Below are 461373 nucleotides of genomic sequence, written 5' to 3'. Positions count from 1 at the left end.
CGGACGCACGATGGTCGCCACCACCTTGCTCTTGGCCGCCCAGATGCCGAGCGGAATGCCCAGCACGAGGCTGATGATGGTCGACGACAGCGTCAGGCCGAGCGTGATCACCGTCTGATCCCAGAAGCCGGTCGCGAAGATCAGCAGCATCGCCGCGGTAGTGAAGATCGCGAAGCGCCAGCCCACCCGCCACAGCCCGACGCCGATGAAGATCGCCATCATCAGCCACATCGGGATCGCCTGCAGGCCGTGTTCGACGGCAGCGGCCAGGCTTTCGATCACGCGTCCGATCGCATCGAACGTCTTCGCATCATGGTCGAGCAGGTAACGGACGCCCTGGTCGACCCAAGTGCCGAGCGGAATCATTTCAGACATGGGAGCCTCGCGAGCGGGTAATGGCTTTCAGGAGCACGGCCCGATCCACGGAACCGCAGTAACAGCCGTCGGCATCGACGACGGGAAGGGCATTCGGGCTGGCCACCACGCGTTCGACCACGTGATCGAGCGTGGCGTCGTGCCGGATGCATTCGATCTGGCGCAGGTTCGGCGCGCTGGTGCCGATCGCCTCGCGCGTGACGAAGCCGCGGATCTTGCGTGCCTCGTCCAGCACGAACGCGTAATCGGCGCTGCCGTTCAGCGTGGCGGCCACGTTGGCCGCGTCGAACTTCGAAACCACCGGCACCGCGCCGGTCTGCATCAGGTCGCCGGCCGTCAGGTAGCGGCTGGTGTCGATGCCGTCGAAGAACGCGCGCACGTATTCGTCCGCCGGGTTCGCGATGATGTCCTGCGGCGTGCCCACCTGCACGAGCCGGCCGCCTTCCATGATCGCGATCCGCGTGCCGATCCGCAGCGCTTCCTCCAGATCGTGGGACACGAACATGATCGTGCGGCGCTGCTCCTTCTGCAGTTGCAGCAGCACGTTCTGCATTTCCTTGCGCTTGAGCGGATCGAGCGCCGAGAACGCCTCGTCCATGATCATCAGCGACGGGTTCACGGCCAGCGCACGGGCCAGGCCGACGCGCTGCTGCATCCCGCCCGACAGCTCGGACGGCAGCTTCTTCGAGAATGCCGCCAGGCCGACCTGCTCCAGCACGTCCATCGCGCGGCGTTCGCGATCCTTGCGGCTCACGCCGGCCACTTCCAGGCCGAACGCGGCGTTCGACAGCACGGTGCGTTGCGGCATCAGCGCGAACGACTGGAACACCATGCTCATGTCGGTCCGGCGCAGCGCGGTGAGCTCCGAGCGGCGCACGGCCGCGACATCGCGGCCATCGATCAGCACCTTGCCGGCCGTCGGCTCGACAAGGCGGTTGACGAGGCGGATCAGCGTGGACTTGCCCGAACCGGACAAGCCCATCAGCACGAAAATCTCGCCTTCCTGAACGTCGAACGACACGTCGTGCACACCGACCACCTGGCCGGTCTGCTTGAAGATATCGTCCTTCGTCGACCCGGCTGCGAGCATGTCGAGCGCCTGCTTAGGGTTATTACCAAAAACCTTGCACAGACCTTCGACCACGACCTTGGGGGCATCCATTGAAACCTTCTCCTCGTGTAGCGGGGGCTCGCACCAACAGAGCGTGCCTCAATGGTTGCTAGAAAAAAGTACAGGCAGCCGACGAATTCCGACAGTCGCTTGCGCAAATACGACACCTGCATTTGTCATGCGACGCCAAGCCTGGCGCGGCGCGGCGGCCCAAGGCCCTCCGCTTGCGGCGTTGCATCACGTGAAAAGCCACGCCGGGCGTGCAATGTGAGACAGCATCGTGCAACGCGTCAACCCCGTTCGACGCCGCCCGCGCGGCGGAAAAACACAAGCCGGAAAGTCGTAAATCGACAAGATCGTGTCCGATCGCCGACAGGCCCGCAAGGGGCCTCGGCGCGCGGGCGTTCGATGCGCCGGACGCGCCAAAGGTGCAACCCGGTCGCACCTCGTTCGCCGCGCCGAAAGGCCTTGCTTTCCGGTTCCTTTCACGCTGTCAGGATAGTTGCGCACGCATCCGATTCGGCACCGTGACGCCACCTCGTTGATCAGGAATCCGGACGATACACAACGTCGCGCACCCGCTACTGCACCGCGCCCTCGCCCATGCGTACGTCGTGCTCCACGGCGAGCGCGGTGGCCGCCATCACGCGAATAGCCTGCGCCTGCAGGTCCACCGACAGGCTCGGCATGCCCGGATGCCGAGCCGCCAGCGCCGGGTCGCACGGCAGATGCACGAAGCCGCCGCGCGTGGCCGTGCGCCGCGTGGCGAGGTGATGCAGCAGCGTGTAGAACACGGCGTTGCAGGCATAGGTGCCGGCCGTCTGCGAGACCGAGGCCGGAATGCCGGCCGCACGCAGGTCGCGCACCAGCGCCTTGATCGGCAGCGTCGAGAAATAGCCGACCGGGCCGTCCGCCACCACCGGCACGTCGATCGGCTGCCGGCCGGCGGTATCGGGAATGCGCGCGTCGATCACGTTGATCGCCACCCGCTCGACCGATACGTCGGCGCGCCCGGCGGCCAGCCCGAGGCACAGCACGAGCGCGGGCGCAGTGTGCTCGATCGCCGCCAGCAGCGCCGGCCCGGCCTCGTCGAACATGCAGGGCAGGCAGCGCGCCACCACGCGCGCACCGTCGAGCGTTTCGCCATCGACACGGCGGGCCGCGTCCCACGACGGGTTGTGGGCGTCGCCGCCGAACGGCGCGAACCCGGTGACAAGAATCGTGCTCGTGCTCATGCAAACGGCCCCGAAGGATGGCGCAAGCGCCCATCTTAGGCCCGGAACCGCGCGCACCAGAAAAAATGCCCCGGCGGCGTTTCCGCCGGCGGGGCCAACCCATGTCAGAGACAACGCCTGAATTCAACGCGTCCCGATCGATCTTAGTGACGCCTCCGGCCGCGTCCAACCAGGCAATCGTGCTATCCAATCGACCGGCCCACCGGGCCGCTTGCCATGCTCCAGCGCATATCGATAGAACGAAAAGTCGTTTCGCGCGGCGCGCACGGCTCGCTACCATGGCGGTTCAGGCCTGCCCGATCAGGCACCGCATTCCGGGAGCGCATTTTGACTGCATTCGACCAACACCGCCGACCCTTCATCGTCGGCATCGGCGGCACCACCCGCGCCGCCTCGTCCACCGAGCGCGCACTGGGCTTCGCCCTGCGCGGCGCGCAAGCGGCCGGCGCACGCACGCGGCTGTTCGACGGCCCGTTCCTGCATTCGCTGCCGCACTACGCCCCGGAGCAGAAAAGCCTCAGCGCCGCCCAGATCGAGCTGATCGAAGCCGTACGCGACGCCGACGCCGTGATCATCGCGACGCCCGGCTACCACGGCGGCGTGTCCGGCCTCGTCAAGAACGCGCTCGACACCCTGGAAGAGCTGCGCGCCGACGAGCGCCCCTACCTCGACGGCCGCGCCGTGGGCTGTATCGTCACAGCCTACGGCTGGCAAGCCGCCGGCACCGTGCTGAGTTCGCTGCGCTCGATCGTCCATGCGCTGCGCGGCTGGCCGACGCCGTTCGGCGCCGCCGTCAACACTCTCGAAACGCGCTTCGAATCCGCCGACACCTGCACCGACGCCAAGGTGGCCGGCCAGCTCGAAACGGTCGGCGCGCAAGCCGCCGAGTTCGCGCTCGCCTTCGCCTCGCACCGGGCCGCGACGCGCGTGGCCACCGACGGCGGTTTCGCGCCGGTGCTGAAGCTCGCTTCGAAGTAACGCGGCACCCCACGCATTGCCCGCCGCCGCGCCCCGCGCGGCTGGCAAGCACCCCGACAGCCGGTCGCCGACCGGCTTTTTTGCGTGCGTGCCCGGCATGCCGCGCGCCGGGCCGCCCGGCCCGATGGCGCCGTTCACCGCGGCCGCGATGCTAAGGATTCGCCCATTCGCGGGCATATGCTTCGCCGGAAAGATTGGTTCCGACGCGGCACCGGGGCGCTTACGCTGGAACCTCCTGCACTTCACGCTCTCCCCTGCAATGAATCGTCCGATCCGCTACAAAGGCTACGAAATGGCGCCCGCCGCCGCGCAGCAGCCCAATGGGCTGTTCGCCGCGAACCTCACGATCGAGCGGACCACGGCCGGGCCCCCGCGCGCCTATTCGTTCGACGCCATCGACTTCTTCTTCGACGAGGCGCTCGCCCTCGCCTACGCGTCCCGCTGGGGACGCATCTGGATCGACGCCCACAGTTGACGCAACGCAAGCCGGACACGGCGTACGACCTGGCACGAAAAAACAGAAAACGGTGGCCTATGGAAAAATAATCCACCTCGTTTTCTTGCCAACGTCCTACCCACGCTTATGTCCGACACGCTACAACAGGAGCAAGCGGCCGACCACGCCATGCGCAACTGGGCGCACGACGATACCGGCCCCGTGCGCATCGGCTCCGACGCGCACCGCCAGATGTTCTGCCGCATGCTGCTCGATACCCATAACCCCTACAAACCGGCCATCATCGACTGGCCGCCGCTTGCCCCCGACGAACTGAAACGGCTCACGGCGCTGCCGATCTGGGACATCGCCGTGCAGACCGAAGGCCGTGCCTCGATCCGCGTGGCCACCTTCGCCGCCACCGTGACAGACCCGCTGCTGCGCTCGGCGCTGCAGATGGACGGCGAGGAGGAAGCGCGCCACAAGGTCGTGCTGTCCAGGCTCGTCGAAGCCTACGGCATCCACCTCGCGCCCGAGCCGCCCTACCCGGCACCCACCGACCCGGAATGGGCCTGGGTGCTGACCGGCTTCAGCGAGTGCATCGACAGCTTCTTCGCGTTCGGGCTGTTCCGTTCCGCGCAGCAATCGGGCTTCTTCCCCGAGGCGCTCGTGGAAACCTTCGAACCGGTGATCCAGGAGGAAGGCCGCCATATCCTGTTCTTCGCGAACTGGTACGCGTGGTACTGGCGCAACCTGCCGTGGTGGAAGCGGCCGTGGTTCTTCCTGCGCGTGGCCGCGATCTGGGCGACGCTGATCCGCGATCGTATCGGCATTGCGCGCGGCATCGACGCCGACGGCGTGGCCCACGACGCCAACTTCCCCGCCAACGCCGCCGCCACCGTGGGCACCGACGCGCTGAAGCCGCGCGCCCTGATCGAGCTGTGCCTGGCCGAGAACGATCGGCGCATGGCCGGCTACGACCCGCGCCTGCTGCGCCCGAAGTTCGTACCGCGCCTGGCGCGCCTCGCACTGAAATTCATCCGGACGTAATTCAAACCACCGGGTGGCCGCACGGCCGCCCGCTCCCTGCCCTCCGTCGTCCCGTCTCCCCGCCTCGCCACTCGTTGCGCCGTCACGTCCGGCCATCCCCCGACCATTCGGATCGAAGAAAACCGAAACCGGCCGGAAAGGCTGCCGCAGCCGAAAATCCCTCGTTTTGAAAGCGCTCGCCGCATCGACAGGACGCGCGCAACTGGTGCAATTTGCTCCACTTTGCCTGGTGCCAATGCACCAGATCATTTACGGATCGCACCCAGGTTATATCATTTTCACCACACTTCTCTCGTTATGAAACAGTTTAGTTAATCGTTTTTACAAACCTACATAAATGTTGAATTGATAAATTTTCCGTTTTCATTTTTACAAATTCGGAGCGATCTACCCCTACGAAATTTTTACGCATTGCAGCATTTTTTAATACAGAGTTACCTTTGAATACACCGAAAAATTTCCATAGTCCCTTATTCATCATGGATTTCCCGCAGATGACCAGGGACTTTTGACCGATACAATGCACTTACACCATTCGACTTACTGATTCTTCATAAAACTTAACAAGCCTATAAAACAGAATCGTCGAACACTGTTTTACAGTTGATACCTGCGAGTTTGCAGTTGTTTTCATTTGAAATTAGCGAGCTCTCATAGAATCCGCGCAATTGATCGCTTTTCCGTGCATGCCGGCCATCACACTTGATTTTGCCTGGTGCAACGCACGGCTCCGTGGAGAAAGGCAGTATGAATCGCAATTACCGTTCTATCTGGAACGAATCTCTCGGGGCTTGGGTGGCTGCATCGGAAAACGATTCGGCTCGGGGTAAACCCAATAAATCGGCAGTTGCAAAAGCGGTCACCACCGCCGTGCTGGTTGCCGGCGCGACCAATCAGGTCGCGCACGCGCAGTACGCGACCGGCGGCGGCGTCACCACCAGCACGTCGGCCATCGCGATCGGCGGCAATGCGGCGGTGCTGGGCGTCTACACGCCCAGCAACACCACCGCCACCGGCACCGGTGCGATCGCGATCGGGTCGAACTCCACGTCGTCCGGCATCGCCTCGATGGCGCTCGGCTACGGCTCCACGGCCACCGGCACCACCTCGATAGCGGTTGGCAATGGCGCGACCGCCACCGGCATCTACACCACCGCCTTCGGTCACAACGCATTCGCCACCGGCTCCAGCGCGATCGCCGTGGGTTCCGGCTCCGGCGCGACCGGGCTGGGCTCGACGGCGGTCGGCAACGACACGCGCGCGACCGCGAGCAGCTCGGTGGCGATCGGCGGCGGCGACAGCTCCGGTACCGGCGGCGCCACCGCCTCCGGCGCCTCGGCGGTTGCCGTCGGGCGTTTTTCGGTGGCCAGCTCCACCAGCGCGCTGGCCGTTGGCGCCGGCGCGTCCGCGTCCGACCAGTACGCCGTGGCGCTCGGCCCGAATTCGACCGCGTCGTACGCGGGCAGCGTCGCGATCGGCAACGGCAGCGCAACCGCCGCCGCTGCTCCCACTACCACCGGCTACCTGACGGGCCAGGCCGCACCGACCGCCGAAGTGTCGGTGGGCAACGCCACCACGCTGCGCCGCATCACCAACCTGGCCGACGGCTCGGCCGCGACCGACGCCGTCACTGTCTCGCAGCTCAGTACGGGGCTCAGCACGACCACCAGCACGACCACCAGCTCGATCGCGAGCCTGTCGACGTCGACGTCGAGCGGGTTGTCGACGGCGAACAGCCGTGTGACGTCGCTGTCGAGCGGGCTTTCCACGACGAACAGCAATGTCACTTCGTTGTCGAGCGGGTTGAGTGCGACCAATAGCAATGTGTCGTCGTTGTCGACGGGCGTGGGGTCGCTGTCCACCGGGCTTTCCACCACGAACAGCAACGTCACTTCGTTGTCGAGTGGGTTGAGCGCGACCAATAGCAATGTGTCGTCGTTGTCGACGGGGGTGGGGTCGCTGTCCACCGGGCTTTCCACCACGAACAGCAATGTCACTTCGTTGTCGACGGGTGTGACTTCGATTTCCAGCGGGCTTTCGACAACGAACAGTAACGTTGCCTCGCTGTCGACGGGTGTCGGCTCGTTGTCCACGGGACTTTCCACGACCAACAGCCGCGTCACGTCGTTGTCGACGGCGTCGTCCACGGCGGAAAGCTCGCTGTCTACCGGGCTCTCCTCGACGAACAGCAATGTCACTTCGTTGTCGAGCGGACTAAGCACGACCAACAGCAATGTCTCGTCCTTGTCGACCGGCGTCACGTCGATTTCATCGGGACTGTCGACCACCAACAGCAATGTCGCTTCGTTGTCCTCGTCGACTTCGACAAGCGTGGGATCGTTGTCTACCGGCTTGTCGTCGACGAATAGCAATGTGACGTCGCTGTCGAGTGGACTGAGCACGACCAATAGCACCGTCTCGTCGTTGTCGACGGGCGTCACGTCGATTTCCTCGGGACTGTCGACCACCAACAGCAATGTCGCTTCGTTGTCCTCGTCGACTTCGACCAGCGTCGGTTCGCTGTCTACCGGTTTATCGTCGACGAATAGCAATGTGACGTCGCTGTCGAGCGGACTGAGCACGACCAATAGCACCGTCTCGTCCTTGTCGACGGGCGTCACGTCGATTTCCTCGGGACTGTCGACCACCAACAGCAATGTCGCTTCGCTGTCTTCGTCGACTTCGACCAGCGTTGGATCGCTGTCTACCGGCTTGTCGTCGACGAATAGCAATGTGACGTCGCTGTCGAGCGGACTGAGCACGACCAATAGCAACGTCTCGTCCTTGTCGACCGGTATCACGTCGATTTCATCGGGACTGTCGACCACCAACAGCAATGTCGCTTCGCTGTCTTCGTCGACTTCGACCAGCGTCGGTTCGCTGTCTACCGGCTTGTCGTCGACGAATAGCAATGTGACGTCGCTGTCGAGCGGACTGAGCACGACCAACAGCACCGTCTCGTCGTTGTCGACGGGCGTCACGTCGATTTCCTCGGGACTGTCGACCACCAACAGCAATGTCGCTTCGCTGTCTTCGTCGACTTCGACCAGCGTTGGATCACTGTCTACCGGCTTGTCGTCGACGAATAGCAATGTGACGTCGCTGTCGAGTGGACTGAGCACGACCAATAGCACCGTCTCGTCGTTGTCGACGGGCGTCACGTCGATTTCCTCGGGACTGTCGACCACCAACAGCAATGTCGCTTCGTTGTCCTCGTCGACTTCGACCAGCGTGGGTTCGCTGTCCACCGGATTGTCGACCACGACGAGCAATGTCACATCGCTCTCGTCGGGACTGAGTTCCACGAACAGCAACGTGACATCGCTGTCCAGCGGACTCAGCACGACAAACAGCAACGTCTCGTCGTTGTCGACCGGCGTGACGTCGATTTCCAGCGGCTTGTCGACCACCAACAGCAATGTCGCGTCGTTGTCGTCTTCGACTTCGACCAGCGTGGGTTCGCTGTCCACCGGATTGTCGACCACGACAAGCAACGTCACATCGCTTTCGTCGGGGTTGAGTTCGACGAACAGCAACGTCACCTCGCTGTCCAGCGGGTTGTCGAATACAAACAGCAATGTCGCTTCGCTGTCCTCGTCGACATCGACCAGCGTCGGTTCACTGTCCACCGGACTCTCGACCACGACGAGCAATGTCACGTCGCTTTCGTCGGGGTTGAGTTCGACGAATAGCAACGTGACGTCGCTGTCCAGCGGACTCAGCACGACAAACAGCAACGTCTCGTCACTTTCGACTGGCGTGACGTCGATTTCCAGCGGGTTGTCGACCACCAACAGCAATGTCGCGTCGTTGTCGTCTTCGACTTCGACCAGCGTGGGTTCGCTGTCCACCGGATTGTCGACCACGACGAGCAATGTCACTTCGCTTTCGTCAGGGTTGAGTTCGACGAATAGCAACGTGACGTCGCTGTCCAGCGGACTCAGCACGACCAATAGCAACGTCTCGTCCTTGTCGACTGGCGTGACGTCGATTTCCAGCGGGTTGTCGACCACCAACAGCAATGTCGCTTCGTTGTCGTCTTCGACTTCGACCAGCGTGGGTTCGCTGTCCACCGGATTGTCGACCACGACGAGCAACGTCACATCGCTCTCGTCGGGACTGAGTTCCACGAACAGCAACGTGACATCGCTGTCCAGCGGACTCAGCACGACCAACAGCAACGTCTCGTCGTTGTCGACCGGCGTGACGTCGATCTCCAGCGGGTTGTCGACCACCAACAGCAATGTCGCGTCGTTGTCGTCTTCGACTTCGACCAGCGTGGGTTCGCTGTCCACCGGATTGTCGACCACGACGAGCAATGTCACGTCGCTCTCGTCGGGATTGAGTTCGACAAATAGCAACGTGACATCGCTGTCCAGCGGACTCAGCACGACAAACAGCAACGTCTCGTCACTTTCGACTGGCGTGACGTCGATTTCCAGCGGGTTGTCGACCACCAACAGCAATGTCGCCTCGTTGTCGTCTTCGACTTCGACCAGCGTGGGTTCGCTGTCCACCGGATTGTCGACCACGACGAGCAATGTCACTTCGCTTTCGTCGGGGTTGAGTTCGACGAATAGCAACGTGACGTCGCTGTCCAGCGGACTCAGCACGACCAATAGCAACGTCTCGTCCTTGTCGACTGGCGTGACGTCGATTTCCAGCGGCTTGTCGACCACCAACAGCAATGTCGCGTCGTTGTCGTCTTCGACTTCGACCAGCGTGGGTTCGCTGTCCACCGGATTGTCGACCACGACGAGCAATGTCACTTCGCTCTCGTCGGGCTTGAGTTCGACAAATAGCAACGTGACATCGCTGTCCAGCGGACTCAGCACGACAAACAGCAACGTCTCGTCACTTTCGACTGGCGTGACGTCGATTTCCAGCGGGTTGTCGACCACCAACAGCAATGTCGCCTCGCTGTCGTCTTCGACTTCGACCAGCGTGGGTTCGCTGTCCACCGGATTGTCGACCACGACGAGCAATGTCACTTCGCTTTCGTCGGGGTTGAGTTCGACGAATAGCAACGTGACGTCGCTGTCCAGCGGACTCAGCACGACAAACAGCAACGTCTCGTCACTTTCGACTGGCGTGACGTCGATTTCCAGCGGGTTGTCGACCACCAACAGCAATGTCGCATCGCTGTCGTCTTCGACTTCGACCAGCGTGGGTTCGCTGTCCACCGGATTGTCGACCACGACGAGCAATGTCACTTCGCTTTCGTCGGGGTTGAGTTCGACGAATAGCAACGTGACATCGCTGTCCAGCGGACTCAGCACGACAAACAGCAACGTCTCGTCGTTGTCGACCGGCGTGACGTCGATTTCCAGCGGCTTGTCGACCACCAACAGCAATGTCGCCTCGTTGTCGTCTTCGACTTCGACCAGCGTGGGTTCGCTGTCCACCGGATTGTCGACCACGACGAGCAACGTCACATCGCTCTCGTCGGGACTGAGTTCGACGAACAGCAACGTGACATCGCTGTCCAGCGGACTCAGCACGACAAACAGCAACGTCTCGTCGTTGTCGACCGGCGTGACGTCGATTTCCAGCGGCTTGTCGACCACCAACAGCAATGTCGCCTCGTTGTCGTCTTCGACTTCGACCAGCGTGGGTTCGCTGTCCACCGGATTGTCGACCACGACGAGCAACGTCACTTCGCTTTCGTCGGGGTTGAGTTCGACGAATAGCAACGTGACGTCGCTGTCCAGCGGACTCAGCACGACCAATAGCAACGTCTCGTCCTTGTCGACTGGCGTGACGTCGATCTCCAGCGGGTTGTCGACCACCAACAGTAACGTCGCTTCGTTGTCCTCGTCGACCTCTACCAGCGTTGGTTCGCTGTCCACCGGACTGTCCACGACGACGAGCAATGTCACATCGCTCTCGTCGGGACTGAGTTCCACGAACAGCAACGTCCTGTCGCTCTCGACCTCGACCTCCACCGGCATCACGTCGCTCTCGACTGCGGTCAGCTCGCTTTCGACGTCGACCTCGACCGGCATCGGCTCGCTGTCCACCGGGCTGAGCACGACCAACAGCAACGTCACGTCCTTGTCGAGCGGACTGAGCACCACAACAAGCAACGTCACTTCGCTTTCGTCCGGCCTCAGCGCAACGAACAGCAACGTTTCGTCGTTGTCCTCGTCGACTTCGACCAGCGTCGGCTCGCTGTCTACTGGCCTTTCGACCACGACGAGCAATGTCACCTCGCTCTCGTCGGGCCTCAGCACAACCAACAGCAACGTTACTTCGCTTTCGTCCGGCCTTAGCGCCACCAACAGCAATGTCTCGTCGTTGTCCTCGTCGACTTCGACTAGCGTCGGTTCGCTGTCCACTGGCCTTTCGACAACGACGAGCAATGTCACTTCGCTCTCGTCCGGCCTCAGCACAACCAATAGCAACGTCACGTCTCTGTCGAGCGGACTGAGCACCACAACAAGCAACGTCACTTCGCTTTCGTCCGGCCTCAGCACCACGAACAGTAATGTCTCGTCGCTGTCCTCATCGACTTCGACCAGCGTCGGATCGCTGTCCACCGGCCTTTCGACCACGACGAGCAATGTCACTTCGCTCTCGTCCGGCCTCAGCACCACCAACAGCAACGTTACTTCGCTTTCGTCCGGCCTTAGCGCCACCAACAGCAATGTCTCGTCGTTGTCCTCGTCGACTTCGACTAGCGTCGGCTCGCTGTCCACCGGCCTTTCGACCACGACGAGCAATGTCACCTCGCTCTCGTCCGGCCTCAGCACCACCAACAGCAACGTCACATCCCTGTCGAGCGGACTGAGCACCACAACCAGCAGCGTCACTTCGCTTTCGTCCGGCCTTAGCGCAACGAACAGCAACGTTTCGTCGTTGTCCTCGTCGACTTCGACCAGCGTCACCTCGCTCTCGTCCGGCCTCAGCACCACCAATAGCAACGTCACGTCTCTGTCGAGCGGACTGAGCACCACAACCAGCAACGTCACTTCGCTTTCGTCCGGCCTCAGCGCCACGAACAGCAACGTCTCGTCGCTGTCCTCATCGACTTCGACCAGCGTCGGTTCGCTGTCCACCGGGCTCTCGACCACGACGAGCAATGTCACTTCGCTCTCGTCTGGTCTCAGCACAACCAACAGCAACGTCGCCTCGCTGTCGACCGGCGTAACGTCGATTTCCAGCGGCCTGTCCACGACGAACAGCAACCTCACGACGCTCTCGACTTCGACCTCGACCGGCATCACCTCGCTCTCGACGGCGGTGAGTTCGCTGTCGACGTCGACGTCGACCGGCATCGGCTCGCTGTCCACGGGCATCGGCTCGCTCTCGACTGGTGTCGGCTCCCTCTCCACCGGCATCGGCTCGCTGTCAACCGGCCTGAGCACCACCAATAGCAACGTATCGTCGCTGTCGACCTCGACATCCACCGCCGCCAACTCGTTGTCGACCGGGCTGAGCACGACCAACAGCAATGTCACCTCGTTGTCGTCTTCGACCTCGACCAGCGTCGGATCGCTGTCTACCGGCTTGTCCACGACCAACAGCAACGTGACGTCGCTGTCCAGCGGGTTGTCGTCGACCAATAGCAACGTGTCCTCGTTGTCCACGTCAGTCTCCAGCGGATTGTCGACGACGAACAGCAACGTCGCTTCGCTGTCGTCCTCGACTTCGACCAGCGTCGGCTCGCTGTCTACCGGGTTGTCCACGACCAACAGTAATGTCACGTCGCTCTCCAGTGGACTGAGCAGCACCAACAGCAATGTTTCCTCGTTGTCGAGCGGTCTCAGCACGACGAACAGCAACGTCACTTCGCTGTCGTCCTCGACTTCGACCAGCGTCGGATCGCTGTCCACCGGGTTGTCCACGACAAACAGTAATGTCACGTCGCTGTCCAGTGGACTGAGTAGCACCAACAGCAATGTTTCCTCGTTGTCGTCGTCGACTTCGACAAGCGTCGGATCGCTGTCAACCGGGTTGTCCACGACCAATAGCAACGTGACGTCGCTGTCCAGCGGGTTGTCGTCGACAAACAGCAATGTGTCGTCGTTGTCGTCCTCGGTCTCCAGCGGGCTGTCGACCACGAACAGCAACGTGTCTTCGCTGTCGACTTCGACTTCGACCAGCGTCGGCTCGCTGTCAACCGGACTGTCCACGACAAACAGTAACGTCACGTCGCTGTCCAGTGGACTGAGCAGCACCAACAGCAATGTTTCCTCGTTGTCGTCGTCGACTTCGACAAGCGTCGGATCGCTGTCTACCGGACTGTCCACGACCAATAGCAACGTGACGTCGTTGTCGAGTGGCCTGTCGTCGACCAATAGCAACGTGTCCTCGTTGTCCACGTCAGTCTCCAGCGGATTGTCGACGACGAACAGCAACGTCGCTTCGCTGTCGTCCTCGACTTCGACCAGCGTCGGCTCGCTGTCTACCGGGCTGTCCACGACCAATAGCAACGTGACGTCGCTCTCCAGTGGACTGAGCAGCACCAACAGCAATGTTTCCTCGTTGTCGTCGTCGACTTCGACAAGCGTCGGATCGCTGTCAACCGGGTTGTCCACGACCAATAGCAACGTGACGTCGTTGTCGAGTGGCCTGTCGTCGACCAATAGCAACGTGTCCTCGTTGTCCACGTCAGTCTCCAGCGGATTTTCGACGACGAACAGCAACGTCGCTTCGCTGTCGTCCTCGACTTCGACCAGCGTCGGCTCGCTGTCTACCGGGTTGTCCACGACCAACAGTAATGTCACGTCGCTCTCCAGTGGACTGAGCAGCACCAACAGCAATGTTTCCTCGTTGTCGAGCGGTCTCAGCACGACGAACAGCAACGTCACTTCGCTGTCGTCGTCGACTTCGACCAGCGTTGGCTCGCTGTCTACCGGGTTGTCCACGACCAACAGCAGCGTTTCCTCGCTGTCCACTGGCCTGAGCACTACCGATAGCAACGTGTCTTCGCTGTCGACTTCGACTTCGACCAGCGTCGGATCGCTGTCCACCGGGTTGTCCACGACAAACAGTAATGTCACGTCGCTGTCCAGCGGACTGAGCAGCACCAACAGCAACGTGTCCTCGCTGTCCAGCGGTCTCAGCACGACGAACAGCAACGTCACTTCGCTGTCGTCGTCGACTTCGACCAGCGTTGGCTCGCTGTCTACCGGGTTGTCCACGACCAACAGCAGCGTTTCCTCGCTGTCCACTGGCCTGAGCACTACCGATAGCAACGTGTCCTCGCTGTCGACTTCGACTTCGACCAGCGTCGGATCGCTGTCCACCGGGTTGTCCACGACAAACAGTAATGTCACGTCGCTGTCCAGCGGACTGAGCAGCACCAACAGCAACGTGTCCTCGCTGTCCAGCGGTCTCAGCACGACGAATAGCAATGTTTCCTCACTGTCGTCGTCGACTTCGACCAGCGTTGGCTCGCTGTCCACTGGGCTGTCCACGACCAACAGCAACGTCACATCGCTGTCGAGCGGACTGAGCAGCACCAACAGCAACCTGTCTTCGCTGTCGACTTCGACTTCGACCAGCGTCGGATCGCTGTCCACCGGGTTGTCCACAACAAACAGTAATGTCACGTCGCTGTCCAGCGGACTGAGCAGCACCGATAGCAACGTGTCCTCGCTGTCGACTTCGACTTCGACCAGCGTCGGATCGCTGTCCACTGGGCTGTCCACGACCAACAGCAATGTCACATCGCTGTCGAGCGGATTGAGCAGCACCAACAGCAACGTGTCCTCGCTGTCGTCCGGCCTCAGCTCGACGAACAGCAATGTCTCTTCACTGTCGTCCTCGACCTCGACCAGCGTCGGCTCTCTGTCCACTGGTCTCTCGACCACGACGAGCAATGTCACGTCGCTCTCGTCGGGCCTCAGCACGACGAACAGCAACGTCTCCTCGTTGTCCAGTGGACTCAGCAGCACAACCAGCAACGTCTCGTCGCTCTCGTCCGGCTTGAGCAGCACGAACAGCAACGTCGCGTCGCTGTCGTCCTCGACGTCGACGAGCGTTGGATCGCTGTCTACCGGCCTCTCGACCACGACGAGTAGCGTCACTTCGCTGTCGTCCGGATTGAGCACGACCAACAGCAACGTTTCCTCGCTGTCCAGTGGACTCAGCAGTACAACCAGCAACGTCTCGTCGCTCTCGTCCGGCTTGAGCAGCACGAACAGCAACGTCGCATCGCTGTCGTCCTCGACGTCGACCAGCGTTGGATCGTTGTCTACCGGGTTGAGCACCACCAACAGCACGGTGTCGTCGCTGTCCACCGGTGTCGACTCGATTTCGACTGGCTTGTCGACCACCAACAGCAATGTCGCGTCGTTGTCGTCTTCGACCTCGACCAGCGTTGGATCGCTGTCCACGGGTCTCTCGACTACAACGAGCAACATCACATCGCTGTCGTCTGGCCTCAGCAGCACCAACAGCAATGTCTCCTCACTGTCGAGTGGCTTGAGCACGACCAACAGCAGCGTCGGCTCGTTGTCCACTGGCCTCTCGACGACAACGAGCAATGTCACGTCACTGTCGTCCGGCCTCAGCAGCACCAACAGCAATGTCTCCTCACTGTCGAGTGGCTTGAGCACGACCAACAGCAGCGTCGGCTCGTTGTCCACTGGCCTCTCGACGACAACGAGCAATGTCACGTCACTGTCGTCCGGCCTCAGCAGCACCAACAGCAATGTCTCCTCACTGTCGAGTGGCTTGAGCACGACCAACAGCAGCGTCGGCTCGTTGTCCACTGGCCTGAGCACCACGAACAGCACGGTCTCCTCGCTGTCCACCGGTGTGTCCTCGATATCGACCGGCTTGTCGACCACCAACAGCAACGTCACGTCGCTGTCGTCCTCGACCTCGACCAGCGTTGGTTCGTTGTCCACCGGACTGTCGACCACGACGAGCAATGTCACCTCGCTCTCGTCTGGCCTCAGCAGCACCAACAGCAACGTGTCCTCGCTGTCGAGTGGTCTGAGCACGACCAATAGCAGCGTCGGGTCGTTGTCCACTGGCCTCAGCACCACGAACAGCACGGTCTCCTCGCTGTCCACCGGCGTCGGGTCGATCTCGACCGGCTTGTCGACCACCAATAGCAACGTCGCTTCGCTGTCGTCCTCGACGTCGACCAGCGTAGGCTCCCTGTCCACCGGACTGTCGACCACGACGAGCAATGTCACCTCGCTCTCGTCTGGCCTCAGCAGCACCAACAGCAACGTGTCCTCGCTGTCCAGCGGTCTGAGCACGACCAACAGCAGCGTTGGTTCGCTGTCCACCGGCCTCAGCACCACGAACAGCACGGTCTCCTCGCTGTCCACCGGCGTCGGGTCGATCTCGACCGGCTTGTCGACCACCAATAGCAACGTCGCTTCGCTGTCGTCCTCGACGTCGACCAGCGTAGGCTCCCTGTCCACCGGCCTCAGCACCACGAACAGCACGGTTTCCTCGCTGTCGACCGGCGTCTCTTCGATCTCGACTGGACTGTCGACAACGAACAGCAATGTCGCTTCGCTGTCGTCATCGACTTCGACCAGCGTTGGCTCACTGTCCACCGGCCTGAGCACCACGACGAGCAACGTCGCGTCGCTGTCGACGGGTTTGAGCTCGACCAACAGCAACGTTTCTTCGCTCTCGTCCGGCCTTAGCACAACAAACAGCAACGTCAGCTCGTTGTCGTCATCGACCTCGACCAGCGTTGGCTCGCTGTCCACCGGCTTGAGTACCACGACGAGCAACGTCGCGTCGCTGTCGACTGGCCTGAGTTCGACCAACAGCAACGTCTCCTCGCTGTCGTCCGGCCTCAGCACGACAAACAGCAGCGTCGGCTCGTTATCCACCGGCCTGAGCACCACCAACAGCACGGTCTCCTCGCTGTCGACCGGCGTGTCCTCGATCTCGACTGGACTGTCGACAACGAACAGCAACGTCGCTTCGCTGTCGTCATCGACTTCGACCAGCGTTGGCTCACTGTCCACCGGCCTCAGTACCACTACCAGCAACATCTCGTCGCTCTCGTCCGGCCTCAGCACCACCAACAGCAGCGTCGGCTCACTGTCGTCCTCGACCTCGACCAGCGTTGGCTCGCTGTCCACCGGCCTGAGCACCACGACGAGCAACGTCGCGTCGCTGTCGACGGGCCTGAGCTCGACCAACAGCAATGTCTCCTCGCTGTCGTCCGGCCTCAGCACGACAAACAGCAGCGTCGGCTCGTTATCCACCGGCCTCAGCACCACCAACAGCACGGTCTCCTCACTGTCGACCGGCGTGTCCTCGATCTCCACCGGCCTGTCGACAACGAACAGCAACGTCACTTCGCTGTCGTCCTCGACTTCGACCAGCGTCGGCTCGTTGTCCACTGGCCTCAGTACCACCAACAGCACGGTCTCCTCGCTGTCGACCGGCGTGTCCTCGATCTCCACCGGCCTGTCGACAACGAACAGCAATGTCGTTTCGCTGTCGTCATCGACTTCGACCAGCGTTGGCTCACTGTCCACCGGCCTCAGTACCACTACCAGCAACATCTCGTCGCTGTCGTCTGGCCTCAGCACCACAAACAGCAGTGTCGGCTCGCTGTCGTCCTCGACCTCGACCAGCGTCGGCTCGCTGTCCACCGGCTTGAGCACCACGACGAGCAACGTCGCGTCGCTGTCGTCCGGCCTGAGCTCGACCAACAGCAACGTCTCCTCGCTGTCTACCGGCCTCAGCACCACCAACAGCAACGTCTCCTCGCTCTCGTCAGGCCTCAGCACCACCACCAGCAACATCGCCTCGCTGTCGTCCTCGACCTCGACCAGCCTCGGCTCGCTGTCGACGGCAACCGGTTCGCTGTCCACCGGCCTGGCCTCGACGAACAGCAACCTGAGCTCGCTGTCCACCTCGACCTCGACGAGCGTCAGTTCGCTGTCCACCTCGGTCAGCTCGTCGGTGGCGAACTCGTCGGGCAAGGTCGGCAACAGCATCGCCTCGGCACTCGGCGGCGGCGCGACGTACGACCCGACCACGGGCGCGATCACCGCGCCGTCGTACACGACGTACAAGGCGAACGGCACGACGGCGACGGTCGACAACATCGGCAGCGCGCTCGACAGCATCAACTCGACAGGCATCAAGTACTTCCACACCAACACGTCGGCGGGTTCGACGGATTCGGTGGCCACGGGCGTCGACAGCGTCGCGATCGGCCCGAACGCGGTCGCGAACATCGACAACTCGGTGGCGATCGGCAGCGGCGCGATCACCTCGGCGGCGGTGCCGGTCAGCTCGGCCACGGTCGGCAACATGACGTTCGGCAACTTCGCGGGCAACTCGCCGGTGGGCGTGGTGAGCATCGGCTCGCCAGGCTTCGAGCGCCAGTTGACGAACCTCGCGGCAGGCCGCGTCTCGGCCACCAGCACCGACGCCGTGAACGGCAGCCAGTTGTTCCAGACCAACGCGGCCGTGGCCTCGTTGTCGACCAGCCTGAGCAGCGCGGCCTCGTCGTACACCAGCGCGGTGGCGTCGCTGTCGACTTCGACCTCGACCTCGCTGAGCGCGCTGTCCACCTCCACCTCGACGTCGGTCGGCTCGCTGTCGACCTCGCAGTCGCAAACCACCTCCTCGGTGGCGTCGTTGTCCAGCTCGACCTCGACCACCACCGGTTCGCTGTCCACCGGCCTGTCGACCACGACCAGCAGCGTGGCGTCGCTGTCGACCACCACCTCGAGCGGCTTCAGCTCGCTGTCCTCGAGCCTGTCGGCGACGAACACGTCGGTCACCTCGCTGTCGAGCAGCCTCGGCACGGTCAGCGCCCAGGTCGCCTCGCTCTCGACCACCGCGGCGAACAACACCACGCGATCGCTGAGCGCGGGCGGCTATGCCGCCGACATGTCGGCAGCGGGCGCGCAGGCGCCGTCGGTCACGGCAGGTTCGAACTCGGTCGCCCTGGGCCAGGGCTCGACGGACGACGGCCGCTCGAACGTGGTGTCGGTCGGCAGCGCGACCCAGCAACGCCAGGTCACGAACGTCGCGGCGGGCACGCAAGGCACGGACGCCGTCAACCTCAACCAGTTGAATGCGCTCTCCACGTCAACGGCGCAGTCGTTCGCGGGTCAGCAAACCCAGATCAACTCGCTGGGCTCGCAATTGCAGCAAACCCAGCAGGCGGTGCAGCAAACCGACAAGATGGCGCGCCAGGGGATTGCCGCGGCGACGGCGCTGACCATGCTGCCGCAGGTCGAGCCGGGCAAGACGGTCAACATGGCGATCGGCGTTGCCCGGTTCGCGGGCGAATCCGGCATGGCCTTCGGCGCCAGCGCGCACGTGACGACCAACGGCATTCTGAAACTGGGCGTCGGCATCTCCGGTCAGAACAAGACCTACGGTGTCGGGTATGGATACAGCTGGTAATCGACGCGCCGTCACGCCCACCTCACCCGCTCCGAAAAGCGCCTGATCGTTTCCTCACGCACGCCGTGAAAGACGATCAGGCGATCTGACCAGCCGGCGCAACGCCGGCTGCGATCCTGGCGTGTGCTGCGCCCGGCATTCGTGCGCCGGCAAGCACGGCCCACTTCCATTGATCTGAAAGCCGCACATCGATCCGCCGGGCTGGCATGCAACCCGATGCGGGTTGCGCACGCCGGCGCCTCATCTGCCGAACGTTCGTACAAATAAAACACCGCGCATGGATTTCAACGGCATTCCTGCCATACAAATTTACATTTCCGACCATTTAATCACTCACTTCACAAAAATTACAAAAAAACATAATCACCCAATTCCCTCCCTCCTCATCTTTAAAACCAAGATCACGCCACTCGATTTCCAATGTTTCCGACGTCAACTGACGGCCGACACCCCCGGACTTGAAATGCATTACCACGACAGGACGGGCGCCAGCCCCGCAAATCGGCCAGCAGAGCCGATTCACGGCTGCAAATACAATTAAATTGAAATTTGCACAAAACTCGACATTAGAAAAATCAGATGTTTTCAGCTCAAAAAATCTACACATTTCAATTTGCTTTCTGAAATACACTCCGCGACTGAAATATTTACCACAGCCACTGGAAATAAATACCGACATTATCCGTGGCTATATTTTTACTTCACGGAGAAACGTAATATGAATAAAAATTATCGCCCCATTTGGAATGAATCGCTTAACGCTTGGGTAGCTGGATCGGAAAAGGATTCGGCGTGTGGCAAGCCCAGTCAATCCGCCGTAGCGAAGGCTGCCTCCACGGCGCTGTGCGCTCTCGTTTTGATCGGTCAAGGCGCGCATGCGGCGGACAGCGGCATACCGGCCGCTGCGAAAAAGTGGGCTGTGATCGGCAGCGACACTTTCAACATGCAAGGTGCGACTGCATCGGGCAGAAACTCGATTGCTTTGGGCCGCGCCTCGATTTCCGAGGACCAAGCATCCATTGCGATTGGCACAAATTCCCACGTTGCTGGCCCAGGCGGCATCGCACTTGGCATAGCGTCTCAGGCCACAGGCGCAGCCAGTCTCGCGATCGGCCCAAGGGCCCACGCCACTAACAAGTCCAGCCTCGCGATCGGCTTCGATTCTCGGGCCAATACCCCGGCCAGCATCGCAATTGGCAGAGATGCACTTGCATCGTATTCAAACAGCATCGCGATCGGCGAACACAGTCAGACGGCCGCCTCCCCGTCGACCTCCTCCGGCTATCTGACCGATCAGGCGGCAGCCAAATCGGAGATGTCGATCGGCAGCGCGACCCAACCGCGCCGCATCACCAACGTGGCCGACGGTGCAGCCGCAACCGACGCGGCAACCGTCGCCCAGCTCCAAACCGGCATGACCCGGTCGAGCGAGAGGATCGGCTCGCTGTCCACTGCGTTGGGTGCAACCGACGGTAAAGTGGCCGCGCTGACGAACGACCTCGGCGCCACGAATTCCAATGTCTCGTCGCTGACCACCGGCCTCGGTGCGACCGACGGCAAAGTCGCCGCGCTGTCGAAGGACCTCGGCGCCACCAACACCAACGTCTCGTCGCTGACCACCGGACTCGGCGCGACCGACAGCAAGGTGGCCGCGCTGACGAAGGACCTCGGCGCCACGAACTCCAATGTCTCGTCTCTGACCACCGGCCTCGGTGCGACCGACGGCAAAGTCGCCGCGCTGACGAAGGACCTCGGCACCACCAACACCAACGTCTCGTCTCTGACCACCGGCCTCGGTGCGACCGACGGCAAAGTCGCCGCGCTGACGAAGGACCTCGGCACCACCAACACCAACGTCTCGTCTCTGACCACCGGCCTCGGTGCAACCGACGGCAAAGTCGCCGCGCTGACGAAGGACCTCGGCACCACCAACACCAACGTCTCGTCTCTGACCACCGGCCTCGGTGCAACCGACAGCAAGGTGGCCTCACAGTCGAAAATCCTCAAACTTGCCAGTACAGCCATGGTCTTGATGGGCAAGAATGCTGTTTCCGTGAACGGCAGCGTCGCCTCGCTGAAAAAGGATCTCGACACCACTCATACCAATGTCTCGTCGCTGACCACCGGCCTCGGCGCGACCGATAGTAAAGTGGCCGCGCTGTCGAAAGACCTCGGCACCGCGAAGTCCAACGTCTCGTCGCTGACCACCGGCCTCGGCGCGACCGACAGTAAAGTGGCAGCGCTGACGAAGGACCTCGGCACCGCGAATTCCAACGTCTCGTCGCTGACCACCGGCCTCGGCGCGACCGACAGCAAGGTGGCCTCGCAGTCGAAAAGCCTCAAACTTGCCAGCACCGCCATGGTCTTGCTGGGCAAGAATGCTGTTTCCGTGAACGGCAGCGTCGCCTCGCTGAAGAAGGATCTCGACACCGCGAATACCAACGTCTCGTCTCTGACCACCGGCCTCGACGCGACCGACAGCAAGGTGGCCTCGTTGTCGAAGGACCTCGGCACCGCGAATACCAACGTCTCGTCTCTGACCACCGGCCTCGGTGTGACTGACAGCAAAGTGGCCTCGTTGTCCAACGACCTCGGCACCACGGATACCAATGTCTCGTTACTCACCAGCGGCCTCGGCGCAACCGTCAACAAGGTGGCCTCGTTGACGAAAGGCCTCGGCACCACGAATGCCCATGTCTCATCGCTGACCACCGGCCTCGGTGCGACCGACAGCAAAGTGGCCTCGCTGTCGAAGGACCTCGGCACCACCAACACCAACGTCTCGTCTCTGACCACCGGCCTCGGCGCGACCGACGGCAAGTTGGCCACGCTGACGAACGACCTCGGCGCCACCAACACCAACGTTTCCTCCCTGACCACCAGCCTCGGCGCGACCGACAGCAAAGTCGCCTCGCTGTCGAAGGACCTCGGCACCACGAATACCAACGTCTCGTCTCTGACCACCGGCCTCGGTGCAACCGACAGCAAAGTCGCCTCGCTGACAAAGGACCTCGGCACCACCAACACCAACGTCTCATCGCTGACCACCAGCCTCGGCGCAACCGACAGCAAAGTCGCCTCGCTGTCGAAGGACCTCGGCACCACCAACACCAACGTCGCCTCCCTGACCACCAACCTCGGCGCAACCGACAGCAAAGTCGCCTCGCTGACAAAGGACCTCGGCACCACCAACACCAACGTCGCCTCCCTGACCACCAACCTGAGCACAACCGACAGCAAAGTGGCCGCGCTGACGAAAGACCAAAAAACCACGAACAGCAGCCTGTCGTCCCTGTCCACGGGATTGAGCACGACCGACAGCCACGTGGCTTCGCTGTCCACCGGCCTGAGCACGACCGATGGCAATGTCGCATCGCTGGCATCGTCGACCGCGACCCGAATCGACGCGCTGTCGACCAACATCGACTCGCTGTCCACCGGCCTTTCGACGACCAACGCCTCGGTCACGACGCTGTCCACCAGCCTCGGCACGGTCAGCGCCCAGCTCGCCGCGTTCACGACAGCGACGGCAGACACGTCGCAAGCGACGAAACCGACGATCTACGCCGCCGACATGTCGCTCCAGGCTGCGCAATCCGCATCGGTCACGACCGGTTCCAACTCGGTGGCCATCGGCCAGGCCTCGACCGACGACGGCCGCGCGAACGTGGTGTCGGTCGGCAGTGCAACCCAGCAACGCCAGCTCACGAACGTCGCGGCGGGCACCGCGGGCACCGACGCCGTCAACGTCAACCAGTTGAATACGCTCACAACTTCTATGTCACAATCGTTCGCCAGTCAGCAGAACCAGATCAGCTCGCTGGGCTCGCAAGTGCAGAAAACGCAGCAGGCGGTGCAGCAAACCGACAAGATGGCGCGCCAGGGCATCGCTGCCGCCACCGCGCTGACCATGCTGCCGCAGGTCGAGCCGGGCAAGACGATCAACGTGGCAATCGGTGTCGCCCGGTTCGCGGGCCAATCCGGCATGGCCTTCGGTGCAAGTGCGCATGTGGCAACCAACGGCATTCTGAAACTGGGCATCGGCGTCTCGGGGCAGAACAAGACGTATGGTGTCGGATATGGACACAGCTGGTGATCGAATCCCTTCATTCTTCATCTGGCAGCGCTGACAGGCGCCTGACCATCGGCATTTCGCTCTTCGCGCGAGACGGTCAGGCAATCTGGGAAAACGGCATCCACCAGAACATCGCCTTCCTGGCGATGATGCTGCAAAAATCCGGCCGCATCGGCCGGATTTATTTCCTCAACGGCGGCGACGCCAACCAGATTCCCACCGGCCTCGATTTCGGCGGCCTCGACGTGCCGCTCGTCAACCCGCGCGACGTCTCGCATGAGCTGGACGTGGTGATCGAGATGGGCGCGCAGTTGCAGGTCGATTGGCTGAAGTACATGAAGACGCTCGGCAAGAAGCTCATCATGTGCTTCGTCGGCAACGTGTACGCGGGCCTCTGCGAAACCCCCATCTTCAATCTGCCGTCGGGCCACATCTTCAACGGCGGCCCCTACGACGAAGTCTGGATGCTGCCGAAGGACGACAAGACGGCCGGGCCGCTGTTGCGCACGCTGATGCGCGTGCCGGTGCATTCGATGCCGCACATCTGGTCGCCGCATTTCGTCGAGCGCCGCGCCGCCGCGCTGGCCGCGGAAGGCATCCGCTTCGGCTACCAGCCGGGCCGCGCGAGCTGGCGGCTGGCCACGCTGGAGCCGAACATCTCGGTGGTCAAGAGCTGCCACTACCCGATGCTGGTGGCCGAGGAGTTCTACCGCGCCGAGCCGAGCGCCGTGCAGCACCTGTTCGTGGTCAACGCGATGCACATGAAGGAACACCGCACGTTCGTCCACTTCGCCAACAGCCTCGATCTAGTGCGCCATCACAAGGCCACCTTCGAGCCGCGCGTCGAGGTGCCGTCGTTCCTGGCCCAGCACGCCGACGCCATCATTTCCCATCAATGGGAAAACCCGCAGAACTACCTCTATTACGACGCGCTGTACGGCGGCTATCCGCTGATCCACAATTCGCCGATGCTCGGCGAAGCCGGCTACTACTACCCGGAGTTCGATTCGGCCACGGGCGGCCGGGTGCTGCACCAGGCCTGGCGCGAGCACGACACGAATTTCGCCGCCTACCGTGCGAAGGCCGACGCCGTGCTGCAACGCGTGTCGATCGATCATCCGGCGAATCTCGACGCCTACGTCGAACGCCTCGTTGCCTGACGGCATTCCGCGGAGAAACCTGCATGTCCGATAGTCCCGTCCGTGATCTGCCGAACGGCGGCAAGCGCCTCGTGGTCGGCGTCTCGCTGTATGTGCGCGGCGCCGGCCAGTCGTTGTGGGAAAACGGCATCTTCCAGAACTGCCTGCTGCTGGTGCTGTTGCTGCGCCAATCGCCGCTCGTCGCCGACGCGGTGATGGTGAACGGCGGCGGCACCGAGCCGGCCGATCCGCAAATGATGCTCGGCGAATGGAACGTGCCGCTGATCTCGATGGACGAAGCGATGGCACGCTGCGACGTGCTGATCGAGATGAGCGCACAGTTCAACGCCGACTGGATCGCCACCTACCGGGCGCGCGGCGGCAAGGTCATCACGATGCGGGTGGGCAACGATTACGTGATCGACATCGAGCGCGCGATGTTCGACAAACCATCCGGCTTCCTGTTTTCGGGCGCGCACTACGACGGCGTCTGGACCATTCCCGAATTCGAGCACTCGTGCCGCCACTACCTCGAAACGGGCCTGCGCCGCCCGGTCACGATCGTGCCGCACATCTGGCATCCGATGCTGTTCGACCGCGCGCGCGCCACGCTGGAGGAAGGCCGCGCGTTCGGCTATCAGCCGGGCCGCGCGCGCTGGCGAGTGGCGATCTTCGAGCCGAACATCTGCATGGTCAAGACCAGCATCATCCCGATGCTGATCGCCGAGCAAGCCTATCGCGCCGAGCCGTCGTTCGTGGAATTCGTGCGCGTGTGCAACGCGCTGCACATGAAGGAACACACCACGTTCGTGCATTTCGCGCGCAGCCTCGACATCGTCAACCACAGCCTCGCCACGTTCGAAGGCCGCTTCGCGCTGTACGAATTCATGTCGCAGCACGGCGATGCGGTGATATCGCACACCTGGGAAAACGCCCAGAACTACCTCTATTACGAACTGCTGTACGGCGGCTATCCGCTCGTCCACAACTCGCCGTATCTCGGCAAGTGCGGCTATTTCTATCCGGATTTCGACTGCGAGGAAGGCGGCCGCCAGTTGCTGCGCGCGTTCCGCGAACACGACGCGAACCTGGACGCCTACCGCGAGAACGCGGCGCACCTGCTGCATTCGGTCGACATCGACAACCCCGACAACGTCGCCGCCTACACGGACGCGCTCGCCGCGCTGTACCGGTGAAGCACGGCACGCGACACCACGCTCAACCGGCACCCGGAGGCCCATTGAAATCGATCATCGTTCGCGGCGCCGTGTTGTGCGCCTTAGCGGCCTGCGCGCCGCTCGCCCTGGCCCAATCGCAACCGCAGGCCCCGGCCGGGCAATCGCTGTCGCTCGCGCCCGTCAATGCCGGCACTTCGGCCGACGAGTTGCTGCGCGACGGCGACTACGCGCTCCAGTTGATCGACGCCGGCCGCTTCCAGGATCTCTGGAACGACGCCGCGCCGTTCGTCAAGCAGCGCTACGATGCGCAGCGCTTCGCCGACGACGTGCGCGGCTCGCGCCAGGCAGTCGGCCAGATCAAGGGCCGCGGCTGGGCCGCCGTCACGCGCATCATCTATACCGGCGCGAAGGACGTGCCGGACGGCCTCTATGCGAACGTCGATTACGCCACCACGCAGGTGTCGGGCAAGGTGGTGTACGAGAAGGTCAGCTTCCGGCTCGAAAACGACGGCCGCTGGCATTTGACGGGCTACGTGCCGCGCGTCGCGCAGGGCGCGATTCCGGGCAACTGAGCAGCGGAAGCGCTCAGGCGTCCTCGCCATCGAGGTAGGGCGTCAGCACCTGCTCCAGCCATTGCATGAACACGCGCACCCGGCGCGACAGGTTGTGCCGGTGCGCGACCACCAGCCAGACCGGCAACGGCGCCGGCCGGAAATCGGGCAGCACCTCCACCAGTTCGCCGCGTTCCAGGAACGGGCCGAGCCGCGAGCGGCTCGCCTGGATCAACCCGATACCGGCCACGCCGGCCGCGTAATAGGTCTGCACGCTGTTCACGCTGAGCGCGCACGGCAGGGCGAGCGTCGCGGGCCGGCCGCGCTCCACGTACTCCCACAGCGCCGAGCGATGGCCGAACGTCGAGGTATAGAACACCATGCGGTGGCCGCGCTCGGACAGCTCGCGCAGGCTGCGCGGCGTGCCGAAGCGCTTCAGGTAGCCGGGGCTGGCCGCGTTGACCATCCGCAGGCTGCCGAGGCGGCGCGCGACCAGCGTGTCGTCCACCAGGCCGCCGATGCGCAGCACGCAATCGATCCCTTCCTGAATCAGATCCACGCGCCGATCGGTGCTCGACAGCTCCAGCACCACCTCGGGATGGGCATCGATAAACGCCGGTAGCGCCGGCACCACCATGGTTCGCGCCAGCTCGGTGGGCAGATCCACGCGCAACCGGCCGCGCAGCGGCGTATCGTGGCGCACCGTGAACATCGTCTGCAGCGCGTCGGCGTCGGCCAGCAAATCCTGCGCGCGCTGATAGAACGCCTGGCCGTCCTCGGTCAGTTGCACGGTGCGCGTCGAGCGATGCAGCAGCCGCGCGCCCAGTTCCGCCTCCAGCGCGCGCACCGTGTTCGACGCCCGCCCCTTCTGGATGCCGAGGCTTTCGGCAGCCCGCGTGAAGCTGGCCATTTCGGCGACGCGCACGAAGATCCGCAGCGAATCCAGGTTCTGCATTGTGATGTTTGAAAATAACAGTGCGTTCAGATTGGCGCACTTTATCGCATCGGACCGTGAGCGCATAGTGTGCGGCTTACGGCTGGCGCCGCCGGCCGAACGACGGAGATCACGATGCGTTACAACCAACTTGGCAACACCGGACTGTTCGTGTCCGAAATCTGTCTCGGCACGATGACGTTCGGCAGCCCGGGGCAGGAAGGCATGTGGGGCAGCATCGCCAGCGTCGGCCAGGACGCGGCCGATACGATCGTCGAGCGCAGCCTCGCCGCCGGCGTCAACTTCATCGATACGGCCGACGTCTACTCGTTCGGCGAATCGGAAAAGATCCTCGGCCAGTCGCTGAAGAACCTCAAGGTGGCGCGCAAGGACGTGGTGATCGCCACCAAGGTGTTCGCGCAGGTCGGCAACGGTCCGAACGATCGCGGCGCCTCGCGCGGCCACATCCTCGATTCGGTCGAGGCGAGCCTGGAACGCCTGCAGACGGACTACATCGACCTGTATCAGATTCACGGCACCGACACCGTCACCCCGCTCGACGAAACGCTGCGCACCTTCGACGACCTGATCTCGCGCGGCCTGGTGCGCTATGTCGGCGTGTCGAACTGGCAGGCGTGGCGCGTGGCGAAGGCGCTCGGCATCGCCGCCAAGCACGATTACGCACGCTACGAAAGCGTTCAGGCCTACTACTCGATTGCCGGCCGCGATCTCGAACGCGAGCTGGTGCCGATGATGAACGAGGAGAAGCTCGGGCTGATGGTGTGGTCGCCGCTCGCGGGCGGCCTGCTGTCGGGCAAGTTCGGCCCCGGTTCGAGCGACGCCGAAGGCCGCCGCGCCAACTTCGACTTCCCGCCCGTCGACAAGGATCGCGCCTGGGCCTGCGTCGCGGCGATGCGCCCGATCGCCGAGAAGCACGGCGTGAGCGTGGCGACCGTCGCGCTGGCCTACGTGCTGAGCAAGCCGTTCGTGACCACGGTGATCACCGGCGGCAAGCGGCTCGACCAGATCGAGCAGAACCTGGCCGCCGCCGATGTGAAGCTCGATGCGGACGATCTCGCGAAGCTCGATGAGGTGAGCGCGCTGGCGCCCGAGTATCCGGGCTGGATGCTGGCGCGCCAGGGCGCCAACCGCGTGCCGCAACCGTTCACGCCGAAGGCCTGAGCCTGACGTGCGCGCCCGGGCGCAGGCCCGGGCGTGTACCTCAATGTCAGACCGGCGTCAGGCCGGCATCACGCGCTCGCGACGCCAACCAGGTTCGCCAGCAGCAGATCGTAATCGGCCACCAGCGCCGGATTCTCCGGCGTATAGCGGTGCAGCAGCGCACGCTGCTGCTCGCGGTAGTGTTCCCAATCGGCGTCGTGTTCGCGCAGCACGCGCGCCAGCACCTTCGCGCCGGCCTGCACGTCGTTTTCCGGGTAGTAGTAGCCGAGGTCCTGCACCAGATGCGCGTTATGCACGAGCGGATAACCCTGCCAGCACACGTCGAAATAGAAATAGTTGAGCGGGTTTTCCCACTGGTGCGACACCACCACGTCGGTGAACTCGGCCAGGAATTGCGGCGTATCGAAACGGCCGACGAAGCTGGCCTTGCCGGCGCGCACGATCTCCAGATAATTCATCAGCATGACGAACTCCTGGCTGCGCTGCGCGATGTGATCGGCATTGGTCACGTGCGTGAACGACACGGCCCCGGGATCGCGGCGGAACGCTTCGTCGATGATCAGCATCGGATAGAGGCAGAACTTCACGACGTCGTGATTCGGCTCCATCACCGTCAACCGCTTGGCCAGTTGCCCGCTCGGCCGATATTCGCCGTGCTCGCGCAGCGGGCGTGAGCGCTCGGTCAGGAACATCGGATCCCACACGAACGGCACCACCCTCCCCGGGCAGCGGCGCAGCGATTGCAGGAACGGCAGCGAATTGGGCGCGATCTGCGGGATCGCCCACACCTCGTCGTAGCCGCGATTGATGAACAGCGAATCCCACAGCTTGCGGCCGAACAGGATCGACTGCGTGGCGTGGATATATTCGAAGCCGCAGCAATAGCTGACCAGCTTCGCGCCGCGTGCCTTCAGGTAGGCGGTTTGCTCGGCGTCGATCTGGCCGCCCAGTTCGATCAGGACATCCAACGAATCCTTCATCTCGGCGAAGCTGCGCGTGTCGAACGCCGCGCGATCCCACGGCAGGCCCTCGCTCAACGGCACATCGGTGGTGTTGACGAGCGTGACCCGATAGCCGTGCGACGAGGCCATCAGCAGCTTCGCGAGATAGAGTGCGTTCTGCTTGATGCCGTTGATCCAGAGGCTTTCGTTCGGCTCGCGCAGGCCGATCGTGATACCGATGCGCAGGCCGTTCAAATCGACAGGAGCAGTCATGGCGGATGAGCGAAAAGGTGGGGGCCGCCGCGCGAACGCGCGTGACGGCGGGCATCGGCACAGCATACGCGCGCCCGGCGCAACGGCGCGCGGCTTACGGTGCGCGAACGCGCGAGATGCCGATGGCGTGACACGCACGGCGCACGGCGCGCGCCGCGTTCGCCTCAGGAATGCCGGGTGCCGCGCACGCTGACGGCCGTATCGAACAGTTCCTGCGCACGCGCCAGCTCGTCGAGCGCGCGATCGAGCCGCGATTGCGCGGCCGCATATTCGGCGCTTTCCGGGCTGTCTTCCTGATCGCCGCGCACCGCGCGGAATGCGAGATCGACGTTGCGCGTCGCCTCGACGTAACGCTGGGCGGCAAGCGCCTCGCGCGAATGACCGATGTTCGCCATGCACCTTCCTCCTCGGGCCTGCCTGTCGGCAAGCCGGCTGCGCGCCCTGCAACGCATGCGCGCGGGCATCAATCCCGCTCGCCGCGACGCTGCACCCTGCAGCGGCCGCGGGAGCGACTTCCGAGCCTGGCCGTCATTCGGTCGCGCGGCGCCGAGGCCGCGCGGCGCTAGAGCAACAGCTTGCCCTGCGCGCCGCCTGGAATGGCGAATGCCGGCGCCGGTTCGGGCGCGGGAAATTCGAACAGGTCGCGCGTCGAGCCGCGCGCCGGTTCCGCCGGTGACCGGGCACGCAGCCGCTTCACGAAATCCGTGTAGACGGCCACCGGCTCCACCACCGGCAAGTCGAACAGGTCGCGCGTGAAGCCGCGCGACTGTGCGCCGGCCGAGCGCCCGCGCAGGCGCTCCACCAGATCGACATAGGTTTCGAAATCGCCCTCGCGCGCCGCCTTGCTCACGCGCGCGAGATCACGCGCCTTGACCACCGTGGGCTGCGCGAGCCGAACCGTGTACGGCGCGTCCAGTTCCACCGTCAACGCCACCGGATAGCTGCGCGCGCCCGGCTCCACCGTGCGCGCCACGCAATCGACCACCACGGCCGACTGCGCCGCGCCGAGCGGCTTGCCGGTGACGGTGCTGCGCAGGTTGTCGGGGCTCACGCGCAGGCGCGTGCCGACGCCGAGCGGCGCGGCCGACGCGCACACCAGCGCGTGGTACTGCTCGCGGCGGCGGCCCGACGGCAAGGTCGGGCGGCTCGTGATGAAGGCATACGGCGGCAGTTGACGCACCTGCCCGCCCGCATCCACCCAGGCATTCCACAGCAGCATCGCGCGCGGGCCGATTTCCACCGCGCGTGCGCGGTTCGCCGACGGCGTGAACAGCGCGGCCAGCGACCCCGTGCGATGCGCGGCCACCTGCACGCTGCTGCCGAGCGGCTGCCCGATGCCCCACAGAAACCGCCCGCCGCCAAGCCGACGCTCCCACTCCTTGCGGAGCACGACAGTCGACAGATCCTCGCCGAACTCGGCGCCGATCCTGGTCCAGCAAAACGTGGGGGGCAGATGTTTCAGTGTCATCAACTCTCTCGGTACTGCGGCCCGATCTTGCGACAGGGCATTTCAATAAGCGCTACTGTATAGTTATAATGCATGACATGGAAGCCCTGGATCACAATTTTTCGGTTCATGCCTTGCTCGACAGGCTGCGGGCAGATCCACGCTCGTCCAGTGAAATAGCCAGGCTTTGCGGGGTCAGCCAGCCCACCGTGTCGCGCCTTCGGTTGTCCGACGGGCAGCGTCTGCGGCGCAGCGAGCCATTCATTAAGCTATGCAGTTTCTACGGCATGGAAGCGCCTTCGTCGGGCATGCGCACCGGCAATTACGACGAGCGGCTGCGCGATGCGATCGTGGAGGCGTGGGATGGTTCGGACGAACACGGCCGGGCGTTGATGGTCGTGATCCAGGGCTTGAAGGGCTTGGGCACCAAGCCGGGGTAGCGGCGCCGGCCAAGCAGCAGCGGCCGGCGCGCGATGCGCGGCCTTGAAATGCAAAACGCGCCCGGGGTGGTCGACCCGGGCGCGTTGTCGTTATGGCGGAAGAAGAAAGAAGCGCGGCGGCCGGCGGTGCGTCAGTGCGAGATCTGCTCCAGCGCGATGCCCTTGGTGCGCGGCCCCATCAACCCGATCGACGCCATCACGATCAGCATCGCGGCCGAGATGAACGCGAACACGCCGGCCGTGCCGAAGCCGTTCAGCACCGAGGCGATCACGAACGACGTGAAGATCGCCGAGAAGCGGCTCCACGAATACACGAAGCCCACCGCCCGCGCGCGGATCGCCGTGGGGAACAGCTCGGCCTGATACGCGTGGAAGCTGTACGACATGATGTTGTTGGCGAGCGTGAGGCCGATGCCGAGCGCCACCAGCGTGCCGGCCGTGCCGCTTTGGCTGAACAGCAGCCCGCACACGATCGCCGCGCCCGCCATCGCCACGATCACGTGCTTGCGCTCGAAGCGGTCGCCGATCAGCAGCCCCAGCAGCGGGCCGAGCGGTGCGGCCAGCGCGATCACGCTCGAATACATGAGGCTGGTGGTAACGGTAATCCCCTGCTTGATCAGCAGCGTCGGCACCCAGTTCGCGAAACCGTAGAAGCCCACCGTCTGGAACACGTTGAAGATCGTCATCATGACGGTGCGGCGGCTGTACGGCGCCACCCACATGTCGGCGAAACGGCCGCGCGCGATCACCGGCTCGGCCGGCCCCGGCGGCGGCAGCGGGCGGCCGTATTCGGCCTCGACCTTCGCCTCCAGCGCGCGCATCATCTGGTCGGCCTCGGCCAGCCGCCCTTGTTGCGCGAGCCAGCGCGGGCTTTCGGGCAGCGCGCGGCGAATCCACCAGACAAAGATCGCGCCGTGCGCGCCGATCAGCACCACCCAGCGCCAGCCGTCCAGGCCGAACGGCGCGTTCGGCACCAGCAGATAGGCGAGGAACGCCACCACCGGCACCGCGCAGAAGCCCACCGCCTGCTCGCAGGCGAACGCGCGCCCGCGGATCTCCTTCGGCACCAGCTCGGAGATATACGTGCCGATCGTCACCATCTCCACGCCGAGCCCGAGGCCCACCACGAAGCGCCAGAAGTTCAGGCCGCCGGCCGTGTCCTGGAACGCCATCACCACGTTGGCGGCCGTGTACCACAGCAGCGACCACGTGAACACGGCGCGGCGGCCATAGCGGTCGGCCAGGAAACCACAGGCGATCGTGCCGATGAACAGCCCCGCGAACAGCGCGGCGATGAAACTCGCCACGCCCGTGGTGCCGAACAGGCCGTGGGTGCCCGACGACAGGATGCCGCTCCTGACCAGGCCCGGCGCCACATAGCCGCTGTAGAGCAGGTCGTACAACTCGAAGAAGAAACCGAGGCTCAGCAGCACCACGAGTTTCCAGACGGTGCGCGTGGGCGGCAAGCGGTCGAGGCGAGCGGCGATCTCGCCGGCGTGAGTCACGGCGCCGCCGGCGGCGGCGGAAGAGGAAGCGTGTTCGGTGGAAGCCATGCTGGCGCGTCTCCGGGCGGATTTAGTTCGTCGCGCATTGTACCGGGGCGGGCGACGCGCACTATCACAACGTTCGTGTCGTGCAAATAGGATTAATGCGCATTCGATAAGTCACCTCTTTAAAATCAAAATTATTTAATTCTTTTACTAAATTACAATTCGCCCACAACATCCCCCCTTTAGAATGCGCAAGCTTTTGAAAACGACGCGTCACCTCTTCGCTCAAAAGCACGGCCGCAAAGGCATTGCGCCGTCATGCGAATCGCGTCTATTAGCCGCACTTACCTCGGTAAGTCGAATAATTTCTTCTTCAAGCGATTATTTGCACGCTCGCCTTTCGGCGATAGGCGGCGTGTCCGTATTTATCTCATCACCCAGGAGAATCCGGTATGAGGATGCCCTTTCGCAAGATCCATTACCTTTTCGCTGCCGCGGCGCTCGCGCTGACCGCGTGCGGCGGCAGCGACGACGACGACCCGATCGACACGTCGCCGCCCCCCGTGGCTGTCGTCGACAAGTCGGTGAAGCCAGTCGAGTTTCCCGATACGGTGGTACCGATCAACTACAAGTTGTGGTTTCGCCCCAGCGCCGACCTCTCGGAGTTCGACGGTCGCGCCGATGTCGAGATCGACGTGCTCGAACCCGTCACCAAGATCGTCGTGGCGGCGCACAAACTGATTTTCGCCAAGCACACGACCACGTTGCAACCAGGCAACGTGCCGTTGGTCATCACGCGGCAGAGTGGCGGCGATTTTTATCAGTTGCGCGCCGCGCGCGGCACGATTCCGAAGGGTCGCTACACGCTGCATATGGAATGGCGCGGCTTCATCAACCTGACTACCAAAGGTGATCCGGCAAAGGGCACGGAGGGCGCCTGCGACGACGATCCTCGTGCCGGTTGCTCCGCCGCCGAAGGCATGTTCCGTATCGACTTGATGGGTGCCGACGGCAGCACCAGCGGCGGGATTCTGACGCAGCTCGAATCGAACTTCGCGCGCCGCTGGTTCCCGGGCTGGGACGAGCCGGCGTTCCGGCCGACCTACGAGGTGTCCGCCGAAGTACCGCAAGATTGGCGCGTGGTGTCGAACGCGATGGAAAAGCAGGCGACGCCCATGTCCAGCGGCTACCAGGCGGTATCGTTCGAGAAAACGCCGCCGATGCCGTCGTATCTGCTGTTCTTTGCCGGCGGCCGCTTCGATGTGCTGGAAGACGAATTCACGAGCCCGCTGCCCGACGACAAGGGTATGCACCTGCGCATCTTCACGCCGCCGGGCATGATGGAACAAGCCAAGCCCGCAATGGAGGCGACCAAGCAGGCGCTCGACTATTTCTACCGCTACACGGGACACCCGCTGCCGCTGACCAAATTCGACACGGTCGCTGCAAACGACAAATTCATGGCGGAAAAACAGCTGTGGTTCGGCGGCATGGAGAACTGGGGCGCCATTCTCGAATTCGCCGACGATATCCTGGCGAAGCCGGGCGAGCCGCTCTCACCGGCAGCGATGAAAGTGATCATTCACGAAATCGCTCATCAGTGGTTCGGCGATCTGGTCACGCTCGATTGGTGGGACGATGTGTGGCTTAACGAAGGGGTGACAAGCTACGCCACGACGCACGCCGGCGTCGCACTCGATCCGAACCACTTCAAATGGGCGGACAACGTCATGTTCAAGCCCGGCCTCGTGGACTACGACACATCGGTGATGCCGTTTCCGATGCAGCCGAACTTCAACGATTTAGGCGCCACCGATTTCTTGTCGGGATCGCAGGCGATCTATTACAAGTCCGAGCAGGTCCTGAAGATGATCGAAGGCTACATCGGCGACGCCGCCATGCAACGTGGCCTGCAGCAATATCTGCGCGATTACGCACTCGGCAACGGCACGCCGCAGCGGCTGTGGAATGCCCTGTCCGACGCAAGCGGCATCGATGTCGGGCAGATCGGCAACAGCTTCGCGCGTCAGACGGGCGTGCCCGTCTTGTCACTCGACACACGCTGCGACCTCAATGCGAATCAAACCGTCGTCATGCTGTCGCAGGCCCCGATGCCCAACTCGAATTTCTTCCCGGCGGATCGTTGGTCGATTCCGGTGACGCTCGCCTACGGCAACCAGCTCGCCTCGACCAATCGCCTCGTCCTCAGCGACGCGAGCGCCGAAGTACGGCTCGACGGCTGCGGCGCAGTGCTCGCGAATCCCACCGGCATGGACTATTACGTGACGCAATACAGCGACAACGCACGCAATATGCTGCAGCCGGCACTGGACACCGCGGCGCTCCCACCGGAGGTGTTGACGAATATCCAGAACGATCAGGATTTCTTGGCTCATGCTTCGATGATGGCAAGCAATGCCGGGAAGCCGAGCCGGTTCGCCATGTCGCCGGCAACGCTCGCCGATAAAGTTGCATCCCGGCGCCTGCGGATGCCGGTGATCCCGATGCAGAGTGGCCGGCCCATTTCGCGTCGATAGCGTCACACTCGCAAGCCGCCCCGCCCTGCATTCGCCATGCGGGGCGGGGCATTCGAGCTCCGGCCGTCCCCATTCGGGGCCGTCAGGACGGCCCCGGAGCGCATGCTAGAATGCGCCGAACCAGCCGCCGACACCCACCCATGACACAAGGTAGCAAGCCCGACGCGCCGGAAGGCGCCGCGCCGCCCGGAGGCAAGCGGCGCGAGTCCCGGCGCAAATACGATCCCGAACAAACCAGGCGCAACATCCTCGATGTCGCGACGCAGGAGTTTTCGGCGATGGGCCTGACCGGCGCGCGTGTCGACGCGATCGCCGAGCGCACCAACACCACCAAGCGGATGCTGTACTACTACTTCGGCAGCAAGGAAGGGCTGTACGAGGCGGTGCTGGACAAGGTCTACGGCGATATCCGCGCGCTCGAGGTCGAACTGAACGTCGGCGAGCTGCCGCCCACCGAAGGCATGCGCCGCCTCGTCGAATTCACGTTCGACTATCACGACAAGCATCGCGATTTCGTGCGCCTCGTCTCGATCGAGAACATCCACGGCGCGAAATACCTCGAACAACTGACCACCTTCAAGGATCGCAACGTCAGCATCATCAAGACGCTCGAAGCGCTGCTCACGCGCGGCGCCGAAGCCGGTGCGTTCCGCGCCGACATCGACGCGTTCGACCTGCACCTGATGATCAGCTCGTTCTGCTTCCATCGCGTCTCGAACCGCTACACATTCGGCGCCGCGTTCGGCCGCGATCCGTCGGCGCCGCGGCTGCGCGTGCGGCACCGCGCGATGATCGTCGACAGCGTGCTGCGCTACATCACCGACTGATTCCGCTAATGCGCGCGGCCGCCAGGCCGCGCCGCCGTTCTGCTTCCCGCGCGCGCCCTGCCTGTCAGCCTCCGGCCAGCGCCACCCGCGCCTTCGCCTCCGGGCTTCCCTCCGCGAAATACTTCTTCGCCCAACGCGCATCGGGCTGCAACGCCAGCGTCGGATGCGCCTGCGCGTGCGTCGTGCCGGTGCGCTGCGCCTCGATCGCGAGCGCCCGCGCGCGGTAATGCTCGTAGAGCCGCAGGAATTCGGCCAGATAAGTGCCGGCAATACGCGCGTCGCGAATCTCCAGCAGGTTCTCGTCGTTGTAGTGCTCCGAGTTCGAACTCATGTTGGCCGAGCCGGTGTAGACGATCGGGTTCTCGCCCTCGGCATCGATCACGATGAACTTGTGGTGGATCACCACCGGCGGATAGGCCGGCGCGGGCTCGCCCGGGAACAGCCGCAGCTCCGGCTCGAAGCCTTCGGGCACGGTGGCCGGCGAGAAATACTCGGCGTCGATCACGTCGCGGTTGTCGCGGCTGCGGTGGTACAGCTCCAGGTTGGCGAGCCGCGACGCATCGAGCGTCTTGCCGTCGTGCTGGTCCGTTTCGGCCGCCTGCGCGCCGCTCGCGCTGATCCGGTTGACGAGGCCGAACATCATCAGCCCCGCGTCGCCGGCCTTGAAGCACGCGTCGCGCAACGGCGCGTCGGTCGGCATGAACAGGCAGAACACCACCGAATGTTTCGCGGCCTCGATCGCCGCGACGATCGTGTCGATCTCGATGCGCGACTTGCCCGGCTCCGGCGAGAACGCCACCCGCACGCCAGCCGAGCCGACCTGTACCGGCTCGGACCAGCCGCTCGTCAGCTTCGCCGTGTCGGCAATGCTCGGGTTCGCGGCGAGCGCGTGCGCGCGATCGTTGTAGAGGCCGGCCAGGATCGCCGAATCGAACGTATGCAGCACGTTGGCCTGCTCGGTCAGGCCTTCGGTGGTGAAGTTGGCCGAACCGGTCAACAGGCGCGCCGGATGCGGATCGCTGCCGCCGCCGTCGGTGACGATGAACTTGTCGTGCATGATGCGCGTGCGGTCGCGCGGCGCGAGCGTCGCCAGATCCTTCAACGCATCGACGGCCGGCTGGTTCGGCGACGGCAGCGGCGGCTTGCCCTTGCGCTCGGTCACGTGCGCGTCGTACACGATCGCCAGCGCATCGCGGCCGTGCGCCTTGCCGAACGTCTCGAACGCCGGGATCGCCCACAACGTGTCGGTCAGGTGATAAACCGCCGAGGCCGCACGTGTGGCCGGATCGAGCATCGCGCCGAACACCTGCTGCAGATCGTTGGCGAGCCAGGTGCGCAAGGCCAGCGCCTGCGCGGCGGTGGGCGTGTCGTGCTCGCCGAGGCCGAGCGCCGCCACCTGCCGCGCGAACGCCTGCGAGCTGACCACGGCGCGGTTGAACCAGGTGCCCACGCCGTCCACCACGTGATCGGGCAGCGTCAGCGCGCAATGGCCGGCTTCCGCGTCGAGCACCTGCAGCGCGTCGGGCGTGCCGACCACCGGGAACACGTCGTAGCGGAACGCCTGGCCGCGGTCGGGCGGATCGATACGCGCATCCCACCACATGAATTTCTGGATCGGCGCCTGATCGGTGGGCGCATCGCGCTGCGTGTCGGCCACCGGGCCGTCGAACGTCAGCCGGTTCGGCAGCCAGCTGCTGGCCGCGCGCGTGTGGCCGTCCGCACTGTGGAAACCCGGCGTGCGGCGGATCGCGAAGCCGAGGAAATCGGCGCGGTTCGCGGCCTGCGGCCAGTCGAAGGCCAGCAGCACTAGGGTGGGGGACAGGTAACTGCGCACGGTGACGGACATCGGCTCGCTCCTCGGCTCGGTGGAACGGCCAGTGTCGCGGGCTTGCTTGCCATCGGCATGACGCAATGGTGACGTTTACGTGTCGGCTCAGTTAAAACCGGCCATCGGTGCGCATCGGTGCGATATGCCGCCGGAACCGGGCAGAAAGGGGGCGAACTGTTCGAGCTTGAGCGGCTTGTCGGCGTCGAGCTTACTTTTCTCGGTCGCGTATTTCCAGTTGCATCCCTTTCCGGGGTTGGGGTGGAACGCAACGATCGCCATGTAGGTTGTGTCGGCCTGCATCGGCTGTGCAAGGCGTCGTGAAAGCGCCGGGATTCAGCACGCCGCTTTTTCATGAGCGACCAGCTTCCAGATGACGTCAGTCGTATAGCGGCGCTTGCCCAGCACGCTGTCGAGCAGCGCCAGCGAACGTGGTTCATGGACGTCGAGCAACGGCAAGATATCGCCCCGATCGAAGTTCCGCGTTGTATCGGCTTGAAGCTCCGGACGAATCTGCGCGCACCACACGCCACCTTCCGGGCAACGCTCACCCGCTCGCGCCGTCGTTCCGATCGGCGAGCGCGCGCGCGTCGCTGTCGGCTCTTCCGCCGCTGAAGTCTGCAAAAAGGCTATCGAGAGCGGCAACCCAGTCACCGGATCAAGGTCTTTTGCCTTCGCAAGCCTGTCGATCAATTCGTCGGAAGGCTTGGGCGGCGGCACGGCGGCGTCCTGCTCTTTCTGCCATTGGAACGTGCCGTCCCACGGCGGAAGTTTGGCTGGCGGCAGCGGCACGATCTTGTCGATGTCGGGGACTTTGGGGTTACGACCGTCGTTATGCCTTAAGAACATCCGGATCAATTTGTACCGGCGGGATCGCTCCGGATCACCGGCCAACGCGAGATAATTCATCTCGTCTGTCGAAGGAGGTGCTCCATACCCTTCCTCAAGAGCCAGTGCTGACATGGTATTTCCCGCAGCTACCGCCATTTGAAAAGCTTTTACAGCTCCCGGAAATAGTTTGTCATTTTGGAGATCGATACCCAAAGTGTTAGCTGCATTTGAATTCCCTTGTTCTGCGGAACACTGACGCATCTGTCGAGCAATAGCTGGTGCATTGTTGATAGGCGCGAGCAGATTGCCGACATACGCCTGTGCCTCCGGACTGCCCATGTCCGCAGCCTTTCGAAAGTACCGTCTCGCCGCATCAGCGTCCCGCTTCACGCCGTATCCGCGTTCGAGATAATGGCCCATGTCGTAATACCCACCCGGCACGCCTGCCTTGATCAGTTGGTCCACCAGATCGATCGTTTCGACGTCCGGGAACGGCGACTCCGCATAGCCGTGCGCAACAAGCAATTGCAGATTATGATTCGCCTTGTAGTGACCATAGGCAGCGGCAATCCGGTAATAGCGCGCGGCGCTATTGAAGTCCTTGGGACCGACCCGCTTCTCCAGATACAGACCATATCTAAAAAGCTCATCCGCCTGCGGGTCGAGCGACGGCAAGCGATCCGCCTCATGCACACAAACGAATGCAAGATTCGCACGCACGCTATTCATATCGGATTGCGAAGGCAATTGACTATCCTTTTTCGAGCAGGCGGAAAGTAATGGAATGAGAGAAAACGCGAGGAAAATTATTTTCATGAATTAGTCCAGTCGAAGTCGGCTCGTTGACGTCCGCATGAAACCAACCAACGACGCTTTCGGCGCATCATTTTTGGCTTGAGTGTCGGCGTTCCGATCGATAACACGCCCCCATTCTTCAAACGCATCACCAGGCAAATCCTGCGCCCCCCTCCCTCCCGTATGCATCCCCCACAACCGCCGCCGCAACGCCTGCGTCACACCAGAATGCTCATGGCAGATATTCAACTCACTATCCACTTCCATGCTGCGCAGATTGATGTTTGCCGAACCATGCGTGAGGAACACGTCATCCACGATCATGATCTTGCTGTGCACATAAACCGGCATCCACTGTTTCGCCGGAGAATCCGGTGCCACCAGCGTACAGACATGAATTTTCAGGCCGGGAATCTCCTGAGGCAGGATCGGCTTATCCACGTCGCGGTTGTCCCGAAACTGCTGCCGCAACGCGTCGAGCTTCTTTCTCGCCGCTTCCCGGCGTGCGCCACCGTCAGCGCCATGATCGAGCCGCGCCGCCACGGCCTCGTTCATCGCACTCTGGAAATCGCGCCCCAGTTGCTCGGAGCGAGACACCCGCGCCACGTTGGGCATCGTGTCCGCACGCCCGAGACTGTCGAGCATGTCGTACGTGGTGCCCGTACCCATCCCCACTGCATCGTCGGTCGAGTTCGTCACCACGAACAGATACAGCGGGCCATGCTTGCCAGGATCGCGCCCGGCCAAAACATGCTGTTGGGCAACCGCCTTGATCTTCTCGGCAAGCGGCGCCCAGCGGAAATACTGGTTCTCGATGTAGATAAACTGCGTGGCGTTATTGACCGCCTGCAAATAAAGCGCCTTGATATTGCGCACGCCTTCCTGCGACTGCGTTCGGTTGATCTGCGCCATGACGGGCGTGCCCATGCCAGGCCGCACTTTCAGTTGAGCGGCATACGTCTTGCGCCGGCTCAGTAGATCGACCTTCGCACTGCGCTGCCAGGCGCGGCAAAAATTGACGTTCAGATGCTCGAGAATGGGCCCGGTCACCAGAGCCGACATGTCCTGGCGCGGCGTTTCTCCATTGCGGCCGAATCGCGGATGCATGCGCGCGTAGCGGTGCGCATCGTCATCCCAATAGGCGTCGAGCGTGTTATGTCCCATGACGAAGCCGACGGCCTGACTCGGCACCTCGTAATCGATCAGCACCATTTTTTGATGATGCGATGGCCCGCCTCCATACCCGACCATCACCCCCGCCTCGCTGACGTTGGTGTCCGAGCGAAATCTCGACTCGCGATACATGATTTCCCAGCGGTCACGCAGGGAAAAGTCACGCGTGACCAACTGAATATTTTCCAGCGGCCTGATGGACAAGCCAGGCGTCGAACCCACACCCGAGGCATCAGGCGGAACCGAGAGCCGCAGTGTTTCCGACAGTTCCTGTTGTTCCGGTGACGGGGCGATGCGAGCCCGGTAGTACCACTCGCGGTCATATTCGAGCTGGGTGTTGTTCTCGTTTTGCGTAAACGCGCTGCGCACCAGGTCATATCCCGGGTTCGGATTTTCCAGCTTCTGCGCCACCGCAAACGTATCGGCCCAGCACAGAATGCGGACCTTCACCCCTTCGCGCCCCTTCCGGATCAGGAGGTCACCGATGCAAAGCGAGTCGCCGCCGCGCCGCCGGAAATACATGGATGGCTGAAAACCCCAGCAGAGGTAGTCGATCGAATGCCTGGCAGCAAGGATCGCGTCGTACAGTGCGCCGAATGTCTCCTCGCCGTTGACAAGCGGCTGGTAGGAGGCGGGAACCGGATGAAACTCGGCAAAGCCGCCCGATTTCTTGTCGGAACCGCCAAGGTCTGCCGGGACCATGTCGAGGAACCACGGTAGACACAGCGTCGCGGAGGATGTCTCGTTTCGGGCAATGGGAACAACGATTTTTGAAGGATCGGCCATGGTCAGTCGTCGGAAGAGGCTTCCGAACTCAGGTTGAGCAGCGCGTTGTAGCGTTCGCGATGCGTCGCACGGTCACCGGCACGAGAAATGTCCGCGTCGGTGCTGTGTTCGTGATGATGGAAGCCCAGATTCGCCAGCTCGCCATTGCCCGGATCACCCCGATACGCGTCGGCAACCGGAATCGATTACGTCACGCCGTTCGCAAGCTCAAGCAGGTATTCACGCGTCGTCACCCGGTGATCGATCGGTATCTGGCCAGTCCCGTCGATTACGCCACGGCGGACCACGACACCCTCGGCAAGCAGCGTGTACGGCATGCCGGAAAAAACCGCACTTTTCGATGCAGGCGACGCAGCCAGATTGAGCATCAACGGTTGCGCCGGAAGGCTCGTCGCGAGCGTGGGACTGATTTGCGCGGACGCCGCGGCAGCGCAGGCTTGAATAGGCAGGACCCACGACATGCGAGAACTCCGTTGAGCGGCCGCAGACATGAACGGCACCGGCAACACACAAAGCTGACGGAATCAGTGCTTTGCCTTGGCTATTTGCGACACCGGCGACAGGCCGATAGCCATGCCTTCGACCGGAAATTGCGGAATGGCGAATATGCAGGCCGACTTAATCGAAATGCGACCTGTGAGAATTTCTTTCCTGAAATCGCCGACAGCTCCTATCGCGGCGGCTTCATTCGCGTGATTTTTATGTGACGACGTATTAAACAGCGCTGCCCACGCGATGTCAAAGCGATTGACATCAAAAAGGGACAATAAACATCAATTGTAAATATAATATTAAATTTAAGATTATTCTAATTTTAAATTTCAAAATTATCATGTACATAGGCGACCCATTTCAACTAAACTATACCGAATTTCATTAACATTAATATATTAATAGTTTTTCCAAATGCTTCCGGGAGAATGCGAAGTATCAGGATGACGCTGACAAAGCGTGATAAGGACTGTTGACCTGACGAACATCGACCAGGCACTACCGGCCTCTTCGCCTATGCTCAAGGCTCGGATGGAAGCGGCACTGCTCAGGTCTGTCGAGATTCCCGAGAGCCAGGAGCTCGGCGTGCGCGTCGAGCCGGCCTGTCACATGAAGAAGGCCGGGCACGAGCGTTCGCACATCGAAAGGTCGTCAAACGTCGCAGACGACCAGCTCAATCCCGCGCGCGGTCAGCGCGCGGCGCACGGCCTTGTCGGGCGAGCGATCGGTCACGAGGTAGCGGGTGTTCTCGATGCCGTTGATGCGCACCGGCGTGACGCGCCCGAACTTCGAGTGATCGGCCACCACCACGGCCGTGGCGGCCGAGGCCAGCATCCGGCTGCGCACCTCGGCGGCGATCCGCGAATAGTCGGTCAGGTCGCCGTCCTGCGTCACGCCGCCGGCGCCCACGAACGCGAAATCGACGTGGTACTGCGCCAGTTGCTGAATCGTGTCGAGGCCGAACGTGGCGTCCTCGTCGTCGGACAGCTCGCCGCCGAGCAGCGTGACGCGGTTCTCGTTGCGGCGCGCCAGCGCGAAGGCGATCCTCCAGTCGTTGGTGTAGACGGTCAGGCGGTGCCGGTCGTTCAGCGCCAGCGCCACCGCGTGCGTGGTGCTACCCGAATCGAGCAGCACCGACGCGCCGTCGGGAACGAATTCGGCCGCGCGACGGCCGATCGCCTGCTTCGCGTCGGTGTGGGCGGCCTGGCGCTCCGACAGGCTCGGCTCGCGGCGGTCGGCGGCCAGCGCGCCGCCGTGGGTGGTCACCACCAGGCCACGGGTGGCCAGCGCGTTCAGGTCGCGGCGAATCGTCTCCCGCGACACGCCGAGCGTGCGCACGAGTTCGGCGACCGACAGGGCGCCGGAGCGGGAAAGTTCGGACAGGATGTATTGATGACGTTGTTCTGCGAGCATGAAACGGTCCGGAATCGCCCTGGAAACCACGGGGCGGCCTATTGTAGTACGGCTAATTGACAGGATTGTGAGCATGCGGGCGGCGCCGGCCCCGCACGTCGCCCCCCGTCACCGCCCGATCGCGGGCAACGCGCTGCAAAGCAGTGTTGCAAGCACGCGCCCAATATCGCGCGCACGCGTTGTTACACTCGCCGCTCGCCGAACCATCCGCTCGTGGAGCCTTGCCATGTCCCAACCCGCCGCCGCCCTCGCCATCCTCTTCCCGGCCGAACGCCTGAACGACGGAGCCGGCGATCCGTACTGGATCGACTTCACGTTCGCCGAGGCGCATCGCCTGCACGCGCAACTGGCCGCTCAGCGCGCCGGGATGCAAACGGCCCGGGCGGCCGACGCCGAGGTTTTCGCGCTCGCCTGAGCCCCGAACGCGGGGCGGCCGATGCAGGCAGGCCGCTCCCGCCCCGGTGCAGATTTTGACAAGACGCGCCGCACCGGCGCGCCGATACTGCGCGCTTCCCGTTTTCCGCGCGCCGTCCGTGGCCGCCCTGCCTCATGCCTGCCCTGCTTGCCGCCGCCGCGTTCGTCGCGCTCTGGTCCACCGGTTTCGTGGTCGCCCGCGCGATCCATCCGTACGCCGATCCCAACCTCTACCTGCTGGCCCGCTTCGGCGGCACGGCGCTGCTGTTCGCCGCGATCGCGCTCGTCACGCGGGCGCGCTGGCCGGTGGGCCGCGAATGGGGCCGTCATCTGCTGGCCGGCGCGCTGTTGCAGGGCTTCTATCTGGGCGCCAGCTACTGGGCCGTCGCGCAGGGCCTGCCGGCCGGCGTGATGGCGCTGCTCGGCGCGCTGCAGCCGCTCGCCACCGCCGTGCTGGCCGTGCCGCTGTTCGGCGAGCGCCTGCCCGCGCGCGGCTGGGCCGGCATGGCGCTGGGGCTGGCCGGCGTCGCGCTGGTGCTCGCGCCGAAGCTGGCGGCCCCGGCCGCTGCGGCGGGCGCGGGCGTGTCGGCATTCACCGTGCTGGTGGCGGTGCTGTCGATCGGCTCGATCACGGCCGGCTCGCTCTACCAGAAGAGCGCCGTGGCGAAAACCGACCTGCGCACCACCGTCGCCGTGCAGAACTTCGGCGCGGCCGTGGTGGCGGCCGGCTTCGCGCTGGCGCTCGGCGAGACGCGCTGGCTGCCCTCGCCCACGCTGTGGATATCGCTGGCCTGGGGCGTGGCGATGCTGTCGGGCGGCGCGATCTTGCTGCTGGTGTGGCTGTTGCGGCACGGCGGCGCGGCGCGCGCCACCTCGCTCATGTTCCTCGCGCCGCCGCTTGCGGCCCTGCAGGGCTACGCGCTGTTCGGCGAGACGCTCGGCACGCTGCAACTGGCCGGCTTCGCGGTCGCGCTGGCGGGCGTGGCGCTGGCGCGCTGGTCGCGCTGAACGGCACGCGCAAGGCCAGCCGAGGACAGGCCGCGCTGCACCGGCTGCGCGCGATTGCGCCTATTCCGCTTATGATGCGCGTCTGACCCGATTCCGCTCCGGAGAGCCAACCCATCATGACCCGTCCCGATTACGCCGCGCGCCAACGCGCGATTGCCGCCGAACTGCAAGTCTCGCCGAACTTCGACGCCGCCCAGGAAGCCGAGCGCCGCATCGCCTTCCTCGCCGACTACCTGCGCTCGACGGGCTTCACCACCTACGTGCTCGGGATCAGCGGCGGCGTGGATTCGTCCACGGCCGGCCGCCTCGCTCAACTCGCCGTCGAACGCCTGCGCGCGAGCGGCTACGACGCGCGCTTCGTGGCGATGCGCCTGCCGTACGGCGTGCAGCGCGACGAGGAAGACGCCCAGCGCGCCTTGGCGTTCGTGGCCGCCGACGAGAACCTGACGGTGGACGTCAAGCCGGCCGCCGACGGCATGCTGGCCGCCACCACCGCAAGCGGCCTGACGTTCCGCGACGATGCACAACAGGATTTCGTGCACGGCAACATCAAGGCGCGCGAGCGCATGATCGCGCAGTACGCGGTGGCCGGCGCGCGCCGCGGCATCGTGATCGGCACCGACCACGCGGCCGAATCGGTGATGGGCTTCTTCACCAAGTTCGGCGACGGCGGCGCCGACGTGCTGCCGCTGGCGGGCCTGACCAAGCGCCGCGTGCGCGAGGTGGCGCGCCACCTCGGCGGCGCGGACGCCCTCGTCATGAAGGTGCCGACCGCCGACCTGGAAGCGCTGCGCCCGCTGCTGCCCGACGAAACCGCCTACGGCGTGACCTACGAGCAGATCGACGATTTCCTCGAAGGCAAGCCGGTGGACGACCACGTGTACGAAACGGTGCTGCGCTTCTACGACGCCTCGCGCCACAAGCGCGCGCTGCCGTACACCCCGCTCGACTGGCCGGGCGCGGCGCGTTGAGCGCGCGGTCGCTTACCGTTTCCCGACAAGGCGCTTCGGCATGCTGATCGATTGGCACGCGGTACTGGCGGTGTTGTCCGTCTATGTGGTGGGCGTGGTGATCCCCGGCCCGAACTTCGTGGCCGTGGCGCACAAGGCCGCGTCGTCGACGCGCGCCGCCGCGCTCGCGATGGTGGGCGGCATCGTGTCGGTCAACCTGTTCTGGGCGAGCTGCGCGATTCTCGGCGTCGGCATCGTGTTCACGGCGTTCCCGTGGATCGCGCTGGCCGTGAAGTTCGCGGGCGCGGGCTATCTGATCTGGTTCGGCACGCGGCTCGTGCTCAACGCGAAGGCCGCGCCGGGCATCGATGCCGGGGCCGCCCAAGCGCAGGCGCAGGCCGGCCCTGTCGATCATCGCCGCGCGTTCGTGCAGGGTGTCGCGACCAATATCGCGAACCCGAAATCGATCGCGTTCTTCGCGGCCGTGTTCGCCTCGGCCACGCCCACCCACGTCACCTGGCCCACCTTCGGCGCAATGCTGTCGGTGGTGCTGGTGGTGGCCTCGTCGTGGTACGGCTTCGTGGCGATCGTGCTCTCGCATCCGGGCGTGGCCGCCGCGTATCGGCGCGGCAAGGCCTGGGCGGATCGGATCTGCGGCGGCGTGATCGTCGCGCTCGGCGTGCGCCAGCTCGTACGCTGAACCACCTGCCGGTGCGCCATGCACCGGCAGGGCGAAGAAAAAGCCGACGTCAAGCACACCGAAACCTAAATACAACGAAATAATCCGGCCATCCTGCGTCGGTTTCATGAAATCCCTTCACCGTCAGGCGACTGACCGGCTCTTGCATCGAGCGGAACTCTGAGTTTCAGCGTTCCGCCCCGACAGGTTTTTCCCGCTACCTACACTCCGTCATCCGTCGCACAGGCGGCCCGGATACGACCACCTCTCAGGAAGGGAAAAACATGAAGACCACACCGATCCAACGCACGCTCCTCGGCATCGCCGCAGCCGTGACCTCGCTGTTCGCGGTCGCCGCGCACGCGCAATCGAGCGTCACGCTGTACGGCCTGATCGACGAAGGCCTGAACTACACGAGCAACGCCGGCGGCCACTCGGCCTATCAGTTGTCGAGCGGCGACACCGCCGGCAGCCGCTGGGGCCTGAAGGGCAACGAGGATCTGGGCGGCGGCAACCATGCGGTGTTCGTGCTCGAGAACGGCTTCAACATCAACAACGGCAAGCTCGGCCAGGACAGCAGCGAATTCGGCCGCCAGGCTTACGTCGGCCTGTCGTCGGATCACTACGGTACGGTCACGCTGGGCCGCCAGTACGACATCACGGTCGACCCGCTCAGCTACACCGCGCTGACGGCGGCCGGCAACTGGGGCGGCGACATCGGCACCGTGCCGTTCGACAACAACAACGAAGATTGGGATTTCCGCGTCAACAACTCCGTCAAGTACGTCAGCCCGACCTGGAACGGCCTGACGTTCGAGGCGATGTACGGCTTCAGCAACAGCACGGGCTTCTCGAACAACCGCCTGTGGGGCGCGACGGTCAACTACCAGAACGGCGGCCTGACGGCAGCGGCCTCGTACCTGCGCATGAACAACCAGGGGTCGACCACCAGCGGCGCGATCACCTCGGGCGACCTGTTCAACGGCGCGTCGCAACAGACGATGGGCGCGGCCGTGTCGTACCGCTTCACCAAGGTTCAGGTGGCGGCGGCCTACTCGCATGTGGACGTCTACTCGCCGACCAGCAACGTCTGGCTGGCCAACAGCACGCCGTCGAACGGTGCGGCCTGGAACGCGTGGAAGTTCGACAACATCGAACTGAATTCGCAGTACTACTTCACGTCGGCGTTCTGGCTCGGCACCTCGTACACGTTCACGATGGCCCACCTGCACTCGCAAGCCGGCAGCTACACGCCGAAGTACCACCAGCTCGCGATGATGCTCGACTACGACCTCAGCAAGCGCACCTCGCTGTACGTCCAGGCGGCCTATCAGCACGCCGTCAGCGCGCACACCGGCACCTCGTTCGACAACGCGCAGATCATCGACGCATCGGCCGGCTCGTCGTCGGGCATCAACCAGACCGTCGTGCGACTGGGCATGATGCACCGCTTCTAAGCGGCGCCACGCAGCGTCGCGCCCCGGCGAACCGTCGGGCGCGCGAATGCGACAAAGCCCGGCCGAACTCCGGCCGGGCTTTGTCGTTTACCGCTTCAAGCAGCGCGATGCCGGATCAGCCGCCGCGCTTCTTCGCCTGCAACGCGCGAATCCGCATCACCGCGCCGGAATCGGCCACCGTGTGGTCGTACATGGCCGACAGATCGCGCTTGAGCGCGGTGCGCGAGCCGCCGTCGAGATACACCATGTGCCCCGACGGATAGAAACGCGCCGACAGGTTCTTGCGCACGTCGGCGTTCTCCAGCGGCATCTGCTGCAAATCGAGCACCGTCTGGTAGAACGGCGTGACGAAATCGTAGAAGCCGTTCGCCGACAGCACCTTCAGGTCGGTGTTCAGCGCCATCACGGCGGCCAGGTCGCCGGCCGTGTAGAGCACCACGTTGCCCTTCGCGTCCACGCCCACCTCGGCGCCGGTCGGGTCCTTGTGCTTGAAATCCCAGTTCGCGAACGCCTGATCGTTGAGGTCGGTGAACGCCGAATTCGACGTGTATTTCAGTTGCTCGTTCAGGTAGGCGTTCCACATCGCCGTGTACACGCCGGTGACGGCGGTCATGGTGGGATCGTTGCCGCCCGAGTTCGGATCGATGTTGCCGGCGATGCCCGACGAGATCGCGGTCACGCGCCCGTCGTACGAGCCGAGCGAGAGCCCGCGCGCGCGCAGCAAGGTCGTGAGGAATACCGAATTTCCGCGTGCGTCGTAGCTGGCCACGTCGAGGCTCCACGACAGCAGCGTGGCGGTATCGATGCCGGTGTAGTCGGCCAGTTTCTGCACCACGGCCGCGTCCGTCTGCGGGAACTTGCGCAGCGCGTCGAGGTAATCGGTGCGCGCGAACTGCGCCACCTCTTCGGTGAACGCGCCTAGATCGGTGGGCGTGGGCGAGACGCCGAGCTGCTTGTGATACCAGGCGTCGGCCGAGGCGGTCGGCAGCGCGCCCACCGGGTTGCCGGCCTGTTGGTAGTCGAGAATCGACGATTGCAGCGTGATGCCGTTCAGGTCCACGCCGTCCTCGTGCAGCTTGTAGGCCAGCACGCAGGTACGCGCCGTGCCGTACGACTCGCCGTACAGGTATTTCGGCGAATTCCAGCGGTTGTTCTTGGTCAGGTAGCGCTTGATGAACTGCTTCAGCGAATCGGCATCCTCGTCGACGCCCCAGAAATTGCGGTTCTTGTACGGCGCCACGGCGGCCGAATAGCCGGTGCCCACCGGGTTCACGAACACCAGGTCGCTCCTGTCGAGCAGGCTGTCGGGGTTGTCTTCCATCTGGTACGGCGCGGGCGGCGTGAAGCTCGGCATCGCGGTGCGGATGCGGCGCGGCGCGAACGAGCCGAGCAGCACGAACACCGACGACGAGCCCGGCCCGCCGTTATAGAAGAACGTGACGGGGCGCGTTTCCTCCTTCTGGCTGTCTTGCGTGAACGCCACGTAGAACAGCTTCGCGTTCGGCTGCGAGCTGCTCGGATCGACCGTGACGAGATGCCCGGCCGTGGCCGTGTAGGCGATCCGCTTGCCATCGAGCGTGAGCGTGTGATGGGTGACCGCCGCGCCTTCACTGATGTCGGTCACCGAATCGTCCGGGCCGTTGCCGTAGGCCACCGGATCGAAGAACGGCTCGTCGCGGCCGCGCGCCAGCGCGACCGGATCGACGCCCGGCGGCACGCCGTGCGAGTTGTGGGCGCCATGCTGCAACGGGAATGTGCCGCCGCTGGACGAAGTTCCTGATTGCTTGCTCATCGTGCCGCTCCTTCTGGTTTTATCGAACGTGCTTGAATGAACCGCCGACTGCCGGGACGCGCATGCCGCCGCGCCAGGGTGGCCAACCCGGCACGGCCGGCCGGCGTCTCCGATGCCGGCCGGCGCGCGCACATCGCCTTGCTTCGCAATACCAACTACTTCTGGTTGCCTGCACCACCCAGCGCTGCCGCGACCTTGACGCCGTCGGGGCTGCCGAGCCCCGTGCAGGCGTCCCAGCCCGCCGCCGCCGCGAACGCGCCGTTATTGCCCTGCGTGATGTCGTGCAGCGCCGACGCCTGCGCGTAGAGCTTCGGATTGACCCAGCCGGCCGGGCTGCCGGCCGCCGCGTTGATGCGCGCGATCAGCGCAGCCCACAGCGGCGCGACGGCGCTGGTGCCGCCGAGCACGGCCGTGGTGCCGGCGATCAGCACCTCGTAGCCGGTGGTGGGCGACGCGTCGCCTGCCACGTCGGGCACGCCTCGCTTGGTGAGCGGCGTGCTGCCGCCGCCCGTCTGCTTCGCCGAGAGGCCTTTCTGCCAGGGCGGCGCATCGAACACGGCGCTGATGCCGCCGCCGCCCGCGCCGCCGCTGGCCGCCTCGTCGTTCCACACCACCTCGCGGCGGATGCCCTGCCCGGCCTGCGCATCGAGCGTGGTGCCGCCGCAGGCCAGCACGTAGGGGCTGGCGGCCGGAAAATCGACATGGTTCTGGCCGTCCTGCAGGCCGTCGCCCGAGCCGCTGTCGCCCGACGCCGCGCACACCGTCACGCCGAGCGAGGCGGCCGCCTTCAGCACGTTGTTGAACGCCTGCATCGATTGCTGCGTCCACGACGCTTCCGGGCCTCCCCAACTGATCGACACCACCGACGGCTGGTTCTTCGTATCGTGGATCGCCTGATTCACCGCCTGGATGAAGCCCGAATCGCTGTTCGGCGAGAAATAGACGGCGATCGTCGCACCCGGCGCGATCGCGCCGGCCACCTCGATATCGAGCGCCACCTCGCCGTCCGGGCCGTTCGGGTCGCCGGTGGGCGCATTGCGCGCGCCGGCCACGCTCACATCGACCAGCTTGGGATGCGCCACGCCGAGTTGGTCGAAATACGGCGTGATGTCGGCCGCGCGATAGCCGCCGCCCAGTTCGATCAGTGCGATGCATTGACCCGCGCCGTCGCCTTCGGGGAAGTTGTAGATCGAGGCCAGTTGCAGCGGCGTGTACGAGGTGCTGGCGCCGGTGCGCGCCGGCTTGAACGGCGGCCGGAAGCGGAAATGCGGATGCGCCTGCGGGCGCGTATCGAGGCCGAGCACGGCCGTGACGGCGTCGTGCAGCTCGTTCGGCAGCGCGATATCGCCGGTGCGCGCGCGGAACGTGCCGACCGCATGATGTTCGTACTGCTGAAGCTTGACGCTGAACGCGTTCTCGAACTGCGCGACGGTGCCGGCCAGTTCCACCACGCTCTGCACCGGATCGACGCGCTCGACCGTCAGTTGATGTTGTTTCGCGAAGGCTTCGGTGTGCTCGATATCGTCGGCACGGGCCGCGAAGCGCTTGGCGAAATCGTCGCGCGACACCGGTTTGGCCGCCGCATCGCCGCTCGCGAGCTTGTCGACGAGCGTATCGAGCGCCGCCTGCCCCTCGCGCCGCAGCATGATCGTGACGTGAATCCGCTCGGCTGGATCGCATGCGCCGACGCATTTTGATTCGGTGACGACTTTCGGCTCGTTGCCGGCATGAAGATGCCTTGCCATGTTGTGACCCTCCAAGGTTCCGTGTTGCACGGTCTACGGAAAATCCGACCTGACCTGCCGCCTGCGGTTCCGGCAGGTTGCCGGCGTCCTCTCAGTGACGCCGGATTGATCGATCAGAATAAGAACGGCCAGTCGAGTGTAAATCAGCGGCGGCATTTCCGTACGCGCGCATTCGCGCTTTAAGCCCTTGCTGGAAGCAACAAATGCAACAAACCGTTGCCATTCGAATTGGCCGCCAGGCGTTATTGCCACGGCCTTTCGCATGCGGCGCTCGATTCGGAAAATCGATTCGTTGCACGTATCGGGCCATTAAATTTTTCCCATTTTTTTGCTTGCGCTTCAGCAATTTCTTTAGGCATTTTTACGCATCGGAAATGAATGGCAATTGAAAGCATGAAGCGCGTCGCACCCACCCTCGACCGATCGGATGCGATTGAATCGACCCTATCTGCGACCAATTGGCACATTTATAGAAACGTTTTCAACGATAGTTTTGATTTCTACAATCCGTTAAAATTTCGTGAAATTTACTTTCATCTTTCGTCGAAGGCCGTCATAAAATGTGTCAGTTATGTGACGGATATCTGAATGTCATGCGCTGCACTGCGTGCGAACAGTTGAATCAAGCCGGCCCATATGGAGACGCCCATTCCGCGCTATTGCGCGATGGCCCATTGAAAAAGTTGCGCCCGATGTTCAAGGCGCCCGTGCGCATCGCGCGTTATCGCTGCACCGAATGCGGCACCTGGTGGCTGCATGAAACCAACCCGCGCAGCCAGATCGACAGCGGCTGGACCTTGATCGGCAAGGAAAAGAGCCTGCTCGCGCCGCAGTGCGAGTAACGGCCCCGCCGGCTGCGTTATCGTTCCGGTTCCCGCCACTTGCCGCGTGCCAGCGCGCTACTCCCCGCCTTCCCCAACCGCCATGTCCTTCCACCTGAGTTTCGACGACGGCCCCGGCCCGTCGACGCCGCCGCTGCTCGACGTGCTGCGCGCCGCCGCATGCCGGGCCAGTTTCTTCGTGCTCGGCCGGCATCTCGAAGGCGCGCTCGACATCGCCGCGCGCATCGTGCGCGAAGGCCACCGGCTCGGCAATCACACCTACACGCATGCCCGCGCGGGCGAATTGAGCGATGCGGCCCTGAGCGGCGAGATCGAGGCCACCGATGCGCTGATCCGCGAAGCCCATCGGCTGGCCGGCGTACCCGTGCCCGATGTCGTTCCGTTTCGTTTGCCTTATGGTTGGCAGCCCGAAGATTGCCGCGCCGGCGTGCTCGCCCGCCTGCAACGCGAACACACCGGCTGGACCGCGATCCTCGACGACTGGCAGCGGCCGCCCCCCGCGCCGCAGGCGCTGTGCGACGCGATGCGCGCGCATCTGGCCGCGCGCGCCGCGCTGGGCCAGGACGCGCTGTTCTGCCTGCACGACGGCTCGCGGCATGGCGAGCCGCGCCCCAATACGGTCGAGGCGGTGCGCTTGTTCCTGACTTCGGCCTAATCCGCGATCAACTGCCGCCAGGCGCCGAGAAACCCCATGCCAGCGCCGGGTGTCCACAAGCCGCGCTGCGCCGCTTCGAGATGGATCAGCGTCTGATCCGCGCAGAACAGCAACGTCAGCGCCTCGCGATGCGCATCGATCCAGCCCGGCGCGGCATCGGCCCGCGCCGCCGCGTAGGACTGCAACCCGGCAGCCCAGGTCGGCGCATCGAATACGAAGCGATCGTCGCGCTGCGCATCGCGCGACAGCGCGAACAACGCGAACGCCGCTTCGAGCCAGTGCGCACCCTGCCCCACGTCGTCGAAATCGAGCACGCCGCTTACGGCATTCCCCGCATAGAGCAGGTTGCCGGCGTGATAGTCGCCGTGCAGCCAGTGCACCGGGCCGGTCAACCAGCCCGTTGCGGTCGCGAGATGCGCACCGATGCGCCGGATCAATTCGTTGTACTCGCTATCGAGTTCGCCCGGCAGGCGCGGCCTCGCGCGCGCCGCCACGCGCGCATGGCGCGCGGCCAGCCAGCCGAGCGGCGTGGCGCCGGGCGCCGGCAGCGTGGCCATCGCCGCATGCAGGCGCGCCAGCGTGCGCATCGCGTCGAGCGTGCCGGCCAATGCGTCGGCGGGCAGGCCCGGCACGCCGTCGATCGCCTCGAACAGATGGAGCCAGCGGCCATCGGGCAAATGCGCGCCGGGCTGCCCATCGACAGTCGGGATCAACACCGGCAGCGCCGGCAGGCCGGGCACGGCGCGCACATGATCGAGCACGGCCGCCTCGCGCCGCACCTGATCGAGCGGCTTGCCGGCCCACGACACGCGCAGCACCCGCCCGCCCGCCTCGCATTCCAGCCTGAACGTTTTGTTAGTATGGCCCGACGGCAACGCCGCCAGGCGCACCGGCCCGGTATGCCAATACCGTTGAAGCAAGGGTTCGAGCGTTTCCACGTCACTCCTGAGCATTGCATTGACCATGTCCGACCGTATCTCGGCCCGCATGCGGGACCTCAATATCGCGTGGCTGACGCGCGCCGCCGAATTCAATCATCTGTTCCAGACGCGCTGGCTCGGCGAGCGCTTCTTCCATCTGCCCGGCGACATGCTCGCGATTCAGGAGCTGGTGTGGCGCGAGCGCCCCGACCGCATCGTGCAGACCGGCATCGCGGCCGGCGGCGGCGTGGTGTTCTCGGCGTCGATGCTCGAACTGACGGGCGGCGACGGCCGCGTGATCGCCATCGAGCCGCGCCTGCGCGACGACGTGCGCGCGCAATTGCAGGCCAACCGGCTCGCCCATCGCATGACGCTGATCGAAGGCGATTCGTGCGCGGACGATACGCTGGCCGCCGTGCGCGCGCACATTCCCGACGGCGCGCGCGTGATGGTGATCCTCGATCTCACGCATACGCACGCGCACGTACTGCGCGAACTTGAACGCTATGCGCCGCTCGTCACGCCGGGCAGCTACGTCATCGTGATGGACACCATCATGGAATACCTGCCCGCCACGATGTTCGACGGCAAGCCCTACGGCCGCGGCAACAATCCCGCCACGGCCGCGCGCGCCTTCCTCGATGCCGATCCGCGCTTCGAGGCCGATCTCGACATCGAGGACCGCGTGATCATGACGCTGTCGCCCGGCGGTTTCCTGCGGCGAGTGCGCTGATCCGGCGCGCGGCCTCGGCCGAGCCGTCGCGCGCATAGCTCTCGCGGATCCGCGCCACGCGCTCGCGCTCGCCGCCCGGTTGCAGCAGTCGTTCGATCGCCGCGCGCAATTCCTCTACGCTGGCGCGTTCCAGATCGATCCGGAAACCCGCGCCGGCCTGTTCGACGAAATGTGCCGAATGGAACTGGTCGTTGCAGAACGGCGAGAGCAGCATCGGCACGCCGCTGGCCAGCGCCTCCATCACCGAATTCGCGCCGCCGTGGCTGATGAACGCGTGCGTGCGCCGCAGCAGCGCCAGTTGCGGCGCGTAGCGCACGGCGATGACGTCGGCCTCGCCCGCCGGCGCGCCGAGCTTCTGCCCCGGCCGCCAATCGGAATCGATCAGTTCTCCGATCGACAGCACCAGTTGCGCCGGCGTCGCGCGCACCGCCTCGACGACCTTGTCGAACAGATCGGGATGGTAATAAAGCTGGCTGCCGAGCGACATGTAGACGAGCGGGCGCGCCGGATCGAGCCGCTCCCACGGGAACGCCGTCTCGTCGCCACGCGGGCCGGACGGCATCGCCGGGCCGACCAGCTCGACGCCGGGCGGCGGCGCGCCCACCAGCGCCTCGGTCGTGAAGGCCAGCGTCAGGTGCGGCGAGAGGATGTCGCAGCCGCGAAAACGCCCGGTCAGCCCATAACGCGCGAACAGGGCCTCGCGCTCGGGCGCGAGCCAGCGCACGGTGCGCAACAGTTCGGAATCCAGATCGTCGGGCAGCACCGGGTTCAGCGAATTCGACATCGCCACCCACGGCAGCCCTTCGAGTTCCGCCGCGATCGCCGCCGCGTACAGCAGCGGATCGATCACCACCACCTCGGGCCGCCAGTCACGCAGCACGGCGCGAATGCCGTCCACCTGCTCGGGCGCGAGATCGATCAGCAGCGTGCGAATCCAGTGGCGCAGCCAGTCGGCGTCGCGGATCTGCTCGGCGAAGCTCGCGCCGCGCGACAGGTCGTGACGCTCGGGAATCTCGCGCGGCCCGAGAAACGCGAAGCCGCCCGCGCCCGCCAGTTGCGCGCCGATATCGACGGGCGCATAGAACGCCACCTCGAAGCCCGCGTCGCGCAAGTGCTGCGCGGGGCCGATGCAAGGATTGAGGTGCCCCTTCTCGGGCACCACGCAGAACAGGATGCGTGTCATGAGCGGTTCAGGTCGAACGATGCGACGAAGCATCGAGATGATCGAGGATCAGCGCGAGCGTGGTCCACAGCACGCGCTCGGTATCGGCGGCCAGCGCGGGCGCGGGCAGGCCGAGCGAGGCGGCCAGCGCTGGCGTGCGGTTTGGATCGAGCCAGGCCGACAGGTCCATCGCCGGCGCGAGACGACCGCGCTTCGGGCCTTTCACCAGGCGCGCCGGCAGCGCCAGACGGCCGCCCAGTTCGCGCAGGCACTGCTTGTCCGGGTCCGGCTCGAAGCTGGTCAGGTGCGCGACCACCGCGTCGTCGACGAACGGCGGCACCAGTTCCACGCCCGCCGCATCGAACAGCGCGTGGCACAACGGTAGATAGTTCGCCGAACGATCGCGGCGCAGCACCTGATCGGCGCCGTCGCCGGTGATCGCCAACTCGATGCCGTCGGCCGCCATCGCCTCGGCCAGCAACAGCTTGGCGACCGGATGCAGGTTGAACATCGGCTCCTCCACCGCCTGCGTGGTGCGCGGCAGCGCGGCCACGAAATCGGCCTCGCTCACGCGCACGATCTTCACGTCGGCCTGCATCTGCCCGGCCAGTTCGAGCGCGGCGTCGAGTTCGCAGTAATCGGGCATGTCGGTGGCGAGGATGTAGGACCTCACCTGCCGGTGCGCGCCCAACTCGCGCAGCAAGGCCAGCAGCAGCGCCGAGTCGAGCCCGCCGCTCAGCGCCAGCGCGACGCGCTTGCCGCTGTCGAGCGCGCGTTGCAGCGAGGCGCGCAGCACCGCGTCGAGGTTCGCGGGCCGGGCCGGCTCGCTCGCGGGCTGCACCGCCAGCCCCTGTGGCGTGCGCAACAGCGCATGGCCCGGCGGCACGGCCAGCACGTCGCGCAACACGGTGCGGCCGGCCAGGCGCGCGCCGCTCAGGTAACCGGCGATGGCCGCCGCGTCGGGCGCGCCGGCTGCGGGCTGGCCGGCATGCGCGGCCGCCAGCAACGTGGCGCGGATGGTGCCGGCCGATGCGCCGCTGCGCGGGTGGTAATGCAGGCGCTGGAAGCCGAATGCGTCACGCGTGCCGACGATCATGGGTAGCGAGCCTTCAAGGTGTCCACTTCGATGCGTTTCAGGATGCGATGCGGCGCGACCGGCGCGCTGCCGCCCTGGCAATGCAGGCAGGCTTCGAGCGGCGCTTCGCGTTGCAGGTAGGCCAGCAGCGCGTCGAGCATGCCGGGGCCGTCGCGCAGCGGCAGGCCGTCGGCCTGGAAATCCTTCGTACCCCGATAGAGCGTATGGAAATGCGCGGGCCGCGTGCAGGTGTAGAACGTGCCGTCGCGAATCATATGGCAGCGCTCGCGAATCCAGCAATCGCGATATACGCGCTGCGCCTCGTCGCGATCGGTGGACGGCTGCGCGCGGTCCATGGTGGTGAACACGTCCTGCACCTTCCAGTTCAGGCGCACCGCGAAACGCGCGGCCTGCGCCTCGACATGCGCGACCAGCGCGGCGGGCAGCGCCGGCTTCGGGTAGCGCGAGATCGTCAGCGCATCCACCGCCTGCCAGAACGCGTCACTCATCTCGCCGAGCTTCAGGCCGTTGGTGGTGACGGAGATAAGCGGCGCGATGCCGGTGTCGCGCACGCGCCCGACGATCTCGACGATCTCCGGGTGCAGCAGCGGCTCGCCGCCGACCAGCTTGAACACGCGCGGGTTCAGCACCTTGGCGGCAATCCGCAGGTCCTGCTCGACCGACGCCGGGCTGACGTGCCACTCGGGCAGCAGCGGCGACAGCGAACAGCATTGCGCGCAGGTCAGGTTGCAGTGATCGACGATATGCGTTTCGAGCGAGCGCGTCTGCACGCGGCCCCCCTCGACGCGGTAGTGGCGCTCCATCGGCGGCGGAAACACATGCTTGCGCTCGCCCGCCGGGGCGGCCGGGTTCGGATCGGTAGTCATGTCAGCGTCCTGCTTGCGCGCAACGGGAAAAGAAATCGACGAGCGGGCCGCGCGCATCCACCATCGCGCCCGCCATCGTCACGGCGCCGGCCAGATGCACGGCGAAGCGCGCCGGCTCGTCGAGCCAGCCCTGCACCACCCAGAGCTTGATCGCATGCTGCAGGCACGCCGCGTCGACGGCCCACGCGAAGCGCTCGGCCGCCACCGGCCGCACGCGCAAATAGGCCAGCACGAACGCCTCGGCCAGCGCCGGCGCTTCCAGCGGCAAATGATTCAGACACCGAACCAGTTCGTATTCGCGCGGCGCGCCGATCGCCGCCTCCCAGTCGAGGATCACGGGCGGCAGCGCGGGCGTGAACAGATAGTTGAACTGGTTGTAGTCGTTGTGGATCGGGTGCTGCGGATCGTCGGCGGGGAACGCCGCGAGGCTGCCCGGATGGCAGTGGTCGAGCAGGCGGCGCGCGAGGTCGGCGTAGCGGTACAGCGGTTCGGCATCGGCACGATGGCGGGCCTGGTCGCAGGCATTGTGCAGGCTGCGGCGCACCGCCTCGACGTCGATCGCTTCGAGCCGTGTGCGGATCGTGTCCGCCGCCGGTAGCCGCAGCCCGTCGAGTTGCCCGTGCAGCGCCGCCAGGCTCGCGCCGAGCGCCGCCCATTCGGCCGGCGTGAACGTGTCGTAGGTGCGAAACCGGCCGTCCTGCCAATGCGTGAGCATCGCGTGCGTGCTGCCGTCCGACCAGAGCGGCGCGCCGCTCGACGTGCACCGCAGCCGCTGGATGCGAAAGCGTGCATCGTCGTGCGCCGCGAGATGCGCGAGCACGGCCGCTTCCTTCTCCGCGCGCGCACGATGCGCCGCCGCATAGCATTTGACGGCGAAGCCGCCACCCTCGCCCGGCAGATGCCACACGCGCTCGCCGACACGGCGCGGCGGCTCGCCCGGGCCAAGCGCGTAGGCCGCGCGGATCGCGTCGAAGGAGGCGGCGGGCGGTGGCATTCAGATACGCTCGGCCGGGCCATGGCGATACGGATGGCCGGTCAGGAAGGTGTTGTTGCCCACGTAGCGCAGCTTGTACATCGCGGGGCGGAACAGCACCGACGGATCGTTGTTGGCGATGCCGAGCAGCGGATACAGGTCGTGCCGCACGAAGAACGCGTTGTTGCCCATGTCGTCGCAGCACACGAGTTCGTAGCCCTTGTCGCGGGCCAGATGGCACAGCGATTCGAGGCTCGCGCCGTAATAGGTCGAACCGTCCCATTCGTGATCGGGGTTGAAGCACATGACCCAGCGTTCGGGCGGCGCGTAGTACGGGTTGTATTCGATCGCGACGATGCGCGGCCGAAACGCCCGCAGGCCGCGCCAGATCCAGTAGTCGTTGCCGTCGATGTCGATCGACAGCAGGTCGAAATCGGCGGGGATGCCCGCGTCGGCCAGCAGGCCGTCCACCGTGTCGGGTTGCACGCGGTCGTGGCGAAGCCGAACATGGCGCGCGCCGGCGTAGTGTTCGGCGAGCTTGCCGAAGCGATACGCGCTGCCTTCCACCAGCAGCCCCGACCAGCCCTGCTCGCGCAGCAGCAGCGCGGTGTTGCTGTTGCGCAGGCCGTCGCTCGCGCCGATATCGACGCACACGCGATGCACCGGCGCGATGCGCTCCATCAGCCGCGCCAGGATGCTTTCCTCGGTGCCCTGCGCGTACAGGCTCCGGGCCAGGCCGGACAGGTCGAGCGGAAGGGGACGGTCCTGCATGGAGAGGGCGGCTCCGGATCGGGATGGGGCGGGCGTTCGGTGGGTAATTTACCTGAAGTTATTTGTCGGGGGAAATCGGGCGGGCCCGACCCCGCTTGCCGCCCTGCCCCGCTCAACTGCCGCTGGCGTAACCCCCATCCACCGGCAGCGTCACCCCGGTCACGAACGCCGCGGCCGGCGACGCGAGGAACAGCGTCGCGCCGACCAGGTCCTCCGCCTCACCCCAGCGCTTGAGCGCGCTGCGCGCGGCGATCTTCGGCGCGGCGGTGGGCGATTCCCACAACGGCCGCGTCATGTCGGTGCGGTGGTAGCCCGGCGCGATCGCGTTGACGCGCACGCCCGTCACGCCGAACGCATGGGCCAGCGAGCGCGTCAGGCCGAGGATGCCGGTCTTGCTCGCGCAATAGGCCGGCACTTCGGCGTCGGCCAGATAACTGAGCATCGAGGCGATGTTGATGATGCAGCCCTTGGTCCGCTCCAGGTGCGCACGCGCCGCCATCGACAAGCGCATCGCGGCGGTCAGGTTCACGTCGAGCACCTCGCGGAACACATCGTCGCGGTACTCGTCGAACGGCCGCGCCACGCCGGCCGCGTTGACCAGCACGTCGAGCGTCTCAAGGCCGGCCGCGAAGCGCTCGATCGCCTCGCCGTCGCGTACATCGAGCGCCGCGAAACGGATGCCGGCCAGCGAACGGTCGGCCTGCAGCGCGTCGAGCTTGGCCGCCGAGCTGCCGGTGGCGATCACCTGCGCGCCAAGCCCGGCGAAGCCTTCGGCGATGGCCAGCCCGATGCCGCTGGTCGCGCCCGACACCAGCACGGTGCGGCCCGCGAACAGTTGCGGATGAAAGGTCGGCGTGGAGTGTGTTTCGATCGGGTTCATGCGGCTCTCGGCAGTTGAAGGTCGGCTTCCAGGCGCGCGCCGTAACGGTCCATGCTTTTCAGCGCGGCGACGAGCATCGTGGAATCGACCGGATAAGGTTCGTTGTGGATGATTTCGCCGCTGCGGCAGGCGCGGGCGGCGGCAATGCCGAGCGCAGCGTCGTCGGCCGCATCGACGTTGATCTGCGCGAGGTGCGTGGGCAGCCCCACGGCGCGGCAGAACGCGAACACGCGGCGCCGCTCGTCGTCGGGCACCGCCGACAGGAACAGCGAGGCGAGCACGCCCACCGCCACCTTCTCGCCATGCAGCAGGCCGTGCGACGACGGCAGGTCGGCCAGCCCGTGATGAATCGCATGCGCGGCCGCCACGCCGCCCGATTCGAAGCCGATGCCGGACAGCAGCACGGTGGCTTCGAGCGTCGCGTCGAAATCGGGCGTGACGAGTTGCGCGCGGCAATCCTGCACCGCCTGCACGGCGTGCGCGAACAGCATGTCGCGACACAGCCGGGCGGCCTCGAACGCCAGCGCCGTGCCGCGTCCGCCGCACAGGTTGCGCGCGTAGGCGCGACGGCAGGCGTCGGCTTCGTAGAACGTGGCGAGCGCGTCGCCGATGCCGGCGATGAAGAAGCGCGCCGGCGCGCGCACGATCACGGCCGTATCGAGCAGCACCAGGTCCGGGTTGCGGCGCACGAAGCGGTCGCGCACCACCCGCCCCGCGTCGTCGTAGATCACGGCCAGCGCGCTGCACGGCGCGTCGGACGCGGCCACCGTGGGCACGCAGACGAACGGCAGGCGCAGGTCGTCGGCGGCGGCGCGGCCGGTGTCGATCACCTTGCCGCCGCCGAACGACACGACGATATCGGCGCCAGTCGAGCGCACCCAGTCGGCCGTCTCGGCCACCGCGCGCTCGGTGCAGGCGGCGTCCACGGCGCGCACCTGCAACGCCACGTTGCCGGCGCGCGCGAGCACCGGTTCGAGCAGCGCCGCCACGTTGCGGTCGACGAGGCAGGCCGCGCGCGAGCCGAGCCGCGCGAGTTCGGCGTCGAGCGTGTCGAGCGCGCCCGCGCCCTGCACGTAGCGCGACGGAAAAATACTGGTTTTCAGCATGATGGTCAGGATGTCGAAGGATCGAGGGAAAGGCCGAGCGCGGCCGCCAGCTCGGCGGCGTCGTACACCAGTTGAACTTGCGGCGGGAACAGCGCGACGTGTTCGGCATCGGCGGGCCAGCCCAGCACGCGCATGCCGGCGGCCAGCGCCGCCTGCGCGCCGGTCGGGCTGTCCTCCACCGCCACCGCGCCGGCGGCCGGCACGTCGAGCAGATAGGCCGCGCGCGAATAGGGCTCGGGATCGGGCTTGCCGCGGCGCACATCGTTGGCGCTGACGCTGACCAGTTCGGGCGACTGCAGGCCGAGCGCGTTCAGGTTCGCTTCGAGCAGCATGCGGCCCGCGTTCGACACCACCGCCTGCGGCACGCCGGCCGCCTGCACGGCGCGCCAAACGCCGAGCGCGCCGGGGCGCTCGACCAGTTGCGGCGCTTCGGCCACGTAGCGCGCGGCCCGAAATGCCGACCACTCGCCGAAGCCGGCCTCGATGCCGAACCGCTCGCGCACGATGCGATGCACTTCGCGGCCAGTCTGCCCGAACATCAGCGGATGCAGCTCGTCGCCGGCCTGCACGCCGTGGTGCGCAAGCGCGGCCAGCAGCGTGCGCATGTGCAGCGGCTCGCTCAGCGCGAGCGTGCCGTCCATGTCCCACAGCACGGCTTGCGGCTTCAGGTTCATGCCCGGCCCTCCGGTGCGGCGGCCTGCAGGCCGTCGAGATCGTCGTAGAACTGCTGCGCGCTGGCGTAGAGCCGCTCGAAGATCGGCATCATGCGGTCGTAGGTGTCGCTGGCGCGCGGGTCGGGCAGCACTTCGCGCTCGAAGCGCACGAAGCGGCGCACGGCGTCGCCGAGCGTGGCGAACTGGCCCGAGGCGGTGGCGGCCAGCAGCGCGCAGCCGATCACGCCGCATTCGACCTCGGCCGGCACCAGGATCGGCGTGCGATACATGCTGGCCTTGATGTCGAGCCACAGCGCGGCCTTCGCGCCGCCGCTGGCGGCCACCAGCCGGTCGATGCGCACGCCTTCGGGCTGGATCATCGCCATGTGCCGGCGCACGCCGAACGCCACGCCTTCCAGCACCGCGCGATGCAGATGCGACAGCCCGTGGCGGGCCGCGATGCCGAAGAACTGCGCGCGCGAATTCGGATGCTCGCCGAAGCGCTCGCCGCTCAGGTAGGGCAGGAAGAACAGCCCCTCGGCGCCCACCGGCGCTTCGGCCGCCTTGCGCGCGACGGCTTCGTAGGACAACGTATTTTCATGAAACGCGCGGCGCGCCCAGCGCATCGCGTCGCCGCCCGAATCGAGCAGCGTGAAACGGCCCCAGTGCCCTTCGCAGGTCGCCACGTTCGACACCTCGGGGTGCAGCATCGGCGCGTCGGCGATCACGGTGATGATCGACGAGGTGCCGGTGATGTCCGAGGCCAGCCCCGGCTCGTACACACCCGAGCCGAGCACCGAGGCCGGGTAGTCGGCCGCGCCGACCAGCACCGGCGTGCCTTCGCGCAACCCGGTGGCCGCCGCGGCGGCCTGCGTCACCTGGCCGAGCAGTTCGTGCGGCGCGCGCACCGGCGGCATCTTGCGCGGGTCCAGCCCGAGTTCGTCGAACATCGAGGCCGACCACGTGCGCGTTTGCGGGTCCATCAGGAACATCATCGACGCGTCGCTCCAGTCGCAGGCGCGCTCGCCGGTCAGGCGGAAGTTGACGTAGTCCTTCGGCATGAACACCGTGGCCGCGCGCGCGTAGGCGTCCGGCTCGTGGTCGCGAATCCATTGCAGCTTGAACGCCGGCCACGCGGCGGTGGGCGGGTTGGCGGTGCGCGGCAGGTAGGCGTGCGCGTCGCCCAGCCCTCGATAGCGCGCGCGAAACGCTTCCACCTGCGGCGCGGCGCGCTTGTCGTTCCAGAGCGGCGCGGTATCGCGCGTGAGCTGGCCGTCGGCGTCGATCAGCACCGTGCCGTGCATCTGCCCGCAGGCGCAGATCGCGGCCAGGTTGCGGGCCGCGTCCGGCTCGGCGGCCAGCACTTCGCGGATCGCCTCGACCGCGCCGGCCCACCAGTCGAGCGGGCGCTGCTCGGCCCAGCCGTAGCGCGGCACGTGCTGCTCGTGCTCGCGCGCGGCGAGCCGGCGAATCCGGCCATCGGCATCCACCAGCGCCGCGCGCACGCTGCCGGTGCCGACATCGATCGCAAGATAAGGGCTTGTCTCCATCTTCATTGGTTCGTTGTGCTTCGTGAATCGGCGGGCCGCCACGCCCGATCAGCTACCGTGCCGCGCGCCAACCGGCGCGGGCGCCTCGGCCCGCACCCGCCACGCGCACTGCGTGCGGGCACGGTACAGCGCCAGCGCGCTCTGCTCCTCGACGATCCGCGCATCGATCGCGGCCGGCTCGATGGTGTTGAAGTCGAACAGCCCGTGGTGATGCGCGATCATCGCGCGCATGCCGGCCGCCTTGCAGAGCGAGACGGCCTCGTCCAGCGTGAAATTGCCGGGCACGCCGTTGCCGCTGCGCTCGTCGTCGCGGCCGTTGACCGGCAGCAGCGCAAGATGCGGCGCGAGCGCGGCCACCTGCTCCGGCAAGCCGTCGTACGGCACGCAATCGCCCGAGTGATAGAGCCGCACGCCCGCGATCTCGATCACGTAGCCGAGCCACGGATGGCGGCCCTGCGCATCGACGTCGAGCGTCTCGTGCGCCGACGGCACCGGCGAAACGCGCACGCCGGCCAGCGGCTCGACGCACTCGCCGGCATCCACCGGAATCAGCCGCGCGGCATCCACGCCGCAGCGCTTGACGGCCTCGCCGAGCGTGGCGGCCGGCACTACGAAGCGCAGCTGCGGAAAGCGCCGCGCGAGCGGCTGCAAGGTGTCGGGGTCCATATGATCGGTGTGGCGGTGCGTGCACAGCACCAGGTCCACCCGCTCGAAATCGTAGGGCGCGACCGGCGCGGCCATCATGCGCCGGTGCGGATAGCGCGTGCCGCGATACTTGTTCGCGAGCGAATCCGACAGATACGGATCGATCAGCAGGCGCCGCCCCGCGCCCTCGATCACGAAGCCGGCCTGGCCCAGCCAGTAGAGCGCGACGCCGCCGGCCGGCGGCGCGGGCGCGAATGCGTCCGGCGCGGCGCTCGCGCGCCCGGCGAGACGCGCGGCCAGCGGCATCTCGAAGGTTTCCACGTCGATCGACAGCGGCATGGCGTTCATGGTTACCAGCACACGTAGCCGCCATCGGCGAGCACGATCGAGCCGGTCATCAGGCTCGCGGCCTCGCTGGCGAGGAACAGCACCACCGAGGCGACCTCGTCCACGCGCCCGAGCCGGTTCATCGGCGTGCCGCCGACCCAGTGGCGGTACATCTCCGGATCCTCGTACACATACTTGTTCATCTCGGTATCGATATAGGTGGGCGCGACCGCATTGACGCGCACGCCGCGCGCGCCCCATTCGGCGGCCAGCGAGCGCGTCAGGTGGTGGACGCCCGCCTTCGACGCGTTGTAGTTGGCCTGCTCCTGCGGCCGGTTCACGACGAAGCCCGACATCGAGCCGACGTTGACGATGCTGCCGCCGCCGTTCGCCAGCATGCTCTTGCCGAACGCGCGGCAGCAGCGGAACACGCCGTTCAGGTTCACGTCGATCACGCGATCCCACACCTCGTCGGTCATGGTCTCGGCCGGATGGTTCGAGATCGCGATGCCGGCGTTGTTGACCAGCACGTCCACGCGCCCGTGGCGCGCGATCACCGCGTCGTGCACGCGCTGCACGCCGGCCGCGTCGGTCACGTCGAGCAGTTCGGCCTCGACCTGTGCGCCGGCCGCCGTCAGTTTCGCCACGGCCTCGTCGAGCGCGCCGCGATGCATGTCGGTCAGCACCACGCGCGCGCCGGCCTGGGTCAGCGCTTCGGAAATCGCGAAGCCGATGCCGCGCGCGGCGCCGGTCACCACGGCGAGCTTGCCGTCGAGGCGGAATTTGTCGAGATACATCGTCAATCCTTCAGTTGAGTGCGGGCGCCGCAGCGGCGCGGGAAATCAGGCGGCCGGCGCGGGCTTGCCGGCCGCCGCGGCGATCCGGCAAATGTCGTCGAAGGCCGGGCCGCGCGTCGGGATCTCGATATGAAACACCTCGGCGATCACCCGCGTCCATCCGTAGATGAAGTAGGTCCAGCCATCCTCCACCTGCAAGCCGCGCGCCGCCTGCTGCGCGCGCGCCTGGTCGAGAAACACCAGCTTGCCGCGATAGTTCAGGTCCCAGGCCACCGCGCGCTCCGGGAAGCGGGCCGCGTCGGTCAGCGGCGAGCCGGGCGCGTCCTTGCCCAGCCCCGTGGCGTTGATCACCAGCGCGCCGGGCGACAGCCGCGCCAGCACGGCGTCGTTGTCCTCGGCGCGCGGCGCGGTCACGTATTCGCACGGCACGCCGAGATCCAGCTCGCGGTGAATCCGCTCCAGTTCCTCCAGCCGGCCGGCCGAGCGGTTCGAGACGATCACGCGCGACGGCCGGTTCGCGCCGCGGCTCGCCTGCATCAGGTGCCAGGTCAGCGCGATGGTCGAGCCGCCCGCGCCCATCGAGAACACTTCCGCGCCGGTGCGGGCGAAGTGCTGCTCGGGCAGGAAGCCGTCGAGCGACAGGCCCGACGTGATCGGATCCTTCGCATGACAGACGAATTTGCCGTCGCGCTTCGACAGGCAACTGGTTTCGCCCATCAGCCGCGAGTGCGGATCGATCTCGTCGAACAGATCCTGGCAGGCGGCGTACAGGTCGATCTTGTGGGTGGTGACGAGCGCGCCGAGCGACAGCGGATCGTCGCGCAGAAATTGCACGGTTTCCCGATAGGCCTCGCGGCTCGCGTGCAGCGGGAAATCGATGCCCTTGATCTCGACGTCGCCCAGGCCCAGATGCCGCGCCCACTCGGGGAACACGCGCATGATCGAACTCTGGCCGGTGGTCACGCCGATGAAATAGAAGGTCGGACGGGTGGCGGGGGTGTGGCTCATCGGGCTTGCTCCGTTTCATGGCGGCGCGCGACGAGCGCCTCGATGTCCTCGGCGCTGCGCGCGCGCCACGCCGGGTTGGGTTCGCTGCGCCAGCCGCCGTTAGCGTCGCTCACGATGCGCTGGCGCATGCCGTTGGCGCGCTCGATGATCGCGTAGTCCTGCCCCGAATCGGCCGGATAGCAGAACAGCATGACGAAATCGCCGTCGCCCAGGTTCACCGAGCGATGAATCCAGCGCGGCGGCACGTAGCACACCGTATGGGCGCGGATCTCGACGATGCGCGTCTCGCCGTCCGGCGCCTCCATCAGCATCAGGCCGTGGCCCTTGAGCCCGAAATACAGCTCGGGGCGGTCGATGTTCGCGTGGATATGGCCGCGCGTCATGAAGAACTCGTCCCCCACCCTGCCCGCGCTCATGCGGGTCACACCCGTGATCAGGTCCCCCGGCTCGGCATTCGGCCGGTGGTCGGTGACTTCGTAGACAACCTCGCTCGCCCGCGTCGCGGCCAGCGCATCGAACGCCGCCGCATCGGCATAAAGGCCGGCGAGATCGCCAAGGCGTTTCTGATAGTGCGAATCGGTGCCGGCCATCAGGCCGGTATCCAGATCCACGTCGAACGAACGCGGCTCGGGCCATTGCATGACTGTTTCTCCCTCTGAGAACTCGAATGAAACGTTAGTTTTCGTGATGATATAGTTTGTGAAACAAACGAACACTCGGGTTTTCACTAGGGAAAATCCCAAGAATTGCAAATATAATGATTGCAACACTATCGTTACGAACCCGGCAAGGCTGCGATTCGACCCGCAGGCCAGCCGGACATGCAGGAGACGACTTCATGCAAGAGATGCCCGATCCGGCCCGCGCCGCCGCGGTGGTCGCGGCGCTGCGCGAGGCGCTGGGCGCCGCCGTGGTGAGCCTGCCGGCCGATTTCGCCGGCCGCCGTCACGCCGATTCCAGCCGCATGCCGTGCGCCGACCCGATCGCGCTGGTGCGCCCGCGCACCACCGAGCAGGTGTCGGCCGCGCTGCGCATCTGTCATGCGCACCATCAGCCGGTGGTCACGCAGGGCGGCCTGACCGGCCTGGCGGGCGGCGCCTGCATGCTGGGCGGGGAAGTGGCCTTGAGCCTCGAACTGATGAACGCGATCGAGGAGATCGATCCGGTCAGCGCCACCATGACGGTGCAGGCCGGCGTGCCGCTGCAGGTCGTGCAGGAAGCGGCCGAGGCGGCCGGCTTCATGTTTCCGCTCGATCTCGGCGCGCGCGGCAGCGCGACCATCGGCGGCAACCTCGGCACCAACGCGGGCGGCAATCGCGTGATCCGCTACGGGATGATGCGCGAGCAGGCGCTCGACGTCGAAGCGGTGCTGGCCGACGGCAGCGTGGTGGGCGGCCTGCGCAAGATGATCAAGAACAACACCGGCTACGACCTGCGCAACCTGCTGATCGGCAGCGAAGGCACGCTCGGCGTGATGACGCGCGCGGTGCTGCGGCTGCGCCCGAAGCCGCGCGCGGTGTCCACCGCCTGGTGCGGCGTGCCCGATTACGACGGCGTCACGCGGCTCCTGCGTCTCGCCCAGGAGCGCCTGCCGGCCGGCGTGTCGGCGTTCGAGGTGATGTGGCCCGGCTATTACGACTTCGTGCTGTCGCGCCTGCCCGAATTGCGCGCGCCGCTCGCGGGCCGGCACGCGTTCTACGTGCTGCTGGAAAGCAGCGGCGCCGACCCCGACAGCCAGCACGCCGCGTTCGAGACGTTTCTCGGCGAGATGCTCGAAGCCGGCACGCTGGACGACGCCGCGCTGGCCGCCAACGAGGCGCACGCCGCCGCGTTCTGGGCGATCCGCGACGCGCCCGGCGAATACGGCCGGCTGATCCCGGGCCGCGTGTCGTTCGACATCAGTTTCTCGATCGCCGAGGTCGGCATCGCGGCGCAGCGCTGCGAGCAGCGGCTGCGCGCGCAATGGCCGAACGCCAGCATCCTCGTCTACGGCCATCTCGGCGACGGCAACCTGCACGTCGTGGTGCAGGAGCCGGACTGGCCGGCGAGCGCCGCGGCCGAGGTCAAGCGCGTGGTGTACGGCGTGACGGCCGAACTCGGCGGCTCGGTGTCGGCCGAGCACGGCATCGGCACCAAGAAGCTCGAGGTGCTGGCGCTGTCGCGCCGCCCCGAGGAGCTGGCCGCGATGCGCGCCGTGAAGGCCGCGCTCGACCCGCGCGGCATCCTGAACCCCGGCAAGCTGCTGGCGCCGTGACGCGCCGCGCCCCGCATTTCCGGGCGAGCGCACCGCGCCGCCCTTTCGCGTGACACACCCACAAGAGGAGGAGACATGTCGCGTCTTATGAAGAAGCTGTGCTGCGCCGCCGCGTTCGCCGCGGCCGGCATCATCGCCACCGCACCCGCGTTCGCCGCCGACAAGCTCAAGGTCGGCATTTCGATGAAGGTGCTCAACGCACCGTATTTCGCGGCGGCCATGGAATCGGCCAAGGCGCGCGCCACCGAACTCGGCGCGGACGTGATCGTGGCCGATGCGCAGGGCAAGATGGGCAAGCAGATTTCCGACGTGGAAGATCTGGTCACGCGCGGCGTCAAGGTGCTGCTGATCGATCCGGCCGATCCCGAGGCGCTGGTGGGCGCGGTGAACGCCGCGAGCGCGGCCGGCGTGAAGGTGGTGGTGTTCGACAGCACGCTCGACCCGAAGGCCAACTACGTCACGCTGGTGCAGTCGTCGAACAGCGAGAACGGCGCGCTGGTGGGCCGCTGGGTGGTGGACAACACCGGCGGCAAGCCGCTGAAGATCGCGCTGCTGTCCGGCGAGAAGGGCAACCCGGTCGGCAAGGAACGGCGCGACGGCGTGCTGGCCGGCATCGTCGAGGCGCAGCTCGAAAAAACCGGCAAGTCGAACCTGCAGATCGTCGGTCAGGGCTGGGGCAACTGGTCGGACGAAGGCGGCCTGAAGGCGATGGAAGACCTGCTGGTGGCCAACAAGGACATCAACATGGTGCTCGCCGAGAACGACAGCATGCTGCTCGGCGCGCGCCGCGCGATCCAGAGCGCGAACCGCGACGGCATCACGCTGGTGGCGGCGGCCGACGGCCAGAAGGAAGCGCTCGCGCTGATCAAGCAGGGCAAGTACGGCGTGACCGCGCTCAACGATCCGGCGCTGGTCGCGCGCACCGCGGTGGACATCGGCGTGAAGGCCGCCAAGGGCCAGGCCGGTGCAGTGCCGAAGCTGTCGTACACGCCGGCCGTCGCGATCTCGAAGAGCAACGTCGACAAGTACTACAACCCGAAAGCGATCTTCTGACGCTTTCTTCGTCGCATGCGCGCGCCGCCGGCGGCTGGCGCGCGCCCGAGTGGAGACACAGTCCAATGATTCCGTTCATCGCACTAACCGGCATCGGCAAGCGATTCGGCGGCATTCACGCGATCGAGAACATCGATTTCGACGTGCACGGCGGCGAGGTGCATGCGCTCGTCGGCGAAAACGGCGCGGGCAAATCGACGCTGATGCGCGTGATCGGCGGCGGCCACCAGCCCGACGCCGGCACGATCCGCGTGCAGGGCCGCGAGAGGGTGCTGCGCAACCCGCACGCGGCGCTGGCCGAGGGCATCGCCGTGATCCACCAGGAGACGGCGCTGGCGCCCGACCTGTCGGTGGCCGAGAACGTGTTCCTGGCCGCCCTGCCCGCCGTGATCGACTGGCGCGGCCTGCGTGCGAAGGCGCGCGCGTTGATCGCCAGCCTCGGCTTCGACATCGATCCGGCCGCGCTGGTCGGCACGCTGTCGGCCGCGCAATGCCAGGTGATCGAGATCGCCAAGGCGCTGTCTGGCGAACTGAAGCTGCTGGTGCTCGACGAGCCGACCGCCGCGCTCGCGCCGTCCGACGCCGAACGCCTGCTGGAGATCGTGCGCTCGCTGCGCGCGCGCGGCGTGGGCATCGTCTATATCTCGCACCGGCTGGAGGAAGTGTTCGCGATCGCCGACCGGATCACGGTGCTCAAGGATGGCCGCCGCGTCGATACCGTCGTGCCGGCCGAGATTTCGCGCGACGAACTGATTCGCAAGATGGTCGGCCGGCCGCTGTCGGTGCTGTTCCCCGAACGGCACGCCACGGCCGGCGAGGTGGTGCTGAAGGTGGACGGACTGGCGCGCGGCGAGGCGGTGCGCGGCGTGTCGTTCTCGCTGCGCGCGGGCGAGGTGGTCGGGCTGGGCGGGCTGATCGGTTCGGGCCGCACCGAGGTGGCGCGGCTGATCTTCGGCGCGGACCGGGCCGAGGCCGGCAGCATCGAACTGAAGGGCAAGCGCCTGAACGCGCGCACGCCGATGGCGGCAGTGCGCGCCGGCATCGGCCTGGTGCCCGAGGATCGCAAGGGCCAGGGCGCGGTGCTCGCGATGCCGATCCGCATCAACGCCACGCTCGCCTCGCTGAAATCGGTCAGCGCGCCGGGCGGCTTTCTCGCGTTCCGCCGCGAGCGCGAGGCGGTCGCGCAACTGATGGACGCGCTGCGCATCAAGGCCCGCTCGATGGATGCCGACGTTTCGACGCTGTCGGGCGGCAACCAGCAGAAGGTGGTGCTCGCCAAGTGGTTCCATGCCGACGGCGACCTGATCATCCTCGACGAGCCGACGCGCGGCGTGGACGTGGGCGCGAAGGTGGAGATCTACACGCTGATCAACCAGTTGGCCGAACGCGGCAAGGCGCTGCTGGTGATCTCGTCCGAGCATCAGGAACTGATGGGGCTGTGCGACCGCATCATGGTGATGGGCGAAGGCCGCATCCGTGGCGAACTGCAGCCCGCCGACTACAGCGAGGAAGCGATCCTCGCGCTCTCGTTGCGCCGCGATCCCGGCGAAACCCACGGCTCCCCGCATGCCGGCCCGCAGGCGGCCGGGCGCGAGGACGCCTCCCTCATTCACGGTTGACGCGGCCTTTGCCGCCGTCCCGGAACGTTCTACCCGTTTGGAGACACCCATCATGAATCCCAGCGCCGCTACCTCGAACCCGCGCCAGCGCCCCGCCGCCGGCTCGAAGCTCAAGCATGCCTGGCAATCCGCACGCCGCTTCAACACGGTGGCGATCCTCGTCGTGCTGGTGATCGCGGCGTCGTTCATCTCGAGCGACTTCTTCTCCGCGCCCAACCTCGCCAACATCACGCGCCAGGTGGCCGGCGTCGGCATCATGTCGGTCGGCATGCTGCTGGTGGTGCTGACCGGCGGCATCGACCTGTCGGTCGGCTCGGTCGCGGCGCTCGGCAGCGTGCTGTCGGCGATGCTGATCCCCGAGCACGGCTTGGCGTTCGCGCTGGCGGCCGCGCTCGTGACGGGCGGCCTGTGCGGCCTCGTGTCGGGCGTGCTGGTGGCGTTCTGCCGGCTGACGCCGTTCGTCGTGACGCTCGCCATGATGACGGTGGCGCGCGGCATCGCGATGATCGTCTCGAACGGCTCGCCGATCCTGGTGGACGACGCGGGCCAGGCCCTGCTCGACTTCGGCCGCCACAGCTACTTCGGCATTCCCGGCCCGACGCTGGTGATGCTGCTGGTGTTCGTGGCGGGCGGCATCGCGCTCGGCCGGATGCGCGCCGGCCGCGTGGTGCGCGCGATCGGCTCGAACGAGGAGGCGGTGCGGCTGTCGGGCGTGCCGGTGGCGCGCCACATTCTCGGCACCTACGTGTGCTCCGGCGCGCTGGCCGCGCTGGCCGGCATCGTCTCGACGGCGCGCGCCAGCGTGGGCGCGCCCACCGTGGGCGTGGGCGACGAGCTGACCGTGATCGCGGCGGTGGTGATCGGCGGCGCGAGCCTGGCCGGCGGCAAGGGCGGCGTGCTCAACACGCTGATGGGCGTGCTGATCCTCGGCGTGATCGGCAACATCATGAATCTGGCCAGCGTGCCGGGCTATCACCAGCAAGTCGTGATGGGCGCGATCATCGTCGCGGCGGTGCTGATGCAGCAGGGCGCGGGCTTCTGGCGCCGCTGGATATTCCGCTAAACTCCGCGTTGGATGCGCCTCGCGGTTGCCGTGCCGCGATGCGCCGCATGACGCTCCGCATGAGCCTTTTGCACTTCATGCCCGCCAGTCAAGGAAGGAAACAACGCGTGCCCGACTACAACATCCTCGAAGTGATCGACCGTGCCCGGCCCGAGCTGCGGCGCGGCAGCCGCCAGGTGGCCGACTACATCCTGGAGAACGTGCATTCGATCGCGGAAGTGAGCCTGTCCGAACTCGCGCGGCTCGCCCAGGTCAGCGAGCCGACCATCCTGCGCTTCTGCGCGACGATCGGCTGCAACGGCTTCAAGGATTTCAAGATCCGCGTGGTGCAGAGCCTCGCGCTCGGCGCGCCGGCCACGCATTCGGTGCTGTCCGATGCGGACACGCCCGAAACGGTGGCCACCAAGATCTTCGACTACACCATCACGAGCCTCGACTGGGCGCGCAAGAAGCTCGATTTCGAGGCGATCGGCCGCGCCGTCGAATTGCTGGCCTCGGCCGCGCGCATCGAGTTTTTCGGCTTCGGCGCGTCGGGCATCGTGGCGCTCGACGCGCAGCAGAAATTCCCGCTGTTCGGGGTGCCGTGCGTCGCGCACCAGGATTCGCACCAGCAGTTCATCGCCGCGTCGATGCTCAAGCCCGGCGACGCGGTGGTGGCGATCTCGAACACCGGCGCCACGCGCTCGCTGATCGAGGTGGCGCGCACCGCCAAGGAACGCGGCGCGATCGTGGTGGTGATCACCGGCTCGCAGGGGCCGCTCACGCGCTACTGCGACGTGGCGGTGGTGGCCGAAACGCTGGAGAACACCGACGTCTACACGCCCACCACCTCGCGCCTCGCGGCGCTGGTGATCGTCGACATCCTGTCCACCAGCGTCGCGCTGCGCAAGGGCGAAACCCACGCCCGCGACGTGCAGGACATGAAGCGCCATCTCGCCGACATGCGCACCTCCGGCATGATCTGATCCGCATTCGCAGGGGCCGGCCCCCTGCTCCGTTTTTTCTTCGTCCTTTTTGTTTTGCACTGCGAAGCGAAAGCGCGGGCCGCATCGATTGCGCGGACCGCGCCGCCGCTCGCCCGAACCTTTCCCAAACCGCCATGAAGATACTTGTCGCAGTCAAACGCGTCGTCGATTACAACGTGAAGGTTCGCGTGAAATCGGACGGCACCGGCGTCGATCTCGCCAACGTGAAGATGTCGATGAACCCGTTCGACGAAATCGCCGTCGAGGAGGCCGTGCGCCTCAAGGAGCAAGGCGTGGCCAGCGAGGTGGTGGCCGTGTCGATGGGCGTGGCGCAGGCGCAGGACACGCTGCGCACCGCACTGGCGATCGGCGCGGACCGCGCGATCCTGGTCGAATCGAACGCCGAGCTGCAGCCGCTCGCGGTGGCCAAGCTGCTGCATGCGCTGATCGAACGCGAACAGCCGCAACTGGTGCTGCTCGGCAAGCAGGCCATCGACGACGACGCCAACCAGACCGGCCAGATGCTGGCCGCGCTCGCCGGGCTGCCGCAGGCCACGTTCGCGGCGAAGCTCACGATCGCCGACGGCCGCGCCAGCGTCGATCGCGAGGTGGACGGCGGCACCGAAACGCTCTCGCTGGCGCTGCCCGCGGTGGTGACGGCCGACCTGCGCCTGAACGAGCCGCGCTACGTGACGCTGCCCAACATCATGAAGGCGAAGAAGAAGCCGCTCGCCACGCTCACGCCCGACGAACTGGGCGTGGACGTCGCGCCGCGCCTGCACACGCTGCGCTTCGCCGAGCCGCCCAAGCGCGGCGCGGGCATCAAGGTGGCCGACGTGCACGCGCTCGTCGACAAGCTGCGCAACGAATCCCAAGTCTTGTAAGGAGCACGAACCATGACGACGCTCGTCATTGCGGAACACGAACACGCGGCGCTGAACGCCGCGACGCTGCACGCCGTCACGGCGGCCCGGCAACTCGGCGGCGAGGTGCATGTGCTGGTGGCCGGCTGGCAGGCTCAGGCGGCGGCCGACGCTGCCGCGCGCATCGCCGGCGTGGCGAAGGTGCTGCTGGCCGAGGCGCCGCAGCTCGAACACGGGCTGGCCGAACCGCTCGCCGAGACGGTGCTCGCGCTCGCCGGCCAGTATTCGCACATCGTCGCGCCGGCCACGGCGGCCGGCAAGAACGTGGCGCCGCGCATCGCGGCCCGGCTCGACGTCGCGCAACTCTCGGACATCACGGCCGTGCTCGGCGCGGATACGTTCGAGCGGCCGATCTACGCGGGCAACGTGATCGCCACCGTGCAATCGCGCGATGCCATCAAGGTGATCACGGTGCGCGCCACGGCCTTCGACGCCGCCGAGGCGACGGGCGGCCATGCGTCGATCGAAACGGTGGAAGCGGTGGAGGCGATGGACACCGGCGGCGGCCGGGCCGAGTTCGTCGGCCGGCAGGTCACGAAGCTCGATCGGCCCGAACTGACGAGCGCGAAGACCGTGGTGTCGGGCGGGCGCGGCCTGGGCAGCGCGGAGCATTACGCGCAACTGCTCGAACCGCTCGCGGACACGCTCGGTGCGGCGCTCGGCGCCTCGCGCGCGGCGGTCGACGCCGGCTACGTGCCGAACGATTATCAGGTGGGTCAGACCGGCAAGATCGTCGCGCCGGAGCTGTATCTGGCGATCGGCATTTCGGGCGCGATCCAGCATCTGGCCGGCATGAAGGACGCCCGCGTGATCGTGGCGATCAACAAGGACGAAGAGGCGCCGATCTTCGGCGTGGCGGATTACGGGCTCGTCGGGGATCTGTTCACCGCCGTGCCGGCGTTGACGGCGGCGCTGGGGTAAGCCCGCGCGCCGCGCATATCGTCAGGCGATCCCGCCTCGGCGCATGCCGGCGCCGAAGGCCGGGCACACGCTCGCCGGTCGCTCAGCCAGCGGTGCGCAGCGCATCGAACCACGACCCCACGAATCCGTAGCGCAGCACGTATTCGTGGCGGCCGCCCTCGCGGCGAATCTCCATCTCGCCGACGATCCCCGCCAGCTCGCCGCTGCCCGAACCCGGCACCACGGTCACGCGCAGCGCTTCCTTGCCCGCATGCATCTGCCCGTGATGCGACAGCGCGAAACCGCCCTCGCGGCCATCGAGCGTGCCGACGAACGATTCGAGCGCAACGTAGGTCGCCTCGCCGCTGGCCGGCTGCCCGATGCTGAGCATCTCGCCGGCCGCGTGGCCCCGCAGCGGCCCGCTGTATTCCTTCTCCAGCGTGAGCCGCCCGAGGGCGGCGGCGCCGGCCGGCACGCCCGGCAGTTCGGGCGCGCCGATCCGGACGCTGAATTCGCCAGTGGCGACAGTGGCTTTGGGATTCGACGAAGACGAAAACGAAGACGATGTCACGAACACACACTCCCTGGAATGAATGGCGGCGGGGCCGGTAGCCGATGGCGCCGGCCCCGCGCGGCATGTCGAAAGATTCGACGACCCTCATCCTCGGTCAGCGCGCGGCGCTTGTCCAGCCTCGATGTTCAGTCCACCGACAAGCGCCACGCGAATGCGAACAGCGCGGCCGCGAACGTGTAGCGCTGCAGCGTCTGCGCGAGCGGGTGGGCGCGCATCCACGACGCGATCCGCGACGCGCCCGCCACATAGCCCGAATCGAACACCCCGCCCAGCGCCACCAGCAGCACGCCGAGCACCGTCACCTGCACGCCCACCGAGCCGGCCTCCGGCCGCACGAACTGCGGCAGCAGCACCGAGCAGAACAACAGCGCCTTCGGGTTGAGCAGGTTGGTCAGCAAGCCCTTGGTGAACGCCTGACGCAGCACGTCCGAGCCGGGCGCGACGGCCACGCCGCCCGGCATCGCGAACGGCGGCGAGCGGAAGATCTGCCAGGCGACATAGGCCAGATACGCCGCGCCGCCATAACGGACGATGTCGTACAGCCAGGGCGCGCTGCGCAGCAACGCGGCCACGCCGCAGGCGGACAGCGTCACGTGCACCGCCCGCGCCAGCGCCAGGCCGCCCGCCGCCGCCATCCCCGGACGCATGCCGCGCTGGATGCTGGTCTGCAGCAGCAGCGCCATGTCGGGGCCGGGCAACGCGAAAACGGCGGCCAGCGCCGCGACGTAGAGGGCGAGCAAGTGGAGCGAAATCATGGGGCGGATCGGCGAAAAGAGAGGTCGAAGAGAGGTCGAAGAGAGGTCGAAAAGGTCGCTTCGGAACACGGCGCACGCGCCGTGCGAAGGCGCTCCAGTGTGCCCGGGTTCGCGGAGCGCTTTTGAGCCATTTACGGCCTTCCACAACGACATTCGAGCCGGATTCCTCTATATTTCCGCCATCGAACAACGGAATCCGCCCATCATGGACGACCTCGACAAAACCGACCGCGCCATCCTCGCCGCCGTGCAGCGCGACGGCCGTATCCCGATCGCGCGGCTGGCCGACACGGTGGGCCTCAGCGAAACGCCGTGCGCGCGCCGCCTCAAGCGGCTCGAAAACGAGGGATACGTGGAGCGCTATCGCGGCCAGCTCTCGCGCAAGAAGCTCGGCTACGGCGTGGTGGCATTCGTGCTGCTGCGCATCGCCGTGCACGACCGCGCGCTCGGCGACCGCTTCGAGCGCGAGGTGCTGGCGATGCCGCGCATCCTGTCGTGCCACAACGTGTCCGGCTCGGCGGACTATCTGCTGCAGGTGATCGGGCGCGATCTCGACGATTACGGCAGCTTCGTGCGCGACGTGCTGCGCGTGCTGCCGGGCGTCACGTCGGTGGAATCGGTGCTGTCGCTGCGCGAGGTCAAGGGCGATCAGGGCTTGCCGATCGCCTGAGGCGTGATTTCCCCTGTTTCGCCACCGGCCGGCACGCGCAGATGCGCGCTGGCCAGATCCTCCAGGAACGCCGCGACGATCGGGGCCTTCTTCGCGCGCCGCGCCACGACCATGTGGAACGTCACGTCGTAGTTCAGCAGCTCGGGGTTGAGCGGCGCGAGCAAGCCCTGCGCCACGTAGGGCGCCGCGAAATGCTCGGGCAGGTAGCCGAGGTGATGCCCGGAGAGAATCAGCAGCGCGACCGCCTCCATGTTGTCGGCGGTGCCGGTCACGCGATCGGGCGAGGTGGACAGTTGCGCCTCGGGCAGCGGATAGCTGCGCCAGGCCCATTCGTGCGCGGCCGCGTCGGCGGCGGACAGCCCGCCCGCCTGCTCGAACAGCGGATGCCCGCGCCCGCAATAGGCCACCTGCCGCTCGATGAACAGCGGCGTGTAGTCGAGCACCGGCACGCGATGCCAGAAATAGCCGATCGCGATCTGGATCTCGTCGCCGAGCAGCTTTTCCTCCAGGTCGCCGGGCGGCCGCACCGAAATCGAAAAACGCACGGCCTCGTCGCGCGTGCGGAACGCGGCGATCGCCTCGGCGATGCGCGCGTTCTGGCTGATCGGCGTATGCCCGATCAGGCCGATGTTGAGCGTGCCCACCAGTTGGCGATCCATGTGCCGCGCGGCGCTGCCGAATTCGTCGAGCGCCACCAGCAGCTTGCGGCTCATCGACTGGAAGCGCTCGCCCTTCGGCGTCAGCCGGAAACCGCTGCGGCCGCGCTCGCAGAGCCGGTAGCCGAGCCGCGTCTCCAGCGACGACAACTGCGCGCTGATGGTGGATTGCCCCACGTTCAGCACCGCCTGCGCGGCGGTCACGCCGCCCGCGTCGGCCACCGCCAGAAACACGCGGATCAGACGCAGATCGAGCGTCGACAGATTCCCCAGCACGGATGCTCCCCCTTGATTACATCGATCCGGATCGATGTTGACGTCGAAACCTTGGCATTCTTCCAGCCCGGCAAAACGCGTACAACTATGCGTCGCGCCGCGTCGAATGATACGGCGGCTCCCGTTCCACACGAAACAGAATCACCGAGACGCCCATGAACGACACCCCCTTCTTCCAGCCGCTCGGCGGCAACGACATGCCGCGCAGCGGCGGCATCGCGACGATGATGCGCCTGCCCCACGTGCCGAGCGCGGCCGGCCTCGACGCCTGCTTCGTCGGCGTGCCGTTCGACCTGGGCACCTCGAACCGCACCGGCGCGCGCTTCGGCCCGCGCCAGATCCGCGCCGAATCGGTGCTGCTGCGCCCGTACAACATGGCCACCCGCGCCGCGCCGTTCGATTCGCTGCGCGTGGCCGACGTGGGCGACGTGGCGATCAACCCCTACAACCTGCTCGATTCGATCGCCCGCATCGAAACCGCCTACGACGCGATCCTGGCCCACGATTGCAAGCCGATCACGCTCGGCGGCGACCACACCATCGCGCTGCCGATCCTGCGCGCGATCCACCGCAAGCACGGCAAGGTCGCATTGATTCACGTCGATGCGCACGCCGACGTCAACGACACGATGATGGGCGAGAAGATCGCGCACGGCACGCCGTTCCGCCGCGCGGTGGAGGAAGGCCTGCTGGCGACCGATCGCGTGGTGCAGATCGGCCTGCGCGGCACCGGCTACGCCGCCGAGGATTTCGACTGGTGCCGCGAGCAGGGCTTTCGCGTGGTGCAGGCCGAGGCGTGCTGGAATCAATCGCTGGCGCCGCTGATGCGCGAGGTGCGCGAGCAGATCGGCAACACGCCGGTGTACATCAGCTTCGACATCGACGGCATCGATCCGGCCTACGCGCCGGGCACCGGCACGCCGGAAATCGCCGGGCTGACCGTGCCGCAGGCACTCGAAATCATTCGGGGTGCGTACGGCCTCAATATCGTCGGCGCCGACCTCGTGGAAGTGGCGCCGCCCTACGATCCGTTCGGCACCACCGCGCTGCTCGGCGCGAATCTCGCCTACGAGCTGCTGTGCGCGTTTCCCGGCGTGAAGCTGCGCGACTGAGCCCCGGCTCCCTCACGCTGCGCGGCACCTACAAGAAAGAACCAGAAGGAGACTTCGTGATGCAAGCTTCAACGCCGGTCCGGCAACCTCGACGGGCGGCGCTCGCGTCGTTCGTCGGCACGACGATCGAGTGGTACGACTTCTACAGCTATGCCACGGCGGCGGCGATCGTGTTCGGCCCGCTGTTCTTCCCCGGCGAAAGCCGGCTCGTGAGCCTGCTCGCCTCGTTCGGCTCGTTTGCGGTGGGCTTCCTCGCACGCCCGCTCGGCGGCATCCTGTTCGGCCATCTCGGCGACCGCTATGGACGCAAGCGCTCGCTGCTCGCCACGCTGCTGCTGATGGCGGTGGCCACGGTGGCGATCGGGCTGCTGCCGACCTACGAGAAGGCCGGCATGCTCGCGCCCACGCTGCTCGTGCTGATGCGCGTGCTGCAAGGCATCGCGGTGGGCGGCGAATGGGGCGGCGCGGTGCTGCTGGCCGGCGAACACGCGCCGGAAGGCAAGCGCACGTTCTTCGCGTCGTTCGCGCAGCTGGGCAGCGCGAGCGGCCTGATCCTGTCGATGCTCGCGTTCGGCGCGATCAGCATGCTGCCCAAGGAAGACATGATGAGCTGGGGCTGGCGCGTGCCGTTCCTGGCCAGCTCGGTGCTGCTGGTGGTGGGTTTCGCGATCCGTGCGAGCGTGTCCGAGTCGCCGGAGTTCGCCGAGGTGAAGGCCGCCGGCGAGATGGCGGCGAACCCGCTGCGCGAATCGCTGCGCCAGTGGCCGCTGCTGCTGCTCGCGATCGGCGCGAACGTGTACGGCATCGCGGGCGTGTATTTCAGCAACATCTTCATGATCACGTACGCCACGCAGTTCCTGTCGCTCGATCGCTCGATGGTGCTGCACTGCATGACGATCGTGGCCTGCCTGCAGTTCGTGGTGCAGCTCGGCGCTGCCTGGGTCGCGCAGCGCTTCGGCACCACGCGCGTGCTGGTCGCCATGGCCGCCTGGGCCGCGATCGTGCCGTTCGTGATGCTGCCGCTGGTGCATGCGGGCACGCCGATCACGATCACGCTCGGCATCGGTCTGGCAACGATCGCCGAATCGGGCTATTACGCGGTGGTGGCCGGTTTCGTGAGCGGCCTGTTCGCGGCGCGCATCCGCTATACGGCGATCTCGATCTCGTACCAGGTGTGCGGCGCGCTGGCCGGCGGCCTCACGCCGCTGGTGGCGACTGTGATCGCACAGAGCGCCGCGCCGGCCTGGTGGCCGCTCGCGCTGCAATACGCGGCGGCGGCGCTGCTGTCGGGCTTCTGCGTGATCCGCATCGCGCGGCGCGGCGATGCGGGCGAGCCCGATCGCGGGGTGCAGGGCGATGCCGCACGTCGCGAGAAACCAGCGGCGACTCGCGTGGCAACGACTGGCGCGTAAGCACACGGCTCGCGCGCCCCGACGCGGCGCGCGTTCCATCGCGGAATCGCTTCGATGCCGAAAACGGCTAGGCGGGCTGCCGCGCGGCCAGCGCCATCGCGCGCCGCAGCGCGGCGTACACGGCCGGCCGGTTGCTCTGCGATGCGTTGAAGCGCAGGTAATGCGTGGCCGTGTGCGACACGCTGAACACGTTGCCCGGCGCGAACACCACGCCCTCCTCCAGCGCATGCCGCGCGACCGCCGCCGCATCGAGCCCGTCCGGCAATTCGGCCCACAGGAACATGCCCGCGCGCGGCCGGATCGGCACGGTCAGCCCGGCCGACGTCAATTGCCGCAAGGTCTCGCTGACGGCATCGCCGAGCCGTGCATGCAGGCCGTCGAGATGGCGGCGGTAGGTGCCGTCCACCAGCAGCCGATGCACGACGGCTGCGTTCAGGCCGCCGTTGCCGAAGGTGGTCGCGAGCTTCAGGTCGATCAGCGGATCGACCCACTCGTGCCGCACCGCGAGATAGCCGCAGCGCACCGCCGCCGACAGCGTCTTCGAGAAGCTGCCGATCGAGATCACGCGCGACAGGCCGTCGAAGGCAGCGAGCCGCGGCGCGGGGTCGATCTCGAAGTCGGCGAAGATGTCGTCTTCCACGATCAGCACGTCGTGCTCGGCGGCCAGCGTCAGCACGCGATGCGCGACGGCCGGCGCCAGCGTCGCGCCGGTGGGGTTGTGGACGGCCGAATTCGTCACGTACAGGCGCGGCCGGTGCTCGGCCAGCACGCGCGCGAACTCGGCCGGATCGGGGCCGTTGGCCGTGTAGCGCACGCTGACCAGCTCGACGCGATGCGCACGCAGTAGCGCCTGGAAATTGAAGTAGCACGGGTCGTCCACCACCACCGTGTCGCCCGGTTCGAGCAGGAAGCGGCACACCAGATCGAGCGCGTGCGTGCCGCTGTCGGTCAGCAGGATCTGGTCGGCAGCGGCCTCGATGCCGTGCTGCGCGAGCCGCCAGGCAAGCTGCTGGCGCAGCGCCGCCAGGCCGAGCGGCGCGCCGTAGTCGGCCAGGTCGTGCTGGCCGTCGCGCGCCACGGTGCGCAGCGCGCGGCGCAGCCCGTCGTCGGGCAACCAGTCGGCCGGCAGCCAGCCCGCGCCCGGTTTCAGCGCCGCGCTGCCGGCTTCGAGCGATTGCCGCGTCAGCCACAGCGGGTCCAGCTCGCGATCGAGGCGTGGCGCGACGTCGGCCAGCGCGAACGGCGGCGCATGCCCCGCCACGAAGAAGCCCGAACCACGCCGTGCCGACAACGCGCCCTCGGCCACCAGCCGGTCGTAGGCATCGACCACCGTCGATTTCGAGATGCCGAGCGCTTCCGCCATCGAGCGGATCGACGGCACGCGCGCACCGGGCATCAGCGCACGGCTGGCGATGCGGGCGCGCAAGGTCGCCATCACCTGCACCACGCGGCTGCCGTCGCCCGCGCTTTTGGGTGGGATTGTGGAGTGGATGTCCGCCATCTGTACGGGGCTCCGATCAGTACAGTTTGCTGAAATTGTGCTGCTCCGTAGCTTACCCCGGAAGCGCGCGCGTGGGATGCTGCCCCATCCTTCCCCGACCACGGCGTCCACGTTCATCATGCAGAACTCCACCCAAGGCTGGTTCAGCGGTTTCCTCGGTGTCCTGATCTTCAGCGGCTCGCTGCCGGCGACGCGCATCGCCGTGCTCGGTTTCGACCCGGTGTTCCTGACGGTGGCGCGCGCGGCGATCGCCGGGTTGATCGCCATCGCGCTGCTGCTCGCGTTTCGCGAGACGCGACCGGCACGCGCCGACCTGATGCCGCTCGCGATCGTCGCGCTCGGCGTGGTGGTGGGCTTTCCGCTGCTGACCGCGCTCGCGCTGCGTCACATCACGTCGGCGCACGCGATCGTGTTTGTCGGTCTGTTGCCGCTCGCCACCGCCCTGTTCGGCGTGTTGCGCGGCGGCGAGCGGCCGCACGCGGCGTTCTGGCTGTTCTCGTCGATCGGCAGCGCCGCCGTGGTGGGCTTCGCGCTGCGCAACGGCGGCGGCGCCTCGCTGGCGGGCGACCTGCTGATGCTGGCGGCGATCCTGGCCTGCGGCCTGGGCTATGCGGAAGGCGCGCGGCTGTCGCGCCGACTCGGCGGCTGGCAGGTGATTTCGTGGGCGCTGGTGCTGTCCTTGCCGTTGATGCTGCCGCTCGCCATCGCGAGCCGCCCCGCGTCGTTCGCCGCGATCGGCGCGCCGGCCTGGTGGAGCCTCGCCTACGTATCGCTGTTCAGCATGCTGATCGGCTTCGTGTTCTGGTATCGCGGGCTGGCGCTCGGCGGCATCGCGGGCGTGGGCCAGCTCCAGTTGCTGCAACCTTTCTTCGGACTCCTGCTCGCAGCGTGGCTGCTGCACGAAGCGGTGCCGGCCTCGATGCTGGCTGTGACCGCGGTGGTGGTCGCCTGCGTGGCCTGCGCGCGGCGTTTCGCCGGCCCGCCAGCGGTGCGGCAGGCACGCGGTTGAATTCTGGCGGATGCGTGGCATTCCTTACCACTTGGTCCGGCACGGTTTCATGACGACGATGTCAATTCGACCGACGCGGCATGCGCCCGGTCGAACCATTCAGGGCAATCGTCAACTGTCACGAAACTGCCTAAGTGCGGGGGCTAGGATCGGGCGATCGTCCCAAACCACAATCCCACCGTCCGCCATGAGCCAACCTACTTCGTCTTCCATCGATCTCGGTCGATCGAAAGGCTTCGGTCTGATCGTCTTCTTCGTCATCCTCGTTGCGGGGGGCGGCTACGTGCTGACCCACCTGCTCGCGGATCTCGCACCGGTCGGTAGCCATTCGCTGTTTCCGTACTTCCTGCTCGGCGTGGCGCTGCTGATCGCGCTCGGCTTCGAGTTCGTCAACGGCTTCCACGACACCGCGAACGCGGTCGCCACCGTGATCTACACGCACTCGCTCACGCCGAACATCGCGGTGGTGTGGTCCGGCCTCTGGAATTTCATGGGCGTGCTGCTGTCGAGCGGCGCGGTGGCGTTCGGGATCCTGCAATTGCTGCCGGTCGAGCTGATCCTGCAGGTGGGCAGCGGCGCCGGCTTCGCGATGGTGTTCGCGCTGCTGATCGCGGCGATCGTCTGGAACCTCGCGACCTGGTATTTCGGCCTGCCGTCGTCCAGCTCGCACACGCTGATCGGCTCGATCATCGGCGTCGGCCTGATGAACCAGCTGATGCACGGCGCGTCGGGCACGAGCGGCGTGGATTGGGGCCAGGCCGGCGGCGTCGGCAAGGCGCTGCTGTTCTCGCCGCTGGTCGGTTTCCTGTTCTCGGGCCTGTTGCTGCTGGTCCTGAAGGCCGTCGTGAAGGCGCCGGCGCTCTACAAGGAACCGCCGAAGGACCAGCCGCCGCCGTTCTGGATCCGCTGCCTGCTGATCCTGACCTGCACGGGCGTGTCGTTCGCGCACGGCTCGAACGACGGCCAGAAGGGCATGGGCCTGATCATGCTGATCCTGATCGGCACGGTGCCCACCGCCTACGCGCTGAACAAGGCCGTCACGCCGGCCGAAACGCAGACCTTCATCGCCGTCGCGCACCAGGCCTCGGCCACGTTCGGCAAGTACGCCAACGGCGTCGCCGCCCCGACCAACTCGCGCGCCGTGGTCGAAACCTACGTGCAGACGCGTCAATTGACGCCGGACACGGTGCCGGCCATGCAGCAACTGTCGAACTCGCTGGCCTCGGCTGTCGGCTCGACCGTGGGCTCGACCGGCTCGATGGCCGACATGCCGCAAGGCCAGATCGACAACGTGCGCAACACGATGTATCTCGTGTCCGAAGCGATCCGCCTGATGGACAAGGCCAAGCAGCCGAACTTCTCGGCCGACGACCGCAGCGCGATCGACAACTATCGCTCGCAGCTCGACCACTCCACCAAGTTCATCCCGACCTGGGTCAAGGTGGCCGTGGCGCTCGCGCTCGGCCTCGGCACGATGGTGGGCTGGAAGCGGATCGTCGTGACGGTCGGCGAGAAGATCGGCAAGCAGCATCTGACTTACGGCCAGGGCGCATCGGCCGAGGCCGTGGCGATGATCACGATCGGCGCGGCCGACATGTACGGCCTGCCGGTGTCGACGACGCACGTGCTGTCGTCGGGCGTGGCGGGCACCATGGCCGCCAATGGCTCGGGCCTGCAATGGGGGACGGTGCGCAGCCTGGTGCTGGCCTGGGTGCTGACGCTGCCGGCCTCGATCGTGCTGGCCGGGGGGTTGTACTGGCTGTTTCACGCGATCGCTTGATGGTCGCGGCGGTTCCCGTTCGGCCGTTGTTTTGATGTATTGATTGGAGGCCGTCTCGCGGGGTTTGCGGCGAGATGACCTCCCGGCAGGCGGCCCGGTTCCAGCCCGATTGCCGCGCAAGATTCGGAGCGCCGCGCGAGCGCGTGGCCTCTACGATGATCGCCAGCCCATTGCGTGGAGATTCATCGTGACTGCCAGCCTCGAACGGCGTTCGCCGTTCACGCCCGCCTCCCCTTCTCTTTCGTCGGTATTGCCTGCCGAGTACGAATGGCGCGCGATTCGTGACGCGTTGAATGCGCACGGGGTGGCTGTCATTCGCGGCCTGCTCGATCGCAATGCCTGCGATGCGTGGATAGCCGGCTACGACGACACATCGCGCTATCGCAGCCGCATCGTGATGGCGCAGCACAACTTCGGCCGCGGCGAATATCGATATTTCGGCTACCCGTTATTGCCCGAGCTGGCCGCGCTGCGCCGCGATCTCTATGCGCCGCTCGCGCCGATCGCCAACGACTGGAACCGCGCGCTCGGCATCGACACGCGCTATCCGGCCGATCACGACGCGTTCCTGCAGCGCTGTCACGCGGCCGGCCAGACGCGGCCGACGCCGCTGATCCTGCGTTACGGCGAGGGCGACTACAACTGCCTGCATCAAGACCTTTACGGCGAGCACGTCTTTCCGTTGCAGGTCGCGATCCTGCTGTCGCAGCCGGGGGAGGATTTCACGGGTGGGGAGTTCGTGCTGACCGAGCAGCGCCCGCGCATACAGTCGCGCGCCGAGGTGGTGCCGCTGGCGCGCGGCGACGCGGCGATCTTCGCCGTGCATGGGCGGCCGGTGCAGGGCACGCGCGGTGTGTACCGCGTCAACCTGCGGCATGGCGTGAGCCGGCTGCGCTCAGGGCATCGGCACACGCTCGGGGTGATTTTTCACGACGCGCAGTAAGCGCGACACGTATGCGGTTCGGTGGTTCGGTGGTTCGGTGGTTCGGTGGTTCGGTGGTTCGGTGGTTCGGTGGTTCGGCGCTTTGGCGCTTCGGCGCTTCGGTGCTTCGGTGCTTCGGTGCTTCGGTGCTTCGGTGCTTCGGTGCTTCGGTGCTTCGGTGCTTCGGTGCTTCGGCGGCTCGATGCTTCAGCGCTTCGCGACGCTTGCCCGCAAGCGGTCGCCCGCGTTCGTCGCCATCCGCGCGTAACCGGGCAGGGTCAGCAGCGCGAGCACGCCGGCCGCCAGGAACGCCCAGCGAAAATCGGCCATCACGTAGTGCGTGCCGGTTGCATCGCCGCGCAACAGCGAGGCCAGCCGCAACGACATCGCGCCGAACGCGATGCCCATGCCGATCGTCATCTGCTGCGCCGCGCTCGACAAAGTGCTGGCCGCGCTCGTCTGCTTCGGCGGAACGTCGGCGAACGCCAGCGTGGCCAGCGTCGAGAACTGCATCGAGCGCGACAGCCCGTAGACGAACACCACCACCAGCGTGATGACGAGCGGCGTCGACGCAGTCAACCAGCCGCACGCGATCGTCGAAAAGCCGGCGATCGTCACGTCGACCAGCGCCACGCGACGAAAGCCGAAGCGATCGAGAATCCACGACGTCAGCGCCTTCATGCCGAGGTTGCCGGTGGCGCTGGCCAGCAGCAGCAGGCCCGACTGGAACGGCGACATGCCGAAGCCCACCTGGAACAGCAACGGCTGCAGATACGGCACCGCGTTGATCGCGACGCGCGTGACCGAGCCGGTGAAGACCGTGACCGAGAACGTCGGCACCTTGAGCGTGGTGAAGTCGAGCAGCGGATGCGGCGTGCGTTTCGCATGCCACCAGGCGGCCGCGCCGAACACGATGGCGGCGGCGATCAGGCCGATCGCTTCGACAAAGTTCGCGTCCTGCTGGCCGGCCGCTTCGGTGCCGCACAGCATGCAGGTCAGCGTGGCACCCGACAGCACGAAACCGAGCCAGTCGAGCGGACGCGCCTCTTCCGAACGCTCGTTGCGTACCAGCAGCATGACGCACACCAGCGCGGCGATGCCGAGCGGCACGTTGAGCAAGAAGATCCAGCGCCACGACGCGTAGGTCGTGATGAAGCCGCCCACCGGCGGCCCCACCACGGGCGCAACGATGCCGGGCCACGTGATGGTGGCAATTGCGCGCATCAATTGGGCTTTGTCGGTGCTGCGCACGACGATCATCCGCCCGACCGGCACCATCATGGCGCCGCCCACGCCTTGCAACAACCGCGCGGCCGTGAACGTGCCGACGCTGTCGGACAGGCCGCACAACACCGACGCAATCGTGAACACAGCAATCGCCGAGCCGAACACCGTGCGCGAGCCGAAGCGATCCGCGATCCAGCCGCTGATCGGAATGAACACCGCGAGCGCCAGCATGTAGGCAGTCATCCCCAGACTCAGCGCATTCGGGCCGACGCCGAACGACTTCGCCATCTGCGGCAATGCGGTCGCGATGACGGTGGTGTCGAGATACTCCATGAAGAAGGTCGCGGCCACGAGATACGGGAGGAAACCTGTCGTCTGACGACGATCGACGCTGCTGTCGGTCATACGGGATATATCGAGCGGAATGGGATCAGGCGAAGGATGCCGAGTGGCGTGCGGGAGGTCAGAGCCGCGCCGCGCATCCGTGTGTTGCGGCGACGATGGTACTCCGATTGCATGACGTGCAGCACGGAGCCCCGCGCGGGAGCGCGGGTTTATCGATCGATGGTCGGCAAGGCGAATGCGTGTTACGGATTGCTTACGCCCTGCCGTCTCGGCTCAGACTTCGGTCGCGAGCAGCGCGTCGAGCTGGTCCTGCGTCAGCGATTTCAGCTCGACGCTCGATTCTCCGTGGAAAATCATCGAACCATAGACTTCAGCGAGACAACTGCTTGCGCTGTCGAGCGCGTAGTCGTCATGGATCTCGGCCGGCACATACACTTCACGCCAGGCATTGATCGCGGATTCAATTCTCACGATGGAAATCGGCTGAGTTGCTTTATCGCTGGAAGTTGCAGTCATGATTCCTTGCTGTCGATCCCGATGCAGTGGATTATCTAAATAATCCAGTTCATCGCGTCAATTGAATGACCGGATAGCGGATGCAATTCGATCCGTATCGGGGACGCGTAGCATACCATTGCCATTCAACGTATCGACATACTTCGATTTTTAATGGAGAAAATCGGAAATACAAAAGACAAAACCCCCACTGCATACGCAGCGGGGGTTCTGAAGGAGGAAGCCTGACGATTACCTACTTTCACACGGGCAATCCGCACTATCATCGGCGTAGAGTCGTTTCACGGTCCTGTTCGGGATGGGAAGGGGTGGTACCGACTCGCTATGGTCATCAGGCTAAAGGGGTTGTCGAGTCGCTGTTGAGCGCCACGACCAATCTGGAAGAAGTAGTAATGAGTTGTGTGTATCGGCACACGAGGACTCAATGCTGTATAACTTGTCGCGCTGTTTAAGATCCTGAACCTGCGGTTCAGGACGGGATATCTGTAAGTGCTGAAGCACTCACAGCTATCGACGCAGACTTGTTATAGGATCAAGCCTTACGGGCAATTAGTATCAGTTAGCTGAACGCATTACTGCGCTTACACACCTGACCTATCAACGTCCTGGTCTCGAACGACCCTTCAAGGAGGTCAAGCCTCCAGGGATATCTCATCTTAAGGCGAGTTTCCCGCTTAGATGCTTTCAGCGGTTATCTCTTCCGAACATAGCTACCCGGCGATGCCACTGGCGTGACAACCGGTACACCAGAGGTTCGTCCACTCCGGTCCTCTCGTACTAGGAGCAGCCCCCTTCAAATATCCAACGCCCACGGCAGATAGGGACCAAACTGTCTCACGACGTTTTAAACCCAGCTCACGTACCTCTTTAAATGGCGAACAGCCATACCCTTGGGACCGGCTACAGCCCCAGGATGAGATGAGCCGACATCGAGGTGCCAAACACCGCCGTCGATATGAACTCTTGGGCGGTATCAGCCTGTTATCCCCAGAGTACCTTTTATCCGTTGAGCGATGGCCCTTCCATACAGAACCACCGGATCACTATGACCTGCTTTCGCACCTGCTCGACTTGTCGGTCTCGCAGTTAAGCACGCTTATGCCATTGCACTATCAGCACGATTTCCGACCGTACCTAGCGTACCTTCGTACTCCTCCGTTACACTTTGGGAGGAGACCGCCCCAGTCAAACTGCCTACCATGCACTGTCCCCGACCCGGATCACGGGCCAAGGTTAGAACCTCAAACAAACCAGGGTGGTATTTCAAGGACGGCTCCACCGAAACTAGCGTTCCGGTTTCATAGCCTCCCACCTATCCTACACAGATCGGTTCAAAGTCCAATGCAAAGCTACAGTAAAGGTTCATGGGGTCTTTCCGTCTAGCCGCGGGGAGATTGCATCATCACAAACACTTCAACTTCGCTGAGTCTCGGGAGGAGACAGTGTGGCCATCGTTACGCCATTCGTGCAGGTCGGAACTTACCCGACAAGGAATTTCGCTACCTTAGGACCGTTATAGTTACGGCCGCCGTTTACCGGGACTTCAATCAAGAGCTTGCACCCCATCATTTAATCTTCCGGCACCGGGCAGGCGTCACACCCTATACGTCCACTTTCGTGTTTGCAGAGTGCTGTGTTTTTATTAAACAGTCGCAGCCACCAGTTTATTGCAACCCTTTCACCCTTCTGGCGCAGGCCAGTCAAGCTACAAGGGCGTACCTTATCCCGAAGTTACGGTACCAATTTGCCGAGTTCCTTCTCCCGAGTTCTCTCAAGCGCCTTAGAATACTCATCTCGCCCACCTGTGTCGGTTTGCGGTACGGTCACTGTTAAACTGAAGCTTAGAGGCTTTTCTTGGAACCACTTCCAATTGCTTCGCTTCCTAAGAAGCTCGCGCCACACCCTTGAATTCTGTGCCCGGATTTGCCTAAGCACCTTCTCCAATGCAGCGACCGGGACTTCCAACACCCGGACAACCTTCCGCGATCCGTCCCCCCATCGCATTTAACAATGGTGCAGGAATATTGACCTGCTTCCCATCAGCTACGCATTTCTGCCTCGCCTTAGGGGCCGACTCACCCTACGCCGATGAACGTTGCGTAGGAAACCTTGGGCTTACGGCGAGGGGGCCTTTCACCCCCTTTATCGCTACTCATGTCAGCATTCGCACTTCCGATACCTCCAGCACACTTTACAGTGCACCTTCGCAGGCTTACGGAACGCTCTCCTACCATGCACATAAATGTGCATCCGCAGCTTCGGTATATAGCTTAGCCCCGTTACATCTTCCGCGCAGGACGACTCGATCAGTGAGCTATTACGCTTTCTTTAAAGGATGGCTGCTTCTAAGCCAACCTCCTGACTGTTTTAGCCTTCCCACTTCGTTTCCCACTTAGCTATATTTGGGGACCTTAGCTGGCGGTCTGGGTTGTTTCCCTCTTGACACCGGACGTTAGCACCCGATGTCTGTCTCCCGCGATTGCACTCTTCGGTATTCGGAGTTTGCTATGGCGAGGTAATCCGCAATGGACCCCTCAACCATGACAGTGCTCTACCCCCGAAGGTGAGACGCGAGGCACTACCTAAATAGTTTTCGGAGAGAACCAGCTATTTCCAAGTTTGTTTAGCCTTTCACCCCTATCCACAGCTCATCCCCTAACTTTTCAACGTTAGTGGGTTCGGACCTCCAGTACGTGTTACCGCACCTTCATCCTGGCCATGGATAGATCACTTGGTTTCGGGTCTACGCCCAGCAACTGAACGCCCTATTCGGACTCGCTTTCGCTACGCCTGCCCTATTCGGTTAAGCTTGCTACTGAACGTAAGTCGCTGACCCATTATACAAAAGGTACGCCGTCACCCCTTACGAGGCTCCGACTGTTTGTATGCATGCGGTTTCAGGATCTATTTCACTCCCCTCCCGGGGTTCTTTTCGCCTTTCCCTCACGGTACTGGTTCACTATCGGTCGATCACGAGTATTTAGCCTTGGAGGATGGTCCCCCCATCTTCAGACAGGATTTCACGTGTCCCGCCCTACTTGTCGTACACCTAGTTCTTTCATACTGTTTTCGTCTACAGGGCTATCACCTGCTATGGCCGCACTTTCCAGAGCGTTCGACTAACAATACAAATAAAGAGTACAGGCTCTTCCCATTTCGCTCGCCACTACTTTGGGAATCTCGGTTGATTTCTTTTCCTGCGGTTACTTAGATGTTTCAGTTCACCGCGTTCGCTTCACATAGCCTATGTATTCAGCTATGGATACTCCAAAAGGAGTGGGTTTCCCCATTCGGACATCTACGGATCAAAGCTTGTTTGCCAGCTCCCCGTAGCTTTTCGCAGGCTACCGCGTCCTTCATCGCCTGTGATCGCCAAGGCATCCACCACATGCACTTGTTCGCTTGACCCTATAACGAGTCCGTCTTGCTTGCGCTTGACAGTCGTTACAGGTTGAGTTCTCGCATTTGTGCCGTATTCCAATTTGAGCCGAACATTTAAGTTCGAATCTTCTTGAGATACATCGATACAATCACAACCCGAATAACTTTCACGCCCATCTCAAATAGACGCTTCCGTTATTCAAATTACTACTTCTTCTAGATTGTTAAAGAACGACAGCCGATAAGTACACAAGGTGTACCGATCGCTCTGACTGGCTCAATCGCCAATGACAAATCCTCAGGTCATGCTGACCTGAACGCTTGTCATTGAAGATTGGTGGAGGCAGACGGGATCGAACCGACGACCCCCTGCTTGCAAAGCAGGTGCTCTCCCAGCTGAGCTATGCCCCCATACAGAGACTTCTCAAGGATACTGTCCAGACTAAGTGGTGGGTCTGGTTGGATTCGAACCAACGACCCCCGCCTTATCAAGACGGTGCTCTAACCAACTGAGCTACAGACCCCTGAGTCTGTCTTGATTTACAGCCGATAAGCGTGAACGCTCAACTTTCGCGGTATTAGCTCGAGAAAGGAGGTGATCCAGCCGCACCTTCCGATACGGCTACCTTGTTACGACTTCACCCCAGTCATGAATCCTACCGTGGTGACCGTCCTCCTTGCGGTTAGACTAGCCACTTCTGGTAAAACCCACTCCCATGGTGTGACGGGCGGTGTGTACAAGACCCGGGAACGTATTCACCGCGGCATGCTGATCCGCGATTACTAGCGATTCCAGCTTCACGCACTCGAGTTGCAGAGTGCGATCCGGACTACGATCGGTTTTCTGGGATTAGCTCCCCCTCGCGGGTTGGCGACCCTCTGTTCCGACCATTGTATGACGTGTGAAGCCCTACCCATAAGGGCCATGAGGACTTGACGTCATCCCCACCTTCCTCCGGTTTGTCACCGGCAGTCTCCTTAGAGTGCTCTTGCGTAGCAACTAAGGACAAGGGTTGCGCTCGTTGCGGGACTTAACCCAACATCTCACGACACGAGCTGACGACAGCCATGCAGCACCTGTGTATCGGTTCTCTTTCGAGCACTCCCGGATCTCTCCAGGATTCCGACCATGTCAAGGGTAGGTAAGGTTTTTCGCGTTGCATCGAATTAATCCACATCATCCACCGCTTGTGCGGGTCCCCGTCAATTCCTTTGAGTTTTAATCTTGCGACCGTACTCCCCAGGCGGTCAACTTCACGCGTTAGCTTCGTTACTAAGGAAATGAATCCCCAACAACTAGTTGACATCGTTTAGGGCGTGGACTACCAGGGTATCTAATCCTGTTTGCTCCCCACGCTTTCGTGCATGAGCGTCAGTATTGGCCCAGGGGGCTGCCTTCGCCATCGGTATTCCTCCACATCTCTACGCATTTCACTGCTACACGTGGAATTCTACCCCCCTCTGCCATACTCTAGCTTGCCAGTCACCAATGCAGTTCCCAGGTTGAGCCCGGGGATTTCACATCGGTCTTAACAAACCGCCTGCGCACGCTTTACGCCCAGTAATTCCGATTAACGCTTGCACCCTACGTATTACCGCGGCTGCTGGCACGTAGTTAGCCGGTGCTTATTCTTCCGGTACCGTCATCCCTCGACTTTATTAGAATCAAGGATTTCTTTCCGGACAAAAGTGCTTTACAACCCGAAGGCCTTCTTCACACACGCGGCATTGCTGGATCAGGCTTTCGCCCATTGTCCAAAATTCCCCACTGCTGCCTCCCGTAGGAGTCTGGGCCGTGTCTCAGTCCCAGTGTGGCTGGTCGTCCTCTCAGACCAGCTACTGATCGTCGCCTTGGTGGGCCTTTACCCCACCAACTAGCTAATCAGCCATCGGCCAACCCTATAGCGCGAGGCCCGAAGGTCCCCCGCTTTCATCCGTAGATCGTATGCGGTATTAATCCGGCTTTCGCCGGGCTATCCCCCACTACAGGACATGTTCCGATGTATTACTCACCCGTTCGCCACTCGCCACCAGACCGAAGTCCGTGCTGCCGTTCGACTTGCATGTGTAAGGCATGCCGCCAGCGTTCAATCTGAGCCAGGATCAAACTCTTCAGTTCAATACCTGTTACTGTTTTTCGGTTCTTTCGAACCGGTCGCTCACTCAAAGCTGACAGGATTACGAATTACTTCATAAACCTGACTTACTTTTGTGTGAGACTCTTGATACTTTTGCTGACCTGATCCTAAGATCAGGACCGCTTCCATCAAGCGTCCACACTTATCGGCTGTAGATTGTTAAAGAGCGTTTCCGAGAGAAGCTTGGCTTCGTTTCGGCGCTGCGTTTTCAGCAGCAGAGAAGCGAGATTATGAAGAACATTTTGAAGCGCGTCAACTACTTTTTTCAGCGCTTCGATCAACAGACTGCATCGATCGAGTTCCTCACCAGTTCAAAGAAGCAGCCCAAATTCCGGCGCTCTCCTTGTCCTGCCTGGCTTCTCCTCTCGTTCTGCGTTTCCGTCATCGCGAGAGAGGCCGAATTCTAAGCACCCATCCCGCTTCGTGCAAGCGTTTTCGCAAAGAAAATGCATAAAGGGCGCCGCTCGCGCGGCGCCCTTTTATGACAAGCCTTTGATATAAAAAGAAATATGCGAATAAATTCGCGCAAAAACTCTATCGACGCATCGTTATTGCCGTGCGCGCTGCGATTTCCATGAAGTAATCGAGCGATTTCGTCACGCCGCCGGCCACCTTCGCCTCGTCGTCCCAACGGCGCAGCCGGATTGCATCGCCTGCGTGGGGACGCAGCAGGAACGTCCGCGCATCCTCATCACTATAAGTACCGCCCTGCAGCGCCAGGCTGCGCACCGAATCGGCCGACAGCGCCTCGGCGTACCCCGGCTCGATCGCGCACAGGCAGCGCTTCGCATCGACATGCAGCCGGATCGGCTCCAGCACGGCCTCGGGAAACATGCCGCGCAGGAACGGCAGCGCGTAGTACTGATGCAGATCGTCGATGCCGCGCGCGGTGGGCGTCTCGCCCTGCTCGTTCAGCAGATGCCCGAGGTCGTGCAGCAGCGCCGCCGTGATCAGCGCGTCGTCAGCGCCTTCGTCGTCGGCCAGTTGCGCGCTCTGCAACGCGTGCTCGAGCTGCGTCACCGGCTCGCCGCTGTAAGCGGTACCGCCGCGGCGTTCAAACAGCGTGCGGATGTCGTCCAGCGTCAATGCCACGTCCCGACTCCTTCCTGATTGACGAGATTGGGTGCGTGCAACGCGCGCCCGAACGCGAAATCGGCGCCGCGCACGGCATGGTTGAGCGCCAGCTCAAACGCGTCGAAGTTGCGCCAGCGGCGGCTCGGGTCGAGCGACGCCATGCTCCGGTTGAACAGCAGCGGCACCCGCTGCTCGCCGAAACCGCCGTGGGAGCGCAGCGGCAGGGTCAGCGCGGACAGGTCGTGCTCGCGCTCGCGCCGGCCCAGCACGACATCGTCGCGCGCCACCACCACCACATCGCCGATGCGGTCGGCCGGCAGTTCGAGATACGCGACGGCATCGTCGCGGCGCAGCGCCAGCGCCACGCCGTCGAGCGCGCGCAGCCGCGCGACCACCTCGTCCGCATCGAGGCCGGCGCCCAGGTGGATCGTCGCGAACGAGCCGAGCGCACCGTGATGCGCGACATGCGGATCGGCGATCGGCAACACCACGCGCGTGGCCGGAAAGCCGAACCCGGCGTCGAGCACGTCCTGCAGATACACCACGTTGGGCTTGCCGGTGTGCGGATCGTGCTTGGCGCTCATGCCGTGATCGGCGGTCAGGCCGACCACCCAGCCGAGCGCGTCGAGCAGCGCCAGATGCCGGTCGATCGTCGCGTAGAACGCATTCGCCTCGGGCGAGCCGGGCGCCCACTTGCGCTGCACGTAGTCGTGCGTCGCGAGATACATCAGATCGATCTTGCGCGTCCTCGCGAGCCGCACGCCGGCGCCCAGCACGAACTCGGACAGCTCCGGACTATAGATATACGGCGACGGCAAGCCGACCAGATCGAGTGCATCGGCGATGCCGTTCTCGGAGAGCGACGCCTGCGCGGCCTTTTCGGCCGAAAAACAGATGCCCTTGAGCCGCGCGCCGAGCAGCCGGCGCAGCTTGTCGCGGGCCGTCACCACGGCCACGCGCGCACCGGCCTCGGCCGCCGCGGCGAAGATCGTGCCGGCGCGCAGGTCGTCGGCGCGGTGCAGCGCCACCTCGGCGCCCGCGCCGCCTTGCGCGAGCGCATCGTGAAACGTATTGCCGCAGATGCCATGCACGACGGGCGGCACGCCGCAGGCGATCGACACCTGGCTCGCATGCGTCAACGCGGGCACGACGCCGTCGGCGTCGAACGCCGCGCCGTCGCGCATCATGCGGGCGACGAACGGCACGACACCGGCGGCAAGCGCCGCATCGAGATACGCGGGCGCGCCGCCACCAATACAGACGATGGCCGTGGGCGTGACAGGCAGCCGGTAGCGGCGGCCGTTGACGTCGATCGTGTCCTGATCCGGTTTCAGCATGACTCCTCCACCTTCATCGTTGTCCGTTCGCACAGCCGGCCCTGCGTTACGACGGCCGGCGCAGGCGCGGCACGCGCGCCGCGATCAACATCAGCGCCGCCAGCGACGCCACCAGCATCAACAGCGCCAGCGCCGACGCCGGCAGGTAATACCCGCGCTCGACTTGCCCGATCACGACGATCGGCACGGTCGCGAAGCCCGGCGGATAAACAGTCATGGTCGCGCCCAGCTCGCCGAGCGACAGCGCGAAGCCGAGCGCGAGGCTCGCACGCAGCGCCGGCACCAGTTGCGGCAGCAGCACGCGGCGCAGCACCATCGACGGCGGCGCACCGAGGCTGGCGGCGGCTTCGCGCAGCACGGTCAGTTCGGGCCGCAATGCGGCGGCGGCGCAGCGATAGCAGAAGGGCAGGATCAGCGCGAGCTGCACCAGCACGACGATGGCGGCCGAACTCGACAGATCGACCGGCTTTTGATGATAGGCGATCAGCACGGCCAGCCCAAGCACCACGCTCGGCACGCCGTTCGGCAGCATCACGATCGCATCGAGCAGCGTGCCGAGCCGCCCGCTGGTGCGCCCTTCGAGCGCCAGCGCGAGCCACAGCCCGAGCACCGTGCCGATCACGGCCACGCCGAAGCCGATTTCGAGGCTGGTGGCCAGCGCGCCGAATTCGGGCTCGCCGAGCGCGGCGAACCAGCGCAGGCTGTAGCCGGCCGGCAAGATGGTGCCGGACCAGCGCGTGGCGACGCTCGACAGCGCCACCACGATCACCGGCAGCACGAACAGCCAGAAGCAGGCGAACGCGGCCAGGCCGAGCGCGACGCGCGAGGCCTGCTTGAGCACGGCGTCCATCGCGTTGACGCGGTGTTGCGGCAAGGGCGCGGGGGCCTCTCCACCCAGACGATAGTCAGCGGACATTCCGGCCTCCCCCCATCGCGCGGCGATTGATCCGGCGATAAAGCACATACAGCGACAGCGACATCGCCAGCATCACCACGGCGCCGGCCGCGGCGGTCGGCAGGTCGAGATCGACCGACGCGCTGGTATAGATCGCCACCGGCAGCGTGACGAGCCGTGCGCTGCCGAGCACCAGCAGAATCCCGAACTCGTTCAGCGTCAGCAGGAAACACAGGATCGTGCCGGCGGCGATGCCGGGCCACGCGATCGGCAGGATCACGCGCCGCGCCAGCATCCAGCCGCTCGCACCGAGGCTGCGCGCCGCCTCGACCAGCCGCAGGTCGAGCGTCGCGAACGAGGCCAGCGTGGGGCGCACCACGAACGGCGTGTAGAACACCGTCTGCGCAAGAATCACGCCGCCGATGCCGAACAGGAAATCGAGCGGCGGCGCATCGAGATGGAACAGCCGCTGCAACGCGATGCTGACCGAGCCTTGCGAGCCGTAAAGAAAGATCAGCGTGAACGCCACCAGGAACGACGGGAACGCCACATACAGTTCGAGAAAACGCGTCACGAGCGAGGCACCCGGAAACGGCCGAAAGAACAGCAGCGCCGCGAGCAGCACGCCGAGCACGGAAGCCGTGCCCGCGCTCACGCACAGCACCCACAGCGTGGTGCCGAGCACGTTGCGCGTGTCGGGGTTGCCGAAGAACGCGCGGTAGCCGGCCAGCGTGAAGCCGTGATCGCCCATCACGCTGAGCAGCAGCAGGCGCGCGAGCGGATACAGCACCAGCGGGCCGAGCACGACGACTGCCAGCACCAACAGATGCAGGTTGCCCTGCCAGCGGCGGCGTCGCGCCACCCGCGCATGCGCGGCAGCCGATGCCTCGCGCTTCGCGGCGCGGCCCGGCTCGACGTTGCGCTCAGGGGTCGATAAGGACGACATCATCCGCCTCGCAATGCAGGGAAACGCGCTCGCCGCGCGCCGGCGTCATGCCACGGCCGCGTTGCAGCGTGACCAGGACGGGCGTGTCGGGCACGGCATCGAGCATCACCGACACCGACAGCTCCGAGCCATGCCACTCGACCGCGCCGATGGTGCCGTTCAGCCCGCCGCTGCCGGGCGGCTTCAGCGTGAAGCGCTCGGGCCGCACGCAGGCGACCTGATCGCGGAGGGTGTGCAGCGGATCGCCGATCGGGTAGATCACGTTCGGCGGCAACAGGTTCGCCGCGCCGAGGTAACGCGCCACGAAGCCGTCGCGCGGGCGGTCGTACAGTTGCTGCGGGGTGCCGATCTGGGCGATGCGGCCGTCGCGCATCAGCAGCGCGCGATCGGACAGCACCAGCGCGTCGTCGCGGTCGTGCGTGACGCAGACGATCGTCAGGTTCGGCAGGCGCTCGTGCAGCGCCTTCAGTTCGGTGCGCACCGAGGCGCGCAGGTTGGCGTCGAGCGCGGACAGCGGCTCGTCGAGCAACAGCACGTCCGGCTCGATCACGAGCGCGCGCGCCAGCGCCACGCGCTGCTGCATGCCGCCCGACAATTGCGCGGGCATCGCATGCCCGGCGTCGCCGAGCTGCACGAGCTTCAGCGCATCGGCCACGCGCCGCGCGATCTCGCCCGACGACAAACGCCGCGCGCGCAGCCCGAACGCCACATTCTCGAACACCGACAAATGCGGAAACAGCGCGTAGTTCTGGAACAGCAGGCCGAGATTGCGCTTGTGCGGCGGCGCATGGGTCAGATCGCGGCCGGCCACCGTCAGCGAACCGGTCAGGCCGTCAGCCTTCACGAACCCGGCGATGAAACGCAGCATCGTGGTCTTGCCGCAACCGCTGCGGCCGAGCACGGTCAGCAGCTCGCCGGCGCCGATCTGCAACGAAAGATCGTCGAGCACCGTGCGTGCGCCGTAGCGCACGCTCAGATGCTCGATCTGCACGCCGCCCGGCGCAACGGCACGCGGAGCCGCGTGCGATTGCGCCGAACCGCGCGTGCCGAGATGGGTCAGGCTGGCGGTATTCACAGGCATCCTTCAGGCACCGGTCACTTCGGCTTGACGACTTCGGTTTCCTTGCCCGAGCTGCCGATCACGTCCTTCTTCCAGCGCTCGGTCCAGCCGGCCTTCTTGGCCATCACGGCGTTCCAGTCCACCGGGATCAGCTTGACGCCCGCGATCGCGCGCTTCACGGCTTCGCCGTTCTTGCCGGTCAGCGGCACGTCGGTGCGGCCCGGAATGCCGTACATGTCGGGCACCTTGGCCTGCACGTCGGCCGACATCAGGTAGTCGATCAGCTTCTTGCCGGCGTCGGCGTTCGGGCCGCTCTTGATCAGGCCGATCGCGTAGGGCAACTGGAACGTGGTGGGCGGGTCGCCGGCCTTGGCCGTCAGGAACACCGGCTTGACCGCCAGCGCGCCGTGCTCGGCGTCGTCGAGATCCATCTGCAGATCGCCGTTGGCGACGCTGATCTCGTTGCGCGACAGCAGCACGTTCAGGTAGCCCGTGCCCTTGGTGTGGAACTTGGCGCTGCGTTCGAGCTTGGCCAGGTAGTCGAACGCGGCGTCCTCGCCCATCAGCGTGGTGGTCAGGATGATCACGGCCATGCCGTCGCCGGCCGTCGCCGGGTTCGAGTAGGCCACCTTGCCGCCGTATTCGGGCGCGAGCAGGTCGGCGAACGTCTTCGGCGGGTTCTTCACCACATCCGGGTTGATCGCGAACGAGAAGTAGTTGTTGACGAAGGTCGCCCACGAACCGTCGGCCGCCTTGGCGATGGCCGGCACGTTCTTGTAGTTGGGGCTCGCGTAGTCCTGCAGCAGGCCGAGCTGGCCGGCTTGCTGGATGAACGGCGGCAGCGTGACCAGCACGTCGGCCTTCGGCGAATTCTTCTCGACGTTGGCGCGGTTCACCACTTCGCCGCTGCCCGCCGTGACGATGTTCACCTTCACGCCTTCCTTCTTCTCGAACGCCGGCAGCACGTCGCGATAGAGGTTTTCAAGGCCGTCGGCCGTGTACAGCACCACCGCGCCGGCGGCATGCGCCGGCAGGGCGACGCCTTGCAGCAGGCCGGCCGCGCACGCCGCCAGCGCCAGCTTGCGCAACACCGTGCCGAAGGAATTCTGGACTGTCATCTCGCTTCTCCGTAATGCGGATAGAGGGTCGGGCCGGGCTCGTGCCGGCGCCCTGTCGTCTTGTGCGGGCTTGCATTCGGCCCGGCTCCACGCCGGCCGGAACGCATTCGTTCCGGCAGCAGGCGAAGCATCACAGCGTTCGATGACAACTCCATGACTGCGCCACTTAACTCCAATAATTGACACACTTTGCCACTACGATGAGATTTGTCCGGTGCGCCGACCGTCGCGCGCCGCCTGCTTTTATTCCTTTCCGCCCCGGAGGCAACGTGACGCCCGATACCGACCCGATTCTCCTGACGCCCGGCCCGCTGACCACCTCGCCGGCCACCCGCCGCGCGATGCTGCGCGATTGGGGCTCGTGGGACGCCGCGTTCAATCGCCTGACGCGGGAGCTTTGCGCCGATCTGGTGCGCATCGCCGGCGGCGACGACACGTATGCCTGCGTGCCCCTGCAGGGCAGCGGCACGTTCGCCGTAGAAGCGGCGCTCGGCACGCTGGTGCCGCGCGACGGCGTGGTGCTGGTGCCGAACCACGGCGCATATTGCGCGCGGATCGTGCGGATTCTCGGGCGGCTCGGCATCGAGACGGTGGAACTGCCGTTCGCGGAGCACGAGGCCATCGACGCTGAAGCGCTCAACGCGATGCTGACGCGCACGCCGCGCATCACACACGTCGCGCTCGTGCATCTGGAAACCAGCGCCGGCATCCTCAACCCGCTCGCGCAGGTCGCCGCCGTGTGCGCGCGGCACGGCAAACCGCTGATCGTCGATGCGATGAGTTCGTTCGGCGCGTTGCCGGTGGAGGTGGCGGCGCACGGCATCGACGCGCTGGTGTCGGCCAGCGGCAAGTGCCTCGAAGGCGTGCCGGGGATGGGCTTCGTGATCGTCAAACGTGCGCTGCTCGCGGCCAGCGTCGGGCGTTCGCCGTCGCTCGCGCTCGACCTGCACGACCAGCACGCCTACCTGGAGCGCACCGGCCAATGGCGCTTCACGCCGCCCACGCACGTGGTGGCCGCGCTGCACGCGGCGCTCGCGCAATACGCCGAACAGGGCGGCCTGCCGGCGCGCGGCGCGCGCTACGCGGCGAATTGCGCGGCGCTGATCGACGGGATGCGCGCGCTTGGTTTCGTGCCGTTCCTCGACACGCGCGTGCAAGCACCGGTGATCGTCACGTTCCATGCGCCGCGCGATCCTGCCTACGATTTCATGGCGTTCTACGCAGCGGTGCGCGACGCGGGCTTCGTGCTGTATCCGGGCAAGCTGACCGAGGTGGAGACGTTCCGGGTCGGCTGCATCGGCGCGATCGATGCCGACGAGATCCGCCGCGCGGTAGCTGCGATCGAGGCGGCGCTGAAGCGGCTCGGTATTGTGGTGCGTTGAAGGCGGTGGCGGTGGCGGTGGCGGCCGTGCTCAGCGCTCAGCGCTCGGTGTATCAGCCCGGCTCGGCTCGACGCGGCATCACCGCGCATTGCCCCCACCGCCATCCGCGCACCTCGCCCGCCCCCATAAAAAAACCCGGCGCCGCTGTCGCGGGCCGGGCCAAGTCGTGCCGTGCGCGGAGAACGGTTACAGCACGATCCGCTTGATGTCGCCGACGATGAAGATGTACGACAGCGCGCCGATCAGCGCGATCACGCCGATAAAGGCCAGCGCACCGACGAACGAGCCCGTCGAGGCGACGATGAACCCCACCACCAGCGGCGTGATGATGCCCGCCAGGTTGGCCGCCAGGTTGAAGATGCCGCCGGTCACGCCGAGCAGGCCTTCCGGCGCGATGTCGGACACCAGCGTCCAGCCCAGCGCGGCCATGCCCTGCGCGAAGAACGCCACCGACATGATCGCGATCACCGCCTCGTTGCTCTGCACGTAGTTGGCCAGCACGATGGTCGAGGCGAGCAGCAGCCCGGCGATGATCGGCAGCTTGCGCGCCACGTTGGCCGACTTGCCGCGACGCAGCAGGTAATCGGAGAAAATGCCGCCGAACATCACGCCCACCGACGCGGCAATGAACGGCATCACCGCGAAAAAGCCGATCTTGAGCCAGCCCATGTGGCGTTCCGTGGCGAGATAGGTCGGAAACCACGTCAGGAAGAACACCAGCGTGGAGTTGCCGGCGAACTGGCCGAGGCAGATGCCCGCGAGCTGGCGCTTCTTCAGCAGCTTGCCGGCCATCGACCAGCTGAACTTGCTCTGGCCCGGCTTGCCGGCCTTCGATTCGCCGTCGATCAGGCCGCCGCCCTCGGCGATGTAGGCCAGCTCGGCGGCATTCGCGGCCGGATGCTCGCGCGGTTCGCGATACAGCTTGAGCCAGACCAGGCCGAACAGGATGCCGACCCCGCCGACCACCCAGAACAGCGAACGCCAGCCGAACGCGCCCATCAGCGCGAACAGCACCGGGCTCAGGAACGCCAGGCCGATGTATTCGCCGACCGTGTAGGTGCCGGTGGCCATCGCGCGCTCCTTCTGCGGGAACCAGGTCGCCACCACGCGGCTGTTGGTCGGAAAGCACGGCGCCTCGCTGAACCCGAGGCCCAGGCGGCAGGCCAGCAGCGTGCCCACGCTGCCCACGAAGCCTTGCAGCAACGTGAACAGCGACCAGAACGTCATCGACAGGTAATAGGTAACCTTGCTGCCGAAGCGGTCGAGGAACAGGCCGCCCGGCACCTGCGCGAGCACGTAGGTCCAGGAGAACGACGAGAACATGATCCCCATCACGGCAGCGCCGATCCCCAGTTCCTTGGTCAGGCTCGGCGCGGCCACGCCGAGCACGGTCCGGTCGAGATAGTTGATCATCGTGCCGAACGCGAGCAGCGCGAGAATCCGGTAGCGCGCCGACGAGCGGCGCTGGGTGCCCGCGTCCGCGCGGGACGCGGCCGTGGCGGTCGGTTGGGAGGAATGCTGCATCGAAGTCTCCTGGTTGTTGTCCTGGCCGCGCCGCATCAGCGTGCGACGAGCGATTCGAAGTGCGAGAACATGCGTTCGGCGTCCGGCTCGCGGCCGGTGAATATCTCGAACGCGTCGACCGCCTGGTACACGGCCATGCCGCCGCCCGGCAGCGTACGGCAACCCATCTTCCGCGCGACGCGGATCAATTCCGTCTCGAGCGGGAAATAGACGATGTCGGCCACCCACGGCTTGCCGGCCAGCAATTCGGCCGGCAGCGGCAGCCCCGGATGCTTGGCCATGCCGGTGGGCGTGGCGTGGATCAGGCCGGTGGCCTGCGCCATCGCGGCGTCGAGCGCGCCGCCCGCCGTGACCACTGCCTGCGGGAAGCGCGTTTGCAGTTCGGCCGCCAGCGACGCGGCCCGCGCGGCATCCACGTCGAAGATCGTCAGCGCGCTCGCGCCGAGCATCAGCGCCGCGTGCGCCACGGCCGCCCCCGCGCCGCCCGCGCCGATCTGCACCACGCGCGCCAGCGACACGCCGTCCAGCCCGCCCCGGAACGCGCGCGCGAACCCGGACCAATCGGTGTTGTGGCCGCTGCGCTTGCCGTCGGCGAAGCGCACCGTGTTGACCGCGCCCAGCGCGCGCGCATCGTCGGACAGCGTGTCGAGATGCGCGATCACGCGCTGCTTGCACGGATACGTGATGTTCAGGCCGTCGAAACCCATCCGTTCGGCCAGGTCGAGCAGCCTCGGCAATTCGTCGACGCTCATCTTGAGCACGTCGAGATCGAGCCGCCGGTAAACATAGTTGAAGCCTTGCAGACCGCCTTCGCGCTCGTGCATGGCCGGCGACAGCGAACCGCCGATGCCCTGCCCGATCAGCCCGATCAGGAACGATGTCTTATCCGCTTGACCGCTCATTGCCCCGCCCCTTTCAAGATCGTCGCGAAGCGTTGCAGCGCGAACACATAACCCTCGGTACCCATGCCGCAGATCACGCCCAGCGCAACCGCCGATACATACGAGTGATGCCGGAACGCCTCGCGCCGGTGCACGTTCGAGATATGCACCTCGATCACCGGCTTGTCGATGCCCGTCAGCGCGTCGGCCAGCGCCACCGAGGTGTGCGTGTAGGCGGCCGGGTTGATCACCACGCCGTCGATGCGCGTGCGCGCCTCGTGCAGCCAGTCGATCAATTGATGCTCGGCGTTCGACTGGCGGAACTCGATCTCCAGGCCCAGCGATTCGGCCGCCTCGGCGCAGCGGCGCTCGACGTCGGCCAGCGTCTCGGCGCCGTAGATATGCGGCTGCCGGGTGCCCAGCAGGTTCAGGTTCGGCCCGTTGAGCACCAGGACCTTCGGCTTCGACATTGCGCGTGACTCCGTAAAACCGGGGCGGATCGCATCTCGCATCCGCCACCTACAATCTTTGAGGTGGCGCAAGTGTGCCTTCGGCGCGCATCGCTTGTCTTTCGGGGTTTATGCTTATTTGTACCATCTAGTTAGTTTGTATAATTCGGTCACTTGTCTGAATAAAATCGGGGAGTTGCGCGATCTTCGAACGCGTTCTGGTTAACCTGTTCGTCCGTTGTCGTCACTTCCGAACCCTTTTTGCGGGAATTCGCTCATGAAGCGTTCGATCGCCACCGTGTCGCTATCCGGCACGCTCGTCGAAAAACTCAATGCGATCGCGGCGGCCGGTTTCGACGGCGTCGAGATCTTCGAAAACGATCTGCTCTACTTCGATGGTTCGCCCGCCGACGTGCGCAGGATCGCCGCCGATCTCGGCCTGGACATCGTGCTGTTCCAGCCGTTCCGCGATTTCGACGGCGTCAGCCCCGAGCAGCTCGCGCGCAACCTGGACCGCGTGCGCCGCAAGTTCGACCTGATGCATGCGCTCGGCACCGATCGCATCCTCGTCTGCAGCAACGTCTCGCCGAACACCATCGCGGACGACGCCCTGCTGACCGACCAGCTCGGCGCGCTGGCCGAGGCCGCGCGCGGCGCGGGCGTGATCGCCGCCTACGAGGCGCTGGCCTGGGGCCGCGTCGTGAAAACCTACCGCCACGCGTGGAAGCTCGTGGATGCCGTCAACAGCCCGCACCTGGGCCTCGCACTCGACAGCTTCCACACGCTCTCGCTCGACGACGATCCCGACGCCATCGCGCAAATCCCCGGCGACCGGATCGCGTTCGTGCAGATCGCCGACGCGCCGAAGCTGGCGATGGACGTGCTCGAATGGAGCCGCCATTACCGCTCGTTCCCGGGCCAGGGCGATTTCGACCTCGCCCGCTTCACGGCGCGCGTGATCGAATCGGGCTTCGACGGCCCGCTTTCGCTCGAAATCTTCAACGACGGCTTCCGCGCTGCGCCCACCGCGATCACCGCAGCCGACGGCCTGCGCTCGCTGCTGCACCTCGAGGACATCACGCGCGTGCGGCTGGCCGCCGACGGCCACGCGCCGGCCGCCAGCCAGCCGCTGTTCGCGCCGCCGGCCGCGCCCGCGCACGTCGGCTTCAAGTTCATCGAATTCGCCGTGGATGCGGCGGCGGCCGCCAACGTGGCCGGCTGGCTCGGCAAGCTGCGCTTCCGCCTGGCCGGCAAGCACCGCTCGAAGAACGTCATGCTGTATCAGCACGGCGCGGCCTCGATCGTGCTGAACGCCGAGCCGGATTCGTTCGCCGATGCGTTCTTCCAGCAGCACGGGCTGTCGCTGTGCGCGTCGGCGTTCCAGGTAGACGACGCCAAGCTCGCGTTCGAGCGCGCCGCCAGCTTCGGCTTCACGCCGTTCTCGGGGCGCGTCGGCCCGAGCGAGCGCGTGGTGCCGGGCGTGCAGGCGCCGGACGGCAGCCTCGACTATTTCATCGACGAGGCGCCCGGCGCGCCGACGCTCTACGAATCGGATTTCGTGCTGACCGACGTGGACGGCCCGGTGGAAGTCGGCCCGCTGACGGGCATCGATCATGTCTGCCTGGCGCTGCCGGCCGACGCGCTCGACACCTGGGTGCTGTTCTTCCGCACCGCGTTCGGCTTCGAGGTGGAGAAAAGCTGGCTGGTGCCGGACCCGTACGGCCTGATGCGCAGCCGCGCCGTGCGCAGCCCGGACGGCAGCGTGCGGATCGCGCTCAATGCCTCGGTGGATCGCCACACGGCCGTGTTCGAATCGCTGAACCGCTATCACGGCTCGGGGCTCAATCACGTCGCGTTCCGCACCGACGACATCGTCAAGGCGGTGGCCGAGGCGGCCGAGGACGGCGTGAGCTTCCTGCGCATTCCGCGCAATTACTATGACGACCTCGCCGCGCGCTACGCGCTGTCGGACGCGTTCATCGACGCGCTGTGCCGTCACCATCTGCTGTACGACCGCGACGAGAACGGCGGCGAATTCCTGCATGCCTACACGGAGCTGATCGACAACCGCTTCTCGTTCGAGATCGTCGAGCGGCGCGGCGGCTACGACGGCTATGGCGCGGCGAACACGGCAGTGCGGCTGGCCGCGCAGGCGCAACGCCGGAAGTAAACGTTTTCGCAGGAACGGCGGGCGGCCGATCGGCGACGACGGCCGCCCCCTCGCGTCTTACGGCCGTAACGGAACGGCCCGCAGCATCCCCGCCCCCACCGCCGGCCGCCGTTTCAAACAGATCAAGGGCCGGCGCGATCATCGCGGCGCAACATGCGCCGCCGCCCGCTGCGCCGCCGTTACAACTGGTAACGGATGCCCGCCCGCCTTGTCCCTTCCTCGCCACGGTTTTAAGAATCGTTTAAGTCTCGGACGTCACCATCCGCTACCCATTGGTTTTCGCGATAAATAGGAGGTTGTATGAGCGCCAACGATGCACCCGGCCGCCCGGCCAGCCCCCCGTCACGCCCGAAGACCATGCTGCGCCGCCTGCTCAGTCACCACGAGATCGCCACGCTGCTCGTGCTGCTGCATGCGCCGATCGCCGCGAACGCGAAGCCCGAGTTGCCCGCGTTGCAGGAAGCCGGTTTGATCGAAACCGTCGGCAGCGATGCCGACGCACCCTTGGTTCGCCTGACGGCCGATGGCACGGCCATTCTGAAGGGCCTCGGCTTCCGTTGATCGGGCCGTGGCTTTGGCCGGCGCGCTCGCGCAGCCCGCCGCAGTCTCTTTGGCCGCCTCGCCCGCCTCTCCGCATCGTCCCTTTTCCCCGCCTGATCCATGCGCGCTGTCGCGCATTCCCCTTCGTTTTCTCCCCGTAGCCCACCTGACGGCATTGCGCCTGGCCGATCGCTCGCGCTGGATACACGCGCAACCCGGCCGCCCTCGCCAGCGACGATGCGGCTAGACCGTTAGTTGCTTTTTTTGGCGTTGAGACTTCCTGAGCATTACGCGCCATGCGCCGCTCACGCGCCGCGTTCGGCCTGCAAGGTCATCCGGTATTCGGTCGGCGTCACGCCCACCGTCGCCTTGAACTGCCGCGAGAACGCGCTGTGATCGGTGTAGCCGCACAGCGCGGCCACGTCGGTCACTTTCTCGTGCGTGACGAGCAACGCCGTGGCCGCATCGAGCCGCGTCTTCAGCAGCACCTGGCGCGGCGTCAGATGAAACACCTTGTGGAAATAACGTTCGAGCTGCGCGACCGACATCCCGGCCATTGCGGCCAGATGCTTGAGATTGAGCGGCTGAACGTAATGCTCCTGGATGTACTGCACGACATCGGCAAGCCGGCTGTACGCCGGATGCGAGCCTTCGTTCGCCTTCAGGTCGCGCGAAATGCCCGCCAGGCCGACCACCTGCCCCGCCGCGTCGCGCAGCGGTTCCTTGGTGGTCAGGCACCAGCCCGGCTCGCGGCCCGGATACAGGTGCAGCTCCAATTGATCGGTCAGCGGCTGGCCGACGTGGATCGTCGCCATATCCTGTTCGAGATAGTTGCGGCCGAAGCGGCGCGGGAACACTTCCTCGGTGGTCTTGCCGTACAGGTCGCGCTTTTCCTTGAAGCCGCAGCGCTGCGCGAGCGTGCGGTTCGCCAGCACGTAGCGGCCGGCCACGTCCTTCACGAAGAACGCCACGTCGGGCAGGCCGTCGAACACCGGTTCGAGCAGCGCGAAATGCGCGAGCATCGCGTCGAGCCCGCCGCCACCGGGCGCGGCGGGCAGGCGGATCGCATCCGACAGCGGCGATGGGGAAGCGGCGAGCGAAGTCATGATTCCTGTGGCACGGGATGGGGAACGGCGTGCGTCGATTATAGGAGCGGCGGATCGGCCAGGGCATCGGCCGCGCCGTCGAGCGCGGCCAGCGTGCCCACCCGCACCGGCACGAACGGCGGACGCGGCGCGCCCGCGCCGCCTTCCTGCCAGCCCAGCAGCACGGCAGCCGCCGCGCCGCACACGCGGCCCTGGCACGCGCCCATGCCGCAACGCGTCTGCAGCTTGGCATCGCGCGCGTTCGCGTACGGGCGCGCCATGCCGAGCGTCACGTCCTCGCAGCGGCACAGCACGGTGTCGTCGGGCGGCAGTGCGTGCGCCGCCGCGCCGAGCGCGAACGCCTGGGCAACGCGCGCGGCGAAACCGCGCCAGGTGTCGCGCTCGCGCAGCAGCGGCGCGAAGCGCGGATCGGCCTCGCTCACGCCGGCGGCCGACAGGCCCGCGATTGTCCCCTCGACACGCGCCAGTTCCATGCCGCCCACGCCGGTGCTTTCGCCGGCCGCGTAGATCGCATCGAGCGAGGTGCGCTGCCAGGCATCGACGGCCACCGCGCCGCCCTCCACCGTGCAGCCGAGCGCGCGCGCCAGCGTCAAATTCGGCAGCAGCCCGTAACCGCAGGCGATCCGGTCGCAGGCAATCGTCTCGGTACGTCCGCCCGCCTCGATCACGGCGGCCTCCACACGCGCCTCGCCGTGCGCCGCGCGCACCACGCCGCCCGTCATGTATCGCGTGCCGACGAAGCCGCGTGTGAGCAGCGCGGCCTGCCAGAGTTTCGATGGCGTGGCCGCCAGCGACATCCCGAAGCGGGCCACGGCGTTCGCGCCGGCCTGCTCGACCACGGCCACGACCTTCGCGCCGGCGTCGCGCGCGGTGGCCAGCGCGGCGATCAGCAACGGCCCGCTGCCCGCGATCACGATGCGTTCGCCGCGCACCGGCACGCCGCCCTTGATCAGCGCCTGCAAGCCGCCCGCGCCGGTCACGCCGGGCAGCGTCCAGCCCGCGAACGGCAACAGCAGTTCGCGCGCGCCGGTGGCGACGATCAGCCGTTCGTAGCGCACCGTCAGGCTGGCCGCGCCCTGCTCGGCCAGCAACCTGCGCCCCGGCAGCGCCGCCGCCACGCGCGCGCCGGACAGGCGTTCGACGCCCAGCGCGCGCAGCGCGTCGAGCGCCTCGGCCAGCGGCGCGGCGGCTGCAAACACCGGCCCCTGCCGCCAGATCTGGCCGCCGGCATCGGGGTTGTCGTCGAGGATCGCGACGCGCGCGCCGGCCTCGGCCGCCGCCCGCGCCGCCGACAAACCGGCCGGCCCCGCGCCGACGATCACGACGTCGTAATGCACATTCATCGTTCGGATTTCCAGGTCGTATCGATCGTCATGCCGTCGCGGCAGACGGTCTGGCACGCCAGCGCATGCGCACGGCCGTCGATGCCGACGCGGCATTCCTGGCACACGCCCATGCCGCACAGCATGGTGCGCGGCGCACCGCTCGCCGACGCGCGCGTACCGCGCACGCCCAGCGCGATCACCAGCGCCGCCGCCACCGTCACGCCCTGGGGCACACGGCAGGCCGCGCCGTCGATCGTCACGCCGATCGCCTTGCGGTCGATCTCAGTCATGGCCGGCCTCCGTCGTGACGCGCGATGGCCAATACGGCTCGGGCGCGATCGGCGGCGTCTCGCCGCCCAGTTGCGCGGCGATCAGTTCGGCCGTCGCCAGCGAGGTGGTCACGCCGAGCCCTTCGTGGCCCGTCGCGAGCCACACGCCGGGCCGCCCCGGCGCGGGGCCGATCAGCGGCATGCCGTCAGGCGTGGCAGCGCGAAACCCGGTCCAGGCGCGCAGCGCGTTCAGGCCGGCGAGGCCCGGCAGATAGCGCGTGGCGCGCGCCAGCATGCGCGCCAGCACCGCCATCTCGACGGCCGGATCGGCGGTGTCGAACTGCCGCGACGAGCCGATCAGGATCTGGCCGGTCGGGCGCGGCTGCGCGTTGAACGCCACCGAGGTGCCCTGCGCGTGATGCGCGCTCTTGATGTAGCCGAGTTCGAGCAGTTGATGCGTGATCGCGCCGGGGTAGCGGTCGGTGATCAGCAGATGGCCCTTCTTGGCCTGCAACGCGACGCCGGGCACGAGCCGCGCGGCGTCGATGCCGTTCGCGACGATCACCTGCGCGGCCGTGAGCGTGTCGCCGCCGTCGAGCCGCACGCGCGTGCCGTCGAGCGCGGCGACACGCGTGCCGAGCCGCGTGCGGATGCGCGCCGCGCCCGGCGAATGCCGGAGCAGCCATTCGGCGGCCGACGGCGCGTAGACGATGCCGTCCCCTTCCACGAACAGGCCACCGGCCAGGCCCGGCGCGAGCATCGGCTCGCGCGCGCGCAACGCAGCCGCGCCGATCACCTCGGCCGCGATGCCCGCCGCCGCGTAGCCGTCGCGCATGGCCTGCGCCGCTTCCAGTTCCTCGTCGTCGGCAGCCACCCACAACGTGCCGCAGCGCACGTAGGCGTCGCGTTCGCGCAGGCTCGGCGCGAGTTCGCGCCACAGCGCCAGCGAGCGGCGCGTGAGCGCCAGCTCGGCCGGCGAATCGTTCATCACCACCAGGTGCCCCATGCCGGCCGCGGTGGTGCCCGCGCCGATCCCGCCCGCGTCGAGCACCTCCACCGCCAGCCCGCGCGCGGCCAATGCCGCCGCGCACGCCGCGCCGACGATGCCCGCGCCGATCACGATCACATCCGCGCGCGCCATCAGTTCAGCCGGATGCCGTTCGCGAACGGGTCGCTGTCGTCGAAGCAGAGCCGTCCTTCGGCCATCACGTGCGCGTGGCCGGTGAGCGTCGGCACGATCGCCGGTTCGCCCTCGATCGTTTCGTCATGCCGAACGTATTGCAGGTCGAACACGCTGCCGATCACGCTCTCCTGCCGCCACACGGCCTGCTCGGCCAGCTTGCCGTCGGCCGCGAGGCAGGCCGCCTTGGCGCTGGTGCCGGTGCCGCACGGCGAGCGATCGTAGGCGTCGCCGGGGCACAGCACGAAGCTGCGGCTGTCGAGGCCCGGCCGCGACGGCGGCCCGAACAGCTCGATATGGTCGATCAGCGCGCCGTGCGTGCCGGTGATGCCGGCCGCGATCAGCGCATCGCGCACCGCGCCCGAGAACGCGGTCAGCTCCTTCAGGTGCGGCGGCGCGACGGTGCGGCGGTGCTGATCCTCGGCCACCAGGAAAAACCAGTTGCCGCCCCAGGCGATGTCGCCCTTCAGCGGGCCGTGGCCCGGCACCTCGACGCTCACGCCCTGGCGGTAGCGGTAGGCCGGCACGTTTCTCACGGATACCGAACGATCGGCGTTCAGCGTGGCCTCGACGATGCCGACCGGCGTTTCGATGCGGTGCGTGCCCGGCCCGATGCGGCCCAGGTGCGCGAGCGACACCACCAGCCCGATGGTGCCGTGGCCGCACATGCCCAGATACCCGACGTTGTTGAAGAAGATCACGCCCGCCGCGCAGGACGGATCGGACGGCTCGCACAGCAGCGCGCCCACCATCACGTCCGAGCCGCGCGGCTCGGTCACCACCGCGGCGCGCCAGTCGTCGTGCTGCGTGCGCAGGCGTTCGAGGCGCTCGGCGAGCGGGCCGGCGCCGAGATCCGGCCCTCCGGACACGACGAGGCGGGTAGGCTCACCGCCCGTGTGCGAATCGATGAAGTCGAGTGTTTTCATGCCGCTATCGTAGGAAGCGGCGGCGCCTCGCGTCTTGGCGACATTATGCGCACTCGATGACGAAATCGGCATAGCCAGGGAAATCGCGCATATGCCGATATCGTCATCCGGCGTGCTGTTGTCTCGCAAGACTTCCGCTTTTTCGCTACCTAGACTGCGCTGTCATCGCTCGAATCGTTGCGTCCCCGCCTGGACGATGTGTTGCACGCCAGGCGCCGGGCTCACGGCAACGTTCCGCCGATTTCAGCACAGTGGACGCCGGCTCCCGGCCGGCGCCCCGCGATCGCCAACAGGCCGGCGCATGAAAGCCGGCCGCAGCAGCCAAAGGGGAAACGAAAGTGAAGGTGAAGATCTCGCAACTCGCGCTCGCCGCGTCCGCCGCCCTCGTCGCAGCCGGCACGCCGGCCATGGCCGCCGACGCCGTCAAGATCGGCTTCGCCGCGCCGCTGACCGGCACGCAGTCGAACTACGGCACCGACATGCAGAAAGGCGTGCAGCTCGCGATCGACGATTTCAACGCGACCAAGCCGGTGATCGGCGGCAAGCCCGTCACGTTCGTGCTCGATTCGCAGGACGACCAGGCCGACCCGCGCACCGGCACCACCGTCGCGCAGCGCCTGATCGACGACAACGTGGCCGGCATCATCGGCCACTTCAACTCCGGCACCAGCATCCCCGCGTCGGATCTCTACGAGAAGGCCGGGCTGCCGCAGATCTCGATGGCCACCTCGCCGCAATACACGGCGCGCGGCTACAAGACCACCTTCCGCCTGCTGACCAGCGATTCGCAGGCCGGCCGCATCGTCGGCAGCTACGTGGTGAACACGCTGCACTACAAGCGCATCGCGATCATCGACGACCGCACCGCGTACGGCCAGGGCATCGCCGACGAATTCGCCACGTCCGTGCAGAAGGCCGGCGGCACCATCGTCAAGCGCGATTTCACGAACGACAAGGCGCTCGATTTCTCTGCAATCCTGACCAACCTGAAGGGCATGAACCCGGATGCGATCTTCTACGGCGGCGGCGATGCGCAATCCTCGCCGATGATCCGCAAGATGCGCCAGCTCGGCATCAAGGCCGCGTTCATCACGGGCGAAATGTCGAAATCGCCGACCTTCCTGAAGGTGGGCGGCGAGGCGGCCGAAGGCGCGATCGTCTACATGGGCGGGCTGCCGAAGGAAAAGATGCCGGGCTTCAGCGGCTTCGAGCAGCGCTACAAGGCGCGCTTCCACGAGGAAGTGGTCACGTACTCGCCGTACTCGTACGACGGCGCGATCGCGCTGCTGACGGCGATGAAGAACGCGAACTCGACCGACCCGAAGGTGTACGGCCCGTTCGTCGGCAAGGTACAGGTCAAGGGCGTGTCGGCGGCAACCATCGCCTATGACGCGAAGGGCGACCTGCGCGACGCGCCGGTGACGATCTACCGCGTCGATCACGGCCAGTTCAAGGCGGTCGATACGATCGCCGGCAACTGAGCCGAGCGGCGCGTTCAGCGGCCCATCAGCGGCCGCACGCAATGGCAAAAAACGGGCGCGTCGGGCGCCCGTTTTTGCATTTCGCTTACACGCCCGTTCCCTTCCTGCCAGGCACGCATCGCGCGTCAAACCCCCTGCGTTAATCCTGTAGAATCCAGCGACCCGCCAGTACGCCGTCCCCGCGTGTCTCCGAACCGGAATCACGCGGCCCGTGTCGCGAGCCGATCCGGCCCGCCGCCCGGGACGCCTTGCGGCGTCGCGCACGGTGCGCGCGCCGAGATCCGAATTCCGTTCGCCCCGACCATGCAAGCATACGAAACAGGCCACGCGCCCAGCGCCGCCGCCGATCGCGCGCTCACGCGCAGCGACTACAAAACCCTGAGCCTGGCCGCACTCGGCGGTGCGCTCGAGTTCTACGACTTCATCATCTTCGTGTTCTTCGCGCCCGCGATCGGGCAGTTGTTCTTCCCGCACGACATTCCCGACTGGCTGCGCCAGTTGCAGACCTTCGGCATCTTCGCCGCCGGTTATCTGGCGCGCCCGCTCGGCGGCATCATCATGGCGCACTTCGGCGACCTGGTCGGCCGCAAGCGGATGTTCACGCTGAGCGTGCTGCTGATGGCGCTGCCGACGCTGCTGATGGGCCTGCTGCCGACCTTCGATTCGATCGGCATCCTGGCTCCCGTGCTGCTGTTGCTGTTCCGCGTGCTGCAAGGCGCGGCGGTGGGCGGCGAGGTGCCGGGCGCCTGGGTGTTCGTGTCGGAGCACGTGCCGTCGCGCCGCATCGGCTATGCGTGCGGCACGCTGACGGCCGGCCTGACCGCCGGCATCCTGCTCGGCTCGATGGTGGCGGGCGGCGTGAACCGGCATTTTTCCCCGGTTGAAATTGCTTCGTACGCCTGGCGGATTCCGTTCCTGCTCGGCGGCGTGTTCGGTCTCGTGTCGGTGTACCTGCGCCGCTGGCTGCACGAAACGCCGGTGTTCGCCGAACTGCAGGCGCGCAAGGCGCTGGCCGCCGAGATCCCGCTGAAGGCGGTGCTGCGCGACCACGGCCGCTCGGTGATCGTCTCGATGCTGCTGACCTGGATGCTGTCGGCCGCGATCGTGGTGGTGATCCTGATGACGCCCACCTTGCTGCAAAAGCAGTTGCACATTCCGGCCGCCACGGCGCTGTTCGCCAACAGCATCGCCACCGTCGGCCTGACGATCGGCTGCATCGTGGCCGGCGCGCTGGCCGACCGCTTCGGCGCGAAGGTCGTGATCGTGATCGGCGGCCTGTTGCTCGCCGCCAGCTTCTGCACGCTGTTCTCGCGCGTCGCGGCCGATCCGACCACGCTGGTGCCGCTCTACGCGCTCACCGGCTTCCTGGTCGGCACGGTGGGCGCGATCCCGTCCGCGATGGTGCGCGGCTTCCCGGCCGTGATCCGCTTCTCGGGCATTTCGTTCTCGTACAACGTCGCGTATGCGATCTTCGGCGGCCTGTCGCCGGTGGTCGTGTCGTTGATGATGAAATCCAATTCGTTCGCGCCGACCGCCTACGTGGGCGCGGTGTGCGTGATCGGCGCACTGGCCGCGCTGTGCGCGCGCAACGCGAAGGAGCGTTGAGACGGATTCCGAAGCAATGGACTCCGAAGCGGCCTGCAACCCACGCCGCCATGAAAAAAGCGCCGCAAGGCGCTTTTTTTCATGGCGCGAGCCAAAGCCGGGGAAACGTTTCGATACAGTTTCGCCGCAAACGGAAAGCGGATCGCAAGCCGGCTGAGGTCAGCGCAGCGTGCCGAACGTATTGCTCGGCCGGCGCATGCCGTCGATGCTCACGCCGCCCGCGCCCGTCACGTAAAGCAGCAGGAAGCCGCCGGCGATCGCCACGTTCTTCCAGAAGTGGATCACCATGTCGTGCTGCGCGGCGGAATTGGTGGCGTCCCAGAAATTGTGGCCGATCAGCGCCGTCGCGATCGTATAGAGCGCAAGCAGCAAGGCGAGCGGCTTCACGCGATAGCCGACCACCAGCAGCAGGCCGCCCAGGCCTTCGATGGCGACGATGATCGGCGCCGACACCTGCGCGAACGGCACGTACATGCCCTTGAGATACGCCACGAATTCGCCGTACCCCAGCAGTTTCATCACGCCGCCCCACAAAAACAGGGCCGCCATCAACAGCCTCGCGATGAAGATCACGCCGGAATCGACGGAACGCGTCATATCTCTCTCCTTATAGGACTGACGACGCGGCGGAACTGCGCCGCGTCTGGTGAATGCGCCAGACTAAAAACTTTCACGCGGGGTTCCAAGCAAAAGGTTGTAGCAAAACTTTACACATGGGCCGCCGCGCGGCGCAGGCGATGCCGCATCGGCGCCCGCAATCCGGGCAAGCCCCGATAAAAATTTTCTGCTCTGCTAACGGATCGCGATGCGCACGCGGCCATCCACGCGCATCGGCGCAGGCCCACATGCAACGCCAACCGAAAGATGCGCGCCGCCGCCATCTCGCGTCGCATGCGCGCCGGTCGCGCCTCCCGCATGACATCCGCGCCTGCTAGGCTGCGGTTTCCTGCCCCTTCGAGCTCCTTCACGACGATGCCCGCGCTCACGTCGAACACCTTCGAAATCGTCAAGCTTTGCGTCGGCGTGCTCACGCCGCTGTCGGTCACGGCGCTCGGCTGGCTGATCAGCCGGCGCATCAAGCGCCTCGAACTCGTGCAGTGGACCAACCAGAAGCTGATCGAGAAACGCCTCGCGATCTACGACGAGATCGCGCCGAAGCTCAACGCGCTGCTGTGCTTCTACACGTGGGTGGGCGACTGGAAGGACATCACGCCCGATCAAGTGATCCGCACCAAGCGCGAGCTGGACAAGACCCTGCATGTGTACCGCCACCTGTTCGACGATGCGATCTATCGCGCGTATCACGCGCTGATGCTCGCACTGTTCGACACGCATTCGGGCGCGGGGCACGATGCGCGCATCCGCTCGCTGATCGCCGGCCCGAGCGGCGATCGCGCGCGGCACGCGAGCTACGCATGGCACGCGGCCTGGGCCGAGCGCTTCTCGGCCGGCGCGCCCGAATCGGCCGCCGAAATCCAGCAACGCTATTACACGCTGATGGAGCGCCTGCGCGGCGCGCTCGGGGCGAACAAGTAAGCAGACCGATCGATCGTGGCGGCGAAATTGCCGGAACGCACGCCATCAACGACAAACCCGCCGGGTCCGTGAGGATCGCGGCGGGTCTGCGGTATGCAGCCTGAAGCGGGCCTGAAACCGGCCCGAGCGCTCGATCAGGTCACCGGCGCCGGGTTGAACAGCGTCAGCGCATTCGCGAGCTTCCATTGTTCGGCCCAGGTCTTGCGGCCGCTGGCGACATCGAGCATCAGCTCGAACATCTCCCAGCCCACCTGCTCGATCGTCTTCGCGCCAGTGGCGATGCTGCCGGCGTCGACGTCCATCAGGTCATGCCAGCGGCGCGCCAGATCGCTGCGCGTGGCCACCTTGATCACCGGCACCTGCGCGAGGCCGTACGGCGTGCCGCGGCCCGTGGTGAAGATGTGCAGGTTCATGCCGGCCGCCAGTTGCAGCGTGCCGCAGATGAAATCGCTGGCCGGCGTGGCGGTGTAGAGCAGGCCCTTCTGCCTGGCCCGCTCGCCGGGGCTGACCACGCCCGAGATCGCCGAGCTGCCCGACTTCACGATCGAGCCCATCGCCTTCTCGACGATGTTCGACAGGCCGCCCTTCTTGTTGCCCGGCGTGGTGTTCGCGCTGCGATCCACCCGGCCACGCTCCAGATACGCGTCGTACCAGGCCATTTCGCGGATGATGTCCTGCGCGACCTGCTCGTTGGCGGCACGCGAAGTCAGTTGCGCGACGCCGTCGCGCACTTCCGTGACCTCGGAAAACATGATCGTCGCGCCGGCGCGCACCAGCAGGTCGGCCGCGAAGCCCACCGCCGGGTTCGCGGTCAGGCCCGAGAACGCGTCGCTGCCGCCGCACTGCACGCCTACCACCAGTTCCGACGCCGGCACCGTTTCGCGGCGGCGCAGGTTCAGGCGCGCCAGATGTTGTTCCGCCATCCTGACGATCGAGTCGATCATCGACATGAAGCCGACGTGCGCCGAATCTTGCAGGCACACCACGCCGCCGTTGTCGGGCTTGTCGGCCGCGACCGGAATCGCGCCCGCCGGCAGCAGCCGCTCCGGCTGGAGCTTCTCGCAGCCGAGGCTCACCATCATCACTTCGCCGCCGAAGTTCGGATTCAGGCTGATGTTGCGCAGCGTGCGGATCGGGATTTCCGCGCCCGGCGCATCGATCGCGACGCCGCAGCCGTAGGTGTGTTCGAGGCCGACCACGTCGTCGACATTCGGGTAGCGCGGCAGCAGCTCGCGCTTGATTCGATCGACCGCGAACTCCACCACGCCCGACACGCACTGCACGGTGGTGGTGATCGCCAGGATGTTGCGGGTGCCGACCGAGCCGTCCGCGTTGCGGTAGCCCTCGAACGTATAGCCTTCGAGCGGCGCCTGCTCGGGCGCCTTTTTCGTGGCGAGCGGCAGGTTTTCGAGGCCGGGCGGCTCGGGCATGCGCAGCGTGCGTTCGTTCACCCAGCTTCCGCGCGGCAGATCCTTCGACGCGTAGCCGATCACGACGTTGTAGCGCAGCACCGTATCGCCTTCCTTCAGATCGACCAGCGCGACCTTGTGGCCTTGCGGCACGCCTTCGACGAGCGTCAGGCCGTCGGCAAACTGCGCACCGGTGGGCAGGCCGCCGTCGTTGACCACGATCGCGACGTTGTCGTCCGGGTGGACGCGGATGTACAGGGGAGACTGGGACATCGGGGAAATCCTCGTGCGACTGCCATGAATTAACAGTCATCATACAACACCGGCCGAGCCGGCGGGATTGTGCGTAAACCCTGATGACGAAACGCATGTATACGGGTTGTTACGGGCTTTCGGGCGCTTGCACGAGCCAAAACGATGTTGTACGATGACATACAACGTAACTGTTATTGACCGAATCCGCTCACGCGCACAGGACGACTCCTCATGACCACGCCGCAAGAACTGAAGCAGATCATCTCCGAAGGGCTGCTGTCTTTCCCCGTTACCGATTTCGACGCGCAAGGCAATTTCCGCGCCGATACCTTCGTCGAACGCCTCGAATGGCTCGCTCCGTACGGCGCCTCGGCACTGTTCGTGGCCGGCGGCACGGGTGAATTCTTCTCGCTGACGCAAGCCGACTATTCGAATGTGGTTCGCACTGCCACGGAAACCTGCAAGGGCAAGGTGCCGATCCTGGCCGGCGCCGGCGGCCCGACGCGCGTGGCGATCGAATACGCGAAGGAAGCGCAGCGCCTCGGCGCGAACGGCATCCTGCTGATGCCGCATTACCTGACCGAAGCGTCGCAAGATGGCATTGCGCTGCACGCGGAAGAAGTGTGCAAGGCCGTGCCGGACATCGGCGTGATCATCTACAACCGCGCCAATTCGAAGCTCAACGCCGACATGCTCGAACGCCTGGCCGAGCGTTGCCCGAACCTGATCGGCTTCAAGGACGGCGTGGGCGAGATCGAACCGATGGTCACGATCCGCCGCCGCCTCGGCGAGCGCTTCGCCTACCTCGGCGGCCTGCCGACCGCGGAAGTGTACGCAGCGGCCTACAAGGCGCTGGGCGTGCCGGTGTACTCGTCGGCCGTGTTCAACTTCATCCCGAAGACGGCGATGGATTTCTACCGCGCGATCGCGGCGGACGATCATGAAACGGTCGGCAAGCTGATCGACGATTTCTTCCTGCCGTACCTGAAGATCCGCAACCGCCGTGCAGGCTACGCGGTCAGCATCGTCAAGGCCGGCGCGAAGCTGGTCGGCCACGACGCCGGCCCGGTGCGCGCACCGCTGACGGACCTGACCGAAGAAGAAGTGGCCGAACTCGACGTGCTGATCAAGAAGCTCGGCGCGCAGTAAGCCTCCGGCGCCGGACGCACCGTCGTTCGGCTTCCTGACCAACCCCTCGTGCTGTCGAGCCGAGGGGTTTGCTGCGTTTACGGCGCTCGCAGCGCTGTCCGGCGCGCTCTACAATAGGCGCCGTCCCGATTCCCGACCTGCCCCGCCGTGAGACGCAAAATGCCCGCGCTGAACGCGCTGAAAGCCTTCGAACTGGCCGGCCGCACCGGCAGCTTCACGCGTGCGGCCGAGCTGCTGAACGTCACGCAGAGCGCGGTCAGCCGGCAGGTGCGTCAACTGGAAGGCCAGCTCGGCGAAGCGCTGCTGACGCGCCGCCATCACCAACTCGAACTGACCTCGGCGGGCCGCGTGTTGCTGCATGCGTTGCAGCAGTCGTTCGACAAGATCGAACTGACGGTGCGCGGGCTGCAGGACAAGCAGCACCACAACCGCCTGCGCGTGAACGTGCCGCCCACCTTTGCCGCGCGCTGGCTGATGCCGCGCCTGCCGGGCCTGCGCGAAGCGCATCCGCAATACGAACTGAGCCTGACCACGCGCCTGGCCGACAGCCTCGGCACCTCGCGCCTGCTCGATTGCGCGGTGCGTTTCGGCGATGGGGAATGGGACGGCTTCGAGAACGTGCTGCTGATGCACGAGCAGCACATCGCGGTGTGCGCGCCGGCGCTGTACGCGCGCGTGCAGCACGACGGGCCGATCGACCTCAATCGCTTCACGCTGCTGCACGTGCTGGCGGCCGACGACCAGCGCTACCTGACGTGGCAGCACTGGCTGACGGCGGCCGGCATCGACGGCGTGGATACGCGCGGCGGCTATGAATTCGATCTGCTCGATCACGCGATCCGCGCGGCGATCGACGGCCTCGGCATCACGATCGCGGATCGCCACATGGTGGCGCGCGAGATCGCGGCGGGCCAGTTGATGCAGGTGCTGAACGTGCACATCGATGGCCGGCAGTCCTACTGGTTTGTCACGCGCCCCGAACAATCTCAGGACCCGCACATCGCGCAGTTCCGCGAATGGCTCCAGCACGAAGTCTGGCTGTCCACGCACAACCTGCGGCCGTCCTCGCCGGCCGGGGCGATGCCGGAAGCCTGATCCGGCGCCGGCCCACGCACTGTATTGCGCTGCGCTCAATACGCCTTGTACGGCAGGAACTTGCCCGACAGCACCACGTTATTTACGGGTTTGTCTTTGCCGACCTGTTTATCGCCATCGTTGTTTACAGGATGATCATGAAGATTTGAAAAAAATTCGGGAAAAACGCGCCGGTCGTCGGAATTGAAACTCGGCATACAGTGTGCATATCAGGCCGCACCACTTGCAGCCGAGCTTGGCGGCCTAAGGAAGCGCGCCAATCCACCGTGTAACCAGAACCTACTCGGACGCCTTTCCCCCACCAACACTCGGCACCTGCCGCGCCATGCCCGGCACGCGAGATCCCGATCCCCCTCGCTTCAACCCCAACAAACACACCAGCGAAATCCCCCCCAACGCACTGTAGAACACCGCCAGCGGCCACCACTGCCCCGGCCACGCATGAGCGAGAACCGTGCCGACCAACGGCGTCAGTCCGCCCGCCAGCGCGGCACACGACTGATAAGACAGCGAAATCGCCGAGTAGCGGTAGCGCACGTCGAAAGCCTCGGTCATCAATCCGGCCATCACGGCGTACGAACCCGACATGCACATCACGGCCATCGCGATGCCGACCACGATGGCGATGGGCTTGCCCGTCGATACCAGGATGAACATCGGATACGGCGAAATCATCGCCAGGCCCGCGGCCCAGGCGAGAAACTTCCTTGCCTCGACACGCTGCGCAAGCCATCCCGAGAAAAGCTGGTTGAAGAAGTGGACGAACGCGACGACAAACAGGCAGTCGAGCATCAGCGCACGGCTGATGCCCAGCGTTCCGGTCGCGAAACTGAGCATGAAGGTGTTGCAGAACCATGCCCCCGCGACACCGATCACGTTCGCGCCCAGGCAAAGCAGCACGGTGCGCCACGCGTTGCGCAGCACATCCACGATGGGAAGATTGGCCGGCTTCGCGCGCTCGGCGGCCGCCGCGAATTCGGGCGATTCGGCGACGCCCGAGCGGATGAACACGCCAACCAGCAACAACACCGCACTGAGCAGAAACGGAATGCGCCAGCCCCAATCCATCAACTGTTGCTGCGGCAGATGTCCGACCGTGCGAAACGCGAGCAGCGCGAGAATCAGGCCGGCGGGGCTGCCCAGTTGTGCGAACGACGCCAGGAACGTGCGCCTGGCCGCGGGCGCATGCTCCCCCGCCATCAACACAGCGCCGCCCCACTCGCCGCCGATCGCGACGCCCTGCGCCACGCGCAACAGCACCAGCAGCACGGGTGCCAGCGCGCCGGCCGACGCATAAGTGGGGAGGAAGCCGATACCCACCGTGCCGATCCCCATAATGGCGAGCGTCGCGACGAGCGCCTTCTTTCGTCCGAATCGATCGCCGAGGTGGCCGAACACCAGCCCGCCGAACGGCCGCGCGAAGAAGCCCACGGCGAAGGCGCCGAACGAGGCGAGCGTGCTGTAGAACGGGTCGCCCTGAGGAAAGAACAGCTTGCCGAACACGAGCGCCGAAGCCGTCGCGTAGATATAGAAGTCATACCATTCGATCGTCGTGCCGACGAACGCGGCGAATGCGGCGCGCCGAGGCTGGCGCCTCGGGCCTTCCTGCACGGTGGGTTGCATCGCTTGTCTCCTGATGATTGCCGGTCTGTGCGCCGGTTGGTTCGGATGCCTGATGGCTTCCAGGCGTCAGCCTTTCAACACGCCGGCCTCGAACAGCCGCCGTTGCGTTTCGTCATCGATGCCCAGTTCATCGAGCACCGCGCGCGTATCGCCACCGAGCGCGGGCGGCGCGGTGCGATACGTGGCCGGGGTTCGGGACAGCTTGATCGGCGTGCCGGTGCCACGATACGCGCCGATCTCCACCATCAACTCGCGGTGCAGCGTGTGCGGGTGACGTGCCACGGCATCGACGGTCTGGACCGGCCCGCACGGCACGCCGCCACGAATCAACGCCGTCGCGAGCGCCTCGCAATCGAGCGATTGCATCAGGCGTTCGAGTTCCGCCTTGAGTTCCGCACGATGCGCGCAGCGGCTCCGGTTGTCGGCAAAGCGAACATCCTGTGCAAGCTCCGGCGCATTCAGGTGGCCGACCAGCTTCGCGAACTGACGGTCGTTGCCTACCGCGAGGAAGATCGGCGCGGTCGCGGTTCGATAGCTGTCGTAGGGCGTGATGTTCGGATGCGCATTGCCGCTGCGCTGGGGCGTGCGCCCGTTGCCGAAATAGTTCGGCAGATGCGGATGGAGCAGCGAAACACCGCTGTCGTACAGCGCGATATCGAGCGACTGGCCCCGGCCGCTCTTCTCGCGCTCCGCGAGTGCGAGCAGAATGCCGGCCAGCGCGTTGAGGCCGGTCACCATGTCGACCACCGGCAAGCCGACGCGCAGCGCGGGCCCGTCGGCCTCGCCGTTCACGCTCATCAGCCCCGCCATGGCCTGGATCGCCGCGTCGTAGCCGGGCAGCCCGCCAAGCGGGCCATCCGGCCCGAACCCGGAAATCGCACAGTGAATCAGCTTCGGGAAGCGTTTCGACAGCAGCGGGTAATCCATCCCCCAGCGTTCGAGCGTGCCGGGCTTGAAATTCTCGACCAGCACGTCCGCGCCTTCGAGCAACTGCCAGAGGATATGGCGCCCCGCCTCGCACGACAGATCGACGCAAATGCCCTGCTTGTTGCGATTGACCCCGACGAAATAGGAGGCGGTGTCGCCGACAAACGGTGGCCCCCAGCCGCGCGTCTCGTCGCCGTCCGGCGGTTCCAGCTTGATGACTTGCGCGCCGTGGTCCGCCAGCGCCTGCGTACAGTAAGGACCGCCAAGCACCCGGCTCAGATCGATGACACGCAGGCCCTGAAGCGCACCGGTAACCTGATTCGTACTCATTGCGCACGCTCCTTGTTCGTGGGGATCAGCGACATGGCATCGTCGAGCGCCATCGGCGTTTCGTCGACGAGCTTGCGGAACACACCGGCGTCGGCGCCGGCATTCACGGGCGCCAACGGATCGCGCGGCATGAGCTTGTGCTCGACGACGAGATGGGCGAGCGCCAGCCGGCGGAAATCGCTTCCCATGCGGGCGGCTTCCGTCGCCATGAAGACGGCCGCCGTCGCGTGGTAAACAGCGCTGGCCGCCTCGCGCACGCTTTCATCACGGCCACACTCGGCCACGCTGTCGAGCGCGACGCTGGCGCGACTGAATACGTCGCGCAACAGTTCGATCGACGCCCGGGGCAACGCGGCTTCGTCCAGTTGCGCATTCAGGTAGTGCCCGAGCGATTCGAGCGCGCCTTCGCGACGTGTGGCGCGCGCCACATCGAGCGCAACGATGTTGCTGGTGCCTTCCCAGATGGAGCCCAGGTGGGAATCGCGCACGAGCCGCGGGTCGGCCCACTCTTCGATATAGCCCACGCCGCCGCGCACTTCCATTGCGTCTCCGGTCACCTTTCGCGCGTCGCGACAGGCGCGGAATTTCACCAGCGGCGTGAGGATGCGAACGCACTTGGCGGCGAGCGCGTCGCCCCGGTCGGACTTCGGAAGCAGCGCGGCGATCTGCATGAACATCGAGCGAGCCTGTTCGGCCGGCAGCATCATCTTCAGCAACTGCCGCTGCATCAGCGGCATCTCGACGAGCTTGCGGCCGAACGCCGAGCGATTGCGCGCGACATGCAGCGCCTCGGTGAGCGCGCGACGCATCAGCCCGGCCGCGCGCACGCCGTTCGACAGGCGCGACATGTTGATCATGTCCGCCATCTGATGAAAGCCGCGCCCGACTTCTCCGATCAGGTAGGCCCGCGCGCCGTCGAGCACGATTTCACCGCTGGCCATCGAGCGGCTGCCGAGTTTGTCCTTCAAGCGAACGATGCGATACGTGTTGCGGCTGCCGTCGTCGAGCACCTTCGGCAGCAGGAACAGCGCGAGCCCCTTGATGCCGTCCGGCGCGTCGTCGGGGCGAGCCAGCACCATCGCCAGGTCGGCGTCCGGGTTCGAACAGAACCACTTGTCGCCCGTCAGCGTCCACACTTCGTTGCCGTTCGCGTCCGCGCCTCGCGTTGCGCGCGTCACCGTGCGCCCGGTATCGGAGCCCGCCGCCTGCTCCGTCATGAACATCGCGCCTTGAAACAGCGTGTCGAAATCCTGCGAGGCGAGCATCGGCAGGTAGCGATCGACCAGCGCCGGACTGCCGAACTTGCGCAGCGTGCGGGCGAGCGAATCGGTCATGCTCACCGGGCAGCACAGGCCGAATTCCGCCTGCACGAACAGGAACGTCAGCGCGTACTTGACGAGCGGCGGCGGCGCATCGCTTCGATGGCTCATCGAAGCCAGCCCGAGCTCGCTGTAGGCCACCCGTTCGAGCGCGACATAGGCCGGATGCTTCTCGATACGCTGAAGCGCTTCGCCGCTTCGGGTGCGCTGCATCAATACCGGGGGGTTGTGGTCCGCGCTCGTGGCCCAGGCGTCGAGTTCATCGGAGGCGCGTTGGCCCAGGTCGATCAGACGGGATTCGATGAGGTGGTAGGTCGTGTCGCCCAGGAAGCTCCTGAGCAAAGGGCCGAACGAAGGGTCGCTGGTAAAGAAATTGATGCCGCGGCTGTCGGGGATGTTCGAAGTCGCGGGTTCCTGTCGCGGGTCGGACATGGATCGTCTCCTGAATGATGGCGCGGCGTGTCGGGGCGCCGCTGAAGTGCCATCGAGAGTACGAGCCCACTCGATAAGCGTCCAATACAATTGATGGCATGTGCGATAACACGCATCTATCGTTGGGGAGCGCAAACCGATGGAACTCAGACAACTCCGATACTTCGTTGCCGTCGCCGAAGAACTGCATTTCGGGCGCGCGGCACGCCGGCTGTTCATCTCGCAACCCGCGTTGAGTTTCGATATCAAGCGCTTCGAGGAACAATTGGGCGCGCGGCTGCTGGAGCGCAGCAGCAAGTCGGTGGTGCTGACCAACGCCGGGCAAGTCCTGCTCGCGGAAGCGCAACGGCTGCTGCAACAGGCCGACGAGGCGGCGAAGCTCACCACGCAATCCGCCCACGGGTTGGCGGGCCGCCTGCGAATCGGCTTCGTGAATTCGATGCTCTATCGGGGTTTGCCCGAGGCGGTGGAACGCTTCGAGGCGGCCCACCCCGATGTGGAGATCGCGCTCAAGGAGATGAATACGGCCGAACAGAGCCGGGCGCTTCAGCAGCTTCAGATCGATCTGGGGTTCGCCTACTGGGGCCACTATCCGGCGGAGATCGACACCCAGCTTCTGATGTCGGAGGCGTTTCTGTGCTGCCTGCCGGCCGATCACCCGTTCGCCGGGAAGAAGCGCATCGATCTGCAAGTTCTGCAGAACGAACCGTTCATCCTGTTTCCGCGCGCCGTCTCGCCGCACTATCACGACCAGATCATCGCCACCTGCGTGGATGCCGGATTCAGCCCGACCATCCGGCACGAGGCGCGCCTGTGGCAGACGGTGGTCACGATGGTGGAGTTCGGCATGGGCGTGGCGCTCGTGCCGCAAGCGCTGGCGCGCACGCAATCCCAGCGTGCCGTGTTCATTCGCCTGACGCGCAATCCGTTCTCGTCGCGCATCCTGCGGCTGACGCGCGCGGGCGGCCAGATGGCGCTGATCGACAGCTTCCTCGCGGCGCTCAAGCGGGTTCGCTAGGCATGCGGAGGTTCGAACCCGCGTCAGCGCCGCGCTGCGCGTCGTGCGATTGACGAGCAGCACGCCCAGATGTTTTTCGAGTTCCGCGACGCTGCGCGTCACGACCGAGGCGGATACGCCGAGTTGTTTCGCGGCCTTCGCGAAGCTCATGCACTCGGCAACCTTAACGAAAGTACGGATCGAAGTTAGCTTGTTCACGACGGGTCTGCATCCAGGTTGGCGATTGCAGGCGGTGCCTGCCCGCGCTCAGTTTGGCGGCGCGGGACGCTCCCGATCGTGGCCCGTTCATGACAAAACCGTCATCCGGCCAGATGCCGAATCACAAGGGCCGACGATCCACCTGATAGCGATGCAGACGCAGATGCAACAGCACCAGCGTGCGGCGCGGGCAATGCGCCGCGACCCGCACGAGGCGCTCGGCCGGTGAGGTCAGACGCACATACCCCGAGGCCAGCGCGCCGCGAAACGCGTGCGCGGCACACCAATGCACGAGCAGCACCACCGCGGCGAGATAGACCACCGCCGCGCAATGGAACGGCATCGAGGTGAACGCGCGATCGGGCACATGGAACACGTCCATCAGCAGCAACACGATCAGTTGCGCCAACATCGCCGCGACGGCGGCGATCAGCACATTGGCGCGCCATGCGTCACGCATCGCGAGACACTCCCTCGGCGATGCCGAAGCCGAACGCGAAACCGGTTGCAATCGGGAACATGGGATGAGCGGCGGCGAGGCCGAGCCGCTTCGAGGATAAAGACGCCCGATCGTATCGACGGCGACCTGAAGGAAGGCTTAAGGCAGGCAATCGAACGCCTCATGTGCGGGCGGAAAACGCGGAAATCTCGGAAGGGTTTGCAATTCGATTACCAATTGATTCGGAAACCTGACAGATCCTTAATTTTCAAAAGCGGATAAAGAACGCGCAGGCATCGCCGATAACGCAGAGGTTGTTTACCCATTGCCCCATAGCCCCATTCCCCTCGCACGAGGCACCCAAGGCGCCCGCACCATGACCACCGCATCCTCGTTGACGGCATTCCCCGGGCTGGCGCCCACCTTGCTGCCCGACACCACGGCCAACACGAAGCCGGCAACGCTCGCCGTTTCGCCGCAGCCCTCCACGATCGTCACGATTCCGTCGGCGCTCGGCGCCGCCGCCGTTGTCTACACGCCGCAAGGCACGCTCGCCAACGCGACCGCGCCGGCCTTGACCTGGTCGCAAGGCGGTTCCGATCCGGTCACGCAAACCATGGCCGCCAATTACGCCTATTCGCAATCGATCGCCGGCCAGTTGAACGGCCTGGGAAGCGCGCTGCTCGACCGCTTCAAGACCACCGGCGACGACTATTCGCAATCGGTCAGCCTGACATCGGCCAGCGCCGCGAGCCAGCTCGTGCCCGCCTCCACGGGGCCGCAGGCCAACGTCGCGCTGACCGTGAAAACCGCGAGCGGTGTCGAGGTCGACATCACGCTCGACAGCGGCGGCGGCACGCTCGGCGCGAACATCCGCAGCAGCGGCCCGCTGAGCGACAGCGAACGCACCGCGCTGGCCAAACTGGCCGACGGCTTCCAGAAGGCGATCGACGGCCTCGACGCCGTGCCGCCCAAGCTCGATTTGAGCAGCTTGATGCAGGGCGATGCATCGGTGCTGTCGTCGGTGAAGTTGCAATTCAGCGTGATCGGCGACGGCGCGAACGATCTCTCCGCCACGTTCTCGACGAGCAGCACGGCCCGCAGCCTGAGCCTGTCCGGGGCGGTGGGCACCCTGAGCGTGAACGTCGACATGAGCAATGCCGCGCTATGGGGCAGCGATGCGCAGCGCAGCCAGGCGATTGCGAGCTACCTGAAGCAGATCGACAACGCGACGGCGCAAGGCCACGGCAACGCGGCGCTGACGGGGCTGTTCGAGGACGCGTTCACGCAGTTGAACAGCAATTACGGCACGTCGTCGCAGCAACTGGTGGGCACCGGCTATGCGCCGTGGCTCGCCCAGGCCGATCACGCCATGCTGACGGGCCTGGCCGACTTCAGCGCGTCGATGGCCGACACGCCGGTATCGTCGAACCCGCTGCGCCTCGACGAAACGGACGCGATGTCCTATCAGTTCTCCCAAACAACCAGCACCGCGGGCAGTCTGCTCAAGGGCTCGATCTCGCAGCATCAGCAATCGCACCTGCGCGCCGCTTATCACCAGACGGTCACGGGCACCGGCACGCCCAAGCTGACCACGTCGCTCCTGTCGCAGAGCTACCGATATCTGCAGATCAGCGCCGACACCGACAGCACGATGCAACTCGCAACCGAGAAGGGGCGAGTGCTCGATGCGTCGTTGAGCCAGTCGGCCAGTCAATCGACGCGTCAGACGGAATACTTGCGGGGCAATCTGGTGTCGGACGTCACGACGCCGGCGAGCGCGTCGCAGTCGAAGGATCTGCTGGCGCTGTTGAAGCCGTTGCTGGAGAACGGCGACGCGGAGAAGAACAGCGCCGACTGGCAGCAGACGCTGGCGGGGATTCATGGCCTGATCTTGCAGGGGGTGGCGCTACCGTCCACGTCCACGGCGACCGCGGCGGTTTGACTTCCGATCCGCCGCCGGAGAGGGCGCGTAGCTGACCGTTCTCGCTCGCGTTACCGCCTGGGTTCGGTCAGCGCCTGCAACGATGGAATTTTTCGCGCGAGGGTATTGCGCAGGCCCTCGGCGCGCAGCAGGAAGGCGTGCGGATTCTCTCCGCGGTGAAAGGCGAACATCAGCCCCAGTGCGCCGATGGTGTTTTCTGCGCGTCTTCGAACGGCAGGAGTACGCCGACCCGTTCGACCAGAACACCATCGCGCGCGAAGCGAGGCCACGGCATCATCCCGGGAAGTCACCACGTATCGAATTGAAAGCGTCTCCCGGCCGCATGTCGAAAATCATCCTTATTTACCAAAGCCTTACGTGAATATTTCGGCCTCCATGACATTTCACGAGTCGCCCCGCCCCTCCCCCACTAACATTCCTTTTTCTCAAGTTAGACGATAAAAATCGTCGCTTGCCGCGCCCACCACGCATGACAACAATTCACCTGCCAGGAACAGGAGGAGCGTTGTCATGCGTGACGAACACAATTACATCAATGGCCGGTTCGTGGATTCGGCCGAAGCCGGCTTCATCGCCGTGACCGACCCGGCCACCGGCGAATCGATCGGCCGCGTGCGCGCCGCCTCGGCCGCCGACGCCGTCGCCGCCGTCAATGCCGCCGCCGCCGCGCAACGCGCCTGGCGCCGGCAACCGGCCGCCGAACGCGCCGAGGCGCTGCGCCGCTTCGCCGACGCGATCACCGAACGCGCGCCGCAGATCGGCGCGGCGCTCGCGCTCGAATCGGGCAAGAGCGTCAGCGACGCCACCAACGAAGCGCGCTACGCCGCCGAGATCACCCGCTATCACGCCGAATGGGCGCGCCGCATCGAAGGCGAGATCATCCCGAGCGATTCCCCGAACGAAAACCTGTTCCTGCACCGCGAGCCGATCGGCGTGGTCGCGGCGCTGATCCCGTTCAACTATCCGATCTACACGCTGATGCGCAAGATCGCGCCGGCGCTGATCGCGGGCAACGCGGTGGTGGTGCGCCCGAGCAACCACACGCCGTGCTCGGCGTTCGAAGTGGCGCGCGCCGCCGACGCGGCGGGCCTGCCTGCCGGCCTCGTCAACATCCTCGCGATGAACCACGACACGGCCGCCGTGCTGTGCACGCAGGCGCAGGTCGGCATGATCACGCTGACGGGCAGCGTCGGCGCGGGCCGCACCGTGCTCGAATACTGCAAGACGAACATCGCCAAGCCGTCGCTCGAACTGGGCGGCAAGACGCCGGCCATCATCGAGCCGGACGCGAACCTGGAACAAGCCGCCGCCGCGCTGGTCGCCTCCAAAACCACCCACTGCGGCCAGCTCTGCACGGCGATCGAGCGCGTGTACGTGCATGAAAGCGTGCACGACCGCTTCGTCGCGCTGCTGCGCGAGAAGATGGCCGCCGTGACGATCGGCGACCGCCGCGACGACCCGGCCCGCATGGGGCCGCTCGCCAACGCCGCCGCGCAACAACGCGTGCACGCGATGGTCGAGCGCGCGGTGGCCGAGGGCGCGACGCTCGAAACCGGCGGCACGCTGCCGGCCGGCCCGGGCTTCTTCTATCCGGCCACGCTTCTGACGAACTGCCGCCAGGACATGGAAATCGTGCGCGAGGAAAGCTTCGGCCCGGTCATGCCGGTGCTGCGCTACCGCGACCTGGACGAAGCGATCGCGCTGGCGAACGACCATCAGTACGGGCTGTCGTCGGTGCTCTACACCGAGAACTACCGCGTCGCGCAGCGCGTGGCGAACGCCATCGAAGCGGGCGAACTCTACGTCAACCGCACCCCGGCCGATCCGTACCAGGGCTACCACGCCGGTTGGAAGCGCTCGGGCCTCGGCGGCGACGACGGCAAGCACGGCATGCTCGAATTCACCCAGACCCGCCTCGTCGTCATGCACTACTGACGATGCGGCACCCATGGGCGGCGCGCGCCTGACACGCGCGCCGCCCCACTACAACCTCGACAACACAACAATATTCGGAGACAGCCGCCACAGCCGGCCGCCGTCTTCTCAGGAGAACTGACCATGTCGGCGCACACCCCCACTTCCGCCGCGGCGCTTGCCGCGGCCCCGTCCGAGAGCGCGAGCCGCGCGCAACGCTATACCCAGTTGCTGCTGCTGGTGGCGGCCGCCGGCGCGATCTACCCGATGCTGTACCTGCGGCAGGTGTATCAGCCGACGATGCTCACGTTCTTCCATATCGACGACGTGCAGCTCGGCCTGCTCTATTCCTCGCTCGGCACGCTGTTCCTGATCAGCTACCTGCCGAGCGGCTGGCTGGCCGACCGCATCTCGCCGCGCTACCTGATCTGCTTCTCGTTGATCGGCACCGGCGCGCTGGGCTTCGTCTACGCCACCGCGCCGGCCTTCACGACGCTGATGATGGTGTTCGGCGGCTGGGGCATCACCACCGGCCTGACGTTCTGGGCGGCGGTGATCAAGCGCGTCAACATGATCGCGGGCGCCAGCGAGCAAGGCCGCTTCTTCGGCCTGCTCGACGGCGGCCGCGGGCTGGTGGAGGCGCTGCTCGCCACCATCGCGATCTCGATCTTCGCGTACGTCACGCGCCATCACGACGGCACCGACGCGAGCGGCTTCAAGCTGGTCGTGCACATGTATGCGGTGATCTGCATCGTGCTGGGCGTGGCGATCGGCTTCGTGCGCGATCCGCGCTCGACGCAGGCATCCGGCGGCGCCACGGCCCGCCCGGGCGCGCTGCTGGCCGACCTGCGCACGCTGGCCTCGAACCCGTCGCTGTGGCTGGTGGCGGCGATCGTGTTCTGCGGCTATCAGGTGTTCTGGGCCACCTACAGCTTCTCGGCCTACCTGCATGAAGGCGGCTTCGGCCTGAGCACCACGGCGGCCGGCTTCATCACCACGCTCAAGCTGTGGATGCGCCCGGTGGGCGGCATCGGCGGCGGCTACCTCGGCGACCGCCTGTCGCGCGTCTCGGTGCTGGCCGGCGCGCTGGTGCTGGCCGCGCTGTCGCTGGTCGGCCTCGCGGTGGTGCCGGCTGCCACGCCGCAGTTGCTGCTCGTGGTGCTGGTGCTGTTCATCGGCATCCTGACTTACGCGGTGCGCGGCCTGTACTGGTCGCTGCTCGACGACTGCCGCGTGCCGGCCCACTGCTCGGGCCTCGCGATCGGCCTGATCTCGGTGCTCGGCTACTCGCCGGACGTGTTCGTCCCGCTCATCAACGGTTATGCGACCCAGAACTTCCCGGGCGCCACCGGCTATCAGCTCTACTTCGGCTATATCGCCGCCGTGGCCCTCGTGGGTGCGGGCGCGGCGGTGATGCTCAAGCGCCGTCTCTCTGCTCAGAAGGAATCCTGATGAAAATCGTCTCACTCGAAACGTTCAGCGTGGCGGTCCCCCGCCGCACGTCGGCGGCATGTACTGGCTGTTCGTCAAGCTCAAGACCGACGACGGCATCGAAGGCGTCGGCGAGATCTACGCGGCCACCTTCCATCCCGACGTGATGATCCCCGCGATCCGCGACGTCTTCGAGCGCCATCTGCTCGACCACGATCCGCACCATGTGGAGCGCTTCTTCCGCGCCTGCTATTCGAGCGGCTTCACGCAGCGCCCCGACCTGACCATGATGGGGATCGCGAGCGGCCTGGAGATGGCGTGCTGGGACATCATCGGCAAGGCCGCCGGCAAACCCGTGTATGAACTGCTCGGCGGCAAGATCCACGAACGGCTGCGTTCGTACACCTATCTGTATCCGAAGAACGCGCAGGGCGAGTACGACTACGACGACCCCGATCTCGCCGCCGAATGCGCGGCCGAGAACGTCAAGCGCGGCTTCACGGCCGTCAAGTTCGATCCGGCCGGCCCGTACACGGCGTATTCGGGCCACCAGCTCTCGCTGGCGGTGCTTGATCGCTGCGAGACGTTCTGCCGGAAGATTCGCGAGGCGGTGGGCAGCAAGGCCGACCTGCTGTTCGGCACGCACGGCCAGATGGTGCCGTCGTCGGCGATCCGGCTCGCGCAGCGGCTGGAGAAATACGATCCGCTGTGGTTCGAGGAGCCGGTGCCGCCGGGCCAGGAAGAGGCGATCGCCGAAGTGGCGCGTCACACCTCGATCCCGATCGCCACCGGCGAGCGCCTGACCACCAAGTACGAATTCCACAAGCTGCTGCAGGCCGGCGGCGCGTCGATCCTGCAAATGAACGTGGGGCGCGTGGGCGGCCTGCTCGAAGCGAAGAAGATCGCGACGCTGGCCGAGGTGCATTACGCGCAGATCGCGCCGCATCTGTACAACGGCCCGGTCGGCGCGGCCGCGAGCATCCAGCTCGCCGCCTGCACGCCGAATTTCCTGATCCAGGAAAGCATCATGACCTGGGGCGGCTTCCACTCGGAGGTCGTCAAGACGCCGATCCGCTGGGAAGACGGCTACATCATCCCGTCGAACGAGCCGGGCCTCGGCATCGAGCTGAACATGGACGTGGTGCGCGCGCACACGCCGTACACGGGCCAGCGCCTGCATCTGCAGATGGCCGCCCAACCCGCCGACGTCAACGATTACTCGCCGGCCAAGGGCTGAAGCCCGCCGCGCGCAGAAGCAGGAATCAAGACATGGAATACGACTACATCATCGTCGGGTCCGGCTCGGCCGGTTCGATCCTCGCCGACCGGCTCAGCGCCGACGGCCGCCACACGGTGCTCGTGCTCGAGGCCGGCCCGCGCGATGCTTCGCCCTGGTTCAAGGTGCCGGTGGGTTTCACCAAGACCTACTACAACCGCAAGTACAACTACATGTACTACAGCGAACCCGAGCCGGCGCTGGGCGGGCGCGAGCTGTATTGCCCGCGCGGCAAGGTGGTGGGCGGCTCGGGCGCGATCAACGCGCTGGTTTACGTGCGCGGCCAGCGCATCGACTACGACGACTGGGCGAAGGCCAGCGGCGACAGCGGCTGGTCCTACGACAGCGTGATGCCCTACTTCCGCCGCCTCGAAACGCACCCGCTCGGCGCCAGCGCGCCGCAATGGCACGGCAGCGAAGGCAAGATCCACATCACGCCGATGACGGACGACGTGCACCCGATCGTCCACCAGTTCCTGGCCGGCTGCCGCGAACTGGGCATGCCGAGCACGGCCGACATGAACGGCGCGCACTTCGAGGGCGCCGGCATCTACGAACTGAACACCAGGCGCGGCGAGCGCTGTTCGGCCGGCGTGGCCTACCTGCATCCGGCGCTGTCGCGGCCGAACCTGACCTTGGTCAGCGAAGCGCTGGCGCGCCGCGTCAGCTTCGACGGCAAGCGCGCGACCGGCGTGGCGTACGCGCACGAAGGCCGCGAGCAGCACGCCGTGGCGCGCCGCGAGGTGATCCTCTGCGCCGGCGCGGTGGATACGCCGAAGCTGCTGCAACTGTCGGGCGTGGGCGACCCGGTAAGGCTCGCCAAGCACGGCATCCCGGTGGTGCACGCACTGCCGGCGGTCGGCCGGAACCTGCAGGACCACCTGTGCGTGAGCTTCTACTTCAAGGCCAACCGGCCGACGCTCAACGACGAGATGGGCACGCTGTTCGGCAAGATGAAGATCGGCCTGCGCTACCTGCTGCAAAAGCGCGGCCCGCTCGCGATGAGCGTGAACCAGGCCGGCGGCTTCTTCCGTGGCGACGGCGGCGAGAGCGAGCCGAACCTCCAGCTCTATTTCAATCCGCTGTCCTACCGGATTCCGAAGAGCAACCGCGCCAGCATCAAGCCCGAACCGTATTCAGGGTTCCTGATCGCCTTCAACCCGTGCCGCCCCACCAGCCGTGGCTCGATCGAACTGGCCTCGGGCCGCGCCGAGGATGCCGCGAAGATCCGCATCAACGCGCTCGATACCGAGAAGGACCTGGCCGAAGCCGTGCAGGGCAGCAAGCTGATCCGCAAGCTGATGAGGGCGCCGTCGCTGCGCGCGATGACGATCGAGGAGATCTCGCCCGGCCCGGCCGTGCAGAGCGACGAGGATTTCCTTCAGTACTTCCGCGAGCAATCCGGCTCGATCTACCACCTGTGCGGCTCGTGCACGATGGGCCCGGACCCGGCCACCGCCGTGGTGGACGCCCGCCTCAAGGTGCACGGCCTCGACGCGCTGCGCGTGGTGGACGCCTCGGTGTTCCCGAACATCACCTCGGGCAACATCAACGCCCCGACCATGATGGTCGCCGAGAAAGGCGCGGACCTGATCCTCGACGACGCCCGCGCGGCGCCCGCCGCGCAAGCCGCATCGGGCACGGCCAGCCCCCGCGCCACCGCGATGGCCGGCTGACACCCCGCTTCAACGTTTTTCCCGCCCGCCCCCAGGAGACACCCGTGCACGCCGCGATCGCGGCGCGCACGGCAGCGGGCGACCGATTGCCGGCACGCGGCCTCGCCCGCCGCGCGCCGGCCTGACCGCGAGCGCCGGTTCCATGGCCGGCGCCCGCATCGCACCCCGGCCCGGGCTTCCCGGCCCTTATCGAACGACAACAGACAAAACGATTCGGAGATCCAAATGAAAAAGCGCATCGCGGCACTCGCCGTCATGGCGGCCGTCGCCACCCCGGCATTCGCGCAGAGCAGCGTCACGCTGTACGGCGTGATCGACGAGGGGCTCAACTACACCAACAACATCGGCGGCAAGGGCGGCGCGCTCGAAATGGCCAGCGGCTATGCGCAGGGCAGCCGCTGGGGGCTGAGGGGCAACGAGGATCTGGGCGGCGGGCTGTCGGCCGTGTTCCAGCTCGAAAACGGCTTCGACGCCAGCTCGGGCAAGGCGCAGGAAGGCGGCCGCATGTTCGGCCGGCAAGCCTACGTGGGCCTGCAGGACAAGCGCCTCGGCACGGTGACGCTCGGCCGTCAGTACGATTCGGTGGTCGACTACTTCGCGCCGACCACGGCCAACGGCAACTGGGCCGGCTACCTGTTCTCGCATCCGTACGACAACGACAACACCGACAACTCGTTCCGCCTCGACAACGCCGTCAAGTACGCCAGCCCCGACTTCAACGGCCTGCGCTTCGGCGGCGCGTACGCGTTCAGCAACGACACCGGCTTCGCGAACGACCGCACCTGGAGCGTCGGCGCGCAATACACGCGCGGCGGCCTGCTGGTGGCGGCGGCCTATTTGCAGGCGAACCATCCGGGCGCGACGGCGGCCGGCGCGATCGCCAGCAACGACGCGAGCTTCCTGGCCGAGCGCATGCGCATCTTCGGGGTGGGCGTGAACTACACGTTCGGCATCGCCACCGTGGGCTTCGCGTACTCGAACACGAACTACAAGAACCCCACCGGCAACATCTATCTGGGCTCGCCGGCCGCGATCGTCGCGCCGGGCACCACGCTCAACGCGCTGAAATACCAGAACTTCGAACTGAACGGCATGCTGCAACTGAGCCAGTCGTTCTTCGTCGGCGCGGAATACGTGCTGTCGCTCGAAAAATACGATTCGTCGGCGCAGAACGTCAGCCCGAAGATCCACACGATCGGGCTGATGGCCGACTACAACCTGTCGAAGCGCACCGACATCTACCTGCAAGGCGCGCTGTCGAAGGTGACGGGCAACCGCACGAACTCGATCCTCGATTCGGGCTTCGTGCTCGGCACCGACGGCCCCGCCTCGACGTCGAACCAGGTGGCCGTGCGGCTCGCGCTGCGTCACAAGTTCTGACCCGGCCCGCGCCCGCGCGACGCCCGAGCCGGGCGGCGCGGGCGCGGCGCCGATGCCTCATCCCTTCAGCGACGCATACTGCTCGCGCACGCGCTCGATCGAGAACGTGCCGAGCGCCTCGCGCACCGCGTCGAGCGTGGCCTGCGTGAGCTCGCGCGCGCGCTCGGTGCCCTGCATCAGCACCTCGACCACATAACCCGGATCGGCCGCCAGTTGCGCACGCCGCTCGCGGATCGGTGCGACGAACGCCTGCAGGCGCTCCTCCAACCTACGCTTGACCACCATGTCGCCGAGCCCGCCCGCGCGATACGCCGCCTTGAGCCGCTCGACCTCGGCCACGTCGTCGTCGAACGCGTCGAGATACGTGAACACCACGTTGCCCTCCACGGTGCCCGGGTCCGATGCGCGCAAGTGGTTCGGATCGGTGTACATCTGCCGCACCGCCGCGCGGATCGCGTCCTCGGGTGCGGCCAACGCGATCGCGTTGCCGAGCGACTTGCTCATCTTCGCCCGGCCGTCGATGCCCGGCAGCCGGCCCAGCGTGGGGATCATTGCCTCGACCTCGGGCAGCAGCGCGCGCCCGGTCTGGCGATTCAGCCGCCGCACGATCTCGTTGGTCTGCTCGATCAGCGGCGCCTGATCCTCGCCCACCGGCACCACCGTCGCGCGAAAGCCGGTGATGTCGGCCGCCTGCGCCACCGGGTAGCACAGAAAGCCGGCCGGGATGTCGCGCCCGAAGCCGCGCGCCTGGATCTCGTCCTTGATCGTTGGGTTGCGCTCCAGCCGCGCGACCGTGACGAAGTTCATGTACAGCAGCGTCAGCTCGGCCAGCGCGGGCAGCGCCGATTGCAGGCAGATCGTGGTCTTGGCCGGATCGATGCCGACCGACAGATAATCGAGCGCCACTTCGAGCACGTTGCGGCGGACCTTGTCGGGATCGTGCGCGTTGTCGGTCATCGCCTGCGTGTCGGCGATCAGGATGTTCTGCTGATGGGTGTCCTGCAGCCGCACTCGTGTGCGCAACGAGCCGACGTAGTGGCCGAGATGCAGCGGGCCGGTCGGGCGGTCGCCCGTCAACACGACGGGGCGCGCGGCGGATGCCGAAGGAAGGGACGTCGGGCACATCGGGCTTTTCTCCGGGGAAAAGCCGCCGCGGCGCAAGGTCGGCCGGTGCAGAGCAGATGCAGTTGCAAAGCCGGGCCGGCGAGCCGCGGCGGACAAGGTCAGGGGTAACGCGTGAGACGATGCCGCGCCGTCAGGAGCGGCGCCAGCGATGCGTAGAGAGGCAAGGCAGGAAGATCATCGCGCAAGCGTGCCAGCAGATCGGCCATGGCGCGGCGATCGCCCATGCGGGCGGCGCGGGATTGCGCAAGGAAGCGGCGCGCAACGCGGCTGACGGCACGGCCAGCGGCGAGGCTCACCTCGACGCCAACGACGCGTCGATCATTCGGGATGCCAACGATTTCCGGCAGCCCCCGGCGCGCGCATAAAAAAACGGCTTCGAAGCCGCCGCAACGAAGCCGTTAAAGAAACGTCGGGCACGCGCGGCGGCATCGAAGCCGCCACGCGCGCCGGTCAGGCCTTACTCGCCCCGGCCGTTGCGCAGGCGCGCGATGCCGAGCGGGTTCGCTTCGCGCAGGCTGTCCGGCAGCAGCGCTTCCGGGAAGTCCTGGTAGCACACCGGGCGCAGGAAGCGGTCGATCGCGGTGGCGCCGACCGAGGTATACATCGCGTTCGAGGTGGCCGGGAACGGGCCGCCGTGAACCATCGCGTCGCACACTTCCACGCCGGTCGGGAAGCCGTTCACCAGCAGGCGGCCCGCCTTGCGTTCGAGGATCGGCACCAGCGTGCGGGCCGCGTCGTAGTCGCCTTCGTCGATCTGCAGCGTGGCCGTGAGCTGGCCTTCGAGCGCTTCCAGCACCGTCGCCACTTCGGCGAGGTCGCGGCAGCGCACGATCAGCGAGGCCGGGCCGAACACTTCGTCGCGCAGCGCGTGCTCGCGCAGGAACGTTTCGGCCGCCACGTCGAACAGCGCACCCGTCATCGCGCAGCCGTTTTCGCCCGCGCCGCCCGTGCCGAGCTGGCGCACGCCGTCGGCGCCCTGCAGCCTGGCGCGGCCGTTCGAATACGCTTCGGCGATGCCGCGCGTGAGCATCGTGCCGGCCGGCTTGCCGCCGAGCGCGGCTGCGGCCGTTGCCGAGAACGCGTCGAGTTCCGGGCCGTCGATCGCGATCACCAGGCCCGGGTTCGTGCAGAACTGGCCCACGCCCATCGTCAGCGAATCGACGAAGCCCTGCGCGATCTTCTCGCCGCGCGCCGCGAGCGCCGCCGGGAACACCACGAACGGGTTGATGCTAGCCATTTCGGCGTAGACGGGGATCGGTTCCGGACGTGCGTTCGCGAGGTTCACGAGCGCAAGGCCGCCCTGGCGCGAGCCGGTGAAGCCCACCGCCTTGATCGCCGGGTGCTTGACGAGCGCGGCGCCGATCACGCGGCCCGGGCCCATCATCAGCGAGAACGTGCCGGCCGGCATGTTGGTGCGGGCGACGGCGCGCTGGATCGCGCGGCCCACCAGCTCCGAGGTGCCGAGGTGGGCTTCGTGCGCCTTGACGATCACCGGGCAGCCGGCGGCCAGCGCCGATGCCGTGTCGCCGCCCGCCACCGAGAACGCCAGCGGGAAGTTGCTGGCGCCGAACACCACCACCGGGCCGAGGCCGATCTTCTGCAGGCGCAAATCCGAGCGCGGCAGCGGGGTGCGTTCCGGCATCGCCGGATCGACCGACGCGCCGAGGAACAGGCCGTCGCGCACCACGCGTGCGAACAGGCGAAGCTGGCCGACCGTGCGACCGCGCTCGCCTTGCAGGCGCGCGGCGGGCAGGCCGGTTTCGGCCTGGGCGCGTTCGATCAGCGCGTCGCCGAGTTCGAGGATCTCGTCGGCGATCGCCTCGAGGAACGCCGCGCGCTGGTCGAGCGGCGCCGAACGATACGGGTCGAACGCCGCCTGCGCCAGCGCGCAGGCGCGCTCGACGTCGGCTTCGTTGGCCGAGCCGAACACCGGCTCCGCAATGGTTTCGCCGAGCGCCGGGTTGAACGCCTGCACCGTGCCTGCCGTGCCCTTCACGGCATCGGCGCCGATCAGCATTTCGCCTGTCAATTGCATGGATATGCTCCGTCAGTCCAAAAAAGTTCGTGCCGCATATTGTAGCCGAACAGATACGATGACTGACTAGAAGAATCGCTACCCGCGTTTCGACCCCGGCCACGCGGATTGCCTTGTCACAAAAGCCGCTGACGATTTTTACAGGGCCAGGGAAAACCCGAGTGGTTCCGGTCACGTCGCCCTACTACACTGCCCAGTTGTACGACGACGTACCATTACACCTACGTAACGGCATCGTCTCGGAACCCGCTCTGCAACGACTCCCGATTCGCGCTCTCGCCAGGACACTCATGGAAGCGACCCGCACCGCCAATCCGGCCACCACGGCCAAACGGACTGCCGTCCGTTACTGGATTCTGCTGATGATTTTCGTCGTGACGACGCTGAACTACGCGGACCGGGCGACGCTGTCGATCACCGGCACGGCGATCCGCAAGGAGTTCGGCATCGACGCGGTGCAGATGGGCTACATCTTCTCGTCGTTCAGTTGGGCCTACGTGCTGGCGCAGTTGCCGAGCGGCTGGCTGCTCGACCGTTTCGGCGCGCGCCGCGTGTATGCGGGCAGCATTTTCCTGTGGTCGCTGTTCACGCTGCTGCAAAGCATGATCGGCCTGGCCGGCAGCGCCGCCGCCGCGATCGCGGCGCTGTTCGTGCTGCGCTTCGCCGTCGGCATCGCCGAGGCGCCGGCCTTCCCCGCCAACGCCAAGGTGGTCGCGAGCTGGTTCCCCACCAGCGAGCGCGGCACCGCGTCGGCCATCTTCAACGCGGCGCAGTATTTCGCCGCCGTGCTGTTCACGCCGCTGATGGCCTGGCTCACCCATGCGTACGGCTGGCATCACGTCTACCTGTGGCTGGGCCTGATCGGCATCGTGCTGGCCGTGATCTGGATGCGCGCCGTGCGCAGCCCGGCGGACCACCCGCGCGTGAACCAGGCCGAACGCGAGCACATCGAGCAGGGCGGCGGCGTGATCGAGACACGCGGCAAGCCGGTGGCGGCCGACGGCGCGCCGGAACGGCTGGCCGGCTGGTTCTACATCCGCCAGTTGCTCGGCAACCGGATGCTGATCGGCGTGTATATCGGCCAGTACTGCATCAACGTGCTGACCTACTTCTTCCTGACCTGGTTTCCGATCTACCTCGTGCAGTCGCGCGGCATGTCGATCCTGAAGGCCGGCGTGCTGGCCTCGCTGCCGGCGATCTGCGGCTTCCTCGGCGGCGTGCTGGGCGGGCTGCTGTCGGACTGGATGATCAAGCGCGGCGTGTCGCTCACCCGGGCGCGCAAGATCCCGATCATCGGCGGGATGGCGCTGTCGATGGTCATCATCGGCTGCAACTATGTGGACAGCGCGGCGCTGGTGATCGCGCTGATGGCGCTGTCGTTCTTCGGCAAGGGCGTGGGCTCGCTGGGCTGGGCCGTGGTGGCCGACACCGCGCCGAAGGAAGCGATCGGCCTGTCGGGCAGCCTGTTCAACATGTTCGGCAACGCGGCCGGGATCGTCACGCCGATCGTGATCGGTTATCTGGTCAGCGCGACGGGTTCGTTCAATGGGGCGCTGGTGTTTGTCGGCCTCAATGCGCTGGTGACGGTGCTGTGTTATCTGGTGATCGTGAAGGATATCAAGCGGGTGACGTTGCGTAAGCCGGGGATGTAACGGCGTCGCTTCAGCCGGAATACCCCGAGCGGGAAACCGGCACTGCATACGAAAACGGACCGCCCATCGCGGTCCGTTTGCCATTTCGGCCGGCCAATCATTCGGCCGTAAGCCTCACCGCCGCCCCACCGCCCAATCCACCGCCGCATCGAACAACGCGATCCCCGCCGCCGACAAATTCGGAAACGTGTCGTTGTCGAGAAAGCACATCACGCGGCGCGCCGGCGCGAGCGATTCGTAATCCATCGTCGCACCACGCTCGTACGCGAACAGCGCCGCCTTGTCCGGCTGCCCGTAAACCGTGGCGATGGTCGCCGCGCCGAGCCCCGGCTTGCCCCAGCTCATCGGCGCCTGCTTGCGGTAGACGTCGGTCGTGCCGGCCGGCAGCCCGGCCGCGATCGGATGCGGCGCGTTGACGATCCACAGGTAGCGCTCCTTGCCGGTTTCGCCGAAATCGGCGTCGTGGCGCTTGCCGGTCATCGCCAGATCGTCGAGGAAATCGTTCTCCCAGGTCAGCAGCGGCTTGGCCAGATAACGCCACTCGGGGCGCACGGCCTTCGCCGATACCGTCGACGAGATCAGCACGAGATCGGCATCGGACGCCGCCGCCACGGCCGCATCCTGATCGACCAGCCGCACCGCGTAACCGCGCGCGCCGAGGTGAGCGGCGATCTGCCGATCCACCGCGAGGTTCGGTCCATCGAGCTGAACCAGCATCGTCACACGCGTGCCACCGGCCGGTTCGGGCGATGCGGACGATGCGGCCACCGCCGCATTCGACACCCACCCCGCCACCAACGCCCCCGCCGCGCCAAGCCAGCGCCTGCGCCCCGCGAGCGCCACGCCGTATTCCTTCGGTTTCCTCATCTTCGTCATCGTCATGCTCCGATCAGAATTGCAGCGTGGTGGTCAGCAGCACCTGCCGTGCGTCGCCGAGCGCCACGAAAAAGCGGTTCGCGCTCGACGGGTAGTAGGTGCGGTTGAACAGGTTCTTGACGTTCAACTGCACGCTGAGGTTCTGCTTGCCGATCTTGGTCTCGTAGGTCGCGAACGCGTCGGCGAGCACGTAGGACGGCAGCGTGAAGCTGTTGGCCGAATCGCCGGGGCGCGAACCGATATAGCGCGCCGAGCCGCCGAGCCGCAGGTCGTCGCCGCCGAACAGCGCGCCGACGTCGTACACGGCCGCGATCGAGCCGGTATTGCGCGCGACGTTCCAGAGCCGGTTGCCGGTGAACACCGGGTCCTCGGTGGTCTTGGCGTCGATGTAGGCGTAGCTGGCGATCACGTTCCAGTTGTTGCCGATCTTGCCCGACACGTCCAGCTCGATGCCGCGCGAACGCGCGCGGCCCGAGGTACGCCAGTCGGTCAGATTGGTGAAGTCGTTGAACTGCGAGACGAGCACGTTCTTCTTCTCGATGTCGAACAGCGCGAGCGTGCCGGTCATGCCGGACGGCATGTCGAGCTTCGCGCCCACTTCGTACGCGGTGGCCTGCTCGGGCGGCGTCGCGCCGCTGATCGTGAAGCCGGACGACAGCGCCGCGATCGACGAGGTGGGCTTCAGCGATTGCGAATAGTTGCCGTACAGCGAGAACCAGTTGGTGGCCTTGTACACCACGCCCACGCGCGGCAGCCACTTGGTGCCGTTCAGATCGGTGTTGGCGACGAACGGGCGGCCCTTGCCGGCCAGCTCGCTGTAGCGCATGAAGCGCACGCCGGCCGTCACGATCCACTTGTCGGTCAGGTGCACGGTGTCCTGCGCGAACAGGCCGAGGCTGTGCAGGCGGTCGGTCTGGTCGCTGTCGGGCGCGGAGATGGTGGACGACGGCGGGATCAGGTCGTACACAGGGTTCAGATAGCTGAACGGGATCGACACGGCCTGCCGCAGCAGATCGGCGCGGTAGATGCTGCGGTATTCGCTGTCCATGCCGAACTGCAGGTCGTGACGCATGCCGGCCAGCCGCACCTTGCCGTTGACGTAGGCGATGCCGTAGCTGTCGGTGCTGTCCGCGCCGTGGGTGGCGTCGTCGCTGCGCGAGAGCGTGCCCTTCGCGGTGTTCACGGCGGTGATGCGCACCTGGTTCGCGTCGTAGGTTTCGCGGTTGTAGCTGTAGCCCACGTGCACGTTCCAGTCGGCGTTGAACTGGTGGTCGGCCTGGATCTGGAACAGGTTCGACGCGCCGACCATGTTGTTCCAGGGCTCGTCGAGCCGCTCGCGCGCCGGGATCGCCAGCGGCGCGTTGGTGCGCGGGTCGAGCGCGGTGCCGCGGTCGAACGGGTAGAGGAAATCGCGGTGCTCGTACGACACCACCACCTGCGTATCGCGCCCGTACCAGCCGAGCGACGGCGCCACCAGCGTCTCGCGGCTGGTGCCGAAGTTGCGCCAGTACTGCTCGTCGGAATGATCGACGATCAGCCGGTAGGCGAGCCGCGTGTCGCCGATCGGGCCGGTCAGGTCGAGCATCATCTCGCCGCCGTTCTTGCCGTGCCCGTAGGTTTCGCCGGTGGCCGACACGGTGTTCGAGCGCGTCAGTTGCGGCACCTTGCCGACCACGTTGATCACGCCGCCCGGATCCATGATCCCGTACAGCAGCGAGGTCGGCCCCTTGAGCACCTCGACGCTGTCGGCGGTGGCGTTCAGCGCGCGGCCCTGCACCACCGGCATGCCGTTGCGCATGATCGAGCCGTCGCGGTTGTCGCCGAAGCCGCGCTTCATGATCGCGTCCTGCGTGCCGGCCAGCGTGTTGCCCTGCGTGATGCCGCTGATGTTGCCGAGCGCGTCGTCGAGGTTGCGCGGTTTCTGGTCGCGCAGCACCTGCGCCGACACGATGTTGACGGCCTGCGCGGTGTCGAGCAGCGACGCTTCCGAACGCGTGACGCCGGCTTCCTTCTGCGGCCGGTAGCTGTCGGCCTTGACGCTACGGTCGCGCACCTGCACCGGGGCGAGCGCGATGGCGGAATCGTCGCCGGCCGCCGCTGCCGCCGCGCCGCTCTGCGCGCCGTGCACCAGCGTGTAGCCGCCGCCCGGCTGGCGCTGCGCGGCAAGGCCGCTGCCGGACAGCAACTGGCCGAGCGCCTGTGGCACCGCATAGCGGCCATGCAGGCCGGCGCTCTGCAGCCCGGCCACCTGCGAGGCCGGGAACGCGAGCAGGATGCCGGCCTCGTGGCCGAAGCGGTTCAGCGCGCCTTCGAGCGGGCCGGCGGGGATGTCGTAGCTGCGCTCGCCGGCGGGCGCGGTGGCGGGCGCATCGGCGGCATCGGCCGCACTGGTTGTGGCACCGGCCGCCATCGCGGCGGGCGGCACCAGCGCCGAGAGCAGCACGACGGCCGCGAGCCGACCGGCCACGCGGCTCGGCGCGAAGGCGAGGCGCACGGCGGCGCCGCGCGACGGAACGAGGAAAAACGGGCGCGGCGGCCGGGCGGTACGGGTCGGGTGCATGGGTCGATGAATCGGGAAACGATGGGCAGAAACGTGCTTTCCTTTCCCTGTCACGCGAGACGGACAAAACAGCTCAGGATGTCGAAAATATTTTTCGAGGAGGGTGAAACGGCTCGGAGCGAACGTGGCCGTAAAACCGGCTTCGGCTTCGGCTTGCCTCAACCGCGCGCCGGCACGACGCGCACCCAATAGCGCGTGAACCGGTCGACCTCGATCGGCAGCGTCGCGCCGAGCGTGTCGAGCACGCGGTCGGTGTCGTCGAGCGGATAGGTGCCGGACACGCGCAGCTCGGCGATCGCGGCGTCGCATTGCAGATAGCCGTGCCGGTAGCGCGCCAGTTCGGCCAGCAGATCGGCGAGCCGCATCCGGGTGGCAACCAGCGAGCCGCCGGTCCAGGCGCCCGCGTAGGCGTCGAGCGGGCGCGGCGCGGCCACGCCGTCGTGCGCCATCTCCGTGCGCTGCCCGGCCGCGATCACGCGCGAGGCCGCGCCGGCATCGAGCGGTTGCGCGCGCACCGATCCCTCGAACACGCTCAGGCGCACGCCGGCCGCCTCGTCGCGCACCGCGAAGCGCGTGCCGAGCGGCGTCAGCTCGCCCTGCGCCGTGGTCACCACCAGCGGGCGGGCGGGGCTGCGCGCCTCGTGGCCGCTCGTCACCATGATCTCGCCGCGCAACAGGGCGATGCGGCGCGAGGCGACGTCGAAGCGCACGTCGATCGCGCTGTCGGTATTGAGGATCACGGTGGTGCCGTCGGCCAGCGTGACGCTGCGCCGCTCGCCCACGGCGGTGCGCCAGTCGGCGTTCCAGAGCGTCCAGCGCTCGGCCGGATCGAGCGACCAGGCCGCGCCGCCGGCGGCCACCAGCAGCGTCAACGCCTTGATCGCGGCGCGCCGGCGCGGCGAGCGCACTGGCAACAGAGCCGCGCGCGCCGCCCCCGCATCGACACCGGCCGCGAGCCGCGACAGCCGCCCTTGCATGGTTTCGATATGCCGCCAGGCCGCCTCGTGCAGCGGATGCTCGGCGCGCCAGCGCTCGAAGCCGGCCTGCAGCGCCGCGTCACGCGCGCCGCCGTCTTGCAGGTCCACCCACCATTCCACCGCGCGCCGCGCGATGTCGGGCGGAATCGCCGGCCGTCCGTCGAGGCTCATCGGCTCACACCGTCATCGCGAAGAAGCACTGCGCGGCGGCCTTCACCAGATGGCGCTTGACCGTGGCGAGCGAGATGCCCAGTTCGGCGGCGATCTCTGCTTGCGTCAGGCCGTCGAGCTGGGCCAGCAGGAACGCGCGCTTGGCGGCCACCGGCAGGCCGTCGAGCAGGCGATCGATTTCGAGCAGGGTTTCCAGCAGCAGCGCGCGCGTCTCGGGCGACGGCGCGACCGGCTCGGGCTGGGCAGCGAGCGCTTCCAGGTAGGCCTGTTCGAGCTGCTCGCGCCGCCAGTGGTTGTACAGCACGCGCTGCGCCACCGTGGTCAGGAACGCGCGCGGCTCCTCGGCGCGGATCGGTTCCTCGCGCGCGAGCAGGCGCAAGAACGTGTCGTGCGCGAGATCGGCAGCACGATGCGCACAGCCGAGCTTGCGGCCGAGCCAGCGCTGAAGCCATGCGTGATGGCCGCTGTAAAGCGCATCGACTTCGCTGTGCAGGAGCAGTTTGTTGGCCGACATCGGACGTTCCCGGGCTGGGCGTAACGCGTTTCATCAGGTAAATGAGAATGATTATTATATACAACAACAATAAATATCTCGAAATAAATCTGACGATGCCGGGATGTTGCGGCGAGGACGAGACAGGCGTAAGGGCGGTGTCGGACGACGTGCGCGGCGGCCTTCGCGAACGGAAAGCGCGTAACGAAGCGGGCCGGGCGGCCCGCGCGGAACTCAGGCGGCGATGGTTTCGGCCGCGCCGTCGAAGCGGATCTCCACGGCCAGCCCGCTCCCGGCCGGGCCGTCGCCGAGCCGCACGGAGGCATGATGCTGCTCGGCGATGCGCTTGACGATCGACAGCCCGAGCCCGCTGCCCGATTCGGCCACGCCCTGCGCGCCCACGCCGCGATAGAAGCGCTCGAACACGCGCGCGCGCTCGGCGGCCGGGATGCCGGGGCCGGTGTCGCACACCTCGATGACGGCCACGCCGTCGGCGGCGCGGCGCGTGCGCACGTCCACGCTGGCGCCCGCGCCGGCATAGCGGATCGCGTTGTCCACCAGGTTGTTGAGCAGCACGCGCAGCGTGTCGGCATTGCCGGGCACCGGCAGCGCGCCCTCGCCCACCGCGCCGAGATCCACCTGCTGCGCATCGGCCAGCCGCGCGCGATCGCCGACCACCGAGCGCGCCAGCGCCGCGAGATCCACGCTGCCATGCGCGGCCGCCTGCGCATCGGGGCCGTGACGCGGTTCGAGCCGCGCCAGCGTCAGCAACTGCTCGGCGAGATGGCCGAGCCGCGTCGCGCCGGATTGGATCTGCGCGACGATGCGCGCACGCTCGGCATCGCTGGTCGCACGGCCGAGCAATTGCGCCTGGATCGACAAGCCCATGATCGGCGTGCGCAGTTCGTGCGCGGCGTCGGCGATGAAATGCCGTTGCAGCGTGAACGATTCGTCGAGCCGGCCGAGCAGATCGTTGATCGCGCCGGCCAGCGGCTTGACCTCGTCGGCCACGGCTTCGGTATCGAGCGGATCGAGATGGGTGGCGTGACGCTGGCGCAGGCCTTCCGCGATCATCTTCAATGGCCGCAACCCGTAGCCGACGCCGAACCACAGCGCGATCGCGAGCAGCGGCAGCAGCGACAGCACCGGCCACAGCAGATGGATGGCGATGCGCGCCAGCGCATCCCAGCGCGCGGTGCGCGGCTGCGCGACGCGGATCATCGTGCCGCCGCTCTCGCGTATGTAGGTGTGCCAACTTTGTCCGTTGGCGTCGAGCGTGGCCAGCCCCGGCGCGCCGGGCGGCGGCAGCACGATGCCGGGGTCGGTCGTGAACGCAAGCTGGCCGTCGCGCCAGAGTTGCAGCACCACGTCGTCGGCGTCGTTGAGCTTGCGCGCGGGCGCCGCGATGCCGCCGTGGCCGGCGAACGCGGGCAGGCCGTGCTGGTTGATCTCCACCTGTTGCGACACGCTGCGCAACTGGTCGTCGAGCAGGAAATCGAGCTCGCGCACGGCGGCCCAGTAGGTGCCCGCGCTCGCCAGCAGCCCGACCACGCAGGCGGCGGGCAGGAGCCACATCAGCAGCCGGCCGCGCAGCGACGTGACGAGCCGGCGCACGGGCGACGCGCTCATGCCGCCTCGCCGATCCGGTAGCCCACGCCGCGCACCGTCAGGATCGCGACATGGCCGAGCTTCTTGCGCAGGTTGTGGATATGCACCTGCACGGCGTTGCTCTCGATTTCCTCGCCCCAGCTATAGAGCCGCTCCTCGAACTGCTCGCGCGAGATCACCGCGCCCGGCTCGACCATCAGCTCGTGCAGCATCACGAATTCCTTCGGCGACAGCGCGACCTCGTCACCCGACAGCCAGACCTGATGACGCGCCGGATCGAGCCGCAACGCGCCGGCCGACAGCGTGGTCTGCGCGCGGCCCGCGTGGCGGCGGTTCACGGCGCGGATGCGCGCCAGCAGTTCTTCCAGCACGAACGGCTTGACGAGATAGTCGTCGGCGCCCGCGTCGAGCCCGGCGATGCGGTCGGTCACGGCATCGCGCGCGGTGATCACGATGGCGGGCAGCGCATCGTCGCGGCGGCGCAGCGAGGTCAGCAGCGCCAGGCCGTCCTTGCCGGGCAACCCGAGATCGAGCAGCAGCAGCCCGTACGGCGTGGTGCGCAGCGCGAGCGTGGCCGCATCGCCGTCGCGCACCCAGTCCACCGCGAAGCCTTCGTGGCGGAGTCCTTCTTCCAGCCCGCTGCCGATCAGCGGATCGTCCTCGACGAGCAATACGCGCATGGTGCCTGTTCCGTAAACGTGTCGCGCCCACCTGTCAGGCGCTCGATAAACACGAATCTTAGGCAGCCGATCCTTAGCGCCGCCTTAGCATCGCCGGCCCCGCGCCAAGGGCCCGAGCGGCGCGCTGTCGCACCCGTGGCGCCGCCGCGACCCGGCACCGATTGTTAAGGCTCCCTTAATGCTGGCCCTCCGACAATCCGCCACTCGTCATCGCCGATCCCAAGGAGCCCAGATTGCCCCGAGTCCGTCCTCATCCGGTGCGCCGCCCCGAACCGCACCGTCACGCCAGGCGGACGCTCGGCGCGCTGGCCGCCGCGTGCCTGCTGCTCACGGCGGGTTGCGTGTCGTACCGGCCGCAGCCGCTCGCGCGGCAAGCCAGCTTCACGACCACCGCCGGCCTCGCCCGCCTCACCATCGATCCGGCCGCCATGCCCTCGCCCGCGCTCGCCGCGCATCGCTTCGACCCGAGCGACGGCTTCGACATCGACGAAGTGGCGATGCTGGCCGTGGCCAACAACCCCGACCTGCGCCTCGCCCGCGACGATCTCGGCATCGCCCACGCGCAGGCGTTCGCGGCGGGCCTGCTGCCCGACCCGCAGATCAGCGTGTCGAGCGACTACCCCGGCCAGGTCGGGCTGGGCCGCGCGTTCTCGTATGGCCTGGCGATGGACGTGATGGCGATCGTCACGCGCGGCGCGAACCGCAAGGCCGCCGACGCCGCCGCGCGCAAGACCGACCTCGCGCTGCTGTGGCAGGAATGGCAGGTGGTGGTGCAGGCCAAGCAACTGTTCGTGAAGGCGCGCTTCCAGGCGGCGATGCTGCCGCTGCTCGACGCGCAGCGCGAATTGGCCCGCAGCCGCTTCGACCAGACGCAACGCGCGATCGCGCGCCACGACACCACCGACGACGTGGCCACCGCCGCGCAACTGGCCTACGCCGACGCCACCAGGCAGGCCAACGACATGCGCCACGCGCAGGCGCAGACGCATCACGATCTGAACCTGCTGCTCGGCCTCGCGCCCGACGTGACGCTGACGCTGACCGGCAGCGACACGATCGCGCCGCTGCCCGACGCGACGCTCGATGCAGCGGTAGCCGCGCTGCCGTCGCGCCGCCCCGACCTGATTGCGCTGGAAGCCGGCTACGCCGCGCAGGAGCAGAAGCTGCGCGCGGCGGTGCTGAACCAGTTCCCGAGCCTGCAGGTGGGCTTCAATCGCTCGCGCGATACCTCGGAGATCTATTCGAGCGGCTTCCAGATCAACTTCTCGCTGCCGGTGTTCAACCGCAATCGCGGCAATATCGCGATCGAGACGGCCACCCGCCAGCGCCTTGCCGACGAATACGCCACGCGCCTGAACGCGGCCTATGCCGACATCGCGCACCTGCGCGCCGACACGGCGCTGTCGGAAGCGCAACTGGTGCGTGCCGAAGCGGCGCTGCCCGCGCTCGACGCCGCCGGGCAACGCGCGCGCAGCGCCTACGCCACGCACGACATCACGTTGCAACAGATGACCGACGCCGCCACCGCCGCGCTGGCCCGGCGCATCGACGCGGCCACCCAGCAGGAAGCGCTGGCCGAGCAACGCATCGGCCTGCAGGCGATGCTCGGCGCGACGATTCCCGACCCGGGCACGCCGGCGGATTCGTCAGGATCGCCAAGCATCCACGCCCCGACCGATACCGAGCCGCCGCTAGCCGCCCGTTGAATGCTGCCCGTTAAGCGCCGACCGATGCGCGGCCACGCCGCGCGCCCTCTCGCCCTCTCGCCCTTGCAACCGATTCCGCCCATGCCCTTCTCATCGCATTTCCGCGCCGCGCCGCACCTCGCCGTGCTGACCGCGGCCCTGGCCGCCGTGCTCGCACCCGCCGTCGCGCCCACTCTCGCCCACGCCGACACGCACGCCACGGTGACCGTCGAACTCGCGCATGTCACGCGCGGCCAGGCCTCGAACCAGATCCGCGCCTACGGCGTGGTGGCCGCCTCGGCCGAAAACGCCGTCACCGTCAGCCTGCCTTACGTGGCGCGCGTCACGCGCGTGCTCGTGCAACCGGGCCAGCGCGTCGCGCGCGGCGCGGGCTTGTTCGTGGTCGAGGCCGATCCGTCCGCCGTGACCGCGCTCGCGCAGGCGCAAAGCGCCGCGAAGCTGGCGCGCGACGAACGCGTGCGCACCGAAGCGATGCTGCACGACGGCCTCGCCACCGCCTCGCAACTGGCCGCCGCAAGCAAGGCCGATACCGATGCGCGGCAGGCGCTCGATGCGCAGGCGCGGCTCGGCATCGCCGCCGGCCCGCACACCGTGGCCGCCTCCGCGGACGCGGTGGTGTCGCAGATCAGCGCGACGCCCGGCGACCAGATCCAGGCCGGTACGGCGCTCGCGCAACTGGTGGGCGTGAGCCCCGGCAACGGCAACGACGCGGCCAAGGCCGCCGCCAACGTCATGCTCGGCGTCGAGCCGGCCGATGCCGTCTCGCTGCATCCGGGCGACACCGTCAAACTCGCCGGCCTGTCCGCTCGCGCCGGCGCGCCCGTCGCGGGCCGCATCACGGTGGTGGGCGCGTCGATCGATCCGCAAAGCCAGCTCGTCGATGTCGGCGCGGCCGTGCCGCTGGCCGGCAGCGCGCTGCTGCCCGGCACCCGCGTACGCGCCGACATCGCGGCGAACTCCGGCACCTGGTGGATCGTGCCGCGCGCGGCCGTGCTGCGCGATGCGAAGGGCGCGTGGCTGTTCCAGGTCAGCCCCGACGCGCGCGCGCATCGCATCGCCGTCGCCACGCGCGTCGAGAACGAGCAGGGCTACGGCGTGGACGGCCCGCTGCACGCCGACTGGCCGATCGTCGTGTCGGGCAACTACGAACTGACGGACGGCGCGGCCGTGCGCACCACCGGGGGCGTCAAGCGATGAACGCAGGCCAATGGATGCAGGCGCACCGCCGCTCGCTGCTGTTCGTGATCGCGCTGCTCGCGATCGCCGGCGCGTTGACCGCGCTGCAGTTGCCGATCTCGCTGTTCCCGAACGTCGCATTCCCGCGCGCGGTGGTGTCGCTCGACGCCGGCGACCGCCCGGCCGAACAGATGGCCGCGCTGGTCACGATGCCGGTGGAAGAAGCGTTGCGGCGCGTGCCCAACGTTCAGGATGTCGAATCGAAGACGAGCCGCGGCGCGGCCGAGATCTCGCTGAACTTCGGCTGGGGCACCGACATGGCGCAGGCCACCTTGCAGGCACAGGCCGCGATCGCCGAAATCATGTCGACGTTGCCGCCCGGCACCAGCATGCAGGTGCGCCGGATGGACCCGACCGTGTTCCCGGTGATCGCCTACAGCCTGACCTCGACCACCCAATCGCTGTCGCAGTTGCGCGATCTCGCGCAGTTCCAGTTGCGCCCGCTGCTGTCGGCGGTGGGCGGCGTGGCGCGGGTGGACGTGACGGGCGGCGCGCAGGACGAACTGCAGGTGGCCGTCGATCCGCAGCGGCTGGCGGCCTACAAGCTGTCGGTAGCCGACGTGTCGCGCGCGGTGGGCGCGGGCAACGTGCTGATGGCGGCCGGCCGCATCGAGGATCACGACAAGCTCTATCTGGTGGTGGCCGATGCGGCGTTCAGCGGCCTGAACGCGCTGCGCGACGTGGTGGTGTCCACCAGCGGCGCGACGCAGGTGAGGCTCGGCGACGTGGCCAGCGTCACGCGCGGCGTGGTTCCGCAGTGGATTCGCGTGACCGCCGACGGCCGCGACGCGGTGCTCGTCAACGTCTACCAGCAGCCCGGCGCGAACAGCGTGGCGATGGCCGGCGAGATCCGCGCCAAGCTCGCCGGCTTCGCCAAACAGATGCCGCCCGGCGTGCACCTCGCGAACTGGTACGACCAGAGCGAGCTGGTGGTGGCCTCGGCGTCGAGCGTGCGCGATGCGATCCTGATCGGCGTGCTGCTCGCCGCCGCCACCTTGTTCGTATTCCTTCGCAACATCAAGATCACGCTGATCGCCGTGGCGCTCGTGCCGATCGTGATGGCCGCCACCATCCTGCTGCTGAAGGTGGCCGGCATGGGCTTCAACATCATGACGCTCGGCGGCATGGCCGCGGCGGTGGGCCTCGTGATCGACGACGCGATCGTCATGATCGAGCACATTGCACGGCGCATGCGCGAGCCGAACGAGCACGGCTTCCACGGCCGCGTGATGCGCGCCGCGCTCGAATTCACGCGCCCGCTGGCCGGCTCGTCGGCCGCCACGCTGATCATCTTCGTGCCGCTGGCGTTCCTGTCGGGCGTGACCGGCGCGTTCTTCAAGGCGCTGTCGGTGACGATGGCCAGCGCGCTGCTGATCTCGTTCCTGGTGACGTGGCTGGCGATCCCGATCCTCTGCGACCGCTGGCTGACCGCAAAGGATGCCGAAGAACATCCCGAAACGCGGCTCGGCGGCTGGCTGAACCGCCGCTATCTGGCGCTGGTATCGCGCGTCAGCGCGCGGCCGCTGCTGGTGCTGCTCGGCGTGGTGCCGCTGCTGGCCGCCTCGGCGTTCGCCTACACGCAGGTGGGCAGCGGCTTCATGCCGTCGATGGACGAAGGCGGTTTCGTGCTCGACTATCACACCGCGCCCGGTACTTCGGTGACCGAAACGGATCGGCTGATGAAGCAGATCGAAACCATCGTGCGCGCCAACCCGAACGTCGATACCTATTCGCGGCGCACCGGCGCGGGCCTCGGCGGCGATCTCAACGAGCCGAACAAGGGCGACTTCTTCATCCGCCTGAAGTCGGGCGACCGTGAGCCGATCGACAAGGTGATGGAGGAAATCCGCACCCAGGTGGACGCGCAGGTGCCCGGCGTCAGCATCGAGCTGGCGCAGTTGATGGAGGATCTGATCGGCGACCTGACCGCCGTGCCGCAGCCGGTGCAGATCAAGATCTACGCCGACGACACCGCCGTGCTCGACGCCACCGCGCAGCATGTGGCCGCGCAGATCGGCAAGATCCCCGGCATCGTCGACGTGAACGACGGCATCAACCCGGCCGGCGACGCGCTCGACCTGCACATTCGCGCCGACGCCGTCGCGGCCGAGGGCGTGGACCCGCAGGCCATCGCGCAGCAGGTGTCGGACATGGTGCAGGGCAGCGTCGCCACGCAATACCAGGTCGGGCCGAAGACGATCGGCGTGCGCGTGCAGGTGGCCGGCGCGCGGCGCCTGACCGATACCGAGCTTGGCCGGCTGTCGATCCGCGCGCCCGACGGGCACCTGTTCGCGCTGTCGCGCGTGGCCACGCCCGAAACCGTCAGCGGCCAGCCCGAGATCAGCCGCGACAACCTCAAGCGGATGGTGGCCGTGACCGCGCGCATCGACGGCCGCGACCTCGGCTCGACCATCGCCGACGTGCAGCACGCGCTCGCCACGCCGTCGCTGCTGCCGCCAGGCGTGTACTACGAGTTGGGCGGGCTGTACCAGCAACAGCAGATCGCGTTTCGCGGGCTGCTGGCCGTGTTCGGCGCCGCGCTCGCGCTGGTGTTCGCGCTGCTGCTGTTCCTGTACGAGCGGCTGCGCATCGCGCTGGCCGTGCTGGCGATGCCGCTGCTCGCGGCCGGCGCCGTGTTCGTCGGGCTGTGGCTGACCGGCATCGAGCTGAACATCTCCGCGATGATGGGGATGACGATGATCATCGGCATCGTGACCGAGGTGGCGATCTTCTACGTGTCCGAGTTCCGCTCGCTGGTGCACGAGGACGGCATGCCGGTGGACGAGGCGCTGATCCTCGCCGGCCGCAACCGGCTGCGGCCGATCGCGATGACCACCATCGCCGCGATCCTGGCGCTGCTGCCGCTGGCGTTCGCGCTGGGGCAGGGCTCGGCGATGCAGCAGCCGCTGGCGGTCGCGATCATTTCGGGGCTGGTAGTGCAGTTGCCGCTGGTGCTGGTGGTGCTGCCGGCGGTGTTGCGGATGTTGTTGCGGGTGCGAGGTGGGGGGCGCAGCGATTGACGTTCGCCGGCTTCCGGCTGCCGATGAAACGACAAGGCCCCGTCGTCGCGCGAGCGACTTCGGGGCCTTTCAGCTCAACTGCCTGAAGGCAGCATCGACACACTTGGGATACCTGACGCGGGCCGGGCCGATGAGGCCCGGTCGCGCGTCGCGCGGCTGGATGAAACGGCACGCCGCCATCAGTGATGCGTATACAACCCGTCACGATCGCCCAGATGCGCCACCGTGCCGCCTTGCGATGTTCCGGCCGGCGCATAGCCGTAACCCGACGTATCGCGCGGCGCGCCATTGGCGGCCATCGCATCCTGCGCGTGGAGCTTCGCTTCGGCGGCTTGAATGTCGTTCGGATAATTGTCCGACTTGTGCGCCGGGTTGTAGCCCACCTGTTCAAGACGCACCAGTTCCGATTTCACGCTGTCGCGCGAGGTCAGATGCGTGACGTCGGCATGAGCAACGCCAACCGAGGCAAGCGCGGAGAAGGCAAGGATCGAGGCAAGCAGCTTTTTCATGATATGGATTCCTTTGTAAATTCCAGAAGAGAAGGGATGCGAACGAATCGGCGATCGATGCAGCCTGTGCCTCGCTCGACATCCACGACCCATCTTCCGGGTTCGCGGTTAACTCGACCTTAACGGCGACACCCTCGCAACAGAAATGAATTCGTAAGCTTCACTTAAGCTGCGCGACGGCACAGTGGCGTCGCGGTCCGCCCGGATCGCGCACGCGACCGTGGAGACTCCCGTGATTTCGATGACAACGCCCCGCACCGGCGACGCCGCCCGGATGCTCAATAAAGTACCGCCCGTCACGCTCGCCTTCTGGGTGATCAAGATCCTGACCACCACCGTCGGCGAAACCGGCGCGGATTACCTGGCCGTCAACGTCGGCCTGGGCACCGCGATCACGGGCGGCTTGATGCTGCTCCTGCTCGCGGCAGCACTGACCGCGCAGTTCCGCACCCGCGCCTACGTGCCATGGATCTACTGGCTCAACGTGGTGCTGGTCAGCGTGGTCGGCACGCAGATCACCGACGCGCTGACCGACGGCCTGCACGTCAGCCTCCATGCCAGCAGCGCCTGCTTCGCCGTGGCGTTGGCCGCGGCGTTCGCGATCTGGTATCGCGTCGAGGGCACGCTGTCGTTCGAGACGATCGTCACGACGCGCCGCGAAACCTTCTACTGGGCCGCGATCCTGCTGACGTTCGCGCTCGGCACGGCGGCCGGCGACCTGGCCACCGAGGCGCTCGGCATGGGCTTCCAGCTCGGCGTGCTGGCCTGCGCGGCGCTGATCGCCCTGACCGGGTTCGCGGCCTGGCTCGGCATGCCGCGCGTGCTGGCGTTCTGGATCGCCTACGTGCTGACGCGTCCGCTCGGCGCCTCGCTCGGCGACCTGCTCTCGCAGGCACGCGAATACGGCGGCCTCGGCTGGGGCACGGTGTATACGAGCCTCGCGTTCCTCGTCGTGATCGTGCTGCTGGTGGGCGCGTTGAGCATCGCGCACCGGCGCGGCGGGTCTTCCAGCGCGGCAGCCTGATCCGTTCCCTCCATTCGGTCATTCATTCGCTTGTTCATCGCGGCCCGCCGGCCGCCCATTCATCAGGAGTCCTGCCATGCATTCCCGCACCATCCGTCATCTGTCCGCGCCCCTGCTCGCCGTCTCGCTGTCGTTCGGCGCCTTCGTCTCGCTGTCGTTCGGCGCCTTCGTCGCGCTGCCGTTCGTGCCCGGCGCGATCGTCGGCGCGCAAGCGGCCCAGGCCGCCACCGCCGCGCCGTCGAAGCTCGGCGACCTGTCCGGTTTCCGCACCATCGCCGCCGATACGGCGAAGCTCGTCGACGCCGGCAACCTGCCCGGCGCGAAGGCACGCATCAAGGATCTCGAAACGAAGTGGGACGGCGCCGAGCCGTCGCTGAAGCCGCGCGCCGCCGCCGATTGGCACCGCGTGGATGACGCGATCGACCACGCGCTGTCCGCCCTGCGCGCGAGCAAGCCCGACGCGGCCGCCTGCAAGCAGGCGCTCGCGGCCTTGCTCACCACCCTGGACCAGCCCGGCGGCAAGGCCTGAAGCGGGCATCGGCACGCGCACAGGCAAAAAAGACCCGGCCAGCAGGCCGGGTCGTAAAAGAGTGAGACGGGGAGCGCACGAGATGCGTCCGCTCCCCCAATCACTCTGCGTGGACGGTGGCCGCCAACGCGGCACGGAGACGCAGCATGAGCGCCGCGACGTTAACGTGGCGTTAACGGCGGCCGCACCACCCGCAATACAAACTTGCTCGAAGCGCAATGCCGGGACGCCCGGCCGACCGTGCGCCATCTATCCGTAATCGTCATATTCACTGGCGATTCATTCTTGCCAATTCTTTCCCACCTCTCTTCACCACCCCGCGCGCGTACCACGCGATTGCCCGGAAACCGCCGTTCCGCCTTGATTTTGCTCAGAAGAATGGTCGAGTCGATTTTTTACAACATTCGTTTACAAAGCATTTCGAAATCAATACAATCCGGAACGCAATCACGAATCATTCTCATTAAGATCAATATTCAGCGGGCGAGATTGCCCCCGCGACACGCCGTTTTTCGACACCACCGCCCTCTCGCCCATGTCTACTTCGCTCAATACGAAGCCTCGCGCGCTCGTTTCGGCCCTGGCCTGCACCGTGTTTTTGGCTCCGCTCGTCGCGGTCGCCCAAACTGCCCCGACCACTGCCCCGGCCACCACCTCGACAGGCGCCGCACCCGCCGCTTCGGCTTCGCAAAGCGCTTCGCAGTCCTCCACAACGCGCAGCGCCACGCTGCCGACGGTGTCCGTCAAGGCGCAAGCGGAGATGCAGACGCGCGCGCTGCCCTCGTTCAAGTTCACCGCACCGCTGCTCGACACGCCGCGCTCGGTCACGGTAATTCCCGAGGAAGTGATGCGCGAGAAGAACGTGACAACCTTCGCCGACGCGCTGCGCACGGTGCCGGGCATCACGTTCCTCGGCGGCGACGCGGCGGCGAACCCGTCGGCGGACCGCCCGGTGATCCGCGGCTTCGAATCGCGCAACTCGATCTTCGTGGACGGCATGCGCGATTCGGGCGTGCAAAACCGCGAGACGTTCGACATCGAGCAGATCAGCGTGGTCAAGGGCCCGGATTCGGTCTATGCAGGGCGCGGCTCGGTGGGCGGCAGCATCGACATCGTCACCAAGGCACCGAAGAACGACAACTTCACCAATGGCAGCATCGGCTTCGGCACCGACAGCTACAAGCGCGCCACGCTCGACGTGAACCGCAAGCTCAACGACACCACGGCGGTGCGCCTGAACGTGATGGGCCACGACGCCGACCAGGCCGGCCGCACCGATGTGTACAGCAAGCGCTGGGGGATCGCGCCGTCGGTCACGTTCGGCCTGAACACGCCGACCCAGGTGACGGTCAGCTATTACCACCTGAACAGCTATGACATGCCCGACTTCAGCGTGCCGTTCCGCGCGAGCGGCACGCCGGTGCAGTCGGATCGCGGCCAGTTCTACGGGCTGAACAACCGCGATTACCGCTACGGCCAGACCGACACCGCCGAAGTGCGCGTCGAGCATCGCCTCGAAGGCGGCTGGAAGCTGCGCAACACCACGGTGGTGGGCCGCTCGACGCTCGACTACGTGGCCACCAACCCGCAGTTGACCTCGCCTACCTCGAACATCATTTCGCTGCAGGCCAAGAGCGGCAAGTACGCGACCAACAACATCGCCAACCAGACCGAGCTGACCGGCAAGGCCACGCTGTTCGGCATGGAGCACACGCTGACGGGCGGCATCGAGTTCAGCCACGAACAGAGCCGCTACGAGGGCTATCTGGTCAGCGATTCGAAGGGCAACAACATCCGCTCGGGCGGCCCGTGCACGGTGGCGTTCAACTGCACGCCGCTCGGCAGCTGGAACCCGAACAACCCGTGGACGGGCAACCTGCTGCTGAACGGCGACAAGACCTTCCCCGGCCCGACCACCAACACCCGCACCGACATGGCGTCGGCCTACCTGTTCGACACGGTGCGCCTGTCCGAGCGCTGGCGCTTCAACGCGGGCCTGCGCTACGACCGTTACGACGTGCGCGCCCAGCAGGCCGGCGTGGCCGACCTGACCAACACGGCGAACCTGTTCAGCTATCAGTTCGGCCTGGTGTTCAAGCCGATCGAAACCGTCAGCCTGTACACCTCGTACGGCACCTCGTCGAACCCGCCGGGCTCGAACGCCGGCATCGGCGGCGGCACCGATCAGCTGGTCGCGACCAACCAGGATCTCGCGCCGGAACGCTCGCGCAACATCGAGGTGGGCGCGAAGTGGGATGTGCTCGACCAGCGCCTGTCGCTGACCACCGCGCTGTTCCAGACCGACAAGACCAACGCCCGCGTGTCCGACGGCCTGGGCCACACGGTCAACGCCGGTTCGCAACGGGTGCGCGGCTTCGAGTTCGGCTTTGCCGGCGACGTCACGCGCAAGTGGCACGTGTTCGGCGGCTACTCGTACCTGAACGCCGTCACGACCAACGCCGGCCCGGGCAGCCCGACCGCCTCCGGCCTGCCGATGGTGATGGTGCCGAAGCACAACTTCACGCTGTGGACCAGCTACGACGCGCTGCCGAAGCTGAATGTGGGTGCGGGCGCAACGATCTCGAGCCTGACCTACGCGTCGGTAGCGGCCACGGCCCGCAAGTGGACGCCCGGCTACGCGCGCTTCGATGCGGCGGCCACGTACCACGTGACCAAGTCGATCGACCTGCAACTGAACGTGCAGAACATCTTCGACAAGAAGTACTTCGCGACCGCCTACCCGATCTACGCATCGTGGGCGCCGGGCCGTTCGGCGATGCTGACGATGAACTTCTATCAGTAAGCCTCAAGGCATGCAGTACCAGGCGTCGGGTTGGCTCCGGCGCATCCGGCACAAAAAAGCGGGCTATTCGGCCCGCTTTTTTCATTCGCTCGCCACTGCGCGCCCGCCCGATTCGCTGTATGCGGCGTGATGCGAGATCGCGTACAGCTCGCGGCTGCGCTCGATCGATTGCGCCGACGGCGGATAGTCGCCATCGCGCGCCGGCACCAGCCCGTCGCGCTGGGCGTCCACCAGTTGCGCATGCACCTGCGCCCGCGTCAGCCCGTTGTTGTCCACCTTGGCCATGGCCGGTGCAGCCAGCGCCAGCGAAGCCATCCCTGCCGCGGCCAGCGCCGCGATCCCGCGAATCGTCTTGTTCATGAGTAACCTCCGTCGTCCGTCGATGAAGCGGCCTCGATGCTTGGCAATCCGAATCGAATACAGCGCGATGGAATGGAAAGCGGGCCGACGGAAACGATTCTGGTCGCCGCGCCTTGCCGCGAACTTGACGATCGGATGACAAAACCGCAATCCGCGCACATGACGCTTTCGTAATGTGCGCGTCAGAGCGGGGACGCCGCCGCGCCACCACACTGGCGCCTTCCGTCGCGGCATGCACGCCGCCCCGCTCCCCCTGCCCGGAAGGAACCGCCATGTGGATCGTCCGGCTGGCCTTGCGCCGGCCCTATACGTTCGTCGTGCTCGCGCTGCTGATCGCCCTCGGCGGCCCGCTCGCCATCCTGCGCACGCCGACCGACATCTTCCCGAACATCGACATCCCCGTCGTCAGCATCGTCTGGCAATACAACGGCCTGTCGGCCGAGGACATGGCGCACCGCATCACCTCGATCTACGAACGCGCGCTGACGTCCGACGTGGACGACATCGAGCACATCGAATCGCAGTCGCTGAACGGCGTGTCGGTGGTCAAGGTGTTCTTCCACCCCGGCGCGGACATCAACCGCGCGATCGCGCAGGCGGCCAGCAATTCCGCGTCGATCCTGCGCCTGATGCCGCCCGGCACGCTGCCGCCGAACATCATCACGTACAGCGCCTCGACGGTGCCGATCCTCCAGCTCGGGCTGTCGAGCACCACGCTGCCGGAGCAGCAGCTCTACGACCTCGGCAACAGCTTCATCCGCACCCAGCTCGCGACCGTGCAGGGCGCGTCGGTGCCGCTGCCGTACGGCGGCAAGGTGCGCTCGATCGTGGTGGATCTCGACCCGCGCGCACTGCAGGCCAAGGGCCTCGCGCCGTCCGACGTGGTCAACGCCGTCAACGCGCAGAACCTGATCCTGCCCGGCGGCACCGCCAAGATCGGCGCGCGCGAATACAACGTGCAGATGAACGGCAGCACCCAAACCATCGCCGCGCTGAACAACCTGCCGGTAAAGGCCATCAACGGCAACGTGATCTACGTACGCGACGTGGCCCACGTGCGCGACGGCTACGTGCCGCAAACCAATATCGTGCGCGCCGACGGCAAGCGCGCCGCGCTGCTGACGGTGGAGAAAACCGGCAGCGCCTCGACGCTGTCGATCATCGGGCAGGTCAAGACGCTGGTGCCGCAGATCGCGGCCGGGCTGCCGAAGGCGCTGAAGATCACCGCGCTCGGCGATCAGTCGGTGTTCGTGAAATCGGCGATCCAGGGGGTGATCCGCGAGGCGCTGATCGCCGCCTGCCTGACCGCGCTGATGATCCTGCTGTTCCTCGGAAGCTGGCGCGCCACGCTGATCATCGCGGTGTCGATCCCGCTGGCGGTGCTCAGTTCGCTGCTGGCGCTGTCGGCGCTCGGCCAGACCATCAACATCATGACGCTCGGCGGGCTCGCGCTCGCGGTGGGCATTCTGGTGGACGACGCCACGGTGGCGATCGAGAACATCACGCATCACCTCGAACGCGGCGCGCCGCTCGAGGATGCGATCCTGACCGGCGCGGGCGAAATCGCCGTGCCGACGTTCGTTTCCACGCTGTCGATCTGCATCGTGTTCGCGCCGATGTTCCTGCTGACCGGCGTGGCGCGCTACCTGTTCGTGCCGATGGCCGAGGCGGTGATCTTCGCGATGGCGGCGTCGTATCTGCTCTCGCGCACGCTGGTGCCGACGCTCGCGATGTGGCTGCTGCGCGCGCCGAACCCCGCCGCCACCGGCCGCTTCGCGCGCTTCCAGCGCGGCTTCGAGCGCCGCTTCGAGGCGGTGCGCGCGCGCTACCGTGCGTTGCTCGACGGCGCGATCCGCCGCCGGCGCGCGGTGGTGATCGGCTTCGTGCTGGCCTGCCTGGCCTCGACCTCGCTGTTCGCGTTCGCGGGCCGCGATTTCTTCCCGGCCGTGGATACCGGAGAAATCCGCCTGCATCTGCGCGCGCCCACCGGCACCCGCATCGAGCAGACGGCGCGCCTGACCGACGAGGTCGAGGCGAAGATCCGCGCGGTGATCCCGCCTGCGCAGATCGCCTCGATGCTCGACAACATCGGCGTGCCCGTCAGCGGCATCAACCTGACCTACGATTCGAGCGGCGTGATCGGCACCGAAGACGCCACCGTCATGATCTCGCTGAAGGCCGGCCATCCGCCCACCGCGCGGTACGTGGCGGAGCTTCGCAACGCGCTGACGCAGGCGTTCCCCGGCATCACGTTCGCGTTCCTGCCGGCCGACATCGTCAGCCAGATCCTCAACTTCGGGCTGCCCTCGCCGATCGACATCCAGATCGTCGGCAACCGGCTCGACGCGAACCGCCAGGTGGCCAACCGCCTGCTCGCGCAACTGCGCGGCGTGCCGGGCCTCGTCGATGCGCGCATCCAGCAGCCCGGCGACGAGCCGGCCATCAACGTGAACGTGGACCGCACCCGCGCGATCCTGGCCGGCCTCCAGCAGCGCGATGTCTCGCAGAACCTGCTGATCGCGCTGTCGGGCAGTTCGCAGACCTCACCGAATTTCTGGCTCGACCCGAGCAACGGCGTGAGCTACCCGATCGCGATCGAAGCGCCGCAATACGCGATCGATTCGCTGCAGTCGCTCGCCAACCTGCCGCTGCCGTCGCCGCCGAGCACCGGCGCGACGCCGGCCGGCGCGGCCCCGCGCAACCTGCTCGGCGGGCTCGGCACGTTCGCGCGCGCAAGCCAGCAGGCGGTGGTGTCGCACTACAACGTGCAGCCGGTGCTCGACCTCTACGCGTCGACGCAGGCGCGCGACCTCGGCGGCGTGGCCGCCGACGTGACGAAGCTGGTCGACGCGGCGCGCGCCCAGTTGCCACCGGGCTCGAAGATCGTGCTGCGCGGCCAGGTGCAGGCGATGGACACGTCGTTCTCGGGCTTGCTGGCCGGGCTGGCGTTCGCGATCGCGCTGGTCTATCTGCTGATGGTGGTGAACTTCCAGTCGTGGCTCGACCCGGCCGTGATCGTCAGCGGCCTGCCCGCCTCGCTGGCCGGCATCGCGTGGATGCTGTTCGCCACCCACACCACGCTGTCGGTGCCCGCGCTGACCGGCACGATCCTCTGTATCGGCATCGCCACCGCGAACAGCATTCTCGTGATCAACGCGGCGCGCGAGATGTTGCGCGACGGCGCGGCGCCGTGGCAGGCCGCGCTCGAAGCGGGCTTCACGCGCTTCCGCCCGGTGGTGATGACGGCGCTGGCGATGCTGATCGGCATGCTGCCGATGGCGCTGGGCCTCGGCGACGGCGGCGAGCAGAACGCGCCGCTCGGCCGCGCCGTGATCGGCGGGCTGGCGTTCGGCACGCTGTCCACGCTGCTGTTCGTGCCGGTGGTGTTCGGCATGGTGCACGCCTGGCTGGAGAAACGGCGCAACGCCGCGCCGCCGGCCGCCCCTGCCGCCGATCCCGCTCCGTCCGCCGGCCGTCATTGAGCCCGCCGCTACCCTTTCGCGCCTACCGATCATGAACGATACGAACGATTTCGATCCCGCCGACCGCACGCCGCCGTCCGCGCCTTCCCACGCTCAGGCACCGGCTCAGGCTCAGGCTCAAGCACCGGGTACCGCCCAAGCTCAGGCCCAGGTTCCGGCCACCCCGCCGCGCCGTCGCTCGCTCGTGCTGCCACTGGCGCTCGCGGCCGGCTTCGCCGCGCTGCTCGCCGCCGGCATCGTGCCGCGCGTGGCGGCGAGCGCCGCGCAGCACACGCAGGTGGCGGCCCAGCAGGCGCTGCCCGTCACGGTGGTGCTGCCCGGCCAGGCGCCGGCCGATCAGGAGCTGATCCTGCCGGGCGCGGTGACGCCGTTCGCCGATGCCGCGATCTACGCGCGCACCAGCGGCTATATCGCGCGCTGGCGGACCGACATCGGCGCGCACGTGAAGGCCGGCGACACGCTCGCGCAAATCGCCGCGCCCGATCTCGACGCGCAACTGAAGCAGGCGCGCGCCGACGAGGCTGTCGCGCAGGCCAACTACGATTACGCGAAATCGACGGCCGCTCGCTGGCAGCAGATGCTGACGACGCAATCGGTCTCGCAGCAGGACGCCGACACCAAGTCGGCCGACATGAACGCCAAGCGCGCGCTGCTCGCGGCCGCGCAGGCGAACGTCGCGCACCTGGCGCAGCTCGTGTCGTTCGAGACGGTCAGCGCGCCGTTCGCGGGGGTGGTCACGGCGCGCAACGTCGACGTCGGCACGCTGGTGACGGCGGGCGGCACGCCGGGCTCGCCCGGCCAGACCGGCGAGCTGTTCCATATTCAGCAGACCGATACGTTGCGCGTGTTCGTCGACGTGCCGCAGGACAGCGCCGCGAACGTGACGACCGGCACCGGCGTTTATCTCGGTTCTCCTCAATATCCGGGGCGGCGCTTCGCGGCCCGCGTCGTGCGCAGCAGCGGCGCGATCGATCCGGTCACGCGCACGCTGCGCGTCGAGATCGACGTGGACAACCGCGACGGCACGCTGATGCCGGGCGCCTATGCGCAGGCGCATTTGAGCATCGCCAGCGCCAGCCCGGCGCTCGAATTGCCGGTCAGCGCGCTGCTGTACCGGCCCGACGGCGTGACCGTCGCGGTGGTCGGCCAGGACGGCCGCACGGCGTTGCGGCAGGTTCGGATCGGGCGCGATTTCGGCACGCGCGTCGAGATCGTCGGCGGGATCGGCGCGGGCGATCGCGTGATCGACAACCCGGGCGATTCGCTCGCGGCGGGCACGATGGTCAGCGTGACGGCGACGACGCGTACGGCGGTGCCGGGTGAGGGGGCATCGGGGGCATCGGGGGCTTCGGCGGGTTCGGCGGGTTCGGCGGGTTCGGCGGGTTCGGCGGGTTCGGCGGGTTCGGCAGGTTCGGCAGGTTCGGCAGGTTCGGCAGGTTCGGCAGGTTCGGCAGGTTCGGCAGGTTCGGCAGGTTCGGCAGGTTCGGCTTCGGGCTCGGGCTCGGGCTCGGCAGCGGGCTCGACCTCAGCCGCCGCCACCCCTACCACCCAGCACTAAAAGGCGCATCGACATGTCCGCTCCGCGCCCCCACCCCGCCCGCCGCGCCCTCGTCACGGCCCTGACGGCCGCCCTCGCAGCACTATCGCTCGGCGCCTGCTCGACGCTGCCCGACTACTCACGCCCGAGCATCGACATCCCCGCCGCCTACGCCGGCGCGCCGCTGGCGCAGCCGGGCTGGCGCGTGGCCGCCCCCGCCGACGCCGCCACGCGCGGCCCGTGGTGGACCGCGTTCGGCGACGCCGACCTCAACGGGCTCGAAGCGCGCGTCGACGTGTCGAACCAGACGCTCAAGCGCGCGCTGGCCGATCTCGACACCGCGCGCGCCACCGTGGCCGAGCAGCGCGCCGGCTTCCTGCCGACCATCACGGCCGGCGCCACGCCGAACCGCGCGCGCGTCTCGCAGAACAAGGCCGGCTCGTCGTTGGCCGGCAAGACCACCACCGATTACATGGCCGGCGTCTCCGCGAGCTGGGAGCCGGACGTGTTCGGCCGGATTCGCGACGCGGTGGCCAACGCGCAAGCCAACGCGTCGGCCAGCGAGGCCGACGTGGCCGCGGTGCGGCTCGCGATCGGCGCGCAACTCGCCACCGATTACTTCGCGCTGCGCTCGCTCGACACCCAGCAGCAATTGCTCGACCGCACCGTGACCGCCTACGGCCGCGCGCTGCAACTGCTCGAACAGCAACTCGCGGACGGCGCGATCGACGCCTCGGCCGTCGCCCAGGCGCGCGCGCAATACGAAGCGGCGCGCACCCAGGCCACCGACATCGGCGCGCAGCGCGCACGCCTGCAACACGCGATCGCCACGCTGGTGGGCGAAAGCGCATCGACGTTTACGATCGCGCCGCGCGTGCAGGCGCTCGCGGTGCCGGCGATTCCGCCCGGCGTGCCGTCGCAGTTGCTGGAGCGGCGGCCCGACATCGCGGCGGCCGAGCGGCGCACCGCCGCCGCCAACGCGCAGATCGGCGCGGCGCGCGCGGCGTTCTTCCCCGACCTGATGCTCAGTGCCAGCACCGGGCTGGAGAGCGCGGCGTTCGGGCCATGGCTGACCGCGCCGAGCCTGTTCTGGTCGCTCGGGCCGCAACTGGTCGGCACGCTGTTCGACGGCGGCCGGCGCCGCGCCGCGCTGCACGGCGCGACCGCGCAATATGACGGCGCCGTGGCCGACTACCGGCAAACCGTGTTGAGCGCGTTCCAGCAGGTGGAAGACGACCTGAGCACGCTGCACGCGCTGGCCTCGGAGGCCGACAGCGCGCGGCGCGCGGCCGATGCCGCCGACCTGGCGCTGAAGCTGACCACGAACCGCTTCGACGCGGGCGCGGTCAGTTATCTCGACGTGGTGACGGCGCAGACGATCGCGCTGTCGAACCAGCAGCAGGTCGACCGGATCGACGCGCAACGGATCGCGGCGGCGGTGGATCTGACCGTGGCGCTCGGCGGCGGATGGGAGGGGTTGGGGACGGGCCCGGCGGCTTATACCGCCCGCGGCAACGTCACCGTCACCCGCAACCCGCTCGGCTCGACATCGCCCAGCTCGATGCGCGCCCCGGTGCGCTCGACGATCGTGCGCACGATCGCCAGCCCGAGCCCCGAGCCGAGCGCCTCGTTGCCGACGATCCGGTAGAACGCATCGAACACGCGCTCGCGCTCCTGCGGCGCGATGCCCGGCCCGGTATCGGCCACGCTCAATTCCACCTGCCCGGCGCTCGCGCGCACCGCCAGATCGATGCGCCCGCCATCGGGCGTATAGCGGATCGCGTTGTCCACCAGGTTGCGCACCAGCATGCGCAGGTCGAGCGGGCGCGCGATCACGTCGGCCTCGTCGAGCTGGATCACGCCGATGTCGATCCGCTTGCGGTCGGCCAGCGGCATCAAATCCTCCAGCACGCCGCGACAGGCCTGCGCCACCGACAGGCGCGCGTCCGGCGTATCGGGCCCGTCGTGCACGCGCGCGAACGTCAGCAACTGTTCGACCAGCGCGCTGCTGCGCGCCAGCCCGCGCCGCAGCGCCAGCACGCGTTCGTGCGCGGGCGTGGCGGCGGTCAGCGGTTCGAGCCGCTCGGCCTGCAGCGAGAGCGCGGTCAGCGGCGTGCGCAGCTCGTGCGCGGCGTCGGCGATGAAGCGCCGTTGCGCGGCGATCGATTGCCCGACGCGATCGAACAGCCGGTTCAGCGCCACCACGAACGGGTGGATCTCGTCGGGCAGGCCGTCGTTGGACAGGCTCGACAGATCGCGGCTGTCGCGCCCGTCGACATGCGCCGACAGCGCGCGCAGCGGCGCGAACATGCGCCGCACCACGTAGCCGAGCACCAGCACCAGCACCGGCACGAACACGATCAGCGGCGCGGTGGCGGCCAGCGCGCTGCTTTCGGCCACGTCGTTGCGGCCGGCTGTTTGCTGGCCCACGGCCACGCGCGCGCCGCCGGCCAGCGTGCGCACCACGATCCGCCAATCCACGCCGGCCACCGTCACGTCCTGCACGCCGTCCGGCAGCGAAGCCGGCAGCGCGAGCGGGCCCGCGCCCGCATCGAGGCGCTGCACGATCAGTTCGGGCTTGTCGTGCACGGCCTTCACATGGCCGCCGATCGAGCCGTCGCGCTGCATCGCGTCGAGCGTGCCGGGGCTCAGCATCGCGGCCACCTGTTCGAGCTGCCAGTCCTGCAACTCGTTCGCTTCATGGAACGAGGCGCAGAACGACGCGACGCCCGCGATCACGGCAGCGAGCAACACCATCGCGGACAGCCACGCGGACAAGCGGAATTGCAGGGAATGTCTCATTGCGCCTTCGACACCATCCAGCCCACGCCGCGCACGTTGCGGATCGTCTCGCTGCCGAGCTTGCGGCGCAGCGAATAGATCAGGAATTCCACGGCGTTGCTTTCGACTTCCTCGTTCCAGCCGTAGATGCGATCTTCGAGCTCGGTGCGCGAGAGGATCGCGCCGGGCCGTTGCAGCAGCGCGTGGAGCAGCGCGAATTCGCGGCTCGACAGCCGCACGCTGCGCTCGCCGGCGCGCGCCTCGTGGGTGGAGGGATCGAGCGACACCACGCCGTTGTCGAGCACCGGCGCGGGCGTGCCGCCGCCGCGCCGCACCGCCGCGCGGATTCGCGCCAGCAATTCGGTGATCTCGAACGGCTTGAGCACGTAATCGTCGGCGCCGTTGTCGAGGCCGCGAATGCGGTCTTCCAGCGCGTCGCGCGCCGTCACCACCACCACCGGCACCGGGTTGTTGGCGGCGCGAATGGCCGCCAGCACATGAAAACCATCCTGTTTCGGCAGCCCGAGGTCGAGCAGCACGAGTTCGTAGCGCTGGGTGCGCACCGAGGCGATCGCGTTCTCGCCGTCGCGCACCCAATCCACCGCGTAGCTGGCGTCGCGCAGCGCACCCGCCATCTCGTCGCCGATCATCTCGTCGTCTTCGACCAGTAACACTCTCATCGGCACGTTCCCCGTTCTTTCGCCTGCATTGCCTTGCCTTGGCCGTGCCCGCCGACGCCATTCGCGACCTGATTCGGGCATCCACGCGCGAATTTACCGCAATTTCTACCGCCCCCCTCGCGCCGATAAGATCAGGCCCTGTTTTTCATCTAAGTTTCGACCAGCAGGCTTTCGAAGTCCGGCGCGCCCGATACCGAGCGGCGCGCCGCGTCCACCGCTGCCGGCATCCATGAACGCGATTTTCTCGAACCTCAAAAAGGCCCATATGCGGCCGACCGCGACACGTATTGCGGTCTACCGCCTGTTCCACGAATCGCCGAACGCCCATTTCACCGCCGATCAGGTGTTCCGCCGCCTCGCCGATCAGGACGAGCCGTACAACCTGTCGAGCATCTACCGCGCGCTCGGGTCGTTGCAGGAAGCCTCGCTGATCCTCGGTTCGTCGCTGGGCATGTCGAAGGTCATCTACGAACTGAATCGCGGCGATCCGCATATCCACCTGGTCTGCACGCGCTGCGACGCGATCCAGGACATTCAGGACCCGGCCTTCGAGGCGCAGCAGGCGCGCATCGCCGAGGAACACGATTTCCGCTACCTGAGCTACAACCACGTGGTGTTCGGTGTCTGCGGCGCGTGCGTGCGCCGTTTGAACGGCAAACACTGACCCCCGCCGCCCGGCTCGCCAGGCCGCCGATGCGCTGACGCGCCGGCGGCCTGGCGCCGTTTACAGCCCACTGATGGCCCACTGATGGCCCGTCGAAGGCCCGCGTTTCCGCCGCTTCCAGCCCGTTCCGACCCAGCGCCAACCGCTTCCCACCCCGTTTTCCCATTGCACGAAAGTTGACCTTGCCGGGGCTACGGGCTTACCCGAATGCAAAAAAGTATCGGCTCGCGGTCTTATTTTCGGTGGTAACCGCGCGCCGTCGCGGCTATTTTTCATCCATCGCCCGGCCGCTCGACGCGCCGCGCGAATCGAAGCAAAACGAAGCGACGAGAACGTCGAGACACAGGAGACACGGCGGTGCCGGCAGACACGACGATGAAGGCGATCCGGGTTGACGACGCGCACGATGCGTACGACGCCGCGCGGCCCGGCGAGCGTGCGCAGCCCGATCTCGAACTGGTGGCCGTGCCGCGCGACGAATCGTTCAAGGTCTGGTCGCACGGCTATCCGTATCGCACGGTGCGCTGGCACTTCCATCCCGAATACGAGATCCACCTGATCACCGCCACCAGCGGCAAGTATTTCGTCGGCGACCATATCGGCGATTTCACGCCCGGCAACCTCGTGATGACCGGCGCGAACCTGCCGCACAACTGGGTCAGCCACGTGCCGCGCGAGGAGCGCGTGGACGAGCGCTGCCTGGTGCTGCAGTTCGGCGCGGAGTTCGTCGAGCGCGTGATCGCCGCATTTCCCGAGTTTCGCCGTGTCGAGGCGCTGCTCGATGCGGCCCGCTGGGGCCTGCTGTTCTCGCCCGACACCGGCGCGGCGGCCGAACCGATCCTGCGCGAGATGCTCGGCGCGCAGGGCATGCGCCGCATCGTGCTGTTCGTTTCCTTGTTCGAACTGCTGGTGCGCAGCCCCGAGCCGGCGCGGCTGGCCAGCGCGGCCTATTGCGCCGACCCGGCGCGCTACGGCGCCTCGCGCATCAACCACGTGCTCGCCCATATCGGCAAGAACCTGTCGCAAGAGCTGCGCGAAACCGACCTGGCCGCGCTGTCGGGCCAGAGTGCCAGCGCGTTCTCGCGCTACTTTCGCCGTCATACCGGCGTGCCGTTCGTGCAGTACGTGAACCGCCTGCGCATCAACCTCGCCTGCCAGTTGCTGATGTCGGACGAACTGAGCATCACCGATATCTGCTATCAGGTCGGCTTCAACAACCTGTCGAACTTCAACCGGCAATTCCTGATGATCAAGGCGATGTCGCCGTCGCGCTGGCGTGCCTATCAGCAACTGAACGCGGCCAGCGCCACGGCGGCAACAGCGGCAACGGCGCAGCCCGGCACCGACGCGGCGCTCGTCTAGCGCCGCGCACGCCGGGCAGGCGCCCTCTGCGACAACCGGAACGCGCCAGCCCAATCGATTCGCACTACGGATCAATATCCGAGAACGCAGCACCCGAACGGCCCACCCGAAGCCGGCCATTTTCAACGACACGGAGACACCCGATGAACCCGATGCTTTCCCGCACGCTGCGCGCCGCCGCCCTGAGCCTGGCGCTCGCCGGCACCGCCCCGGCCTTCGCCGCGCCGTCCGGCACGGTGGCGTTCCTGATGCCCGACCAGGCCTCGACGCGCTACGAGCAGCACGATTTCCCCGGCTTCAAGGCCGAGATGCAGAAGCTGTGCCCCGCCTGCCAGGTGCTGTATCAGAACGCGAACGCCGACGTGGCGCTCCAGCAGCAACAGTTCAACTCGGCGATCGCGCAGGGCGCGAAGGTGATCGTGATCGACCCGGTGGATTCGACCGCCGCCGCCTCGCTGGTGCACATGGCGCAGGCGCAGGGCGTGAAGGTGATCGCGTACGACCGGCCGATTCCCGCCACGCCGGCCGACTACTACGTGTCGTTCGACAACGAGGCGATCGGCAAATCGATCGCGCAATCGCTGGTGCAGCACCTGAAGGCGAGCGGCGTGCCGGCCGGCAAGGGCGGCGTGCTCGAAGTCAACGGCTCGCCCACCGACGCGGCGGCCGGGCTGATCCGCAACGGCATCCACGCGGGCCTGCAGGGCAGCGGCTACGCCACGCTCGCCGAGTTCGACACGCCCGAATGGGCGCCGCCGAAGGCGCAGCAATGGGTGAGCGGGCAGATCACGCGCTTCGGCGCGCAGATCGTGGGCGTGGTGGCCGCCAACGACGGCACGGCGGGCGGCGCGATCGCCGCGTTCAAGGCGGCCGGCGTCACGCCGCTGCCGGCCGTGACCGGCAACGACGCGACCAACGCCGCGCTGCAACTGATCATCGCGGGCGACCAGTACAACACCATCCTGAAGCCGAGCGAGATCGTCGCGGCGGCCGCGGCCAAGGTGGCCACGGGCTTCCTGTCGGGCCAGCCGCCGAAGGGCCAGACGACGCTCTACAAGACTCCCACCCAGTTGTTCACGCCGGCCGTCATCACCGCGCAGAACCTGAAGGCCGAAGTGATCGCCAAGGGCTTCGCGAGCGCGAAGGAACTGTGCACCGGCCGCTATGCGCAGGGCTGCAAGACGCTCGGCATCGCGAACTGACTGACCACGGCCGCGCAGCCTGCCCGGCAAGGCGGGCCGCGCGCCAACTCACAGGCATCTCCGTCATGACTCACGATTCCACGACCCGCGCCCCGCGCGGCGAACCCGTGCTGAGCCTGCGCGGCATCTCCAAGCGCTTCGGCGCGGTGTCGGCGCTGACCGACATCGAACTCGACGTCCACGCGGGCGAAGTGGTCGCGCTGGTCGGCGACAACGGCGCCGGCAAATCGACGCTCGTGAAGCTGCTGGCCGGCGTCCATCAACCGACCTCGGGCACCATCACGTTCGGCGGCAAGCCGGTGGCGCTGTCCGATCCCGGCACGGCGCTCGACCTCGGCATCGCCACGGTGTTCCAGGATCTCGCGCTGTGCGAGAACCTCGACGTGGTCGCCAACATCTTTCTCGGCCGCGAACTGAGCCCGCTGCGTCTCGACGAGGTGCAGATGGAAGTGCGCGCCTGGACGCTGCTCAACGAGCTGTCGGCGCGCATTCCGAGCGTGCGCGACGTAGTGGCCTCGCTGTCGGGCGGCCAGCGCCAGACGGTGGCGATCGCCCGCTCGCTGCTGCTCGACCCGAAGCTGATCATGCTCGACGAGCCGACCGCCGCGCTCGGCGTGGCGCAGACGGCCGAGGTGCTGAACCTGATCGAGCGCGTGCGCGACCGCGGCCACGCCGTGATCATGATCAGCCACAACATGGAAGACGTGCGCGCCGTGGCCGATCGCATCGTGGTGCTGCGGCTCGGCCGCAACAACGGCGTGTTCTACCCCGATTCGTCGAACGCCTCGCTGGTGGCCGCCATCACCGGCGCCACCGAGAACGCCGTATCGCGCCGCGCCGGCCGCCGCACCGCCGGCCAGGACGCCGCGCCCAGCCAAGGAAACGATCATGCGCAATGAATCGCAACACGCCCCGCAGCCGGCCCCGGGTCCGACTTCAAGTCCGGCTTCGAGCCCTTTGCTCGACCGCGCCGACGTACGCGTCAAACATGCCGCCGGCGTGGGCGACACGCTCGCCGCGTTCGCGCAGCGGGTGCGCGCCGGCGACCTCGGCTCGCTGCCGGTGGTGGCCGGCCTCGTCATCATCTGGACGGTGTTCGCCAGCCTGAATCCGGTGTTCCTGTCGGCCAACAACCTCGTCAACCTGCTGTTCGACTGCTCGACGGTGGGCGTGATCTCGCTCGGCATCGTCTGCGTGCTGATGGTCGGGCAGATCGACCTGTCGGTCGGCTCGATCAGCGGCTTCGCCTCGGCGCTGGTCGGCACGCTGTGGATCAACGCGGGCTGGCCGGTGCTGCTCGCGATCGTCGCGGCGATCGCGGCCGGCGCGGTGTTCGGCCTGTGCTACGCACTCCTGTTCAACCGGCTCGGCATGCCGAGCTTCGTCACCACGCTGGCCGGCCTGCTCGCGATCCTCGGCATGCAGCTCTACGTGCTCGGGCCGCCCGGCTCGATCAACCTGCCCTACGATTCGGCGCTGGTCGATCTCGGCCAGTTGCGGGTGCTGCCCGCGCCGGTGTCGCACCTGCTCGCGCTGCTGCCGGGCGCGGCGATGCTGCTGCTCGGGCTGCGCACCCATGCGCGGCGTCGCGCGGCCCGGCTGTCCGCGCCGTCGGCCGGCAGCCTGCTGCTGCGCGCGGCGGCGCTCACCGTGCTGCTCGAAGCGGTGGTCGCCTATCTCGACCACGGCCGCGGCGTGCCGCTGATGTTCGCGCTGTTCGTCGCGCTGGCCGCCGCCATGCACTACGCGCTGACGCGCACCCGCTGGGGCCGCTCGATGCACGCGGTGGGCGGCAATCACGAGGCCGCGCGCCGCGCCGGCATCCACGTGGGCGCGATCTACGCCAGCGCGTTCGTGCTGTGCACCAGCCTCGCCTCGCTCGGCGGCATCCTGAGCGCCGCGCGGCTCGCCTCGGCCAGCCAGCAGGCCGGCTCGGGCGACGTCAACCTCAACGCGATCGCGGCGGCCGTGATCGGCGGCACCAGCCTGTTCGGCGGGCGCGGCAGCGCATGGTCGGCGGTGCTCGGGATCGTCGTGATCCAGTCGATCGCGAGCGGCCTGACGCTCCTGAATTTGTCGTCGTCGCTGCGCTTCATGATCACCGGCGCGGTGCTCGCGATCGCGGTGATCGTCGATTCGCTGGCGCGCCGCTCGCGCGTCTCGCACGGCCGCGCCTGACCTTTTTCTCCTGGAGAACTCCGCATGTCTGAACCCTTGAACGGAAAGGTCGCCGCCATCACCGGCGCGGCCTCGGGAATCGGCCTCGCCTGCGCGCGCGCGCTGCTCGACGCGGGCGCCACGGTGGTGCTGATCGACCGCGCGCAGGATCGCCTCGCCGATTGCTGCGCGCAACTGGGCGAGCGCGCGCTGCCGCTGGCGGTCGATCTGCTGAATCCGGCCGACGTCTCGGCGATGCTGCCGCGCATCGTCGCGCTCGCGGGCGGCCTCGACATCTTCCACGCCAACGCGGGCGCCTACGTGGGCGGCGAGGTGCTGCACGGCAACCCCGACGAATGGGACCGGATGCTGAACCTGAACATCAACGCGGCGTTCCGCTCGGTGCACGCGGTGCTGCCGCATCTGGTCGCGCAGCGTTCCGGCGACATCCTGTTCACCAGCTCGATCGCGGGCATCGTGCCGGTGGCGTGGGAGCCGATCTACACCGCGTCGAAGTTCGCCGTGCAGGCGTTCGTGCACACCACGCGGCGGCAGCTCATGCAGCACGGCGTGCGGGTGGGCGCGGTCGCGCCGGGGCCGGTGGTGACGGCGCTGCTCGACGACTGGCCGCAGGCGAAGATGGACGAGGCGCTGGCCGCCGGCAGCCTGATGCAAGCCAACGAAGTGGCGGACGCCGTGCTGTTCATGCTGACGCGCCCGCGCAACGTGACGATCCGCGATCTCGTGATCCTGCCCACCAGCGTCGATCTGTGAGATCGTCGCGCCACGCTCCCACTCCAGGAACCGAGACATGACGGATCATCCGAACCCCGACGCGCGCTACCTGATCGGCATCGACGTGGGCACCGGCAGCGCGCGCGCCGGCCTGTTCGACGCGCAGGGGCGCATGGTGGCGTCGGCCAGGCACGACATCGCCGTATTCCACGAAAGCGGCGCGATCGTCGAGCAATCGAGCGCCGATATCTGGCAGGCCGTGTGCACGGCCGTGAAGGCGGCGCTGGCGCAGGCTGGAATCGCGCCGGCGCAGGTGGCCGGGCTCGGCTTCGATGCGACCTGCTCGCTGGTCGTGCTGGGCGACGGCGGCGCGCCGCTGCCGGTCGGGCCGTCGGAACAGCCCGAGCGCGACATCGTGGTGTGGATGGATCACCGCGCCGTGGCGCAGGCCGAGCGCATCAACGCGCAGGGCCACGCGGTGCTGAACTACGTCGGCGGGCGCATCTCGCCCGAGATGCAGACGCCGAAGCTGCTGTGGCTGCGCGAGCATCGCCGCGCCGTGTTCGACGCGGCCTGGCAGTTCTTCGACCTGACCGATTTCCTGACCTGGCGCGCGACCGGCGACCTGGCGCGCTCGACCTGCACCGTCACCTGCAAGTGGACGTATTTGGCGCACGAGCGGCGTTGGGACGACGCCTACTTCCGCGAGATCGGCCTCGGCGAGCTGGCCGACGAGCAGTTCGCGCGGATCGGCCAGCACGTGGTGGACCCCGGCACGCCGCTCGGCGCGGGCCTCACGGCGCAGGCCGCCGCCGAGCTGGGGCTCGCGCCCGGCACGCCGGTGGCGGCCGGCGCGATCGACGCGCATGCGGGCGGGATCGGCACCGTCGGCGCCGGGCATGCGCCCGAAACCTGCCTCGCCTACGTGTTCGGCACCTCGTCGTGCACCATGACCACCACGCGCGAGCCGGTGTTCGTGCCCGGCGTATGGGGGCCGTATTTCTCGGCGATGGTGCCGGGCGCCTGGCTCAACGAGGGTGGCCAGTCGGTGGCCGGCGCGGCGATCGAACGGCTGCTGGCGATGCATCCGGCCGCCGCCGAAGCCACGCGCGACGCGGCCCGCGCCGGCGAGGCGCTGCCGGTGTGGCTGGCCGGCCGCGCGGTGGCGCGGGTGGACGGCGCGCTGTCGGCCGCCGCGAAACTTGCCGACGGCCTGCACGTGGTGCCCGAATTCCTCGGCAACCGCGCGCCGTTCGCCGATCCGCACGCGCGCGCCGTAATCGCCGGGCTCGGCATGGACACCGATCTCGACAGCCTCGTGGCGCTCTATCTGGCCGGCATTTGCAGCATCGGCTACGGGTTGCGGCAGATCGTCGAGGCGCAGGCGGCGGCCGGCGCGCCGGTCGAGCAGATCGTGATCAGCGGCGGCGCGGGGCGGCTCGACCTGGTGCGCCAGTTACTGGCCGACGCCACCGGCAAGCCGGTGCTCGCCACCGAGGCCGACGAGCCGGTGCTGCTCGGCGCGGCCATGCTCGGCGGCGTGGCGGGCGGCGTGCACGACGACCTGCGCGCGGCGATGGGCGCGATGTCGCGCATCAGCCGCCGCTATGCGCCGGCCGACGGCGAGCTTGCGGTTTGGCATGCCGGGCGCTATCGCGCGTTTGAGGCGTTGCAGCGCGTGGCGCGCGAGCTGCGCTGAACGCGGCGCGGCGCGGCGCGGGGGCGGGACGCGTTCGACGTGCGGCCCGCTGCGCCTGCGCGAGCATCATCGTCTTGTCACGGAACGCGTGTTTGATTCCGTCATCCCGTTGTCGCATTGCGTCCCCGCCCAGCCCCCTCGCCTTCCGTGATCGAGATGAAAGAACGGCCGCTGCTCGAATACGCGCTGCACCCCGTCGAGGACCGTCTGGTTCATGTCGACGCGTTCTGCCGCGACCTGCCGCTGTTGCGCGGCCTGGCGCGCTGTCCGCTGTGCTCGGGCGTGCTGCGCGTGGTGCAGTTGCGCGACCGCTCGCAGGCGCGGCGCTTCGTGCATGCGGCCGGGCCGTTCGCGCGTTGCCCACTGGTGTCGGACGCGGTGCCGAACCCGCTCGCCGTCAATGTCGGCCCGCCGCTGACCGAGCGCGCCCGGCAACTGCGCGCGAGCTTCTTCCAGCAATGGCAGCGGCACCTGCACACGATCCGGCAAACCGCCTCGGCGTTCCAGGTCACGCGCTTCACGCACGCGATCGAGCACGCCGACGTGCTGAAGCTGTGGGCCTGGCCCACCCTCGCGCAACGCGATATTCCCTACGTGCTGCTGGTGCTGACCGATTTCATGGCCGCGCCGCCCGGCGAGCGGCAGGCCGCGTGGATCCGGTTCTGGTTCGGCGCGCCGGTGCAGAAGGTGGGCGACCTGGGCGACGCGGGCCAGGTCGTGCCGCGCTTGTTCCGGCTGCGCTACAAGCGGCCGCGCATGTCGAAATACCCGAGCGTGCGGCATCTGATCGATTGCCAGGAAGTGCCGATGCCCGCGCACGAAGGCCCGGACGCCGCCGCGCTGCTGACGGGCGCCGATGTTTCGGCCTTCGAATCGTTCGAGCGGAAGATGGCGCGCGTGCCGGGCGAGCGCGGGCGGGAGTGAGCCCGCCGCGCGGCCGGCGCGGGCTTCAGGTGTACAGCGACGCTTCCGGCAGCACGCCGGTCATCGCGAAACGGCCCACGTCGCGCAGCCGGTAGTCGAGCGGATCGTGCAGCGTGTGCGTGCGCGCGTTGCGCCAGAAGCGGTCGAGCGCGAGCGGCGCGGCCGTGGCGCGAGCACCGCAGGCGTCGAACAGCGCCTCGCCGGCATCGAGCGCGGCGCGCTGCGCCACGATCTTCGCCTCCGACACCGCCAGCGCCACCTCGGCGCGCCCGTCCGCCGTCAGCGCGGTCTTGCGGTCCCACGCGGCCTGCAACGCGCGCGCCGCGCGATCGGCCAGCGCCTCGGCGGCCACCGCCTGCACGCGCATGTCGCCGAAGCGTTGCAAGGTGTACGGATCGTCCTGCGCCTTCTCCACGCCGGCATGAATCCACGGCCGCCCGCGCGTCGCCACGTAGTCGCGCGCCTCGGCCAGCGCGCCCTCGGCCAGCCCGACGAACAGGTTGGTCAGCACCAGTTGCGACACCAGCGTGCGCAGCGTGGCGCGCGGGCTCGGCGGCGCTTCCGAGCGATGCAGCACCTCGTCCGCCGCCACCGTCACGCCGCTGAACGACACGCTGCCGCTGTCGGTCTGGCGCTGCCCGATCGGGTCCCAATCCTCGTGCACGGTGATGCCTTCGCGCGCGGTGGGCACCACCGCGAACACCGGCTTGCCGGTCACGGGGTCATGCGCCGACACCGTCATCCGCGTCGAACCGCGCGTGCCCGAGCAAAAGCCCTTGATGCCGTCGAGCCGATAGCCGCCGGCGCCGTCCTGATGCGCGGCGAGGCGCGTGTCGAGCGGATTGACGGCGTTGCCCCACCACCAGCCCTGCTCGACCGTGCCGCGCAGGTAGCGCTCGCGTTGCGCGTCGCTGCCCCACACGTCGACGCTGACGATCTGCAACACCTGGAAGCCCACCAGATGCGCGAGCGCGCTGTCGACGCGCGCGATCGCGCGAATCGTCTGATACACGATCGGCCAATCGGCCTCCTGGCCGCCGAACGCGCGCGGCACGGCCAGCGTCTGCAGGCCGAGGCCGGCCATCCACGCTTTCTCGCGAGCCGCGTGGCCGCCGCGCCGATCGCGCTCGGCGGCGCTCGCGCGCAACGCGACGATCAGTTCACCGAAGCTCCGCGGCGCATCGGCATCGGCCTTGACATCGGCCTGCCCACCGGCGGCGGCCGGCGATCGGGAATCGCTCATCGAATCTCTGTTCTCCATCGTTTCAGGTCAGACGAATCGGGGCGGTCATGGCGTCACACGCATTGCGTGCGAAAGCCCGCGCGCCGCCCTCGATATTGCCGACCCGCTGTCGTAAACACGGATATCGCCTTCGCACACGTTTGCGTGCACGATGGCGAGGGGCTTGGCGCCGATGATAGCCGCGCGCGCCAGGCCCGGTCCAACAAGCGATCCGGAAATGGAAATCGGCAAATACGATATGGGCGGAGGCGGGATCACGCGGCGATCCTCGCGTAATACGCAATTTGCAGACGATATTGAAAGCTGCTATTCATGAATGGCCGGACGGGGAAATCCGGCTCGCAAGCAAGTAGGTGGATCGGCAAGGCACTGGCATCGCATCGAAAAACAGGCAGCAATCCGAAATAACGGCGGCAGTTCCCGGGGCGACGTACCCCCTTACCCGACACGACGGGCCAGGCCCTCGGCGGCGGGCCCATTCAGAGGTAGACCATGAGCATTCAGCACCACGGCGTCGAGATTTGCCCTGCACTCCTTATCGATCGCAGGCAACGCACGCGCACCCGCCGCGCGCCCGGCCGGTTCCGGCGCTTCGCCTCGGCGGCCTGCGCGCTGCTGGCCTCGCTCTGCGTGACGGGCGGCGCCGCACAGGCGGCCGACCTGGTCGTGCCGGCCTACTTCTATCCGTCCGGCTCGGGCTCGACCGCCTGGAACACGCTCGCCACCAACGCCGCCTCGGTGCCGCTGACGGCCATCGTCAACCCGAACAGCGGCCCCGGCACTGCCGTCGATCCGGCCTACACGAACGCCATCACCAAGGTGCGCACGGCCGGCGGCAAGGTGATCGCCTACGTGCATACGTCGTACGGCAGCCGCTCGCTGTCCGACGTCACCAAGGACATCAACACCTATCTGGCGTTCTACACGGTGGACGGCTTCTTCATCGACGAGATGGCGAACGACAGCACCACCGCGCATGTGCAGTACTACCAATCGCTCTACAACTACATCAAGGGCCTGTCGCCGAACTACCAGGTGGTCAACAACCCGGGCGCCAATATTCCGGAGATCTACGCGAGCCTGCCGGTGGCGGACCGCTTCGTGGTGTACGAGGACAAGCAGGCGAATTACGCGAAGTACAAGGCGGCGGCATGGCAGGCGAACTATGCCGCGAGCCGGTTCATCCATATCGTCTACAACGCCACAGCCACGCAGATGAGCAGCGCCCTGCAGTTCGCCGTGACGAACGGGGCGGGTGGTGTTTACATGACGTCGCTGAAGCTGCCGAATCCGTATAACGGGCTGCCGACTTACTGGGATCAGGAGGTGTCGGGGGTGGCGGCGTTGAATCCGCCGGTGACGCAGGCAAAAACGGCATCGACAACGGCCACCACCGCATCGAACCGCCGCCGTTGAGCATCGCCGGAGCGCGATCAATTAACAGCCCACAAGCTGTATTCACAAAAAACAGCTTGTAGGCTGTATTTTAAAAATACAGCCTGTATGCTGTAAAATCCGGACGTTCGCCACTTCGTGCGCGTCGCGCCTTCTCATCGTGAACTACCCGGTCAAGACCCTCGGCCAGCTACGGCCGCTGCTGCAAGGCTTCCGGAAATCCGCGGGCCTCACGCAAGCCGCCATGGCCGAGCGGCTTGGCGTGACGCAGCAAACCTACGCCCGCTTCGAAGCCGACCCGACCACCGCCAGCCTCGAGCGGCTGTTTCGCGTGATGCGCATCCTCGGCATCGAACTGACGCTGAACGACGCGCACGAGCCGGGCAGCAGGCCCGCCGCCAGCGATACGTCGCGCGAAAACTGGTAAGCCGCCATGCCCCGCTCGCACCAGGCAACGCGCCTCGCGCTCTGGATGAACGGCATCGAGGTCGGCTATTGGGAACGCGTGCAAGGCGTCGATCGGCTGGCCTACGCCGACAGCTGGCTCGCCGATCCCCAACGCCGCCCGCTCTCGCTGTCGCTGCCGCTGCGCCCCGGCAATGCGCCGTATCACGGCGCGGCCGTCGCCCATTACTTCGACAACCTGCTGCCCGACAGCGACGCGATCCGCCGCCGCATCGCGCAACGCCATGCCGCGCGCGACGCCTCGCCGTTCGGGCTGCTCGAAGCAGTTGGGCGCGATTGCGTGGGCGCGCTGCAACTGCTGCCGCCCGGTCAGGCGCCGGACGATCTCAAGCGCATCGCCGGCACGCCGCTCGACGAGCGCGACATCGCCCAATGGCTGCGCGCGCTGCCGCTCGCGCCGGCTGCCGGCAGTGCCGCCGCGCCCGACCTGCGCCTGTCGATCGCCGGCGCGCAGGAAAAAACCGCGCTGCTCTGGCACGACAACACATGGCTGCGCCCCGAAGGCAGCACCCCGACCTCGCATATCCTGAAGCTGCCGCTCGGGTTGGTCGGCGGCATCGGCGCCGACATGCGCACCTCGGTCGAGAACGAATGGCTCTGCGCGCTGATCGCCGCCGCCTACGGCCTGCCCGCCGCACCGTGCGGCGTCGGCCGCTTCGAGGATCAGAAGGCGCTGGTGGTCGCGCGCTTCGATCGTCGGCTGTCCGCGGACGGCACCTGGGTCGTGCGTCTGCCGCAGGAAGACCTGTGCCAGGCCTCCGGCATTTCAGGGCTGACCAAATACGAAGCCGACGGCGGCCCCGGCATCGATACGGCCATGGATATTCTTTCCGGCTCGGTCGACGCCGAGCGCGACCGCCGCCATTTCTTCACGACGCAGATCCTGTTCTGGATGCTCGCGGCCGCCGACGGCCACGGCAAGAATTTCAGCATCGCGCATCTGCCGGACGCGCGCTACCGCGCCACTCCGCTCTACGACATCCTGTCGTTCCATCCGATCATGGGGCGCCGCGCCGGCCAGATCGCGCCGCAGCGCGTGAAGATGGCGATGGCCGTGCGCGGCGCGAACCGGCACTACGCCTGGAGCGAAATCCAGCCGCGCCACTGGTTCGCGCAAGGCAAGCGCAGCGGGCTGACCGAGGCGGACGTTCACGCGATCGTCGAGCGGCTCGTGGCGGCCACGCCCGGCGTGATCGACGAAGTGGCGGCGCTGTTGCCCGCCGATTTTCCGGCCGATCTGGCCGACGCCATCTTCAACGGCCTGCAAAAACAGGCCCGTAAACTGAAAACGGGCCTCTGAAAGGCCCGTTTTCATGACAACCATTTCAACCCGCTACACGCATCAACGCTGCGCCACCGCCTGCGTGGCCGATGCCGCACCGGCCGCGCCCACCGCCACCGCCGGCGCGCCCCATCCGCCACCCAACGCGCGAATCAGGTTCACCGTCGACACCGCCTGCGCACCGGTCAACTGGTTCGCCTGCAGTTGCGATTGCAGCACCGAGCGCTCGCTGTCGATCACGTCGAGGTAGGCCACCTGCCCTTCCTGATACTGCGTGCGCGACAGCTTCGCCGCGCGCTGCGACGCGCTGACGGCCTCGCCCTGCGCACGGATCTGATCGTCGAGCAGACGCAGGTCGGCCAGGTTGTCCTCCACCTCGCGGAACGCCACCAGCACCTGCTGGCGATAGTTCGCGACCTGCTCGTCGTACTGCGCGCGCGCCTGCTGCACGCCCGCGGCGCGACGCCCGCCGTCGAAGATCGGCAGCGACAGCGCCGAGCCGGCGAACGGCCCGAGCAGGAACGTGCGGCTCGACCACATGAACAGGCTGCCGAGCGTGGCCGCTTCAAAACCGAACGAACCGGTGATGTCGAGCTTCGGGAAGTAGGCCGACTTCGCCAGGCCGACCCGTGCATTGGCGGCCGCCATCGCGCGCTCGGCCGCCGACACATCCGGCCGCCGTTCGAGCAGCGCCGACGGCAGACCGGCAGGAATCCTGATCGCCACCGGCACGATCGGCGTTTCGCTGAACGAAAAATCCGCCGGCGGCTTGCCGAGCAGGATCGCGAGCGCATGCTCGGACGCCGCGCGGCGACGCGCGACGCCCACCGCATCGGCCTGCGCCGAGGCCAGTTCGTTCTTCGCGCGCGACACGTCGAGTTCGTTGATGTCGCCCTCGTCGAAGCGGCGCTGCGCGAGCTTCAGCGATTCCTGCCGCAGATCGACGGTGCGCCGGTACAGGTTCTGATCCGAATCGAGCTGACGCAATTCGAAGTAGTTCTGCGCGACATCGGCCTGCAAGGCCAGTTGCACCGAGCGGAACAGCGCCTCGCTCTGCGCGGTGTCGGCGCGCGACGCCTCCACGTTGCGGCTCACGCGTCCGAACAGGTCCGCCTCGTACGAGACGCTGGTCTGCGCGCGCCACAGCGTGGCGTTGATCGGCCCCGAGCCTTGCGGCAGGAACTGCGAGGCCGACGACACGCCTTCGCGCGTCGGGCCGAAGCCCGCGTCGAGCGACGGGAACCACGCCGAGCGCGCCGCGCGGGTGGAAGCACGTGCTTCCTCCACGCGGGCGGCGGCGGCCTTCAGGTTCTGGTTCGCGTCGAGCGCCTGCTTCTCGAGCGCGTCGAGCGTGGCGTCGCCGAACACCGTCCACCATTCGCCGCGATGCGCGGCGTCGGCCGGCTCGGCCGGTTTCCAGGTGCCGGCCTGCTCGCCGGCGGCGAGCGTGGGCGCCTCCTTGAAGGCAACCGGCGTGGTGACGTCGGGCCGCTTGTAGTCGGGGCCGACCGCGCACGCGGCGAGCAGCGCGGACATCAGCGTGCTGATGCCGGCCAGCTTCGCGAGGCGCAGGATCGTCTTGTCGTTTTTCATCGTCTGGTCCTCAAGCATCCGCGGTCGACGGGTCGTACCGCGGCGTATCCTTCTGCGCGACGTGGATCTTGCCACCCGCCAACGTCCGCAGCACCACATAGAACACCGGCGTCAGCATCAGGCCGAACAGGGTCACGCCGAGCATCCCGAAGAACACCGCGATCCCCATCGCATGACGCATTTCCGCACCGGCGCCGGTCGACAGCACGAGCGGCACCACGCCCATGATGAACGCGATCGACGTCATCAGAATCGGGCGCAGGCGCAGCCGGCACGCCTCGACGGCAGCCTGGAACGGCGTGCGTCCGTCGTGCTCCAGCTCGCGGGCGAATTCCACGATCAGGATCGCGTTCTTCGCCGACAGCCCCACCAGCACCATCAGGCCGATCTGCGTGAAGATGTTGTTGTCGCCCTGCGTGAGCCACACGCCCGTCAGCGCCGACAGAATGCTCATCGGCACGATCAGGATCACCGCGAGCGGCAGCGCGAGGCTTTCATACAGCGCCGCGAGCACCAGGAACACCAGCAGCACGCTGATCGGGAAGATCACCAGCCCGGCATTGCCGGCCAGGATCTGCTGATAGGTCAGGTCGGTCCATTCGAACTTCACGCCGCGCGGCAAGGTTTGCGCCGCGATCCGCTCGACCGCCGCCTGCGCCTGCCCCGACGAGAAGCCCGGGGCCGGGCCGCCGTTCACGTCGGCCGCCGTGTAGCCGTTGTAGCGCACCACCATTTCCGGCCCGAAGGTCGGCGACACCGTGACCAGCGACGACAACGGCACCATCTGCCCCGCCGCGTTGCGCGTCTTGAGCAGGCCGATATCGCCGGCATGCTGACGGAACGGCGCATCGGCCTGCACGCGCACTTGATACACGCGTCCGAAGCGGTTGAAGTCGTTCACGTAGAGCGAGCCCAGGTAGATCTGCATCGTGTCGAACACGTCGGTCACGTTCACGCCGAGCTGCTTGGCCTTCACGCGGTCGAGATCCACATTGAGCTGCGGCACGTTGATCTGGTAGCTCGTGAACAGCGGGCCGAGCTCCGGCGCCTGTTGCGCGCGCTTGATGAAATCCTGCGTCGCATCGGCCAGCTTCGCGTAACCCACCGCGCCGCGATCCTCGATCTGCATCTTGAAGCCGCCCAGCGTACCGAGGCCCAGCACCGGCGGCGGCGGGAACACGGCGACGAACGAATCCTTGATGCCCGCGTACTGCTGGTTCAGCGCACCGGCGATCGCGCCGGCCGACATCGTCTTGCCGTGACGCTCGTCGAACGGCTTGAGCGTGACGAACACGATGCCCGCGCTGGAACTGTTGGTGAAGCCGTTGACCGACAGGCCCGGGAACGCCACCGCGCTCTCCACGCCCGGCTGCTTCAGCGCGATCGAGCCCATCTGGCGAATCACCTTCTCGGTGCGATCGAGCGAGGCGCCGTTCGGCAACTGCGCGAATGCGATCAGGTATTCCTTGTCCTGCGCGGGCACGAAGCCGCCCGGCACGAGCCGGCCCATCAGCACCGTGGCGCCGACCAGCACCAGGTAGACGCCGAGCATCAGCGTCTTTCTCGACAGCACGCCGCGCACGCCGCGGCCATAGCCTTCCGCACCGCGATGGAACACCGAGTTGAAGCGGCGGAAGAAACCGCCGAGCACGCGATTCATCACGCGCGTCAGCCAATCCGGCTTCTCGTCATGGCCTTTCAGCAGGAGTGCCGACAATGCCGGCGACAGCGTCAGCGAGTTGAACGCCGAGATCACCGTGGAGATCGCGATGGTCATCGCGAACTGCTTGTAGAACTGGCCGGTCAGGCCCGTCATGAACGCGAGCGGCACGAACACGGCCACCAGCGTCAGCGCGATCGCGATGATCGGCCCGCTCACTTCCTGCATGGCCTTGTAGGTGGCCATGCGCGCGGACAGCCCGCTCTCGATGTTGCGCTCGACGTTCTCCACCACCACGATCGCATCGTCCACCACGATCCCGATCGCCAGCACCATCCCGAACAGCGACAGCGCGTTGATCGAATAACCGAACATCAGCAGCAGCGAGAAGGTGCCGATGATCGACACCGGCACGGCGATCAGCGGAATGATCGACGCGCGCCACGTTTGCAGGAACACGATCACCACCAGCACCACCAGCGCGATCGCTTCGAGCAGCGTATGCACCACGGCCTTGATCGACGAGCGCACGAACTGCGTCGGGTCATAGACGATCTTGTACTGCACGCCAGCCGGGAAATCCTGCGACAGCTCCTGCATGGTCGCGCGGACCTGGTCGGAAATCTGCAGCGAATTCGCGCCCGGCGACTGGTTGATCGCCATCGCCACGGCCGGCTGGTTGTCGAGCAGCGAGCGCAGGCCGTATTCCGAGGCGTCGAGCTGGATGCGCCCGAGATCGCGCAGGTGCGTGACCGCGCCGTCGGGCGCCGTCTTGACGACGATGTCGCCGAATTCGCTCTCGTTCTGCAAACGGCCGCGCGCGTTCACGGACAACTGCAGCGGCGTGCCCGGAATCGACGGCGACGCGCCGATCGTGCCGGCCGCGACCTGCACGTTCTGCTCGCGAATCGCGCGCACCACGTCGTCGGCGGTCAGGTTGCGCTCCGCCACCTTCTGCGGATCGAGCCAGACGCGCATCGCGTAGTCGCCCGAACCCCACAGCTGGACCTGGCCCACGCCCTGGATCCGCGACAGGCGATCCTTCACGTTGATCAGCGCGTAGTTGCGCAGATAGGTCATGTCGTAGCGGTTGTCGGGCGAGATCAGGTGCACCACCATGGTCAGCGTCGGCGAGCTCTTGACCGTCGTGATGCCCAAGCGCTGCACGTCTTCCGGCAGGCGCGGCAGCGCCTGGTTCACGCGGTTCTGCACGAGCTGCGTGGCCTTGTCCGGATCGGTGCCGAGCTTGAACGTCACGGTGATCGTGAGGTTGCCGTCGCTGTTGGCCTGCGACTGCATGTACAGCATGTCTTCCACGCCGTCGATCTGTTCCTCGATCGGCGAGGCGACCGTTTCGGCAATCACCTTCGGGTTGGCGCCCGGGAACTGCGCCTTGACGATCACCGACGGCGGCACGACTTCCGGATATTCGGAAATCGGCAGCTTGAACATCGCGATCACGCCGCCGAGCAGGATCAGTACCGATAGGACTCCTGCAAATATCGGACGATCGATGAAAAATTTGGATATGTTCATGGAAAAGCTCTATCGGGTTGTGCGAGTGGTGACGAGGGCGAACCAGCGCCCCGTCACGACTGCGCGCGGCCGCTGGCGGGCTTGGCGGCATCCGCCACCGGCGTGGCCGAATCGCCATCGCCGCCGCCCGTCATCGGCACCATGTGCGCCTTCACCGGTTCGCCCGGACGCACGCGCTGCGTGCCGTTGACCACCACCCGGTCGCTCGCCTGCAGGCCGCCGACGATCACGCGCTGATTGCCGTGCAGCGCGCCGATCTGCACTTCGCGGTACGTGACGTGATCCTGCTTGTCGAGCACGAACACGAACTTCTTGTCCTGATCGGTGTTGATCGCGGCATCGTCCACCAGCAGGGCCGGGTGCGGCGCGCTGCCATCGACCTTGATCCGCGCGTAGAGCCCCGGCACCAGCGCGCCGTCGGCGTTGTCGAAACGCGCACGCACGCGGATCGTGCCCGACGAGGTATCGAGCCGGTTGTCGACCGAATCGACCACGCCGGTGCGCGAGTAGCCGGTTTCGTTGGCGAGGCCCAGATCGACCGGCACGCGGCGGCCGTCGCGCTGGCTGCCGATATAGCGCAGGTAGGTTTGTTCGTCGGCGTCGAACGAGGCGTAGATCGGCGAGACCGACACCACGGTGGTGAGCGGTGCGGCCGAGGCGCCGGCCGACACGACGTTGCCGAGCGTGATCTCGGCGCGCGAGGCGCGGCCCGCGAACGGCGCGACGATGCGCGTGTAGCCGAGGTTGATCTTCGCGGTTTCGAGCGCGGCGGCGGCGGCCTTCACGTTGGCGGCCGATTCGCGCGCGGCGTTCTGCTTCTCGTCGTAGTCGCGCTTGGCGATCGCGTTGTCGCCGATCAGGCGCTGGGCGCGCTGCCAATCGGTTTGCGCATAACCGTCGCGCGCTTGCGCGGCGGCCAGTTGCGCGGCGGTGCGGTCGACCTCGGCCTGGTACGGGCGCGGATCGATCACGAACAGCGTGTCGCCCTTCTTGACCAGCGCGCCGTCCTTGAAGTTGACCGACACGATGGTGCCCGACACGAGCGGACGCACCTCGACGCGGTCGATCGCTTCGAGGCGGCCCGAGTAGGTCTGCCAGTCGGTGATCGTTTTCGCCAATACGTTGGCGACGTCGACTTCCTGCAGCGGCGGCGCGGCGTTCTGCGGGGCGCTCGCGCTCGCGTGGATCACGCCGAACGCGCCGCCGCCGATCACGACGACGACGGCCAGCGCGGCAGCCGCGATGCGTGATTGAGGAGTACGTAAGATGGACATGAAGATCTCCGGTTGCGTTGGAATCAGTGAATTGGTGTTGTTAGTCGTTGGCGTGAGCCTGGAAGCGGCAGGTCAGGAAGCGCACGGCCTCCTGCAGCGCGGGCGCATAGCCGCCCAGCTCCGCGTGCGTAACGTCGGGATAACGAATCACCTGCACCAGCACGCCGGCCTCGATCAGCCGGGCCGCGTAACGCTCGGCCTCGACATGCAGCACGTCGTTCTGTGCGGTGGCGATCAGCGTGGCCGGCAACTTCGCCAGGCGCGCCGATTCGAGCGGCGCGGCATACGGATGCATGCGTTGCGCCGGTTGCGGCAGGTAGGCGCGATAGCTGGCCGCGCAATCCTTGGCCGTGATGTCGGAAGCCAGTTGGCGCTCGTCGCCCATGCGCGTCATGCTCGGGTCGAGCATCGGGCCAAACAGGGCCTGAGCCACGATGTTCACGTCGCCGCGATCGCGAGCGATAAACGCCAGACAATTGGCGAGCTGGCCGCCCGCGTCGTGGCCGGCCACCGCGATCCGGCGCGGATTGCCGCCGAACGCGCGCGCCCGGGCCTCGACCCAGCGCGCCGCGCGATACGCGTCTTCCGGCGCGGCCGGGAACGGATGTTTCGGCGCGAGCGAATAATCGACGGACACCACCAGCGCGGGCAGGCGCTCGGCAAGAAAGCGCGCGGCGAAGTCCGCATCGGCCAGCGAGCCGCGAACGAAACCGCCGCCATGGAAATAAAGCACTACTGGCAATCCGGTCTTGTCGGGCCGGCGATACAGCCGCAATACGATGTCCTGGGCATGGCCCTCGATTTCGACATCGGACACTGCGAGCGACGTGCCAGCCCGCTCCGGCGTGGCCGGAGCGGAATTCAGCAGATTGCGAAAACCGGATGCATCCATGAGTCAAGCGCCGAAGCGCGTCCATTTGCAAGATGGAGCGCATTCTGGGTCCGGCAGACATCAGGATAAATGCCTATAATCCGGCAACACAATTCAGGGGCTTTGAACAATCGGCGGATAGACGTGCTCATAAGCATGTCGAACAGGCCGATCGGGGCCGAACAATCCCGGAGGTAAAGCGATGGACCGTCTTCAAGCCATGCAGGTCTTCACACGCGTCGTCGATACGAACAGCTTCACCAAGGCGGCCGAGACCTTGAGCCTGCCGCGCGCCTCCGTCACGACGATCATTCAGAACCTCGAAGCATTTCTCGGCGTGCGCCTGATGCACCGGACCACGCGGCGCCTGTCGCTGACGCCGGACGGCGCGGCGTACTACGAGCGCTGCGTTCGCATCCTGGCGGAAGTCGAGGAAACCGAGGCGAGCTTCCAGATCAACAACCGCAAGCCGCACGGCAAGCTGCGCGTCGACATGCCCGGCTCGCTCGGGCGGCTCGTGGTGATCCCGGCGCTCAACGAATTCCGCGAACGCTATCCCGACATCGATCTGCAGCTCGGCCTGTCGGATCGCCCCGTCGATCTGCTTCAGGAAGGCGTGGATTGCGTGATCCGGGTGGGCGCTCTGCAGGATTCCTCACTGGTGGCGCGCCGCGTGGGCCTGTTCGAAGGCGTGACGGTGGCCTCGAAGGCCTATCTGGCGCGCTACGGCGAACCGCGCTCGATCGACGATCTGGCCGATCACCGCGCCGTCAATTATTTTTCGAGCCGCACCGGCCGCAACATCGATTGGGCGTTCCTGATCGACGGTAAGGAGGTCGAGGTGAAGATGGAAGGCGTGGTGTCGGTCAACGATGCGGACGCCTACGTCACCTGCGGCATCGAGGGCTTCGGCCTGATCCAGCCGCCGCTGTTCATGGTGCTGCCGCAACTGCGCTCGGGCCAGTTGAAGGAAGTGCTGACGGGCCACAAGCCGCTGCCGATGCCGATCTCGGTGGTGTATCCGCACAGCCGGCATCTGTCGCCGAAGGTGCGCGTGTTCGTCGATTGGGTGGCCGAAGTGTTCGACCGCTGCCCGCTGCTGAACGGCTCGGGCCGCCCGCCGCTCGACACCGTCTGCAGCAAGCGCACGTTCGAGGAAGCGGAACGCGCGCCGATGATCGACACGCCGGTGGTCAGCGAGTGGGCCGCGTAACGCAAGCACCCGCGCGACTGGAATGACGAAGGGGCGGCCTCTCGGCCGCCCCTTCTGCTTTTGCGCGACGCCACGCGCCGCTCAATCGAGCAGCTTGAGGATATCGTCATACAAGGCGCGCGGCACCCGCACGCCGTTCGCCTCGCTGCGCACTCGCGCCGCGAAGCGCCGTTGGGACGGCAGGCGCGCGCCCTGCGCGGCGATCTCGCGCAGCACGCGTTCACCGCTCGCGTGGCCCGCCGCCAGCCCGTCGCCCGCGAACACCGCCGGATCGAACGCCAGCAGCAATTCGCCGTGATACGGCGAGGCGCCCGCGCCGCCGTCGTAGTCGAGCGATTCCGCGCTGGTCAGATCGCCCATCAGCGAGCCGGCCATCAGCTCGACCATCGTGGCCAGCGCCGAACCCTTGTGACCGCCGAACGTGCGCATCGCGCCGCGCATGGCCGCGTGCGGATCGGTGGTGGGCTGGCCATGCTCGTCGATCGCCCAGTCGTCGGGAATCGGCTTGTCCTGGCGCGCATGCAGTTCGATGTCGCCGCGCGCGATCGCGCTGGTCGCGAAGTCGAACACGTAGGGCAGTTGCCCCGCCGGGCGCGGCCACGCGAACGCGATCGGATTGGTGCCGAACACCGGCCGCGTGCCGCCGGCCGGCGCCACCCAGGCGTGGCTCGGGCACATCGCGATGCCCACCAGCCCGTGCGCGGCGATCGCCTCGACCTCCGGCCACAGCGCCGAGAAGTGATAGCAATGGCGGATCGTCAGCGCCGCCAGCCCCTGCTGCCGCGCCGCCTCGACCAGCGCCGGCAGGCCCAGCTCCAACGCGGGCAGCGAATAGCCGCCGTGCGCGTCGGCCTCGATCACGCTGCCGGCCAGCTTGCGCAGCGTGGGCACGGCGCGCCCGTCGACCCGCCCGGTGCGCAGCGTGCGCACGCAGGAAATCAGGCGGTAGACGCCGTGCGAATGGCACTCGTCGCGCTGCCCCTGCACGATCACGCTCGCGAGCGAACGCGCGTTGCTCTCGCTCACGCCGTGCGCAATCAGCACGCGGCGCGCCAGCGCATCGACCTCGTCGAGCGACAGGCTCACATCCTCAGCAATACTCATCGATTCCCTCCGGGCCGCAGCGTGGCCCCGTTCGAAATGGTGTCGTGCGCCGCCTCGCAATGCGGCGCGCGCCCGACGGCGTCGCGCGGCTCACTCGTCGTCGTCGAGCCGCAGCTTGGCGGCCGGCACGCCGGTGGCCGCGCCCCAGTAGTAGATCACAAGCGCAATCACGGCCACCACGCCGGTATCGGCCGGATGCCCGAGCACGCCGATGCCGCCGAAGCTGCCCAGGTAGGACGCACCGATCATCAGCGCATAGAACGCGATCAACCAGGCCGACGAGCGCACCTGCTCGGCCAGGCTCAGTTGATCCTTCGGCACGAAGCGCCCGCAGGCCAGGTAGACGACGAACAGCACGATCTGCAGGCCCAGCAGCCAGGACACCGTGCCCCAGCCAGACCAGTAGACGATCAGCGCCGCGACGATGAACGACAACGGCCCGAGCACCGCGAACCCGCCGGCACGGAACGGCCGCGGCAGGTCGGGCGCGGAGCGGCGCAGCGCCGCCACCGACACCGGCGCGACGCAGTAGCTGAGCACCAGCGCGGCCGACACCACGTTGATCAGCACGTCCCACGACGGGAACGGCAGCGTCCAGAACACCGACAGCGCGAGCGTCAGCCACAGCCCCGCGCGCGGAATGCCGGTGGCCTCGTCGATGCGCGTGAAGACGCGGAAGAACGTGCCCGTCTTGGCCCAGCCGTAGATCACGCGCGGCGTGGCGTTCATGTAGATGTTGCCGCAGCCGCTCGGCGAGATCATCGCGTCGGCCACCACCATGTAGGCCAGCCAGCCCACCCCGAGCACCGCCGCGATGTCGCGGTACGGCAGCGAGAACGCGTGATCGATGCCGCCCCAGCCGTGCGCGAGCATCTGCGTGGGAATCCCGCCGAGAAACGCCAGTTGCAGCAGCACGTAGATCAGCGTCGAGAGCAGCACCGAGAGAATCAGCGCGATCGGGATCGTGCGCTGCGGGTCGCGCACCTCGCTGGCCACCGAGATGATCGGTGTGAGCCCCAGGTACGCGAAGATCACGCCGCCCGCCGATACCGCCATCTCGACACCCGACATGCCGAACGGCGCGAAGCCGGCCACGTGAAGGTTGTGCGGCCGGAAGAACACGAACAGCACGACGATCACCGCGAGCGGCACGATGAACTTGAACAGGCTGATGATGTTGTTCGCGGTGGCGAAGGTCTTCACGCTCGAATAGTTGAGCCGGAAGAACAGGCACAGCAGTGCAAACTGCAGCAGCCAGCCGATCGTGGTGGGCGCGTTCGAGCCGGCCACCGTCAGCCCCGGGAACCACGCGGCGGCGTACTGGCGCGCGGCCACCACCTCGATCGCGATCAGGCTCGAGAACGCGATCAACGTGATCAGGCCCATCAGGTAGCCGAGCAGCGGCCCGTGCGAGAACACCGGGTAGCGCACCACGCCGCCCGCGCGCGGCAGCGCCGCACCCAGTTCGCAATAGACGATGCCGAGCAGCAGCACCGCGAAGCCGCCTAGCACCCACGAGAAGATGCCGGCCGGGCCGGCGATGGTGGCGACATGACTCGCCGCGAACAGCCAGCCCGAGCCGAAGATCGCGCCGAGGCCGATGAAGGTCAGGTCGGTCAGCGAAAGCCGCCGATGGAATTTTCCTTGGGTTGCCATGAATCGTGTCTCCTGCCATGTGAGCGCCTGGCCACGCGCGCGGAGCGCGCCACCGAAGCGATACGCGCAACCGGAACGCAGGGACGAACGCCCGCCCCACGCACGGCGAAGTGCACGGAACCGATAACGCCGACAACGGCGCGGGGCAGGAATCACCAGGGCCGGACGGCCCGCGGTCGCAGCGATCCGGCTGCGGGAAGTGGAACGCGGCGGGCGGCCTGTCGGGCCGTGCCGCGAGGGATGCCGGGGGTTACCGGCCGAAATGCTCGGTCATGTCGCCTCGATGGGATAAAACGGAATCGTCGAGTGCAAGTATCCGTCGCGATCCGGCGGCCCGGCTTGTGACCAATGCACGGCGACAATGATGAAATCGGCATAAGCATTCACGGCGACAACTGGCCGATCGGCATAGCCGGCAATGCATTCAGCACTTGCTCGCTGCGGCGCGTCATGCGCACCGAATGCCAGCCACCGCCTCCACCAGCCCGCCGCCGGGCCGATTTTCATCGCCCTGTCCCTTGTTTTTCCGCGTTGCAGCATGACGCATGCGAATCATGAACTCCACAGAATCACACTATTGCATTTGACGCATCAATACGAAAACGGCGGTTCCGCACACTCGTGCGAGAACCGCCAAAACCCACGCCAGCAAAGGCTTTAGCCTGACCCTATCGACAGTACGGAATTCGATTGTTCCAACAGGGCGACAATTCAATTCGCGCGCATCCCATTTATTGATGCTGCGGCTGCACCTAAATTTCACTCCGTCGCGTAACCGAATGCGTTGCGCATCCGAATTCAGGTACTCAAAGGAGCTGAACATGAAAACCCTCACCATCGCCGCCGCACTCGTCCTGTCCACCAGCGCCGTTTCCGCCTTTGCCGATGGCGGCATCGGCCGCGCCGGCACCTACGGCGACCTGCCCGCCGCCAAGACCACCAGCACGCTGACCCGCGCCCAGGTGCGCGCCGAACTGGCGCAGTCCCAACGCGACGGCACGCTGGCCCTGCTGCGCAAGAGCACGTCATACCCGCAAGGCATCGAACTGGCGCAACAACGCCTGGGCACCTCGGAATCGGGCGGCCCGTCGAGCCAACTCGCCAATCGTTAAGCCGTCAGCAACCCGCACGCCGGCCGCGCCGGCCTCGTCATCCGTAAGGAGCTCGCATCATGAATCCGAACGAACCGAAACCGTCCCAACTCGATCAATGGGATCGCACCGCGCCGGTGTGGATTCCGTTCCGCGCCCAACCGCGTACGAACGGCAAAAGCTGACCGGCAAGCCCGGCAGTGAAAAAGGCGGCCCGCTTTCATCAAGCGCGGCCGCCTTTTTCAGGTCATCACGTGGCGCCGCTCACCGGCGCCGAACCGCTCAACGCGCGGGCACGCCGTCCCGCCATTCGCCCCAGTGCGTGACGATGTCCTGCACCAGCGGATTGCCCGCGCGATACAGGTTCTCGGTGGCGATCGCGAAGCCGCCCTGGTCGGCATAGTTCAGCAGGTTGTCGACGCTCGTCTGGCCCGGATACGGCCGGTCGAAATCGGAACCGGTGCGCAGCACGGCCACGCGCGCGAGATCGACGCGCCGGGTGGCGGCCGCGCGCGTCAGCGCTTCGTAGGTAGCGTTGTCTTCCTGCGCCGTCATGCAGTAGGTGCCCTTGCCGTCGGTCAGGATCTTGGTCCACTGGCGCGCGCGTTCGCCGATCTTCGTGCCCGAGAACCACGTATTGCCCGACGACGTGTCGCATTGCACCACCGTCGGCGGCCGGTTGGCCGGCGCGGCGTCGAACTTCGCGCGCGCGGCCTGCGCCTGCGCGTTGTCGGCCAGCACGACGTTGCGCGACAGCGCATAGGCGGCCGCGGTCAGCTTCGGATTCAGCTCGAACACCTCGCTGCGGTAGTCGAGCGGCGGCTTCTCGTTCGGGCTCTTGGTGTTGATGCCGAGATAACCGGTGTTCCAGCCGGCCGGAATCTCGCGCGCGTCGAGCTCCCATTGCAGGCTGAAATCGACCAGGTAATGCGACCACGCGGCCGAGCCGACCGTGCCCTGCGCCGGGTCCACGCCGGCGATGCCCGACACGAGGACATAGGTGCGGCGCAGGTCGAACTTCGGCGAGAAACTCAACGCCATGATGGTGGCCGCGGCATTCGCGTAACCCATGCCGGTGGTCACCACGCAAACCTCCTGGCGATTGCACTGCACCGTCGGATAGTCGGGTGAGAGCCCCGGCACCTTCACCTGGGTCCAGGGGCCGAGGCGATCGGTCCAGGCCTGCCCTTCCGGCCCGAACATCGTCACGATCATGACCTTCGGCGTGCGCACGCCCGGCCCGTGATCGTCGTGGCCGGGCGCGCCCTGCTGGGCCTGAACATCGGTGGAATCCTGCGCGACGGACGGCACCGTGGCGCACGCGGCCAGCGAGAACACGGCCGCGGAAAGCATCGAGCGAGTCAGCATCGTCGTTCCTTATGAATGGAGTGATGAGAACGGTTACGGACACTGCGGATGCGCGAGCCTGGCCGGCCCTCCGGCGCGGCGCGCGCATCGGTTTCGTCGTGACGCGGTGGCACGACGAGAATGGCGGCGGTCTGTGCCGCCGTCTGTCTGGCGATCGAACGGCGAAAACCGGGGTGCTGCGGCCGGTTTCCTGCGCCAGACTTGCGATTCTAGCCGCCGCGCCCGGGCGGCCAAATTTCCGGGGCGCTGCAAGGCACGCGACACGATTCCGGTAAGATTCCCCGCGCCCGCCGGCGGCATCGCCGCTCGCGGCGCCTTACCCAACCCAATCAGACAGTGGCATGGCATCGGCAGCAGAATTCGATCAGGTTCGAGTGGTCAAGAAGGCGAACGTCTACTTCGACGGCAAGTGCGTCTCGCATACGGTCATCTTCCCGGACGGCAGCCGCAAGACGCTCGGCGTGATTCTTCCTGCCACGCTGAACTTCGGCACGAACGAACCGGAATTGATGGAAGTGCAGGCCGGCAAGTGCCGCATCCGCCTCGAAGGCAGCGATGAATGGCAGACGTACGCCGAAGGCGAATCGTTCTCCGTGCCCGGCAAGTCGCGCTTCGATATCGAAGTGATCGAGACGCTCGATTACGTCTGCAGCTACCTCTGAGGGAGGCGCTTCGCCTGGCCGCCTCGGTCGAATGACCGATGCCGCCGGGCGGCGGCAAAAACTATCCTGTCAAGCAATTGAAAGCTCTTTCACTCCATTGCTTGAAGAGGAACATGATCCACACGCGCTATCTCGCCGCGGCGCTGCTTGCCGGCCTGCTCGGCACGACATCCGCCCATGCCGCCGGCCCGGGCAGCCTCCCGCCGCCGCCTGGCGTCATCGCCGATCTCCCAGCCCCCGCCCAACCGCACCTGACGCTGTTCAAGCCCCGCGCCGATGTCCTGAAAGACGGTTATGTCTACCTGGCGTTTCGCGTCGACAACCTGAGCATCCTGCCGCTGTACACCGACATCCACGGCAAGGCGGCCACCACGCTGAAACCCAGGATCGGGCATCTGCACGTGTTCGTCGACGACAGCAAATGGAGCTGGATCCACGCGCAGAGCGACGCGATCTACTTCGGCCCGCTGCCGCCCGGCCCGCACACCGTGCGCATCGAGCTGGTGGATGCCTCGCACAGCGTGATCGAGACCAGGACGACGCACTTCGTGGTGCCGTGATCGCCTGCCCGGCATGAGGCGCGTGCGAAGCGCGTGCGAAATCGGGTGGGAAGATCTTCACGCCGACATCGCACGCGCGGCCATCAGGCAGCGGTATAACGCGGCGCCGGAACGCTGTTCGACAGATGCGGCGCCATCGTCTGGCGAGCGGCTTCGTACGCCTGCCAATCCTCGACCTGATGCAACGACGGAATGGTCACCAGCTCCTGGCGATCGAACCCGACGAGCGCGGCATCGACCATCTCCTGCGCCGTCATCACCATATTTTTCGGCAGGTGCTCGAGCGGCAGGCCGCCGATTTCCCAGAACTCGGTGGCGGTGGCGCCGGGCAGCACGGCCTGCACCTGCACGCCCTTGGCGGCCAGCTCGTGATGCAGCGACTGGCTGAACGCCAGCACGAACGCCTTGCTGCCGCCGTACACGCCGTTCAGCAGTTCGGGCGCGATGCTGACGATCGACGAGATATTGATGATGGCGCCCTTGCCGCGTGCGACGAAGGCCGGCGCGGCGGCATACGTGAGCCGCGTCAACGCGGTCACGTTCAGCTCGATGAGCGAGGTCATCGCATCGACGCTGGTTTCGAGCAGCGGGCTGTGCGTGCCCACCCCCGCGTTGTTCACCAGCAGCGTGATGCTGGCGTCGTCGCGCAGCGTCGCTTCGACCCGCTGCACGTCGGCGCGCTCGCCGAGGTCCGCCACCAGCACTTCGACGTTGCGATGGGTTTCGTCGGTGATGCGCTTGGCCAACGCGTTCAGGCGCTCGCGGTTGCGCGCCACCAGGATCAGGTCGTAACCGCGCCGCGCGAGACGGTCGGCATACACGGCGCCGATGCCGGACGAGGCGCCGGTGATCAGGGCGGTACCAGGATGAGATTGCGTCATGACTTACTCCAGGGAAGGTTTCGGGTGACTTGCCGAAACGTATTCTGGCCGCGCTGGCGAATGTCTCAAATGACGTATATAGTCATTTTTCCTGCCATCCCCCGCCCACCCTGGAGTTGTCGATGCATCGAATCGGTTTTCTGTTGAGCGACGGCTTTCAGATGATGGCGCTGGCCACCCAATCGGTGTTCGAGCACGCCAACACGGTCGCCGGCGATCCGTTCTATCACTTCACGCTGTACTCCGCGGAAGGCGGGGAGGTGCGCTCGTCGGTCGGCTTCCCGATCGGCACGCACGCCGCGAACGGCACGTCCAAGGTCGATACGTGGCTGGTGGCGGGCGTGGCCGATCCGTTCGCGGTGCCCACGCCGCCCGGCACGGTGGACGTGTTGCGCCGCCAAAGCGCGCGCGCCCAGCGCGTCGCGGGCATCTGCACCGGCGGCTTCGTGCTGGCGGAAGCGGGCCTGCTGTCCGGGCGGCGCGTCACCACGCACTGGGCGATTGCCGCGCAGATGCAGGCGCGATTCCCTGACGTGCTGATCGAAAGCGATCGCATCTTCATCGTCGACGGCCGGATCTGGACATCGGCCGGCATGACGGCCGGGCTGGATCTCGCGCTCGCGATGGTCGAGAAGGATCTCGGGATGGAGGTGGCGCGGTCGGTCGCGCATCGGCTGGTGATGCCGCAGCGCCGCTCGGGCGGGCAAACCCAGCACGCGGAAATGCTGGAGCTGGCGCCGAAAACCGACCGGATCCAGAACGCCCTGAACCATGCCCGGCAGAATCTGCACCGGGCGCTGTCCGTCGAGGAGCTTGCCGAGGCGGCCAACCTGAGCCCCCGGCAGTTTCATCGGCTGTTCACGCAGGAAACGGGCAAATCGCCGGCGAAGGCCGTCGAGGCGCTTCGGCTCGAAGCGGCCCGGCTCATGATCGAGCGCAGCCGCCATACCCTCGATACGGTCGCGCGGGAAACGGGGTTTCGCGACCGGCGGCACATGCGGGAAGCGTTCGTGCGCGGGCTCGGCGTGTCGCCCCAAGCGATCCGGCGCGACGCCCGCGCGCCCTGACGCTCGCCACTGCGTAGCGCCCGGCACCGGGCGCTACATGCAAACTCAGGCGACTTCGATCCGCGCCGGGCCGTCCACCAGTTCGCCGATCACGGCGGCCTGCGCGAAACCGTCGGCATGGAAACAGGCCAGCACGTCGTCGACCGTCTCGGGCGCGCATGCCACCAGCAGGCCGCCCGAGGTTTGCGGATCGGTCAGCAGCGCCTGCGCGGCCGGCGACAGGTGCTCGCCAAGCCGCACGTCCGCGCCGTACGCGGCCCAGTTGCGGCCCGACGCGCCGGTGATCACGCCGGCCTCGGCGAACGCCTGCGCGCCAGCCAGCCAGGGCAGCGATGCATATCGCACACGCGCGCTGAGGCGCGCGCCGCGCGCCATCTCCAGCCCGTGGCCGAGCAGGCCGAAGCCGGTCACGTCGGTGATCGCGTGCACGCCCGGCAGCGCGGCCAGTTCGGCGCCCGGGCGGTTCAGCTTGGTGGTGGCCGCGATCATCGCCGCGTAGCCCGCCGCATCGAGTTGGCCCTTCTTCAGCGCGGCCGACAGCACGCCCACGCCGAGCGGCTTGCCGAGCACCAGCACGTCGCCGGCACGCGCGCCCGCGTTGCGCTTCACGCGCGACGGATGCACCACGCCGATCGCAGCCAGCCCATAGATCGGCTCGACCGAATCGATCGAATGCCCGCCCGCCACCGGGATGCCCGCCTCGGCGCACACCGATTCCCCGCCCTTCAGCACCGCGGCGATCGTCTCGTGCGGCAGCACGTTGATCGGCATGCCGACCAGCGCCAGCGCGAAGATCGGCTTGCCGCCCATCGCGTAGACATCCGACAGCGCATTGGTGGCGGCGATCCGGCCGAAGTCGTACGGATCGTCGACGATCGGCATGAAGAAATCGGTGGTGGCGACGATCGCCTGCTCGTCGTTGAGGCGGTAGACGGCGGCATCGTCGGCGGTTTCAGTGCCGACCAGCAGATCGGGGAACAGCGCGGGCGGCGCGTTGCGCTTGAGCAGCTCGGCCAGCACGCCGGGGGCGATCTTGCAGCCGCAGCCGCCGCCGTGCGACAGGCTCGTCAGGCGCGGCGGGGCATTCGTGTGCGGGGTGTCGTTCATGGCGATGGGAACAGTCCGGATGAAGAAGCGCCCATTATCGGCAATCCGCGCCCGCCGCGCGCCCGCGAGCGTCACGAAACGGACACTTGGCGAAATCGGGCCGCTGCTGAGATAATCGCCGCCTTGCCGCATTTTGCCGCGCAATGCCACATCGCACGGTCTGCGCGCGTGGCGTGCCCTTGCCTCCACCGCTCGCGCCGCGAGCCTGCCGAAGCCGTCCATGGATCACCTGCTGGTTGCCCTCGTGCTGTTCTCCGCGTTGCTGCACGCGGTCTGGAACGCGTTCCTGCATGTCAGCGAGGATCGCGTGATCCAGCTCGGGACGATGGCCGTGCCCTACATCGTGGCCGGGGTGGCCGGCGCGCTGTGGCTGCCCGCGCCGGCGCCGGGCGCGTGGCCGTATATCGCGGCGTCGGCGCTGCTGGAGGTGGGCTATTGCCTCGCGCTGCTGCGCGCCTACCGCAGCGGCGAATTCGGCCAGATCTACCCGATCGCACGCGGCAGTTCGCCGCTGCTGGTCGCGTTGTTCGCGTTCGTCGCGCTCGGCGAACGGCCGTCGGCGTTCGCGCTGGCCGGCATCGCGCTGGTGTCGCTCGGCATCGTGTCGCTGGCGCTGCGGCGCGGGTTGCGGCTGTCGGGCGAGAGCGTGCCCTACGCGGTGCTGACCGGCGTGTTCATCGCCGCCTACTCGGTGGTGGACGGCATCGGCGTGCGGCTCGCGGGCAATTCGCTGTCGTATATCTGCTGGGTCTATCTGCTGTGGAACGTGCCGCAGTTCCTGCTCGTCTGCGCGCTGCGCGGCGGCCCGCGCCCGCTTCTCGCGCCATCGGCCACGCTGTGGCGCGGCGTGGCCGCCGGCACCTGCGCGCTGGCCGCCTACGCCATCGTCACGCTGGCCTACCGGCACCTGCCGGTGGCGACCGTCTCGGCGCTACGCGAGACCAGCTCGATCTTCGCGATCGGCATCGGCTGGTTCGCGATGCGCGAGCAGCCCACGGCGCGGCGGATCGTGGCGTGCGGGATGGTGGTGGCGGGAGCGGTGTTGATCCGGTTTTGAGGGGCGCCCGGTGCGACGATTCGCGCCAGGCGGATGCTGCACCATAGTGTACCCAATTGGGTACACTATGGTATGGTTACCTTGCTGCGTTCCAATGAATTTACCGAATGGCTTTCAGGCCTGCGTGATCAACGCGGCAGGGGTCGCATCGCCACTCGACTGATCAGCGCCCAACTCGGCAATTTCGGTGAGTATCGCGTGCTCGCAGAAGGCGTCTGCGAAATGAAAATCGACGTGGGACCCGGCTATCGCGTCTACTATGTCCGTCGCGGCGACGTCGTCTATGTGCTCTTGTGCGGCGGCGACAAATCAACACAAGACAAAGATATAAGACGCGCGATCCGTATGGCGCGCGAACTGAAGGAGTAAGCGATGGCCCATTACGCCGAATTCGATGCGGCCGACTACCTCGACAATGACGAGGTCGTTGCGGAATTTCTTGCCGCTGCAGCGGAAGATCCCAATCCTGCGGTATTTCTCGCCGCAGTAGCCGCTGTTGCGCGTGCGCGCGGCATGACAAAGGTGGCAGCAGATGCCGGCGTCGGACGTGTGACGTTGCATAAAGCGCTGGCGCCGGGCGCGCATCCCCGCTACGAAACAGTGCAAAAGATTCTCCGCTCGCTGGGCCTGCGAATGAGATTCACGGTCGTGGAGTAACACCTTTCTTCGCAGCCAGCCCCTACCCGCCCACCCACCCCGCATCGATCGCCTCGGCCAGCGTGCCGAACGCCGCGCCGATCTCGTCTTCGGGCACGCACGCATAGCCGAGCAGCAGCCCGCGCGCGGCGCGCGAGCGATCCGCGTAGTAGCCCGACAGCGCTCGCACCACGATGTTGCGTTCGAGCGCGGCCTGCGCCACGGCGCGGTCGTCGGTGCCGTCGGGCAGTTGCATCACGAGATGCAGCCCGGCGTCGCCGCCGAGCACCGGCAGCGCGTCGCCGTAGCGGCGCGCCAGTTCGTCGAGCAAGGTCTGCCGCCGCAGGCCGTACAGCGCACGCATCTTGCGGATGTGCGAAACGAAATGCCCCTCGGCGATGAACTCGGCGAGCACGGCCTGCTGCAGCAATTGCCCCTCGCGATACAGCTCGGCGCTGGCGGTCGCGAAGCTCTCGGCCAGCGGCTCCGGCGCGACCAGATAACCCACCCGCAGCCCCGGAAACAGCGTCTTGCCGAAGCTCCCCACGTAGATCACCTGCCCGCTCGTATCCAGCCCCTGCAACGATGCGAGCGGCCGGCTGCCGTAGCGGAATTCGCTGTCGTAGTCGTCCTCGATGATCCATGCGCCGTGCTGCCGCGCGTATTCGAGCAACATGCGCCGCCGCGCGAGGCTCATCACCATGCCGAGCGGATACTGGTGCGACGGCGTGACGAGCATCAGTTTCGGCGGCGTGGCGAGATCCTCGGCGCTCGGCGCGATGCCTTCGTCGTCCACGGCAATCGGCCGCGTGGTCAGCCCCGAGACATGCAGCACGCTGCGCACGCCCCAATAGCACGGATCCTCGGTCCAGATCACGTCGCCGGGGTCGGTCAGCAGGCGCACGGCCAGATCGATCGACTGGTGGATGCCGGTGGTGATCACGATCTGCTCGGGCGAGCAGCGCACCGAACGCGAGGTGCGCAGGTAATCGGCCAGCGCCTCGCGCATCGAGGCCAGCCCGCCGCCCGGCGCGTAGGTCAGCAGATCGGGCCGCAGGCGACGCCAGTATTTGTTGTGCAGGCGCGTCCACACGCGCGACGGAAAGCGCGACACGTCGGGCACACCAGGCATGAACGCGCCGCCCTGGCGCTTCGATACGCCCGCGCCCTCCACCAGCCGCGCCCCGCGCGCCGACAAGGCGCGCGCGAGCGGCCGCCGCAGCGCCAGCGGTGAAACACCGGTCTCGCCGGCCGGATCGGCCAGCCACGCCGGATCGGGCGCGGGCGGCGAGGCAACGCCTGCGCCCGTGGCGGCCATCGCGCCGCGCCCGCCTGCCGCCGCCCTCTTTCCGCGCACCGCGTCCGGCCCGTCGCGCTCGGCCGCACCGACGATCTCGTCGGGCGAGGTATCGGCCACGAACGTGCCGCGCCCGGTGGCCGACGTCACGTAGCCTTCGAGCACGAGTTGTTCGTACACCTGCGTGACGGTATTGCGCGCGATCCCCAGCTCGGCGGCCAGCAGCCGCGACGACGGCACGCGCGTGCCGGCCGGCAGCTCGCGCGACAGGATCGCCTGCTGCAACAGCCGGTGCAGTTGCCGGTACACCGGCTGCGCGCCGCCGCTGCGCACGAGACGCTGCGCCAGCCAGTCGGATAACACGCTCGCCCTCAAAATTGGCTCCTATAGATTTACCGGAATGGCTCTAATTTTCAGAGCCAAGCCGGATTATAGTCGTCTCCATCGGCCGCGCTCCCGCGGCCACCGTCTGAACGAACCAAACCGAATCGACTGGAAGGAGATCCCCGTGAAGAATGCCGATCTGCAAGCCCGCAAGAACGCCGCCACCCCGCGCGGCGTCGGCGTGATGTGCGACTTTTACGCGGCCCGCGCCGAGAACGCCGAGCTGTGGGACGTCGAAGGCCGCCGCTTCATCGACTTCGCCGCCGGCATCGCTGTGATGAACACGGGCCATCGCCACCCGAAGCTGGTCAAGGCCGTGGCCGCGCAGCTCGAGCAATTCACGCACACCGCCTATCAGATCGTGCCGTACGCGTCGTACGTCGAACTGGCCGAGAAGATCATCGCCCGCGCGCCGGGCACGCAGGCCAAGAAGGCCGCGTTCTTCACGACCGGCGCCGAAGCCGTCGAAAACGCCGTGAAGATGGCCCGCGCGTTCACCGGCCGGCCGGGCGTGATCGCGTTCGCGGGCGGCTTCCACGGCCGCACCATGATGGGCATGGCGCTGACCGGCAAGGTCGCCCCCTACAAGCTGAACTTCGGCCCGTTCCCCGGCGACGTGTTCCACGCGCCCTACCCGAACGCGCTGCACGGCATCAGCACGGCCGATTCGCTGAAGGCGATCGACATGCTGTTCAAGGCCGACATCGATCCGAAGCGCGTCGCCGCGATCATCTTCGAACCGGTGCAGGGCGAAGGCGGCTTCTACCAGGCGCCGGCCGATTTCGTGCGCGGCCTGCGCAAGATCTGCGACGAACACGGCATCGTGCTGATCGCCGACGAAGTGCAGACCGGCTTCGCGCGCACCGGCAAGCTGTTCGCGATGCAGCACTACGACGTGCTGCCCGACCTGACCACCATGGCCAAGAGCCTGGCCGGCGGCATGCCGCTGTCGGGCGTGGTCGGCCGCGCCGACGTGATGGATGCGGCGGCCCCCGGCGGCCTCGGGGGCACCTACGCCGGCAACCCGCTGGCAGTGGCCGCGGCGCACGCGGTGCTCGACATCATCGACGAAGAACAACTCGAAGCGCGCGCCGTGAAGCTCGGCGACGCGCTGAAGGCGAAGCTCGCGGCGCTCAAGCCGGAAATCCCGCAGATCGTCGACGTGCGCGGCCCGGGCGCGATGGTCGCCGTGGAGTTCTTCAAGGCCGGCACGCAGGAGCCGGACGCCGAATTCACCAAGCGCGTGCAGGCGCGCGCGCTGGAGCGCGGCCTGTTGCTGCTGGTGTGCGGCGTGTATTCGAACGTGGTGCGCTTCCTGTTCCCGCTGACGATCCAGGACGCCGTGTTCGACGAAGCGCTCGGCATCCTCGAGGAAGTGTTGAAGGAAACCGTCGGCGTCGCCGCCTGACGCGCGCCCACCCGGCCCGACACGCCGCGTTCGCTTCGAACGCGGCGTTTTACATTCGCATCACGAGGTCACGCATGAGCCACGACATCACCGCTGCATTGACGGACGCCTCGCTGTTCCGTCAGCAGATCTATCTGAACGGCGAATGGCAGGACGCCGCGAACGGCGCCACGTTCGAAGTCCGCAACCCCGCCACCGGCGAGTTGCTCGGCACCGTGCCGCTGGCCGGCGCCACCGAAACGCGCCGCGCCATCGAGGCCGCCAACGCCGCATGGCCGGCCTGGCGCAAGCGCACCGCGAAGGAACGCGCCGCGATCCTGCGCAAGTGGTACGAGCTGATGCTCGCCCACGCCGACGATCTCGCGCTGATCCTGACCACCGAGCAGGGCAAGCCGCTCGCCGAGGCGAAGGGCGAAATCCTGTATGCCGCGTCGTTCCTCGAATGGTTCGCCGAGGAAGGCAAGCGCGTGTACGGCGACACCATCCCGACGCCGGCCGGCGACAAGCGCATCGTCGTCACGAAGGAGCCGATCGGAGTGTGCGCGGCGATCACGCCGTGGAATTTCCCGGCCGCGATGATCACGCGCAAGGTCGGCCCGGCGCTGGCCGCGGGCTGCCCGATCGTCGTGAAGCCGGCCGAAGCCACGCCGTTCTCGGCGCTGGCGCTGGCCGTGCTGGCCGAGCGCGCGGGCGTGCCGGCCGGCGTGTTCAGCGTGGTGACGGGCGATCCGAAGGCGATCGGCGGCGAGCTGACCGGCAACGCCACGGTGCGCAAGCTGTCGTTTACCGGCTCGACGCCGGTGGGCCGCCTGCTGATGGCGCAGTGCGCGCCCACGGTCAAGAAGGTGTCGCTGGAGCTGGGCGGCAACGCGCCGTTCATCGTGTTCGACGACGCCGATCTCGATGCGGCCGTGGAAGGCGCGATCGCCTCGAAGTATCGCAACAGCGGCCAGACCTGCGTCTGCACCAACCGCTTCTACGTGCACGACGCGGTGTACGACGCGTTCGCCGACAAGCTCGCGGCGGCGGTGGCCAGGCTGAAGATCGGCCGCGGCACCGAGGCCGGCGTCACGCAAGGCCCGCTGATCAACGAAGCGGCCGTGCTGAAGGTGGAATCGCACATCGAGGATGCGCTGGCGAAGGGCGCGAAGGTGATCACGGGCGGCAAGCGCCACGCGCTCGGCCACGGCTTCTTCGAGCCGACCGTGCTGACCGGCGTGACGCCCGACATGAAGGTGGCGAAGGACGAAACGTTCGGCCCGCTCGCGCCGCTGTTCCGCTTCGCCTCGGACGACGAAGTGATTCGTCATGCGAACGATACCGAGTTCGGCCTGGCCGCGTATTTCTACAGCCGCGACATCGGCCGCGTCTGGCGCGTCGCGGAATCGCTCGAATACGGCATGGTGGGCATCAACACCGGCCTGATCTCGAACGAGGTCGCGCCGTTCGGCGGCGTCAAGCAATCGGGCCTCGGCCGCGAAGGCTCGCACTACGGCATCGACGATTACGTCGTGATCAAGTATCTGTGCCTGGCGGTTTGATTCCGCCGATTCCGCCGCCTCTGCCGGCAGCGAAATGAACAACGCCTTCGCGGTTCGCGCCGCGAAGGCGTTGTCGTTTGCGTCAGCGGAACACGCCCACCGCATCCACCAGCGAGGTGGCCTGCTGGCGCAGGCTCTCGGAGGCCGCCGCGCTCTGCTCGACCAGCGCCGCGTTCTGCTGCGTGATGTTGTCGAGATCCACCACCGCGCGATCCACCTGCTCGACGCCCACGCTCTGCTCTTCCGTGGCCGAGCTGATGTCGGCGATCAGGTCGGCCACGCGCTTGACCTGCACCACGAGGTCGTCCATCGTGCGGCCCGCGTCGTCCACGCGGCGCGCGCCCGAGGCCACCCGATCGACGCTGTTCTCGATCAGCGTCTTGATCTCCTTGGCCGCGTTCGCGCTGCGCTGCGCGAGCGCGCGCACCTCGCCCGCCACCACCGCGAAGCCGCGGCCTTGTTCGCCCGCGCGCGCCGCTTCCACCGCGGCATTGAGCGCCAGGATGTTGGTCTGGAACGCGATGCCGTCGATCACGCCGATGATGTCCGCGATGCGGCGCGAGCTGTCGGTGATCTCGTTCATGGTGCCGACGATCTCTTCCACCGCATGGCCGCCGCGCGAGGCCGCGTCGCTGGCCGACACGGCAAGCTGGTTCGCCTGCGAGGCGGTGGCCGCGTTGTTCGACACGGTGGCCGTCATCTGCGCCATCGACGACGCGGTCTGCTGCACGGCCGTCGCGGCCTGCTCGGTGCGGGCGCTCAGGTCGTTGTTGCCCTGCGCGATCTCGCTGCTGGCGCGCTGCACGTTCAGCACCTGCTCGCTGACGTCGTCCACCAGCCAGCGGAACATCAACCCCAGTTGGTCGATCGTGCGCAGCGTCATGCCGATCTCGTCCACGCGCGTGGCGGCCGGGCCGTTGCGGCTCTCGCCGGTCGCCACGTTCAACGCGCGCTCGTGCAGATCGCGCAGCGGCCGCACGATCTGCGCGTCGAGCCACATCGCCACCAAACCCGTGGCCACCGCCGTGGTGGCGGCCACGCCGGCCAGCGGCAACCCGCTCGCGCCACAGGCCCACGCGCCGCCCGTCACCACCGGCACCAGCGCCGCCAGTGGCGCATACATGCGCGTGCGCACCGACATCGTCTTGAGCAGCGACGCGAGCCGGCCGAAGCCGCCGCGAATCACGATGCCCTTGTAGAAACGCCGGCCGCCCGCGCGGCCTTCGCGGAAGTCGCGATACAGCGCTTCGGCCGCGGCGATGTCCTCGCGCGACGCCTTGGTGCGCACCGACATATAGCCCTGCGGCTGGCCGTTGCGCATCAGCGGCACGGCGTTGGCGCGCACCCAGTAGTGGTCGCCGTTCTTGCGGCGGTTCTTGACGAGCGCCATCCACGGCTCGCCGCCCTGGATGGTCGCCCACATGTCGGCGAACGCCTCGCGCGGCATGTCGGGGTGCCGCACCGTGTTGTGCGGCGCGCCGACCAGTTCTTCCGGCGTGAAGCCGCTGATCTGGACGAAGCTCGCGTTCGCGTAGGTGATGGTGCCGTCGGCGCGCGTGGTCGACATCAGCGTCGCGTCGTCGGGGAATTCGTATTCGTGCTGCGTGACCGGCTGGTTATTGCGCATTCATTGGCTCCGGCACACGGCGTCGAAGGCATGGGCCACCGTGGCTTCTCTCATTCAGGTCAGGTCGTGCTGGCGCCCGCGCGGCATCGCAACGGCTGCGGGCTTATCTCTTTTTTGACGGCAGCATGAGGGAAAACATTAACCTGATCAGGAGAAAAGCTCTCAAAATCCTCATTTCCTAGATTTACATCAATAGATCGCCAATTAATTGATCCGTGATCGACGGCACGTGGCAAGGCTCGCGCCCATGAAAAACGGCAGCCCGACCGAAGGTCGAGGCTGCCGTCGGCCACCCGCGCGAACGCGGGCGGCAAGGAGCGAGGGGCGCTAAGGCGCGATCAGACGCGTTCGATGGCGAGCGCGATGCCCTGGCCCACGCCGATGCACATCGTGCACAGCGCGAAGCGGCCCTGCGTGCGATGCAGTTGGTACATCGCCGTGGTCACGAGACGCGCGCCCGATGCGCCGAGCGGATGGCCCAGCGCGATCGCGCCACCGTTCGGGTTGACGCGGGCATCGTCGTCGGCCACGCCGAGCATGCGCAGCACGGCCAGGCCTTGCGAGGCGAACGCTTCGTTCAGCTCGATCACGTCGAACTGGTCGATCGTCATGCCGAGTTGCGCGAGCAGCTTTTGCGTGGCCGGCGCGGGGCCGATGCCCATCACGCGCGGCGCGACGCCGGCCGTCGCCATGCCCAGGATGCGCGCGCGCGGCACCAGGCCGTGACGCTTCGCGTTCGCTTCGTTGGCGATCAGCAGCGCGCAGGCACCGTCGTTGACACCCGACGCATTGCCGGCCGTGACCGTGCCGTCCGGACGCACCACGCCCTTCAGCTTGGCCAGCGCCTCCAGCGAGGTTTCGCGCGGGTGTTCATCGCGCGAAACCACCAGCGGATCGCCCTTCTTCTGCGCGATCGTGACCGCCGTGATTTCCTGCGCCAGCGTGCCGTCCTGCTGCGCGCGCGCCGCCTTCTGCTGGCTGCGCAGCGCGAACGCGTCCTGATCGGCGCGGCTGATCGCGTAATCGTCCGCGACGTTCTCGGCCGTCTCCGGCATCGAATCGACGCCGTGCAGCTTCTTCATCAGCGGATTGACGAAGCGCCAGCCGATCGTGGTGTCGTGGATCTCGGCCTGACGCGAGAACGCGCTCGCGGCCTTGCCCATCACGAACGGCGCGCGGCTCATGCTTTCCACGCCGCCGGCGATCATCAGCCCGGCCTCGCCCGACTTGATCGCGCGCGCGGCGATGCCGATCGCGTCCATGCCGGAACCGCACAGGCGGTTGACCGTCGAACCGGGCACGCCTTCCGGCAGGCCCGCCAGCAGCGCGGACATGCGCGCGACGTTGCGGTTGTCTTCGCCGGCCTGGTTGGCGCAGCCGAAGATCACGTCGTCGATCGCGGCCCAATCGACTTCGCGGTTGCGCTCGACCAGCGCCTTGAGCGGCACCGCACCCAGGTCGTCGGCGCGAACGCCGGAAAGCGCGCCGCCGTAGCGGCCGATCGGGGTGCGGATTGCGTCACAGAGGAATGCATCGGTCATGGTTGTCTCCGGAACTTCGTTCGGATGAAATGCGCGCCGGCACACTCGCCGCGCCGCATCGGAATGTTCTATAAACGAACACAAGATCGAATATCGAACTATTTTGCGATCATAGGGAGGCGGCCGGGGGCGTGTCAAGTTCGGGGCGCTCCCGGCGGCGATTCTCCGCACCCGAGCTTGGCGCGACCCGTCCCCTTGCGCTACTCTCCACCGCTACACGACACGACCCCAGCCCATGAGTACAGACGATCTTCAGGCCAAACCCGGCGACTCCTATGTTCAATCGTTCGCGCGCGGCCTGGCCGTGATTCGCGCATTCGACGCCGAACATCCGGAGCAGACGCTGACCGAGGTCGCCGCGGCGACCGGGCTGACGCGAGCGGGCGCGCGCCGGATCCTGCTGACGCTGCAAACGCTCGGTTACGTGGAGGCCGAAGGCCGGCTGTTCCGGCTCACGCCGAAAATCCTCGATCTGGGCTTCGCCTACCTCACGTCGATGCCGTTCTGGAACCTGGCCGAGCCGGTCATGGAGCAGCTTTCGGCGCAGATCCACGAAAGCTGCTCGGCGGCCGTGCTAGATCGCGCCGAGATTGTTTACGTGCTGCGCGTGCCGACCCACAAGATCATGACCATCAACCTGTCGATCGGCAGCCGGCTGCCTGCGTACTGTACGTCGATGGGGCGTGTGCTGCTGTCCTCGCTCGACGATTCGGCGCTCGACGAAGTGCTCGCGCTGCGCCCGATCCAGGCGCACACGCCGCGCACCATCACCGATCCGGCCGCGCTGAAAGCCGAGATTGCCACCGTGCGCAAGCAGGGCTGGGCGATCGTCGATCAGGAACTGGAGGCGGGGCTGATTTCGCTGTCCGCGCCGATCAAGAACCGGCGCGGGCGCGTGATCGCCGCGATGAACATCAGCGGCAATGCGCAGCGGCATACGGCCAAGCAAATGGTGAAGGAGTTTCTGGAGCCGCTGCTGGAGGCGGCGCAGAGGGTGTCGGCGTTGGTGGCGCGGAGGAGTTGAGGCAGATTAGCCTCGGAGCGCTACATTCCGAAAAGTAGCCTTTTAAAGCTGCTCGTGGACACCTTGCTTTTTGCGGCCAACAAAAAACCCACGCCACCAATCGGTCGCGTGGGTTTTTCGCATCCAACCCCGGCAGGGTGATTCACCACTCAGCCGATGATATCCACCCAACCGTGCTGATCCGCTTCCTTGCCCGTCTGGATGCCGACCAGCGTCTGCTTCAGGCGCTGCGTGACCGGGCCGGCATTGCCGTCGCCGATCGTGAACGTGTGCTTGCGGCCCTTCACCTGGCCGATCGACGTGACCACCGCGGCCGTGCCGCAGGCGAACGATTCGACGAGCTTGCCGCTCTTCGCATCGGCTTCCCACTGTTCGATCGAATAGGCTTCCTCGCGCACCGTGTAGCCGAGGTCGCGGGCCAGATCGATCAGCGAGGCGCGCGTGATGCCCGGCAGGATCGTGCCGGTCAGCGGCGGCGTTTGCAGCGAGCCGTCGGCGAACACGAAGAACACGTTCATGCCGCCCAGCTCCTCGATCCAGCGGCGCTCCACGGCGTCGAGGAATACCACCTGGTCGCAGCCTTCGCGCGAGGCCTCGGCCTGCGCGGCCAGGCTGGCGGCGTAGTTGCCGCCGCATTTCGCGTCGCCCGTGCCGCCGGGCGCGGCGCGCGTGTAGCTGTCCGACACCCAGATCGAGACGCCCTTCGACGCGTCGCCCTTGAAATACGCGCCCACCGGCGTGGCGATCACGCAGTACAGATATTCGGCGGACGGCTTCACGCCGAGCACCACTTCATTGGCGATCATGAACGGGCGCAGATACAGCGCGCTGCCTTCGGCCGACGGGATCCAGCCGCGCTCGAGGCTGACCAGCTCGCGCACCGAGTTCACGAACAGCTCTTCGGGCAGCTCGGCCATCGCCAGACGCCGCGCGGAATTGCGGAAACGCTTGGCGTTCTGGTCCGGGCGGAACAGCGAGATCTTGCCGTCCGGCAGCGGATACGCCTTCATGCCCTCGAAGATTTCCTGCGCATAGTGCAGCACGAGCATCGCCGGATCGACTTCCAGCGGCTTGCGCGGAACGATCTTCGCATCGTGCCAGCCCTGGCCTTCCGTATAGCGGATCGTCACCATGTGGTCGGTGAAGATCTTGCCGAAGCCGGGGTTCGCGAGCAGGCGCGCGCGTTCTTCGGCGGAAGTCGGGTTCGGGTGGCGTTCGATCGGGAAAGTCGAGGTGCTGCCGGTGCTCATGAGGTCCGCTCCTGGTGTTCTAGAGAGCGGCGGGGACGCCCGCCGCCGTGGTAACCGAACACTGTAATCGACCTGAGCGTTCCGCGCATCCCGGAATGGCCCGGGCAGCGCTATTTCGCTCTCCTACCCGGGCCGCCCCTTCTCGCCAATCCTCACAAAAACAAGGAATTAGACACACGCCGGCTGGAATCGATGATTGCCAGCACATGCTTAAAAGTGACGTGTCAGCAACGGTCGGCCGCCGACCGCCCGCCGTGGATACGGGGTCGCATGCCTTGGCATGCGTAACGGCGCGGCGGTGTCCCGCCTCTCGGACGGGACGTTGCGCCGTCAGGCGGCCGCGGCCACGCCGTCGAGTTCGCGCATCACGTCGTCGGGCAGCGCCAGATCGCCGGCCGCCAGATTCTCGTGCAAATGGGCCACCGACGAGGTGCCCGGAATCAGCAGCAGGTTCGGCGAGCGGCGCAGCAGCCAGGCCAGCGCGACCTGCATCGGCGTCGCGCCGAGCCGCTCGGCCACGCCCGACAGCACCGACGATTGCAGCGGCGAGAAACCGCCGAGCGGGAAGAACGGCACGTAGGCGATGCCGTCGGCGGCCAACGCGTCGATCAGCGCATCGTCGGCGCGATGCACGAGGTTGTAGTGGTTCTGCACGCACACGATCTCGCAGATCTTGCGCCCTTCCTCGATCTGCGCGCGCGTGACGTTGCTCAGGCCGATATGGCGCACCAGCCCCTGTTGCTGCAACTCGGCCAGCGCGCTCAGTTGCGTCTCGATCGAGCCTTCGGCCGGGCCGTGCGTCGAGAACATGATGCGCAGGTTCACGACGTCGATCGCATCGAGCTGCAGGCGGCGCAGATTGTCGTGCACGGCGCTTTTCAGCTCGTCGGGCGTGTAGGCCGGCAGCCAGGCGCCGTCGTCGCCGCGACGCGCGCCGATCTTGGTGACGATCACGAGATTGTCGCGATACGGGTGCAGCGCCTCGCGAATCAGCTCGTTGGTCACGTACGGGCCGTAGAAATCGCTGGTGTCGATATGATCGACGCCGGCTTCGACGGCCGCACGCAGCACGGCGAGCGCGGCGGCGCGATCCTTCGGCGGCCCGAACACGCCGGGGCCGGCCAGTTGCATCGCGCCGTAGCCGATCCGGTGCACCGGCAGATCGCCGAGTTCGAAGGTGGAAGCGCGAAATGATGCGGTCATGTGAGGCTCCTGCGGTGGCAACGTGAAGGAATCCAGAGCTTACGCGCTGGCGATTCCACCGATAAGCCGCCATAATCCGCACGGCTTGTACGAAGGAGCGAACAATGAGCAGCGTCGATCTCACGGAATTGCAGGCGTTCGTCGCGGTCGCGCGCGCGAAGGGCTTTCGCGACGGCGCACGCGCCACCGGCAACAGCGCGTCGGGCCTCAGCGAGGCGGTGCGCCGGCTCGAAACGCGGCTCGGCGTGCGGCTGCTGAATCGCACCACGCGCAGCGTGGTGCCGACCGAGGCCGGCGAGCGGCTGTTGGCCCGGCTCGCCCCGGCGCTCGATGAAGTGGAGGCCGCCATCGACGTGATCAACGGCCTTCGCGACCGCCCGGCCGGCACGCTGAAGCTCAACGTGCCGGTCAGCGCGGCGCGGCTGGTGTTGCCGTCGATCGTGCCGCGCTTTCTGGCCGCCTACCCGGAGATCCGCCTCGAAGTGGCCGCCGACGAAAGCTTCGTCGACGTGCTGGCGGCCGGCTGCGACGCCGGCATCCGCTACGAGGAACGGCTGGAACAGGACATGATCGCGGTGCCGATCGGCCCGCGCGTGCAGCGCCTCGCGCTCGGCGCGGCGCCCGGCTATCTGGCGCGGCGCGGGCGGCCCGCGCATCCGCGCGACCTGCTCGAACACGAATGCATCCTCGGCCGCTTCCCGGGGCGCGCGATCCCGCCGTGGGATTTCGAGCGCGATGGGGAAAAGGTGCGGATCGAACCGTCGGGGCAGTTGCTGGTGGAACTGGGCGCGGCCGTCGATCTGGCCGTGGATGCCGCGCTGGCCGGCACCGGCATCGTGCATCTGTTCGAGGATTGGCTGAAGCCGCATTTCGAGAGCGGCGCGCTCGAACCGGTGCTGGAACCGTGGTGGGAATCGTTCTCCGGGCCGTTTCTGTACTACCCGGGGCGGCGGCTCGTGCCGGCGCCGTTGCGCGCGTTCATCGATTTCATTCGCGCCGACGCGCCGGCCTGAGCCGGCCATCCGTCCGAGCCGCCGCGTTGCACAGCGGCTCGGGCCGGGTGCGATTGCCAAGGATTACGAACGACCGCCGTACACCGGGAAACGTGCCGTCAGTTCGCTGACCTGGCCGCGCACACGCTCCAGCGTGGCCGCATCGTCCGGCGCTTCGAGCACGTCGGCGATCAGGTTGCCGACGATCTCGGCTTCCTTCGTGCCGAAGCCGCGCGTCGTCATCGCCGGCGAGCCCAGGCGAACGCCCGAGGTCACGAACGGCTTTTCCGGGTCATTCGGAATCGCGTTCTTGTTCACCGTGATGTGCGCCAGGCCCAGCGCCGCTTCCGCCGCCTTGCCCGTGATCTTCTTCGCTTGCAGATCCACCAGCATCACGTGGCTTTCCGTGCGGCCCGACACGATCCGCAAGCCACGCTTGACCAGCGTTTCCGCCAGCACGCGCGCGTTGTCCACCACTTGCTGCTGATACGTCTTGAATTCCGCCGAACCGGCTTCCTTGAACGCCACCGCCTTCGCCGCGATCACGTGCATCAGCGGGCCGCCCTGGATCCCCGGGAAGATCGCCGAGTTGATCTGCTTCTCGTACTCCGCCTTCATCAGGATCACGCCGCCGCGCGGGCCGCGCAGGCTCTTGTGCGTCGTCGTCGTCACGAAATCGGCGTGCGGCACCGGATTCGGGTACAGGCCCGCTGCGATCAGGCCGGCGTAGTGCGCCATGTCGACCATGAAATACGCGCCGATGTCCTTCGCCACGCGCGAGATCCGCTCGAAATCGATCTTCAGCGAGAACGCCGAGGCGCCCGCGATGATCAGCTTCGGCTTGGTTTCGTGCGCGCGCTTTTCCAGCGCTTCGTAATCGATGTCTTCGTTCGCGTCCAGGCCGTAGCTGACCACGTTGAACCACTTGCCCGACATGTTCAGCGCCATGCCGTGCGTCAGGTGGCCGCCTTCGGCCAGGCTCAGGCCCATGATCGTGTCGCCCGGCTTCAGCACCGCGAAGAACACGCCCTGGTTCGCCTGCGAGCCCGAGTTCGGCTGCACGTTCGCCGCTTCCGCGCCGAACAGCGCCTTCACGCGATCGGTCGCCAGTTGCTCGACCACGTCCACGTTCTCGCAACCGCCGTAATAACGCTTGCCGGGGTAGCCTTCCGCGTACTTGTTGGTCAGTTGCGAACCTTGCGCAGCCATCACGGCCGGGCTGGTGTAGTTCTCGGAAGCGATCAGCTCGATGTGATCTTCCTGGCGCTGGTTTTCGTGCTGGATGGCTTGCCAGAGGTCCGGATCGACCGCTTCGATGGTGCTGGTGGAATAGTTGAACATGATTTTCCCGACGTCCGTCGTCAAAAGACTTACCTGCGCCGCAGCCGCGGCGTGCCTCGATCAAATTGCCTGATTCGGAACGTTATTCAAGCGGAAGCGCCGGTTCGCATCTAGAAGAATTGCGACAACGCGATAGGACGGAATCGGCGCAGGGGGTAACGAGGCCGGATCGATGTCGCCCGCGGACAGGTCGGTGACGCTTCGCCATCGCGCGCGGCATGACGGGCTCGACGCATTCCGGTTCGACAAAAAACGACACCCCGGAAACCGCGAGGGCTTCCGGGGTGTGCGCGAGGCGCGGGCGGCAATCCATGCCGCCGCCCGTACCGGGGTCAGCCCGCCGTGGCTTGCGAGGCCGCCGCAGCCGGCGCGGCTTGCTTGCCGTAATCCACCGGCGCATCGGCTTCGCGCGGCTGATCGCCGGTCTGCTCGATCCAGCCACCGCCCAGCGCGCGGTACAGGTCCACCAGGTTGGTCCAGCGCGCGAGGCGTGCCGAGATCAACGTGGTTTGCGCCGTGTACAGGTCGGTTTGCGCCGTCAGCACCGTCAGATAACTATCCACACCGTTGCGGTAGCGCAGGTCCGACAGATCGTAACGGCGCTGCTGCGCCTCCTCGTTGCGTGCCAGCGCCGCGATCTGCTGATCGTAGGTGCCGCGCGCCGCCAGGCCGTTCGACACTTCGCTGAACGCCGACTGGATCGCCTTCTCGTAGTTCGCGATCTCGATGCGCTTTTGCACGTGCGCCAAATCGAGGTTCGCGATGTTCGAGCCGCCCTCGAAGATCGGCAGCGCGATGTTCGGCGCGAACGACCACGCCGCCGTGCCGGCCTTGAACAGGCCGCCCAGCGTCGGGCTCGCCGTGCCGAACGCGGCCGTCAGCGAGATCTTCGGGAAGAACGCCGCACGGGCCGCGCCGATGTTCGCGTTGGCCGCGCGCAATGTTTGCTCGGCCTCCATGATGTCGGGGCGGCGCGTCAGCAGATCCGACGGCAAGCCGGCCGGAATATCCGTCAGCAGGTTCTGGTTGTTCAGCGGCAAACCGGCCGGCAGATCGTCGGGCAGCGGCTCGCCGACCAGCAGCACCAGCGCGTTCACGGCTTGCGCGCGTGCCCGGGCTTGCGCCTGCTGGTTCGCCAGCGCCTGTTCGACCACCGTCTGCGCCTGACGCAGGTCCAGCTCCGAACCGGTGCCGTTGTCGAACTGCAGCTTCGTCAGGTTGTAGGACGATTGCGCATTCTTCAGCGTGTCTTCCGTGACCTTCAGCAGGTCGTCGGTCGATTGCAGCGTCAGATACTGATCCGCCACCTGCGAGACGAGCGAGATTTCCTGCGCCTTGCGGGCCTGTGCCGTCGACAGATATTGCGCCAGCGCCTGATCCTTCAGGCTCTGGATTCGGCCGAACAGGTCCAGCTCCCACGACGCCGACAAGCCGACGTTGTAGTCGCGCGAAATCAGCGGAGCGCCGGTGGTCGATATACCGGCCGGCAGCCGCTGGATCGACCCCGTCCCGGTGCCGCCGAGCGTCGGCAGCAGTTCGGCGCGCGTGATCTGGTACTGCGCGCGCGCCGCCTCGATGTTGAGCACCGAGACACGCAGGTCGCGGTTGTTCTTCAACGCCAATTCGATCAGTTGCTGCAAGCGCGGATCGGCGAAGAAGTTGCGCCAGCCGATGTCCGGCGCGGCCTGGCCTTGGGCGCTGCGCGCGTCGCTCGCGCCCGGCTGCGTCGCGTAGACGCCGTCGGACGGGAACGAGCCCGACACGGGCGCATCCGGACGCTTGTAATGCGGCGCCATCGTGCAGCCCGAAGCGACGAGCGCGAACGCCATTGCCGTCAAAACGATTTTTCGCATGGTCATCAATGTTCCTGGTTGCCGTCGCCTTCTTGCGTGCGGTGTGCGTGTTCCTGCGCGAGACGCAGCGCCTGATCCGGGTCTTCCTTCTCGCCGCCGAAGATCGACCGCACCTTCACGAAGAACATCGGAATCATGAAGATCGCGAGGAAGGTGGCCGTCATCATGCCGCCGATCACGCCCGTGCCGATCGCGTGCTGGCTGCCCGAGCCCGCGCCGTTGCTGATCGCCAGCGGCAGCACGCCCAGGATGAACGCCAGCGACGTCATCAGAATCGGACGCAGCCGCAGCCGCGCCGCTTCCAGCGCTGCTTCGACCGGGCCCATCTTCTCGGTCAGCTGCAATTCACGCGCGAATTCCACGATCAGGATCGCGTTCTTCGCCGACAGCCCCACCGTGGTCAACAGGCCAACCTGGAAGAACACGTCGTTCTCGAGGCCGCGCAGCGTCGACGCGATCAGTGCACCGATCACGCCGAGCGGCACCACCATGATCACCGAGAACGGGATCGACCAGCTTTCGTACAGCGCCGCCAGACACAGGAACACCACCAGGATCGAGATGCCGTACAGAATCGGCGCCTGCGAACCCGACTGCACTTCCTGCAGCGACAGGCCCGTCCACGAATAGCCGATGCCGTTCGGCAACTGCGCCGCGATCCGGGACATCGCGTTCATCGCCTGCCCCGTCGAGTTGCCCGTCGATGCCTGACCCTGGATTTCCACGGCCGAGATACCGTTGTAGCGCTCGAGCTTCGGCGAACCGTACGTCCAGTGGCCGGTGGCGAACGCGCTGAACGGCACCATCCCGCCCGAGCTGTTGCGCACGTACCAGACGCTCAGGTCTTCCGGCGTCACGCGGAACGGCGAATCGCCCTGCAGGTACACCTTCTTGATACGACCGTCCGTATCGAGGAAGTTGTTGACGTACTGCGAGGCCCACGCGATCGAGAACGTCTGGTCGATCGAGGACGGCGTCACGCCGAGCGCGTCGGCCTTCTCGCGATCGATATCGACCTTGTACTGCGGCGTGTCGTTCAGGCCGTTCGGACGCACCAGCGCCAGCGTCGGGTCCTTGGCGGCCATGCCGAGCAACTGGTTGCGCGCCGCCATCAACGCATCGTGGCCGAGGCCCGCGTTGTCGGTCAGCTCGAAGTCGAAGCCGGCTGCGGTGCCCAGTTCGGGAATCGACGGCGGGTTGAACGGGATCACCATCGCGTCCTTGTAGGCCGAGTAGTGCCCGAAGGTCCGCTTGATCAGGGCCTGCACCTTGCGGTCGCTGGCCAGACGCTCTTCGAACGGCTTGAGCTTGACGAACACCAGGCCGGCATTCTGGCCACGGCCGGCGAAGCTGAAGCCGTTCACCGTGAACACCGAATCCACGACGTTCTTCTCGCTGTTCGCCATGTAGTCCGTAATGTCCTTCAGCGTGCGAGCCGTGGTTTCCTGCGTGGAGCCCGGCGGCGTCTGCACGATCATGAACATGTAGCCCTGATCTTCATCGGGCAGGAACGACTTCGGCAGGCGCACGAACAGGAAGCCCACGCCGACGATCACCGCGAGATAGATCACGAGCCAGCGGCCCGAGCGCTTGATCACATGGTGCACGCCGACGTGGTACTTCTCGCGGCCCTTGTCGAAGTTGCGATTGAACCAGCCGAAGAAGCCCTTCTTCTCTTCGTGATGGCCCTTCTCGATCGGCTTGAGCAGCGTCGCGCACAGGGCCGGCGTCAGGATCAACGCCACCAGCACCGACAGCACCATCGCCGACACGATCGTCAACGAGAACTGGCGATAGATCGCGCCCACCGAGCCGCCCGAGAACGCCACCGGCACGAACACCGCCGACAGCACCAGCGCGACGCCCACCAGCGCGCTGGTGATCTGACCCATCGCCTTCTTGGTGGCTTCCTTCGGCGACAGCCCTTCCTCGAACATCACGCGCTCGACGTTTTCCACCACCACGATCGCATCGTCCACCAGCAGGCCGATCGCGAGCACCAGGCCGAACATCGACAGCGTGTTGATCGTGAAACCGGCCGCGCTCATGATCGCGAACGTGCCGAGCAGCACCACCGGCACGGCGATGGTCGGGATGATCGTGGCCCGCAGGTTCTGCAGGAACAGATACATCACGAGGAACACCAGCACGATGCCTTCCAGCAGCGTCTTGACCACTTCCTCGATCGACAGCTTCACGAACGGCGTGGTGTCGTACGGGTAGTGCACCACCATCCCGTGCGGGAAGTACTTCGACAGCTCGGTGACCTTGGCCTTGATCAGACCCGCCGTGGCGAGCGCATTGGCGCCCGTCGCAAGCTGGATACCGACGCCGGCGGTCGGCTGGCCCATGTACTTCGTGTCGTAGTTGTAGTTTTCCGCGCCGAGGTAGATCTGCGCGACATCCTTCAGCCGAACCTGCGAACCATCCTGATTGACCTTCAGCAGGATCTTGCCGAACTGCTCCGGCGTCTGCAGCAGGGTCTGCTCGGTGATGGTCGCCTGCAGCACGGTGCCCGGCTTGGCCGGCGTGCCGCCGATCTGGCCGCCCGCGATCTGCACGTTCTGCGCGGCGATGGCGCTGGACACGTCCGCCGGCGTCAGGCTGTAGTTGGTCAGCTTGGTCGGGTCGAGCCAGATCCGCATCGCGTATTGCGAGCCGAGCAGCAGCGTCTGGCCGACGCCGTTCAGGCGGCTCAGCGGATCGAGCACGTGCGACGCGACGTAGTTCGTCAGGTCGTTACGGCCCATGCTGCCGTCTTCCGAGTTGAACGCGATCCACAACAGGTAGCTCGAGCTCGACTTGGTGACCTTCAGGCCGAGCTGCTGCACGACCTGCGGCAGAACCGGCGTCGCGAGCGACAGCTTGTTCTGCACCTGCACCTGCGCGATGTCCGGGTTGGTGCCCGGCGCGAACGAGATGGTGATCGTGGAGGTGCCCGAGTCGTCGCTCGTCGAGGACATGTACAGGAAGTTGTCGAGGCCGCTCATCTGCTGCTCGATCACCTGCGTGACCGTGTCCTCGACCGTCTTCGCCGAGGCACCCGGGTACGTCGACGTGATCTGCACCGCGGGCGGCGCGATCGTCGGGTACTGCGAAATCGGCAGCGTGAAGATCGATGCGACGCCCACGAGCATCAGCACGATCGCAATCACCCACGCAAAAATTGGCCGATCAATAAAGAATTTTGCCATTTAGGACCTCTTGTTACTTCGCTGCGGACGCGCCCGATGCGGAAGCTGCGGGAGCTGATGCGCCGGATGCACCGGATGCCGGCGCGGATGCAGCGCTCGCATCCGATGCCGCGTTCGGGTCGGGCGGCAATTGCGCCGCGACCGGCTTGACCGTCGCGCCCGGCTGGACCTTGCCCACGCCCTGCACGATCACGCGGTCGCCCGTTTGCAGGCCGCCCTCGACCACCCAGTTCTGGCCGTAGGTGCCCGAGGTCGTCAGCACGCGCGACGCCACCTTGTTGTCCGAGCCGACCACCAGCGCCGTCGGCTGGCCCTTCGGATCGTGCTGGACGCCGACTTGCGGCACCAGGTACGCGTTGTCGTTGGTGCCTTCCTCGATGCGCGCGCGCACGAACATGCCCGGCAGCAGCACGCGGTTCGGGTTCGGGAAGATCGCGCGGATCGTGACCGAGCCGGTGGTCTGGTCGACCGTGACATCGGTGAATTGCAGCTTGCCCTCGAGCGGGTAGGTCTTGCCGTCTTCCAGCACCAGCTTGACCTTGGCCGCGTTCGGGCCGGCCGTCTTGATCCGGCCGCTCTGGATGTCCTGGCGCAGCTTCAGGCCATCGAGGCTCGATTGCGTCAGGTCCACATACATCGGATCGATCTGCTGGATGGTCGACAGCAGCGTGGCCGCGCTGGCCTGCACGTAGGCGCCCGGCGTGACCTGCGAGATGCCGATGCGGCCGGTGATCGGCGAAAGCACATCGGTATAGCCGAGGTTGATCTGCGCGGTATCCACGGCAGCCTTGCCCGACGCGACGTCGGCGGCGGCCTGGCCGGCCGAGGCCACGGCGTTGTCGTAATCCTGCTTGCTGACCGCGTTCGCGGCCACCAGCACCTTGAAGCGCGCGGCCTGCGCGTTGGTCGAGGCCAGGTTGGCCTGGGCCTTGGCGAGCGTGGCCTTGGCGCTGTTCAACGTGGCGATATACGGCGCCGGGTCGATCTTGTAGAGGCGCTGGCCGGCCTTCACATCCCCCCCTTCGGTGAACTCGCGGCGCAGCACGATGCCGTCGACCCGCGCCCGCACTTGGGCGACCAGGAAGGCATTGGTGCGGCCCGGCAGTTCGGAGACGACCGGCACGGATTGCGGCTGGACCGTCACGACGCCGACTTCCGGCGTGGACGGCGGCGGAGCCGCATTCTGCTTTCCGCAGGCGGCAAGCAGCGCGGCTACGGCTGCTGCGACAGGAATAATGCGATAAGAAACCCGTTCGACGCGCATGGAGCGACCTCTATAAGAATCAACGAAACGGCACCGGCCGGCGACACTGCGCCGGTTACGATGCGGCAAACACGGGGACGACAAGCGCCGGCGCCACGATCGCGGCGTCGGCCCGTGTCACGCTCGCCGCCGCTCGCCCTGAACGGGCGGCCACGACGAGACGATGCGACGACGGCATCCGCGAAGCGGCACGCAGCGCGGACACAAAAAAGACGAAGAACCCCGGGACCCGGCTCGATCGCTGCATCGGACACCCCTTTCCGGTGCAACGTCAGTGGATGCGCGACCGGACCGTAGCCAATGCATGACCCGGCGCCCGGACACATCAAACTGATGAGTGGAGCGGGAACCTATCACAAACAGAAAATTGTTGCGCTGAATCAAACTCAATTTGCAATAGTTGGCATAGGGTTCGCGCCGCCACTGGCCGTCCGCATGCTGCGGTTGCGTTCGGCATTCACACGGGCCGACGCGGCCTGCAGGTCGTCCACCCAATGCGAAGGGTTGTCGCGCGCGGGATTGAAACCGGCCTGCTCGTAGCGGGCCTGCTCCGCGCGAACCTGCGCGCGCGTCAACGGTGCATTGCCTTGCGCGAACGAAATGGCGGGAACGACGAAACCGGCCGCGACAATGGCGGCCTTGCAATACGACTTCATGTGGCAACTCCAGAAAGCTCGGTTCGTACGTTCGGACGTCGCTGCGTCCGTCGTGGCGCCGTCAGGCCCGTCGCGGCCGGTTCGTCTTGTGCGAACCGCTTCGCTCGAGCCTTGAATGGCGCCCGTCTCCCGCGCCTTTCGGCGCCAGCCTCCTGAAACTGATATCGCGTGCCCTTCAGGGCGCGACGATGGCGATGAACGCGTGCCGGTCGCTTCGCGGCCAACGATGCGCACGGGGTAGTGTGCGTGAATCCGGCTGCCGGCAAGGTGTCCGCCGGCTGACTTCGTCGTTGGTCAAGCGCGCCGGAAACCACGCTCATCTTCCGGCGAACCGCAATGTAACAGCGTCCGGATTATTTGATTAGCCGCTCGATACGGCATGGCCTTATGAATGACGTTCATCAATCAGAGCGCCATCATGTCGCACCCTCACGAACGGCCTCACGCCACACGTGCGTTTCGAGCCGGTGATAGCATGCACGATCTTTATCTCGAATTTATGTCCACCGCCCGGTGGGTTCCTCGATGGCACGCGACAATTTCAGCGATCTCCTGGCCTTTCTCGCCGTCGCGCGCGAACGCAGTTTCACGAAGGCGGCCGCGCAACTGGGCGTGTCGCAATCGGCACTGAGCCATACGATCCGCGGCCTCGAAACGCGGCTCGGCGTGCGATTGCTGACGCGCACCACGCGCAGCGTCGCCACCACCGAGGCCGGCGAGCGGCTCATGCACGTGGCCGCGCCGCGTTTCGACGAGATCGAATCCGAACTCAATGCGCTGTCCGAACTGCGCGACAAGCCGGTCGGCCTGATCCGCATTACCGCGACCGATCACCCGGTCAACTCGATCCTCTGGCCGCGGCTCAAGCCGCTGCTGGCCGATTACCCGGGGCTCAAGATCGAGATGTCGATCGACTACAACCTGTCCGACATCGTGGCGCAGCGCTATGACATCGGCGTGCGTTTCGGCGATCAGGTGGCCAACGACATGATCGCCGTGCGCATCAGCCCCGACGTGCGGATGATGATCGCCGGCTCGCCCGAGTATTTCGCGCGCAACCCGCTGCCGAAGTGCCCGCAGGATCTGCTCGAACACGCCTGCATCAACCTGCGCCTGCCCACGCGCGGCAGCCTTTATGCGTGGGAGTTGAAGAAGGGCAAGCACGACGTGCTGGTGCGCGTCGACGGCCAGTTGATCTTCAACAGCACGCCGCAGATGCTGGCCGCCGCGCTGGAAGGCTTCGGGCTGACCTATCTTCCGGAGGACGAACTGATGCCGCACGTTCGCGCCGGCCATCTCAAGTGCGTGCTGAAGGAATGGGGCACCACGTTTCCGGGTTATCACGCCTACTACCCGAGCCGCCGGCAATCGTCGCGCGCGCTCTCGCTCGTGATCGACGCGCTGCGTCAGCGCGACTGACGCGTTCCACCTGACGCCGAGCGGGTTCGTTCAGGCGTCGCAGTCGCTCAGGTCGTGGTGTTCCAGCGGCTGCTCGGACTCGGCGCCATTTGCCTGCTTATCGTCGTCCCTGTCATGCGACGAGCGCACCGCGTGCGGATTCGGCGCGCCGGTCAGCGACGACAGCGCATGCGATTCCAGCTCCAGCACCGGCGGCACGACCGCACGCAGGTAATCGATGAACGTACGCACCTTCGCCTCCAGATGCCGTCGCGACGGATAGAGCGCATGGATGCCGTTCGAGCGCAGCCGCCAGGCCGGCAGCACGCGCGCCAGCGAACCGTCGCGCAAGCCTTCCAGCGCCGTGGAGATCGGCAACGGCCCGATGCCCATGCCGGAACGCAGCGCATCGGCCATCGCGTCCGCGACGTTGACGACGAACGGCCATTCCTGCTCCGGCATGAATAGTTCGGACGACGTAGCGCCTTCGAGCTGCCAGGCGCTGGTCGAGGCATTCGGCACCACGAGTTGCAGGCAGACATGGTCGTGCAGATCGGCCACCGCGGCCGGCACGCCCGCGCGGGCGAGATACGCCGGCGATGCGCACAACACGCTGTAGGTGGTGCCGATGCGCTCCGCGACCAAGGTGGAATCGCCCAACTCGCTGGCCACCACCACGGCGAGATCGTAGCCTTCGTCGACCAGATCGGGCACACGCTGTGCGAGTGTCAGGTCGATCATGACCTCGGGATAGCGCTCGCGATAACGCGCGAGCCGCGGCACCAGGTAGTGCCGGCCGAAGCCCGCGGTGGCGTGAACGCGCAAGCGCCCCGACGGACAGCGCGCCGCGCCCGACGCTTCGGCCTCCGCTTCATCGACGAGATCGAGAATCTGGCGACAGTGCACGAGGTAGCGTTCGCCGGCTTCCGTGACGGCGATCCGGCGCGTGGTGCGATTCAGCAAGCGCACGCGCAATTGCGATTCGAGCGCGGCAATGGCGCGCGACACCTGGGGCGTCGCGACGTGGGCAGCCTGGGCCGCCTTCGTGAAGCTGCCTGTCTCGACAACCTTCACGAACAAACGCATGTTGTCGAGGGTGGGCATTCGCCATGGCTCCGTTAAAGCGGGCCGGCGACAATGCCGGCGTTGTCGCAAAGGGCTGCGAACCGAGCGCGTATCTTCGCACAGCCATTGATGAATGGCCTTCATAAGCGCATGCCGAAATGGCGGCTAAAGCCTGGCGAACGGAGGTGCCGAGTGCATCGGTGTGCCAACGATCCGACGGTCGCGCGATGCCGTTGCGCGCGCATCGATACCGGTTTGCCGCGACATGAAGCGATTCGCTTCGATACGCATCGGCCAAAGCTGGCCTATATTTCACGAGGCCCGTCTACCGCGTTGCGATCGCGGGCTGCATCACCGTGCTTCGCTACATCGACATGACCTGAGAGCTGATGACGCCGCCGCCAGCGTGGCGTCAGTGGGACGACCGTATCGCTTCTGCTGCGGTCGCGCGTGATTGTTCACCTTCTTCCAATCAGACACGAGGATTTTTTCATGACTCCAGCCAGCCCGAGCTATCGGTCGCGGTTCGCCACCGCGATCTTCGACCTGCTCAATCCGATTCCCTACGGCCTGTTCGTCGGCACCCTGATCTTCGACATCGTCTACGCCAATACCGCCAACGTGCTCTGGGCCAAGGGCGCGTCCTGGCTCGTCAGCATCGGGCTGGTGATGGCGATCGTGCCGCGCCTGCTCAATCTCGGGCATGTCTGGCTACCGTCCCACCGCCCGGTGCTGCGTATCGAACGCCTCGACTTCTGGCTGAACCTGGCCGGCATTATCGCCGCAATTGCCAACGCATTCGTGCATAGCCGCGACGCCTACGCGATTGTTCCGGAGAACGTACTACTTTCGATGATCACGGTGGTATTGCTCGGCCTCGGCCAACTGACGCTCGCGTTCGGCAAGTTCGGCTTCGGCGCACAAGGGGGCCGTCATGAATAAGTCGCTATCACTGAACGTGCTGGCCACCGCCATCGTGGCGACGATGCTGCTCGGTGCTTGCAGCGAAAAGGCGCAATACGATACGGAACATCAATCGGGCGCGAATCCGCCGCTGCCCAGTGCACGCAACTTCCTGATGCCGCCGATACAGGTGCCGAAGGGTGTGGGCTGGCAGGACGGACAAACGCCGAAGGTTGCCCAAGGCTTGAAGATCGAGAAGATCGCTTCGGGATTGGCACATCCGCGGCAAGTTTATGTGCTGCCGAATCAGGATGTGCTGGTGGTCGAGTCGAACAGCCCGCACACGGAACCCATCAGTTCTCCCAAGCAATTGATTGCTGGAATGATCACGAGCCGCGCCGGCAAGGGCGCACCGGGCGGCAACCGGATCACCTTGCTGCGCAGGAAACCGGGCGGCCACGGCGAATGGGACAAATACCCGTTTATCGACAGGCTCGATTCGCCGTTCGGCGTGCAGTTGATCGGCAATACGCTCTACGTTGCCGATACCGATGCGTTGTTGAAATTCCCGTACACCACCGGCCAGACGTCGATCAGCGCGCCCAGCGTGGAGCTGGCCGACCTGCCGAGCACCGTCAACCACCATTGGACCAAGTCTCTGCTCGCCAGCCCCGACGGCAAGAAGCTCTATGTCGGCGTGGGTTCGAACAGCAATATCGGCGAGAACGGCCTGGACGTCGAATATCGACGCGCGGCGATTCTCGAAGTCGACGTGGCCTCGGGCGCGAGCCGCATCTACGCATCAGGGGTGCGCAACCCCACCGGGCTGCAATGGGAACCGACGAGCGGCAAGCTCTGGGCCATCGCCAACGAGCGCGACGAAATCGGTGCCGATCTCGTGCCCGATTATCTGACGTCGATTCAGGATGGTGGTTTCTACGGCTGGCCGTACAGCTATTACGGGCAACACGTCGATTCGCGTGTGAAGCAGCAGCGCCCGGATCTCGTCGCAAAGGCGATCAGCCCCGATTACGCGATCGGCTCGCACGTCGCACCGCTCGGTTTGTGGTTCTACACAGGCAACAACCTGCCGGCGGAGTATCGGGGTGGCGCGTTCATCGGCGAGCACGGCAGTTGGGATCGCTCACCGTTGAGCGGTTATGCCGTGGTGTATGTGCCGTTCAAAGATGGAAAACCCACGGGAGCGCCAAAGCCGGTGGTCACGGGCTTTACGTCCGATGACGAAAAGCAGCTCCACGGTGCACCGGTTGGCCTGACGCAAGACGGGGAAGGCGGGTTGATCATCGCGGACGATGTCGGCAATACCGTTTGGCGGGTGACGGGAGCGGGAGGCTGATTCAGAAGCTCCAAAGACAAAACCCCCACTGCATACGCAGCGGGGGTTCTGAAGGAGGAAGCCTGACGATTACCTACTTTCACACGGGCAATCCGCACTATCATCGGCGTAGAGTCGTTTCACGGTCCTGTTCGGGATGGGAAGGGGTGGTACCGACTCGCTATGGTCATCAGGCTAAAGGGGTTGTCGAGTCGCTGTTGAGCGCCACGACCAATCTGGAAGAAGTAGTAATGAGTTGTGTGTATCGGCACACGAGGACTCAATGCTGTATAACTTGTCGCGCTGTTTAAGATCCTGAACCTGCGGTTCAGGACGGGATATCTGTAAGTGCTGAAGCACTCACAGCTATCGACGCAGACTTGTTATAGGATCAAGCCTTACGGGCAATTAGTATCAGTTAGCTGAACGCATTACTGCGCTTACACACCTGACCTATCAACGTCCTGGTCTCGAACGACCCTTCAAGGAGGTCAAGCCTCCAGGGATATCTCATCTTAAGGCGAGTTTCCCGCTTAGATGCTTTCAGCGGTTATCTCTTCCGAACATAGCTACCCGGCGATGCCACTGGCGTGACAACCGGTACACCAGAGGTTCGTCCACTCCGGTCCTCTCGTACTAGGAGCAGCCCCCTTCAAATATCCAACGCCCACGGCAGATAGGGACCAAACTGTCTCACGACGTTTTAAACCCAGCTCACGTACCTCTTTAAATGGCGAACAGCCATACCCTTGGGACCGGCTACAGCCCCAGGATGAGATGAGCCGACATCGAGGTGCCAAACACCGCCGTCGATATGAACTCTTGGGCGGTATCAGCCTGTTATCCCCAGAGTACCTTTTATCCGTTGAGCGATGGCCCTTCCATACAGAACCACCGGATCACTATGACCTGCTTTCGCACCTGCTCGACTTGTCGGTCTCGCAGTTAAGCACGCTTATGCCATTGCACTATCAGCACGATTTCCGACCGTACCTAGCGTACCTTCGTACTCCTCCGTTACACTTTGGGAGGAGACCGCCCCAGTCAAACTGCCTACCATGCACTGTCCCCGACCCGGATCACGGGCCAAGGTTAGAACCTCAAACAAACCAGGGTGGTATTTCAAGGACGGCTCCACCGAAACTAGCGTTCCGGTTTCATAGCCTCCCACCTATCCTACACAGATCGGTTCAAAGTCCAATGCAAAGCTACAGTAAAGGTTCATGGGGTCTTTCCGTCTAGCCGCGGGGAGATTGCATCATCACAAACACTTCAACTTCGCTGAGTCTCGGGAGGAGACAGTGTGGCCATCGTTACGCCATTCGTGCAGGTCGGAACTTACCCGACAAGGAATTTCGCTACCTTAGGACCGTTATAGTTACGGCCGCCGTTTACCGGGACTTCAATCAAGAGCTTGCACCCCATCATTTAATCTTCCGGCACCGGGCAGGCGTCACACCCTATACGTCCACTTTCGTGTTTGCAGAGTGCTGTGTTTTTATTAAACAGTCGCAGCCACCAGTTTATTGCAACCCTTTCACCCTTCTGGCGCAGGCCAGTCAAGCTACAAGGGCGTACCTTATCCCGAAGTTACGGTACCAATTTGCCGAGTTCCTTCTCCCGAGTTCTCTCAAGCGCCTTAGAATACTCATCTCGCCCACCTGTGTCGGTTTGCGGTACGGTCACTGTTAAACTGAAGCTTAGAGGCTTTTCTTGGAACCACTTCCAATTGCTTCGCTTCCTAAGAAGCTCGCGCCACACCCTTGAATTCTGTGCCCGGATTTGCCTAAGCACCTTCTCCAATGCAGCGACCGGGACTTCCAACACCCGGACAACCTTCCGCGATCCGTCCCCCCATCGCATTTAACAATGGTGCAGGAATATTGACCTGCTTCCCATCAGCTACGCATTTCTGCCTCGCCTTAGGGGCCGACTCACCCTACGCCGATGAACGTTGCGTAGGAAACCTTGGGCTTACGGCGAGGGGGCCTTTCACCCCCTTTATCGCTACTCATGTCAGCATTCGCACTTCCGATACCTCCAGCACACTTTACAGTGCACCTTCGCAGGCTTACGGAACGCTCTCCTACCATGCACATAAATGTGCATCCGCAGCTTCGGTATATAGCTTAGCCCCGTTACATCTTCCGCGCAGGACGACTCGATCAGTGAGCTATTACGCTTTCTTTAAAGGATGGCTGCTTCTAAGCCAACCTCCTGACTGTTTTAGCCTTCCCACTTCGTTTCCCACTTAGCTATATTTGGGGACCTTAGCTGGCGGTCTGGGTTGTTTCCCTCTTGACACCGGACGTTAGCACCCGATGTCTGTCTCCCGCGATTGCACTCTTCGGTATTCGGAGTTTGCTATGGCGAGGTAATCCGCAATGGACCCCTCAACCATGACAGTGCTCTACCCCCGAAGGTGAGACGCGAGGCACTACCTAAATAGTTTTCGGAGAGAACCAGCTATTTCCAAGTTTGTTTAGCCTTTCACCCCTATCCACAGCTCATCCCCTAACTTTTCAACGTTAGTGGGTTCGGACCTCCAGTACGTGTTACCGCACCTTCATCCTGGCCATGGATAGATCACTTGGTTTCGGGTCTACGCCCAGCAACTGAACGCCCTATTCGGACTCGCTTTCGCTACGCCTGCCCTATTCGGTTAAGCTTGCTACTGAACGTAAGTCGCTGACCCATTATACAAAAGGTACGCCGTCACCCCTTACGAGGCTCCGACTGTTTGTATGCATGCGGTTTCAGGATCTATTTCACTCCCCTCCCGGGGTTCTTTTCGCCTTTCCCTCACGGTACTGGTTCACTATCGGTCGATCACGAGTATTTAGCCTTGGAGGATGGTCCCCCCATCTTCAGACAGGATTTCACGTGTCCCGCCCTACTTGTCGTACACCTAGTTCTTTCATACTGTTTTCGTCTACAGGGCTATCACCTGCTATGGCCGCACTTTCCAGAGCGTTCGACTAACAATACAAATAAAGAGTACAGGCTCTTCCCATTTCGCTCGCCACTACTTTGGGAATCTCGGTTGATTTCTTTTCCTGCGGTTACTTAGATGTTTCAGTTCACCGCGTTCGCTTCACATAGCCTATGTATTCAGCTATGGATACTCCAAAAGGAGTGGGTTTCCCCATTCGGACATCTACGGATCAAAGCTTGTTTGCCAGCTCCCCGTAGCTTTTCGCAGGCTACCGCGTCCTTCATCGCCTGTGATCGCCAAGGCATCCACCACATGCACTTGTTCGCTTGACCCTATAACGAGTCCGTCTTGCTTGCGCTTGACAGTCGTTACAGGTTGAGTTCTCGCATTTGTGCCGTATTCCAATTTGAGCCGAACATTTAAGTTCGAATCTTCTTGAGATACATCGATACAATCACAACCCGAATAACTTTCACGCCCATCTCAAATAGACGCTTCCGTTATTCAAATTACTACTTCTTCTAGATTGTTAAAGAACGACAGCCGATAAGTACACAAGGTGTACCGATCGCTCTGACTGGCTCAATCGCCAATGACAAATCCTCAGGTCATGCTGACCTGAACGCTTGTCATTGAAGATTGGTGGAGGCAGACGGGATCGAACCGACGACCCCCTGCTTGCAAAGCAGGTGCTCTCCCAGCTGAGCTATGCCCCCATACAGAGACTTCTCAAGGATACTGTCCAGACTAAGTGGTGGGTCTGGTTGGATTCGAACCAACGACCCCCGCCTTATCAAGACGGTGCTCTAACCAACTGAGCTACAGACCCCTGAGTCTGTCTTGATTTACAGCCGATAAGCGTGAACGCTCAACTTTCGCGGTATTAGCTCGAGAAAGGAGGTGATCCAGCCGCACCTTCCGATACGGCTACCTTGTTACGACTTCACCCCAGTCATGAATCCTACCGTGGTGACCGTCCTCCTTGCGGTTAGACTAGCCACTTCTGGTAAAACCCACTCCCATGGTGTGACGGGCGGTGTGTACAAGACCCGGGAACGTATTCACCGCGGCATGCTGATCCGCGATTACTAGCGATTCCAGCTTCACGCACTCGAGTTGCAGAGTGCGATCCGGACTACGATCGGTTTTCTGGGATTAGCTCCCCCTCGCGGGTTGGCGACCCTCTGTTCCGACCATTGTATGACGTGTGAAGCCCTACCCATAAGGGCCATGAGGACTTGACGTCATCCCCACCTTCCTCCGGTTTGTCACCGGCAGTCTCCTTAGAGTGCTCTTGCGTAGCAACTAAGGACAAGGGTTGCGCTCGTTGCGGGACTTAACCCAACATCTCACGACACGAGCTGACGACAGCCATGCAGCACCTGTGTATCGGTTCTCTTTCGAGCACTCCCAGATCTCTCCAGGATTCCGACCATGTCAAGGGTAGGTAAGGTTTTTCGCGTTGCATCGAATTAATCCACATCATCCACCGCTTGTGCGGGTCCCCGTCAATTCCTTTGAGTTTTAATCTTGCGACCGTACTCCCCAGGCGGTCAACTTCACGCGTTAGCTTCGTTACTAAGGAAATGAATCCCCAACAACTAGTTGACATCGTTTAGGGCGTGGACTACCAGGGTATCTAATCCTGTTTGCTCCCCACGCTTTCGTGCATGAGCGTCAGTATTGGCCCAGGGGGCTGCCTTCGCCATCGGTATTCCTCCACATCTCTACGCATTTCACTGCTACACGTGGAATTCTACCCCCCTCTGCCATACTCTAGCTTGCCAGTCACCAATGCAGTTCCCAGGTTGAGCCCGGGGATTTCACATCGGTCTTAACAAACCGCCTGCGCACGCTTTACGCCCAGTAATTCCGATTAACGCTTGCACCCTACGTATTACCGCGGCTGCTGGCACGTAGTTAGCCGGTGCTTATTCTTCCGGTACCGTCATCCCTCGGCTTTATTAGAGTCAAGGATTTCTTTCCGGACAAAAGTGCTTTACAACCCGAAGGCCTTCTTCACACACGCGGCATTGCTGGATCAGGCTTTCGCCCATTGTCCAAAATTCCCCACTGCTGCCTCCCGTAGGAGTCTGGGCCGTGTCTCAGTCCCAGTGTGGCTGGTCGTCCTCTCAGACCAGCTACTGATCGTCGCCTTGGTGGGCCTTTACCCCACCAACTAGCTAATCAGCCATCGGCCAACCCTATAGCGCGAGGCCCGAAGGTCCCCCGCTTTCATCCGTAGATCGTATGCGGTATTAATCCGGCTTTCGCCGGGCTATCCCCCACTACAGGACATGTTCCGATGTATTACTCACCCGTTCGCCACTCGCCACCAGACCGAAGTCCGTGCTGCCGTTCGACTTGCATGTGTAAGGCATGCCGCCAGCGTTCAATCTGAGCCAGGATCAAACTCTTCAGTTCAATACCTGTTACTGTTTTTCGGTTCTTTCGAACCGGTCGCTCACTCAAAGCTGACAGGATTACGAATTACTTCATAAACCTGACTTACTTTTGTGTGAGACTCTTGATACTTTTGCTGACCTGATCCTAAGATCAGGACCGCTTCCATCAAGCGTCCACACTTATCGGCTGTAGATTGTTAAAGAGCGTTTCCGAGAGAAGCTTGGCTTCGTTTCGGCGCTGCGTTTTCAGCAGCAGAGAAGCGAGATTATGAAGAACATTTTGAAGCGCGTCAACTACTTTTTTCAGCGCTTCGATCAACAAACCGCATCGATCGAGTTCCTCACCAGTTCAAAGAAGCAGCCTAAATTCCGGCGCTCTCCTTGTCCTGCCTAGCTTCCCCTCCCGTTCTGCGTTTCCGTCATCGCGAGAGAGGCCGAATTCTAAGCACCCATCCCGCTTCGTGCAAGCGTTTTCGCAAAGAAAATGCATAAAGGGCGCCGCTCGCGCGGCGCCCTTTATGACAAGCCGTTGATCTCAAACGAAGAAACGCGATATACGGTTGCTCGCGCAACCAACTCCCACGCCGACCGCCCTCAATCGGACGGCGTCGACACCCGATAGAAGCCCGCAAGATCGCCCTTCATCGCATGCAGCGCGGCGTCGTCGAGATAGATCATGTGGCCGGTCGGGTAGTAGCGCAGCGCGAGGTTCGCGCGCAGCGAGCGGTCGAGGCCGAGATGCGACAGCGCATATTCGGTCGCGTAGAACGGCGTCGCCAGATCGAAATAGCCATTCAGCGACAGCACACGCAGCTTCGGGTTCTGCCGCATCGCCTCGGCCAGGTCGCCGGCCGCATACGGCACGGCCAATTGCTCGCCCCACCAGGCGCGATGCTTCCAGTCCCATTGACGCAAGGCCGCATCGTTGAACACGCGATACCGATCGGTCGGCCGGTAGTCGAGATCCTGCGCGAGATGTTGGTGCAGAGCCGCGTCGAATACGCTCGAAATGCTCGTCGCCGACACGTCGTAATCGGGGCGCTCGCCCGCATCGTCGTAATCGATGCCCTCGAAGCGCGCGTCGTAGCGGCCCAGGCTGCGCGACTCGCCGCGCAGCAACTGCTTGCGGAACCGCGATGGCCCCACGCGCAACCGCGCATCCTTGACGAACTGCACGTCGAGCCCGGTATAGCTGGCGATGCGCGCGGCAATCGCGTCGCGCTCGGCGTCGGGCAGCGCGTCGCCCGCGGCAAGCGCCTGCTGATACGGACCGCGCGCGAACGCCCGCACCTCGTCGAGAAACGCGGGCAGGTTCGGCGGCTTCGGCGACAGACGGTCGTGATACCAGGCGATCGCGGCATACGTCGGCAGATAGCTTTCGCTCTCGAAATCCGAACCGGGCGAGAACGCCGCCGAATCGAGCACCGACGACATCAGGATCACGCCGTTCAACGCGATGTTGCTGTCGTTCAGCCGATGCGCGAGCATCGCGGCCCGCGCGGTGCCATACGATTCGCCGAGCAGGTACTTCGGCGAATCCCAGCGGCCGTTGACGGTCAGGTAGCGCTCGATGAAATGGTCGAACGCGCTCAGGTCGCTGTCGACGCCCCAGAAGTTCTTGCCCGTCGCGTGGCCGACCGGGCGCGAGAAACCGGCGCCCACCGCGTCGATGAAAACGAGGTCGGATTGGTCGAGCAGGCTGTCGGGGTTGTCGGCCAGCGCGTAGGGCGCCGGCCCGCTGACGGCGGGGCTTGCCGTGTGTGCCCGCTTCGGGCCGAACGAGCCCATCATCAGGAACATCGTGCCCGCGCCCGGGCCGCCGTTGAACAGGAACGTCACGGGCCGCGACGCGGCGCGCTTGCCGTTCGCGGTGTAAGCAATATAGAAGACGCTCGCGGTGGCCTCGCCGGCATCGTCGCGCAGCAGCAGATTGCCGGCGGTGGCGGTGTAGTCGAGCGTGCGGCCGTCGAGCCGGATCGAATGGCGCGTGACCGAGCGGGTTTCGGGCGGTACGGGGATGAGGTGGCCGGTGTCGTCGCTCCCGTGCGATGGGGTGGCAGACGCATCGGCAGCGCGCGGGCGATGTGCGGACGGCGCCGATGCGGCCTGCGCGGGCGAAGCGGATGAGACCGATGAAGCCGACGCAACGGGCGATGCAAACGCAACGGCATCCGAAGCCGGCCGCGCAACCGCCTCCGCCGCCCCCATCGACATCGCAACGAACCACCCCACACAGCACAACGATGCGTTCAAACGTAGCGGCATGACATCCTCGGTCGGCGAACCCGCGCATGAATGGTCTGCGGATTGTCGACAGATCGCCCTGGCGCGTCAACGGCGCGCCGCCGCCCATCCATGACAAAACGGGCGAGCCATCCGGCCCGCCCGCCTGTCTGCCTTCAAACGTTAATCGAGCAACTCAACGCCGGCCCAGCATCCGCACCGCCAGCGCCGCCAGCGAGGTGGCCACGGCCAGTACGACCACCGCCGTCCAGCCCCACTGTGCGAACAGCAAGGTCGCCAGCCCCGCGCCGGCCGACATGCCGACGAACATGCCGACGAACAACACCGCGTTGAGCCGGCTGCGCGAAGCCGGATCGATGCCGTAGACGATGGTCTGATGCGCGATCAACGTGGACTGGAAACCGAGATCGAAGCCCACCGTGCTCAGTGCGATCAGGGCAAGCTGCGCCGTCACCGGCAGCCACGGCGCGAAACCCATCGCGGCGAACGACACGGTGGCCACGCCGATCCCGAGCCGCGTGACGAATTCCGCACCGCGACGGTCGGCCAGCCGGCCGGCCAGCGGCGCGGCCAATGCACCGACGGCACCGGCCAGGCCGAACGCACCGGCCGCCGCGCTGCCCAGATGGAACGGCGCGCCGTGCAGCATCACGGCCAGCGTCGTCCAGAAGCCGCTGAAGCCGATCGCGAGGATGCCCTGCGCGAACGCGGCACGCCGCAGCGCCGGGTGCTGACGCCACAGCGCGCCGAGCGAAGCGATCAACGCGCGATACGGCAACTGCGTGGTGGGCCGGAAGCTCGGCAGGCCGCGTGCGGCCGCCACGCCGATCGCGGCGACACTGACCGCCGCAATCACGAAGGTGGCACGCCAGCCCAGGCTGCCCGCCACCACCCCGGCCACCACGCGCGACAGCAGGATGCCGAGCAGCAGCCCCGTCATCACGGTGCCGACCACCTTGCCGCGATGCGCGTCGGGCGCGAGCGTCGCACCGGCCGGCACGACGTCCTGCGCGAGCGTCGCGGCCAGCCCCACCGCGAAGCTGGCGGCGAGCAGGAAGCCGATCGACGGCGCGAGCGCGGCCAGCAGCAACGCGGCCACCAGCACGCCGGCCTTGACGAGAATCACGCGCCGCCGGTCGAAGCGATCGCCGAGCGGTGCGAGCAGCAGGATGCCGAGCGCATAACCGAGCTGGGTCAGCGTGGGCACGAAGCCGACCAGCCGGTCCGACGCGCCGATATCCGGCCCGAGCACGCCCAGCATCGGCTGGCTGTAATAGAGCGGCGCCACGCCGAGCCCGGCGGCGGCGGCCAACAGCAGCACGAGGCGCGGCGTCAGCACGGCCGGCTGGCCCTGGCCGGCGGAAGCAGCGGCGGCCGGCGCGGCACGATGCGCGGGCGGCATGATGGCTTCGCGGGCCACGCCGCCAGCAGGTTCGAAGTCGGGAGTCGAGCTCATGATGGGATTCCATCTCGTCGTGAATCAGGAGACGCGAGTGTGACGGCTGCGGCACAGGCCCGGTAGTGGCACCACCCGCACATTTGATATACGCTCGACGCATGACCATCAAATCGCCCGCCAGCCCTGCCTCTGGCGCACCTCACCGGGTTTCGGAAGCCTCGCCCGACGATGCCGGCTATCGTTTTCAACTGATGGAAACGTTCGTACGTATAGTCGAATCGGGCAGCCTGTCGGCGGCGGCGGCCTTGCTGCGCACCACCCAGCCCACCGTCAGCCGGCGCTTGCAGGCGCTCGAACGCTCGCTCGGCGTGCGTTTGCTGCATCGTTCGACGCACTCGATGCGGTTGACGGTGGATGGCGAACGCGCGTTCAAGCGCGCCAAGGAATTGCTGGCCAGTTGGGCGTCGTTCGAGGCCGATCTGCGCGGCGCGCAGCAGGAGCCGGAAGGCCCGTTGCGCGTGACGGTGCCGCATGCGTTCGGCCAGCAGATCTTCGTCGAGCCGCTGATGCGCTTCCTGCGTGCACACCCGCGCGTGACGGTGGAATGGCTGCTGCAGGACGAAGTGCACGATTTCATCGGCACCGGCATCGATTGTGCGATTCAGATAGGCGAGCCGACCGACCCGTCGGTGGTGGCGATCAAGCTGGCGAACGTGCCGCGCATCGTGGTGGCCGCGCCGTCGCTGCTGGAGGGCGGTACGATCCCGGCCACGCCGGAGGCGCTGGCCCCGCTGACATGGCTGGCGCTGCGTACCTATTACCGCAACGAAATCGCGCTCACGCATCGCACGACGGGCGAGACGCGCCGCTTCACGATCCAGCCGCGCATGAGCACCGACAATCTGTTCGCGCTGCGCAGCGCAATGCTGCACGGGATGGGCGTGGGCATCAGCTCGTCATGGCTGCTGGCCGACGATCTGGCCGCCGGCCGGCTCGTGCACGTCGCGCCGGAATGGCGCGCCGCGCCGCTGCCGGCCTACCTCACGTATCCGCACGCGCAGTTCTACCCGTCGCGGCTGCTGCGCTTTGTCGCGACGATGCGCGAGGCGGTGCCGGGCCTGGTCGAAAGCGATACGCTGCCCGGCCAGGACCTCAGCCCTTGACCAGCCCGCCGTCGACGATCAGGTTCTGCCCCGTCACGGCGCGCGACCACGGCGACAGGAAGAACAGCACGGCATCGGCGAATTCCTCGGGCGTGGTCACGCGGCGCAGCGGCGTGAAGCCCGCGATCATGTCGAACACGGCTTCGGGCGTGGCGCGGCTCGCATCGGTGGTGCGCAGCAGGCCGCCCGACACCATGTTGACGGTGATGCCGTCGGGGCCGAGGTCGTTCGACGCGGTGCGCGTCAGCGCCAGCAGCGCGGCCTTCGACGCCGTGTAGTCGTGATACGGCACCACCGGGTTCTGAACCAGGTTGGTGCCGACGTTGACGATCCGCCCGAAGCCGCGCTCGCGCATGCCGGGCAAGGTGGCCTGCATCGTATTGAGCGCGCCCTTCACGGCGCCTTCGAGCTGCTGCTGCATGCGCTCCCAGGAAATATCGCCGAGTTGCGGCCGCGCGTCGCCGTCGAAGCGGAAGCTGGCCAGCGCATTGTTGACCACCGCCGCGATCGGCTCGCCGGTGCGCTCGCGCGCCGCATCCACCATCCGGCGGACTTGCGCGGCGTCGGTCACGTCGGCCTGCAAGGCGATCGCGCGCGGGCCGAGTTCGGCCACCAGCGCGATGGCCGCCGCTTCGCTGTTCAGGTAATTGACGATCACGCCCGCGCCTTCGCGCACCAGCGAACGCGCGATCGACGCACCCAGCCCGCGCGCGCCGCCCGTCACGAGCACCCATTGTTCCGATAAGTTCATTTGCCGCGTCTCCGGATCGTCAAAGCGCGATTATCGCGCGCGCGGCGCGATCCGCGCAGAACGGTGCGCGGCGACGCTCAAGCTTGCCGGAGCCGCGCATCCGCCCACGCCGCAAAATCGCCGACGATCTCGCCGGTCAATTGATGGCCGACCGGATAGCGGCGCACGGCGTGCGGCACGCCGAGTTCGGTCAGCATCGCGTCGGCACGCTCGGCCCAGGTGACGGGCAGCTTGTCGTCGTACTCGCCGTGCGCGATGAACGCGTCGAGGCCGGCCAGCGCCTCGCGCGGCGCGACGTGCGGCGCGATCTCGGGCAGGATTCGGCCGCTGAGGATCGCGAAGCCGCGCACCTCGCCCGGCGCGCTGAGGCCGACGCTCGCGCTCATGATGCCGCCCTGGCTGAAACCGCCGATCAGCGTCGGCAGCGGCGCGGCGCCGTCGGCCGTGCGCAGCGCGCGAAGCAGATCGATCAAATGCAGGCGGCTCGCGTCGGCCTGCGAGGCATCGATGGCCGGGCCGTTCGGCCCGAAGCGCACGTTGAACCACGCGAACTGCCCGGCGCCGAGCGTCAGCGGCCCGCGCACGAACAGCAGGTCGAGATCGGACGGCAGCGCATCGGCCACCGCCGCCAGGTTGGTTTCGTTGCCACCCACGCCGTGCAGCAACAGCAGCCGCGCACGCGCCACACCAGCGGCCGGGCGGCGGCGGAACGCGAGCGTCGAGCCGGGAAGCTGGGTCAGGTCGGTCGTCATCGAATCGGGCTCCGGGTTGGCGGCCCGCTGCTGGAGCGAAGCCGCTCTATATATAGAGGGGCGGTTCGTGCGGCTGCGCGAACCGGAAGCGCCAGTCTGAATCAATCTCCGCAAGCAATAAACCACTGACGGGAAATGAATTGACTCCTTAACGGAACGAATTGCCCGGACGGCTCGGTTTTTGCCCCGCGCGACGCCAAGCCGCGGCGCACAATGGCGGCTTCCCGACCGCGCGCGCCGCCGCCTCCTTCCGACGATGAGCACCCTGTCCGACTCGCTTTCCACCGAACCGTCGCCTGTCGGCGTCTATGCGCGCGACGACGGCGCCTGGCTCGTCAGCCATTCGGACCGGCCGCGCAGCTACCGAATTCAGCATCGCCGCGCCAGCGGCGACATCGATATCGACACCGTGATCGATCTCGACAACCTCGATACGAAGCTGCGCAAATGGCATCGCGAAGGCTACGCGCGACGCGACGACCACGGCGAAGCCGCTGCGCCGCCTCATCGCGCGCGCTTCCTCGCCGACCTGCACGCAGCTGCCCGCGAGACCGCGGCCGAGGCCGCGCAAGCCGCCGATACCGGTGCCGACGCCCGCGTCACGATCGCCGGCGTGCCACTCGCGCGCGGCGCGGGCGGCCCGCTGGTGCCCGCGACCAACCCGGCCTACCTGTTCGGCGAGCGTGCCGCCAACGTGGTGCGCGACATCGCCGAAAACCGCCGCCTGCTGCTGATCGGCCACACCGGCACCGGCAAGACCAGCCTGATCGAGCAGACCGCCGCGCAGGCCGGCCAGGGCGTGCTGCGCGCGAACATGAACGGCCAGACCACGGTGGGCGATTTCGTCGGCTTCTGGACGGTCAAGGGTGGCGAGACGATCTGGGTGGACGGCGTGCTGCCGACGGCGATGCGCGCGGGGTTGTGGCTGATCGTCGACGAGGTGGATTTCGCGGAGCCGGCGATTCTCGCGGTGCTGACCGCCGTGCTCGAACCGGGCGGCCGCCTGCTGCTCAAGGAAAAGGGCGACGAGATCGTGGCCCCGCATCCGGCGTTCCGCCTGTTCGCTACGGCCAACGCGGCCGGCGCGATGAGCCGCTTCCGGCATTTGTATCAGGGCGCCAACGTGATGAACGACGCGTTTCTCGATCGCTGGCGTGTCTACGAGATCGGTTACCTTTCGCCGGCCGAGGAGGCCGAGGTGCTGCGCCGCACGTTCGGGCCGCGCGTCAGCGTGCCGATGGCCGAGACGCTGGCCGCGATCGCCGCCGCGTGCCGCGAAGCGTTCGAACGCGACGACCTGGCCAGCGCGTTCTCCACGCGCCGCCTGATCGACTGGACCGCGCTGATGCTGCGCACCGGCGACCCGGACATCGCGGCCGGCCCGACGATCTACGCGAAGGTCAGCGCCGACGACGCCGCGTTGATCCGCGACATCGTCCGCCATTACATCGGGCAGGAGCCGGCGTGAAACCGGCCGGGGACGAAGACGGGGTCGGGGGCCGGGGCGGGGGTGCAACCGAAGCCGGGGCCGGGGCCGGGGCCGGAGCCGGAGCCGCAGCCAAAGCCCGAGCAACCACCACAACCAAACCCGCCCACACACCGTCCAACGACGACCCCGGCGAGCAACTCGGCAAGCTCGCGCGCGTGCTGACCGGCGACCCGCACGTGCAGGTACGCGTGTCGCGCGACGGCCCGCGCCTCGACCTGGCGGGCGACGCAACCGGAGCAACCGGCGCGACCGTCCTGACGCTGCCCGCCACCGCAGGCGACACGCCGTTGTCGGCCGACGAACTGGCGGGCTGGCTCGATCTGCTGGCCGCCCGATTGCGCTTCGGCGAACCGGCGCAACGGGCCGGCGTGACCGTCGAGGTCACGCGCGCGCTGGCCGACACCATCGACGATTACCGGGCCAGCCGCGCGCTGGCCGCGCAATTCCCCGGCGCGGCGCCGTTGCTCGCGCGTCAACGCGAAGCCGCCGCGCGCGAGATCGCCCGGCGCTGGCCCAAGCTGAACTGGCGCGACCGCCTGATCTGGCGCATCGCGCGCGAGCTGCACGGCGAAGCGCCCACGCTGCCCGAACGCGTCGCCTCGCTCGACGCCACGCTGCACGCCAGCGGCACGCTGATCGACGCGGCGCGCGCCGCCCGCTCGACGGCGGACAGCATCGAGGCGGCCGGCCGCCTGGTCGCGCATGTGCGCGGGCTCGCGCGCGGCAACGCCAACAACATGATGATCACGGTCGATCGCGAAACCTCGCTCGACACGCCCGATACCGCGATCGAGATCGACCCCGACGACGCGTTCGGCAGCGCACCCGCCACCGACGCACCGGCCGCAAGCGCCGAACTGTCGAACGCCGCGACGCCGGCCGACAGCGCATCCTCGGCCGACGACCAGGCCAGCGGCGACAGCGCGCCCTCGCCGCGCGCCGTGCAAACGAACGCCCCGCCGGTTCGCTCGATCCCGATCACCACCGCGTTCGACACCGTCACCGACCTGACCGGCAGCGGCGATGCCACCGCCTGGCGCAAGCTGCGCAGCGCGGCGCGCGCGCAAACCGCGCGTCTGAAAGCGCAACTCGAACGCGCACTCGAAGCCGACGAGCACCTGCACTGGCGCACCGAACAGGAACGCGGCGAACTCGACCGCCGCGCGCTGGCGCGGGTCGCCACCACGCCCGGCTATCGCACGCCGTTCCGCACGCGGCGCGCGACATCGGGGCGCGACACCGCCGTCACGCTGCTGATCGATCGCAGCGGCTCGATGGCCGGCCGCAAGATCGAACTCGCGCGGCTTTGCGCGGCGGCGCTGTGCGACGCGCTCGCGCAACTGGGCTTTCCGTGCGAGGCGCTCGGCTACAGCTCGATCGACGACCCGGCGATGCGCGCGTTCCGCGACCGCTGGCTCGCGCAGGGCCACGCGCCGCGCGGCTACAACCGCTTCGTCGAGCGGCTCGACCTGGAAATCTACAAGCGCTTCGATTCCGACAACCCCAGCGGCCTCGCGCGCCTCGAATGCGGCCACGAGAACCCGGACGGCGAGGCGCTGAGTTGGGCCGCCGAGCGCCTGCTCGCGCGGCGCGCGCAGCGGCGCATCCTGATGGTGCTGTCGGACGGCTATCCGGCCACCGGCGACGGCGACCCGGCGCGGCTGCGCGCGGACCTGCGCCTGCGCATCGCGGAGGTGCGCGCACAAGGCATCGAGTTGATCGGGGTGGGCATCCTGGACGATGCGGTGGAAGCGTTCTATCCGGCCAGCACCGTGGTGGAACGGCTGCCGGATCTGCCGGCCGTCGCGTTCGAGGCGCTCGGCCGCGCGCTGCTCGGTGAACGCGGCCGGACGCAATGGCCGACCGGTTTTGCGTGAAGCCCGAGGCGCTTGAGAATGAACTGAGGATTCGAAAAAACGCGCCGCCGCGCACGGTTTACCGGGCCGGCGGCGGCGATTTGTGCAGAATCAGTGCAGAAACTGCAGCGAGCCGAGCATGCGCGCGGTGTCGTCGTCGTTGCCCACGATGCCCTGCGTATCGGCCACCACGGCCTGCGTGCCGTTGCTCAACACCGCCCACAGGCATTCGCCGCCCGCGGCGTGAAAGCCGCTTTCGGGATCGCTGACGCCGCAGGTCTGCGTGGCCCGCATGCCCTGCCAGCCACGGCCCGCGAAGCGCTCGACATCCGCGGGTGTGCCCGGCCCGGCGCTCGTCACCCATTTGCCGTTGTCGTCCTGCTTGAACAGTGCGTCCCGTTGCGCCACGGCTTCCAGCGCGCCGTTCACCACGTTCAGTTCGACGAAGTAATCGCTGTTGTCCATGCCCCGGCCGACCAGCGCGACGCAGCGCTTTTCGCCAGTGCCCGGGCACGGCGTGACGGGCTTGCGGTTGGACGGGTAATCGAACGCGATGCCGAGCGCCGCGCTCGAATAGCGGCGCCATTCGGCCGACTTGACGGCGGCCAGCGCACCGAGCCGGTCGCGATAGGCCTGTTCGATGCAGGCCGCATCGCCGCAGCGGTTGCGTTCGGCCAGCCAGGCACGCTGGCTGCGCGATACGGCGGCCGGGTCCGCCGCGCGGGCGACGGTCTGACGATAGGTGGTATCGAGTTGCGAATCGAGATCGCCGAGCGCGGGCTGGCTGCAGATGCTGCGTTCGACGCCGGTGCGCGCCGCCTTGCAATCGAAACTGGCCGCCTGCGCGGCGCTCGTGCCGATCCCCGTCAAGGCCGCCATCAGGCAGGCGGCCGCGAAATGCCGTGCTCTCATCGGTTATTACCCTCGTTTTTCGATTGGATCGGGCGGGCCGCAGCCGGAACCCCTCGCCGCCGCGCCGGTCGCACAGGATACCGGCTCGCCGGCCCGAGGCCGAACCTCCGGCTTCGTCGCACATTGTTCACACAACGGAAACGAAGTGTTCGGCCAGGTAGCGATGATCGCGCCGGCGAATTCACGGATACTTCCGCCTGTCCCAGTGCGGCGTCATGCGCCGCCAACCCAGCCAGAAAAACGCCCTATGTCTTCCAGAACGCCGCTTACCGTCTTGCTCGCGGCCTGTCTGACGCTGTGGCTCGGTGCATGCGCCAGCGTGTCCGAGGTCAGCGCCACCGACAAGCCGCATACCTACACCGTCAACACCAGTTCGCACGGCGCCGTGCTGTCCTGGGCCGCCGCGCATCAGAAGGCGATCAGCACCGCCGATGCCTACTGCGCCCAGCAGGGCATGCGCGCGAGCCCGGGCTTGGAGCAAGTCTCCGATCGCGAGGCGCGCCTGACGTTCCAATGCCATCCGTCCCTGTGAGCATCGGTTGATCGCTCCGGCCGCGCGTGGGCATGACGCCCCACGCGCGGCCTGTCCGCATTACGCCTGCGCCGCTTCCTGCGTCACTTCCTGCGCGCTCGCCAGCACCGCGTGCAGCAGCACGTTCGCACCCGCCTCGGCCCATTCGGGCGTGATCGCTTCCGCTTCGTTGTGACTGAGGCCGTCCACGCACGGCACGAAAATCATGCCGGTCGGCGCGACGCGCGCGAGATAGCACGCGTCGTGGCCCGCACCCGACACGATGTCCTGGTGCGACAGCCCGAGAGCGGCGGCGGCGTCGCGCACCGCCTCGATGCAGCGCGGCGCGAACGGCACCGGCGCGTAATCGAAGATCTGCTCGATGCGCACGCCGAGGCCCGCGTCGCCCGCGATCCGCGCCGCTTCCGCGCGCAGCGCCGCATCCATGTCGGCCAGCACGGCGGCGTCGGGATGGCGAAACTCCACCGTGAAGAAGCACTCGCCCGGCACCGTGTTGCGCGAGTTCGGGCGCGCCTCGATCATGCCGACCGTGGCGCGCGCATCCGGCGCAAGACGGCGGCCGAGCCCATCGACGAAATCGATCACGCGCGCGGCGCCAACCAGCGCGTCACGGCGCGCGTCCATCGGCGTGGTGCCCGCGTGGGCGTCCACGCCCGTGAACGTCAGTTCGTACCAGCGCTGCCCCTGCCCGGCCGTGACCACGCCGATCGTAGTGCCGGCGCGTTCGAGAATCGGGCCTTGCTCGATATGCAGTTCGTAGGCCGCGTGCACGGGGTAACCGCCCACCGGCGCGTCGCCCGCATAGCCGATCGCGGCCAGGGCGTCGCCCAGCGTGACGCCCTGGCGATCGGTGCGCGAGCGGCCGTAGTCGAGCGTGAACACGCCCGCGAACACGCCCGAGGCCACCATCGCCGGCGCGAAGCGCGAGCCTTCCTCGTTGGTCCACAGCACCACGTCGATCGGGCGTTCGGTTTCGATGCCCGCGTCGTTCAGCGCGCGCACCACTTCGAGGCCGCCGAGGACGCCGTAGATGCCGTCGTAGCGGCCGCCGGTCGGCTGCGTGTCGGCGTGCGAGCCGGTCATCACCGGCGCGGCGTCGGCCACCCGGCCCGCGCGGCGCGCGAACACGTTGCCCATCGCGTCCACGCGGATCGTGCAGCCCGCCGCGCGCGCCCATTCCACAAACAGGTCGCGCGATTCGCGATCGAGTTCGGTCAGCGCGAGGCGGCAGACGCCGCCCTTCGGCGTCGCGCCGATGCGCGCCATCCGCTCCAGCGAATCCCACAGCCGCGCGCCGTCCACGCGCAGCGCCGCATCGCGTTCATTCACCATGATTCGGCTCCTTCGCTTCGCGCACGGCGTAGCGGAAATCGCAGCGCTTCGCGCCCTGCATGATGGTGGTGGTGCGCGTCAGCGCAACGCGCGGGTCGTAGCCGCGAATGAAATATTCGTCGCGCGCGCAACTGAGCAGATGGCCGATCTCGCCGAGCCCCATCGCGTGATACATCTCGGCGTAGGCGCAGCGGTGCACGTCGTAATCGTAGTGTTCGGCGTCCTCGCGCTGCACGCTCACGTCGAGCGCGTCGTCCTTCTCCCACAGCACCTGCAGGGCCACGAACGAAGCGATGCTCGCGCCGTTCGGCTCCTGCGCCGCGAACGATTTGCCCGCATCGACGGCCGCGCCGCGCACCGCCTCGGCGATCACGGCCTGCGCGCGCTCGGTGCCGAATTCGCGCTTCATGATCTCGTAGATCGGCTTGATGATTTCCGCCTCGATCCTGCGTCGCGCGAGGATGCCCAGGCGGGTGTCGGTATCGCTATCGGCCTTGCCGCTCGGGGCGGCGGGTTGGGTCGGCTCGGTCATGTGAGCTCCTGACTTGGGGTGTGTGTCGTTATGGTTGTGGGAAAGCTGCGAAGCGGGTGCGGAGGCCGGAACCTCGGAACGGCAAAGGGCGGCTCGTGTCGTTACGGCTACCGGGAATCGGCGAACCGGGCGCGGAGGCCGGAACCCCGGAACGGCAAACGGGCAGTGCCGGTTCACCACCGGCGCCGCCCGCTCACGCCGAAATCCGGCTCCGAGTTTCAGTGCGCCGGTGCGCCGCCGCCGAGCACGTCGACGACGTTCCACTTGCCGTCGCGCACCTGGTAGATCGTGTAGGCCGGGTCCTTCAGGTTGCCCTGCGCATCGAACTGGATGCGGCCGGTCACGCCCTGCCGATCCACCTTGTGCAGCGCGGCGACCAGCTTGGCCGGATCGGTCGAGCCGGTTTGCTGCGCGACGGCGATCAGCGTGGCCGCCGCGTCGTACGCGAACGGCGCGTGCAGTTCGATCGGCGCGTGATAGCGCGCGCGGTATTGCGCGTCGAACGCCGGGCCGCCCGGCATCTTCGCGAGCGGACGGCCCGGTTCGAGCGCAGTCACGCCCTCGCCGTCCTTGCCGGCCAGCGACAGGAAGGTCTGGCTGACGAAGCCGCCCGCGCCGAGCAGCGTGGCGTCGATGCCGAGCTGATGCATGCGGCGCGCGATCGGCGCGGCCTGCGCGTCGAGGCCGCCGAAGAACACCACGTCCGGCCGCTTGCTCTTGATGGCGGTCAGCACGCCGCTGAAATCGGTGGTCTTGTCGGTCACGTATTCGCGATCGACGATATTGCCGCCGTCCGCCTTCACGCCCTTCACGAACTGGTCGGCCAGGCCCGAGCCGAACGAGGTGCGATCGTCGAGCACGGCGATGCGCTTGGCGTGCAGCGTCTTGACCGCGTATGCGCCGGTGTAGGCGCCACCGGTGTCGTCGTGGCCCATGATGCGGAACGCGGTATCGAAGCCTTGCAGCGTGTATTGGTGGCCCGTGGAGGCCGGCGCGATCTCGGGGATCCCCGCGTCGTGATACACGCGTGCGGCCGGCACGCTGCAGCCGGTGTTCCAGTGGCCGACCACGCCGATCACATGCTGCCCGACCAGATCCTGCGCGACCGTGACGGCCGTGCGCGGGTCGGATTGATCGTCGACGGCCACCAGCTTGTAGACGACCGGCTTGCCGCCGATGGTCGGATGCGTGCGGTTGGCATCATCGATTGCGAGTTGCGCGCCGTTCTGCAGATCCTTGCCGATCCGCGCGGACGGGCCGGTCAGCGGCGCGGCCAGGCCGATCAGCACGGTTTGCGGCGCGTCGGCCGCCATCACGGCGGGCGCGCCCAGCGACAGCGCGAGGGTGGCGGCAGCCGCGATGGCGGTGCCGGCGAACGGAGCGGACAGGACGATTTTTTTCATGGTCGGGGAGCGTGTGGCGGACGATTAAAACATGAAAAATATTAAATAGTCGATTGATGATCGGCAAATATCCTTTGATTGAATGCTTATGCCCGCCAGACAGAATTCACTCAAATCCTTACCCATAAAGGATTTCAAAAGATAGCCCAATCCCAAGATTATTCGATAGAATTCAAAACATGAAAAATATCGAACAATTATCCAACGATCCGCCGCTGCGCGCGGTGCGTGCGTTCGAGGCTTTCGCGCGGCTGGGCTCGGTCACGGCCGCCGCCGCCGAGCTCGACATCACGCCGTCGGCGATCAGTCACCAATTGCAGTTGCTCGATGCGTTCATCCGCACCCCGCTGACGGTGCGCGAGGGCCGCGCGCTGGCGCTGACCGACGAGGGCCGCGATTACTACCGCTCGATCAGCGCGGCGTTCTCGGTGCTGCGCAGCGCCACCGGCTTCGTGCGCGATCGCTCCTCGCTGCGGCAGATCACCGTCAGCCTGATCCCGCTGTTCGGCATCGGCTGGTTCGTGCCCCGGCTGCATCGCTTCCTCGACGCGAATACCGATGTGGACGTGACCGTGCTCTACGCGAACCACCGCAACTACCGCAGCGACGCGTCGGATCTGTCGATCCGCTTCGGCGCGGGCGACTGGCCCGGCTACCGCTGCGAGAAGCTGCTGCCGGGCGCGATGGTGCCGGTCTGCCATCCGTCGTTCCGGCGGCGCTTCGGGCCGTTCCGCAAGCCGGCCGACCTGGCCGTGGTGCCGCTGGTGCACGACGAGGATCGCAGCACCTGGGTCAACTGGCTGCGCAACGCGGGCGTGCGCAACGTGCCGCCGGTGGTCGGGCCGATGTTCGAGGATGGGCAACTGACGCTCAGCGCGATTCGCGCGGGGCTCGGCGCGGGGCTGATGCGCGCGCCGCTGATCGAGGCGGAGATCGCCAGCGGCGAGGTGGTGCAATTGTTCGACACGGCGCTCGACGACGGCCGCGACTACTACCTTTGCACGCGCGACGACGCCGATCTGCCCGATGGCGCGCAACGGCTCGCGCAATGGCTGCGGGAGACGGCGGCGGAATCGATGCGGCTGACGACGGCGGGCAAGCGCTGAACGGGTGCCGTGCGAGAACGGCGGCTGGTCGGGTCGGCCGGAGTTTCGGCTGGGCTGCCGGCTGGCGCATCGGCCGATGCATATTGCCGAGCCGCGGCTCGGCACACCCCGCCAGAGCCTTCCCTTCACGCCACCGACGCAATCTTGAGGAATCCGACACGAATGCATCGGCGCAGCGCGCCAGATGCATTCGCCTCGTGAAATAAGGGCTCCGGCACGAGCGTAGCGTGTCGGAGCGGTTGCCTGCCGCGCCACAGGCATGCGGCCGCAAGCTCTGCGGGTTTAGGGGTGATGACCCGGGCACTCGCGCAGTAATCCCGGCACGGCAAAAAAGACGAAGGGGTAAGACAACGCCGTGCACTGCGAAGCATGGTCGCCTGCCGGCGGCCGCGCGTATAGCAGCAGGCGGCGGAAAAACGGGCGCAGCAGATCGGCCGCCGCACTGCTGCGCCGTTTTTCGCGCGATCTGCTTCTTGTCGCCCCCGGGCCGCCGCCGTAAGTTCGTCGCTTCCCGGCGCGCGCGCCGAGCCTTCTCCTGTGCCCCATGTATCGATATACCGACTTCGACCGCGCCTTCGTGCGCAGTCGCGCCGCGCAATTCCGCGATCAACTCGAACGCTGGCAGGACGGCCGGCTCGGCGAGGACGCGTTCCGCCCGCTGCGGCTCCAGAACGGCTGGTACGTGCAACGCCATGCGCCGATGCTGCGCGTGGCGGTGCCGTACGGCGAACTGTCGAGCGCGCAGCTGCGCGTGCTGGCCCGCATCGCGCGCGACTACGACGTGCCCGAGCCCGAGGTGTACCGCCAGGCGCTCGATGCGCAGCGCGCGCTCGGCACGGTGCGCCTGCCCACCCGCCACGCGCACTTCACGACGCGCACCAACGTTCAGTTCAACTGGATTCCGCTCGACCGCGCGGCCGACGTGATGGACCTGCTCGCCACCGTCGACATGCACGGCATCCAGACCAGCGGCAACTGCATCCGCAACATCTCGTGCGACGAACGCGCGGGCGTGGCGCCCGACGAGATCGCCGATCCGCGCCCGTTCGCCGAAATCATGCGCCAATGGACCACGCTGCACCCCGAGTTCGCGTTCCTGCCGCGCAAGTTCAAGATCGCGATCAGCGGCGCGGCCGAGGATCGCGCGGCCACCGACTGGCATGACGTGGGGCTGCGCCTGCTGCACGACGCGAACGGCGAACTGGGCTTTCGCGTCACGGCCGGCGGCGGCATGGGCCGCACGCCGCTGATCGGCACGCTGATGCGCGCGTTCGTGCCGTGGCGCGACATCATGAATTACATCGAGGCGATCGTGCGCGTGTACAACCAGTACGGCCGTCGCGACAACAAGTACAAGGCGCGCATCAAGATTCTCGTGAAGGCGGAAGGCCAGCGCTTCATCGACGACGTGGATGCCGAATTCGCGCAGATCGTCGGCCACGACGGCCGCCCGCACACCATCCCCGACGCCGAACTCGCGCGCGTGCGGGCCTGCTTCGTGACGCCCGAGGCCGTCTCGCGCCGCGCGCCCGATGCGGCCGCCGCCGAGCGGCTGGCCGAGGCTGCCGCGCGCACGCCGGCGCTGGCCGGCTGGCTCGCCCGCAACGTCGCGCCGCATCGCGACCCGGCGTTGCGAATCGTCACGCTGTCGTTCAAGCGCACGCTGCAGGCGCCGGGCGATGCGTCGGCCGATCAGCTCGAACGCGTCGCCACGCTGGTCGATCGCTATTCGGCCGGCGAGGCGCGCGTCACGCACGCGCAGAACGTGGTGCTGCCATGGGTGCATGCCGACGACCTGCTCTTGCTGTGGGAAGCCGCACGCGCCGAAGGGCTGGCGAGCGCGAACGTGCACCTGCTGACCGACATGATCGCGTGCCCCGGCGGCGATTTCTGCGCGCTGGCCAACGCGCGCTCGCTGCCGATCGCCGACGCCATCGCCGAGCGCTACCAGGATCTCGACGAACTGGAAGACCTCGGCGAGATCGACCTGCATATCAGCGGCTGCATCAACTCGTGCGGCCATCACCATAGCGGCCATATCGGCATCCTCGGCGTCGACAAGGACGGGCGCGAGTGGTATCAGGTCACGCTCGGCGGCGCGGACGGCTCCGCGCGCGGCGGCGAGGCGCGCGCGGGCAAGGTGATCGGCCCGTCGTTCTCGGCGCGCGAGGTGCCGGACGCGATCGATGCGGTGCTCGCCACCTATCTGGCGCTGCGCGCGCCGTGCGGCGAGCGGCACGAACGCTTCATCGAGACGGTGGGCCGGGTGGGCATCGAACCGTTCAAGGCGGCCGCGCAGGCCGCGCGCATCGTCGAGGAGAACCCGGCATGAGCGCCACCGAACGTATTCGCCTGTTGAGCGCCGTGGCGCACGCGGCCGAAGCCGCGCAGGCCGAGGGCGCCGTGCTCGCGCTGGCCAACGACGCCGACGTGAGCGAGCACGCCGAAGCGATCGCCCGCGCGGCGCGCGTCGAACTGCACTTCCCGGCGTTCACCGACGGCCGCGCCTACAGCCAGGCGTATCTGGTGCGGCGGCGGCTCGGCTTTCGCGGCGACCTGCGCGCCACCGGCGAGGTGCTCGCCGACCAGTTGCAGATGATGGAGCGCACCGGCTTTTCGAGCGCGGTGCTGGCCGAGGGCGTCGCACCCGACGATGCGCAGCGCCAGCTCGATCGCTTCCCGGCGTTCTATCAGGCCGACCTCAGGCAGCCCGCGGACTGAGTGCGGCGCAGGCGGTGCAGTCGTTTAGGTCGTTTAGGTCGTCGCTGTCAGCACGGTCAGCGCGGCCGTCGCGGTCAACGGCCGAGCGTTCGACGATCGCCGCGAGCCGCATCACGAGCGCGTCCATCGGCGTGCCCGGCCCGAACACGGCGCGCACGCCGACCGCCGTCAAACGGCTCGCGTGCGCGTCGGGCACGATGCCGCCCACCACCACCGGCACGTCGATCGCACGCGCGGCCAGCGCGTCGAGCAGCGCCGGCACCGTGTCGAGATGCGCGCCGGACAGCGTCGACACGCCAACCAAATCGACCGGCCCCGCCGCCGCCTGCTCGGCAACGCGCTCGGCCAGCAACGCCGCCGAAGCGAACAGCGGCGCGCGCACCGCCACGAACCCGGCATCGGCCAACGCCGACGCGATCGCGTTGAGGCCACGGTCGTGGCCGTCCTGCCCGAGCTTCGCGAGCACCACCACGGGCGGCCGCCCGAGCCGCGCCGCAAGCGCCTCGACACGCGTGCGCGCGGCCAGCCATGCGGCGTCGCCATCGCGCGCGTCGGCATAGGCGCGCAGCGGTTCATCGTCGGGCAACGCATAGCGCGGCCACACGCGTTCGAGCGCGGCCGTGCATTCGCCCACCGTGGCGCGCGCCCGCATGCAATCGATCGCGAGCGCCAGCAGGTTGCCCGAGCCCGGCCCGCCGCGCGCGGCGTCGCCGAGCGCCTGCAGGGTGGCGGCAACCCGCGCCGGATCGCGTCGTGCCCGCGTGCGTTCGAGCCGCGCGCGCTGCATCGCGCGCACATGGCGGCCATCGATCTCGCGGCAGCCCGGCGGCGGCCCCGCATCGTCGGCCACGAAGCGGTTCACGCCGACCACCGTCTGCGCGCCGATATCGATACGTGCCTGCACAGCCTCGGCGCCCGCACGGATACGCCGCCGCACCCAGCCCGATTCGATCGCCGCCAGCATGCCGCCCTGCGCATCGATCTCGCCGAGAATCTCCCGCACGCGCGCGGCAATGCCCGCCGTCAGCGATTCCATCAGATACGAGCCGGCCCACGGATCGGCGGTGTCGCACAGCCCCATCTCGTGTTGCAGGATCTGCTGCGTGTTGCGGGCGAGCCGCGCCGCGCCCGCCGACGGCAGCGCCAACGCTTCGTCGTAAGCGTTGGTGTGCAGCGATTGCGTGCCGCCGAACACGGCCGCCATCGCCTCCACGGTCACGCGCACGATGTTGTTGTCGGGCTCGCGGGCCGTCAGCGACCAGCCCGAAGTCTGGCAATGCGTGCGCAGCGCGCGGGCGCGCGGCGAGCGCGCACCGCAGGCGGCCGCCAGTTCGGCCCACAGCAGGCGCGCGGCGCGCAGCTTGGCGATCTCCGTATAGAAATCGGTGCCCACGCCGAAGAAGAAACTGAGCCGCGCACACACCGCGTCGGCATCGAGCCCGGCCGCCGCGAGCCGTTCGACGTAGGTGCGCGCGTTGGCAAGCGTCAGCGCCAGTTCGAGCACCGGGTCCGCGCCCGCCTCCTGGAAGTGATAGCCCGATACCGACAGCGCGTTGAAGCGCGGCACATGTTCGGCCAGATGCGCCACCACGTCGGCCACGATCCGCATCGACGGCTCGGGCGCGTGGATCCACGTATGGCGCACCAGGTATTCCTTGAGGATGTCGTTCTGGATCGTGCCGGTCAGTTGCGCGACCGGCACGCCGCGCTCGTCGGCGGCCACGATGAATGCAGCCAGCACCGGCAGCACCGCGCCGTTCATCGTCATCGACACCGAGATGCGGTCGAGCGGGATGCCGTCGAACAGGCGCAGCATGTCGTCGGCGCTGTCGATCGCCACGCCGGCCAGCCCGACGTCGGCCGCCGCCTCGGGGTGATCGGAATCGTAGCCGCGCTGGGTCGGCAGATCGAACGCGACCGACAGCCCGTCGGCCTGCCCGGCCACCGCCGCACGAAACGCGAGGTTGGTTTCGGCCGCGTCGGCATGGCCGGTGTACTGACGAATCGTCCAGGGCCGCGCTGTGTACATGCCAGGATGCGGGCCGCGCACGAACGGCAGTTCGCCGGGCTCGGCGCTGCCGTCGAGATGCGCGAGGCCGTCGAGATCGGCCCGCGTGTAGACCGGCTTCAGCGGCACGTCGCGCACGCGCGGGGCAGGCCGGGATGTCGAATCGTCGTCGTTCATCAGGTATCCCAACGTTTTTCGGTGATCACGTCGGCGATCTTCATGCCGTCGGCGCCGCGCACGATTTCGCTCCAGTGGCGCAGCTGCGCCGCGTCGAGCCGCTCGATGCGCGCGCGCACCGTCAGCGTGTCGCCCACGTCGAGGTTGCCGTGGAAATGCAGCGAGCGCGATACCAGCGCGGGCGGCTTCGCGAAGCGGTGCCGCTGCCATTCGGCGCGATCGACGAAGGCCTGGAAGCTCGCGAAATAGAGCAAATCCGCGCCGTTGAAATCGTTGTTCGGGCACGGCAGGAACGCAGTGCAGGCGAGCGGTTCGAAGCTGGCCTGCTCGTCGCGCGCCCAGGCCGGCAAGGCATCCATGTCGCCGTCGCGCAGGCCGCGCCCGCGCGCGGTCAGTTCGGCCAGCGCTTCGGGCACTTCGGCGGTGGCACCCGCCAGCCCGCCGATGCGCGCGCGCGCCACCGAACGGTTGTGGGCCGCCTCGCGCGTGACGAAGGTGGACAGCATCCGCACCGAGCCGAGCACCGCGCCGTCGCGCACGATACGCTGCTCGCTCGCGTGGCGCACGGCACCCACGCGGCTCAGGTCGAGATGGATCTCGAACCGGTCGTGCTCGTCGATCGCGCCCGGCGGCGGCAGGTTCACGCCCACCGCGACGAACGCGGCATAGGCGGGCCGCCCGCGCTCGTCGGTGAAATCGGGCGTGTCGCGCCCCGCGTGCGCGGCCAGCGCCTCCCAATGACGGTGGCCGCATTCCTTAAGCAGCCAGTTCTCGGCCAGACCGGTCAGGCCCAGTTGCGGCATGCCGGCCCGGTAGCGATGAAGGGTCGTCTGCATCGTGTCGCGCCCGTGCTTCAGGCCGCCGCGTCTTCGGCCAGCAGCGTGGTGGCGTCGGCGGTCGCGCGAATCCGCTCGACCAGGTACTCGGCGTCGCGCGCCACGCCCGAGAAGCGCCCCGAGCCCCAGGTATGCAGCCACGGCAAGCCGACGAAATACAGCCCCGGCGCACCGGTCACGCCGCGCTCGTGGGCCGGATAGCCGCGCCCGTTGAACACCGGCACGTCGATCCAGCTGAAATCGGGCGTGAAGCCGATGCACCAGACGATCGACGTGATGCCGCTGTCGGCCAGCGCGAGCGTGGCGCGCTCGGCCGACGGGCGCCACACCGGCGCGTAGCGCTGGCCCGGCGGCGCAGCGATGCCCTGCTTCGCGATGAACGCGTCGATGCTGGCGTTGATGCCGTTGTAGGTGTCGTCGGCGCTGTCGAGGCAGGCGCCCAGATCGGTGGCGAAGCGCAGCACGCCGTCGCGGCAATCGTCGAGGCGGCCGTACAGTTCCATGCCTTCGGCGGCGAAGCGGCGCAGGTCGATGTCGCGCCCGCCGTCGCGGCCGGTCACATAGTGATTGGTGTTGTCGCGCACGCCCTCGCGCAGCGGATGCTGCCCGACCGGCATTTCGTAGTAGCGCATGTCGGCCAGCCAATCCACCACGTCGCGGCCGCGATAGAAGCGCGCGCAGCGCGGCGCATCGCCCACCGCCAGCGTCACGCGCCGGCCGGCCAGATGCAGATCCTCGGCGATCTGCGCGCCCGATTGTCCCGAGCCCACCACCAGCACGCCGCCTTCTGGCAGCGCGGCCGCGTTGCGATAGTCGGACGACTGGATTTGCGCGATGCCGGCCGGCAGCCGTTCGGCCATGCGCGGCACGATCGGCGTGTGATATCCGCCCGAGGCCACCACCACCTGATCGGCCGTAAACGTGCCGCGCGAGGTGGCCACGCAGTAGCGGCCATCCGCGCCGCGCGTGACGCGCTGCACGGCCGTGTGTTCGAGCACGGGCGCATCGACGGCGGCGATGAAGCCGTCGAGATATTCGATGATCTGATCCTTCGTCATGAAGCCGTGCGGATCGTCGCCGCGATACGGATGGCCCGGCAGCGCGCATTGCCAGTTCGGCGTGACCAGGCAGAACGCGTCCCAGCGCTGGCGGCGCCAGGTGTGCGTGACGGTTTCCTTCTCGAACACGAGGTGCGCGATGCCCGCCGCCTTCAGGTAATGACTGACGGACAGGCCGGCCTGGCCGCCGCCGACGACGAGCACGGGATAGTGCGGGATCTCGCCCGAGGGCGAGGCGGACAGAGCAGCGGAAGCGTTCGACATGATGGAACTCCTGAAGATGGACGGGCGCGGGATACCGGCGGGCACGCCGGCGCGGTCATTCGAGCGCGAGTACGGTGACGGCGGCGTCGGGCGCGGCGCCGAAGCGCTCGGCCAGCGTCTCGATGCGCGCGAGTTCGTCCATCGCGGCCGAGCACGCGAAGCCGAACTTGGCGCGCACGCGCTCGGACGCGATGCCGAGCGATTCGCGCGAGCGCGTCACGAAATCGTCGAGCGCGTAGCGCTGCCCCGGCGTGAAGTAATCGGCCACCACGGTGGACGGCGAATAGCAGCGGGTTTCGCTGTCGTCGGGCCAGCGGACCCGGAAGTGCATGACGGGCATGATCAGGATTCCTGTTCGGTAACGAGGGGAACGGCGGCGGCGCGCTCGTTCAGCCATTGACGGTAGATCGCCGCGTGCGAGGCGGCGCTCGCGGCCCAACTGAAGCGCGCGAGCAGCGCCGGCACGGCCGCGTGGAAATCGGGCGCGCGGCGGCCGTCGAGCGCGTCGTGCAGCGACTGCTCGATCGAATCGATCGAGCCGGGGTCGGCCCACACCGCCGTGCGCGCGTCGAGATGCTCGGTGAACGGCGCGATGCGCGACACGGCCACCGGCTTGCCGCACGCCAGCGCTTCGAGCACCACCAGCCCGAAGCCCTCGCGCAGCGACACCATCGACACCGCATCGGCCGCATGCAGCAGCGCGACGATCGCGGCATCGTCGAGCGGGCCGGTCACCACCACCGCGCCGCCCACGCCGACCGGCAGGCCCAGTTCGGCCGCTCGGGCGAGAAAATCGCGCGTATAGGCATCGTGATCGAGCAAGCTCGCGCCGCCGGCGATCACGAGTTGCGCGTGCGGCTTCGCGCGCCGCAATTGCGCGAACGCGTCGAGCAATGCGCGCGTGTTCTTGCGCGCCTCGATGCCGCCGATCGCGAGCACCGTCGCGCCGTTCGGCAGCAGTCCGAAGCGTTGCCGAACCGCGTCGATCGCGGCGGCCGGTGCCTGTGAAAAACGTTCGATGTCCACGCCGTTGGCCACCTGTTGCGCGGCCACGCCATACTCGTCGCGCATGCGCGCGGTCCAGTCGGCGCTTACGCACAGCACGCGATCGGCATCGCGCCACGCGCGGCGCTGCCACGCATCGAGGCGCGGATTCGCGAACGTGTCGAGGTGATGCACGGTGCGCACGAAGCCTTCGATCGCGCCTTCGGCCTTCCAGTCGGCCAGCGCGTTGCCGCTGATGCTGTCCTGCGCGTGGAGCACGTCGAAGCGGGCCAGCGCGGTGTGGTCGAAGGCCTGCCGGATCGCGGCGATCCGCGTCTCGACCATGCCGACCGTATCGAACGGCGTGGCCCCGGTGCGCGCCAGCACGACGCGGTAGCCGTCCATCTCGAAGCAGTCGTGCTCGCTGCCGCCGTCGCGAAACAGCCGCTCGCCGGGGCCGGCCGGCGCGACCACCGTCACGTCGTGCCCGGCCCGGCCGAGCGCGCACGCCAGCTCCAGCGTGTGCACCACCCCGCCGCGCGGGTTGACCGAGTGCGTGAACAGCGCGATGCGCAGCGGTGCGGCGTTCATCGCGCGGCTCCCGGCGCTGCACCGATGAACGGCGTCTCGCGCAAATCCCACAAGCGCGCGGCCTCGCCGCCTTCGGTCAGCACCACCTCGCGCGTCGCATCCACCGTGCCGATCGCCGCGCAGGCCAGCCCGCGCGCGGCGAAGCGCGCGATCACGGCATCGGCTTGCGCCTCGCGCACCGACATCAGGAATCCGAAGCTCGGGAACGCGCCGAGCCAGCGGTCGAAATCCACGCCAGCGGGGCGCGGGATCGCATCGAGATCGATGCGCGCGCCCGCCTGCGACGCTTCGAGCAGCATCAGCGCGGTGCCGATCGCGCCGGCCATGCTGATGTCCTTGGACGCATCGCACAGGCCGTCCTCGGCCAGCATGGGCAGCAGTTCGAGATCGTCGCGCAGCCGCTGCGGCGGCGCGCCGACCGAGGCGTTCCAGAACGGGTACGGATCTTCGAAGCGGCCACGCAGGTCCACCGCCATCAGCAGCCGGTCGCCCGGCTGCGCCGCGAAGCTCGACAGCAGCCGGCGCGCGCGCCCGAGGATCGCCACGGCCAACTGCGCGCCATCGGCCCGCGCGTTGCTGTGGCCGCCGACGATCGGCACGCCATAGGCGGCCGAGGCCGCCGCCATGCCGTCAAGCACCGCGCGCGCGGCGTCCAGGCCCTCGCTCCACAGTGCATCGACCACGGCGATCGGCCGGCCGCCCATTGCGTAGATGTCGCTGATATTGACCATCACGCCGCTGTAGCCGGCGAACCACGGCATCGCCTCGACGAAATCGGCCACCAGGCCTTCGATCGCGAACAGCAGGTAGCCGTCGCCGTCGGCGATCGCCGCGCAGTCGTCGCCCACCGCCACCGCCTGCGCCAGATCCGCCGCGCCGTTCGGCAACGCGCGCGCGAGCGCGCCCACCACGCCGGCGATATCCGTCTTGTGCGCGAAGCCGCGGCTTGCGCGCAGCGTCGCGATACGTTCGGCGAGGCTCATCGTCCCCCTCCGGCCGGCAACACGAAACCGGTGTAAGGCGTGGTGCACGGCGGATAGTGCGCGAGATCGGCCAGCATCCGGTGATGCAGGCGGCCGTGCAGCATCTCCTCGCCGAGCGATTCCCAATGCAGGCGGCGAAACAGCGGCACGTTCTGCGCCTGCACATGGGCGTGGAATTCGCGGCAGCCGAGCGCATGCGCGCTGCGCACCGCGAGCAGGATCAGCGTGGAGCCGATCCGGCCGTGCGTGCGGAACGCCGCATGCACCGCGAGCCGCGAACCGAGCCACACGCCCGGCGCGGTTTCGTGAATTCGCACCGTGCCCACCACCTGATCGGGCAGCCCCGCGCAACCGCTGACGGCCACCAGCGGTTGCGCGTGCGCGTCGATCTCGTCGCGATCGTCGCCGACGAACACGCCCTGCTCGACGCAGAACACCGCGCGCCGCAACCGGTAGGCTTCCTGAACTTCCCACGGCAGCGCGGCCCACTTGATCCGGAATTCGGCGGGCCGGTAGGCGAGCGCCGCGCCGCTGTCCCACATCGCTTCGCAGTCCATGATCAGGCCTCGTAGGTGGACAGCGACGAGCACGCGCCGCACTTGCCGCAACCGGCCTTGATGTCGGCCGAACGCAGGCCCGCGTCGCGCAGCATCGCGCCGAGCGGCGCGAGCACCGAACGCATGAACTCGGGCGTGGGCGCCGGATGGCTTTCGAGCGGGGTGCCGCTGATCGGCACGAACGGCACCACGAACGGATAAACGCCGCGTGCGACCAGATCGGCCGACATCGCGAGGATCGCCTCGGGCGTATCGCCCAGCCCGGCCAGGATGTAGGTGCTGACCTGCCCGCGCCCGAACACCGCCACCGCCGCGTCGAACGCGTCGAGGTAGCGCGCGATCGGCACGCTGGCCTTGCCCGGCATGATCCGCTCGCGCACCGCGGGCGTAACCGCCTCCAGATGCATGCCGAGCGTGTCGATGCCGCTCGCCTTCATGCGCGCGAACCAGGCATCGTCGTCGGGCGGCTCGCACTGGCCCTGGATCGGCAGATCGACCGCCGCCTTGATCGCGAACGCGCTGTCGCACAGCAGGCTCGCGCCGCGATCGCTGGTGGCCGGCGTGCCGGTGGTCAGCACCATGTGCTTGACGCCGTCGAGCAGCACCGCCGCGCGCGCCACCTCGGCCAGTTGCTCGGGCGTCTTGCGCGCGATGGTGCGGCCCGCCGCGAGCGACTGGCCGATCGAGCAGAACTGGCACATCTTGCGGCGGCTTTCGTAGCGGATGCAGGTTTGCAGCACCGTGGTGGCGAGCACGTCCGCGCCGTGCAGCGTGGCGATCTGCGAATACGGCACGCCGTCGAGCGTCTGCAGCGCGTAGAAGCGCGGATTGGCCGGAAAGCGGATCTCGGCGATCGGAATCGCGCCGCGCGTCAGCGTGCTCGCGCCGAGCGCGTCGGGCGCGCCGGCCACGAACGGCGAATCCCATGCGGTGCTGGTGTGCACCGGCACCATCACGGTCACGCCGTCCACCGTGACGGCCTTGTGATCGGACGGCCCCGCGCCGCCGCGGCGGCTTGCGGCGCCGGCCTTCGGATCGACGAGCCGCAGCCCGACCGACTGCAGTTCAGTGATCAGTTGCCGGCTCTGTGCCGACGGCTTCGCGATGGCGTTCATCGATCGCTCCTTCGAAAGCGGGGAAAGGGGATGCCACGGGGGATGCCACGGCGCTGCCCGGCGCCATCGGCGTGACCGGCATGGCGGGCCGGTCGTTGATCGCGAGACTGAGCAATTCGGGGCGCGCGTAATGGCCCACCGAATCCATCATTCGCTTGCGCTTGGTGATCAGCGACATGTCGAGATCGGCGATCACCAGGCCCTCGCCCTCGCGTAGCGGCGTGGCCAGATGCTGCCCCTCGGGCGAGACGATCGCCGTATGGCAGCCGCCGCGCAGCGCCTTCTGCAATTGCGGGTCGGGCGTGATCGAATGAATCTGCGCGTCCGTCAGCCAACCGGTTGCGTTCACAACGAAACAGCCCGATTCGAGCGCGTGATGGCGGATCGTCACGTCCATCTGCTCGGCGAAGATCGGGCCGACCAGCGAGCCGGGGAACTGCGCGCAATGGATTTCCTCATGCTGCGTCATCAGCGCATAGCGCGCGAGCGGGTTGTAGTGCTCCCAGCAGGCCAGCGCACCCACCCGGCCGATGGCCGTGTGCGCCACCTTCAGGCCCGCCGCGTCGCCCTGCCCCCAGATCATCCGCTCGTGATAGGTCGGCGTGAGCTTGCGGCGCTTGAGGATGATTTGCCCGTCGGCGTCGAACACCAGCTGGGTGTTGTAGAGGCTGCCGTGATCGCGCTCGTTGACGCCGAGCACCACCACCATGCGGTGCAGCCGCGCCCGCTCGGCCACCGCCTGCGTGACCGGCCCCGGCACCACCACCGCGTCCTCGTAGAGCCGCATGTGATCGGCGCCCGCCGCCACCGGCGGCCGGACGAACGAGAAGTACGGGTAATACGGCACGAAGGTTTCCGGGAACACGATCAATTGCACGCCCTCGCGGGCCGCCTGGTCGATCGTGCTGCAAACCTTCTCGAGCGTCCCGGCGGCGCGCTCCAGATCGGGCGCGATCTGGGCGGCGGCGGCGCGAACGATGCGCTTGTGGCTCATGGAAAACTCCGCGCGGCCGTCAGACGGTCCAGGTGTGGATGATCAGTGCGTCTTCCTTGCGATGCAGCAGCTGGATATCGAGCACGTCGAGCGGATTGATCGGGCGAATGCCTTCGATCAGCGAGGCCTCGCCGTGGCCGTACAGCGCCTGCAGCGCGAAGCGGCACGCGTACACCTTGCCGCCTTCCTCCATGAACTTCAAGAGTTGCTTGTTGAAGTTCAGGTGGCCGGGGAACGCTTCGTCGCCAAGCGTCGGGAAGCCGCGTTGCAGGCCGAGCGTCACGCCGGGGCCGTACAGCAGCACCGAGGTTTCGAAGCCCTTGCGTTGCAGGCGCGTGGCCTGCAGCAAGTTCACGAAACCGATCGAGCCCTCGAACGCCACGGTATGGAACGTGACGAGCGCCTTCTCGCCCGGCTCCGCCTTGACGTCCTCGAATACCTTTTCTTCGTAGTCGACCAGTACGTCGCCCTTCTGGTGCTGCGGATGATTGACGGCAGGCATCGTGTTCTCCAAGTGTCTGTGAATGATCGGAAACGCCGGGCCAGGGTTGCCCGGACGCCTTCCATTACGCATGGGACATGCCGTGCCGGCGCACGGCGATGCGATCACTGTCCAATCATCGAGAACGCTGCACTTCGAAACGGTGGCTCACCCGCCGTGCCGGGCGGGCCGGCGGCGCCCTGGAAACGCGCCGCGCCTGCGCATCGCGCACCGCGCTGGCGCAGCGGCATGCGCACCGGCTGTGCGCGCATGCATCAAAACGATACGTGGCGCGATCAATGCAATCGCTTTTCGATTCGGTATCCGATCGATTTTTTTTTGCGTGGATTCGCGTGTTAACGTGAATTGGTGAATTGCATCGACGCCTGGAAACCCCACATGGATCACTCACTCGCTCACTGGTCGAAGCGGCTCGCCGAGAGTCGCAAGCCGGCCTACCTGCTGATTCCCGACCTGATCGAGGAGGATGTGGCGGTGGGGCGGCTCAAGCCGCGCGACCGCATGCCGGGCCTGCGCGAGCTGGCCGACGCGCTGCAACTGAACTACACCACGGTGGCCCGCGCCTACGGCGAGGCGCGCAAGCGCGGGCTGATCGACAGCCGCGCGGGCAGCGGCACGTTCGTGCGCGGGCCGACCCAGACCTTGCCGCTGTCGGGCGGCAGCAGCGTGGAAATGTCGATGAACATGCCGCCCGAGCCGCCCGTGATGGCCGCGCGCCTGACCGATTCGGCCGCCGCGCTGCTGGCCGGCGCCGATCCGTATCAGTTGCTGCGCTATCAGGATTTCGGCGGCGCGCCGGCCGATCGCGCAGCCGGCCGCGCGTGGCTCGGGCGGCGCCTGCCGGGCTGCAACGGCGAGGCCGTGCTGGTGTGCCCCGGCATTCACAGCGCGCTGGTGGCGCTGGTGTCGCTGCTGGCGCGCCCCGGCGACACGCTCGCGCTCGACGTGCTCGCCTACCCCGGCATCAAGGCGATCGCCTCGCAGCTCGGCGTGCGCCTGCAGGCGCTGCCGCGCGACGAGGACGGCCCGCTGCCGCACGCGTTCGAATCGCTCTGCAAGGCGCACAAGCCGGCCGCGTTCTACTGCAACCCCACGTTGCAGAACCCGAGCACGCTGACGATCCCGTTCCGCCGCCGCGAAGCGCTGGCCGACGTGGCGCTGCGCTACAACGTGCCGATCATCGAGGACGACGCCTACGCGATGCTGCCGCAGAACGCGCCGCCGCCGCTCGCGCTGCTCGCGCCCGAGCTGACGTATTACGTGACGGGCATGTCGAAGAACTTCGGCGCCGGCCTGCGGATCGCCTACCTGCTCGCGCCGTCGGCGCGGCAGGCGCAGCGCATCGCCGGCGCGCTGCGCGCCACCACCGTGATGCCGAGCCCGTACACCATGCTGCTGGCCACGCAATGGGTCAACGACGGCACCGTCGCCGCCATGCTCGATGCGATCCGCGCCGAGGGCCGCACGCGTCTGGCGATCGCCGCGCAGGTGCTGCACGACTGGCCGTTCGATGCAAACCCGGACGGCTTTCATCTGTGGCTGCCGATTCCGCCCGATTGCCACCGCTCCGCGCCCGATCTCGCGCAGCAACTGCGCAACCGCGGCGTGGCCGCCGTGGCCGGCGCGGCGTTCTCCACCGACGGCAATCCGCCCAACGCGCTGCGCCTCTGCCTCGGCGGCCCGCAAACGCCCGACGATTGCCGCGAGGCGCTGCGGCTGGTGGCCGACGCGCTCGGCGATCCGCATCATCTGGCGTCGCCGGCCATCTGAGCCGCGCATCCAAACGAAAACGGCGCACCGCCCCGTGAGGAGCGGTGCGCCGTGCGAGGCTGCCGGACGGGCTCGTCAGTTCTTGATCAGTCCTTGGCGAGCGCGCGTTCGATCGACATGTGGGTCGGCATCATGTTGACGTTGGCGTTGTGGATCACCCACAGCGACAGGCCGACGATCACCGCGATCAGGAACCCGGTGCAGATGAAGATGCCGGTGTTGGCGCGCTGGCTGCGCGCCGTGCCGATATGCAGGAAGTAGAACAACTGCACGATCAGCTGCGCGACGCAGGCGATGGTGATGGCGGCCAGGCCGTACTGGCGCGGCACGATATGCGTCATCACCACGCCGAACGACACGAAGGTCAGCAGCACCGACAGCACCATGCCGATGCCATAGCCCTTCAGCGAGCCGTGCGCGGCGTCGTGCCCGTCATGGGCGGCGTGGCCGGAATGCGAATGCGGGCTGGGCTTCATACGAACTCCCGAAGATAGACGAAGGTAAACACGCAGATCCACACCAGATCCAGGAAGTGCCAGAACATGCTGAGGCAGGCCAGGCGGCGCTGCACCATGCCGTTCAGGCCGAACTTCCACACCTGGTGCATCATCACGCCGATCCAGATCAGGCCGCAGGTCACGTGCAGCCCGTGGGTGCCGACCAGGCCGAAGTACGCGGACAGGAACGCGCTGGTTTGCGGGCCGGCGCCGTCGGCCACCAGCTTCGCGAACTCGTGCACTTCCATGCCGATGAAGCCCGCGCCGAACACGAACGTGATCGCGAGCCATGCGATCACCGTGCCGCGCCGGCCACCCTTCATCGCCAGCATCGCGAGGCCGAACGTGAAGCTGCTGACCAGCAGCAGCATGGTTTCGCCGAGCACGTAATCGAGCTCGAACAGGCTCTGCCCCGTCGGGCCGCCGGCCGTGGCGTTGGCGAGCACCCCGAACGTCGCGAACAGCGTCGCGAAGATCAGGCAGTCGCTCATCAGGTAGATCCAGAAGCCGATGGCGGTCTTGCTGCCGTCGTCGTGATGGCCGTGGTCGTGGCCATTGTCGTGGCCGTGTTCAAGGCTATGGGCGCTCATCAGGCCACCTCGGTTTCATTGAGCGGCACGGGAGCGTGACGCTTCAGTTGCGCGAAACGCGCGTTTTCGATCCGCTCGACTTCGGCGGCCGTGACGTAGTAATCCGTATCGGTGTCGTAGGTGCGCGCGAGGAACGTGCCGACCATGCCGATCAGGCCCAGCAACACGAACGGCCACATGTGCCACACGAACGCGAAGCCGAACACGGCGCTGAACGCGGCGATGATCACGCCGGCGCCGGTGTTGCGCGGCATGTGGATAGCTTCGTACTGCTTAGGCTGAACGTAGGCGCGGCCCGATTCCTTGTCGTCCCAGTGTTGTTCCACCGAGGTGATGGTCGGCACGATCGCGAAGTTGTAGAACGGCGCGGGCGACGAGGTCGACCATTCGAGGCTGCGGCCGCCCCAGGGGTCGCCCGTCACGTCGCGCAGCGCATCGCGGCGGCGCACGCTCACATAAATCTGCACCAGCATCGCCAGGATGCCCAGGCCCACGAACACCGCGCCCACCAGCGCGATCACCAGCCAGGGGTGCCATTCCGGCACGGCGTAGTGGTTCATGCGGCGCGTCATGCCCTCGAAGCCGAGCACGTAGAGCGGCGTGAACGCGAGCCAATAACCGATCAGCCAGCACCAGAACGACACCTTGCCCCAGAACTCGTCGAGCGTGAAGCCGAACACCTTCGGGAACCAGAAGCTCACGCCTGCCAGGCAACCGAACACCACGCCGCCGATGATCACGTTATGGAAGTGCGCCACCAGGAACAGGCTGTTGTGCAGCACGAAATCCGCGCCCGGCACGGCCAGCAGCACGCCGGTCATGCCGCCCACGGCGAACGTGATCATGAAGCCGATCGTCCACAGGGTGGCGCTGTGATAGCGGATGCGGCCGCGATACATCGTGAACAGCCAGTTGAACAGCTTCACGCCGGTCGGGATCGAGATGATGGTCGTCATGATCCCGAAGAATGCATTGACGTTCGCGCCCGAGCCCATCGTGAAGAAGTGGTGCAGCCACACGAAGAACGACAGCACGCCGATCGAGGCCGTGGCGTACACCATCGACTTGTAGCCGAACAGCGGCTTGCCCGAGAACGTCGCGATGATCTCCGAGAACGCACCGAACGCCGGCAGGATCAGGATGTACACCTCGGGGTGGCCCCAGACCCAAATCAGGTTGATGTACATCATCGCGTTGCCGCCGAGCTCGTTCGTGAAGAAGTGCATGCCGAGATAGCGGTCGGCCGTCAGCAGCGCGAGCGTGCCCGTCAGCACCGGGAACACGGCGACGATCAGGATGTTGGTGATCAGCGCGGTCCACACGAACACCGGCATCTGCATGAGCTTTTGCGTCGGCGCGCGCATGCGCAGGATCGTCACGATGAAGTTGATGCCGGTCAGCGTGGTGCCGAGGCCCGATATCTGCAACGACCAGATGTAGTAATCCACCCCGACCGTCGGGCTGTAGCCCAGCTCCGAGAGCGGCGGATACGCCACCCAGCCGGTCGCCGCGAAATCGCCGACGAACATCGAGATCATCACCAGCCCCGCGCCCACCACCGCGAACCAGAAGCTCAAGGAGTTGAGGAACGGATAGGCCACGTCGCGCGCGCCGATCTGCAGCGGCACCACCACGTTCATCAGGCCGATGATCAGCGGCGTCGCCACGAAGAAGATCATGATCACGCCGTGCGCCGTGAAGATCTGATCGTAGTGATGCGGCGGCAGGTAGCCGGCCGCGTCGTTGTTCGCGACGGCCTGCTGGGCGCGCATCATGATCGCGTCCGCGAAGCCGCGCAGCAGCATTACGATCGCCATCACGATATACATCACGCCGATCTTTTTATGGTCCACCGAGGTGAACCATTCGCGCCACAAGTACGTCCACTTGCCCGCGTAGGTGATCGCGCCGAACAGCGCCGCACCGAGCACGAGCACCACCGCGAGCGTGCCCATGATGATGGGTTCGTGCCAGGGTATGGCATCGAGAGTGAGCTTTCCAAACATGATGATTACCGGGTAGCCAGAAGGGGCGAGCGCGCGCCGCCGGAAGAAAGGGAAATCGAAGCCGCGTCGGCCGACTTGATGGTTGTCGCCACCACGCCCGGCTCCGCCGCCGTGCAACTCGGGTTGGCCGAACCGGCCCGCATCGAGGCGGCGACGACGTTGTCGAACAGGTCGGGCACCACGCTCGCGTACAGCGTCGGCGCGTTCTTCTCGCTCGGTTGCGCGAGCCGTGCGTAGGCGGCCGCGTCGAGCGAGACGGCCGACTGGCGGGCGCGCGCCACCCAGGCGTCGAACTCGCCGCGGCTGGTCGCGTGGGTCTTGAAGTGCATGTCCGAGAAGCCCGGGCCGCTGAACGCCGCCGACTGGCCCAGATACGTGCCGGCTTCATCGGCGATCAGGTGCAGGCGCGTCTGCATGCTCGGCATCGCGTAGACCTGCGTGCCGAGCTGCGGAATGAAGAACGAATTCATCAGCGATTCGGCCGTCAGCCGGAAATCGACCGGCGTGCCCACCGGCACCGCCAGTTCGTTGACCGAAGCAATGCCGTAGTCGGGGTAGATGAACAGCCACTTCCAGTTCAGCGCCACCACGTCCACCCGCACCGGCTTCTCGCGCGATTCGATCGGCTTGTAGGGATCGAGGCTCAGCGTCGTGCGCCAGATCAGCATCGCGAGCACCACCACGATCACGCACGGGATGGTCCACACCACCACTTCGATCGCGGTCGAATGCGACCAGCGCGGCGCGTAGGTCGCGCTGCGGTTCGTGGCGCGGTAGTGCCACGCGAACCACAGCGTGAGCGCGATCACCGGGATCACGACCAGCAGCATCAGGCCCAGCGCGATCAGGATCAGGTGCTTTTCCTGCACGCCGATATCGCCCTTCGGGTTCATCAGCACGCTGCTGCAACCGCCGAGCAGCAACAGCGCGGCGGCCGGCAGCGTGCGCATGGCGGCGGCCAGCGGGGAGGCGTGGGAAGACGGGGATTGCGGTGGCCCGGATTCGACACCGGGCGGGGTTCGGGAAGATGGTGTGCGCATGGATTGTCCGTGTTGGCTTGACGCGCAAACCTGCCCATCCGCATCGATGCCCGTTCGTGCCGGCCCCCGGAACGCGCGGCCGGCATGGCCGTGCATACAAATACCTTATGTATGGATTTACGCGCTTCGATGTCGGATGGTAGAGTAAGACATGACACACACATACCGCGACAGAATGCCGCAAAATCTTTCGGAACCCTCACATGTATGGCAAGACGCGCTGGCCGATGGCCGGGGGCCGCGTTACTTGCAGATCGTCACGTTCATCGAGCGGGCGATTGCCGACGGCCGCTTGCAACCGGGCGACCGCGTGCCGCCGCAACGGCAGATCGCCGCGCTGCTCGGCGTCGACCTGACCACCGTCACGCGCGGCTTCAACGAGGCGCGCAGCCGCCATCTGCTCGAATCGCGCGGGCCGCTCGGCACGTTCGTGGCGGCGCCGAAGGTGGAATTGGCGCAGCGCGTGGATCTCAGCATGAACATCCCCCCGCCGCCGGCCGGCGTCGACCTGGAGATGCTGCTGCGGCGAGGCATGTCGCAGGTGCTGATGCGCAGCGACATCGACCTGCTGATGACCTATCACCTCGGCGGCGGCAGCGAGGCCGACCGCGACACCGCCGTCGGCTGGCTGCGGCCGATGCTCGGCGAGGTGCCGCGCGCGCGGGTGGTCGTCAGCCCCGGCGCGCAGGCCACGCTGGCCGCGCTGATCGTGTCGATGACCGCGCCCGGCGACACGGTCGCCTGCGAACCGCTCGTCTACCCGGGGCTGCCGCTGGCGGCCACGCAACTGGGGCGCGTCGCGCGTCCGATCGAGACCGACGCGCAGGGCATGCGGCCCGACGCGCTCGACGCCGCCTGCCGCGAGCCGCAAGGCAGCGCGGTGCGGCTCATCTACCTGAACCCGACGTTGCAGAACCCGACCGGCGCGACCCTGCCGGCCGCGCGCCGGCAGGAGTTGCTGGCCGTGGCGCTGCGGCACGGCGTGCGCATCGTCGAGGACGATCCGTATTGGCTGTTCGCGCCCGACGCGCCGCCGCCGCTCGCGCGGATCGCGCCGGGCCAGGTCGTGTACGTGTCGACCTTGTCGAAATGCCTGTCGCCGGGGCTGCGCACCGCGTTCGTCGCGCTGCCCGACGAGGCGTTGCGCGATGCGTTCCTGACCGCGCTGCGCTCGTTTTCGCTGATGTCGCCGCCGCTGACCAATGCGCTCGTCACGCAATGGATCAACGACGGCTCGGCCGCGCAGGTGCTCGACGGCGTGCGCGCCGAGGCGCGCGAACGGCTGCGCGCCGCCGCGCAGATGCTCGGCACCACGGGCGGCTGCGAGGCCGGCATTCATCTCTGGTATCCGCTGCCGAGTTACTGGGCGCCCGGTGAGCTGGCCGGGGCGGCCGGTGCCGAAGGGCTGGCGGTGGCGCCGTCCACGGCGTTTTACCTGGGCGCGAACGCGCCGAACGCGATTCGCGTGTCGCTCGGGGCCACGCCCGATCGCACGCAACTGCATGCGGCGCTGCGGCGGCTGTCGCTGCTGCTGGCGAGCGATGTGTCGAGCGGGCGGGGGTTGATCGTTTGAGGTGGGGAAACGAAACGGGCCGGGGAAGCGTGGAAGCTTTCCCCGGCCCGTTTGGCATGTGTCGATCGGTCGGGTTGACGCGCCGGTGTGCGAATCGGGGCGCGAAGACATCAGGGGATGAGCAGGAGCGTGCGGGACAGCCGGCGATGCGCCGAACATTGCGTCAAGAGGCATGCCGGCCAAAGCCGACACGCCGCCGAACGCCGCCTGCTGCGAGACCGGCATTTCGTGGCCCGCAACATCGCCCTTTCCGCCATCCGTGCCTGCATTTGCGCTTGCATCCGGCGCGCCATGGCGGGCGACGCACCGCTGCCACTCGTCTGCCTCACGAAGCTTGCCGCTTCGCAATGCATCGGCATTCTCCTGTCGTTATCGCTTGTCGGCACGGGGGGCGGAAATAACGCGCGCAGATGGTCGGGGAGGATGCTTAAGCGAAACTTAAGAAAGCGCAGAGAAAGGCGCATGGGGAAAAAGTGTCGGAAGAAGGGTTCATTCTCACGCCTCCTCGGAACCCTTCATGGAACCCTCCAAACAACCCTTCACGATAAAAATAATCTCTATACAAAATAAATAGTTATGGCAGAATTTCGGCTACACGAAACCCTCCATTTCTCCCTCCACCGAGCCAGCCAGAAGCGCATATGACGACCACCGCGACATTCCAGCCCCTATTTCCGGAAAATCGCGTTCTGAATGGTTCGATCGAGCGCGCATCGGCACTGATCGACAAGACGCAACAGCTATTGAAAGTCGACGGCACCCCGTTGGCAGCGGCCCTCGCGCCACGGCTGCGCAGCATGAATTCGTATTACACGAACAAGATCGAGGGGCAACACACCCCCCCGCCAAGATCGAGGCCGCACTGCGGCGCGAGTATTCGCCCGATGTCGATGATTTTCGAAAGCAGCATATGGCCATTGCCCATATCCGCGCCGAATCGGAACTGGAAGCCGAATGGCGGGACATGTCGGTGCCGCAGCTATTCGACCCGGCCCGGGTACGCGAGATTCACGCACGGTTCTTTGTCGCCATGCCGGAAGCACTGCGCGTGACGCCGGATGGCGATCCGATCGTGCCCGGTGCGCTGCGCGACAAGGATGTCACCGTCGGGCGGCATACCGCGCCCGAAGTCGACATGATCGAACCGCTGTTGGCCGAGTGGAGCCTGGGTTATCGGTTCATCCGCCCGCGCGAGCTTCAGTTGATCGCGATTGCATGCTCGCATCATCGATTGGCCTGGGTTCACCCGTTTATCGACGGCAACGGCCGCGTCTGCCGTTTGCATTCGCATCTCGCGCTGAACGCGGCAGGCTTGACCCGGGGCCTCTGGTCGCCGCTTCGCGGCTTTGCACGAAGCCACGAAGCCTATTACACCCGGTTGGCCGACGCCGATATGACCCGTCGAAACGATCTCGATGGCCGAGGCAATCTTTCGCAGGAAGGCTTGATCCGCTTTGTCGATTACTTCCTCGATTGCTGCCTCGATCAAGTCGATTTCATGCTGAAGATGATCGACGCCGGCGGCTTTGCCCAGCGCTTGAAGGATCTCCTGCAATATCTCGAAGCCAACCCGTGGCAAATCGGCTCGGAGAAATCCGTCATCCGAGCCGCGCAAGCTGCACTACCGCTCGAATTCATCGCATTGCAACGCCCGTTACCCCGCGCGGATTTCGCGCGGATGCTCGGTGAAGGCGAAACCACCGGCCGTCGCGTCATCCGCAGCCTGCTCGATTTCGGCATTCTGAAATCCACCTCGCATCGAGACGACTTGTCGTTCGATCTGCCGCTGCAAAGCCTGCGCTTCGTTTTTCCGCGCCTCTGGCCGGAAGTGGATACCGAATAACGCCTTATCCGTCCCCCCGCCCCTCCATCGCAAACGCCCGAAACCGCTCCACCGCCGGGCTGTCCCGCTCCACCCGCCAGCCCAGATCCAGATCCGCCACCGCGTCGCGCGCCCACAGCGGCCGGAACGTCACGTCGCGCATGCCCAGTTCGCGCGCCGAGGCCGGCACGATCGACACGCCGATCCCCGCGCGCACCAGCGTCAGCACCGTATGCGTCTGGTCGAGCTGCTGCGCCACGTCGACATACACGCCCGCCTCCGTCAGCAGCGCCAGCACGCGATCGTGGAAATACTTGCCGCCGTCGGCCGAATACATGACGAACGGCTGGCCGGCCAGATCGGCCGCGGCAATCGTCTTGCGGCGCGTGAGCGGATGCGCGGCCGGCAGCACCACCATCAGCGGTTCGCGCGCGAGCCGCGCCGTGACGATCTCCGGGTCGGCCGACGGCGCGCGCAGGATCCCGATATCGATCGCGCGCGCCTTCAGCGCCTCGATCTGCACCACCGACACCATCTCCTTGAGCACCAGCCGGATGCCCGGCAACTGCACGCGCGCCGCCGCCAGCAGTTCGGGCACCAGCCGGTAGCCGGCCACCGCCGTGAAGCCCACCGTCACCTGCCCCTCGTCGCCGCGCGCCACGCGCCGGGCCGCGTCGGCGGCCTGGTCGGTCAGGCGAAGGATGCGCTGCGCATCGTCGTAGTAGCCGCGCCCGGCCGCGGTCAGCTTCACGCTGCGGCTGTTGCGCTCGAACAGCAGCAGCCCGAGCGATTCCTCCAGCAACTGGATCTGCCGGCTCAGCGGCGGCTGCGTCATGAACAGCCGCGCGGCGGCCCGGCCGAAGTGCAATTCCTCGGCCACGGCCACGAAACAACGCAGATGATTGAGTTCGACGTTCATTCCAATTTTTGTATTGATCGATGCGGAATATAGCTTAGACCTCGATCGATCGCCTGCCTATACTCGTTCGCACAGGGCCGCCCTCGCCCCTTGCCTGCCGGCGCGCCGCCGATTCCCATTTCAAGCCGTTCGAGACACCACCCGCCATGCCGTTCGACATCCTGCTGATCAACCCCGTCCTGCCCTCGCTCGAGCGCCAACTGGCCGAGCGCTACACGCTGCATCGCTACTACGAGCACGCGGAGCCGGCCGGCTACCTGCGCGAGATCGGCGCGCGGATCCAGGGCGTGGTCACGGGCGGCGCCTCCGGCATCCGCAATGCGGTGATGGACCAGTTGCCGAACCTGAAGATCGTCGCGATCAACGGCATCGGCACCGACGCCGTCGATCTCGACTACGCGCGCGAACGCGGCCTGCATGTCTCGACCACGCCCGGCGTGCTGACCGACGACGTGGCCGACCTCGCGATCGGCCTGCTGCTGTCGGCCTGCCGCGGCCTCTGCGTGGGCGACCGCCACGTGCGCGACGGCCAGTGGGGCAAGGCGCCGGGGCTGCCGCTCGCACGCAAGTTCAGCGGCATGCGGGTGGGCATCGTCGGGCTGGGCCGGGTGGGCCGCGCGATCGCCGCGCGCGCCGCCGCGTTCGGCTGCCCGATCGCCTACACCGACCTGCGCGAGCTGCCCGACGCGCCGTACCGCTTCGTCGCCGATCTCGCGCAACTGGCCACCGACAGCGACGCATTGGTGCTGGCGGCCTCGGCCGACAACGCCGAAGGCATCGTCGATACGCGCGTGCTCGACGCGCTCGGCCCCGATGGCTATCTGATCAACGTGGCGCGCGGCAAGCTGGTCAACGAGGCGGACCTGGTGCGCGCGCTGGCCGACGGCCGCATTGCGGGCGCCGGGCTCGACGTGTTCGTGGACGAGCCGAACGCACCCGCAGAATTGTTCGGCATGCAGAACGTGGTGCTGCAACCGCATCGCGCCAGCGCGACGGTGCAGACCCGCGAGGCGATGGGCGCGATCGTGCTCGACAGCCTCGCCGCCAGTTTCGCCGGCCGCCGGCCCGATACGAGCGTCACGCCGTGACGCGCCGGGCCGTACAACCACGGCAATAAGCAGAATCAGGCAGAACCAGGCAGCACCATCCCGCCAAATCAGGGAGGAGACACATGAAAAGCATCGACATCACGACGTCGAAGGCCGCGGCCGCCAGCGAGCGCATCGGCCATTTCCGTTACTGGATCCTGGCGCTGATCTTCAGCGTCACCGTCCTCAACTACGCCGACCGCGCCACGCTCTCGATCGCCGGCACCTTCGTCTCGAAGGATCTCGGCCTCTCGCCGAGCGCGCTCGGCATCGTGTTCTCCGCGTTCGGCTGGGCCTATGCGATCGGGCAGATTCCGGGCGGCTGGCTGCTCGACCGGTTCGGCGCGCGCCGCGTGTACGGCGCGAGCATCGTGCTGTGGTCGGTGTTCACGATGGCGCAAGGCAGCGTGTCGCTGTTCGGCAGCGCGGCCAGCGCCACCGTCGCGCTGTTCGTGATGCGCTTCATGCTCGGCCTGGTCGAATCGCCGGCCTTCCCCGGCAATGCGCGAATCGTGGCGACCTGGTTCCCGACCAACGAGCGCGGCACCGCCAGCGCGCTGTTCAACTCGGCGCAGTATCTGGCCGTGGTGATCTTCACGCCGCTGATGGCCGGGCTGACGCACGCGTTCGGCTGGCATCAGGTGTTCTTCTTCATGGGCGCGCTCGGCCTAGCGATGGCGGTGCTGTGGTTCGCCGTGCTGCGCGACCCCGGCTCGCACCCGCGCATGAGCCGCGCCGAGTTCGACCATATCGCCGCCAACGGCGCGCTGGTGAGCCTCGACGGCGCCCAGGCCGGCACCCGCCGCCGCTTCACGCGCCGCGAGATCGGCGCGCTGTTCACCAGCCGCACGCTGTGGGCCGTCTATATCGGCCAGTACTGCATCACCGCGCTGACCTACTTCTTCATCACCTGGTTTCCGATCTATCTCGTCAAGGCGCGCGGCATGAACATCATGACCGTGGGCTTCGTGGCGGCGCTGCCGGCGATCTGCGGCTTCAGCGGCGGCGTGCTCGGCGGGCTGCTGTCGGATTTCCTGATCCGGCGCGGCTGCTCCACCTCGGTGGCGCGCAAGACGCCGTTCATGATCGGCATGGCGCTCGCCACCTCGCTGATGCTCGCGCCGTGGGCCGAATCGGACACGATGGTGGTGGTGCTGGTGTCGCTGGCGTTCTTCGGCAAGGGCCTCGGCGCGATCGGCTGGGCCGTGCTCGCCGACGTCGCGCCGCGCGACATGACCGGCCTGAGCGGCGGCATCTTCAACGGCATCGGCAACACGGCCGGCATCGTCACGCCGCTCGTGATCGGCTTCGTGGTGGCCACCACCGGCTCGTTCGACCGCGCGCTGTGGTTCGTCGGCGCGCACGGGATCGTCGCGATCCTCGCCTACGGCCTGCTGGCCGGCAAGCTGCGGCGGGTCGAACTGCCCGCCTGACGCGCGCCGCGTGCCGGCTGCGTCACGTCGGCACGCGGCGAATTTGTTTCGGATGGCCGATCGTCATCCGGGCCGCCCATGAAAAACCCCGCCGACCGTCAGTCCCCCTGACGAATCGCCCACGGCGCGGGCGGCTGCCCCGGTTGCTTCTCGGCCCGGTCCGCGGCCCGATCCGCCCCTATCTCGCACGTCCCCTGTCATGTTTGCTTCACAAGGCATGACTGAGCCGCGCCAGTTTCGCTTACACTCCTCCGATTGCCCTTCGCGTTCCGCCGCGATGGTCCCATGCGCCCGCAACGCCAGGAGATGCTCCCGCATGCACGCCGTGCCCCTGCAGAACACGAACAACGCCACCGATTCCACCGTCACGCTTCCCGTGCGCGATCTGCGCCGCGTGCCGATTCATCCCGATTTCTGGTATCCCCTCGCCTGGTCGCGCGAACTCAAGCGCGGCAAGACGCTCGGCGTGCATTTCGCCGGCGATCCGATCGTTCTGTTCCGAGGTGAATCGGGAACGGTTTTTGCGCTCGAAGATCGCTGCGCACACCGCCAGGTGCCGCTGCACGCCGGCGTGGTCGACGGCGACGCGCTGCGCTGCGGCTATCACGGCTGGACCTACGATTGCAGCGGCCAGTGCGTCGATGTCCCGTATCTCGGCAAGGAGCGCCTGCCCAACGGCGTGCGGTCGTATCCGTGCCAGGAAGTGGCAGGCCTGATCTTCGTGTTTACCGGCGATCCCGCGCTGGCCGCCGAAAAGCCCGTGCCCGGGCTGCCCACCGTGTCCGACCCGAAGTACAAGACCCGCCGCTTCGGCCGCAAGGTCAAATGCCACTACTCGTTCATGCACGAGAACCTGATGGACATGAACCATCAGTTCCTGCATCGCCGCGAGATGGGCCAGATGAAGGCGCGTTCGCTCGGCCGCCGCCGCGGCGACGGCTGGGTGGAAGTGGATTACACGTTCTCGCGCGCCGAGGGCAAGCAGCCGATCGGCGAGGCGCTCGTGTTCGGCGCCAGCAAGAAGCCGCAGGATCAGAGCGACAAGAGCGTCATGACGATCCGCACCGAGTATCCGTATCAAAAGCTGAAGATCCTGTCGAGCGAAGGCACGCTGGTGATGGATCTCTGGATCGTCTACGTGCCGCTCGACGCCGAGCAGCGCACCAACCGGACGTTCGGCATGCTGTCGATCCGCAAGCCGTCCGTGCCGTTCGCGCTCGATTTCGCGTGGCCGCTGCTGGTGTGGTTCACCGAGCGGATCTTCAAGGAAGACCGCTGGATCGTCGAACGCGAGCAGGAAGCGCACGACATGCAGGGCGCCGACTGGAACAACGAGGTGTTTCCCGTCATCAACGACCTGCGCGACGTGCTGCGCACCAACGGCGGGCGCACCGTGATCCCGATCCACCGCGAGATCGGGCCGGCGGCCTGAGCTTCACCGCGCGGCGCGCCACGCGCTGCGCTCTGCCCGACGGGCGTAAAAAAGCAGGCTGCGCGCCTGCTTTTTTCATTCCGGGTGCCTGAACGCCTAACGCGCGGCGATGCCCTGCATCAGCAGATGCTCGAAGTCCTTCAGGGCGGCGGCCGCCGTCGCCAGCGGGCTGGTGTGGCCGATCGCCAGCAGTTCGCCCATCGCGTCCGTCTCGATCCGCACCGCCTTCATGCCCGCCCCCACTTGCGCGAACGGATGATCGCTCGCGTAGGTGCGCAGTTGCACGGAAGCGCTCACCGCGCCGTCGCGCCGTTCGATGCGGCCGACCAGCTTCGGCACCCGGCCCTCGGCGCGCCAGCGCGCGAGATCGTCCGGCAACACGTGCTCGATGCCGTCGCGCGCGATCGCATCGAGCGCGAGCCGCGCGCCGAAGCCCGCGTTGGCAAGGATGCAGATCTTGCAGGCCGTGTCCGAGCCGTCCAGATCGAAGCGCGGGTCCGGCTCCGCCATGCCCGCGCGCTGCGCCTCGGCCACCGCGTCGGCGAACGCGACGCCCGACATCATGCGATCGAGCACATAGTTCGTGGTGGCCGTGAAGATGCCTTCCATCACGCTCACCTCGCAACCGGCCGCATTCAGTTCGATCAGGTCGATCGTGGGCAGCGCGGCCGACGTCGCGCCGCTGATCTTCAGCCGCACGCCATTCGCATCGGCCAACGCGCGCAGCCCCGGGTAATCGAACACCAGCGCGCCCTTCGAGATCGCGATGCCGTGCGCGCCCGAAGCCAGCGCCGCGCGCAGGTAGCCGTAGCCCGCGCCGCCGGTGCGGTAGTCGGTCGGGCCGGCCTCGATCAGCACCTGCGGCCGCGCGGCCGCCACGAACGCCTCGCCGGTCAGCGCGGCATCGAGCGGTGCATCGGCGTCGAGCGCATCGCGCAGGCCGTCGCGATCGATGCGCCCGCCGCGCGAGCGGCTGATGCCCGTGAGCCGCACGTCCACGCCGTAGCGCTCGCGATAGCGCGCGTGGCGTGCCGCCAGCAGCCCGGCGACGGCCCGGCCGATCTGGCCGAACCCCGAGATCACGACATCGCAGCGTGACATGGCGCTTACTTCGCGAACAGCTTGCCGAGATCGGCAAACGCCTTGAATTCGAGCGCGTTGCCCGACGGATCGAGGAAGAACATCGTGGCCTGCTCGCCCGGCTCGCCCTTGAAGCGGATATACGGCTCGATCACGAACTTCGTGCCCACCGCGCGCAGCTTGTCGGCCAGGACGTGCCATTGCTCCAGCGTCAGCAGCGCGCCGAAATGGCGGACCGGCACGCCGTGGCCGTCGACCGCGTTGGTGGGCGCGATGCCGGCTTCTTCGGGTGCGAGGTGGGCGACGATCTGGTGACCGAACAAGTTGAAATCGACCCACTCGGCCGAGCTGCGGCCTTCGGGGCAGCCGAGCAGATCGCCGTAGAACGCGCGGGCGGCTTCGAGGCTGTGGACGGGGAAGGCGATGTGGAACGGCAGCAGGGGGGCGGGGGTTTGGGGGGTGGTCATCGTCGGGGCTCCGGTTTTGTGGGGGTGGTTGGGTTCGCTGCCGGTTGGGCGGGGAACCATGACGATGATGTTAAAGATTCATGGTATCGATGGAAAACGATATTTATTTTTGTTTAATGATCGAAATTTTTGATGGATTGGGGGTGGGGTAACAGAGTGACTGCGATCGCGCTACGCGTCGCCGATAGTATCGGCTTGCTTCGTCGCGCTTGAAGGCAGGTACCGGCCACTCATCTACGATGAACCGGGCTCGCTTTAGAATCCAGAAAAGATGGTTCGCCAAGCCGATTAGCTCACGGTAAGAAAAAGAGACGTCATGAAGAGACGATGCCTGCTAAAGGGTGTTGCCGCCCTGCCGTTCCTCCCCACCACCACGATTTTTGCCGACGTGATTCCAGCAGCGGCTCGAACGGGCCGCGTCCGGCCTCGCGATCCTGCGTGGCCGGACGCAGAGGAATGGGAGGCGCTGAGTTGCGCAGTTGGCGGAAATCTGTTGCGACCAACGACCATCTGGCAGACCTGTGCGCAAGCGCCCCGCACGCCCGATTGTCTTGCTCGCCTGGGGGAAGCGCGAAACCCGATCGCGCTCGGTGACGATCCTGGCGGCACGCAGATATCAGGGTGGCTCGACGGATGGACAGCCCGCGCGAGCGCTTACGCCGTGGCGGCCCGTTCCACCACCGACGTGGTGGCGGGCATCAATTTCATGCGCCAACACAATTTGCGTCTGGTGGTGAAAGGCGGGGGGCATAGTTACCTTGGCGGCTCGAACGCGCCGGATTCCCTTTTGATCTGGACACGCGCGATGAACCGCATCGAACTGCACGATGCATTCGTTCCATCGGGCTCTTCGATGCCTCCGACCCCGGCTGTGACGGTAGAGGCCGGCTGCATGTGGATCGATGTCTACACTGCCGTTACCACCCAGGCGGGACGATACGTCCAGGGCGGCGGCTGTGCGAGCGTGGGGGTGGCCGGCCTCGTCCAGGGCGGCGGTTTCGGATCGTTCTCGAAGCGTTACGGATTGGCGGCCGCGAGCCTGCTCCAGGCCGAGATCGTCACCGCTGACGGCGTGGTCCGCACGGTCAACGCATCGCGGGAGCCCGACCTTTTCTGGGCACTGAAAGGCGGAGGTGGCGGCAGTTTCGGTGTGGTGACCCGGATCACTTTGCAGACCCACGATCTGCCCGAGCACTTTGGTTGGGCCGAGTTCACGGTCAAGGCCTCATCGCGCGAGGCTTACCGGCGGCTGGTTGAACGGCTCGTTGACCACTATGCCGAAAACCTGTTCAACCCCCAATGGGGCGAGCAGCTTGTTTTTCACGAAGACGAAGTCAGGGTGTCGATGGTGTGTCAGGGCCTCGACGACGGACGGGCCAAATCGGTCTGGGCGCCGTTCATCGATTGGGTACGAGCCTCACCGGCAGATTTCATCTTCAACGACGAACCTCGGATCGGCGCCGGTCCCGCACGCCGCTGGTGGGATCTCAAGACCAACCCGGGGCTAGCGCCCGACCCACGGGCCGGAGCGGCCACCCAGCACGGTTGGTGGCGAGGCGATGGAGACCAAGCCTCACTATTTCTGTACGGCTACGAGTCACAATGGCTGCCCGCGACGCTTCTCGAACCCGCCCAACGCGGCCGGCTTGCCGGAGCGCTCATGGAGGCCGCCCAATTTCAGAGCGTGGAACTGCATGTCAACAAGGGACTCGCGGGCGCCCCTGCGGAGGTGAACGCGCACGCACGTCAGTGCGCCATGAATCCGAAAGTTGCCGACGCGTTCGCTTTGATGATTGTGGCTGCGGGCGGTTCGCCGCCGTTTGCGGGTCTCCCGATCACGCCGCCTGACATGACAGAGGCATACCGCCAAGCCGAGCGTGTGGCCAAAGCCGCGGCCGTTCTCAAAGCATTGTCACCACAAGGCGGCTCCTATCTGTCGGAAACAGATTTTTTCCGTGGAGATTGGCGCGAAGCGTTTTGGGGGGCGAATTATGCGCGATTGAAAGCGATCAAGAACCGCTACGACCCCGAGGGATTCTTTTTTGTCCATCACGGGGTCGGCAGCGAGGACTGGAGTTCCGACGGCTTCACGCCGGTGCGGTCGTGATCGTTGGGATGTTCGTCTATTGATTTGCAGCGGTTGCGTGTCGTCCATTCGGGCACAGACTGCTTCGGGTTGGAAGCGGCCGGCCCTCTCGGTCCGCTTGCCGGCCAACCGCAGGCGTTCGTCAATTCCTGAACTCCGACGTACGAATGTCTGCGTCGCGACCGGTTGCAGACATTCTCCCGAATCAGAGGACCGTGCAAGCGTCGCATCCGGGCCGGCCTGACGGTTCCTATGCTCGGCTCGCAAGCTTTCATAACTTGTGCGTCAGTTCATTCGCCTGGTACTAAGCCGCTCTGCGCAGGGCATTGATCGCGACCCGTAGCCGCGCAGGGATAACCGCCGCCGTTGCCCAGAGCAGGTGGACATCATGGTGGCGTGCAGGGAGGTGGGGTAGGAGTTGAACAAGCGTACCCGACGCGAGCGTGTCCTCGACCAGCCAGTCGGGCAACCACGCAACCCCTCGGCCCGAGACCGCCGCGTCAAGGATGATCCCGAGATCGGCAACGCGGATGCGCGAACGTGGCTCGACCAGTTCCAGTCGTCCGTCCTCGGTCGGGAAGATCCAAGGCTCGCTCCATCCGTCGCGATGGTAGACGAGTGAGTCGTATCGGCCAAGGTCGTCGAGCGAATTGGGCATGCCCAGCCGCGCAACCAGCGACGGTGCCGCGCAAAGCACTGTCGCGTGCCGGCCGACAATGTACGACGACAGGCCAGCCGCCGTACCGATCGATCCGCTCCTGACGGCCAGATCATATCCCTCCTCGACAAGGGACACGCAGCGATCCCGCAGATCGATTTCGATTGTCAGCTCAGGATTCTCGTCTGCGACACGCAGCAGCAGTGGCGCGACTTTCAGTCGGCCGTAGAGCACGGGCATCGTGATTCTTAGCACGCCGCTGGCGCGTTCGCGCCCGGCATCCAGCCACGCGGCGCCCTCGCGCAGTTCCTCCGTGGCCCTCACGCATCGAGAGAGAAAGGCGCGGCCCTCATCGGTGAGCAACTGTGCGCGTGTCGTTCGGTTGAACAGGCGAACACCGAGGCGATCCTCGATGCGCGCGATCGCCTTGCCGACCGCCGAGCGCGAAAGGTGCAATTGCCGGCCGGCAGCCGCAAAGCTCCCCGCCTCTGCTGCGGCGACAAAAGCAGGAACGTCTTTGAAAAGATCAATCACGTTGTATCCCCAGAGGCTACATCAGGGCGAAATATTATCGTTACCGTCGCCAGACAGGCGCGGTCTACCATCGTACGCATGGATATTTCTTTTCCTTCCCTTAACAGCCGCAAGGAGATTCGCGTGCGCTCACCTCGTTTCCTTCTCCCTCTCGTGATGTCGCTGGCCACCGTCGGCATCTTCTTGACCGTCCCGGTTTCGGCTCAGCAGAGTGAGCAAGCGAACGTAATGCGGGAGACGGCAGCCCTGTCCAGTCAGCAAGGGAAGTGGATCGTTGTCGAGACATTCTGGGTTCGTCCGGATGCGCCGCCAGTAGTCACCAAAGGGCTGGTCGCCGAAAGGCGCATGGCGGGCGGTTTGCTGGAAGAGCGTCTGCATACCGTGAACAGCAAAGAGCCCGTGCGTATCGATTATCTTGGCTATGATGCGATCGCGGGGCAGTGGTGCTATGTCTCCATCGACACTCGCGTGCCCGTCCCCCCGATGACGGCATCGAGCTTCGAGCGCGACGCTCCTGACCGCATCACGCTGCGTTTCGAGCCGTTTGCCGCGCCACCGATCTTGCCTGAATGGTCAGGACGATTGCTTCGAATGGAACAGGTGATCGCGCGCAAAGGCCCCGACCACGAGACGAAGGACCAGTACTTCATTCTGGCGGATGGAAGCGGCACCCGATGGCTCGCGCATCGGTACGACTACCAGCGCGAGCGTTGAACGAACAGATCTGCCAATCCCTCGTGCCCGCGATGCGTGCCGGCCAAGCTTCGTCCACGAGGCGAGACTGCAATCTTCAATCAGCTAACTAATCGAACTTGACCAGATCCTTGAAAATTAGGTGACCCCAGTGCTTTCCGCGTGCATGCACAAGCCATCCGCCTTCCGAAAGGCCGCCAAGCTGGATCGGTGCGAAACCGAGATTTTTAGCAAGCTCACCGATCTCCGCTGCTGCGGCAGCATCGTCGCTCGCCAGAAACACGACTCTCCTGCCTCCATGCACAACCGGGTCCTGGTCCAGGACGGCAGCAACCAGATGGTTGAAGCCTTTCACCAGGCGGACTCCGCTGAACGCCTTCGCAACGAAGGCGGAGGACGGAAGGCCGCCCAGTTCCTCCGGCGGGATTTGCGTGTTCATCGCGTCGATGACGGTCTTTCCCTTCCAGTTCGGCAATGCCTTCGCGACTTCCGGGTGCGACTCGAAACGAAGTGCCAGAAAGATGATGTCCGCCTTGAGGGCTTCCGCCAGGGTTTGGGGAATGATCGTGGGTCCGATCGCGGCCGCATCGGCTGCGAAGCTTGCCGGATCGCGCGTAGTTGCAACGGCCACTTCGATGCCTTTTCGGGCGAACGCTCTCGCAAGTGCGTGACCAATCTTCCCAAAGCCAATGATTGAGTAATTCATCTGTTTCTCCTTCTTTTTCAGCGCGGTCAATCGCCTCATCCGCGCCGGATTTGCTCACGTTGTAGGTCAGTGCGACTGTCGCCCCGTCCTTTGCAAGACGTTCGGCAATCGCGCGGCCAATGCCGCGGTAACGAGCGCTGTTTTGCCCTTTAGCGTCTTTAGTGACTGCGTCATGTGATTCAGAGTTGTGCCAGGCCGCCGTCGACGGCGACCTCGCTGGCGGTCATGAAGCTGCTGTCCGACGAGGCGAGAAAGGCGGCCACGGCCCCGATCTCAGCCGGATCGGCCATACGCTGGAGCGGCGTCATCGCACCGTAGGCTTTCTGGCCCTCTTCGCCCAGCGCCTGCTTGGCCAGTTCGGTCGCCGTTGCCCCGGGCGACAGCACGTTGACGCGGATGCCGGTGCCCTTCAAGTCCTCCGCCCAGGTCCGGGCGAGGTTGCGCACCGCGGCCTTGCTCGCGCTGTAGACCGTGAATCCCGCGGCTCCCGTGGTGCCGGCGCTCGATCCGGTCAGGATGATCGAAGCGCCTGAGCTCATCAGCGGCAACGCCTTTTGGACCGTAAAGATCGTCCCCTTTACATTGGTGTCAAAGATATCGTCGATGTGCCCGGCGGTGATCTGGCCGAGAGGAAGCGGGCGTCCCGCCCCAGCGTTGGCAAAGACGATGTCGAGGGTTCCGCGCTCGGCCTTCACCGCCGCGTAGAGCCGGTCGAGGTCAGTCAGTTCGAAGACCGAGCCCTTTACAGCACGGGCATTTGGACCGAGGGCGGTCACGGCGGCATCGAGCGCTTCCTGCCGGCGACCGTAGATGAAGACGAAAGCGCCTTCCTCGATGAAGCGCCTTGCCGCAGCGAAGCCGATGCCAGTAGCTCCGCCAGTGACGACGGCGGTCTTTCCATTCAATCTGTTCATATCGTGCATCCTTCGAAACGAAAACGACAAGCCAGATTTTGAGGCTCTTGATTTATGAAGGAAATTGACTAAATATCTATAAATACAATCTACTTTTTAGATATCCATGCTCGACAGTGTCACCATCAATCAACTTCGGGCCTTCGTCGCGGTGTGTGACCAAGGAAGCTTTTCCGGGGCAGCGAGGGAACTGAGGCGTGCACAGTCGGCGATCAGTCACGCGATCAGCGCCCTTGAGAATGCCTTTGACGTGGTGCTGTTCGAGCGCAACACGCGCAAAGCGACGCTCACGGCGGCGGGCCGCAGCCTCCTGCCCGATGCGCGCGGAGTCATCTCACGCACCGAGGAAATGAAGATGCGTGCGGTTGCGATTGCTGAAACCGGCGTTCCACAGGTCTCGATCGCCGTGGATACCTATTTTTCGCGCGCCCACCTGATTGAATGCCTGCGCACCCTGCAGGCGGACTTTCCAACGGTGGCAATTAATCTGCGCATGACAACCATGCAGGGCGGCGAGCGTCTGGTCCTCCAAGGTACGTGCGCATTGGCGGTAACGATCACAGACGTGCCCGAGCTCAGCCCAGGCACGATAGAACGGCTGCATTTATGCGATGCGCAAATGGTGACCGTCTGTGCGCCATCGCATTCGCTGGCCGCAATGGCGAGGCCGATATCGCGGGAAGAATTCGGCCGGCACATCCAGCTTGTCGTCACCGACAACCAGCCCGATGCAGAAAAGACGCAACAGGGGATCGCCAGTGAACACCAGTGGTGGGTCAATGACCTCGGCGCGAAGCACGACCTACTCAGAGGAGGCTTGTGCTGGGGGCACATGCCGCGCCATATGGTCGAACAGGACCTCGCGAATGGGACGCTTGTCGAGCTCCAACGGCGCGCATGGCATATGCGCCCCCTCACGTTCATGATCTCGCAGCGGCGCGGGTACTCTGTTTCCGAATGCGAGGCACGACTCCTCGAGCGTCTGGGAGATCGCCAGAGCTGCCCGAAAGATGCTCCGGAGCTCGATCCCAAACACCCCCCAAAGAGCCCGGCAGCCCGCGAGCCCTGAGGAACGGCCAGTACGGCCTCGCGGCCCTCGGCTGACATCTGCAAAGTAAATAAGCGGAAGTCCGTTTTCTGGAATCTTCAATGGCAGCAATGCTCAGGTTCGAGTCAGTCGGTCCCTCGAGAATCGACTGGCCGAAACGGGTCGAAAACCACCAGCCACTCAATCCGCTTCGAACCACCTTCAACCGCGCGTCCAGTCGATCTGATCGAAAATCGCCTTCAGCTTGGCGCCGCGCGCGGCATTCAACATCGTTGCATGCGCCACGTGGCCAGCCAGCGAGGCTCGGAAATCGGTGCGACCGTCGCGGTTCTGCGAGGTGGGGCCATGCCGCACGCAGTTGGTCAGCGTGGCCTTGAGGAGGTCGAAGCGTTGTCGCGGCAGGTTCGGATGCCGATTCACCACCACGCCGGCCAACTGCTGGCGCATGTTGTCCCGCAGGACCCGCGTCTTCTGCGGCCTGACCGTGAAACCCTCGTCCTCGGCGATTCGCGCCACCCACAGCGGCCAGTCGCGAGCCACCCTCTTCAGCCTGTCGCCGCCCGAAAAGGCGAGATCGTCGGCATAACGCGTATAGGTTGCCCCGAAGCCGCGTGCCAGCGCGGCCAGCCGCAGGTCGAGCCGGAACGCGCACAGGTTGGCCAACGCCGGCGAGGTGGCGGCCCCTTGCGGCAGATGCCGTGTGCGCAACCGCTGCTGCGCGTGCCAGTCGAACTTCCCCTTCAGGCCGCTGACGTCGAACAGCCGGCTCGGCACGCGGTTGGTCGCCAGCGCGCTGAGCGCCTGCGCGACGGCCACGGGATAGCCGAGTGTCCGGAACAGGCCGTGTACGCGTGCCTCCGTCACAGAGCCGAAGAAATCCTCGAAGTCGAGGCGGATCACGAGCGGCTGACCCGCGTGCGGCGCGGCAAACGAGACGATGTTGCGGCCGCGCCGGAAGCCATGCACGGCCTCGTGCGGAGGGACCCGGTCGAACAAGCCATGCAGCAGCTTGTATTGCGCCACGCGCAGCTGCGGCTTGGGCTGCTCGATCAGCCGATGCCGGCCATCCGGCTTTTCTCGGGCGTGATACCGGTAGTGATGGAGCGGCGAGGCGGCTTCGTTCGGCGCGACACGCCATCGCGTGGCGAGCCAGGCCAGGTCCTCATCGGAGAGTTCGAGCCAGTCGGCCAGTTCGCGCAAGGTCGGCAGGCTCGGCAGATCGAGATGGACGAGGCGCGGCGGCGGCAACCGCTGCTCGGGCGCGCGGCGCTGGATGCGAACGATGGCGGGCAGGTCGCGTACCGACCAGCCCGGGGGAAATGGCGCCTCGAGCTCGAACAGGCTGGCCAGTTCGTCCGGTTCGGTGTCGCGCCAGACGCGCGCGAAGCGTTCCACGGCGATCCGGGCGATCGCGTCCATCCAGCCTTCGTGCCGGTCGCAGGCCAGCACCAGCCGCGCGGCGACTGCGGCCGGCTCGGGGTCGCCGGCCAGCATGGCTTCGCAGAGCAACGCAATGGTCTTCGGGATACCGGGGCGCATGAGAGAGGGCGGAGCGATGAGTCAACGTGCCGGTCCGGCTGGAGCGGCTCTGCGCGAAGCGCAGCAAGGCTCTTGCGACGTATTGCCAATTGCGTTGCAACGAAGGGGTAACCCCGTCGTTCGGGAAGCGGTCGAGCTTGCTCCCGAGGTCAGCTTGGCCCATCGCGCCGCGTGAGCACGATAAGGGCCCCATCGCACCGCTGTCAAGGCGGTGAACGGAATGCAGCGCAACCCCGTCAGCGCTGCGGCCCGTTCACCAGATCCATCACGCGTGCCGAATGGACGAGCGCGTCGCGGGTATTCATCGGCATTGCGACAGCGATTTCCTCGTCACCCACGCCTGCCTTGGCGGCGGGATCGGCATCGAGGTCGGCGATGCTTTTGAAATGGCAGAGCAAACCGAGGTTTCATGTACCTCGCCGGTGAGCGGTCGCTTGCCGGCCAGTTTGAGACATTCGACGCCGCCTCCTAGATCGGTGACAATTTCTGCTTGACGTGACGACTAGAGGGGGCTCGCATGGGGAGCAAATTAGACGAGTTGAAGGCCGAGATGGCGACGAAGCTAAACAACGCGCAGGAACAAGTTGCCGACGAACGTTCCTTCCTTGCATTTCTGGCACATCTGGCCACTGACTGGTTCACTGAAGCCGAAGTTGAAGCGAGCAACCCATCTTCACCCTATTCAAGCGGTGCCTTGGGCTGGCAAAATGATTCTATAGACCCCTTTCTCGAAGCATCGTGTGCGTGGGCAGATGCATCGAGGAAAGGCCTGAAATACTACACACCGCCTGAAAACCCTTGGAGACGCGCAGCTGACATTTTAATGTCAGGAGAAATCTATGAATAATCTGACCGTGCATGTCGGCCTCTAAGAAGCTGTTGCGAAATTAGTTATCCAGAGATTTGAGACGTGTCCAGCAAATCAAGGCACAAGCCAAAGACATAAAGGCCTCGTGTACATGAGCGTAGCGTTCATAACGAATTTTGAGCCGTCGAAACGAGTGCAACCAGGCAATCGAACGCTCCACTGGCCAACGTGTTTTTCCCAGTCCACTGCCATGTGGCGCGCCGATTTTTGCGAGCATCGGCGTGATGCCGCGCTCACGCAAGCGCTGCCGATGGGGCTCAGAACTGTAGCCCCGGTCGCCTTGTATGATTTGCGGCTTGCGCAGCGGACGTCCCCGCTTGCCCCTGATGTGTGGAATGGCATCGACCAGCGCATCAAGCTGGGTAATGTCGTGACGGTTTGCTGCACTCAGGATGACCGCGAGCGGGATGCCTTGCGCGTCGACGATGAGGTGGTGTTTGCTGCCGAGCTTGCGCCGGTCCGTGGGATTCGGGCCGGTTTTTTTCCCGCCAGTACGGCGCGGATCGATGAGCTATCGACGAGCGCACGCGAGAGGTCGATTTCGCCACGGCGACGCAACTCGGCCAGCAACGTTTCGTGGATGCGTTGCCAGACGCCGGCCTGTTGCCACGCCACGAGCCGTCGCCAGCAAGCCGTGCCTGAACCACATCCCATTTCTTGCGGGAGTAGATTCCACGCAATGCCCGAGCGCAACACGAACACAATGCCTGCCAGCACCGCGCGGTCGGGTGTCGGTTTGCGGCCTGCATACTGGCGATTGCGTGGTGCTCGCACCGGCAGCAGCGGTTCGATGAGTGACCACAATTCGTCGTCTATCAGTTCTTTCGGCATCGCTTCCTGTTGGGCAAAACAAGACAGAAAGTTAACACCAAGTCGGAAAAGTTAACAGACCCAAAACCTAATTTCGCAACAGCTTCTAAGTTGGGTCACCGTTCGGCGGAACCGGACGTTCAGGAAATCGGAGCAGCATGAATAATTTCATCTTCTTGCGGAACCGGAGTTTCGAGGTCGCAACGGCGAATTTGCACTACTGTGGCGGCATATGGTCGCTCGAAATTGAGGCGAAGCCCCAAGAGTTTGACGGCGAGCTGTGGACACCTCGGCTCTACCACCAGGGCTTCAACATGCACGCGCATACTGCCGAAGAACTGCAGGGCATGAGTACGTCGTGGGAGCACAAGACAGACGCTTCGTATCCACATCCCGAACTTGGGTTGCTATACGTATTCGGGCATCACGACGTCTATGATGCGACGCTAAGTTTTGGCCGTTTGCACGAGAGGCTTCTTGAAGTCAGCTGGAGCGGGCTGTGCGATGTCTTTTGGGACGGCGACTATATGACCCGCGTGCCGTTTCGCAGCGAGTGCCGCGCGTGCTGTTCAGCTTTTTAGCGTGGGAGCCCCTTCCGGCGAGGCTGTGTGAAAACGCATGCTGAATGCGGCGCTCCAGGAAATCGCCCCCCAGATCGCGCCGTATTGGCTTGGCGGCGACTCGGGAAGGGTAAAGCCGCTCGATGAGCCCGCATAGGCGGTCGACTGACAATTGGCTTGTGGATTCCGATAAGTGAGTGTTTCTGGAAAATCGCTTTGAATTCGGTCGTGACTCGAAATTCAAAGCGATTTTCCAGGAGGACTTATCACTGGCTATGGCTACAAACAAACCTGCCGCCTTTGCCATTGCAAAGGTTCACACGTTGCCAGTGGAATTGATGAAGCCCGAACATCACCAGCAGGACGCTCAAAGCCAATAGAAGCATAAGTCCCTTTATTCATACTGTTCTCCAAGAAACCGCGTTGGCACTTTAGCTCGCAGTGAACGTCTGTTCTGGAGAACTGCGACGGACCGCTCAGGGTTGCGGATTCAACCCGCCAATCAAGTTGGTCGGTTCCCGGCCACAAACTGCCGTCACATGCCATCACACATGATCGTGCCCGTTCCCGGCCTCACGCATCGGTCTCATAAAGCAACCCATAACCTGCGTTCGCTCGCTTGATTCGCGCAAATCCCAATTCCCCCAAATGCATACCAGCAATCAAAAGCCCCTCCGAACTGACCAGATCCAGAAGCCGTGACCGTGTAGCAGCCGCCTCGGAAGGATCCTGATCAAACGCAATCGACACCTCAGGCCGTGGAATCTGGATATGCGGAAAATGAACGATATCTCCCCATACCAGCACAGCCTGATCATGCGATTCGAACAAATATCCAGAATGCCCGTCCGTATGCCCCGGCAGCGGCATCGCCCGAATACCGGGAAGCACCTCCCCTTCATCGAACGTGCGAAGCGTGTCGCGGTATCCGTCGAACACTTGACGCGCTATCGCAAAGTTACCGCGCGCACGCTCGCTGGCACGGCTCAGGTTTCCCTCATCCCGCCAGAATGCGACCTCTCGCTGATGCGCCACCAGCTCCGCATTCGGAAAGGCGATGTGCCCGGCCGCGTCCACCAGCCCACCGACATGGTCAGGATGAGCGTGTGTCAGCAGGATCGTGTCGATCTCGGCCGGTTCGACACCGGCAAGCAATAAGTTTGACTTCAAGCGCCCGCCCCATTGCTTGATACCCCCGGCCCCGCCGTCGATAAGAATCGTGCGGCCCGCTCCTTGCACCAGATAACAATTGATATGCACTGCGGAAGGCTCATTCTGCGCGGCATCGCTTTGCATTCTGGAAGCCTCGGCAGGGTCGATATTCGACAGGAAATCCAGGCTCGCGGTGAGATAACCGTCGCTGATCGCGGTGATGGTGAAATCCCCGGCTCGCTGGCTGGGAAAGGTAACGATGGACACGATTCTTCTCCGGAAGACTGTCTAATTTCGAGCGTGAATATCCGACGCGGCGTAGCCGAAACAACGAATGCGCGCCGTGAGACCCGTGCGGCGCGCGATGGCGTCGTCGAGGCCTTCCATAAAGCGGTTCATGACGGCTGGCGTGCGAAACGTTTCAAGCCGATAGTGGATTTCCGCGAAAGCCGGATGGCCGTGTCCATGCCGAACATCGACATAGATGACATGAACGTTCTTGAGCGCCGCCTGAAGCACATCTGTGCAAAGCTCGACGCAATCGCGGGAAAGCTCGGCGAGCTTTTCATCGGAGGGTATTTGCCCCGCAGGGATATAGAGCGTGATGTTGGGCACGGCAGACCTACTTGCCTTGTTTTGTCAGTTGCTCCGTCATCGGCGCATAGAAGTGAACATCTTCAAACATCCCCCCAACACGCTGCGCAGCTTGCCGTGGCAGCTTTGCAAGCCAACGGCGTGCCGGAAACTTCTCCAGCGCAACGGCTTGCATCGACAACGGCGTGAGGCCCATCTGGACCAGAGGTTCGGGGCCGCCTGCACACAGCGCGAGGAGTTCGTCCGCGTTGACCGCAGGCGCAAGGCCAATATCGCTATAGAGATTTCGGTGCCAGTCGGTGATGTGTTGCTGCCACCTTGCAAAATTGCCGCCGCCTTTCAGACGATATTCGTCGCCCGTCAGGACATCGAGGCCGTCAATCGTATGGATAGCCAAGTAGACCGGGCAGCCGCTGCTGATCGACTTGAAGCGCTGCGACGTGTGAAAGCCGGTGACCGAGATGAGGGCAGGCAGTTTTTCAAGGCTGTAGAAGTCGTTCCATTCGGCTTCGCTGTCGGGATCGGCGAAGCTGCATTCCACGGTGTAGATCATCAGATTGTCCTTCGTGACGGCCGGGTAGATCGCTGCAAACGACCGATTTTCATTGCAGTAACGTAATGCTAATCTGGCGTTTCCAGCCTATATAACGATATAAACTCAGCCTTCATTGACGTTTGCTCAAGCTGACGTCCAACGCTCTCCCCCGTAAAACACCGATGCGACGCAAGATTCCAAGCAATTCCGCGCTGCTGGCCTTCGAGGCGGCGGCTCGACACGGCAGCTTCGCGCGCGCGGCTGAAGAGCTGGCGCTGACCGAAGGCGCAATCAGTCGTCAAATCGCGCGCCTGGAAGCGTTTTTAGGTATCGCGCTATTCGATCGCGTGGGAAACCGGGTTCGGCTTGCGCCCAACGGCACGCGCTACGCGGTGCAGGTTCGCGAGATTCTGAATCGGCTGGAACGGGACAGCCTGTATCTGATGGGGCAGCCGATCGAGGGCGCGAGCATCGATATCGCCGCCATTCCGACCTTTGCCACCCGCTGGCTGATCCCTCGCCTGAAACGGTTTCAACACCAGCATCCGAACGTCACCGTGCATATTGCCGAGTGCATGGAACCGTTCATTCTTGCCGGTAGCGGCTTCGATGCCGCCATTCATTTCGAGCATCCGGCGTGGGCGGGTATGCATTCGCATCGTCTGCTGGAGGAGGTGCTGGTGCCGGTCTGTAGTCCGGCGCTTCTCGCCGACGCCGGTCCGAACCCATCGCTGGACGCGTTGCCCCGCCTTCACCGACGACAAAATCCGGATGCGTGGCAGCTTTACGCGCAGGAGGCCGGCATCGCGCTGACCAATTCGGCGGTTGGCGCGCGGTACGACCTGCATTCGATGCTAATCGAGGCCGCGCTGGCCGGTTTGGGCGTGGCATTGGTGCCGCGTCTTTACATCGGGGCGGAGCTTGAACAGGGCCGTCTGGTCGCGCCCTGGCCGGACGGCAAAACGATTACCAAAAACTTCTGTCTCGTTCTTCCTGAACCGATCGAGTTGAGTGAAGCGCCGCTGCAGGCATTTGCGACATGGATTCTTCATGAAGCGCAGAAGCACGTACGCACTACCGACGATTCGGCACCGCTGACATAATCCGCCCACCGGTGCCGAATGAATTGACGGCGGCCCATCCATCCCCGCAGCCGATGGCGCCGACAACAACACTGCCTGGAGAACCCATGTCGAAACGTGTGTTGCTTGCGGTTCTGCTGCTGACGCTCGGCGCGATCGGGCATGCGGCAGCCGCGCAGCCCTTGATCAAACTCGTGATTGGCGGCAAAACCCAGTCGTTCAGCCAGGCAGAGTTGCTGGCGCGATCGGATGCTGCCGAGATTCACGTTCCGCAAGATATCGCCTACGGTAAATCAGCGACCTATCGCGCAGTGCCGCTGGCCGACCTGCTCGACGCCACGGCATTGCCGGCGGACAGCGTGCTCGAAGCGCGCGCGACCGACGGCTTTGCCGCGCAACTGCCGATGGATCTCGTGCGCAACCGTGATACCGCGATCGCCGTCGCATGGCTCGCGGTGGAAGACCCGGCACGGCCATGGCCCAAGTTGCCGGGCAAGCCGGTCGGCGCCGGCCCGTTCTATCTGGTCTGGGTCGGCCGGGGAGCGGCATCGGTGCGCAGCGAGCAATGGCCTTACCAGATCGCGCAACTGGCCACGCAACCGTCTCCCTCCGCTCGCTGGCCGGTGCTCGCCGTCGATCCGGCATTGCCGGCAACCGATCCGATCCGCGCGGGCCAGAGCCTGTTCATCACGCAGTGTTTCGCCTGTCATCGGCTCAACCACGCGGGCAGCGCGGATACCGGCCCCGACCTCAACGTGCCGATGAATCCCGTCGAGTATTTTCAGCCCTCGGCATTGCATCGCTATATTCGCAATCCGGCATCGGTTCGGGACTGGCCCGGCAGGACCATGCCGGCTTTCTCGAAGGATCAGTTGAGCGATCGGGAGATCGATTTGATCGTCGCTTATCTTGCGTATGTGGCGAAGCGGAAAGCTGGCCCGTAACGCATAAAGCTAACGGTTGGACGATGCGGGCCAGTCTTTCACCGGCCTGCTCAACGTGGAATTTTTTCCGTAATCGAAGGCTTGAAAGCGCCACGCGGCGTAGTGCCGAACGCACGGCGATAGGCGTGCGCAAACGCGCTTTGCGACGAATAGCCGACCGTGAGCGCCACTTGCGCAATGTTGTCTTCTCCGCTGGCGAGCATGGCGCGCGCACGCGCAAGCCGCCAGGACCTCACGTAATCGAGTGGCGGCTGGCCCACCGTCCGCGTGAAGAGCGAAGCGAACGCCGACCGCGACATGCCGACCTCTGCGGCAAGGCGCGCGACCGTCCAGGGCTCGGCGATGTCGTTATGGATCAGGGCAAGCGCGCGGCCCAGACGCGGCTCGGCCAGCGCGTCCAGCCAACCGGCGGGGACCGGGCCGACGGTGCGGGCGCGGATCGCCTCGATCATCAGGACTTCGGCAAGCCGGGCAGTCGCCGTCTCCGATCCCATCGCATCGCGCGTGATTTCGGCATCGAGCAACTTGAGCACGGCGGCAACACTGGCCGCCGCCCCAGGCGAGCGCGGGACGATCGCGAAGACCGGGAGCATGTCGAGCAGGAATCCGGCATTTTCTCGCGCCAGGGTGATGCCCCCGCCCAGCATGATGGTGTCATCGCCATCGAGGCGCAGCCTGTCCAGCGCCATTCCTTCGTAGTACTGCATACCGTCGATGGACGGCACGCCGGGGCGGCTGGCAACGGTATAGGACGTGCGGCCGATCAGGCAGACATCGCCGGTGTGCAGAAACTCGCCGGCGTGGCCGGGGAGTTCGATCCAGCAGGCGCCCTTCAGCACGGCGACAAATTTCAGGCGCTCCCGCTCGGGAAAAGCGAGCGCCCAGTCCCCAGCAGCTTCAAGCCGCGTCGGACGCGTGGCCCGCGCGTCGAGCAGCGCAAGCACGTCGGACAGCGGGTCACGCGGAGATTTGGACGATCGCGACAAATTCATGGTGAGCCGAGCATAGACCATCTTTTGATGTCCCTGTTTAATTTCGACATCAAAGGAGAACGAAATGAATAACACGAAGGTGATTGCGATCACGGGCGCGAGCAGCGGCATCGGGCGCGCAACCGCACGGTTGCTGGCGAAGCACGGTCACGCGGTGGTGCTCGGCGCTCGACGCGAGGCCGTGTTGATTGACCTGGCCGCCGAGCTTGACGCAGCCGGGGGGCGGGCGAGCCACTGCGTGACCGACGTGACGCGCCGCGCCGATCTCGAGGCTTTGGTGGCTCACGCAGTCGACCGCTTCGGGCGCCTCGACGTGATCGTCAACAACGCCGGCATTGGTCCGATCTCGCGCTTCGACGCGCTGTGCGTCGACGATTGGGACGCGATGATCGACGTCAATCTGCGCGGCACGCTATATGGCATTGCCGCTGCGCTGCCCGTGTTCGCGAGGCAGGACAGCGGCCACGTGATCAACGTGATATCGACGGCAGGGCTGAAGATTCTGCCGACCATGGGCGTGTACGCCGCCACCAAGAACGCCGTGCGCACCGCAACGGAGGCGTTGCGACAGGAAGCCGGACCCAAGCTCCGGGTTACCGAGGTTTCACCGGGCGTGATCGATACCAATTTCGGAGATTCCATGACCGATCAGGCGGCAAAGGCCGCGGTCGAGGATCGTTTGAAAGCGATCGCCATTTCGCCCGATGCGATCGCGCGGGGCATCCTTTTTGCCATCGATCAGCCGCCTGACGTGGATGTCGGCAGCATCGTGATCCGGCCGACCGCGCAGGGCTGAAATCGGGGTGAACCGGCCAACGGCAACGTCCGGCCGTTTCCCGCGCAGAGCTACCCACGATAGCCTGAAGCCGACGGACCAACCGGGCGAACCCACCCGTATCAGGCGGCCTCCCCCTCCGGTCGGCTATGATGCGTGTCCTCTCCGAAGTCCGAAGTCGCCCCTCATGATCTCCGTCCGTAATGTCACCCTGCGCCGCGGCGTCAATGTCGTACTCGATCGCGCATCCGTCACCTTCGCCCCAGGCGAAAAGATCGGCCTTGTCGGCCGCAATGGCGCCGGCAAATCCTCCTTCTTCGGCCTTCTGAACGGCACGCTGCATGAAGACAGCGGCGAGTTTTCGATTCCCGCTGCGTGGAAGATGGGCCAGGTCGCGCAGGACATGCCCGAGACGGAACAGAGCGCGACCGATTTCGTGATCGAAGGCGACACCGTGCTGCTGGCCGCGCAGGCGGAAGTCACCGCCTCGGAAGCCAGCGACGACGGCATGCGCATGGCGGAGGCCTACATGGCCCTGCACGACGCCGGTGCCCACGATGCCGCCTCGCGGGCTCAGGCGCTGATTCTCGGCCTGGGCTTCAGCGATGCGCAGCTCGACCAGCCGGTCAACAGCTTCTCCGGCGGCTGGCGCATGCGGCTCCAGTTGGCGCGTGCCCTCATGTGCCCGTCCGACTTGCTGTTGCTCGACGAACCGACCAATCACTTGGACCTCGACGCGCTGGTCTGGCTCGAAGCGTGGCTCAAGCGCTATCAGGGCACCATGGTCGTGATCAGCCACGACCGGGAATTCCTCGACGCGGTGACGCAGGTGACCGTGCACGTCGACAACGCGAAGCTCGTTCGTTACGGCGGCAACTACAGCAAGTTCGAAGACATGCGCGCCGAGCAGCTCGAATTGCAGCAGGCCGCGATGGCAAAGCAGGCGGACAAGATCGCCCACTTGCAGAAATTCATCGACCGTTTCAAGGCCAAGGCCTCGAAGGCGAAGCAGGCGCAGAGCCGGGTCAAGGCGCTCGAACGCATGGAGAAGATCGCGCCGGTGCTGGCCGACGCGGAGTTCAACTTCGAGTTCAAGGAGCCGCTCAACATTCCGAACCCGCTGCTGTCGATGCTGGACGCGAGCTTCGGCTATCCCGCGCCGGCGGACGCCGCGCCGGGCACCCCGCCGACCGTCATCGTGCGAGGCATCAATCGTTCCGTGCTGGCCGGGCAGCGCATCGGCATCCTCGGCGCCAACGGGCAGGGCAAATCCACGCTGGTGAAAACGGTCGCGCACGCGCTGACGCCGATCACCGGCGAGATCAGCGAAGGCAAGGGCCTGAACATCGGCTACTTCGCCCAGCAGGAACTCGACGTGCTGCGTCCGCTCGACACGCCGATCGAACACATGATCCGCCTGGCCAAGGACACGCCGGCGCATATGCGCGCCCCCGGCCAGAGCGGCACGGAGCAATCGCTTCGCACGTTCCTCGGCAGCTTCAATTTCAGCGGCGACATGGTGCATCAGGCCGTCGGCACGATGAGCGGCGGGGAAAAGGCGCGGCTCGTGCTGTGCATGATCGTGTGGCAGCGCCCCAACCTGCTGCTGCTCGACGAACCGACCAACCACCTCGACTTGGCCACCCGCGAGGCGCTGGGCATGGCGCTCAACGAGTTCGAGGGCACGGTGATGCTGGTCAGTCACGATCGGTCACTGCTGCGCGCCGTATGTGACGAGTTCTGGCTCGTGACCAAGGGCGGCGTCGAGCCCTTTGACGGCGATCTGGACGATTACCAGCAGTTCCTGCGCGACGAAGCGCGTCGCATGCGCGAGGAAGCGGGCGCGAAGTAACGGGCGCGGGGAGATTCCGCCCGAGTGGGCGGTGGATTCCAACTTCGATCGGGAAACATATCCTTGAAAAAATGCCTGATGGTTTTGGCCTTGGCGATGTCTGTTATCGACGCATCTGCGCAGGTTTCGTTTCCCTCGCTTCCTCGCTTTGGCCAAACTCAACAGCGCTTTGGCATGGGGATGATTTTCGACTTTCCGCCGCCATCGCCTGATGAATCTACGCGAAGCGTCCATGATTTTTGCATGCGCACGGCCGTATCTGCGTTAATACGCTTCGACGACTTCCTTGTCGGAAGTACCGCATCCATCCTCCCGACATCTCCAGTCGCACCCCAGGAGTTGCCACAAGCGTTCCCGGATGGCCTTTTTCTACGCCACTCACGAGCCACTTACGATTTAGAGAGAAATCAGTGTGTGCGGGGATACAAAGACTTCCTCCCCGTGACCGTTGACTTTCCGCAGTTCGAACATCTGTATGCCGGTTTGATAACGTGCAAGCAACGGTATGGTCGTGACCATATCGCTCAACATGGGAATTGCATTGGGACGGTCGCAGAACACTTGGAGCAGCATGACCTCTGACGCCCCCGCCGGGCCACGGTGGCGCAACTGCTCATAAGCTTTTGATTTTCCGCGCGCACCGTCACCAATACCCCGACACCCAGCGAATCAGATACACGCGAAACAACCGGCCCGTCACAACATCGCCGGCAACGCCTCCACGGCCGCTTTCAGCAACGCCGCCAACGCCTCGGGATCAGCCAGCCGCGCAGTCGGCCCGGCCACCGAAACCGCACCGCGCACCTCGCCGCCGCTCGTCAACGGCACGGCCACGCACGTCAGGCCGTCGATCAGTTCTTCGGCATCGAGCGCATAACCCTGCTGGCGAATTCGCGCCAGTTCGTCCTGAAGCTGCGCCGGCTCGACCAGCGTGTTCGGCGTGAACGGCTTCAGCCCTGCGTCGCAAATGCGCGCCAGCAGCTTCGCCTCGCCAAACGCCAGCAGCACCTTGCCCACGCCCGTGGCATGCAGCGGCCCGCGCCAGCCCGCTTCCGAGAACATGCGGATCGGATGCGGCGAATCCACCTTCGCCAGATAGACGACGCGGTCGCCATCGAGCACCGCGAAGTGAGCCGTCTCGCCCGTCTGCTTCACGAGTTGATGCAGCAGCGGCGTGACGCGTTCGGCCAGCGCCGCCTCCACGCCCGCCCCCTGAAACAGCGCCGCCAATCGGAAACTTAGCCGATACGTTTTGTCATCCTGAACGATCCAGTCGCGCTGGGCCAAGGTCTTGAGCAGCCGGTACACCGTGGCCCGCGGCAGATCGAGCGACTGCGCCATCTGGCTGACGCCCAGCGCATGCTCCGACCCGGCCATCAGCTCAACCAGACGAACGGCGTGCTCCACGCTGTTGACCGTCGCGATTTCGCCCATCGCTGCTCTCCTCGACCTTGAACAAAGACGAACACGCACCGCTTGCCCCGGATCGGGCAAGCGCCTATTATGTTCGATACTGATACTAACATGTTCACTATAGATACACAAGGAGATCGCAATGAGTGAATCGAACCTCGAATCGCCGTGGATCGCGGCCGTCGTGCAGGGCACGCCCGTGCCGTTCGACCAGCGCCGAACCCTGGAGAAAGTCGACGGCCTGGTTGCGTCCGCCGTGTCGCAGCGCGCCAGGCTCGTGGTGTTTCCCGAAGCGTTCGTCGGCGGCTACCCCAAGGGGCATGCGTTCGGCTCGTACGTCGGCGGGCGCAGCGACGAAGGGCGCGACGCCTATCGCGCGTATTGGGAGGCCGCGATCGACGTGCCGGGGCCGTGCGTCGACGCGCTGGCCGCCATTGCCGGGCGGCACGGCGTGCATCTGGTGATCGGCGTGATCGAACGCGATGCGGGCACGCTCTACTGCTGCGTGTTGTTCTTCGGGCCGGGCGGCCACTACCTCGGCAAACACCGCAAGCTGATGCCCACCGGTTCCGAGCGCCTGATCTGGGGCTACGGCGATGGCTCCACCATGCCCGTGCTCGACACCGAACTCGGCAAGCTTGGCGCCGTGATTTGTTGGGAGAACTACATGCCCATGATGCGCACGGCCATGTATGCGAAGGGCATCCAGCTTTACTGCGCGCCGACGGCCGATTCGCGGCCGTCGTGGGTCGCATCGATGCAGCACATCGCGATCGAGGGCCGATGCTACGTACTCGCAAGCAATCAGTTTCTGCGGCGAAGCGATTACCCCGCCGCGTACGACAGCCTGTTCGGTGACGACCCCGACGCCGTGGTGCAGGCGGGCGGAAGCTGTATCGTCGATCCGTTCGGGCGGATTCTCGCCGGCCCCGCGTTCGGCGAGGAAACCATCCTGACCGCGGAGATCGACCTGCGAAACATCGCGCGCGGCAAGTTCGATTTCGACGTGACCGGCCACTACAGCCGCCCCGACGTGTTTCGCCTGACCGTCGACGAACGCCGCCAGGCGCCCGTGACCGTCATCCCGGCCGCACCGCAAGCCGCCGCTCACTACGAGGATCAACGCTCATGATTACCCGAGACGACATTCGCGCGGCCGCGCAGCGGGTTGCGCCGTACATCCGCACCACGCCCGTCGTGCAACTGGAGGCCGGCTGGTTCGACGTGCCCGGCGACACGTTCCTGAAGCTCGAATCGCTGCAGGTGACCGGCTCGTTCAAGCCGCGCGGCGCGTTCAACCGCCTGCTCGGCCAACCGCTGCCGCCGGCCGGCGTGATCGCCGCGTCCGGGGGCAACCACGGCATCGCCGTCGCCTACGCCGCGCACAAGCTGCGCGCCCGCGCCGAAATCTACGTGCCGAGCCTCGCCACGCCGCTCAAGCGCAAGATGCTGACCGACCTCGGCGCGAAGGTCGTGGTGGCAGGCAATACCTATGTCGAGGCGCTCGCGGCCAGCGAGGCGCGGGCCGCCGAATCGGGCGCGCTGAAGGTGCATGCGTTCGACGATCCCGCCACGGTCGCGGGGCAAGGCACGCTGGCGCTCGAACTCGATGCGCAATTGCCGGATGTCGACACGGTGCTGGTTTCTGTCGGCGGCGGGGGGTTTATCGGCGGCATCGCGGCGTGGTTCGCGGGGCGGGTCAAGATCGTTGCGGTGGAGCCCACGCAGTGTCCGACCTTGCATCGGGCGTTGCAGGCGCGTGAACCGGTGGATGTCGAGACGAGCGGGATCGCGGCGGATTCACTTGGGTGCAAGCGGGTTGGCAACGTGCCGTTTTCGGTTCTGTTGCCCACGGTGAATGAATCGGTGCTGGTGTCGGATGCGCAGATTCGCGACGCGCAAAACCTGCTGTGGAATCGGCTCCGGGTGGCGTCGGAGCCGGGGGGCGCGACGGCGTTGGCGGCGTTGATGGCGGGGGCTTATGTTCGCTCGCCGGGGGAGAGGGTGGCGGTGGTGATCTGCGGGGGGAATGTGGACCCGGGAGGCTTGGGGGGTTGAGGTGCTGATGGGCGATGGGTGGGGCGTGACTTCGATTGCACGGCCCCGCAGCCGCGGATCTTTTGTGACGTATCAATCACATTAGTCGTTTAGATGCTTTTAATGTGACATATACATCACAAACAGCGTAGACGCCTGGCATCATTATTGTGACGTATACGATACAATATCATCCCGAAAACGGATAATGTGAGGTATACATTACATGAATTTAGCCGAATTAGGTGAAGCGTTCCGGGAGGCCCGGCTCGCCGCGAACCTGACGCAACAACAAGTCGCCAAACTGAGCGGCTTGCCGCGCGAACGCATCAGCCTGTTCGAGACTGGCTCATTGCCCGAGCTGGGCGCGGTCAAGATGCTCAGCCTGTTCGACGCCGTCGGGCTCGAGATCCTTGTGCGCCGCCATGGGCATCAACGCACGCTCGACGACGTGCTGGACGACCCTGAAGACCTGCCGAACGGTTCGGACGGTACGTCCGGCCGCGTGCGGGTGCGCGCCGTGCAGCGCTTCAGGGCGACAGAGAACAAATCATGAGCCACGATCCCCTTTACGTCTACGTTCGAGGCCAGGTGGTCGGCACGCTCGCTGAAGAGGGCGGGCAGTTCGTTTTCACGTACCTGCCCGATGCTGCGGAAGAGAACCAGGTCTCGTTGCTGATGCCGGTGCGCGCAGCGTCGTATGTGTGGCCCCGGTTGCATCCGTTTTTTCAGATGAACCTCCCGGAGGGCGTCAAGAAGGACATCATGATCCGCCACCTCGGCCCGCACGCCGACGTGAGCGATTTCGGGCTGCTCGCGCTCACCGGCGCGAACACGATCGGACGCGTACAGGTCGTGCCGCGTGGCGCGACGCTCGGACAGGCCACCAACAAGACCAACATGGCGGAACTGCTCGCGTCGACCGACTCGCGCGACAACCTCCTGCGTCTGCTCGAGACCAGGATCACGGAAGGCATCTCGGGGGTGATGCCCAAGGCGTTGTTGCAAGAGAAAGCCACGACATGGACCCACGACACCATCCTGAAGACGGGCTTCGATGATCTGCCTGCGTTGGCGATCAACGAGTATCTATGCCTGGAAGTCGCGCGCCAGGCCGGGCTCGAAGTCCCCGACGCACAACTGTCCGACGACGGGCAGGTATTGGCGGTGCGGCGCTTCGACCGCCCCCGCGACGGCCAGACGTTGGCGGTGGAAGACTACTGCGCGCTGAAAGGCCTGGACCCCGTCAACAAGTACAACGGCACACTCGAACTCCTCGAAACGTTGACCAGGACCTACGTTCCACGCGACGCGTTCAAGGACAATGCCCGACGGCTCTTCACCCTGTTGCTGCTGAATCATGCAGTCCACAATCAGGACGCCCACCTGAAGAACTTCGCGCTCGTCTACACCAGCCGCGACGACGTGCGGCTCGCACCTGTCTACGACGTTTTGAGCGGCACCGTCTACCCGAAATATGTGTCGGCAATCCCGGCGCTGCCTGTCAAGGGCAAGCGGGTTTGGGCGTCGGGCGCACTGCTGCAGAACTACGGTGGTGCGCGGCTTGGCCTGAGCAAGGCGGATTTGGGGGAGGCTGTCGAGCGCGTCTCGGCTGCAGTTCGCCAGGTCACGCCGAGGGTGTCCGAGTTCGCAGACCAATACCCTGATTTCCGCGAAGTCGCCAAGCGCATGCTGGATGCATGGAGCTGGGGGCTCGAAGACATCAAGCCCGATGCAAAGCCCGGCAAATACACGCCTGCGCCGCTACGCGAGCAGATGGGCATGTCCGACCCGAGCACGGCTGTAGCGCGAAAGGACGCCAACCCCCACGCGAATCCTGACGGGGCCTTCAGTCATAAGGCCAGATAGCGCAGCCGCCCGCGACAACACCTCGAACCGCATTCACGCCCGCTTGCCCTTGAACGCCATGCGAACCGCCACATAAAGCAGCGGCGCGAAGAAAATGCCCAGCACGGTGGAGGCGAGCATGCCGCCCATGACGCCGATGCCGATCGCGTTCTGGGCGCCTGAACCCGCGCCGGTGGCAACGGCCAGCGGCGCCACACCGAGGATGAAGGCGAGCGACGTCATCAGGATCGGCCGCAGGCGCTGGCGCGCGGCGTCGAGCGTGGCCTCGACCACACCTGCCCCGTGCGCCTCCCGCTCCAGGGCGAACTCGACAATCAGGATCGCGTTCTTCGCCGCCAGCCCGATGGTCGTGAGAAGCCCGACCTTGAAATAGACGTCGTTGGTCTGGCCGCACAGCATCGCGGCCAGCAGCGCGCCCGCCATGCCGATGGGCACGGTGAGCATCACCGCGAGCGGAATCGACCAGCTTTCGTAGAGCGCCGCGAGGCATAGAAACACCACCAGGACGGAAATCGCATAGAGCCCGGTTGCCTGATCGCCCGCGAGCCGCTCCTCATACGACAATCCGGTCCATTCGTGACGAAATCCCGGCGGCAGCGCGGCAACCAGTCTGTCGATCGCGCGCATTGCCGTACCCGAGCTCACGCCCGGCGCGGCCTCGCCCTGGATCTCCAGCGCCGAATCACCGTTGTAGCGCTCCAGCCGGGTCGGGCCGAACGTCCAGCGCCCGTGCGCGAACGCGGAGAAGGGAACCATCTCGTTGCCGGCGTTGCGCACATGCCAGCCGTCGAGATCGTGCGGCTGCATGCGGTAGTCGATATCGCCCTGCACGTAGACGCGCTTCACGCGCCCCCGGTCGATGAAATCGTTCACGTAGTCGCTGCCCCACGCGACCGACAGCGTCTGGTTGATATCGGCAAGACTCAAGCCGAGTGCGCTCGCCTTGGCCTGATCGATGGCCACGGCGAACTGCGGTGTGGGATCCTGGCCGCTTTGGCGCGTATCGGTCAGCGCGGGGTCACGAGCCGCGGCGGCCAGCAACGTGTTCCGCGCCTCGATCAGTTTTTCCCGCCCCGCGCCGTTGCTGTCCTTCAGATAGAAGTCGAAGCCGTTGGACGTGCCCATGCCGTCCACGGCGGGCGGCAGCAGCGCATAAACCCGGGCGTCGCCGATGGCGGCGAAGGCCACGCTCGCGCGCTGCGCGATTTCCTTTGCGGAGAGATTCGCCGAGTTGCGCTGCTCGAAGTCCTTGAGGCGCACGAACACCATGCCCACGTTCTGGCCCGAGCCGCCAAAACCATAGCCCTCGATGGCCATCACGCCATCCACCGCGTCTTTCTCGTCGTTCAGGTAATAGTCCGTCACACGCTTGAGCACGTCCTGGGTGCGCGCGCTCATCGCGCCGGCCGGAAGCTCCACGGTGGTCATCAGGATGCCCTGGTCGTCGACGGGCAGAAACGAGCTGGGCAGACGCATGAACATCCACCCCATCGCCACCACCACCGCGACGAAGATCGCCAGAAAGCGCTTGCCGCGCCCGAGCATGCCGGCGACGCTGCCGCGATAGGCGTCCGAGCCGCGCTCGAAGTGACGGTTGAACCAGCCCGCGAAGCCATGCCGCGCGGCATCGCCATGAGGGCGGCGCAGGATCGTGGCGCAGAGCGCGGGCGTGAGAATCAGCGCGACGGCAACGGAGAGCAGCATCGCCGTGACGATGGTGACCGAAAACTGACGATAGATCGTGCCGGTCGATCCGGAAGAAAACGCCATCGGCACGAACACGGCGGAAAGCACCGTCGCGATACCGATCAGCGCGCCCGTGATCTCGCGCATCGACTTGAGCGTGGCCTCGCGCGGGTCCAGGTTGTCCTCGCGCATGACGCGCTCGACGTTTTCCACCACGACGATGGCGTCGTCCACCAGCAGGCCGATGGCGAGCACCATCGCGAACATGGTGAGCGTGTTGATCGAGTAGCCGAACACGGCAAGCACGGCGAACGTGCCGAGCAGCACGACCGGAATGGCGAGCGTGGGAATCAGCGTCGCACGCACGTTCTGCAGGAACACCAGCATGACGATGAAGACCAGCACGATCGCTTCGACAAGCGTCTTCACGACTTCATGGATCGACAGCGCGACGAAGGGGGTGGTGTCGTACGGATAGACGACCTCCACGCCGGCGGGCAGCGTGCTCTTGAGCGAGGCGATCAGCGTCTTGACGCCCGCGGCCGTGTCGATGGCGTTCGCGTCGGCGGCCAGCATCACGCCCATCGACGACGCCGGCTTGCCGTTATAGGTGGAGGCATAGGTGTAGGAATCGGCGCCCAGTTCCACCCGGGCGACATCCTTGAGGCGCACCAGGGCGCTGTCGCTCGCGCTCTTGACGATGACGTCCTCGAACTGCGCGACGGTTTGCAGGCGGCTTTGCGCGGTGACCGTGGCGTTCAACTGCTGGCCGGGGCGGGCGGGCTGCGCGCCCAACTGGCCCGCCGCGACCTGCGCATTCTGGGCGCGCAACGCGGTTTCCACATCGCCGGGCATCAGCGCGTACTGTTGCAGACGGGCCGGGTCGAGCCAGATCCGCATGGCATAGCTCGAACCGAACAACTGCGTATTGCCCACGCCATGCACGCGGCGAATCTGATCCTGAAGCGTGCTGCCCACATAATCGTCGAGGTCGATCGAGCGCAGCTTGGCGTCGGTCGAGACGAAGCCCACCACCATCAGAAAGCTCGCCGACGATTTCGTGACGGTGAGCCCCGTGCTTTGCACCACCGAAGGCAATTGCGCGGTGACCTGTTGCAGCTTGTTCTGCACCTGCATCTGCGCGACATCGGCATTGGCGTTGTTGCTGAAGGTGAGACGAATCTCGACCTGGCCCGAAGCGTCCGAACTCGCCGACATATAGAGCAGGTTGTCCAGGCCGGTGAGCCCTTGCTCGATCACGCGCGTGACCGAATTTTCGATGGTCCCGGCGTCCGCGCCAGGGTAGCTCGCGGCAATCGAAATGGTGGTGGGCGCGATCTCGGGATACTGCGCGACGGGCAGGCGTTTGAGCGCGAGCACCCCGGCCAGCATCACGACGATGGCCAGCACCCACGCGAACACCGGGCGTCTGATGAAGAATGCCGACATGATGGCGTTCAGTTCCTTTTTGTCGATTGCTCGGCGGCATGGCCCTCTGCAGCGGCGTTGCCGTTCTGCGTGGCCTTCAGCGGGCGTACCTTGCCGGTGGCGGCGTCGATGGCGACTTCGGTCGCCGCCACCGCGTCGCCCGCGCGCACTTGCTGGCTGCCTTCGACGATCAGCGCATCGCCTTCACGCGGGCCTTGCGTGACGAGCCAGTCGTTACCGTGCTCGCGGGCATCGGCAAGCTCGACTTCCTCGACCTTGCCGCCGCGCACCATCAGCGCAGTGGCCGTGCCGCGCGGGTTGCGGCTCACGGCACGCTGCGGCAACAGATAGGCGCGCGGCACCGTGCCCTCCTCCACGATCGCGCGCACGTACATGCCCGGCAGCAGCACACGGCGCGCGTTCGGCACCACGGCCCGCAGCGTGTAGGTGCCGGTGCCGGTCGCCACGTTCGATTCGCCGAATTCGAGGCGCCCTTCGAGCGGATAGATCGCCCCGTTTTCGAGCTTCAGCTTCACCGGCACGCCGCCGTTTGCGTCCACCACGCGCCCGGCGTCGATGGCTTCGCGCAGGTCGAGCAGGTTCGCGCTCGATTGCGTGAGGTCGATGTTGACCTGGCCGATCTGGTGGATGGTCGTGAGCGCGGTGCCTTGGCTCGCGCTCACGAGCGCGCCGGGCGTGAGCGTCGAGCGGCCGATGCGTCCCGAAATGGGGGCGCGGACCGTCGTGCGGTCGAGGTCGATGCGTGCCGTTTCGAGTGCCGCTTTTGCGACGGCGACGCTGGCGCGCGCCTGCGCCAGCGCATCGATGGCTTCTTCGTGGTCTTGCCGGCTGATCGCGTTGTGCCTGACGAGCACCTGGTTCCGGTCGGCCTTTGCCTGCACGGAGGGAACGGCAGCCTCTGCACGCCGCAGGACGGCTTCGGCGTTGTCACGCGCGGCGCGATAACTTGCGGGGTCGATACGATAGAGCGGCTGGCCGGCCTCGACTTCGCTGCCTTCCACGAACAAACGCTGCTGGATGATGCCGCCGACTTGCGGGCGCACCTCGGCTTCAAGGAAGGCGACGACGCGCCCCGGCAGTTCGGCGGAAACCCGAACTGCCTGCTGGTGCAGCTTGATGACGCTGACGTTCGGAATGGACGCGCGTGGCGCAGCATCGACGTGGCCGCGTTTGCAGCCGGACAACGCGGCGACGAGGGCAAGCGCAACGGCCAGCGCGGCGGCGGTCTTTCTGATCGGGAAGTGCGTCATGGCGGCTCAGTGATACGGGCTGCGGTTGGGCGAGCCAGGAGTGTGCCGCGCTGCCGTTTGAATACGTTGGACGTTGTGTGGAGATTGTGTCGAGAAAACGCGGCAGCGATTCGCCGCTGTTCGGCCGCACCGAAGTGTCGAGCTATGATGGAGATTTGATGAAGCGGATTGCCTGGTGCGCTGCGTGGGTTCACGATGCGCTCTCCGAAAAGCTGCACAACGCCCGCGACGAACCATGAACGCGCTGATCCTGATCGCAGAAGACGAACCCGAAATCGCCGAGATTCTCGACGCCTATCTGCGCCGGGAGGGCTATCGCACCTATCAGGTCAACAACGGCCAGACCGCGCTCGACGTGCAGCCGCTGCTCAAACCCGATCTCGTGCTGCTCGATATAAAAATGCCGGGCAAGGACGGCTGGGAAGTGCTCGCCGAACTGCGCCGGCGCGGCGACACGCCGATCGTCGTCGTCACCGCGCTCGATCAGGACATCGACCGTCTGCAGGGCCTGCGCATCGGCGCGGACGACTACATCGTCAAGCCGTTCAATCCGGTCGAAATCGTGGCGCGCATCGGGGCCGTGCTGCGCCGGACGACATCCTGCCGCAACGAACCCGTGCTGCGCGTCGGCCGGCTCGAGATCGACACGGCGAGTTACGTGGCCAGCGTCCGCACGCTGGCTGCGGAACAACAATCCGGCCAAAGCGTTCAACTCTCGCTCACGCTCACGGAATTCCGCGTGCTCACGCATATGTCCAGATCTCCGCAGCGCGTGTTCACCCGCAGCGAGCTTCTCGATGCCTGCCTGCCGGGTGGCGTTGCGCTTGAACGCACGGTAGACAGCCATGTCAGCAACCTGCGGAAGAAACTCGAGAAAGCGGGCGCTTCCGACATGATTACCGTGGTTCGGGGCGTGGGTTACAAGCTGACCGGTTCCTGATGAAAACCGTCACCTCAACAGCCGGAAAGCACCGCGGACGGCTCGGGCGTCAGATCGTCCTTTCGATGGGCCTCGTATCGGTCATCACCGCACTGATTCTTTTCGTCGGCTCATTCATCATCTATGGCTTGCTCTACGCTCATTCTCCGCCGCCACAACCGACGACCTTGGCGGAAGCCTTCATTCCGGACCCCCAGGACTACCTGATTTTCGCCACACTGTTGCTTCTCGGGCTCGTGTTCGCGGTCATCATGGCGTCGCGCCTGGCCAAGCGCATTCTTGCGCCGCTGAACTCGCTTGCCGAAGGCGCCCGACGTATTGCGGCGGGCGACCTGGAGGCGCGTGCCCTGGCTGGCGACCGCTCGCTCGGCGATACCGCCCTGCTCGTTGACGACTTCAATGCGATGGCGGTTCGACTCGAGCGCATGACGACCGAGCGAACCGAATGGAACGCCGCGATCGCTCATGAATTGCGAACCCCGCTCACCATTTTGCGTGGTCGGCTGCAAGGCATGCGGGACGGCATATTCACGCCCGACGAAACACAAATACGCGGCTTGCTGTTTCAGGTCGAAGGTCTGACCCGGCTGGTCGATGATCTTTACATCATGAACTTGCAGGACATCGGGCGACTGGAGATGCGCATCGAGCCCACGCGCATCGATATCGAAATCCGGCGTGCCGTCGACTCGATTGGGGATGCACTCGGCGAAGCCGGATTCATCCTCGAGCTGAACCTGTCCGACACGGTCGTGGCTTGCGATGGCGCCCGTATCCGGCAAGCACTATTCGCATTGCTCGACAACGCGCGAAGATACGCCGTGCCGGGCCGTCTGCTTGTCTCGCTCAGCGTTCGGGAGGATTCGTTTTCGGTTGGCGTGGAAGACGAAGGCCCAGGCTTGTCTCCCGACTTCGCGCCGCTGGTTTTCGAGCCGTTCACGCGCGCCGATGCCTCGCGCTCCCGGAAATTCGGCGGCGCCGGCCTGGGTCTCTCGGTCGTGCGGGCGATTGCGTTGGCGCACGGAGGACAGGCTACGTTCAGGCCGTCTCAGTCTGGCGGCTCCGTGTTCGAGCTCACGCTGCCGCGTGGCCAGACGTGAATCCCGCATTCACAGTTCGCGCATCATCACGACCGAACACGCGTAAAGCCTTGCTTCTCGAAGAATTCATGCGCCTTGTGATTCTGAGCGCCGCTTTCCAGAAAGATGCGATGACATCCGGCCTCTCGTGCTTCCTGCACAAGCCAATCCAGCACGGTACGTCCGATACCAACGTGTCTCATGCTGCGGCTGATAACGATGTCCTCCAAAACAGCATAAGGAACCCCGGGACCTTGGGTATGCATCGCAACACACCCCATCGCGACGAGTTCCAAACCGTTTCTTGCAGCAAATATCAACGTTGGCGGCGGCCCATTTTCCGCTGTTTCTGCCGTTATGCTTTCTGTAATTTCCGACCTGATCAGTCGCGGCCGATCCGGATTCCAGCACTTCGGCGATTCTGCAAGACCAAACTGGAGTTCAGAGTGGGAGATATAGGAAGCGTCGGTGTTTTCCGTGAAGAAGACGGCCAACTCGTCTGCTTCATTTACGTTATCGACCCAGTACGGCTTAATCGGATGGGCAGTGTTCATGGTTTCCTTCGAGAATCAATGCAAGCATTCCTGTGAGTGTCGTCGTCGGCCGCCGCGTTGAAACGGAACATGCACAACGCAAGATAAGGATCTTGCGGCAACACTGTCCACAAACCGTGGAAATTTGATGAACGCCGGATGCAGCGGACCTATCCGCGATGAACCGGTTTGCCATTCTGCCCGGCACGGCCGGAGCGCGAAAGGATGCGAATTCCTACGCCAATCCTGACGGGGCCTTCAGTCATAAGGCCAGATAGCGCGGCGGATTCGTCCATAACCGGTCGGATGTCATGAAGGCAGCAACGCCTTACCTGAGAAAGCTCGCCAGTAAGTCGCGCGTTTGAGCGACGACGCGATCCTGGAATTGCGTCTCGCGTGCCAGCGCCGGGGCGTGCTGAGAATTTTCATAAAGGGCATCGGCAACGGCACGGTCACCGGCACCAGAACGGCCACCAGCGCGCGCACGAACGCCTTGGCGTTGCCCATGCCCAGTCCCGTGCCGGGAGTGAAACCTGGCTCGATGGCGGTGAAATGCAATCGCGATGTCTCGCGGGCAAAGCTCATTGCGGTGACCAACGCACACTGCTTGGACGTCGCATAGGCGTCCATGCCGGGTTTCGCGGAGCCATTCGATTGCCACTCTCCATGCGCGCTGCCCTGCGCCGACAGATAGCGCCCACCCCGGAAGCCCGCGGCCACGGCCGGTTTGCGATTCGGATCTTCCACACAAGCGTGTCTAGTCAGTTAATTATCATTCTCATCGCAGGCCTTGCCGTCACCGCTGCCGCATCGGTATCCGCGATCCGACTCATTCATCGGCAGCCCGTCATGGCGGCGACTCGAATCGCCGCTTCGATCCTTCCCCCAAACGTGACTTCGACGCAAAACCGGCCTGCTGACGCTTTTGGGTCATCAAGACGCGTTCGCATCGTCAGTCAGCAATCAGCCCCCAACGTAGCCCCCGCCCCCGCCCGCAATTCCGAAGGCGAATGCCCCCCGATCCGCCGCATCGCATGCGCCAACGCCGCGCCACTGGCGAACCCCACCCGAAACGCCACCTCCCCGATCGGCAAATCCGTCTGCGTCAGCAACTCGCAGGCGATCCGATAACGCACACGCTGCTGAAACTCCCCGATCGACAGCCCCGTGCGTTCACGAAACAGGCGCGTGATATGCCGACGCGACGCCCCGAACCGCTGCTCGAGCGCATCGAGCGGAATATCCCGGTCGACATGCGACGTCACATAGGCTTCGATATCCGCGACCAGCGCCATGCCATGTTCCGCGGGCGACCGCGCCGATTCGCCGTGCCCCGCGATGACCTCGCCGATGCACTGCATCAGCAGCGCCGCCGCCAGGGCCTGCCGGGTCGCCTCGCTGCCATAGGCGCCGAGGTCGGCGCGCAGCGACAGGTCCTGCAGATTGCGGATGGCGGCGGATTTGCGAAACAGCGTGGGTTTGCGCGTACGCCGCCGAAACGCGTCGAGCGATCCGACACCGGTATCGAGCCTGCGCAGCGCATCAGCCGTGACATAAAGCGCGACGTGCGTGTGGGGCGCGCATGCGGCGCGCGTCTGGTGGGCGTGCTCGGACGGCATCACCGCGAAGCGATCTTGCGACAGCCAGATACCGGCGCGCCGGTCTTCATGCCGGATCTCGACCGCCCCGAGGCTGGGCAGGATAAACATCAGACAATCGTGCCAATGCCAGGGCATCGCGTAGCTGCCGCGTCCAGTGAGCGTCGCGCAGCCGTCGCCGGCAGAAACGAGCAGAGATTTGTCGGCCGGCCGGCAGACCTCATCGAACGAACGCAGCATCCCTCACCTCCCATTCGACCAGAACACGATCGCGCACCGATTCGCGGATACGCCTGTACGCCAACGCAACGCGATGTCGCGCATGAAACCGTGTCACGAGCATAGCAGTACAAAAACCGGCGTCCGGCACCGCCATGGCCCGTTCGATCAACTGGCGCGGCCCGCCGAAACGCGCGGCATCACGTGGATTTCCGTAACCTGATCGCATGGAAATACAGGCCCCGATTGGCGGGGCGCACACCGTAATGACCCCACACCACGCAGTCGAACTCGTCAACGTATTCGCCGCCGCGCCAGGCGGCGGCAATCCCGCGCCCATCGTGATCGACGCGGACGGGATGTCCGATGCCGAGATGCAGGCGGTCGCGCAACGCTACGGCCACGAAAGCGGCTTCGTCATGCCGGCGCCGGCCGGCTCGGGTTGCGACTTCGAGTTTCGCTTCTGGGTGCCCAACCACGAAATGTCGATGTGCGGCCACGCCACCGTCGGCGCGGTCTGGCTGCTGCACCGCAACGGGCGCCTGCAGCGCGACCGGCTCCGCATCCTGACGCGCAGCGGCGTGGTACTGGCGCGCATCACCGGTGAATCCGGCGACGGCGCGGCGGTCGAGATCTCGCAACCGGCGGGCAGCGTCGAAGCGCTGGACGACCAGGCCACGCGGCGCGCGATTCTCGACGTGCTCGGCATCACCGAGGCGCAATTGGCGCCGCTGCCGATCCAGAACGCCTGCACCAGCCGCGTGAAGACCTTGATCCCGCTCGCCAGCGTGGCCGATCTCGATGCATTGCAGCCGCGCTTCGGCCAGATCGAGGCGTTGTGCGTGCAAATCGATTCGACCGGGCTCTATCCGTATGCGGCGCACGACGCAGCGCAGGCTGTGTTCGATGCGCGGCAGTTCCCGCGCGCCTCCGGCTACCCCGAGGACGCCGCCACCGGCATCGCGGCTTCGGCACTTTCGTTCGGACTGCTTGCCAGCGGCGCGATCGAATCTTCCGTTCAGGCGGTCACGATCCGTCAGGGCCGCGCGATGCATCGCCCTTCGCAGATTTCCGTGCGCTTCCGTTTCGCAGACGGCGACCGGAGCCGCGTGCCGGACGGTTGCTGGCTAGGCGGACGGGTGGTCATCGAAACGCAACCGGGGTCGCCGTCATGACGTCGGACCTGGAACATCGAATCGCGCAACTCGGCCTCGCGCTGCCCGCCGCGCCCGCGCCGCGTGGCGCCTACGAGAGCGTGGTGATTCATGACGATATTGCCTACGTGAGCGGCCAGGTCTGCCGGATCGAAGGCGGCGTGATTGCCGGCCCGGTGAGCGATACGACAACGCCCGAGACGATCCGGCACGCGGCGCACACCTGCGTGCTGCGCGCGCTCGCCGCGCTGCATGCCGGCGTGCCGACGTCGCTCGATATCGATCGCACGCTGTTCCTGCGCGGCTTCGTCCATGCGGCGCCCGGCTTTGCGCACTACGGGCGCGTGCTCGACGAAGCCTCGACGCTGTTGCACGCGATCCTCGGCGAACGCGGGCGCCATGCGCGATCGGCCGTCGGCGTGGCTGGATTGCCGGATGGCGCGCTGCTCGAAATCGAACTGGTCGTCGCGCTGAAACACGTGCCGGACAACAGCATCGAACTGTCCTGACGCCTCGCATCCCGTCTTACAAACGATCGGCAAAGCCGACCCGCAACGACCCTCCAACGTGGAGAAGACCATGAATCGTCGTCAACTTTTGCAACTCGGCCTTGCCGCAGCGCCCGCCGCCTTGCTCTCTCGTGTGGTCCGCGCCGATGACGCGGAACTCGTGATCGGCTCGAACGTGGGCGCGCCGCCGTTCGCCTACAAGGACGGCAACGGCTATTCCGGCTTCGACGTCGAAGTCTGGAGCGAAGTGGCCAAGGGCATGAAGCGCACGTGGCGCCTGCAACCGATGGAGTTCGGCGCGCTGCTGCCGGCCTTGCAGACCCGCAATCTCGACGCGATCGTGTCGCAGCTTTTCATCAAGCCGGAACGCCAGCAGGTGATCGATTTCTCGATGCCGTACTACAAGAGCGGGCTGATCTCGGTCACCCGCATCGACAACACCCGCATCCACTCGCCCGCCGACCTCGCCGGCAAGCGCATCGGCACCGAAACCGGCACGGTGGCGGTGGGGTACATCCGCGAACACATCAAGGACGCGACGATCGAGCAGCTTCCGAGCATCAACAATGCGCTGCTCGCGCTGCTGGCGGGTCGCACCGATGCGGTCGTGTACGACAAGCCGCTGCTGCTCTACTACGCCAACACCGGCGGCAAGGGCAAGGTGCGCGTCGTGCAGCCGCCGCTGGAAGGGCTCGATGTCGGAATCGGCTTCCAGAAAGGCAGCCCGCTGGTGGCCGCCGCCAACCAGCAACTCGCCGCGATGAAGGCCGACGGACGGCTCGACGCATTGAATCGCAAGTGGTTCGGAGAGCGCTCGGCATGAACTTCGACTGGGCGGCCATGCTGGCCGCATTGCCCGATCTGATGCAAGGGCTTCGGCTGACCATCCTGATCGCGCTGGCGGGCCTCGCCGGCGGTCTCGTGCTGGGGATGATCGCGGGCGTGGCGCTGACCTACGGCGGGCGGCTCGCGATGCTGCCCGCGCAGTTGTACGTCGCGCTGATACGCGGCACGCCGATCGTGGTGCAGGTGATGTTCGTCTACTTCGCACTGCCGATCATGATGAACGTGCGCATCAGCGGCACCAGCGCCGCCATCATCACGCTGATCGTCAACTCGGGCGCCTACAACGCGGAGATCGTGCGCGGCGCGCTCGACGCGGTGCCCGGCGGGCTGCGGGAAGCCGGTCTCGCGATGGGCCTGCCGTTTCACCGCGTGCTCGCCCACGTGATCGCGCCGATCGCGATGCGGCGGGCGCTGCCGGCGATGGGCAATCAGTTCGTGAATCTGGTCAAGGACACGTCGATCTTTCTCGTGATCGGCGTGGGCGAACTGACCCGGCGCGGCCAGGAAATCATGGCGGAAAATTTTCGCGCGGTGGAAATCTGGACCGCCGTGGCCTGCATCTACCTGCTCGTGATCAGCCTGCTTGCGCTGGGCTTGCGAGTTCTTGAACGGAGAGTACGCCTGAGATGAGCATGATCGAATTCCGGCAGGCATCGAAACAGTTCGGGCAGCACCTCGTGCTGCATCCGCTCGATCTGACGGTCGAGCGCGGCGAAGTGACGGTGATCGTCGGCCCGTCCGGTTCGGGCAAATCGACGATGCTGCGCTGTATCAACGGGCTCGAAACGCTCAGCGGGGGCGACCTGCGCGTCGACGGCATCAGCGTGCTGGGTAGCGCGCGCGACGTGCGGCGTATCCGGCTCGAAGCGGGCATGGTGTTCCAGCAGTTCAACCTGTTCCCGAATCTGACGGCGCTGCAGAACGTGATGTTCGGGCCGATCCGCGCACGCGGCAAGTCGCGCGCCGAGGCCAACGACATCGCGCGTTCGCTGTTGCAGAAGGTCGGGCTGTCCGAGCGCATGAACCACTATCCGTCGCAACTCTCGGGCGGCCAGCAGCAGCGCGTCGCCATCGCGAGAGCGCTGGCGATCCAGCCGCAGTTGATGCTGTTCGACGAACCGACTTCGGCGCTCGACCCCGAACTGCGCGAGGAAGTGCTCAAGGTCATGCAGACGCTCGCCGCGGAGGGCATGACGATGGTCGTCGTCACGCATGAAATGGGCTTCGCGCAGCGAGTGGGCACGCGCCTGCTGTTCATGGAGGCGGGCCGGCTGGTTCACGACGGCGATCCGTCACGGCTGCTTTCCGCGCCGCCCAGCGAGCGCTTTCGCGACTTCCTGCGACACATTCATTGATCCTCCATCGCCACGCCTCATGACTGCCTCCCGATTCGAACAGGACTACGGATTTCGCCGCGACGCGGTAGGCCAGCACAACTGGCGCGACGCGCCGTGGAATGTCTGGGCCTTCCGCCATTTGCACGAGATCATTCCGTCGACGCGCATCGTCGCCGCATCCGGCCTCGCCGAAACGGCCCCCGTCGATGCCGCCGCGCTGGTCGGGCAGGCGCTGACCATCGACGGCGTGCGCCACACGATATCGTCGATCCTGCACGACACTTGCACCGACGGCCTGACCGTGATGCGTGCGGGGCGCATCGTCGCCGACTGGCTCGCACCGAACTTCACACTGCAAAGCCGCCATATCCTGTTCTCGGCCAGCAAATCGGTGGCGGGCCTGCTCGCCGGCATCCTGCACGGCGACGGGCTGCTCGATCCCGATGCGCCGGTCGCGCATTACGTTCCCGAGTTGCAATCGTCGGCGTTCGGCGATGCGAGCGTCCGGCATGTGCTCGACATGCGCACCAGCCTCGCGTTCGACGAGGATTATCTCGATCCGCACGGCCTCTATTCTCGATACCGCCGGGCTGGATTGTGGGACCCGCGCCGCGACGGCGAGCCGCAGGAAACCGTGATCGATCTGCTGGCGGCCTTGCCCAAGGGAGCCGGCGATCACGGCGGGCCGTTTCATTACTGCTCGCCCAATTCGGATGTGCTCGGCCTCGTGATCGAACGCGCCTCGGGCCAGCGCTACGCGGATTTCGCGTCCGCCCGCTTGTGGCAGCCGCTCGGCCTGCGTGCCGACGGCTACGTGACCGTGGACATCGCCGGCACCGCGCGTTCGGGCGGCGGCCTGTGCATGGCCATCCGCGATCTCGCGAGGATCGGCGAACTCGTGCGCGTCGGCGGGGAAATCGATGGACGGCGGCTGATCCCGCGCGCCTGGATCGACGATACGCGCCACGGCGGAAGCGCCGAAGCCTGGCGCAATGGCAGCTTCGCGGATTGGCTGCCCGACGGACGCTATCGAAACAAGTGGTATCAGCGAGGGAACGCCAACGGCGCCTGCTTTGCGATCGGCATTCATGGCCAGTGGCTGTATGTCGACCCGGCGAGCGAGACGGTGATCGCCAAGTTCTCGGCACAGCCCGCGCCTGCGAATAACGAACTGAAGCGCTTGAATCTGGCGTTGTTCGATGCGATCACGGAGAGGGTGGGGTGAGACAAGCCTAATCCACCCCCTCCCCCGCCCACTCCCGAAAATGCTTCGGCGAACGGCCGACCACGCGCCGGAACGCATGACTGAACGCGCTCTCCGATGCATAGCCGAGCGAGCGGGCCAGCACGTTCACATGCGTGCGGGTTTCCAGCAGCGCGCGCTGCGCCAGATGCATGCGCCATGTCGTCAGATACGCAAGCGGCGACATGCCCGAAACGGTCTTGAAATAAGCGGCAAACGTGGCACGCGACATCGCGGCGGCGTCGGCCAGCTCGCGAAGCGCCCAGGCGCGGCCCGGTTCGTCATGCATGCGTTGCAGCGCCGGCGCGAGACGCGTATCGCTCAGCGCGCGAAGCCAGCCGGCGGGCTGCAAGCCCGCGGTTTCGACATGCGCTCGCAAGATCTGAATGAACATCAGGTGCGCAAGCTGGTTCGACGCGACGTTCGCCCCCGGAAAACCACCCTGCCGCTCCCGCACCAGTTGATCGAGCAGCCAGCCCAGCGGTTGCGCCTGAGTCGATGTGCCCCGTACGTGAATCACGGGCGGCAACGCGCCCTGCAACAGCGGATGAGACACGATGTTCAATTCGACCTTGCCGCCGATCATGAAGAAATCGTCGCCATCGCCGTGATGAGCGGTGCTGCCCACCCGCCCGTCGAGCACGTCGGCCAGTTCGACCGGCTCGGCCGCCAGATCGCTGGCGAGCACATGCGAGCGCGGTGCGCACAGCAGGAATACGTCGCCGCTTTCGATCCGGATGGGCTGTGCATCCCCTTCGAACACGACCCAGCAACCACCGCGCACCACGCCCCAGAACTTGATCGTGTTCGAGCGCGGGAAACGAATGGCCCACGCGCCACCCGCCACGAGGCCGCCCGACACGACGGAGCGCGCGCCCAGCAGACCCAGGAAATCGGAGAACGGATCGATCATGATTTCAGATTTTCACGCATGAAAATGCGACTTTGAAGTATTCAGAATCCAGCCCCCGGATCTTATCCTGCATTGGGCTGCCCGGGCTTGCCGGGCAGCGAGTGCAACGCGAACGGACTCGAGGAGTATCGACACCATGCAGCAAACCTGGTTTATCACCGGCGTGAACAGCGGCTTCGGCCGCCACATGACCGAACAACTGCTGGCCCGAGGGGATCGCGTCGCCGGCACGGTGCGCAAGCTCGACGCGATGGCGGATCTGAAGGCCCGACACGGCGCATCGCTTTGGTTGGCATACCTTGATTTGACGGACACGCCGGCGATTCGCCGCGTCGTCGATCGGGCGTTCGGCGAACTGGGGCCGATCGACGTGGTGGTGAACAACGCCGGCTACGGGCTGTTCGGCGCGGCCGAGGAAATGACCGACGAGCAGGTCCGCCATCAGATCGACACGAACCTGATCGGCTCGATCCAGGTGGTGCGCGCGGCGCTGCCGCATCTGCGGCAACAGGGGCGCGGCCGGATCATTCAGTTGTCCACCATGGGCGGCCAGGCGGCGTTTCCCGGCGGGGCGCTGTATCACGCGGGCAAGTGGGGCATCGAGGGTTTCATCGATGCCGTGGGACAGGAAGTGGCCGCATTCGACATCGGTTGCACGCTGATCGAACCGGGTTCGGCAGGCACCGATTTTCGCTATCGAAGCGCGCAGTTGTCGCCCAAGCTCGCCGCCTACGATGCGTCGCCGGCTCGCATGGCGCACCGGATGATCGAGGCGCAAGCCCAGGTGCCGCTCGGCGACGCGGCGAAGATGGCTGAAATCATGATCGCCAGCGCCGATCAGCACCCCGCGCCGAAGCGCATCGCGTTGGGCAGCGATGCGTTCGACGTGATGCACCGGCAATTGAGCGAGCGCCTGGCGGCACTCGAAGCGCAGCAGGCGCTCGCCGCTTCCACCGACAGAGCACCGGACGGCCAGGCCTCGCGATAACGCCGTCGGTGCGCGTCACGCCGCGCCGGTGTCGTGCAGATGGCTCGCCAGATGATCGATCAGCACGCGCATCTGCGACGGAAAAAAGCGGTTGGGCGGGTACAGCAACCAGATCGGCCCCATGTACGGGCCGGCCTCGCACTGCCAGTCGGCCAGCGCCGGAACCAGATCGCCGCGCCGCAACGCGTTCGCGGCCGCGAATTCCGGCAGGTTCGCAATCCCCCAGCCGTCAAGCGCGGCGTCGAGGCGGGCGCCCACGTCGTTGGCGAGATCGGCCGGCTCGTCGAAACGCTTGATCTGGCGGCTGACGGTGGACGGCGTGGTGCCAAGCTCACGCGCCGCCGCAGAGAAATTGCCGGCGTCCACCCCGCGCGCGATCGTCGCCAAGTCCGGTAACAACGCAAAAAGGTCGATAGGTTCCATGGCCGTGCATCTATGCATCGAGAACATAAAAGCTGTTCCAGCGCAGCAAGTTATAGTTTCCGGCGCAAAGCATCACAATCGGCGCAATCAACCGCAACCAGAGAAACGTCGAATGAAATCGCCAAACAAATCGATGAAAGTCGCCGTGGTCACCGCGGCCAACATGCCGAAGCCCGACGTGGAACTCGGCACGCTGTGCGGCGCACTGAAACGCAGCGGATGCGAACCGGCGGTCGTGGCATGGGACGCCGCCGATGTGGCATGGCAGGCGTTCGATCTGGTGCTGATCAAAAGCCCGTGGGATTACTTCGGCCGCCAGGCGGCGTTCATGCAGTGGGTGACGGCCGTGAGCGCGCAAACGACGCTTCGGAATGCCAAGGACATCATTCTCTGGAACGTCGACAAGCGGTATCTGCTCGATCTGGAGTCGGCCGGGGTGCCCGTCATCCCCACCGTCTACGTGCCGGCGGGGGAGGATCGGCACGACCAACGGCTGGCCCCGTTCGGGCACGACGAGGTGGTCATCAAGCCGGCCGTGTCGATCGGCGCCATCGGTGCATTGCGAGCACGCGCATCGAGCAAGAAAGCGCATGACCATCTGCGCACGCTGGCCGCGCGCGGCAACGTGCTGGTCCAGCCGTTCATCGAATCGGTGCTCGACGAAGGCGAGGTGTCGCTGCTGTATTTCGGCGGCGCTTACTCCCACGCGGTGCGCAAGCGGGCGCGCCAGGGCGACTATCGCGTGCAGGATCATCACGGTGGCTCGGTCGAAGCGCACACGGTCACCGAAATGGAAATGGAGACCGGCCGCCTCGCCTTGCAGCGCGCCCCCGGCGTGCCGTTGCTGGCCCGCGTGGATCTCGTCTCGATCGGCGGCCGGCCTCACGTCATCGAGCTTGAACTGATCGAGCCCGCGCTCTTTCTCGATACGAACCCCGATGCGTGCGCGCGGCTGGCCGAGGCGGTCGTTGCCGAGCTGCTTCGGTAACCTACTTGATGAGCGCGGCTTCGGCCGCCGCGACACAGGCCCTGGCCAGCACGTCGGTGGGATCGACCAGCGTGACGCACGCGCCAGCGGCGCTCTGTCGCTCCCCCGCCGGCAACAGCAACGGCAACTCCGTACACCCGAGCAACACCACCCGCGCACCCATCCGCACCAGCCCATCGAGCGCCGCGTCGATATCGTCCCGGCAAGCGCCTTCGGTCAACCCCGCCTTCACCCCTCGCTCGCCATAAATCGCCGCCATCACGCGCGCCTGCAATTCCGGCGGCGGCGCAATCTGCGCCAGCCCTTGCGCGGCCAGCGCATCGCCATACACGCCGCTCGTCAAGGTGCCCGAGGTCGCCAGCACCCCCACCTCGCGCAGCGACGGAAACCGCTCGCGCAGATACTGCGCCGTCACGCTCAACATGTTGACGATCGGAATCGACAGGCGCGGCTGAATCCGCTCGACGAACGCATGCGCGGTGTTGCACGGAATCGCCACGAGGTTCGCGCCGCCCTGTTCGAGCCGCTTGCAGGTGGCGTACAGCGAGACGGTCGGGTCCGGCCCGTCGCCGATCAGGTGCGCGGTGCGGTCCGGGATCTGCGGGTTCTGCTCGACGATCACCTTCAGATGATCCTGGTCGCGCGCGGCCGGCGTGTTGCCGACCAGCTTGGCCAGGAAATCGACGGTGGCGGCCGGCCCGACGCCGCCCACCACGCCGATCCGGAACGGCTCGGGCCGTCGCGGCGCAAGCGCGCCCGCATCGAGCACATGGCGCGCGTACACGGCGTTCGCATCGACGAGCGGCACGGGCAGCGGCCCGAGCGCATCGGCCACCAGCGCGATCTCGGTCAGCCCCGGCACGATCACGTCCGCGCCCTGCGCGACGAGCGACGCGCACGCACGCCGCAACAGCGCCACCGGCCGCCCGGCCACGGCACCCGAGCGAATGCCGCCCGCGCCGTATACGGCCTCGGTGACGGCATCGATTTCCGCATCGCCTAGTTCCGCTTCGGGGTAGCACAACGTGAAGCCGTCCGCCGCGAAATACCGCTCGAACAGGCGCTGCGCGCGCGTGGCCGCCGAAGCCAGCACGCCAATCCGGCGCGCCTGCGGCCAGTTCCGCCGCACATGCTCGCGCAGCGCCTCGACGATATCGACAATCACAAGCGACGTGTTGGCGCGCAACTCGTCGATGAACGTATGGCTCAGGAAGCACGGCAGCACCACGGTAGTCACGCCGCGCCGCTCGAAATCGCGAATCATGTCGAACACGTAGAGCTTGCGCGCGGTGGTGGCCTCGCGATCAAATTCGACGCCGCGAAACGGATGCTGCTCGAAGATCGCGTCGATCGGCGTCGCGCCCGCCGCGCGCATCAGCTTGTAGAACACGTCGGCGCCGGCCAGCGGCCCGAGCCCGCCCACCACGCCGTAGCGCCGCGCCGCCGCGTCGGCGGCCACGGCCTGACTTGCCGGCGCGTTCATTGCGCCTCGCCCGGCAGCGCCTCGAAACGCGTCGCGGCCGAAGCCGGAGCCGCCTGCGCCATGCCGGCCTCGCGCCGCGCTTCCCATTTCGCGATCACGGCGGTCGCCACGCTGTTGCCGATCACGTTGGTCATGGTGCGGCCCATGTCGAGAATCTGGTCGATGGCGAGCACCAGCGCCACGCCGGCCGCGGGCAGGTGGAACAGCGGCGCGACGGCGGCCACCACCACCACCGAGCCGCGCGGCACGCTGGCCATGCCCTTGCTGCTCAACATCAGCACCAGCAACATGGTCAGCTGCTGGGACAGCGGCATGTCCACGCCGAACGCCTGCGCGATGAAGATCGCGGCGAACGCCTGGTACATCATCGAGCCGTCGAGGTTGAACGCATAGCCGAGCGGCAGCGTGAAGCCCACCACCTTCTTCGGCACCCCGAAACGTTCGAGCTGCTCGGTCAGGCGCGGATACGCGGCCTCGCTGCTGGCGGTCGAAAACGCCAGCATGGCCGGCTCGCGCACGGCCTTCAGCAAGCGGCCGACATCACGGCCGAGGAACAGCCAGCCCACCGCGAGCAGCAGCACCCACAACACCACCAACGCTGCGTAGAACGAACCGATCAGCTTGCCGTAGGTGACGATCACGTCCAGCCCGCGCAGCGTCACCGCCGAGGCGATCGCGCCGAACACGCCGAACGGCGCGGCGCGCATCACGTAGCCGGTCAGGCGCAGCATCACGGGCACCAGGCCGTCGATCGCGCCGATCACCACCGCCACGCGCGGGTCGTGCTTGAGCGCACCGAGCCCCAGCCCGAAGAACAGCGAGAACACCAGGATCTGCAGGATGTCGTTGCGCGCCATCGCGTCGAGCAGGCTGGTCGGGAACGCATGGGTGACCACGTCCTTGACGTTGAGCCCGGCGGTGTTCAGCCCGGCGACGGTTTCCTCGGTGCCGGGGCTCAGGTGCAGCCCGGCGCCCGGTTGCAGCAGGTTGGCGAACGTCAGCCCGATCAGCAGCGAGACCAGCGACGCGCACAGGAACCACAGCACGGTGCGCAGGCCGATGCGGCCGACGTCCGTGCCGCCTTCCATGCCGGCCAGCCCGGACACCAGCGTGGCGAACACCAGCGGCGCGATGATCATCTTGATCAGCCGCAGGAAGATGTCGGTGACGATCGAGAAGTAGCCGGCGATGGCCTTGGCCTGCGCGGCGTCGGCCGCGTGGGCATGGCACAAGTAGCCGGCCGCGATGCCGAGCACGATGCCGGCGGCGATCCAGAAAGTGAGGCGTGATTTCATGTCCGTCCCTGATGCGCCGGGCGGCCGACGGGCCGCGCGGCGCGAAGCGATTGAGCGTGACCGGTATCGCGACGCGCGGGCAGCGGATCGGAACCGAGGGCGCGGCCGGGCAATCCGGCCGTCAGAACGGATGGTAGGGATGGTCAAAAAAACCGCGATGCGGGTCCGTCATGCGCGTATGCGGATTCCGCATAGGGGCCGCGAGCGCGGCCGGACGGCCTCAGGCGGAGGCGCGCAGGTGCTGCCAGAGCGTGTCGAGAAACGCGCCGCGGTTGCTGGCGTCGCGGTACACGCGCAGCTCCACTTCCATGTGCCAGCTCGACGGCCCGGCCAACACCAGTTCGCCGTTGGCCAGCTCGCGCGCGACGGCGCTTTTCGGCAACCAGGCCAGCCCCTCGCCCTCGATCACGAGCTTCTTGAGCACCTCGGCCATGTCCGATTCGTAATGCAGCCGCAGCATCGGCGTGGCCGGCGCGCGCGACAGCAACAACGCCTGGCAGCGCCCGAAGTAACTCGTTTCGGTGTACGCAATGAGCGGCAGCGCGGCCTTGGTGGTGCCGGGCAGACGGAACTGCGGCGCGGCGCGCGGCGTCGGCCGGCTGACCGGCAGCAGCGTGTCGAGGCCCACCGTCAGGTGTTCGTAGCGGGCCGGGTCGAGATGGAGCGGCAGCTCCGGGTGGTGATACGCGAACATCAGCTCGCAATTGCCGTTGACGAGCGCCAGGATCGAATCGTGGACATTGGCCGGCACCACGCGCGCGCGCACCTCGCCGAAGCGGGCCGACAGCGCCTTGAGCCAGGGCGGCAGAAAATTCAGCGCGATCGTATGGCCGGCCGCGATCTGCAGGCCGTGCCCGGCGATGCGCTGCTCGGTGCGGATGATCGCGCGCGTGTCGTGGAGCTTGTGCAGGATGTCGTCGGCCGCCTCGCGAAACAGGCGGCCGGCCGGCGTCAGCACGGGCGGGAAGCTGCTGCGGTCGATCAGCTCGGCGCCGATCCACTGCTCCAGCGACTGGATGCGCCGGCTGAAACCCGATTGCGTGACGTTCCGGAATTCCGCCGCGCGCGAGAAGCTCTGGTATTGCGCGAGGGCGATGAAATCCTCGATCCACTTGATTTCCATGCGGAGGCCGGCGGGGAGAAAAGTGAGCGGGCTGAATCTGCGCGCATTTTACGCCGCGGCCATCGCAAGCAAAATCGAAGACGGTTTCGCTCAAATCAGCTTCATCAGCGCCGGCACCCCGAGCACGGCCGCATAGAAGCCCATGAACTGCACGCCGGTGTTGAAGCTGAACAGCTTCGACAGCACCCCGCCCACCAGCCCCACCGTCAGGATCACGGCCAACCCGGCCAGCCCGCCCTCCCACACGCCGATCACCACGATCAGCCCGGCGAAGGTGGCGATGATCGCCTCGTGGCTCAGCTTGCGCGCAACGAACGACGCCGCGCGGTGCGCGTAGTTCATCGCCAGCGGATAGGCGATCAAGGCGGCCAGCAGCACCGCCAGCAAGCCGTAGCCGAGAAACGCCCACGCCGACATCATCGTGTGCAGGTTGTGGATCTGGCCCGTGGCGGCATCGACGAAGAAGCGCGGCGGCGCGTTGAACAGCGGCGCGGCGGGGCCTGCGGCCACCGGGCTCAACGGCAGCCCGAACGCGATCAGCGGGATCAGCGCCTCGGCGATATAGGTCGCCTCGGTCACGCCGTTTCGCGCGGCGATCACCGTGGTCAGGCGCGGATACGCATGCTTGATGCGCGCGCCGACGATCTCGCCCGCCACCACCGTCATCGCCACCGGGCTGAACACGAAGGTGGCGCTCGACAGCGCGGCGGTGCCGAGCGTCCAGCCCGTCTGGCTGCGGTCGAGAATCCGCAGCGGGTTCGGGAACCAGCCGCGCCAGCCCTTCAGGTCGGGCGCGAGCGAGAACGTGGCGAGCCGGTCGCGGCGCATCGCGCGCCGCGCGGGCGGCGACAGGATGCCGAACAAGTCGGCGATCAGCGGCCCGATCGCGATGCCGAGGAAATAGCTGACGGACAGCTTCACGCCGTATTTGCCGGTCAGCGTCTGCAACGCAACGATCAGCATCACGAACGGAATCAGCAGCAGCACGCTGGCCCAGCGCCCCGCCGATGCATACGCGATCACGCACGCGGCCGCCAGGAACACCCACGGCGCGGCCTTCGAGATCGCGCCGCCGAACGGCGCGAGCAGCACCGCGAACAGCACGGCCAGCGGCACCGCCACGCAGGCCGCCACGATCGCGCCGGAGATCATCTTGCGCAACGCGATGTGCGGCACGCCGAGCGCGCGCAGCGCCGTGGCCTGCTGCAGCAGCGGCGCGGCCAGCGTGTCGCCGGGAATGCCGAGCAGCGCGGTGGGGATCGCGTGCGTCATGTGCTTGGCCACGGCGCCGGCCAGGAAGAACGTGAACACGCCGGCCGGCGGCACGCCGAGCAGCGCGACCAGCAGCGTCAGCGGCGCGATGGTGGTGGTTTCGTCGGTGCCGGACACCAGCCCGATCGCGGAGAACGCGATCGCGCCGAGCAGGCCCATCGCCAGCGCGACGGAGAAATCGGACAGCAGCGGAGTCATCGGCGCGCTCCCGTGGTGTCGGCGGCCGATGCCGAGGCATCGCGCTCGCCGCGTTCGTAGGCGGCGAACACGGCCGTCAGGCCCAGTTCGTCCATTTCGGCGCGCGCGGCCGGGCTCAGGTCGTCGAGCGTGCCGAGGCCGCCCGATTCGGCATCGAGTTGCGCCAGCACGCGCAGGCGCGCTGCCTCGTCCACCAGGTGCTCGACCACCACGCGCTTCGGCTTGAACAGTCTGGCGCAGATCGCCCCGGCCGCCAGGCAGCCGCCCAGGCCCACCAGCATCGCGTAGGCGCGCGCGATCTGCGGATCGGCCACCACCGGCGCGAGCAGCGCGCGGCCCGCCAGAAACGCGCCCAGCGCCACGCCCACGCCGATCACGACCGACCAGCCGAGATGGCGCAAGTCGACGGTATCGCCCCACACTTCGGCCAGCGGCGCGTCGGTCGCCGTGTCGTGCAGGGCACGCGGCGGTGCGAGCGCGGCCGATTCCACGCGAATGTCGTTCATCTGTCTCCTCCTTCGATATGGAGTGTGCTGCGCGGCCGGGGTGGGTCCCGCGGTCCGCGTGCGCGCATGCCGGATGGCGATCATGCGCGGTGCTGCCCTGACGCGAAACGGCGCCGGCACGGCAGGGCCGTACGCGGCGCGGCTTCGCGCGTTACTGCGTTGCTTCGTACTCCGTGCGGTTCGCTCCCGGCGTCCCGGCAAGCCGGGCTGCCTCGACGAACGTCCGGCCCCGTCGCTCAGTCGCGCGGCCCGGCCAGCAATTGCAGTGCGTAATCGGTGCGCACGTCGCGGGCGGCGGCCATCTTCTTCGCCACCCAGTCGACATCCGCGCCGGTCGCGCCGGCCGCGATCGCGATATTGCGCGCGTGCAGCGCCATGTGGCCGCGCTGAATGCCTTCGGTGGCCAGCGCGCGCAGCGCGCCCAGGTTCTGCGCGAGGCCCACCGCCGCCGCGATTTCGCCGAGCCGCTGCGCCGATTCCACGCCGAGAATCTTCAGCGCGGCACGTGCGAGCGGATGGGTACGCGTCGCGCCGCCCACCAGGCCCACCGGCATCGGCAGCTCGATGGTGCCGACCAGATCGCCGTTGGCGGCCTTTTCCCAGGTGGTCAGCGACGTATACCGGCCGCTGCGGCTCGCATACGCATGCGCGCCCGCTTCCACAGCGCGCCAGTCGTTGCCCGTGGCCACGATCACCGGATCGATGCCGTTCATGATGCCCTTGTTGTGCGTCGCCGCGCGGTAAGGATCGATGGCGGCGAACTCGTAGGCGTCGATCACGCGCTCGATCACGTCCTCGCCCGCGTAGTCGCGCGTGGTCAGCGTCGCCGCCGAATAGCGCACGTGCGCGCGGGCCAGCCGCAGGTCGGCCAGGTTCGACAGGATGCGCAGCCGCACCGTGCCGCCCGTCAGCGCCTCCACCTTGCCGGCCACCGCCTCGGCCATGGTGTTGACGGTGTTCGCGCCCATCGCGTCGCGCACGTCCACGATCAGGTGCGCCACCACCATCGCGCCGCGCGACGTGTCGGGGAACACATGCACCTCGATGTCGCGGCAGCCGCCGCCGAGCTTGACCAGCAGGGCGTCGCGCGAATTGGCCAGCTCGATCAGCTCGGCCTTGCTGGCGAGGATCGTCTGACGCGCACCGTACGGATCGTCGATGCCGAGGATCTGCACCTGGGCGCGCATCAGCGGCCCGGTGCTGGAAGTGCAGAAACCGCCGGCCTCGCGCGACAGCTTGGCCATGAACGAGGCCGCCGCCACGATCGACGGCTCCTCCACCGCCATCGGCACCAGCACGTCCTCGCCGTTGATGCGGAAGTAACCGGCCACCGCGAGCGGCAGCTCGAACGTGCCGATCACGTTCTCGATCATGCCGTTGGCAATGTCGAGCGGCAGCGCGCCGGGCTTGGCGAGCAGCGCGTGTTGCGCGTCGTCGAGGCCGGCCGCCACGGCGATGCGCGACAGGCGTTCGGCGGGCGTGAGGGAGCGGAAATCGGGCAGGGCGGAATCGATGGGCATCGGGGTCGTCTCCTTCGGTGTTGGGTCGGCCCCGCGTATTCCTGTGTTGCGGGGCCGGTTCGAATGGACGAATAATAGGCGCGCTGTACCTCAATGAAAGGTACAGTTCCCGACAACACTCGCGGCACTGTACCCGACACAGTGCACGCACCACCCGGAGCGGACGCGATGATACGGCGCGCAGGAACCACGCTGTCTGAAGCGATTGCGGACAATCTCGCCAGACAGATCGAGGATGGCGTGTTGCCGGCCGGCAGCAAGCTGCCGTCGATCAGGGAATATGCGGATGCCTCGGGCTGTTCGAAAAACACCGTGGTCAGCGCGTTCGACATCCTGACCGCCAACGGCCTGATCGAACCGCGCCGCGGCTCCGGCTTCTTCGTGTGCCGGCGCGCGAGCACGGCCGCCGCGCCCGCGGCCGACCCCGACGACGCCACCACGCTCGACCGCGCGATGGACGTGGTCTGGCTGATGCGCGAGCAGTTGCACGAGAGCGCCAACGTGCTGAACCTCGGCGAAGGCTTCCCGCCGGTGGACTGGCTCGCCAAGACACGGCTCGACCTGTACCACCAGCGCGTGGTGCGCACCGGCGTGGCCTCGCTGTTCCGCTACGGCAGCCGTTACGGCTACCTGCCGCTGCGCCAGTCGCTGCAGCAGAAGCTGGCCGGCTACGACATCGACGCGCAGCCCTCGCAGATCGTCCTCACGCACGGCGCGAACCAGGCGATCGACATCGTGCTGCGCTACTTCGTGCACCCGGGCGACGCGGTGCTGGTGGACGACCCCGGCTACTACCCGCTGTTCGGCAAGCTCAAATTGAGCGGCGCGAGAATCATCGGGATTCCTCGCGAAACCGACGGCCCGTCGATCGCCGCGCTCGAAGCCGAACTCGCCGCGCACCGGCCCAAGCTGTTCTTCACGCAATCGGTAGGCCACAACCCCACCGCCACCGACACCTCGGCGGCCAAGGCGCACCGCATCCTGCAACTGGCCGACGCCTACGACCTGACCATCGTCGAGGACGACGCGCTGGCCGATCTCAAGCCGCGCACGCTGACGCGCATCGCCACGCTCGACCAATTGCGCCGCACCATCTACATCGGCAGCTTCGCGAAATCGGTGTCGGCGGCGCTGCGGGTGGGCTTCCTGGCCTGCGACGCGGGGCTGGCCAGCGACCTGGCCGACGTCAAGATGCTGATGCACGTCAGCAGTTCGGAGTACTGCGAACGCACCATCGACGCGATCGTCAGCGACGGCCATTTCCTTCGGCATACGAACTTCCTGCAGGACAAGCTGCGGCGCGCGACCGAAACCGGCCTGGTGGCGCTCAGGCGGCTGGGCGCCGAGGTGTTCCGCGAAAGCGATCAGAGCCTGTACCTGTGGGCGTCGCTGCCGGGCTGGCCCGATTCGATGCAGCTTGCGCAGGCGCTGATCGACCAGGGCGTGATCCTCGCGCCGGGCGCGGTGTTCGCGCCCGGCGCGGACCGGCTGTCGGCCTATTGCCGCTTCAACGTGGCGTATCTGTCGGACAGGCGTTTCGTGGCCGCGCTGAAGGCGGTGTCGCCGGGCTGACGCTGTCCCCCGAGCGCGGGCCGGCCGATTCAGCGCGCCGTCGCGCGGCGCAGCGCGAACGCGCCCGCCGCGCAGGCCAGCATCGCCACGCCGGCCAGCAGGAACGCATCGCTGTAGGCCATCAGCAGCGCCTCGCGCGTGACGTGCCGATCGATCAGCGCGAGCGCGAGGCGATGCACGCCGCTCGTGTCGTCGAGCGGCAGCGCCTGCGGCCGCGCCCGATGCAGGCCGTCGATCGCGCGCGTCAGCGCGGCCATGCGCTCCTGGTAGGCGGCCGAGAACGGCGTGACGGCCTCGCCGATCCGCATCGCATGAAGCTTCTCGCGCTCCACCACGATCTGGCTCGCGATCGCGATGAACACCGCGCCGCCGACGTTGCGCACCATCGTGAACACGCCCGAGGCCGAGCCGAGCTGCGTCTTCTCGATGCCGTCCACGGCCATCACCGACAGCGCGATCACCACCAGCGACTGGCCGATGCCGCGCACCACCAGCGACGGCACGATCACGTTGGCGGCCGAATCGGCATCGAGGTGCATGTTCATCAGGCAACCAGCCGCGACCAGCGCGAAGCCCGCCACGATGGTGGCGCGCGGCCCGACCCGGCGCATCAGCGGCGGCGTCAGGAACGACATCGCGAACTGCACCAGCCCGTACGGAATCATCGCGAGGCCGATGTCGCGCGCGCTGTAGCCCTGCACCTCGGCGAAATAGTTCGGCACCAGAAACACCACGCCGAACACCACGCCGCCGAACAGGAACTGCATGAGGCTGGCCAGGCCGAAGTTGTAGCGGCCGAGCAGCCGCAGGTTGATGAACGGATCGGCGCGCCGCAATTCGATCGCGACGAACGCCGCGATGCCCGCCGCCGCCAGCGCCGACAGCAGCACGATGCCGCCCGACGCGAACCAGTCGTGCCGCTCGCCCTCCTCCAGCACGATCTGCAACGCGCTCAGGCCGACTGCCATGGTCGCGATGCCACCCCAGTCGGCGTTTCGCAACTGCCCGGGCTCGGTCGGCACCGGGCGGATCGACCACGCGATCGCCGCCACCAGCGCGATCGCGGGCGGCACCTGAAGGTAGAAGATCCAGCGCCACGAATAGGTGTCGGTCAGCCAGCCGCCCAGCGACGGCCCGGCCGCCTGCGCGACGTTGTTGGCGATCGCGAACAGCGCCATGCCGAGCGGGTGACGCGACTTCGGCAGCTCGGTCACGATCAACTGGAACGACAGCGGAATCAGCACGCCGCCGAACGCGCCTTGCAACGCGCGCGCGGCGATCATCGCGCCGACGTTCGGCACCATCGAGCAGGCAATCGAAAACACCAGAAACCCCGATGCCCCCACCAGCAGCACGCGGCGCGCCGAGAACACGCGCACCAGCCAGCCCGTCAACGGGATCACGACGATCTCCGCGACGAGGTAGGCGGTGGTGATCCACGAGCCTTCCTCGAAGCTCGCGCCGAGCGAGCCGCGAATATCGGGCAGCGAGGCGTTCGTCACATGCACGTTCATGCCGGCCATGAAGCAGCCCACCACGCCGCCGAGCACGGCCACCCAGGCGCGCAGCGAGACGGCCTCGTGGCCGCCGCCGGCCGCGCTCACGGTTGCGCTCCGTGCGCGCCGGCCTCGCCGCCGCCGCGCGTATCGACATGCGCGATCACCGACATGCCGGGCCGCAGCACCACGTCGCCCGGCAACGCGTCGACGGCGATCTTCACCGGCACGCGCTGCACGATCTTCGTGAAGTTGCCGGTGGCGTTATCGGGCGGCAGCAGCGCGAACTGCGCGCCGGAGCCGGGCGCGATGCCCACCACGCGGCCATGCAGCGCGCGGCCCGAATAGGTATCGACGTCGAGCCGCACCGCCTCGCCCGCACGCATCGCGGCGAGCTGCGTCTCCTTGAAGTTCGCCACCACATAGCTTTCGTGCAGCGGCACCACCGCCAGCAGCGGCGTGCCGGCCTCGACGTATTGCCCCGCGCGCACGCCGCGCTGCCCCACCACGCCGTCGCGCGTGGCGCGGATGCGCGTGTGTTCGAGATCGAGCCGCGCCAGCGAAAGTTGCGCCTGTGCAGCAGCCAGCCGGGCCTGCGCCGCGCCGATCGCGGCGGCGGCTTCGGTGCGGCGGCGACGCAATACTTCGCGCTCCTCACCTTGTGCGCGGGCGGCGGCCTGCGCGCCGGCCAGCAGGCCGCGCGCCTTCAGCGCCTCGGCGCGCGCCTGCTCCCAGCGCTGGCCGCTGGCGGCCTCGTCAGCCAACAGCGCGCGATAGCGCGTCGCATCGGCCGCGCGGCGGTCGGCCTCGGCGCGCGCCACCTCGACATCGGCCTGCGCCTGCGCGATCGCGCTGCCTTGCCGCGCGATGCGGGCGTCGAGCGTGGCGGCCGCCGCGTCGGCTTCCTGCCGGGCGGCCTCGGCCGAGGCCACGGCCGCCTGCGCCGCGTCGAGCTTCGCGCGGAAATCGCGGTCGTCGAGTTCGACCAGCACGTCGCCGCGCGCCACGCGCCGATCGTCGTCCACGGCGACGCGCGTGACGTAGCCCGACACGCGCGGGCTGACGGTCACCACGTCGGCGCGCACGTAGGCGTCGTCGGTGCTTTCGACGAAGCGCGCGACGCGCCACCAGTGCCAGCCCCAGGCCAGCAGCGCGATGACGGCCAGCGCGCCGCCCGCGATCAGCCAGGTGCGGCGGGCGCCCGCGAAGCGCGCGGGTGGCGCGACGGGTTCGGTGTGCGGCGCGATGCCGGGGTTCTGCTCGGTGGTCGTGCTCATGTCGGCGTGAAAGTGTGCGTGGAATCGGATCGATGAAGGAAGGGAAACGGCGCGGCGATCACGGCTGCCAGCCGCCGCCAAGCGCCTTGAACACGGCGACCTGATCGAGCGCGAGCCGCTGCGAGGCAGCGGCCAGCGCGGCCTCGTCGGCGATCAGGCCGCGCTCGGCGTCGAGCACGTCGAGCGAATCGGCCGCGCCCTCGCGAAACGCGCGCTCGGCCAGCGCGAACGCGCGCGCGTGTTCGTCGCGGGCCGTCTGCAGCGCGTCGCGGCGTTGCCAGGCCGCGCCGTAGCGCGCCAGCGCCTGCTCGGTGTCGCGCAGCGCGCGCAGCACGTCGGCATCGAACGCGGCGCGCGCGCCGTCGTCGTCGGCGCGGGCCGCGCCCAGTTGCGCGCGGCTCGCGGCCAGGTTCGGGAAATGCCAGTTGATCAGCGGCCCGACGCCCCACGAGATCGCGTAGCGGTCGCCGAGCGAGGCGGGATCGCCCGAGCTCGACAGCCAGTTCACCGAGCCGCCCAGCACGATCGACGGATAGAGCGCGGCCTGCGCCTCGCCCACCCGGGCATGGGCCGCCGCGAGCCGGCGCTCGGCCTCGCGCAGATCGGGGCGGCGGCGCAACAGCGCCGCGCCGTCGCCCACCGGGAACGGCTGCGCGAGCCGCGGCGCGCGACGGCATTGCACGGCCGCCGCCGGCACCTCGGCGGGCGGGCGGCCGGTCAGCACCGCCAATTCGTAGAGCGACGCGCGGCGTTCGCCTTCGAGCGCGGGCAGCTCGGCGCGCGTGTCGTCGGCCAGCGCGCGCGCCCGCGCGACCTCGAGCCGCGACACGAGGCCGAGCGCCTGCTGGCGCGCCGTCAGCGCCGCGACGCGTTCGGCCACGGCGAGCGAGCGCTGCGCCACGTCGATCCGTTCGCCGTAGGCGCAGGCGCTCGCGTAAGCGCCGGCCGTGTCGGCCGCGATCGTCACGCGCAACGCGTCGGACGCGGCCTGCCGCGCCTCGGCGTCGGCGTGCGCGGCCTCGACCAGATGACGCACGCGGCCCCACAGGTCCAGTTCCCACGACACGCCGAAGCCCGGCGACCAGCCGAAGCGCGTGGCGGCGCTGCCCGTGTCGCGCGCCGACGCGACGGTCTGGTCGGCGGTATGGCGGCCGTAGTCCACGCCAAACGACGCCTGCGTGGCGGGCAGGCGCGCCGCCTCGGCCTCGCCGAGCAACGCGCGGGCACGCTGCACGCGGGCCGCCGCGACGGCGAGGTCGCGGTTCTGCGCGAGCGCGTCGCGAATCAGCGCGTCGAGTGAGGGGTCGTCGTAGAGCCGCCACCAATGGTCGGGCGGCGCGGCCGGGCGGGTTTCGGGAACGGTGGCGGCGGCATCGAACGGCGCGTTGCGGGCCGCGTCGGCCACCGGCGCGCGATACGGCGCGGCCGGGGCGCAGCCGGCCAGCGCGGCGGTCAGCACGCTCGCAAGCACGGCGGCGAGCGCGGCGGCGCTCGGCACGAACGGGCGCGGAATCGCGGTTTGCGCGGTTTGCGCGGTTTGCGCGGTTTGCGCGGTTTGCGCGGTTTGCGCGGTTTGCGCGGTCGGCGCGGTCGGCGTAGTCGGCGCGGCCTGCGTGGTGTGCGCGGTCGGCGGACACGGCGAACACCACGACTCGGAACAATCGAAACAAGCGGATGGCACGGGCAATGGCTCGTCGGAAGACATCGGAAACATGGCGGCAGCGCTCGTCGCAAGCGGTTGAACGAAAACAGTCGGGCCATGCTAAGGTCGCGGCGTGGCGTCAGTCGCACGCGCAATGTGCATTCATCGTCGCGAAATAGACATATGAACGAATTTTTCGAAGCGCTCGATGCCCGCGAGAAGGCGCATCAGATCGGCGTGATCGCCACTGACATGCCGGCCGGCTCGTCGATCCCGAGCCACATGCACGTGCAGGCGCAACTGATCCACGCGATCGAGGGCGTGATGATCGTGCGCGCGGAGGCGGGAAGCTGGGTGGTGCCGCCGGGGCGGGCGGTGTGGGTGCCGGCCGGCATGCATCACGCGATCGATATGGCCGGCGACGTGCGCATGCGCTCGCTGTTCGTCGCCTACGAGGTGCGCCCGGGGCTGCCGCGCGATTGCCGCGTGATCGAGGTCGGCGCGCTGCTGCGCGAGCTGATCGCCGCCGCGCACGGCTTGCCGTGGGATTACGACCTGAACCGCCGCGCCGGCCGGATGCTGGCGCTGATCCTCGACGAGCTCGAACTGGCCCCGCCGCTCGCGCTGCATGTGCCGATGCCGCACCATCCGGCGCTGGCCGCGCTGTGCACGCAACTGATCCGGCATCCGGCCGAGCCGGTCACGCTGGAGGGCTGGGCGCGCGCCGCGCACATGAACGCCCGCACGCTGGCCCGCACGTTCGCGCGCGAAACCGGCATGACGCCGGGCGCGTGGTGGCGGCACGCCCGCCTGCTGTTGAGCTTGCCGCGCCTGGCCGCCGGTGCGTCGATTCTCGAGCTGGCGCTCGAACACGGCTACGACAGCCCGAGCGCGTTCGCGGCGATGTTCAGGAAGGTGTTGGGGGTGGCGCCGAGCGAGTATTTGCGGCGCGCGTAGGCGCGAGCAAGGCAGCGGAACCGGGCGCGGACGGTCTGACCGAAGGGGATGCGGCGCACAGGGATCGGAACGATCGGCGCCATCGATGCGAGGCAATCGCCGCGAAACCGGCATGTTGCCGGCCCCGCGCGATGCGAGAACTGCGTTTCGCCGGCGAACTCGCGGGGCGAAACGGACTGAATGGGGCCGTGGCGCGAATCAGGCCTTGCTGCGCCTGTTGCTGCGGTGGCCGACCGTCGAGCGGTTGCCGGAGCGGCGAATCCTGTCAGCGGGATTCGCCCCGGCGGGACGATCGGCACGCGAGCATTCGCGTGACCGGCATGCGTGAATCGTCAGGACTCACGCGGAACCCGGCGACCAGCATGCCGGGTTCGAACGCGGCTTCGGCTCGGAGAGTTCGATGCACCGTCGCAGCTGTGCGCTGCGCCGCTCCGCATCGACCTGCCCGCGGCCGGGCCGCCCGCCATTACATGCGGCGGTGTGCTTCGGCGATCAGTTCGCAGGTGCGAACGTGCAGTTCCCAAGCGCGTGCCAGATTGCTGCGCACTTGTGCGAACCATTGAGCCAGGACGGGGGTGGATGCAGTTGCTGCTTTCATGATGACCTCGGGTTAATACCTAGGGAATAACCCGCATTATACGGATCGCTCGCCGCACTGCAACAGGGATTGCACTTTTCGCAACAACTGCCGCGCGACAGAGCGCCGCAGGCTGTGCCGACGAACCTCAATCGACTCCAACCCTATAAAAATCAAGGCGTTATGACATGGCGCCACGCTGCCCTTGCGGCAGCGCAACAAGCTTAGACGAGACAAAAAAGGAAGGGAACCGGCCTGCCGAGCCGAATTTTGAACGACGCGGACGCGTCAGCCGAGCAGCCGGCGTGCGATCTCGCGCGCCGCGAACATCGCCTCCACGCGGCTGCCGGCGATCTGCCGGGCGATCGCGTTCAGATCGCCGGAATCGGGCTTGCCGATCAGCGCGTAGGACAGACTGCCCTGCCGCCAGGTCACGACCGACATGCCGTGCATTTCGCGCTGGGCGATCGCCTGATCGGGCCGCGCATCCTTCATGACGCACAGGGCGACCGGCGTGCCGTGCTCCGGCAGATAGGCGATCTGCACGAGCGGCTTGCCGTCGTAGCGCAGGCGGTCGACCGATTTGAACGTCAGCCCGGCCGAGGCCAGGTCGGGCACGCGCACGGCGATGCCGTCGTCGCTGCGGATCGCGCCGATGATCCGCGCCGAGACGGCCGGATCGGGCTGGACATCGGCCAGCGTCTCGCGCGTGTAGAACTGCTGATATTCGGCCGCGACGCTGATCCACGGCCGCTTCACGCCGGCTGCCGCGAGCGGCGTGTCGCCACCGCCCAGCCCGCCCGCCGCGAATTGCTGCACGAGCCCCGCGCAGAACGCGCCGGCGACGAACGCCGCCGCGAGCCACAGGGCCGGGCGCGGAATGCGATGCTTGGCGAACGGGAGCACGACGCCAGACATGGCGCTGCCCGGCTGCGGTGCTTTGGCGTGCGGCGTTTCGGGTTTCGGTGCTTCGAGATGCGGCAGCGGCGCCTTGGATTGCAGCGTTTCCGATTGCAGCGCCTCGGATTGCAGCGCCTCGGATTGCGGTGCTTCGACGTGCGATGCCTCGGGCCGCGATGCGTGGCGGTACGGAGCCTCGCCCTGCGATCCAGCCCCTGCTTCCGGCCCCGTTTCCGGCAGCGCCTGCGCCGGCTGCTGCCGGGCCGCGCTCGCCATCGCCTCGATCCGCAAGCGCAGCGCATCGGGCAGCGGCGGCAGCGATTGCGCCGCGAACGCCTGGCGATACGGCAAACGCGACGCGCGCAGCCGCGACACCTCGTCCCGCAAGGCCGACGATTCGGCCAGCGCCTGTTCGACCGACGCCGCGGCGGCTGGGCTCAGCTCGCCGTCGGCGTACGCGATCAATGTGCTGTCGTCGGGTTTCATCTGGCGCAAGTGTCGTGGCACGCGGGTTGGCCGCGGCGCGTCGTTAGCAGATCGCTATGATACGCATAGTTCAGACCTATCGCCGCCCGGCCCCCGCGCGGCGCTCAGGCGCGCGGAGCAGGCGCGGCCACCTCGGCCGCGCCGATCGTGGCCGGCGCCGGGCCGTCGTAAAGCTGCTTGCCGAGGCCTTCGAGGTTCACATCGCCGGGCGCGGCGATCAGTGCGTAGCCAAGCTGGCCGCGCCGCCACGCCACCACCGACATGCCGTCCACCTGCTCGCTCGACGGCGCCGCATCGCCCTTCGCATCGCGCAACACGCACAACGCCACCGGCTTGCCCTGCTTCGGCAGATAGACGATCTGCACGAGCGGCTTGTCGTGGAAGCGCAGCCGCTGCACGCGCTTGAAGGTCAGGCCCTGGCTGCTGAGGTCGGGAATCTGCACCGGCAAGCGGTCGACATTCTGGATGTCCGCCACCGTGGCGGCCGTCGCGCCGGCGTCGGGTTGCAGCGACGCGATCGTGTCGCGCACGTAAAGCTGCTGATAGCCGGCGGCAGCGCGAATCCACGGCGCCATGCCGCCCTGGCTCGCCACCGTGGACAGCCCGGCGCCCTCGCCGCGCAGCGTCGGCAGGAATTGCAGGGCCAGCCCGCAGCAGAACGCGCCCGCCACGAACGCGACGGCCAGCTTCGGCCACGTGAACGCGGCCGGCTTCGGTGCACGCGGCCGCAGGCGGTGCACGTTCGGCCCGAGCGGGGCTTCGGGTTCTTCGGCAGCCGGCGCGGCGGCGGTCGCAGCCGAGGCCGAGGCTGCAACCGCCTCGGCGGCTGCCTCGCGATGCCGGCGGATCATGGCCTCCACGTTGCGCGTCAGCGATTCGGGCACGGGCGGCAGCGACTGCTGCCCGAACGCCTCGCCGTACGGCAGTTGCGACGCGCGCAGCAGGGCCACGCGCGCCGACAGTTCGTCCGATGCGCCGATCGCCTGTTCGATCTGCGCGGTATCTTGCGGCGAGAGTTCGCCGTCCACATAAGCCAGCAGGCTGGCGTCGTCGGTCTTCATCGCGCGGCTCGTTTTGGGGGGAAGCGGCCGCGTCGTCGCGCGGTCCGAACTGGGCGCCGATGGTCTGTCGCGCCCGCGACAGCCGGCTCATGACGGTGCCGATCGGCACCTCGAGCACGTCGGCGGCCTCGGCATAGCTGAGGCCCTCGACGGCCACCAGCAGCATCACGATCCGCTGCGCTTCCGGCAAGCGCTCCACGGCGGTGATGATCTCGCCGCTCAGGAGCATGTCTTCGGGATTGCGCGCGCCGGGATCGGCGACCGTTTCGAGGAAATTGTCGTCCCACTCCATGCTGGAACGGCTGCGCACGCTGCGCGCGCGCAATTCGTTGATCCAGGTGGAGTGGACGATCGAGAACATCCAGCTCAGCGGCGCGGTGCCCGGCTGCAGCTGGTGAGCGCGTTCGAGGCCGCGCACGCAGGCACGCTGGAGCACATCCTCCGCGTCGTGCTGGTTGCCGCACAGGCGCAGCGAGAAGGCCCATAGCCGCGGCAACATGCCGGGCAGCAGATTGGGCAGACTCTCGACATCTGCTGTTGACATGATGGCTAACTGAAAGCGAGGTTGCCGGCTGGCACACCGGCCGGAATCCGGCTGCTGGCGAGCCGGAGGAATAGGCTGGCGAATTGTACCTCGCCCGATTCCCGCATGCGAAGGCTGGCTGCACGCGCGGGCTGACGAGGAATCGTCCGAACGCCTGACGGATTTCCTGTTGCGAGGCAACCGGAAACAGGGTTCGGGCCTATCGGCCGTCGCGGCGCATGAACGCGGCGCGGAAGCCCGCGTCGGCCGGCCGGCTGGCGACGCGACAGGAGCAGGCCGAACCGGCGGCGGAACCGACGCCAGCCGCCGCCGTCAGAGCGCCTCCCCCGCCGCCAGCACCGCCCGGATCGCCGTATCGAACGGCGTGCGCCGGCCGAGGCCGAGCGCTTCCAGCCGCGACGCGTCGAGATGGCAATCGTACGGGCGCGGCGTGGCATCGCGCGGCTCGGTCACGGCCGTCAGGCGCGGCGCGATGCCGAGCGCGGCGGCGATCCGCACGGCGATCTCGTGCTTGGTCATCGGCTCGTCGCCGGACCACTGGCACAGCCCCGTCACCGTCTGCCCGGCCGCGTGGCGCGCGGCCAGTTGCGCGATCACGAACGCGACGTCGGGCGTCCAGGTCGGATAGCGGATCGCCCAGGCGTCCATGTCGACCGGCGCGACGCCCGGCCGCGACGACGCGACGATCGCCGGCACCAGGCTCGTCACGGCCGAATCGGCCCAGGTCAGCGCCGGGCCGAACAACAGCGGCAGGCGCAGCGCGCAGGCGCGCGGCGAGGCGGCCAGCAGCGCCGTCTCGCCGTCGGCCTTGCTGCGGCCGTAGGCGTTGAGCGGCGCGGGCGCGTCGGTTTCGCGGTACGGCGCGGCGCGGCCGTCGAACACGTAATCGGTGGACATCGCGAGCGTCCACGCGCCGCCGGCCTCGGCGCGCGCGGCGATCTCGGCCGGGGCCGTCACGTTGATGGCGCGCGCCGCCTCGGGCTGGCGCTCGCACACATCAGGCCGCCGTTCGGCCGCACACACGATCACCGCGTCGGGGCGCTGCGCGGCGAAGAAACGGTCGAGCGCACGCGGATCGAGCACGTCGAGCGGCGTCAGCGCCTCGGGCGCGAGCCCGGCCAGGCGTGCGGCGGCCTGCGCGGTCGCGCTGCCCGGATCGCGGACGGTGGCGACGAGCTGCCATTCGCGGCGCGGCGCGAGCGCGGCGGCCACAGCGCGGCCCAGCAGGCCCGAAGCACCGATCAGGGCGAGTTTCATCCGGTGGTCTCCTGATAGTCCCGGCAAGCGGGCGGGGCACTATTGTGCCGGTTGTGGGGGCGAGGCGCGTTTGGCAACGGCCTTCCGTTTTTCGCCGCCAATCATCGTCGAACCGCTCCCGCTACGGTCCCCCCCTGCGACCGCCCTATACGCTGCGGCCACTGTCAGACGCCTTCCCTCAACACCTCGGCGAAGGCCCGCCTCCGCGATCGCTCCATCCACCACAACCACTACCGAACCCCTTCCCCCAAACCGCCCCGCCCCAGGCCCACCCCGTGCGACGCCCCCCCGCCCAAGCCCGTCCCACCGCACTTCCCCGCCCCCACCACCGCGACTTTTGCGCGGGGCCAGACCACAACAAGGCAAAATACGGGTTTTTCGAGACTGCACCGGTCTCGTCCCGTCCCTGCCGGCAGCCCGCGCCGGCGCGCCTCACGCGCGCGCCGCCCGGCCTGCCCACCGGAGTTGCATGACATGCCTGAATCGAATCTGTCCTTCGCTGGCCGCCTGTCGGTGGCCATCGGATCGTTCTTCGCCATCCTCGGCAACGGCAAGCTCGCCGCCGACGTGCGCGACCTGCGCAACGGCGTAGCGCCCGCCGCCGCCCCCGTCGCACCCAAAGCGCCCGAACCGGTCGCGGCCAAGCCCGCCCCCGCCCCGCAACCGCCCGCGCCCGTGATCCAGGCCGCCAGCCCCGACGCCGCGCTGCAACTGCTCGGCCTGCTGCAGAAGAACGCGCGCCTCGTCGACTTCGTCGAGGAAGACATCGCCGCCTACGCGGACGCCGAAATCGGCGCGGCCGCGCGCCTCGTGCACGAAGGCTGCCGCGCGACGCTGCGCGAGCACTTCACGATCCGCCCGGTGCGCAGCGAGGCCGAAGGCACGCGCGTGACGCTGCCGGCCGGCTTCGACGCCACCGCCAACCGCCTGACCGGCAACGTGGTCGGCGCCGCGCCGTTCACCGGCACCCTGAGCCATCGCGGCTGGCGCGCCGAGGCCGTCAAGCTGCCGAAGCTGGTCGAATCGCACGATGTCTCGGTGATCGCGCCGGCGGAGGTGGAGCTGTGAGCGACCCGCGTTACTCGATCGGCATCGATCTCGGCACCACCCACTGCGCGCTGTCCTACGTCGATCTGGCCGCCAGCGACGGCGACGCCGCCGCGCAGCAGGTGCTGCCGGTCGCCCAGTTGAGCTCGCCGGGCGCGGTCGACACGCCCGCGCTGCTGCCCTCGTTCCTGTACCTGCCGCATCCGGGCGAACTGGCCGCGGGCGACCTGACGCTGCCGTGGACGGCCACGCGCGACTACGCGGTCGGCGAGATGGCCCGCAGCCGCGGCGCGGGCACGCCGATCCGGCTGGTGTCGAGCGCCAAGAGCTGGCTCTGCCACCCCGGCGTGGACCGCCGCGCGGCGATCCTGCCGAACGACGCGCCGCCCGAAGTGGAACGCGTCTCGCCGCTCGAAGCCTCGGTGCGCTACCTGACCCACCTGCGCGAAGCCTGGAACCACGCGCACCCCGACGCGCCGTTCGCCGACCAGGACGTGACGGTGACGATCCCCGCCTCGTTCGATCCGGCCGCGCGCGAACTGACGGCCGAGGCCGCGCAGGCCGCCGGCTACACGCGCATGACGCTGCTGGAAGAACCGCAGGCCGCGCTCTATAGCTGGATCCAGAAAAGCGGCGGCGGCTGGCGCAAGGACGTCAAGGTCGGCGACATCATCCTGGTGGTGGACGTGGGCGGCGGCACCACCGACCTCTCGCTGATCGCGGTGGTGGAACGCGACGGCAATCTCGAACTGCACCGCGTGGCGGTGGGCGAGCACATCCTGCTCGGCGGCGACAACATGGATCTGGCGCTCGCCCACGTGGTGGCGCGCAAGCTCGCCGCGCAAGGCACCCAGGCCGATCCGTGGCAACTGCGCGCGCTGACCTACGCGTGTCGCAGTGCGAAGGAAACGCTGCTGACCGACCGCAGCGTGGAAACCGTGCCGCTGGTGGTGCCGAGCCGCGGCTCGAAGCTGATCGGCGGCTCGATCCGCACCGAACTGACCCGCGCCGAACTCACCCAGATCCTGCTCGAAGGCTTCTTCCCGCAAACCGACGCCGCGGCACGCCCGACGGTGCGCACGCGCGCCGGCCTGACGCAACTGGGCCTGCCCTACGCACAGGACGCGGGCATCACGCGCCACCTGGCCGCCTTCCTCGGCAAGCAGGTCGGCGCGCTGGCCGAACTCGAAGGCCAGCCGTTCGCGGCCGACCCGGCCGCCAGCTTCCTGCATCCCACCGCCGTGCTGTTCAACGGCGGCGTGTTCAAGTCCGAACTGCTGACCGAGCGCATCCTGTCGATCCTGAACGGCTGGCTCGCGGCCGAAGGCGCGGCCCCGGCCCGCCTGCTCGGCGGCGCGGACCTCGACCTCGCGGTGGCGCGCGGCGCGGCCTACTACGGCTACGTCAAGCGCGGCCGAGGCGTGCGGATTCGCGGCGGCACGGCGCGCGCCTATTACGTGGCGATCGAATCGGCGATGCCGGCAATCCCCGGCATGGAGCCGCCCATCTCGGCGCTGTGCGTCGCGCCGTTCGGCATGGAGGAAGGCTCGGATGCCGCGCTGCCCGAGCAGGAATTCGGCCTGGTGGTGGGCGAGCCAGTGCACTTCCGCTTCTTCGGCTCGTCGGTGCGACGCCAGGATCAGGTCGGCACGATGCTCGATTACTGGTCGGCCGACGAACTTCAGGAGCTCGAAGCAATCCAGGCCACGCTGCCGGCCGACGGCCGCACGCCCGGCGAGATCGTGGCCGTGAAGCTGCATGCGCGCGTCACCGAGGCCGGCACGCTCGAACTCGAAGCCGTGCCGCGCGGCAGCGGCGAACGCTGGAAGGTGGAGTTCGACGTACGCGGCGGCACGGACGCCTGATGACGCGATACGTCGTCGGGATCGACCTCGGCACCAGCAATACCGTCGTCGCCTACGTCGAGGCGGGCGGAACGCAAATCCGCGTGTTCGAGGTCGAGCAACTGGTGGGGCCGGGCGAAGTGGGGGCCGCGCCGCTGCTGCCCTCCTCGCGCTATCACCCGGCGGCCGGCGAACTGGCCGCCGACGCGCTGGCGCTGCCGTGGGGCGGCGCCAGCGAGCCGGCCGTGGTCGGCCGCTTCGCGCGCCAGCTCGGCGCGCAGGTGCCGGGCCGCCTCGTCAGCAGCGCCAAGAGCTGGCTGTCGAACGCCTCGGTGGACCGGCTCGCGCCGATCCTGCCGTGGGGCGCGCCCGACGAGGTCGCCAAGGTTTCGCCGGTGGCCGCCAGCGCCAGCTATCTGGCGCATGTGCGCGCGGCCTGGAACCACCGCTTTCCGGCCGCGCCGCTCGAAACCCAGGACGTCGTGCTGACCGTGCCCGCGTCGTTCGACGACGGCGCGCGCGCCCTGACGCTCGAAGCCGCGCGCGCGGCCGGGCTGCCGGCGCTGCGGCTGCTCGAAGAGCCGCAGGCCGCGTTCTACGACTGGCTCTATCAGCACCGCGACGGCCTCGGCGAAGCGCTCGACGGCACGCGCCTGGTGCTGGTGTGCGACGTGGGCGGCGGCACCACCGATCTGACGCTGATCCGCGTGGAGCCCGGCACCCTCGATGAATCGGGCGCGCCGCGCCTCACGCGGATCGGCGTCGGCAATCACCTGATGCTCGGCGGCGACAACATGGATCTGGCGCTCGCGCATCTGGCCGAGCGCCGGCTGACGGGCGCGGATGCACAAGGTACAGCGGGCACGGCGGCGGGATCGCCCGCGCGGCTGTCGGCCGCCAGCCTGTCGCAACTGGTCGAACGCTGCCGCGTGGCGAAGGAGCAATTGCTCGGCGACGACGCGCCCGACGCGGTGCCCGTCACGCTGCTCGGCGCGGGCTCGAAGCTGATCGGCGGCGCGCGCAGCACCCGGCTCGCGCGCGACGAGGTGGAGCGGATCGTGGTGGACGGCTTCTTTCCGGCCGGCCGCGCCGACGACACGCCGCGCCGCTCGCGCGCGGCGATCGTCGAATTCGGGCTGCCGTACGCGGCCGATCCGGCCATCACGCGGCATGTCGCGGCGTTTCTGGCGCGCTTCGCCGCGCAGTCGCGCGAAGCCGTTGCGGACGCAACGACCGATCCCTCAGACGCCCTGTTCGCGATGCCCGACACGCTGCTGCTGAATGGCGGCGTGTTCCGCGCCCGCGCGCTGGCCGGGCGGCTCGCCGACACGCTCGGCGCGTGGCGCGGCCAGCCGCTCAAGGTGCTCAACAACGATCAGCCCGATATCGCCGTGGCGCGCGGCGCGGTGGCCTACGGGCTGGCGCGCGCGGGCCATGCGCCGAGGATCGGCGGCGGTTCGCCGCGCAGTTACTTCCTCGTGCTCGACGGCGACGGCGAGGCAAAGCCGCCCGCCGTCGATGAAAACGGCGACGCCAACACCGAAGCCCCGCCCCCGCGTGGCGTCTGCGTGCTGCCGCGCGGCACGCCCGAAGATCAGGCCGTGCGGCTCGACGATCGCACGTTCGCGCTGCGGCTCGGCCATCCCGTGCAGTTCCATCTCGTCTCGACCGCCGCCGACACGCCGTGGCAGCCGGGCGAGATCGCCGAGCTGTCGGGCAACGATTTTGTCTGGCTGCCGCCGGTCGCCACCGTGGTGCGCCAACGCGGCGGCGAGCGCAAGCGCGAACGCAAGGTTCGCCTGCACACCGCGCTGACCGAGGTCGGCACGCTCGACATGCACTGCGTCGCCACCGACGACGACGCGCAACGCTGGCAACTCGAATTCAGCCTGCGCGGCAACGAGAGCGAAGCGCAAGCCGATGGCGAAGCCTCCGGCGAGGCGCGCCATCCCGCGTTCGGGCAGGCCGTCGAGCTGATCGAACAAGTGTTCGGCGCGGCCTCCACGCGCGTCGATCCGAAGGCCGTCAAGCGCTTGCGTGCGCAACTGGAGCAGACGCTCGGCCCGCGTCAGGATTGGGATCTCTCGCTGTTGCGCCAACTGTTCGGCGCGCTGTGGGCGCGCGCCGGCCGCCGCCGTCGCTCGGCCGACCACGAACGGCTGTGGCTGAACCTGGCCGGCTGGTGCATCCGCCCCGGCTTCGGCCATCCGCTCGATGCCTGGCGCGTCGAGCAACTGTGGCAACTGTTCGACGACGGCATCCAGCACGTCAACGACGCGCAGGTCTGGTCCGAATGGTGGACGCTCTGGCGCCGTGCGGCGGGCGGCCTGCCGGCCGAGGCGCAACAGCAGATGCTCGACGCGCTGCACTGGCTCGACACCGCCGCCGCGCAAAAGCATCACGGCCTGCCGTTCGATCCGGCGAAACTCGGTGCGGCCGACATGACGCGCCTCTACGCCTCGCTCGAACAGGTGCCGGCCGCGCGCAAGATCGCCATCGCCGAAGCCTTGCTCGACAAGCTCGCGCGCACGCCGGGCAACCGGCAGGACTGGTGGGCGATCGGCCGGCTCGGCGCGCGGCTGCCGTTCCATGGCAGTGCTCACGAAGTGGTGCCGCCGGACGTGGCGACGCGCTGGCTCGATGCGATCCTCGCGCTCGACTGGAAGAAGGTGGAACCGGCCATGTTTGCCGCCGCGCAGATCGCCCGCATGACGGGCGACCGCAGCCGCGACCTGCCCGACGCGGTGCGCGCCGCCGTGCTGCAACGGCTCGAAGCGGCGCATGCCTCGCCGGCCTGGATCGCGATGGTGCGGGAGGTGGTGACGCTCGACAGCGCCGATTCGGGGCGCGTGTTCGGCGAAGCGCTGCCGGCCGGGCTCAAGCTGCTCGGCTGAAGCGCCTCGGGAGGCGCGCGTGCAGCCGCGCCCTCAGCCGATCCGCGAGGCGTGCCCGGCGATCACGCGCCAGCGCGGCCCGGCCGCGCGCCAGAGCCGCGTGTAGGCGAACTGGCCGTCGATCGGCGTCGTGCCGAAATGGCCGGCCAGTTGCGCTTTCGTGACCGTCACGATCAGTTCGCCGACGCGCTGCGTGCGCGTCTCGTAGATATCGAACCGATGCAGGCGCAGCAAGCGCGCGCGATGCGCGTCCAGATCGTCGTCCTTCGACAGCACCTGCCCGTCCGGCGCCGTGAACACCAGGTCGTCGTCGATCAGTTCGGACAACGATGCAACATCGTTGGCGAGCATCGCGTCGCGCAAGGCAACTTCGTAGCGCTCGATGATGGCGATGGCGTTCATGGGCAGCTCCTCGTCGGGGCAGGCGGTCAGCGCAGCGTACCCGAATCCGCCGCCCCGGCGGCCCCCTCTCGCATCGGCGGATACCCTGAGCCGCCACCGCCAATGTCATTTTTGACCGGATATCATCCGGGAAAACCCGAGCCATCCGCCGCCGCGTCCCACCCTCGACGCGGCGCGCGGGCCGCCCGGGCCGATCGCCTCACCGGGCGCATCGCATGCCGGAGATCCCGGCGGGCCTGCGCATCCGGTGTCCATTCAACGCCGGGCTGCCCGCCCGGATATCGGCACACGGCCACAAGCCCGGTTGCCGGCACGGATATCGTCGACCATGATCGCCGCCGCCTGTTCGCGCGTGTTCCATCGCGCCCGCCTGCACGACCCCTTGCTCGCGCGCCTGCGCGGCGCCACCCGCTCGGCGCTCGCCTGTTCGCTCACGGCCAGCCTCGGCCTCGCCTGGGCCGTTCGCCACCACGTTCCGTTGACCGCCGCGATTCCCGCCGCGCTGTTCGCGATGATCGCGCCGCTGTTCCTGCGCGAAGCGCGTTGGTCGGGCTGGCTCGTCACGCTGGCGCTGCTCGCGAGCTGCGCCGGGCTGTCGCTGGCCGCCGGGGCAGCCGTGGCCGACCAGCCGCTATGGCGCGGCGCGGGCTCGCTGCTGGTGGTGTTCGCGGGCGTGCTGGGCCAATCGCTCGGCGCCCGCGCGGTGGGCGCGGCGATGCTGACGCTGGTGTCGTTCTACCTCGGGCTGTATCTGCATCCCGACCCCACGCGGCTGATGCAGATGCTCGGCCTGATGACGTTCGCGCCGGCCGTGCTGGCGCTGGTGGGCCGCGCGCTGATTCCGGTCGAACACGGCCTGCCGCCCGGCGAACGCCCGGCCCGCGCGCCGCTGGCCGCGATGCTCGCGCACCGGCTGCACCACCTCGCCTGGCGGCCGGCGCTGACCGCCACCGCCGCCGCGCTGCTCGCGATGCTGGCCGGCGGCGCACTCTCGGAAGATCGCGCGATGTGGGCCGTGATCAGCACGTTCGTGGTGTTTCTCGGCACCACCTCGCACCAGGGCACGCGGACGCGCGTCGTGCAGCGCGTGATCGGCACGCTCGCGGGCGCGGCGGCCAGCGTGCTGCTCGTCACCGTGTTCGCGCATCAGACCGGCGTGCTGGTGGCCGCGATGATCGCGTCGGTGTTCGGCTGGGCCTATTACATTCTTCATGCGTATGCGCGCGGCGTGTTCTTCATCACGCTGCTGGTAGGCCTGCTGTACGGCACGCTCGGCTTCGCGATCGTGCCGCTCGCGGCCATGCGCATCGAGGAAGTGCTGGCCGGCTGCCTGATCTCGCTCGCGCTGGCCTTGCTGTTGATGCCGTCCGAGGCCGCGCATGCCGCAGGCACCCAACGCAACGCGCCCGCCGCAGAGCGCAACCCGGTTCGGAACTAGGCGAATACCCGCGTCCGCTCAACACAGACGAATCATCAGCACACCGACACACTTCACCCGACGCGGCCATTACATCAGGTCATGCCGGCTCCAACAATTTCGGCGTTGTCCGCAGCAAATTGGCTCACTATATTCGAATCGACCCGAAGATCGATTCCCCCCGGAGCGCCGCTCGCATCGCGGCCAGCCCTTCCGGATGAAGTGTCCACTGCAACCGTGTCGAGGAAGAGTCGTGACGAAAACGAAACGCCTGAGTCAGGCCGCCATAACACTCGCGATCGGTAGCGCGAGCGCCACGTCGGCGCTCGCCGCCGGCCAGATCACCTTCGTGTCGCAAGGCGGCGCGTACCAGGAAGCCCAGACCAAGGCCATTCTCGACCCTGCCGCCAAGCAGCTCGGCATCACCATCGCGCAGGACAGCATTCCCGACGCATGGCCGCAGATCAAGGCGCAAGGCGCCACCGGCAAGCCGATCTGGGACGTGGTCGACACGCCCACCTCGAACTGCCTGCGCGGCGGCGCCGAAGGGCTGATCGAAAAGCTCGACTACACGAAGATGCCGAGCGCCGCGTCGATCCCCGAAAAATACCGCACGCCGTATTCGGTGCCGTACGAGTTCTATTCGAGCGTGATCGGCTACAACAAGAAAACCGTCAAGAAGGTGCCGCACAGCTGGGCCGATTTCTGGAACGTGAAGGGCTTCCCCGGCACGCGCGCGCTGCGCAACGACCCGCAAACCGTGCTCGAAGCCGCGCTGCTCGCCGATGGCGTGGCCCGCGACAAGCTCTATCCGCTCGATGTGGATCGCGCGTTCCGCAAGCTCGCGCAGATCAAGCCCGACATCGCCGTCTGGTGGACCTCGGGCGGCCAATCGGCGCAGTTGCTGCACGACGGCGAAGTGGACATGGAAATGATCTGGAACGGCCGCGCCAGCGCGGTCGCGAAGGACAACCCCGACGTGGCGTTCACCTACGACGACGGCATCCTGCAGAACACCCAGCTGTGCATCCTGAAGAACGCGCCGAACCTCGCGAACGCGGTGCGCTTCGTCGATGCGGCCGTCTCGCCCGACTTGCAGGCGAACCTGCCGAAGTACATCGACTACGGCCCCGGCAACCCGGCCGCCTATCAAACCGGCAAGATCACGCCGCAGCGCGCGAGCGAACTGCCCAGCTCGCCGGCCAACGCGGCCAAGCAGGCGCTGCTGTCGGAAGAATGGTGGGCGACGCCCCAAGGCATCCAGGCCAAGGCGCGCTGGCTCAAGTTCATGCAGCAATAAGCGGGGTGGCGGCGCGGCACGCGCGAGGCGTGCCGCTTTGTCGCTTCGTTGCGTCCGCAACTTGATGCCGCGCGGCGCTCGTTTCAATTTACTTCGATTCCCGTCATCCGCCCTGCCGCGCGCCGAATTGCTACATAACGCGCCGCCCAGGGCGATGCGCCTTTCCTGCCGGTTTCGATCGTGTACGACTACCTGATACTCGGCGGCGGCTCGGCCGGCTGCGTGCTGGCCGCGCGGCTCTCCGAGGACGCCACCCGCTCGGTCTGCCTCGTCGAGGCCGGCCGCAACGTGTCGGCGGCCACACTGCCGCCCGACATGCGCAGCCGCTACCCCGGCCGCGCCTATCTCGACACGCGCAACCTGTGGGCGCGCTTGCAGGCCCGCATGAGCGCGCCCGCCGCGTCTCGCCGCTACGAACAGGCGCGCGTGCTCGGCGGCGGCTCGGCGATCAACGCGCTGATGGCCAACCGCGGCGCACCCGCCGATTACGACGAATGGGCAGCGCTCGGCGCGTCCGGCTGGAACTGGGCAAGCTGCCTGCCCTACTTCCGCAAGCTCGAACGCGACGTGCAGTTCGACGGCCCGCTGCACGGCGCGAGCGGCCCGTTGCGCGTGCAACGCGCGCCACCCGAGCGGCTCTCGCCGTTCGTGCGCGGCGTGATCGACGCGCTCGGCCGGCGCGGCCTGCCGCTGCGCGACGACCAGAACGGCCCCTGGCAGGACGGCGCGTTCGTCGGCGCGATCGCCGTCAGCGAGCAGGGCGAACGCATCCCCACTTCGGTGTGCTATCTCGACGACGCCGCACGCGCCCGCCCCAACCTGACGATCACCACCGACACGCAAGTCGAGCGCGTGCGCTTCGACGGCAAGCGCGCGACAGGCGCGGACGTGATTCGCCCCGACGGCAGCCGCGCCACGCTGCATGCGCGGCACGTGATCGTCAGCGCGGGCGCGATCCACAGCCCCGCGCTGCTGCTGCGCAGCGGCATCGGCCCGGGCGAGGATCTCCACGCGCTCGGCATCGAGGTAATCGCCGCGCGCGAGGGCGTGGGCCGCAACCTGATGGAGCATCCGTCGATCGCAGTGTCGGCGTTCCTGCCGCGCGCGGCGCGCACGCCGTTTCCCGACGAGCATCACGAGCAGGCCATCGTGCGTTATTCGTCGGGGCTGCCCGGCACGCCGCCCGGCGACATGCACGGCGCGATCCTGTCGCGTTCGGGCTGGCATTCGGTCGGCTACCGGCTCGGCACGATGTTCTTCTGGGTCAACAAATCGTATTCGCGCGGGCGCGTCACGCTGGCCTCGGCCGATGCGCGCGAGGAACCCGCCGTGGCGTTCTCGATGCTGTCGGATCCGCGCGATCTCGAACGGCTCAAGGGCGCGGTGCGCTTCGGCGCGCAAACCCTGGCCGATCCCGCGCTGGCCGCGCGGCTCGGGCCGCGCTTTCCGTCGAGCTATTCGCCGCGCGTGGCGGCCGTGGCGCAGCCGGGCCGCTGGAACGCGGTGCAGCGCGGCGCGTTGAGCGCACTGCTCGACGTGGCCGGGCCGTTGCGCGGCGCGCTGATCGGGCGCGTCGTCACGCAGGGCGTCTCGCTCGCTACGCTGCTGGCCGACGACGCCGCGCTGACCGAGTTCGTCACGCGCTCGGTGGGCGGCACCTGGCACCCGTCGGGCACCTGCCGGATGGGCGCGGCCGGCGACCCGCTGGCCGTCACCGGCCCTGACGGCGCGGTGCATGGCGTGGACGGCCTCAGCGTGTGCGACGCGTCGCTGATGCCGTCGATCCCGTGCGCGAACACCAACGTGCCGACCATCATGATCGCGGAACGCATCGCCGACGCGCTGCTCGGCCGCGCCGCGCCCGCCTGAATGAACAACGCCGTGCCGCGCAAGACGCGCGGCACGGCGTTCGATCGATCGGCGCGGCGTCAGTCGCCGTAGCCGACCACGCCCTTCACTTCGAGAAACGCCTCCAGCCCCCACTCGGCGTATTCGCGGCCGTTGCCCGATTGCTTGTAGCCGCCGAACGGCGCGCCCGCATCCCAGGCCGGATAGTTCAGATACACGCCGCCCGCGCGCAGCCGGAATCCCACGCGCCGCGCGCGCGCCAGGTCGCCCGATTGCACGTAGGCGGCCAGGCCGTACGGGCTGTCGTTGGCGATCGAAATCGCTTCCTCCTCGTCGCGATACGGCAGGATCGCGAGCACCGGCCCGAAGATCTCCTCGTTGGCGATCGACATGTCGGGCCGCACGTTCGCGAACACGGTAGGCTTCACGTAATAGCCCTGCGTCAGCCCGTCGGGGCGGCCGGGGCCGCCCGCCACGAGTTGCGCGCCCTCGGCCACGCCGGCCTCGATCAGCCGCTGCACGCGCCCGAACTGCACGGCATTGACCACCGGCCCCATCGTCACGCCGGCCGTGCCGGGCGCGCCGACCCGATGCGCGAGCGCCGCGCGCCGTGCGATCTCGACGGCCTCGTCGTGACGCTCGGCCGGCACCAGCATCCGCGTCGGCGCGTTGCACGACTGGCCGCTGTTGCTGAAGCAACTGTCCACGCCGTTCTTCACGGCCGTTTCGAAATCGGCGTCGTCGAGCAGCAGGTTCGCCGATTTGCCGCCCAGCTCCTGATGCACGCGCTTCACGCCCGGCGCGGCCAGCGTGGCGACCTGCACGCCGGCGCGCGTCGAGCCGGTAAACGACACCATGTCGATGTCCGGATGCGCGCACAGCGCCGCGCCCACGCCCGGCCCGTCGCCGTGCACGAGATTGAACACGCCGGGCGGCACGCCCGCTTCGTGCAGCACCTCGGCGAACAGCGCGGCGTCGAGCGGCGACACCTCGCTCGGCTTGAGCACCATCGTGCAGCCGGCCAGCAGCGCCGGCGCGACCTTGCAGACGATCTGGTTGATCGGCCAGTTCCACGGCGTGATCAGCGCAACCACGCCGAGCGGCTCGTGGCAGATCAGCGTCGAGCCCTTGCGGCGCTGCCAGACGAACGTCTCGCTGGTGCGCAACAGTTCTTCCAGATGACGCCGGCCGAGCCCGGCCTGCCAGTCGGATGCCAGCGCGGGCGGCGCGCCCAGCTCGCGCGACAGCGTGGCCGCGATCTCGTCGTAGCGCCGCAAGTAAACGTCCAGCACGCGCCGCAGCAACGCGACGCGCTCGGCCGGCTCGGTTTGCGAGAACGTGCCGAACGCGCGCTTCGCGGCGGCCACGGCGCGCTCGACGTCGCGCGCATCGCCGAGCGCCACTTCGGCGTAGGGCTGTTCGGTGCACGGGTCGACGACGGGCAGGCGCGCGTCGCCGAACGGCGCGACCCACGCGCCGTCGATGTAAAAGTTCAGGGCATCGGTCATGCGCAAATCCGTAGGAGTCCGTGAAAAGGCGAGCGTGCCGCGTTCAGGCCGTTGCCGCGCTCGCCGCCTGATTGCCGCCGCGCCGGCTGATCACCATCATCAGCACCAGCGCGAGCGTGATCGCGGTCAGCATGGTGCTGATCGCGGCGATGGTCGGATCGATCTCGTCGCGCAGCGTCACGAACATGCGGCGCGTCAGCGTCTGGTTCGGGCCGCCCGATACGAACAGCGCCACCACCGTTTCGTCGAGCGCCTGGATGAACACGAACACCGCGCCCGAGATCACGCTGGAACGGATCTGCGGCAGCGTGACGGTCAGGAAACTGCGCAGGCGGTTCATGCCGAGGCTGCGCGCGGCCATTTCCTGCGCGTGATCGAACGAGCGCAGGTCCGCGCCCACCGAAATCAGCACATAGGGCAGGCCCAGCATGGCGTCGGCCAGGATCAGGCCGCCGAGCGTGTTGACATAGCCGAACTGCGAGTAGACGAAGAACACGCCCACCGCCACGATGATGATCGGCACCATCAGCGGCAGCATCAGCACCGTGCGCAGCCGGCGAATCAACGGATGCCGGCCGTGTTCGATCGCGTAGGCCGCGGCCACGCCCACCGGCGTGGCGATCAGCACCGCGCCGAACGAGGCGGCCAGCGTGGTGCGCGCCGCCGCGAGCCATTCGGGATTCCCGAAGAACGCGTGATACCAGCGCAGCGACAGCGACGGCGGCGGGAACGTCATGAAGCGCGTGTCGGAGAACGACATCGGCACCACGATCAGCACCGGGATCATCAGGAATGCGAGGATCAGGATCACCGCGGCAATCAGCAGCGCGCGGGCGAGCGGATTCGGTTTCATTTCGCCCCCAGGGTCTTGTCGAGCGGGATCACGCGGCTGGCCGCATAGAAGATCGCGAACACGCACAGCAGCAGCACCACGCTCACCGAGCTGGCCGCACCCCAACTGTTGTAGATCTCCACGTTGCGGCTCACCACCATCGACACCATGATCGAGCGGCCGCCGCCCATCAGTTCGGGCGTGATGTAGAAGCCGAGGCAGAGCACGAACACCAGCGTGACGCCGGCCACCACGCCGCCCATCGACAGCGGCAGGAACACCCGCACGAAGTTGTGCAGCGGCGTGGCGCCGAGGCTGGCGGCGGCTTGAGAAAGGTTGCGGGGAATCTTCTGCATGGCCGAATACAGCGGCAGCACCATGAACGGCAGCAGGATGTGCACCATCGCCACGATCGTGCCCAGCTCGTTGTAGGCCAGTTGCAGCGGGCGATCGATCAGGCCGGTGGCCATCAGCACCTTGTTGACCACGCCGGTGCGCTGCAGCAGCACGAGCCATGCATAGGTGCGCACCAGCACGCTGGTCCAGAACGGCAGCACCACCATGCCGAGGATCAGCGCCGTGCAGCGCGGCCGCACCGAGGCGGCCAGGTACGCCACCGGGTAGGCCAGCAGCAGCGTGACGGCGGTGACGATCGCGCTCATGCGGAACGTCAGCGCGAAGGTGTCGAGGTAGGGGCCGCTGAAGATGCGGCGGTAGTATTCGAGCGTGAAGCCGCCGTCCTGGCGGATCGACTGCCACGACAGCCACGCGAGCGGCGCGACCAGCAGCAGCACGACCACGACCAGCGCGGGCGCGAGCAACAGCAGCATCGCGCGATCCTCGCGCCGTTGATGATGGCGCGCGGCGCCGGCCTCGTTCGGTCGCATCAATTCGGTATCCGAAATCAGAGTTCTGGCAGTCGCCATCATACCCCCAGCGAATCGAGTATCTGGTACCACGCGGCGACGAGCCTGACGCCCGGCGCGCGCAGCGCATGAAACGGCACCGGCCGCAGGCCGTCCTGCGCGAGCAGCGCGAGATCGGGCCGCTCGCCGAGCGCCAGCGCGGCCGCGTGCTGGCCGATCAGGCTCGCCATCGCCACGCCCGCGCCGTTGTAGCCGAGGCAGAACACGGTGGCGTCGTCGCTGCGGCCGACGTGCGGCAACGCGTTGAACGTCATGCCGACGTAGCCCGACCAGCGGTATTCCACCCGCACGCCTGCCAGTTGCGGGAACAGCGCCACCATCGCGCGGCGCAGCGCCTCGAAGCCGGTGTCCTGGCCTTCCTTGCCGAACGCGTCGCGGCCGCCGAAGATCATGCGGCCGTCGGCGCGGCGGAACCACTTCATCATCCGGCGCGTTTCGGTATAGCTGCGGTCGCGCGTCATCAGCGCCGCATCGAGTTCGGCCGGCAGGCGCTCGGTGGCGATCATCGCGCTGCGAAACGGCACGAGTTCGCGTTGATAGTCGGCCGTCGCCGCGCTCAAGCCCGAGTACGCGTTGGTGGCCACGATCAACTGCTTCGCGCGCACCGTGGCCGCCGGCGTGCGCAGCGTGACGCCGTCCGGCCTGCGTTCGATCGCGAGCACCGGCGTGCCGGTGTGGATCGGCACGCCGCGCGCCGCCAGGCCGCGCGCGAGGCCGAGCACGTATTCGAGCGGCAGGATGGTGCCCGCGTCGGCGCTCAACACGCCGCCGACGAAGCCGGTCGAGCCGGTTTCTTCGGTGACCTGAGCACGCGAGAGTGCGGTCATCGAGGTGTCGCCGAGCGTCGTGCGTACCCATTCGGCCTCGGCCAGACAAGCGGCCAGCGCGCGCTCGGTGTGCGCGCAGCGCAAGCTGCCGGTGTGCGCGAGCCGCGCGCCTTCGATGCCGAATTCGTCGACCAGCGCCTCCACCGCGCGCACGCCTTCATGCGCGAGCCGGTGCATGCGCTTCGCGACATCCAGCCCGTGACGGCTCGCGATGGTCGGGAACGACAGGCGGAACTTCGACGACACCACGCCGCCGTTGCGCCCGCTCGCGCCCCAACCCACCGGGTTCGCGTCGAGCACCGCGCAGGACACGCCGCGCCGCTGCAACGCATGCGCGGCGCCGAGGCCCGAGTAGCCGGCCCCGATCACCGCCACCTCCACCTGCAGATCGCGGTCGAGCGGGCCCGCGCCGGCATCGGCGTCGAGCACGCCCGAGCGGCCGGCGAGATGACGCCACAGCGAGTCAGGCTGCAAAGCGGGCTGCGGAGCGGTCGTGGCGGACGGCGCGAGCATGATCAGGCCGCGGCCAGTTCGGCGTCCACCGCATCGGCGAGCGCGGCGAGCGTCGCGAAGCAGAACGTCGGCGTGGTCACTTCGTTCGGCACCGGCGTGCCGCCGAAGCCCTTCTCGCCCTGGCGGCGCTCGATCCAGCAGGTCGCATAGCCGAGCTGGGTGGCGATGCCGATATCGTGATACTGGCTCTGCGCCGTGTGCAGGATCTCGCGGAACTTGTAGCCGAACGCGGCCTGGCGCCCGCGGTTGTAGGCGAAGAACTGCGGGTCCGGCTTGGCAACGCCGGTTTCGTCGCAGCACACCGTATCGTCGAACGGATCGCCGAGCGTGTGCGCGTAGGCCGACAGCGCGACGCGGTCGGCATTGGTCATCGCGACCAGCCGGAAGTGCTTGCGCAGGCGCTTGAGCGCGGCCACCGAATCCTCGAACGCGGGCCATTCGAGCACGTCGCGCTGGAACGCGGCGGCCGATTGCGGATCGTCGGGCAGGCCCAGCTCCTTGGCCAACGACAGGTAGACGCTGGACATCGCGTGGCTGGAGCGGCCCGGGAACGCGGCGCGGCCGCGCAGGTACGGCTCGAAGATCTGATCGTCGGTCAGGTCCTTCGCGGCGGGGCCGCCGAGGCGGCGCACCGAGGCGAGCACGCCCTGTTCGAAGTTGATCAGCGTCCCGACTACATCGAACGTCAGAACCTTGAAATCGGTGAGCTTCATGGCTTGGATCCTTGATGACATGACACGGGTTTCGAAAACGGCACTGCAAACAGGGCGCACCTCTCCCCCGCGGCCTCGCCGGAGCGAAGCGCGTTGCGAGGCATGACGCCGGAAGCGGGGGTGCCCGTCAGGCGGGCACGACGATCGTGTCGCGCGGGTCGAGCACGACGGAAACGGACGAGCCGGGCGGCGGGATGCGTTGCCGCGCGTCGTGGTTGCCGGGCTGGCGCAGGCTCAGCGCGGTGCCGTCGGGCAGCGTCGCGAACACGCGCAGGCTTTCGCCCTGATAGAGCACCTCGGTCACGCGCGCGCTGAGGCGGTTGGCCCCGGCCGGCGCGTTGCCATCGTCGATCACGAGCTTTTCGGTCTGCACCGCGAGCAGCAGCTTGTCGCCGCGCGGCAGCGGCGCGCTGGTGTGCAGCACGGCATCGCCGAGCCGCACCGCGTGCTCGCCCTCGCGCTGCACCGGCAGCAGCGTCGCCTCGCCGATGAAGCTGGCCACGAACGCATTGCACGGGCGGTCGTAGAGCCGCTCGGGGGTATCGATCTGCACCAGCTTGCCGTTACGCAGGACTGCCACACGATCGCTCATCGTCAGCGCCTCGCGCTGGTCGTGCGTGACATACACGATGGTCGCGCCGAGCCGCCGATGCAGGCGGCGCAGCTCGATCTGCATGGTTTCGCGCAGTTGCTTGTCGAGCGCGGAAAGCGGCTCGTCCATCAGGATCAGTTGCGGCTCGAACACCATCGCGCGGGCCAGCGCCACGCGCTGCCGCTGGCCGCCCGACAGCTCGCTGATGCGGCGGCCCTCGTAGCCGGACAGTTCGACCATCGCGAGCGCATCGGCCACGCGGCGCGCCCAGCCCGATTTCGGCTCGCGGCGGGCGCGCAGCGCGAACGCCACGTTCTCGCCCACCGTCATGTGCGGAAACAGCGCGTAGTTCTGGAACACGATGCCGATGTCGCGCTTGTGCGGCGGCGCAAATGTAATGTCGCGCTCGCCCACCCACACGCTGCCGCTGGTCGGCTGCACAAAGCCGCCGAGGATGCCGAGCAGCGTCGTCTTGCCCGAGCCGGACGGCCCCAGCAGCGAAACGAATTCGCCCTGCGCCACGTCCAGCGATACGTCGTCGAGCGCGGCCACCTGGCCATAACGCTTGACCGCCGATCGAATCGATACGCCTGCCTTTACTCTCGCGTCCATCCATCGCTCCCGCTTTGTCAGACCGTGTTGAACAAAATATAGGCGTCCATATTTTTGGCGGCAATTCCCAAATTGTTGGATCGGGCATAACATCAGGTCATGCCGAACCTTCGTCGCAAACTCCCGAGCGCGAACGCGCTGTTCGTCTTCGAAGCCGCCGCGCGCTGCGGAAATTTCACGCGCGCGGCCGAGGAGCTTTACGTCAGCCAGCCGGCCGTCAGCCGCATGCTGTCGCGCATGGAGGATCACATCGGCGTACGCCTGTTCGAGCGCGTGCACGGCGGCATCGAGCTGACCGAGAACGGCCGCATTCTCTATCGCAAGATCTCCGAAGGATTGAACGGCATCGAAGATGCCATCAGCGAGATCGAGGCCCGCGCCACCGGGGTGGAACCGGTCACCTTGTCGGTGTCCACCGCGTTCACCACGCACTGGCTGATGTCGCGCATGGGCCGGCTCAACGCGGCGTTTCCGTCGGTCGATCTGCGTTTTCAACTGATTTCGGGGCGCATCGGCGGCCCGCTCGGCGACGTCGATCTCGGCATGCGCTTCCTGCACGGCGGCGAGCCGGTCGAGCACAGCGTGGCCGTGATGCCCGAGGTACTGCTGCCGGTGTGCAACCCGCGCTACGCGGAACTCGCGCGCGGCGAGGCCTGGCACGAGCATGGCGATACCGTCATCGTCATGGATGCCGAGGAACGCGGCTGGCACACGCGCTACCGGGCGTTCGCCAGCGGCGAGCGCACCGCCGCCCACGTCCTGAGCTTCAACGATTACGCGATCGTCGTGCAGGCCGCGCTGCTGGGCCAGGGCATCGCGCTCGGCTGGGTCAACGTGCTTGCGCACTGGCTCGCGCAGAAGCAACTAGTGCCAGCCGTGTCGGAATTGCAGGTGACCGACCGCCTGTGCTGCCTGTCGTGGGCGCCGGGGCGCCCGCTTCGGCCGATCGTGGCCGAGGTACGCGACTGGCTGCTCGCCGAGATGCACGCCGATCTCGCCGCCGTCGATCTCGCCTACCCCGAACTCGGGCTGGCCGCCGCCATCGCGGCCGGGCCGCGCGCGACGGCCTGAGCGTGCATCGCACAGCATGAAATGCCGTGCGCCCCCCTCAAAACAACCGATTCGTACTATTTAGCAATTTATTTGGCGAAACATGCACTGCGGCAGCGGCGGTAGCATGGTGCGAACCGCTGCGTGCCGCCCGATGGCGGCGCGCAGCGCCTACGCCCTTCCGACGAGACGCCACCCCATGACCGCCCGCTTCAGCCTGCAGGACCTGATTCGCACCGACAACTTCATCGACGGCCAGTGGACCGCCGCCTCGGACGGCCGCTGCTTCGCCGTGACCGATCCGGCCACCGGCAAGACCATCGCCGCGGTGGCGGACAGCAGCGAGGCCGACGCGCGCGCCGCCACCGACGCCGCCGCGCGTGCGTTCCCGGCCTGGCGCGACGCGCTGCCCGCCGAGCGCGCCGCCGTGCTGCGCCGCTGGCACGCGCTGATCGTGGAGCACGCCGACCCGCTCGGTCAGTTGATCTCGCTCGAACAGGGCAAGCCGCTGGCCGAGGGGCGCGGCGAAGTGATGTACGGCGCATCGTACGTGGCGTGGTTCGCCGACGAGGCCACCCGCATCTACGGCGACCTGATCCCGCAGCAGCAGCGCGGCAAGCGCATGAGCGCGCGCAAGGAGCCGGTGGGCGTGGTGGCCGCCATCACGCCGTGGAACTTCCCGCTGGCGATGATCGCGCGCAAGATCGCGCCGGCGCTGGCGGCCGGCTGCACGGTGGTCGCCAAGCCCGCCGAGGACACTCCGCTCACGGCCCTGGCGCTGGTGCTGCTCGCGCACGAAGCCGGCGTGCCGGCCGGCGTGCTGAACCTGATCAGCACCTCGCGCGAGCGCGCGGTGGCGGCCGTGGGCGACTGGCTGGGCGATGCGCGCGTGCGCAAGATCACCTTCACCGGCTCGACGCCGGTCGGCAAATATCTGGCGAAGGAATCGGCCGCCACGCTGAAGAAGCTGTCGCTGGAGCTGGGCGGCAACGCGCCGTTCATCGTGTTCGACGACGCCGATCTCGACGCGGCCGTGGCCGGCCTGCTGGCCTCGAAATTCCGCAACGGCGGCCAGACCTGCGTGTGCCCGAACCGCGTCTACGTGCAGGCCGGTGTGTACGCGCGCTTCGCCGAGCGGCTCGCCGAACGCGTGAACGCGCTCAAGGTCGGCCCCGCCACCCAGGCCGATTCGCAGATCGGCCCGATGATCAACGACCGAGCGATCGACAAGATCGCGCGCCACGTGGACGACGCCGTGACGCGCGGCGCGCGCGTGCTGGCCGGCGGCAAGCGCCTCGCGGAACTCGGCCCGAACTATTACGCGCCCACCGTGCTGGCCGACGCCACCGCCGAGATGCAACTGAGCTGCGAGGAAACCTTCGGCCCGGTGGTGCCGCTGTTCCGCTTCGAGGACGAAGCCGACGCCGTGCGCGCCGCCAACGACACGCCGTTCGGCCTGGCCGCCTATTTCTACAGCCAGGACCTGCGCCGCATCGAGCGCGTCACGCATCAGCTCGAAGCGGGCATCGTCGGCGTCAACGAGGGCGCGCTCTCCAGCGAGGCCGCGCCGTTCGGCGGCGTCAAGGAATCGGGCTACGGCCGCGAAGGCTCGAAATACGGCCTCGACGATTACCTGTCGATCAAGTACGTCTGCCAGGGCGGCCTGGCCTGAAAATAGAAAGGCGCGCCGACGCCGGATCGTCAGCCGTCCTACACTGTCGGCTGATCCCGTTCGACGGAGGCGCACACCATGCATTACGAGCTGTATTACTGGCCCACCATCCAGGGGCGCGGCGAATACGTGAGGCTGGCCCTCGAAGCCGCCGAGGCCGACTACACCGACGTGGCACGCCAGAAGGGCGGCATGGCGGCCATGAGCAAGCTGCTCGACAGCACGACGCTCGAGGCCGTGCCGTTCGCGCCGCCGTTCCTGAAGGCCGGTGAGCACATCGTCGGCCAGGTCGCCAACATCCTGCTGTTCCTCGGCCCGAAGCTGCACCTCGCGCCGAAGGACGAAGCCGGCCGCCTGTGGGCACACCAATTGCAACTGACGGTGGCCGATTTCGTCACCGAGATCCACGACACGCATCACCCGATCGGCTCGGGCCTCTATTACGAGGATCAACTGGCCGAGGCCGCGTGGCGCAGCGAGGATTTCATCGCGAACCGGCTGCCGAAGTTCCTCGGCTACTTCAGCCGCGTGCTCGCGCAGAACCCGCATCGCGGCGGCTTCATGGTCGGCAGCCAGTTGAGCTATGTGGATCTTTCCGTGTTCCAGCTGATCGAGGGCCTGCGCTATGCGTTCCCGAAGGCGATGGGCCGCGAGGAACCGAACCATCCGGGCCTGAGCGAGATTCGCGAGCGCGTCGCCGCGCATCCGCCGATCGCACGCTATCTGGCTTCGGAGCGGCGCATCCCGTTCAACACGCAAGGCATCTTCCGCCACTACCCCGAACTGGATCGTTAGCCGCGCGGCGCGATCTTCAGCCCTGCGAAACAGTTTCGACAGGCGTTGGAAAGCGAAATGGACGCCTGTCGAAAGCCTTCGTATAATTTGGAAGTTAACCTTGCAAGTTCAACTTTCTTTTAATACGATACCGTCCATGTCGCCCGCCAAAGCTTCCGACCGCGCGCTCGAATCCGCCGTCTCCGACCTGACCCTCGCCATCGGCCAACTGGTGCGCCGCGTGCGCTCCGAGCTGGGGCCGAGCGAATACACGCTGTCGCAACTGAGCGTGCTGGCGCGCCTCGAACAGAGCGGCCCGCTGACCACCGCCGATCTCGCGCGCGCCGAATCGATGAAGCCGCAATCGATGGGCACGCTGGTGGTCGGCCTGGAAACGGCCGGGCTGATCGAGCGGCAGCCGCATCCCACCGATGGCCGCCAATGGCTGATCGCGCTGACGCCCGCGGGCGCGGCCGAACGCCTGCAGCGCCGCACCGCCAAGCACGCCTGGCTGCTCGAAGCGGTGCGCGAACTGAGCGACGAGGAGCGCCGCGTGCTGGCCGCCGCCCTGCCGCTGATCAAGCAACTGGCCGAGCGTTGACCGCCGGCCGTTCGCAGTCCTTCGAACCGCCTCGCAATCTTTCACGGCGCCGCATTCCGGCGGCGCCGCGCCGTTCCTGGTCCAACCCGTCACCGGCCCCGCGCCGTAGGAGTCTTTCCATGACCGTCACCGTCCTCGATCCGAAAACCGCCCTCGTCGTCATCGACCTGCAGAAGGGCATCGTCGCCCTGCCCATCGCGCATCCGGCCGCCGACATCGTCGCGCAATCGGTCAAGCTGCTCGACGCGTTCCGCGCGAAGCAACTGCCCGTGGTGCTCGTCAACGTGGCCGGCATCCCGCCGGGCCGCAACGAACAATCGCACGGCGGCGGCGCGCTGCCGCCCGATTGGGCCGACCTGATCCCCGAACTGAAGCAGCAGCCGAGCGACCTGCTGGTTACCAAGCGTTCGTGGTGCGCGTTCACCAACACCGATCTCGACGCCAAGCTGAAGGCCGCCGGCGTCACGCAGATCGTGCTGTGCGGCATCGCCACCAGCATCGGCGTCGAATCCACGGCGCGCGTCGCCCATGCGCTCGGCTACAACGTCACGCTCGTCAGCGATGCGATGACCGACCTGAAGGTCGAGGCGCACGCGCACAGCTTCAGCACGATCTTCCCGCGCCTCGGCGAATCCGGCACGACGCAGGACGTCATCGCGCTGCTCGACAAGCACGGTGCCTGATCGCCGATCCGGCACTGCAGCACGGGATACTGCCCCGGCCGCGTCCGCGCGCCTCGATCCGGCCATCTGGAAGGTGTGCGCGGTGGCGACGCTCGGCTCGCTGCTCGCGCAACTCGACGCCACCATCGTCAACGTCTCGCTGTCGGGCCTCGCCCACGCGATGCATACCCGCCTCGCGACGATCCAGTGGGTCACCAGCGCCTACCTGCTCGCGCTCACGCTGGCCTTGCCGATGAACGGCTGGCTGGTGGATCGGCTCGGCGCGAAGCGCGTCTATCTGGTCTGCTTCACCGCGTTCACCGTGACCTCCGCGCTGTGCGGGCTGGCGTGGTCGGCCGGTTCGCTGATCGCGTTCCGCGTATTGCAGGGCGTGACCGGCGGCCTGCTCGCGCCGATGGCGCAGCTGACCATCGCGCGCGTGGCCGGCGCGCAGATGGCACGCGTGGTGGGCTATGCCGCCGTGCCGGTGCTGATCGCGCCGGTGCTCGGCCCAGTGCTGGCCGGCGCGCTGCTCGATTACGCGTCGTGGCGCTGGCTGTTCCTGATGAACCTGCCGATCGGCGCGCTGGGCCTGGTGCTCGCGGTGCGCTTCCTGCCTGCGGACACCCCCACCGGCGAACAACGCCGGCTCGACTGGATGGGCTTCGCGTTGCTGTCGCCCGCGCTGGTGCTGGTGCTGTTCGGTTGCGAACGCGTCGCGCGCCCCGAGGGCGCCGCCTCGCTCGCGGCGGGCGCGTTGCTGATCGCGTTGTTCCTGCGCCATGCGCGCCGCCTCGGCGCGCACGCCCTGATCGATCTCGCTGTGTTCCGCCGCCCGGTGTTCGGCCTGGCCGCGTTGACGCAATTCATCGCGAACGGCGCGCTGTTCGTCTCGCAGATGCTGGTGCCGCTCTACCTGATCGACGGCGTGGGCCGCTCGCCCGGCGAAATGGGCTGGCTGCTCGCGCCTACCGGCATCGGCCTGATGATCGCGTTTCCGTCGATGGGGATGCTGACCGAACGTTTCGGCATCCGATACGTTTCGGCCGGCGGCGCGCTGCTCGCGCTGTTTTCTACGCTGCCGATGGTGTGGATGCCGCTGCACGGCTTCGGCCTCGCGGTCATGCTGGCCTCGCAGCTCCTGCGCGGCATGGGCCAGGGCGCGATCGGCGTGCCGACCATCACGGCCGCCTATGCGTCGGTGCCGCGCGAGGCGCTGCCGATGGCCACCACCGCGCTCAACATCGTGCAGCGGCTGGGCGGCCCGGCGCTGACCACGCTGTGCTCCACCTTGCTGGCCTGGCGGCTCGCGATCCCGGCAGCGGGCGACGGCGCGAGCACGCATGCGACCGCCTACGCGTGGGGCTTCGCGATGCTGGCCGCGCTGTATGCGTTGCTGTTCGCGATGGCGCTGCGTTTTCCGGTACGGGTGGCGAAGCGGGCCGACGCGCGCGCCTGAACCGGCCCGCGCGAAGCCATGGCGGCAGCGCAGGCTTCACGCCGCCTCGTGTATCGTGGCGGCGTACTCGCCATTCCGGAAACCCGATGATCCCGATCCGCCCGCGATCGATGCCAGCCAGCACGTCACACGGGGCCGCGCGCCTTCTCGCGCTTGGCCTTGCCCTCACTCCCTCGCTCTGCCATGCCGACAGCGGCAGCCCAGGCGGCACCCGGCTGTTCACCGTGCTCGCGCTGGCGGCCGGCTGGCTGCTGCTGACCGTGTTCCTGTTCACGAAGCTGCGCCGCGCACGCCCGCTCACGCGTTACCTCGCGACCGCGCTGTTCCTCTGCGCACCGCTGCCGTGGCTCGCCGTCACCTATCGCAGCGCCATGCAAACGGGCCCGCAAGGCGCGATGCGCGAGGCCGATGCGCCGGTGCAGATGGGCGGCGCGACGTTCCCGGCCGGCAGCCGCGTGCAAACGCGCGTCGCCAACGGGCAGCCCGCCGCGATCACGAGCGAACGCGCGGTAGCGCTCGGCACGCTGTCGATTCGCGGCATCGAACATCGCAACGGCGATGCCGGCACCGTCTACCGCGTCACGCTCGCCTTCGATCAAAGCCTCGACGGCTGGCCCTGCGCTGCCATCGGCGAAACCGGCACCCGCGTCGACGTGAGCGACCCGCACGCGCCCACACCGCGCCTGCTGCAATGCCAGCTCGCGAAAACGGTCAACCTCGGCGACATCGCCTGGCCGCCGGCCACCGTCGTCGAACGTGCGCCGGACGGCGCCGGCTGGACGCTGCGCTGGTCGCTCGAAACCTACTCGCAGGTCGGCTACGCCAAGGGGTTCTCGTTCAACGTGAACACCATGTCGGGCAACTACGACGCCGCGCGCAAGCTCACGGCGTGGCAAGGCCGGCTCGCGGTGGACGACGATGTCGGCGTGGGCAGCGTGACGTTCGCCGCCAATCCGCAACCCGCGCTGCGCTGGCAGCGCGATGACAACAGCGTGCAGGTCACCGGGCAACGCGCGGGCGCGCCCGCCCAGGCGACCGAAGCCTGCGTGAAGGTGGCGGCCCGGCCGCTGCGCTATCTGCCGTGCTCGGGCAGCGCACCGGCCAAGGCGCCGTAAACGGCAATCGGGCAGCCGGCTCGTGACCGGCTGCCCGATTGATCAGGATCGCCAAACGCCGCCGCGCTTACTGCACGGCCACCGCCTCGCGCGTCTTCAGCGTGAGCGTCAGGTTCGGCAACGCTTCGGCTTCCGCCTCGACCCGCGCCGCGTGCGACAGCCGCCGGTAGCGTGCCAGCGCCCACAGCGGAAAATACGCCGTGTAACCGTGGTACTTGAGGTAATAGATGCGCGGGAAACCCGGCGCATTGTGCGAACGGTGCCACCAGAAGCCATCGTCCTGCTGCACCGACATCAGATAGCGAATGCCGCGCTGCACCGATTCCGATTGCCAGTCGCCGAACGCCATCTGCGCGAGCAGCGCCCAGGCCGTAAAGTTCGATGCGCTCTCGCCGCCGTTGGTGCCGGCCAGCGCCGGATCGATATAGCTGTCGTTGGTTTCGCCCCAGCCGCCGTCGGCATGCTGCCGCGCGCGCAGCCAGGCCAGCGCCCGCGCAATGTAGGGCTGCGAAGGATCTTCACCGGCCAGCGCCAGCCCGGCCAGCACGCTCCAGGTTCCATACAGATAGTTGGTGCCCCAGCGGCCCCACCAGCTGCCGTCCGCGCGCTGCGCGCCCTTCACGTATTCGATCGCACGCCGGAGCGCCGGCTTGTCCTCGTCGCGGCCGGTCACGCCGAAGCACAACAGCACGCGGCCCGACACATCCTCGGTCGGCGGATCGAGCAGCGCGCCGTGATCGGCGAACGGGATCAGGTTCAGGTACAGACGATCGCAATCGGCGTCGAACGCACCGAAGCCGCCGTTGCGCGATTGCAGGCCGCGCATCCAGTCCAGCCCGCGCGCCACGCCCTGCTCGTACGGGTTGTGGCCCGTGCTGCGCGCCAGCGCGCGGCCGCGCTGATGCAGCATCGCGGCCACCACCGCGCTGTCGTCGATGTCGGGGTAATACGGGTTCTCGTACTGGAACGCCCAGCCGCCCGGCGGCGTCTCGGCCGGCGCATTTTCGATCCAGTCGCCGCGCAGCTCGGTCACCTGCTTGCCGGCCATCCATTCGTAGGCGGCGCCGATCTTCTCGTTCAGTTGTGCTTCGGAAAACCGCGGATCGGCACGCGTCTCGGGCACCGCGCGCGCCTGTTCGAGCGCCATCGTGGCCCAGGCCGTGTCCCACACCGGCGAGAGGCACGGCTGGCAGTACATGCTGCCGTCGGGGCGCTCGACCAACAGCTTTTCGAGCGCGCGCTCGCAGTCGCGGCGCAGCGGATGATCGTCAGGATACCCAAGCGCATCCATCATCTGGTAGCTGTAGACGATCGGCGGGAAGATCCCGCCCATGCCGTCCTCGCCGTTCATGCGCTCGGCGCACCACGCCTCGGCGTGACGGATCGCGCGGCGGCGCAGCGCCTGCGGGATCAGCGCATCGGCATGGCGCACGGTGCGGTCGATGCCGAGAAACAGGTTGCGCACGAAACCGCCGCGCGCGAAGTAATGGCGTTCTTCCTCGGGCGCGACCACGAACAGCTCGCGAATCGACACGTTGCGCGGGTTCTTCGCGCGCGCCTTCAACGAACACAGCACCAGCAGCGGCACCATCGTCGTGCGCGCCCAATAGGCGACCTTGTACATCGAGATCGGCACCCACTTCGGGAACAGCACGAACTCCACCGGCATGAACGGCGTGGCGCGCCACGGCACCTGGCCGAAGGTGGCCAGCAGGATGCGCGTGAACACGTTGCACTTCGCCGCGCCGCCGAGCTTCAGGATGCATTCGCGGGCACGCGCCATGTGCGGCGCGTATTCGCTGTCGCCTGCCGCCTTCAGCGCGAAGTAGGCCTTCACGCTGGCCGACACGTCGGGGGCGCCATCCACGTAGAGATCCCAGCCGCCGTGGGTCGACAGCCGTTGAATCCCGCGCAGGTAGATCGCCATGCGGGCCTGCCGTGCGTCGTCGATCTTCCCCATGAAATGCATCATCAGGATGTATTCGGCGGTGATCGTCGCGTCGGATTCGAGTTCGAAGCACCAGCTGCCGTCGGCGTCCTGGCGCTGCGCAAGGGCGTCGCGGCCGCGCAGGATCGCGGCATCGAGCATCGATGGCAGAGGAAGAGCGGAATTTTTCATCGGCCGGATCATACCATCCAGCCGGATTGTTTGGATTTGACGGCCGATGTTAAGATGCGCGGATGAATTCCTCCCGGCCTTCCGCGCCCGCCGCGCCGCCTGTCGACCCGGCCGCCGTGCCCGCCTCCTCGTTGCCCGCGCCGGATTTCGTATCCGCTGACGATGCGCCTCGCATGTCCGCAGCCGCATCGGCCGCCTCCGGCGAGCGCCCCGCCACCGACGACACCCGCGGCAACCGCCGCAAGAAAGCCCCCGCCCATGTCCGTTCGCAGTTATTGAGCGCCGCCGCCGATATCGCGGCGGAACACGGCGTGCATGCCGTCACGCTCGACGCCGTGGCCGAGCGTGCCGGCGTCAGCAAGGGCGGGCTGCAATATCACTTCCGCAGCAAGCAGGCGCTGTTCGATGCGCTGTTCGCGCAGACCCTCGAACGCTTCGAGCAGCAGATGCATACGCGCATCGACAACGATCCGCACCCGCAGGGCGCGAACGCGCGCGCCTATCTGCACGCGGCGATGGCCGAAGCCGCGCCCGCCGCCAGCACCAACCTGCTGCGCGTGCTGGTGTCGTCGATGATGACGGACCCGGACGCGCGCGAACGCTGGGCCGCGCCGATGCGCGAGATCGCGCGCCCCGATCCGCTGCCGCTCGGCGACGCCGCGCGCCTGATGATCTGCCGGCTCGCCGCCGACGGCATGTGGATTTCCGAATTGCTCGGCTATCAGAACCTGTCGCCCGACCTGCGCGAGGAAATCGTTCGCCAGCTCGAGGCGATGACGATGGACCGCGCCTGAGCGCCACGCTCCAATCTCCCCTTCCCGCTTCCCCCCTTTGACGGAGTAACACGATGCCTTCCCCGATCCCGTTCGACACGATCCGCGCGATCGCTTTCGATTTCGACGGCGTGATTCTCGATTCGGTCTGGATGAAGGTAAACCTGTTCTTCGAGTGCTACGACGAGCCGATCAGCGAGACGCAGCGCGCCGACATGCTGGCCCATCTCGTGCATCATGGCGGCGTGGGCCGCGTCGCGAAGTTCGCGCACTACGAGCAGGTGATCTTCGGCCGCGTGCCGGACCCGGCTGTGGTGCAGGGGCGCGCGCAGCGCTACAGCGAGCTGCTGATGGAACGCATCGACCGCTGCCCCGAGTTGCCCGGCGCACGCGCATTCCTCGAACGGCGGCAGGGCGCGCTGTCGCTGCACCTGATTTCCGGCACCGCCGACGACGATCTGCAGCGCATCACGCGCGAACGCGATTTCGCGCGCTATTTCCGCAGCATCGTCGGTTCGCCCACCACCAAGCCCGATGCGTTCGCCGACGTGCTGCGCCAGGGCGGCTGGCAGCCGGCCGAGGTGCTGGCGATCGGCGATTCGTTCACGGAATTCGACGCGGCGCGCGGGCTCGGCATGCCGTTCGCGGGCATCGTCGCGCCGGGCGAGGAGAACCCGTTCCCGGCCGACGTGCCCGTCTATCAGGATATGGCGGCGCTCGATGCGGCCTGGGATGCCGCCAACTAATCAGCACCGCTGACGAAACACCGCGCGCGGCTTAAACACTCGCACATTCAGCCCCGGCCCCGCGCCGTGCGCGCCTCGATCGCGCGCACCACGGCGGCCATGTCCTCGCCGCCGTGCCCGAGCGCCAGCGTCTCGTCGTACAGCGCGTGGCACGTATCGAGCAGCGGCGACGCCAGGCCCGCATTGCGCGCGGCCTCGGCGGCCAACTGGTTGTTCTTCAGCACGTCGGCAATCGACGCCTGCACCTCGAAATCCTCGCGCACCAGCTTGTCGATCTTCACGCGCGACACGGCGCTGGCCATCGGGCCGGCGTCGAGCACGGCCTGAAACTGCGTCAGGTCCAGCCCGTAATGGCGCGCCAGATGCGAGGCCTCGGCCAGCGCCGTCACCATCGGAATCAGGTAGCTGTTGACGGCCAGCTTCATCAGCAGGCCCGCCGGCACCGCGCCGCATTCCACCGCCTGATGGCACATCGGCGCGAGCAGCGGGCGCACCACGGCGACGTCGTCCGGCTCGCCGGCCAGCATCGCCACGAGTTGTCCCGCCTCGGCCGGCTTGCGCGAACCCGACACGGGCGCTTCGACGTAACGGCCGCCGGCCGCGCGGATCTCGGCGTCGAGCGCGCGCGAATACTCGGCCGACATGGTGCCCATCTGCACGATCAGGTGCCCGGCCACGCGCTCGCCGAACGCGGGCGTGCCACGGCCGAGCACGGCGTCGAGCGCGGCGTCGGTCGCCATCATCAGGATCACTATCTTTGCGCTGCGGTAGACCTCGTCGACCGTTTCGGCCACCCGCGCGCCCGCTTCGCGCAACGGTTCGCAGCGTGCGGGCGAGCGGTTCCACACCACCAGTTCGGTGCCCGCGCGCGCGAGGTTGAGCGCCATCGGCTGCCCCATCACGCCGATCCCGACGAATCCCACGACTTCGCTTGCCATGCCTTGTCTCCTCGATATGCATCGTTGAAGCACGCCGCACGATGCGGCGCGCGACGTCGGGCGGCGGGGAAGGTACGCGGAGCGCGTGCCGGCGCGCGAGAAACGGCGGGGCGGCACGGTGGCGGAAGCAGGCTGAAGCAGGCGGAGGAAACACCCCGGCAGCGCGGCGGCCGGGTCGGCAGCGGCGGCGGGTTCGATGGCCCGGATCGGCGCACGTCGTCATCTCCGCGCACGATCGTGTCGCGCGCGTCGACGCTCATCCTAGCAATTCGCCGCGCGGAAGCAAGCGCGGCAGCGCATGGCGGGCGTGATCGGGCAGGATGCCCGGTGCCGTCATGCGCGGGCGGGTATCAGACGGCAGCGCCCGCCGCACGGGCGAGCCTCAGACGGCCGCGCTCTCACGCGCGTTGCGCGCTTCGTAGGCCTTCAGGTGGTTGTAAGCCACGCGCAACAGCTTCAGGCCGCCGTCGCCGGCCGGCGCGCGCGCGAGCAGATCGCCGATCACGTGATCGGCCTCGACGCGCGCGTGGTTCTCGACGTCGCGCAGCATCGAGGCGGTCATGCTCGATGCCGTGAACAGCATGCGGCGCGCGCGCTCGTGCAGCGATTCGCCGGCCGGGAAGCCGTTGTGCGCGGCGATGGCGGTCACTTCGCCGAACATCGTTTCGAGCAACTGGCGGCCGTCCGGCGCGGCCAGGATATCGCCCACCGAACCGCGGAACAGCGACGTGGATGCGGCCAGCGTGGACAGGAACATCCACTTGTCCCACATCTTGGCGACGATGTCGTCGGCCGGCAGCACGTCGAAGCCGGCGCCCGAGAACGCCTCGGCCACGGCCTGCGTGCGCGGCGTGAGGCCGCCCGCCAGATCGCCGAAGCCCACCGCGTGCGCATCGTTCAGGTGAACGATGTGTTGCCCGGCGTCGAGCGTGGCCGCGATCATGCAGAGGCCGCCCATCACGTTCGCGTCGCCGAAGCGGGCCTTCAGCACGTCGATATGGCGCATGCCGTTCAGCACCGGCAGGATCGCCGTGCGCGGGCCGACGAACGGCGCGAACGATTCGATCGCGTCGTCCAGGCCATACGATTTGCAGCTCAGGAAAATCAGGTCGAACGCGCCGGCGCGGTCGGCGTCGCCGGCCTGCACCGTCTTCACGTCGCGCAGCGTCAGGTCGCCGGCCGGGCTGCGGATCACGAGGCCGTCGCGCGCGAGCGCGCGGGCGCGCCCCTCGCGCACGAGAAACGTCACGTCACGCCCGGCCGCAGCCAGCCGCCCGCCGAAATAACCGCCCGTCGCCCCCGCGCCCACCACCAGAATCCGCATCGCCATCTCCTTGCCATCACGTTTCAGAAAGAGTGCCGGGCCGCGCCGCCATCCGGGGCGAGGCCGAGCGCGACGACTGTAGCGGAATTCGTGAAAGCGTGCCGGCGCGGGCGCGGGAAGCGCTGCGCGAGCGGCGGAATGGACGATGGCGCGCCGGGGTTCGGCGTCGGCAGTCAACGCCAGTCGAGCACCGGCCAGCCGGCCTCGCGCGCCTGGCGTTCGAGCACCGGGTCGGGGCGCACCGCGTGCGGGCGATCGACGCGGCCGAGCAGCGGCAGGTCGTTGTGCGAATCGGAATAGAAGCTCGCGCCGGCCAGCGCCTCGCCGGCATCGCGCAGCCACGCGTCGAGCCGCACGCTCTTGCCCTCGCGAAACGGCAGCACGCCGACCGTGCGGCCGGTGTACGCGCCGTCGCGCAGTTCGGGGTCGATCGCGATCACCGCGTCGATCCCGAAGCGCGCGGCGATCGGCTCGACCAGATGCGCGCCCGACGCCGAGATCACGAGCAGGCGGTCGCCGGCCGCGCGATGCGCCTCGACGGCGCGGCACGCGTCGGCCCGCATGCGCGGCACGATCACGTCGCCAACGAAGGCCTCGACGGCGGCACCCACCTCGCCGCCATCGCGGCCGATCAGCGGCGCAAGCGTCAGCGCCATGTAATCGCCCATCGACAGCGTGCCCGCGCCGTACGCGCGCATCATCTCGTCGCAGCGGCTCACGAACGCGTCGCCGTCGGCCCAGCCGAGCTCGGCCATGCGGCAGCTCCACAAGCTCGCGCAATCGCCATCGATCAGGGTGTCGTCGAGATCGAAGATCGCCAGGGTCATGATGCGGTGTCCATCGAAAGAAGTCGGAAGGAATCGGAAAGAAAACCACCGACGAACCGCCGCGCGGGCGGTTCGTCACGCCAAACATTGCAACCGGATCAGCGCATCGCCGGCGCACCAGCCCCCGCCGGCGCGCGCGACGGCTTCGCGAACAACCGGTCGAGCCGCGCCTTCTCCTCGGCCGACGGGCGGATCGCGATCGCGCAGCCGACGAACACCAGGAAGTTCGCGATCAGGCCGACGATCCCGCTGGTCAGCGACCCGAGCGCGCGGATGTCGTCCGGATAGAGCGTGGTCAGCACGATCGCGATCGCGATGCCCACCACCATCCCCGCGATCGCCCCCTGCTTGTTGCCGTGGCGCGAGAAGATGCCGAAGAACAGCGGCACGGCGAGCTGGATGATCCCTTGATAGGAGATTTGCGCGAGCAGTTGCAGGCGGCTGTAGTTGAACGTCAGGTAGGCGATCACGGCCGCCGCGATGATGAACACCGCCATGCCGGCCTTCGACAGCACCATCAGTTGCTTGTCGGTGCGCGGCGCGCGCCAGGTGGCCAGATCGTTCGCGAACTGCGTGCCGCACACCTGCACGCAGCCGTCCACGTGGCCGATGCTGGCCGCAAGCACGATCACGATGGCGAGCGCCAGCAGCCACGGGCCGCCGATGTCGGCCAGCGCGACGAACCAGCCGTGCTGCGGGTTGGCCGCCACCTTCGGGTCGTGGCTGGCCGCCGCCGCGAACAGCATCAGGATGCAGTAGAAACCGCCCACCAGCAGCATGGTCAGCAAGGTGCCCTTCTTCACGGCGCGCACGCCGCTCGCCGTGTAGATGCGCTGGAAGCTCATCGGCCAGCACATCGAGCCGATCACGCCGGTGAAGATCAGGCTGAACATGTACCACGGCCCGTAGGACGTGCGCGCGTCGCCCGGGATCAGCAGCATCTTGCCGGTCAGTTGCGAGAGGTTCGAGAACGACGCGTGCGGGCCGGCCAGCAGCAGCACGCACACCACCGCGCACACCACGTAGGCGATCAGCCCCTGGAACATGTCGGTCATGATCAGGCCGCGCATGCCCATGCTGACCGTCCAGTACTGGCGGATCAGCACCACGGCCACGCCCACTGCCAGGCAGGCCGTGACGGTCCACTGCCCGAAGCTCGCGAACTGGAACAGCGTGGCGAGCGCCTGGATGCCCATCACCACCCACGGGAACACCGAGATGATGCCGATGATCGACGCGATCCGCTTCACGGCCGGGCTGTTGAAGCGCATGCCGAGCAGGTCGGGCTGGGTGGTGAGGTTGAACTGGCGGCCCCAGGTCCAGGCGCGGTTCGCCATCAGGTACATGGCGGTCACGCCGAGCGTGGCGTAGACCATCCCGTAGAAGCCCAGCACGCCGCCCACCGACAGCGCGAAGAACGCCGTGAAGGTGGAGCCGGGCCACCACGAATTGGTGTAGCTCATCGCCACGTACCACGGCCCGTACGAGCGGCCGCCCACGGCGTAATCGGCGAACGTGGTGCTGCGCCGGTTGGTGGCGTAGAGCACCGCGATCATCGCGGCGAGAAATACCACGATGGTCCCGAACGTGATGAACGGGTTGCCGCCTCCGGTCAGTTCGCTCATGCCGCTTCTCCTTCGTCGGCCAGTTCGCCGGTCAGCCCTTCCGTCACGTAAAGCGCCCAGCAGCCGAGCCCCACCAGCACCGCGTTCGCGATCCAGTAGAAGATCGGCAGCGGCACGCCGAACACCAGCCGCGTGCTGCCGCTCACGCCCAGATAAAGCGGCGGGAACAGCGCCATCATCAGCAGCAGGAAAAAGTAGATGCCGAAGGCAACGCGGATCGCGCCGCGCTTGCCCGACGCCTGCGTGGATTCGAATACCGTGCTCATCGCCCCACCTCCCGATGCGCCGCACGTGCCGGCGCGCCGCCGAAACTTAATATGGATAACTGAATGACTGACATGCCGCTTCACCCTGAATTTCGCCACCGGTTGTCGATTCGCCGCGCGCCGCGCGGCGCCGTTCGCCCAGGCCCCGCCCCCAATCAAGCCTGTCTCAGCCACGTCTCCCATCGGGAATCCTGCATCACGGCGCGGGCGCGCATGTGCTTCCAGGTTCCGTATTTATGAAAATCGAAATCGATCGTCGACACCGCGCGCTGCACCATCGCCCAAGTGGACCACTTCAGGTCGGCCAGCGCCTTGTAGAGCTGCACCCGCGCGATCTCGCGCGCCGTGGCGCGGCCGAAGTAATCCTCGATCAGCGCCAGCTCGGCATCTTCATCGAAGAACATCTCGCCGAACCACAGCGCCAGTTCGTAGTGCCGATCGTTGTTGGACGCGTATTCGAAATCCACCAGCATGATCTCGCGCGCCTCGTTGAGCATGAAGTTGCCGGCCAGCGTGTCGTTCATGCACGGCGCGAGGTCGATGCCCGACGCCGCCAGCGCCTGCCGCGCGCGCCGGAACTGGCGGCACAGCCACGCATGGTCGGGCGGCGTGACGGCGTGCAGCGTCTCGACCTGGTGCTGATGCTCGTCGATCATGTCGAACGCGGTCTTGGTTTGCGCGAGCAGCGGCTGATCGTTGAACGCCTTCAGCGCGCGCAGCGCGTTGTGACGGATCGTGCCGTCGGCGAAGTCGAGGTTCGACGACGCGCGCCAACCCTCCATGAACGCGAACACCTCCACGCCGCACGATTCGAGGAACGCGAACACCGGCGCGCCATAACCGGAATCGGCGGCCTTCACGCTGGCCTCGTGCGCGGTGCGCCGGTCGATGAACATCTCGGTGCCGCGCCCCGGCACCTTGAAGAAATACGCGGTCGGTTCGCGCTCGACTTCCACGCGCCAGTTCGCGTTCGAGATGCCGCCACCCACCGGCGCGTAACGCACGCGGCGGCCGTCGTCCCAATCCGGCACGCAGCGGATCGCCGCCTCGATCGCGTGTTCGCCCGCAGAGCGGGCTTCGCCCAGCGTCATCATGAGGTCCGCCCTCCCAGCATGCGCAACCAGCCTTCGAAACGCGCGTCGTGAATCGCCTGCCGGCAGCGCAGCAGCGTCCATTGCGCGAGCTTGGTGAATTCGAGCCGGCGCGGCGAGGTCGCACCGAGCCAGAGGCCCCACAGCGTCCAGTACCAATCGTCGGCGATCGCGTAGAGCCGGCAGCGCGCGTAATCGGCCTCGTCGCAACGGCCGGCCCACAGCGCGATGCCGTCGCGCCACTGCGCGTCGAACTGCGCCAGCTCGTTAAGCGTGGTCGCCACGTCGTACCACGGGTCGCCGATCCCGCCGCGATCGAAATCGATCAGCAGCATCGCGCCGCCGGGGCCGACCATCACGTTCGACGCCACGCCGTCGCCATGCAGCGGCACGCTGTCGGCGCGCGCGCCGTCGAGCGCCGCGCAGGCGAGATCGACGCATTCGTCGAGCCACGCGTGGCCCGCGGGCAGCGCCACCGCATCGCGCACGCACAGCGCGCGCAGCGCCGCGAGATCGGCCGCCAGCGACCGCTCGAAGCCCGGCGACGGGCCGCGATGCACCGCGCGCTTGCGTGCCCAGAGCCGCGCCAACGGCTCGGGCGCGGCCAGATCGTCGATGCGCGCCCAGCGCCAGGCCTCGGCCGGCAGCGCGTCGAACAGCAGCACGCCGCGCGCCGTGTCGGCCACCTGCAACGCCGGTGCGGCGCCCGCCTCGGCGGCGGCCCGGCTGGCGCGCGCGCTGCATGACGGATCGACAAGCGGCCGCGCGTCGTCGTGCAATACCTTCGCGTACCAGGTCGCGCCGCCCTGCTCGACCGCGAAGCCGGCCCATTCGGTCGCGAGCCGCATCGGCGAAGCCACGCCAGCGGTGCCTGCAACAATCCGCGCGTCGGCGCCGATGCCGGCTTCGGCCAGCGTGTGCGCGAGCCGCAGCAGTTCGGGGGTTTCGTTCACCATGGCGGCCCCGCTCGGCGTGCCGGCACGGCCGACAGGCACAGCCGCTCCAGCAGGGCTTCGAGCATCCGCAGGCCGGTGTGCAGATCGGCGTCCTCGGTGAATTCCGCTTCGTTGTGCGAAACACCGCCGCGGCTCGGCACGAACAGCAGGCAGGCGGGCGCGACACGGCTCAGGCTGATCGCGTCGTGGCCGGCCACCGTCACGCTGTCGGCCGAACGCAGGCCGAGCGAGGCGCTGACCTCGTGCGCGAGCGCGGCCAGCCCGGCGTCGAGCGCGAGCGGCGCGCGCAACTGGCGGCTTTCGATTTCGACACGCGTGCCGGTGTGCGCGGCGATCTCGGCCAGCGTGGCATCGAAGCGCTGCGCCGCGCCGTCGAGCAGGTCGGTCGAGGCCGAGCGGAATTCGACATGCAGCGTGGTGCGCGACGGCACCACGTTCGGCGAGTTCGGATAGATGTCGAGGCGGCCGACCGAGCTGTGCATGCGCTCGCCGTGCCGGCTCGCCTCGGCGTGCACCGCCGTCACCACTTGCGCCGCCGCCAGCAGCGCGTCGCGCCGCTCGGCCATCGGCGTCGGGCCGGTGTGGCTCTGCTCGCCGTCGAAGCGCACGCGCAGCTTCAGCGCAGCCCAGGTCGAACCGACCACGCCGATCGGCACCGCGTCGCGTTCGAGCCGCGCGCCCTGCTCGACGTGCATCTCGACATAGGCGGCCAGCGGCAGGTCCAGCATCGTGTCGCCCAGGTAGCCGATGCCGGCCAGCGCCTGCCGCAACGTCACGCCCTGCGCGTCGGTGCAGGCCAGCGCGGCGTCCACCGTCATCGCGCCGGTGAACGCGCTGCTGCCCGTCAGGCTCGGCTGGAAGCGCGCGCCTTCCTCGTTGGTCCAGTCCACCACGGCCAAGTTGCAGGCCGGGCGCACGCCGGCCGCGCGAAACCGCCCGACGATCGACGCCGCCGCCACCGCGCCGGCCAGCACGCCGTATACGCCGTCGAAGCGGCCGGCGCTGGGCTGGCTGTCGAGATGCGAGCCGCACAGCACCCACGGCGCGGCCGGATCGAATTCGGCCAGGCCGAACAGGTTGCCGACCCGGTCGACGTGCACCGCGAAGCCGTGATGCGCGAGCCAGTCGCGCAGCAGATCGCGCACGCGGCCATCCTCGGCCGAGGCGGCGAGCCGGTGCAGGCCGCCCGCGTGCGTCGCACCGATGGCCGAACTGGCGCGAAACAGCGCGTCGAACGCGCGCGCCGTGTCCGCGCCCGGCGCATCGAGCGCACCGGGCAGATCAGGGGTGAAGTAGGTCGACATGGTCCTGTTCCAGGCGTTGACGATAATCGTCGGGCGGCGGCCGGTTGGTGACCAGCGCCGAAACCGCGACGAACGGCAGCGTGTTGATGAACGTGCGGTGTCCGAACTTGCCGTCGTCGGCAAGGATCACGCTGCGCACGCAGTGCTCCACGAGGGTCCGGCGCAACATCGCTTCGGGTTCCTCGTAATCCATCAGGCCGAGGTCGAGATCGACGCCCCCGATGCCCATGAAGGCGATGTCGTAATGGAACTGCCGCGCGAAGGCCAGCGTGTGCGGGCCGACCAGCGCGTTGTCGTTGCGGCGCACGTCGCCCGGCGTCACCACCACGTGGTTGCTGCTCTGCTGCGTGACGAGCATCGCGATGTCGAGCGAATTGGTGACGATGCGCAGCCCGGCGAAGCGCGTCAGCGCCTGGGCCAGCGCGAGCGTCGAGGTACCGGTGTCGAGAAACAGCGCCATGCCGTCCTGCACCAGTTGCGCCGCGCATTCGGCCATGCGCGCCTTCGCCTGCGTGCGGACCCGGTTGCGCACCTGCAGCGGCTGCTCTTCACTGAGCTTCGGCAGGATCGCCCCGCCGTGAATGCGGCGCAGCTTGCCAAGCGATTCGAGGTACTTGAAATCGCGGCGAATCGTTTCCTCGGAAACGAGCAGCGATGCGGCGAGATCGGCGGCTTTCACGCGCTGCTGCTGGCTCAGGAGGCGCAGGATTTCTTGGAGGCGGGGCTGATTCAGCATGGGAAGAACGGTCTCGGTCGCAGGAATGCCGCCAGTGTAGCGGGGGCCGCGCGCCCGCACGGCGTGGCCGCGAGCGGCGGCGCGATGCGCGCGCGCCGGGGCGCGGCAGGTGCCGAACGCGTCGCACACGGAGCGCGGCGCGGCGGCGGTCGAGATCGAGTTGGCCCGATGCATCGCGGCCGCCTTACGCACCGAGCATCGGCGGCAGCCGATGCTCCCAGGGCGCGATCGCCTCGAACGCCGCGCAAAACTGCAGCACCGCGCCATCGGCGTGACGCGGCCCCACCACCTGCATGCCGATCGGCAAGCCCGCCTCGCTCCAGCCGCACGGCACGTTCGCGGCGGGGTGGCCCGACAGGTTGAACGGGTAGGTGAACGGCGTCCAGCGCGCCCACGGCACGGCGCTGCCGCGCGTGTCGAAATCGGCCGGCGCGATGCGCTCCGCCTCGAACGGCAGGATCGGCAGCGTCGGCGTGATCAGCAGGTCGTAACGATCGAACAGCGCATGCACCTGGCACGCGAACGCTGCGCGCTGCTGCACCGCTGCAAGATAGGCCGCCAGATCGTAGGCCGACGCGCGCTCGATCAGCGCCGCGAAGCCCGGTTCGAGTTCGGCCGTGCGATCGCGCAGCGTGTTGCCGTAGACGATGCCGCGCCCCGCCACCCACAGCGTCTCGAACGTCGGCAGCGGATCGCGCCAGTCGAGCGCGGGCGTGTCGATCTCCACCGGCAGCGTGCGCGCGATCTGCTCGACGGCGGCGGCAACCGCACGCGCCACTTGCGGATCGACCTCCACGCCGAACAGCGTCGGGCAGAACGCCACGCGCAGCGGCGGCAGCGGCGCATCGCAGCGCGCCGCATACGATTCGCCGGGCGCGGGCAGCGCCTGGTGATCGCGCGCATCGGGGCCGGCGAGCACGTCGAACAGCAGCGCGCTGTCGCGCACGGTGCGCGTGATCGGCCCGGCATGACTGAGCATTTCGGTGGCCGACCACGGCCAGGTCGGAATCCGGCCCAGCGAACCCTTCAGCGCGAACGCGCCACAAAAACTGCCAGGAATCCTGACCGATCCGCCGCCGTCCGAGCCGAGCGCGGCCGGCACCATGCGCGCGGCCACCGCGATCGCCGAACCGGAACTCGAACCGCCGCTGGTCAGCGCCGGGTTCCACGGGTTGCGGCCGTCGCCGAACACACGCGACAGGCTCGCGCCGCTCCAGCCGAACTCGGTGGTGGCCGTCTTGCCGATCAGGATCGCGCCGGCCGCCTTGAGGCGGCGAATGATCGGCGCGTCGTCCGACGGCACGTAATTTGCAGAAGTCAGCGAGCCGCGCGTGGTGCGCAGCCCGGCCGTGGCGAACAGGTCCTTGATGCCGAACGGCACGCCGTGCAGCGGCCCGCGAAACCGGCCTTCGGTCGCTTCCTTCGTGAGCGTGTCGGCATAGTCGGCCGCCGCTTCGGCGTACACGTCGCCGAACGCGTTCAATGTGGCATTGTGGGTTTCAATCGATTTCAGGCAGTGCTGCACGAGCGCGGACGGCGTCAGCCCGCCCGACCGGATATCGGCGGCGGCGGCACTGACGGTCGGCATGAAATCGTTGCGGTATCGGGGATTCATCACGGGATCGAAGCAAGGCCCGGCGACATCGGGCGATGTGATCCATTACAGGCAGGCCAATAAATGATGTCAAGCCCGTTTTGTTGTATTTGTTGATTTTGTGGAATTGGTGCAGCGTGTGGCTTTTCGCCTGCACGCACGCGGGGCAGGCGCACCGTCATGACGAAAACGGTCGGCGTGCTTGCCACGCCGGCCGTTGCGAGGTCTGACGAATTCGCGTGGAAAAAGCGGAGCGGGCCGCGCGCACCGGCGCGGCCCGCTCCCACGCTCAGAACCGGTGCACGACGCCCACTCCGAGCGCCACCTGGCTGCGCGACGAAGCCGGCGTGGCGGCGAAGCCGTCGCCCAGCGAAGGCGTGGCGATCACCACCTTGCCGGTGCTCGACAGCGTGTCGCCGTTGGCGCGCTGGTACGACTCGACTGCGTAGAGGCCGGTGCGCTTGGACAGGCTGTAGTACTGCGACATCGAGAACTGGTGATACTGCGCGGCGTTCGCCACGCCGTTGGCGAGCGTGGCGCGCGTATAGCTGTAGCCGCCCGCGAAATCCCACGACGACGACGGATGGAAATGCAGCACCGCGCCGGCCGTGTTGAAGATCGCCGTGTTGCGGAACGACGAGCCCGCGCCCGGGATGTATTGCACATTCGAATAGGATGCCGAAACATCCCATGCATCCGAAAAGCGGTAGCCGCCCGTCACGGCGAAGCGCTGCTGCGCCTGCGCCGTCTGGTAGCCGTTGTTGATCGCCGACACCGCCGTTTCCGCGCCGCCGTTCGAGGTGGTGGACGATGCGCCCCACGCGCCGCCGCCCGGCGTCGAATTGTTCACGCGCTGGAACGCCGCGCCGATCCCCACCGGCCCGTTCGCGTATTGCAGGCCCGCGCTCCAGGTCGAGCCGGCGTTGACGCTGCCCGGCACGCCGCCGAACGCATAGGACGCGGCGAACGTGAAGCCGCCGAGCGTGGGCGACTGATAGACCAGCGAGTTGTTGGCGCGGTAGATGTTGTCGAGCGAATCGATGTCGCCCGGATGCGCGCCGAAATACCCGGTCAGCCAGGTGGTCGGGCTCCACGGCGACAAAATCGTGTAATAGGCCGTGTATTGGCGGCCGGCGGTCAGCGTACCGAAGCGCGCATCGGTCAGGCCCACCCACGATTGGCGCGTGAACATCCCGCCCGTGAATTGCGAGGTGCCGTTCGCGGCGTTCACGCCCGCTTCGAGCGTGAAGATCGCCTTGGTGCCGCCACCCAGGTCCTCGCTGCCCTTCAGGCCGAAACGGCTGCCGGCCCACACGCCCGACGTCATCTTGGTCAGCGAGTGGCCGCCCGAGGTCGAACCGAGCGAGGTGGCGCTGTTCTGCCAGGCCAGGCCGTTGTCGACGATCCCGTACAACGTCACGCTGCTTTGCGCGTGCGCGCCGGCGGCCACGCCGCCGAGCAGGCACGACGCAATCAAGGTCTTCTTCATGATTAGCAATCCTACTTTTAGTTGACGGAAAAACCTGTACTGCGAAACCCCGTTGCCGACTCGGTCGATCAGCCGATCAAGCGAGCAAACCGAGCCAGCGTGCCGCGCGCACCAGCAGCGCATCCACCGAATCGAACGTCTCGATACCGGCGACCTGCGGCGCATCGCAGATGGCGAACACCGGCTTGCCCCATTGCAGCCCGAGCGCGATCTCGGACAGCGTGCCGAGCCCGCCGCCCACCGCGACGAGACACAGCGACGAGCGCGCGATCAGCGCGTTGCGCGTGATGCCGAGCCCGGTCGGCAGCGCGACGCTGAGGTAAGGGTTCGCGCCTTCCGCGTCGTCCTCGGGCAGCAGGCCGATGGCGATGCCGCCGGCCCGATGCGCGCCGCGCGCGGCCGCTTCCATCACGCCGCCCTTGCCGCCGCCGACGATCGCCATGCCGGCCTGCGCCAGCGCATGCGCAATGGTTTCGGCCACGCGCAGTTGTTCGTCGGTGGCCGCGCGCGGGCCGATCACGCCGACCGGCATCAGCAGCCGGTTCGCACCGCGCTGGCGGGCCGCGAGTTCCGCGAGCGCGGCACCGGCCGGCGCCGCGCGTTCAGTGTTGCCTTGGTCTGACAATCCATTCCCCTATTGCAAGCACGCAGGTGCACAGCGCCGTCAGCAGGATCGACAGCACGGCTGCCTGCGAAAAATCGGTCTGTCCGTCGGACAGCTTCAGGTACATCAGCAGCGGCAGGATGTTGATCTGCGTGCCGGCCAGCGCCACGGCGGTGCCGTAGGTGCCGAGCGCGATCGCCGCCACCAGGCACCAGGCCGCCGCCACCGACGGCCACAGCTCGCGCCATGCCACGTCGATCCAGGCCCGCCACGGCCGCGCGCCGAGCGTCAGCGCCGCGTCGAGCGGCCGGCGGTCGAAGTTCGCGAACGCCGGATACAGCATCAGCGCGACGCGCGGAATCAGGTAGTACGCATACGCGATCGCCAGCCCGAAGCTCGTGTAGATCACGCCGCCCACGCGCGACGGATCGGCCCCGAGCCGCGCGAGCAGCATGGTCACGAAGCCCGCGCGCCCGAAGCTCAGGATGAAGCCGTAGGCGATCACCAGGCCCGAGAACGCCAGCGGCACGCCGAGCACGGCCAGCGCGAACCGGCGTCGTGCCGGCGGCTGCCCGGCCAGGGCGATCGCCAGCGCCACGCCGATCACGCTCGACAGCGTGGCAGTGGCCGCCGCCAGCCCGATCGAGCGCAGTACCGCATCGGCCACCAGCGGATCGCCGAGCACCGCGCCGAACGCATGGCCGCCGCCATCGAACGCGGATGCCACTAGCGCCGCGAGCGGCAGCGCGAACGCGATCGCGAACAACACCGCGGCCGGCGCCGCGCCGAAGCGGCGCAACAGGCCCGCGTCGCGGCGTTCGATAGAGGTCGCCCGCATCATTGGCCGAGCGTGGCCTGCGACCAGAGCTGGTCGACCTGCGCCTTCTTCGCGGCGGCCTTCACCACGTCGAGCGGGCGCACCTGCGGCGCGTTCGGCATCTTCGCGGCGACGTCCGGCGCGAGCGCCACGCCGGGCACGGCCGGGCGCACGTAGCCCTGCGCGAACAGCGCCTGCCCCGCATCGCTCATCACGAAGTTCAGCCACAGCTGCGCGGCCGACGGGTTCGGCGCGTTCTTCACCAGGCTCATCGCATACGGCGCCGACACGCTGCCGTCCTGCGGAATCACCACCTCGGCCGCGTCGCCCATGCCGTCGGCGTACTTCGCCTTCAGGCCGTCGTTCTCGTAGCCGATCAGGATCGGGATCTCGCCCTTGACGAACTTCGCGTAAGGCGTGGTGCCTTCCACGCGCAGCACGTTGCCGGCGGTCTTCAGTTTTCCGAAGAAATCGGCGCCCGGCTTCGGATCGTCCACGCTGCCGCCGTTCGCGTAGGCCGCCGCGAACACGTCCACCTGGCCCTGGCCCGTCGAGCGCGGGTCGAGATACACCACGGCGTTGCGGTATTCGGGCTTCAGCAGATCGGACCAGCGCTGCGGCACGTCCTTCACGAGCTTCCGGTTGACCAGGAACGCGATGTTCAGCGAATGCACGGTGAACCAGCGGCCGTCGGCGTCACGGAATACGGGCGGCAGCTTGTCGAAGTTCAGCGGCTTGAACGGCGCGACCACGTCGCGCGCCTTCGCGTCGAGCGCGGAAGCGGCGAAGTAGTAGGCGGTATCGGCCTGCGGGCGGCGGCGCGACTTGTCGAGCGCCACCACGGTGGCGGCCGAGCCGATGTCGTTGTAGGTGATCTCGACCTTCGGATAGCGCTTGCGGAATTCGGCGAACAGCGATTTCCAGTTGGCCCACTCGGGGCCGGTGTCGAACGACACCACCAGGCCTTCGTCGGCGGCCTTCTGGTAGAGCGCGTCCTCGCCGGCATACAGCGGCGCGGCTTGCGCGGCGTGGGCGGTGCACGCGAGCAGCGTGCCGAGCGCGAGCGCGACGGCCCGCATGCGTTGGGTCAGGGCGAGTGCTGCGAACATCGGGATTCTCCGGGAGACGGGGTGATCGGGTTGGGGCCGCCGCTCGAAAGCGCGAGCGGCGGCGTGGTTCGGGTGGGAAGCGGCTTCACGCATTCGGCGCAACCGTCGGATTCGATGCCACGGGCAGCACGCGCAAATGACGCGGGTCGATCGCGATGCTGTGCCGCGCGACCTCGCGGCCCTCGCCGGCCAGCGGCGCGGCCGCGCCGTGCGGCAGGAAGTCGTAGCGGTGCGTCGAGCCGAAGTAGCGCACCTCGCCGCATGCGCCGCGAATCAGGTTGGTGCCGCCCGGTGCGGGATCGGCCTGCACATGCTCGGGCCTCAGCAGCAGTTCGACGGCGTCGCCCTCGCGGTGCGCACCGGTCGCGGCGCACAGCGTCGCGAAGCCCACGTCCACGCGATCGGTGGCCACCACGCGCCCGCTCAGGATCGTCGAATGGCCGATGAAGCGCGCCACGCGCGCCGAGGCCGGCTGCTCGTACAGCTCGCGCGGCGTGCCGACCTGCAGCACGCGCCCGCCCTCGACGATCGCCACGCGGTCCGCCATGCTCAGTGCCTCGTCCTGATCGTGCGTGACGAACAGCGTAGTCGCGCCGCAGGCGCGTTGCAGCGCGCGGATCTCGTCGCGCAACTGATGGCGGATGCCGGCGTCGAGCGCGGCCAGCGGCTCGTCGAGCAGCAGCACGCGCGGCTCGATCACCAGCGCGCGAGCCAGCGCCACGCGCTGCTGCTGACCACCGGACAACTGCGCGGGCCGCCGCTCGGCGTGGCTCGCGAGGCCCACGCGTTCGAGCATCGCGAGCGCCTGCCGGCGCCGTTCGGCACCGGCCACGCCGCGCATCTTCAGGCCGTAGGCGACGTTGTCGGCCACGCTCAGGTGCGGAAACAATGCGTACTGCTGAAAGACCATGCCCACCCCGCGCCGCCACACCGGCTGCGCGGCCACGTCCTCGCCGCCGATCGCGATGCGCCCGGCGTAGCCCGTCAGCAGGCCGGCCGTCAAACGCAGCAGCGTGGATTTGCCGGAGCCGCTCTGGCCGATCACGGCCAGCAGTTCGCCCTGCGCGGCGGCCAGCGAGAGGTTCGCGATGCCGTGCGACGCGCCCGGGTAGGTGTAGCTGAGGTTGTCGAATTCGAGGCTCATGGCGTTACTTGATTCGTTGCACGGTGGCGACCGAGGCCAGCGTCGCGGCGATCGCGAGCACCAGCAGCACCACGGTGGCGGCGCAGGCGAAGCCCGACGCGCCGTAGAAGGCCTGCAGCAGCACCACCGGATAGTTGCGGTAGCGAAAGCCGGCGATCAGGTTCGAGATCTGGAACTCGCCGATCGACAGCGCCGCCACCATCACCAGCCCGGCGAACAGGCTGTGGCGCAGGTTCGGCAGCACGATCGTGAAGAATTGCCGGCGCGGCGTGGCGCCGAGCGTGGCGGCGCACGCTTCGAGCGTGGCCAAGTCGAGGTGGCGCAGGTCGGCCAGCAGCGTTTGCAGCAGGTAGGGCAGCGTCAGCACCGCGTGCGCGGCGATCATCAGCCACAGCGTGCCGAGCCACGGCAGCGTGTCGCCGCCGAACACGGCGATATAGCCGAAGCCCAGCGTGAGCGCCGGCACCGCGATCGGCAGCAGCATCACGAGCCGCGCGGCCAGCCCGCCGCCACGGCGCGCGCGATGGTGCAGCGCATAGGCGAGCGGCACGCCGAGCACGGCGTTCAGCGCGCAGCACGCGAGCGCCACCACGAAGCTGGTGCCGAACGCGCGGCGAAAGCTCGTATCGGCCGCGAGGTCCGCGTACCAGTGGCCGGTGAAGCCAGTGGGCAGCAGCGTGTTGGTCCAGCTCTGCCCGGTCGAGCCGACCACGAGCAGCGCGATCGGCAGCAGCAGGTACAGCGCGAACAGCGCCACCACGGCCCGCACCAGCACGCGGCCCGGCGACGGCGCGCGATTGCTGCGACGAATGGGAACACCAGCGGCGGCGGCCGTGGCGGGGGAGAAAGACATCGAGGCGTCCGTAGGCGAGCGGATGAAACGGCGCGAAACCTCGTTGAATCAGCAGCTTGGCTTCGCGATGACGGCCGCCAGTGTGCGTTTTCGACATGGCATCGTCATGAAAAAAACGTACAAAGTGCGCATCGACCCTTGCGAATCCGGAACACCTCGCGATGAAGCACCTGTATCCGAACATCGCCGAACTGCACGCATTCGCCAGTTCCGCCAAACATCTGAACTTTTCGTATGCCGCGCGCGAGCTGGGACTCACGCCGAGCGCGGTCAGCCGCCAGATCGCCAACCTGGAGGCGCTGTTCGGCGTGAAGCTGTTCGTGCGGGAGGGGCGCAACCTGTCGCTGACGCGCGCCGGGCAGGTGTATCACGCGCGCGTCACGGGGCCGCTGCGCGAGATCGGCAACGCCTCGCTCGAATTGCTCAGCGTGCGCGAGGACAGCGACCTGCTGACCATCGCCAGCGTGCCGACCTTCACCACCAAGTGGCTGGTGCCGCGCCTGCCGGCGTTCGTGGCCGCCGCGCCGAACGTCACCTTGAGCTTTCGCCGCCATCTGGCGCACGGCGACCCGTTCCCGTTCGGGCTGGACGCGGCGATCCGCTACGGCGACGGCCGCTGGGAAGGCGTGCGCTGCGATTACCTGGCGGGCCGCACGTTCGTGCTGGTCTGCTCGCCCGAGTTCGCGGCCAAACATGCGCTGCACACCCCGGCCGACGTGGCAGACGCGCCGCGCCTGGTGCACGAGCAGGCCGAGAGCGTCTGGTTCGAATGGTCGGAACGGCACCGCGTCACGCGCATGAACGCGTTCGCGGGGCCGCGTTTCGAACAATATGCGGTGTTGATCCAGGCCGCGCAGGCCGGGCTCGGCCTCGCGCTGGTGCCGGCCTTCCTGATCGGCTCGCCGCTCGACGCGGGCACGCTGGTACAGCCGGTGGACGCGCCGGTCGAGGTGGACAACCAGGGCCACTACCTGTGCTACACGCCCGAGCGCTTCGAGACGAGCGCGGCGTTGCGCAAGCTGCGCGACTGGATGCTCGGGGAATTCGCCGCGCCGCAAACGGCAGGGGCGTGACGCGGCTCGTCATCGCTGAGGATGACGAAACGGCAGCGCCACGCCGCCGGAATGCTTGCTTTCAGGCAGCCACGCGCACCGGCTCGTCCGCGTTGGCCTGCGGCATTGCCGCCTCGTCCGGAATCCCTTCGGTCTCCTTCAGGAACGCCTTCAGATAACGCCCGCGAATATAACGGCATTCCTCGCGCAACATGCCGTAGAGAATGAAATCGGTGCCGTCGCCGGCCGCGCCGCGCATCACGCCCTCGCGCACGAAGCCGAGATGCTCGTCGAGCCGCTGCGCCTCGGGGTTGTCGACGCGCACCAGGCCCGTCACGCGCCGGCAGCGCAGCATCGCGAACGGGTAGAGAAACGCCGCCGCCACGAAGGCCGGCGTGATGACGTGGCGCGAGGCGCCGAGCGCGAAGTGCATCAACAGGTTCGGCCCGTTGTGCCCCTGGAACACCACGCCCGCGACCAGCTCGCCATCCTTGGCGAGACCGATCGCACGCGCGTCGTCGTAACGCTCCTCGCCCGTGCGCGACGCCACGAACAGGTTGACCTCGTCGTGACGGTCGAATACCAGGCTGCGCATGCGGGCCTCCGGTACGGTTGGGGGTGCTGACGATCAGGACGGCAGCGGAATGCCGAACTGTTGCAGCGTCGGGTTGACGTTCGAGGCGAACGCCTTCTGGTCGTTGTGCTTCTTCACGGCCTCGACGATCGCGAAGATGATGCCGGCCACGCCCACTACCGCCGCGCCCACCGCCATCACCGGCGCGGCTGCCGCCATCGCACCGCCGACCGCGCCGAGCACGCCCTCGCCTGCCGCCGCGCCGCCTTCCACGCCGGCTGCCGCGCCTTCGGCCGCTTCCGCGCCCGCCGCCGCACCTTCGGCGCCGCCTTCCGCGGCACCGGCCGCGGCTTCGCCCACCGCGGCGTCGCCGCTCAGGCCCATCGAGCCTTCACCCTTGGCGAGATCGCCGAGCGATTGCGCCACCGTCTTGGCGTCGCTCAGGCCGCGATGCACGTCGTCGATGGTCTGGCCGGGGTTCTGGCCGTTGCCGCCGGCCGCTGCCGTGCCGTCCGAGCCGGAGTCGCCGCCACCAGCCGACGTGACGCCGCCCGCGCCCTGGAATTCGCCCGACATCTGCTGCATTTCCGGCGGCACCGTCTTCTGCAGATAGGCGGACGTGTCCGGGTCGCTCGCGAGCTTCTGGATGTCCTGCTGGAGCGCCGCCACCGTCTTGTCGACGTTGCGCAGCTTGTCCGAGCCGCCGGCCTGCACGTCCACCAGCGTTTCCATCAGCTTCACCATCACCGCGGCCTTCTGCTGCGGCGAGTAGTTCTGCGGGTTCTGGATCACGTCGCCGTTCAGGCTGCTGATGTCGGTGTTGCCGGTGATGTTCTCCAGGCTCGCGTTCTGCAGGAACTGCTGCGAACCGGCCTGGGTGGTGGGCGCATCGTCGGACAGGAAGTGATCGAGGTTCTTGGTCGAGTAAACCTGATCGCGCTTGTGGGTGGCCTTGTCGTCGCCGCTGCGATCCAGATCGTCGAAGCCGCCGTCGGAGCCGAACGCCGTGGCGGCCGATTTGAGCGCCGAGCTGAAGCCCGAGTTCTTCTGCAGATCCTCGACCTGCTGCTGGGTCGTCAGGCCGCCGCCGCTCTTGCCGCCATGCGTGTAGTTGTTGCCGTTCTTGCCGTTCGACTTGTGACCTTCGGATTCGCCCGTGATCGCGTTATAGGCCTTCATCAGGCCCGCCGAACGTTCGACGTTGACCGAATCGGCATCCGCGTCGGGATGCTTCTTCATATAGTCCTTGATATCCGAATCAGCCTGGCTCAGGTTGGTGCTGACCTGGCCCATGAAGCCCTGCATCTTTTTCGTATCGACCGTGCCGTCGGACTTCAGCGCGCCGGTGTTCTGCAACGCCGATTTGAGCGTCGGGTTGTCGTTGACGAACTGCATCGCCGCCGCCTTCTGCGCGTCGCTCGGCGGCTGGCCGTCGGGCCCGGTCTTGCCGCTCAGGATCTGCATGGCCGCCAGCGGACGCTCCAGCGAAGCACCCTGGTCGGCCGGCGCGAGATCGGCCCACTTCGACATGTCGGACTGATCGTTCGTTTGGCTGTACTGATCGAGCGCGGCGTATTTGCCGTCGTCGGTCGAGGCCGTGGCCGCGCCGCCGGCCGCACCGGCGGCACCGGCCGCACCCGACGCATCGCCCGCGCCACCCGTCGCATCGAGCGCCGAGGACGGGTCCGATTGCGGCATCTGCATGCCGCCGCTGCCGCTGCCCGAGGCGGGCGAATCGCCGCCCGCGTCGCCGCTGTTGCTTTGCTGCTGTTGTGCCGCGTCCATCAACGACCGCACTATCTGCTGGAGCTGCGAGTTGAGGTTTTCCATCATCTGCAGGCCGGACTGCATCCCGCCCGATAAATCATTCGTGCCCGACATCGACGGATCGGTGACGGACGGGGAAGAATACGAAAGGGATGAGAGCGAGGTCATGGAACGCGGTATCGAAATTTAGGAATGGGAAACGCGGGGCGGCACGGCCGCCCCGCGAGGACGCGTATAACCGACAACGCGGCCCGTTCCTCGCGGAGCGGGCCGGCTGCGAGCCTTACGCGTTGTCGTCGTCGCTGTCCTGCGCCTTCGGCATTTGCAGGCCGCCCATGCCGCCCATCATGCCCATGCCGCCGCCGAGGCCGCCCATCAGGCCGCCCATGCCACCCATGCCGGCCATCTGCATGAACATTTCCGGCGAGATGCCGCCCATCGGCTGCGAGGCCGAGGCCGAAGCGGTCGAGCCGGAGCCCGCCGTCGGGTCGGCGATCTCGCCTTGCGCGGCCTTCTCGAGGTTCGCGATCGACGACAGGCCGTCCGCGCCCTTGACGTCGTTGGTCTCGATGGCCTGGAAGGCATCCGGGTTCTGCAACATGAACTTCGCGGCGTTCTGCACATCCTGCGATTCGCCGGACTTCGGGTTCATCGCCATCTGGTACAGCGCGTTCGGATCGACCGTGCTCATGCCGTTCTGATTCGCGTAGGCAGCCAGTGCGCCCGCGGCCGATTGCATCGTCATCGGCGCGCCGCCCGATGCCGCGCCCGAGCCGTCGCCGGCCGTGGTCGAATCGCCGCCGACGTCGCCCGCGCCGGTCGTATCGCCTGCACCACCTGCGCCGCCCGCACCGCTGGCGACGTTATCGGCACCGCCTTGCGCGGCCCATTGCATGTCGCCCTGGCCGGCAACGCCATCCGCGCCCGCCACGTCGTGCGTTTCGATGGCCTTGAAGACGTCCGGGTTCTGCAGCATGAACTTCGCCGCGTTCTGCACGTCCGGCGGCGTGCCGGCCGGCGGGTTCTGCGCCAGTTGATACAGGGCGTTCGGGTCCATCGAGCCGATGTTGTTCTGCGACATGTACGACGCGAGCGCACCCGCCGCCGACTGCGTCGTCATGCCCGAGCCGTCCGCCGCGCCCGCACCGGCCGCGCCGCCGATCGCGCCCGCGCCGGCATCGCCACCGACATCGCCCGCGCCACCCGTGCCGGCGCCTGCGCCCGCACCACCAGCCCCACCTGCGCCGTCACCCGCGCCGGTCGCATTGCCCGCGCCGCCGCCGAGCGACTGCGCGAGTTGTTGGGCCTGCTTCAGTTCCTGCTGCATCTGACCGAGCAGTTGCTGCATGACCGAGCCTGCCAGTTGGCTGACCATCTGGTTGGTCTGCTGCAGCATCGGCATGATCTGCGCCGAAAGGCTCGCTGCATTGCCCGCATTGGTGATCGGGCTTTGCAGGTTGACTCCAATTCCGCCAGCTAAATTCATGTGGCCTCCTATGTGGGTCCGAAGTAGACGTGCTGCGTTTACGTCATATGCCGCCTGTCACAGGAGGCGCTATGCCGTTTCCAATGTTAGTCAACGGGCGCGCCGCGAAACTTCGGGAATCCGAACGTCCTGCCGGAAATGCGAAGCACGAGCAAGGGATGCGCAGCGACACGCGGCAGCCTGGGGGGATCGCTGCGCGTCGCTGCGCAACGCTTCGGGTTGCCGCGCGCGTACCCGCCCCGCTTCCTGTCTGATAAGGGCTTACCGACTTTCCGTTCGCGGCCATGCACGCTTTTCCGTTCGTCGACCGCCTCCGGGCATCGCAGGCCCTCGCCCCGGCGAACCCGCGCCGCCGCGCCCTGGCGCCGGCCGCGCTCGCGCTGCTCGCCACGCTCGCCGGTTGCACAACGCCGCCGCCGCCCGGTCCGCCCGATGCGGGCGTGCCCGATTCGCTGCGCGGCCCCACGGCCGAGCTGTGGCAGGAGACGCTGACGGCGGCGGGCGACCAGGTCTATCGATGTCATCGCGTGACGGCGCTCGAACCCGGCGCGCCGGGCAGCCCGGCCGGCCAGACGTTGCGTTGGCAACCTTATGGGCCGGAAGCCACGTTGATCGACGCGCACGGCCAGAGCGTCGGCTCGGTCACGCCGGGCCGCTACTTCCTCGCCCATGACGGCAGCTTCGCGGTGGGCAAGACGCTGGCGGCCACCATCGTCGACGCCAATGCGTTGCCGTGGGTGCGCTACGGGATCGATGCGAGCACGCGCGCCGGCGACGGCCAGGGCGGCCGCATGACGAACATCAGCGCGGTGATCAGAATGAATACGCGAGGCGGAATTCCGGCCAGCGACGCCTGCCGCGTGGAGGGTACGCAGCTCTATGTGCCGTACTTCGCGACCTACCAGCTCTACCGCACGTCGCCGCTCGCTCAATAGCAGGTCTTTTTGTTCTCTTTATGAAAGCGCGATAGGGGTTCTTTGCGCATTTCCGTTGCATATACATGGAAATTCGAGCGTGCCTTTCAAGTAATGCCGGGCATTACTCACCAAATCTCATCTAACTTTACAAACTGAAATGTAATCGATTCGATACCACTTATACCTATTTCCAGGTATCTTTCAATGAAATTACAATCTTGTCTGGAGACACACGATTTAAGCTTACAAGTACATTAAGAAACATGTTGTTTAGATTAAAAACTAAACATCGCATTCCACGATTCGAAAAACCTTCACGTTTAGTACTTCAAAACTCTCATTTTCTTTCCCACGGTTAACAATAAGTTACACCCCTGGAATTTCTATGCCTGTAATTTCGCTCCGTGCCAGTAGCCTGCCGGTTCATTGCACGCCGGGACAAGGAAAGGAGGTTCAGGTTGAAGTTCGCCGTATTAACGCCCAACGTCAGCATGTTCGAACGACTGCGCCAGCATTTTCTCGACGCATCGATCGAATGCATTCAATTCGATGATGATGTCGCGCTGGCGCGCGGCCTGTATCGGGACGATTACCGCGTGATTCTGGTCGACGCCGCCACCGGCATCGACGGCACGCGCACCGTTTTCGCCCGCCGCACTTTCTATGGCGGCCGCCGCGCACCGGTGCTGGTGGTCGGCACGTTTACCGATCGCGACAGCCTGGAGCGCGCGTTCGACGCCGGCGCCGACGACGTCGTGCTCGCCCCGTTCGATCGCAACGAACTGGCCGCCCGTGCGCTGCGCGCGATGCGCCGCGTCGACGCCGAACCGGCGCCGCGCGACGAACAGCGCGTCACGCTCGGTGCGTATACGCTCGATCAGCAGGCCAGCACCGTGCAGATCGCGGGCCGCAGCGTGCGCGTCACCACGCGCGAATTCGCGATCGCGTGGCTGCTGTTCTCGCGTGCCGGTGAATACGTCACGCGCCGCCAATTGGCCGGCGCGATCTGGGGCAGCACGGAAGACATCGTCGGCCGGCGTCTCGAACAACATATCTACAAGCTGCGCCGCAAGCTCGAATTGACCGGCGAAGCCGGGGTCGCGCTGCGCACCATGTATGCCCACGGCTACCGGATCGAGCAGACCGACGGCGTGATCGACAGTTCTCCGAACGATCTCGCGATGGCCGACGATGGCCTGCCGGACCTGCTCGACGAACTCGACGCCGCGCCGCCGCGCACGCACCAGGAAGCCGCGCCGGCCTGCCCGCCGCAAACGCGCGCGTCCGCGTTGCTGGTTCCAGCCGATCGCGCAAACGTTGCAGCGCCGGCCAACGGGCCGACGGTGCACGCGCGTCACAGCGCGACGGCCGCGCTCGCGCAGCCGTGGGCGTCGTATGCGAACCCGTGGAATATCGGCGTGACGATGGTCGCGAAGGCGATGCGCGACGACGGCTCGCCGTCCGACTGCATCCGCCTGCCGGTGCTCTCCCTGCCGCGCAACGACGGCTGACGCCGCTCGCGGCACCGCACAGCGCAAAACGGCCGGCATGGAAATGCCGGCCGTTTTTTCATCGAGACTCCATCGGCGCGCGTCGCGCTTACAGCCCCTGGCTCGCGAACTGCTCCGCGTATTGGTTGCGGTTCTGCATCTGCGGGTCCGACGCCATCTCGAACTGCTGATCCCACACCTTCGCGGCCGCGTCGGGCGAACCGGCGCTGTTCAGCGCATCGACCAGGCCCGGCTTTTCGCCCACTTCCTTCGCAAGATAGTCGAGCTGCACGCCGAGGTCGCTGGCCGGCTTGCCCTGCGATGCGGCGAATTGCTCGAGGCCTTCCTTGCGCACGCCGCCCCATTGGGCCAGGCCGTAACCGTTCTGGTTGTCGTCGGCGTTGTTGGCCGACGGGCCGCCGCGCGCACCACCCTGGTTGATGTCCGATTCGAGCCCGCTCTCCTGCTGGAGATTGCCGAGCACGCCGGCCGCCGCGTCCTTGTTCAGGCCGAGGTTGTTCTGCAGGAACGACGCGATCTTGTCGGCGTTGCTGCCGCCGAGGCTCGACACGTCGGTGCCCGAACTCGGGCCGGTGGTGCCGGCCGAGGCCTGCACCGGCGTGCCGCTACCGCTTCCGGCCGGCGAATCGCTGACGGCCGGCGTGCCGCCGCCACCCCCGCCACCGGCTGCGGGCACCCCGCCGCCACCGCCCGCACCGCCGCCAGGCGCAGCAGCCAGCGATTGCGGCATGCCGCCGCCTCCGCCACCCCCGCCCCCGCCGCCCAGGCCCGAACCGTCCTGATCGGCCGAGGCGGCCATTTTCAGTGCCTGGGTAATTTCCTGAATCATCTGCGCGATCTGCTGCAGAACCTTCACCAGCGACGCCGCGTTCGACCCGCTGCTGCCGCCCGAGCAGAGCGACGACGGGTCGAGCGGCTGCGTCGACATGGAATTGACGAATAACGACATGAACGACTCCCCCACGGAATGATCGGCGGCAATGCCGACTCGTCTGACTATAGGGTGTGCCCATCCGGCCCTTCCGGCCGCCGTGCGAAGCGATCCACCGATATGCGAACCGAGCCGGCGCGCTCGGGAATCAGCCGCCGGCTCCGGTTTCAGACGCCCGCGTCGATCACGCGCGGAGTCAGCAGGAACACGCGCTCGTTGTGCGAGTGATCGTCGCTGTGATAGCGGAACAGCGCGCCGAGCAGCGGGATGCGCGACAGCAACGGCACGCCGGTCACGCCGTTGGTTTGCGTGTCGGTGGTGTAGCCCGCGATCAGCAGGCTGTCGCCCACGCCGACGAACGCCTGCGTGTTGATCTGGCTGGTCGTGATCACCGGGATGTTGTCCACCTGCTGCTGGGTCAACTGGCCGTCCTCGATGTGCACGCTGAGCTTGATGCGGGTCTTGTCGCCGTCGTCGACGATCAGCGGCAGCACGCGCAGCGACACGCCGGTCGAGACGCTGTACAGGTCGGCCGAGGTATAGCCCTGCACCCGCACGAAGAAGCGCGTGGTGTTGTCCATCACGGCCTCGACGTTATCGAGCGTCGCCACCAGCGGCGAGGCGTCGATCTTGGTCTTGTTGGTGGATTGCAGCGCCGTGACGCGCGCCAGCAGGTAGCGCCCCGCGCCGCCCACCACCGCCGACAGCGCCGCGCCGCCCGGCGTGGCGTTGACCAGCGAGCCGGTGGTGCTCGACGAGCCGCTGGTCGATTGCGCCACCGTGCCGAAGATCGGATTGAGCTGGCCGTCGTAGGTGTTCTGCGCCTGCGCCGCGTTGCCCGTCTGGAAATCGACATGGCTGTTGTGCGCGCGCCAGTCCACCCCGATCTGTTGCAGCGTGTCGTCGTCGATCTCGATGATGTGCGCCTGGATCTCGACGATCTTCGGCCGCACGTCGAGCTGCCGGATCAGGTCGCCGTACTGGCCGACGCGATCGGGCGTATCGCGGATCAACACCGAGTTCGTGATCGGATCGGGCTGGATCACCGGCAGGCCGTCGCTGCCGTCGGTCACCGCCACGTCGCCGCCCGAACCGCCGCCACCGCCGCGCCGCCGCGTGTAGCCGGCGTTGTTGTTGTCGTACGCGCCGCCGAACGCCTGGCCGGCCTGCCCCACCGACTGCGAGCCCGACATCGACGGCGGCAACGGCGGCGGCTGGATGCCGCTGCCGCCGCCGCTGCCCATCATGCCGGTGGACGAACCGGACACGTCGTTGAGCGATTGCACGCGCTGCATGTTCGGCGCCGAGCTGGGCTGGCCGCCCGTCGAGCCGGATTTCACGCTGTACATGTTGCCGAGGATGGTGGCCACGCCCGGCACCGTCACCTTGGCGCCGTCCACCTGCACGTCGTGGTCGGTGGCCCAGGCGTTCTTGAGCTTGTAGATGCGGATCACCGAGCCGTTGCGGTGGCCGGTGCTCGCGTCCAGCCGCTGCGCGACGTCGGCGATCATCTGCACGTATTGCGCGGGGCCGCTGACCAGCACGGTGCCGGACACCGGGTCGTAGGTGAGCGGGAAGCGCGGATCGTCGAGGCCGATCTGCTTGAGCGACGAGCGCAACTGGCCGATCTCGCTGTGATCGAGTTGCAGCACCTGGCGCGTCACATCGTTCGAACTGCTGATCGACAGCACGTTGCCGTCATAGAACCAGACAAAGCCGAAGGTGGACGACAGCGTATCGAGGAACCGCTGCGGCGACAGGTCGAAACGGCCCGTGACGGTGCCCGCCACGTTGGGCGCGATCGAGGCGGCGATACCCTGGCTGGCCGCGAAATCGCGCAGCACGTCCTTCAGGTCCTTGCCATCGAGTTGTACGTGGACCGTTGCACTGCGCCACCGCACGGGCGCCGCGAACGCGGCATCGGACAGACAGGCAGACAGCGCCGCCGCGAGGCACGCGGCGGCAACAAGCTTCTTCGCTCTCATGGATGTCGATTCGGGAAGATGGAGGGAAAGGCCGGCGTCAGCGTTCGAGCGTTTCGGACGGCGCTTCGCGGAACTGCTTGCGATACCCGGTCACGAGCGTGGACCGGCTTTGGACGCCCCAGCGGCGGGCGGTTTCGAGGACGCGCTGGTCGCCCGCGTCGGCGTGATCGATCAACGCCTCGCGGATACGCTCCATGCGGCGCGTGCGAATCAGTTCGCTCGGCGACAGGCCGAGGCAGCTCTTGAACGCGCTCTGCAACGCGCGTTCGGTCACGCCGATCTGCGTGGCGATCTCGCGCACCGACAGGTCGGCGCGTTCGAGATTGTCGAGCACGTAGCGGTAGGCGCGGCGGTATTTGGCCGGCAGGCGCGCGCTGACATCGTCGGGCGCGGCCTTCGGCTGGCGGTCCAGCGCCGGCGTGCGCACGTGCGAATCCTCGCGCAGGCACTGCATCGCGACCAGCGCGTAGCGGCTGTACCACTGCAGCGATTCCTGCGGGCGGCCCTGGGTTTCGCGCAGCTTGGCGGCGCAGTAGAGATATTCGAGCTGGCGGTGGCCGGTGTCGGAGCCGCGCACGCCTTGATGCAGCGGCTCGACGATCGTTTGCGCGATATGCGGCGCGTCGCCCACGAACGTGGCGAGCGCGATTTCGAGGCGCACGGCGCGCTGATAATCGGCGAAGCCCTGATCGCGCACACGTTCGAGGTAGGCGCACACGTTGGCGATCGCATCGCGGTCGCCGCCCGTCACGTTGTGCAGGTCGCGCAGGTAGGCCACTCGCCCGGCGAGCAACGGCGCGCGCACGCCGGCCGCGGCCTGCAACGCCTCGGCGAAGCCGGCGCGCGGCGCGGGCAAGTAGGCGGCCGGGCTGGCCAGCGCGGCCGAGCGCCAATACACGTGATCCTGCAACGCGTTCGCGCTGCGCAATTCGTGCTGCGCGATCAGGTCGAAACGCAGCGCCGTCACCACCTCGCGCCAGCGCGGGTGCGTGACCGTCACGTCGTCGAGCGCGTCGAGCGCCTCACGCGTGCGGCCCAGTTCATGCAGCGCGCAGGCAATGCCGATGCGCGCTTCGAGACGGCGCGACGGGTGCGCCTCGGCTTCGTCGGCGGCCCGTGCGAAACAGGCCAGCGCGGTGCCCACGCGATGACGGAACAGCGCCTGCCAGGCGGCATTGCGGCAGGTCGCCACGCGAATCTCGGCCTTCGAGGCACGCATCCGGCGCTGCGCACGGCGGTAGGCATCCTCGGCTTCGGCATCGAAGCCGAGCACGAGTTGCAGATCCGCGTGCCACTGCAATTCCTGGGCGGTGGCCGCCGAGGCCGAATCGTCGAGGCGTCGCCCCGACTGCTGCACGGCCGCGACGAATTCGCCGTCGAGAATCGCATCGACGGTGCGGGCTGCGTTGCCGGCGCCGGCCACTTCATCGGAAGCGGCGAGCGCGGATACGATCGGGAAATAGAGCATCGAAAACATGAAGCGACTCTCCTTGCATTTGCACGCGGCACCGGATCGCAGCGCCATGCAAGCAATGTAGTCGTCACTTCATCTTCGAACTCTCAGTTTGACTGAGCAATCTTCAGCAATGATGCCGATTTGAGAATTGCGCCCCACGCGACGCGGCTTCGCGTGAGTCTCACGATTGCTCAGTCACTTCCTCACTCGCTTCATCAAGACATTCTCAGCACACCTCGCACATCGCAACATCACTTCGCATGCGGATCGACCGGATGCGTGGCCGCGCCCGTATTGCTGGCGTGCGCGGCATCGGCCCACGCGCGGAATTGCGAGGTAAACGACGACAGCGTGAGCTGGTCGTGCACCTGATCGACGAACACGCCCACGAACAGCGCCAGCAACAGCACCGCCACCGCGCCCTTCACGGGCTGGCTCAAACCCATCAGTTCGAGCTTGCTGGCCGACTTCGCGGCGAACGCGAACGCCACGTCGATCAATAACAGAATCATCACGGCCGGCGCGGCGAGCTTCGCGACCTGCTGCATCAGCGAATCGGTCTCCTGCAGTGCGAACGATTCGAGCACGCTCGACACATCCACGCTGTGCGCCGTGAGCGGCCACCATTGATACGATTCGTAGAGCGTGCCGAGCAGGAAGCTCATGCCGCCCAGGCTCCAGAACGCCACCGTCGCCACCTGTTGCAACAGCGTGGCGGTGGGCGTGGCCTGTTCGTTGCGCAGCGGGTTCTGCACCTGCGCGCTGTTGTAGCCGGTCAGGTCGTCGATGTAATAGCCGGCGCACTCGGCCACCCAGAACACCGACGACGCCGCGAAGCCGAGCACCAGCCCGATCATGCCTTCGCGCAAGCCCAGTTCCACCAGCGCCGCGCCGTGCAGTTCCTCGCCGAACGACAACGGCTGCCCGTAGGCGATGAAGGTGCTGAACAAAATGACGATGGCGTTGCGCACCGGGCCTTGCAGCACGCCGTCGGCCGATGGCGGAAAGATCGTCATGATCACGAACAGGCGGATCGACGACACCCCGATCAGCGTCAGGTAGCCCATCACCAGGTGCGTGAGGTCGGGCAATACATTCAGCGAGGGATTCATGCTGCGGCCTTGTCGCGTGCGCGGCGCGCCAGCACGCCGTCTTCGGCCTCGTCGTCGGCGGCGTCGTCCTCGGCGCGTTGATAAACACGGCGCATCACGCCGATGCGCTGCTCGCAGGCGTCCATGCTGCCGACGTTGCGGGCGATCGCGCGATTGCTCTCGACGATCTCCTGCTGCGCGGCGTGCACCGCCTGCAAGGCCTGCTCCACCTGCTCCTCGCTCGCGCGCAGCCGCTCGACGGCGATCCCGCGCACGATCTTGCAGGCCTGGAAATCGTCCACCACGAACGGCATCGCGCCCGTCATCATCGCGTCGATCTGATCGTCGATGGCCTGCACGGCGGCGGCGTCCTGTTCGACGCGCTCGATCGCCTGCGCATGTTCGTCCTCGCGCTGCGCGAGCGCCGCGCGCTGCCCGACCAGTTGCATGCGCAACTGCTCGTTCTGCTTGCGGCGGCGATCGGTGGCGCGCGACAGCGCGATCGCGCGGCGGTCCCGCTTCAGGCGCGCATCCACGCTCATGCGCTCACTCCGGCAAGCTCGTGCAGATAGGCGGTGGTGTCGTCGTAGGCCGCGTAATCGCTGGTGCGCTGGCACAGGAACGCGCGAACCGCGTCGGCCTTCTCGATCGCCTCGTCGGCGAGCGGGTTCTGGCCGGGCTGGTACTCGCCCACCTGCAACAGCACTTCCACGTCGCGATGCTTGGCCATCAGTTCGCGCACGCGCGAGGCCGCGCGATTGTGCGCGTCGGGCACCACCAGCGACATCACGCGCGACAGGCTGCCGAGGACGTCGATCGCCGGGTACTGGTTCTTCGCGGCGATCTCGCGCGACAGGATCATGTGGCCGTCCAGAATGCCTCGCACTTCCTCCGCCACCGGGTCGCCGCCGGTTTCGTCCTCGGCCAGCACCGTATACAAGGCGGTGATCGAGCCGGTCTCGCCCATGCCGGTGCGTTCGAGCAGGCGCGGCAGCTCCGCGAACACCGACGGCGGGAAGCCGCGCCGCGCCGGCGGTTCGCCGGCGGCCAGGCCGATCTCGCGGCCGGCGCGCGCGAAACGCGTCAGCGAATCCATCATCAGCAGCACGCGCAGGCCGCGGTCGCGGAAATACTCGGCGATCGCGGTAGCCGTGTGCGCGGCCTTGGCGCGCTCCATCGACGAGCGGTCGGACGTGGCGCACACCACCACCGAGCGCGCCATGCCGTCCGGGCCGAGAATCAATTCGATGAATTCACGCACTTCGCGGCCCCGTTCGCCGATCAGCGCGATCACGTTGATGTCGCAGGCGGCGCCGCGCGCGAACATGCCCATCAGCGTCGATTTGCCGACGCCGGCCGGCGCGAAGATGCCCATCCGCTGGCCTTCGCCGAGCGTCATCATGGCGTCCACCACGCGCACGCCGGTCGGCATCGGCGTGTCGACCATGCGGCGCGTCATCGGGTCGGGCGGCTGCGCGATCACGGGCCGCCAGTCGTCGGAATCGAGCGGCGGCCCGCCGTCGATCGGGTCGCCCAGGCCATCGAGCACGCGGCCCAGCAACTGGTCGCCCACCTGGATCGACAGCGGCCGGCCCAGGCCGATCACCTGCGTGGCGCGCGACACGTTCTCCAGCCGCGCGAACGGCGAGAGCAGCGCCACGTCGCGCGTGAAGCCCACCACCTCGGCGCGCTGCAACAGTTCGCCCTCGGGCGAGCGCAATTCGCACAGCTCGCCGAGCGTGACGTCGAGGCCGGACACCTTGATCACGGTGCCCACCACTTCCATGACCTTGCCGGTGCGCGCGACGGCCGGCACCGCGAGGATCTCGCGCTCGATCGCGTCGGTCAGGCGCTCGAAATCGTCGGTGCGTTCGAGCCAGGAGACGTTTCTCACCGGGGGCCTCCGTGGCGAAGGTTGACGGTCAGTTCGGGGGCGGGGGCAGCGTCATAGTCGCCTTGCTGCGGCTCGGCATGGTGCGCGGCTTCGTCGGGATGCGCTTCGTGCTCCGATGTTTCGTACTGCACAGCGTCGCCGGCCGCGTACGGATCGTGGGCGGGCTGCGCGGCGTAGGGGTCGGGGTGGGCGTAGGGATCGGGATGCGCATAGGGATCTTGCGGCGCGGCGGCATGGGGATCTTGAGCCGCATAGGGATCTTGAGCCGCATAAGGGTCCTGCGCGGCCGGCGGCGCGACCGGATACGCCTCGTGCGCGGCCAGTTCGGCCTCCTGCGCATAGCTGGCCACCATCTCGCCCTGCGCCGCCTCGGCGTCGGCGGCGTCCTGCGCCATGTCCTGCTCGGCCTCCACCAGCGTGCGCTTGAGCGCACGCGACACCGCGCCGTGCATCGCGCGCAATTGCGTGTCGAGGCTCGCGTCCACCGCGCCGAAATCCGATTCGCAGACACAACTTCCCGGCGCGAGCCGCTTGTCGCCCACCACCGACATCGGGATCGGGCGGCCCAGCTCGCGCCAGCGCGTGGCGAGGCGATCGAACGTGTCCTTGGCGCTGTCGAGATCGTCCGGATGCACGGCCACGCGCAGATAGGTCGCGCCATCGACGATCCGCTCGACCGAGGCCAGCGCGCGCTCGAACAGCGCCTCGCGGTTCTCGGTGCGCACGATCTGCTCCACCGCCGACGCGACGATATCGGCCAGCCGTTCGCGCATGCGCACCTGAAGCTGGTTCTGCGCGTTGGCGACGTCGGCCAGGCGGTCCATCCAGTCGCCGAGCGCGCGGTCGTAGCCGTCGCGATAGCCGAGCCGCGCAGCTTCGTCGCGTTCGCGGCGCGCGGCGGCCAGGATCGCCTCGGCCTCGGCGTGGCCGGCTTCGACGATGCCGAGCGCTTCGTGGCGCGCGGCCTCGATCAGCGCGGCGCGGTCGTCGGCGAGCGCCGCGTAGGCGTCGTCGAGCGACACCAGCGAGCCGAACAGCTCGCGCGGCAGCACGTCGCCGGCCGCGCCGAGCCGGGCGCGCGGGGTGTCGTCGTCGGGTTGGTGGTGCGCGTCGCGCGGACGGCTCAACCAAATAGCCATGCAACCTCCGGCAGCAGTTCGGGCATCCGGGCCAGCAGCCGGATCGAGCCGGCCGCATCGAGCCCGCTGGCGGCCGGCAACGAGGCCGGCGGCGTCAGCGCACGCGGCAGCGCCAGGCGCGTGAGCGACGGCGCGCGCGCCTCGCCGGGGCCGTTCAGGCCGCCCGCGTCGCGCACGAACAGCAGCCAGCCTTCGGCGGCCATGTCGATGGCGTCGAGCCGGGCCAGCGGCGGCAGGCCGGTTTTCATCGAGAGATGCGCCACGTCGGGCGCGTCGGCGGCATGCGCATCCTGCGCGATCGCGTCGGGATGCACGCCGGTCCATTCGGCCAGGCGCGAGCGCGTGTGCTTGTCGATCAGCCGGCGCACCTCGACCCGGCGAAACGACAGCGAACGCATGCGCAGCACGGCGAGCGACTGCGCGATCGGCAGCGCGTCGAGCAGCGCGAGATTCGGTTTGGGCGAGGCGGCCGGCACGCCGTGGCCGGCCAGGCCGAGCACGGCGGGCGTGGCGAACGCGCCGAACGGCGGCTCGCGCACCCCGGCCGCACGCGCCATCGCCTGCGAGCAGGCGCGGCGCGCGGCCGACGAGGCGCGCGCGAGCGCATCGCGCCAGCCGTTGTCGGGCAGCGACGACCACGACGGGTCGGCCCACAGCGCGGCCGTGTCGAGGTTGTCGCGATAGCCGCTCAGTGCGGCGGCCACGCGTTGCGGTGGATAGAACGCGGGGGAATCCATGCGTGCGGGGCGCGCGCTCAGTTGGCCGGGCGCGGACGCAGGCGCGCGCCGAGCGCACCGAGCCGCCCGCGCAGGCCGGTGGCGGCGCCATCGCCCGCCTCGGCGCCGCCACCGCCGCCGTTCACGCCGCCCGAGCTGTCCGAGCCGTGCGGCAGCTTGCGGCGCAGCACGATCAGCAGGCCCGCCGCGAGAATCAGCACCGCGCCGGCGATGCCGCTGACAATCCACACCAGCGGCGCGCCGCCCTGCGGCGGCTGCGGCTGGCGCGCGAGGTCCGACGGATCGGCCTGCACCGCCGTCACGCTGACCTGGTCGTAGGTCAGGCCTTCGACGCTGTGCATCACCAGGGTCTTGATCTGCGGCACCAGCGCGCCCACGTCGGAATTCGGGCGGTACTTGATGAACACCGCCGCCGACGACGGCTTCATCGTCTGCGCGAGCGGATCGTTGTTCGGCAGCACGATCTGCACGCGCGCCACCAGCACGCCGTCGATCTTCGAGAGCGTGGACGACAGCTCCTGCGACATGCCGTAGATGAAGCGCACCCGTTCCTCGGTCGGCGTGGAAACCAGGCCGTCCTTCTTGAACAGGTCGCCGAGATTGTCGTAGCGGCTCTTGGGCAGGCCGCGCGAGCGCAGCGCTTCCATGGCGCGCACCATCTGGTTCTCGTCGACGTCGAGCGTCCAGGTCTTGCCGCCGTCGGGCGTGTCCTTCGAGGCGTCCACGCCGTTCTCGAGCAGCGCCACGACCATCTCGTTGACGTCCTGCTCGGACAGGTTTCCGTACAGTTCCTTCTTGCAACCGGCGAGCAGCGCGCAGAGCGCGAACGCGCCCGCGACGGCCGTACGCCGCCATCCTGACCGAGTCTGTGGCATGGGGTAAGTCTCGCGGCGGACCGCACGGCGCCCGCGGGCGCCGCGTGTCACTGGTTCTTCATCAGCGTTTCGATCGACGACTTCGACGAGTTCACGACGCCCATCTTCGCTTCCATGTCGAGCTGCGTGGCGGCCAGCTCGTAGGTCAGGCGAATCGAGCCCGCGTTGATCTCGTTGAGGTTCATCTCGGGGGCTTGCTGCATGAACTGGGCGGCGTCGGTCACGCTGCGCTGCAACTCGGCGTCCTGCGCGGCCACCAGCTTCGAGGCGACTTCCATCGACGGGCTCTGGGCCGCGTGTGGCGGCGCCATCGACGGCTTGTCCATCATCGCCTTGAACTTGTCGGCGGCGGCGGGCGAGGTGCCGCCCCCTGCCGCCTCCGGCTTGTTCAGGGCTTCGAGCGAGGCGCGCAGCGCCGCGGAATGATCGATTGCAGTCATAGTCGTCCTCCGTCAGACGAACCGGCGACGCTCACGCGCGCAGCGCGACGCCGAACGGCAGGGATTCGATGCCCGCGGCCGGCGCGGCGATCGGGGCATGCGTATCGGGGTGATCGCCGCGATTCGCGAGCTCGTCGTTGAGCTCCTCGATCGAGGCCGGCGGCACGAACGCGCTGCCGTTGCGGCTGGCTTGCACCGCGCCGAGCAATTCCTCGCGGGCGTGCAGCGCCTTCACGAGCGAAACCGTGTCGCGCGTCGGGTTGGTCTCGAGCACTTCGTTGGCGATCAGCTTCCAGTCGCCGTCGCCCTTGGTCGACAGACAGAACGCCAGCAGCGCCTTCGCGTAGGCGAAGCGCGGCGCGCTCTCGCTGACTTCGCGCAGCACCAGGATCGCGTCGTCCCAATGGTTGCGGACCATGTGCAGGATGCCGTCGAGCATCTGGATCTCGGGCACCTTCGGGCGCAGCACGCGCAGCGCGTCGAGCATCAGTTCGATGTCGTACGGATCGACCGACACCTTCGGGAAGGTCTGCAGCAGCGCATCCGAAGCCGTTTCGATCAGTCCTCCGACGATCTCCGGGCTGCAATTCAGGTAATCGGGTGTGGCGTTGGTCATCGCGCATTCTCCTGGCGGAATTCTTCGCGCCACGCTCGGGGTCGATCGGACGCACCATCGAACCTTAGCAACCGGCCGTGGCGCGTGCGGGCGGCGATGCGAAGGCAGCGCAGCGAAAGCGAAGCCTGGGTGGGAGGGGGTTCGGTGCGGCGGCCCGGGAATCCAGCCCCAATTTACCCGGGGTACCGAGGAATTGCTGAAGTCATCTTCGAAATGAGTGCCCGATGCTTTTCCCCTATCGCCAGCGAAACCCGTCCCTCACTCTGTTGCCGCCCACCCGGTCCACCGACGCGCCGGAGCGAATCCATACTGCCGAGCGGTGTCGTGATGCCCACTTCCCGTTCGAAACGATCCCACCCTGTCTGCGCTGAGTCGATTGGCACGACGGCCTCGGCTGGCTTCTTTCTGCGAATGATCGGATGTCAATTAGAAAAATCTTAAACTAGAAATTTGGAAGATTTCCGTCAATGATTTATCCGTTATCGATAGTGATTTATCAGAGTTTCAGTATGCTCACGCTCATTAATAAATCGGCATCATCGAGATTTTCTAAATTTCCAACAATCAAAACGCAAAAACATTGATTCCGAAAATAAGAGTCAATGTTTTCTCCGAAAATCAAAATTTCGTTGACAGGACATATATGCCCGAATCCGATCGGCTGAGAAAATATCTGACGGGACGGCAGTCGGCGCATCTGAAATTCATGCCGCGCAAGCCACAGCCGGTTGAGCGGGAGACTGGCAAACCGAAACCCATGCCGGTTGCATCGGTCGTGTCTTGGGAAGTGCGTGAGGAGATCTGCCAGCCTTACCGGATCAAGGCGGTGATCTCGACGGCGGAACCAGTCGGCAGAAAGAAGGTATTAGGGCAGTTCGCGGCGTTCACGATCCAGCCCGAGGACGGTCGCGAGATTCGCAAGTTCAGTGGTTTTGTGTCGCGTTTCGATCTGGTATCGGAATCGCGCGATGGTTGTATTTACCACGTTGTGATCTGCCAGTGGATTGCAATGCTCGATGGTTCGAGCAATTGCGTCACCTACCAGCACATGACATCGTGGGAAATCATCAAGGCCATTCTCGAGCGTCACGATATCCGCTTCTGGATGCAGATTGAACTTCGTTTGAGACGCGAGCATCCGCGGCATGACTTCCGTTTTCAATACAACATGGGCGATTGGGCCTATATCAGGCTGGAAATGGAACAGGCAGGCCTGTTCTGCTTCACGACCACCGGCAAGCACGGCGAGGTGCTGGTCATTGCCGATGATATCGACGGCTACGATCGGCCCCATGTCACCGTGCCCGATCGTCCCACTGCCGGGTTGTCAACGTTCGAGGAATCCATCTTTTCCTTCAAGGTGCATACCCGCACCGTGCCGGAATCGTTCGTCGTTGCCGACTACAACCCGGCAAGCGCATGGGAAATGCTTCGCAACGAAAGCACGCCGGCTCACGACGACCCGACCATGATCGGCCAGCCCTACGTGTGGGGCACGCATCACGGCGACGCCGAAGGTGCAAAGCGTGAGGCGCAGTTACGGCACGAGGCGGCGCTTGTTCGACAGGTGCGCTACAAGGTCAAATCGACCGTGCTCGAACTCAGGCCGGGCCGTGTCGTGCGTTCGAATCGGGAGCTTGAAGACGCGACGTGGGGCATGTTCGTGACGAAGGTCGTGCATCGCGGCGCGAGGGATGCCAGCTACATGAACCGCTTCACCGCGATCCCGGCCGAGCGCCCTTACCGGATGGCGATCGAGGAAAACAGATGGCCCCGTATACACGGCACACTCGGCGCAACGATCTGTTCTCCTGATCAATATAAATTTGCCTATCTGACGGATAAAGGGGAGTACGTCGCACGTTTTCATTGCGACTTCGGCAACTGGCCCAAAGGCGCGGAGAGCGTTCCGTTGCGGCTGGCGAAGCCCTTTTCGGGCAAGGACCACACAGGCATGCACATGCCTGCGCTGGACGGCGACGAAGCCCTGGTGGCGTTTCGCGAAGGCAACCCGAACAAGCCGATCCTGGTGGGCTTCATGCCGAACAGCCAGCGTCCCGATCTCGTCAATTCCTCGCGGCGGCGTATGTCGCGCAACGAAATCCGCACGCAATCCGGCAACAAGCTGTGGATGGATGACTTCGACAACCAACAGGGGATCGAACTCAGCACCGAGCATTCGGGCCGCTCGCAGCTCAATCTCGGTTTCATACCCGACGGCGAGTTGAAGGCGCGGGGTGCGGGCGCGGAACTGAGGACTTCGGGGAACTGGGTCGGGCGCGGCGGTGCCGGTGTGATGTTGACGGCCTATGACCAGGCCGGTGGTAGCGGCAAGGTGCTCGCGATGGATGAGACGGATGCGCAGTTCAAGGATCACCAAACGTTCGGCAAATCACTTGCGGATTCGGCCGCCGCGTCGAAGGCATCGCCTGCCGATCTGGATGCGCAGCAGGCGATTGATGATGGCCTGAAGGCGCTGAAAAAGCCTGGCGTTCTGGTCACGGGGCCGGGGCCTGTTGGTGTTGTTTCGGCGGAAGGGATGCACCTTGCCGCCGACGGCGCGGTCATCGGCACCGCGAAGAAAGGCATGCATTTCAGTACGCTCAAGCGCTTCACCGTTGCTGCTCGTGACATCGTGTCGATGTTCTCGCAGAAGGGTATGAGCCTGATTACGTCGGCGGGTGATTTCGCGGCGCAGGCCCAGCGTGGTCGCATGCAGCTCGCGTCGCAGGAGGATATGTCCGTCGAGTCGGTCAATGGCGTGGTTCACGTGAAGGCGACGAAGGAAATCGTCCTGAACGTGGATGGCACTTACGTAATGATCAGCGGGGGTGGCGTCGAGATCGGTTCGCGTGGGGGCGTGCTGTATCGCACGGCGGGTGTGAAAGGGACTGGGCCTGCGCAGATGGACCTGGGCGGCGTGGCATTCGCACCGCAGTTCGTGCCGTACACGACAGCGTGTGAAGTGTGGCGCACCAACCCGGCCTTTGTGCCCGCACCGGACGCGCCGCGGCCGGAATCGCTGGGGAATACGGGCGAGGGTGCGCCTGAGGTGGGTGCGAATGCGCCGTCTCCGTTTGGCCACTTTTTCTCACGTCAATCCAGCCGAACAGACCGATTGGGAATGGGTGGGAGCCTGAGATGAGAGCCCGCGCCCATATTTACGAAGGCGACCGCACCACCGCGCTCGGGACCGTGGCCGATGGCATCGATGGCACCGGCTACAACGGGCGCAGGATGGGCTATATCGGTGCACCGGTGAACTGTCCGGCCTGCGGCACCACCGGCAGGATCGGCCGCAACAGCGAGCGGTTCGAACAGGACTGGTACGGCAAGATGCCGGCGCTGGAGGATGACCTTTGCCTGTGCGCCTGCAACCCGAAGCCCCGGCTGCTTGCCTCGCAGCACGAATGGACCGTGGATTGACGGGAGGTCGAATGAATTTTCTCTGGAACCCGCAGTTCCCGTCCGAGCGGGCGACAGACGAGCCGTTATCCATCTGGTTCCATCTCGTGCTGTACGTGATCGTCGAGGTTTTCGCTCTCGCCCTGGTAGTGCCTGGCTTGCCCAAGGATGGCGCCATACCGTGGGACAGCGTTCTGCATGACGCGGTCGCGGTGCCGTTCTTCGGCTGGTTGACACTGAGTTTTATCGTGCACCGGTTTGCGTATGACATCCCGGCAATGCAGGCCGCTGAACATAACTCGGCACGCTGGCGCCAGATAACCGGCTGGCAGCGGCAAAGCCGCTCTGGCATGGCGGTGCTCGACAGCGTGATCCTCACGCCCGAGCCGGACCTGGCCGAGCGCATGCTGGCACTCGAAGGCTCACCGCCCATGAATCCCGGCAAGGTGATGGCGCTGAACAATATCGATGCGGCCGATGATGGATCGCGTTTGAGCCGCCTGCTGGATGCGCTGCTCACGCCGCTGGTCAGGAGGCTCGCGCAAGCGGCAAAAAGTGGCTCATTCGAGATCGTGATGCAGTGCGACCATGAGGCGCTATCCAGCGAGGTTCTGACAGCCTGGTGCAGGCTGGAGCTACCGGGCAAGCCGGTCGTGCGTTGGCTGGATAACGGTCGCGACCTTGGCTTTGCGGATCGGTGGTTCGAGAGTGAGGCCCGTTACCATGGCTGGCACTCACAAGACACGATGCCGAAGTATCGTCTCCTGCTCGCCTGGCATTTGAACAAGAGCGGACCGGACGCCGAACATCGGGATTCCGAAGCAGCAGTGGCATTGCTGCTGGGCTCGCCTGCCCTGATCGCCGAGAAGCCGGACCTGAAGCGCCAGGCGTGGCTGCTGCGCCAGATTACTGGCGACGCCGATCAGGTGGATGCACTGCTGACCTCGTTGCTCAAGGCCGGACAGGTGCCCGGCGAGCGTATCCGTCACTTCTGGCACAGCAGACTCAAGGGGCTGGCACAGCATGCGACGCTTGCCGCGGTGAAGGAGTCCGGCCTGAAGGTGGAAGCGCACGCGCTCGATCCTGCCATCGGCCCGCAAGCCCCCGTGGCGCGCTGGGTGACTCAGGCGCTGGCCGCGAAGATGGCGCATTTCGGCCAGGGGCCGCAGCTTGTCGCGCTGCCCGACACGCAGGGTGTCGCGCTGAATCTGGTGGCAAAGGAGCCGGCTGCGGTGGACGTGCCATGGAAGGAGGAATACGGCTACAGGCCGTTATTGGGTCCTGAATTTGGCGCGCTCGCCTCGCTCTGGATGGTCTGCATGCTGCTGTCGCCGGACAAGGGCTGGAGTACGACTGACACGATCGTTACGTGCGCCACGATCTTTTTTATCGTGGTGTTTTTCTTCATCCGCCATGCGGGGCTCTTCTCACGGATGGTCGAATCAATAGTGGACTTCGTGGCGAGCCTGATCGGGTAATGAAAAGGTGAACGACATGCCGAAATGGGCAGGGTATTCCGTGCCGCTCGAATCAGGAATGCAGTCCCGCGAAAAATGGGCGCGGCCGAGCATGGCGTATGCGACGCCGCTCGCGGCCATCGCCTGGTGAGGCTGGCGCGGCCGGGCACCGGCCTGGGAGTATCCCCAGAGGCGTGGGACGCGACTCGCCCCGGCGGCCGCAGCCCGTCCCTGAATCCATGCGAGTAGTGCACCCGGGCCGGGATCGCGGGCCTACCTTGACATAAGGTTGGCCGCCTTTCAGACGTTGCGAATCCGCCCGAGCCGCCCGCCGCCGCCCCCAACTTCGCATCCCCATCGCCCGATTCGCGTCCCTCCCCCTCCCCGCCACGCCCCCCGGCTATCTTCGTCCGACCGGCTCGGTGCGTGCGCCGCCGCTGGACGCTGCCGCCTCGCCGCCGCAAGCCAGCCCGAGCGCCGCCGGCCGCCCCGCCAACCCCTGTCCGCCCCGCCCGGCGGGCGCTTGCGCACAACCCGCGCCGAGCGAGCGATGAGCGACGAAAAAACCGAAGAACCTACCGACAAGAAACTGCGCGACGCCCGCAAGGACGGCCAGGTTTCGAAAAGCTCGGACCTCGCGGACGCCATCTCGATGACGGCCGCGATCGGCTTCGTGATGGCGACCGGCGCGCACCTGCGCGACTCGATGCGGCAACTCGTGATGAGCTCGCTCGAATTCGTCAACACGCCGCACACGCTCACCGACATGTACGACCGGCTCTACCGCTTCGGCGGCATCGCGCTGCTCGCCGTGGTGCCGCTCGCGCTGTGCGCGGCGTTCGCGGGCCTGATGGGCTCGGGCATGCAGGTGGGCCTGCAGATCGCGCTGAAGCCGGTCATGCCGAACATCAACGCGCTGAACCCCGGCGAAGGCCTGAAGAAGATCTTCTCGATCAAGACGGTGATCGAGACCGCCAAGATGATCGTCAAGGCCTCGCTGATCTTCGCGGTGATGTGGGTGGTGATCCGCGGCCTGATCCCGCTGGTGTCGGGTGCGCTGTACCAACCGCTGGCCGAGCTGTCGGCGATGTTCTGGAGCATCCTGCTCAAGCTGATGCTGGTGGCGGCGGTGATCTTCATCGTGGTCGGCGCGGCCGACGTCAAGCTGCAGCAGATGCTGTTCATCAAGCAGATGAAGATGTCGAAGGACGAGGTCAAGCGCGAGCACAAGAGCGACGAAGGCGACCCGATGATCAAGGGCGAACGCAAGCGGATCGCGCGCGAGATGGCCAATTCGCCGCCGCCGCGCATGGCGCGCGCCAACGTGGTGGTGGTCAACCCCACCCACTACGCGGTGGCGCTGCGCTACGCGCCCGACGAACACCCGCTGCCCGTGGTGATCGCCAAGGGCATGGACGAGGCGGCGGCCGCGATCCGCCGCGCGGCGGCCGAGGCCGACGTGCCGATCGTCGGCAACCCGCCGGTGGCGCGGGCGCTCTACAAGGTCGGCGTGGACGAGCCGATTCCCGACGCGCTGTTCGAAACCATCGCGGCGATCCTGCGCTGGGTCGATTCGATCGGCGCGAGCCGCGATGCGCATTCCCAACCTCACCCGCCCGTTCACTGAGCGCAGCCTCCGGAGCCACGATGCTGAAGTCCCTGAAACTCCCTGCCGGCGGCGAAATCGGCATCGTCGCGCTGGTGGTGGCGATCATCTCGCTGATGATCCTGCCGCTGCCGCCGCTGATGATCGACGCGCTGCTGGCGCTGAACATCACGATCAGCGTGACGATCCTGATGATCACGATGTACGTGCCGGACATTTCGGCGCTCTCGGCGTTCCCGTCGCTGCTGCTGTTCACCACGCTGTTCCGGCTCTCGCTGAACATCGCCTCGACCAAGTCGATCCTGCTGCACGCCGAGGCCGGCAACATCATCGAGAGCTTCGGCAAGCTGGTGGTGGGCGGCAACCTGGTGGTGGGCCTGGTGGTGTTCGCGATCATCACGACGGTGCAGTTCATCGTGATCGCGAAAGGCTCGGAGCGGGTGGCCGAGGTGGGCGCGCGCTTCACGCTCGACGCGCTGCCCGGCAAGCAGATGAGCATCGACGCCGACCTGCGCGCCAACCTGCTGACCCCCGAGGAAGCCAAGCGCAAGCGCGCCACGCTGGCGGTGGAAAGCCAGTTGCACGGCGGCATGGACGGCGCGATGAAGTTCGTGAAGGGCGACGCGATCGCGGGCCTGATCATCACGCTGATCAACATCCTGGCCGGTATCGCGGTGGGCGTGGCCTATCACGGCATGTCGGCCGGCGACGCGGCGAACCGCTTCTCGGTGCTGTCGGTGGGTGACGCGATGGTGTCGCAGATCCCGTCGCTGCTGCTATCGGTGGCGGCCGGCGTGATGATCACGCGGGTGGCCGACGAGCGCCAGACCAAGCAGCGCTCGCTCGGCGACGAGATCGGCCATCAGCTCGGCTCCAGCAGCCGCGCGCTGTTCTTCGCGGCGCTGCTGCTGCTCGGCTTCGCGGCCGTGCCGGGCTTTCCGGCGCTGCTGTTCGTGATGCTGGCGGGGCTGCTGGCGTTCGCCGGCTACAAGCTTTCCAAGAAGCCCGCCGCCCGCGACAGCGAGCACGGCGGCGGCGAGACGCTGGCCTCGATGCAGCGCTCCGGCGCGAAGACCGAGGTGCCGCCGATCCTGCCGCGCGCGCCGCAGTTCGCCTGCGCGGTGGGCGTGCGGATCTCGCCCGACCTGGCCGCGCGGCTGTCGCTGCCGACGCTCGACATCGCGTTCGAGGGCGAGCGCAACGCGCTGCAGGAGCTGCTCGGGCTGCCGTTCCCCGGCATCACGATGTGGATTCACGCGCCGCTGGCCGCTTCCACGTTCGAGATCCTGGTGCACGACGTGCCGCACCTGAGCGTCGCGCTGCCGGCGGGCAAGGTGTTGCTGCCCGACCTGTCGCTGCTGGCGTCCGACGTGGCGGCCAGCGTGGCCGAGAAATACCAGCAACTGGCCGAGCGCACCGAGCCCGGCCCGCTGATCGCCACCGACGGCCTGCCCACGCGCTGGCTCGACGACAAGGCGATCCCGCCCAAGACGCCCGTGTGGCGCGCCGAGCAGATCATCCCGCACGCCTGCGTGGCCGCCATGCGCCGCCACGCCACGCTGTTCCTCGGCATCCAGGAAGTGCAGTGGATTCTCGACCAGATCGGCCACGACGCGCCGGGCCTGGTGGCCGAGGTGCAGAAGGTGCTGCCGCCGCAGCGGATCGCCGACGTGCTGCGCCGCCTGCTGGAAGAACAGGTGTCGATCCGCAACGTGCGCACCATCATGGAAAGCCTGATCGCCTGGGGCGCGAAGGAAAAGGACATGCTGATGCTGACCGAGTACGTGCGCGGCGATCTCTCGCGCTTTCTCGCGCACCGCGCCGCCAAGGGCGAGCGCCAGCTTTCCGCCGTGCTGTTCGACATGCAGGCCGAGCAGCACATTCGCGCCGCGATCAAGCAGACGCCCACCGGCAACTTCCTCGCGCTGCCGCCGAACGACGCCGCGTTCCTGATCGATCGCATCCAGTCGTTCGTCGGCACCGCGCCGCGCGACGGCGTGGTGCTGGTCACGTCGATGGATATCCGCCGCTACGTGCGCCGCATGATCGAGGCGCGGCTCGGCTGGCTGGCCGTGTATTCGTACCAGGAGCTGGGCGAGCACGTCGAGCTGAAGCCGGTCGGCCGCGTCACGCTGAACGCCTGAGCCGCCCATGACCGCCATCGACTCGCGCTCGGCGCGCATCATTCCGGGCGCGGCGAGCGCCGAGCCGAGCCGGCCGCGCGAGCGCCGCTTCGATTACGCCTCGCTGGCCTCGCGCCGCGCGCCGCACCGGCTGCCCGCCCGCGAGCAGGCCGAAACGGGCGGCCAGGACACGCCCGAGGAAGCGCCGGCGCAGCCCGAGATCGCGCTGTATTTCGATCCGCGCTACCTGCCGGACGATGCCGAAGCGCCCGCGGAAGACCCCGGCGCGACGCTCTCGCCCATCCCGGCCGCCGACGACCGCGATACGCTGCCGGCCCGCGTCGAGCGCGCCGCCGTGCCGATCGTGTCGGCCGTCTACATGCACCAGCAGCAATACCTGCAGGTGCTCGGCGTGCTGACGCGCGAGATCGCGGCGTTCTGCGGCGATCCGGCCATCGCCAACGCCGGCAACTGGGAAGCGCACATGACGCTCGACCCCGCGCTGCTGCCGCAAACCCGGCTGTCGCTGTCGCTTTCGCGTTTCAGTCTCCTGCTTCGGTTCGATGCGCAGGACCCGACCGCGCGCGACTTACTCTTGACCCACAGCACGATGCTCCAGCGCGAGCTCGCCGAAACGATGCGCGCGTGGGGCGAGGTTCGCGACATCGAACTCACCATCTGGTAATCACCCGCTTCCCTGCATGGCCGACTTTCTGACCGCGACGACCAGCGACGACCCTGCGAGCGACCCCGACGCTCAGGCGCCGCACGTCGCTCCGCCGGCACGACCGACGCCTGCCGCGAGCGCTGTGACCGTGACGCAAGCTGCGATCGCGCGCGCGGTGCCGCGCCGTGTCGACGTCGGCCTGGCCCGCCTGTCGCAGACGGCGCACGATGCGCGCCTCGCGCCCGCCGTGCTGGCCGCCACCGGCGCGCGGGTGCTGCGCATCGCGCCCATCGCCGGCCCGGGCCCCGGCGCGGCACGCGGCGCGCTGCGCGATCCGGCCGTGCTCGAACTGGCGCTGGCCGCCCCCGGCGGCGCGGCGCGGCCGGTGTTCGTCGAATTCGATCTCGACGCGCACCCGGCGCTCGCGATCCTCGCCTGGCCCGACCGCACCGGCGTGCCCGGCGCGCCGGCCATGCTGTCGCCGAGCGGCGCGGAGCTGGCGCTGCGCCAGACGGTGGCCGGCGTGCTGCTCGAACCGCTGGCCGCCGCGCTCGGAAAAATGGGCTTCGACACGCCGCGCGTGGTGTCCGTGATGCGCCGCCCGCTGGCCGACTGCCTTGCCGACGCCAAGCTCGACCTGCCGCCGATGGCGCTGTCGATCGCGCTCGGCGAAACCCGCATCGATTGCACCGTGGCGGCCACCAGCGCCGTGCTCGGCACGCTCGACGCGCTGATCGCCCGCACTGCGGGCGACGCCTGGCGCACCGCGTTTCCCGCCTTGAACCTGCCCGGCAGCGCCATCGTCGGCACCCGCCATTTCGCGGTCGAGACGCTCTCGGCGCTCGAACCCGGCGACGTGCTGCTGCGCTGCCTGTTTCCGACCTTCGATGCAGCCGCGCTGCACGGCGGCGGCGGCGCGCCGCGCGTCGTGGCCGCGTGGGGCGCGCGCGGCCATCTGCGCGCGCACGCCGGCGCGTCGCTCGACGGCCGGACGCTTACCCTTACTCAGGAGTGGACCATGTCCGACGAACTCGATTCGACCCGTGCCGATGTCGGCCTCGCGACGGATCGCCCCGACGAACCGATCGTGGTCGGCAACCTCGAGCTGCCCGTGCAGTTCGAGATCGACACGGTCGCGCTGCCGCTCGACCAGCTTTCGGCGCTCGGCCCGGGCTATGTCGTCGAACTGCCGGTGCCGGCCGCCGATGCGCAGTTGCGGCTGGTGGTGCATGGGCAAACAGTGGGTTTTGGCGAACTCGTGACGGTTGGCGAGCATCTCGGCGTACGAATCATCAGGATGGCGCATCGGCATGGTTCAGTTCAGTGACATTACCGGGCTGCTGCTGGTCGTCATCGCGATCAGCCTGCTGCCCTTCGTGGCGATGGTGGTGACCTCCTACGCGAAGATCGTCGTGGTGCTCGGCCTGCTGCGCAACGCGCTGGGCGTGCAGCAGGTGCCGCCCAACATGGTGCTCAACGGCATCGCGATCCTGGTGTCGATCTACGTGATGGCGCCGATCGGCATGCAGGCGCAGAAGGCGCTGGAGGGCCAGCAGCTGTCGGCGCAGCCGTCGCAGGCGCTGATCCAGGCGTTCGGCGCGGCGCGCGAGCCGTTCCGCGCGTTCCTGGAGAAGCACACCGCCGAGCGCGAGAAACGCTTCTTCCTGCGCTCCGCCGCCGTGGTGTGGCCCAAGGAGCAGGCGCAGCAGTTGACCGAGCATGACCTGATCGTGCTGGCGCCGTCGTTCACGCTGTCCGAGCTGACCGACGCGTTCAAGATCGGCTTCCTGCTGTATATCGCGTTCATCGTGGTGGACCTGATCATCGCCAACGTGCTGCTCGCGCTCGGGCTGAACCAGGTCACGCCGACCAACGTGGCGATTCCGTTCAAGCTGTTGCTGTTCGTGGTGATGGACGGCTGGTCGACGCTGATCCACGGCCTCGTGATGACCTACAAGTAAGGAGCGACGATGGATGTCGATTCGCTGATCCGTTTCACCACGCAGGGCATGCTGCTGTGCCTGACCGTGTCGCTGCCGCCCGTGATCGTCGCCGCCGTGGTGGGGCTGGGCGTGTCGTTCGTGCAGGCGATCACCTCGCTGCAGGACCAGACGCTGCCGCAGGTCATCAAGCTGATCGCCGTGACCATCACCATCATCATCGTCGCGCCGGTGTGCTGCGCCGCCGTGCTGCATTTCGCAAACCAGATGATGCGCACCGCCGTGCCGCTCTGACCGGAAAACCGACCCGATGGCCATCAACCGCAACCCGACCGTTCGCCCGCAAACCACCGCCGCCGCCGATCAGGCGCGCCGCGCCGGCGACGCGCAGCAGAACACCGCCGCCAAGGAAGGCGCGCGGCAGGCGCAGAAAGCCACCACCTACAACGGCACGCTGTTCACCAACACCAACCAGGCGCAGAACGGCAACCAGGCCGCGCAGCGCAAGTTCGCGAGCCTTGCGCGCAACCGCAAGCGCGCCAACGTGGCACGCGCCAAGCGCAACAACGTGGGCGGCGCGGGCGGAGACGACGACGGCGACGCCTCGTTCAAGCAGGACGACATGGACGCGCTGAACGGCGGACGCGGCGGTGGCGGCGGACGCGGGCGCGAGCAGGAACAGGACGACACGCCCGTGGAGGCCGGCAAGGCGGGCGGCGCCGGTGCGGATGCGCAGGCGGGCGGGCCGCGCCCGGCCTCGGCGCAAACCGCGCCGCCGAGCGCGCTCGATGCGATCGCGGCGAAGTTCGGCGAAGGCCAGGATGCGCAGCGCGCCGAGGCGGTGCGTACTGCTTGGAACGACGCCGTGGTGAAGCTGCGCGCCAGCGCGGGACAAGCCGACGCCACGCCTTGGGCCGCCAAGCTGGCCGCCGCGATGATCGATCTTCAGCAGATCGAGATGAAGATCGGCCACGTGGGCGCCGGCGGGATTGCGGCGCTGCGGGAGCTGGCGCTGGCGGGTGGGCCTTCTACCGGGAGCCAGTCGTTCAATATGGTGCTGCCGCTCGTGATGCTGCGGGCCGAGTTCAAGGCGGGGAAATTGCGGCGCGAGAGAGGTGGGGCGATTCAGCAGAGTGTGAAGGCGGGGATCTTGGGGCGGGCGGGGAAGAAGGCGGAGGGGGGAAGGGGTGAGAGGGCCGCGATCGGCCCGATCGTTCATGCGACGTTAAAAACGACCAACCAGCCCCATTTCAACCGATTCGAACCCGACGATAAGCCGGGCCTCTGCTTCAGCCTTCAAACAGACGATCGCCTTGTCGGGCGGCGTCTTTTCCCATGCGCCGGCCGGTCGAGCGCGGCGCGCGCATCGCGGGATTCCACCGCTTCGAAATTCATCAACGCCACCCGATAAATCGACAGCAGGTTGAACGCAATGCCGACGACGCGCGCCTGCTCGTCATCGAGCGCGACGTTCATTTCGTCGAGCGGCAACGGCACGCGCAAGGCTGGGGCCATCGGGGTCGCCAGCGCGCGTTGAGCAACGTGCGGATCGCGATCATCTGCTTGTCTTCGTCGTGGACGCTGACGACACAATGCGGTTGCGACGGAGGCGGCTCAGCCATTCGGCGGACCTCCTCCCTTCCATTCCCAGCGATTCCGCAGCCCAAACACGGCGTCTTCCAGCGCAATCATCGCCGATCGCCTCAGCCAGCCGGCCGAGGCGACACGACACGCCGCCCTCCCTACCCTGTTGGTTGCGCCGCCCCGGCCATCGGCCATGTGCGGTCACACCCTGTCTCGCGCACGTTCAGCGTCCCTCTCCGCTGAAAACGTGACCCAAATCAGGCCATCCGTCATTTTCAGCCGAATTTCTGTCAACCTCGGTTGACATTTCATGAGCTGATAACTAGAGTTGACACTTGATCGAAATCTTCAAATCTGTCCAATTCGAGTCGTGGCTCACCGCGCTTCGCGATAAGCAGGCACGAGCGCGCATCGTGTTGCGTATCCGGCGCCTGGGTCTCGGTAATCCCGGCGACGTCAAACCGGTCGGACACGGCATCTCGGAGATGAGGATCGACCACGGCCCCGGCTACCGGGTGTATTACCTGCAACGCGGCATCACCGTCGTCCTGCTGCTGTGCGGCGGCAGCAAACCCACGCAGGCAGGCGACATCGCCCTCGCCCGGTCAATCGCGTTGCAATGGAAGGAGTCACCACGATGAAACCCGCGAAATTCAGCCGCTTCGACAGCGTGGATTACCTCGTCACCGCCGAGGATATTGCCGCCTATCTCGAAGCCGCCGTCGAAGACGGCGATCCCGCCCTGATCGCCGCCGCGCTCGGCGACGTTGCCCGCGCGCGCAATATCAGCCAGCTTTCTCGCGACACCGGCATGAGCCGGGAAGGCATCTACCGCGCGCTGTCGGGCGATGGCAATCCGAGCTTCGCCACGGTGATGAAGATCACCGCTGCGCTCGGGCTGCGCCTGTCGTTCCGTCCGGCAACGCTCGCGGCCTGACAGCCCCTCGATACCAGCCTGTGCCCGCTCAAGCAGGCACTTCGATACCTGCCTGACCGCGCGACGGCCGGTGCACGGCCGTCGCGGCGTCGGGCCACCGCGACGTCACCTGCCCGGGCGGCAAGCGAGCGGCCAATCCTCATCGGCGCCCCTCCGAAGCGGTCAAGCGCAAAACCGCCCGAATCGGCCGTCGGCCCCACTCGCCCCCCGCCACGCCAACGTTTTCGCCCCCTTTCCCGCAAAATCCGCCCCGCCCCCGCCCCCAATCTCCCCCCGCCCCTGCGTTCGCATACCACGCTCCCGCTTCGCATCCTTCGCCAGCCGATCCCTGCCGACCGCCTACATTAGTCGGAACGATAGCTGAGGCTGTGACCCGACTCGACGCACCCATGAAACTGCTGCGGATACTCACCGGCACCCACGCAGGCGCGCAATTGCAGCTCGCGCCCGGCGCGCACCGCATCGGCACGGACGATGCGGCCGACATTCGCCTGACGGACTGGCGCGGCGGCGACCTGTGGCTGACGGTGGCCGATACCGGCGTGGTGTCGGCGCAAATGGTCGCGGCAGCCCCCGGCACGCCGGAAGCGAACGCCGCGACGGCCGGCACGGCCACCAGCGGCCCGCTCGAAACGATCCTGCTGGTGGATTTCGTGCCGATGCAGTTCGACGGCACGATCCTCTGCGTCGGCGACGAAGCGGGCGTATGGCCGTCGGACTACGAACTGCTGCAGACGCTGATGACCAAGCCGGTGCCGAAGGCCTCGCCGCTGCGCCGCCGCTACCTGGGCGTCGCGGCGGCCTGCTTCGGCGTGGGCGCGGTGATCGTGACGGTGTCGGTGCTGTCCACGGCGCAGATGAGCCGCGCGGCCCTGCCGCCGAACGCCGACGACAACGCGCACCGCGTGACCGACGCGCTGGCCGCGGCCCGCATCGAAGGCCTCGGCGCGCACGCGGTGGGCGACACGGTGGTGGTGACGGGCATGCTGGCCAGCTCGGCCGACGATGCCGCGGTGCGCCAGTTGCTGCGCCGCCTCGCCATCACCCAGGTCGCGGCGCAATACGACGTGGCGCCGCAAGTGGCGCGCAGCATCGAGGATTCGCTGGGCATACCGGGCGCGCGCGTGCAGTACGGCGGCGGCGGGCGCTTCGTGATCAAGGGCTCGGTCGGCAACAAGATGGCGCTCGACGCGGCGATCGCCCGCGTGCGCGCCGATCTCGACCCGAACGTGAAGGACATCGTCTCGGATGTCTCCGAATCGGCCGACAACGCCAGTTCGACGGACGCCACAGCCTACTCGGAGATGATCTCGGCCGACGGCGTGCAGTACGCGCAGACGCCCGACGGCGTGAAGCATATCTACGCGTCGGACCCGCAGCTCGCCTCGGGCGCCGCCGCGCCGAACACGGCCACCGGTGCGAACGTCGGCGCGAACACGGGCGTCAGCGCCCCGGCGGACATGTCGACCGACGGCGCGATACAAGGCGCAACGAACGGCACGGCGAACAGCGCCGCAAACAGCGCCACTGGCACGCCCGACGCCAACGCGGCGGCCGATGCAACGGCCGCCGCACCGGCCACGGCCGGCCGCAACAGCGGCAACGCCGGCAACCGCGCCCACGGCGCACGCAACACCAAGAGCGCGCGCAACGCGGCCAACCCGCAGGAGCCGCCGAGCAACGCCAACGAATTCGTGCCGCTGCCGTCCGCGGCAGCCGACGTACCGGCCGCAGCCGCGCCGCAAGGCGCACCGGCCCGCTCGTATGCGCCGATGCTCGCATCGGCACGCCGCCCCGATGCGCCGCCGGCGCGCCGGGCCGAATCATCGTCCCGGCCGCCGGCTTCGCCGATCGCGAGCTGAGCCGACACGTCACCACAGGGATCGAAATCATGTACGAACCGCTCGAACCGCACGCCAAGGATTTCAACGACATCCGCACGCTGCTGAACGCGCCGGACAGCCAGGCCCGCGTCAACGCATTGCGCGCGGCCCTCGACGCGACCGCCGAGAAGATCGGCGCGACCCCGTCGACCAACGAACTCGACCGCAGCAATCTCGCGAAGCTGTATCGCGGCTTTCTCGCGACCTCGCGAGCGCTCGCCAAGCTGCAGGAGCAGCGCGCGAACGCGTCGTAACCCATTCGCGGGCGGCACGCCGCCTTCGAACGCTGCCCGGCTCCGTGCCCGCCACGGCGTGACGGAACCGGACCGGCATCGCAGTGGCAGTACCTGTCTTTCCTTCGAAAACCGAACTTCCTAGACTCGCGAGGTAACACCATGCCTTCTCTCGGTAATATCAGTTCGCTGGCCGGCTCGGCCTCCAGTTTGGCCAGCACGGCAGGCAACGTTGCAAGCGGCGCAGCCAACTCGGCAGCCGGCTCGGCCGATTCGGCATCGACGCAATCGCAGATGCAAGGCATCAGCAACCAGATGAACCAGATGACGCTCGCTTCGGCGCAGATGCAGCTCCAACAGAGCATGGCGGCTTCGCTGGCGAACGTGATGAAGAGCGGCGCGAGCAACGTCAAAAGCGCATCGCAAGGCGGTTAATGGCACACGCGGGCGTCGCGTCACGCGACGCCGTCGTGGCGGCGGTTTCGCCCGGCTCCGGGCGGCCGCCCTTTTTGTTTTCCGTTGTTCCCCCCACCCGGCCTTCCCAGTCCAGCCCAGTCCATCGCATGAGCTCAGACCGTTATACCTGGTTGATCGAGGATCTCTGCGCCGTCATCGGCCTGCCCGACGTGCAGAACGTGTTGACCACGCGCGCGATCGAGGTCGAAGGTTTCGACGTCCGCCTCGATTACTTCGATAACGACATCGACGCGATGTACGCGAACTTCCATTACGGAACCGTCACCGCCGGCCGAACCCTGACGATTTTCCGCCTGATGCTCGAAGCGAACCTGCTCGTCTACGCGCAGGATCAGGCACAAATGGGGATCGACACGGATACCGGGAACGTGGTACTGATACTGCGCATTCCGTTCGACAGCGGCGTGGACGGTGCGGAACTGGCCGACCTGCTCGCCCATTACGCAGAGCATGGCCGCTACTGGCGGCGCAACATCATGGAATCGAGCGACGACATGTTCGACGGCATCGCCTCCGGGGAGTACGTCTGGTTGCGCGCATGACCGTCCAGCGCCGCTCGGCCGATCAACCCGAGTCAGGCGTCCCGTGTAGTCCCCGATGTCGAAATCCGATTCCCCACGCGCGCCCAACCGGCGCAGCGTGCTCGCGCCGTCCGATACCCCGGCCGGCCGCACGATCGCTTTCTCCCGCTTCTGGCTGCTGCGCGATGCGGGCCTGCTGATCGCCGACGGCGAAATCGTCTCGATCGGCGCGCGTCCGCTCGCCATCCTGATCCTGTTGATCGACGCCAACGGCCGCGCGGTGGCCATCACCGCGCTGCGTGAAGCGGCGTGGCCCGGCCTCGAAGTCGACGCCAATACCGTCCAGTCCCAGATTTCCGCGCTGCGGCGCGTGCTCGGCGACGATCGCGACCTGATCGAAACCGTGCCGGGCCGCGGCTACCGCTTCGCCGGCGACCTGCGGGTGGTCGATCAGCCCGACGTGGACGGCGGCGAACGCCCGGCCCGCGACGCAGCCGCCGCGCCCGCCGACAGCCCCGCTCCGCTCGACGACACACCGCTCCAGCCCGCGCCGCTCGCGCGCGACACGCTCGCCCAGGCCCAGCCGCACGACCCGTCGCCGTTCGTCGGCCGTCACGCCGAGCTGGCCGAACTGCTGGCCACCGTGCCGGCCGCGCGCACCGTCACGCTGACCGGCGCGGCCGGCATCGGCAAGACCCGCCTCGCGATCGAGGCGGCGCGCGGCCTCGCGCCGGGCTTCCCGGACGGCGTGGCCTACGTGCCGCTCGCCACGCTCTCGACGCCCGACCGCGTGGTGCATGCGATCGCCGATGCGCTCGACGTCGACACCGCCGGCGGCGAGCTTGATGCGTACCAACTCGCCGACACATTGCGGGAACGCCGCCTGCTGATCGTCATCGATCACGTCTCGCCGTTGCGGCATGCGGTGGCGCGCGTGATCGAGCAGCTGACGGCCGCCGCGCCCGGCGTGCACGTGCTGGCCACCGGCGACGCGCCGCTTGCCGTGCTCGGCGAACGCACCATCGCCGTCGCGCCGCTCGGCGTCTCGGCCGACGCGCACCAGCCCGACGACGCCGGCAACAGCGACGCACTGGCGCTGTTCTTCTCGGCCTTCCTGCGCCGCCAGCGCCGCGACGGCGCGCCCGGCGCCACGCGCCTGCCGGCCGATGCGCTGGCCGCCGCCGCGTCGATCTGCGCGAGCGTGGACGGCATGCCGCATCCGGTCGAACTGCTGGCTGCCGATCTGGCCGTCGCGCTGGCCGCCAGCGGCGAGGTGCGCTCGACGTTCGTCGGCGCCGCGACCGAACTCGACCGCTTCCTCACCCAGCGCTCGGGCGCGCGGCGCCGGCTGCTGCCGCATGGCGATCTGCAACTGGCGTGCGTCGAATTCGTCTACGGCCGGCTCGACGCGGGCACGCGCAGCACCTTGCGCCGGCTCGGGCTGTTTCACGGCGCGTTCGACGAAGCCACGGGGATCGAACTGCTGGTGGCGTTCGATCGCGCGCTCAGCCTCGACGACACGCCGGCCGAGGTGGCCGGCCGGCGGCTGCGCAACCTGGTGGCGGCGGGCCTCGTCGACGAAGTGGAATGCGACGGCGAACTGCGCCTGCAATTGCCGCCCTCGGTGCGCCGCTTCGCGCTGGCGACGCTCGCGCGCACGCCCGAACGCGCCACGCCGGGCGCGCTGCACGCGGCGCAGATCGCGCGCAGCATGGCACGCCGCTTCGGCGCGGGGCCGTTTCTCGCGCCCCCTTCGGTGCGTCACGATCTGGCCGACCTGCGTGCCGCGCTCGACTGGAGCATCGACAACGGCAAGCCCGAACTCGGCGCGGACCTGCTCGACCATTCCGCGCCGCTGTGGGTGCGGCTCGCGCTCGGCGACGAATACGTGGGCTGGGCGCGACGCGTGGCGGTATGCGGCGACAACGGCGCGGTGCGCCGAATTCGCCCCGAGATGCGGGTGGCGGCGGCGCTCGCGAACGCGCTGGCCTGCAAGCGCAACGCGGCCAGCGAGGCGGCGCTGCAATGGCAGCGCGCCTATGAGATCGCCAGCGCCTGCGCCGACAATTCCACGCGGCTGCGCGCGCTGCTGCACCTGTTCTTCCGCGCGCAGATCCGCGGCGAAACCGAGCGCGCGCGCGAGCTGTCGCGCAAGTATTCGGAGATCGCCGACGCCGCGCGCTGGCCCGCCGCGCAGCACAACGCACAGCTCATCGAGGGCATGCTGCGCGCCTACACGGGCGATCTGCATCAGGCGATTCCGCTGCTCGGCGGCACCGCCGGCGACGCCGCCAACCCGCCCGAAGTGGTGCGCGAGGCACGCGCGCTGGCCACCCGCCACGGCCTGTCACTGCACCTGATCGCGAACGCGGCGCTGTCCACCGTGCAATGGCTGGTGGGCGGCACGCCGCGCGACTGCGAGATCCCCGACCTGATGGCCGCCGACAACGAACCGCTGTCGTGCTGCGTCGCGCTGCGCCACGCCTGCGCGCTGGCCGTGGTGGAAGACGACGTGACACGCGCCGAGGCCTACGCGGCGGCGCTCGTCGAGCTGGCCAGCTCGGCCGCGCCGCGCCGCTGGCTGCGCACCGGCCTCGACGTGCAACGCTGGCTGGTGGGCCGATCCGGCGATCGGCAGGCCGCGCGCGCCCTGGTCGCGGAGATCGCCGGGCGCTTCGAATCGCACCGCGTGCCGCCCGTCGAGCTGGCATTCGTCACCACGCTGCTGCCGTCGATTCCGTTCGAGGCCGAGCCGGTCCTGGCCGACACGCTCGCGAACGGCATCGCGCAGGCCGCGCGCCGCGCCGACCGCACCGGCGAGCGCTGGACGCTGCCCTGGCTGCTGCATCTGCAAGGGCGGCTGTCGCGGGCGCGCGGCGAGGCGTCCGAGCTCACGCGCCGCGCGCTGCTCACCGCGTTGCGCTGCGCCACCGAGCAGGGCGCCTATCGCATCGTCGAACGAATCCGCGCCGATCTCGACGCGCTCGACGGCACGCCCTGAGAAGTCGCGCCCGGCGTAGCCCGCTTCGCATGGCGCGACATGGCTTCCGATACCGTGAGGGTCGTGACTAATGGATGTCACGCAGGCGCCCTAGCATGGCACTCCATCCCAACATGCGGGCCTCGCGATGAAGCGCGAGGCCCGCATGGCGCCACGGAGCCTCGATGCCGTCGTTCAAGTCCGTCCTCGCCCGCATCGGTGGGACCGCACCCGCCGAGCCGCAGCAGCCGGCCGCGCGCGGCGTGCCCGGCGTGGCGCACGTGGTGCCGGGGCAGGCCGCACCGACCACGCAGCCGGCCGCGCCGCTGCCGAACCGGCGCGACGCGACGCGGCAGAACGCACCGGCCGACGCGCGCACGGCGGGCGACCCGGCCCATCCCGCACCGAACCACGATGCCGCACGCCGCCAATTGGGCACCACCCGCCTGAAGGCGATGTTCTCGCGCTCGGGCGGCCACAACGCCAATCCGAACGCCGCACCGAACACAGCTCGCACGCAAGCGGGCGCCTCGCGCGGCGTGGCCGCCAGCGTCGTCACGCACGTGCAGGCCGCCAGCTCCGAACTGTCCACGCCGTTCCATCAGCGCATCAGCGCGAACCGGCCGATCGGCGCCAGCGAATACGTCACCGGCGGCGCGCGCTACGCGGCCGACCCGAAGGCCTCGCACGCCGAGGCCTTGCGCCGCCGCGCGGGCAAGAAGGCCGGCGCGGCACTGAGCGGCGCGCTGCCCGCAGTGCCCGAGGACGATCACGAGGATGCCGACGAGCAGGCGATGCGGATCGAATCGCTCGACAGCCCCGACGCGCTGCGCACCCAGGTCGACGTGTGGTTCCCCGAGCCGGCCGGCGTGCAGCGCGTGAACGGCGGCGACAACGCGATCCTGGCCGGCCGCCTCGCGGGGCTCGGCGCGCCCGATGCCGCGCCCTCCACGCAACGCGGCGCGCTGCTGGCCATCGCGTTGCGCAGCGCGGGCGCAACAAGTTCCACGGACGCGCGCGCGATCCTCGATGAAATGTCGCGGCTCGATTTCTCGCAGATGGATCAATCGACCAGCGCGAACCCGGCCGGCGCGGCGCAGCCGCTCGACGAGACGCGCGCCCGCGCCTGGCTCGCCGCGCGCACCCTGTCGCGCACCGAGGAAGGCTTCGACGCGCTGCAGGTGCTGCGCGGCCCGCGCCCCGACGACACGCCGCTGCGCATCAACGCGCAGCGCACCATGCTCGAAGCGGCCGATCACGCCGATCCCGGCCCGCACGACGCGCTGACGCCCGCCAACGACCCCGCGCCCGGCGCCGTGCAGGCGCGCAACGTGGCGGCCGGCGGCACGCCCACGCTGGCCGCCCGCGCGTTCTCGGCGGCGGCCACCGCGAACACGCACGGCGTGGCGCAGATGAGCGCCGCGCACAAGGGCGACTTCTTCGCGTGGCGCCAGCACTATCGCGAGGACGGCCCCGGCACGCCGCTGGCGAAGACGCGCTCGCGTCTGCACAAGTTCACCGGCAAGGCGCTCGACCAAGCGGGCGAGACGCGCTGGAAGACCTTCGCCGCGCGCTCGGTCGGCAAGCACCGCGCGCCGCTGGCCGCGCTGCGCAGCGGCACGCAGGACGTCACGCGCGCCACCATCGCCAAGGAACAGAAGTCGCTCGCCAAGCTGGCCGAGCATCGCGGCGCGCTGCTCGACCGGCCCATGATGCAGCCCGCCGCGACGCTCACGCACGCGCAGCCGGGCCACTCGATCGCCGAGCTGGCGGCGCTGCATGTCTGGTTCGATCAGGGCGGCTTCAAGACCGGCCAGCCCGATGCCGCGCAAACCAGGCTGATCGTCGCGAAGGCCAACGAGATGCGCAACGCGCTGGCCACCGAGGATCTGTCCGCCACTCCGGAGTTGATGCCCGCACGCGACGCGATGCTGCGCGACACGGCCGGCTGGTCGGGCCGCAACGCGCAGCAGGACCCGGCGTTCCGCGCGCTCGGCACGGTGCCGTTCAACGCGCAGCGCATCGCCGGCTGGACGCAGCGCGCCGGGGTGGAGGACGCGGATTTCATCGGCGCGGTGGATACGCTCAGGAGCGACACCAAGAACCTGCCGCAAACAGTCGCCACGCCGGGCCAGGAAGGCGTGGTGGCGGCGCTGTCCGAGGTGGTCAGGACGATCCCGTCCGGCGCGCGGCTGCGCATGCAGGACGGCAACCGGTTCGGCTTCAGCACGCGCGGGCTGTCGGCCAACGTCGGCAAGCTGCTCAGCGTGCACGGCGTGCCGATCCAGCCGCGCGTGGACCTTCGCGCGGCCGGCAACCGCTCGGCGCTGGTCGAGTTCGCGCGCAGCAACTACGGCTCGGAAATCTTCATGGGCACCGCCAAGGGCATCAGCGCGCAGGCGGGGCTCGGGGTGCGCGTGGGCTACGACTTCGACGTGGGCCTGTCCTACCTGCGTGCGGGCGTGACGACCCAGGCCGTGCTGCACCAGCAGGAGCGCAACGAGCCGAGCGGCGTGTCGCTGCGAGTGGCGCGGCGCGTGCTGCCCGACGGCTCCAACTTCGACGACCGCACGCTCGAAACCAAGTACGCGGCGCTGTTCGAGCATCTGGTCGACAGCTCCGCGACGGCGCGCACCGGCAACGAGGGCGACACCTGGAACCGCCTGGCGGACCAGTTCCTGGAAGATCCGGACATTTCGGTCGGCTGGACCGACGGCATCGACGACACCGTGCGCCGCGGCGGCACCGTGGACGTGGGCGTGTACGGCGGGATTCCCAAGACGCCGCTGTCCGCCGGCATCGGCGTGGGCGCCGGCTATACGGCCACGCGCCGCCATACGCGCGAGGTTCACGACGACGCCGGCGCGCTGCAGGTCGAGCAGCATCGCTCGGGCAGCGGCGCGCGCTGGGTCGCGCGCCTGACCGGCGGCCTGAGCGGCTCGGTGTCGCTCGGGCCGAAGGCGCACGATGTGGGGCTGGGGCTGTCGTCGATCGACACGCCGTCGGCGATCCTCGCGCTGACCGATTCCGGCATCGAATCGCGCGTGCAGATCGCGCGCGACAACGGCAAGCTGGTGCCGCGCTCGTGCCTGGTGGACGTCGAATACAAGTCGGCCGAGACGTTCACGCACGCGGTGGACGCGCAGGCGGGTGCGTGGCGCGACCTGTATGCGCTGAAGTCGCTCAAGGCGCAGGGCGTGGATGTCGATACCGCCACGCCCGCGCACTGGGCCACCGCGCACGAGGCGGCCGACCGGAAGATCGACACGCTGCTCGGCGACGCGCGCGCCAACTCGGCGCCGAACCAGACGTTCTTCCATCGCTTCCGGCTGCGCGACAGCGCGGCCAGGCAGATCGACGCGCTGACCGCCAGCGACGCCGTGCACGGCCAGCCGACCGCGAGCGTGGCGCGCCGGATCGACGACATCATGACGAACCCGGCGTCGTGGATCGCGTCCGACCTGAAGGTCAAGGAACAGAACGCGATCACCACGCGCTCGGGCCTCAACGCGGGCTTGATCGCGACGTCGGTCACGCAGGTGTCGGGCGAGCACGAGATCGTCTCGGAGTCGGCCGATTTCGCGGATCTCGACAAGCTCGAACGCTATCAGGAGCGGCAGGCGGCGGCGGTGGTGGTGCCGCCCGTGGTGGTGCCTCCGCCTGCGGTGCCGGTGGTGCCTGCGGTGCCGGTGCCGCCCGTGGTGCCGCCGCGCTCGGCGTTGCGGCCGCCGCCGCCCGCGCGGACGCCGCCTGCAGTGCCAACCGATGTGCGGCAACAGCAACGGCCGGTCGTGCCACCGGCTCCGACGCGTACTCCGCCTGCGATCCCAACCGACACGCAGCAACAGCAACCACCTGTCGCGCCGCCTGCGCCCACGCGCACTCCGCCTGCTGTGCCGACCGACGCGCGGCAACAGCAGCAGCCTGTCGTGCCGCCCGCTCCCACGCGTACTCCGCCTGCGATCCCAACCGACACGCAGCAACAACAGCGCCCCATCGCGCCGCCGCTCGCGCCATCGACATCGCAACGCCGTCCGCAATCGGCCCTGCCGCCGATCCCGGCGCGCTCGCCGTTGCGCCCGCCGCCGCCTGCGCCCACCATCCCGCCGCGCTCGCCGCTGCGTCCGCCCCCGCCCGCGGCAGGCACCCGTACCGGCCTCGACAGCCTGCTCGATCCGACGTCCGCTGCCGGGTCGAGCACCGCGTCGCGCTTCCAATCGCTCGACGCACTGAGCGGCACCGCCACCCCGCGCACCGCGCCGCCGACGCGCCCGGCCCCGCCGCCGCCCGGCAGCAGCACCGGCCCCGGCACCGCCCGCGCGAGCGCCGCGAGCACCGCCACATCGCCGGGCCGCCCGCCCGAAACACCTTACATCGACCAGGACGGCGACACGTTCTTCGACGCCCGCGACAGCTTCGACGCCGCCGACGAGCCGGACCCGCCGCCGCGCGCCTGATGCGTCCCCGCATCCAGCACGCCACGATGTAATGCAGATGTCGGATCGGCCTCCCGCGCGGCGGCCTCTTCGTCATGCACGACGCACGTTCGCGTTTTGCCGCCGGCGCGCGCTCCATCTCGCTACTGTTGCCGAACACTGGAACACTGGATCAGGTCGATGCATGTGCCATGCACCGGCGACTCGATCCTTACGAGAGGGCCTCATGGCAACCAACAGCATCTCCGGGCGCACCAATACGCCGTCCATCGGCGAGTCGTCCATCCCCACCGATCACACCACCACCCACAACACGACCAACGCGCCTACCACGCGCGCCGGCAACAACGCGCTGTCGGATCTGACCTCGCAGCGTCAGGAGGGCGGCTCGCGCCTGAGCGTGCGCACGCGCCCGCAGACGCAAACCACCGCATCGTCGTCGACCGCCGCGTCCAGCTCGGCGGCCGCCGCCGCGCGCCGCAACGCCCAGCACCCGCCGCCGCCGCGCATGCAGCGCCGCCCGACGCATCCCGCGCACGCCACGCAGCAAGAGCGCACGATGCTCGGCGAAACCGATTCGGTCAGCCTCCACAGCCTGCACAGCATCCACGAGACGGACATCACCGACGCGCCGGCACTGGCCGAGTTCAGCTCGGAAGGCCTGAGCCAGCTCGAAACGCAGATGCACGACATGATCGAGGCGTTCGACGTGTCGCACGACCCGGTGCGCCTCGACGCGAACATGGCCGTGCTGCACCAGGCGATCGGCACCGACGACAGCGCTGAGCCGAGCACGCCCGAGCAACGCAAGATGGTGCAGAGCGTGCTCGATTTCGCCAACGACATCGTCAACAACAACTTCGAGAACCCGGTCGGCAAGTTCGTGACCTCGGCCGCGCACTCGATCGTCGCGCGAATCCCGACCGTCTACGGCCCGACGTTCCTGCGTCAGTTGACCGGCCAGAAGCTCGGCGAACTCCTTAGCGACGACAAGGTGTCGAAGGACGTGAAATCGATGATCGGCCTGATGCTGACGGCCGCGCCGATCGCGTTGCTCGTCACCGGCATGATGCGCGACAAGGAAAAGGGCATCGCCACCAACACCAGCCGCAATTCGCGTCTCGCCCTGATGGCGGTGGGCAGCGTGATGGGCCTGGCCGCGGTCGGCACCGGCAGCATGGCCGGCGCGTCGGCCAGCCTGGGCGCGTTCGTGCTGTATTGCGCGATGCGCGACGGCGTGCAGCAGTTCGTCAAGCTCGATCCGAAGGAAGAAAAGACGCCGAGCTTCGCGCAATCGCAAGCTGCCGGCACCGCCTACGTGGCCGACCAGATGGTGGTGGGCTCGGGCATGTCGTACACGTCCAGCCCGTCGGGCGCGGGCGCGGCCGGCCAGGTGCTGCAGACGGACCACTCGGCCGAGCGCGCCGGCTGGAACATGTTCGGCGAAGTGGCCGACGACCTGGTGTCGAACTCGATCACCGCCGGCGGCGCACCGGCCCTGAAGGCCTCGCTCCACATGCCGACGCTCGAGGAGCTGAAGAACACCGCCACCGGCGCGTTCCCGGCCCGCGCGACGCTGTTTACGGCCAGCACGCTGCTCTCGCAGATCGTCGCCGACAAGACCACCGGCCTCAGCGAAGGCGCGCAGACCAACGTCAACAACCTGGCCGTGGCGCTGCTGCTCGGCATGGTGATGTACGCGCCGTTCGCGCAGATGGGCAACACCAAGAAGACGGAAGGCAACGCGTCGGTGCACGAGGTCGATCACAGCGACGACAGCGATGCCGACGGCGGCCCGATCCTGCCGGTCGCCACCGGCACCTCGGCGCAGCAACAGCAAGGCTCGCTGCTGCAACGCCGCAACACGGCGGTCTGACGGCGGTCTGACGGCGCGCCTGGCGAGAGCCGGCGTCACGCCGGTTCGCTCGGGTTCGCTCGGGTTCGCTGCCGGCGCGGCAGGCTCGCGCCGATCTCCTCGCCCCGGCGTCGCGCCCGGCCCATTGCGGCCCGGGCGCGACGCCGGGGCGAGATCCGTTTACAGCGCCGGAGCGGCCCGCTATCGTGTGCCGTTCCCTCTTGCCGCTGCCCGCCATGATCAATCTGCTCGACCGCATCTGGAACCTGCTCGACGAAGGCGCGAACGCAGGCCGCGAGCGCTCGCCGTTCACGATGCTGCAGGCGGCCACGCTAGGCCTCGACGGCGCGCCGCAGGTGCGCACCGTGGTGCTGCGCGGCGTGGATCGCGCGGCCCGCATGCTGATGTTCCATACCGACGCGCGCTCGGCCAAGGCCGCCGAAATCGCCCGCGACGGCCGCCTCGCGCTGGTCGGCTGCGATCTCGCCAACGGCTTGCAGATCCGTGCCGAAGGCATCGCCAGCCTGCGCACGAGCGAGGCAGAACGGCTCGCGATCTGGCGGTCGAGCCGGCCGCGCACGCTGATCCTCTATCGCGCGCCGCTGCCGCCGGGCACGCCGGTGGCCAAGCCGGCCGACGCGCATCCGCCGGCCGCGCCGGACGGGGCCGAAATCGATGCCATGGAAGGGTTCGCGCAGTTCGCCGTGATCGACGTGCGCATCGATGCGATAGACTGGCTCGACCTGGCGGCGGATGGCCACCGCCGCGCACGCTTCGTGCATGACGCGGAGGGTGGGCAAGGCGCTGGGAATGCTGCGGGCATCGGAAGCATCGGGAACACGCAAGGCACGGCGAGCGCAGGGAGCGCGGGTGGCGCACAAGGCTGGCGAGGCGGCTGGGTCGCACCCTGAACATCCCGAGCACCCCCGAACCGTCCTGAGCGACCCAGCACTACCCAGCGCTACCCAGCACAACACACCGCCTGCCCCACTCAGATCCGCAGCGCGTCCGTCCCATGGCTGCGCCGATCCTGGTCGCGCTGCGCAAGCAGCCATTCGCGCAACGCGCGCCGCGCCTCGGTGTCGGCCGCCGCTTGCGGATACACCACATAGAAACCGAGCGACAACGGGAACGAAAAATCGAGCACGCGGCGCAGCCGCCCGGCCGCGATGTCACGCTCGACCAGCGGCTCGCTCATCAGCGCGATGCCTTGCCCGTCGATGGCCGCGTCGATCGCCAGCGACGACTGGTTGAAACGCGGCCCCTTGCCCGCGTCGACACCCGGCCCCGCCGCCAGCGCATCGAGAAACTCCGGCCACAGGTCATGCGCATCGTGCAGCAGCACATGCGCGGCCAGATCGCTGCCGCATCGCACCGGCGGCGAAGCGTCGAGCAGCACCGGCGCGGCCACCGCGAACACGTCGAGCGGAAACAGCAGCTCGGCCGCCAGCCCCTTGCCGAACGGCGGCTTGCCGAGCCGGATCGCGATATCCACACCGTCGCCGCGAAACGTCGCCAGTTTTTCATCGGCGATCACCCGCACTTCCAGCGCCGGATGCGATTCGCGCAGGCGCGCGAGCCGCGGAATCAGCCACTTCGACGCGAACGACGGCGCGGTGGTGATGGTCAGCGTCGAGGCCTGGCGGGTCAGCGTATCGGTTGCGTCCGCAACGATCGTGAAGGCGCGCTGCACGGCCGGGAAATAGGCGCGGCCATCGGCCGTCAACGCGAGCCCGCGCGGCAGCCGCTCGAACAACCGGCGCTGCAGCACGTCCTCCAGGTGGCGCACCTGCTGCGCCACAGCGCCTTGCGTCACGCCGATCTCTTCGGCGGCGAGCCGGAAATTGAGGTGACGCGCGGCAGCCTCGAACGCGCGCAGGGCGTTCAGCGGCGGCAGGCGGTGGTGGCGGGCGGAGCGCGACATGATGGGCGGCGAACAGGGCAAAAGGCGGGGCGGCGCGAAGCAGGCATTCTAGCGCCGGCCGGGCGTCGCGCCCCGGCAAGGCTGGCAGCGCCGGGGCACGAAGCCCACGCGATCGTGCCGGCAATATCGAGCAAACCGAATCATCGAACCGCGTTTTTCGCCCCGCCTCCGGGCTGGTAGACTTGCATACGGCGCAAACAGCGCCGCCACGCAGGCAGGGTGCTCGGCGCCCGCGCGAGCGTCGGAACCGTCCGCCACGGCGGACGGCGGGGTCCGACGGCGTGCCGCCCTTCGAGGCACGGCATGCAAGCCACCTCCATCGCCTGTCCGATTCCAAATAAGCGCCGCCGGCTCGCCGTGTGCCGGCCGCGATCCGACGAAGGTACGTCAAGTGCAGAGCAGGACCGAAGTGTATTCGTTGCCTCGCGGGCGGCTGGCGAGATGGCTGGCCGAACCGGGCCAGGACATGCCGCCGGAAATCCGCGTCGCGCTCGTCGGCACCCTGTTCGGCACGCTGCCGATCTTCTTCGGCGGCGTATTCAATACCATCGCCGTGGCCTGGGCGCTCGAATCGCGTCACCCTTCGCTGCCGTTCCGCATCTGGCTGATCGGCGAAATCCTGATCTGCGCGATCCGCCTGGTGGTGCTGGTGCTGTCGCGCCGCCGCGCGCTCCAACACCGCGACACCCCCACCGATCTCTATCTGAACCTCGCGCCGCTGTGGGGCGCATCGGTGGGCTATGGCGCGTTCATCAGCGCGTTGAGCGGCGACTGGGTGGCGGCCACGCTCTCGTTCCTGTCGGCCGCCGCGATGGTGGGCGGCATCTGCTTCCGCAATTTCGCCGCGCCGCGGCTGGTCGCCGTGATGATCGTGCTGTCGCTCGGCCCGTGCGCGCTCGGCTCGCTGCTGTCGGGCGAAAAGGTGCTGTGGCTGTCGCTGATCCAGATCCCGTTCTACCTGTTCGCGATGAGCGTCGCCGCGCGCCGCCTCAACGCGATGCTGATCTCCACCATGAAGGCCGAGCGCGAGAACAACCACCGCGCGCATCACGACATGCTGACCGGCCTGCTCAACCGCGCCGGCCTGTTCCAGGCCGCCAACGGCAAGGTGCGCACGCGCATGCGCGCCGGCATGACGCTGTTCTATCTCGACCTCGACGGCTTCAAGCCCGTCAACGACGCCTACGGCCACGAGGCCGGCGACATGCTGCTCGCGCAGGTGGCCGAACGGCTGCGCCGGCTCGCCGGCAAGGACGCGCTGGTGGCGCGCATGGGCGGCGACGAATTCGTGATCGTCGACGAATGCGACGCGTACGGCACGCCGCGCGACTTCGCCCGCACCATCGCGCTGGAAATCGCCAAGCCGATCGAGCTGGGCGGCGACATCGTCGCGACGGTCGGCGCGAGCGTCGGCATCGCGCCCGTCACGGCCCGCGACACCGATATCGACACGCTGCTGCGCATCGCCGACGCGGCGATGTACGACGCCAAGCGCAACAACAAGCGCGGCGACACCGAAACCGCTGCCTGAGCGTCGGCCCGGCGCGATTTCGGCTCGCGCCCCCGCTTCCATGACCGCAACAAGTCGGCGCGCGCCCTGCGTCGCGGCCGCGCCACGGTGGGCCGTGACGGCTCGCTTCCACGGTAGGCTGTGCGTCTCGCCCGGTTTCCCGCCCCGCGCCGCCTGACGCGCCCGGCGGGATGCGACGCTCGATCTCCGGGCGCGCCGGCCAGCCCGGGCGACCACAGGACGCCCGAGGCATGAGCGCAAAAAAGCAAGGCATCGTCGACACCGCCACTCGCCTGTTTGCCGCCCACGGCTATCACGCCGTCGGGATCGACCGGATCATCAAGGAATCGGCCGTCGCCAAGATGACGCTGTTCCGCCATTTCCCCTCCAAGCACGACCTGATCTGCGAGGTGCTGTCGCAGCGGGCCGGCGCCACGCGGCAATCGATGGCCGACGCGGCCGGCGCGCACGGCACCGCCGTCGAGCGTCTGCGCGCGGTGTTCGACTGGCACCACGGCTGGTTCACCTCGCCCGGTTTCACGGGCTGCCTGTTCGTGGGCGCGTGGTCGGAATTCCACGGCAATAACGGCAACAACGACCATAACGGCGAGCCAGCCCGCCTCGCGTTCGCGCAAAAGGAAGGCTTGCGCCGCTTCATGCAGGATCTGCTCGGCGAACTCGTCGCGCCGGCCGAGGCCGGGCCGCTCGCGCGGCAGCTCGTCATGTTGCTGGATGGGGCGATCCTCGCGGCCACCGCGGGCGAGCGCGAGCAGGCTGCCGGCGACGCGTGGCAAGCGGCCGAATGCCTGATCGCCGCGCGCAGCCGCAAGCCGGCGCACGAGGCCGTGGCGTTCGAAGAATAAGGGGGATCGAGGGGGGCCGATACCGGGTGCGCGTTGCCGCGCGCCGGGGCTTGCCCGGCGCGCGGGGCGCGGTCTCTCAGGCTCCAGTTATCTGGATGATCGCGACGCGGCGTGGGCGTCACGCGCCGTTGGGCATCGCACCGGCGGGTTCAAATGATTCGTTGTCCGGTGTGTTTCGCGATGCCCACTTCAATTCGTAAACTGTCGGGATGTCATTCTACATAAACGAAATGACAATGCGCGATAAATGCGCATTTATATCGCAGGCAATGCAGCGATATTGTGTATCGCAACATGCCATGCAGATTCGCCCAGCGCCTTGCCAACAGGCGCTCTCGGGTTTCTACCAACAATAGCCGGGCGTCATTCGAATGGTTTTCTGCATTTGAAAACGTTATCGAGCGATGTGCGTTAATAGACCGACCGCTCGAATGGCGCATTCCGATCGGGCGCGAAATAAATCGAATGCGGCGCGGCCCGCGCCATTCGCCGGGAAAAAGAAAAGCCGCGATAGCGGCTTCTGAAAAATGGCAATCGTGAACTGTCTGATTGCCGCAACGATGATGTTGCGCGGTCGTGCCGCGCCGGCGGGAGCTGCATGGAACGGTTTCGCCGCGCGGAGCAGGGAAACCCGGTTCGCGCTGCCGCGCCGTCTCTCAGGTTCTCGTTGTGGGGTGCGCCGGCCGGGAGCCGGTGGGCGGCCCTGCAGGGTGCGAGCGACGCACTCGAATGCAGGGTGAGTTGGGTCCGGAGAATACCGTGAGCCGTGCGCCGCCGCAACAGTCTTACAAATCATTTCCAGTCTGCCGCGTAGGGAGAATCGAAATCGCCGGCCTCCACGCGCGCATCCGTTAAAATCGCGGCACGCGCGATCGACCGATCGCCCTCATTCCATCCGCGCCCCGACGCCCCGCTCCACGCCCACCCGCCCCGATCCGGCTTCCGCCAGGTTGCCGCGGGCGGCTGACGCGCGGCGCACGTCCGCCTCCCGGCCTGCCGGGGCGCCCCCGCATTCCGTTGGAGAAGAACTTGTTTACTTGCAGAAATCAGAGCTGCGGCACGCCGTGGGAACTCGCCGACGTCGTCATCAAGGACGAGGGCCAGGGCGACCTGTTCCGCTGCCCGCTGTGCGGCGCGCGCAACTATCTGTATCGCTACGACGACGAGGACGGCAACCCCGTCTACGAGCAGATCGAAGGCCGCCCGTTCTGAGCCAGGAGCCACGATGACCCAAGCCACACCCGCCCGCCCGTTCAGCGAGCTCGCGCTCGCGCCCGCGATGCTCGCCAACCTCGAGCAGCTCGGCTATACCGAGATGACGCCGATCCAGGCCGCCAGCCTGCCGGTCGCGCTCGCCGGCCAGGATCTGATCGCGCAAGCCAAGACCGGCAGCGGCAAGACCGCCGCGTTCTCGCTCGCGCTGCTCGCGCGCCTCGACACGCGCCGCTTCGACGTGCAGGCGATGATCCTGTGCCCGACCCGCGAACTGGCCGACCAGGTCGCCCAGGAAATCCGCCGCCTCGCGCGCGCCGAGGAAAACATCAAGGTGCTGACGCTGTGCGGCGGCACGCCGATGCGCCCGCAGGCCGCCAGCCTCGAGCACGGCGCGCATATCGTGGTCGGCACGCCCGGCCGCATCATGGATCACCTCGAACGCGGCACGCTCGCGCTCGGCGCGCTCAACACGCTGGTGCTCGACGAAGCGGACCGGATGCTCGACATGGGCTTCTTCGACGACATCGCCATCGTCGTGCGCCAATGCCCGTCGGAGCGGCTCACGCTGCTGTTCTCGGCCACCTACCCGGACGGCATCGCCAAGCTGAGTCGCCAGTTCCTTCGCAACCCGAAGGAAATCAAGCTGGTCGAACAGCACGACGCGCGCAAGATCCGTCAGCGTTTTTACGAGGTGGACGACAACGAGCGCCTGCACGCCGTGGGCCAGTTGCTGAACCATTACCGGCCGGCCAGCACGATCGCGTTCTGCAACACCAAGCAGCAGTGCCGCGACCTGCTCGACGTGCTGAGCGCGCAGGGCTTCCACGCGCTCGCGCTGCACGGCGAGCTCGACCAGCGCGAGCGCGACCAGGTGCTGATCCAGTTCGCCAACCGCAGTTGCTCGGTGCTGGTGGCGACCGACGTGGCCGCGCGCGGCCTCGACATCGCCCAGCTCGAAGCCGTGATCAACGTGGACGTGACGCCCGACCCGGAAGTGCACGTGCACCGCATCGGCCGCACCGGCCGCGCCGATCAGGAAGGCTGGGCGCTCAGTCTCGCCAGCATGAACGAGATGGGCCGCGTGGGCGGCATCGAGCAGGCGCAGGGGCGTGAGGTGGAATGGGCGCCGCTGGCCTCGCTCACGCCGGCCAGCAACGAGCCGCTGCTGCCGCCGATGGAAACGCTGCAGATCCTCGGCGGCAAGAAGGAGAAGATCCGCCCGGGCGACGTGCTCGGCGCGCTGACCGGCGACGCCGGCTTCTCCAGCGCCCAGATCGGCAAGATCAACGTGACCGAATTCTCGACCTACGTGGCGGTGGAGCGCAGCGTCGCGCGCGATGCGCTGCGCAAGCTCAACGGCGGCAAGGTCAAGGGCAAGAAGGTCAAGGTCCGCCTGATGGACGACGAGTAAGCCGCGTTGCGCGCCGCGCCCGCCGCCTCGTGCGCGCGGGCGCGGCGCGGGTTTGGCGAGGCCGCGCGGGATAGACCGTTAGTTGCGAATTGAAAATGCACCGGGCGCGTGTTCCACGCACCTGCAAGTGCGGCGCCCCAAAAGAAAACGCCGTCGGCGCGTGAACGCGGCGACGGCGAAAAGAAGGCTCGCCATGGCGAACCCTCTACTGCAAATACCGGAAATTGCCGGGGCGGCAGCTCACGCCGCCCCGCACACACCTTGCTGCTTAGAAGCGCGTGATGATGCCCGCGCCCACTGCCACCTGGCTGCGCGACGAGGACGGTGCGCTGTTCTGACCGTCGCCGATGTCGGCCGTGGCCTTGATGATGCTGCCGCCCAGTGCGAGCGTCTGACCGCCGGCGCGCTGATAGGCTTCGAGCGCGTACAGGCCAGTGCGCTTCGACAGGCTGTAGTACTGCGACAGGTTGAACTGGTGGTAGTAGGCTGCGTGCTGCACGCCGTTCGCCAGCGTGGCGCGCGTGTAGCTGTAGCCGGCTGCCAGGTCCAGCGTCGGGGTCGGCTTGAAGTGCAGCACCGCGCCGGCCGTGTTGAAGATCGCCGTGTTGGTGAAGCGCGAACCCGAGCCCGGGATGTATTGCACGTTCGAGTACGAAGCCGTCACGTCCCACTGCGAGTTGAACGTCCAGCCGCCCGTCACGGCCAGGCGCTGCTGCGCTGCCGCGAACTGATAGCCGTTGTTGATGCCCGACACGCTCGGCTCGGCGCCACCGTTCGATGCCGTCGAGTTCGCACCCCACGCACCGCCGCCCACCGTCGAGTTGTTCAGACGCATGAAGCCGACCGCCAGACCGGCCGGGCCCATCGCGTAGCGCCCGGCCACGCTCCAGGTCGAACCGTTGTTGGTGCTGCCCGGCGTGCCGCCGAATGCGTACGAACCGCCGAACGTGAAGCCGCCGTAGGTCGGCGACATGTACACCAGCGAGTTGTTGACGCGGTACGTGGTATCCAGCGAGTCGATATCGCCCGGGTGCGCGCCGTATGCGCCCGTCAGCCAGGTGGTCGGGCTGTACGGCGACAGCACGGTGTAGTACGCGGTGTACTGACGACCGGCCGTGAAGCTGCCGAAGCGTGCGTCCGACAGGCCCACATAGGCTTGACGATTGAACATCAGGCCCGACACGGCTTGCGCGCCGGTGGCGCTGTTGAAGCCTTCTTCCAACTGGAAGATGGCCTTCAGGCCGCCGCCGAGATCTTCCGAGCCCTTCAGGCCGAAGCGGCTGCCCGCCCAGATGCCGTTGACCATCTTGACGGCCGACTTGCCACCGCTGGTCGCGCCGAGCGAGGCCTGGCTGCTCTGCCAGCCGATACCCGTATCGACGATCCCGTACAGCGTCACGCTGCTTTGAGCGTGTGCGACGCCCGCGGTCAGGCCGGTGAGCGTTGCTGCCACCATGATGCGTTTCTTCATTGCGTCCCCTGTGATTCCAAAGCGCCTGCACCCCGCAGGCGGTCAGCGTTATGCGTTATCGGCCGCCCTTGCGAGTGCGGGCCGGTCTCCAGGTGAGGTCGAGTATCCGTGTGCTTGGAGTCCCTCATCTAGTCAGTCATCCTATAACGCAAGTGCAAAATTCAACAATGCTGAATTGCATATTCCTAGGGAAATCTCTGTGTCATTTTTGTTGAAACCTTGACTTGACAGCTTTTCGATATGAATTAAGTTGTTGATTTTTATGGAAAATTCTTTTATTTCATTTTCACTTCTTATTCTTTCATTTTTATTCGACAGTTTCGGCACGAATTTGCCTATCCGACAGACTGACTTTCAGTAATTGAAAGGATCGTCGAGTTATACGATGACTCATGGCGAGCCGCGCCCAGTATGTGGAATGGGCCGATGCGGTGCGCCACGACCGCGCGCCGCCACGCGGCAACGGCGTGGCGCGACGGCACGCTCGAAAGCACAAAGAATGCTTACGAAGGCAATTTGTAATTTATGCGGGAACGGGTCCGGCAAACAGCCGGAATGGCGTCAGCGTTGATCGGCCGTTTCGGCCATCAGCATGTCGAGGAACGCGGCCGGCGCGGGGTCGAGCACGTCGGCGGCATCGCCCGACGCCGAGGCCGCGTGCGTGACCACCAGCTCCCAGCACAACTCGGCGCGTTCGAGCCGCACGCAGGCGAGCCTCTCGGGGCGGCGCACCACCACATCCTCGGGCAGCAGCGCGATGCCGAGGCCCTGGCCGACCAGGTCCAGCACCGTGTCGAGATCGCCGATCTCGAACGCCACGCGGCGCTGCAGGCCCGCCTCGGCGAAGCCGCGATCGACCAGCCGCCGCGTGCCCTGCCCCGGCACGAAATCGACGAACGCTTCCTTGACCAGCCGCGCCAGCGGCACCGCGCCGGCCGCCGCGAGCGGATGGCCGCGCTCGCAGGCCAGCACCATCTCGTCGCAGGCGATGATGTGCGACGTGTGCCGCTCGTTGCGCTCCTCGATCGGCAGGATCGCCAGATCGAGTTCATGCGCGCCCACCTTCTCGTTCAACTCGGGTGCCGCGCCCTGCACGAGCCGCACTTCCACGCCCGGATGCGTCTGATGAAAGCGCGACAGCAGGCCCGGCAGTTCGAGGAACTGCGGCAGGCTCTGCACCGTGCCGATCGAGAGCTTGCCGCTGCGCACCGAGGTGATGTCGGCCACTTCCAGCGCGGCCCGGTCGAGCACGTCGAGCGCGCGCCGGGCGCGATCGAGGAACACCGTGCCGGCCGCCGACAGGCTCACGCGCCGCGTGGTGCGGACCAGCAGCTTCGCGCCCAGTTCTTCTTCGAGCAGCCGGATCGAGGTGGACAGCGCCGACTGCACGATGTGGCAGCGCTCGGCCGCGCGCGTGAAATTGGCCTCCTCGGCGACGGCGACGAAATGGCGAAGTTGTCTCAGTTCCACGGGCGATCCTTGTTCGGGCGAAGCGGGCCGCGCGGCGGACGGCCTGTCGTGCAACGGCGGGCGGCCCGCCGATTCGGGGGTGAATTATGGCAAAGAATGCCGCCGTCGGCCGAGCCTGCCCGGCGCGGCCGGCGTGGTGGCGCTCGGGCCTCGGGTCAGGCCGGTTCGCCGGCTTCGGCGCTCGGGCCTCGGTTCGCGCGCCGGGCGCGACCGCCATGCAGGCGCTACAATCCGCCGCCTGAGGCACCTTCACCATCACGAGCACGCGTTTTGACCGAATTCGAGCAGGGTTTCATCCTGACCCGTCACTGGCGGGACACCGCCGCCGGCGTCGAGATCGAATTCTGGCTCGCCACCGGCAGCGGCCCGCGCCGGGTGCGCCTGCGTCCGCAGGAATCGGTGGCGTTCGTGCCGGCCGCGCAACGCGAGGCCGCCGAACGCGTGCTGGCCGGCGAAAGCGGCGTGGCCTTGCGCCCGCTCGCGCTGCGCGATTTCCGCCAGCGCCCCGTGCTCGGCCTCTACGGCCGCCGCCATCGCCACCTCGGCGCGTTGCAGAAGCGGCTCGCGAAAGACGGCGTTGACGTGTACGAAGCCGATGTCTCGCCGCCCGACCGCTACACGATGGAGCGCTTCATCACCGCGCCGGTGCGCTTTCGCGGCACGCCGGCCGGCCCCGGCCTGCTGACCGACGCCGAACTGAAGCCCGACCCCGACTACCGCCCGGCGCTGCGCGGCGTGTCGCTCGACATCGAAACCAGCGCGCGCGGCGAGCTGTATTCGATCGCGCTCGAAGGCTGCGGCCAGCGCGACGTGTTCATGCTCGGCCCGCCCAATGGCGACGCGGCCACGCTCGACGGCCACGACCTGAACCTGGTGTATTGCGAAACCCGCGCGGCGCTGCTCGAACGGTTCAACGCGTGGTTCGCGCAGCACGACCCCGACCTGATCATCGGCTGGAACCTGATCCAGTTCGACCTGCGCGTGCTGCACGCGCACGCCGAGCAATACGGCGTGCCGCTGCGGCTCGGCCGCGACGGCGGCACGCTCGAATTGCGCGCGCACGGCCAGCAGCCCGACCACCTGTTCGCGAGCGCGGCGGGGCGCCTGATCATCGACGGCATCGAGTCGCTCAAATCGGCCACCTGGAGCTTCCCGTCGTTCAGCCTCGAATACGTGTCGCAAACGCTGCTCGGCGAGGGCAAGGCGGTCGACAACCCGTATCAGCGCATGGACGAGATCCAGCGCCGCTTCGACGAGGACAAGCCCGCGCTGGCGCGCTACAACCTCAAGGATTGCGAACTGGTCACGCGGATCTTCGCCAAGGCGGACCTGCTGTCGTTCATGCTCGAACGCGCCACCGTCACCGGGCTGGCAGCCGACCGCACCGGCGGCTCGGTGGCCGCGTTCACGAATCTGTACCTGCCGCGCATGCACCGGCTCGGCTACGTCGCGCCGAACCTGGGCGACGTGACCGGCCAGAACAGCCCCGGCGGCTTCGTGATGGATTCGCGCCCCGGCCTCTACGATTCGGTGCTGGTGCTCGACTACAAGAGCCTGTATCCGTCGATCATCCGCACCTTCCTGATCGATCCGCTCGGGCTGGTGGAAGGCCTCGCGCGGCCCGGCGACGCCGATTCGGTGCCGGGCTTCCTCGGCGCGCGCTTCTCGCGCAGCCGCCACTGCCTGCCCGAGATCGTCAAGCGCGTGTGGGAGAGCCGCGAGCAGGCCAAGCGGCAACGCAACGCGCCGCTCTCGCAGGCGCTGAAGATCATCATGAACGCGTTCTACGGCGTGCTCGGCTCGTCGGGCTGCCGCTTCTTCGATCCGCGACTGGCGTCATCCATCACCATGCGCGGCCACGAGATCATGCATCGCACGCGCGAGCTGATCGAAGCGCAGGGCTACGAAGTGATCTACGGCGACACCGATTCCACCTTCGTCTGGCTGCGCGAAGCGCACGACGACGCGTCGGCCGCCGTCAAGGGCCGCGCGATCGTCGCGCACATCAACGCGTGGTGGCGCGAGCATCTGCGCGAACGCTTCGGCCTCGACAGCGCGCTCGAACTGCAATACGAGCGCCATTACCTGCGCTTCCTGATGCCCACCGTGCGCGGCGCGGAAGAAGGCAGCAAGAAGCGCTACGCGGGCCTGGCGCTAACCGCCGACGGCGGCGAGGACGTGGTGTTCAAGGGGCTGGAAACGGTGCGCACCGACTGGACGCCGCTCGCGCAGCAGTTCCAGCGCGAGCTGTACACGCGCGTGTTTCGCAGCGAGCCGTATCTCGACCTGATCCGCGACACGGTGCGGCGCATGCTGGCCGGCGAACTCGACGATCAACTGGTCTATCGCAAGCGCGTGCGCCGGCCGCTGGCCGAGTATCAGCGCAACGTGCCGCCGCACGTGCGCGCCGCACGCACCGCCGACGAATACAACCGCGAACAGGGCCGCCCGCTGCAATATCAGCGCGGCGGCTGGATCAGCTACGTGATGACCACCGCCGGCCCCGAGCCGCTGGAAACGATACGCTCGCCGATCGACTACGCGTTCTACCTGAGCCGCCAGTTGCAGCCGGTGGCCGATGCGATCCTGCCGTTCCTGAAGGACGATTTCGAGGCGGTGATTTCCGGGCAGGGGCAGTTGTTTCCCGGTTGAAGACGGGAAATGGGAAGCAAATGGGAAATGACGCCGATGCCGAACTGGTTGCTCACACAACCTTTCTGCGAATGGGGGAAATAGGGGAAAAAGAGTCGGGGCGCCGCCACGACGTGGCCTGCGCCCCTGGCCCCCGGGGGTAACAACGGGAGGAGTAGAGGGTTGACGACAGCGTAACGGCTGCCGCCCCGGCTGAACAGCGGCTGCCGCTGAAATCTCAATTCGGCCTGCGCGAACAAAGCGGGCAGCATTCTTGACGCCCGCTGAATCCAGCGGCTTCAGCGCACCGAGAAGCGCAGCACCGTCTCCTCGTGCAGCGTTTCACCCGGCTTTAATTCCGTGGTGGGGAACGCCGGATGATTCGGCGAATCGGGGAAGTGCTCGGCTTCGAGCGCGAACGCATCCGTTTGCCGGTACGCGTGCCCCGACGAACCGACCGCGCTGCCGTCGAGCGAATTGGCCGTGTAGAACTGCAGGCCCGGCTGCGTGGTGTCGACCGTCAGCACGCGGCCGCTGTGCGGGTCATGAACGCTGGCGGCAAACGCCGGCGTGCGCTCGCCGCCATGGTCGAGCACCCAGTTGTGGTCGTAGCCGCGTGCATACACCATCTGCTCGAAACTCGAACGCAGATGGCGGCCGATCGGCGTGGCGCGGCGCAGGTCGAGCGGCGTGCCCTCCACCGTGGCCAGCTCGCCGGTGGGAATCGAATTGCGGTCGGTGGGCGTGTAGCGCGACGCCGCGATGCGGATCTCCTGATCCTCCACGCTGCCGCTGCCCTCGCCGGCCAGATTGAAATACGTGTGATTGGTCAGGTTCACCACCGTGTGCTTGTCGGTGGTCGCCTCGTAGCGGATATGCAGCGCGTTGTCGTCGGTCAGCCGGTAGGTGACGTGCACGGTCAGCGTGCCGGGAAAGCCGTTTTCGCCGTCGGGGCTCACGTAGGTCAGCTCGGCGCCCGCGCCGTCCGGGCCCGCGCCGTTGCCGGGCAGCGGCTTCACGCTCCACACCTTCGAATCGAAACTGTCCGGGCCGCCGTGCAGCGTGTTCGGCGCGTTGTTGATCGGCAGCTTGTAGGTCTGGCCGTCGAGCTGGAACTGGCCGTTCGCGATGCGGTTGGCGTAGCGGCCGATCAGCGCGCCGAAATGGATGTTGCCGTTATAGGTCTCGTAATCCTTCAGCGACGCGAAGCCGAGCACGATGTTGGCGAACTTGCCGTGGCGGTCGGGCACGTCGATCGCGGTGATCACGCCGCCGTAGCTGATGAACCTGACCGTGGTGCCATGCGCGTTCTTCAGCGTGTATTGGCTGACGGCCTGACCGTCGCGCGTGGTGCCGTACGGCGCCTGGCTGAACGTGGCGGCCTGAGCGAGCGGCGCGACGGCGAGGCTGGCGGCGACCAACGCGCCGGCGGCGGCGGTTTTCAGGGCCTGGGGGCTGCACAGGCGGCGGCCCGAATGCGGGAAGGACGTGCTCATCGGATGGCGGCTCCTCTCGTGGCGGATGGTGGCAAACGCCGGTGGCGAATGCGGATGCAGCGTGCCGACGATTCTAGTCGTCCGAGGGTTGAAGCGCGTTTTACCGGGCGCCGCGCCGCCCGATGATCGGGACACCGATATTTCACGCCGCCCCGACACGTTGCCTGCGCGCATCCGGCGAAAATGCAGCAGACTGACGCTCGGGCCGCCAGCACGCATGGCGTGCAAGGCCGGCCCGCAGCGCAAATTCAATGCCCGCCATGCCGGACGGGCCAGCCCCCATCACGATTCCGAGGATGCCCATGCCACGCACGATTGCCGAACGACGCGCCGCCTTCCGCGAGTTGCACGCGAGCGGTTGTTTCCTGTTGCCGAACCCGTGGGATGCGGGCAGCGCGCGCTACCTCGCGGCGGCCGGCTTCCGGGCGCTCGCCACCACCAGTTCGGGCTTCGCGTGGTCGGCGGGCCGCGCCGACAACACCGTGTCGCGCGAGGCGGTGCTCGCGCATTTGCGCTCGCTGGTCGAGGCCACCGATCTGCCCGTCAACGCCGATTTCGAAAACGGTTTCGGCGCCACGCCCGAGGAAGTCGGGCAGAGCGTGGCGCTGGCCGTGGAAACCGGCGTGGCCGGCCTGTCGGTGGAGGATTCGACGGGCGACGCGCACGCGCCGCTGCTGCCGATCGAGGTGGCGGTGGCGCGCATCGCCGCCGCGCGGCGCGCGATCGACGAACGTGGCGGCGACACGCTGCTGGTGGGCCGCGCCGAGAATTTCGTCGCCGGAGTGCCCGATCTCGACGACGCCATCGCCCGGCTGCGCGCCTACGCGGAAGCCGGCGCGGATTGCCTCTATGCGCCCGGCATCCGCACACGCGGCCAGATCGAGGCCGTGGTGATGGCGGTCGCGCCGAAGCCGGTCAACCTGTTGATCGGTTCCGCTTCGGAATTCTCGCTGGCCGACGTGGCCGCGATGGGCGTGCGCCGCGTGAGCGTGGGCGGCGCACTGGCGCGCGCGGCCTGGGGCGGCTTCCTGGCAGCGGCGCAATCGCTGGCCGAAGGCCGCTTCGACGGCCTGCCCGACACGCCGCCCGGCAGCCTGATGAACGACCTGTTCGCGCGCGGCAACGGAAACTGAAACTGAAGCACCCCCGCGCTGCCGCGCCCGCTCAGGTGTCCATGATCGGCCGCAGCAGCGCCTGCCCTTCGTACAGATAGCGCAGGTAGCGCTCGCGAATCTCCGCGAGCGACAGCGGCGACACCTGCGTCGTGATCGTCAGGCTGGCGCGCATCTGGCCGTGGCGGTCGGTCAGCGGCACGCCGAGAATCCGCATCCCCACTTCGTATTCCTGATCGAGTTCGGCATAGCCCCGCTCGCGGATCTGCCCGACGATCGCCTGGATCTCGGCCACGCCGGTGCGCGTATAGGGCGTCAGCGCCTGCCGGTCGACGCGCGCCAGATACGCCTCCACCTCGGCGTCGGGCAGCGAGGCCAGCCACAGCCGCCCGCTGCCGGTGCAGTACATCGGCAGCCGCCAGCCCTGCCGCATCGACAGCGACGACACGTTCATCACGCGGCTGCGCACGATATGCACGACCTCGTCGCCGTCGCGCACCGCCACCGACACATGCTCGCGCGTCTCGGCCGCGACCTTCTCGACGATCGGCCGCATCATGCGCGGCAGCCGCGCCGATTCCACATAGGCCTGGCCGATCCGCAGGTTCTTCGCGGTCAGCCAGTAGTAGCGGCCGTCCGTTTCCGCATAGCCGTCGTGCACCAGCGTCAGCAGGAAGCGCCGCACGGCGCTGCTGGTCAGGCCGGAGCGCTGCGCGGCCTCGGGCACGGTCAGGCGGGGTGTCTGGTCGTTGAACAGCAGGATCAGCGCGAGGCCTTTCTGCAAGCCGGCGATCAGGTCGCGTTCGTGAATGACGGGCGTTTTCATCTGAGGATTCGGGAGAAACGAAGCGAACCGGAAACCGGCACGACGCTGCGATTATCGCAATCCCGATCCGCTTATCGCAATATTTTCGATTTTTCGGCGTTGTCGGGCCGGGCGAGGCGGTCGCACCATAGCGTCGTGTTCCTAACGAATTCCGGACGCCTCAATGATTCGCGGTACGACCGAACTGGTAGCCATCGTCGGCTCCCCCATCGCGCAGGTGAAATCGCCGCAGAACTTCAACGACTGGTTCGCGCGGCACGACAAGGACGTGTCGATGATCCCGATCGACCTCGACGGCGGCTCGATCGAGCCGTTCATCGGCGCGCTGCGCGCCTGGCGCAACCTGCGCGGCTGTGTGGTCACCGTGCCCTACAAGCAGCAGATCGCGCCGCGCCTCGATGCGTTGAGCCGCCGCGCCGAGGCGCTGGGCTGCGTCAACGTGATCCGCCGCGAGTGCGACGGCCGGCTGGTCGGCGACATCGTCGACGGCGACGGCTTCCTGAACGCGGCGCGCAGCCACGGCTTCGAGCCGACCGGCGCGAAGGCGCTGGTGCTGGGCGCGGGCGGCGTGGGCAGCGCGATCGGCTGGGCGCTGTGCGAGCACGGCGTGGCCTCGGTCACGGTGGTCGATCCCGACGCGGCGCGCGCGCAACGGCTGCGCGCGCTGCTCGCAAAACATCACCCGGGCAGCTTCATCGAGCCGCATTTCGATTCGCTCGCGCCGTTCGATCTGGTGGTCAACGCGTCGCCGGCCGGCATGGAAGGTTACGCGCCGCTGCCGCTGGCCGAAACGGTGCTGGCCACGCTGCGCCCCGGCGCGCTGGCGGCCGACGTGGTGACCTCGCCCGACATCACGCGCTTCCTGGAAATCGCGCGCGGCCTCGGCTGCCGAATCCAGACCGGCGCGGACATGGCGCTCGCGCAGTTCGGCAACCTGGGCGCCTTCATGAACGTCACGCCGCTGGAGGTCTGAGCGCGCACGCAAGCGCACGCCAGGCAGCCCGGCTGCCGCACCATCCGCGAGGATGGCATTCCAATATTATTCAGGAGACCCGATCGATGAACGACGGACACATCACACCTCAGGAGCGCGCGAAGCAGACCACGCGCGCCACGGCGAGCGGCTGGATCGGCTCGGCGCTCGAATACTACGATTTCTTCATCTACGCGCAAGCCGCGGCGATGGTCTTTCCGCAGTTGTTCTTCCCGCACGGCAACCCGAAGCTGGCGATCGTGGCGTCGCTGGCGACCTACGGCGTGGGCTACGTGGCGCGCCCGATCGGCGGCTTCCTGCTGGGCCGGCGCGGCGACACGCACGGCCGCAAGCACCTGCTGCTGCTCTGCATGTTCCTGATGGGCGCATCGACGTTCGCGGTGGGCCTGCTGCCGACCTACGGCCAGATCGGCATCGCCGCACCCGTCATGCTGGTGCTGCTGCGCCTCGTGCAGGGCTTCGCGGTGGCGGGTGAAATATCCGGCGCCAGCTCGATGATTCTCGAACAGGCGCCCGAAGGCCGGCGCGGCTATTACGCGAGCTTCGCGCTGCAAGGCACGCAGGCCGGGCAGATCTTCGCGGCGGCGATCTTCATGCCGCTTGCCTACTGGATGCCGAACGACACGTTCGTCGCCTGGGGCTGGCGCATTCCGTTCCTGCTCAGTGCGCTGGTGCTGGCGGCCGGCTTCGTGATCCGCCGCAAGGTGCAGGAATCGCCCGCATTCGTCGACGAGGACAACAACGGCGGCATCCCGGCCTCGCCGATCGCGGTGGCGTTCCGCGAAAGCTGGCGCGACATGATCCGCATCGCCGTGATGGCGACGGCCGCCGTGATCGCGATGGTGGCGACCATCTTCGGCGCGGCCTACGCGGTGCAGCCGTCGTACGGCATCGGCTTCCATCCGAACACCTATCTGGCGATCCCGCTGATCGGCAACATCGTGGCGGTGCTGGTGATCCCGTACGTGGGCAAGCTCTCGGACCGGATCGGCCGGCGCATCCCGGTGGTGGTCGGCTCGCTCGGCGCGGGGCTGCTGTCGTATGCGTACCTGTACGCGATCAGCGTCAAGAACGCGCCGCTGGCGATCGTCACCTCGGTGCTGATGTGGGGCGTGATCTACCAGGGCTTCAACGCGGTGTTCCCGAGCTTCATGCCGGAGCTGTTCCCGACCCGCACGCGCGTGTCGGCGATGTCGATCGGCCAGAACATCGGCATGGCGATCACGGCGCTGCTGCCGTCGCTGTTCGCGGCCATCGCGCCGCCGGGCACGCACGACATTCCGATGCTGATCGGCACCGCCACGCTGATCATCACCGCGCTGGCCGCGCTGTCGGCCTGGACGGCTCGCGAAACCTACCGCACGCCGCTCAATGAATTGGGCGGGCCGCGCAGCGGGGCGGCGGCACGTCGGCGCGCGAATGGTGGAGAGCGATCGGCCGGAGCGGCGGGGGCGCGGTCGAGTTGATGCGTGAAAGCGCGCCTCGCCCGGCGAGGCGCGACCATCCTCGCAACGCCTGCCAGGACGCCCCGCCACCCCGCTGCCGCCCCGCCATGCTCGTGTAGCATGGCGGCACCATGCAGCCGAACCTCGGACACCTCAGAACCTTCCTCGCCGTGATCGACACGGGCAGCCTCGCGGGCGCATCGCGGCAGTTGTTCCGCGTGCAGTCGGCGGTCACGCGCGCGATCGCGGAACTGGAAGGCAGCGTCGGCGCGCCGCTGTTCCAGCGCACGCCGGCCGGCGTGGTGCCGACGCCGCCGGCCGAGGCGATCCTGCCGCGCGTGCGCTCGGTGATGCGCGACCTGTCCGTCTGGAACCGCCGCAAGGCCGCCGAGCCGCTCGCCGGCGATCTCTATCGCGCCGTGCCGGCCGCCGCGCTCAACAACAAGCGCCTCGAAATCTTCTGCCGCCTGCTGCGCTCGCGGCACATGCCGACCGTCGCCAGCCAGATGGGCGTGAGCCAGCCGGCCGTCAGCGCCGCGATCTCGCTGCTGGAGGAATGCGCGCAGGACAAGCTGTTCCTGCGCACCGCGCGCGGCCTCACACCCACCGCGCGCGCCATCGCGCTCGGCCAGACCACCCGCCACGCGCTGAACGATCTCGCGCGGCTCGCCAGCGACATCGCCGCCGCGCACGGCACGCTGGCGGGCGAGGTGGTGGTGGGCGCGTTGCCGCTGTCGCGCGCCTCGCTGCTGCCCGAGGCGATCGCGCGGCTCGTCGCTCGCGCGCACGGCGTGCAGGTCAGCACCATCGAAAGCCCGTTCGACGATCTGTGCGCGGCGCTGCGCGCGGGCAGCCTCGATTTCATCGTCGGCGCGCTGCGCGAGGCGCGCTACTCCACCGATCTCGAAGTGCACGAACTGTTCGCGGAACCGCTCGCGATCATCGTCGGCGCGCATCATCCGCTGGCCGCGAAACGGCGCGTGTCGCTGGCCGCGCTGGCCGGTTATCAATGGATCCTGCCGCGCCGCGACACGCCCTCGCGCGCGCTGCTGGCCGCCGCGTTCGAGCTGGCCGGGCAGGCCGAGCCGACGCCGGCCGTGGAAACCGGCGATTCGATGATCGTGCGCGGGCTGCTGGCCCGCTCGACCATGCTGGCGGTGGTGTCGCAGGGGCAGATGGACGCCGATCTGAAGGATGGCGAAGTGAAGGCGCTGCCGATCGAACTGGCCGGCACGGTGCGGCCGATCGGCATCATCCGGCGCGCGGGCGTGCTGGCCTCGCCGCCGGCCGCCGCGCTGTTCGACACGATCCGCGACGTGGCGCGCGAGCAGCGCGGCGGGTTGAACGCCGCGAGCGATGCGACGCGCGACTGAGCGCGCGGGCGGGCAGGCTCTCGCTGCCCGCGCCGCCATGCTGTTCGAAACGATCCGCAATGTGACGCGCGAGCAGCGGTTGCGAGCGACGCACCGCGCGAATGAGCACGCGAGCGGGTAGGCTCTCGCCGCCCGCCGCCACGCTGTTCGAAACGATCCGCAATGTGGCGACCGGGCAACCCAGATCAGGCCGCGTCCATTCCGCAGGATTGCTTGATATCGGCCGCCGCCGGCGCAGCCAGGAACGCGAGCCACGCCGCCGCTTCATCGCGCCGCGCGCAACGCGCGCCGATCGCGCCGGTGAAGGTCGTCACGGCCTGCGCCGCGTCGGGCAGCGCGCCAACGATCGCGATGCCAGGCTGACCGAGCAACTCGCTGCGCTGCTGAAAACCCAGCTCAACCTCACCCGCCGCGACCAACGACGCGACCGGCACGCCGGGCCGCGCCCGCACCAGACGCGGCGCGAGCGCATCGGCCACGCCCCACCTCGCGAACAACGCTTCCAGATGCGTGCCGCTCGGCCCGGTCGAATACCCGATCGTGCGGGCCTGCATCACCGCCTCGCGCAGCGCCGCCTCGCAATCGATCGCCGGCAACGGCGCGCCGCTGCGCACGGCCACCGCGATGCCCGAGCGCGCGATCGCCACGCGGCTGCCGCCGTCCACCTGCCCGGCTTCGGCCAGCCGCGCCAGCGCGTCGCCGGCCAGCACCACCACGTCGAACGCCTCGCCTTCGCTCACGCGCCGCGCCGCCTCCACGCCGCCCACCGATTCGATCGCCACCTCGCGCCCCGTGTCGGCCGCATAGGCAGCGGCGAGCCGCGCCAGCAACTGGCGCGTCGCCATCGACGAAATCAGCGTCAGCGGCGTGGGCATGGCGCGCTCAATCGACATAGCGCAGGCCGGCCTTCGCCAGCGGCTCGCGCATGCTGTACATGTCAAGGCCGAGCACGCCCGAAGCCAGCTTCTCGCGCTTGGCGCCCTCGTTGGCCTCGCGCGCCAGCGCCTTGTCGAGCACCTCGGCGGCGATCGCCTTCGGCACGCACACCACGCCGTCGATGTCGGCCACCACCACGTCGCCCGGGCTCACATAAGCGCCCGCGCACACCACCGGCACGTTGACCGAGCCGAGCGTCGCCTTGATGGTGCCCTTCGACGAAATCGCCTTGCTCCACACCGGGAACTTCATCTCTTCCAGCGTGGCCACGTCGCGCACGCCGCCGTCGATCACCAGGCCCACGGCGCCCTGCGCCTGGAAGCTGGTGGCCAGCAAATCGCCGAAATAGCCATCCGTGCAGGCAGCCGTGACGGCCGCGATCACGATGTCGCCGGGCCGGATCTGCTCGGCCGCGACGTGCATCATCCAGTTGTCGCCCGGTTGCAGCAGCACGGTGACGGCCGTGCCGGCCGCGCGCGCATGCGGGTAAATCGGCCGCATATAGGGTTGCAGCAGGCCCACGCGCCCCATCGCCTCGTGGACGGTGGCCGAGCCGAGTTCGCCGAGCTTGCGCGCCACGTCCGCGTCCGCGCGCTCGACATTGCGATACACCACGCCGAGTTCGTACATGATCAAAGCCCCTTGTTCTTCAATGCCGTGTCGAGACGGGAATACACGCGCCGCGCGTTGCCCTCGTAGATGCTGAAACGCTCGCCTTCGCTGATGCTGGCCGCTTCGATATAGCGCTTGGTGTCGTCGTAGGCATGGCCGGTTTCCGGGTCGATGCCGCGCACCGCGCCGATCATCTCGCTGGCGAACAGGATGTTGGCGACCGGGATCACGTTGGTCAGCAGGTCGATGCCCGGCTGGTGATAGACGCAGGTATCGAAGAACACGTTGTTCAGCAGATGCTCGCCGAGCGGCGGCTTCTTCAGTTCCTGCGCCAGCCCGCGGAAGCGGCCCCAATGGTAGGGCGCCGCGCCGCCGCCGTGCGGAATCACGAACTTCAGCGTCGGGAAATCGCGGAACAGGTCCGAGGTCAGGCACTGCATGAACGCGGTGGTGTCGGCGTTCAGGTAGTGCGCGCCGGTGGTGTGAAAGCAGGCGTTGCAACTCGTGCTGACGTGGATCATCGCCGGGATGTCGTACTCGACCATCTTCTCGTAGATCGGATACCAGTAGCGGTCGGACAGCGGCGGGCTGGTCCAGTGGCCGCCCGACGGATCGGGGTTCAGGTTGATCGCCACGTTGCCGTATTGCTCGACGCACTTCACGAGTTCGGGGATGCAGGTGGCGATATCCACGCCCGGGCTTTGCGGCAGCATCGCGGCCGGCACGAAGTGCTCGGGGAACAGTTGGCTCACGCGGTAGCACAGCTCGTTGCAGATCGCGGCCCACGCGCTCGACACCGCGAAATCGCCGATGTGATGCGCCATGAAGCTGGCGCGCGGGCTGAAGATCGTCAGGTCGATGCCGCGCTCGCGCATCTTGGCAAGCTGGTTCGTTTCGATCGATTCGCGCAGCTCGTCGTCGCTGATCTGCAGTTCCGAGGCAGCCGGCATCGGCGTGCCGTCGTTGAACGCGGCGATCTGGCGGTTGCGCCAGGCTTCGAGCGCCTTCGGGGCCGTGGTGTAGTGGCCGTGAATATCGATGATCATGCGGATTCCTTAATCAATGGATTGCGGCGCCGCGCACCGTTGCGCGGCGAGCCGCTCAGTCTCGATTCGTTGTGTCGCCCGGCTTGGCTTGATCCCACGCCAGCGCGCCGGCGCTCTTGCCGGCCACCGAATACAGCGCGCCGGGCGCGTTGCGGGTGGCCTGGAACGCTTCGAGCGTTTCGCCGCGCATCGCCGCGTAGATATGCAGGTTCGAGATGCCCGTCACCGCGCCGAGCTTTTCGAGCAGGAAGAAGATCACGCCGTAATGCAGCAGGCCGCGCCAATCGCGGCGGCGGATCAGGTCGCGCTCGGTCTCGCTGAGGCCGGCCGCCTCAAAGCTGGCTTCGGCATCGGCCAGGAACGCCTCGCGATGCGCCGGCTCCACCATGCGGTGCAGGAACGCGTTGATGCCCCAGGCGCGCACCGCCGTCTCGGTCGAGAACGGGTAGGTGCCTTCGAGCTTCTCGATGCCGGCCAGCTCGGCCGCGATGCGCGCGCGCTGGCGCTCGGCCTGCGCGGCGTCGGGCGCGTCGTCTTCCGCGCCTTCGTAGATCGCCGTGGCGATGCCGGCCATCGATGGCAGGTAGTAGCTGCGGTGCTTGCAGCTCACGTTGGCGGGCAGCGCGCCGCGCATCGTCAGCCACATCACCACTTCCGCGCCTTCGTAGCCGCCGAGCGTCGCGAACTCGGCGATCGTCATGCCGGCCAGCCGCTCGGGATCGTGCTCGAACAGGTCGAGGAAGCGCGCGTCCCACGCCGTGTCGTTGAAGCCGGCGCGCTCGCCGTGCACCTGGTGCGACAGCCCGCCGGTGGCCACGATCGCCACGCGCAAATCCTCGGGATAGCTTTCGATCGCGCGGCGCAACGCCTGGCCGAGCTTGTAGAAGCGGCGCGCGCTCGGCATCGGCAGTTGCAGCACGCCCATCTGCAGCGGCACCAGCTTCACCGGCCAGGCCGGATCGTGCGGGCACAGCATCGACAGCGGCGAGAAGCAGCCGTGGTCGAGCGCCTTGTTCTGGAAGAACGACATGTCGAACTCGTCGGCCATCAGCGAGCGGCCGACGTGCGCGGCGAACGCCGGGTGCCCGTCGATCGGCGGCAGGTCGCGCGCGCCGCCGCCCTCGTCGGCCACCGTCCATTGCGGGCCGACGCCCAGCGAGAACGCCGAGTAATGATCGAAGAAGAACGACGTGACGTGATCGTTGTAGATCATCAGCAGCACGTCGGGGCGCTTCTGTTCGAGCCAGTCGGCCAGCGGTGCGAAGTTCTTGAAGATCGGCGCCCAGACGGGATCGTCGCGCTTGTTCTTGTCGAACGCGAAACCGATCGTCGGCGTGTGGGAGGCGGCGATGCCGCCAATGATTCGGGCCATGCGCGGCTCCAGTGGTGAGGCGCGTGGGCGGAAAACGGCCGCCGCGGCGCGGATAGGCGTATCAAAGCGGATGGCGGCCCGGGCGTCAATCCGCCCCGGCACGCATCAATCGTCTATTTCGAATGGATCTGATGCAGCAAAGCCTTGTCGGCATTGAGCCTTTTGGTTCGATACGGGAAACCGTCAATAACTTTTTTCGAACCCGTCCCCGGCAAAATGCACGGCGCGAGCGGGCCCGCTCGGCTGCCCTGCGACGGCATCGGGCCGTTTCCGCTAGAGTGGAAGCCTGCGGCCGCGCTCCCACGCGGCCGCATTGCATTGCGATTTCCTCAAGGAGCCCCCCATGACCGCCACCCAGCCCTATACGCCCGATGCCCCCACCCGCGCCGCCGTCGACGCGCTGGCCGGCGCCACCGTGATCGAGTTCGGCACGAACTGGTGCGGGATCTGCGCCGGCGCGCAGCCGGCGATCCGCGAGGCGTTCGCCGCGCACGCCGAGGTGCGCCACCTGAAGATCGAGGACGGCCCCGGCCGCCCGCTCGGCCGCTCGTTCGGCATCAAGCTGTGGCCGACGCTGGTGTTCCTGCGCGATGGCGTGGAAGTGGCGCGCGTGGTGCGCCCCACCGCCGCCGCGCAGATCGAGGCGAACGGGTTCGCCGCGCTCGGCTGAACGCAACGGAGGCCATCACGATGAAACAGGCGGTCCAGCATATCGGCGTGGCCACGCGCGGGCGCGGCCTGATCGATTTCACGCGGCAGGTGCGCGCGTTCGTCGAGCAGCAATCGATCCGCACCGGCCTGCTGACGGTGTTCTGCCGCCACACGTCGGCTTCGCTGCTGATCCAGGAGAACGCCGACGCATCGGTGCAGCGCGATATCGAACGCTACTTCGAGGAAATCGCGCCCGAGGACCCGGCGCGCTACGAACACGACACCGAAGGCCCCGACGACATGCCCGCGCACCTGCGCACGGTGCTCACGCAGGTGCAGTTGTCGATCCCGGTCGAGCAGGGGCGCATGGTGCTGGGCACCTGGCAGGGCATCTACCTGTTCGAGCACCGGCGCATCGCGCATCAGCGCGATATCGTCGTGCATCTGATCGGGGAATGACCGGCTGAACGCGCCGGTTCCTCACCGGGGCCTCAACGCCGCGCCTTGCCGCCGCCGCGCCGCGTTTCGGCGCGTTCGGGCCGGTAGCCCTCGCGCAGCGCCTCCACCACCAGTTCCACCGCGCGCGACGACTTGCGGCGGCTCGGGTAATACACATGGTGGCCGACGAAGGTCGGATACCAATCCTCCAGCACCCAGGCCAGCCGCCCGGCCTGCACCAGCGGCTCGGCCAGATCGTGCGGCACGTAGGCCAACCCGAAGCCGGCCAGCGCCGCGTCGAGCATCTGGTAGACGTTGTTGAACGTCAGTTGCCCGGCCACCCGCACCTGCAACGCGCGCCGCCCCTTGACCAGTTCCCACGCCAGCAGCGAATCGCGCGTCGGCAGCCGCAGGTTGATGCAGTTGTGCTGCGTCAGATCCTGCGGCGTGGCCGGCGCGGGGCACGACGCCAGGTAGCCCGGCGCGCCGACGATCGACATCGTCATGTCCGGCGCGATGCGCTGCGCGATCATGTCCTTCTCGACCTGATCGCCGAGCCGCACGCCGATGTCGTAGCGGTCCGCCACGATATCGGTCAGCCCGTAGTCGTTCACCAGCTCGATCTCCAGCTCCGGATACAGCCGCAGCAAGGGCTGCACGCGCGGCCAGACATAGGCGTTGGCGGCGTAATCCGTGGTGGTGATGCGCACCATGCCGCCGGGGCGGTCGGTCATCGCGCGCAACGCCTCCAGCTCCACGCCGATTTCCTGCAGATGCGGCCCGACCACCGCCAGCAGCCGCTCGCCGGCCGCCGTGAGCGACACGCTGCGCGTGGTGCGCGCCAGCAGCGGCATGCCCATGCGCGTCTCCAGCAGGCGTACGGTGCGGCTCAGCGCCGATTGCGACACGCCGAGCTGCGCCGCCGCGCGCGTGAAGTTGCGCTCGCGCGCCACCGCCATGAACGCCAGCAGGTCGTCGAGGTTCTCTTTCAATTGATGCTCCCACGCATAGGATCATGCCGATTTTGCCATCTAGTCGCATGATCGCGGGCTCGGTACATTGGCCGGCATCCCATGACTCGCAAGGAAGCCCCATGAAACTGATGCGCGCCGGTTCGCAGCCCTCGATGCGCGGCCCCGACGACTGGTTCACCGGCACCGTCCGGATCGACCCGCTCAACGTCGCGCCGCCGCCCTCGCGCGTCTCGTGCGCCAGCGTCACGTTCGAGCCGGGCGCGCGCACCGCCTGGCACACGCACCCGCTCGGCCAGACGCTGCTGGTGACCGCCGGCTGCGGCTGGACCCAATGCGAAGGCGAGCCGCGCGTGGAGATTCGCGCCGGCGACGTGATCTGGTGCCCGCCCGGCCACAAGCACTGGCACGGCGCGACCGCCACCACCGCCATGACGCACGTGGCGATCCAGGAAGCGCTCGACGGCCGCAACGTCGACTGGCTCGACCAGGTCAGCGATGCGCAGTATCTCGGCGAGTGAACGCCGCCCGCCCCGGCTGGCCGCGCGCTTTGCCGCGCATCTTGCGGCGGCCGGCACGGCGCTGGCACTGAGCGCCTGCGCCACCCCGAACAGGATTCACGCCATGCACGACACCCTCACGGCCGCCGACCTCGGCGCGGCCTCCCCCGCCCTCGCGCACTACACGGCCACCGTCCTCGACAACGTGTGGCAACGCCCGGGCCTTGCGCCGCGCGATCGCGGCATCGTCACCGTCGCCGTGCTGATCGCGCGCAACCAGGCCGCCGAGTTGCGCGGCCAGGCGCCGCTCGCGCTCGATCGCGGCGTGACGCCGGCCGAGCTGTCCGAGATCGTCGCGCATCTGGCGTTCTACGCCGGCTGGGGCAACGCCACGGCCGCGGCCGGCGCACTGGCCGACACGTTCCGCGAACGCGGCATCGACGCGGCCCAACTGTCGCCCGTCGATACGCCGCCGCTGCCGCTCGACGAGGCGGCCGAACGCCAGCGCGCGCACACCGTCGGCGAAAATTTCGGCACGACCGCACCAGGCGTGGTGCAGGCCACCACCGACGTGCTGTTCAACGACCTCTGGCTGCGCCCCGGCCTCGCGCCGCGCGACCGCAGCCTCGTGACGGTCGCCGCGCTGGTGGCCAACGGCCAGGTCGCGCAGATCCCGTATCACCTGAACCGCGCGATGGACAACGGCCTGACCCGCGACGAAGCCGCCGAGATGCTGACGCAACTGGCGTTCTACGCGGGCTGGCCGAACGTGTTTTCGGCGATGCCGGTGTTCAAGGAGGTGTTTGCAAAGCGGGCCGATTAATGCCGGGCGGGTTTTATTACCGATTTCTTTAATCGAATGCCGATAATCGGTAATTTAACCCGCATTCGATTTTCATCGTTGAATCGCTCGATATCGTTCGAAATCGTTTTCAACTCGCCTGTTCGATTCGACAGGTTATCTCGCGCTCGCCGCCATTCAAAACGCCATTTGACGCGCTTCAAATGGCGTTTTGACATTAATTGAATCGACAGTCATCGTCAGGCCTTCGTAATCCCGCTAAAATGCCGCTTTGCCATTCGGAGCGCTACCTCCGAACGTGTGCGGGAAGCTCGCGCCCGCCACCGATAAAACGATGGGAAATGCATGGACATGACCGATTTGGCTCAGGCCATTCGTGGCGGCCTGATTCAACAGGGGCGTCTGCTGAAGACGGATATTCCCTGCCTGCCCGATAACACCCTGATTCCGCGCCGGGCTGTCACGCACGCCGAATTGGGCCGCGATTTCAGCATGACGCTCGACATGGTGTCCGCCGCGCCCGATGTCGAACTGAAATCGCTGATTGCGCAGCCAATCACGCTGTGGATTCAGCAGGCGGACATGTCGTACCGGCCCGTCAATGGCTTTATCCATACCGCGCGCCGGCTCGGTTCGGACGGCAGCCTGTCGGGCTATCAACTGACGATGGCCTCGTGGATGCATTTCCTGCGCTTTCGCAGCGACATGCGCTATTGGCAGGATCAAGGCACCGACGCCATCCTCGCCGCCGTGTTCGACGCGCATCCGCAGGCGCAGGGCCGCTATCGGTTCGCGCTGTCGAAGCCGCTGCCGAGCCGCTCGTATTGCCGCCAGAGCGAGAGCGACTGGCAGTTCGTGCACCGCCTGATGGAGCAGGAAGGCCTGTTCGGCTTCTGGCGGCACGATGCGGGCGGCGCGTCGCACACGCTCGTGATCACCGACGACATCCATTCGCTCGACGCGCTTTCCCCGGCAGCCGTCACGTTCGCGCGCATCGCCACCGGCAGCGAAGCCGACGCGTTCACGCAATGGGCCGGCTCGCGCACGCTGCAAAGCAGCGCGCATACCACGCGCACGTTCGACTACAAATCGCCGGCCGCCACCGCCAACCCCAAGGGCACCACGCTGCCGACGCGCGACAACCAGGGCAGCCTGCCGCAGCAAACCGAAGTCTACGAATACACCGGGGCCTACACGTTCGCCGCGCAGGATCGCGGCGAGGCGCTGTCGAACATCCGGCTGGAGGAATGGGAATCGCGCGCCAAGCGGTTCACGGGCGCGGGCGGCGTGCGCGGCATCGATGCCGGCCGGCGCTTTACGCTGACCGGCCATCCCGAGCACGATCGCGACGCCGATTCGCAACGCGAATTCGCCGCGATCCGCGTGCAGGGGTTCATCGAGAACAACCTGCCGCTGTCCGACCACGACGCGAATTTTCCGCACAGCCTGCAGCCGCAACTGGCGCAGGCGCGCGCCGACAGCGGCGACGGCGGGTTCGCCGTGACGCACGACGATGGCTCGACCGGCTTCTATCGCGTGGAAGTCGAGGCGCAGCGCACCGCCGTGCCGTACCGCAGCCCGTTCGCGCACGCCAAGCCCGAGATGCGGCTCGAAACCGCCATCGTCGTCGGGCCGCAGGGCGAGGAGGTGTACACCGATGCGCTGAACCGCATCAAGATCCGCTTCGTGTGGGATCGCCTCAACGACGGCGACGAGCGCGCCTCGTGCTGGGTGCGCGTCGCGCAATCGGACACCGGCGGCGGCTATGGCGGCGTGCATATGCCGCGCGTCGGCGAGGAAGTGCTGATCGGCTATCTCGGCGGCGATTGCGACCGGCCGATCTGCCTGCATCGCGTGTACAACGGCGCGGTCAAGCCGCAATGGCACAGCAACGGCATTCTGTCCGGCCACCGCTCGAAGGAATACGCCGGCAGCGGCTACAACGAGATGGTGCTCGACGACGCCACCGGCCAGAACCGCATGCGTCTCGCCAGCAGCAGCGCCAATTCGCTGCTGCATCTTGGCTACCTGATCGACCAGAACGGCAACACGCGCGGCGGCTATCTCGGCAGCGGCTTCGATCTGCGCACCGACGATTACGGCGCCGTGCGCGCCGCGCAGGGGTTGTATCTCACCACCCATCCGAAGGCCGCCAACAGCCAGCCGCTCGACGTGCGCGAGTCGCAGCAGCAGCTCGTCAATGCCGAGAGCCTGATCGAATCGCTGTCGCAGGTCAGCGAGACGCACCAGGCCGAGACGCTCGCCGAGGGCCACGACGCCATGAAGGCGTTCACCGACGCGACGCAAAACAGCGTGGCCGGCTCCGCTTCTGGCTCTGGTTCCGGCGGCAACACCGCGGGCGGCGGCACCGGCAGCGCGAACGCGTTCAAGGAGCCGGTGATGCTGCTCGGCAGCCCGGCCGGCATCGCGCTGTCGAGCCAGCAATCGGTGCATCTGGCCGGCACCGAGCAGATCAACCTCGTCAGCGGCCAGAGCACGGTGCTGGCCGTCGGCAAATCGCTCGTGGCCAGCGTGCGCAAGACCCTCAGCCTGTTCGTGCAGAACGCCGGCATCAAGCTGTTCGCCGGCAAGGGCAAGGTCGAGGTGCAGGCGCATTCCGACAATATCGAGCTGACCGCGCAGAAAACGCTGAAGCTGGTGAGCGCCACCGCCACCATCGACGTGGCCGCCAAGCAGGACGTGCTGCTGACATCCGGCGGCGCCTATATCCGCATCAGCGGCGGCAACATCGAGATCCACGCACCCGGCACCATCGACGTGAAGGGCGCGCAGCACACGTTCGCCGGGCCGGCCAGCATGCCGTATCCGCTGCCGGCGCTGCCGGGCGGCACGTGCAAGGAGTGCTTGCTGAATGCGCACAGCGGACGTGAATCGATGGTCGAGGCGGATTGATGAGCGAGCAGAACGAAACCGGGGCAGTGGTGCAGGAGGACGGCGTTGAGGTTGCGGACGCAACCGATGCGGCCGAGGTGATGGATGTCGTTGAGGAATCGCCCGCGCGGCTCGACGATTGGCCCGCGTTCCTGGAAAGCCTGCATGACGGGTTTGCCGAGCGCTCCGCGCAGGGCCTGCCCTTGCAGTTGTATGCGTTCGTCGATTCGCGCGGTTGTCCGGGCCTGGATGCGCGGCTCGCGGCCGCGCACGGCGTGCGTCATGCCTCGCTGTGGCGCGAGACGAATCTCGACGCGTATCCCGACATTGCCCCGCATTTGATCGCCTTCGACCGGCAGGCGCTGGCCACCGGCAGCGAGCAGCATCGTCTGCTTCACGAGCTGTGGACACGCCTGGTCGATCTGCACGCCGTGACGTGGGCGTGGTCGCCGCTGCCGTTCGACCGGCTCGACGCGCATTGCCGGCAGTATGTCGTCTACACACTGCCGGGCGGGCGACGGTTCTTCCTGTTCTTCTTCGACAACCATGTGCTGGCGCGGCTGCGGCAGGTGTGGTCCGATGCGCAGGCGCAGCGGTTTCTCGCGCCGTTCGTCGCGTTGCGGTATCGCGATCGATGGCGCAAGGAAGTGGTGTGGCGCAACGAGGCGGCGGTTGGCGCTGATGGCGGCGTGATCGGCAGCGACAGCCTCGTTGATCTGGTCGATATGCAGCATGCGAGATTGATCGCGCTCGGGTATCCCGACAAGCTGGCGCTGCAGTTTCGCGAAACGATGGCGATGTCGGTCGATCATCTGTCGGATGTCGAGTTGTACGAAGCGATTGTGTTGTTGATCGAACGGGCTGCAGGTTATGGGATCGAGGACGCCTCGCAGGTGCTGTCGTATGTGACGATCGGTGTGCATGTTTCGCCAAGGTTTGACGAGCATCCCGATGTGCAGGCGTGCCTCGCGGCGGTCAAGCGTGGGGAGATGGATGTCGATGCGGCGCTGGCGGGGATTGGCGACGCGCAGTGGGATGCGATTCGGGATGCGATGGAGTTGAAGCGGTTGGGTGGTGCGGGTTGAGGGCGGGGGCGGTGGTGGGCCGGGTTGTGGCGGCTGGGGTGATGATCGTGGCGCTGGGGGCTTGCGGGAAGTCGGAGCCGACGTACAGCGCGATCTCCCTGATGAACATGAACTACACGCCGTACAACATGGACGGCTTCACGGTCACCGATGCTTACGGCAACAAAGCCAGTGGTGGCGGCGGCGATCCTCCCGGCTGGGGCGGTGGCATGACGTGTTGCTACAAGCTGAAAGGCACCGAATTTATTGTGAAGTGGAATTACTACGACGCCGACCAGTGGCATAAGGGCGACAAGCGAACGTTCCATGCGGAAACCAAGGTGTCGATGCCGGCAACGCCACTCCCAGACCCTGTCGGCGCGAGACTTCTGGAAGTGCACTTCTATCCCGACCAGCACGTCGAGCTTCAGTTTCCCGGAGGATATCTCGACAGGCCTCGTGTACCAATGATCGAGGTGGTCCAATGGATGCAAAGATATCAATCGCTACTGGACAAGCGCTATGACGAACGCGAGGATCAGCAGATGCGCCGCATCACGCGGGTCGTGGCGGCTGCGTGGCTGAAGTATCGCCTGGCGGATTCCGACGATTTGAAGCAATACGTGTATTTCAGTCTGCTCGTCAACAACCGGTTCGACGCGCAAGCGGATGTGCAACGGATGCTGCAGGCGAGCAAGGGCACGCCTGGGGCGTTCGCGAAGGCGATTCGGTCGCTGGCGCCGAACGTGATGGCCGAGTTGAAGCACGACAAGTTCGTGCCTGTTGCGGTACCGGAGATTGCCGATGGCTTGCTGCCTCAGCCACGCACCGAAACCGTCAGCGGCAGCACGCCGGAGCGCGCTCGAATCAAGTCGAGCGCCATCGGACAGAACATCTATCGGAAGGACGATTCAAATGCGTGATGTAAGGAAAATATTGAACTGGTCGGCCCGAGCATTTGTCGCTGGCGCGATGATGATCTCGTTGTCCGCTTGCGGGAAATCGGAGCCGACTTATAGCGGCATTTCGGTCATGGGCCAGAACTACCTGCCCTATAACATGATCCGCTTCACGGTGACGGATGCCTATGGCAACAAGGCGACGGGCGGCGGCGATGATCCGCCGGGTGGCGGTGGTGGGGGCGTCACATGTTGCTATTCGTTGAAGGGCACTGAATTTACGGTGACGTGGCAATACTACGATGTCGATCAGTGGCACACCGGCGACAAGAAACGCTTCTCCGCCGAAGCCAATGCATCATTGCCGCCCACAAAATCACCAGACCACATCGGAGAAAGACTGTTGGAGGTGCATTTCTTTCCGGATCATCACGTCGAGCTTCAGTTTCCCGGTGGGTTGAATGACGCTTCCCGTCTGCCGATGGTCGATGTCATGAGATGGATGAGGCAATACGAGGCCCAGGTCAATAAGCGAAACGGCGAAGATGAATATCAGCAATTCCGTCATGTGGCGCGTGCGGTCGCGGCAGCGTGGCTCAAATATCGGCTGACGGATCAGAAAGATCTGGAGCAGTACGCCTACTTCAATCTGCTCGTCAACGATCGATTCGATACGCAGTCAGATGTGCAGAAAATTCTGCAATCGAACAAGGACAAGCCCGGTGCATTTGCCAAGGCCATTCAAACATTGCCGCCCAAGGTCAAATCGCAATTGTCCAGCGGAAAATTCACGCCTGTAGCTGTCCCCTCCATTCCGGACGGCTTGCTTCCGCCTCCTCTCTCGCAGGAGAAATAGCATGGGTGGTCAATCCAAACTCGATCCAGACGACGCAACGCCGGTTTCCGTCTTGCTGCAAGTTTCAAAGCAGAATGCCGCCAGCTATCCTGCGGCCACATGCTTGCCCTGCGGAGCCGTGATCCGCATGGGATTTTTCTTCGATGCATTCGGCAGAAACCGCGATATCGACGACCCCGAAAGTTCGCAATACTCCAACATTTGTCGATTGTGGGAAGCCCATCGCAAAAACAACGAAGCGCTACGTCCTGCCAATCAATTCTGGTATGCCTTCTACTACTCGGGCCTCGGCACGCCGCTCAATGAGGACTCCGACGCCAGCGCCATCAAGAATGCGACCGCCGCGGCAACCAAGATGGCCACCGCCAAGGTAGTCAGCACTGTCAAATCCACTGCCGAATCGGTGGGCAAGTCCTTTTTCCGCGTCAAGGATCCGCTCGAAAAAGCCGATGTGAAATCCCGTGCCGAAAAGGCGCTCAAGGAATCCGCCAAGGAATTCTCGTTCCGCCCGCTCGAAAAGGCGTTCGAGGATATCAAGAAGGAGATCAAGGGAATTCCAGCGGACGCCCGACGCATCACCAACGTGCTGACTTCATCCTCTGAACGCCTGCTCCAGCGCTCGAAAGCAGCCGGCAGCCTCGTGCTGAAAGGGGCCAAGGACGATACGATCGGCGCCCTCAAGAAGAATCCGCTCAAGGCGCTCGGCACCGTCGCGCGCAGCCTGTTCGCGGGCATCATCATGGAGAACGTGCCGATCGTCCGCGACAACGCCTTCATGGCGATGTACTTCGGCACCGGCATCGATACCCGCCTGCTCGCCGCGATGGACCAGTTCAAGGCGGCCTACAACGCCGTGCGGGCACAAATGCCCCATGTCGGCGTGATCGAAGTGTCGGTGTTCGGCGCCGATCGAGGCTGTGTGCTCGCACGCACCTTCGTCAATGCGCTGGCAACACAATACAAGCAGACCGACGACCTCGATCTGGCCATCGACGGCGTCAAGATCAAGATCAAATTCCTTGGCCTGCTCGACGCGGTGTCGTCCGTCATGTCGGAAGAAGCGAGCCAGGTGGTCGGGCTGGTGCCGTTCATCAACGTGATCAAGACGGACTACAAGGATCGCGCGCTGGACGTGCCCCCCAGCGTGGAGCGCTGCGTGCACTTCGCGGCGGCGCACGAAAAGCGCTGCTACCAACGCCTCGACAGCCTCGAAAAGACGCGCGGCGAACAGTTCCTCTATCCGGGCACCAGTTGCGATGTGGTCGGCGGCGCGGTCAAGGGATCGCTCGGCTTCAACGCCGAATTGATGCGCATCCCGCTGCGCGACATGCTGCTGGAAGCCATGAAAGCCGGCACGGCGATCAGTTCGATGGAGGAAATGGCGGCCGGCAAAGCGTTGACGTTCGACAAGTTCTCCATCGCCACGCCCATCACCTGCGAAGGCAAGCAATACCGCATCCGCCACCTGGTCGACGCCTACCAGGCGCTCGTCCCACGCAAGGCCGGGCTCAATATCCTCGATCACGAAAAGATCTTTCTGCGCTGGATCGCCGTGCGCTATCAGGACCCGGAGTTCCGCAAGACGATTTCGGACCCGGTGGAAAAATGGCGCAGCGATTACGCGGCGGCCGATTATCAGCGCAAGCTCACCAAGAGCAAACTCGACGCCGAAATGCAACGTCAGGGCGTCATCATGAGCATGATCTCGACGCGCCCGCCGGAGGATCAGGCCACCTTGCTCAAACTGAAGGCCGAGCGCGACGCCGCTGAAACGCATTTCGAGAATCTCGTCGGCACCGCGCCGCGCGATTTCACCAGCGTCTGGACGCGCTTGCAGAACGACGCCGACCGACTCGTGGCGAAGGCCGGCAAGCAGGATCAGCGCAAGAAAACGGCTGAATCACTCCGTAGCGCCCCTCCCGACCCCTACGGCTTGGGGGGCGCGCAAATCGCGGCGTCCGTGCTCGAATATGGCTTGTTGTCCGATGACGAGATGGCGCTCGTCGACGCCTGGAAGGAAGGAATCGGCGGCAAGCACCCCCTCCCCCCGACGTCATGGCGATGTTCGACATGCTCGTCCACGACACCTTGCTGACCAGTTGGCAGGATCACGTTCTGGCCGACACGCTCTACTTCCGCACCCGCGACACCGACACCTTCGGTTCAACCGACAAAAAAGCCGAAGACGAGCAACGCAAGAAAGACGACCAGAAAGCCGCCGACACCGCCAGGCTCGCCAAGCAAAAGCAGGACTGGGCGAAAACCATGCAGGGCATGCCGCCGATGCTCCCCTGACCGCCAGCGGCCGGCCGCGGCGCTCGCCGCGGCCGGCCCCCGAATTGAACAAATTTGACGTTCTCCGGGTTGTCCGACGTTAGGCGTAAAATGCCGCCTCGCCCCAGCGAAGCACCGCCCCGGGCCTACACGTCAGTCATGCACGTCGACCTTCTTACCCTATATTTCCTCGCGATCGGAACGTTATTCGCCAGTGCCGGCCTGACGTTCTGGGAACACGCGTCACACCCCAAGCGCAGCAAGGCATTGCGGATCCTGGCTGCGGGGTACGCGACGCTCGGCGCGGGATGTGTGATCGTGCTCGCGCGCACCGCGCTGCCGGGCGTGCTGGGGGCGGCCATCAGCAATCTCATCCTGCTCGGCGGCTATCTGCTGATCCTGGGCGGGGTGGCGGCCCTGAGCGGGCGGAAGGTGCTGCGGCTCTCGGTCGGCCTGCTGCTGCTCGACGCGCTGGCCTGGCTGATCGTCGGCGCGCACTGGCCGCAGGCGATGTGGTTCTACATCAGCGCCGGCCCGATCGCCCTGGCCAGCGCGCTGACCGCGCGCGAACTGCTGCGCAGCGCCAGCCTGAAGGCATTCCAGACGCGCCGCATCGCGATCGTGGTCACGAGCCTGCACGCGCTGCTGTACGCGGCCCGCATGCTCCTGCTGCCGATGCTGGCCGAACGCTACGGCTCGCCGCTGGTGCTGCTGGCCAGCCAGATCACGATGTACGAAGGCGTGCTCTATTCGGTGATCCTGCCGATGACGCTGCTGCGGCTGGTGCGCGAGGAAACCCACAGCCGCCTGCTGCGCGAGGCCCAAACCGATTACCTGACCCGCCTCGGCAACCGCCGCTGGTTCTTCGAGGAAGGCGCGCTGGCGATCCGCAAGGCGAAGGGCAAGCAGCCGTTCGCCGTGCTGGCGCTCGATCTCGACCAATTCAAGAGCATCAACGACCGCTTCGGCCACAAGGCCGGCGACGACGTCCTGAAGTCGTTCGCCGCGGTCGCCCGCGCGGTGCTCGGGCCGGACACGATCCTGGCGCGGATCGGCGGCGAGGAGTTCGCGGTGCTGTTGTCGGGCTACGATGCCCAACGCGCCCACGATCTCGGCGATTTCATCGCGCAACGCTTCGCCGCCGAGATCACCGTCAATCGCGACGGCACGCCGATCCAGGCGACGGTCAGCGTGGGCCTGGCGCGCTACGAACACGACGTGCCGCCGCTCGTCGACATGCTGGCCGCCGCCGACGCGGCGCTCTACACGGCCAAGTCGCTCGGCGGCAACCGGCTGGTGCGCGCGGCCTGACGGCTGACGGCGGCTGACGGCGCACCGCCGCGTGCGTCGCTCGATATGTGATC

376 protein-coding genes, 4 tRNA genes, 6 rRNA genes and 9 pseudogenes (1 of these 395 only partly in view) are annotated in these 461373 nt (G+C 67.0%); 186 read left to right on the top strand and 209 right to left on the bottom strand.

All coding sequences use genetic code 11. From position 1 onward, the window contains the following. The 3 genes and pseudogenes from choW to pcp all read right to left on the bottom strand — a co-directional run. Positions 1 to 375, bottom strand: the beginning of a protein-coding gene (choW, locus tag AB4850_RS02965; protein ID WP_414441119.1) for a choline ABC transporter permease subunit. Its footprint begins 525 nt before the window's first position; 375 of the gene's 900 nt are visible here — the first part of the coding sequence; the start codon lies at positions 373 to 375; its stop codon lies beyond the left edge, outside the window. Further along, a pseudogene (locus AB4850_RS02960) lies at positions 368 to 1655 on the bottom strand (quaternary amine ABC transporter ATP-binding protein); the annotation flags it as partial. The pseudogene AB4850_RS02960 and the gene choW, both read right to left, overlap by 8 nt. Before the next feature lie 412 nt (positions 1656 to 2067). Next, positions 2068 to 2721: a pyroglutamyl-peptidase I gene (pcp, locus tag AB4850_RS02955; RefSeq protein WP_414441118.1), complete on the bottom strand. Its 654-nt coding sequence runs from the start codon at positions 2719 to 2721 to the stop codon at positions 2068 to 2070. Between the two features lie 327 nt (positions 2722 to 3048). Between pcp and AB4850_RS02950 the strand changes: the two genes are divergently transcribed. The 4 genes and pseudogenes from AB4850_RS02950 to AB4850_RS02935 all read left to right on the top strand — a co-directional run. Further along, the gene (locus tag AB4850_RS02950; RefSeq protein ID WP_414441117.1) at positions 3049 to 3699 is read left to right on the top strand and encodes an NADPH-dependent FMN reductase; all 651 of its coding nucleotides are present in this window, start codon (positions 3049 to 3051) and stop codon (positions 3697 to 3699) included. 259 nt (positions 3700 to 3958) lie between these two features. Next, positions 3959 to 4174, top strand: coding sequence for a transcriptional regulator (locus tag AB4850_RS02945; protein WP_206130001.1), 216 nt, complete (start codon positions 3959 to 3961; stop codon positions 4172 to 4174). A gap of 108 nt (positions 4175 to 4282) precedes the next feature. Continuing rightward, positions 4283 to 5185, top strand: a complete 903-nt coding sequence (locus AB4850_RS02940; RefSeq protein ID WP_414441116.1) for a ferritin-like domain-containing protein — start codon at positions 4283 to 4285, stop codon at positions 5183 to 5185. A gap of 747 nt (positions 5186 to 5932) precedes the next feature. Continuing rightward, a pseudogene (locus AB4850_RS02935) lies at positions 5933 to 6013 on the top strand (ESPR domain-containing protein); the annotation flags it as partial. A 335-nt stretch (positions 6014 to 6348) separates the two neighbouring features. Here AB4850_RS02935 and AB4850_RS02930 read toward each other — a convergent pair. After that, on the bottom strand, positions 6349 to 6702 hold the full coding sequence (locus AB4850_RS02930; protein WP_414441115.1) for a hypothetical protein: 354 nt from the start codon (positions 6700 to 6702) through the stop codon (positions 6349 to 6351). On the opposite strand from AB4850_RS02930, the pseudogene AB4850_RS02925 reads away from it, so the two are divergent. The 6 genes and pseudogenes from AB4850_RS02925 to AB4850_RS02900 form a co-directional block, all read left to right on the top strand. Continuing rightward, positions 6611 to 6826: pseudogene (locus AB4850_RS02925) on the top strand (hypothetical protein); the annotation flags it as partial. The gene AB4850_RS02930 and the pseudogene AB4850_RS02925 sit on opposite strands and share 92 nt — an antisense overlap. Before the next feature lie 2415 nt (positions 6827 to 9241). Beyond that, positions 9242 to 19543 carry a YadA-like family protein gene (locus tag AB4850_RS02920; protein ID WP_414441943.1) on the top strand — a complete coding sequence of 3434 codons (10302 nt, stop codon included), beginning with the start codon at positions 9242 to 9244 and terminating at the stop codon, positions 19541 to 19543. 718 nt (positions 19544 to 20261) lie between these two features. Further along, a complete protein-coding gene (locus AB4850_RS02915) occupies positions 20262 to 23639 on the top strand; it encodes a YadA-like family protein (RefSeq protein ID WP_414441114.1) in 3378 nt (1125 codons plus the stop codon). Continuing rightward, positions 23636 to 24778, top strand: a complete 1143-nt coding sequence (locus AB4850_RS02910; RefSeq protein WP_414441113.1) for a DUF2827 domain-containing protein — start codon at positions 23636 to 23638, stop codon at positions 24776 to 24778. Before AB4850_RS02915 ends, AB4850_RS02910 begins: the two co-directional genes overlap by 4 nt. A 23-nt stretch (positions 24779 to 24801) precedes the next feature. Beyond that, positions 24802 to 25953, top strand: a complete 1152-nt coding sequence (locus tag AB4850_RS02905; protein WP_414441112.1) for a DUF2827 domain-containing protein — start codon at positions 24802 to 24804, stop codon at positions 25951 to 25953. Positions 25954 to 25997: 44 nt separating this feature from the next. After that, positions 25998 to 26507, top strand: coding sequence for a DUF4019 domain-containing protein (locus AB4850_RS02900; RefSeq protein ID WP_414441111.1), 510 nt, complete (start codon positions 25998 to 26000; stop codon positions 26505 to 26507). A 13-nt stretch (positions 26508 to 26520) separates the two neighbouring features. Here the strand turns inward: AB4850_RS02900 and AB4850_RS02895 are convergent, their stop codons facing one another. Then, positions 26521 to 27441 (bottom strand): LysR family transcriptional regulator, encoded by a 921-nt coding sequence (locus AB4850_RS02895; RefSeq protein WP_414441110.1) that lies wholly within the window; start codon positions 27439 to 27441, stop codon positions 26521 to 26523. Positions 27442 to 27555: 114 nt separating this feature from the next. On the opposite strand from AB4850_RS02895, the gene AB4850_RS02890 reads away from it, so the two are divergent. Then, entirely contained in the window at positions 27556 to 28602 is a 1047-nt protein-coding gene (locus AB4850_RS02890; protein WP_414441109.1) for an aldo/keto reductase, read from the top strand. Positions 28603 to 28670: 68 nt separating this feature from the next. On the opposite strand, the gene AB4850_RS02885 is transcribed toward AB4850_RS02890, so the two are convergent. From AB4850_RS02885 to AB4850_RS02875, 3 genes are all read right to left on the bottom strand, one after another. Beyond that, positions 28671 to 29816, bottom strand: coding sequence for a DUF2827 domain-containing protein (locus tag AB4850_RS02885; protein ID WP_414441108.1), 1146 nt, complete (start codon positions 29814 to 29816; stop codon positions 28671 to 28673). 164 nt (positions 29817 to 29980) lie between these two features. Further along, positions 29981 to 30211, bottom strand: coding sequence for a hypothetical protein (locus AB4850_RS02880; protein ID WP_414441107.1), 231 nt, complete (start codon positions 30209 to 30211; stop codon positions 29981 to 29983). Positions 30212 to 30378: 167 nt separating this feature from the next. After that, positions 30379 to 31284: a hypothetical protein gene (locus tag AB4850_RS02875; protein WP_414441106.1), complete on the bottom strand. Its 906-nt coding sequence runs from the start codon at positions 31282 to 31284 to the stop codon at positions 30379 to 30381. Between the two features lie 77 nt (positions 31285 to 31361). Between AB4850_RS02875 and AB4850_RS02870 the strand changes: the two genes are divergently transcribed. Next, entirely contained in the window at positions 31362 to 31703 is a 342-nt protein-coding gene (locus AB4850_RS02870) for an AsnC family protein (protein ID WP_414441105.1), read from the top strand. A 131-nt stretch (positions 31704 to 31834) separates the two neighbouring features. On the opposite strand, the gene AB4850_RS02865 is transcribed toward AB4850_RS02870, so the two are convergent. After that, positions 31835 to 33256, bottom strand: coding sequence for an MFS transporter (locus tag AB4850_RS02865; RefSeq protein ID WP_414441104.1), 1422 nt, complete (start codon positions 33254 to 33256; stop codon positions 31835 to 31837). A gap of 389 nt (positions 33257 to 33645) precedes the next feature. Between AB4850_RS02865 and AB4850_RS02860 the strand changes: the two genes are divergently transcribed. Further along, positions 33646 to 35730, top strand: a complete 2085-nt coding sequence (locus tag AB4850_RS02860; protein ID WP_414441103.1) for a M1 family metallopeptidase — start codon at positions 33646 to 33648, stop codon at positions 35728 to 35730. Between the two features lie 140 nt (positions 35731 to 35870). Next, entirely contained in the window at positions 35871 to 36557 is a 687-nt protein-coding gene (locus tag AB4850_RS02855) for a TetR family transcriptional regulator (RefSeq protein WP_414441102.1), read from the top strand. A gap of 64 nt (positions 36558 to 36621) precedes the next feature. Here AB4850_RS02855 and AB4850_RS02850 read toward each other — a convergent pair whose 3' ends face one another. From AB4850_RS02850 to AB4850_RS02820, 7 genes are all read right to left on the bottom strand, one after another. Next, on the bottom strand, positions 36622 to 38403 hold the full coding sequence (locus tag AB4850_RS02850; RefSeq protein WP_414441101.1) for a phospholipase D-like domain-containing protein: 1782 nt from the start codon (positions 38401 to 38403) through the stop codon (positions 36622 to 36624). Between the two features lie 87 nt (positions 38404 to 38490). Continuing rightward, positions 38491 to 38685, bottom strand: coding sequence for a hypothetical protein (locus tag AB4850_RS02845; protein ID WP_414441100.1), 195 nt, complete (start codon positions 38683 to 38685; stop codon positions 38491 to 38493). 33 nt (positions 38686 to 38718) lie between these two features. Continuing rightward, a complete protein-coding gene (locus AB4850_RS02840; RefSeq protein ID WP_414441099.1) occupies positions 38719 to 40029 on the bottom strand; it encodes a sel1 repeat family protein in 1311 nt (436 codons plus the stop codon). Between the two features lie 3 nt (positions 40030 to 40032). Next, positions 40033 to 41967, bottom strand: a complete 1935-nt coding sequence (locus AB4850_RS02835; RefSeq protein WP_414441098.1) for a phospholipase D-like domain-containing protein — start codon at positions 41965 to 41967, stop codon at positions 40033 to 40035. Positions 41968 to 42152: 185 nt separating this feature from the next. Beyond that, positions 42153 to 42428: a hypothetical protein gene (locus tag AB4850_RS02830; RefSeq protein WP_414441097.1), complete on the bottom strand. Its 276-nt coding sequence runs from the start codon at positions 42426 to 42428 to the stop codon at positions 42153 to 42155. 63 nt (positions 42429 to 42491) lie between these two features. Further along, complete coding sequence (locus AB4850_RS02825) at positions 42492 to 42734, bottom strand: hypothetical protein (protein WP_414441096.1); 243 nt, start codon at positions 42732 to 42734, stop codon at positions 42492 to 42494. A gap of 376 nt (positions 42735 to 43110) precedes the next feature. Then, positions 43111 to 43872, bottom strand: coding sequence for a DeoR/GlpR family DNA-binding transcription regulator (locus AB4850_RS02820; RefSeq protein WP_414441095.1), 762 nt, complete (start codon positions 43870 to 43872; stop codon positions 43111 to 43113). Between the two features lie 226 nt (positions 43873 to 44098). Here AB4850_RS02820 and AB4850_RS02815 point away from each other — a divergent pair, with 226 nt between their 5' ends. The 5 genes from AB4850_RS02815 (at position 44099) to AB4850_RS02795 (ending at position 48380) form a co-directional block, all read left to right on the top strand. Next, on the top strand, positions 44099 to 44287 hold the full coding sequence (locus AB4850_RS02815; RefSeq protein ID WP_414441094.1) for a hypothetical protein: 189 nt from the start codon (positions 44099 to 44101) through the stop codon (positions 44285 to 44287). A gap of 134 nt (positions 44288 to 44421) precedes the next feature. Further along, complete coding sequence (locus AB4850_RS02810; RefSeq protein WP_414441093.1) at positions 44422 to 45294, top strand: DMT family transporter; 873 nt, start codon at positions 44422 to 44424, stop codon at positions 45292 to 45294. A gap of 116 nt (positions 45295 to 45410) precedes the next feature. Then, positions 45411 to 46265 carry an ammonia-dependent NAD(+) synthetase gene (gene nadE / locus AB4850_RS02805; protein ID WP_414441092.1) on the top strand — a complete coding sequence of 285 codons (855 nt, stop codon included), beginning with the start codon at positions 45411 to 45413 and terminating at the stop codon, positions 46263 to 46265. A 40-nt stretch (positions 46266 to 46305) separates the two neighbouring features. Then, entirely contained in the window at positions 46306 to 46944 is a 639-nt protein-coding gene (locus tag AB4850_RS02800) for a LysE family translocator (protein WP_414441091.1), read from the top strand. Positions 46945 to 47207: 263 nt separating this feature from the next. Continuing rightward, a complete protein-coding gene (locus AB4850_RS02795) occupies positions 47208 to 48380 on the top strand; it encodes a porin (protein ID WP_414441090.1) in 1173 nt (390 codons plus the stop codon). Positions 48381 to 48495: 115 nt separating this feature from the next. On the opposite strand, the gene AB4850_RS02790 is transcribed toward AB4850_RS02795, so the two are convergent. Together AB4850_RS02790 and AB4850_RS02785 are read right to left on the bottom strand one after the other, a co-directional pair. Then, the gene (locus tag AB4850_RS02790) at positions 48496 to 50172 is read right to left on the bottom strand and encodes a S10 family peptidase (RefSeq protein WP_414441089.1); all 1677 of its coding nucleotides are present in this window, start codon (positions 50170 to 50172) and stop codon (positions 48496 to 48498) included. 155 nt (positions 50173 to 50327) lie between these two features. Next, positions 50328 to 51917, bottom strand: a complete 1590-nt coding sequence (locus tag AB4850_RS02785; protein WP_414441088.1) for a protease pro-enzyme activation domain-containing protein — start codon at positions 51915 to 51917, stop codon at positions 50328 to 50330. 692 nt (positions 51918 to 52609) lie between these two features. On the opposite strand from AB4850_RS02785, the gene AB4850_RS02780 reads away from it, so the two are divergent. Together AB4850_RS02780 and AB4850_RS02775 are read left to right on the top strand one after the other, a co-directional pair. Next, positions 52610 to 52759 (top strand): hypothetical protein, encoded by a 150-nt coding sequence (locus AB4850_RS02780; RefSeq protein ID WP_414441087.1) that lies wholly within the window; start codon positions 52610 to 52612, stop codon positions 52757 to 52759. A gap of 82 nt (positions 52760 to 52841) precedes the next feature. Then, the gene (locus AB4850_RS02775; protein WP_414441086.1) at positions 52842 to 53414 is read left to right on the top strand and encodes a polysaccharide deacetylase family protein; all 573 of its coding nucleotides are present in this window, start codon (positions 52842 to 52844) and stop codon (positions 53412 to 53414) included. Here AB4850_RS02775 and AB4850_RS02770 read toward each other — a convergent pair. Further along, positions 53411 to 54352: a phosphotransferase enzyme family protein gene (locus AB4850_RS02770; RefSeq protein WP_414441085.1), complete on the bottom strand. Its 942-nt coding sequence runs from the start codon at positions 54350 to 54352 to the stop codon at positions 53411 to 53413. The two genes, AB4850_RS02775 and AB4850_RS02770, sit on opposite strands and share 4 nt — an antisense overlap. 25 nt (positions 54353 to 54377) lie before the next feature. On the opposite strand from AB4850_RS02770, the gene AB4850_RS02765 reads away from it, so the two are divergent. Further along, complete coding sequence (locus AB4850_RS02765; protein ID WP_414441084.1) at positions 54378 to 55067, top strand: cephalosporin hydroxylase family protein; 690 nt, start codon at positions 54378 to 54380, stop codon at positions 55065 to 55067. Here AB4850_RS02765 and AB4850_RS02760 read toward each other — a convergent pair. The 13 genes from AB4850_RS02760 to AB4850_RS02700 form a co-directional block, all read right to left on the bottom strand. Continuing rightward, on the bottom strand, positions 55024 to 56250 hold the full coding sequence (locus tag AB4850_RS02760) for a glycosyltransferase (protein ID WP_414441083.1): 1227 nt from the start codon (positions 56248 to 56250) through the stop codon (positions 55024 to 55026). The genes AB4850_RS02765 and AB4850_RS02760 overlap by 44 nt on opposite strands. A gap of 7 nt (positions 56251 to 56257) precedes the next feature. After that, positions 56258 to 57325, bottom strand: coding sequence for an asparagine synthase-related protein (locus AB4850_RS02755; RefSeq protein ID WP_414441082.1), 1068 nt, complete (start codon positions 57323 to 57325; stop codon positions 56258 to 56260). Continuing rightward, a complete protein-coding gene (locus AB4850_RS02750; RefSeq protein WP_414441081.1) occupies positions 57322 to 58191 on the bottom strand; it encodes a radical SAM protein in 870 nt (289 codons plus the stop codon). The genes AB4850_RS02755 and AB4850_RS02750 overlap by 4 nt, the downstream gene beginning before the upstream one ends. Before the next feature lies 1 nt (position 58192). Continuing rightward, a complete protein-coding gene (locus AB4850_RS02745) occupies positions 58193 to 59185 on the bottom strand; it encodes an aminoglycoside phosphotransferase (RefSeq protein ID WP_414441080.1) in 993 nt (330 codons plus the stop codon). Further along, a complete protein-coding gene (locus AB4850_RS02740) occupies positions 59186 to 59935 on the bottom strand; it encodes a hypothetical protein (RefSeq protein ID WP_414441079.1) in 750 nt (249 codons plus the stop codon). It abuts the gene before it with no gap. Between the two features lie 112 nt (positions 59936 to 60047). Further along, entirely contained in the window at positions 60048 to 60815 is a 768-nt protein-coding gene (locus tag AB4850_RS02735) for an SDR family NAD(P)-dependent oxidoreductase (protein WP_414441078.1), read from the bottom strand. Continuing rightward, positions 60812 to 61921 carry a glycerol dehydrogenase gene (locus tag AB4850_RS02730; protein WP_414441077.1) on the bottom strand — a complete coding sequence of 370 codons (1110 nt, stop codon included), beginning with the start codon at positions 61919 to 61921 and terminating at the stop codon, positions 60812 to 60814. Before AB4850_RS02730 ends, AB4850_RS02735 begins: the two co-directional genes overlap by 4 nt. Before the next feature lie 5 nt (positions 61922 to 61926). Next, a complete protein-coding gene (locus tag AB4850_RS02725; protein ID WP_414441076.1) occupies positions 61927 to 62595 on the bottom strand; it encodes an HAD family hydrolase in 669 nt (222 codons plus the stop codon). Then, a complete protein-coding gene (locus AB4850_RS02720; protein WP_414441075.1) occupies positions 62592 to 64124 on the bottom strand; it encodes a xylulokinase in 1533 nt (510 codons plus the stop codon). Before AB4850_RS02720 ends, AB4850_RS02725 begins: the two co-directional genes overlap by 4 nt. A gap of 48 nt (positions 64125 to 64172) precedes the next feature. After that, positions 64173 to 65117: an MBL fold metallo-hydrolase gene (locus AB4850_RS02715; protein WP_414441074.1), complete on the bottom strand. Its 945-nt coding sequence runs from the start codon at positions 65115 to 65117 to the stop codon at positions 64173 to 64175. 2 nt (positions 65118 to 65119) lie between these two features. Next, positions 65120 to 65893: an SDR family NAD(P)-dependent oxidoreductase gene (locus AB4850_RS02710; protein ID WP_414441073.1), complete on the bottom strand. Its 774-nt coding sequence runs from the start codon at positions 65891 to 65893 to the stop codon at positions 65120 to 65122. Between the two features lie 45 nt (positions 65894 to 65938). After that, positions 65939 to 66901, bottom strand: coding sequence for a shikimate dehydrogenase family protein (locus AB4850_RS02705; protein WP_414441072.1), 963 nt, complete (start codon positions 66899 to 66901; stop codon positions 65939 to 65941). Then, entirely contained in the window at positions 66898 to 67542 is a 645-nt protein-coding gene (locus AB4850_RS02700; RefSeq protein WP_414441071.1) for a glucose-6-phosphate isomerase, read from the bottom strand. The genes AB4850_RS02705 and AB4850_RS02700 overlap by 4 nt, the downstream gene beginning before the upstream one ends. Positions 67543 to 67739: 197 nt before the next feature. On the opposite strand from AB4850_RS02700, the gene AB4850_RS02695 reads away from it, so the two are divergent. The 7 genes from AB4850_RS02695 to AB4850_RS02665 all read left to right on the top strand — a co-directional run bounded on the left by AB4850_RS02695 (position 67740) and on the right by AB4850_RS02665 (position 75699). Continuing rightward, a complete protein-coding gene (locus tag AB4850_RS02695) occupies positions 67740 to 69155 on the top strand; it encodes an FAD-binding oxidoreductase (protein ID WP_414441070.1) in 1416 nt (471 codons plus the stop codon). A 75-nt stretch (positions 69156 to 69230) separates the two neighbouring features. Next, entirely contained in the window at positions 69231 to 70208 is a 978-nt protein-coding gene (locus AB4850_RS02690; RefSeq protein WP_414441069.1) for a substrate-binding domain-containing protein, read from the top strand. 65 nt (positions 70209 to 70273) lie between these two features. Then, positions 70274 to 71827 (top strand): sugar ABC transporter ATP-binding protein, encoded by a 1554-nt coding sequence (locus AB4850_RS02685; RefSeq protein ID WP_414441068.1) that lies wholly within the window; start codon positions 70274 to 70276, stop codon positions 71825 to 71827. 52 nt (positions 71828 to 71879) lie between these two features. Next, positions 71880 to 72890, top strand: coding sequence for an ABC transporter permease (locus tag AB4850_RS02680; protein ID WP_414441067.1), 1011 nt, complete (start codon positions 71880 to 71882; stop codon positions 72888 to 72890). 107 nt (positions 72891 to 72997) lie between these two features. Continuing rightward, a complete protein-coding gene (locus AB4850_RS02675) occupies positions 72998 to 73855 on the top strand; it encodes an SIS domain-containing protein (RefSeq protein WP_414441066.1) in 858 nt (285 codons plus the stop codon). A gap of 134 nt (positions 73856 to 73989) precedes the next feature. After that, the gene (locus AB4850_RS02670) at positions 73990 to 74739 is read left to right on the top strand and encodes an electron transfer flavoprotein subunit beta/FixA family protein (RefSeq protein ID WP_414441065.1); all 750 of its coding nucleotides are present in this window, start codon (positions 73990 to 73992) and stop codon (positions 74737 to 74739) included. A 12-nt stretch (positions 74740 to 74751) separates the two neighbouring features. Then, positions 74752 to 75699: an electron transfer flavoprotein subunit alpha/FixB family protein gene (locus AB4850_RS02665; RefSeq protein WP_414441064.1), complete on the top strand. Its 948-nt coding sequence runs from the start codon at positions 74752 to 74754 to the stop codon at positions 75697 to 75699. Positions 75700 to 75781: 82 nt separating this feature from the next. Here AB4850_RS02665 and AB4850_RS02660 read toward each other — a convergent pair whose 3' ends face one another. Next, positions 75782 to 76249 carry a DUF3224 domain-containing protein gene (locus AB4850_RS02660; RefSeq protein ID WP_414441063.1) on the bottom strand — a complete coding sequence of 156 codons (468 nt, stop codon included), beginning with the start codon at positions 76247 to 76249 and terminating at the stop codon, positions 75782 to 75784. A gap of 128 nt (positions 76250 to 76377) precedes the next feature. Continuing rightward, the gene (locus AB4850_RS02655) at positions 76378 to 77007 is read right to left on the bottom strand and encodes a LysE family translocator (protein ID WP_414441062.1); all 630 of its coding nucleotides are present in this window, start codon (positions 77005 to 77007) and stop codon (positions 76378 to 76380) included. 205 nt (positions 77008 to 77212) lie between these two features. Between AB4850_RS02655 and AB4850_RS02650 the strand changes: the two genes are divergently transcribed. Next, the gene (locus AB4850_RS02650) at positions 77213 to 77677 is read left to right on the top strand and encodes an Lrp/AsnC family transcriptional regulator (RefSeq protein ID WP_414441061.1); all 465 of its coding nucleotides are present in this window, start codon (positions 77213 to 77215) and stop codon (positions 77675 to 77677) included. Here the strand turns inward: AB4850_RS02650 and AB4850_RS02645 are convergent. After that, positions 77656 to 78609 (bottom strand): LysR family transcriptional regulator, encoded by a 954-nt coding sequence (locus AB4850_RS02645; protein WP_414441060.1) that lies wholly within the window; start codon positions 78607 to 78609, stop codon positions 77656 to 77658. The two genes, AB4850_RS02650 and AB4850_RS02645, sit on opposite strands and share 22 nt — an antisense overlap. Before the next feature lie 155 nt (positions 78610 to 78764). Here AB4850_RS02645 and speB point away from each other — a divergent pair, with 155 nt between their 5' ends. Both speB and AB4850_RS02635 read left to right on the top strand, forming a co-directional pair. Then, on the top strand, positions 78765 to 79721 hold the full coding sequence (gene speB, locus AB4850_RS02640) for an agmatinase (protein ID WP_414441059.1): 957 nt from the start codon (positions 78765 to 78767) through the stop codon (positions 79719 to 79721). A 59-nt stretch (positions 79722 to 79780) separates the two neighbouring features. Continuing rightward, positions 79781 to 81133, top strand: a complete 1353-nt coding sequence (locus tag AB4850_RS02635; RefSeq protein ID WP_414441058.1) for an MFS transporter — start codon at positions 79781 to 79783, stop codon at positions 81131 to 81133. A gap of 67 nt (positions 81134 to 81200) precedes the next feature. Here AB4850_RS02635 and AB4850_RS02630 read toward each other — a convergent pair whose 3' ends face one another. Beyond that, positions 81201 to 82568 carry a PLP-dependent aminotransferase family protein gene (locus AB4850_RS02630; protein ID WP_414441942.1) on the bottom strand — a complete coding sequence of 456 codons (1368 nt, stop codon included), beginning with the start codon at positions 82566 to 82568 and terminating at the stop codon, positions 81201 to 81203. 184 nt (positions 82569 to 82752) lie between these two features. On the opposite strand from AB4850_RS02630, the gene AB4850_RS02625 reads away from it, so the two are divergent. The 3 genes from AB4850_RS02625 to AB4850_RS02615 all read left to right on the top strand — a co-directional run bounded on the left by AB4850_RS02625 (position 82753) and on the right by AB4850_RS02615 (position 86366). Then, positions 82753 to 83643, top strand: coding sequence for a DMT family transporter (locus AB4850_RS02625; protein ID WP_414441941.1), 891 nt, complete (start codon positions 82753 to 82755; stop codon positions 83641 to 83643). Positions 83644 to 83830: 187 nt separating this feature from the next. After that, on the top strand, positions 83831 to 85423 hold the full coding sequence (locus AB4850_RS02620) for an inorganic phosphate transporter (protein ID WP_414441057.1): 1593 nt from the start codon (positions 83831 to 83833) through the stop codon (positions 85421 to 85423). A 250-nt stretch (positions 85424 to 85673) separates the two neighbouring features. Continuing rightward, positions 85674 to 86366 (top strand): 2OG-Fe(II) oxygenase, encoded by a 693-nt coding sequence (locus AB4850_RS02615; protein ID WP_414441940.1) that lies wholly within the window; start codon positions 85674 to 85676, stop codon positions 86364 to 86366. A gap of 186 nt (positions 86367 to 86552) precedes the next feature. Here the strand turns inward: AB4850_RS02615 and AB4850_RS02610 are convergent, their stop codons facing one another. The 14 genes from AB4850_RS02610 to phnS form a co-directional block, all read right to left on the bottom strand. Then, positions 86553 to 87977, bottom strand: coding sequence for a DHA2 family efflux MFS transporter permease subunit (locus AB4850_RS02610; protein ID WP_414441056.1), 1425 nt, complete (start codon positions 87975 to 87977; stop codon positions 86553 to 86555). A 213-nt stretch (positions 87978 to 88190) separates the two neighbouring features. Then, complete coding sequence (locus AB4850_RS02605) at positions 88191 to 88433, bottom strand: DUF3717 domain-containing protein (protein WP_414441055.1); 243 nt, start codon at positions 88431 to 88433, stop codon at positions 88191 to 88193. Positions 88434 to 88655: 222 nt separating this feature from the next. Continuing rightward, positions 88656 to 88769 (bottom strand): 5S ribosomal RNA (gene rrf, locus AB4850_RS02600). A gap of 192 nt (positions 88770 to 88961) precedes the next feature. Continuing rightward, positions 88962 to 91841, bottom strand: a 23S ribosomal RNA gene (locus tag AB4850_RS02595). Positions 91842 to 92149: 308 nt separating this feature from the next. After that, positions 92150 to 92225 (bottom strand) — tRNA-Ala (locus AB4850_RS02590). Between the two features lie 36 nt (positions 92226 to 92261). After that, positions 92262 to 92338, bottom strand: a tRNA-Ile gene (locus AB4850_RS02585). 64 nt (positions 92339 to 92402) lie between these two features. After that, positions 92403 to 93933, bottom strand: a 16S ribosomal RNA gene (locus AB4850_RS02580). The 16S, 23S and 5S rRNA genes sit together here with 2 tRNA genes alongside, the layout of an rRNA operon. A 147-nt stretch (positions 93934 to 94080) precedes the next feature. Beyond that, positions 94081 to 94233 carry a hypothetical protein gene (locus AB4850_RS02575; RefSeq protein WP_414440956.1) on the bottom strand — a complete coding sequence of 51 codons (153 nt, stop codon included), beginning with the start codon at positions 94231 to 94233 and terminating at the stop codon, positions 94081 to 94083. A gap of 253 nt (positions 94234 to 94486) precedes the next feature. Then, positions 94487 to 95044 (bottom strand): phosphonate degradation HD-domain oxygenase, encoded by a 558-nt coding sequence (locus AB4850_RS02570; RefSeq protein WP_414441054.1) that lies wholly within the window; start codon positions 95042 to 95044, stop codon positions 94487 to 94489. Continuing rightward, positions 95035 to 96363: a phosphonoacetate hydrolase gene (gene phnA / locus AB4850_RS02565; protein WP_414441053.1), complete on the bottom strand. Its 1329-nt coding sequence runs from the start codon at positions 96361 to 96363 to the stop codon at positions 95035 to 95037. The genes AB4850_RS02570 and phnA overlap by 10 nt, the downstream gene beginning before the upstream one ends. 46 nt (positions 96364 to 96409) lie before the next feature. Continuing rightward, positions 96410 to 97279, bottom strand: a complete 870-nt coding sequence (phnV, locus tag AB4850_RS02560) for a 2-aminoethylphosphonate ABC transport system, membrane component PhnV (RefSeq protein WP_414441052.1) — start codon at positions 97277 to 97279, stop codon at positions 96410 to 96412. After that, entirely contained in the window at positions 97269 to 98204 is a 936-nt protein-coding gene (gene phnU, locus AB4850_RS02555; protein ID WP_414441051.1) for a 2-aminoethylphosphonate ABC transporter permease subunit, read from the bottom strand. Before phnU ends, phnV begins: the two co-directional genes overlap by 11 nt. After that, positions 98182 to 99279 (bottom strand): 2-aminoethylphosphonate ABC transport system ATP-binding subunit PhnT, encoded by a 1098-nt coding sequence (phnT, locus tag AB4850_RS02550; protein ID WP_414441939.1) that lies wholly within the window; start codon positions 99277 to 99279, stop codon positions 98182 to 98184. Before phnT ends, phnU begins: the two co-directional genes overlap by 23 nt. A 20-nt stretch (positions 99280 to 99299) precedes the next feature. Continuing rightward, entirely contained in the window at positions 99300 to 100382 is a 1083-nt protein-coding gene (gene phnS, locus AB4850_RS02545) for a 2-aminoethylphosphonate ABC transporter substrate-binding protein (protein WP_414441050.1), read from the bottom strand. A gap of 269 nt (positions 100383 to 100651) precedes the next feature. On the opposite strand from phnS, the gene AB4850_RS02540 reads away from it, so the two are divergent. Then, positions 100652 to 101764 (top strand): 2-aminoethylphosphonate--pyruvate transaminase, encoded by a 1113-nt coding sequence (locus AB4850_RS02540; protein ID WP_414441049.1) that lies wholly within the window; start codon positions 100652 to 100654, stop codon positions 101762 to 101764. A 186-nt stretch (positions 101765 to 101950) separates the two neighbouring features. Here the strand turns inward: AB4850_RS02540 and AB4850_RS02535 are convergent, their stop codons facing one another. From AB4850_RS02535 to aroQ, 3 genes are read right to left on the bottom strand one after another with little or no spacing between them, the layout of a single operon-like run. Beyond that, positions 101951 to 103288 carry an MFS transporter gene (locus tag AB4850_RS02535; RefSeq protein ID WP_414441048.1) on the bottom strand — a complete coding sequence of 446 codons (1338 nt, stop codon included), beginning with the start codon at positions 103286 to 103288 and terminating at the stop codon, positions 101951 to 101953. 35 nt (positions 103289 to 103323) lie between these two features. Further along, the gene (locus AB4850_RS02530) at positions 103324 to 104190 is read right to left on the bottom strand and encodes a shikimate dehydrogenase (RefSeq protein ID WP_414441047.1); all 867 of its coding nucleotides are present in this window, start codon (positions 104188 to 104190) and stop codon (positions 103324 to 103326) included. Further along, positions 104187 to 104639, bottom strand: coding sequence for a type II 3-dehydroquinate dehydratase (gene aroQ, locus AB4850_RS02525; protein ID WP_414441046.1), 453 nt, complete (start codon positions 104637 to 104639; stop codon positions 104187 to 104189). Before aroQ ends, AB4850_RS02530 begins: the two co-directional genes overlap by 4 nt. Before the next feature lie 256 nt (positions 104640 to 104895). Between aroQ and AB4850_RS02520 the strand changes: the two genes are divergently transcribed. Together AB4850_RS02520 and AB4850_RS02515 are read left to right on the top strand one after the other, a co-directional pair. Continuing rightward, a complete protein-coding gene (locus AB4850_RS02520) occupies positions 104896 to 106788 on the top strand; it encodes a bifunctional sugar phosphate isomerase/epimerase/4-hydroxyphenylpyruvate dioxygenase family protein (protein ID WP_414441045.1) in 1893 nt (630 codons plus the stop codon). Positions 106789 to 107088: 300 nt separating this feature from the next. Next, entirely contained in the window at positions 107089 to 107349 is a 261-nt protein-coding gene (locus tag AB4850_RS02515; RefSeq protein ID WP_414441044.1) for a hypothetical protein, read from the top strand. Positions 107350 to 107633: 284 nt separating this feature from the next. Here the strand turns inward: AB4850_RS02515 and AB4850_RS02510 are convergent, their stop codons facing one another. Genes AB4850_RS02510 through AB4850_RS02490 form a run of 5 tightly spaced genes read right to left on the bottom strand, consistent with a single transcriptional unit; the run spans position 107634 to position 112134 of the window. Then, positions 107634 to 108437 carry a helix-turn-helix domain-containing protein gene (locus AB4850_RS02510; protein WP_414441938.1) on the bottom strand — a complete coding sequence of 268 codons (804 nt, stop codon included), beginning with the start codon at positions 108435 to 108437 and terminating at the stop codon, positions 107634 to 107636. A gap of 35 nt (positions 108438 to 108472) precedes the next feature. Then, positions 108473 to 109777 (bottom strand): FAD-dependent oxidoreductase, encoded by a 1305-nt coding sequence (locus AB4850_RS02505; protein ID WP_414441043.1) that lies wholly within the window; start codon positions 109775 to 109777, stop codon positions 108473 to 108475. Next, on the bottom strand, positions 109774 to 110049 hold the full coding sequence (locus tag AB4850_RS02500) for a (2Fe-2S)-binding protein (protein WP_414441042.1): 276 nt from the start codon (positions 110047 to 110049) through the stop codon (positions 109774 to 109776). The genes AB4850_RS02505 and AB4850_RS02500 overlap by 4 nt, the downstream gene beginning before the upstream one ends. Beyond that, the gene (locus tag AB4850_RS02495; RefSeq protein WP_414441041.1) at positions 110042 to 111169 is read right to left on the bottom strand and encodes an NAD(P)/FAD-dependent oxidoreductase; all 1128 of its coding nucleotides are present in this window, start codon (positions 111167 to 111169) and stop codon (positions 110042 to 110044) included. Before AB4850_RS02495 ends, AB4850_RS02500 begins: the two co-directional genes overlap by 8 nt. Further along, entirely contained in the window at positions 111169 to 112134 is a 966-nt protein-coding gene (locus AB4850_RS02490) for a 4-hydroxyproline epimerase (RefSeq protein WP_414441040.1), read from the bottom strand. The genes AB4850_RS02495 and AB4850_RS02490 overlap by 1 nt, the downstream gene beginning before the upstream one ends. Positions 112135 to 112472: 338 nt before the next feature. On the opposite strand from AB4850_RS02490, the gene AB4850_RS02485 reads away from it, so the two are divergent. Further along, positions 112473 to 113615 (top strand): branched-chain amino acid ABC transporter substrate-binding protein, encoded by a 1143-nt coding sequence (locus AB4850_RS02485; RefSeq protein WP_414441039.1) that lies wholly within the window; start codon positions 112473 to 112475, stop codon positions 113613 to 113615. A 303-nt stretch (positions 113616 to 113918) separates the two neighbouring features. Next, positions 113919 to 115220, top strand: a complete 1302-nt coding sequence (locus tag AB4850_RS02480; RefSeq protein ID WP_414441038.1) for an MFS transporter — start codon at positions 113919 to 113921, stop codon at positions 115218 to 115220. Between the two features lie 159 nt (positions 115221 to 115379). On the opposite strand, the gene AB4850_RS02475 is transcribed toward AB4850_RS02480, so the two are convergent. Continuing rightward, positions 115380 to 115817 (bottom strand): DoxX family protein, encoded by a 438-nt coding sequence (locus AB4850_RS02475; protein WP_414441037.1) that lies wholly within the window; start codon positions 115815 to 115817, stop codon positions 115380 to 115382. 375 nt (positions 115818 to 116192) lie between these two features. Between AB4850_RS02475 and AB4850_RS02470 the strand changes: the two genes are divergently transcribed. Beyond that, positions 116193 to 116756, top strand: a complete 564-nt coding sequence (locus AB4850_RS02470; protein ID WP_414441036.1) for a hypothetical protein — start codon at positions 116193 to 116195, stop codon at positions 116754 to 116756. A gap of 134 nt (positions 116757 to 116890) precedes the next feature. Here AB4850_RS02470 and garD read toward each other — a convergent pair whose 3' ends face one another. Beyond that, positions 116891 to 118438, bottom strand: a complete 1548-nt coding sequence (gene garD, locus AB4850_RS02465; protein ID WP_414441035.1) for a galactarate dehydratase — start codon at positions 118436 to 118438, stop codon at positions 116891 to 116893. 213 nt (positions 118439 to 118651) lie between these two features. Here garD and kdgD point away from each other — a divergent pair, with 213 nt between their 5' ends. Together kdgD and AB4850_RS02455 are read left to right on the top strand one after the other, a co-directional pair. Then, the gene (gene kdgD, locus AB4850_RS02460; protein WP_414441034.1) at positions 118652 to 119569 is read left to right on the top strand and encodes a 5-dehydro-4-deoxyglucarate dehydratase; all 918 of its coding nucleotides are present in this window, start codon (positions 118652 to 118654) and stop codon (positions 119567 to 119569) included. A gap of 159 nt (positions 119570 to 119728) precedes the next feature. Next, complete coding sequence (locus AB4850_RS02455; protein ID WP_414441033.1) at positions 119729 to 120664, top strand: LysR substrate-binding domain-containing protein; 936 nt, start codon at positions 119729 to 119731, stop codon at positions 120662 to 120664. A 279-nt stretch (positions 120665 to 120943) separates the two neighbouring features. On the opposite strand, the gene AB4850_RS02450 is transcribed toward AB4850_RS02455, so the two are convergent. The 3 genes from AB4850_RS02450 to AB4850_RS02440 all read right to left on the bottom strand — a co-directional run bounded on the left by AB4850_RS02450 (position 120944) and on the right by AB4850_RS02440 (position 125295). Next, positions 120944 to 122287, bottom strand: a complete 1344-nt coding sequence (locus AB4850_RS02450; protein WP_414441032.1) for an MFS transporter — start codon at positions 122285 to 122287, stop codon at positions 120944 to 120946. A 66-nt stretch (positions 122288 to 122353) separates the two neighbouring features. Next, positions 122354 to 123544, bottom strand: coding sequence for a CaiB/BaiF CoA transferase family protein (locus AB4850_RS02445; protein WP_414441031.1), 1191 nt, complete (start codon positions 123542 to 123544; stop codon positions 122354 to 122356). After that, on the bottom strand, positions 123541 to 125295 hold the full coding sequence (locus tag AB4850_RS02440; protein WP_414441030.1) for an acyl-CoA dehydrogenase family protein: 1755 nt from the start codon (positions 125293 to 125295) through the stop codon (positions 123541 to 123543). The genes AB4850_RS02445 and AB4850_RS02440 overlap by 4 nt, the downstream gene beginning before the upstream one ends. 139 nt (positions 125296 to 125434) lie before the next feature. Between AB4850_RS02440 and AB4850_RS02435 the strand changes: the two genes are divergently transcribed. Then, entirely contained in the window at positions 125435 to 126313 is an 879-nt protein-coding gene (locus tag AB4850_RS02435; RefSeq protein ID WP_414441029.1) for a LysR family transcriptional regulator, read from the top strand. A 30-nt stretch (positions 126314 to 126343) separates the two neighbouring features. Here the strand turns inward: AB4850_RS02435 and AB4850_RS02430 are convergent. Both AB4850_RS02430 and AB4850_RS02425 read right to left on the bottom strand, forming a co-directional pair. Beyond that, positions 126344 to 126511, bottom strand: a pseudogene (locus tag AB4850_RS02430) (LysR family transcriptional regulator); the annotation flags it as partial. 121 nt (positions 126512 to 126632) lie between these two features. Next, the gene (locus AB4850_RS02425) at positions 126633 to 126971 is read right to left on the bottom strand and encodes a hypothetical protein (protein WP_414441028.1); all 339 of its coding nucleotides are present in this window, start codon (positions 126969 to 126971) and stop codon (positions 126633 to 126635) included. A gap of 355 nt (positions 126972 to 127326) precedes the next feature. On the opposite strand from AB4850_RS02425, the gene AB4850_RS02420 reads away from it, so the two are divergent. The 6 genes and pseudogenes from AB4850_RS02420 (at position 127327) to AB4850_RS02395 (ending at position 136572) form a co-directional block, all read left to right on the top strand. Beyond that, complete coding sequence (locus tag AB4850_RS02420; RefSeq protein WP_414441027.1) at positions 127327 to 128895, top strand: hypothetical protein; 1569 nt, start codon at positions 127327 to 127329, stop codon at positions 128893 to 128895. Positions 128896 to 129405: 510 nt separating this feature from the next. Beyond that, positions 129406 to 130830, top strand: a complete 1425-nt coding sequence (gene aldA, locus AB4850_RS02415; RefSeq protein WP_414441026.1) for an aldehyde dehydrogenase — start codon at positions 129406 to 129408, stop codon at positions 130828 to 130830. Positions 130831 to 130953: 123 nt separating this feature from the next. Next, positions 130954 to 132261, top strand: a complete 1308-nt coding sequence (locus AB4850_RS02410) for an MFS transporter (protein ID WP_414441025.1) — start codon at positions 130954 to 130956, stop codon at positions 132259 to 132261. Then, a pseudogene (locus AB4850_RS02405) lies at positions 132261 to 133477 on the top strand (mandelate racemase/muconate lactonizing enzyme family protein). Before AB4850_RS02410 ends, AB4850_RS02405 begins: the two are co-directional and overlap by 1 nt. Before the next feature lie 32 nt (positions 133478 to 133509). Further along, complete coding sequence (locus tag AB4850_RS02400) at positions 133510 to 135192, top strand: GMC family oxidoreductase (protein WP_414441024.1); 1683 nt, start codon at positions 133510 to 133512, stop codon at positions 135190 to 135192. A 225-nt stretch (positions 135193 to 135417) separates the two neighbouring features. Next, positions 135418 to 136572 carry a porin gene (locus tag AB4850_RS02395; RefSeq protein WP_414441023.1) on the top strand — a complete coding sequence of 385 codons (1155 nt, stop codon included), beginning with the start codon at positions 135418 to 135420 and terminating at the stop codon, positions 136570 to 136572. Positions 136573 to 136629: 57 nt separating this feature from the next. On the opposite strand, the gene trpS is transcribed toward AB4850_RS02395, so the two are convergent. Then, positions 136630 to 137697, bottom strand: coding sequence for a tryptophan--tRNA ligase (trpS, locus tag AB4850_RS02390; RefSeq protein WP_414441022.1), 1068 nt, complete (start codon positions 137695 to 137697; stop codon positions 136630 to 136632). A gap of 119 nt (positions 137698 to 137816) precedes the next feature. Between trpS and AB4850_RS02385 the strand changes: the two genes are divergently transcribed. Further along, entirely contained in the window at positions 137817 to 138062 is a 246-nt protein-coding gene (locus AB4850_RS02385; protein WP_414441021.1) for a hypothetical protein, read from the top strand. Positions 138063 to 138154: 92 nt separating this feature from the next. Here the strand turns inward: AB4850_RS02385 and AB4850_RS02380 are convergent, their stop codons facing one another. After that, the gene (locus AB4850_RS02380) at positions 138155 to 139732 is read right to left on the bottom strand and encodes an aldehyde dehydrogenase (NADP(+)) (protein WP_414441020.1); all 1578 of its coding nucleotides are present in this window, start codon (positions 139730 to 139732) and stop codon (positions 138155 to 138157) included. Between the two features lie 290 nt (positions 139733 to 140022). On the opposite strand from AB4850_RS02380, the gene AB4850_RS02375 reads away from it, so the two are divergent. Beyond that, positions 140023 to 141384 (top strand): MFS transporter, encoded by a 1362-nt coding sequence (locus AB4850_RS02375; RefSeq protein WP_414441019.1) that lies wholly within the window; start codon positions 140023 to 140025, stop codon positions 141382 to 141384. Positions 141385 to 141498: 114 nt separating this feature from the next. Here AB4850_RS02375 and AB4850_RS02370 read toward each other — a convergent pair whose 3' ends face one another. The 6 genes from AB4850_RS02370 to AB4850_RS02345 all read right to left on the bottom strand — a co-directional run bounded on the left by AB4850_RS02370 (position 141499) and on the right by AB4850_RS02345 (position 148749). Further along, entirely contained in the window at positions 141499 to 142260 is a 762-nt protein-coding gene (locus tag AB4850_RS02370; protein WP_414441018.1) for a hypothetical protein, read from the bottom strand. 13 nt (positions 142261 to 142273) lie between these two features. Then, positions 142274 to 144820, bottom strand: coding sequence for a TonB-dependent siderophore receptor (locus AB4850_RS02365; protein WP_414441017.1), 2547 nt, complete (start codon positions 144818 to 144820; stop codon positions 142274 to 142276). Positions 144821 to 144978: 158 nt separating this feature from the next. Further along, positions 144979 to 145968 carry a FecR domain-containing protein gene (locus AB4850_RS02360; RefSeq protein ID WP_414441016.1) on the bottom strand — a complete coding sequence of 330 codons (990 nt, stop codon included), beginning with the start codon at positions 145966 to 145968 and terminating at the stop codon, positions 144979 to 144981. Positions 145969 to 145972: 4 nt separating this feature from the next. After that, positions 145973 to 146482, bottom strand: coding sequence for a sigma-70 family RNA polymerase sigma factor (locus AB4850_RS02355; protein WP_414441015.1), 510 nt, complete (start codon positions 146480 to 146482; stop codon positions 145973 to 145975). A 213-nt stretch (positions 146483 to 146695) separates the two neighbouring features. Next, a complete protein-coding gene (locus AB4850_RS02350) occupies positions 146696 to 148090 on the bottom strand; it encodes an ATP-binding protein (protein WP_414441014.1) in 1395 nt (464 codons plus the stop codon). Continuing rightward, the gene (locus tag AB4850_RS02345; RefSeq protein WP_414441013.1) at positions 148087 to 148749 is read right to left on the bottom strand and encodes a response regulator; all 663 of its coding nucleotides are present in this window, start codon (positions 148747 to 148749) and stop codon (positions 148087 to 148089) included. Before AB4850_RS02345 ends, AB4850_RS02350 begins: the two co-directional genes overlap by 4 nt. A gap of 233 nt (positions 148750 to 148982) precedes the next feature. Here AB4850_RS02345 and AB4850_RS02340 point away from each other — a divergent pair, with 233 nt between their 5' ends. The 3 genes from AB4850_RS02340 (at position 148983) to AB4850_RS02330 (ending at position 154711) form a co-directional block, all read left to right on the top strand. Next, positions 148983 to 150455, top strand: coding sequence for a TolC family protein (locus tag AB4850_RS02340; protein WP_414441012.1), 1473 nt, complete (start codon positions 148983 to 148985; stop codon positions 150453 to 150455). Positions 150456 to 150536: 81 nt separating this feature from the next. After that, positions 150537 to 151652, top strand: coding sequence for an efflux RND transporter periplasmic adaptor subunit (locus AB4850_RS02335; RefSeq protein WP_414441011.1), 1116 nt, complete (start codon positions 150537 to 150539; stop codon positions 151650 to 151652). Next, on the top strand, positions 151649 to 154711 hold the full coding sequence (locus tag AB4850_RS02330; protein ID WP_414441010.1) for an efflux RND transporter permease subunit: 3063 nt from the start codon (positions 151649 to 151651) through the stop codon (positions 154709 to 154711). Before AB4850_RS02335 ends, AB4850_RS02330 begins: the two co-directional genes overlap by 4 nt. 179 nt (positions 154712 to 154890) lie before the next feature. Here AB4850_RS02330 and AB4850_RS02325 read toward each other — a convergent pair whose 3' ends face one another. Continuing rightward, complete coding sequence (locus tag AB4850_RS02325) at positions 154891 to 155220, bottom strand: DUF4148 domain-containing protein (RefSeq protein WP_414441009.1); 330 nt, start codon at positions 155218 to 155220, stop codon at positions 154891 to 154893. A 274-nt stretch (positions 155221 to 155494) separates the two neighbouring features. Between AB4850_RS02325 and AB4850_RS02320 the strand changes: the two genes are divergently transcribed. The 3 genes from AB4850_RS02320 to AB4850_RS02310 all read left to right on the top strand — a co-directional run bounded on the left by AB4850_RS02320 (position 155495) and on the right by AB4850_RS02310 (position 159576). Beyond that, positions 155495 to 156244 (top strand): hypothetical protein, encoded by a 750-nt coding sequence (locus tag AB4850_RS02320; RefSeq protein WP_414441937.1) that lies wholly within the window; start codon positions 155495 to 155497, stop codon positions 156242 to 156244. 76 nt (positions 156245 to 156320) lie between these two features. Next, on the top strand, positions 156321 to 156773 hold the full coding sequence (locus AB4850_RS02315; protein ID WP_414441008.1) for a histidine kinase: 453 nt from the start codon (positions 156321 to 156323) through the stop codon (positions 156771 to 156773). Between the two features lie 535 nt (positions 156774 to 157308). Then, a complete protein-coding gene (locus tag AB4850_RS02310; protein WP_414441007.1) occupies positions 157309 to 159576 on the top strand; it encodes a TonB-dependent receptor in 2268 nt (755 codons plus the stop codon). Positions 159577 to 159657: 81 nt separating this feature from the next. Here the strand turns inward: AB4850_RS02310 and AB4850_RS02305 are convergent, their stop codons facing one another. After that, the gene (locus AB4850_RS02305; RefSeq protein WP_414441006.1) at positions 159658 to 159936 is read right to left on the bottom strand and encodes a DUF4148 domain-containing protein; all 279 of its coding nucleotides are present in this window, start codon (positions 159934 to 159936) and stop codon (positions 159658 to 159660) included. A 272-nt stretch (positions 159937 to 160208) separates the two neighbouring features. On the opposite strand from AB4850_RS02305, the gene AB4850_RS02300 reads away from it, so the two are divergent. The 3 genes from AB4850_RS02300 to AB4850_RS02290 are packed head-to-tail and all read left to right on the top strand — an operon-like array spanning position 160209 to position 166603. Continuing rightward, complete coding sequence (locus AB4850_RS02300; protein ID WP_414441005.1) at positions 160209 to 163418, top strand: efflux RND transporter permease subunit; 3210 nt, start codon at positions 160209 to 160211, stop codon at positions 163416 to 163418. 31 nt (positions 163419 to 163449) lie between these two features. Then, on the top strand, positions 163450 to 164976 hold the full coding sequence (locus AB4850_RS02295) for an efflux RND transporter periplasmic adaptor subunit (protein WP_414441004.1): 1527 nt from the start codon (positions 163450 to 163452) through the stop codon (positions 164974 to 164976). A 13-nt stretch (positions 164977 to 164989) separates the two neighbouring features. Further along, complete coding sequence (locus AB4850_RS02290) at positions 164990 to 166603, top strand: efflux transporter outer membrane subunit (RefSeq protein ID WP_414441003.1); 1614 nt, start codon at positions 164990 to 164992, stop codon at positions 166601 to 166603. Here AB4850_RS02290 and AB4850_RS02285 read toward each other — a convergent pair. Together AB4850_RS02285 and AB4850_RS02280 are read right to left on the bottom strand one after the other, a co-directional pair. After that, positions 166522 to 167265 (bottom strand): annotated as a pseudogene (locus AB4850_RS02285) (ATP-binding protein); the annotation flags it as partial. The gene AB4850_RS02290 and the pseudogene AB4850_RS02285 overlap by 82 nt on opposite strands. A gap of 488 nt (positions 167266 to 167753) precedes the next feature. Further along, complete coding sequence (locus AB4850_RS02280; RefSeq protein ID WP_414441002.1) at positions 167754 to 168416, bottom strand: response regulator; 663 nt, start codon at positions 168414 to 168416, stop codon at positions 167754 to 167756. A gap of 229 nt (positions 168417 to 168645) precedes the next feature. On the opposite strand from AB4850_RS02280, the gene AB4850_RS02275 reads away from it, so the two are divergent. The 8 genes from AB4850_RS02275 (at position 168646) to AB4850_RS02240 (ending at position 177159) form a co-directional block, all read left to right on the top strand. Next, positions 168646 to 169080: a Fur family transcriptional regulator gene (locus tag AB4850_RS02275; RefSeq protein ID WP_414441001.1), complete on the top strand. Its 435-nt coding sequence runs from the start codon at positions 168646 to 168648 to the stop codon at positions 169078 to 169080. A gap of 375 nt (positions 169081 to 169455) precedes the next feature. Then, positions 169456 to 170442, top strand: a complete 987-nt coding sequence (locus AB4850_RS02270) for an AraC family transcriptional regulator (RefSeq protein ID WP_414441936.1) — start codon at positions 169456 to 169458, stop codon at positions 170440 to 170442. Between the two features lie 143 nt (positions 170443 to 170585). Next, positions 170586 to 171644, top strand: coding sequence for a sugar ABC transporter substrate-binding protein (locus AB4850_RS02265; protein ID WP_414441000.1), 1059 nt, complete (start codon positions 170586 to 170588; stop codon positions 171642 to 171644). A 65-nt stretch (positions 171645 to 171709) separates the two neighbouring features. Further along, positions 171710 to 172543: an ATP-binding cassette domain-containing protein gene (locus tag AB4850_RS02260; protein ID WP_414440999.1), complete on the top strand. Its 834-nt coding sequence runs from the start codon at positions 171710 to 171712 to the stop codon at positions 172541 to 172543. A gap of 58 nt (positions 172544 to 172601) precedes the next feature. Further along, on the top strand, positions 172602 to 173822 hold the full coding sequence (locus tag AB4850_RS02255; RefSeq protein ID WP_414440998.1) for a sugar ABC transporter permease: 1221 nt from the start codon (positions 172602 to 172604) through the stop codon (positions 173820 to 173822). A gap of 24 nt (positions 173823 to 173846) precedes the next feature. Then, on the top strand, positions 173847 to 174575 hold the full coding sequence (locus AB4850_RS02250; protein ID WP_414440997.1) for an SDR family oxidoreductase: 729 nt from the start codon (positions 173847 to 173849) through the stop codon (positions 174573 to 174575). A gap of 37 nt (positions 174576 to 174612) precedes the next feature. Further along, positions 174613 to 176235: an FGGY-family carbohydrate kinase gene (locus AB4850_RS02245; RefSeq protein WP_414440996.1), complete on the top strand. Its 1623-nt coding sequence runs from the start codon at positions 174613 to 174615 to the stop codon at positions 176233 to 176235. A 156-nt stretch (positions 176236 to 176391) separates the two neighbouring features. Next, entirely contained in the window at positions 176392 to 177159 is a 768-nt protein-coding gene (locus AB4850_RS02240) for a hypothetical protein (protein WP_414440995.1), read from the top strand. Positions 177160 to 177184: 25 nt separating this feature from the next. Here AB4850_RS02240 and AB4850_RS02235 read toward each other — a convergent pair whose 3' ends face one another. After that, positions 177185 to 178402, bottom strand: a complete 1218-nt coding sequence (locus tag AB4850_RS02235) for an acyl-CoA dehydrogenase family protein (protein ID WP_414440994.1) — start codon at positions 178400 to 178402, stop codon at positions 177185 to 177187. 492 nt (positions 178403 to 178894) lie between these two features. On the opposite strand from AB4850_RS02235, the gene AB4850_RS02230 reads away from it, so the two are divergent. The 3 genes and pseudogenes from AB4850_RS02230 (at position 178895) to AB4850_RS02220 (ending at position 181562) form a co-directional block, all read left to right on the top strand. Then, on the top strand, positions 178895 to 179818 hold the full coding sequence (locus AB4850_RS02230; RefSeq protein ID WP_414440993.1) for a spherulation-specific family 4 protein: 924 nt from the start codon (positions 178895 to 178897) through the stop codon (positions 179816 to 179818). Positions 179819 to 179954: 136 nt separating this feature from the next. After that, positions 179955 to 180161: pseudogene (locus tag AB4850_RS02225) on the top strand (helix-turn-helix transcriptional regulator); the annotation flags it as partial. Positions 180162 to 180230: 69 nt separating this feature from the next. Beyond that, a complete protein-coding gene (locus tag AB4850_RS02220; protein ID WP_414440992.1) occupies positions 180231 to 181562 on the top strand; it encodes a type II toxin-antitoxin system HipA family toxin in 1332 nt (443 codons plus the stop codon). Between the two features lie 42 nt (positions 181563 to 181604). On the opposite strand, the gene AB4850_RS02215 is transcribed toward AB4850_RS02220, so the two are convergent. Genes AB4850_RS02215 through AB4850_RS02200 form a run of 4 tightly spaced genes read right to left on the bottom strand, consistent with a single transcriptional unit; the run spans position 181605 to position 188499 of the window. Then, complete coding sequence (locus AB4850_RS02215; RefSeq protein WP_414440991.1) at positions 181605 to 183137, bottom strand: efflux transporter outer membrane subunit; 1533 nt, start codon at positions 183135 to 183137, stop codon at positions 181605 to 181607. Positions 183138 to 183147: 10 nt separating this feature from the next. Beyond that, complete coding sequence (locus AB4850_RS02210; protein ID WP_414440990.1) at positions 183148 to 186333, bottom strand: efflux RND transporter permease subunit; 3186 nt, start codon at positions 186331 to 186333, stop codon at positions 183148 to 183150. Between the two features lie 53 nt (positions 186334 to 186386). Beyond that, on the bottom strand, positions 186387 to 187607 hold the full coding sequence (locus AB4850_RS02205) for an efflux RND transporter periplasmic adaptor subunit (RefSeq protein WP_414440989.1): 1221 nt from the start codon (positions 187605 to 187607) through the stop codon (positions 186387 to 186389). Positions 187608 to 187647: 40 nt separating this feature from the next. After that, positions 187648 to 188499 carry an alpha/beta hydrolase gene (locus tag AB4850_RS02200; protein ID WP_414440988.1) on the bottom strand — a complete coding sequence of 284 codons (852 nt, stop codon included), beginning with the start codon at positions 188497 to 188499 and terminating at the stop codon, positions 187648 to 187650. Positions 188500 to 188680: 181 nt separating this feature from the next. On the opposite strand from AB4850_RS02200, the gene AB4850_RS02195 reads away from it, so the two are divergent. After that, on the top strand, positions 188681 to 189691 hold the full coding sequence (locus AB4850_RS02195) for a LysR family transcriptional regulator (RefSeq protein ID WP_414440987.1): 1011 nt from the start codon (positions 188681 to 188683) through the stop codon (positions 189689 to 189691). An 81-nt stretch (positions 189692 to 189772) separates the two neighbouring features. Here AB4850_RS02195 and AB4850_RS02190 read toward each other — a convergent pair whose 3' ends face one another. The 3 genes from AB4850_RS02190 to AB4850_RS02180 all read right to left on the bottom strand — a co-directional run bounded on the left by AB4850_RS02190 (position 189773) and on the right by AB4850_RS02180 (position 192958). After that, positions 189773 to 190795: an Ldh family oxidoreductase gene (locus AB4850_RS02190; protein ID WP_414440986.1), complete on the bottom strand. Its 1023-nt coding sequence runs from the start codon at positions 190793 to 190795 to the stop codon at positions 189773 to 189775. Positions 190796 to 190885: 90 nt separating this feature from the next. Then, positions 190886 to 192451, bottom strand: a complete 1566-nt coding sequence (locus AB4850_RS02185; RefSeq protein ID WP_414440985.1) for an APC family permease — start codon at positions 192449 to 192451, stop codon at positions 190886 to 190888. 270 nt (positions 192452 to 192721) lie between these two features. After that, complete coding sequence (locus tag AB4850_RS02180) at positions 192722 to 192958, bottom strand: hypothetical protein (RefSeq protein ID WP_414440984.1); 237 nt, start codon at positions 192956 to 192958, stop codon at positions 192722 to 192724. Positions 192959 to 193272: 314 nt separating this feature from the next. Between AB4850_RS02180 and AB4850_RS02175 the strand changes: the two genes are divergently transcribed. Continuing rightward, entirely contained in the window at positions 193273 to 193563 is a 291-nt protein-coding gene (locus tag AB4850_RS02175; protein WP_414440983.1) for a DUF4148 domain-containing protein, read from the top strand. A 261-nt stretch (positions 193564 to 193824) separates the two neighbouring features. Here AB4850_RS02175 and AB4850_RS02170 read toward each other — a convergent pair whose 3' ends face one another. After that, positions 193825 to 194910 carry a purine-nucleoside phosphorylase gene (locus tag AB4850_RS02170; RefSeq protein WP_414440982.1) on the bottom strand — a complete coding sequence of 362 codons (1086 nt, stop codon included), beginning with the start codon at positions 194908 to 194910 and terminating at the stop codon, positions 193825 to 193827. Positions 194911 to 195251: 341 nt separating this feature from the next. Between AB4850_RS02170 and AB4850_RS02165 the strand changes: the two genes are divergently transcribed. Further along, entirely contained in the window at positions 195252 to 195572 is a 321-nt protein-coding gene (locus AB4850_RS02165; protein ID WP_414440981.1) for a pyrimidine/purine nucleoside phosphorylase, read from the top strand. A 113-nt stretch (positions 195573 to 195685) separates the two neighbouring features. Next, a complete protein-coding gene (locus AB4850_RS02160) occupies positions 195686 to 196132 on the top strand; it encodes a DUF6130 family protein (RefSeq protein WP_414440980.1) in 447 nt (148 codons plus the stop codon). Between the two features lie 83 nt (positions 196133 to 196215). Here the strand turns inward: AB4850_RS02160 and AB4850_RS02155 are convergent, their stop codons facing one another. Continuing rightward, complete coding sequence (locus AB4850_RS02155; protein ID WP_414440979.1) at positions 196216 to 197013, bottom strand: SDR family NAD(P)-dependent oxidoreductase; 798 nt, start codon at positions 197011 to 197013, stop codon at positions 196216 to 196218. 122 nt (positions 197014 to 197135) lie between these two features. Between AB4850_RS02155 and AB4850_RS02150 the strand changes: the two genes are divergently transcribed. Continuing rightward, positions 197136 to 198080, top strand: a complete 945-nt coding sequence (locus tag AB4850_RS02150; RefSeq protein WP_414440978.1) for a GlxA family transcriptional regulator — start codon at positions 197136 to 197138, stop codon at positions 198078 to 198080. 45 nt (positions 198081 to 198125) lie between these two features. Here the strand turns inward: AB4850_RS02150 and selD are convergent, their stop codons facing one another. Continuing rightward, positions 198126 to 199187, bottom strand: a complete 1062-nt coding sequence (gene selD / locus AB4850_RS02145) for a selenide, water dikinase SelD (protein WP_414440977.1) — start codon at positions 199185 to 199187, stop codon at positions 198126 to 198128. A gap of 220 nt (positions 199188 to 199407) precedes the next feature. On the opposite strand from selD, the gene AB4850_RS02140 reads away from it, so the two are divergent. From AB4850_RS02140 to AB4850_RS02130, 3 genes are all read left to right on the top strand, one after another. After that, complete coding sequence (locus AB4850_RS02140; protein WP_414440976.1) at positions 199408 to 200244, top strand: EamA family transporter; 837 nt, start codon at positions 199408 to 199410, stop codon at positions 200242 to 200244. Positions 200245 to 200316: 72 nt separating this feature from the next. Then, on the top strand, positions 200317 to 200613 hold the full coding sequence (locus AB4850_RS02135; RefSeq protein ID WP_414440975.1) for a type II toxin-antitoxin system RelE/ParE family toxin: 297 nt from the start codon (positions 200317 to 200319) through the stop codon (positions 200611 to 200613). 3 nt (positions 200614 to 200616) lie between these two features. Continuing rightward, a complete protein-coding gene (locus tag AB4850_RS02130; RefSeq protein ID WP_414440974.1) occupies positions 200617 to 200901 on the top strand; it encodes an addiction module antidote protein in 285 nt (94 codons plus the stop codon). Between the two features lie 22 nt (positions 200902 to 200923). Here AB4850_RS02130 and AB4850_RS02125 read toward each other — a convergent pair whose 3' ends face one another. Then, positions 200924 to 202552: a PLP-dependent aminotransferase family protein gene (locus AB4850_RS02125; RefSeq protein WP_414440973.1), complete on the bottom strand. Its 1629-nt coding sequence runs from the start codon at positions 202550 to 202552 to the stop codon at positions 200924 to 200926. Between the two features lie 133 nt (positions 202553 to 202685). Between AB4850_RS02125 and gabT the strand changes: the two genes are divergently transcribed. Next, entirely contained in the window at positions 202686 to 203969 is a 1284-nt protein-coding gene (gene gabT, locus AB4850_RS02120; protein WP_414440972.1) for a 4-aminobutyrate--2-oxoglutarate transaminase, read from the top strand. 74 nt (positions 203970 to 204043) lie between these two features. Next, positions 204044 to 205510 (top strand): NADP-dependent succinate-semialdehyde dehydrogenase, encoded by a 1467-nt coding sequence (gabD, locus tag AB4850_RS02115; RefSeq protein WP_414440971.1) that lies wholly within the window; start codon positions 204044 to 204046, stop codon positions 205508 to 205510. An 82-nt stretch (positions 205511 to 205592) separates the two neighbouring features. Here the strand turns inward: gabD and AB4850_RS02110 are convergent, their stop codons facing one another. Continuing rightward, positions 205593 to 207137, bottom strand: a complete 1545-nt coding sequence (locus AB4850_RS02110; RefSeq protein WP_414440970.1) for a methyl-accepting chemotaxis protein — start codon at positions 207135 to 207137, stop codon at positions 205593 to 205595. A gap of 338 nt (positions 207138 to 207475) precedes the next feature. Next, a complete protein-coding gene (gene pcaF / locus AB4850_RS02105; RefSeq protein ID WP_414440969.1) occupies positions 207476 to 208678 on the bottom strand; it encodes a 3-oxoadipyl-CoA thiolase in 1203 nt (400 codons plus the stop codon). Between the two features lie 235 nt (positions 208679 to 208913). Here pcaF and AB4850_RS02100 point away from each other — a divergent pair, with 235 nt between their 5' ends. Beyond that, positions 208914 to 209702: an IclR family transcriptional regulator gene (locus tag AB4850_RS02100; RefSeq protein WP_414440968.1), complete on the top strand. Its 789-nt coding sequence runs from the start codon at positions 208914 to 208916 to the stop codon at positions 209700 to 209702. 149 nt (positions 209703 to 209851) lie between these two features. Here AB4850_RS02100 and AB4850_RS02095 read toward each other — a convergent pair whose 3' ends face one another. After that, positions 209852 to 210952, bottom strand: a complete 1101-nt coding sequence (locus AB4850_RS02095) for a branched-chain amino acid aminotransferase (protein WP_414440967.1) — start codon at positions 210950 to 210952, stop codon at positions 209852 to 209854. Between the two features lie 330 nt (positions 210953 to 211282). Next, positions 211283 to 212155 carry an aldo/keto reductase family oxidoreductase gene (locus AB4850_RS02090; protein WP_414440966.1) on the bottom strand — a complete coding sequence of 291 codons (873 nt, stop codon included), beginning with the start codon at positions 212153 to 212155 and terminating at the stop codon, positions 211283 to 211285. A gap of 104 nt (positions 212156 to 212259) precedes the next feature. Here AB4850_RS02090 and AB4850_RS02085 point away from each other — a divergent pair, with 104 nt between their 5' ends. Continuing rightward, positions 212260 to 213168 carry a LysR substrate-binding domain-containing protein gene (locus tag AB4850_RS02085; RefSeq protein WP_414440965.1) on the top strand — a complete coding sequence of 303 codons (909 nt, stop codon included), beginning with the start codon at positions 212260 to 212262 and terminating at the stop codon, positions 213166 to 213168. A gap of 63 nt (positions 213169 to 213231) precedes the next feature. Here the strand turns inward: AB4850_RS02085 and glyA are convergent, their stop codons facing one another. The 5 genes from glyA to AB4850_RS02060 form a co-directional block, all read right to left on the bottom strand. Further along, positions 213232 to 214488, bottom strand: coding sequence for a serine hydroxymethyltransferase (gene glyA, locus AB4850_RS02080; RefSeq protein WP_414440964.1), 1257 nt, complete (start codon positions 214486 to 214488; stop codon positions 213232 to 213234). Positions 214489 to 214820: 332 nt separating this feature from the next. Then, positions 214821 to 216341 carry an efflux transporter outer membrane subunit gene (locus AB4850_RS02075; protein WP_414440963.1) on the bottom strand — a complete coding sequence of 507 codons (1521 nt, stop codon included), beginning with the start codon at positions 216339 to 216341 and terminating at the stop codon, positions 214821 to 214823. 5 nt (positions 216342 to 216346) lie between these two features. Further along, entirely contained in the window at positions 216347 to 219535 is a 3189-nt protein-coding gene (locus tag AB4850_RS02070; protein ID WP_414440962.1) for an efflux RND transporter permease subunit, read from the bottom strand. 13 nt (positions 219536 to 219548) lie between these two features. Further along, positions 219549 to 220868 (bottom strand): efflux RND transporter periplasmic adaptor subunit, encoded by a 1320-nt coding sequence (locus tag AB4850_RS02065; protein ID WP_414441935.1) that lies wholly within the window; start codon positions 220866 to 220868, stop codon positions 219549 to 219551. 317 nt (positions 220869 to 221185) lie between these two features. After that, on the bottom strand, positions 221186 to 221689 hold the full coding sequence (locus tag AB4850_RS02060; RefSeq protein WP_414440961.1) for a DUF4148 domain-containing protein: 504 nt from the start codon (positions 221687 to 221689) through the stop codon (positions 221186 to 221188). 291 nt (positions 221690 to 221980) lie between these two features. On the opposite strand from AB4850_RS02060, the gene AB4850_RS02055 reads away from it, so the two are divergent. Next, positions 221981 to 222874 (top strand): LysR family transcriptional regulator, encoded by an 894-nt coding sequence (locus AB4850_RS02055; protein WP_414440960.1) that lies wholly within the window; start codon positions 221981 to 221983, stop codon positions 222872 to 222874. A gap of 30 nt (positions 222875 to 222904) precedes the next feature. Here AB4850_RS02055 and AB4850_RS02050 read toward each other — a convergent pair whose 3' ends face one another. Continuing rightward, positions 222905 to 223957, bottom strand: coding sequence for a LysR family transcriptional regulator (locus AB4850_RS02050; RefSeq protein ID WP_414440959.1), 1053 nt, complete (start codon positions 223955 to 223957; stop codon positions 222905 to 222907). 453 nt (positions 223958 to 224410) lie between these two features. Here AB4850_RS02050 and AB4850_RS02045 point away from each other — a divergent pair, with 453 nt between their 5' ends. Then, positions 224411 to 224860, top strand: coding sequence for a DUF2231 domain-containing protein (locus tag AB4850_RS02045; RefSeq protein ID WP_414440958.1), 450 nt, complete (start codon positions 224411 to 224413; stop codon positions 224858 to 224860). Next, positions 224853 to 226178, top strand: coding sequence for a PQQ-dependent sugar dehydrogenase (locus AB4850_RS02040; RefSeq protein ID WP_414440957.1), 1326 nt, complete (start codon positions 224853 to 224855; stop codon positions 226176 to 226178). The genes AB4850_RS02045 and AB4850_RS02040 overlap by 8 nt, the downstream gene beginning before the upstream one ends. Before the next feature lie 60 nt (positions 226179 to 226238). Here the strand turns inward: AB4850_RS02040 and rrf (AB4850_RS02035) are convergent. From rrf (AB4850_RS02035) to AB4850_RS02000, 8 genes are all read right to left on the bottom strand, one after another. Then, a 5S ribosomal RNA gene (rrf, locus tag AB4850_RS02035) occupies positions 226239 to 226352 on the bottom strand. 192 nt (positions 226353 to 226544) lie between these two features. Next, positions 226545 to 229424 (bottom strand): 23S ribosomal RNA (locus tag AB4850_RS02030). 308 nt (positions 229425 to 229732) lie between these two features. Next, positions 229733 to 229808, bottom strand: a tRNA-Ala gene (locus tag AB4850_RS02025). Between the two features lie 36 nt (positions 229809 to 229844). Then, a tRNA-Ile gene (locus tag AB4850_RS02020) sits at positions 229845 to 229921 on the bottom strand. 64 nt (positions 229922 to 229985) lie between these two features. Next, positions 229986 to 231516, bottom strand: a 16S ribosomal RNA gene (locus tag AB4850_RS02015). A gap of 147 nt (positions 231517 to 231663) precedes the next feature. Further along, positions 231664 to 231816, bottom strand: a complete 153-nt coding sequence (locus AB4850_RS02010; RefSeq protein WP_414440956.1) for a hypothetical protein — start codon at positions 231814 to 231816, stop codon at positions 231664 to 231666. Between the two features lie 275 nt (positions 231817 to 232091). After that, positions 232092 to 233762 carry a S10 family peptidase gene (locus AB4850_RS02005; RefSeq protein ID WP_414440955.1) on the bottom strand — a complete coding sequence of 557 codons (1671 nt, stop codon included), beginning with the start codon at positions 233760 to 233762 and terminating at the stop codon, positions 232092 to 232094. A gap of 154 nt (positions 233763 to 233916) precedes the next feature. Further along, complete coding sequence (locus tag AB4850_RS02000) at positions 233917 to 235143, bottom strand: MFS transporter (protein WP_414442049.1); 1227 nt, start codon at positions 235141 to 235143, stop codon at positions 233917 to 233919. Between the two features lie 155 nt (positions 235144 to 235298). Between AB4850_RS02000 and AB4850_RS01995 the strand changes: the two genes are divergently transcribed. Next, positions 235299 to 236303 carry a LysR family transcriptional regulator gene (locus tag AB4850_RS01995; protein WP_414440954.1) on the top strand — a complete coding sequence of 335 codons (1005 nt, stop codon included), beginning with the start codon at positions 235299 to 235301 and terminating at the stop codon, positions 236301 to 236303. Here AB4850_RS01995 and AB4850_RS01990 read toward each other — a convergent pair. Next, positions 236293 to 237054 carry a 3-oxoacyl-ACP reductase gene (locus AB4850_RS01990; protein ID WP_414440953.1) on the bottom strand — a complete coding sequence of 254 codons (762 nt, stop codon included), beginning with the start codon at positions 237052 to 237054 and terminating at the stop codon, positions 236293 to 236295. The genes AB4850_RS01995 and AB4850_RS01990 overlap by 11 nt on opposite strands. Positions 237055 to 237131: 77 nt before the next feature. Next, the gene (locus AB4850_RS01985; RefSeq protein ID WP_414440952.1) at positions 237132 to 237806 is read right to left on the bottom strand and encodes an alpha/beta hydrolase; all 675 of its coding nucleotides are present in this window, start codon (positions 237804 to 237806) and stop codon (positions 237132 to 237134) included. Positions 237807 to 238062: 256 nt separating this feature from the next. Between AB4850_RS01985 and AB4850_RS01980 the strand changes: the two genes are divergently transcribed. Then, on the top strand, positions 238063 to 239274 hold the full coding sequence (locus tag AB4850_RS01980; RefSeq protein WP_414440951.1) for an AAA family ATPase: 1212 nt from the start codon (positions 238063 to 238065) through the stop codon (positions 239272 to 239274). 176 nt (positions 239275 to 239450) lie between these two features. Beyond that, positions 239451 to 241172 carry a cobaltochelatase CobT-related protein gene (locus AB4850_RS01975; protein ID WP_414440950.1) on the top strand — a complete coding sequence of 574 codons (1722 nt, stop codon included), beginning with the start codon at positions 239451 to 239453 and terminating at the stop codon, positions 241170 to 241172. A gap of 90 nt (positions 241173 to 241262) precedes the next feature. Here the strand turns inward: AB4850_RS01975 and AB4850_RS01970 are convergent, their stop codons facing one another. Then, the gene (locus AB4850_RS01970; RefSeq protein ID WP_414440949.1) at positions 241263 to 242063 is read right to left on the bottom strand and encodes a lysozyme inhibitor LprI family protein; all 801 of its coding nucleotides are present in this window, start codon (positions 242061 to 242063) and stop codon (positions 241263 to 241265) included. 247 nt (positions 242064 to 242310) lie between these two features. Here AB4850_RS01970 and AB4850_RS01965 point away from each other — a divergent pair, with 247 nt between their 5' ends. Next, positions 242311 to 242595 (top strand): hypothetical protein, encoded by a 285-nt coding sequence (locus AB4850_RS01965; RefSeq protein ID WP_414440948.1) that lies wholly within the window; start codon positions 242311 to 242313, stop codon positions 242593 to 242595. Positions 242596 to 242655: 60 nt separating this feature from the next. Here AB4850_RS01965 and AB4850_RS01960 read toward each other — a convergent pair whose 3' ends face one another. The 3 genes from AB4850_RS01960 to AB4850_RS01950 form a co-directional block, all read right to left on the bottom strand. Continuing rightward, complete coding sequence (locus tag AB4850_RS01960; protein WP_414440947.1) at positions 242656 to 243927, bottom strand: Zn-dependent hydrolase; 1272 nt, start codon at positions 243925 to 243927, stop codon at positions 242656 to 242658. Further along, complete coding sequence (locus AB4850_RS01955; protein ID WP_414440946.1) at positions 243917 to 244459, bottom strand: L-2-amino-thiazoline-4-carboxylic acid hydrolase; 543 nt, start codon at positions 244457 to 244459, stop codon at positions 243917 to 243919. Before AB4850_RS01955 ends, AB4850_RS01960 begins: the two co-directional genes overlap by 11 nt. A gap of 218 nt (positions 244460 to 244677) precedes the next feature. Beyond that, positions 244678 to 245862: a branched-chain amino acid ABC transporter substrate-binding protein gene (locus tag AB4850_RS01950; RefSeq protein ID WP_414440945.1), complete on the bottom strand. Its 1185-nt coding sequence runs from the start codon at positions 245860 to 245862 to the stop codon at positions 244678 to 244680. A 179-nt stretch (positions 245863 to 246041) separates the two neighbouring features. Here AB4850_RS01950 and AB4850_RS01945 point away from each other — a divergent pair, with 179 nt between their 5' ends. The 3 genes from AB4850_RS01945 to AB4850_RS01935 all read left to right on the top strand — a co-directional run bounded on the left by AB4850_RS01945 (position 246042) and on the right by AB4850_RS01935 (position 249689). Next, a complete protein-coding gene (locus tag AB4850_RS01945; protein ID WP_414440944.1) occupies positions 246042 to 246968 on the top strand; it encodes a LysR substrate-binding domain-containing protein in 927 nt (308 codons plus the stop codon). 544 nt (positions 246969 to 247512) lie between these two features. Next, positions 247513 to 249300: a nitrite/sulfite reductase gene (locus tag AB4850_RS01940; RefSeq protein ID WP_414440943.1), complete on the top strand. Its 1788-nt coding sequence runs from the start codon at positions 247513 to 247515 to the stop codon at positions 249298 to 249300. Further along, positions 249297 to 249689, top strand: a complete 393-nt coding sequence (locus AB4850_RS01935) for a DUF934 domain-containing protein (protein ID WP_414440942.1) — start codon at positions 249297 to 249299, stop codon at positions 249687 to 249689. Before AB4850_RS01940 ends, AB4850_RS01935 begins: the two co-directional genes overlap by 4 nt. Here the strand turns inward: AB4850_RS01935 and scpA are convergent. From scpA to AB4850_RS01885, 10 genes are read right to left on the bottom strand one after another with little or no spacing between them, the layout of a single operon-like run. Beyond that, positions 249670 to 251874, bottom strand: coding sequence for a methylmalonyl-CoA mutase (gene scpA / locus AB4850_RS01930; protein WP_414440941.1), 2205 nt, complete (start codon positions 251872 to 251874; stop codon positions 249670 to 249672). The two genes, AB4850_RS01935 and scpA, sit on opposite strands and share 20 nt — an antisense overlap. Continuing rightward, positions 251874 to 252710, bottom strand: a complete 837-nt coding sequence (locus tag AB4850_RS01925; RefSeq protein WP_414440940.1) for a Pnap_2097 family protein — start codon at positions 252708 to 252710, stop codon at positions 251874 to 251876. The genes scpA and AB4850_RS01925 overlap by 1 nt, the downstream gene beginning before the upstream one ends. 17 nt (positions 252711 to 252727) lie before the next feature. Continuing rightward, the gene (locus AB4850_RS01920; RefSeq protein ID WP_414440939.1) at positions 252728 to 254032 is read right to left on the bottom strand and encodes an MSMEG_0569 family flavin-dependent oxidoreductase; all 1305 of its coding nucleotides are present in this window, start codon (positions 254030 to 254032) and stop codon (positions 252728 to 252730) included. Positions 254033 to 254087: 55 nt separating this feature from the next. Beyond that, positions 254088 to 254372, bottom strand: coding sequence for an MSMEG_0570 family nitrogen starvation response protein (locus AB4850_RS01915; RefSeq protein WP_414440938.1), 285 nt, complete (start codon positions 254370 to 254372; stop codon positions 254088 to 254090). Between the two features lie 2 nt (positions 254373 to 254374). After that, positions 254375 to 255607, bottom strand: coding sequence for an MSMEG_0565 family glycosyltransferase (locus AB4850_RS01910; RefSeq protein ID WP_414440937.1), 1233 nt, complete (start codon positions 255605 to 255607; stop codon positions 254375 to 254377). Beyond that, the gene (locus AB4850_RS01905) at positions 255604 to 256590 is read right to left on the bottom strand and encodes a sll0787 family AIR synthase-like protein (protein ID WP_414440936.1); all 987 of its coding nucleotides are present in this window, start codon (positions 256588 to 256590) and stop codon (positions 255604 to 255606) included. The genes AB4850_RS01910 and AB4850_RS01905 overlap by 4 nt, the downstream gene beginning before the upstream one ends. Then, positions 256587 to 257147 (bottom strand): MSMEG_0567/Sll0786 family nitrogen starvation N-acetyltransferase, encoded by a 561-nt coding sequence (locus tag AB4850_RS01900; RefSeq protein ID WP_414440935.1) that lies wholly within the window; start codon positions 257145 to 257147, stop codon positions 256587 to 256589. Before AB4850_RS01900 ends, AB4850_RS01905 begins: the two co-directional genes overlap by 4 nt. Before the next feature lie 2 nt (positions 257148 to 257149). After that, the gene (locus AB4850_RS01895) at positions 257150 to 258262 is read right to left on the bottom strand and encodes an MSMEG_0568 family radical SAM protein (protein WP_414440934.1); all 1113 of its coding nucleotides are present in this window, start codon (positions 258260 to 258262) and stop codon (positions 257150 to 257152) included. Further along, positions 258213 to 259256 (bottom strand): Nit6803 family nitrilase, encoded by a 1044-nt coding sequence (locus AB4850_RS01890; RefSeq protein WP_414440933.1) that lies wholly within the window; start codon positions 259254 to 259256, stop codon positions 258213 to 258215. The genes AB4850_RS01895 and AB4850_RS01890 overlap by 50 nt, the downstream gene beginning before the upstream one ends. Positions 259257 to 259275: 19 nt before the next feature. Continuing rightward, entirely contained in the window at positions 259276 to 259758 is a 483-nt protein-coding gene (locus AB4850_RS01885; RefSeq protein WP_414440932.1) for an MSMEG_0572/Sll0783 family nitrogen starvation response protein, read from the bottom strand. A gap of 378 nt (positions 259759 to 260136) precedes the next feature. On the opposite strand from AB4850_RS01885, the gene AB4850_RS01880 reads away from it, so the two are divergent. Then, positions 260137 to 261528 (top strand): PLP-dependent aminotransferase family protein, encoded by a 1392-nt coding sequence (locus tag AB4850_RS01880; RefSeq protein ID WP_414440931.1) that lies wholly within the window; start codon positions 260137 to 260139, stop codon positions 261526 to 261528. An 86-nt stretch (positions 261529 to 261614) separates the two neighbouring features. Here AB4850_RS01880 and cyoD read toward each other — a convergent pair whose 3' ends face one another. Genes cyoD through cyoA form a run of 4 tightly spaced genes read right to left on the bottom strand, consistent with a single transcriptional unit; the run spans position 261615 to position 265571 of the window. Continuing rightward, a complete protein-coding gene (gene cyoD, locus AB4850_RS01875) occupies positions 261615 to 262004 on the bottom strand; it encodes a cytochrome o ubiquinol oxidase subunit IV (RefSeq protein WP_414440930.1) in 390 nt (129 codons plus the stop codon). Beyond that, entirely contained in the window at positions 262001 to 262615 is a 615-nt protein-coding gene (gene cyoC, locus AB4850_RS01870; RefSeq protein WP_414440929.1) for a cytochrome o ubiquinol oxidase subunit III, read from the bottom strand. Before cyoC ends, cyoD begins: the two co-directional genes overlap by 4 nt. Beyond that, the gene (gene cyoB / locus AB4850_RS01865) at positions 262615 to 264621 is read right to left on the bottom strand and encodes a cytochrome o ubiquinol oxidase subunit I (protein WP_414440928.1); all 2007 of its coding nucleotides are present in this window, start codon (positions 264619 to 264621) and stop codon (positions 262615 to 262617) included. Before cyoB ends, cyoC begins: the two co-directional genes overlap by 1 nt. 5 nt (positions 264622 to 264626) lie before the next feature. Next, positions 264627 to 265571: a ubiquinol oxidase subunit II gene (cyoA, locus tag AB4850_RS01860; protein ID WP_414440927.1), complete on the bottom strand. Its 945-nt coding sequence runs from the start codon at positions 265569 to 265571 to the stop codon at positions 264627 to 264629. A 265-nt stretch (positions 265572 to 265836) separates the two neighbouring features. Here cyoA and AB4850_RS01855 point away from each other — a divergent pair, with 265 nt between their 5' ends. Continuing rightward, positions 265837 to 267234, top strand: a complete 1398-nt coding sequence (locus tag AB4850_RS01855) for a PLP-dependent aminotransferase family protein (RefSeq protein ID WP_414440926.1) — start codon at positions 265837 to 265839, stop codon at positions 267232 to 267234. A gap of 910 nt (positions 267235 to 268144) precedes the next feature. Beyond that, complete coding sequence (locus tag AB4850_RS01850) at positions 268145 to 269077, top strand: Fic family protein (RefSeq protein WP_414440925.1); 933 nt, start codon at positions 268145 to 268147, stop codon at positions 269075 to 269077. 4 nt (positions 269078 to 269081) lie between these two features. On the opposite strand, the gene AB4850_RS01845 is transcribed toward AB4850_RS01850, so the two are convergent. After that, positions 269082 to 269975: a LysR family transcriptional regulator gene (locus AB4850_RS01845; RefSeq protein WP_414440924.1), complete on the bottom strand. Its 894-nt coding sequence runs from the start codon at positions 269973 to 269975 to the stop codon at positions 269082 to 269084. Between the two features lie 146 nt (positions 269976 to 270121). Here AB4850_RS01845 and AB4850_RS01840 point away from each other — a divergent pair, with 146 nt between their 5' ends. The 3 genes from AB4850_RS01840 (at position 270122) to AB4850_RS01830 (ending at position 273928) form a co-directional block, all read left to right on the top strand. Beyond that, positions 270122 to 271063, top strand: a complete 942-nt coding sequence (locus AB4850_RS01840) for a 2-hydroxyacid dehydrogenase (protein WP_414440923.1) — start codon at positions 270122 to 270124, stop codon at positions 271061 to 271063. Between the two features lie 83 nt (positions 271064 to 271146). Further along, a complete protein-coding gene (locus AB4850_RS01835; protein ID WP_414440922.1) occupies positions 271147 to 272496 on the top strand; it encodes an MFS transporter in 1350 nt (449 codons plus the stop codon). Positions 272497 to 272812: 316 nt separating this feature from the next. Continuing rightward, on the top strand, positions 272813 to 273928 hold the full coding sequence (locus AB4850_RS01830; RefSeq protein ID WP_414440921.1) for a Rieske 2Fe-2S domain-containing protein: 1116 nt from the start codon (positions 272813 to 272815) through the stop codon (positions 273926 to 273928). A gap of 96 nt (positions 273929 to 274024) precedes the next feature. Here the strand turns inward: AB4850_RS01830 and AB4850_RS01825 are convergent, their stop codons facing one another. Both AB4850_RS01825 and AB4850_RS01820 read right to left on the bottom strand, forming a co-directional pair. Further along, positions 274025 to 275029, bottom strand: a complete 1005-nt coding sequence (locus AB4850_RS01825) for a homoserine dehydrogenase (protein WP_414440920.1) — start codon at positions 275027 to 275029, stop codon at positions 274025 to 274027. Between the two features lie 5 nt (positions 275030 to 275034). Continuing rightward, complete coding sequence (locus AB4850_RS01820; protein WP_414440919.1) at positions 275035 to 275475, bottom strand: VOC family protein; 441 nt, start codon at positions 275473 to 275475, stop codon at positions 275035 to 275037. 316 nt (positions 275476 to 275791) lie between these two features. Here AB4850_RS01820 and AB4850_RS01815 point away from each other — a divergent pair, with 316 nt between their 5' ends. Continuing rightward, entirely contained in the window at positions 275792 to 277582 is a 1791-nt protein-coding gene (locus AB4850_RS01815; RefSeq protein ID WP_414440918.1) for an FAD-dependent oxidoreductase, read from the top strand. A 283-nt stretch (positions 277583 to 277865) separates the two neighbouring features. Here AB4850_RS01815 and AB4850_RS01810 read toward each other — a convergent pair whose 3' ends face one another. Beyond that, complete coding sequence (locus AB4850_RS01810; RefSeq protein WP_186146825.1) at positions 277866 to 278753, bottom strand: LysR family transcriptional regulator; 888 nt, start codon at positions 278751 to 278753, stop codon at positions 277866 to 277868. Between the two features lie 78 nt (positions 278754 to 278831). On the opposite strand from AB4850_RS01810, the gene AB4850_RS01805 reads away from it, so the two are divergent. After that, positions 278832 to 279467 (top strand): hypothetical protein, encoded by a 636-nt coding sequence (locus AB4850_RS01805; protein WP_414440917.1) that lies wholly within the window; start codon positions 278832 to 278834, stop codon positions 279465 to 279467. A gap of 88 nt (positions 279468 to 279555) precedes the next feature. Here AB4850_RS01805 and AB4850_RS01800 read toward each other — a convergent pair whose 3' ends face one another. Then, a complete protein-coding gene (locus AB4850_RS01800) occupies positions 279556 to 280152 on the bottom strand; it encodes an NADPH-dependent F420 reductase (RefSeq protein ID WP_414442048.1) in 597 nt (198 codons plus the stop codon). A gap of 179 nt (positions 280153 to 280331) precedes the next feature. Next, on the bottom strand, positions 280332 to 281066 hold the full coding sequence (locus AB4850_RS01795; RefSeq protein ID WP_414440916.1) for an SDR family NAD(P)-dependent oxidoreductase: 735 nt from the start codon (positions 281064 to 281066) through the stop codon (positions 280332 to 280334). Positions 281067 to 281172: 106 nt separating this feature from the next. Here AB4850_RS01795 and AB4850_RS01790 point away from each other — a divergent pair, with 106 nt between their 5' ends. After that, on the top strand, positions 281173 to 282135 hold the full coding sequence (locus AB4850_RS01790) for a LysR family transcriptional regulator (protein WP_414440915.1): 963 nt from the start codon (positions 281173 to 281175) through the stop codon (positions 282133 to 282135). A 180-nt stretch (positions 282136 to 282315) separates the two neighbouring features. On the opposite strand, the gene AB4850_RS01785 is transcribed toward AB4850_RS01790, so the two are convergent. Beyond that, complete coding sequence (locus AB4850_RS01785; RefSeq protein WP_414440914.1) at positions 282316 to 283653, bottom strand: reverse transcriptase family protein; 1338 nt, start codon at positions 283651 to 283653, stop codon at positions 282316 to 282318. A gap of 278 nt (positions 283654 to 283931) precedes the next feature. Here AB4850_RS01785 and AB4850_RS01780 point away from each other — a divergent pair, with 278 nt between their 5' ends. Further along, the gene (locus tag AB4850_RS01780; protein ID WP_414440913.1) at positions 283932 to 284147 is read left to right on the top strand and encodes a hypothetical protein; all 216 of its coding nucleotides are present in this window, start codon (positions 283932 to 283934) and stop codon (positions 284145 to 284147) included. Positions 284148 to 284203: 56 nt separating this feature from the next. Further along, a complete protein-coding gene (locus AB4850_RS01775) occupies positions 284204 to 284500 on the top strand; it encodes a hypothetical protein (RefSeq protein WP_414440912.1) in 297 nt (98 codons plus the stop codon). 40 nt (positions 284501 to 284540) lie between these two features. Here AB4850_RS01775 and AB4850_RS01770 read toward each other — a convergent pair. Next, positions 284541 to 285352, bottom strand: a protein-coding gene (locus AB4850_RS01770; protein WP_414440148.1) for an IS5 family transposase whose coding sequence is annotated in 2 segments (ribosomal slippage) — positions 284541 to 285013 and positions 285013 to 285352 — 813 coding nt in all. Because the reading frame shifts where the segments join, the coding sequence is not laid out codon by codon here. Positions 285353 to 285489: 137 nt separating this feature from the next. Between AB4850_RS01770 and AB4850_RS01765 the strand changes: the two genes are divergently transcribed. Both AB4850_RS01765 and AB4850_RS01760 read left to right on the top strand, forming a co-directional pair. Then, positions 285490 to 285912 carry a hypothetical protein gene (locus tag AB4850_RS01765; RefSeq protein WP_414440911.1) on the top strand — a complete coding sequence of 141 codons (423 nt, stop codon included), beginning with the start codon at positions 285490 to 285492 and terminating at the stop codon, positions 285910 to 285912. 176 nt (positions 285913 to 286088) lie between these two features. Beyond that, the gene (locus tag AB4850_RS01760; RefSeq protein WP_414440910.1) at positions 286089 to 286271 is read left to right on the top strand and encodes a hypothetical protein; all 183 of its coding nucleotides are present in this window, start codon (positions 286089 to 286091) and stop codon (positions 286269 to 286271) included. 193 nt (positions 286272 to 286464) lie between these two features. Here the strand turns inward: AB4850_RS01760 and AB4850_RS01755 are convergent, their stop codons facing one another. The 3 genes from AB4850_RS01755 to AB4850_RS01745 are packed head-to-tail and all read right to left on the bottom strand — an operon-like array spanning position 286465 to position 288190. Continuing rightward, positions 286465 to 287310, bottom strand: a complete 846-nt coding sequence (locus tag AB4850_RS01755) for an MBL fold metallo-hydrolase (RefSeq protein ID WP_414440909.1) — start codon at positions 287308 to 287310, stop codon at positions 286465 to 286467. A 21-nt stretch (positions 287311 to 287331) separates the two neighbouring features. After that, complete coding sequence (locus AB4850_RS01750) at positions 287332 to 287658, bottom strand: hypothetical protein (RefSeq protein WP_414440908.1); 327 nt, start codon at positions 287656 to 287658, stop codon at positions 287332 to 287334. A gap of 7 nt (positions 287659 to 287665) precedes the next feature. Beyond that, positions 287666 to 288190 carry a sugar ABC transporter gene (locus tag AB4850_RS01745; protein WP_414440907.1) on the bottom strand — a complete coding sequence of 175 codons (525 nt, stop codon included), beginning with the start codon at positions 288188 to 288190 and terminating at the stop codon, positions 287666 to 287668. A 164-nt stretch (positions 288191 to 288354) separates the two neighbouring features. On the opposite strand from AB4850_RS01745, the gene AB4850_RS01740 reads away from it, so the two are divergent. Together AB4850_RS01740 and AB4850_RS01735 are read left to right on the top strand one after the other, a co-directional pair. Continuing rightward, complete coding sequence (locus AB4850_RS01740; RefSeq protein ID WP_414440906.1) at positions 288355 to 289275, top strand: LysR substrate-binding domain-containing protein; 921 nt, start codon at positions 288355 to 288357, stop codon at positions 289273 to 289275. Positions 289276 to 289361: 86 nt separating this feature from the next. Beyond that, the gene (locus AB4850_RS01735; protein WP_414440905.1) at positions 289362 to 290198 is read left to right on the top strand and encodes a c-type cytochrome; all 837 of its coding nucleotides are present in this window, start codon (positions 289362 to 289364) and stop codon (positions 290196 to 290198) included. A 50-nt stretch (positions 290199 to 290248) separates the two neighbouring features. Here AB4850_RS01735 and AB4850_RS01730 read toward each other — a convergent pair whose 3' ends face one another. Beyond that, on the bottom strand, positions 290249 to 291301 hold the full coding sequence (locus AB4850_RS01730) for a cupin domain-containing protein (RefSeq protein ID WP_414440904.1): 1053 nt from the start codon (positions 291299 to 291301) through the stop codon (positions 290249 to 290251). On the opposite strand from AB4850_RS01730, the gene AB4850_RS01725 reads away from it, so the two are divergent. Both AB4850_RS01725 and AB4850_RS01720 read left to right on the top strand, forming a co-directional pair. Beyond that, positions 291255 to 291986: an SDR family oxidoreductase gene (locus tag AB4850_RS01725; RefSeq protein WP_414440903.1), complete on the top strand. Its 732-nt coding sequence runs from the start codon at positions 291255 to 291257 to the stop codon at positions 291984 to 291986. The genes AB4850_RS01730 and AB4850_RS01725 overlap by 47 nt on opposite strands. A 166-nt stretch (positions 291987 to 292152) precedes the next feature. Next, the gene (locus tag AB4850_RS01720) at positions 292153 to 293817 is read left to right on the top strand and encodes an ABC-F family ATP-binding cassette domain-containing protein (RefSeq protein ID WP_414440902.1); all 1665 of its coding nucleotides are present in this window, start codon (positions 292153 to 292155) and stop codon (positions 293815 to 293817) included. 696 nt (positions 293818 to 294513) lie between these two features. Here the strand turns inward: AB4850_RS01720 and AB4850_RS01715 are convergent. After that, the gene (locus tag AB4850_RS01715) at positions 294514 to 295251 is read right to left on the bottom strand and encodes an IclR family transcriptional regulator (RefSeq protein ID WP_414440901.1); all 738 of its coding nucleotides are present in this window, start codon (positions 295249 to 295251) and stop codon (positions 294514 to 294516) included. A 121-nt stretch (positions 295252 to 295372) separates the two neighbouring features. Between AB4850_RS01715 and AB4850_RS01710 the strand changes: the two genes are divergently transcribed. The 4 genes from AB4850_RS01710 (at position 295373) to AB4850_RS01695 (ending at position 299136) form a co-directional block, all read left to right on the top strand. After that, entirely contained in the window at positions 295373 to 296362 is a 990-nt protein-coding gene (locus AB4850_RS01710) for a nitrilase-related carbon-nitrogen hydrolase (RefSeq protein ID WP_414440900.1), read from the top strand. Further along, positions 296359 to 297288, top strand: a complete 930-nt coding sequence (locus AB4850_RS01705) for a threonine/serine dehydratase (RefSeq protein WP_414440899.1) — start codon at positions 296359 to 296361, stop codon at positions 297286 to 297288. Before AB4850_RS01710 ends, AB4850_RS01705 begins: the two co-directional genes overlap by 4 nt. Positions 297289 to 297493: 205 nt before the next feature. Beyond that, complete coding sequence (locus tag AB4850_RS01700; RefSeq protein ID WP_414440898.1) at positions 297494 to 297823, top strand: helix-turn-helix transcriptional regulator; 330 nt, start codon at positions 297494 to 297496, stop codon at positions 297821 to 297823. Further along, positions 297820 to 299136 (top strand): type II toxin-antitoxin system HipA family toxin, encoded by a 1317-nt coding sequence (locus AB4850_RS01695; protein WP_414440897.1) that lies wholly within the window; start codon positions 297820 to 297822, stop codon positions 299134 to 299136. Before AB4850_RS01700 ends, AB4850_RS01695 begins: the two co-directional genes overlap by 4 nt. Positions 299137 to 299169: 33 nt before the next feature. Here the strand turns inward: AB4850_RS01695 and AB4850_RS01690 are convergent, their stop codons facing one another. Together AB4850_RS01690 and AB4850_RS01685 are read right to left on the bottom strand one after the other, a co-directional pair. After that, complete coding sequence (locus AB4850_RS01690; protein ID WP_414440896.1) at positions 299170 to 302271, bottom strand: efflux RND transporter permease subunit; 3102 nt, start codon at positions 302269 to 302271, stop codon at positions 299170 to 299172. 8 nt (positions 302272 to 302279) lie between these two features. Next, complete coding sequence (locus AB4850_RS01685) at positions 302280 to 303521, bottom strand: efflux RND transporter periplasmic adaptor subunit (RefSeq protein ID WP_414440895.1); 1242 nt, start codon at positions 303519 to 303521, stop codon at positions 302280 to 302282. A gap of 77 nt (positions 303522 to 303598) precedes the next feature. Between AB4850_RS01685 and AB4850_RS01680 the strand changes: the two genes are divergently transcribed. From AB4850_RS01680 to AB4850_RS01670, 3 genes are read left to right on the top strand one after another with little or no spacing between them, the layout of a single operon-like run. Beyond that, positions 303599 to 303760, top strand: a complete 162-nt coding sequence (locus AB4850_RS01680) for a hypothetical protein (protein WP_414440894.1) — start codon at positions 303599 to 303601, stop codon at positions 303758 to 303760. Beyond that, a complete protein-coding gene (locus tag AB4850_RS01675) occupies positions 303757 to 304461 on the top strand; it encodes a response regulator (protein ID WP_414440893.1) in 705 nt (234 codons plus the stop codon). The genes AB4850_RS01680 and AB4850_RS01675 overlap by 4 nt, the downstream gene beginning before the upstream one ends. Then, positions 304461 to 305561: an ATP-binding protein gene (locus tag AB4850_RS01670; protein WP_414440892.1), complete on the top strand. Its 1101-nt coding sequence runs from the start codon at positions 304461 to 304463 to the stop codon at positions 305559 to 305561. The genes AB4850_RS01675 and AB4850_RS01670 overlap by 1 nt, the downstream gene beginning before the upstream one ends. A gap of 26 nt (positions 305562 to 305587) precedes the next feature. Here AB4850_RS01670 and AB4850_RS01665 read toward each other — a convergent pair whose 3' ends face one another. The 3 genes from AB4850_RS01665 to AB4850_RS01655 form a co-directional block, all read right to left on the bottom strand. Continuing rightward, positions 305588 to 306094 (bottom strand): GNAT family N-acetyltransferase, encoded by a 507-nt coding sequence (locus tag AB4850_RS01665; RefSeq protein ID WP_414440891.1) that lies wholly within the window; start codon positions 306092 to 306094, stop codon positions 305588 to 305590. Between the two features lie 288 nt (positions 306095 to 306382). Further along, on the bottom strand, positions 306383 to 306820 hold the full coding sequence (locus tag AB4850_RS01660) for a hypothetical protein (protein ID WP_414440890.1): 438 nt from the start codon (positions 306818 to 306820) through the stop codon (positions 306383 to 306385). A 209-nt stretch (positions 306821 to 307029) separates the two neighbouring features. Continuing rightward, complete coding sequence (locus AB4850_RS01655; RefSeq protein ID WP_414440889.1) at positions 307030 to 307911, bottom strand: helix-turn-helix domain-containing protein; 882 nt, start codon at positions 307909 to 307911, stop codon at positions 307030 to 307032. 245 nt (positions 307912 to 308156) lie between these two features. On the opposite strand from AB4850_RS01655, the gene AB4850_RS01650 reads away from it, so the two are divergent. From AB4850_RS01650 to AB4850_RS01625, 6 genes are all read left to right on the top strand, one after another. Then, complete coding sequence (locus tag AB4850_RS01650) at positions 308157 to 309065, top strand: PhzF family phenazine biosynthesis protein (RefSeq protein WP_414440888.1); 909 nt, start codon at positions 308157 to 308159, stop codon at positions 309063 to 309065. Next, complete coding sequence (locus tag AB4850_RS01645; RefSeq protein WP_414440887.1) at positions 309062 to 309553, top strand: RidA family protein; 492 nt, start codon at positions 309062 to 309064, stop codon at positions 309551 to 309553. The genes AB4850_RS01650 and AB4850_RS01645 overlap by 4 nt, the downstream gene beginning before the upstream one ends. A 70-nt stretch (positions 309554 to 309623) precedes the next feature. Continuing rightward, on the top strand, positions 309624 to 310376 hold the full coding sequence (locus AB4850_RS01640; RefSeq protein WP_414440886.1) for a transporter substrate-binding domain-containing protein: 753 nt from the start codon (positions 309624 to 309626) through the stop codon (positions 310374 to 310376). Beyond that, the gene (glnP, locus tag AB4850_RS01635) at positions 310373 to 311029 is read left to right on the top strand and encodes a glutamine ABC transporter permease GlnP (protein ID WP_414440885.1); all 657 of its coding nucleotides are present in this window, start codon (positions 310373 to 310375) and stop codon (positions 311027 to 311029) included. The genes AB4850_RS01640 and glnP overlap by 4 nt, the downstream gene beginning before the upstream one ends. Then, on the top strand, positions 311026 to 311754 hold the full coding sequence (gene glnQ / locus AB4850_RS01630; protein ID WP_414440884.1) for a glutamine ABC transporter ATP-binding protein GlnQ: 729 nt from the start codon (positions 311026 to 311028) through the stop codon (positions 311752 to 311754). The genes glnP and glnQ overlap by 4 nt, the downstream gene beginning before the upstream one ends. Positions 311755 to 311773: 19 nt before the next feature. Further along, positions 311774 to 312961 carry a serine hydrolase domain-containing protein gene (locus AB4850_RS01625; RefSeq protein ID WP_414440883.1) on the top strand — a complete coding sequence of 396 codons (1188 nt, stop codon included), beginning with the start codon at positions 311774 to 311776 and terminating at the stop codon, positions 312959 to 312961. A gap of 7 nt (positions 312962 to 312968) precedes the next feature. On the opposite strand, the gene AB4850_RS01620 is transcribed toward AB4850_RS01625, so the two are convergent. Further along, on the bottom strand, positions 312969 to 313892 hold the full coding sequence (locus AB4850_RS01620; protein WP_414440882.1) for an AraC family transcriptional regulator: 924 nt from the start codon (positions 313890 to 313892) through the stop codon (positions 312969 to 312971). 136 nt (positions 313893 to 314028) lie between these two features. Between AB4850_RS01620 and AB4850_RS01615 the strand changes: the two genes are divergently transcribed. Beyond that, on the top strand, positions 314029 to 314880 hold the full coding sequence (locus AB4850_RS01615; RefSeq protein WP_414440881.1) for an SDR family oxidoreductase: 852 nt from the start codon (positions 314029 to 314031) through the stop codon (positions 314878 to 314880). Between the two features lie 15 nt (positions 314881 to 314895). Here the strand turns inward: AB4850_RS01615 and AB4850_RS01610 are convergent, their stop codons facing one another. Continuing rightward, a complete protein-coding gene (locus AB4850_RS01610) occupies positions 314896 to 315303 on the bottom strand; it encodes a LysR family transcriptional regulator (RefSeq protein WP_414440880.1) in 408 nt (135 codons plus the stop codon). On the opposite strand from AB4850_RS01610, the gene AB4850_RS01605 reads away from it, so the two are divergent. Then, on the top strand, positions 315302 to 316291 hold the full coding sequence (locus AB4850_RS01605; protein ID WP_414440879.1) for an ATP-grasp domain-containing protein: 990 nt from the start codon (positions 315302 to 315304) through the stop codon (positions 316289 to 316291). The two genes, AB4850_RS01610 and AB4850_RS01605, sit on opposite strands and share 2 nt — an antisense overlap. 1 nt (position 316292) lies before the next feature. Here AB4850_RS01605 and AB4850_RS01600 read toward each other — a convergent pair whose 3' ends face one another. The 6 genes from AB4850_RS01600 to AB4850_RS01575 form a co-directional block, all read right to left on the bottom strand. After that, positions 316293 to 317774, bottom strand: a complete 1482-nt coding sequence (locus tag AB4850_RS01600; protein WP_414440878.1) for an aspartate/glutamate racemase family protein — start codon at positions 317772 to 317774, stop codon at positions 316293 to 316295. Further along, the gene (locus AB4850_RS01595) at positions 317771 to 319069 is read right to left on the bottom strand and encodes a dicarboxylate/amino acid:cation symporter (protein WP_414440877.1); all 1299 of its coding nucleotides are present in this window, start codon (positions 319067 to 319069) and stop codon (positions 317771 to 317773) included. The genes AB4850_RS01600 and AB4850_RS01595 overlap by 4 nt, the downstream gene beginning before the upstream one ends. Positions 319070 to 319289: 220 nt before the next feature. After that, entirely contained in the window at positions 319290 to 320192 is a 903-nt protein-coding gene (locus tag AB4850_RS01590; protein ID WP_414440876.1) for a LysR substrate-binding domain-containing protein, read from the bottom strand. A 90-nt stretch (positions 320193 to 320282) separates the two neighbouring features. Next, positions 320283 to 321662 carry a tripartite tricarboxylate transporter permease gene (locus AB4850_RS01585; protein WP_414440875.1) on the bottom strand — a complete coding sequence of 460 codons (1380 nt, stop codon included), beginning with the start codon at positions 321660 to 321662 and terminating at the stop codon, positions 320283 to 320285. Next, positions 321659 to 322168 (bottom strand): hypothetical protein, encoded by a 510-nt coding sequence (locus tag AB4850_RS01580; protein WP_414440874.1) that lies wholly within the window; start codon positions 322166 to 322168, stop codon positions 321659 to 321661. Before AB4850_RS01580 ends, AB4850_RS01585 begins: the two co-directional genes overlap by 4 nt. A gap of 236 nt (positions 322169 to 322404) precedes the next feature. Then, positions 322405 to 323688, bottom strand: coding sequence for a hydroxymethylglutaryl-CoA reductase, degradative (locus AB4850_RS01575; RefSeq protein ID WP_414440873.1), 1284 nt, complete (start codon positions 323686 to 323688; stop codon positions 322405 to 322407). A 168-nt stretch (positions 323689 to 323856) separates the two neighbouring features. Between AB4850_RS01575 and AB4850_RS01570 the strand changes: the two genes are divergently transcribed. After that, on the top strand, positions 323857 to 325260 hold the full coding sequence (locus tag AB4850_RS01570) for a PLP-dependent aminotransferase family protein (RefSeq protein WP_414440872.1): 1404 nt from the start codon (positions 323857 to 323859) through the stop codon (positions 325258 to 325260). A 29-nt stretch (positions 325261 to 325289) separates the two neighbouring features. Here AB4850_RS01570 and AB4850_RS01565 read toward each other — a convergent pair whose 3' ends face one another. The 3 genes from AB4850_RS01565 to AB4850_RS01555 are packed head-to-tail and all read right to left on the bottom strand — an operon-like array spanning position 325290 to position 329714. After that, positions 325290 to 326864 carry an MDR family MFS transporter gene (locus tag AB4850_RS01565; RefSeq protein ID WP_414440871.1) on the bottom strand — a complete coding sequence of 525 codons (1575 nt, stop codon included), beginning with the start codon at positions 326862 to 326864 and terminating at the stop codon, positions 325290 to 325292. After that, complete coding sequence (locus tag AB4850_RS01560) at positions 326861 to 328033, bottom strand: HlyD family secretion protein (protein ID WP_414440870.1); 1173 nt, start codon at positions 328031 to 328033, stop codon at positions 326861 to 326863. Before AB4850_RS01560 ends, AB4850_RS01565 begins: the two co-directional genes overlap by 4 nt. 58 nt (positions 328034 to 328091) lie before the next feature. After that, positions 328092 to 329714 carry an efflux transporter outer membrane subunit gene (locus tag AB4850_RS01555; RefSeq protein ID WP_414440869.1) on the bottom strand — a complete coding sequence of 541 codons (1623 nt, stop codon included), beginning with the start codon at positions 329712 to 329714 and terminating at the stop codon, positions 328092 to 328094. Between the two features lie 144 nt (positions 329715 to 329858). Between AB4850_RS01555 and AB4850_RS01550 the strand changes: the two genes are divergently transcribed. Next, positions 329859 to 330632 (top strand): AraC family transcriptional regulator, encoded by a 774-nt coding sequence (locus tag AB4850_RS01550; protein ID WP_414440868.1) that lies wholly within the window; start codon positions 329859 to 329861, stop codon positions 330630 to 330632. Between the two features lie 466 nt (positions 330633 to 331098). On the opposite strand, the gene AB4850_RS01545 is transcribed toward AB4850_RS01550, so the two are convergent. The 5 genes and pseudogenes from AB4850_RS01545 to AB4850_RS01525 all read right to left on the bottom strand — a co-directional run bounded on the left by AB4850_RS01545 (position 331099) and on the right by AB4850_RS01525 (position 335457). Then, complete coding sequence (locus AB4850_RS01545; RefSeq protein WP_277396218.1) at positions 331099 to 331230, bottom strand: hypothetical protein; 132 nt, start codon at positions 331228 to 331230, stop codon at positions 331099 to 331101. A gap of 267 nt (positions 331231 to 331497) precedes the next feature. After that, positions 331498 to 332595: an anti-sigma factor gene (locus AB4850_RS01540; RefSeq protein ID WP_414440867.1), complete on the bottom strand. Its 1098-nt coding sequence runs from the start codon at positions 332593 to 332595 to the stop codon at positions 331498 to 331500. 104 nt (positions 332596 to 332699) lie between these two features. Further along, a complete protein-coding gene (locus AB4850_RS01535; protein WP_414440866.1) occupies positions 332700 to 333656 on the bottom strand; it encodes an anti-sigma factor family protein in 957 nt (318 codons plus the stop codon). Positions 333657 to 333681: 25 nt separating this feature from the next. After that, a pseudogene (locus AB4850_RS01530) lies at positions 333682 to 334200 on the bottom strand (RNA polymerase sigma factor); the annotation flags it as partial. A 312-nt stretch (positions 334201 to 334512) separates the two neighbouring features. Further along, positions 334513 to 335457 carry a dTDP-4-dehydrorhamnose reductase family protein gene (locus AB4850_RS01525; protein WP_414440865.1) on the bottom strand — a complete coding sequence of 315 codons (945 nt, stop codon included), beginning with the start codon at positions 335455 to 335457 and terminating at the stop codon, positions 334513 to 334515. Positions 335458 to 335931: 474 nt separating this feature from the next. Between AB4850_RS01525 and AB4850_RS01520 the strand changes: the two genes are divergently transcribed. From AB4850_RS01520 to AB4850_RS01510, 3 genes are read left to right on the top strand one after another with little or no spacing between them, the layout of a single operon-like run. After that, on the top strand, positions 335932 to 336525 hold the full coding sequence (locus AB4850_RS01520) for a DUF2760 domain-containing protein (protein WP_414440864.1): 594 nt from the start codon (positions 335932 to 335934) through the stop codon (positions 336523 to 336525). Then, positions 336522 to 338369 (top strand): Hsp70 family protein, encoded by a 1848-nt coding sequence (locus tag AB4850_RS01515; protein WP_414440863.1) that lies wholly within the window; start codon positions 336522 to 336524, stop codon positions 338367 to 338369. Before AB4850_RS01520 ends, AB4850_RS01515 begins: the two co-directional genes overlap by 4 nt. Next, positions 338369 to 341242: an Hsp70 family protein gene (locus tag AB4850_RS01510; protein WP_414440862.1), complete on the top strand. Its 2874-nt coding sequence runs from the start codon at positions 338369 to 338371 to the stop codon at positions 341240 to 341242. Before AB4850_RS01515 ends, AB4850_RS01510 begins: the two co-directional genes overlap by 1 nt. A gap of 33 nt (positions 341243 to 341275) precedes the next feature. Here the strand turns inward: AB4850_RS01510 and AB4850_RS01505 are convergent, their stop codons facing one another. Next, entirely contained in the window at positions 341276 to 341644 is a 369-nt protein-coding gene (locus AB4850_RS01505) for a nuclear transport factor 2 family protein (RefSeq protein ID WP_414440861.1), read from the bottom strand. A 328-nt stretch (positions 341645 to 341972) separates the two neighbouring features. Here AB4850_RS01505 and AB4850_RS01500 point away from each other — a divergent pair, with 328 nt between their 5' ends. The 3 genes from AB4850_RS01500 (at position 341973) to AB4850_RS01490 (ending at position 346230) form a co-directional block, all read left to right on the top strand. Further along, the gene (locus AB4850_RS01500; protein WP_414440860.1) at positions 341973 to 343082 is read left to right on the top strand and encodes an FUSC family protein; all 1110 of its coding nucleotides are present in this window, start codon (positions 341973 to 341975) and stop codon (positions 343080 to 343082) included. A 196-nt stretch (positions 343083 to 343278) separates the two neighbouring features. Then, positions 343279 to 344361 (top strand): ABC transporter substrate-binding protein, encoded by a 1083-nt coding sequence (locus tag AB4850_RS01495; RefSeq protein WP_414440859.1) that lies wholly within the window; start codon positions 343279 to 343281, stop codon positions 344359 to 344361. A gap of 180 nt (positions 344362 to 344541) precedes the next feature. After that, positions 344542 to 346230, top strand: a complete 1689-nt coding sequence (locus AB4850_RS01490) for a GMC family oxidoreductase (protein ID WP_414440858.1) — start codon at positions 344542 to 344544, stop codon at positions 346228 to 346230. 59 nt (positions 346231 to 346289) lie between these two features. Here AB4850_RS01490 and AB4850_RS01485 read toward each other — a convergent pair whose 3' ends face one another. From AB4850_RS01485 to AB4850_RS01460, 6 genes are all read right to left on the bottom strand, one after another. After that, positions 346290 to 347717: an aldehyde dehydrogenase family protein gene (locus AB4850_RS01485; RefSeq protein ID WP_414440857.1), complete on the bottom strand. Its 1428-nt coding sequence runs from the start codon at positions 347715 to 347717 to the stop codon at positions 346290 to 346292. Between the two features lie 43 nt (positions 347718 to 347760). After that, the gene (locus AB4850_RS01480) at positions 347761 to 348570 is read right to left on the bottom strand and encodes an ABC transporter permease (RefSeq protein ID WP_414440856.1); all 810 of its coding nucleotides are present in this window, start codon (positions 348568 to 348570) and stop codon (positions 347761 to 347763) included. Further along, a complete protein-coding gene (locus tag AB4850_RS01475) occupies positions 348567 to 349436 on the bottom strand; it encodes an ABC transporter permease (protein WP_414442047.1) in 870 nt (289 codons plus the stop codon). The genes AB4850_RS01480 and AB4850_RS01475 overlap by 4 nt, the downstream gene beginning before the upstream one ends. Before the next feature lie 38 nt (positions 349437 to 349474). After that, positions 349475 to 350815: an NAD(P)/FAD-dependent oxidoreductase gene (locus AB4850_RS01470; protein WP_414440855.1), complete on the bottom strand. Its 1341-nt coding sequence runs from the start codon at positions 350813 to 350815 to the stop codon at positions 349475 to 349477. A 2-nt stretch (positions 350816 to 350817) separates the two neighbouring features. Beyond that, complete coding sequence (locus tag AB4850_RS01465) at positions 350818 to 351528, bottom strand: HAD-IA family hydrolase (protein WP_414440854.1); 711 nt, start codon at positions 351526 to 351528, stop codon at positions 350818 to 350820. A 127-nt stretch (positions 351529 to 351655) separates the two neighbouring features. Then, complete coding sequence (locus tag AB4850_RS01460) at positions 351656 to 352732, bottom strand: ABC transporter ATP-binding protein (protein WP_414440853.1); 1077 nt, start codon at positions 352730 to 352732, stop codon at positions 351656 to 351658. Positions 352733 to 352831: 99 nt separating this feature from the next. On the opposite strand from AB4850_RS01460, the gene AB4850_RS01455 reads away from it, so the two are divergent. From AB4850_RS01455 to AB4850_RS01425, 7 genes are all read left to right on the top strand, one after another. Continuing rightward, the gene (locus tag AB4850_RS01455) at positions 352832 to 353803 is read left to right on the top strand and encodes a LysR family transcriptional regulator (protein ID WP_414440852.1); all 972 of its coding nucleotides are present in this window, start codon (positions 352832 to 352834) and stop codon (positions 353801 to 353803) included. A 178-nt stretch (positions 353804 to 353981) separates the two neighbouring features. Continuing rightward, entirely contained in the window at positions 353982 to 355454 is a 1473-nt protein-coding gene (locus tag AB4850_RS01450; protein ID WP_414440851.1) for an NAD-dependent succinate-semialdehyde dehydrogenase, read from the top strand. Between the two features lie 78 nt (positions 355455 to 355532). After that, positions 355533 to 356249, top strand: coding sequence for a glutathione S-transferase (locus tag AB4850_RS01445; protein ID WP_414440850.1), 717 nt, complete (start codon positions 355533 to 355535; stop codon positions 356247 to 356249). 136 nt (positions 356250 to 356385) lie between these two features. Further along, positions 356386 to 356829 (top strand): MarR family winged helix-turn-helix transcriptional regulator, encoded by a 444-nt coding sequence (locus AB4850_RS01440; protein WP_414440849.1) that lies wholly within the window; start codon positions 356386 to 356388, stop codon positions 356827 to 356829. 119 nt (positions 356830 to 356948) lie between these two features. Next, positions 356949 to 357512: an isochorismatase family protein gene (locus AB4850_RS01435; RefSeq protein ID WP_414440848.1), complete on the top strand. Its 564-nt coding sequence runs from the start codon at positions 356949 to 356951 to the stop codon at positions 357510 to 357512. Continuing rightward, positions 357505 to 358950 (top strand): DHA2 family efflux MFS transporter permease subunit, encoded by a 1446-nt coding sequence (locus AB4850_RS01430; protein ID WP_414440847.1) that lies wholly within the window; start codon positions 357505 to 357507, stop codon positions 358948 to 358950. Before AB4850_RS01435 ends, AB4850_RS01430 begins: the two co-directional genes overlap by 8 nt. 86 nt (positions 358951 to 359036) lie before the next feature. Continuing rightward, on the top strand, positions 359037 to 360065 hold the full coding sequence (locus AB4850_RS01425; RefSeq protein ID WP_414440846.1) for a hypothetical protein: 1029 nt from the start codon (positions 359037 to 359039) through the stop codon (positions 360063 to 360065). 67 nt (positions 360066 to 360132) lie between these two features. Here the strand turns inward: AB4850_RS01425 and shc are convergent, their stop codons facing one another. After that, complete coding sequence (gene shc, locus AB4850_RS01420; RefSeq protein WP_414440845.1) at positions 360133 to 362196, bottom strand: squalene--hopene cyclase; 2064 nt, start codon at positions 362194 to 362196, stop codon at positions 360133 to 360135. Between the two features lie 161 nt (positions 362197 to 362357). Between shc and AB4850_RS01415 the strand changes: the two genes are divergently transcribed. Together AB4850_RS01415 and AB4850_RS01410 are read left to right on the top strand one after the other, a co-directional pair. Further along, complete coding sequence (locus AB4850_RS01415) at positions 362358 to 362978, top strand: TetR/AcrR family transcriptional regulator (RefSeq protein ID WP_414440844.1); 621 nt, start codon at positions 362358 to 362360, stop codon at positions 362976 to 362978. 53 nt (positions 362979 to 363031) lie between these two features. Beyond that, positions 363032 to 363703, top strand: coding sequence for an HAD family hydrolase (locus tag AB4850_RS01410; RefSeq protein WP_414440843.1), 672 nt, complete (start codon positions 363032 to 363034; stop codon positions 363701 to 363703). A 47-nt stretch (positions 363704 to 363750) separates the two neighbouring features. Here AB4850_RS01410 and AB4850_RS01405 read toward each other — a convergent pair whose 3' ends face one another. From AB4850_RS01405 to AB4850_RS01330, 16 genes are all read right to left on the bottom strand, one after another. Next, entirely contained in the window at positions 363751 to 364641 is an 891-nt protein-coding gene (locus tag AB4850_RS01405; RefSeq protein WP_414440842.1) for an NAD(P)-dependent oxidoreductase, read from the bottom strand. 382 nt (positions 364642 to 365023) lie between these two features. After that, on the bottom strand, positions 365024 to 365965 hold the full coding sequence (locus AB4850_RS01400) for a ketopantoate reductase family protein (RefSeq protein ID WP_414440841.1): 942 nt from the start codon (positions 365963 to 365965) through the stop codon (positions 365024 to 365026). Between the two features lie 173 nt (positions 365966 to 366138). Beyond that, positions 366139 to 366792: an HAD family hydrolase gene (locus AB4850_RS01395; protein ID WP_414440840.1), complete on the bottom strand. Its 654-nt coding sequence runs from the start codon at positions 366790 to 366792 to the stop codon at positions 366139 to 366141. Positions 366793 to 366890: 98 nt separating this feature from the next. Next, on the bottom strand, positions 366891 to 368417 hold the full coding sequence (locus AB4850_RS01390) for a sodium:solute symporter family protein (RefSeq protein WP_414440839.1): 1527 nt from the start codon (positions 368415 to 368417) through the stop codon (positions 366891 to 366893). Then, a complete protein-coding gene (locus tag AB4850_RS01385; RefSeq protein WP_414440838.1) occupies positions 368414 to 368683 on the bottom strand; it encodes a hypothetical protein in 270 nt (89 codons plus the stop codon). The genes AB4850_RS01390 and AB4850_RS01385 overlap by 4 nt, the downstream gene beginning before the upstream one ends. A 155-nt stretch (positions 368684 to 368838) precedes the next feature. Further along, positions 368839 to 369777 (bottom strand): phosphotransferase, encoded by a 939-nt coding sequence (locus AB4850_RS01380; RefSeq protein WP_414440837.1) that lies wholly within the window; start codon positions 369775 to 369777, stop codon positions 368839 to 368841. Further along, positions 369774 to 370730, bottom strand: a complete 957-nt coding sequence (locus AB4850_RS01375) for a phosphotransferase family protein (protein WP_414440836.1) — start codon at positions 370728 to 370730, stop codon at positions 369774 to 369776. Before AB4850_RS01375 ends, AB4850_RS01380 begins: the two co-directional genes overlap by 4 nt. Beyond that, entirely contained in the window at positions 370724 to 372034 is a 1311-nt protein-coding gene (locus tag AB4850_RS01370; RefSeq protein WP_414440835.1) for a Zn-dependent hydrolase, read from the bottom strand. Before AB4850_RS01370 ends, AB4850_RS01375 begins: the two co-directional genes overlap by 7 nt. Further along, complete coding sequence (locus AB4850_RS01365; RefSeq protein WP_414440834.1) at positions 372012 to 372830, bottom strand: DeoR/GlpR family DNA-binding transcription regulator; 819 nt, start codon at positions 372828 to 372830, stop codon at positions 372012 to 372014. Before AB4850_RS01365 ends, AB4850_RS01370 begins: the two co-directional genes overlap by 23 nt. Positions 372831 to 372954: 124 nt before the next feature. After that, on the bottom strand, positions 372955 to 374385 hold the full coding sequence (locus AB4850_RS01360) for an amidase (protein ID WP_414440833.1): 1431 nt from the start codon (positions 374383 to 374385) through the stop codon (positions 372955 to 372957). A gap of 268 nt (positions 374386 to 374653) precedes the next feature. Further along, on the bottom strand, positions 374654 to 375853 hold the full coding sequence (locus AB4850_RS01355; protein ID WP_414440832.1) for a porin: 1200 nt from the start codon (positions 375851 to 375853) through the stop codon (positions 374654 to 374656). A 76-nt stretch (positions 375854 to 375929) separates the two neighbouring features. Beyond that, positions 375930 to 376385, bottom strand: a complete 456-nt coding sequence (locus AB4850_RS01350; protein ID WP_414442046.1) for a TIGR00725 family protein — start codon at positions 376383 to 376385, stop codon at positions 375930 to 375932. Positions 376386 to 376455: 70 nt separating this feature from the next. Beyond that, complete coding sequence (locus AB4850_RS01345; RefSeq protein ID WP_414440831.1) at positions 376456 to 377295, bottom strand: ABC transporter permease; 840 nt, start codon at positions 377293 to 377295, stop codon at positions 376456 to 376458. Beyond that, entirely contained in the window at positions 377295 to 378383 is a 1089-nt protein-coding gene (locus tag AB4850_RS01340) for an extracellular solute-binding protein (protein ID WP_414440830.1), read from the bottom strand. Before AB4850_RS01340 ends, AB4850_RS01345 begins: the two co-directional genes overlap by 1 nt. A gap of 85 nt (positions 378384 to 378468) precedes the next feature. Further along, positions 378469 to 379527: an ABC transporter ATP-binding protein gene (locus AB4850_RS01335; protein WP_414440829.1), complete on the bottom strand. Its 1059-nt coding sequence runs from the start codon at positions 379525 to 379527 to the stop codon at positions 378469 to 378471. 4 nt (positions 379528 to 379531) lie between these two features. Next, positions 379532 to 380380, bottom strand: coding sequence for an ABC transporter permease (locus AB4850_RS01330; protein WP_414440828.1), 849 nt, complete (start codon positions 380378 to 380380; stop codon positions 379532 to 379534). Positions 380381 to 380541: 161 nt separating this feature from the next. Here AB4850_RS01330 and AB4850_RS01325 point away from each other — a divergent pair, with 161 nt between their 5' ends. Further along, positions 380542 to 381453, top strand: coding sequence for a LysR family transcriptional regulator (locus tag AB4850_RS01325; protein ID WP_414440827.1), 912 nt, complete (start codon positions 380542 to 380544; stop codon positions 381451 to 381453). A 61-nt stretch (positions 381454 to 381514) separates the two neighbouring features. Here the strand turns inward: AB4850_RS01325 and AB4850_RS01320 are convergent, their stop codons facing one another. The 3 genes from AB4850_RS01320 to AB4850_RS01310 all read right to left on the bottom strand — a co-directional run bounded on the left by AB4850_RS01320 (position 381515) and on the right by AB4850_RS01310 (position 385259). Next, entirely contained in the window at positions 381515 to 382027 is a 513-nt protein-coding gene (locus tag AB4850_RS01320; protein ID WP_414440826.1) for a GNAT family N-acetyltransferase, read from the bottom strand. Between the two features lie 33 nt (positions 382028 to 382060). Then, positions 382061 to 383887 (bottom strand): type III effector HrpK domain-containing protein, encoded by a 1827-nt coding sequence (locus AB4850_RS01315; protein WP_414440825.1) that lies wholly within the window; start codon positions 383885 to 383887, stop codon positions 382061 to 382063. A 169-nt stretch (positions 383888 to 384056) separates the two neighbouring features. Further along, positions 384057 to 385259 carry a hypothetical protein gene (locus AB4850_RS01310; protein WP_414440824.1) on the bottom strand — a complete coding sequence of 401 codons (1203 nt, stop codon included), beginning with the start codon at positions 385257 to 385259 and terminating at the stop codon, positions 384057 to 384059. 284 nt (positions 385260 to 385543) lie between these two features. Here AB4850_RS01310 and AB4850_RS01305 point away from each other — a divergent pair, with 284 nt between their 5' ends. Together AB4850_RS01305 and AB4850_RS01300 are read left to right on the top strand one after the other, a co-directional pair. Beyond that, positions 385544 to 386194 (top strand): DUF3455 domain-containing protein, encoded by a 651-nt coding sequence (locus AB4850_RS01305; RefSeq protein ID WP_414440823.1) that lies wholly within the window; start codon positions 385544 to 385546, stop codon positions 386192 to 386194. A gap of 473 nt (positions 386195 to 386667) precedes the next feature. Continuing rightward, on the top strand, positions 386668 to 387687 hold the full coding sequence (locus AB4850_RS01300) for a winged helix-turn-helix transcriptional regulator (RefSeq protein WP_414440822.1): 1020 nt from the start codon (positions 386668 to 386670) through the stop codon (positions 387685 to 387687). 88 nt (positions 387688 to 387775) lie between these two features. On the opposite strand, the gene AB4850_RS01295 is transcribed toward AB4850_RS01300, so the two are convergent. From AB4850_RS01295 to AB4850_RS01245, 11 genes and pseudogenes are all read right to left on the bottom strand, one after another. After that, a complete protein-coding gene (locus tag AB4850_RS01295) occupies positions 387776 to 388636 on the bottom strand; it encodes a phage tail tip lysozyme (protein WP_414440821.1) in 861 nt (286 codons plus the stop codon). A 149-nt stretch (positions 388637 to 388785) separates the two neighbouring features. Continuing rightward, positions 388786 to 390603 (bottom strand): type III secretion system outer membrane ring subunit SctC, encoded by a 1818-nt coding sequence (sctC, locus tag AB4850_RS01290; RefSeq protein WP_414440820.1) that lies wholly within the window; start codon positions 390601 to 390603, stop codon positions 388786 to 388788. Between the two features lie 37 nt (positions 390604 to 390640). After that, positions 390641 to 392080, bottom strand: coding sequence for a helix-turn-helix domain-containing protein (locus AB4850_RS01285; protein WP_414440819.1), 1440 nt, complete (start codon positions 392078 to 392080; stop codon positions 390641 to 390643). A 230-nt stretch (positions 392081 to 392310) separates the two neighbouring features. Then, positions 392311 to 393171, bottom strand: a complete 861-nt coding sequence (sctT, locus tag AB4850_RS01280; protein ID WP_414440818.1) for a type III secretion system export apparatus subunit SctT — start codon at positions 393169 to 393171, stop codon at positions 392311 to 392313. Further along, the gene (locus AB4850_RS01275) at positions 393168 to 393692 is read right to left on the bottom strand and encodes a type III secretion protein (protein ID WP_414440817.1); all 525 of its coding nucleotides are present in this window, start codon (positions 393690 to 393692) and stop codon (positions 393168 to 393170) included. Before AB4850_RS01275 ends, sctT begins: the two co-directional genes overlap by 4 nt. Beyond that, positions 393689 to 395044, bottom strand: coding sequence for a type III secretion system ATPase SctN (gene sctN, locus AB4850_RS01270; RefSeq protein WP_414440816.1), 1356 nt, complete (start codon positions 395042 to 395044; stop codon positions 393689 to 393691). The genes AB4850_RS01275 and sctN overlap by 4 nt, the downstream gene beginning before the upstream one ends. Before the next feature lie 341 nt (positions 395045 to 395385). Next, positions 395386 to 396183: pseudogene (sctL, locus tag AB4850_RS01265) on the bottom strand (type III secretion system stator protein SctL); the annotation flags it as partial. Beyond that, entirely contained in the window at positions 396168 to 396920 is a 753-nt protein-coding gene (locus tag AB4850_RS01260; protein ID WP_414440815.1) for a type III secretion protein HrpB4, read from the bottom strand. The pseudogene sctL and the gene AB4850_RS01260, both read right to left, overlap by 16 nt. Before the next feature lie 17 nt (positions 396921 to 396937). Continuing rightward, positions 396938 to 397795: a type III secretion system inner membrane ring lipoprotein SctJ gene (gene sctJ / locus AB4850_RS01255; RefSeq protein WP_414440814.1), complete on the bottom strand. Its 858-nt coding sequence runs from the start codon at positions 397793 to 397795 to the stop codon at positions 396938 to 396940. A 47-nt stretch (positions 397796 to 397842) separates the two neighbouring features. Continuing rightward, on the bottom strand, positions 397843 to 398235 hold the full coding sequence (locus AB4850_RS01250; RefSeq protein ID WP_414440813.1) for a type III secretion protein HrpB2: 393 nt from the start codon (positions 398233 to 398235) through the stop codon (positions 397843 to 397845). Between the two features lie 31 nt (positions 398236 to 398266). Beyond that, positions 398267 to 398851, bottom strand: a complete 585-nt coding sequence (locus AB4850_RS01245; protein ID WP_414440812.1) for an HrpB1 family type III secretion system apparatus protein — start codon at positions 398849 to 398851, stop codon at positions 398267 to 398269. 643 nt (positions 398852 to 399494) lie between these two features. Here AB4850_RS01245 and AB4850_RS01240 point away from each other — a divergent pair. The 20 genes from AB4850_RS01240 to AB4850_RS01145 all read left to right on the top strand — a co-directional run bounded on the left by AB4850_RS01240 (position 399495) and on the right by AB4850_RS01145 (position 425866). Beyond that, the gene (locus AB4850_RS01240) at positions 399495 to 401996 is read left to right on the top strand and encodes a type VI secretion system Vgr family protein (protein WP_414440811.1); all 2502 of its coding nucleotides are present in this window, start codon (positions 399495 to 399497) and stop codon (positions 401994 to 401996) included. Further along, positions 401993 to 402277: a PAAR domain-containing protein gene (locus AB4850_RS01235; RefSeq protein ID WP_414440810.1), complete on the top strand. Its 285-nt coding sequence runs from the start codon at positions 401993 to 401995 to the stop codon at positions 402275 to 402277. The genes AB4850_RS01240 and AB4850_RS01235 overlap by 4 nt, the downstream gene beginning before the upstream one ends. Before the next feature lie 11 nt (positions 402278 to 402288). Further along, on the top strand, positions 402289 to 403734 hold the full coding sequence (locus AB4850_RS01230; protein WP_414440809.1) for a hypothetical protein: 1446 nt from the start codon (positions 402289 to 402291) through the stop codon (positions 403732 to 403734). A 529-nt stretch (positions 403735 to 404263) separates the two neighbouring features. After that, on the top strand, positions 404264 to 405340 hold the full coding sequence (gene sctU / locus AB4850_RS01225; RefSeq protein WP_414440808.1) for a type III secretion system export apparatus subunit SctU: 1077 nt from the start codon (positions 404264 to 404266) through the stop codon (positions 405338 to 405340). 20 nt (positions 405341 to 405360) lie between these two features. Then, complete coding sequence (sctV, locus tag AB4850_RS01220; RefSeq protein WP_414440807.1) at positions 405361 to 407463, top strand: type III secretion system export apparatus subunit SctV; 2103 nt, start codon at positions 405361 to 405363, stop codon at positions 407461 to 407463. Between the two features lie 7 nt (positions 407464 to 407470). Then, positions 407471 to 408127, top strand: coding sequence for a type III secretion system protein SctP (gene sctP / locus AB4850_RS01215; protein WP_414440806.1), 657 nt, complete (start codon positions 407471 to 407473; stop codon positions 408125 to 408127). A 130-nt stretch (positions 408128 to 408257) separates the two neighbouring features. Then, positions 408258 to 409436: a type III secretion system cytoplasmic ring protein SctQ gene (sctQ, locus tag AB4850_RS01210; protein ID WP_414440805.1), complete on the top strand. Its 1179-nt coding sequence runs from the start codon at positions 408258 to 408260 to the stop codon at positions 409434 to 409436. Beyond that, positions 409420 to 410070: a type III secretion system export apparatus subunit SctR gene (sctR, locus tag AB4850_RS01205; protein ID WP_414440804.1), complete on the top strand. Its 651-nt coding sequence runs from the start codon at positions 409420 to 409422 to the stop codon at positions 410068 to 410070. Before sctQ ends, sctR begins: the two co-directional genes overlap by 17 nt. A gap of 9 nt (positions 410071 to 410079) precedes the next feature. After that, a complete protein-coding gene (gene sctS, locus AB4850_RS01200) occupies positions 410080 to 410343 on the top strand; it encodes a type III secretion system export apparatus subunit SctS (protein ID WP_414440803.1) in 264 nt (87 codons plus the stop codon). A gap of 16 nt (positions 410344 to 410359) precedes the next feature. Beyond that, a complete protein-coding gene (locus tag AB4850_RS01195; protein WP_414440802.1) occupies positions 410360 to 411460 on the top strand; it encodes a hypothetical protein in 1101 nt (366 codons plus the stop codon). A gap of 508 nt (positions 411461 to 411968) precedes the next feature. Next, a complete protein-coding gene (locus AB4850_RS01190) occupies positions 411969 to 412274 on the top strand; it encodes a type II toxin-antitoxin system RelE/ParE family toxin (RefSeq protein WP_414440801.1) in 306 nt (101 codons plus the stop codon). Then, positions 412271 to 412570, top strand: coding sequence for an addiction module antidote protein (locus tag AB4850_RS01185; protein ID WP_414440800.1), 300 nt, complete (start codon positions 412271 to 412273; stop codon positions 412568 to 412570). The genes AB4850_RS01190 and AB4850_RS01185 overlap by 4 nt, the downstream gene beginning before the upstream one ends. Positions 412571 to 412959: 389 nt before the next feature. After that, positions 412960 to 414432, top strand: a complete 1473-nt coding sequence (locus AB4850_RS01180) for a type III secretion protein (protein WP_414440799.1) — start codon at positions 412960 to 412962, stop codon at positions 414430 to 414432. Positions 414433 to 414461: 29 nt separating this feature from the next. Then, on the top strand, positions 414462 to 414707 hold the full coding sequence (locus AB4850_RS01175; RefSeq protein WP_206131309.1) for a type III secretion protein: 246 nt from the start codon (positions 414462 to 414464) through the stop codon (positions 414705 to 414707). Positions 414708 to 414848: 141 nt separating this feature from the next. Next, entirely contained in the window at positions 414849 to 415121 is a 273-nt protein-coding gene (locus tag AB4850_RS01170; RefSeq protein WP_414440798.1) for a hypothetical protein, read from the top strand. Between the two features lie 128 nt (positions 415122 to 415249). Beyond that, positions 415250 to 415705 (top strand): CesT family type III secretion system chaperone, encoded by a 456-nt coding sequence (locus tag AB4850_RS01165; RefSeq protein ID WP_414440797.1) that lies wholly within the window; start codon positions 415250 to 415252, stop codon positions 415703 to 415705. 55 nt (positions 415706 to 415760) lie between these two features. Beyond that, positions 415761 to 418685, top strand: a complete 2925-nt coding sequence (locus tag AB4850_RS01160) for an ATP-binding protein (RefSeq protein ID WP_414440796.1) — start codon at positions 415761 to 415763, stop codon at positions 418683 to 418685. Positions 418686 to 418849: 164 nt separating this feature from the next. Further along, a complete protein-coding gene (locus AB4850_RS01155) occupies positions 418850 to 423121 on the top strand; it encodes an autotransporter (protein WP_414440795.1) in 4272 nt (1423 codons plus the stop codon). A 205-nt stretch (positions 423122 to 423326) separates the two neighbouring features. Next, positions 423327 to 424976, top strand: a complete 1650-nt coding sequence (locus AB4850_RS01150) for a hypothetical protein (protein ID WP_414440794.1) — start codon at positions 423327 to 423329, stop codon at positions 424974 to 424976. Positions 424977 to 425191: 215 nt separating this feature from the next. Continuing rightward, the gene (locus AB4850_RS01145) at positions 425192 to 425866 is read left to right on the top strand and encodes a pyridoxamine 5'-phosphate oxidase family protein (protein WP_414442045.1); all 675 of its coding nucleotides are present in this window, start codon (positions 425192 to 425194) and stop codon (positions 425864 to 425866) included. A gap of 80 nt (positions 425867 to 425946) precedes the next feature. Here the strand turns inward: AB4850_RS01145 and gcvA are convergent, their stop codons facing one another. After that, entirely contained in the window at positions 425947 to 426879 is a 933-nt protein-coding gene (gene gcvA, locus AB4850_RS01140) for a transcriptional regulator GcvA (RefSeq protein WP_414440793.1), read from the bottom strand. 391 nt (positions 426880 to 427270) lie between these two features. Between gcvA and AB4850_RS01135 the strand changes: the two genes are divergently transcribed. The 4 genes from AB4850_RS01135 (at position 427271) to dbpA (ending at position 431878) form a co-directional block, all read left to right on the top strand. Further along, positions 427271 to 428410 (top strand): diguanylate cyclase domain-containing protein, encoded by a 1140-nt coding sequence (locus AB4850_RS01135; protein WP_414440792.1) that lies wholly within the window; start codon positions 427271 to 427273, stop codon positions 428408 to 428410. A gap of 230 nt (positions 428411 to 428640) precedes the next feature. Then, positions 428641 to 429252: a TetR/AcrR family transcriptional regulator gene (locus tag AB4850_RS01130; RefSeq protein WP_414440791.1), complete on the top strand. Its 612-nt coding sequence runs from the start codon at positions 428641 to 428643 to the stop codon at positions 429250 to 429252. Between the two features lie 1029 nt (positions 429253 to 430281). Then, positions 430282 to 430464, top strand: coding sequence for a hypothetical protein (locus tag AB4850_RS01125; RefSeq protein WP_206129094.1), 183 nt, complete (start codon positions 430282 to 430284; stop codon positions 430462 to 430464). A gap of 13 nt (positions 430465 to 430477) precedes the next feature. After that, positions 430478 to 431878, top strand: coding sequence for an ATP-dependent RNA helicase DbpA (dbpA, locus tag AB4850_RS01120; RefSeq protein ID WP_414440790.1), 1401 nt, complete (start codon positions 430478 to 430480; stop codon positions 431876 to 431878). A gap of 268 nt (positions 431879 to 432146) precedes the next feature. On the opposite strand, the gene AB4850_RS01115 is transcribed toward dbpA, so the two are convergent. Together AB4850_RS01115 and AB4850_RS01110 are read right to left on the bottom strand one after the other, a co-directional pair. After that, positions 432147 to 433349, bottom strand: coding sequence for a porin (locus AB4850_RS01115; RefSeq protein ID WP_414440789.1), 1203 nt, complete (start codon positions 433347 to 433349; stop codon positions 432147 to 432149). 561 nt (positions 433350 to 433910) lie between these two features. Next, positions 433911 to 434819 (bottom strand): LysR family transcriptional regulator, encoded by a 909-nt coding sequence (locus AB4850_RS01110; protein WP_414440788.1) that lies wholly within the window; start codon positions 434817 to 434819, stop codon positions 433911 to 433913. Positions 434820 to 435089: 270 nt separating this feature from the next. Here AB4850_RS01110 and AB4850_RS01105 point away from each other — a divergent pair, with 270 nt between their 5' ends. Beyond that, a complete protein-coding gene (locus tag AB4850_RS01105) occupies positions 435090 to 437471 on the top strand; it encodes a DNA polymerase II (protein ID WP_414440787.1) in 2382 nt (793 codons plus the stop codon). Positions 437472 to 437749: 278 nt separating this feature from the next. Here AB4850_RS01105 and AB4850_RS01100 read toward each other — a convergent pair whose 3' ends face one another. Next, positions 437750 to 438946: an aldose epimerase family protein gene (locus tag AB4850_RS01100; protein ID WP_414440786.1), complete on the bottom strand. Its 1197-nt coding sequence runs from the start codon at positions 438944 to 438946 to the stop codon at positions 437750 to 437752. Positions 438947 to 439248: 302 nt separating this feature from the next. Here AB4850_RS01100 and AB4850_RS01095 point away from each other — a divergent pair, with 302 nt between their 5' ends. Continuing rightward, entirely contained in the window at positions 439249 to 440079 is an 831-nt protein-coding gene (locus AB4850_RS01095; protein WP_414440785.1) for an isocitrate lyase/PEP mutase family protein, read from the top strand. A 31-nt stretch (positions 440080 to 440110) separates the two neighbouring features. Here the strand turns inward: AB4850_RS01095 and AB4850_RS01090 are convergent, their stop codons facing one another. Continuing rightward, complete coding sequence (locus tag AB4850_RS01090) at positions 440111 to 440884, bottom strand: IclR family transcriptional regulator C-terminal domain-containing protein (protein WP_414440784.1); 774 nt, start codon at positions 440882 to 440884, stop codon at positions 440111 to 440113. A gap of 163 nt (positions 440885 to 441047) precedes the next feature. Between AB4850_RS01090 and AB4850_RS01085 the strand changes: the two genes are divergently transcribed. From AB4850_RS01085 to AB4850_RS01075, 3 genes are all read left to right on the top strand, one after another. Further along, positions 441048 to 441857 carry a shikimate dehydrogenase family protein gene (locus AB4850_RS01085; protein WP_414440783.1) on the top strand — a complete coding sequence of 270 codons (810 nt, stop codon included), beginning with the start codon at positions 441048 to 441050 and terminating at the stop codon, positions 441855 to 441857. A gap of 86 nt (positions 441858 to 441943) precedes the next feature. Further along, positions 441944 to 443344: an MFS transporter gene (locus tag AB4850_RS01080; protein ID WP_414440782.1), complete on the top strand. Its 1401-nt coding sequence runs from the start codon at positions 441944 to 441946 to the stop codon at positions 443342 to 443344. A gap of 110 nt (positions 443345 to 443454) precedes the next feature. After that, the gene (locus AB4850_RS01075; RefSeq protein WP_414440781.1) at positions 443455 to 444696 is read left to right on the top strand and encodes a LysR family transcriptional regulator; all 1242 of its coding nucleotides are present in this window, start codon (positions 443455 to 443457) and stop codon (positions 444694 to 444696) included. Positions 444697 to 444881: 185 nt separating this feature from the next. Here the strand turns inward: AB4850_RS01075 and AB4850_RS01070 are convergent, their stop codons facing one another. From AB4850_RS01070 to AB4850_RS01055, 4 genes are read right to left on the bottom strand one after another with little or no spacing between them, the layout of a single operon-like run. Further along, positions 444882 to 445571 (bottom strand): substrate-binding domain-containing protein, encoded by a 690-nt coding sequence (locus AB4850_RS01070; protein WP_414440780.1) that lies wholly within the window; start codon positions 445569 to 445571, stop codon positions 444882 to 444884. A gap of 7 nt (positions 445572 to 445578) precedes the next feature. Next, the gene (gene ligK, locus AB4850_RS01065) at positions 445579 to 446262 is read right to left on the bottom strand and encodes a 4-carboxy-4-hydroxy-2-oxoadipate aldolase/oxaloacetate decarboxylase (RefSeq protein WP_414440779.1); all 684 of its coding nucleotides are present in this window, start codon (positions 446260 to 446262) and stop codon (positions 445579 to 445581) included. Positions 446263 to 446264: 2 nt separating this feature from the next. Continuing rightward, positions 446265 to 447290: an amidohydrolase family protein gene (locus AB4850_RS01060; RefSeq protein WP_414440778.1), complete on the bottom strand. Its 1026-nt coding sequence runs from the start codon at positions 447288 to 447290 to the stop codon at positions 446265 to 446267. A gap of 55 nt (positions 447291 to 447345) precedes the next feature. After that, complete coding sequence (locus AB4850_RS01055; RefSeq protein WP_414440777.1) at positions 447346 to 448662, bottom strand: gallate dioxygenase; 1317 nt, start codon at positions 448660 to 448662, stop codon at positions 447346 to 447348. A gap of 343 nt (positions 448663 to 449005) precedes the next feature. Here AB4850_RS01055 and AB4850_RS01050 point away from each other — a divergent pair, with 343 nt between their 5' ends. Together AB4850_RS01050 and AB4850_RS01045 are read left to right on the top strand one after the other, a co-directional pair. Continuing rightward, entirely contained in the window at positions 449006 to 449332 is a 327-nt protein-coding gene (locus AB4850_RS01050; RefSeq protein WP_414440776.1) for a thioredoxin family protein, read from the top strand. A 20-nt stretch (positions 449333 to 449352) separates the two neighbouring features. Then, positions 449353 to 449772 carry a secondary thiamine-phosphate synthase enzyme YjbQ gene (locus AB4850_RS01045; protein WP_414440775.1) on the top strand — a complete coding sequence of 140 codons (420 nt, stop codon included), beginning with the start codon at positions 449353 to 449355 and terminating at the stop codon, positions 449770 to 449772. A 32-nt stretch (positions 449773 to 449804) separates the two neighbouring features. Here the strand turns inward: AB4850_RS01045 and AB4850_RS01040 are convergent, their stop codons facing one another. Then, a complete protein-coding gene (locus AB4850_RS01040; RefSeq protein ID WP_414440774.1) occupies positions 449805 to 450743 on the bottom strand; it encodes a LysR family transcriptional regulator in 939 nt (312 codons plus the stop codon). 101 nt (positions 450744 to 450844) lie between these two features. Here AB4850_RS01040 and AB4850_RS01035 point away from each other — a divergent pair, with 101 nt between their 5' ends. The 9 genes from AB4850_RS01035 to AB4850_RS00995 all read left to right on the top strand — a co-directional run bounded on the left by AB4850_RS01035 (position 450845) and on the right by AB4850_RS00995 (position 461320). After that, positions 450845 to 451243, top strand: coding sequence for a cupin domain-containing protein (locus AB4850_RS01035; RefSeq protein WP_414440773.1), 399 nt, complete (start codon positions 450845 to 450847; stop codon positions 451241 to 451243). A 103-nt stretch (positions 451244 to 451346) separates the two neighbouring features. Further along, positions 451347 to 452045, top strand: a complete 699-nt coding sequence (locus tag AB4850_RS01030) for a carboxymuconolactone decarboxylase family protein (RefSeq protein ID WP_414440772.1) — start codon at positions 451347 to 451349, stop codon at positions 452043 to 452045. 324 nt (positions 452046 to 452369) lie between these two features. Beyond that, positions 452370 to 454937, top strand: coding sequence for a type VI secretion system Vgr family protein (locus tag AB4850_RS01025; RefSeq protein WP_414440771.1), 2568 nt, complete (start codon positions 452370 to 452372; stop codon positions 454935 to 454937). After that, positions 454937 to 456001, top strand: a complete 1065-nt coding sequence (locus AB4850_RS01020) for a DUF4123 domain-containing protein (protein WP_414440770.1) — start codon at positions 454937 to 454939, stop codon at positions 455999 to 456001. The genes AB4850_RS01025 and AB4850_RS01020 overlap by 1 nt, the downstream gene beginning before the upstream one ends. A 41-nt stretch (positions 456002 to 456042) precedes the next feature. Next, entirely contained in the window at positions 456043 to 456903 is an 861-nt protein-coding gene (locus AB4850_RS01015) for a DUF3304 domain-containing protein (RefSeq protein ID WP_414440769.1), read from the top strand. Continuing rightward, positions 456896 to 457735 carry a hypothetical protein gene (locus AB4850_RS01010; RefSeq protein ID WP_414440768.1) on the top strand — a complete coding sequence of 280 codons (840 nt, stop codon included), beginning with the start codon at positions 456896 to 456898 and terminating at the stop codon, positions 457733 to 457735. The genes AB4850_RS01015 and AB4850_RS01010 overlap by 8 nt, the downstream gene beginning before the upstream one ends. A gap of 1 nt (position 457736) precedes the next feature. After that, complete coding sequence (locus AB4850_RS01005) at positions 457737 to 459830, top strand: hypothetical protein (RefSeq protein WP_414440767.1); 2094 nt, start codon at positions 457737 to 457739, stop codon at positions 459828 to 459830. Then, entirely contained in the window at positions 459797 to 460030 is a 234-nt protein-coding gene (locus AB4850_RS01000; protein WP_414440766.1) for a hypothetical protein, read from the top strand. Before AB4850_RS01005 ends, AB4850_RS01000 begins: the two co-directional genes overlap by 34 nt. A 138-nt stretch (positions 460031 to 460168) precedes the next feature. Further along, entirely contained in the window at positions 460169 to 461320 is a 1152-nt protein-coding gene (locus AB4850_RS00995) for a diguanylate cyclase domain-containing protein (protein ID WP_414440765.1), read from the top strand. Positions 461321 to 461373 lie beyond the last annotated feature (53 nt).

Source organism: Burkholderia sp. 22PA0106 (genome assembly GCF_047497155.1).
Lineage (GTDB): Bacteria > Pseudomonadota > Gammaproteobacteria > Burkholderiales > Burkholderiaceae > Burkholderia.
The sequence above is the reverse complement of the archived record's forward strand: the minus strand, read 5'-3'. Positions and strand labels throughout refer to the sequence as shown.

Bases quoted from the DNA above. Each gene is read 5' to 3' on its own strand.
- AB4850_RS02895 (WP_414441110.1), bottom strand. From the start codon at position 27,441: ATGCAGAACCTGGATTCGCTGCGGATCTTCGTGCGCGTCGCCGAAATG.
- sctS (WP_414440803.1), top strand. From the start codon at position 410,080: ATGGATGTCGATTCGCTGATCCGTTTCACCACGCAGGGCATGCTGCTG.
- AB4850_RS01710 (WP_414440900.1), top strand. From the start codon at position 295,373: ATGAGTGAATCGAACCTCGAATCGCCGTGGATCGCGGCCGTCGTGCAG.
- AB4850_RS02055 (WP_414440960.1), top strand. From the start codon at position 221,981: ATGGCACGCGACAATTTCAGCGATCTCCTGGCCTTTCTCGCCGTCGCG.
- AB4850_RS01670 (WP_414440892.1), top strand. From the start codon at position 304,461: ATGAAAACCGTCACCTCAACAGCCGGAAAGCACCGCGGACGGCTCGGG.
- AB4850_RS01030 (WP_414440772.1), top strand. From the start codon at position 451,347: ATGCACGACACCCTCACGGCCGCCGACCTCGGCGCGGCCTCCCCCGCC.
- AB4850_RS01645 (WP_414440887.1), top strand. From the start codon at position 309,062: ATGACGTCGGACCTGGAACATCGAATCGCGCAACTCGGCCTCGCGCTG.
- AB4850_RS02650 (WP_414441061.1), top strand. From the start codon at position 77,213: ATGGACGACCTCGACAAAACCGACCGCGCCATCCTCGCCGCCGTGCAG.
- AB4850_RS01175 (WP_206131309.1), top strand. From the start codon at position 414,462: ATGTACGAACCGCTCGAACCGCACGCCAAGGATTTCAACGACATCCGC.
- AB4850_RS01045 (WP_414440775.1), top strand. From the start codon at position 449,353: ATGAAACAGGCGGTCCAGCATATCGGCGTGGCCACGCGCGGGCGCGGC.
- AB4850_RS02445 (WP_414441031.1), bottom strand. From the start codon at position 123,544: ATGAGTACGAATCAGGTTACCGGTGCGCTTCAGGGCCTGCGTGTCATC.
- AB4850_RS02260 (WP_414440999.1), top strand. From the start codon at position 171,710: ATGACTCACGATTCCACGACCCGCGCCCCGCGCGGCGAACCCGTGCTG.
- sctV (WP_414440807.1), top strand. From the start codon at position 405,361: ATGCTGAAGTCCCTGAAACTCCCTGCCGGCGGCGAAATCGGCATCGTC.
- nadE (WP_414441092.1), top strand. From the start codon at position 45,411: ATGACCCGTCCCGATTACGCCGCGCGCCAACGCGCGATTGCCGCCGAA.
- AB4850_RS02780 (WP_414441087.1), top strand. From the start codon at position 52,610: ATGTTCAAGGCGCCCGTGCGCATCGCGCGTTATCGCTGCACCGAATGC.
- AB4850_RS01450 (WP_414440851.1), top strand. From the start codon at position 353,982: ATGACCGCCCGCTTCAGCCTGCAGGACCTGATTCGCACCGACAACTTC.
- AB4850_RS02180 (WP_414440984.1), bottom strand. From the start codon at position 192,958: ATGAAAATCGGCCCGGCGGCGGGCTGGTGGAGGCGGTGGCTGGCATTC.
- AB4850_RS02500 (WP_414441042.1), bottom strand. From the start codon at position 110,049: ATGACTGAGATCGACCGCAAGGCGATCGGCGTGACGATCGACGGCGCG.
- AB4850_RS01405 (WP_414440842.1), bottom strand. From the start codon at position 364,641: ATGGCAAGCGAAGTCGTGGGATTCGTCGGGATCGGCGTGATGGGGCAG.
- sctJ (WP_414440814.1), bottom strand. From the start codon at position 397,795: ATGCCACAGACTCGGTCAGGATGGCGGCGTACGGCCGTCGCGGGCGCG.
- trpS (WP_414441022.1), bottom strand. From the start codon at position 137,697: ATGTGCCCGACGTCCCTTCCTTCGGCATCCGCCGCGCGCCCCGTCGTG.
- AB4850_RS02300 (WP_414441005.1), top strand. From the start codon at position 160,209: ATGTGGATCGTCCGGCTGGCCTTGCGCCGGCCCTATACGTTCGTCGTG.
- AB4850_RS02265 (WP_414441000.1), top strand. From the start codon at position 170,586: ATGAACCCGATGCTTTCCCGCACGCTGCGCGCCGCCGCCCTGAGCCTG.
- sctP (WP_414440806.1), top strand. From the start codon at position 407,471: ATGACCGCCATCGACTCGCGCTCGGCGCGCATCATTCCGGGCGCGGCG.
- AB4850_RS02070 (WP_414440962.1), bottom strand. From the start codon at position 219,535: ATGGCAAAATTCTTTATTGATCGGCCAATTTTTGCGTGGGTGATTGCG.
- AB4850_RS01195 (WP_414440802.1), top strand. From the start codon at position 410,360: ATGGCCATCAACCGCAACCCGACCGTTCGCCCGCAAACCACCGCCGCC.
- AB4850_RS01990 (WP_414440953.1), bottom strand. From the start codon at position 237,054: ATGAACTTATCGGAACAATGGGTGCTCGTGACGGGCGGCGCGCGCGGG.
- AB4850_RS02100 (WP_414440968.1), top strand. From the start codon at position 208,914: ATGAGTACAGACGATCTTCAGGCCAAACCCGGCGACTCCTATGTTCAA.
- AB4850_RS01695 (WP_414440897.1), top strand. From the start codon at position 297,820: ATGAGCCACGATCCCCTTTACGTCTACGTTCGAGGCCAGGTGGTCGGC.
- glnQ (WP_414440884.1), top strand. From the start codon at position 311,026: ATGAGCATGATCGAATTCCGGCAGGCATCGAAACAGTTCGGGCAGCAC.
- AB4850_RS02205 (WP_414440989.1), bottom strand. From the start codon at position 187,607: ATGTCCATCTTACGTACTCCTCAATCACGCATCGCGGCTGCCGCGCTG.
- AB4850_RS01820 (WP_414440919.1), bottom strand. From the start codon at position 275,475: ATGACCACCCCCCAAACCCCCGCCCCCCTGCTGCCGTTCCACATCGCC.
- AB4850_RS01510 (WP_414440862.1), top strand. From the start codon at position 338,369: ATGACGCGATACGTCGTCGGGATCGACCTCGGCACCAGCAATACCGTC.
- gabD (WP_414440971.1), top strand. From the start codon at position 204,044: ATGAGCCACGACATCACCGCTGCATTGACGGACGCCTCGCTGTTCCGT.
- AB4850_RS01920 (WP_414440939.1), bottom strand. From the start codon at position 254,032: ATGTCGAACGCTTCCGCTGCTCTGTCCGCCTCGCCCTCGGGCGAGATC.
- garD (WP_414441035.1), bottom strand. From the start codon at position 118,438: ATGTCCCAGTCTCCCCTGTACATCCGCGTCCACCCGGACGACAACGTC.
- AB4850_RS02700 (WP_414441071.1), bottom strand. From the start codon at position 67,542: ATGCAATGGCCCGAGCCGCGTTCGTTCGACGTGGATCTGGATACCGGC.
- AB4850_RS02800 (WP_414441091.1), top strand. From the start codon at position 46,306: ATGCTGATCGATTGGCACGCGGTACTGGCGGTGTTGTCCGTCTATGTG.
- AB4850_RS02795 (WP_414441090.1), top strand. From the start codon at position 47,208: ATGAAGACCACACCGATCCAACGCACGCTCCTCGGCATCGCCGCAGCC.
- AB4850_RS01560 (WP_414440870.1), bottom strand. From the start codon at position 328,033: ATGAGCACGACCACCGAGCAGAACCCCGGCATCGCGCCGCACACCGAA.
- AB4850_RS02435 (WP_414441029.1), top strand. From the start codon at position 125,435: ATGGAACTCAGACAACTCCGATACTTCGTTGCCGTCGCCGAAGAACTG.
- AB4850_RS01005 (WP_414440767.1), top strand. From the start codon at position 457,737: ATGGGTGGTCAATCCAAACTCGATCCAGACGACGCAACGCCGGTTTCC.
- AB4850_RS01370 (WP_414440835.1), bottom strand. From the start codon at position 372,034: ATGTCGACCTACTTCACCCCTGATCTGCCCGGTGCGCTCGATGCGCCG.
- AB4850_RS01950 (WP_414440945.1), bottom strand. From the start codon at position 245,862: ATGAAAAAAATCGTCCTGTCCGCTCCGTTCGCCGGCACCGCCATCGCG.
- AB4850_RS01070 (WP_414440780.1), bottom strand. From the start codon at position 445,571: ATGCCCACGCCGCTGACGCTGATTTCGTCGATGGCGACGCGCCAGTTG.
- AB4850_RS01525 (WP_414440865.1), bottom strand. From the start codon at position 335,457: ATGAAACTCGCCCTGATCGGTGCTTCGGGCCTGCTGGGCCGCGCTGTG.
- AB4850_RS02395 (WP_414441023.1), top strand. From the start codon at position 135,418: ATGAAAAAGCGCATCGCGGCACTCGCCGTCATGGCGGCCGTCGCCACC.
- AB4850_RS02750 (WP_414441081.1), bottom strand. From the start codon at position 58,191: ATGACTACCGATCCGAACCCGGCCGCCCCGGCGGGCGAGCGCAAGCAT.
- AB4850_RS01650 (WP_414440888.1), top strand. From the start codon at position 308,157: ATGACCCCACACCACGCAGTCGAACTCGTCAACGTATTCGCCGCCGCG.
- AB4850_RS01375 (WP_414440836.1), bottom strand. From the start codon at position 370,730: ATGGTGAACGAAACCCCCGAACTGCTGCGGCTCGCGCACACGCTGGCC.
- AB4850_RS01570 (WP_414440872.1), top strand. From the start codon at position 323,857: ATGATACGGCGCGCAGGAACCACGCTGTCTGAAGCGATTGCGGACAAT.
- AB4850_RS01745 (WP_414440907.1), bottom strand. From the start codon at position 288,190: ATGATCTACACCGTGGAATGCAGCTTCGCCGATCCCGACAGCGAAGCC.
- AB4850_RS01445 (WP_414440850.1), top strand. From the start codon at position 355,533: ATGCATTACGAGCTGTATTACTGGCCCACCATCCAGGGGCGCGGCGAA.
- AB4850_RS02310 (WP_414441007.1), top strand. From the start codon at position 157,309: ATGTCTACTTCGCTCAATACGAAGCCTCGCGCGCTCGTTTCGGCCCTG.
- AB4850_RS02620 (WP_414441057.1), top strand. From the start codon at position 83,831: ATGAGCCAACCTACTTCGTCTTCCATCGATCTCGGTCGATCGAAAGGC.
- AB4850_RS01985 (WP_414440952.1), bottom strand. From the start codon at position 237,806: ATGACGACCGACCTGACCCAGCTTCCCGGCTCGACGCTCGCGTTCCGC.
- AB4850_RS01850 (WP_414440925.1), top strand. From the start codon at position 268,145: ATGGCCATTGCCCATATCCGCGCCGAATCGGAACTGGAAGCCGAATGG.
- AB4850_RS02050 (WP_414440959.1), bottom strand. From the start codon at position 223,957: ATGCCCACCCTCGACAACATGCGTTTGTTCGTGAAGGTTGTCGAGACA.
- AB4850_RS02045 (WP_414440958.1), top strand. From the start codon at position 224,411: ATGACTCCAGCCAGCCCGAGCTATCGGTCGCGGTTCGCCACCGCGATC.
- AB4850_RS01935 (WP_414440942.1), top strand. From the start codon at position 249,297: ATGAGCGCCACCGAACGTATTCGCCTGTTGAGCGCCGTGGCGCACGCG.
- shc (WP_414440845.1), bottom strand. From the start codon at position 362,196: ATGATCCGGCCGATGAAAAATTCCGCTCTTCCTCTGCCATCGATGCTC.
- AB4850_RS01535 (WP_414440866.1), bottom strand. From the start codon at position 333,656: ATGAAGACCGACGACGCCAGCCTGCTGGCTTATGTGGACGGCGAACTC.
- sctC (WP_414440820.1), bottom strand. From the start codon at position 390,603: ATGAGAGCGAAGAAGCTTGTTGCCGCCGCGTGCCTCGCGGCGGCGCTG.
- AB4850_RS02710 (WP_414441073.1), bottom strand. From the start codon at position 65,893: ATGTATCTCGACAAATTCCGCCTCGACGGCAAGCTCGCCGTGGTGACC.
- AB4850_RS02655 (WP_414441062.1), bottom strand. From the start codon at position 77,007: ATGATTTCGCTCCACTTGCTCGCCCTCTACGTCGCGGCGCTGGCCGCC.
- scpA (WP_414440941.1), bottom strand. From the start codon at position 251,874: ATGAACGACGACGATTCGACATCCCGGCCTGCCCCGCGCGTGCGCGAC.
- AB4850_RS02140 (WP_414440976.1), top strand. From the start codon at position 199,408: ATGGATCACCTGCTGGTTGCCCTCGTGCTGTTCTCCGCGTTGCTGCAC.
- AB4850_RS01350 (WP_414442046.1), bottom strand. From the start codon at position 376,385: ATGCCGGTCGGCGTGATCGGCCCGCGCGCGGCCACCGACGAACAACTG.
- AB4850_RS01495 (WP_414440859.1), top strand. From the start codon at position 343,279: ATGAAGTGTCCACTGCAACCGTGTCGAGGAAGAGTCGTGACGAAAACG.
- AB4850_RS01145 (WP_414442045.1), top strand. From the start codon at position 425,192: ATGATCAATCTGCTCGACCGCATCTGGAACCTGCTCGACGAAGGCGCG.
- AB4850_RS01720 (WP_414440902.1), top strand. From the start codon at position 292,153: ATGATCTCCGTCCGTAATGTCACCCTGCGCCGCGGCGTCAATGTCGTA.
- AB4850_RS01075 (WP_414440781.1), top strand. From the start codon at position 443,455: ATGCAGCCGAACCTCGGACACCTCAGAACCTTCCTCGCCGTGATCGAC.
- AB4850_RS02505 (WP_414441043.1), bottom strand. From the start codon at position 109,777: ATGAATGTGCATTACGACGTCGTGATCGTCGGCGCGGGGCCGGCCGGT.
- AB4850_RS01740 (WP_414440906.1), top strand. From the start codon at position 288,355: ATGCGACGCAAGATTCCAAGCAATTCCGCGCTGCTGGCCTTCGAGGCG.
- AB4850_RS01340 (WP_414440830.1), bottom strand. From the start codon at position 378,383: ATGTTCGCAGCACTCGCCCTGACCCAACGCATGCGGGCCGTCGCGCTC.
- AB4850_RS01035 (WP_414440773.1), top strand. From the start codon at position 450,845: ATGAAACTGATGCGCGCCGGTTCGCAGCCCTCGATGCGCGGCCCCGAC.
- AB4850_RS02610 (WP_414441056.1), bottom strand. From the start codon at position 87,977: ATGACCGACAGCAGCGTCGATCGTCGTCAGACGACAGGTTTCCTCCCG.
- AB4850_RS01345 (WP_414440831.1), bottom strand. From the start codon at position 377,295: ATGCGGGCGACCTCTATCGAACGCCGCGACGCGGGCCTGTTGCGCCGC.
- AB4850_RS02685 (WP_414441068.1), top strand. From the start codon at position 70,274: ATGATTCCGTTCATCGCACTAACCGGCATCGGCAAGCGATTCGGCGGC.
- AB4850_RS02735 (WP_414441078.1), bottom strand. From the start codon at position 60,815: ATGAACCCGATCGAAACACACTCCACGCCGACCTTTCATCCGCAACTG.
- AB4850_RS02720 (WP_414441075.1), bottom strand. From the start codon at position 64,124: ATGGAGACAAGCCCTTATCTTGCGATCGATGTCGGCACCGGCAGCGTG.
- pcp (WP_414441118.1), bottom strand. From the start codon at position 2,721: ATGAGCACGAGCACGATTCTTGTCACCGGGTTCGCGCCGTTCGGCGGC.
- cyoC (WP_414440929.1), bottom strand. From the start codon at position 262,615: ATGAGCGCCCATAGCCTTGAACACGGCCACGACAATGGCCACGACCAC.
- AB4850_RS02760 (WP_414441083.1), bottom strand. From the start codon at position 56,250: ATGACACGCATCCTGTTCTGCGTGGTGCCCGAGAAGGGGCACCTCAAT.
- AB4850_RS01705 (WP_414440899.1), top strand. From the start codon at position 296,359: ATGATTACCCGAGACGACATTCGCGCGGCCGCGCAGCGGGTTGCGCCG.
- AB4850_RS01315 (WP_414440825.1), bottom strand. From the start codon at position 383,887: ATGTCGGGCACGAATGATTTATCGGGCGGGATGCAGTCCGGCCTGCAG.
- AB4850_RS02730 (WP_414441077.1), bottom strand. From the start codon at position 61,921: ATGCTGAAAACCAGTATTTTTCCGTCGCGCTACGTGCAGGGCGCGGGC.
- AB4850_RS01730 (WP_414440904.1), bottom strand. From the start codon at position 291,301: ATGCCGCTGCTCGCGCCCGTGATCGCAATCACCTTCGTGTTATTCATT.
- AB4850_RS02495 (WP_414441041.1), bottom strand. From the start codon at position 111,169: ATGGCGCGCGCGGATGTGATCGTGATCGGCGCGGGCATCGTCGGCGCG.
- AB4850_RS01765 (WP_414440911.1), top strand. From the start codon at position 285,490: ATGAATAATTTCATCTTCTTGCGGAACCGGAGTTTCGAGGTCGCAACG.
- AB4850_RS01885 (WP_414440932.1), bottom strand. From the start codon at position 259,758: ATGCCTGCCGTCAATCATCCGCAGCACCAGAAGGGCGACGTACTGGTC.
- aroQ (WP_414441046.1), bottom strand. From the start codon at position 104,639: ATGTCGAAGCCGAAGGTCCTGGTGCTCAACGGGCCGAACCTGAACCTG.
- cyoD (WP_414440930.1), bottom strand. From the start codon at position 262,004: ATGAAGCCCAGCCCGCATTCGCATTCCGGCCACGCCGCCCATGACGGG.
- AB4850_RS01620 (WP_414440882.1), bottom strand. From the start codon at position 313,892: ATGATCGATCCGTTCTCCGATTTCCTGGGTCTGCTGGGCGCGCGCTCC.
- sctR (WP_414440804.1), top strand. From the start codon at position 409,420: ATGGTTCAGTTCAGTGACATTACCGGGCTGCTGCTGGTCGTCATCGCG.
- AB4850_RS02455 (WP_414441033.1), top strand. From the start codon at position 119,729: ATGCCCGCGCTGAACGCGCTGAAAGCCTTCGAACTGGCCGGCCGCACC.
- AB4850_RS01955 (WP_414440946.1), bottom strand. From the start codon at position 244,459: ATGACCGAGCCGACCCAACCCGCCGCCCCGAGCGGCAAGGCCGATAGC.
- AB4850_RS02695 (WP_414441070.1), top strand. From the start codon at position 67,740: ATGCAAGAGATGCCCGATCCGGCCCGCGCCGCCGCGGTGGTCGCGGCG.
- AB4850_RS01355 (WP_414440832.1), bottom strand. From the start codon at position 375,853: ATGAAGAAGACCTTGATTGCGTCGTGCCTGCTCGGCGGCGTGGCCGCC.
- AB4850_RS01785 (WP_414440914.1), bottom strand. From the start codon at position 283,653: ATGCGCCCCGGTATCCCGAAGACCATTGCGTTGCTCTGCGAAGCCATG.
- AB4850_RS02605 (WP_414441055.1), bottom strand. From the start codon at position 88,433: ATGACTGCAACTTCCAGCGATAAAGCAACTCAGCCGATTTCCATCGTG.
- AB4850_RS01250 (WP_414440813.1), bottom strand. From the start codon at position 398,235: ATGACTGCAATCGATCATTCCGCGGCGCTGCGCGCCTCGCTCGAAGCC.
- AB4850_RS02790 (WP_414441089.1), bottom strand. From the start codon at position 50,172: ATGAGCAAGCAATCAGGAACTTCGTCCAGCGGCGGCACATTCCCGTTG.
- AB4850_RS01185 (WP_414440800.1), top strand. From the start codon at position 412,271: ATGAAACCCGCGAAATTCAGCCGCTTCGACAGCGTGGATTACCTCGTC.
- AB4850_RS02085 (WP_414440965.1), top strand. From the start codon at position 212,260: ATGAGCAGCGTCGATCTCACGGAATTGCAGGCGTTCGTCGCGGTCGCG.
- AB4850_RS01845 (WP_414440924.1), bottom strand. From the start codon at position 269,975: ATGAACGTCGAACTCAATCATCTGCGTTGTTTCGTGGCCGTGGCCGAG.
- AB4850_RS01725 (WP_414440903.1), top strand. From the start codon at position 291,255: ATGAATAACACGAAGGTGATTGCGATCACGGGCGCGAGCAGCGGCATC.
- AB4850_RS01575 (WP_414440873.1), bottom strand. From the start codon at position 323,688: ATGCCCATCGATTCCGCCCTGCCCGATTTCCGCTCCCTCACGCCCGCC.
- AB4850_RS02740 (WP_414441079.1), bottom strand. From the start codon at position 59,935: ATGCAGGACCGTCCCCTTCCGCTCGACCTGTCCGGCCTGGCCCGGAGC.
- AB4850_RS01385 (WP_414440838.1), bottom strand. From the start codon at position 368,683: ATGAGCACGGTATTCGAATCCACGCAGGCGTCGGGCAAGCGCGGCGCG.
- AB4850_RS02385 (WP_414441021.1), top strand. From the start codon at position 137,817: ATGCCGCGCCGTCAGGAGCGGCGCCAGCGATGCGTAGAGAGGCAAGGC.
- AB4850_RS01060 (WP_414440778.1), bottom strand. From the start codon at position 447,290: ATGATCATCGATATTCACGGCCACTACACCACGGCCCCGAAGGCGCTC.
- AB4850_RS02490 (WP_414441040.1), bottom strand. From the start codon at position 112,134: ATGAAAACACTCGACTTCATCGATTCGCACACGGGCGGTGAGCCTACC.
- AB4850_RS01665 (WP_414440891.1), bottom strand. From the start codon at position 306,094: ATGAACACTGCCCATCCGATTAAGCCGTACTGGGTCGATAACGTAAAT.
- AB4850_RS01330 (WP_414440828.1), bottom strand. From the start codon at position 380,380: ATGTCTTTCTCCCCCGCCACGGCCGCCGCCGCTGGTGTTCCCATTCGT.
- AB4850_RS01895 (WP_414440934.1), bottom strand. From the start codon at position 258,262: ATGAACGCCATCGCGAAGCCGTCGGCACAGAGCCGGCAACTGATCACT.
- AB4850_RS01310 (WP_414440824.1), bottom strand. From the start codon at position 385,259: ATGAATTTAGCTGGCGGAATTGGAGTCAACCTGCAAAGCCCGATCACC.
- AB4850_RS02745 (WP_414441080.1), bottom strand. From the start codon at position 59,185: ATGCCACCGCCCGCCGCCTCCTTCGACGCGATCCGCGCGGCCTACGCG.
- AB4850_RS02280 (WP_414441002.1), bottom strand. From the start codon at position 168,416: ATGAGAGTGTTACTGGTCGAAGACGACGAGATGATCGGCGACGAGATG.
- sctU (WP_414440808.1), top strand. From the start codon at position 404,264: ATGAGCGACGAAAAAACCGAAGAACCTACCGACAAGAAACTGCGCGAC.
- AB4850_RS02270 (WP_414441936.1), top strand. From the start codon at position 169,456: ATGAAGGCGATCCGGGTTGACGACGCGCACGATGCGTACGACGCCGCG.
- AB4850_RS01640 (WP_414440886.1), top strand. From the start codon at position 309,624: ATGAATCGTCGTCAACTTTTGCAACTCGGCCTTGCCGCAGCGCCCGCC.
- AB4850_RS01840 (WP_414440923.1), top strand. From the start codon at position 270,122: ATGCCGTTCGACATCCTGCTGATCAACCCCGTCCTGCCCTCGCTCGAG.
- AB4850_RS02365 (WP_414441017.1), bottom strand. From the start codon at position 144,820: ATGCACCCGACCCGTACCGCCCGGCCGCCGCGCCCGTTTTTCCTCGTT.
- AB4850_RS01460 (WP_414440853.1), bottom strand. From the start codon at position 352,732: ATGGACGCGAGAGTAAAGGCAGGCGTATCGATTCGATCGGCGGTCAAG.
- AB4850_RS01805 (WP_414440917.1), top strand. From the start codon at position 278,832: ATGGATATTTCTTTTCCTTCCCTTAACAGCCGCAAGGAGATTCGCGTG.
- AB4850_RS01900 (WP_414440935.1), bottom strand. From the start codon at position 257,147: ATGGACTGCGAAGCGATGTGGGACAGCGGCGCGGCGCTCGCCTACCGG.
- AB4850_RS01015 (WP_414440769.1), top strand. From the start codon at position 456,043: ATGATCGTGGCGCTGGGGGCTTGCGGGAAGTCGGAGCCGACGTACAGC.
- AB4850_RS02275 (WP_414441001.1), top strand. From the start codon at position 168,646: ATGAACGCGATTTTCTCGAACCTCAAAAAGGCCCATATGCGGCCGACC.
- AB4850_RS01480 (WP_414440856.1), bottom strand. From the start codon at position 348,570: ATGAAACCGAATCCGCTCGCCCGCGCGCTGCTGATTGCCGCGGTGATC.
- AB4850_RS02350 (WP_414441014.1), bottom strand. From the start codon at position 148,090: ATGAGCGCGTCGCCCGTGCGCCGGCTCGTCACGTCGCTGCGCGGCCGG.
- AB4850_RS02475 (WP_414441037.1), bottom strand. From the start codon at position 115,817: ATGACGCGTTCCGTCGATTCCGGCGTGATCTTCATCGCGAGGCTGTTG.
- ligK (WP_414440779.1), bottom strand. From the start codon at position 446,262: ATGTACGAACTCGGCGTGGTGTATCGCAATGTCGAGCGCGCGGACGCG.
- AB4850_RS01825 (WP_414440920.1), bottom strand. From the start codon at position 275,029: ATGTCACGCTGCGATGTCGTGATCTCGGGGTTCGGCCAGATCGGCCGG.
- AB4850_RS02855 (WP_414441102.1), top strand. From the start codon at position 35,871: ATGACACAAGGTAGCAAGCCCGACGCGCCGGAAGGCGCCGCGCCGCCC.
- AB4850_RS01880 (WP_414440931.1), top strand. From the start codon at position 260,137: ATGGATCACTCACTCGCTCACTGGTCGAAGCGGCTCGCCGAGAGTCGC.
- AB4850_RS02680 (WP_414441067.1), top strand. From the start codon at position 71,880: ATGAATCCCAGCGCCGCTACCTCGAACCCGCGCCAGCGCCCCGCCGCC.
- AB4850_RS01320 (WP_414440826.1), bottom strand. From the start codon at position 382,027: ATGCGCAGCCTGGTATTCGACCGTCACGACGAGGTCAACCTGTTCGTG.
- AB4850_RS02165 (WP_414440981.1), top strand. From the start codon at position 195,252: ATGGCATCGGCAGCAGAATTCGATCAGGTTCGAGTGGTCAAGAAGGCG.
- AB4850_RS02410 (WP_414441025.1), top strand. From the start codon at position 130,954: ATGTCGGCGCACACCCCCACTTCCGCCGCGGCGCTTGCCGCGGCCCCG.
- AB4850_RS01360 (WP_414440833.1), bottom strand. From the start codon at position 374,385: ATGAATCCCCGATACCGCAACGATTTCATGCCGACCGTCAGTGCCGCC.
- AB4850_RS01080 (WP_414440782.1), top strand. From the start codon at position 441,944: ATGAACGACGGACACATCACACCTCAGGAGCGCGCGAAGCAGACCACG.
- AB4850_RS01905 (WP_414440936.1), bottom strand. From the start codon at position 256,590: ATGAGCCTCGCCGAACGTATCGCGACGCTGCGCGCAAGCCGCGGCTTC.
- AB4850_RS02215 (WP_414440991.1), bottom strand. From the start codon at position 183,137: ATGAAAAACGACAAGACGATCCTGCGCCTCGCGAAGCTGGCCGGCATC.
- AB4850_RS01960 (WP_414440947.1), bottom strand. From the start codon at position 243,927: ATGGTGAATGAACGCGATGCGGCGCTGCGCGTGGACGGCGCGCGGCTG.
- AB4850_RS01180 (WP_414440799.1), top strand. From the start codon at position 412,960: ATGAAACTGCTGCGGATACTCACCGGCACCCACGCAGGCGCGCAATTG.
- AB4850_RS02290 (WP_414441003.1), top strand. From the start codon at position 164,990: ATGTCCGCTCCGCGCCCCCACCCCGCCCGCCGCGCCCTCGTCACGGCC.
- AB4850_RS01505 (WP_414440861.1), bottom strand. From the start codon at position 341,644: ATGAACGCCATCGCCATCATCGAGCGCTACGAAGTTGCCTTGCGCGAC.
- AB4850_RS01540 (WP_414440867.1), bottom strand. From the start codon at position 332,595: ATGAAACCCGACGACAGCACATTGATCGCGTACGCCGACGGCGAGCTG.
- AB4850_RS01690 (WP_414440896.1), bottom strand. From the start codon at position 302,271: ATGTCGGCATTCTTCATCAGACGCCCGGTGTTCGCGTGGGTGCTGGCC.
- AB4850_RS02195 (WP_414440987.1), top strand. From the start codon at position 188,681: ATGGACCGTCTTCAAGCCATGCAGGTCTTCACACGCGTCGTCGATACG.
- AB4850_RS01245 (WP_414440812.1), bottom strand. From the start codon at position 398,851: ATGACCAACGCCACACCCGATTACCTGAATTGCAGCCCGGAGATCGTC.
- AB4850_RS02230 (WP_414440993.1), top strand. From the start codon at position 178,895: ATGAGCATTCAGCACCACGGCGTCGAGATTTGCCCTGCACTCCTTATC.
- AB4850_RS01020 (WP_414440770.1), top strand. From the start codon at position 454,937: ATGAGCGAGCAGAACGAAACCGGGGCAGTGGTGCAGGAGGACGGCGTT.
- AB4850_RS01815 (WP_414440918.1), top strand. From the start codon at position 275,792: ATGAAGAGACGATGCCTGCTAAAGGGTGTTGCCGCCCTGCCGTTCCTC.
- AB4850_RS01390 (WP_414440839.1), bottom strand. From the start codon at position 368,417: ATGAGCGAACTGACCGGAGGCGGCAACCCGTTCATCACGTTCGGGACC.
- AB4850_RS02470 (WP_414441036.1), top strand. From the start codon at position 116,193: ATGCCCGCGCTCACGTCGAACACCTTCGAAATCGTCAAGCTTTGCGTC.
- AB4850_RS02860 (WP_414441103.1), top strand. From the start codon at position 33,646: ATGAGGATGCCCTTTCGCAAGATCCATTACCTTTTCGCTGCCGCGGCG.
- AB4850_RS02625 (WP_414441941.1), top strand. From the start codon at position 82,753: ATGCAGAACTCCACCCAAGGCTGGTTCAGCGGTTTCCTCGGTGTCCTG.
- AB4850_RS01915 (WP_414440938.1), bottom strand. From the start codon at position 254,372: ATGCCCGTCATGCACTTCCGGGTCCGCTGGCCCGACGACAGCGAAACC.
- AB4850_RS02400 (WP_414441024.1), top strand. From the start codon at position 133,510: ATGGAATACGACTACATCATCGTCGGGTCCGGCTCGGCCGGTTCGATC.
- AB4850_RS02915 (WP_414441114.1), top strand. From the start codon at position 20,262: ATGAATAAAAATTATCGCCCCATTTGGAATGAATCGCTTAACGCTTGG.
- AB4850_RS01835 (WP_414440922.1), top strand. From the start codon at position 271,147: ATGAAAAGCATCGACATCACGACGTCGAAGGCCGCGGCCGCCAGCGAG.
- AB4850_RS01700 (WP_414440898.1), top strand. From the start codon at position 297,494: ATGAATTTAGCCGAATTAGGTGAAGCGTTCCGGGAGGCCCGGCTCGCC.
- AB4850_RS01830 (WP_414440921.1), top strand. From the start codon at position 272,813: ATGCACGCCGTGCCCCTGCAGAACACGAACAACGCCACCGATTCCACC.
- AB4850_RS01025 (WP_414440771.1), top strand. From the start codon at position 452,370: ATGGACATGACCGATTTGGCTCAGGCCATTCGTGGCGGCCTGATTCAA.
- AB4850_RS01335 (WP_414440829.1), bottom strand. From the start codon at position 379,527: ATGAGCCTCGAATTCGACAACCTCAGCTACACCTACCCGGGCGCGTCG.
- AB4850_RS01545 (WP_277396218.1), bottom strand. From the start codon at position 331,230: ATGAAAGCAGCAACTGCATCCACCCCCGTCCTGGCTCAATGGTTCGCA.
- AB4850_RS02840 (WP_414441099.1), bottom strand. From the start codon at position 40,029: ATGAAAATAATTTTCCTCGCGTTTTCTCTCATTCCATTACTTTCCGCC.
- phnU (WP_414441051.1), bottom strand. From the start codon at position 98,204: ATGTCGTCCTTATCGACCCCTGAGCGCAACGTCGAGCCGGGCCGCGCC.
- AB4850_RS02905 (WP_414441112.1), top strand. From the start codon at position 24,802: ATGTCCGATAGTCCCGTCCGTGATCTGCCGAACGGCGGCAAGCGCCTC.
- AB4850_RS02360 (WP_414441016.1), bottom strand. From the start codon at position 145,968: ATGAGCCTCGACGGACGGCCGGCGATTCCGCCCGACATCGCGCGGCGC.
- AB4850_RS02155 (WP_414440979.1), bottom strand. From the start codon at position 197,013: ATGACGCAATCTCATCCTGGTACCGCCCTGATCACCGGCGCCTCGTCC.
- AB4850_RS02890 (WP_414441109.1), top strand. From the start codon at position 27,556: ATGCGTTACAACCAACTTGGCAACACCGGACTGTTCGTGTCCGAAATC.
- AB4850_RS02520 (WP_414441045.1), top strand. From the start codon at position 104,896: ATGAAGCGTTCGATCGCCACCGTGTCGCTATCCGGCACGCTCGTCGAA.
- AB4850_RS02245 (WP_414440996.1), top strand. From the start codon at position 174,613: ATGACGGATCATCCGAACCCCGACGCGCGCTACCTGATCGGCATCGAC.
- AB4850_RS02250 (WP_414440997.1), top strand. From the start codon at position 173,847: ATGTCTGAACCCTTGAACGGAAAGGTCGCCGCCATCACCGGCGCGGCC.
- AB4850_RS02785 (WP_414441088.1), bottom strand. From the start codon at position 51,917: ATGGCAAGGCATCTTCATGCCGGCAACGAGCCGAAAGTCGTCACCGAA.
- AB4850_RS02425 (WP_414441028.1), bottom strand. From the start codon at position 126,971: ATGCGTGACGCATGGCGCGCCAATGTGCTGATCGCCGCCGTCGCGGCG.
- AB4850_RS02000 (WP_414442049.1), bottom strand. From the start codon at position 235,143: ATGCCGCCCGCGCATCGTGCCGCGCCGGCCGCCGCTGCTTCCGCCGGC.
- AB4850_RS01275 (WP_414440817.1), bottom strand. From the start codon at position 393,692: ATGAGCGTGGATGCGCGCCTGAAGCGGGACCGCCGCGCGATCGCGCTG.
- AB4850_RS02190 (WP_414440986.1), bottom strand. From the start codon at position 190,795: ATGAGTATTGCTGAGGATGTGAGCCTGTCGCTCGACGAGGTCGATGCG.
- AB4850_RS01455 (WP_414440852.1), top strand. From the start codon at position 352,832: ATGCCGAACCTTCGTCGCAAACTCCCGAGCGCGAACGCGCTGTTCGTC.
- AB4850_RS01425 (WP_414440846.1), top strand. From the start codon at position 359,037: ATGATCCCGATCCGCCCGCGATCGATGCCAGCCAGCACGTCACACGGG.
- cyoB (WP_414440928.1), bottom strand. From the start codon at position 264,621: ATGTTTGGAAAGCTCACTCTCGATGCCATACCCTGGCACGAACCCATC.
- AB4850_RS02535 (WP_414441048.1), bottom strand. From the start codon at position 103,288: ATGCAGCATTCCTCCCAACCGACCGCCACGGCCGCGTCCCGCGCGGAC.
- phnS (WP_414441050.1), bottom strand. From the start codon at position 100,382: ATGACAGTCCAGAATTCCTTCGGCACGGTGTTGCGCAAGCTGGCGCTG.
- AB4850_RS01010 (WP_414440768.1), top strand. From the start codon at position 456,896: ATGCGTGATGTAAGGAAAATATTGAACTGGTCGGCCCGAGCATTTGTC.
- AB4850_RS01775 (WP_414440912.1), top strand. From the start codon at position 284,204: ATGGCGACGAAGCTAAACAACGCGCAGGAACAAGTTGCCGACGAACGT.
- AB4850_RS01475 (WP_414442047.1), bottom strand. From the start codon at position 349,436: ATGCGACCGAACGAGGCCGGCGCCGCGCGCCATCATCAACGGCGCGAG.
- AB4850_RS02940 (WP_414441116.1), top strand. From the start codon at position 4,283: ATGTCCGACACGCTACAACAGGAGCAAGCGGCCGACCACGCCATGCGC.
- AB4850_RS02420 (WP_414441027.1), top strand. From the start codon at position 127,327: ATGACCACCGCATCCTCGTTGACGGCATTCCCCGGGCTGGCGCCCACC.
- AB4850_RS01095 (WP_414440785.1), top strand. From the start codon at position 439,249: ATGCCACGCACGATTGCCGAACGACGCGCCGCCTTCCGCGAGTTGCAC.
- AB4850_RS02875 (WP_414441106.1), bottom strand. From the start codon at position 31,284: ATGACACTGAAACATCTGCCCCCCACGTTTTGCTGGACCAGGATCGGC.
- cyoA (WP_414440927.1), bottom strand. From the start codon at position 265,571: ATGCGCACGCTGCCGGCCGCCGCGCTGTTGCTGCTCGGCGGTTGCAGC.
- aldA (WP_414441026.1), top strand. From the start codon at position 129,406: ATGCGTGACGAACACAATTACATCAATGGCCGGTTCGTGGATTCGGCC.
- AB4850_RS02375 (WP_414441019.1), top strand. From the start codon at position 140,023: ATGGAAGCGACCCGCACCGCCAATCCGGCCACCACGGCCAAACGGACT.
- AB4850_RS02175 (WP_414440983.1), top strand. From the start codon at position 193,273: ATGAAAACCCTCACCATCGCCGCCGCACTCGTCCTGTCCACCAGCGCC.
- AB4850_RS01780 (WP_414440913.1), top strand. From the start codon at position 283,932: ATGGACGAGCGCGTCGCGGGTATTCATCGGCATTGCGACAGCGATTTC.
- AB4850_RS01600 (WP_414440878.1), bottom strand. From the start codon at position 317,774: ATGAACGCGCCGGCAAGTCAGGCCGTGGCCGCCGACGCGGCGGCGCGG.
- AB4850_RS02150 (WP_414440978.1), top strand. From the start codon at position 197,136: ATGCATCGAATCGGTTTTCTGTTGAGCGACGGCTTTCAGATGATGGCG.
- AB4850_RS02715 (WP_414441074.1), bottom strand. From the start codon at position 65,117: ATGAACGCCATGCCGCTGTCGATCGACGTGGAAACCTTCGAGATGCCG.
- AB4850_RS01610 (WP_414440880.1), bottom strand. From the start codon at position 315,303: ATGGAACCTATCGACCTTTTTGCGTTGTTACCGGACTTGGCGACGATC.
- AB4850_RS02135 (WP_414440975.1), top strand. From the start codon at position 200,317: ATGGTTACCTTGCTGCGTTCCAATGAATTTACCGAATGGCTTTCAGGC.
- AB4850_RS02320 (WP_414441937.1), top strand. From the start codon at position 155,495: ATGCTCAATAAAGTACCGCCCGTCACGCTCGCCTTCTGGGTGATCAAG.
- AB4850_RS02775 (WP_414441086.1), top strand. From the start codon at position 52,842: ATGTCCTTCCACCTGAGTTTCGACGACGGCCCCGGCCCGTCGACGCCG.
- AB4850_RS01325 (WP_414440827.1), top strand. From the start codon at position 380,542: ATGAAGCACCTGTATCCGAACATCGCCGAACTGCACGCATTCGCCAGT.
- AB4850_RS01085 (WP_414440783.1), top strand. From the start codon at position 441,048: ATGATTCGCGGTACGACCGAACTGGTAGCCATCGTCGGCTCCCCCATC.
- AB4850_RS00995 (WP_414440765.1), top strand. From the start codon at position 460,169: ATGCACGTCGACCTTCTTACCCTATATTTCCTCGCGATCGGAACGTTA.
- AB4850_RS01295 (WP_414440821.1), bottom strand. From the start codon at position 388,636: ATGTCGTTATTCGTCAATTCCATGTCGACGCAGCCGCTCGACCCGTCG.
- AB4850_RS01055 (WP_414440777.1), bottom strand. From the start codon at position 448,662: ATGGCCCGAATCATTGGCGGCATCGCCGCCTCCCACACGCCGACGATC.
- AB4850_RS01965 (WP_414440948.1), top strand. From the start codon at position 242,311: ATGTCTTCCAGAACGCCGCTTACCGTCTTGCTCGCGGCCTGTCTGACG.
- AB4850_RS01435 (WP_414440848.1), top strand. From the start codon at position 356,949: ATGACCGTCACCGTCCTCGATCCGAAAACCGCCCTCGTCGTCATCGAC.
- AB4850_RS02670 (WP_414441065.1), top strand. From the start codon at position 73,990: ATGAAGATACTTGTCGCAGTCAAACGCGTCGTCGATTACAACGTGAAG.
- AB4850_RS01500 (WP_414440860.1), top strand. From the start codon at position 341,973: ATGATCGCCGCCGCCTGTTCGCGCGTGTTCCATCGCGCCCGCCTGCAC.
- AB4850_RS01465 (WP_414440854.1), bottom strand. From the start codon at position 351,528: ATGAAGCTCACCGATTTCAAGGTTCTGACGTTCGATGTAGTCGGGACG.
- phnV (WP_414441052.1), bottom strand. From the start codon at position 97,279: ATGTCCGCTGACTATCGTCTGGGTGGAGAGGCCCCCGCGCCCTTGCCG.
- AB4850_RS01970 (WP_414440949.1), bottom strand. From the start codon at position 242,063: ATGAGAGCACGGCATTTCGCGGCCGCCTGCCTGATGGCGGCCTTGACG.
- AB4850_RS01925 (WP_414440940.1), bottom strand. From the start codon at position 252,710: ATGCAGACGACCCTTCATCGCTACCGGGCCGGCATGCCGCAACTGGGC.
- pcaF (WP_414440969.1), bottom strand. From the start codon at position 208,678: ATGACCGATGCATTCCTCTGTGACGCAATCCGCACCCCGATCGGCCGC.
- AB4850_RS02075 (WP_414440963.1), bottom strand. From the start codon at position 216,341: ATGCGAAAAATCGTTTTGACGGCAATGGCGTTCGCGCTCGTCGCTTCG.
- AB4850_RS01980 (WP_414440951.1), top strand. From the start codon at position 238,063: ATGAGCACCCTGTCCGACTCGCTTTCCACCGAACCGTCGCCTGTCGGC.
- AB4850_RS01400 (WP_414440841.1), bottom strand. From the start codon at position 365,965: ATGCGGATTCTGGTGGTGGGCGCGGGGGCGACGGGCGGTTATTTCGGC.
- AB4850_RS01410 (WP_414440843.1), top strand. From the start codon at position 363,032: ATGCCTTCCCCGATCCCGTTCGACACGATCCGCGCGATCGCTTTCGAT.
- AB4850_RS02850 (WP_414441101.1), bottom strand. From the start codon at position 38,403: ATGTCCGTCACCGTGCGCAGTTACCTGTCCCCCACCCTAGTGCTGCTG.
- AB4850_RS02945 (WP_206130001.1), top strand. From the start codon at position 3,959: ATGAATCGTCCGATCCGCTACAAAGGCTACGAAATGGCGCCCGCCGCC.
- AB4850_RS02440 (WP_414441030.1), bottom strand. From the start codon at position 125,295: ATGTCCGACCCGCGACAGGAACCCGCGACTTCGAACATCCCCGACAGC.
- AB4850_RS01945 (WP_414440944.1), top strand. From the start codon at position 246,042: ATGAAAAATATCGAACAATTATCCAACGATCCGCCGCTGCGCGCGGTG.
- AB4850_RS02315 (WP_414441008.1), top strand. From the start codon at position 156,321: ATGCATTCCCGCACCATCCGTCATCTGTCCGCGCCCCTGCTCGCCGTC.
- AB4850_RS01485 (WP_414440857.1), bottom strand. From the start codon at position 347,717: ATGACCGATGCCCTGAACTTTTACATCGACGGCGCGTGGGTCGCGCCG.
- AB4850_RS01470 (WP_414440855.1), bottom strand. From the start codon at position 350,815: ATGCTCGCGCCGTCCGCCACGACCGCTCCGCAGCCCGCTTTGCAGCCT.
- AB4850_RS01150 (WP_414440794.1), top strand. From the start codon at position 423,327: ATGGCAACCAACAGCATCTCCGGGCGCACCAATACGCCGTCCATCGGC.
- AB4850_RS02370 (WP_414441018.1), bottom strand. From the start codon at position 142,260: ATGACGAAGATGAGGAAACCGAAGGAATACGGCGTGGCGCTCGCGGGG.
- AB4850_RS01160 (WP_414440796.1), top strand. From the start codon at position 415,761: ATGTCGAAATCCGATTCCCCACGCGCGCCCAACCGGCGCAGCGTGCTC.
- AB4850_RS02325 (WP_414441009.1), bottom strand. From the start codon at position 155,220: ATGAAAAAGCTGCTTGCCTCGATCCTTGCCTTCTCCGCGCTTGCCTCG.
- AB4850_RS01940 (WP_414440943.1), top strand. From the start codon at position 247,513: ATGTATCGATATACCGACTTCGACCGCGCCTTCGTGCGCAGTCGCGCC.
- AB4850_RS02130 (WP_414440974.1), top strand. From the start codon at position 200,617: ATGGCCCATTACGCCGAATTCGATGCGGCCGACTACCTCGACAATGAC.
- AB4850_RS02110 (WP_414440970.1), bottom strand. From the start codon at position 207,137: ATGCGCAATAACCAGCCGGTCACGCAGCACGAATACGAATTCCCCGAC.
- AB4850_RS02725 (WP_414441076.1), bottom strand. From the start codon at position 62,595: ATGAACCTGAAGCCGCAAGCCGTGCTGTGGGACATGGACGGCACGCTC.
- AB4850_RS01415 (WP_414440844.1), top strand. From the start codon at position 362,358: ATGTCCGCAGCCGCATCGGCCGCCTCCGGCGAGCGCCCCGCCACCGAC.
- AB4850_RS02530 (WP_414441047.1), bottom strand. From the start codon at position 104,190: ATGAGCGGTCAAGCGGATAAGACATCGTTCCTGATCGGGCTGATCGGG.
- AB4850_RS01855 (WP_414440926.1), top strand. From the start codon at position 265,837: ATGCCGCAAAATCTTTCGGAACCCTCACATGTATGGCAAGACGCGCTG.
- AB4850_RS01285 (WP_414440819.1), bottom strand. From the start codon at position 392,080: ATGTTTTCGATGCTCTATTTCCCGATCGTATCCGCGCTCGCCGCTTCC.
- AB4850_RS01590 (WP_414440876.1), bottom strand. From the start codon at position 320,192: ATGGAAATCAAGTGGATCGAGGATTTCATCGCCCTCGCGCAATACCAG.
- AB4850_RS01550 (WP_414440868.1), top strand. From the start codon at position 329,859: ATGAACGAATTTTTCGAAGCGCTCGATGCCCGCGAGAAGGCGCATCAG.
- AB4850_RS02095 (WP_414440967.1), bottom strand. From the start codon at position 210,952: ATGAGCACCGGCAGCACCTCGACTTTCCCGATCGAACGCCACCCGAAC.
- AB4850_RS01240 (WP_414440811.1), top strand. From the start codon at position 399,495: ATGCCCGAATCCGATCGGCTGAGAAAATATCTGACGGGACGGCAGTCG.
- AB4850_RS02160 (WP_414440980.1), top strand. From the start codon at position 195,686: ATGATCCACACGCGCTATCTCGCCGCGGCGCTGCTTGCCGGCCTGCTC.
- AB4850_RS01000 (WP_414440766.1), top strand. From the start codon at position 459,797: ATGTTCGACATGCTCGTCCACGACACCTTGCTGACCAGTTGGCAGGAT.
- AB4850_RS01995 (WP_414440954.1), top strand. From the start codon at position 235,299: ATGACCATCAAATCGCCCGCCAGCCCTGCCTCTGGCGCACCTCACCGG.
- AB4850_RS01090 (WP_414440784.1), bottom strand. From the start codon at position 440,884: ATGAAAACGCCCGTCATTCACGAACGCGACCTGATCGCCGGCTTGCAG.
- AB4850_RS02040 (WP_414440957.1), top strand. From the start codon at position 224,853: ATGAATAAGTCGCTATCACTGAACGTGCTGGCCACCGCCATCGTGGCG.
- glyA (WP_414440964.1), bottom strand. From the start codon at position 214,488: ATGTTCAACTATTCCACCAGCACCATCGAAGCGGTCGATCCGGACCTC.
- AB4850_RS02665 (WP_414441064.1), top strand. From the start codon at position 74,752: ATGACGACGCTCGTCATTGCGGAACACGAACACGCGGCGCTGAACGCC.
- AB4850_RS01380 (WP_414440837.1), bottom strand. From the start codon at position 369,777: ATGATGACGCTGGGCGAAGCCCGCTCTGCGGGCGAACACGCGATCGAG.
- AB4850_RS02885 (WP_414441108.1), bottom strand. From the start codon at position 29,816: ATGACTGCTCCTGTCGATTTGAACGGCCTGCGCATCGGTATCACGATC.
- AB4850_RS01585 (WP_414440875.1), bottom strand. From the start codon at position 321,662: ATGACTCCGCTGCTGTCCGATTTCTCCGTCGCGCTGGCGATGGGCCTG.
- AB4850_RS01615 (WP_414440881.1), top strand. From the start codon at position 314,029: ATGCAGCAAACCTGGTTTATCACCGGCGTGAACAGCGGCTTCGGCCGC.
- kdgD (WP_414441034.1), top strand. From the start codon at position 118,652: ATGACCACGCCGCAAGAACTGAAGCAGATCATCTCCGAAGGGCTGCTG.
- AB4850_RS02865 (WP_414441104.1), bottom strand. From the start codon at position 33,256: ATGGCTTCCACCGAACACGCTTCCTCTTCCGCCGCCGCCGGCGGCGCC.
- AB4850_RS02295 (WP_414441004.1), top strand. From the start codon at position 163,450: ATGAACGATACGAACGATTTCGATCCCGCCGACCGCACGCCGCCGTCC.
- AB4850_RS01395 (WP_414440840.1), bottom strand. From the start codon at position 366,792: ATGACCCTGGCGATCTTCGATCTCGACGACACCCTGATCGATGGCGAT.
- AB4850_RS01735 (WP_414440905.1), top strand. From the start codon at position 289,362: ATGTCGAAACGTGTGTTGCTTGCGGTTCTGCTGCTGACGCTCGGCGCG.
- AB4850_RS02090 (WP_414440966.1), bottom strand. From the start codon at position 212,155: ATGACCGCATCATTTCGCGCTTCCACCTTCGAACTCGGCGATCTGCCG.
- AB4850_RS02210 (WP_414440990.1), bottom strand. From the start codon at position 186,333: ATGAACATATCCAAATTTTTCATCGATCGTCCGATATTTGCAGGAGTC.
- AB4850_RS01605 (WP_414440879.1), top strand. From the start codon at position 315,302: ATGGCCGTGCATCTATGCATCGAGAACATAAAAGCTGTTCCAGCGCAG.
- AB4850_RS01305 (WP_414440823.1), top strand. From the start codon at position 385,544: ATGCACGCTTTTCCGTTCGTCGACCGCCTCCGGGCATCGCAGGCCCTC.
- AB4850_RS01440 (WP_414440849.1), top strand. From the start codon at position 356,386: ATGTCGCCCGCCAAAGCTTCCGACCGCGCGCTCGAATCCGCCGTCTCC.
- AB4850_RS02335 (WP_414441011.1), top strand. From the start codon at position 150,537: ATGCCCTTCTCATCGCATTTCCGCGCCGCGCCGCACCTCGCCGTGCTG.
- dbpA (WP_414440790.1), top strand. From the start codon at position 430,478: ATGACCCAAGCCACACCCGCCCGCCCGTTCAGCGAGCTCGCGCTCGCG.
- AB4850_RS01100 (WP_414440786.1), bottom strand. From the start codon at position 438,946: ATGAGCACGTCCTTCCCGCATTCGGGCCGCCGCCTGTGCAGCCCCCAG.
- AB4850_RS01675 (WP_414440893.1), top strand. From the start codon at position 303,757: ATGAACGCGCTGATCCTGATCGCAGAAGACGAACCCGAAATCGCCGAG.
- sctT (WP_414440818.1), bottom strand. From the start codon at position 393,171: ATGAATCCCTCGCTGAATGTATTGCCCGACCTCACGCACCTGGTGATG.
- AB4850_RS02810 (WP_414441093.1), top strand. From the start codon at position 44,422: ATGCCTGCCCTGCTTGCCGCCGCCGCGTTCGTCGCGCTCTGGTCCACC.
- AB4850_RS02820 (WP_414441095.1), bottom strand. From the start codon at position 43,872: ATGCTCGCAGAACAACGTCATCAATACATCCTGTCCGAACTTTCCCGC.
- AB4850_RS01595 (WP_414440877.1), bottom strand. From the start codon at position 319,069: ATGAAATCACGCCTCACTTTCTGGATCGCCGCCGGCATCGTGCTCGGC.
- AB4850_RS02450 (WP_414441032.1), bottom strand. From the start codon at position 122,287: ATGCAACCCACCGTGCAGGAAGGCCCGAGGCGCCAGCCTCGGCGCGCC.
- AB4850_RS02200 (WP_414440988.1), bottom strand. From the start codon at position 188,499: ATGGATGCATCCGGTTTTCGCAATCTGCTGAATTCCGCTCCGGCCACG.
- glnP (WP_414440885.1), top strand. From the start codon at position 310,373: ATGAACTTCGACTGGGCGGCCATGCTGGCCGCATTGCCCGATCTGATG.
- AB4850_RS02220 (WP_414440992.1), top strand. From the start codon at position 180,231: ATGCCCCGCTCGCACCAGGCAACGCGCCTCGCGCTCTGGATGAACGGC.
- AB4850_RS01580 (WP_414440874.1), bottom strand. From the start codon at position 322,168: ATGAACGACATTCGCGTGGAATCGGCCGCGCTCGCACCGCCGCGTGCC.
- AB4850_RS01050 (WP_414440776.1), top strand. From the start codon at position 449,006: ATGACCGCCACCCAGCCCTATACGCCCGATGCCCCCACCCGCGCCGCC.
- AB4850_RS02305 (WP_414441006.1), bottom strand. From the start codon at position 159,936: ATGAACAAGACGATTCGCGGGATCGCGGCGCTGGCCGCGGCAGGGATG.
- AB4850_RS02235 (WP_414440994.1), bottom strand. From the start codon at position 178,402: ATGAGCGATTCCCGATCGCCGGCCGCCGCCGGTGGGCAGGCCGATGTC.
- AB4850_RS02705 (WP_414441072.1), bottom strand. From the start codon at position 66,901: ATGAGCCACACCCCCGCCACCCGTCCGACCTTCTATTTCATCGGCGTG.
- AB4850_RS02515 (WP_414441044.1), top strand. From the start codon at position 107,089: ATGAGCGCCAACGATGCACCCGGCCGCCCGGCCAGCCCCCCGTCACGC.
- AB4850_RS02830 (WP_414441097.1), bottom strand. From the start codon at position 42,428: ATGTCGTGGGTCCTGCCTATTCAAGCCTGCGCTGCCGCGGCGTCCGCG.
- AB4850_RS01155 (WP_414440795.1), top strand. From the start codon at position 418,850: ATGCCGTCGTTCAAGTCCGTCCTCGCCCGCATCGGTGGGACCGCACCC.
- AB4850_RS02355 (WP_414441015.1), bottom strand. From the start codon at position 146,482: ATGTCGGCCAACAAACTGCTCCTGCACAGCGAAGTCGATGCGCTTTAC.
- AB4850_RS01130 (WP_414440791.1), top strand. From the start codon at position 428,641: ATGAGCGCAAAAAAGCAAGGCATCGTCGACACCGCCACTCGCCTGTTT.
- AB4850_RS01685 (WP_414440895.1), bottom strand. From the start codon at position 303,521: ATGACGCACTTCCCGATCAGAAAGACCGCCGCCGCGCTGGCCGTTGCG.
- AB4850_RS02870 (WP_414441105.1), top strand. From the start codon at position 31,362: ATGGAAGCCCTGGATCACAATTTTTCGGTTCATGCCTTGCTCGACAGG.
- gcvA (WP_414440793.1), bottom strand. From the start codon at position 426,879: ATGTCGCGCTCCGCCCGCCACCACCGCCTGCCGCCGCTGAACGCCCTG.
- AB4850_RS01235 (WP_414440810.1), top strand. From the start codon at position 401,993: ATGAGAGCCCGCGCCCATATTTACGAAGGCGACCGCACCACCGCGCTC.
- AB4850_RS01520 (WP_414440864.1), top strand. From the start codon at position 335,932: ATGCCTGAATCGAATCTGTCCTTCGCTGGCCGCCTGTCGGTGGCCATC.
- AB4850_RS02380 (WP_414441020.1), bottom strand. From the start codon at position 139,732: ATGCAATTGACAGGCGAAATGCTGATCGGCGCCGATGCCGTGAAGGGC.
- AB4850_RS02635 (WP_414441058.1), top strand. From the start codon at position 79,781: ATGCAAGCTTCAACGCCGGTCCGGCAACCTCGACGGGCGGCGCTCGCG.
- AB4850_RS01715 (WP_414440901.1), bottom strand. From the start codon at position 295,251: ATGGGCGAAATCGCGACGGTCAACAGCGTGGAGCACGCCGTTCGTCTG.
- AB4850_RS01890 (WP_414440933.1), bottom strand. From the start codon at position 259,256: ATGAGCCACAAGCGCATCGTTCGCGCCGCCGCCGCCCAGATCGCGCCC.
- AB4850_RS02755 (WP_414441082.1), bottom strand. From the start codon at position 57,325: ATGATCGTCGGCACGCGTGACGCATTCGGCTTCCAGCGCCTGCATTAC.
- phnA (WP_414441053.1), bottom strand. From the start codon at position 96,363: ATGCTGAAACCGGATCAGGACACGATCGACGTCAACGGCCGCCGCTAC.
- AB4850_RS02690 (WP_414441069.1), top strand. From the start codon at position 69,231: ATGTCGCGTCTTATGAAGAAGCTGTGCTGCGCCGCCGCGTTCGCCGCG.
- speB (WP_414441059.1), top strand. From the start codon at position 78,765: ATGAACGACACCCCCTTCTTCCAGCCGCTCGGCGGCAACGACATGCCG.
- AB4850_RS02765 (WP_414441084.1), top strand. From the start codon at position 54,378: ATGTCCGACCGTATCTCGGCCCGCATGCGGGACCTCAATATCGCGTGG.
- AB4850_RS02330 (WP_414441010.1), top strand. From the start codon at position 151,649: ATGAACGCAGGCCAATGGATGCAGGCGCACCGCCGCTCGCTGCTGTTC.
- AB4850_RS01795 (WP_414440916.1), bottom strand. From the start codon at position 281,066: ATGAACAGATTGAATGGAAAGACCGCCGTCGTCACTGGCGGAGCTACT.
- AB4850_RS02480 (WP_414441038.1), top strand. From the start codon at position 113,919: ATGCAAGCATACGAAACAGGCCACGCGCCCAGCGCCGCCGCCGATCGC.
- AB4850_RS01655 (WP_414440889.1), bottom strand. From the start codon at position 307,911: ATGCTGCGTTCGTTCGATGAGGTCTGCCGGCCGGCCGACAAATCTCTG.
- AB4850_RS01260 (WP_414440815.1), bottom strand. From the start codon at position 396,920: ATGGATTCCCCCGCGTTCTATCCACCGCAACGCGTGGCCGCCGCACTG.
- AB4850_RS01115 (WP_414440789.1), bottom strand. From the start codon at position 433,349: ATGAAGAAACGCATCATGGTGGCAGCAACGCTCACCGGCCTGACCGCG.
- AB4850_RS02880 (WP_414441107.1), bottom strand. From the start codon at position 30,211: ATGGCGAACATCGGTCATTCGCGCGAGGCGCTTGCCGCCCAGCGTTAC.
- AB4850_RS01910 (WP_414440937.1), bottom strand. From the start codon at position 255,607: ATGAACGCCGCACCGCTGCGCATCGCGCTGTTCACGCACTCGGTCAAC.
- selD (WP_414440977.1), bottom strand. From the start codon at position 199,187: ATGAACGACACCCCGCACACGAATGCCCCGCCGCGCCTGACGAGCCTG.
- AB4850_RS02345 (WP_414441013.1), bottom strand. From the start codon at position 148,749: ATGCGCGTATTGCTCGTCGAGGACGATCCGCTGATCGGCAGCGGGCTG.
- AB4850_RS02835 (WP_414441098.1), bottom strand. From the start codon at position 41,967: ATGGCCGATCCTTCAAAAATCGTTGTTCCCATTGCCCGAAACGAGACA.
- AB4850_RS02630 (WP_414441942.1), bottom strand. From the start codon at position 82,568: ATGGCGACCTTGCGCGCCCGCATCGCCAGCCGTGCGCTGATGCCCGGT.
- AB4850_RS01790 (WP_414440915.1), top strand. From the start codon at position 281,173: ATGCTCGACAGTGTCACCATCAATCAACTTCGGGCCTTCGTCGCGGTG.
- AB4850_RS02185 (WP_414440985.1), bottom strand. From the start codon at position 192,451: ATGGCAACCCAAGGAAAATTCCATCGGCGGCTTTCGCTGACCGACCTG.
- AB4850_RS02240 (WP_414440995.1), top strand. From the start codon at position 176,392: ATGAAAGAACGGCCGCTGCTCGAATACGCGCTGCACCCCGTCGAGGAC.
- AB4850_RS01170 (WP_414440798.1), top strand. From the start codon at position 414,849: ATGCCTTCTCTCGGTAATATCAGTTCGCTGGCCGGCTCGGCCTCCAGT.
- AB4850_RS01230 (WP_414440809.1), top strand. From the start codon at position 402,289: ATGAATTTTCTCTGGAACCCGCAGTTCCCGTCCGAGCGGGCGACAGAC.
- AB4850_RS02170 (WP_414440982.1), bottom strand. From the start codon at position 194,910: ATGCTGACTCGCTCGATGCTTTCCGCGGCCGTGTTCTCGCTGGCCGCG.
- AB4850_RS02005 (WP_414440955.1), bottom strand. From the start codon at position 233,762: ATGCCGCTACGTTTGAACGCATCGTTGTGCTGTGTGGGGTGGTTCGTT.
- AB4850_RS01300 (WP_414440822.1), top strand. From the start codon at position 386,668: ATGTTCGAACGACTGCGCCAGCATTTTCTCGACGCATCGATCGAATGC.
- AB4850_RS01800 (WP_414442048.1), bottom strand. From the start codon at position 280,152: ATGAATTACTCAATCATTGGCTTTGGGAAGATTGGTCACGCACTTGCG.
- AB4850_RS01625 (WP_414440883.1), top strand. From the start codon at position 311,774: ATGACTGCCTCCCGATTCGAACAGGACTACGGATTTCGCCGCGACGCG.
- AB4850_RS02815 (WP_414441094.1), top strand. From the start codon at position 44,099: ATGTCCCAACCCGCCGCCGCCCTCGCCATCCTCTTCCCGGCCGAACGC.
- AB4850_RS02845 (WP_414441100.1), bottom strand. From the start codon at position 38,685: ATGCAGGCCGACACAACCTACATGGCGATCGTTGCGTTCCACCCCAAC.
- AB4850_RS01165 (WP_414440797.1), top strand. From the start codon at position 415,250: ATGAGCTCAGACCGTTATACCTGGTTGATCGAGGATCTCTGCGCCGTC.